Raw genomic sequence first — 457643 nt, forward strand, 5'->3', positions numbered from 1 at the left:
CAGATCGCGCACCAGAATCTTGACGATGTCGCGATGGCCTGGATAGCGCACGGTTTTGTAATCCAGGTTCTGCACCCGGTCGCGCAGGCTTTCGCACAGCGTGCCCAGGCCGCCCGAAGTGTTGAAGGCTTCGTAGTCGATGCCGTCCAGCGAGAAGTGTTCCAGCTCTTCCAGCGGTGAGGTTTCGCGCAGGATGCCGTCGACAATCGCTTCACACGGATTGCAATACTCGTTGATCAGGCCATCGGTGCTCCAGGTCAGGTTGTACTTGAGCGCATTGCTTGGGAAAGTCGGCAGCGCGCCAACGCGCATCTTGACGTCATGCAACTGTTCGAAACGGCTTGCGACATCGTTGGCGACGATCGAAATGAAGCCAGGCGCCAGGCCGCATTGCGGCACGAAAGCAGTGTTCGAATCCTGTGCCAGCAGTTTCACGAAGCGGGTGCTTTCGACATCTTCGGTCAAGTCGAAATAATGCGAGTTGGCAGCCTTTGCCGCCGCCGCGATGACCGGTGTCAGGAAGTACGGGCAGGCCGATAACGTGACGTCATGGCCGGTGATCAGCTTGGTGACAGTCGGAGGATGCGAGATGTCGGCCAGGATCGTGGTGACGTTAGGAAAACCCGCTTGTTTCACATATTGCAGGCGTTCCGGATCGCGGTCCGCCACTGTCAAAATGTAATCGCCGGTGTGGGACAACAGGTTAAGGATGGCATCGCCGATTTTGCCGGCGCCCAGAAGGATCAGTTTGGTAGTCATGTCGTCACTCGCTTGTCGTTTTAGTCAATGTTGCTGCTGGGATCATTGTAAATTTGAGTGAAGTCAGATAATAGAGTGTAAATAGTCGTCAAAATGTATAATAACAATACATTTTGACGAACATTGGAGATGGATTGTCGCGATGAAAGAGAAACTCGACGAAGTCGACCACAAAATTCTGGCCTTGCTGATGGATGATGCACGCCTGTCGATGGCAACTATCGCCAAGCGTGTCGGCATCGCCCGCACCACGGCGATCGCCCGGTTGGCGGCGATGGAAAAGAAGGGCGTGATCGCCGGCTACGGCGTGCGGCTAGACCTTGAGCTGTACCAGCCGGCAGTGCGCGCCTACGTCGGTATTTCCATCGATTCGCGCAACGCGCCGCTGCTGGTGCAACAATTGCAGAAAATGTCGCAGGTGGAAACCTTGTGTGCGGTCAGCGGCGTCATCGATTACATGCTGACTTTGCGTTGCCAGTCCACCGACGAACTGGACCGTCTGCTGGACCAGATCGGCGCAATGGAAGGGGTACGGCATACGTCGACTTCAATCATCCTCAGCAAGCGGATTGATCGCGGGCCGATTTGAACGACTCTAGCGAGGAAGTCATGCCGCAATGCAGCAGATATGTGATTTATCTATAACAGGTATTCAAACAATAAAGCAGACACGAATGCTGCACTGCCATATAGTTAGACCTGTCTCCTCCAACACCTCCTAAGGTTTGGATTCAACCCGCTACCGCAAGGTCGGCGGGTTTTTTTTGCTTTGGACTTTCTTTCTTCTGAGTCAAACGCAGTTACCTTTCCATTTTCTTCTTCGCCTTTCCTCGTCAATCACAGAGAAATTGTCATTTAAATCATAAATTAAATGATGACTTTAAGGCAATTGTTAACGTATTATCATCTTTCTCCAGCTTGTTTTTTGGGAAAGTCTTATGTTCAATGCGCCCCGTACTCTCAGCCTGAAATCCACCGCAGCGATTCCCGACATACTCGGCCAGCCAGCGCTGATTCCGGTGAGCCTCAAGGGCGTTGAGACCGTCAATGATTTATTTACCTACCGTCTGATCTTAAAAACACCGGATGACTTGAATCATCTGGTCGAGCAAGCTGCCAATTTCAATCTCGACGATTTCATCGGCCATGAATTGACGGTGCAAATTGAGCTGGAAGGCATGGGTAGTTTTGTTGCTGGCATGGCCGGCGACAGCGGCCTGGCAAACGTTGGTGCCGGTACGCGCGAAATCTCCGGCCTGGTGACTGATGCCAAACTGCTGCGCGAGCAGGGGCGACATGTGTTTTATGAACTGACGCTGCAGCCCTGGTTGCACCTGGCGACACTGCGCAAGAATTCAAAAACCTTTCAAGATAAAACCGTCATCGAGGTGCTGGACAGTCTGCTGGCTGACTACACCTTTCCGGTAGAGAAGCGTCTCTACGATACCTATCCCAAACGCGATTACCAAAACCAGTACAACGAAACCGACTATGCATTCCTGTGCCGGCTGACCCAGGAATGGGGGATTTCATTTCACTTCTCGCATAGCGACGGTGCGCACCGGCTGGTGCTGGCCGACGCCAACGGCGCCTATCAACCTTTCAGCAGCAGCGCCTATCGCGAGCTGAAGTATTACCCTGAAGGCACGCGTATCGATGAAGAAACCATCTACGCCTTCACGCCTGCGCGCAAGCTGGTGTCTGGTACTTATACAGCACGCGATTACGACTACACACGACCGCGCGCCGACCTAACCTCGCAGCGCAGCGAACCGCGCCCGACCGCGCATAACGACCGGGAAATCTACGAGTGGCACGCAGACAATTACGTGCAGCCGCAGGCCGGCCCGCAACAGGCCGGCAACGATCCGCTGGCCGAGGGCGACGCCGTGGCGCGGCGGCGTATGGAAATGCTGCGTAGCCAAGGCCACCGTGCACAAGGCGCGGGGCACGTGCGTGGGCTGGTGCCGGGTTGCCGCTTCAAGCTGTCGCGGCATCCGCAACAAGCCGCCAATATTGACTACATCGTGTTGTCGGCCAATTTGACCATTGAAGAAGTGGCGCAGGAAAGCCAGCGCGTCGGCGGCGTGGCCAATCAGCAGTATTGGATCGATGTCGACTTTACAGTGCATCCCGCTCGTGGCCAGGAGTACCGCCCGGAGCGTGTCACGCCGAAGCCGGTGATTCCCGGCGTCGCCACCGCGCTGGTGGTGGGGCCGCCGGACCGGAATCTCTGGACCGATAAACTCGGCCGCATCAAGGTGCAGTTTCCTTGGGATCGTCTCGGCGCCACCGACCAAAACAGCAGTTGCTGGATCCGCGTCTCCAGCCCCTGGGCCGGCAATCAGCTGGGTAGCATGTATCTGCCGCGCATCGGGCAAGAGGTAACAGTCAGCTTCATCGACGGCGATCCCGATCTGCCGCTGTGCACGGGCCGGGTGCACAATCAGTCGAACTTGCCGCCCTGGTCGCTGCCCGATCAAAGCGCACTGTCCGGCATCCGTTCGCGCGAGCTGACTGCAGGCGGCGGCAACAGTGTTGGCGGGCGCAGCAACCACCTGATCCTGGACGATACCGAACAGAAGATCCAGGCCCAACTCAAGAGCGATCACCAGCACAGTCAACTGAGCCTGGGCAATATCACCCGCATCGACGACAACGCCGGCCGCAAGGATGCGCGCGGCGAAGGCTTCGAGCTGCGCACCGACGGCCACGGTGCAATACGGGCCAAGGATGGCTTGCTGATCACGACCGAAGCACGCGGCAACGCCCAAGGCCACATCAAGGACATGGGCGAGACAGTGCAGCGTTTGAACCAGGCGTACGATCAGCACGACAACCTGGCCGGCGTGGCGCAGCAGAACCAGGCGCAGGATGCCGGCGGCGACCAGAGTGATGTCGCTGATGCCATCAAGGCACAGAACGATGCAATCAAAGGCAGCGGCGGCGAGCAAGGCAGCTTCCCGGAACTGGCCGAGCCGCATCTCGTGCTCGCCAGTCCGGCCGGTATTGAAACGACCACGCCGCAATCGACGCACATCGCCAGCGGTAAACATACCGCACTGACCAGTGGTGGCCATCTGAGTTTATCGGTGGGGCAGAAATTCCTCGCCAGCGTCAAGAACGGCATACGCCTGTTCAGCCAGCAGCTTGGCATGAAGTTGATTGCAGCGGCTGGCGATATCGATATCAAGGCGCTCAAGGACAGCATCAACGTATTGGCCAAGCTGAACATCACCCATATCGCCAACCGTATCACGATCACCGCCAAGGAAGAGGTGGTGATCAATGGCGGCGGTAGTTATACCAAGTGGCAGGCCGGTGGTGTCGAGACCGGCACCAGTGGTAATTGGCTGGTGCATTCGGCGGGTAAGAGTGTGACTGGGCCTGCGAATTTACCGATTCCAGTGCTGGCGACCCCGATCACAACGCCTGAGCAGGGCAGTTTGCTGGTCAATTTGACGTCGCACGGCAAGCAAAGTCGTGCATTCGCCAATGAGCCGTATCAACTCTACAAATCGGGAGCGAAAGTGCAGAGTGGCATGACGGACGAGTATGGACAAATTCTGATCAAGGATCACCAAAGCGATACCACCGCCTATCAGGTCAAGCTCAGTGAGGGGACTGCGTTGGACATACAGGTTCACCAGAAATTATCCAACAGCAAAGAACATCAATTATCGAACCAAGGCTACCGCGAGCATTTTATTCAGAGCCGGGATACCTAATCGAAGGACGCATCATGAGCGATACCGTGCTAAAAACGCATAACAGCAATACGACCCACGTCGATTTGAACAGCCGCAACTGTACCGCAACGGTGCAATGGTTTTGTGAATTGGATAAAGCCAAGCATCCTATTACGCAGGACAATCAGTTGGATATTTATATGTGTGGCCAGCAGTCTTTTGCAGAAATTGCCAAAGATATCGCCGCCGCCAAAGAGACGCTCGATCTGATCTGCTGGGGTTTCGATCCCGGCATGGAATTGGAGCGCAAGGATAATAGCGCATGGCCGCGCGGGTGGGTATTTGGCAGCATGCTGACGGAAGCTGCAGGACGGGATGTCAAGGTACGCCTGCTGGTTTGGTACGATCGTTTGCCGAGCTATATACAGAACAATCTGGTTGGCTACACCGGTGACCAGCGCAAGGGCTACTTAATCGATTCACCCTCCACTAGCGCCGAAGATGCTATGGCAGTCGGACTCCAGCCGCCACTGCCGGTATTGGGCAACGATCCACGCAGCCCGGAGCAATTGCGCCAGGGTTTTTGTGTGCAGTGGTGGCGCGAAGCCTTGCATGGAAAAATAAAGAACCTGGAAGTCAAATTCCGCAAAGGCAATCCTGATGCGATTCTGAAAAGCCTGAAAAATCCGGCCAGCCCGGAAGACATGCCCAGTACCGTTGCGCCAAGCCATGGTGGCTTGATCAACGAGTACGACCTTATCGTCAAGAACGGCACGCATCACCAGAAGACGGTTCTGATCGACTATGCGCGTGAAGGAGGAGCGAAGGCGGTCGGTTACGTGATGGGCCTGAATTCCACCAGTGACTATTGGGACACTGCCGAGCATCTATTCGACACGCCATTGCGTGAAACTGACTGGGTGCTTAAGTCGGATACTGCCAAAGCCCTGGGCGCCACCCACCGGATCAGCCGCGATCCGCTGCATGACTATGTCAGTCGCATCCGGGGCGCTGCATTGCAGGATGTGCACAACAATTTTCTGACTGCATGGGTACGCGCCAAGGGGCAACCACACCCGGGAGAAAGTACGGCATTGCCACCGAGCTTGCCAAAGGTGGCGGGTGGATCGAGGATACAAATCGTGCGTACGCAACCGGAGGAGGGCGATAAAACCATCAAGAACGCCTACTTCCAGGCTAGCGGCCTGGCGCGCAATTACTTGTATATAGAAAACCAGTATTTCTTTTACGAGCGCTGGGTGCGCCATCTGAAAGAGAAGCGCGCCGAATTTACCAAATGGTCCTGCGCTGCCGGAGTAAAGCCGCGTGATGCCAAGCTTCTACACTTGTTTGTCGTGATGCCCTCGCCGGAAGATGACGGCATGGTGCCGCGCACTTACGATATGGTGAAGAGCCTGGGCGAAGGCCAGAGCATGACCGGTATCGATCCCCGCAAACCCGACGGCCAGAAAAGCGTCATCGAGGCTGCCCAGGAAAAATACAACAACGATGTCGTTGCCTGGAACAAGATGACGCCGCAGCAGCAGATGGAAGAGCCCGGCATGACACCCGTTAAAGGTTGGCTGCTGCAGACATCCGAGCGCGTGCAGGAGCCGGTAAAGAACCCAAAAACCGGCGAGATCAAAGCCCTCGGCCTCAAGGTGCTGATAGGGCGGCTGATTACCCACAACAAAGGCCGTCCTTTACCCAAGCAGGTGTCCAATTACCGGCAAATCTATATCCACAGCAAGCTGATGATTATCGACGATTCGTTCATCACGCTGGGCAGCGCCAACATGAACCTGCGCAGCATGGCCGGTGATAGTGAGATCAATATGGTGACGGATGATGCGGCCAAGGCTGCGGAATTGCGGAGGCGGGTTTGGGGCAGCATTCAGGGGGATTTGGGGAATGTCATGGCGACGATGGGGGTATCACGGCGATTGCTAATGCGTTTGAGGATTGGCAAGAGTTGATGAGAAAGAATGATGACAGCGTAACAGCCCATGGTTCCATCACTGGTTTCTTAATACCCTTCCACGATACTCGCGCCATCACATTTCGACATGGTTAAGGACAAATAATGCGCCGCCTAGCCCAACTAATTATCTGTCTTTTATTAGCCACTTTTACTTTGATTGCCTGCTCTATGAAACCAACCTTACCGCGCAACATGACCTTAAAAGCCTTTGATCCCCATCGTAAGGTTTTTGTTTGCCAATACGAAGTCAACAACGTACCGCCGATTGATGCACAGGCGGAGGCATGGTTTCAGGAAGGCTTACGCCTGACCAGCGCTGATTTGCCGCCGAATCAACGCAATTATCCAAAGGCGGTAGAACTGTGGCAGAAGGCCGCAGATAAAAACCACTGGAAGGCCATGATGAACCTTGCAGGGGTACTGATTGATGGCGATGGGTTTGCGCCCTATGAGGTCGCGGCTGAACCGGAGCGGGCGGTGCAAATTGTAGAGCGCGGCATGCAGCTTGGCATTCCAGCTGCCTTTGATTTGATGGGGAGTTTTCATCAAAACGGAGCTGGTGTGACAGGAGATGTCAGCCGTGCTTATGGTTTTTGGGAATTGGCAGCGGACAAGGGAAGTCCAAGTGCGCAGACTTTTCTGGGGAAAGCACTTAAAGCTGCATACGATAATCCGCGAGAAGGTTTCTGGGGGAACCGCAAGATAGGCTTAAAGATGCTGGAGTGCGCTTATGCGCAGGGTTATGGTAAAGCGGCTTTAGAACTTGGCGTTACATTGGGGAATACCGACAAGGATTATCCGCGCGCACTCAAAATTCTGCACGAGGGAGTCAAAATGGGATGCGAGGATTGTGCGAACTCTTTGTCTTCAAATTTCCGTAACATATCCGCTCTTACCAATAATTTCATCGACACGGCCCGCTCCGAACGCTACAGCGCTTTAGGCGATGCCCTCTACCAAAACCCCGATCTACGCTTCCCCAACCTCGATAAAATCCTGCCGCTACCACCAGCCAAACTCCCCCAATGGGACGGCAAAACAGAATCGTTGATCAACGCCGCCAAGCCGGTCGTCCCTGCACCGCCGCCGCCGGCTGTCACACCAGGAGCCAACCTGTCCGGCCGTGCGCACATTCCACAAGGCTGGGTGCTGCCGAAAAATCCCTGGCCGCCGGCCGATGAGGCGCGCGACTTGCCCCACGCGGGCTATCTCCGGCCGCAATACGAAACCACCGCTGCCGCTTACACCGGCTACTGGCTGGCGCAGCTGCTGCAGCCGGTCACTTCCCGTCACCATGCGTGGGATCAACATCAGGCGCCGCACTACTACGCCAAGGGCGAATTGTTTGACAGAACGCGCCCTGGCCTGATCTCTGATGACGGCCGCATTATGTGGCATTACATGGGCGTTCCGGAAAAGGTGCGGCCGAACGAATTGCCTGCTGAGGTACGCCGGGGTATCTGGCGCATGGCGGAAGCCAATCCCGCCTTGTCGTCATGCAGCGGGGACGAGCCGTGTTCGCGTAGCGGGGTGTGGCAACCAATCCTGCCGGATGGACATCCGCTCCGGTCTTTGGTGAACCGGCGCTGGAAGGAAACCTTTGCACTCCAGGGACAACCGTTCCCGGACCCGAAAAAGGACTGGCTGCTGGATGTGGAGAGCCACGAAATGAAATGGTATCTAGTCGAAGCGGCGTGATGAGAGGGGTGCATCATGTACGTTATCTGATCGCCGTTTCCTTGTTGGCCATGTTTGCCTTGAGCGCCTGTTCCGTGAAACCGGCGTTGCCGCGCAATATGGCCTTGAAAGCCTTTGATCCCTATCGTAATGATTTCGTTTGCCAATACGAAGTCAATAATGTGCCGCCGATAGACGCCCAGGCAGATGCGTGGTTTCAGGAAGGCTTGCGCCTGACCAGCCGCGACTTACCGCCGAATCAACGTAACTACCCAAAGGCGGTAGAACTGTGGCAGAAGGCTGCCGATAAGAATCACTGGAAGGCCATGATGAATCTAGCGGGTGTGCTGATTGATGGCGATGGCTTTGCGCCCTATGAGGTCGCCGCTGAGCCGGAACGGGCGGTGCAGATTGTAGAGCGCGGTATGCAACTCGGCATTCCGGCGGCCTTTGATTTGATGGGGAGTTTCCATCAAAACGGAGCGGGTGTAACCGGCGATATCAGTCGTGCATATGGTTTCTGGGAGTTGGCCGCCGACAAGGGAAGCCCGAGTGCACAAACTTTCTTAGGAAAGGCATTAAGTGCTACCTATGACAATCCGCGAGAAGGATTTTGGGGAAACCGCAAGGTAGGGCTAAAAATGCTGGAGTGTGCCTTTGCGCAGGGCTACGGCAAAGCGGCGTACGAACTTGGGATGACGATTAGAGGTACTCGCCCAGAATTAAATGAGGATAATAATCGCGCTCTTAAAGTGCTGCATGAAGGTGTCAAAATGGGATGCGAGGATTGCGCGAATTCTCTTTCTTCCAATTTTCGGAACATGTCTCCTCTAACCAATAATTTTATAGACACTGCACGCTCCGAACGCTACAGCGCTTTGGGTGACGCCCTGTACCACAATCCCGATCTACGCTTCCCCAATCTCGATAAAATCCTGCCACTACCTCCGGCCAAACTCCCCAATGGGACGGCAAAACAGAATCGTTGATCAACGCCGCCAAGCCGACCACCTAATGCACATTTTTCTAGCCCTAGTCGGTATGAAAGCAAGCCACGCTGGAAAATCCGCATCATGATGCGTCATTTGCGTGAGGCGGCCCGAGGTTGTCGCGCATTTCAACTATAACAACTGGAAAAGGAAACACATGACGGATCGTCCAATTTGCCGCGAAGGCGACGCCACCAGCCATGGTGGCCAGGTGATAACCGCAAGTGGCAGCATGATGATCGATGGCCGTCGCAATGCACGCGTCGGCGATGCGGTCAGTTGCCCGGAGCACGGCGACAACCAGATTGTCGAGGGCTGCAGCATGCTTGACGAAGGGGTTTCGGTGGTACTGCATGCATGCAAAACTGCGTGCGGCAGCACGGTGATTGCGACTGGTAGTTTTACTGTCGCATCGTAACACCGGGCTGGTGACCATAATCTGACGACGGATGGAGAGGTGTTGCTTAAATGATCATTTTTTTGCGGCGCTGTCACCGTAGAGAAGTAAATGCTTCGTCAGCATGAAGTGTCTCGATCGCACCGAATGAAACAGATGCTGCCGCCGTAGGAAAAGTCGTTATCGTTCGGTGCGCTTGGGAGTTGCGTTGGGTTATGATGCCTTGCATCTTCAACTATCAATTTACCCGCCATGAATACTCTTTCTCCTCCATCGCCAGCAAGAGGTCTATCGTTCTGGTGGAAGCCTGCCTTGTTTGTGCTGGTCGCCGTGATCGGCCTATACTACGTCAAATGGTCGCCTTACTACCTGAAATCATTCGTCGCCGCCGACAAGCACAGCATCGGCGCTTCGATTCTCAACGATAACCCGGGCGACCCGGTGAATGCCGCCTTGAGCTATGCCAAGGTGTATTTCCTGGCAATCTGGAAAGCTGCGGTGCTGGGGGTGATCCTCGGTTCCTTGCTGCAAGTGCTGATTCCGCGCGACTGGCTGTTGCGCATGTTCGGCGGCAGCGGTTTCAGCTCTGCCTTGCGTGGCGGCCTGTTCGCTTTGCCCGGCATGATGTGCACCTGCTGCGCAGCGCCGGTAGTGGCTGGGATGCGCCGCCAGCAGGTTTCGGTGGGCGCCGCGCTGGCCTTCTGGATTGCCAATCCTGTGCTCAATCCGGCGACGCTGGTATTCATGGGCTTTGTGTTGGGCTGGGGCTTCGTGGTGTTGCGCCTGGTCGCGGGCGTGGTGCTGGTGCTTGGCGTCGCTTTGATCGCCCAACGCATCTCGCGCCCTGAACAAATGCCTGAATCGGCTCTGGTAGCGGTGGTGGATGCCAGCACGCCTGACCAGAAAAAATTCTTGGTGCGCTGGGCGCGCAGCCTGTGGCAATTGTTCTGGAACACTATTCCGGTTTACATTTTGGCGGTATTGTTGATGGGCGCGGCGCGGGTCTGGCTGTTCCCGCATGTCGATGGCGCCATGAGTAACGGTTTGCTGTGGCTGCTGCCGATGGCGATTGTCGGCATGCTGTTCATGATCCCGACCGCCGCTGAAATTCCCATCGTGCAGACCATGCTGTCGCTGGGCATGGGTATGGCGCCTGCAGTGGCGTTGCTGATGACGTTGCCGAGCGTCAGCCTGCCTTCGCTGCTGATGCTGCGCAAGGATTTTGACGGCAAGGTGCTGGTGGTGGTGGCCTTGCTGACAGTGCTGGTTGGCGTGGTCAGCGGACTGGTGGGCGCGCTGCTGCTTTAGACCTTTAAAAAACCTTCATCTTCAACTGAAACGAGAGTGCGCCATACAGCCTGTCCTTGTAGCTTGGAATAATAGCCAGGTTCAAGCCGACTCGCTTGTATTCGATGCTGGCGACTGGAATGGCCGCCAGGAACCAGTCGCCATGGCGCATTTTCGGATAACCGTTGAATCCACCTGCAACTACGCCTAGACGTACCGGGCCGACATAGATGGGCTGGTAATAGACGCCGACATAATTCGAATATTCCCGATCGCTGTTGTAGAAGCGTCCTGCGGTGGCGGATGCGACAGTTGAAAACCGATATTCGACGCCCAGCCCCAGGTTGTTGCCGTTCAAGCCCTTGTCACGATCGAAATGATAGGAATAGAAGCCCGCATTGAGCCAGGTTTCGCTGATCGGCTGGTTCTCGATCATGCCGAACAGATTGCCTTGCTCTGCTTGTGAATGGGCTGATGCCAAAACAGAAAACGCGAAAAGAATAATGCTTCTCAAACTCTTGGGGAACGTCGACATCGGCTTCCTGTTGTGTGGGTTCGTCTTATACAGTCGTGGGTCAATTTGACGGTTTCTATCCTTTACATCGTTAGTTTAACTTGCCTCGCGGCAGCGTTTGCGGTTTTTGTCCTGCGTTATCTCAAAATTCGTATTGAACCGTTGAATTTAAGAATCTCAAGTGGCACGCGAACACGCCGGGTTTCTAAAAGGCCTGCTGCGGGCATGCGGTTGCGACTGGCGCTGGCTTAGGGAAAAACGCTAGCGCGATCAGTGCGCACAGGCTGCCCGCCAGCCATACGCCCGGCCAACTGCCGAAGGTCAGGATATGTGGGATGGCCAAGGGTGTCAGGAAGCACATCACGAATACGCTGGTGTTGGCCATGCCGAGTGCGGTGCCGGCATTGCGGGCGCCGGCGATAGTGGCCAGTTCGGTGTAGGCAACGCCGTGCCAGGCAGATACGCAGATCCCGGTCAGTGCCAGGGTGGCGACCAACAGCACTGTCATGAATGACGGCAACGTCGGCAGTTGTCCGGCGATGGCGACCAGTGCGGCCAGCGCAGCGAAGGCAATCGCGCTGGCGATGGTGCAGACGCGCAGGAACTCGCGTCGGTTGCGATGGCGATCGGTCCAGCGGCCGCTCCAGATGCGCATCACCATCGCGCCACATTGCAAGGTCGTCATGGCGAAGGTGATGGCGATGATGCCAGCGTGGCTGAAATCGTGCAGGAACACCGTGCCGAACGACAGTATCGCAAACTGCGGCGCGCAGAGGACGCCGATGGCGGCGACGATGCTCCACAATCGAAGATCCTTTAATGGGGCGGGTACAGCTGTGACGGAATGCGCCGCGCTTTTACCGTGAAGCTTGCTGGCTGGTTCGTGCAGCCACAGCCAGGTAAAAAACAGGGTAATCGTGCAGAATGCGGCAAGCACGCCGTACACCGCGGCAAAGCCGAGATGGGCGGCCAGCGCTGGCAGGATCAGTGCGCCGGTGGCACCACCCAGCGGCACTGCGGTCTGACGGATGCTCATGGCCAGGCCGCGTTCGCTTTCGTCAAACCAGGTCATCACTGCACGGCCGCTGGAACCGTTGACGCTGCCTCCTAGCAGGCCAACCAACAGCAAGCCGGCGGCCAGCAGCGGCAGGCCGGGCACGTGGCCGGGCGCTGGCGCAACGAACAATGCCATCAGCAACAATGCGACGGCGGTGGCGGCGAGGCCGGACAGCAGCACCGGACGATCGCCCCAGCGATCGGTAAGCAGGCCCCACGGCAGTTCACTCAGTGCAATACCAAGACCCATCAGGCCCAGCACCAATCCCAGTTCCGCATTGCCCAACTGGTAACTGGAACGGATGAGTACGGCGGTGATTGGAATGCCGCTGAATGCTGCTGAAAAACTGGCGTTGGCGGCGACGCCGACACCTAATACTTTCCAGCGATGACGGCGGTTGTTGGCGAAGGCGGCAGATCGGGACATTGTGATTCTCCGTGTCGGATAAAAATTGTCAGCACTGCAAGGGTGGCTTTCAGCGCTTGCAGCGAGTATGGCTTTACGCGATACTTTTGAATATCAGAAAGTTTCGAATTGATGGTTTTGAAAAACGGGATGAATTCATGCGCCAAATCAGCTTTGACCTGGACATCATGCGGACCTTCGTCGCCGGCATTGACCTCGGCAGTTACGCCAAGGCGGCCGACCGGCTGGGGCGATCCACTTCGGCCGTCAGCGCGCAGCTGAAAAAATTGGAGGAGCAGGCGGGTGCGCCGATTTTTCGCAAGGCCGGGCGTGGGCTGGCGCTGACCGACGCCGGTCAGACGCTGCTTGGCTATGCACGCCGCCTGCTCGAGCTGAATGATGAAACCGCCAGTGCCGTGCGTGGCATTGAATTGGAAGGAGAGGTGAAGCTGGGCTTGCAGGAGGATTTCGGCGAAGCGCTGCTGTCGGCGGTGCTGGGCCGTTTCATGCGTGCGCATCCGAAGGTGCGGGTGGAAGTGTGCGTGGCGCGCAGCTCGGAGTTGCGTGAGCGCGCCAGCTTGGGACGCATCGATCTGGCTCTGTTATGGGAAGGCACGCCGCCAGCGTTGAACGGCGAACGGGTGGCAGATTTGCCTTTGTGCTGGATCGGACCGGTGCAGGATAATTTGGACTGGCAGCGGCCAGTGGATGATCCGAATGCGGCGGCGAGCGCGCCGCTGTCGCTGGTCTTGCTGGATGCGCCTTGCCTGCTGCGCGACATTGCATCGACGGCGCTGGATACAGCCGGAATTCCGTGGCGCCATGCATTCACTAGCGCCAGCCTGTCGGCCCTGTGGGCGGCTTCTGCGGCCGGACTCGGACTGACGGTACGCACGCCGATCGGGCTGCCGGCCAGCTTGCGCATCCTCGATCCGCAGCAGGCCGGCTTGCCGTCGTTGCCGTCGATCGGCTTGTCGCTATACCGCGCGCAGGCGATGGCGGGGCCGGCGGTGACGCGGCTCGAAGAATTGCTGCTGCAAGCAGTTCAGGATGCAATCAGGAAGGTCGCGCCGGCCTGATAATCTATCTGCCTATTCGATCTGTTCCACGCTGCGCTGATCAATCCCAAGCTGGGCTTTTAATCCCGCCCATCCCTTTGGCGTGATTTGCACGACACGCGACGACGATGAGCGCCGCAGCCACCCGGCCTCGCTCAGTGCCGCCATCAAACGCACCCCGAGCGGACCGGCCAGATGATGCGCACGTTCTGTCCAGTCAAGGCATTGCCGTGCAAGTCCATACCGACCCGGCTTGATGAGACCGATATCCACGCCCATTGCTGCGAACCAGGCGATGCCGGCTTCCGATAGATCAAATCGTTTGCCGGCGCCGGCCACCAGCAGGCCACGCTCTTGCAGCGCTTGGGTCAAGGCAACGCCGACTTGTCCTGCCAGATGATCGTAGCAGCAGCGCGCCAGGCGCAAATCCTGTGCAGTGCGGCTCAAGGGTTTGCGCTTGAGCGCTGCAGTCGGATTGATGGCAGCGAGTTGTTCGAGCGCTTGCGCGACCTGGGAATTGGCTAGTCGGTAGTAGCGATGTCTGCCTTGCTGTTCGCACAGCAGCAGGCCACCGTCGAGCAGCTTGCCGAGATGGGCGCTGGCGGTTTGCGCGGTGACGCCTGCTGCATGCGCCAGTTCGCCGGCCGGCAGGGCGCGGCCATCGCATAACGTCATCAGCATGGCTGCGCGCGCCGGATCGGCGATAAGGAAAGCGACGGCAGAGATATTCGGTTGTGGATGCACCTGCGAGCCCCGGTTCTTCGAGTTTTCGCAGGCAGTATAGTCCCGAAAACAGGTTGCATGCTTCGACACGTATCGAAGCATCAGGCCGACCGTCGCTGCTACACTCAAACTCCAATCAATCGAGCTGAGACTAATGATGCGTGCACAAAACAGTAATGGCATTTCCTGCCTTGATGGCGGCTGGTCCAACGTTCCGGTACAGGCGTACTGAACCATGCTCAACCTCACTTCCGGACAGCGCCGCATTTTGGCGGCAACCAGTCTCAGCTATGTCGTTGTGATTCTGGATACCTCTATCGTCAATGTCGCACTGGAGCGCATCGCCGGCGCGTTGGCCACCGATATTGGCGGACTGCAATGGGTAGTGAACGCATATACCCTGAGTTTGGCCAGCTTGCTGTTGAGCGGTGGTACCTTGAGCGATCGTTGGGGCGCGCGGAATATGTATTTTGCCGGTCTCGCCGTGTTTACCTTGGCCTCGGCCTGGTGCGGCTTGAGTAACGGCTTGCATCTCCTTGTCATGGCCCGTGCTCTGCAAGGAGCCGGTGCGGCAATGCTGTTGCCGTCGTCTCTGACCCTGATCAAGCAGGCTTGCCCGAGCCTGTGCAACGGGCTGCCGTCATCGGCGTCTGGGCCGGGTTTGGCGGCGCGGCGATGGCGGCCGGGCCGCTGGTGGGCGGCATCTTGATCCAGCTGTTCGACTGGCGCAGCATCTTCCTTGCGAACCTACTGCTCGGCATGCTTGGCATGTGGCTGACCTGGGGGATCGCAAGCGAGCGCAGAAGAATGCCGGCGCGGTCGCTCGACCTGGCAGGGCAGGGCACGGCGATCGTGGCGCTCGGCACATTGATTGCGGTATTGATCGAAGCACCCGCATATGGATGGCGCAGCGCACCGATATTGACCGGCTGCGTCGTCAGCGCTGCCGCCGCCATCATGTTCCTGATGCTGGAGCGGCACCGGCTGCAACCGATGCTGCCGCTGTCTTTTTTCAGGAACGGAACATTCTCCGGCGCGACCCTTGTCTCACTGGCCTCGGCGCTGACTTTCTATGGATTGGTATTTGTTCTGAGCCTATATTTCCAGCAGCAGAAACATTATTCGCCGCTACGCACCGGCCTGGCATTTCTACCGTTGACCGCGTTGGTGGCTGCCGGCAGCATCGTCTCCAATCGCCTGGTCAGCCGTTATGGCGCGCGTCGACTGGTGTTCGCCGCGCTGGGCTTATACGCCGCTGGCTTTCTCGGTTTGCTGGTCGCCACCCTGGCATCGTCATACTGGTTGCTGGCATTGCCGATGCCGGCTGTCGGCTTTGCCGCAGGATTGATTACGCCGGCGGCGACGGCAGCATTGATGACAGCAATCGAGCAAGAGCGCGCCGGTATTGCGGCCGGTGTGCTCAACTCGGCGCGGCAAACCGGAGCGGCGCTGGGCGTCGCCATTTTTGGCGCGATGATCGCCTCGGTCCAGTCGTTTCAGGCTGGCATGCAACTGGCCTTATGGGTGGCTGCAGCCGCATCGTTGGCGGTGGCGTTAGCCTGGCGACTGGCCTTGGCTCAAGCGCCAGCGCCATCGCTGCTGTAAAGCGGCGCTGCCGGGAGGCATGCAGTTTTGGGCATATGCCGCAGAGTCAGCTTCCAAAATAGCAGTGCCAGCAAACTGATGCCTGCACCAAGCACGCAGACGCCGTTCCATCCTGCGGCAGCGTAGACGGCGGTCGACAAGATCGCACCGATGCCGCTGCCGACCGCGTAGAACAACATGTAGCAACCGACCAGCCGGCTATGTGCAGCAGGCTGGCTGGCGAAAATCATGCTCTGGTTGGTGACGTGCAGCGCTTGTCCACCCAGGTCCAGCAGCAGGATGCCGAGAATCAGGAGCCACAAGCTGTGTCCCATGAATCCAAGCGCCAGCCATGAAGCCAACAATAGCAGCAACGCCGCGCGGGTGGTCGATTGACCGTAACCGCGATCGGCCCATTCTCCGGCACGTGCCGCCGCCAAAGCGCCAGCCACGCCGACTAGCCCAAATGCGCCGATCGCGCTATGCGAGAACGAATAGGGCGGTGCGCTCAACGGCAGCACCAGCGCGCTCCAGAAAGCGCTGAATGCGGCAAACATCAACATGGCCAGTACACCGCGGATTTGCAGCACACGCTCGCGTGCCAGCAAGGTGAACATCGAGCCAAGCAATGTGGTGTAGGGAAGGCGCTCGGCTGGCGCCGATGATTGCGGCAGCAAGCGTCGCAGCGCAATCAGCATCAACAAGGAAATGACGGCCGAGACCAGGTAGACTGCGCGCCAGCCGGCCAGATCGGCGATCCATCCCGCCAAGCTGCGCGCCAGCAGCAGGCCGATCACGACGCCGCCTTGGGCCGCGCCGACCACGCGTCCGCGTTCGGCCGGGGCCGCTGAATTGGCGGCGTAGGCAATCAGTCCTTGCGTCATGGCGGTTCCCAGTAGCCCGACCGCGAGCATGCCGATCAGCAGCAGGAGTGCTGAAGACGCCGCGGCCACCGCCAGCAACGCCGTGCATAACAGCATCAGTTGCACCAGCGTCAGGCGCCGGCGGTCCAGCAGGTCGCCTAGTGGTACCACCAGCAGCAGCGCCAGCGCGCAGCCGACCTGGGTGGCCGTGATGACGATGCCGACCGCAGCGAGGCTCAGACCGAAGTCGTGAGCCAATGCATCCAGCAGAGGTTGTGCATAGTAGACATTGGCTACGCTCAATGCGCAGGCTGTCGCAAACAGCATTACCAGCAGTTTTGACATGGGCGGCGCCGAAACGCGCTCCTGGTTTGCCGCGTGCGATCGCGTGATGCGGGGCGGGGAGGCTACTTGAATTTTTGCCATATCTGGCATGATGGTTCCTTTTTAAAACTAGTTTCAAATTAAAACCAATTGAAGTTTAGGTGTTATGGTTTTAAAATGCAACTAGATAATGGATGGCGTTAGCGCAAGCCGGGGCGAAAGGAAAATCATGGCCAAGAGAAAAAGTTTGAAGGACGACAGTTGTCCGGTGGCGCGTTCGCTCGACATGATCGGCGATCGCTGGTCGCTGCTGATCATCCGTGACGCGTTTGACGGCATGCGCCGTTTTGGCGAATTCCAGAAGAGCCTGGGTGTGGCGCGCAATATCCTCGCCGATCGTCTGCACACGCTTGTCGATGACGGGATACTGGAAGTGGTGCCGGCTTCCGACGGCAGCGCGTATCAGGAATATGTGCTGACCGCCAAAGGTCTGGAGCTGTTCCCGGTGATGGTGGGGTTGCGGCAATGGGGAGAGAGCCACCTGTTTGCGAAAGGCGAAGCGCATTCCAGGCTGGTCGAGAGCCGTAGCGGCAAGGTAATCCAGAAAATGGCTTTGCAGTCGCGCGATGGCCGGGTGCTCGGGCCGGCCGATACGGTGGTGCAGAAACTCAAGCCAGGCCGCGATTAGGCTAGTATCCACCTCATCGCTTCTGCGCTACGTGGTCATCAGCCAACGAAGTCATCTGGGGTCAAGGTGCTAGGCGCGCCGAAAAATTGTGGTCATCAACCATCTGCGCGCGGCAGATGCCAGCCGTGCGTTGCCGCCACCACGCGCAAGCTGAAACAAGCGATGCCGCCGACCAGCGCTGCCGCGCCAGGCGACAAGCCGAAGCGGCGCCCCACGACGACCACGAAGGCACCGAAGAACGCCGCAGTGGCGTAGATGTCGACCTGCAGCACGGCTGGCACGCGTGCCAGCAGGATGTCGCGCACGACGCCGCCGCCGACGCCGGTGACGGTGCCCATTAACATCGCAACAAACGGCCGGATGCCGAACTGGGTCGCTTTCTCGACGCCTGCCACTGCAAATAATGCCAGGCCGGCGGCGTCAAGCACCAGGATCAGCATGGGCGGCAAGGCTTGAAAAGTGGAATGGAAAACAAAGGTCAGGATGCCGGCGCAGAATGTCAGCACCGGATAGCGCCAGTCGCGGATCGCGTTCGGCGGCGTGGCGCCGATCAGCAGATCACGGATCACGCCGCCGCCAAGCGCAGCGATGAATGAAATCACCATCACGCCGAGCAGGTCGAGATTGCTGCGCATCGCACTGAGCGCACCTTCTATTGCGAACACCAGGGTGCCGGCCAGATCGGCCGCCAGCACCACAGTTTCAGTTTTCAGTTTGATCCTGGTCATCGACGGCATCGCCTGATTATGTCTGGTGGTGGCACGCTATAACGAAATGGGGCAGGCGTCAACGCCAGGTAAACGGGAACGGGGCGTCAGACTCGCCGTGCAGCGGTTCCGACGCCCCGTTTGTCTGCGCCTTGAAGGGCGCTTTACGCCATCAGTTTTGCAGGCCGCGTGGAATGGCGCTCAGCAATTGACGTGTGTAAGGATGGGTCGGATTGTGGTACAGGTCATCCGAGTTGGCTAGTTCGACCACCTTCCCTTGATGCATCACCATCACCTGGTCGGCCAGGTATTTGACTACCGACAGATCATGCGAAATGAAGATGTAGCTCATGCCGAATTCTTCCTGCAGGTCTTGCAGCAGATTCAGCACCTGGGCTTGCACCGAGACGTCCAGCGCCGATACCGATTCATCACACACCAGCACTTCCGGACGTAAGGTCAGGCAGCGTGCAATCGCAATCCGTTGCCGCTGGCCGCCGGAAAATTCATGCGGATAACGGTGGTAGGCAGCAGTCGGCAGGCCAACCTTTTGCAACAACTGCATCGCCATTTCGGTGCGCTCGTTGTCGTCGCTGCCGATCTGGTGGATACGCATCGGTTCCAGCAGGATCTGGCCGATTGTGAAGCGCGGGTTGAGCGAGGCGTACGGGTTCTGGAAAATGATCTGGATGCGCCGCTTGTAGGACATGAACTCCTGGTTCGACATGCCGATGATGTCCTTGCCTTCGAACAGCGCCTGGCCAGCTGTGGCCTGGTGCAGACGCATCAGGGTCAGGCCGACGGTGGTCTTGCCGGAACCGGATTCGCCCACCACGCCGAGCGTCTTGCCACGCGCCAGCTTGAACGAGACATCCTTGACCGCCTGGAATTCCTTGCGGCCGAACAAGCCTTCGCGCGAGTAGAAGCTCTTGCCCAAGCCACGCACGTCGAGCAGGATATCTTCCTTGCCGCTGCAGCCGCGGGTGCGTTCGCGCAGATCGAGTTCGGTGCCGTTGTTGCCGTTCATGTAGTCACTGATAACCGGCAGGCGCCATGGACGGGTGTCGAGCGAAGGACGGCACATCAGCAGGGCCTTGGTGTACGGGTCCTGCGGGTTCTCGAAGATCTGGCGCACAGTGCCTTTCTCACGCACTTCGCCGTGACGCATGACGATCACTTGATCGGCAATTTCGCCGACCAGCGCCAGGTCATGGGTAATGAACAGGACCGACATCTTGTGACGCTTGCGCAGCGCCTCGATCAAATCGATGATCTGTTTCTGGATCGTGACGTCGAGCGCGGTGGTCGGCTCGTCGGCGATCAGCAGTTTCGGTTCGCAAGCAATCGCCATGGCGATCATCACGCGCTGCTGCTGGCCGCCCGACATCTGGCTCGGATAGGCATCTACTTTGGTCGCCGGCGATGGGATGCCGACTTCCTCCAGCAGCTCGATGGAACGCTTGCGGGCCTGCTTGGCGTCCATGCCCATATGCAGGCGAAGCACTTCGCCGATCTGGAAGCCAACCGTGAAGACTGGATTGAGCGAGGTCATCGGCTCCTGGAAAATCATCGAGATTTCCTTGCCGCACATGTCGCGCCGTTCATCAATCGACATGGCCAGCAGATTGCGGCCCTCGAATTCGATGACGCTGGTGGCGGCAATGCTGGAATTATCCGGTGGCAGCAGGCCCATTACGGCTAGCGAGCTGACCGATTTGCCGCTGCCCGATTCGCCGACCAGCGCGACGGTGGTGTCGCGTGGGATGTCAAAGGAAATGCCCTTGACGGTTTCGATCATGGTTTTCTTGTCGGCGCGGAAACTGACGCGCAGGTCGCGTACGCGCAACAGCGGTTGATCTGCCGCTTGCGGTGTGGTGTTGGTCGAATTCATGTTGTCTCCTATTTCAGCTTCGGATCAAGGGCGTCGCGCAATGCGTCGGTGAACAGCGAGAACGCCGTCACCAGGATTGCCATGGCGATACTGGCCGCGGCCAGTTGCCACCACTTGCCCAGGATCAGTTCGTTTTGTGCTTCGTTGAGCATGCTGCCCCAGGAAACGACGCCGACCGGCACGCCGAAACCAAGGAAGCTCAAGATCACTTCCGACTTGATGAAACCGACTACAGAGATCGATAACTGCACCAGCGATACGTGGCTGACGTTCGGGAAGATATGGCCGAACATCTTGCTCCAGTGGCTGGCGCCGATGGCGTCCGCCGCCATCACGTATTCACGCGTCTTGTGCTTCATGTACTCGGCACGGATCAGGCGGTAGGTGCCGGTCCAGCCGGTCAGGCCGAGGATCAGTACGATCGCCGTCACGCCCTTTTGCTGCAACACCGCCGCTACGGCGAGGATCAGCAGCAAGTAGGGGATGGACGTGAAGATGCTGTAGAACCAGTTAAAGGCATCGTCGATCCAACCGCCGAAGTAGCCCGAAATCGCGCCGAAAATGGTGCCCAGAACCACGGCCAGCAACGCCGATACAAGACCAACGATGATCGAGGTTTCGGCGCCCTTGATGGTTTTCTTGATGATGTCGTGGCCCCACTTGTCGGCGCCGAACGGCAGCGTCGGTTTGCGGATCAGTGTGGCGCTGGCGCCTTTCTTGGCCAGGTCTGCACGGATTTCGGTCATCTCGTCCGCGAGCGGATCGGCGATGCCGTAATCGTTGGCGACAACCGGCGGCGGTGGCGCCGCTGTAGCGCTCTTGCGCAAGTCGCGCAGGATGTCGCGCAACGGATCGACCGGATTTTCCGGTGGTGGCGCTTCCTTGATCGTATCGTTGCTGCTGAAGCCGCGTTCGGCGTCGGTCTGGGCGCCGATGAAAGTTGGCGGCGCGTAGTTGACGCCGACTTCCTTGGCCCAGTCCTTGGCCAGCAGGCCGCTGGCCGACAGCACAAGCATGATCAGGTACAGGCCGACTACGGCCATGGCCGCCATCGCGACGCGGTCGGCGCGCAAACGACGCCAGGCCAACGCCCACAGACCCGGCGAATGGGTGCCGCCGGGAGTGGCGGTGATTGCTACGGTATTGACTGCCGGCGCTGCTTGGACAGGGGCCGAGTTTACATTCTGAGTCATGGCGGCTCCTTACTTCAGCTGAACGCGTGGGTCAACGGCCTGGTACAACAGGTCGGTCAACAGGTTGAATATCATGGTGGCGGCGGCGACATAGATGGTGATCGCCTTGATCACCGGGAAGTCGCTGCGTTCCACGGCAAGAATCACCTCGCGGCCGATGCCTGGGATCGAGAAGAAGCGTTCGATCAGGAAGGCACCGATCAGCAGTGCCGGCAGGTTAGACATGACGTTGGTGATGATGGGAATGGCGGCATTGCGCAACACGTGCACCCACAGGATGCGGCGTTCCTTGACGCCCTTGGCGCGCGCGGTGCGGACGTAGTCCTGGTTGACTTCATCCAGCACGAAAGTACGGTACAGACGCAGGCTAGGCGCGATACTGACCGCCAGCATGATCAGGATCGGCAGGGCGGAATAGTGGAACAGGTTTTCGGCGAAGCTGTTGCCCCAGCCTTGCACCGGGAACATGCCGAGCTTGTAGGCGAACCAGTATTGGAACAGGATGATGTAGACCAGGATACTGATCGACATGCCGACGGTGCAAGCCACCATCACCATACGGTCAGTCATCGAGCCGCGCACGAATGCGACAGCCAATGCCAGTGCCACGGCGATCAGGGTTTCCAGGATGGTCAGCGGAATCAGCACGGTCATGGATGGCCCAAGGCGGGTCATGATGACGTTAGCCACCGATTCGCCGGTGCTCCAGCTGTTGCCGAAGTTGAAGGTGACGATCTGCTTGATGAAGATCCACAGCTGGATGTAATACGGCTGGTCAATCCCCAACTGGGTGCGGATGTTGGCGATCTGTTGCGGGTTCGACATCTTCCCGGCCAGGATGTACGCCGGGTCGCCACCGACCCAGTTGAACAGGAAAAACACCAGTACGATGACGCCGAGCATGGTCGGCAGCATTTGCCACAGTCGGCGCAGGATATAAGCGGTCATGATAATTCTCTCATTCCAGGTTAATGCAGGCGTTGGCCTGAGATTTCGGCAAAGAATGCCTTGTTGTTAGGCTCGCGTCCGAGGAAAGTGCTGACCATCTCGCCGGCCGGCTTTTCACCGCCGCGCGAGAGGATGTCCTGGCGATACAGATGGCCGACTTCCGGATTCATCAATTTGCCGTTATAACGCGACAGCATGTCCAGCGCCAGCACTTCCGACCACATGTAGCCGTAGTAGCCTGCTGCATAGCCGCCCATCAGGTGGCCGAACTGGCCGGGGAATTCAGTGCCCGGTACATAACCCAAAGGAGTTGCGCCTTCCATTTGCTGCCAGACGGCCAGCGGTTGCTCCTGGTCGGCCTTGTCGTTGTGGATGGTCATGTCGTAGCTCGCGTACAGCAGTTGGCGCGCATAGCGAATGCCGCGGCCGTAGTTGTGGGCAGCGGTCAGGCGTGCCAGCAGGGCGTCGTCGATGGTCGGGCAGGTAGTCTTGCAGAAGCCGGCCAGCAATGTAAGCGACTCTTTGCGGCGCGCCCATTCTTCATACATTTGCGAAGGCGCTTCGACGAAGTCGAGCTCGACATTGGTGCCGGCTTGGCTGACATACTTGGTGTGCGATAGCACGCCATGCAGTACGTGGCCGAATTCGTGCACCAGCGTTTCCAGCTCATCGCTGTTCAGGCCGCTGCGATCGAGGTTGGTGACCAGCGTCGAAATCGGTGTGCGGTTGGCGAGCGTGCTGACGCCGCGGGTGCCCCAGGCTGCGGCGTGGCCGTACTTGCCTTCACGCGGATAGAGATCGAGATAGATACCGGCGATGCGTTGCTTGCTCTTGCTATCGATGACGTCGTAGTACTGAACTTCAGGATCCCAGACCGGCACGTCGACGCGCTTGAACTCAACACCGTACAGGGTGCCGGAAATATGTAGCACCCAAGGCACTGCGGCGTCGGTAGGGAAGTATTTGCGCAATGCTTCCTGATCGACGTTGTAGCGTGCCTGCTTGATCTTCTGCTGCCAGTATTCGGCATCCCAGCGTTCCAGCTTGGTATCGACCAGCGGCGTCTTCAAGGTTTCCGATTTGAACACGCGCAGTTCTTCGATTTCCTTCAGTTCCAGCTGGGTCACTGCGGTCTGCACTTCCTTGAGGAAGGTGTCGACGGTTTGCGGATTCTTTACCATGCGGCGCTGCGTCACCAGGTCAGCGTAGCTAGGTAAGCCGAACAGAGCGGCCATTTCATGGCGCAGGTTCATTGCTTCCTTCAGCACTTCCAGGTTCTTTGGCGTGCCGTGGTTGGTGAAGGCGATCATGTAGCGGCGGCGGGCGTCGCTGTTGTCGGCCGATTCCATGAACGGCTTGTATTCAGGGTAGTCGAAGCCGAGCAGGTAGTTGCCCTTGTCGTCGCGCTTGGCGCGCGCCATGTAGGCGGCAGGCATGCCCTGCAGTTCGGCTGGCGTGAAGGTCAGTTTCTGGTTGTTGTCGCGGATGTTGCGCGCGAATTCCTGGCTCAGTTCACCCAGGCGGTCGAGGATTTCTTTCATCCGTGCGCGCTTCTCAGGCGGCAGCGAGACGCCGGTGTCGTCAAAGCTGTACAGGATGTCCTGGCGCAGTTTCTTTTCGATCGGATCGGTCGGCTGGATCGCCTTGAAGCGGGCGTACAGCTTTTCGCTTTGCAGCAGGTCGGTGGCGAACTTGTTGGTTTCGATCAGGCAGGCTTCAGTGGTGCTGCGTACCTTGGCGTCAGGGGAGACGTTGTTGAGGATGTCGACCGGGCCTTGCAGGTCTTCCAGCTTGATTTGCAGATCGTTCCAGTCGGCCAGGACTTTCTTGCTGTCGCCGGCATGCGCTGCAGGTAATTTCTCCAGGACTGACACACGCTTGCGCAACGCGCCCAACGTGCTGTCGCATAGCGCCGGGATCTGTTCTGCTTTGAGCAGGGGAATCAGCGGACGGTGCTTATCTTGGGCAACTGCCGGTTGCAGCATCAGCGTGAGTAACGCTGTCGTGACCGGCAAGAAAAATGATGATGGTTTCATGCATTTCCTCAAATAGGGACTTGGTGAAAATAAACAATTGTTGATGGGTTAAACACCGGCGGCAAGCGTTGTGCCTGCCGCCGGCGTGGTGTCTTTATTTGCGTTTTTCGATATCGAAGTACATCCATTCGGTAGGCATGACCGGATGCTTCTTGTAGCCGATGACGCGTGGCTGGGCGATCATGTTGCGATAGCGGGCATAGCCGATGCGGATTGGCGCATAGACTTCCAGCAGGCGCGTCATCTTGTGATACAGCAGATCACGTTCCGGGCCGGCCGGCAGCTTCTGCGAAGCGGCATACAGCTTGTCGTATTCAGGCATCTTGAAGCAGCCGTTGTTGTTCTGGCCGACATTCGGGCCATAGAACAGCTGCATGAAATTGTCGCCGTCCGGATAATCGGCAATCCAGGGCGCAGTACGAGTTTGCAGCTGGCATTCCTTTTCGGCCTTGAGCAGGTCCGGGAAGGTTTTCAGGTCGCCGACCATGCGGATATGGATGCTGTCGTAGGTCTTCTTCCACATTTCCGATTGCTGCTGGCCGTTCGAATCGGCGCGCGCGGAGTAGCGGACTGTCAGCGGCTGGCCGTTAGGCTGGGTGCGATAGCCGTCGGCACCGATCTTGTAGCCGAACTTGTCGAGCAGGGCGTTGGCCACTTCCGGTTCATACTGGATGCTGCTCTTGTAGTTGGCATCGTAGCCGACTACGCCTGGTGGGATCGGATACTCCAGAGGGATCGCCTCGTCGTTCCAGACCACCTTGATTTCCTCGCGGACGTTGTGCGCCATCGAGATCGCGCGGCGCAGAGCAATTTTTTCCTTGCTGAAGCCACCCAGTACCGGGTCTTGCATGTTCCAATAGAAATAGCTGATTTCAGGATCGACGATGCGCGACAGCTGCACGCCTTTCTTGACGAATTCCGGCTTCAACTTGCCGCCCGACATGACCTGCGGCGCCAGCGGGCCTTGCAGTTCGGTGATGTCGACTTCATCGCCTTCAAACGCCAGCAGGCGCGACTGGTCTTCCACCATCACGCTGATTTCGACGCGGCCGATCTGCGGCATACGCTTGCCCTTCATCTTGGCGACGATGGCGTCGTCACCCGGTTCGCTGGCCTTGAAGTCCCAGATGTAGCCACGATAGTCGGGATTGGCGGTGAGCACCATGCGCGAGCCGCGCACCCATTCGCTGAGGATGTAAGGGCCGGTGCCGACCGGATGGCCCATGACGGTGCCTTGGGCGTCGCGATACTTTTCGATCACTTCACGCGCGACGGCGCTGGTCGGCTGGTGGGCCAGAATCATGCCGAGATTGAAATCGGGTTGCTTCAGATGGATGCGCAGGGTGTAGCGATCCAACAGTTCAAAGCCAGGGACGTTGGCGTCGTAGTCGAAATGGCCGGTCTTCTTGGCTTGCGCGGCGACTTCGTCAAGGCCGACGACTTTACCTTCCAGCAGCCAGGTTTGCGGCGATGCCAGTTGGGGATCGAACAGCCGCTTGTATGAATACACGAAGTCGGCCATCGTCAGTTCGCGCTTCTTGCCGTTGAATACCGGATCATCGGCAAAGTAGATGCCTTTTTTGAGATGGATCGTGTAAGTCATGCCGTCGGCGCTGACTTCCGGTAGCGATTCTGCAGCCGAAGGCATCAGCTTGGCCGGGCGAGCCAGGTAATCGTAGGCATACAGGGTTTCGAATACCGATTGATTGACCAGCTGCGAATACAGATCGCGCGTGACGGCCGGATCGAAGCCGGTTTCCGGCGCCACGAACACGAAGCGCAACACTTTCCCGGGATCGGCAGGCGATGTTGGTGCAGCCGCAACCGATGCTTGCATCGGCAGCGCGCACGCTAAACAGGCAACCAATATCCCGCGTAACCAAAGCGAGTTCATACCATTTGTCTCCTTCTAAGATCTCTAGCTAAATTTGACCTGCGGCACACTGACAGCGGCGTGCCGGACCAGGGGGCGTATTACCGTATGTCCGGTGGGTTAATGTTTTTCGACGTCGACGTACTGCCAGTCCGAGTGCAGGATCGGGTGCTTCTTGAAGCCCTTGACCCATGGTCGCACCAACCAGCTGCGGATCCGGCCGGTATTCAATACCCATGCCGTGTCCGCTTCCATTTGTCGATTCATTTCCAGATAGATTTTGTTGCGCTCGTCGCCCAGCGGCAGCGACATGGCCTTGACGTAAAGTGCATCGAATGCCGGCGACTGGTAGCAACCATGGTTGCCGCGGCCAGAGTTCGGGCCGTACAGCAATTGCATGAAATTCTCGGCTTCCGGATAGTCAGCGTTCCATGCGGCGCCCCACATCATCAGTTCGCAGGAGGTGGCGGCTTTCAGGTTGTCGGCAAAGTTGCTGACCACGAACTGAGTGCGGATGCCGATCAGGTCCAGGCCGCGTTTCCAGAGTTCTGAAATCTCGGTATTGATGCCACCCTGGTTGCTGGTGGATTTGAGCAGCAGCGGTTTGCCGTCCGGCATGGTGCGGTAGCCGTCGGCGCCGCGCTTGTAACCGAAGTGATCGAGCAGCTTGTTGGCCAGTGCCGGGTTGTAATCGATGCTGCTGCGATATGCCGGATCGTAACCGCCGACTCCCGGTGCGATGATCGACTCAAGCTTGACCGCCTGACCGTTGCGCAGCAGCGTCGCTTCTTCCTTATTGTTATAGACCATCGCAATGGCGCGCCGCAGGGCAATCTTGTCATTGGTGTAACCGCCGATGACTGGGTCCTTCATGTTGAGGACGGTATAGGTGATGCCGGCCTCGACAATCCGCTGCAACTGGATGCCCTGTTCCGCATATTCCGGTTTGAGCTTGTCGCCATCCAGCACGCTCAATGCGGCCAGTTCAGGAATCTTGTCGAAATCGATCTGCTTACCCTGGAAAGCCAGCCAGCGTGACTGGTTTTCCTCGATGATGCTGATCTCGACACGGCCCACCTGCGGCATTCTCTTGCCTTGCATATCCTTGATGATCTGCTTGTCGATGGCGTCGCCAGATGGCTTGAAATCCCAGGTGAAGCCGCGGTACTCAGGATTGGCGACCAGGACGATTTTGCTGCGCGGGACGTATTTGTCCAGCATGTAGGGACCGGTGCCGACCGGATGCTGGGCGGTTTGCTGGCCATAGGCATCGATTGCCTCATGCGCCACGGCGCCAAATGCAGAGTAGGCGACCACGTTCAGGAAATTGTAGTCCTTGGCGTTCAACACCACTTTCAAGGTGTAGCGATCCGGCGCTTGCAGGCCGGCGATCGGTGTCTGGTAGTCGAAATGACCGGTTTTTTGCGCCTGCGCGGCCAACTCGTCCAGCCCGACAATTTTGCCATTCAAGAAATTCGCTGAAGGGGAGCGGTTTTTCGGGTCAAGTACCCGCTTGAGCGTGTAAATGTAGTCTTCTGCAGTTAATTCTCGGCGCACGCCCTTGAAAGCCGGGTCGGGTGAAAAGTAGATGCCTTTTTTGATATGGAAGGTGTAGGTCTTGCCGTCCTCACTGATTTCCGGCATTGCTTCAGCGGTTTCGGGGATTATTTTAGCGGGGCGCGCCAGATAGTCATAGGTCAGCAAGGTTTCAAAGATGACCTCGCTAACCCAGCCGGAATAGAAATTCTGGGTTTTTACCATATCGAAGCCGTCGTCCGCAGCCTCGAAGGCGGTGCGGATCACTTTCGATGGATCGGCCGGATTGGTGTTCGCATAGGCGCTGGCGCTGCCTGCCAATGCCGCGAACGCGAGCACTGGCGCTATCAATATTTTCTTGAATTTGACTGAGTTCGACGTTTTACGGTGCATTTTCTTTATGCCTTTTGAGCAAGTGGTTATTTTTCTATTTGTGATTAAGATCGTTGATCTGCATCTCAAAATAGTGTCATCTCCAATGACATCGCATTTGTCAGCCGGTAGGCGGACGCCTGCGCAATCTGTTTTTTTAGCTTGTCTTCTTGTTAATGCCGGGCAATTGCGTCGGCTGTGCCTAAGTAAAACCTGTGCATGTCGTTTGTCTCCTGTGTTGTAGTTAGTGGCTGTGCCTTTAATGGCCGCGCGATCCAGGTCAAGGCAGGCATACTACAGAATCCCCGCCAAAAAGATAGATAAGCGCTTAGTGTTTTTCGATATCCAGGTACTGCCAGTCGGCCCAAAGTATAGGGTGATGCTTGAAACCCTTGATCCAAGGCCTGATCATCCAGTTGCGTAGGCGCGACACTGATAGCATCCACGCTGTGTCGGCTTCCATCTGGCGTGTCATCTCTATATAGAGCTGGTTGCGCTCGGGGCCGGGCGGCAGCGCCTTGGCCTTGACGTAGAGCGCATCATAGGCCGGCGAGCTGTAGCAGCCGTTGTTGCCTTGGCCGACGTTGGGGCCATACAGCAGTTGCATGAAGTTGTCGCCTTCGGGGTAATCGGCAATCCAGGAGCCGTTCCACATCATCAGCTTGCATTCGGTTGCCGCTTTCAGGTTGTCGGCAAAATTGCTGACCTTGAAGTCGGTCCGGATGCCGATCTGGTCCAGTCCGCGTTTCCAGATTTCAGAGAACACGACGTTGATTGCATTTGCCTCGGTGGCTATCTTGAGTGTCAGCGGGCTGCCGTCAGGTAGGGTGCGGTAGCCGTCGGCGCCGCGTTTGTAGCCGAAATGATCAAGCAATTTGTTGGCCAGCACCGGATCGTAGGCGATGCTGCTGCGGTAATTGGGGTCGTGGCCGACTACGCCTTCGGGAATCGGCATTTCCGCCTTGACCGCCAACCCCATGCGGACTTGGGTAATTTCGTCCTGCACGTTATACGACATGGCGATGGCGCGCCGCAGTGCATTCTTGGCGAGGCTGGTGCCGCCAATCAAGGGGTCCTTGAAATTCAGGAAGGTATACACCACGCCCGGTTCCGTCACTGTATAGAGCTTGATGCCTTCGTCGACGAAGGAGGGTTTCAGCTTTTTTCCATTCAGGACGGTTGGTGCGGCCGTTTGGGGCAGGTAATCAAAATCGAGTTGCTTGCCCTGGAATGCCAGCCAGCGGGATTGTTCTTCCTCGATGATGTTGATCTCGACGCGCCCGATCTGCGGCATCCGCTTGCCTTTCATGTCGTGCACCAGCTGATCGTCCCAGGCGCTGCCGTCGGATTTGAAATCCCATGTATAGCCGCGGTATTCCGGATTGGCGACCAGCACGATTTTGCTACGCGGGACGTATTCCTGCAGCATGTAAGGGCCGGTGCCGACTGGATGCTGGCCGCTCTGGTCACCGTATGCGTCAATGACTTCATGAGCCTGCGCGCCCATGGCGACGAAGGCCATGATGTACATGAAGTTGTAGTCGGGCGCATTCAGGCCGATTTTCAGGGTGTAGCGGTCCGGCGTTTGCAGGCCAGCCACAGGAGCGTCGTAATCAAACCGGCCGCTTTTCTTCGCTTTGGCTACCAATTCGTCCATTCCGGCGATTTTGCCGTCTAGCACATTGGCCGATGGCGAACGGTTCTTCGGATCCAGGAAGCGCTTGAGCGTGTATGCGTAGTCCTGCGCGGTCAGTTCACGCCGTACGCCCTTGAAGGCCGGATCGGGGGCAAAGTAAATCCCTTTTTTGATATGGAAGACGTAGGTCTTGCCGCCGTCCAGGACCTCGGGCATTGCCTCAGCCGTACCCGGCACCAGTTTGGATGGGCGGGCAAGGTAGTCATATGTCAACAAACGTTCAAAAATGGCTTCCGAGACCCAACTGGAAAAGGCGTTGTAAGTGCGCACCATGTCGAAGCCGTCGTCTGCAGATTCAAAAGCCACACGCACCATTTTGGACGGATCTGCCGGATTTGTTCCCGCATGGATAGGAAATGCTGCACCTGCAATAGCCCCAAACAGCAATATTGGTGCAATGCACGATCGTATCTTCAACTTAAAGTTCCACATTATTCGATATCTATTTTCTTGCCTTGCGGCAGTAAATTGCTTTGTATTTTTAAGAAAAATGGCTTAACTACGCCGTATAACAAGGGGTATGTATTTTTGCTATACCAGTATGTGTATTTGTTATTTGGCGTATATAAGCAACAGTATGACCGGCGTTGCTGAAAATAAATGCTGTTTTTATTTTTTTTAGGATACACTAATTTAGCTGCATTACTACATGTGGCATGTTTTTTGCTTGTATGTGTGAACGGAAATATTTCTGGAAAACAATCACAAATTGGCCCCAGAAAGACGAACGTTAAACATTGTTTTACACGCGAAAGAAAATCTGCTTTTTGGTCGTTGTGAATAGATTTTTGACGCATCGCCCAGAAGGCGATTAACAAATGTTGTTGTCTTATTACAAAACTTAAATTTCAACTCTAACTTTTACCCATAGGGAGTTTGGTTATGATGAAGGAACGGGGATTGCCACGTTCGCTGCGACTGATGTTTTCAGGCGGCGTAGCTGTTGGGCTAGGTCTGTTGGCCCATTCGGTGCAGGCGCAGGAGACGAAGACGGACGATGCTCCACAGCAGTTACAACGAGTCGAAATTACTGGCTCATCCATTAAACGTATTGCAGCAGAAGGCACTTCGCCGATCACGACCATCAAGGCGGATGATTTCGTCAAGCTGGGCGCGACGACAGCCGCTGAAGTGTTAGCCAGTGTTTCGGGCAACCAATCGCAATTCACCACAGCATCCAACGTTGGTGCCGGCAAGACAGTTGGCGCAGCCGCCGACTTGCGCAGCCTTGGCTCGAACAAGACACTGGTGCTGTTGAACGGCCGTCGTTTGGCCAACAGCGCGTTCGATGGCTCGGCCGTCGACCTGAACGTGATCCCAATTGCAGCGCTGGACCGCGTTGAAGTTCTGCGCGACGGTGCTTCCGCTATCTACGGTACCGACGCGATCGGTGGCGTAATCAACTTCATCACCAAACGTTCGTACACTGGTCTGAACCTGAGCGCAGAAGGCATTGCGCCGGAACAGTCCGGCGGTGCAGAGAAACGTTTCAACCTGTCGGGTGGTCATGGCGACCTGGACAAGGATGGCTACAACTTCTTTGGCGTGATCGATTATCACAACCAAAATGGCGTGAAAGCCAGCGACCGTAGCGTCTCCAAGTTGGGTGGTCAAAATCCGAATGTTGGCCTGAACGCCAGTAGCGGTAACTCCTATCCAGCGAACTACTATGACATCAATCCTGGCACATCGGGCAATCCGTATGCAGGCAACTGCAGCAGCTTGACTCCGTTTGCGTTTAACAGGGGTGGTATCTGCCGCTACAACAGCCAGGCAAACATCGGTATCGTTCCTAAGACAGAGGAAATCGCAGTCCTCGGCAAGGGTTCGTTCAAGCTGGATGCCGACAACACAGCATCGATCGAATACCTGCACTCGCAAAGCAAGGTTAAAACCTACGTTGCTGGTGACGTATTTGCCGGCGACGGCAGTGGCACCGCCACCGACTATTATATTAACAGCAGCAGCCCTTACTACCCAGGCAACGGCATCACTCCTGGCAGCGCCAGCGGTGGCCCATTGTCGCTCAACTGGCGTTCGGAATCGGCTGGCCAGCGTGTCACCGAATCTAAAAACAGCACCGATCGTCTGGTGCTGAGCCTCGAAGGCACCAAGTTCGGTTGGGATTACAAGACCGGCCTGTCGTATTCTGTCAGTAAGGCAAAAGATAACCTGGAAGGCGGGTATCTGAACAACGGCATGATTCAAGCTGGCTTGTTGAGCGGTGTCATCAATCCGTTTGGCCCGCAAAACGCAGCAGGTACAGCATACCTGCAAAGCGCTCAGCTCTACGGTACATATGAAGATGCACGTACTCAAACGACATCGATCGACTTTACTGCTAGCCGTGAACTGTTCAATTTGCCTGCAGGTCCTGTCGGCTTTGCGGTCGGCGGCGAATTCCGCAAGGAAAAGGCGAACTTCAACGTTGATCACGCTCTGGCAGACCTGGACGCAAGTACCGGTTCGCAAGATGCACAATCTTCGTCTGGTAGCCGTAATGTCAAGGCGTTGTTCACTGAGTTGAGCATTCCTGTCGTGAAAACGCTGGATCTGAGCTTGGCTGCTCGTTACGATAATTACAGCGACGTTGGTGGCACATTGAATCCTAAGGTTGGTATCCGCTTCCAGCCAGCCAAGCAAATCATGTTCCGCAGCACGTACAGCACAGGTTTCCGTGCACCGAGCCTGTATGAGTTGAACGATCCGACATCGAAGACTTATACCAACAGCGCTTACAACGATCCAGTCCTGTGCCCAGGTGGTAACGTTGCAGCCGGCGGTATTGAGGCTCGCGATTGCGGCCAGCAATTCTTCAAGCTGCAAGGCGGTAACAAGAATCTGCAACCGGAAAAATCGAACTCCTTCACGCTGGGCATGGTGATCGAGCCGATTCCATCGGTGACAGCTTCGGTCGATTACTTCAACATCAAGATCAAGAACCAGATCTCGACGATTTCCGAAGGCGACATTTTCAACGACCCAACCAAGTACGCAGCTGACTATGTGCGCAACCCCGATGGTTCATTGAACTACGTCCTGAACACCAACGTTAACCTGGGCAACGTTCATACCCAAGGTTTCGACCTGGGATTCAACTGGCGCTTGCCTAAGACTGCATGGGGTAACTTCGGTCTGTCCCTGGATGGTACTTATGTCACCCAGTATGACTATCAGTCGGAAGCCGGCGGTCCATACCTGAACAACCTGGCTGTATATGGTGGTGGCGTGGGCACAGCAGGCGGTGTGGTTTTCCGCTGGCGTCATACAGCCGGACTCAACTGGAACAATGGTCCATGGGCTGTTTCGCTGCAACAAATCTACACAACAGGCTATCGTGATCAAAACGGTGTCAACGTTGTCGCTGCGTATAAGAACCATGAAGTCAGTTCCTATACACGTTACAACCTGTCGGGCACCTACACTGGCTTCAAGAACATCACCTTGACTGCTGGTATCAAGAACCTGTTCAATACAAACCCACCGGCCTCCAACGTAACCGACAACTTCCAATATGGTTACGATGCCGTTACGGCGATGTCATTGGTCGTGCGTTCTTCGTCCGCGCCAATTATCAATTCTTCTAATAGCGGGATTTGATTGGCTTAAGCACTTTTCGTAAGTGGGCCACCTGGGAAGTTTTCCAGGTGGTTTTGGCTTTTCGGAATGCATAAGCTCATCACAATGTTTCTGCTGTTTTATAAGGCATTGATGTAGTATTTACGGACGCGCAAAAATTAAACGATAGCAAACTGAAGATTCTTTTATATAAGTTGCAATAAAAGGTTTCAGGGCAACTCATCCAGGTAGCAATCAGTCAGTAATAGCAGCAACTGCATGATTGGTACGTTTTTTGCGTAATCGTAGATCGGCAAGTAGTTCACTCATCAGATTGCAAGCAGTTTTAGCAATTGAATAATGTAGTATCGGAGGAAAGAGGCATGGATTTCACGCAGGATGGGAGGAACCCTTCCAAGAATGTAGTTGGCATCAGCGTGGTTGTTCTTTTGCATGCGGCTCTTGTTTATGCACTTGTTACAGGGCTAGCTCGTAAAGTTGTCGAAGTGATTCAGCAACCGGTCGAAACCAAGATCATCGAGGAGATCAAGCCACCGCCGCCGCCACCACCACCGAAACAGGTGATACCGCCGCCGCCAAAATCGGTTGCGCCACCACCACCGTTCGTACCTCCACCAGAGGTAAAAGTAACACCGCCGCCGCAAGACAACGTGATTGCAGCAGTAACCAATGTCAAACCACCGACCAACGAATTGCCTACTTCGGTAGCGCAACCTTCGACGACCGGCGAAGCCGGACCATCGCATACCAGCGCAAAAATTGCTGGCAATTGCGAGAAGCCAGAGTATCCAAGAACTTCTTTGCGTAATGAGGAAGAGGGTACTGTGAACGTCAAGCTGACCATCGGTGTAGACGGTAACGTGGTTGATGCTGTAGTTGAGAAGGGCAGTGGTTTCAAAGACCTGGACAGAGCCACATTGAAAGCGTGGAGCCTGTGCCATTTCACCCCTGCCATGGCCGATGGTAAACCTGTGCAATCTTCTACAAGAATGCAGTATGTTTGGAAGCTGGAATAAACAGAGCGTAGAACAACTACCTTGTACGTTATCTCAGCAATCTAATTTATCAAATTTGGAGTATTAGTATGTCTATCACTCGTAATCGCTTATCCGCTCTGGCTGCCGCCCTGATGATCTCCGCTGTGACGATCTCTCCGCTGGCCGCAATCGCCCAAACACCAGCGGCAGCATCTGCTACCGCTTCGGCTCCGGCTGCTGCCGATGCGCCTAAAGCTGCTGATGCAGCAGCGGCATCGCTGGCTGACACGCCAACTCCTCCGCCGCCACCTGCCGACCACGAAACCGTGAACAATCCATACGGCCTGGACGCGCTGTGGAAAGGCGGTGACTTCGTCGCCCGTGGCACTCTGATCATCCTGGTCCTGATGTCGATGGGCAGCTGGTACATCATCATCACCAAGCTCATCGAGCAAGTGAAACTGATGGGTCAAGCTAAAAACGCCAAGCAAACATTCTGGAAAGCTGCAACGGTTGAAGCGGGTATCGCCGGCCTGAAACCAAACAGCGCTTACCGCTTCATCGCCCAAAACGGTGCGACCTCGACTGAGCACCACGATGGTGCATTGTTGGAACAGATCGACCTGAACACCTGGGTCACCATGTCGATCCAGCGTTCGGTAGAAAAAGTGCAAAGCCGCCTGCAAGACGGCCTGGCATTCCTGGCAACCGTTGGTTCGACAGCACCGTTCGTCGGTCTGTTCGGTACGGTCTGGGGTATTTACCATGCGCTGACAGCAATCGGTATCGCCGGTCAGGCATCGATCGACAAGGTTGCCGGTCCAGTGGGTGAAGCGCTGATCATGACTGCAATCGGTCTGGCAGTGGCTGTTCCTGCGGTTCTGGGTTACAACTGGCTGGTTCGCCGCAACAAGAGCGCGATGGAAGAAATCCGTTCGTTCAGCGCCGACCTGCACTCGGTCCTGCTGAGCGGCGTGATGTCGTCGAGCCAGGCTGGTCAAGTGGCTAACATCAAGAAGAAGGTTGGCTAATCATGGCGATGTCACTCGGCTCTCCCGATGGGGATGAAGACGAAGTGATCGGTACGATCAACACGACGCCGCTGGTGGACGTCATGTTGGTGTTGCTGATCATCTTCCTGATCACGATTCCGGTGGTGACGCATACGATTCCAGTGAAGTTGCCGAACGAGTTCGACGAACCTTACAAGACCAAGCCAGAGAACATCAACCTGGCGGTGAATAAGCAAGGGGACATGTTCTGGAACGAGCAGCTGGTGCCGAATACGACGACCTTGTTGGCGAAGCTGAAGGAAGTGGCGGTCATCGTGCCACAACCGGAGCTGCATATCCGCGGCGACCAGCAGACCAAGTATGAGTATATCGGCAAGGTGATCCTGACTGCGCAGCGGGCAGGGATTGCCAAGATCGGCTTCATCACGGAACCGCCTGCAAGAAACTGACACACAGTGCCGCCACGCCGTCTAGGCGGTCTCGTCTAGGCGGCCCCGTCATTCCCGCGAACGCGGGAATCCATGTTGCGACATGGTATAAAAACATGGATCCCCGCGTTTGCAGGGATGACGCTGGTGGCGTATGAAAGGTCTGAAGAGGAGTAGTTTATGGGTATGAATGTAGGTTCATCAGGCGGCAACGCCAACGATCCGGAACCGATGATGGAAATGAATATGACGCCGTTGATCGACGTCATGCTGGTGCTGATCATCATGCTGATCATCACGATTCCGATCCAGAATCACGCGATCAAGCTGAACATGCCGACGGGTAATCCGCCACCGCCATTGGCGTTGCCGGTGGTCGACACGGTGGACATCGATCCGGCTGGCACAGTGATGTGGAACGGTACGCCGATGGCGAATCGTGCGGAACTGGAAAGCCGTTTGAAGGCCGTGGTTGCGGGTGGCAATATCGATGAAGTGCACCTGCGTCCGAACAAATTGGTGGAGTACAAGTCGGTCGCTGCCGTGATGGCATCGGCGCAGCGCTTGGGCGTCACCAAGATCGGTATCGTCGGTAACGAGCAGTTCATGGAGTAATAGATAGTATTTGTTTCCGCATGAGAAAATAGGCAGGTTTATACCTGCCTATTTTCGTTTTCGATTGAAAGAATAGTTATGTCCAAATTACGATTCGCTCCGATTTTCGTGCTGTTGACTGCAGTGGGACTGACTTCCACGCTTCCTGTTCTGGGACTGGCCCCGGCTGCCTATGCCGCCGATGAGGCGGAGCAGCCGAAGGGCGAGACCGTGCGCGCCGAAGTCGGTGTACCGTTGCAGGCCGCGCAGGAATTGATCAAGCAGCAAAAGTACAAAGAGGCCCTGGCAAAGATCGCCGAGACCGACGCCGTCCCGAACAAGACACCATGGGAAACCTTCACCATCGATCATATGCGCGGCGCCGCTGCGGCGCGTGCCGGTGATACCGAGCAGGCTGGAAAATCGTTTGAAGCAGTCATCGCTTCCGGCCGTCTTTCCCCGGCTGAGCAAGCCAAGGTTGTCCAGGCTCTCGGTAATATGTACTACGATGCCAAAAACTATCCAAAGGCAATCGCATGGCTGACGCGTTCGCTGAAAGAAGGTGGAGCCGATCCGCAAACCAGGACTTTGTTGATTCAGTCTTACTACCTGAGTAACGATATCCCGCGTGCCACCAGCGAACTGCAGTCAGCTATTGCTGCAGATGAAAGCGCCGGCCGGGCTCCCAGCGAAATCGAGTTGAAATTGCTGGCCAGTTGCGCACTCAAGAGCAATGACAAAGACGGATACCAGGTTGCACTCGAAAAACTCAATACTTACTATCCGAAAAAAGACTACTGGCTCGATCTGATCGGCCGTGTCCAGAACAAGCCGGGATTTTCCGATCGCCTGGTGCTTGACCTGTATCGTTTGAAGGCTGCTACGGTGCAGTTGCAAACCAGTTCGGAATTCACTGACATGGCGCAGTTGTCGCTGTTGGCCGGTTTCCCGGCGGAAGCCAAGAAAACCTTGGACCAGGGTTACCAATCCGGATTGCTGGGAAGTGGTCCGGACGCCGCCAAGCAGAAGCGTTTGCAAGATCAGGCCGGCAAGGCGGCAAGCGATGACTTGAAGTCGATGGCACAAAGCGAAACAGCAGCGGTCAATGCGAAAGAGGGGACCGGGCAGGTCAATCTGGGTTATGCGCTGGTTACCGCAGGTCAGTTCGACAAGGGACTGCGGTTGATGGAGGATGGCCTGAAAAAGGGCAACCTCAAGCGTAGCGACGACGCCAAACTGCATCTTGGTATTGCGTATCAGTTGGCTGGGCAAAAGGATAAGGCGATCGAGGCATTCAAGAGCGTTAAGGGTACCGATGGTGCGGCTGACCTGGCACGTCTGTGGGTGATGCAGGTGAATCATCCCCTGAATTAAACTTGACGGTTGAGCGGGAAACGCAGAAGCGGAGTCGTTTGCAGTGAGATGCAGCGGCTCCGTTTTTTTATGAGGAATCAGGCCTCAAAACGAAAGTTTTTTGAAAAGCAGCGCCGGCCAACCAAAAAAATGGCCCCATCTTTCGATGAGGCCAATTTCAGATCGGTAACAATCGTGCAGATGGCGACGATAATTTTGCGCCGTGCAGGTAACTAGGCGACAAATGCTAGCCCTTCGGCCCTCTAGGGGCGGTAGGCGGGATCATGTCCACGGCTTGCTCCGGAGTCAGCGTCTTCATGTTCTGCTTGGTTTGCCGGGTAGGCAGGTTACTGCCGGTAGCGTAAATGTTTTCCTGATTATTGGCCGAGGCGGTGCTGTTATCGGCTTCAGGAGCCGCACATGCAGCCAGGACAGGCAGCATAAATGCACAAATAAAAAGTGTTTTCATAGCGTTGTCTTCTTTGTCTCTCAAGGTTGGGAATAACACATGTTTAGTACAGACCGACACGCGATACATAGCGTTACATTGTAGAAATGCACGATAGCATATTTACTTTCAGGAAAGCAAGTTAAGCGCCAGGCGGTATGGCAGCACATGCAGCATAATGTTGTGTTTTTTTTACGCGACGCTTATCAGGCATCACAGTTTTAGCTTTGCTCAATTGATTTCACCCCAAATCACAACGGACAAAACATGTACCTCAAACACGCAATTGCCTTGTCGGCCATTCTTACCAGTGGCGGCGGTTTCGCCCAGCAATGCCAGCCCGGAGGCCAGTCGCTGGTATACCCGATCAGCAAGAAAATAGACCAGGTCGATGATTATCATGGCGTCAAGGTGGCGGATCCATACCGCTGGCTTGAGAACGGCAACAGCGACGACACCAAGGCGTGGATAGAGGCGCAAAACAAGCTGACGCAAGCGTTCCTTGAAAAAATCCCGGCACGCGAAGCGATTCGTGAACGGCTTACCAAGCTCTGGAATTATGAGCGTTTTAGCGTGCCGTTCAAAGAAGGCGGGCGCTACTTCTACAGCCGTAACGATGGCTTGCAAAATCAGGCGGTGCTCTATACCGTCAAGCAGATCAACGATGAACCGCAGCTGCTGCTTGATCCCAATACGCTGGCGGCCGATGGCACGATAGCGTTGGCCGGCATCGCGGTCAGCCCCAACGGCAAGTACCTGGCTTACGGTACCGCGGCTTCCGGTTCCGACTGGAACGAATGGAAGGTACGCGACATTGCCAGCGGCAAAGACACCGCCGATCATTTGCAATGGGTGAAATTCTCGGGTGCCTCTTGGGCCCACGACAGTTCTGGATTTTTCTACAGCCGCTATGATGCGCCGAAGGAAGCAACCAAGCTCGCTGACGTCAATTATTTTCAGAAACTCTACTTCCATAGAATCGGCACGCCACAAGCCGACGACGTGCTAGTCTACGACCGGCCGGACCAGAAGGAATGGGGTTTCGACGGCCATGTCACCGACGACGGCAAATACCTGATCATCAGCATTTCGCAAGGCACCGAGCAAAAGAACCGGGTCTATTACAAGGATCTGAGCAAGCAAGGCGCGCCGGTCCTGCCGCTGCTCGACAATTTCGATGCGTCCTATGCCTTCATCGACAATGACGGTCCGGTCTTCCTCTTCAACTCCAACAAGGACGCACCAAAGGGCCGCATTATTGCGATTGACACGCGTCACCCAGATGCGGCGAAATGGAAGGTGATCGTCCCTGAGTCGGAGCAGACACTGCAGGGCGCCAATGTGGTCAACCACCAACTGATCGTCGATTACCTGAAAGACGCACGCAGCCAGGTCAATATCTATGCGCTGGACGGCAAGCTGGTACGCGAAGTGACGCTGCCCGGCATCGGTTCGGCCGGCGGCTTCGGCGGCAAGCGCAATGACAAGGAAACCTTCTATTCCTTTACCGGCTTCACCACGCCGGCCAGTATCTATCGTTACGATCTGCAAACCGGCAAGAGCAGCTTGTACCGCCAGCCCAAGGTCGATTTCGATCCGAACGCCTTCGAGACGCGCCAGGTGTTCTACAGCAGCAAGGATGGCACCAAGGTGCCGATGTTCATCGTCTCGAAAAAGGGGTTGAAACTCGATGGCAATAATCCGACCTACCTGTATGGCTACGGCGGTTTCAACATCTCGCTGACGCCGGCGTTCTCGGTACCGAATCTGGCCTGGATGGAAATGGGTGGCGTGTATGCATCGCCGAACCTGCGCGGCGGCGGCGAGTACGGCAAGGCCTGGCACGAAGCCGGCACCAAGCTCAACAAGCAGAATGTATTCGATGATTTCATCGCCGCGGCGCAATGGCTGATCGCCAACAAATATACCTCGCCGCAGAAGCTGGCGATCGGCGGCGGCAGCAATGGCGGGCTGCTGGTCGGCGCGACGATGGTGCAGCGGCCAGAATTGTTCGCTGCGGCGATTCCGCAAGTCGGCGTGATGGACATGCTGCGTTTCCACAAATTCACGATCGGCTGGGGTTGGACTTCCGATTACGGTTCATCCGACAACGCCGACGAATTCAAGGCGCTATACGCCTATTCACCGCTGCATAACCTGAAGCCCGGCACTTGCTATCCAGCGACGCTGGTGACTACGGCCGATCATGACGATCGCGTGGTGCCGGCGCACAGCTTCAAATTTGTCGCCACCGAACAGGCCGACCAGGCCGGTGCTGCGCCGGTGTTGATCCGCATCGACACCAAGGCCGGTCATGGCGCCGGCAAACCGACTTCCAAGCAGATTGAGGAAGTGGCCGACCGGTGGGGTTTCCTGACTAAGGTGCTGGGAATGCAGGTTGGGGCAGACGGCGCAGAGGTCGCTGGCGAATCGATCAAATCGCGCGCCAACTGAGTGAGGTTGGCAACTGGAGCTGCCGCGGCAACTCCGTCATTCTGGCGAATTTAGGCGTCAAGGTGGGGAATCCAAATCGCCAAGCGGGATGATGAAAATGGATTCCCTCGTTCGCGGGAATGACGGAGCGGCTAGACGGGGAGTCGACACGAGCGCCAGTGACGGCACAAGAGGAATTTTTCTTTGATCTAACGGCATTAGCGCTGATAAGTAAGACTCTTGTGCCCGCGCGGAAATTTGGTGAGAAAATCCTAGAGTAGTGCGCGTATCGCGTCCGCGAATTCCTGAGGCGATTCTTGCGGCAGGTTGTGGCCGGAGATCGGAATGACGCGCCGCTGATACGGCCCGCTAAAAAAGCGTTGATGCTGTTCCGAACCGCCAATCAGGCTGACACCGTCGCCGGCGCCGTCCAGTGCAATGGTCGGTACTGAAATCACTGGTTGTGCGGCCAACAGGAGTTCACTGTCGGCGACCGCAGGATCGCCCGGCACCAGACCGTAGCGATGACGATACGAATGAATGACAACTTCGACAAAGTCGGGATTGTCGAAGGACGGCGCAGTACGCTCATAGGTCGCCTGATCGAAATGCCAATTTGGCGACCATAGTTTCCAAAGCAGTTTGCAGAAATCACGGCGGTTCTGTGTGAGACCTGCACGGCCGCGTTCACTGTGAAAATAATACTGATACCAGTAGCGCAACTCATTTTCCGGTGACTGCGGCTTGCTGGCTGCGGCAATATCCTGGATGTTGTAGCCGCCGACCGACACCAGTCCGCGGGCTCGCCCGGGCCACAATGCGGCGACGATACAGGCTGCGCGTCCGCCCCAGTCGTAACCCGCCAGTACCGCACTTGGAATCGCCAGCGCATCCATCAGCGCCAGTAAATCGTGCGCGAGCACCGCTTGTTGACCGGAGCGCGGCGTAACGGTGGACAGGAAACGGGTCGGTCCGAAGCCGCGCAAATAGGGGGCGATCACGCGGCAGCCTGCTGCTACCAGCAATGGAGTCAATCCGTCATAGGCATGGATATCGTATGGGAAGCCATGCAGGAGCAGTACCGGCTTGCCATCGGCAGCGCCGTTTTCTTCATAAGCGACGTCGAGAACGCCTGCTTCAATCTGTTTCAGCATGACTGTTCTTTCAAGTGCATCTAACCGGAGCGTGGCGTCGAGCAAGTTGCCAATCTGGCTAGCAAGACTGGGAGCGGAATTCTCATTCTAGTGCAAATGAAAAGCGGGGGGCTGTCGCCAGCCAGCAATTATTGCCAGTTGACCTATACTGATTGCATGACGTATCCATTGCAGGCCGGTTCAGGCAGATGTCGCCATGCAACAGGCGGAAAGTCATCCTCGACAAGGAAGGAGGCACAAAATGCCCTGGAATTTCGGTTGGATAGGTTTGGCTTTTGCCATCTTCGTGTTGGTGATTTTGCTGAACATGGCGATCTACATTTTCCGCGAATACGAACGTTGCGTGGTATTCACGCTGGGACGCTTTTCCGGCGTTCGCGGCCCGGGTCTGGTGCTGATCATTCCAGCCATCCAGCAACTGGTACGGGTTGATTTGCGCACCGTGGTGCTGGAGGTGCCGACGCAAGATGTGATCTCGCGCGACAACGTTTCCGTGCGGGTCAATGCAGTGGTTTATTTCCGTGTTATCGATCCCAGGAAAGCCATCGTCGAAGTGGCGAATTTCTTCAATGCGACCAGCCAGCTGTCGCAGACCATGCTGCGTTCTGTACTGGGCAAGCATCAGTTGGACGATATGTTGGCAGAGCGAGAAAGGCTGAATCTTGATATCCAGCAGGCGCTCGATGCGCAAACTGACTCATGGGGCATCAAGGTCTCCAATGTCGAGATCAAGCAGGTCGATCTGACTGAATCGATGATCCGCGCGATTGCAAGGCAGGCCGAGGCGGAACGCGAACGGCGCGCCAAGGTGATTCATGCGGAAGGCGAGTTGCAGGCCTCGGAAAAACTGTATCAGGCGGCCCATGTCCTGGCGCAGGAACCGCAGGCTATCCTGTTGCGTTATCTGGAGACATTGACGGTGATTGGCGCCGACAAGAACACCACGGTGGTGTTTCCGTTGCCGATGGATTTGCTGTCCAGTTTTTTAGGGGGCAAGAGCAAGACTTAGCGTTCGACAATATAATTACCTGATCGCAATTCCCGGTGCAGCTCCGACGTTGTGTTGCGTCGGCTTGCGATCCAGACACAGTCAGACTCGCCAAGTCTTCATCCCTTCCCAGGACCTGCATGAATCCCATTACCCTGCAAACGCTCGCCAATTTTCCGCAACAACTTGAAGCCCACTATGCGGCAATTCCTGCCGATTTCAAACATTGGGCGCCAGCCTCATGGGATGGCGTACCGAGCGAGCCGTTTACCGCAATAGAGCAAGCCTGTCATGTTCGCGATATTGAGATCGACGGTTATCATTTGCGCTTCCGGCGCACGCTCGACGAACAGCATCCGCTGCTGGTTTCCATCGACAGTGATGCGCTGGCCAGAGAGCGTAATTACGCCGCTGCCAACGTCGCGGAAGTGTTCGCCGATTTCCGTCGGGCGCGTGCGCAGACGGTTGAGCTTATCGGTGGATTGCATGCGGCGCAGTTCGATCGTACTGCAGAGTTTGAAGGCTACGGCCCGCTGACGCTGCGCAGCCTGGTGCACTACCTGTGCAGCCATGACCAGCAACATTTGGCGGGATTGCAGTGGTTGCTCGGCAAGATCGAGGCTGAACGCGGCCAATATGCCGGTTAGCGATGCAAGGCCGGTTCAGATTTCCAGTACCAGATAAGGGTTGAAGAAAGTATTTTCTTCCTTGCCGGCACGGGCATAGCCGCGCGGATTGCTGACCACGCGCGTTGCACCGATACGATAGTCGAAGCTGTCATGGACGTGACCATGCAACCACAACGATGGCTGCCATTTCAGGATGCTTGTTTCCAGGTCTGATATGAAGCAGGCATTCAATGGCGAACCGGCAAACCTTTCGTGGATGCTGCCTTTGCTTGGCGCGTGATGGCTGATCACCACGGTAGGGCCGTCGTGCGCTTGCGCGAATTCCCTGTCCAGCCAGGCGACCGTATCGTCGAACAGCATTTGCGACAGGGCGGGTGTGAAGGTCTCGGGAAAATCCGGCGCTACGCGTATCCGCGAAAAATCCCTGACCAGCTCAACCGCCTGCTTGAGGCCGCTGTCACGTTGTTCTTCGCTTTCAAAGAACCTGAAATCCGTCCACAGCGTGCAACCCAGGAAGCGCACGCCGTCGATCACTACCTTTTGCTGTTGCAGGACTTGTACCTGTGACCCTGTTGCAGCGGTGCGCAATTCCGACATCGTGCCGCTCAGGTCGCGCCCATAGAACTCATGATTGCCAGGCACATACAGCGTCGGCACCGGGAATTGCCTGGCCCATTCGATTGCTTCCGTCGGGCGCCAGATATCGCCGGCCAGCACCACCACATCCGCGTCGGTCTGCGGCGGCGGCATCGGGTGCACGGATAAATGCAAATCTGAGAGCAGTGAGATTTTCATGGTGTGGGCAATTGTATGGTTTTCATCGCGTTTAACACGCGTAGCTAACTGGGGTCAGAGTAATTTTCGCAAAAAACCGTGAAAAAACTCTGACCCCAGATGACTCTGCCTATTCTCTGTGCGATGAATTAGAAATTCCTAATAATCCAGCGGCACAGCACTTTATGCCGTGACGCGCAGAGCCTTCTTCAAAGCTTGCTCCAGCGTCAGGCAATGCTTGTGCAGCACCTTGGCGAAGGCATCCACAAGGTTTGACGACGGCCGATGCGTCGGCCTGACGAGGCTGACGGTGAACTGAACCGATTCGGTGAAGCGGCGCAGATGCAGGCCGCGCCTGGCTTCTTCCATTGCCGTCAACGGATTGACGATGGCGATGCCCAGGCCTTGCCTTACCATTGCACAGACCGAGGCAGCGCTCGCCGTCTCAATCGCCATACGACGTTCCACTTGCTGTCCTTCGAACACCTGGTCCAGTTGTTGCCGATAGATGTCGAGACTCGCGAGATTGATGAAATTCTGTCCGGAAAAATCCTTGGGCGAAAGTTTTTGCTTGGCCAGCAGTGGGTGTCCATCCGGCAGTATGCACACCATGTCCCCTGAAAACAGAAGGCTTTGCTCGGTGGCCGCTGGCGCCGCGACAGTTTCGGTAATACCGATGTCGTGGCGTTGCGAGGTCAGCCATTCCTCCAGCAGCGGCGATTCCTGCGGCGTGATGCTCAGGCCCACCGTCGGAAAGTCGTCGAGGAAGCGGCGGCAGGCCACCGGCAACAGTGTTTGCGCAAATGTCGGCAGGCAGATGATGGAGAGTTGTCCGTGTTCAAACTGGCGGATCGATCCGGCCATGCTGACGATGCGCTCCAGGCCCAGGTAGGAACGTCGCACCTCTTCATACAGCAGGAGGGCGGGAGCGGTCGGCAGCAGGCGGCCGCGTACCCGGTCGAACAATTTGATCCGCACCAGCGATTCGAAACGGGCCAGCTCGCGGCTGGCGGTCGGCTGCGAAGTGCGCAGCAATGCAGCTGCTCCGGTGACGCTGCCGGCGGTCATGACTGCGCGAAATACTTCGATGTGCCTGAGCGTGATGGACATCTGCAAATCTCCGGGTAAAACAGGATGATATCAAACCATATCGTATATGAATGAAGCTTGAAAGAAATGATATTTTATTGAATACTGTTTTTGGAGGAAGATACTGCAATATCCCTATTCATCCTGGAGAATCGCCATGACCCCGGCCCAGCTTGCCACCTTCCCCGACCTCGCACGCCAGCATGGCACGCCGCTCTGGATCTACGATGCGGAAACCATAGTCGCGCGCATAGAGCAACTGCGCGCTTTCGACGTCATCCGCTTTGCCCAGAAAGCTTGTTCAAATATTCACATTCTGCAGCTCATGCGTGAGCAAGGCGTCCAGGTTGACGCCGTGTCGCTGGGAGAAATCGAACGCGCATTGCTGGCCGGCTACAGCCCGCAGGGCGAACCGGCCGGCTTGGTGTTCACCGCCGATCTGCTGGATCAGGCGACATTGGCGCGCGTCACGCAACTGGATATCGAAGTCAATGCCGGCTCGATCGACATGCTGGAGCAGCTCGGCGCCGCCAAGCCTGGCCATCGGGTCTGGTTGCGCATCAATCCCGGTTTCGGCCACGGCCACAGTGCCAAGACCAATACTGGCGGCGAGAACAGCAAGCATGGCATCTGGCATACCGATCTGGAGCGCGCATTGCAGGTGATTCAGAAGCATGGCCTGACACTGGTGGGCTTGCACATGCACATTGGTTCCGGCGTTGATTACAGCCATCTGCAGCGGGTGTGCGCGGCGATGGTGGATACGGTCAAGCGCCTGAATTGCGATATCGAGGCGGTATCGGCCGGCGGCGGCCTGTCGATTCCTTACCAAGAGGGTGGGGCGCGGATCGATTGCGATCACTACTTTTCGTTGTGGGATGCAGCGCGTAAAGAGATCGAAGTCCATCTTGGACATGCGGTCCGCCTGGAAATCGAACCGGGTCGTTTCCTGGTGGCGGAAGCGGGTGCCTTGCTGTCCGAAGTGCGCGCTGTCAAGGACAACGGCAACAATCACTTCGTTCTGGTCGACACGGGTTTCAATGATCTGATGCGCCCAGCCATGTACGGCAGTTATCACCGCATTTCGTTGATCTATCAAGGCCAGCCGCCGGCCGATGTCACGCCCCGGCCGACCGTGGTGGCGGGACCGCTGTGCGAATCGGGCGACGTCTTCACCCAACTCGAAGGCGGTGTCGTCGAGCCGCGCGAACTACCGCCGGCTCGCGTTGGCGACTATCTGGTATTGCACGATACTGGCGCCTACGGCGCGTCGATGTCATCCAACTACAATAGTCGTCCCTTGCTGGCTGAAGTCTTGATCGAGAACGGTACGCATCGCGTAATCCGCCGCCGTCAGACCCTGGCTGAGCTGATTGCGCTGGAAACCTTCGAATAAGACAAGCAATTTTTCCTAGGTTGGGGACGGCTTCATGCTGTCCCCGATGACTTCGGCAGGTCTCTGTAAAGGGGCCGAAAAGGCCACCAGGCTTGTCATACTGAGCACCGGAGCCACCGGCTGCTATAAAAAATCCCCGCGTTTCCCCTTCAGGCACCACTGGTGCCTATGACTTGTTGCCCTCTGTTGCTTTTCAGCATCATGACAGGATCGTCACAGAATCTTCATATCCCTGACATATTTGCTCGTGATACTGCGCCCATTCCAAAAGCGTAATGGCGACATGTACATGGTTGAAAACGAATCCCCTCTGCACCCATTCATCGCCGCCATCCTGCCGCAATTCGATCCGGTCTCGCGCCTGTCGCGGCCAAGCTCCAGCCTTCCACCAAGTCCAACTGTCTGGCAGGCGCCGGTCAGTTCTGCCAAGTCACCTGAAGTCATTCCCCGTCCCAGCGACGCCACCCCTCACCAGGAAACAACAGGACCATCATGATCAAGAAAATCGCCGCCACTTTCTGCGCGCCGCAGGCGCCACGCTTGCAGCCACTACTTACTCGACAGCCGCCAATGCAGCTTTTCCTGAGGCCATCCGCAGGGCGTTGGCGATTCCCGCCAATAATCGTACAGGCACCATCCGCGACGTCGAACATGTAGTCATCCTGATGCAGGAAAACCGCTCCTTCGATCATTATTTCGGCACCCTGCATGGCGTACGCGGCTTCGGCGACCGTTTCCCGATTCCGCTGCTCAACCAGCGTAACGTCATGCAGCAAACCTATACCGACAAGACCACCGGCAAGTCGCGCCTCATCCTGCCGTATCACCTCGACAGCAAGTTGGGCAATGCGCAGCGCGTCAACGGCACCAACCATTTTTACGACAACGCGCAGGATGCCTGGGACCTGGGTCGCATGAATTCCTGGCCGACCCACAAGCAGACGCAGTCGATGGGCTATTACACCAAGGTCGAGCTGGATTTTCAGTTTGCGCTGGCGAATGCCTTTACCGTGTGCGATGCCTACCATTGCTCGTTCCACGGCGGCACCAATCCGAATCGCGTATTCCATTGGACCGGCACCAATGACCCCAAAGGTCTCCACGGCGGCCCGGCCATCGACAATTCGCAAGAACAGTTGGATGCTTCCTCTGCACCGACCAGCTATCGCTGGAAAACCTATCCGGAACGGCTGCAACAGGCAGGGGTGAGCTGGAAGGTTTACCAGAACATGCCAGACAATTTCACCGACAATCCGCTGGCCGGCTTCGCCACCTATCGCCAAGCCAACGAGAAGCGCGGCAACGTCGCCAATTCCGGTGCGCCATACCCGCCATACTTGCCGACTGACGACAGCGCCAATCCGCTGCTCAAGGGTATCGCCAACACCATGCCCGATGGCGGCTTCCTGGGATCGCTGCGCGAAGACATCGGCGCAGGCACGTTGCCGCAGGTGTCATGGATCGTGGTTCCGGCCACCTATAGCGAACACCCGGGGCCATCCAGCCCAGTGCAGGGCGCCTGGTACACGCAGGAAGTGCTGAACGCGCTGACTGCCAATCCGGACGTGTGGAGCAAGACCGTGCTGTTGATTAACTTCGACGAGAACGACGGCTTCTTCGACCATGTGCCGCCGCCATGCGCGCCAGGCTACGAAGGCAACGAGCTGGCCGGCTATTCTAGCGTCGATACCGACGGCGAATATTATTTGAGCACACCGCCTTACAACAAGCATCCGTTCGGCCCCGGCCCGCGCGTGCCGATGTATGTGATTTCGCCTTGGAGTCGCGGTGGCTGGGTCAATTCGCAAGTCTTCGATCACACCTCGGTTCTACGTTTCCTGGAGGCGCGTTTCAATGTGAAGGAAGAAAACATCAGCCCGTTCCGCCGTGCCGTCTGTGGCGATCTGCTGACAGCATTCAATTTCGTCAATCCGAACCATGAGCCATTGCCGACGCTGCCGAAGCGCTCGCGCCAGCAAGCTGACGCAGTACGCGCCCAGCAAGAGCGCTTGCAGCAAGTTGCGCTGCCGGCCGAAGGCACGCAAGTATTTCCGATGCAGGCTGCCGGGATTCGGCCATCGCGCGCATTGCCCTATGAATTGCACGTTGGCGGCCGCACTGACGAGCGCAGCAACAAGATCGTACTGAGTTTCCGCAACACTGGCCGCGCCGCGGCAGTATTCCATGTCTACGATCGCCTGCACCTGGATCGCGTGCCGCGCCGCTACGTGCTGGAAGCCGGCAAGAGCTGGCAGGACGCCTGGGACCTGAGCGTCGACCATGGCGCCTACGATTTGTGGGTATTGGGGCCGAACGGCTTCCATCGTGCATTCCAGGGAAATTTAGCGGCACTGTCCGAATCGGCCACAGCGACGCCGGAAGTCCGGCTCGGCTACGACACCTTCGGCAAGCGGATTCACCTGACAATGGTCAACACCGGAGCCAGGACTTGCGTCTTCACCGTTAAACTGAATGCCTATCGCCGGGAAGGCCCTTGGACTTTCGAGGTGCGCCCGGGCCGGCAGATTGAGCAGCATTGGGCAATCGCCAGCCAAGGCAACTGGTATGACTTTAGCGTGACAGTGCCGCTGGGCGGTTTCAGCCGCCGCTTTGCGGGGCGCATGGAAACCGGGGCACACGGGGTTAGCGATCCGGCGATGGCGGTGACCTGAAGCATCTAGTGTTGGATTTCTCGCCTTGGCAATCGATTCATATCATGTGAAATAGTTAAAGTGCAAATAGAAGGGGCCTACATTGATGTAGGCCCTTTGCTTTTGTTGAAAGTCCTTGCCGATTCACATGGTCCGCACTGATAATAATTTTGCTTCATCAATGACTGGTCCTAACCGCCGGCCAAGATCGCAAACGTTTGAATTCGGGGTGAATGAATGAAAATGACTTATTGGGTGGCTGAAAATCTGAAAGGCGACAAGGCCGAGTCGATCATTGCCAGGACCAAGCACGACTGCGAGCAAAAGGTCATCGCCTACGGATGTGCCGCGGATTACGGCCCGCCGCTGAAGAAATCGTTCCTGTATGGCGACGCTTTTGATTTGTTCGAAATGGCGACTGCCAAGGACGGTGGACGAGGCATGGGATAGCGCCTCAGATATCCCGCAGTGTGGTTCCCGGTTAAACCGCTATCAAGATGAAAACTGTCGTATGCCATCCATCATTCCCACTACGTTGTCAACGCCGCGCCTGATTTTGCGCCCGCTGCTGGAATCAGACGCCGCAGCTCTATTCACCATATTTTCCGATCCGGAAGTCATGCGCTACTGGAGCACAGTGCCGTGGGCTTCAATCGACGTGGCGCACGAGTTGATTGCGAATGACATTGCGGCTCATCAGGAAGGACGTTATCTCCGCCTCGGCATGCAAACGCAGGCAGACAATCATCTCATCGGGATGTGTTCGTTGTTCGCGATCGATTTGCAGAACTTGCGCGCCGATCTGGGATATGGAATGGGAAGTACGCATTGGGGCAACGGTTACATGCACGAAGCCCTGACAACCTTTGTCGAGCACGCGTTCGACGCTTTCAAACTACGACGGCTCGAAGCCGATATCGATCCGCGCAATGCCGCATCTGCCAAGACCCTGGAGCGCCTTGGCTTCATCAAGGAAGGACATTTGCGCGAGCGGTGGCTGGTCGATGGCGTGGTGTCGGATACCGACCTGTATGGATTGCTCCGGCGCGATTGGCTGGCCAGATAATCGCTTTACACACAAGGCAACGATGACGCTTGCATCTGAAGACCGCTTCAAATTTTCCACCATTGCGCACACCGATCATCGCTATTGCAGTCCGCTTTCTGCGGCCAAGGCAGAGGCTTGCTGCGTTCGCTGCGATTGACACCCGATGCACTGGTGCTGGATGCCGGATGCGGTAAGGCTGCTCTGTTGCGCGACCTGCTGACGCTGGCGCCGGTGCGCGGAGTGGGTGTTGATATCAATCCATCGTTCATCGCTGAAGCAAAGCAGGAATGGCTGGCGCAGCATCCCGCTGACACTCGGCTGACGTTGATAGATGAGCCGGTCGAGCAGCATGCATGTCCAGCCGACGGTTACGACACGATTCTCTGCATCGGTTCAAGTCATGCGTTCGGCGGCTTCGATGTTTGCCTTGAGACCAGCATGAAATGGCTGAAGCCTGGTGGCTTACTGTTGGTGGGCGAAGGTTACTGGAAGCAACCGCCATCCGCTGCCTATCTTGCAGTGCTCGGAGCAACCCAGGATGAGTTGCGCAGCCATGCGGAAAATGCCGCGCGTGGCGTTGCGCAGGGCTTTGCCGTGCTCCGCTCAGCAACTAGCAGCGATGATGAATGGGATGAATATGAAGGGATGTACTGCCACGCAGTCATGCGCTACGTCGCATCTCATCCTGGTGATCCCGATGTTGCCGGATTTCGCCAGCGCATCCAGCATTGGCATGCTGCCTACTTGCAGTGGGGCCGGGCGACGCTTGGCTTCGGTTATTACCTTTTCGAAAAACCTGATGACCGGGCATGAAGCTTGAAATGATGGCGTCGGCCAATTTGTAATGGATTGTAAGCACAGTCAACAGCATCCTTGCAGCAGTCGTTTATTGCTCAAGCCCTCGGAGATTATCTGAGGTAACCAAGACAACTGAAAGGTGCAAAAATGAACAAATTAATCGCTACTCTGATCGCCGGCTTGTTCGCTACTTCCGTATTCGCTCAAGGAACTGCACCAGCTGCACCGACAGCGCCAGCGGCTACCGCAACTGCAGCAGTAAGCGCGCCGGCCGCAAAGACCGAAGCGAAAACCGGTAAGGTAGAAGCCAAGACCGAAGGCAAGGCAGCCGGCGCCAAGGTCAAGGCAAAAACTGCAAAAACCAAGGTGGCGCACAAGGCTGTGGTCAAGGCACCCGCCGCCGAAGCCAAGGCTGATGTGAAAACCGCTGCAGCCAAGTAAGCAGCGCGTTTCGGAATAAAAAAGACAGGCAAGTCCTGTCTTTTTTATTTGCAGTTCGTGCAAAAAATTTGACGGCGAAACAGGTTTGCGTTCGAAGGAAGCTGATACTATCCTAAAAAATATTTTACTAAATAGCTGATTTGCAAAGCTGACTCAAGATACAACTCCAAGGCAATATCACCAAAGGGGATTCGTCGCATGAGCAATGCATCAAACAGCCGGGAAAACGCTACCGATTTCGATTTGAGCGCAGGTGCGCCGAAAATCATCAACCAGTTGTTTGAGCATGCCGGGATCCGTCTGAACGGCGATCAGCCGTGGGACATGAAAATCCATGACCAGGCCTTTTTCCGCAAGATGTTCGCGACATGGGAGCTGGGCATTGGCGAGTCGTACATGGATGGCGACTGGGATTGCGAACGGCTCGACGAATTCTTTTTCCGCGTCACCAGCCACGATCTTGAGCAGACGGTGGTCGGCCCAGCAAAAATCAAGTTCGCCCTGGAAATCCTGCGGCAGAAATTCTTCAATCTGCAAAGCAGGGGCCGCGCCTTCCAGGTCGGCGAGCAGCATTACGATATCGGCAACGATCTGTTTGCAAGCATGCTCGATTCGAGCATGATGTATTCCTGCGGTTACTGGTCGCGCGCCCATAATCTTGAAGAAGCGCAGCAGCACAAGCTCGACCTGATTTGCCGCAAGCTGGAACTGAAGCCGGGTGAGCGCCTGCTCGATATCGGTTGCGGCTGGGGTGGCCTGGCCCGCTATGCCGCGCAACATCATCAGGTCGAGGTTGTCGGCATCACGATTTCAAAGGAGCAGCAGAAACTGGCGCAGGAACGCTGTGCCGGTCTGCCGGTCAAGATCGAACTGACGGATTACCGCCAGCTCGCCGGGCAGTTCGATAAGGTGGTGTCGGTCGGCATGTTTGAGCACGTCGGCGCCAAGAATTATCCGGCCTACTTCGACGTGGTGGGCAAACTGCTGGCGCCGGACGGCTTGTTCCTGCTGCATACCATCGGCAATTACGTGACAGAGATGAAAAGGGATGTGTGGCTGGATAAATATATTTTCCCCAACGGCCACCTGCCTTCCGCCAAGGAAATTGCGAACGTCCTGGAAGGGCGCTTCCTGATTGAAGACTGGCACAATTTCGGCCGCGACTACGACCTGACCTTGATGGCCTGGTGGGAAAATTTCGAGCGCGCCTGGCCAGTCCTGAAAGACAACTACGACGAGCGCTTTTATCGGATGTGGAAGTATTTCATCCTCTCTTCTGCCGGCTTCTTCCGCTCAGGCCAGGGCCAGCTTTGGCAACTGGTGTTGAGCAAGCGCGGCCGCAGCAGCGGCTATCGTTCGGTGCGCTGATGGCGCGGAAGCACGGGGTGCGCTACCATTTCCTTTCTTGATTTGCATAAAACGCAGCGTCTTGATCCAGTCGCCGTGAGGCGTAGACCACAGTCTTGTCCTTTATCCCGACTGATTAAAGTCGAAAACATGTCCATTGCAGTCATTACGCTTTACCGATAATAGATAAATAAATATTGGTAAAAGCTGTCCACGCAACACTCACTGAGGCAGAGCAACTCCCCACGCAACGGTGACATTGCCGCCAAGACGCCATTCGTGGAACTGACGGCGCGGAGCAATCAGCCCAGGGAGACGCGAGTCGCGCGTGCGAGCGTAATACGGCTCCATCCACGACAGCTCGTCCTGGAATGTCCAAGGGAAGAGATTTTGTTTGACCGGCGTGATCTCGGCGAAACTGTCGGGATTCTGCACCGCCTTGATTACCAGATTTGCCAACCGGCCGATTGCGCCGTGATTCTCCTGATAGAGATTGACACCTTGCCTCTCGGCCAGTTCTGCCGTGAAGACCAGTGGAATAAGGGCGAACGTGTGGTAATGGAGAGCCCGATCTCCGCGCTTGATTTCCCGCTCCAATTCGCCGTGCAAACCTATGTCGTGAATACCCTCTCTGGCACGTGCGAGTCCGGCATCGATCAAATCCTGCCGGTGCGCAAGCGTGCCGATAGCGACAAGATTCAGCCCCGCCCAATAGACCAGATTGTTGTGCAAATGGTTGATCGCATCCGCGTCTCGCGTGGCGATGGCGATGCGGGTCAGCCACGGCGTAATGACGCGCAACTGATCCGCATTAGCCTCACCGACTTCCTTGGGCAGCCGCAGCAATACGAGCGCGAAATCTGTCCCGGCCCAGGAACGCTCGTAGTAACCTTGGTATCCGCTGATCGGACCCAGCAAGGAATCTGCGCGAGCCCAACCTTCCAAAAGCGTGAGAACACAGGTCCATTGATTCGATTCCGCAGCCTTGTTGAGCCGGTAGATATAGTCACGCATCGGCTTGACCGCCTGCGCATAAGCGGCCGGATCATCGTAAAACCCCACTGGATCGATTGATTTCAACGGCTCAGGTACAGCACACGCAGCGACGGCATGGTTAATGCCAAGCCCCATGAGCATCGTTACTGAAACAGCGCTCAGCAATTGAATGATTCGATTATGCATGACTACTCCTGTCAGGTTTCATCTTCATATGAATACTAGAGCGGCATGTGCCGGTGCCAACACTTCCCAGCTGAAAAAACGTATGAAGATGTAACAGCTCATTGCAATGGGCGAAAGCGGCGCGCTGTTTTCCGGTATCTATTGTCAATGATCTGGGCAACTGCGTCGACCGGCTGCAATGGCCATTTTGAACCGGGCGCGACAGGCTCAATTCAACCCGAGGTGGCCGTTCGGCGGGGCGGAAAGATCATACGTCATACGTAAGCTGGATCACTCGCGACTGGTGTCAAGTGATCTGGCAATCCGAAATCCAAGATCATCTATTGCAAATGTCGGATGACTACGGCGACGATTCGTAGCAAGGCAGCCTCTTTCTGCATCAGACCAACCACCGCCACGAAACACACGATACGAACCATAGACCTCGGGATCATATTGATCCGAACACCACTCCCAAACATTGCCGAGCGTGTCGTAAATTCCCCATTGGTTCGCTTGCTTTTGGCCGACGTCATGCGTGCGTCCCTCAGAGTTTTCCCGATACCAGGCAATGTCATCAAGATTGCCATATCTCGGACCATTGCTTCCCGCACGGCACGCATATTCCCATTCTGCTTCGGTGGGCAGACGATAGCCGCTACCAAGGGGGACAGGAGTGGCGCCCGTGCCGTCGTCATGCATGTCGTAACATGCTGAAAGACCCGCCGCCTTCGAAAGTAAATTGCAGAATTTGGCAGCATCATTCCAGGAGACGTTTTCAACCGGGCATTGTAATGTGGCTGATGACGATGGCTGTCGTCCAGTCAGCGCTGCATATTCTGCTTGAGTGACAGGATAGCGACCGATTGCAAAACGTTGGAGTTCGACGCTCCATGTACGACTGATTCTGTCGTCTCGCAATGCGATGAAGCCAGCAGGAACTTGCACCATTTGAACATCTGGAAATTCAGATTTCTGTTCCATTTTTCGACAAGGATGAAAGCGGACCCATCAGGAAAATTCGGATATTACTCTTATTTTTCGGAGCGACTGTCGATTGACAGCTATTGGCCGATAACTGACTATCGGCTTTGGTTGAGATCTCTTGCTCTCTCATAGCAAACACTACAAATCAGCGAAATGCCAGCTTTAGCTTCGGTTTCGTCATTCCATTCACCAGCAGCATTTAACATAGCTTCACACTCACTGCACCAAGAATCTGGGTGCAACTCGCCTGGCCCAACCTCCGCAGACCAAAAACCACGTGGCTTGCTGTCCTGCAGCGTTTGAAGAATGTGCTGGCAAACATAGGTGGCGGCTTGTCTGCCATGGGTGCAGCACTCTACGAAATGTTGATCGCTCATGCTGCCTTCCACTGAATCGCCATTACTTTGGTAGGCACTTTCAACCGTCCACAATTGGCCGAAATTGGTCATTTGCTAGTCCTGCGCCATTGTACGTCGACGCGTCCACTCGTCCACAACGTCGCCCATGTTCTTCTCAACACCGTTGCCTATCCATGCCATCAGATCGCGGTCAAATTTGAACTCCGGTCCACATTGATGCGACAGAAAGCGCCGAACGTTCTGCGTATTTTTGTAGGCAGAATCGACTAACGTTGTCCGCGAAATTACTCCGCCGTGCCAATCAAATTTCATGACTAAACTCCTCCAACATAGTCATCAGTTTAGCGGACGTCTTCGACCGTTCGATTTTGGCCGATTGCGACCCTCACCAGCAATCTGCTCTTTGTCTTCTCATCCACGACATAACGCCGTATTGAAACCATTCACTATCCAACAGATGTAGCGAGATATTCGTCGCCGAAAGCGCGCATCGATGTTTTCGACTTTAATTGTAGAGAAGATCCTTTTCTCCGGCTGTCGCATTTCTTGCCAGCAATCAAAAAGCAACGATTTTTTTAGTTGCAAAGCTAAAATTTAAGCACTATTATTGGTCCAGCCAATGGACCTCTGGGCCAGATCCAGCGAGCTACCTGCGGTCCTAGACAAAATACCAAGCATCCGGAGACAGTTTCATGAGACTACAAGGAAAGCGCATTCTGGTGACTGCCGCAGGCCAGGGCATTGGGCGCGCCAGCGCCTTGGCGTTTGCGCGTGAAGGTGCGCAAGTGCTGGCGACTGACATCAACCAGGCGGCACTCGACGAGACCGCCGCTGCCGCGCGCGATGGCGGCCATCCAATTACCACCAGGCTTCTCGATGTGACAGATGACCGGGCCGTTGCCGCGCTGGCGCAATCGGGCAGCGGCTTTGACGTGCTGTTCAACTGCGCCGGCTATGTCCATCATGGCAGCATCCTCGACTGCAGCGAAGAAGACTGGCGTTTCTCGTGGGATATCAACGTCTCTTCAATGTATCGCCTGATCCGCGCGCTATTACCCGGCATGGTGGCGCAGGGCGGCGGCTCGATCATCAACATGTCGTCGGCGGCTTCCAGCGTCAAAGGTGTGCCGAACCGCTTTGTCTACGGAACCACCAAGGCCGCGGTGATCGGCTTGACCAAGGCAGTGGCGGCAGACTTCGTTGCCAAAGGCATCCGCTGCAACGCGATCTGTCCCGGCACCGTCGAATCCCCTTCGCTGGAAGTGCGAATCCGCGAGCAGGCGCGCCAGCAAGGCGTCGATATCGCCGAAGTCCAGGCTGCTTTCGTTGCACGCCAGCCGATGGGGCGCATCGGCAAGACCGAGGAAATCGCTGCGCTGGCGCTATACCTGGCGTCCGACGAATCGTCGTTCACCACCGGCGCAATTCATCTGATCGATGGCGGCTGGTCAAACTGATCCACATTCAAACAACAGGATAAAGAAAGCGATTCATGAAGTTATTACGATATGGCGAGAAGGGCCGGGAAAAGCCTGGCGTGCTGGATAACCAAGGACGGGTGCGCGATCTGTCCGGTGTGGTGGCGGATATCGGCGGCCATTTTCTGACGCCGCCGGAGCTGGACAAATTACGCGCACTCGATCTGGATAGCTTGCCTCTGGTGGCCGGTACGCCACAGCAGGATTTGCGCCTCGGTCCGTGCGTCGGCGCTGTCGGCAAGTTCATCTGCATCGGCCTGAATTATTCCGACCACGCCGCTGAATCCGGCATGGACGTGCCGAAGGAGCCGGTGGTTTTCGGCAAATGGACTAGCGCCATTTGTGGTCCCGACGACGACGTCGAGATTCCACGCGGTTCGCTCAAGACAGATTGGGAAGTCGAACTGGGCGTGGTGATTGGCAAGGGCGGCCGCTATATCGATGAGGCCGATGCCATGTCGCATGTGGCCGGTTACTGCGTGATCAACGACGTCTCGGAGCGCGAATACCAACTCGAACTGGGCGGCACCTGGGACAAGGGCAAGGGCTGCGACACCTTCGGACCGTTGGGGCCGTGGCTGGTGACGGCTGACGAAATCGCAGACCCGCATTCCCTTGGCATGTGGCTCGAAGTGGACGGCCATCGCTACCAGAACGGTAATACCTCGACCATGGTGTTCCAGGTTCCGACACTGGTCAGCTACTTGAGCCGCTTCATGAGTTTGCAGCCGGGCGACGTGATTTCGACCGGTACGCCGCCGGGCGTCGGCCTCGGGCAAAAGCCGCCGCTTTATCTGCGCGCCGGCCAGGTGATGCGACTCGGCATCGACGGCTTGGGGCAGCAGCGCCAACGCACCATCTCACTATAAACCCAATAAAAGAGACATACGATGACGACCATTCGATCAGTACGCGTACTGGACGTGCGTTTCCCGACCTCGCAGATGCTGGACGGCTCGGACGCGATGAATCCGGATCCTGATTATTCCGCCGCATACGTCATCCTGGAAACCGACCGGCCCGGCCTGGAAGGCCACGGCCTGACTTTCACCATCGGCCGCGGCAACGAAATCTGCTGCGCCGCGATCCAGGCGATGGAACATTTGTTGGTCGGCCTGAAGCTGGACTGGATCAGCGAAGACATGGGCCGCTTCTGGCGCTACATCACCTCAGACAGCCAGTTGCGCTGGATCGGTCCCGACAAGGGCGCGATCCACCTGGCCACTGGCGCCGTCGTCAATGCGGTCTGGGATCTGTGGGCCAAGGCCGAAGGCAAGCCGCTGTGGAAACTGGTGACTGACATGACGCCGGAGGAACTGGTGCGCGCCATCGATTTCCGCTACCTGACCGATTGCATCACGCCGGAAGAGGCACTGGCCCTGTTGCGCGAACAAGAGCCCGGTAAGGCTGAACGGATTCGCCTGCTGGAGCAGGATGGCTACCCTTGCTATACCACATCCGCCGGCTGGCTCGGCTATGACGATGCCAAGTTGCGTCGCTTGTGCCAGGAAGCCATCGATAGCGGTTTCAATCACATCAAACTGAAAGTAGGGCGCGACCTCGCCGACGACATTCGTCGCGTCACCATTGCGCGCGAAGTGATCGGCCAGCAGCGGCATTTGATGATCGACGCCAACCAGGTGTGGGAAATCGACCAGGCGATCGAATGGGTCAACAAGCTGGCCTTTGCCAAGCCCTGGTTCATCGAAGAGCCGACCAGCCCGGACGATGTCGAAGGCCATCGCAAGATCCGCGAAGGCATCGGCGCGGTTCAGGTCGCTACCGGCGAGATGTGCCAGAACCGCATCGTCTTCAAGCAATTCATCATGCGCGGTGCGATCGACGTGGTGCAAATCGATTCCTGCCGGCTAGGTGGCGTCAACGAAATTCTGGGCGTGCTGCTGATGGCGGCAAAATACAAGTTGCCGGTCTGTCCACATGCGGGCGGCGTTGGCTTGTGCGAATACGTGCAGCATCTGTCGATGATCGACTACGTCTGCATCGCCGGCAGCAAGGCCGGGCGCGTGACGGAGTATGTCGACCACTTGCATGAGCACTTCGTTGATCCGTGCGTGATCCGTAATGCCGCGTACATGCCGCCGACAGCGCCGGGATTTTCGATTACGATGAAGCCTGAGTCGCTGCAGCAATACCAGTTCCGCGGCTAGCAACGTAGGCATCTTCCTTCGGCGTTGACGATTGGAAGATGCCTGCAGTTGGTCTATAAAGAACAAGTAGGAAAATATAAGAATAAATAAAATGGAGACAACAAGGTGGATTTACATCTGACAGGCAAGGTAGTGATTGTCACCGGCGGCGGCGCAGGCATCGGCGCAGCGATTTCGCTGCAGCTCGCAGCAGAAGGCGCGATCCCGGTGATCTTCGGCAAAAGCCAGCCCGATCTCACGTTCAGGGAGCGCTTGCTGGCGCTGCAACCGGAGGCGCGCATTTTTCAGCTCGACCTGATCGACGAGGATAAGTGCCGCCATGCAGTGGCGCAAACCGTGCAGGAATTCGGACGTCTGGACGGCCTGGTCAACAATGCCGGCATCAACGACGGCGTCGGCCTGGATGCCGGGCGCACGGCCTTTGTACAATCGCTGGAAAAAAACCTGATTCACTATTACGTGATGGCGCATTTCTGCGTGCCGCATCTGAAAACCAGCCGCGGCGCCATCGTCAATATCTCATCCAAAACAGCACTGACCGGCCAGGGCAACACTAGCGGCTATTGCGCCGCCAAGGGTGCGCAACTGGCGCTGACGCGCGAATGGGCGGCTGCACTCGCCAACGATGGTGTGCGGGTCAATGCCTTGATCCCCGCCGAAGTGATGACGCCGTTATATCGTCACTGGATTGCCAGTTTCGATAAGCCGGAAGAAAAGCTGGCCGCCATTACCAGCAAGATCCCGCTCGGCAAACGCCTCACGAGTGCGGAAGAAATTGCCGACACTGTGGTGTTCCTGCTATCCGATCGCGCCGCCCATACCACTGGGCAGTGGGTATCGGTGGATGGCGGTTATACCCATCTGGATCGCGCGTTGACCTGAGCGGGTTCCGTTGAGTTTGCAAGCTAGCAGCACAAGGAAACGAACACATGCGTTATTGCCTGGCACTGGACCTGAAAGACGATCCCGAACTGATCGCCCGCTACGAACAGCAGCACCGCCGGATCTGGCCGGAAATCGCCGAACACCTGCGGCGCCATGGCGTGCTGTCGATGGAGATTTACCGTCTGGGTACACGCCTGACGATGTTGATGGAAACCGACGATGCGACCTACGACGCCGCCAGGATGGCAGCAGCATCGCAGGGCAATCTTCGGGTGCAGGAATGGGAAACGCTGATGTGGAATTTCCAGGCGCCGACCCCGTGGACGCCGGAAGGTGAAAAATGGACACCGATGTCGAAGATTTTCGATCTGGCGCAGCAATGAACCAGCCTGGCTTTATGGCATCGAGGCGGCTTGCGCCTCGGCAGATTGGATTTAACGCGGTTGGCGATACAGCCGGCTGTGCATCATGAGAGCGGATATGCAGCAATCAGAAATTCCCGAGGGCGCAGCACCAGAATACCTCATCGCCCTGAAAAACGTGACCAAGCGCTTCCCCGGCGTGCTGGCGCTCGACAATTGCCAGTTCAATCTGCTGCGCGGTGAAGTGCATGCGCTGATGGGCGAGAACGGCGCCGGCAAGTCGACGCTGATGAAAGTGCTGTCTGGCGTCTACCCCAAGGACAGCGGCGAAATCCGCATGGATGGCCGCCCGGTGGAGATTCCCAATCCGCGCGCCGCGCAGGCACTGGGCATCGGCATCATCCATCAGGAACTGAACCTGATGAATCACCTGAGCGCAGCGCAAAACATCTTCATCGGCCGCGAGCCGCGCGGCCGTTACGGCGTGTTTCTCGACGAAGACGCGCTGAACCGGCAAGCCGCGCAGATCTTTGAGCGCATGCGCCTGCAACTCGATCCGCGCACGCTGGTCGGCGAGCTGACGGTGGCCAAGCAGCAGATGGTGGAGATTGCCAAGGCGCTATCGTTCGATTCGCGCGTGCTGATCATGGACGAGCCGACGGCGGCGCTCAACAATGCTGAAATCGACGACCTGTTCCGCATCATCCGGCAACTGCAGGAACACGGCGTCGGCATCATCTACATCTCGCACAAGATGGACGAACTGCGGCAAATTTCTAACCGCGTCACGGTCATGCGCGATGGCCAATACATCGCCACCGTGCCGACCGTAGGCACGCCGATCGACACCATCATCGGCATGATGGTCGGGAGGCAGCTTGATAACAGTGGGCCGGAAGTGCCCGATACCTCGGCCAATGATGTTGTGTTGGAGGTCAAGGGTTTGACACGCGGCGCGGCTATCAAGGATGTCAATTTTTCTTTGCGCAAGGGCGAGATACTTGGTTTTGCGGGCTTGATGGGCGCCGGCCGTACTGAAGTGGCGAGAGCGGTGTTTGGTGCCGACGCGATCGATGCCGGCGAAATCCTGGTGCATGGCGTCAAGGTGTCGATCAAGTCACCGAGAGATGCTGTCGCTCACGGTATCGGCTACCTATCGGAAGATCGCAAGCATTTCGGATTGGCGACCGGGCTCGACGTCAAGACCAACGTGGTGATGTCGAGCATGGACAAATTCCTGACCAAGGGTTTGTTTCTCGACCAGCCGGCCATCCGCGAAACAGCTCAAGGTTACGTGCGGCAGCTGAGCATCAAGACGCCGTCGATCGACCAGCCGGTGCGATTGCTGTCAGGCGGCAACCAGCAAAAGATCGTGATCGCCAAATGGCTGCTGCGCGATTGCGACATCCTGTTTTTCGACGAGCCGACGCGCGGCATCGACATCGGCGCCAAGAATGAAATCTACAAGTTGCTCAATGCGTTGGCGGCGCAGGGCAAGGCAATCGTCATGATTTCATCCGAACTGCCCGAGGTGCTACGGATGAGCCACCGGATACTGGTCATGTGCGAAGGCCGCATCACCGGCGAGCTTGCTGCCGCCGACGCCTCGCAGGAAAAAATCATGTACCTGGCCACGCAGCGTGAGCCGGCCCTTACCGAATAATTCAATCATTCACCGAAGACGATCATGGCAAATACCCCGAATTCCCCGAATCCCCTTTCGCATGCAAAATTGCCGCTAAGCGGCGGTGTGCTCGGCAGCGTCAAGGCCAGGATATTTCATCCCGCCACCCGGCAAAAGCTGTTGGCTTTCGCCAGTCTGCTGGCATTGCTGGTGTTCTTCAGCCTGGCTTCGCCGAATTTCCTGGAGATCGATAACCTGGTCAGCATCCTGCAGTCGACCGCCGTCAACGGTGTGTTGGCGATTGCCTGTACCTTTGTCATCATCACCGCGGGCATTGATTTATCGGTCGGCACGCTGATGACCTTCTGCGCCGTGATGGCCGGCGTGTTCCTGACCTACTGGGGTTTGCCAATCTATGTCGGCATCGCTGCAGCGATCCTGTTCGGTGCACTGTGCGGCTGGGTTTCCGGCGTACTGATCGCCAAGCTCAAGATTCCGCCATTCATCGCCACACTCGGCATGATGATGCTGCTCAAGGGTTTGTCTCTGGTGATCTCGGGCACCAAGCCGATCTATTTCAACGACACACCTGGCTTCTCCAGCATTTCGCAGGATTCGTTGATCGGAACTTTGATTCCGGCGTTGCCGATTCCGAATGCGGTGCTGATCCTGTTCCTGGTGGCGATTGCCGCCGGCATCGCGCTCAACAAAAGCATCTTCGGCCGCTACACCTTTGCCTTGGGCAGCAATGAAGAAGCGCTGCGCTTGTCGGGTGTGAATGTCGATTTCTGGAAGGTCACGGTATACAGCGTCAGCGGCGCCATCTGCGGCATCGCCGGCCTGCTGATCGCATCGCGTTTGAACTCGGCGCAGCCGGCGCTGGGGCAGGGTTATGAACTTGATGCCATCGCCGCGGTAGTGATCGGCGGCACTTCGCTGTCGGGCGGCACCGGCACCATCCTCGGCACCATCATCGGCGCGTTCATCATGAGCGTGCTGATCAACGGCCTGCGCATGATGTCGGTGGCGCAGGAATGGCAGACGGTGGTGACCGGCGTCATCATCATCCTGGCGGTCTACATGGATATCCTGCGTCGTCGCCGCCAGTGAGGAAATGAAATTTTGAACAGGTTTTGTACGTGCACATGAAGTTCGGACAATGCAATTGATGACTATTGTTTTATAACCACAACAGGAGACTAGAAATGATAAAGAGAAGAGCAGTGAACGTTGCCATTGGCCTGGCGCTTGCGCTTGGATTCAGCGCAACGGCGATCGCCGATGACGTGGTCTACATTCCGTTGATTTCGAAAGGTTTCCAGCATCAATTCTGGCAGGCCGTGAAAGCCGGCTCCGAGCAGGCGGCCAAGGACTTTAATGTCAAGGTGTCGTTCGAAGGTCCGGAAACCGAAGCCATGGTCGACAAGCAGATCGACATGCTGTCGGCAGCGCTGGCCAAGAAACCCAAGGCCATCGGCTTTGCCGCGCTCGACAGCAAGGCGGCTCTGCCGTTGCTGAAGAAGGCGCAAGCCGCGCACATTCCTGTCGTCGCCTTTGACTCGGGCGTCGACAGCGATATTCCGGTCACGACTGCCACTACCGATAACAAGGCTGCGGCCGGGTTGGCGGCTGACAAGATGGCCGAGCTGATCGGCAATGAAGGCGAAGTGGCCGTGGTGGCGCACGATCAGACCAGCCGTACCGGCATCGACCGCCGCGATGGTTTCGTCGATCGCATCAAGTCTGCCCATCCGAAGATCAAGATCGTCAGCATCCAGTACGGCGCCGGCGATCAGTTGAAATCGACTGAAATCATGAAGTCGATTCTGCAAGCCTATCCGCACCTGAAGGGCGCCTTTGGCACCAATGAAGGTTCGGCCATCGGCGTGCTTAACGGCGCCAAGGAAATGAAGCGCAAGCTGGTGATTATCGGCTACGACTCCGGCAAGCAGCAGAAAGATGCGATCCGCGACGGCAGCATGGCCGGCGCCATCACGCAGAATCCCGTCGGCATCGGCTACAAGACAGTTGAAGCCGCCGTCAAGGCGCTGAAAGGCGAGAAACTGCCGAAAGTGATCGACACCGGTTTCTACTGGTACGACAAGAGCAACATCAACGACCCTAAGATCGCCGCCGTACTTTACGACTGATCTTTCAACCAGCAGTTTTCAATAACGATCCGGCGGCGGCAGGCAACAAGCGCTGCTGTTGGATCGGCAATCCAGCATAACAGCAGTTGACCTCCGGGTACTGCCGACAGTGGGCGTTATGAGCGCTGCTGCCGGTTGATTCCTGCTGCGCGCTCGCAAGGCTTCTCACGAAGGTTCGACATCATCTCTACTGCTGAGAGGGATGTGCTCGGACAAAATTTAACTACAAAGGGGACCAACCATGAAAAAATGACATTGCAGTACATGCAAGCAGCAGCCGCCACGATGCTGATCGGCGTCGCCTGCAGCCAGGCACAGGCGCAAACCAGCGTCACCATTTACGGCCGGGTCGATGCCGGTGTCGACTACCAGACCAATGTTGCGCTGAAAGACGCCAACGGCAATCCGACCGGACAGACCGGCAGCAAGCTAGCTGCTTCCGGCAACCAGTGGGGCACCAGCATGATCGGCTTCAAGGGGACGGAAGACCTGGGCAGCGGACTGAGCGCCTTCTTCCTGCTGGAGTCCGGCTTCGACGCCACCAAGGGCGTCACCAACGGCAGCGCATTGTTCAATCGGCGTTCTTATGTCGGCTTGAACGGCGGTGCGGGTTCGATCAAGTTCGGCAAGAACCTGTTCATTGTCAACGATGTCTGGTTCCTCGATCCGACCGGCCAGCAATTCATGGGTACCGCCAGCCTGGTCAAGGGCCGCAACTGGCCTGGCGCCAACAACGTCATCGAATACCAGACCCCAACCTGGGGTGGCTTCAATGCTACCGCGCAAACCAGCCTCGGCGAACAGGCCGGCTCTACCACGAAGGGCCGCAGCGATGGCCTGTCACTGGTGTACACCAACGGTGGCCTGGAACTGCGCGGCATCTATGATGTGATCCGCGACGTGAATGGCAAATACAGCGATGTCTACACTGCTTCCAAGGATCTGATCGTCGGTGGCACCTATACCGTAGACAAGCTGAAGATGTTCGTCGGCTACGAGAATATCTCCGCCCCGGATACGGTCGCAGCAACCTCTCCCGACAAACTGAACCATTACTGGATCGGCGCCAACTATGCGCTGACGCCAGCCCTGACCCTGATCGGCGCCGCCTTCCATGCCAAGCTCAATCATGATGCGGGTAGCGCCAGCCTGTTCATGGCCGGCGCCAATTACAATCTGTCGAAGCGGACCTTGCTGTATGCGGCCGTCGGTACGGTGCGCAACAAGGGCAATGCCGATTTTGGAACAGAGTTTGACAATCCGTTGCCAGGACATGCGCAAAATGGCGGCTATGCTGGCATCAGCCATTCGTTCTGATAGAGGATAGGGGACGCGCGGTGGAATAGCCGCGTAGTGATGGATGAAGGGCAGCAGCTGCAAATTTGCGACTGCTGCCCTTTTATCATTTCAGGAGAGACCTGGGTCAAGCGCAACTGGCGCTGTAATTAATGCCAGCCGCGATGCCAGCCATATTGAGGATGGTGCCAGCCCCAACCGTAGTGCGGATGGTAAGCCCAGACGTAGCCAGGGCCAGGGATCGCATAGGTCGGCTCGACATATACGACGCCCGGCGGCGCGACGTAAGCAGGACGCACGACAGGCGGCGCCACTACGCAGCCCGCCAGGGAAAGCGCCAGGAGGGCGGCGGGGACGATAGTTGTGATCTTCGCTATTCTCATGATGTTCAAGGCCTCGTTAGTTGTGTGCTGTAATTTATCGTCTCAGGTTAAACATCAAATTCACCGTTTCCAATCCTCTTTCCCGATCTTGGCGATCAGATGGGGCACTTGGGTCCGCGTGGTGAATGCCATAACGATACGGATGTCCGCATGATTGTTAATGATGTCTGTTAAACGCAGAGGGGCAACGGAGTGATGACGGGAAAATTGTATTTTTCTGTAACCTGAGTAATTATTTCTGTCCCGGATACCACGCGTCCAGGCGCGGCCGATACCCTGGAAACGACGGCGCGGCGCGGGTTGGACAGAAAAATTCCTGGAATCGTCGACACTGCCGGTCTGGCGCATCCCCTTGGACATGGTTTCGCCACACAGAAAACTGTCTGCTATGATGGTCCGTGCTTTTCAGCGCGGGTTGTCATTCATTGTTTTGATTATTTTGAGGAGTAAATCATGGGTATCCTGGAAGAAGTGATTGGAGCCGTAGTCGCAGTTGAAGGCGTGAAAAAACTGGACCCAAATGCGTCCATACTGACTGAAGGCATCGCAGCAGTTGCCGGCTATAAAGGCGTGGAAGCCGTGACTGAACATCTGGAAGAGAAGGAAGCTGACAAAGACAACAGCGTCCCAGATCAGCCAGCATAAACTCCCAACAAAGAGGAAATCTTCCAGGTTGCGAAGGTTTCCTCATCCCCGCCAATCTCCCGGCCTGCACGACACCAGCCTGACTCCTGCGCCCGACAGTGCGCACGCACCCTACAAATTCCAGCGGCATATACACCTCGTTTCAAGAGCCATGCTTTGCTTATGGAAGAGTTCCCTTGCCTTTCGGGCCCTTGTTTTTCTAAAAACGTCAGGGCAAGTGGAAAAAATTAACATAAATTAACTTTCTGCCGGGCAAATTGGCGTTACATTGACGAGCGATTGGAAATCGACTGTCATTTTTGTCAGTTTCGCCGTCGCCATTATCGACTTATGACCTTTGGCTCATCCCGAACGAAAGATATGATTTCTCGAAAGATTTACACGTCTTTACGGATCACAGTCCTGGTGGCTTGCCTGTCGGCCGCTACAGGAGGCTTTTATGCCTTTGTGATTGCGGCAGCTTGCCGCTTCATCTTCAGAATGGAAGAGAGGACAGCACTGTTGTGGATCGGCGTTCCGCTCTTTGCCACGATGACCATTCTGCTATTCATTTTCCTGCCTAAGCATTTTCGCAAAGAGGGTTACATCAGATAAGCGTATGCCTTGAATACGCACGGCGTGCGACGGTGTAGGTGCTTGCGGGTTTTTGCTGTAAATTCCTCAGCATTGTCATTCATCATCAGATACTGCATGCGAGTCCAGATACGCAAGGAATTTTCATCAATTCAAGCTCTCGACGATCTGGAGCGAGAGCACATCGCGGATGCTCTGGCGTGGCTGGATTCAGGCGCCGAATTGTGTCGCCTGGCCAAGCCGGCGACGCCGCCCAAACACCTTGTGTCGTACTTTGTCGTGGTGGACGACGGGCATATGCTGCTGGTCGATCACCGCAATGCCCAGCTGTGGCTGCCGCCTGGCGGGCATGTTGAACAAGGCGAACACCCACGCACGACAGTGCAGCGCGAGATGGTGGAAGAGCTGGGGTTCGCGCCGTCGCATCCTGTCGGTGAACCTCTGCTGTTGACCGCGACGACAACCGTAGGGCTCACTGCCGGCCACACCGACGTTTCGCTCTGGTATGTCGTGCGCGCCAGCAAGGATCAGCCGATCAGGTTCGATGAACGGGAGTTCAACGAAGTACGCTGGTTCCCGTTTGCTGAAGTACCTATCGAGCGGACGGACCCGCATATGCAGCGTTTCCTGGCAAAGCTCAACGCCGCTGACGCCACACATCGATAGGCATCGTGCCAGTGCGATCAAGTGCAGCTGGCCAGCCAATCAATGCGGCTGGTTCAAGGGGACGGGGGATTGGGAGTCAAGTACTCCTGCCCCTCCAGGATCATGCGTGCGCCGGCCGGAGCGCCTACCGCGTATGGCAAGGAGTTGATCAACGAATGCGCAAAATCGCCCTGGTACAACTTGGAGCCTTGATGGCTCAGGTTCGAGTTGGCATCGATGTAGATCGATTCGCCCAGCCCCGACCACAAACGGCAAAAGCCATAGTCCTCGGATAAATAGCGGCGTGTCAGGGGATCGACCATGACGTCGAAAAAGCGGTAGTGCAGACCCATATCAGGCACGCCAATACCATCCGGCACGTAGTTGAGCTCGGGATAGCTGGCCATGAGCCGTTCAAATACCTGGCGCTTGATGACCATGAACCCGGTCGGCGCCTCGTCCATTTTCATGAAGCCGTCGGGCTGGACTTTCAGTCTGACCTCATCGCTGCTATCGCTTGCCTTTGCATTGACGGTATAGCGGGTGTAAGTGCCTTCGAATTGCTGCCGTGTAGTGCCAGCCGGTACGCCATCCAGCGGCCAGTTTTCGCGTTTAAGCGGATAGACGCCGGCAGCAATGTCATACCCTGAACGCAGCAGCCGGAAAGCAGCTTCAGGCGAAAACCCGATGTCGGCATCGATCCAGAACAGATGCGTCCACTCAGGAACACTCAGGAATTTGGCGACACAATCGTTGCGGGCCCTTGTCACCAGACTTTCGCCTTGGTGCATCAACACCTGCAGAGGCATGCCCGCACGTTCGGCATGTATCGTGAAATTCAAGAGCGACTGGACGTAGTTCTGGAAATATTTCCCGTCATGGCTGGGCGTTATTACGACGGGATATATTTTTTGCAGATCGTTGGTTTCAGGCATTTTCGATTTTCCATTTCTTATTAAATCCCTTTCGGCTAACCGGAAGGCCGACACGTCGCCCGGCTTGACGTAACAGCAGGCAGATTTGGCGTCGCAAGGCCGACAAGCACTCTTCGATAATAGAGGATATGGCGGGAAGCTGGCAATGAATTGAGCGATTGGCCGTTGATAAGTCTGAATTTATTGAGAGAATCCCGCTTGCTCACGGCAATGTCATCGTGGGAGGGCATGAAAAAGCGCGCTCAAGCGTGAGCCCAACGAACGGTTTCGGATTATCAGTGATAATGGAGATCCAGTTCACGCTTGAAGGAAAGAAGAAATGTCCGGTCACGGCCTGTCGCTACCTGACGGTAGATACGCTGCACTCCTGTTCGATATGGACGGAACCATCCTCAATTCCATCGCTGCGGCAGAACGTATCTGGAGCGCCTGGGCAACGCGCCATGGCCTTGATGTCGCGGCATTCTTGCCGACTATCCACGGCGCGCGCGCAGTTGACACCATTAGCCGATTGGCGCTTCCCGGAGTCGATCCTGAAATTGAAGCGCAGGGAATTACCGATGCGGAAATCGAGGACGTGGAGGGCATCGTTGAAGTACCCGGCGCAGAAAATTTCTTAAAGTCGCTGCCAGTGGCCAATTGGGCCGTCGTCACCTCCGCTCCCAAAGCCCTGGCGCTCCAGCGCATGAAAGCGGCGGGCATTCCGGTTCCTGCTGTGCTCGTCACCTCGGAGGATGTCGCGGCCGGCAAACCGAATCCTGACTGCTATCTCCTTGCGGCCAAGAGGCTGGAAGTCGACATTGCCGATTGCCTCATATTTGAAGATGCCGCAGTCGGTATTGCCGCCGGCGAGGCAGCGGGTGCGCCAGTGCTGGTCGTGACCTCAACCCATCTGCACCCGATGGAGACCGCGCATGCTACGATCAGGAGTTACGAAGGGATCGTTGCCAAAGCCGGCGAGGGCGGGTTCATTCAGCTTGAAGACGGAGGTATCTAGTTTTTTGCGTTGGCCATTGATGGCCAACCATTCGCTAGCCAATAAAGGTGAAGAGTAGCCATGGGATATTCCACAATTGAACGCTGGCATGAGATTGTCAAATCGCGCGACACCGCTTCCCTGAAAGCGCTGCTCGCCGATGACGTGGTGTTCGAATCACCGGTTGTTCACACGCCTCAACATGGCCGTGTAATCACTGCAAAATACCTTGCCGCCGCCTTGCACGTCTTGAATAACGGCACTTTTCGATACCTGAACGAATGGCTCGGTCCGCATTCTGCTGTGCTTGAGTTCGAAACAACCTGCGACGGCATCCTGGTCAACGGCGTGGATATCATCACATGGAACGACCAGGGTTTGATTACCCGCTTCAAGGTGATGATCCGCCCACTCAAGGCTATCAACAAGATTCACGAAATGATGGGCCGAATGCTTCAGGCAGAAGTCGCGCAACAACGATGAAATGGCTGGCGCGTATTGATGTGGTGCAGCTGCCACATGGCCTGTCCGCGGCGAGGAGCACAATCAGTTTCCAGGCGCGGTACACATCTCCCGATAGGTGTGAAGCATCTTGCACGATCACGTCAACGAGCACATCCCATGAATGATATTCAAGAACGAATCGCCGCCAGCTTCAATTCACAAGGCTTGATGACGACCCTCGGTGCGCGGCTGCTCTCAGTTGCAGACGGTGAAGTGCAAATAGAAATGCCGTTCTCGACGCAGCTTTCCCAGCAACACGGCTACGTGCACGCCGGTGCAATCACAAGTATCGTCGATAGCGCATGTGGGTACGCTGCACTGACCAAGGCGCCGCCCGATTGTGAGATTGTCTCAGCCGAATTCAAGATCAACTTCGCGCGTCCCGCAATCGGAGAACGATTCCTCGCAATCGGAAAGGTGCAGACGTCGGGGAAACTGCTTACTGTCTGCACAGGAGAAGTTCGGGCCTTGTCGGGAACGGCCTGGAAAGTGATTGCCCTCATGCAGGCGACGATGGTTAATGTCCGTGCCTGAGGCCTACGCACACATATCTGGCAGTCCTCCCTAAGCCCTTTCACAGTTGAGAGCCCACTTCCAGTGCATCGCCAAGCGCGTCTACATGGGCAAGGTCTCAGGCGACGGCGTCACCATTACGAATTCGAGTCAGGCCTAACCTCATAGTTGAAGGGCCAATGACAATAGGCAATAAATGGGGGAAACGGTGTAAACAGAAAAGGGGCCACATTTGCATGTGACCCCTTAGAATCTTGGCTCCCCGACCTGGACTCGAACCAGGGACCTGCGGATTAACAGTCCGTCGCTCTACCGACTGAGCTATCAGGGAATTGAAAGAAGCAGAATTATAGTCTTGAATTAGCTGCGTTGTCAAAGCTTTTTCTAAACTTTTCTACATCTCCCGAAGCGGTTGTTGCAACTGCTTCGGGACCCGAATATTACAGGACTTTTGCGATTGCGGCGACAACATTATCGATATTTTTTGTGTTGAGCGCGGCGACGCAGATGCGGCCGGTGTCAACAGCGTAGATCGAGAATTCGTCGCGCAGGCGTTCTACCTGGGCTTTGGTCAGGCCGGAGTAGGAGAACATGCCGCGTTGCTTGATGACGAAATCGAAGTCGTGGGCTGGCGCTTGTTCCTTCAGTTTCGAGACCAGCAGCTGGCGCATTTCGCGGATGCGGACGCGCATGCCTGCCAGTTCTTCTTCCCACAGCTTGCGCAGTTCCGGCGATGCCAGGGTGGTGGCAACGACTTGGCCGCCATGGATCGGTGGGTTGGAGTAGTTGGTGCGGACTACGCGCTTCAGTTGCGACAGCACGCGGCCGGCTTCTTCCTTGCTGGCGGCGACGATGCTCAGTGCGCCTACGCGTTCGCCGTACAGCGAGAACGACTTGGAGAACGAGTTCGAGACGAACAGCGGACCGCCGGCCTTGGCGAAACGGCGGACCACTTCGCCGTCGGCGTCGATGCCGTCGCCGAAACCTTGGTAGGCCATGTCGAGGAATGGAATCAGGCCGCGTTGGGTCACGACTTCGATGACTTGCGTCCATTGGTCGCTGGTCAGGTCGGCGCCGGTTGGGTTGTGGCAGCAGGCGTGCAGCACGACTACCGAGCCGCTGGCCATGGTTTTCAGGGCGTCGAGCATGCCGCTGAAATTCACGCCGCGGGTGGTCGCGTCGTAGTACGGATAATTGTTGACGGTGAAACCGGCCGATTCAAACAGCGCGCGGTGGTTTTCCCAGCTTGGATCGCTGATCCAGACTTGCGCATTGGCGGCGGCGAAGCGTTTCAGGAAATCGGCGCCCAGTTTCAATGCGCCGGTGCCGCCGATGGCTTGCACGGTGATTGCACGGTTCTCTTGTACTACGGCGCTATCGGCACCAAATACCAGTTCTTGCACAGCCTTGTCGTAGGAAGCCAGGCCTTCGATCGGCAGATAAGTGCGCGGCGACAGCTTTTCAATCAGCAACGCCTCAGCTTTTTGCACGCATTCCAGCAGCGGCACCTTGCCGTTGTCGTCGTAGTAGACGCCGACGCCGAGGTTGGTCTTGCCTGGATTTTTATCCGCATTGAAGCCTTCGGTAATGCCGAGGATCGGATCGCGTGGCGCCATTTCGATGGCGGTGAAGAGGGATGCTGAAAGAGGTGCGTTCATCGTGATAACATAAAAAGTTGGCTGCAAATTGAAGGTTGCAGTCGGGTTGAATGCTGTGCCGGGTCACGAGATAAATCGCTAATCGGCGCGGATTTACTGCCGTCTATTCTACCAAAGGTCGAAGCCCATGGCTGACATATCACAGGTTTCCAGTGCCGTCGACGAGTCAAAAATCGTCACTTTTCCCAATTCGCCGTTTAAATTGTTCCAGCCGTTCCTGCCGGCCGGCGACCAGCCAACGGCCATCGCCAAGCTGGCCGAAGGAGTCGAAGACGGCTTGTTTTACCAGACGTTGCTGGGAGTTACCGGTTCCGGCAAGACTTATACGATGGCTAACGTGATCGCCCGCATGGGACGGCCAGCCATTGTTTTCGCGCCGAACAAGACGCTGGCGGCCCAGCTGTATAGCGAGTTCCGCGAGTTTTTCCCGCACAACGCGGTGGAGTATTTCGTCAGTTACTACGACTATTACCAGCCGGAAGCCTACGTGCCGCAGCGCGACTTGTTCATTGAGAAAGATTCCTCGATCAACGAACACATCGAGCAGATGCGCTTGTCCTGCACCAAATCGTTGATGGAGCGGCGTGACGTGGTCATTGTGGCAACGGTGTCGGCGATTTACGGTATCGGTAACCCAAACGAATACCACCAGATGATCCTGACCTTGCGCGCCAAGGACAAGGTCAGCCAGCGCGACGTGATCGCGCGCCTGATCCAGATGCAATACACGCGCAACGAAATCGATTTCGGTCGCGGCACCTTCCGCGTGCGCGGCGATACGATCGACGTGTTTCCGGCCGAACATGCCGAGCTGGCGGTACGTATCGAGATGTTCGACGATGAAATCGATAGCCTGCAGTTGTTCGACCCGCTGACCGGCCGCGTGCGCCAGAAGATTCCGCGTTTTACGGTCTATCCCGGTTCGCACTATGTGACGCCGCGCGCTACCGTGTTGCGCGCTATCGACACCATCAAGGAAGAACTGCGCGATCGCCTGGAGTTTTTCCGTAAGGAAAATAAGTTGATCGAAGAGCAGCGCATTGAGCAGCGTACCCGCTTCGACCTGGAAATGATGCAGGAAATCGGCTTTACCAAGGGCATCGAAAACTATTCGCGCCACCTGAGCGGCGCGTTGCCGGGCGAACCGCCGCCGACATTGGTCGATTATTTGCCGCCGGATGCGCTGATGTTCCTGGATGAGTCGCATGTGCTGATCGGCCAGTTGAACGCCATGTACAACGGCGACCGTTCACGCAAGACCAATCTGGTGGATTACGGCTTTCGCTTGCCGTCGGCGCTGGATAACCGGCCGCTGCGTTTCGACGAATTCGAGGGCAAGATGCGGCAGACGATTTTCGTCTCGGCCACGCCGGCCGATTATGAAAACCAGCATGCCGACCAGGTGGTCGAGCAGGTGGTGCGGCCGACCGGCCTGATCGACCCTGCGATTGAAGTGCGGCCGGCCCTGAGCCAGGTGGACGACCTGATGTCGGAGGCGACCGCGCGCATCAAGAAGAACGAGCGCGTGCTGGTGACTACGCTCACCAAGCGCATGGCCGAGCAACTGACTGAATTCCTAAGCGACAACGGCATCAAGGTGCGCTACTTGCACAGCGATATCGAAACTGTGGAGCGGGTCGAGATCATCCGCGATCTGCGTCTGGGGACATTCGACGTGCTGGTCGGTATTAACTTGCTGCGCGAAGGCTTGGATATTCCTGAAGTCTCGTTGGTGGCGATCCTGGATGCAGACAAGGAAGGCTTCCTGCGTTCCGAACGCAGTCTGATCCAGACCATCGGCCGCGCCGCACGTAACCTGAACGGCACTGCGATCCTGTACGCCGACCGCATGACCGATTCGATGCGTCGCGCCATCGACGAAACCGAGCGCCGCCGCAACAAGCAGATTGCGTTCAATACCGCCAACGGCATCACGCCGGTCGGCATCAACAAGCAGATCAAGGAATTGATCGACGGCGTCTACAGTCCGCAGGAAGCGCGCGAAGAACTGAATGCGGCGCAGGACCAGGCCAAGTACGAATCGATGAGCGAGAAACAGGTCAGCAAGGAAATCAAGCGCCTGGAAAAATTGATGATCGATCATGCCAAGAACCTGGAATTTGAAAAGGCGGCGCAGGTGCGCGATCAGTTGCATGTGCTCAAGCAGCAGTTGTTTGGTGCGCCGGGGGCGGACAGTATCGCCTTGTAGGTGCGGAGGTTTCAGGCCGGTACATTTTCCTGTGCAAGCAAGCGAGGTATTGATAACGCGCACCGTGTCGTCCCCGCGAACGCGGGAATGACGACGACGTGAGCCATGCGTTGTGTGAGGCTGCCTGGCTACCTGTATTTTTTATTTATATGATTTACGTTTTTTGATGGCTTATGACTGATTTTCTTCCTGCTTCAATTCGCGCTGCTTTAGATGGCGTACATGCTTCCTGGTTACCGATCCTGGAGCGCGGCCTGCACGCCGTAGCGCAAGCCAATCCGGCCTATCTGTCGGACCTGGCGGCCAGCGATTACCTGCCCACCGAAGGCCGCCTGTTCGCCGCCTTCAGCCAGCCGCTGGGCGCGGTGCGATACGTGCTGGTAGGCGAAGGGCCTTATCCGCGTGCGGCCAGTGCCACCGGAGTGTGTTTCATGGATGGCGCGGTCGGGTCGCTGTGGTCGGAGAAGGGGCTGTCGAAGCAGGTCAACCGCGCTACGTCGTTGCGTAACTTCATGAAAATGCTGCTGGTGGCCGACGGCCAGTTGGCGGTCGATAGTACGACCGGTGACGCGATGTCGGGCGTGGCGCAACAGGCGCAAATGCAAGGTTCTGCGGCGATTCAGCAGCTTGCCGATTTGCAGGCCAATATGGTGGGGCAGGGTTTCCTGCTGTTGAATGCGTCACTGGTGTTTCGTGCCGACGTGCCGCCGGTCAAGGATGCGAAGGCATGGCAGCCGTTCATGCAGGCAGTCCTGACTGGTTTGGCCGAAGCTGCCGAAGATCGTGGACAGGCTTTGCCGACGTTGGTGCTGTGGGGGAAAATCGCCGAGCGGTTGAATGCTTATCCGATTACCGCGCGTTTCCCGAAGGCGGTGGCGGAACATCCGTACAACTTGAGCTTTATCGGCAATGCCGGCATGCAGGCATTGTTCGGGCCGATGCAGTTGCTGAAGCGCGCCGGCTAATCAGATTGCAGGGCGCTAGATCAGGCTCATCTGGCGCAGATCCATTTCTACCTGGGGAGTCATGTTGTCGACGACAGGCAAGGCCAGGGCGAGTTCAGGTTCGGGTTCCACCGGTTTTGCTTTTGGTTTTGCCTTGGGCGCCGGCGTCGCAACTGGTGACGGAGCAGCAGCAGGCGCCGGTTTGGCGCGCTTGAGGTTGGCCGGGGCCGAAGCTGCGCTCAACCAGCGTTTCAGCATGTCGTCGAATAATTCCAGCATCTCTGCCGGCAATGCCTGGGTGTAGGCTTGCCGGATCACCAGGCCATCCCACATCGCCGTCAGCAGCAGTGCAGCCTGTTGTGCGTCCAGCGACGGATTGATCTGGCCGCGTTCCTGGGCAGTGCTCAGCATCTCGGCCAGGCCATCCACCCATTCCGTTTCCGCCGTCTTGATTACCGCGCCAACACGTTTGTTGCGTAACCCCTCCGCATAGATTTCGGTCATCAGGCCGGCGTCGCTGATCGCTGCATAACGTGCGGCGAAGGCACGGGTGATGGCCGACAGCGCCTGCGGCAGGTCGTCGGTGTCATGGAATTCCGTCAGCATGGTGCGCGCCTGGCGCCGTTCATCCTCGGCCATTGCGGCAATAATCGCGTCCTTGCTGGTGAAGTAGCGATACACCGCGCCTGGCCCCAGGCCGACTTCGGTGCAGATTTCCTGCATGGAAGTCTGGTGAAAGCCCGTCTTGCGGAAACACTTTGCTGCCGATTTCAGGATGTCGACGCGTTTCTGGTCGGCTCTCTGGGTGGGTGACTGCGGTGTCTTTGATTTGCGGATGGCCATGCTGTGCTGCTCAAAAGAGGACTGTGCGGGAGGGTCGGTATTATAGGTTTAACCATCGCTTCCTTGAATAAATTTTTTGCCTTCCATGTCGTATTGTTGTGTGTATACAGCAATTTTTCGTCGAATCCATACCTCCTGCAAGTGTCCGTACAGTTTGTGGTTGAATAAAAATCAACAGCCCCTGGAGCCATAGCCGGCGCGGCAATCCGGGAATTGGGCAATACCTGACGGATTCACTCAAGTTTGGTATACTGTCACAAACTATTCAGATTTCGGAATAAGGGCTTAACGGATAGATAAAGGGGGCTTGGAAGGCCGTAGCGGTTTTTTTTGGCGTCCCTTAAAGCAAGTGGAGATTACATGCGTCTGACTACCAAAGGCCGGTTTGCGGTAACCGCGATGATCGATTTGGCATTGCGCCAGGGCAAGGGTCCTGTGACGTTGTCCGCCATCAGCGAGCGGCAAGAGATTTCCCTTTCCTATCTGGAACAGCTGTTCGGCAAATTGCGCCGTCACCAGATTGTTGAATCCGTGCGCGGGCCAGGCGGCGGATATAACCTGGCGCGCAAAGCGGAAGACGTGACCGTGGCTGACATCATCATTGCTGTCGATGAACCACTGGACGCGACCCAATGCGGTGGCAAGGAAAATTGCCACAGCCCGGACCACGAGGGCGGCGGTCGTTGCATGACGCATGATTTGTGGTCGACCTTGAACGCCAAGATGGTTGAATACCTGGATTCGGTGTCGCTGAAGGATTTGGTGGATCAACAACATGCGCAGCAGCACGCGCAGCAAAAGAAGACCCTGGAACAAAATGTGGTGGTGATGCACCGGTCCCACCTGGTTGCTTGATTGGAGCTCAAAATAGTATGAACGCACCCTTGGAAAAAAGCCTGATAGACACATTGAAGGCGCCTCACTTCCCGATTTATATGGATTACTCGGCAACTACGCCGATCGATCCGCGTGTTGCCGACAAAATGATTCCCTACCTGCGCGAGCAGTTCGGTAATCCGGCGTCGCGCAGCCACATGTATGGCTGGTCTGCTGAAAAGGCCGTCGAAGATGCGCGTGAGCAAGTCGCCAAGCTGGTCAACGCCGATTCGCGCGAGATCATCTGGACTTCCGGCGCCACCGAAGGCAACAATCTGGCCATCAAGGGCGCCGCCAATTTCTACAAGACCAAGGGCAAGCACATCATCACGGTCAAGACCGAGCACAAGGCTGTGCTGGACGTGGTGCGCGAGCTGGAGCGCCAGGGTTTTGAAGCGACTTATCTGCAACCGCAAGACAACGGCCTGATCACGCTGGAACAACTGGAGGCGGCGATCCGTCCTGACACCATTCTGGTGTCGGTGATGCTGGTCAACAATGAAATTGGCGTGATCCAGCCGATCCCGGAAATCGGCGAACTGTGTCGCCAAAAGGGCATCATTTTCCATTGCGACGCGGCGCAAGCGACCGGCAAGGTCGCGATCGACCTGGAAAAGTGGAAAGTCGACCTGATGACTTTTACTGCCCACAAGACTTACGGTCCAAAGGGCGTCGGCGCCTTGTACGTGCGTCGCAAACCGCGCGTCCGTATCGAAGCGCAGATGCACGGCGGCGGCCATGAGCGCGGCCTGCGTTCCGGCACTTTACCGACCCACCAGATCGTTGGCATGGGCGCCGCGTTTGAAATCGCCCGTGAAGAAATGGATACCGAGATCGTCCGCATCAAGGCTTTGCGTGATCGTCTGGCGACCGGCCTGCAGACTATCGAAGAAGTGTATGTCAATGGCGACATGGCGCATCGCGTACCGCATAACCTGAACGTCAGCTTCAATTATGTCGAAGGCGAATCGCTGATCATGGCAATCAAGGACATCGCGGTATCGTCCGGTTCGGCCTGCACCTCGGCCAGCCTGGAGCCTTCCTACGTATTGCGCGCGCTGGGTCGCAGCGACGAGCTGGCGCATAGTTCGATCCGCTTCACTATCGGCCGCTTCACGACCGAAGAAGATATCGATTTCACGATCGAACTGATCAAGACCAAGGTTGCGAAACTGCGTGAGCTGTCGCCGTTGTGGGATATGTACAAGGATGGCATCGACATCAGCACCATTCAGTGGGCCGCCCACTAGGTTGCAGATTGAGAGCGATACTGAGAAATTCTTCTGCGGCGTGACCGCAGCGTCAAATTAAGGAGCAGCAAAATGTCTTACTCGGCAAAAGTTTTGGACCACTACGAAAATCCACGCAACGTCGGCGCCTTTGAAAAAGGCGACGAAACCGTGGGTACCGGCATGGTCGGTGCGCCGGCTTGCGGCGACGTCATGAAGTTGCAGATCAAGGTTGGCGCCGACGGCGTCATCCAGGATGCCAAGTTCAAGACGTACGGCTGCGGCTCGGCGATTGCTTCGTCGTCGCTGGTGACCGAATGGGTCAAGGGCAAGACGTTGGATCAAGCCATGTCGATCAAGAACACCCAGATCGCTGAAGAACTGGCGTTGCCGCCAGTGAAGATTCACTGCTCGATCCTGGCTGAAGATGCGATCAAGGCTGCGGTTGAGGATTACAAAGCCAAGCATGGCGCTGGTGAACAGAAGCAAGCGGCGTAATTACTAGTGACCATCGACCTGCCGGTTGACGACAACATGTCGCTGTCGGCGGGGCGATAGAGCTACAGGAAAGAGATCGACGGTTTATGGCAATCACACTGACAGAAAAAGCGGCAAAGCACATCAACCGCTATATCGAGCGGCGCGGCAAGGGCATCGGCCTGCGCTTTGGCGTGCGCACGACCGGTTGCTCGGGCTTGGCTTACAAGCTGGAGTATGTGGATGAGAAGACTGACGAAGATGCCGTGTTCGAGTCGCATGGCATTCAGGTATTTGTCGATCCGAAGAGCTTGCCGTATATCGACGGTACCGAACTCGATTTCGCGCGCGAAGGCTTGAACGAAGGCTTCAAGTTTTACAACCCGAACGTCAAGGACGAGTGCGGCTGCGGCGAGAGCTTCCGGATTTGACGCCATCCTGGCCGGGCTTCGCGATTGTCTGATTGAACGTTGAACCTGTGTCACGATGGATGAGATGGACGACCCAAGCCTGTTGCATTTCAACAGGCTTTTGTTTTAATTCAATATGCAAAATCACTTCGAGTTATTCCAGTTGCCGCAACGTTTCACGCTCGATACATCTGCGTTGGAGCAGGCCTATCACGAGGTGCAGAACCAGACTCATCCGGATCGCTTCGTCAATGCCACCAGTGCCGAAAAGCGCGTGGCGATGCAATGGACGACGCGCGCCAACGAGGCTTACCAGACGCTCAAGAGCCCGTTCAAGCGTGCAGCCTATCTGTGCGAACTGAATGGCGTGGCGCTGGAAGTCGAATCGAATACGGCGATGCCGACAGCTTTCCTGATGCAGCAGATGGAATGGCGCGAAACGCTAGACGATGCCCGCGCGGAAAAGAACCTGGCCGCCCTGGAGCAACTGGACGAGGAATTACGCGCCGCGCGCAGGGCCGATCTGCAACGCATTGGCGTTTTGCTGGATGCCGGAGATTTCCAACAGGCTGCGCAATACGTGCGGCAGTTGATGTTCCTGGAAAAATTTGGGGAAGAGATCGGCAACGCATTCGCCGTTCTCGAATCGTAAATCACGATACGACAATTATTATTAGCCGAGTACGAACATGCCTGAAGTCTGGTTATTCCTGATCGCCGCAATGACGCTGACCCTGGCCCCGGGCCGGACAATATCTATGTGCTGACGCGCGGCATTGCGCAGGGCCGCAAGGCCGGCTTGGTGGCTGCACTTGGTTTCAGTTCTGGTCTGATTTTCCATACGATGCTGGCGGTACTCGGCTTTGCCGCGCTGATCAAGGCTTCGCCGCTGGCTTACTCGTTGTTGCGTTACGCCGGCGCTGCTTACCTGATCTATATCGGTGTGCGCACCCTGCGTTCGCACACCGCAGTACACCTGCAAGGCAATGCCGCACCGCAGAAGCTGTCGCGCATCTATTGGCAGAGCGTGATCGCGAATATGCTGAACCCGAAAGTGACGCTGTTCTTCATTGCGTTCCTGCCGCAGTTCGTCAACGCCAGCGCCGGTCATATCCCAGTGCAGATGTTGCTCCTGGCAGCCGTATTTATTATGCAGGCGCTGGCAATATTCAGTGCGGTTGCCCTGTTTTCCGGCATGGTCGGCGCGTTTTTCCAGCGCAAAAAAACGGCCGCCACCACTATGAACCGCTTGGCGGGCTGTGCATTTATCGGACTCGGCATTCGCATCGCTCTGCCGCAATAAAGCAATAAACGAAAAGCAAGATACCCCTATGGCACTTCTGCAAATCTCCGAACCAGGCATGTCCACCGCACCGCACCAGCATCGGCTGGCGGTGGGGATTGATCTGGGCACCACCAATTCGCTGGTCGCCACGGTGCGTAACAGCATTCCTGAGGTACTCAACGACGAGGCTGGCCGCCCATTGCTGCCGTCGATCGTGCGCTATCTGCCGAACGGCAACGCGCATATCGGCTACAAGGCGCAGGCGGCGCAAACGACTGATCCGAAGAACACCATTCTGTCGGTCAAGCGCTTCATGGGCCGTGGCCTGAAGGACATCGCCTACGCTGAGAACCTGCCTTACGATTTCCTCGATGCACCTGGCATGGTGCAGCTGAAGACGGTTGCCGGAGTCAAGAGCCCGGTTGAGATTTCCGCTGAAATCCTGGCAACGCTGCGTCAGCAAGCCGAAGATGCGCTGGGCGACGATCTGGTCGGCGCGGTGATTACCGTGCCCGCCTATTTCGATGATGCGCAGCGCCAGGCCACCAAGGATGCGGCCAAGCTGGCCGGCCTGAACGTGTTGCGCCTGCTGAATGAACCGACCGCGGCAGCGATCGCCTACGGCCTGGATAATGCTTCCGAAGGCGTCTACGTGGTCTATGATCTGGGCGGTGGCACCTTCGATATTTCGATCCTGAAGCTGACCAAAGGTGTGTTTGAAGTATTGGCTACCGGCGGCGACTCGGCGCTCGGCGGCGACGATTTCGATCACCGCTTGTTTTGCTGGATCAGCAAGGAGGCGCAACTGTCGCCGTTGTCCGATGAAGACACTCGCGTGCTGATGGTCAAGGCGCGCGAAGCCAAGGAATTGCTGTCGACCAAAGCCGAAGTCACCATCGATGCCGCCTTGAGTTCAGGTGAACGCGTGCATCTGCTGCTGACGTCGGAAATCTTTGACGAGATTACCAAGCATCTGGTGGCCAAGACCCTGACGCCAACCCGCAAGGCGCTACGCGATGCAGATCTGAGTGCCGACGATGTCGATGGCGTGGTGCTGGTTGGCGGCGCTACCCGCATGCCGAGCATTCGCAAGGCGGTCGGCGACTATTTTCATACGACGCCGCTGGCGAATATCGATCCGGATAAGGTGGTCGCATTGGGCGCCGCGATCCAGGCCAATCTGCTGGCCGGTAATCGCGCTCCCGGCGACGACTGGCTGTTGCTGGATGTGATCCCGCTGTCGCTCGGAATTGAAACCATGGGCGGCCTGGTGGAAAAGGTCATCCCACGCAATTCAACCATTCCTTGCGCGCGTGCGCAGGAATTCACCACCTTCAAGGATGGCCAGACCGCGATGGCGATCCAGGTCTTGCAGGGCGAGCGCGAGCTGGTCAGCGATTGCCGTTCCCTGGCCAAGTTCGAGCTGCGTGGCATTCCGCCAATGGCGGCCGGTGCGGCGCGCATTCGCGTCACTTATCAGGTCGATGCGGATGGCTTGCTGTCGGTGTCGGCGCGCGAGTTGCGTTCCGGTGTGGAAGCATCGATCAGTGTCAAGCCGTCTTATGGTTTGGCTGATGACGATATTGCCCGCATGTTGCAGGAATCGTTTGCTTCGGCCGACGTCGACATGCAGCAGCGTGCGTTGCGGGAAGAACAAGTGGAAGCTGAGCGGATCGTTCTTGCCACCGAATCTGCATTGCAGGCGGACGCTGCGTTGCTGTCTGAAGAGGAACGTATGTCGATTGCTGCGTTGATTGACGACGTGCGCACGAAAGCGCTGGGCAACGATCACCAGGCGATCAAAGCGGCGGTCGATGCGTTGGCGCATGGCACTGAAGAGTTTGCGGCGCGACGCATGGATCGCAGCGTGCACGATGCGCTGACCGGCAAGACGCTGGATCAGGTGTCCTGAAAACCCTATACATTCAAAAAGAATCAACCTATTCCCGAGGTAAACAAAGTGCCCCAAATCGTCGTACTGCCACATCCAACCTACTGCCCAGAGGGCGCCGTGATTGAAGCGCCACGCGGCCAATCGGTCTGCAATGCGTTGCTCGACCACGATATCGAAATCGAACACGCCTGCGAAAAATCCTGTGCCTGTACCACTTGCCACGTCGTGGTGCGTGAAGGCTTCGCCTCGCTTGGCGAACTGGATGAGAAAGAGGAAGATCTGCTGGATATGGCGTGGGGCCTGGAAGCCACATCGCGTCTGTCATGCCAGGCGATCGTCGGTGAAGAAGATCTGGTGGTCGAGATCCCGAAGTATACGATCAACCACGCCAGCGAAAACCATTAATCACTCGCTATCGTAGCAATTGCCAATAGGGGAGCAGCATAATGAAGTGGACCGACACATTGCTGATTGCAGAAACGTTGTACGACAAATTTCCGGATATCGATCCGGCGACGATTCGTTTCACCGACCTGCACAAATGGGTATTAGACCTGGAAGGTTTCGACGACGATCCAAAGCGTTCCGGCGAAAAAATCCTGGAGGCGATTCAAGCCGCCTGGATCGACGAAGCAAAGTAAGCGCAATATTGATTGCATAATGAAAAACCCGCTGTCGCTACACTTGAGCGACAGCGGGTTTTTTGTTGGCAGCGTTGTTGTACCTGATGTTGCTTAACCGCGTCCTTCCAGATGGCCGTTGACGACTCGCACCGGATCGCCTACACGCCAGCCCTCGCCCGATTGTGGGAAAGTGCGGGCCTTGCCGTCGTCCATACGCACCACGACCTGATAGGTGGTGTTGGTGCGGGTGCGTTTTTCCACCTCGTTGCCGGCAAAGCCGCCGCCAACCGCGCCGGCGACAGTCGCCAGGGTATTACCATTGCCATGGCCGACCTGGTGGCCGAGGATGCCGCCTAGTACGGCGCCCGCTGCAATGCCTACGCCGCTAGGCTTGGCTGCGTGCTGGATCGCCTGTATCGATTCAACCCGGCCGCAGCTGTGGCAGATCGCAGGTTGTGGAGCCGCTTCCGGCTGGCGTGGGGCAACTGCATAGGCTGGCTGGGGCGCTTGTTGCATCGGTGCAGCGGCCTGGTTCGGCGCTTGCTGGTAATCACCATTCTGGCCGTTTGGCGCGCCATTTTGATTTTGCGTCAGCTGGCCAGATTGTTGTTGCGGTTGCTGCTGCGAGTTGTAGTCGCCCGGCGCTGCGGACATCGCAGCCATTTGCTGTGGAGTGGAGCCTTGTGAACTAGGAAACAGGCCAGTCATCGCGGCTACGCCTACCAGGCTGGCCAGCGTAACTGCAACAGCCGCGGTAGCGACCAGCGGATGAATGCGATTGTTTGGTTTCGGATTGTCCATTATTACCTCCAGAAAATCTTTTGTTTGTTAAGTAAAGTAATTATCAAAGGTTTGTTGGCTGAGCACTAGATTGATAGTGTGTCAGATGTATCCTTATGTAACGAGTTCAATCTATCTGGAAATATTTTACTGAGGGGCAACGTATTTACGCCACAAACTCCCAATAATTGGGGTCAGAGTCGAATTAATTTCAGTTTGACGGGGGGTATTTACTCCGTGGGACGTCAAATGGAGTCAGAGTAATTTTCGCAAAAGGCCGCGAAAAAAAACTCCGACCCCATTTGACTGCGCCGTCGTTGATTTGTTGGAAATCAACGGCGGCGCATCATACTGTTATCAGTCCTCGCGGCGCAGGTGCGGGAACAAGAGTACGTCGCGGATGTTTGGCGAGTCGGTGATCAACATCATCAAACGGTCGATGCCGATGCCGCAACCGCCGGTCGGAGGCATGCCGTATTCCAGTGCGCGGATATAGTCGGCGTCGAAATACATGGCTTCTTCGTCGCCGGCGTCTTTGGCGGCTACCTGGGCCTGGAAGCGGGCGGCCTGGTCTTCCGAATCGTTCAATTCGGAGAAGCCGTTGGCGATTTCACGGCCGGTGACGAACAGTTCGAAACGTTCGGTGATGCCCGGTACGGTGTCGGATGCGCGTGCCAGCGGCGATACTTCGACCGGGTAATCAACGATGTAGGTCGGATCCCACAGTTGTGCTTCTGCGGTTTCTTCAAACAGCGCCAACTGCAGTGCGCCGAGACCGGCATGGGCGTGTGGCTTGACGCCAAACTTCTTCAGTTCGGCCTTGATGAATTCGGCATCCTGCAACTGTGCGTCCTGATATTGCGGCGCATATTTGTTGATGGCGCCGATGATCGTCAAGCGCTGGAATGGCTTGCTCAGATCCAGTTCGCGGCCCTGATAAGTCAGGACGGCGGTGCCATGAGCATCGATAGCGGCCTGACGGATCACTTGTTCAGTGAAATTCATTAGCCATTGATAGTCAACGTATGCCGCATAGAATTCCATCATCGTGAATTCCGGATTGTGGCGCGGTGACACGCCTTCATTGCGGAAGTTGCGATTGACTTCAAATACGCGTTCGAAACCGCCAACCACCAGACGCTTCAGATACAGCTCAGGCGCAATGCGCAGGAACATCTGCATGTCCAGCGCATTGTGGTGAGTGATGAATGGTTTGGCCGCGGCGCCGCCAGGGATGGCGTGCAGCATCGGCGTTTCGACTTCCATGAAGTCGTTCTTTTCCATGAAGCGGCGGATCGACGACATCGCAGCGGTACGTACCTTGAAGGTGCGGCGCGTATCTTCGCTCATGATCAGGTCGACGTAGCGCTGGCGGTACTTGGTTTCCTGATCGGCCAGGCCGTGGAATTTGTCCGGCAGCGGGCGCAGCGATTTGGTCAGCAGGCGCAGCGTGGTGACCTTGATCGACAGTTCGCCAGTCTTGGTCTTGAACAGCGTGCCTTCTGCGCCGAGGATGTCGCCGAGGTCGTAGTGCTTGAAGTTGTCGTAGTTGTCTTCACCGATGTTTTCCTTGGTGATGAACAGCTGGATACGGCCGTCGGCCTTGCTGCCAGACGCATCCTGCAAGGTCGCGAAAGAAGCTTTGCCCATCACGCGTTTCAGCATCATGCGGCCGGCGACGACCACCTTGACGGCGGCGGCGTCCAGCGCTTCGCCATCCTGGCCAGCGTACTCTGCCTGCACCGCGTCCGCCTTATGGGTCGGACGGAAGTCGTTAGGGAAGGCCACGCCCTGGCTGCGCAAGGCGCTGAGCTTGGTACGGCGTTCCGCGATGATCTTGTTTTCGTCTTGCGGGACAGGTTGCTGCTGATTGTCTGTCGTCATGTCGGTATCTTTATAAATGATGCGGTGAAACGTCTGTGGTGCGGCGGGAAAGACCGTGCCGCGGACATCGCCGGCGGCACGTTGAAATTACACGCCTTGCTTGAGTGAAGCCGCGATGAAGTCGTCAAGGTCGCCGTCGAGGATGGCCTTGGTGTTGCCGCTCTCGAAGTTGGTGCGCAAATCCTTGATGCGCGACTGGTCCAACACGTAAGAGCGGATCTGGTGGCCCCAGCCGACGTCGGTCTTGGAGTCTTCCAGCTTCTGTTGTTCGCTCATGCGCTTGCGCAGTTCCAGTTCATACAGTTTGGCTTTCAACATGTCCCACGCTTCGGCGCGGTTGCGGTGCTGGCTGCGGTCGTTCTGGCATTGCACGACGATACCGGACGGCATGTGCGTCAGACGCACCGCGGAGTCGGTCTTGTTGATGTGCTGACCACCGGCGCCGGACGCGCGATAGGTATCGACGCGGACATCGGCAGGATTGACTTCGATATCGATCGAGTCGTCCACTTCCGGGTACACGAACAAGCTGGAAAACGAAGTGTGGCGGCCGTTGGCGGAGTCGAAAGGCGATTTGCGGACCAGGCGATGCACGCCGGTTTCGGTGCGCAGGAAACCGTAGGCATAATCGCCCTCGACTTTCAGCGTAGCGGTCTTGATGCCGGCGACTTCACCGTCGGATTGTTCCAGAATATCGACCTTGAAACCCTTGCGTTCGCAATAGCGCAGATACTGGCGCAGCAGCATCGATGCCCAGTCTTGCGCCTCAGTGCCGCCGGCGCCGGCTTGAATATCGATGAAGCAATTGTTCGGGTCCATCGGATTGCTGAACATGCGGCGGAATTCCATGCCTTCCACCAGCTTGCGCAATTCCTCGGTATCGGCTTCGACAGCTTCTATCGTTTCTTCGTCCTGCTCTTCGCGGGCCATCTGGAACAGATCGGTGGTGTCGCGCAGATCGGCTTCGATCTTAGTCAACGTCAGCACGATGGCTTCCAGCGATTTCTTTTCTTTACCCAGGTCCTGGGCGCGCTTCTGATCGTTCCAGACTTCCGGATCTTCCAGTTCGCCATTGACCTGGTCGAGTTTCTCTAACTTCGTATCGAAGTCAAAGATACCTCCGTAGTTCAGCTTCGCGGCTGGTCAGGTCCGCGAGCAGGTTTTGCAGGGAATTTAAGCGTTCGGCTTCCATTTTCGGCTCTTTTGCAATCAAACCCTAAATTATACGCCAGCGCTATGGCAGATGGCGCCGCTGTTTGCGTTTTGCTACGGATTGGAGGCTGTTTTTTGGCAAATATGCACAAATGTCAGCCATAGGTGAACCATTACGACAGGACAGATATCGAACTCGCAATCTTCTACTCTACAATGGATTGCACGCTTGATCATTTTCCCGCAAGGCCTTGCCGCCCATGACGATTAAGGCAAAAAGCAGCCAATTTGGTATCGATTTGCCATCTTTCTTGCTGGTGATGCCATTATGCCTAAGCCTTGGCGCCTGCGGCTTGCTGGCGCCCACACCTGCGCCGCACGGCGAAGTCCAGGGCGCTTCCACCAGCGGTGGAGAACTGGCGCAGTCAGACGTCAACCGCATGGCGACGTTGGCCATGCACGACAATCTCGATAGCCTGTATCGCTTGCTGGACAAGTTGTACCGACGCAACCCGGCAGAGTGGAAAAAGACCGCCGCCAGCCGTGAGTTGGCAATCCAGCGCGTACGCGAGGCAGTCGAGGCACGCCAGCCGTGGCCCGAACTGCAAGGAAAGCATGACATACAGGCACTGTCGTTGGCGCTTGATCCGGCTTTCAGCGGCGATCGTGCGGCGGCGTTTATTTACGGCGCAGCGGACATGATCATCGTCGCCCACGGCGGCAAGACCAAGTTTTACCTGATTGACGGACTCAACGCCCAATACCTGTACAACGCCGCCCGCAACATGGAAATCGCCGCGTGGATTCTCGGCAGCCGCAAAAATCCTGCTGGCCAGCCGCTGCTACTGTCGAACGACATCTCAGAGAGCGAGCACAACATCAGTTTCGAGAGGGAGTTCGGCAAGGTGATTGCCCGCATCGATTTGCTGGCCGAGTTCACTACCGAGAAATACCGGCGGGCCGGCATAAGTTACGTGCAGAACCTGGTGGGCGGGACTTTCCTACAGTTTTTACCGGTGCGCTGATTATTTCCACGCATGTCCTGTTTTGTCCGCAATATGTCTAGCAGAGGTATTTCGCGACATCCCGCCGACGCATAACATGATCCTCAACGATGGCAACCCGATTCCGGGGTGTCCGTGCATTGAATGAGGTTAACAACATGTTGAGCGTCGGAATACTGGTTTTTGATGACGTGGAAATCCTGGATTTTTCAGGTCCTTATGAAGTGTTTTCCACAGCTTCCCGAGTGCATGGGCGCGGCAACGGCGGCATCGCCGCAGGCAGCCTGTTCCGCTGCTTTCTGGTTGCGCCGGACATGCGACCGGTGCGTGCACGCGGTGGCATGAAAGTGTTGCCGGATTGCGTGCTGTTGCCATCTTCGGAGTTGGATGTGCTGCTGGTGCCGGGCGGTGACGTTTCCGTTATCGTCAATAACGACGCCGTGATTGCCTGGATCGCAGCGCAATCTGGGAGTACCGTCATCACGGCATCGGTCTGTACCGGCGCCTTCCTGCTGGCCAAGGCCGGCTTGCTGGATGGTCTGGATGCCACGACGCACTGGGAAGATCAGGATGACTTGCAGGCAGCTTTTCCTGCGCTTGCAGTCAAGCGCGACGTAGCTTGGGTCGATTGCGGTAAAGTGGTGACTTCCGGCGGCATATCGGCGGGTGTCGACATGGGCTTGCATCTGGTCGAGCGATTGGCCGGCGCGGCTCTGGCGAACGCCACCGCCAAACAGATGGAGTACCGATGGCTGCAATAAACGACGGCATGTCAGGCGAGGAGATCACCATCCCGGTGTATTTCCTGTTGCGCGACGCTACGATGGCGCTTGACCTGATTGGTCCGGCGGAGGTGCTGCGTTACGCCAACAGGATAGCCGAGCGCGAGGGACGGGTGAATTTTTTCGACGTCCGCTATATCAGCGCAGCGTCCTCGATCAGCACATCAATTGGTCTTGGCCTGACAGGTTTCGGCGCGTTGCCGGACAGCTTGCCCGCCAACGCCATTATCGTGCTCAACGGTTGCACCGGCAGCGACGACGACTTCAGCAGCGCCGCCGATCAACGCGCAGTGGCGTGGCTGCGCACGCATTGGCTTGCCTCGCATCGTTTGCTGTGCATCTGCACCGGCGCCTTGCTGGCCGGTTATGCGGGTTTGCTCGATGGACGTCAATGCACCACGCATCACAGCCACTGCAACGATTTGCGGCGTCTCGCACCAACCGCGCATGTGCAGGAAAACCGGATTTTCGTTGAGGACGGCAACGTCTACACGAGTGCCGGCGTCACGACCGGGATCGACCTGGCATTACATGTGGTGGCGCAAATTACTGGCCATGCCCGTAGCGCATCGATTGCCCGCTCGCTGGTGGTGTACATGCGGCGCGCTGGCAGCGATCCGCAACTGTCGCCGTGGCTGGCTTGTCGTAATCATTTGCATCCGGCAGTGCATCGGGTGCAGGATGCGGTGATCGGCAACCCGGCCAACGATTGGGACCTGCAGCAACTGGCCGATATCGCTTGCACCAGCGAACGCCATTTGACGCGCCTGTTCCGCGAACATACCGGCAGCAGCCTGGTCGACTACATCCAGCGCATCCGGGTGGCCCTGGTGCGCGAGTTGCTGACGCAATCGAAGCTGGATATGGAGCAGGTGGCGCAGCAGGCCGGCTTCAATTCAACCCGCCAATTACGTCGCGTGTGGAGCAAATTCGAAAGCCTGCCGCCAAGCCAGCAACGTGTGGTCGGATGATTCGCAATAGTTAAATGGGGTCGGAGTTTTTTCGCGATTTTTGCGAAAGTTACTCTGCCCCCATTTGACGGTCTACAGAGCGCAAGCCATGACATCCGAGGGAAATTAAATAGGGTCAGAGTCGAATTTTTGGCGGTAACAATTCGACTCTGACCCCAATTAATGGTCTGCGGATTACAAGCTGTTAAGGCAGCCGTTTCACGCGGGTTCAGCGTGCTCAACCATCAATTGTACCTTGGTTACACCGTTATATTCATTGGCGTCCAGGCGGAATGCGACTTTGGCCTTGCTGCCCAATTCATCGGTGTGGCCGAACCAGATCGCATCGTAGCGGGTGCCATTGCGTTCCAGCAGCAGCTTCAGGTGTTTTTCCTTCAGGATGCGTTGGCTGACCACGCGGAATTCGTCGCAAAACAGTGGCGGCGCAAAGCCCTGACCCCACACCTGGCCGTCCATCAATTCAATGAACTGCGTGGTGTAGTAGGCATCTTCAAGAGGTCCGTCGGTTTCGATCACGCGCTCCAACTGACTTTGTCCTAGCCATTCGCGGCCGACTTTTTCGAAGGCAGCGGCAAAGGTATCGAACGCGTCGGCGCGGATGGTCAAACCGGCCGCCATCGCGTGGCCGCCAAATTTCTGGATCAGGTTGGGTGCGTGCTTGGACACCAGATCCAGCGCGTCGCGCAGATGGAAGCCCGGAATGGAACGGCCGGAACCCTTGATCAAGCCTTCTCCGCCCGGTGCGAACGTGATGGTGGGCCGATAAAACTTGTCCTTCAAGCGAGAAGCAACGATGCCGATCACGCCTTGGTGCCAGGACGCGTCGAACACGCTGATGGTGGTACTGTCTTGCGGCTTGAAATCGTCCAGCAATGCCAGCGCGGTGTCCTGCATGCCGGCTTCGATATCGCGCCGTTCGCGATTGATGGTGTCGAGCTGCTGGGCGATGGCCCAGGCGCGGCCTTCGTCATCGGTAGTCAGGCATTCGATGCCGAGCGCCATGTCTGCCAGGCGGCCGGCGGCGTTCAGACGCGGCCCCAGCGCAAAGCCGAGATCGAAGGGCGTCGCGCGGCGCGCTTCTCTGCCGGCGGCGCGGAACAGTGCAGCGACACCCGCATGCATGCGGCCGGAGCGCATGCGTTTCAAGCCTTGTGCCACCAGGATGCGGTTGTTGGCGTCGAGCTTGACGACGTCGGCGACGGTGCCGAGCGCTACCAGGTCGAGCAGCACGTCCAGTTTTGGTTGCGTCTTGGCATCGAATACGCCGCGCTTGCGCATTTCGGCGCGCAGCGCCAGCAACACATAGAACATGACGCCGACACCGGCCAGGTTCTTGCTCGGGAAGCCGCATTCGGGCTGGTTCGGGTTGACGATGACTGCCGCTGCCGGCAGCGTATCTGCCGGCAGGTGATGGTCGGTGACCACCACTTCGATGCCGCGCCGGTTGGCCTCTTCCACACCGTCGATGCTGGCGATGCCGTTATCGACCGTGACGATGATGTCGGGCGATTTTTCGCGCGCGGTCAGCTCGACGATTTCCGGCGTCAGGCCGTAGCCGTATTCAAAGCGGTTCGGCACGATGAAGTCAATGTTCGCGCCCAGCAATCGCAGACCGCGCAGGCCGACTGCGCAGGCGGTCGCGCCGTCGCAATCGTAGTCGGCGACGATTACCATTTTCTTTTTTGCGGCGATGGCGTCGGCCAGGAAGCTGGCCGCAGCGTCGATGTGCAGCAGCCCAGACGGCGGGATCAATGCGGTCAGCTCGCTTTCCAGTTCCTTGACATCAAGCAGGCCACGCGCGGTGTAGACGCGCGCAAGCACCGGATGGACACCGCTTTGGCGCAGCCGTTCGGAATCGCGGAAAGGGTAGGGGCGGGTAACGATACGAGTCATGATGAATGCGCTGGCAGTAAGCCGCTCAGTGATGGCTTGAGCCAGAATTTCTTGAGTGAGAGGCGGCTGGCGGTCCATTCAAGCAGGTGGGCATTGTCGGTGATATACAGCGACAGGCTATCCAGCCGGCCTTGCTGCATCGCTTGCAGCAGCGGTGCGAAGAATTCGTTTTCGAGCGCCTGCATCTGTTGCAGCCAGCCCGACCATTCGCCGGTCAGCGCCGGCTGGATCAACTGATCCAGCGTGAGCAGCGCGTGCTCGGGTTTGGTGGCGATGATATCGGCCGCGCTGGCGTCGACATAGGCTGTCTTGGCATATTGGCCGAGTCCTGAGAGACTATTCGGCAGATTGAACACGTCACGCCGTTCACCTGACGTGGCTGGCGCCGGCGCTGCCGTCGCTCCGCCCCATAACCACAAGGAATTGACGGCTTGCAGTCCTTGCATTGCCCGTTGTTCGTTCAACGGATGCGCAAACCACAGCATCTGCACTTCATTCTGCAATTTGCGCCATGCTGCGGCGCCGTCGCCTTGCGGCATCCAGATATCGATGTTGTGGCCGCAGGTGGCGTCGGGAGTGGCGGTTAGCAGCCCTTGCCAATCGTCGGCGCGCATGAACCAGGTGTTGGCGTTGCCGTAGCGCAGCGGTCGGCTCACTTCAGCGAACAAGGGTTCAGCGGCGTCAAACAGGGTGCGCGAATCGGCTTCGGACAGGTTGATCTGGCGAATATCGGTCAGCACTAGGTGGTCGCGGGCGATATGAATATGCGACGGATGTAGCATGAACCAGGCGCCATCGTCAGCAGCCAGGCCGAGTGAGCGCATGGTGGCGCAAGCTAGGGCAGGGCTGTTCTGATGCTCCTCGGTGGATGCGCCATCGGCCGCAGCGAACGGCGGTAACGCAAATTGCGATGCCAGCCACGCTTCATGCGGCAGAGCTCTTGCAAAATCATCAAACTGTTGACGATGACGGCCGGACTTGGCCCGCGCCATCAAGGTGGCCAGGGCAGGTAGTTTCAATTCACGCAATAAATCGCGTGCCAGTTCTGGCGGCGGCAGGCCGAATGGCAATAGGATATCTAAATGACTCATGCCGCGATTGTAGGGCATACCGGGATATGAGGCGAATTAGCGGGTTGAAGCGGCTCTGTACAATTGGCCTGCAAAAGAAGCGCGCTTCTCATAAAATGATTGGATTACTTTGGAATCGCACTTCCTCCATCACAAGCCAGCCGCCATGAACTCATCAAACCTGCTCGCTACTCTCTTTGAATACAAAGCCTGGGCCAACGACACGTTGTTCACGGCGCTGCTCGACTTGTCGCCGGAAACGCAACAGCGTGAACGGCATGACGCCACGCGCATCCTAAATCATGTCTATGTGGTGGACCGCATTTTCGAAGCCAATCTGCAGCGCCAAGCGCATCAATACAAGGGATTGAATACGCCTGAAACGCCGACGCTGGAAGACTTGCGCGCGGCAATGCGGGAAACCGATCGCTGGTTGCTCGCCTATGCCAAGAATGTATCGGAATCCGAGTTGGCCGAGATTATCGATTTCACCTTTGTCGATGGCAAGCCAGGCCGGATGTCGCGCAGTGAGATGCTGTTGCATGTCATCACGCACGGCAATTATCATCGCGGCGCGGTTGGACGCATCCTGGCGCAGCTGGGTTTGCCGCCGCAACGCGATACGCTGACGGTTTTCCTGCATCGGCCTGAAGCTGCTCGTGCGTAACGGGGACAAGTTGCTTGCCTCATGGCTTGTGACGCAATAATTGGAGCACCACCATGGCAGAGCAAACAGCGAGCGGCGATTTTGCCACGATCCGCGAAACGATCCGTACCTTCGTCGACGAGCGCGACTGGGATCAATTTCATACGCCGAAGAACCTGTCTTCCGCGTTGTGCGTCGAAGCCGCAGAGTTGCTAGAACACTTTCAATGGCTGCAAACCGGCAGCCGCGAGGAACTTGGCGCCGCCAAGCTGGAGCAGGTCAGGCACGAAATGGCCGACGTACTGGTTTATCTGGTGCGGCTGGCCGACAAGCTCGATGTCGATCTTAATGCGGCCGTGTCCGAGAAAATGGTGTTGAACCGCGCCAAATATCCGGCCGACAAGGTGCGCGGGGATGCGCGCAAATATGATGAGTACAAGGACTATAAGGGCACCTGACCTTGTTGTTGATTTCCTTGCCACGGACGGGGCAAGGAAATTGACCGAAGGATCGTCGGAGCCGGGACACGTGGCTCGGCAATTGGCGCGGTTCCCGGTCATCCTCAGAAATTCAGCTTGGCGCTGAGCGTCACTTCACGCGCTGCGCCGATACTGACGAACGGCGTGCCGCTGCAGCAGCTGGAGGTGTAGTAGGTCGAGTCGAACAGGTTCTTGACGTTGAGTTGCCAATCGATCGCCTGGCCTTCTATCAGCGTATTCCACGACATGAAGGCATCCATTACGCGGCCATATGGCAAGTGGTAGACCTTGCCGGTACCGTCGCCTACCGGCAGGCTGCTGAACACGCGGGCGCCGACGCCGGCGCGCACGCGGCCTTCGACCGGGCCGACGCGCGAGACGCCGAAATCACGAGTCAGATAAAGCGACGCAGCATGCTTGGGCGTGTTTGGCAACGGATTGCCGGCCAGCTTGGGATCGTCGGCGTAGCGTGCCTCGGTGTAGGCATAGCTGCCGACCAGGCTGAGGTCGCGCGTGATGCGGCCGCTGGCGTCCAGTTCCAGTCCGCGTGAACGTGCCTTGCCGGCGTTACGGGTGTAGTTGATGCCGCCGATGGTTTCGGTAGTCTGGATGTTGCGTTTCTGGATGTCGAACACGGCCACGGTCGCCGTCAATTGCTCGGTTTCCAGTTTCGAGCCGATTTCATAACCCTTGGCCAGTTCGGGCGGCAACGTGCCGATTGGTGTGGCGATCGATGTGTTGGGCTTGAACGATTCGCTGTAGCTGGCGTACATCGACCAGTCCGGCGCCAATTTGTAGACCAGTCCGGCGCGTGGCGTGGTGCGGCCGGCGGCGACCTGGCTGCCGACGATGAACGGTCGGCCCTTGCCGGTCAGTTCGTTGAAATATTCATAGCGCAGGCCGGCCAGCACGATCCAGCGTGAATCGAGGTGGATCGAATCCTGCAGGAAGATGCCGCGCGAGATCAGCTTGTCGGTTTGATCGCTGTCGGCCGGGCTGATTTTGCTGCCGGCCGGCGTCAAGACGCCATACACCGGGTTGTAGATATTGAACTGGGTATTGCTCGGGCCGCGGTACAGGTCGGCCAGCACCCGGTAGTTGCGCATGTAGTCAACGCCGCCGACGATGTCGTGCTGGATGCCGCCCCATTGCACTTTGCCTTCAGCGTTAAAGGTCAGCGTATGCGCCGACTGCACGCCGTTCTGGGTGGAATCGACACGGCGTGTGGCGACGCCGGTATTGTAGTTGACCGACAGCACGCGGGCTTGCCAGTCATTGTAGTAGCTGCGGCTGAAGCCGTAGCCGCCACGCAGCGTCCAGTCCTGGTTGAGGCGGTGCTCGAAGCGCAGGTTGACTGCGTCGGAACGCCCGGCAGAGACGTTGTAGGCTTCGTCGAAGCGGCGGTCCTTGGGCACCGCTACCGGATTGCCGGTGCGCGGGTCGATGATGGTGCCGCGATCGATCGGCACCGAATAGTTCATGTGCTCATAAGCGAATGACAGCGTGGTGTCGCGGCCGTACCAGGCCAGCGAAGGTGCAACCACCGATTGCGTGGTCTCGCCGAAATTGCGCCAGTAGTTGGTGCGCTGGTGATCGGCGATCAGGCGATATGCCAGCCCGGAATCGCCGATCGGCCCGGTCAGGTCAACCTGCTCGCTGATGCCGCCATAGCTGGAGCCGCTAACAGTGACTGAACGCTGGGTTTCCAGCAGCGGCTTTTTGCTGATGACGTTGATCACGCCGCCCGGATCCATGCTGCCGTACAGCATCGAGGATGGGCCTTTCAGCACTTCGACGCGCTCGGTGGTTGGCGTGAAGTTACGCGGCTGTACCGACAGCATGCCATCGCGCAGCATCGAGTTGTCACGGTTGTCGCCGAAGCCGCGTTTGATGATTGCATCCAGTGTGCCGCCCAGCGTATTACCCATGCGCACGCCGGATACTGTATCCAGCGATTCCGCCAGGCTGCTCGGCTGGCGGTCCTGGATGAATTGCGAAGTCACGACGGTGACCGCTTGCGGCACGTCGATCAGGGCTGCATCGCTGCGGCTGGCGACCGATGCGCGCTTTGCCTGGTAACCGTTTTCCGCTTTCGGATCGGCATCGCGGTTGGCCTTCACCGACACCGTTGGTAACACATTTTCATTGTTCCCTGCGCTGCCTGCCGCCACTGTAATTGGACTGCCGGATTGCCTGGATGTCTGGTCGTTCTGGATGTCGACCGCTATCGCGCCGTGCGTCAGCACGAGCGAACAGATTCCCACTATCTTCTTTTTCAAAACTTTATCCTCGCCTGGCTATTTGTTTTTTGTAATGCAGCGGAATTATAGCAAATGATAATCATTCGCAATTGACTTGTTGGTGATTGATGATGATTTTTCTGTGCAGGCCGGCGTTTAGCCTCCTCAGGATGTGATACGAAGACGGCGGCGAAGCGAGGCCCATGCGAAAAACGAACGCGCGGCATCTCAGCCGCTGCTTGCGCATTGCCCGATACAAGCCGAATGGGAGGGCGACGCAAAAACGCATCTCGGCATAAAATTCGGAAGCGCTCATGCGATTGCCGTGTGCTCGATCCTCGTCCGCGAGGAGTAGAATTAGGCGCAGTCGCTGCGTATCAATCCTGTGTCCTGGCGTCGACACGGGATTCGCTTTTCAAGATTTGACCCGTATTTTCCCTGAGGAACCTGCATGCATTTCCCTGTACGAAAAACTTTCGTTTCCCTCATTTTTCTCGCGGCTTCCCACCTCGCCTTTGCGCAAGCACCGAAAACAGTGTTCATCGAAGACTTGACCTGGACCGAACTGCGCGACCAGGTCCAGGCCGGCAAGACCACCATCATCATTCCCATCGGCGCCACCGAGCAGAGCGGCCCCGATGTCGCGCTCGGCAAGCACAATGTGCGCGTGAAGATACTGTCGCAACGCATTGCTGAAGGATTGGGCAATGCCTTTGTGGCGCCGGTCATCGCGTATGTCCCGGAAGGCAATACCGCGCCGCCGACATCGCATATGCGCTTCCCTGGCACCATCACGATTCCGGATGACGTCTTTGAAAAAATGCTGGAGTCGGCTGCCAATAGCTTCAAGGTTCACGGCTTCAAGAACATCGTTTTCTTGGGCGATCACGGCGGTTATCAGAACGACATCAAGAAAGTGGTGGCGAGCCTCAATAAAGCCTGGTCCGGCTCGCCGGCCCGCGCAATTGTGCCGCCGGAGTATTACGCCAGCAGCTCGGACGGCTTCGCGCAAATACTGCGCCAGCACGGTTTCCGCGATGATGAGATCGGCACCCACGCGGGGCTGGCAGATACCTCGCTGCTGCTTGCAGTAGCACCGCAGATGGTGCGCCAGGACCGATTGCGCAGCGGTCAGAAACTTGGGCTCGCTGATGGTGTCTATGGCGGTGATCCGCGCCGGTCGACCGCTGAACTCGGTCAGTTGGGTATCGATGCGATTGTGTCGCGGACCATTGCCGCCCTCAAGGCGGATACGGCAGCCCGCTAGTAAAGTCTCGGACTCTTTTTAATATTCTTACTTCCTAAATAACGGATTTCATTATGCATGTTAATTTTCGCCGCTGTCACGCCTCGCATTGTCTGTCAGCGGTGCGTTGGCCGTTTTGAGTATCGCCTGTAGCGCATCGGCTGCGCCGGCAATCACCACGGTGCCTGGCATGGCGCCTGTGGTGAATCCCGCCAACTTATACAGCGAAGCTGGCGCCGGCCATTTCAGCCCAGCGGTGGCGGGCGCGCTGCCGCGCATTTATGTACCTAACCTGCGTTCTAACGATGTCTACGTGATCGATCCGGCAACCTTCAAGGTAGTCGAGAAATTCAAGGTCGGCTATAGCCCGCAGCACGTGGTGCCGGCCTGGGACCTGAAGACATTGTGGGTGGCGAACAATGCGGAAGGTCGGCCTGATGGCAGCCTGACGCCGATTGATCCGACGACAGCCAAGCCTGGCAAGGAAATCCCGGTGGAGGATCCCTACAATATGTACTTCACGCCGGACGGCAAGGACGCCATCGTGGTGGTCGAGGCCCACGCTCAGCTCGATTTCCGCGATCCACATACGATGGCGCTGAAGTCCAGCCTATCGGTGCCGGAGTGTAAAGGCATCAATCACGCCGACTTCTCAATCGATGGCAAGTACGCATTGTTTACCTGCGAATTCGGCGGACGCCTGGCGAAGATCGACATGGTCAATCGCAAGGTAGTCGGCTACCTGCAATTGGACAAGAAGGGCATGCCGCAGGACATCCGTATCTCGCCGGACGGCAAGGTATTTTTCGTCGCCGACATGATGGCCGATGGCGTTTATGTGGTTGACGGTGAGAGTTTCACCAAGATCGGTTTCATTCAAACCGGAACCGGCACGCACGGTTTGTACCCAAGCCGCGACGGCAGCAAGCTGTATGTCGCCAATCGCGGTTCGAACAAGATCCACGGCCCACGCCATGGCAAGGGCAGCATTTCGGTGATCGATTTCGCCACGCGCAAGGTGGTGGCGAACTGGCCGATCCCTGGCGGCGGCAGCCCTGACATGGGCAATGTCAGCGCGGATGGCAAGATGCTGTGGCTGTCGGGTCGTTTTGATGATGTCGTCTATGCGATCGACACGACTACCGGCGCCGTCAAATCGATCCCTGTCGGCATGGAGCCGCATGGCCTGACAGTCTGGCCGCAACCTGGTCGTTATTCGCTGGGACACACCGGCAATATGCGCTGATAGCGGATGTAGTTGATTTAGCAGAAATCGAAAGCCCTGGATTGGTCGCATGCGTGGCATTTGCGCGCTGGCGCAGCAGGGCTTTCGACATATCTATCGTTAAAAGGAATTTCCAGTCATGAGTTATCACGCATCAAGCAAGCGTTACGAGAGCATGCAATTCCGTTTGTGCGGCCGCAGCGGACTCAAGTTGCCGTTGTTGTCGATGGGCCTTTGGCACAACTTCGGCGACACCACCTCGCTGGCGCGCCAGCGTGAGATGGTACACACCGCGTTCGACCTTGGCATCACCCATTTCGACCTGGCCAACAATTACGGGCCGCCATATGGCAGCGCCGAAACCAATTTCGGCCGCATCCTGAAAGAAGACCTGCGTCCTTACCGCGATGAACTGATCATCTCGACCAAGGCCGGTTGGGACATGTGGCCGGGCCATACGGGCAGGGCGGCGGTTCGCGCAAATATGTGCTGGCCAGCCTCGACCAGAGCTTGCAGCGCCTAGGCCTGGAGTACGTTGACATTTTCTATTCGCACCGCTTCGATCCGGAAACACCGCTGGAAGAAACCATGGGTGCATTGGCAACGGCCGTGCAGCAAGGCAAGGCGCTGTACGTCGGCGTTTCATCCTATTCACCGGCCAAGACTGCCGAAGCCGCCAAACTGCTGCGCGAGTGGAAAGTGCCTTGCCTGATTCATCAGCCATCCTACAACATGCTCAACCGCTGGATCGAGCAGGGTTTGCTGGATACGCTGGAGCAGGAAGGCATGGGTTGCATCACGTTTACTGCATTGGCGCAGGGGTTGTTGAGCGACAAATACCTGAATGGCATCCCGCAGGATTCTCGCGTCAATCGCGAAGGCGGCGGTTCGTTGCAGCAGGCTCACCTGAGCCCTGAGAACCTGGCGCGGGTGCGTGCGCTGAACGAGATCGCCAAGGCGCGTGGCCAGAGCCTGGCGCAGATGGCGTTGGCCTGGGTGCTGCGCGATCCACGTGTGACCACCACCTTGATCGGCGCCAGCAGCCCGGCCCAGATCCGCGAAAACGTGGCGGCTTTGGAGCGGCTGGATTTTTCGAAAGAGGAATTGGCGGCGATCGATGTCCAGGCGCAGGACGGCGGCATCAACCTGTGGGAGCGTTCCTCGAAAGGCGAATGAGCGGTAGGCACGCGCAGGGATGAAAACGGACGCCGCGGCGTCCGTTTTTTTTCGATTTTTCGCAATATTAAAATGCATAATTGCTAATGATCGACCACTTTCGCGAGCGAGGATGCTTCGCAGCGCGATACACGTGTGCAGAACAAGATTATGATGGCGCTATTGGCATTCTCGCGCATCCCGGTGGGTTATTTTGAGCCGCTGAAGATCGACAATGCCGCAACCCGTCAAGGAGCCGTCATGATCGGATTCATGTTGTTTTTGCAGTACACGCAATCGGGACACTAATGAACATCAGCGCATTTGATTTATTCAAGATCGGTATCGGCCCATCCAGTTCGCATACCGTGGGACCAATGATTGCCGCCAACCGGTTTGCTGCACATCTGCACGATACCGGCCTGCTGGACGCAGTGCATGCGGTGCGGGTCGAGTTGTATGGTTCGCTCGGCGCTACCGGAAAAGGACACGGCAGCGACAAGGCGGTGCTGCTGGGATTGGAAGGCAACCTGCCGGACAACATCGATCCCGACCATGTCGAGCCGCGCCTGGCGGAAATCCGCAGCAGCAGGAAATTGCTGTTGAACGGTACGCATCCGATTGGCTGCATCGAAAAGGAACACGTGCTGTTTTTCCGGCGCGAGGCGTTGCCGCAACATCCGAACGGCATGCGCTTCGTGGCGTTGGACGCGAGCGGCAATGAGATCGCCGTGAAGGAGTACTACTCGGTCGGCGGCGGGTTTGTGGTCAGCAAGGAAGGGCAACGCGTCAACCTGGTGCAGGCCGGTAGCGTCCAGGCGGAAGGCGAGTTGCCGTATCCATTCCATTCCGGTGCCGATCTGCTGCGCATGAGCGCGGCAAGCGGCCTGACGATTGCGGCCTGATGATGGAAAACGAAAAGCACTGGCGCACGGCGGAAGAGGTGCGCGAAAAAATGCTGGGCATCTGGGATGTGATGGCGGCGGCGGTACGACGTGGTTGCTCGATCAGCGGCGAATTGCCGGGACCGATGAAGGTCAAGCGCCGCGCTTCCGAACTGTACCGGCAGTTGAAGGAGCGCTCCGAGGAATCGCTGATCGATCCGTTGTCGATGCTCGACTGGGTCAATCTGTACGCGATGGCAGTCAATGAGGAAAATGCCGCCGGCGGACGGATCGTCACCGCACCGACCAACGGCGCCGCAGGCGTGCTGCCGGCAGTGCTGCACTATTACACCAAGTTCATTCCCGGCGCCAATCGTGATGGCGTCATGACCTTCATGCTGACGGCTGCGGCAATCGGCTTGATCTACAAGGAAAACGCTTCCATCTCGGGCGCCGAAGTCGGCTGCCAGGGCGAAGTCGGCGTTGCCTGTTCGATGGCAGCTGGCGCGTTGGCGGCGGTATTGGGCGGCAGTACCGAACAGATCGAGAATGCCGCCGAGATCGGCATGGAACACAATCTCGGCATGACGTGCGACCCGATCGGCGGATTGGTGCAGATCCCCTGCATCGAACGTAATGCGATGGGCGCGGTGAAGGCGATCAATGCCGCTCGCATCGCTTTGCGCGGCAACGGCAAGCACTATGTATCGCTCGACAATGTCATCAAGACCATGATGCAGACCGGCGCCGACATGAAAACCAAATACAAGGAAACCTCGCGTGGCGGTTTGGCGGTCAATGTAATCGAGTGCTGAAGCGTCTGTGGATATTTCGCTTTTGAATTGCCAATATCAGCCGGTACAGCAATCTGTGGCAGATTGGTCTACCATTTGGACAGAGCAGCGCCAGTGGCGGCAAGCCCGCCAGTCATCACTCTTTCCCCTAGGCATTTATCCAGGCAGAGATTCGCACGCCGATAACCCGAATTGATGGACATTGTGATAATGTCGCTGCCACCGATTTTTTTATTCGCGTATTCAGGAGACCATTAATGAGCACCCCCACAACCCTTTCTGCGGCCGAGCAGGCCCTGCGCGACGCTGCGCTGGAATATCATCGCAGCCCGACGCGCGGCAAGATCGCCGTGGTGCCGACCAAGCCATTGTCGAACCAGCGCGACCTGTCGCTGGCGTATTCTCCTGGCGTAGCGTATGCCTGCCTGGCGATTCATGAAGATCCGGAAACTGCGGTCGAGTACACCTCGCGCGCCAATCTGGTAGGCGTCATCACTAACGGCACCGCAGTGCTTGGCCTGGGCGATATCGGCCCGCTGGCAGGCAAGCCGGTGATGGAAGGCAAGGGCTGCCTGTTCCATAATTTTGCCGGCATCGACGTATTCGACATTGAACTGGCTGAACGTGATCCGGACAAGCTGGTAGAGATCATCGCTGCGCTGGAGCCGACGCTGGGCGGCATCAATCTGGAAGATATCAAGGCGCCGGAATGTTTCTACATCGAGAAGAAGCTGCGCGAGCGCATGAAGATCCCGGTTTTCCACGATGATCAGCACGGCACGGCCATCATTTCGTCAGCAGCGTTGTTGAACGGTCTGGAACTGGTCAACAAGAAAATCGGCGAAGTGAAATTGGTCGCCTCCGGTGCCGGCGCTGCGGCAATTGCCTGCCTCGACCTGATGGTGGAACTGGGTGTCAAACGCGAAAACATTTTCGTTTGCGATTCGCGCGGCGTGATCCACGACAAGCGCGAAGACAAGCTGGATGTATCGAAGCAACGCTATCAGCAAATCACCAATGCACGCACTCTAGCCGACGCGATTGTCGATGCCGACGTGTTCCTCGGCTGCTCGGCGCCAGGCGTACTGACGCAGGATATGGTCAAGACCATGGGCCGTCAGCCGATCATCCTGGCGCTGGCCAATCCGGAACCTGAAATCCGTCCGGAACTGGCGCTGGAAGCGCGGCCGGACTGTATCATCGCCACCGGCCGTTCCGACTATCCGAACCAGGTCAACAACGTTCTGTGTTTCCCGTACATTTTCCGTGGCGCGCTGGATTGCGGCGCCACCAGCATCACAGAAGCGATGAAGGTTGCCTGCGTGCGCGAAATCGCCGACCTGACCAAGGCCGAGATCAGCGAAGAAGTGGCATCCGCCTATGCCGGCCAGGAATTGCATTTCGGACCGGAATACATCATTCCAAAGCCTTTCGATTCGCGCCTGATCCTGCGCATCGCGCCGGCCGTGGCGCGTGCCGCCGAAGAATCCGGCGTGGCCACTCGTCCGATCAAGGACATGGATGCTTATCGCCAGTCGCTGATGCGCTTCGTCAGCCATACCGGCATGTTCATGCGCCCGGTATTCCTGGCTGCACGCGGCGAGCCGCAGCGCATCGTCTACGCCGAAGGCGAAGATGAACGCGTGTTGCGCGCGGTGCAGATCGCCCTGGAAGAAAAACTGGTGCAGCCGATCCTGATTGGCCGTCCGGCGGTGATCGAGGCGCGCATCAAACGCGCCGGCTTGCGCTTGCAGGCTGGACGCGATTTCGAACTGGTCAATCCGGAAGATGACTCCCGTTTCCGTCAGTACTGGGAAACCTATCACGAGATCAAGGCACGCGACGGCGTTACGCCCGAGATGGCGAAATCGACACTGCGCCGCTCAAACACCACCATTGCTTCGCTGCTGGTCAAGCTGGGCGATGCCGACGGCATGTTGTGCGGCCTGGTCGGACGTTTCGACAGCCACCTGGAGCATGTGAGCGACATCATCGGCCTGCGCGAAGGCGCCAAGTGCTTCGCCGCCATGAACGGCCTGGTGCTCGACAAGCACACCTTGTTCATTGCCGACACCTTCGTCAATGACGATCCAGACGCCGAGCAACTGGCCGACATCGCTGCCATGGCGGTGGAAGAAGTGCGCCGCTTTGGTGTGCCGCCCAAGGTGGCATTCCTGTCGCATTCGATGTTCGGCTCCAGCACCCGTCCTTCGGCCAAGAAGATGCGCGCCGCACGCGACTTGTTCGTCAAGCGCATGCCGGATGTCGAAGCCGATGGCGAGATGCACGGCGACGCCGCGCTGAGCGCTGAGGTGCGGGCGCAGTTCCTGCCGAAATCGACGCTGAGTGGCGATGCCAATGTCCTGATCACACCGAACCTGGATGCCGCAAACATCCTGTTCAACGTGTTGAAGATGACCGGTGGCCAGGGCGTGACGGTTGGTCCGGTATTGCTCGGCGCTGCTGCGCCGGTGCACATCCTGAACCCATCGGCAACGGTGCGACGGGTCGTCAACATGACCGCCCTGGTAGTGGCAAACGCGATTTCTGCCAAGCAGGGCGCGTAAGTAGTTTTCAGTAGTTAATTTTCAGTAGTTAAGCGAGTAGTTAAAAACAGTTAAGGGGCAGGACGATGCGCCGCGTTGCGGCTGCAAAGTCCTGCCCCTTTTCTCATTAAATACGGTTTTCTTTCGGGAGGCTGCGCCGTCAGTCAAACAGCTCCTGCCAGAAATTTTCCTTCTTCTTCGGCCTGCGATAATCGTCGTGATGCGATCCCTGCTGGCTCGACCAATACTCGGGCTGATGCCGCACTGGCGCCGGCGGCTGTGTGCGCGCCAGTTCTTGCGTCGACAGCTGGATGATCTTGTCCAGTTCGCCGCGATCCAGCCAGACACCGCGACAGCCCGGGCAATAATCGATTTCGACACTCTGACGCTCGCTCATCACAAGCTCCTTGTCTTTGCATACGGGGCAATACATAGTCATTCTCCAAAATATTGAATTGATGGCACGAGATAAATGCCTGGCGTGGTCCGCACGCACAGACACCGTGCTTAATCCTTGTTAGCAAATCCGAGTAACTGCAGCAGGCTGGTAAACAGGTTGAAGATCGACACGAACAGGCTGACGGTCGCCATCACATAATTGGTTTCGCCGCCGCGCACGATGTTGTTGGTTTCGAACAGGATCATGCCCGACATCAGCAGCACGAATACCGCGGATACGGTCAGCGACAGCGCAGGGATGCTGAAGAAGATCGCCGCCAGTCCAGCCACGAAAGCCACCAGTACGCCAACCGTCAGCATGCCGCCCATGAACGACAGATCACGCTTGGTGACCAACGCATAAGCCGACATGCCCAGGAAAATCACTGTGGTGCCAGCCAATGCCATCGCTACCGTGAGGCCGCCGTTCGGCATGCTCAGGTATTGGCTGACGATCGGCCCCAGGGTGTAGCCCATGAAGCCGGTCAGCGCGAATACCATGCCCACGCCGAGGCCGCGGTCACGGTACTTGGTCACCAAAAACAGCAAGCCGAAGTAGCCGGCCAGGGTGATGATGATTCCTGGGCTGGGCAGGCTCAGGGCGACCGAGGCGCCGGCAACGATGGCGCTGAAGCCGAGGCACAGCGACAGCAGCAGATAAGTGTTGCGCAAGACCTTGCGTGCAGCACCATCCATTACCGTGGAGGTCGAATACTTGGCGCTGCTGCTTCTCAATATATTGAAGCGGTTGTTCATGATGTCCTTTCTTAAAATTAGATAAGTGAAGTTTCAGTGACTGGCACCGTGTACTTCGTATGTCGCACCGCTTTCGCCTTCGACAGCAGGCGGTCAGTCGCCTGCGCGGCGCGATGTGCGGCCTGGTCGACCATGCTGGCGATATCGCTGCCTTTTTCCGTGACGACCACAGGCGGCAGGCCCGGCAGCGTCAAATGGATCTGGCAGTGTTTGTCGACGCCGCCTTTCGGACCGTTCTGATCGCTGATGCGAACCTTCACTGCCTGGATGCCATATTGCTTCCTGCCGAGCGCCAGGGACAGGCGACGGCTAACGTACTCGCGCAATCTGCGGCTGAGTTTTACGCCATTTGCAACGATGGTAGGTTTCATCTTTGGCTCCAATTCGTTTTAGGAGTAATCATCATATAGTCACGACATAACTTTAAAAAGCGAAGATAATCGAATCATTACTTCGAAAAAACGGAACAATGAAAACATCAGGATTGAATTTTCGACATCTGCATTACTTCTGGGTAGTCGCCAAGGAAGGCAGCGTCACGCGTGCTGCCGAGCGTCTGGGTTTGGCGGTGCAGACTGTCAGCGCGCAAATTTCCCTGTTGGAGCAATCGATAGGCAAGGCGTTACTGGCGCCGCAAGGACGGCGGTTGGTGCTGACCGAGGCGGGGCGCCTGGCCCTGGGCTACGCGGATCAGATTTTCCTGCTGGGCGAGCAGATGCAGGACGCATTGGCCGCCACCGAAGATGAACGCACGATGCGGCTGGCGGTCGGCATTTCCGACTCGTTGCCGAAACTGATTTCTTCGCGCCTGCTGGAAGCCGCACTGCGCCTGCCGCAGCGGGTAAAACTGGTGTGCTTTGAAGACAAGTTTGAATCGCTACTTGGTGACCTGACGCTGCACAAGCTCGATGTCGTGCTGACCGACAGGCCGGCACCTTCCGGCACGGCGCTGCGCGTCTTCAGCCACTTATTGGGAGAAAGCGATATCGCGCTATTCGGCAGCAAGGAACTGGCCAAGCGCTATCGGCCGACATTCCCGAACAGCCTGAGCGGCGCGCCGGTATTACTGCCGACCCGCAACAACCTGATCCGTGGCCGCATCGACCACTGGTTCGAAGCGCGCGAACTGCGGCCGGACGTGGTTGGCGAGTTCGACGACAATGCGCTGCTGAACACCTTTGGCCGCAGCGGCCTGGCTTGTTCCCAGCGCCGTCCGCGCTCGCCGCCGACGTCGAGGAACAGTTCGGCGCTGTGTTGATCGGCCAACTGGATCAGGTGCACGAGCAGTTCTATGCGGTGTCGAATGAACGCAAGATCAAGCATCCAGCGGTTGAAGCGATCTTGTCGGCGATACACGGCAGGGTGTTTACGCAGAACAGGCGCAAATGAATACGGCCGAAATTATTCCAATGCAGACAAAGTACGGCGATGCTCACCCGGACTGTTCCCGGTCCATTTTTTGAACGCGCGATGGAAGGCGCTCGGATCGGCGAAGCCGAGGCTGATTGCGATGTCTTCGATGCTGCGGCTTGAACCGCTCAGGTAATTGATCGCCAGGTCGCGCCGCAGATTGTCCTTGATCGCCTGGTAGGATTGTCCTTCCTGGCTAAGCTTGCGGCGCAGGGTCGATGCGGGGGTTTGCAGTTCTCGCGACAAGCTGTCGAAATCCGACCATTCGGTTAGCGGTACTTGCCGCAGGTGGCGCCGGATGGTGGCGGCCAGGCTGTCGTGGTTGCTGTATTTGACCAGCAGGTTGCCGGGGGCTTCACGGAGGAAGGTTTGCAGCGAACGTTGGGTCTGCACGATCGGCAGTGCCAGGCTGGCGGCGTCGAAGGTGATGCTGGTGTGGTCCTGGCCGAAACGAGCCTGGTCGCAAAAGCGGATCTTGTAGTCGAGGCTGGGCTGCGGCTCGGTGCAGCGAAAATCCGCCGACAGCAACTGGATGCGGCGGCCGATCAACCAACTGCCGACGCCGTGCACGAGCATCAGGAAAGTGGCGTAAGTGAACATGCGACGTGGGGCACCGGTTTCATTGATCGTGATGCGCGCCAGACCATCTTGCTGCGATAACGTCGCCGAGATGTCGTCCAGCACCAGCCGCAGGAAATCCAGCACGCGCTCCAGCGCTTTGCCCAGATTGGTACTGTGCAGGGCGCCGCGGCAAAGCAGGTTGAAGCTGCCGACCCGCATCGGATGCGCATCCATACCGAAGAATTCATCATCCATCGCATGGGCAATCAGATACCAGAGGCGACCGTAATTGGCTGCCGAGACGCGGGCTTGCGGCGCAGTCATCAGGCGCGGTGAAATGCCTGCCTGGATCAGCAGCGCGTCCGTATCCATGCCACGCTCGCGCATGCTTTTCAGCGCTTCGTCGACAAGGGCAATGGAGATCGTTCCCTTTTCCCACTCTTCCATAAATCCGTCTAGCAAAATATGTTGCAATTCCGATCAAATCCATTGATCGCTTTTAACATGGCTCCGATGCGACAAATACCCTAGACTGGGATGCGCCACATCCATTTCTCATAACAACATAAAAAGAGCCACCAGGCCTGCCATTTTAGGTTAGAGGAGAACATTCATGTCATCTGGTTTGCCAGCAGGCGCTACAGCCGCGTCCCATGTTTCCCCGGATTATGCGCAGTTTTATGCGGATTTCAACATCGACAGCGTTGCCGCCGAATTGGCCGGCAACCTGCAAACCGGCGTCAATGCCTGCGTCGAATGCTGCGACCGGCATGCCACACCGGGCAGCGTCGCCCTGGTGTGGGAAGGCAAGGATGGCCGCAGCGCCACCTATACTTTCGAGCAGCTCAAGGAGCTGTCTGGCCGTTTTGCTAATTTCCTCAAAGCACAGGGTGTGCAACCGGGCGACCGGATTGCCGGGCTGCTGCCGCGCACGCCGGAACTGCTGATCGTGATCCTCGGCACCTGGCGTGCTGGCGCAGTGTACCAGCCGCTGTTCACGGCATTCGGTTCGAAATCGATCGAATACCGGGTCGCGGCCAGCGCTGCCAAGCTGATCGTCACCGATCCGGATAATCGCCACAAGCTGCAGGATGTGCCGGATTGTCCGCCGACCATGACTGTCGCCGGCGCCGCCGAACTTGCTGCCGGCGATTTCAATTTCTGGAACGAGATGGATCGGCAGTCGACCGAGTTCGCACCGGTGATGCGGCAGGCGGATGACGCCTTCATCATGCTGTTCACTTCCGGCACGACCGGCCCGGCCAAGGGTGTTGCGGTGCCGCTCAGGGCCATGCTGTCGTTCTATGTCTACACGCGTTATGCGGTCGATCTGCGTCCGGAAGACAAATTCTGGAATATCGCCGATCCGGGCTGGGCTTATGGTCTCTACTATTGCGTGACCGGGCCCTTGATGATGGGGCACGCCATCACCTTCTACGAAGGCTCGTTCACGGTGGAGAGTACTTACCGGATCATCAAGAAGTACGGCATCACCAACCTGACCGGCTCGCCGACCGCCTACCGCATGCTGATCGCCGCCGGCGCAGAGGCCGCGGCGCCGGTCAAAGGCCAATTGCGCGCGGTCAGCAGCGCCGGCGAACCCTTGAACCCGGAAGTGATCCGCTGGTTCCGCGAACATCTGGACACGCTGATCAACGATCACTACGGCCAGACCGAAACAGGCATGGTGCTGTGTAATCACCACGGCTTGCAGCATGCGGTGCACATGGGCTCGGCCGGCCTTGCCATGCCGGGTTACCGGCTGGCGGTGATCGACGACGATGAGAATGAGCTGGGTGTCGGCCAACCGGGCGTGCTGGCGGTGGACCGTCCGCGTTCGCCTATCTACTGGTTCCAGGGATACTGGCAGCAGGACAACAGCCGCGACCAGAGCGCCTACTACATCACCGGCGATACGGTGGAGCTGAACCAGGACGGCAGCATCAGTTTTATCGGTCGCGGCGACGATATCATTACTTCGTCCGGCTATCGCATCGGTCCTTTCGATGTGGAAAGTGCGCTGCTGGAGCATCCGGCGGTGGTCGAGGCCGCGGTGGTCGGCAAACCGGATCCTGAGCGCACGGAACTGGTGAAGGCCTTCGTTGTGCTTAGCCAGGATTACGCGCCGAGTGCCGAACTGACGGAAGAATTGCAGCAGTACGTCAAGCGCCGCCTGGCCGCACATTCCTATCCGCGCGAGATCGAATTTTTGACAGAACTACCGAAAACCCTAGCGGCAAACTGCAGCGCTTCATTTTGCGCAACCAGGAAATTGCTAAAACCAAATGATAGAAAATCGTAAAGAAGAGAAATTATGCAAATCGAAAACAATGTATTCCTGATCAGCGGCGGCGGCTCCGGCCTTGGTGCGGCAACTGCCGCCATGTTGGTGGCGGCCGGCGGCAAGGTCGTGATCGCCGATGTGAACAAGGAAGCCGGCGCTGCGCTGGCAACACAGTTGGGGGCCAATGCGCGCTTTGTTGCCACCGATGTGTGCAATGAAGCCAGCGCCACGGAAGCCGTCAACACTGCGGTCACGGTGTTCGGCGGCTTGCATGGACTGATCAATTGTGCTGGCGTGGCGCCGGCCAAGCGCATCGTCGGCAAGGAAGGTCCACACGGGCTGGAAGACTTTACTCGCGTGGTGCAGATCAACCTGATCGGCACGTTCAACATGATGCGCCTGGCTGCCGATGCCATGAGCAAAGGCGAGCCGAATGCGGATGGCGAGCGTGGCGTGGTCATCAACACCGCTTCGGTGGCGGCGTTCGACGGCCAGATCGGCCAGGCTGCATATGCTTCCTCCAAAGGCGGGGTTGTGGCCCTGACACTGCCGGCGGCGCGCGAACTGGCACGTCACGGCATCCGCGTGATGACGATTGCGCCGGGCATCATGGAGACGCCGATGTTGATGGGAATGCCGCAGGAGGTCCAGGACGCGCTGGGAAAAATGGTGCCGTTCCCATCGCGCCTGGGCAAGCCGGCCGAATTTGCAGCGTTGGCGCGGACTATCATCGAGACTGCTTACCTGAACGGTGAAGTGATTCGCCTCGACGGCGCGATTCGGATGGCGCCAAAGTAATTCGCTAATTCGGGCAGTAGAAGGGTGTTGCAGGCCGGCGGATTGCCGGCCTTCTGCGTTCAGGGATAGGTTATTTAGGGGTAGTGACGACCTTGCTGAAGAAATCGTAGATGCCGTTTTCGCCCATGTGGCGCGCATCCGCCAGTTCGCCGGCCTTGGTCGAGTACAGGATCTTGTTGTCCGCGCCGAGCACGACGGCGGCCGGGATACCCTTCTTGATCGGGTTGCCGTAGGACTGGGCGACGTCGAGATTCTTGTCGAAATTGCCGACATCGACCTTAACCAGCACGAATTTGCCGTTGATCAGCGGCGCGCTGGTGCCGTGTAGTGCCTTGTCCAGTTCGCGGCAGTCCGGGCACCAGTTGGCGCCGAATACCAGCAGCACTTGCTTGTGGCTGGCCTTGGCCTGGCTGAGCGCCTGCTGCAGGTCGACCTTGGCGTCGGCCTTTTCATCGTAGGGAAGGTTGGCGGCAACCACAGCTTGTGCGAATAGCAGCCCCAGGCAAAGCGCAAAAAATTTTCTCATCATGTCAGCCTCAAATAGATGTCATTCCGGTCCAGTCGGCTCTAGCGCCGATCGCGACAGCTTGACTGGGAGTATATTTCGTTTTGGCAATGAATGATGCCCGCTGGTCGATTTCCGCTCCGGCCGGAATTGAACGTTCCCGTCTTGTTTCGATCTGAGTAGCGCGTCAAATAGTTGAATTGCTGGAAAGCGCCGTGAAATTTGCCAAATTATGGCAAACTGCGGGCTGATTTCGGGAGCCATGCATTGAGCATCATAAAAAATTTACCGTTTGAGTGGCTGGTCGGCATTCGCTATACCCGTGCGGGCAAGCGTAGCGGCCGTAACAGCTTTATTTCCTTCATCTCGTTGATTTCGATGGCCGGCATCGCCCTTGGTGTGGCGGCGCTGATCGTGGTGCTGTCGGTGATGAACGGTTTCCAGAAGGATGTGCGCGACCGCATGCTATCGGTGCTGGCGCATATCGAGGTGTTCGATGCTTCCGGATCGATGCAGAACTGGGAAGAGGTCGCCAAGGAAGCGTTCAAGAACAAGGAAGTGATCGGCGCGGCGCCGTATGTCGATGCCCAGGCGATGCTGGTGCGCGAAGGCGTCCTGCGCGGCGTGGCCATACGTGGTGTGCTGCCATCGGAAGAGCCGAAGGTGTCGGACGTGGCGAGCAAGGTCAAGCAAGGCAGCTTCAACGACCTGAAACCGGGTGAATTCAATATCGTGCTCGGCATTGAGCTGGCGCATGCATTGAGCGTCGGTATCGGCGACAAGGTGACGCTGATGGCTGCGCAAGGGCAGGTGACGCCGGCAGGCGTGATTCCGCGCTTGCGGCAATTCACCGTCGCCGGCATTTTCGAGGCCGGCCATTTTGAATACGACTCAACGCTTGCCTTCATCCAGCTGGAAGATGCGGAAAAGATGTTCCGCCAGGATTCGCCATCGGGTGTCCGCCTGAAGATTACCGACATGCTGCAGGCACCGCAGGTGGTGCAGCAACTGGCGACAACACTGCCTCCCAATTTGTATCTGCGCGACTGGACTCAGCAGAACAGCAACTGGTTCGCTGCCGTCAAGACCGAGAAGCGCATGATGTTCATCATTCTGACGCTGATCATTGCGGTGGCTGCCTTTAATCTGGTGTCGACGCTGGTGATGACGGTGACCGACAAGCAGGCCGACATTGCCATCCTGCGTACGCTGGGTGCATCGCCGGGATCGATCATGAAGATTTTCATGATCCAGGGCGCGCTGGTGGGGTTGATCGGCACCGCCATCGGGATTGGCCTCGGCGTGCTGGTAGCGCTGAATATCGACGTCATCGTGCCGTTCATCGAACGTATGCTGCATGTGCAGTTCTTGCCGAAGAGCGTTTACGTGATCACCGAATTGCCGTCAGACCTGCGCTGGCCGGATGTCTGGACCATCGGCGGCGTCGCCGTGGTGCTGGCTTTCCTGGCGACCCTGTATCCGAGCTGGTGGGCTGCCCGGGTGAAACCTGCTGAGGCTTTGCGTTATGAGTAATACCAACAATCAAACAAACAATGAAATCGTCCTGTCCTGTCGTAATCTGGGCAAGACGTTTACCCAGGGCAGTTATTCGGTCAAGGTGTTGAGCGGCATCGATATCGATGTCGCCAAAGGCGAGCAGGTGGCGATCGTCGGCGCCTCCGGATCGGGCAAGTCAACCTTGCTGCATCTGCTGGGCGGCCTGGATACGCCGACCACCGGCAACGTCAGTCTGCTCGGCAAGGACTTTACAACCCTGGGCGAAAAGGCGCGCGGCGACTTGCGCAATACCGCATTGGGTTTCGTTTACCAGTTCCATCACCTGCTGCCGGAATTCTCGGCGCTCGACAACGTCGCGATGCCGTTGATGATCCGCCGTCTCAAGCGTGCCGATGCGCAGGAGCAGGCGCGCACTATCTTGGCGCGGGTCAAGCTGGCGGAACGGGTTATCCACGTGCCGGGCGAATTGTCCGGCGGCGAACGCCAACGGGTTGCTCTGGCGCGCGCGCTGGTCACCAAGCCGGCTTGCGTGCTGGCCGACGAGCCGACCGGCAACCTGGACCGGGCGACTGCGCAATTGACTTTCGACCTGATGCTGGAGTTGTCGCAGACCTTAGGCACGGCTTTCGTGATCGTGACCCACGACATCGAGCTGGCGCGCCGCTGCGGCCGCATCCTGCGCCTTTCGGAGCGCGGGCTGGAGCCGTATCAGGATTGACGTTTGTCAAACTGAGGAGTCAGGAAGCCGGCGTCGCCAGATTGCCGGCTTTTTTATTTTGCTCTTGCAGGCTGCCGAAGAACAGCGCGTACTGGCGCGTGAATTGCGCGCCGAAAAAGAAAATCTGCGCAGAATAGTAAATCCACAGCAGCAGCGCAATCACCGAACCGGCGGCACCATAGCTTGAGGCGACACCGCTGTTGCCGAGGTAGATGCCGATCAGATACTTGCCTAGTACGAACAGGGCGGCAGTGCCGATCGAGCCGATCCAGACATCGCGCCACGGCAGCTTGGTCTGCGGCAGCATCTTGTAGATCGAGGCAAACAGACTGGCGATCACGGCAAATGCAAACAGCTGTGACAGCGGTGAGAAGATCGTCGTGACGCTGATCCACATGCCGCCCAGATACTTGGCCAGCAGGGCCAGTGCCGCACTCACCACCAGCGAAGTCAGCAGCAGGAAGGCCAGCACCAGGATCAGCCCGAACGACAGCAGGCGCGTCCGTATCAACGACATGAAGCCAGACTGGCGGGTGCGCTGCACGTACCAGATTTCATCCAGACTATCCTTCAATTCGGAAAAGACCGTTGTGGCGCCGATCAGCAGCACCGCTACCGCAATGATTGCCGCTAGCGGCCCCGACTGGTTCTTGTGCGCCGCCGCCAGCAACAGCTGGATGGCGTCAGCGCCGGTGGGGCCGATCAAGCCTGATAACTGGCCGAAGATTTCCCCGCGCGCAGCTTGTTCGCCGAATACCGCGCCGGCAATCGCTATCACCAGTATCAGCATCGGCGCCATTGAAAACAGGGTGTAGAAGGCGAGGGCGGCGCCCTTGCTGCCGGAGCGTTGCTTGAACCACTCCTGGACCGTGCTCGACAGCATCGCGTGGATGCGCTGGTAATCGGGAAGTTTGATCATCGTTGCAGGGTTCCTTGGTAGCGCTCCTTAAAAGCCGAAGCGGGTATGTTCAAAGCGTGGATCGGGGCCGTTTTCCAGTTTGCGGACTATTCCTTTATCGTCGAAATAGATCGTCATCATCGAATTCCAGACGCCGCTTTCCTTGAAGCCGTAGTTCCAGCCGTTCAGCTTGACGCGGTTGTAGTAAATCGTTTCGATCGGTTTGCCGACAGTGCGCAAGACGTCGGCTTCGGTAAATTGATTGACCTTGATGGTGGCGAATTTCTCCAATGTCAGAACTTGCTCATAAGAAATCAATTTTTGATCCGGGCCGATCCGTGCCATGTAGGTAGCCTGGCCAAAGTAGCCCCGTGAGTATTCTAGCAGGGTATCGTTGCCGTCCTGATAAGTTCCGGTCGGCTTGCCGAGGCGGGAGATCACCTGTGCCTCCGGTTCGCCGGGATTGACTGGGGGCGCCAGCAGCGAGGCGCAGCCAGTGAGCACCAGCAGCAGGCCGGTCAGCAGGAGAGAAAAAATGTGTTTCATGGCAATACCCCTAAAAGAATGTTATTGGCGTCACGCTAAGTATTTGAATCGGCAGGAGTTTTGCTATATACTGCGCGTCTGGTCAGATTCGACCGGATTTATTAATCGTTGTTCACGGTGCATAAGGTTCAGGGCTCTAGCCCATACTCTGTACACCGCTTGTGAAAGGTAAAGCATGACTATCGAAAAAACAGCTAAGGCCGCTATTATCACTGATAATGCGCGCGGTCAAAACGACACCGGCTCCCCAGAAGTGCAAGTTGCGCTGCTGACAGCCCGTATCAACGACCTGAACGGCCACTTCAAAGCCCACGCCAAGGATCACCATTCCCGCCGCGGCCTGATCATGATGGTTAACCGTCGTAAGAGCCTGCTGTCCTACCTCAAAGGTAAGGACCTGAACCGTTACCGTTCGCTGATCGAAAAACTCGGCCTGCGTAAGTAATCGTCAGTGCGCGACTCGTCGTCGGCCCCGGTTATTTTCTGCGACATCCTGTTTCGATATTTCGTGACGATGTCCTTGGTCCGTCGATAAGTTGAAAAAAATGCCTGTATCAGTCTCTGATGCGGGCATTTTTGCTTTTGGCAGCAGCTTTTTTGTAGCTTATCTACACAAGTTTCAAGAAGTAAGAAGAAGTTAGTACTAAGCAAGGAGACGGCAATTCATTGGCAGTAGCCAGCGATGAATCGTCTGTGGTGAGGTGAACGACAGCGCCTGAAAATCTGTCGGCAAATAAACAATTGCGGGAAAGAGTTTAAGAGTTGCAAGCGTCAGTTTGCAGCGAATTACTCTGTCCCCAACTGATGAGAAGGATATATCGTGTTTAATAAAGTTACTAAGACATTCCAGTACGGACAACATCAAGTCACACTGGAAACCGGCGAGATCGCTCGCCAAGCCTCCGGCGCAGTGATGGTATCGATCGAAGATACCGTTGTGCTGGCTACTGTTGTGGCGCGCAAAGATGCCAAGCCAGGTCAGGATTTTTTTCCGTTGACCGTTGATTACGTTGAAAAGACCTACGCGGCTGGTCGTATCCCAGGCGGTTTCTTCAAGCGCGAAGGCCGTCCTTCCGAAAAAGAAACCCTGACATCGCGCCTGATCGATCGTCCGATCCGTCCGTTGTTCCCAGAAGGTTACCTGAATGAAGTGCAAGTCATTATTCATGTGCTGTCGGTCAATCCGGAAATTGATCCAGACATCGCTGCAATGATCGGCGCCTCGGCCGCCCTGTCGGTTGCCGGCATTCCTTTCGCAGGCCCAGTTGGCGCCGCACGCGTTGGTTACATCGACGGTCAATACGTATTGAACCCAACTACATCGCAATTGACCAAGTCCGCCATGGATCTGGTGGTTGCCGGTACTGAAACCGCAGTGTTGATGGTTGAGTCCGAAGCGCAGCAGCTGTCGGAAGAAGTCATGCTGGGCGCGGTTGTATTCGGCCACGAGCAATCGAAGGCGGTTATCGACGCGATCCATGAGCTGGTGCGTGACGGCGGCAAGCCTGAAGTGGAATGGAGCCCAGCACCGAAGAATGACGCGCTGATCGCTCGCGTTGCGCATTTCGGTGAAACCAAGCTGCGCGCTGCTTATCAAATCAAAGACAAGCAAGCCCGTACTGCCAAGCTGAAAGACGCTACTGCTGAAGTCAACGCGGATTTGGCGGCGGAAGCTGCATCGATCGGCGCAACAGCGCCTGATTCGGCAGAAGTCAGCGGCATCCTGTTTGACCTGGAAGCCAAGATCGTCCGTTCGCAGATCCTCGAAGGCGAGCCACGTATCGACGGTCGCGATACACGCACTGTGCGTCCAATCACGATCCGTACTGGCGTGCTACCGCGTACCCACGGTTCGGCACTGTTCACCCGCGGCGAAACCCAAGCGCTGGTAGTTGCCACGCTGGGCACTGCACGCGACGAACAAAAGATCGACGCGCTGATGGGCGAGTACTCGGACCGCTTCATGCTGCATTACAACATGCCTCCGTTCGCTACTGGCGAAACCGGCCGCGTTGGTACGCCAAAGCGCCGCGAAATCGGTCACGGTCGTTTGGCCAAGCGTGCTCTGCAAGCAGCCTTGCCGGCACCGGAAGATTTCAGCTACTCGGTGCGCCTGGTATCGGAAATCACCGAATCCAACGGTTCGTCGTCGATGGCTTCGGTCTGCGGCGGCTGCCTGGCGTTGATGGATGCCGGCGTGCCGATGCAAGCGCACGTGGCTGGTATTGCCATGGGCCTGATCAAGGATGGCAGCAAGTTCGCCGTTCTGACAGACATCCTGGGCGACGAAGATCACCTCGGCGACATGGACTTCAAGGTAGCTGGTACAGCTAACGGTATCACTGCATTGCAGATGGATATCAAGATCCAGGGTATCACCAAGGAAATCATGCAAGTCGCTTTGGCGCAAGCTAAAGAAGGCCGTATCCATATCCTCGGCAAGATGCAAGAAGCCGTACCGCACGGTAAAACCGAGCTGTCCGATTTCGCTCCGCGCCTGATCACCATCAAGATCAATCCGGAAAAAATCCGTGACGTGATCGGCAAGGGCGGCGCAGTGATTCGCGCGCTGACCGAAGAAACCGGTACCCAGATCGACATCAGCGACGAAGGCGTGGTCACCATCGCTTCGGTCGACGCTGCTGCAGGCCAGGAAGCCAAGCGCCGTATCGAAGAACTGACTGCTTCGGTTGAAGTGGGCAAGGTCTACGAAGGCACCGTACTGAAGCTGCTGGACTTCGGCGCAATCGTACAGGTATTGCCGGGCAAAGACGGTCTGCTGCACATCAGCCAGATCGCCAATGAGCGCGTCAATGCCGTAGCCGATTACCTGAAAGAAGGCCAGCAAGTGCGCGTCAAGGTTCTCGAGACCGACGACCGCGGCCGTCTGAAACTGTCGATGAAGGCAGCGCAGGCTGACGAAGGCGGCGAAGCTGCTCCGGTAGCTGCACAGTAATTAAGCTGCAAGAAAAAGCCCGGGATGCAGATGCATCCCGGGCTTTTTTACGTTTGAAGCAGGGTGGCGCGATGTGTACAACCTAGGCGATAAAAAAGCCGCCGGAGGAAATGCTCGGGCGGCTTTTGTTGTTGAAGCTGAGATTTAATCGAACACAGGCGATTCCACACCCAGGATCTTGTGCAGCTTCGGTGATGTGGTGGTGTACTGCATGTGGATCTTCTTGTCCGGGAAGATATACGGCGCGGCGCCGAAGGCAGCCAATGCGGCTTCATGGAAGCCTGACAGGATCAGTTTCTTCTTGCCCGGATAGGTGTTGATGTCGCCGACGGCAAAAATGCCCGGGATGTTGGTTTCGAATTTCTCGGTGTCGACCACTTTCAACTGCTTGCGTTCGATGTCCAGGCTCCATTCGGCGATCGGGCCGAGTTTCGGCGACAGGCCGAAGAATACCAGCAGCGTATCCAGCGGCAGGCGGCGTGTCACGCCATCAGGGCCGGTGACCTTGATCTCGCTCAGTTTGCCGTCCTTGGCTTCGTGGCCGGTCACCTGGCCGACCAGGAATTGCATTTCGTAGGCTTCGCACAAGGCTTTCATCTTGGCGACCGAAGCCGGCGCGGCGCGGAATTCTTCCCGACGATGCAGCAGCACGACCGATTCCGCCTTGCCGACCAGGTCCAGCGCCCAGTCCAGCGCCGAATCGCCACCGCCGCAGATCACCAGGTTCTTGCCGTGGAACTGAACTGGATCCTTGACGCGGTAGAACAGCTGCGTGTTGTCGTACTGATCAATGCCGTCGACCTTGATGGTGCGCGGCTGGAACGAGCCGACGCCGGCTGCGATGAAGATGGTCTTGGTGATGAAGCGGGTGCCGGTCGAGGTTTCGACGTCGAAGCGGTTGTCTTCGCGGCGCGCCACCAGCGTGACTTCCTGGCCAAGATGGAAGGTCGGTTCAAATGGCTCGATCTGCTTGAGCAGGTTGTCGGTCAGTTCCTGGCCGGTGCAGACAGGCACTGCCGGGATGTCGTAGATCGGCTTGTCCGGATACAGTTCGACGCACTGGCCGCCGACTACCGGCAGCGAATCGATGACGTGTGCCTTGATCTCGAGCAGGCCGAGTTCAAAGACCTGGAACAGGCCGACCGGACCGGCGCCGATGATGACGGCATCCGTCTCGATCGGGGTGTTGTTGGCAGAAGTGGGTGCTGCATCAAGCTTGACGTTGGTATCCATGCGACGATCTGATTCCTGTTTCAGTTGGGTCCCCCAAAACGCCGCGGCCTTGAGTCTGAGCGCTGGCTGCAGCGGCGATTGGATTAAAGTTAAACGCGGCCCTGATGTCAAACCTGGCGACTCGCACCACGCGAGCATGCCAGGCTGGCGGCGAATATCGGTTGCGCTAATGGCTGGGGTAATGGCCGGGCTAAATGAATGAATTAGCGCTGTTGCTGCTTGGCCATCCTTTTGAGACGGCCGGTGCTTCAATTAACGTTGCAAAAATTCCAGTTTTTCTTTGACGTCTTTCCACGCGTCGGCATCCGCCAGCGGCGCAACCGTCTTGGTGATCGACGGCCAGTGGCGCGACAGGTCTTCGTTGAGCTTGATGAACTGCTGCTGGTCCGCAGGCACATCTTCCTCGGCGTAGATGGCGTTGACCGGACATTCGGCGACGCACACGGCACAATCGATGCATTCGTCCGGGTCGATCGAGAGGAAATTCGGGCCTTGGCGGAAGCAATCAACCGGGCATACATCCACGCAGTCGGTATAGCGGCAGCGAATGCAGGATTCGGTCACAACGTGGGTCATAACAACAGTCCTATCTGTAAATGGTCTTGAGGCGGCGTCGGGCGGTGTCGAGCAAGAGACGCTCATGTATTCACCCTGTCGCAAAGCCTTGTATTTAAGGTAATTCGGGTTTTCCCACAAATTGTGGTTATATAGAATCCATATAAGCAAATGTAAAAATCGCATTTGCTTCGAATGCGGTCATTTGCACGATTCCGTCCTGCGGTCATACCCGCTGCAGGGACCGTCCCGGCAACTTGCGGGAAATTGCCAAAGTGGCTATTGTTAGCCTATTTGTTGCCGCGAAATAATTATGTCATCTTCCTCAGAAAGTTCCACCAAAGCCATTTTCTATGCGTTAGGCGCCAACGGCGGGATCGCGCTGGCCAAATTTGCCGCGGCACTCTTCACTGGCTCCGGCGCCATGCTCGCAGAGGGTATCCATTCGCTGGCCGATTGCACCAACCAGGTGTTCTTGCTGATCGGTTTGAAGGAGGCCAAAAAGCCGGCCGATGTGTCGCATCCTATGGGTTATGCGCGCGTCGTCTACTTCTGGGCGATGATGGTGGCGCTACTGTTGTTTTTTGTCGGCGGCGCGTTTTCGGTGATGAAGGGCATTGAACATCTGAGTCATCCGGAGCCGATCAGCAATCCGCTGGTGGCGCTCGGTGTGCTTGGGTGTCGGTGGTGCTAGAGGCGTTTTCGCTACGCGGAGCGATGATTGAAATTCGCAAGATTTCGCATGGAAAATCCTTCATGCAATGGTTTCGCGAGACCCGGCAGTCTGAGTTGATGGTGGTGGCTGGCGAGGATATCGCCGCCTTGGCCGGGCTGGCCCTGGCCTTTGTTGCCGTGCTGCTGACCGTGATTACGGGTAATCCGTTATGGGACGCCTTCGGCACGATCGCAGTCGGTGCATTGCTGATGATCGTCGCGGTGCTGGTGATCCGCGAAGTCAAGGCGATGGTTACCGGTGAATCCGCTGCGCCCGAGGTGCACGCCGCCATCAAGGCGCAGATCGAGGCACATCCTGGTGTCGCCAGTGTCCGCAACCTGATCTCGCTGCAATGGGGTGAGCAGGTCATGATCGCGGTCCAGGCCGTAATGCAGCCGCAGCCTTCGGACGTGGCGCTGGTGGATACGATCAACCAGATCGAGGCGCAAATCCAGGAACGCTGGCCGCAGGTGCGCTGGTGTTTTTTTGAGCCTGATCATCCGCCGCGCGGACAAAATCCATGATTTTATGCGGCAGTAGCGCAAATCTGTTTGCCAATGTGCGTATGCTAATGCGCCAGACGCCGTGAATTGGAGATGCGCTACTACACTGCGTGCAACAAATAGAGCCGCAGTCAAATCCCTGCGGTAAGATGTGAAGCTGTTCGGGCCGTCCTCCTCCGGATTGCGTAAGCGGCTTCATCACTTCCCAGCATTCAAAGACCATGATTATTACCTCGCTGCTCGACACCGACTTGTATAAATTCACGATGATGCAGGTGGTCCTGCATCATTTTCCGGCGGCCGAAGTCGAATATCGCTACAAATGTCGCAATCAGGGCGTCGATTTGCGTCCTTACGTCGACGAGATCCGCGATGAAATTGCCGGCTTGTGCCGCTTGCGGTTCCAGGAGCCGGAACTGGCTTACCTGAGCAGCCTGCGTTTCATGAAGAGCGATTTCATCGATTTCCTAGGCCTGTTCCATCTGCAACAAAAGTACATCAGCGTACAGCCGTCGGCAGCCGATAACGGCGAGATCGATATCGTGGTCAAGGGACCCTGGCTGCACACGATCCTGTTTGAGGTGCCGGTACTGGCCATCGTCAACGAAGTGTATTTCCGCGCCACGCAAAGCGAGCCAGACCATATCGAGGGGCGCCGGCGCCTGCAGAACAAAATGGCGTTGATCCGCGACGATGCCGCCATGGCCGGTTGCAAGGTGGCAGACTACGGCACGCGGCGGCGATTTTCGCGTCGCTGGCATGAGGAAGTGGTGCAGACCCTGCAGAGTGATTTCGCCCGGCACCTGGTCGGCACATCGAATGTTTATTTCGCGATGAAATATGGCCTGACGCCGCTTGGCACGATGGCGCACGAATACCTGCAGGCTTGCCAGTCTCTTGGTCCGCGCTTGCGTGATTCGCAGATCTACGGTTTCGAAATGTGGGCCAAGGAATATCGCGGCGACCTCGGCATTGCATTGTCGGATGTCTACGGCATGGATGCGTTCCTGCGCGATTTCGACTTGTATTTCTGTAAGTTATTCGATGGCGCACGGCACGATTCCGGTGATCCTTTCGAATGGGGGGAGCGCCTGATCAAACATTACCAGGACAACCGAGTCGATCCTGCCACCAAGACGCTGGTGTTTTCCGACAGCCTCGATTTCGGCAAGGTCAACGAGCTGTACCTGCGCTTCAAGGATCGCACCCGCGTTGCCTTCGGCGTCGGCACCAACCTGACCAACGACCTCGGCTATACGCCGCTGCAAATCGTCATGAAGATGGTACGTTGCAATGGCCAGCCGGTGGCGAAGCTGTCGGATACGCCATCCAAGAACATGTGCGACGACAAAGCCTATCTGAACTATCTGCGGCAGGTTTTCGAGATTCCCGAACAGGCGGCGCCGCTCGCATAGCGTTGTTTTTTTTGCCACGGCTGCGATCGCGGCTAAAATACCGGTCATTCCTTTCCCCCTTTATTTGGAAGACTACATTGCATAAAAAATTCTTGTCGCTTTGAGTGCATTACTGCCGCTCGCAGCCCAGGCTGCAGAACTTGACGGTGCTCAGCTGGCTGCCTGGTGGGCGTACCTTTTATTGGCCTGCTTCTGTCGATTGCGCTCGGGCCATTGTTGGCGCCGGCATTTTGGCATGATCATTTTGGCAAGATTGCAGTGGTTTGGTCGCTGGCTTTCCTGATTCCATGCGCAATGGCATTTGGCGTACCGGTTGCTGCTGCCGGGGTAGTGCACGCGTTTCTTGCCGAGTATTTTCCGTTCATCATCCTGCTTACTGCCTTGTTCGTGGTCGCCGGCGGGATCTGTCTGCGCGGCCATTTGCGCGGCACACCTGCGATGAACACCGGCCTGCTGGCGTTGGGAACTGTGCTGGCCAGCCTGATGGGAACCACTGGCGCGGCGATGCTGTTGATCCGGCCTGTCATCAACGCCAACGAAAATCGCAAGCATACGGTGCACATCGTCGTCTTTTTCATTTTCCTGGTGGCCAATGCTGGCGGTGCGCTGACACCGCTTGGTGATCCGCCGTTGTTCCTGGGTTTCCTGAAAGGCGTCGACTTCTCCTGGACGTTCAAGAACATCTTCGGCCAGACCATGTTCATGTGGGGCGCGTTGCTGATTATTTTCTATTTGCTCGATAACTATTATTTTCATACCAAGGGCGAGGAGTTGCCGCCCAAGCCGGAGCCGGGTACCCCTGGCACGCACTTGCATTTCGAAGGGAAATTCAATTTCGTGCTGCTGGCGGTGGTGGTGGCGCTGGTGCTGATGAGCGGTTTCTGGAAGCCGGGCGTCACCTACAACATATACGGCACTGAGGTCGAATTGCAGAACCTGCTGCGCGACGGCCTGCTGGTCGTGGTGGTCCTGTTGTCGCTCTGGCTGACGCCGAAGGCGGCGCGTGAAGGCAACGATTTCACTTGGGGACCGATCCTGGAAGTGGCCAAGTTGTTCGCCGGGATTTTTGTCACCATTGCGCCGGTGATTGCTATGCTGCGTGCAGGCGAGCTTGGCGCTTTCGGCATGGTGGTACGCGCGGTCACGGGGGCTGACGGCCAGCCAGACAACGCCATGTATTTCTGGGCGACCGGTGTGCTGTCCTCGTTCCTCGACAATGCGCCGACTTACCTGGTCTTCTTCAACACGGCATCCGGCAATGCGGCAGAACTGATGACCACGCTGGCGGCGACGCTGGCGGCGATATCCTGCGGCGCGGTGTTCATGGGCGCCAATAGCTACATCGGCAACGCGCCGAACCTGATGGTCAAGGCTATTGCAGAAGAACGTGGCATCCGCATGCCATCATTCTTTGGCTACATGGCTTGGGCATGCGTGGTGTTGCTGCCGTTGTTTGTCGTGATGACTTTTATTTTCTTCCGTTGAAGGAACAGGCCCTAGTGATGAAACCAAAGATATTGATGGCGCGTGCCGTGTTTCCAGAAGTGATTGCCGGCTTGCAGCAGTATTTCGAAGTCGAGAGCAATCAGGAAGATCGTATTTTCAGCGCCGCCGAACTGGCGTCCCGGTTGCAGGACAAGGACGGTGTGATCGCCACCGCCAGCGAACGCATCTCGGCGGAATTGCTGGCTGCTAGTCCGCGCTTGAAGGCGGTTTGCAACCAGGCGGTCGGCTACAACAATATCGATGTCGTAGCGGCGACCAAGGCAGGCGTGATGGTCACCAACACGCCCGATGTGCTTAACGAAACCACTGCGGACTTCGGCTGGGCGTTGCTGATGGCGACCGCCCGGCGCGTGACGGAATCCGAACATTGGCTGCGTGCTGGGCATTGGAAGCAATGGCGCTACGACAGTTTTTTGGGCGCAGACGTGCATGGCGCCACGCTCGGTATCATCGGCATGGGCCGCATTGGCCAGGCGATTGCGCGGCGTTCGCTAGGCTTCGACATGCAGGTCCTGTATCACAACCGGTCGCGGCTATCGCCGGAACTGGAGGCGCGCGCCAACCAGGCGCGTTACGTTGGCAAGGAGGAATTGCTGCGGCAGGCCGACCATGTGATTCTGGTGCTGCCGTATTCGAAGGAGTCGCACCACACCATTGGTGCCGCTGAATTGGCGTTGATGAAGCCGGGGGCGACGTTGGTGAACCTGGCGCGCGGCGGCATTGTCGATGACCTTGCCTTGATTGCCGCCTTGCGCGACCACAAAATTGCAGCGGCTGGACTTGACGTGTTCGAGAACGAACCGGCCTTGCATCCGGATTTCCTGGACTTGTCGAATGTGGTGCTGACGCCGCATATCGCCAGTGCCTCAGAGCCAACGCGACGGGCCATGGCGGATTGCGCCGCGCGTAATTTGCTGGCGGCTTTGTTGCCGGATAAAGATCGGCCGTTTCCGCCCAATTTACTCAATCCGGAAGTGCTGGGCAAGGTCATGCTGGCTGATAAATAAAGTGGTTTAAAAAATACAGAAAGGCGCGACATGGCTACCCATGTCGCGCCTTTTTTTGTTTTTCGTAGGCCGGGATTTAGTCTTTCAAGCCTTCAACTAGATCGATGTACTGTTGTTGTGCCGCTTCCTGGCTTGTGCCTTTCAGCTCATTCCATGCATCCCATTTGGCGCGGCCGACAAAATCGGTCATGCCAGGGCGATCGCCCTGGACGTCGCCGCTGCTGCCCTGCTTGAATAGCGCGTACAGTTTCAGCATCGTCATGTTGTCCGGGCGCTCGCTTAGTGTCTTGGAGTCGGCCTGGGCTTGCTCGAATTGGGCTTGGAGGGTCATAAGAGTCTCGTCTCGTGTGGATGGATTGTCGGGAAAGGGGAGATCAGTCGGTGACTGCGCCGACCACGGCAGAACCTGCCTTGACGGTGCCTTCGACGACAGTCGAAGCAACACCGACCGCCGCACTGCCGACACTGACGCCGGCGCCGACCACGCTGCTGGTGACGCTGACCACGGTGCAGCCGCCAAGCAACAACGCGGCAAACAGCAGTGGCGTCGCCAGGCGGGAAAACGAGCAGACGTCAGGCAGGCTAGGATATTTCATCAGGCGGCTATCGGGTGATCGAATCGTCGTGCGGGGTTTATACGCCCAGCAGTTCAACTTCAAAAATCAGTGTTGCGTTCGGCGGGATCACGCCACCGGCGCCGCGTGGGCCATAGCCAAGCGCCGCAGGGATGGTCAGCTTGCGGATGCCGCCGATTTTCATGCCTTGCACGCCTTCATCCCAGCCTTTGATGACATGGCCGGCACCCAGCGGGAATTCGAACGGGTCGCCGCGATCCTTGCTGGAATCGAATTTCTTGCCGGCGCTGCCGTCTGGGTTTTGCAACCAGCCGGTGTAGTGCACGGTCACATGATTGCCTGCTTTGGCTTCAGCACCGTCACCGACGCTGACATCTTCATATTGCAGGCCTGAAACGGTAGTAATGGTCGACATTATGGTCCTTTATAGAGTGGTGGTAATTTGACTGCAAGTGGTCGCAGTGTAAACTAAAAAATGCTCGCTAGCCTGTGCCTGCATGCGATTGACACTGTGTTTTGGCGGGGCCGGGCAAGTCATTTAAATTCGTGGGCCTGAATCATGCGCGGTAAAATAGCCCTTTTCGCTTTTCAAAGTTTCGTTATGCCAGCTTTTGTTCGTCGTTCCATCGTCGCCGCCTGCGGTTTGCTGATCGCATTGTCCACATTTGCTGCCCCAGCTACTCCGGTAGCACCCGCCGCTTCGACCGCAGGCAATGTCGTGGTGGTGCTCAATTCCCGTGACGCAACCATCACCTTGCTGGATCAGTCAACTTATAAAGAAATCAATACCTTCCCGGTTGGCAAGGAGCCGCATCATCTGATGCCGACGCCTGATAACAAATCGCTGATCGTCGCTGCCGCCACCGGCAATTCGCTGTTGTTCCTGGATCCGACGAACGGCCAGATTCAAAGCCAGGTAAAAGATATTGTCGACCCATACCAGATCGGCTTCTCGCCAAACCAGAAGTGGTTCATCGCCAACGGCCTGCGGCTGGATCGGATCGACATCTATGGCTATGACGGCAAGAACTTGAAACTGGCCAAGCGCCTGCCGCTGCCATCGATGCCAAGCCATATGGCGTTTACCGCCGACAGTTCGCTGGCCTTCATCAGCCTGCAGGGCAGCGATGAGCTGGCAGCGGTCGACTTGGCCACGCAAAAGGTCAAGTGGACCATGCCGATCGGCAAGCAGCCGGCTGGCGTATACATGACGCCGGATAATAAATACTTGCTGGTGGGCGTGATGGGCAGCGATTATGTTGCGGTGGTCGACTGGCGCACCCAAAAAATCGTCAAGAAAATCAAGACCGGCGACGGCGCGCATAACTTCCGTCCACAAGGCGACAATCGCCACATATTTGTCTCGAACCGTGTCTCGGGTACGATCAACGTCCTCGATCTGAACACGCTGGAAAGCGTTGGCAGCATTGCTGTCCCCGGCGGTCCGGATTGTATGGAAATTACCGCCGACGGCAAGACCATGTGGGTTACGCAGCGCTGGGTCAAGAAGGTGTCGGTTGTCGACCTGGAAACCCGCAAGGTGATCAAGTCGATCCCGGTAGGCCGTTCGCCGCACGGCATCTACTTCAGCAACCGCGCTCCTGAGTTGTGATGCGTATGGTCTTCCCAGGAAAGCGTAGTGTGCTGGCCGCTGGCGTCATCGCGGCGCTGATTGCATCCATGCCGGCGGCATTGGCGGAGCAGGCCGCGACGGCATCGTCCAAGGCTTGCACCGGCACGATCTACCTGACTTTCGATACCGGCAGCCAGTCGCAGGCCGAGTACATCGCCCAAACCCTGCGCCGTCACCACATCAAGGCGACGTTTTTCATGGCCAATGAAAAACCATCAACGGCGATTACACGCTCGATCCGAGCTGGGCGCCTTTCTGGAAATCGCTGGTGGCCGACGGCCATGCTTTTGGTAGCCACACATTCGATCATGTCTACGCCAAGCGCGATCTGCCTGACGGCAAAATTGAAGTGAAGCCGCAGTTCGGCGCCAACGGCGGCAAGCTGCAGGCCTGGACGCCGCAGCAGTATTGCGACGAGCTGAACCGTGTCGATCAACGCTTCCAGAGCCTGACCGGAATCCATATCGACCACTTCTGGCGTACGCCTGGTGGTCATCTGACGCCGCGCACGCTGGCGGCGGGCGAAGCCTGCGGCTACAAGCACGTGGCATGGGCCGAGGCGGGATTTTCCGGCGACGAGCTGCAGAGCGATAAATGGCCGAACCAGATGTTGCTTGAGCGTAGCTTGAAAAACCTGAAGGATGGCGATATCGTGATGGCCCATCTGGGCATCTGGTCGCGCAAGGATCCTTGGGCGCCGGCAGTGCTTGAACCGTTGATCAGCGGCTTGGAAAAAAGGGTTTCTGTTTTGCTACGCTGCGCGACCATCCGGCCTACAAGGGCAACCTGAAAGGGCCGGTCGCAGCGCCTAAAGTAGGGAAGGGCGCATAGGGCATCATGATCGATACCTTGGTAAATTGGTTCGCGGGCACCCAGGCATGGCTATTCCAGTCGGTGGTGCAACCGCTCATGTTCCATGCCGGTTTCAGCGAATACCTGGAAGATGCGTTTGACGGTACCGAGTGGTTCTTGATCGGCGTCTGCGAGCTGGTCCTGTTGTTCCTCGTTCTGCGGCCGCTGGAGAGCATGATTCCGGTGCACGCGATCACCGATCGTCGCGCGCGCTGGATCGATTTCATCTATACCGTGCTGTATCGGCTTGGCGCATTCTCGTTGTTGGTGTTTTTCCTGATCGATCCGCTGGTGGCAAAAGTCACCGAGTTGTTACATCTGGAGGGAATCAATCCATTCAACCTGGAAAACCTGCTGCCGGGTCTTACCGACAAGCCGCTGGTGACTTTCCTGTTGTACCTGCTGGTGCTGGATTTCTGCGAGTACTGGTACCACCGCGCGCAGCATGGCTTCGGCTGGTTGTGGGGTTTGCATAGCTTGCACCATAGCCAGCAGAACATGAATTTGTGGAGCGATGATCGCAACCACTTGCTGGACGGCGTGATCCACGATGTCACGATGGCGCTGGTGGCGCTGGCAATCGGCGTTGAGCCGGCGCAATATGTGCTGCTGGTGTCGATCACGCGCATGTTGCAAAGTCTGCAGCATGCTAATGTACGGATACATTTCGGCCGGCTGGGCGACGCCATCGTGGTGTCGCCGCGGTTTCATCGCTGGCACCATGCGATCGGCATCGGCCATGAGAGCAAAGGAAAGGGCACCTTGGGCGGACATAATTTCGGCGTGTTGTTTTCATTCTGGGACAGTTTGTTCCGCACAGCCCATTTCGCCAAGACCTTCGAGCGTACCGGCGTGCGCGACCAGGTTGCTACGGCCGGCAAGCCCGCCCGCGATTACGGCCGGGGCTTTTGGTCGCAGCAGTGGCTGGGGCTGAAGCGCATGGTCGAATTTTCCAGAAAGTCGGCCCGCTGATGCGCCCCGTACTGGTTGCCTTCGGCAGGGCTTTATTGTCGCAGTTGCATTACCGCATGCTGATGCTGACTTTCCTGCCATTTTTCCTGTCAGTCCTGATTTGGGGGCTGGCGCTGTGGTGGGGTTTGCAACCGTTGATCGACTGGCTGCAAAAAAATTACTTTGCCGGCAATGATGGCATGGGCTTTTCCAATTACATTCCGGCCTGGCTCGGCCTGGGTGCGCTCAAGACCGTCATCGTGCCTTGGCTGGCATTGTGGGCCTTGTTGCCGTTGATGATCCTCACTGCGCTGCTGTTCGTCGGCGCGTTTGCCTTGCCGGCAACGGCGCGCCATATTGGCCGTCGCCATTTTGCCGAGCTTGAGTTGCGCAAGGGTGGCTCGCTGCTGGGGAGCATCTGGACGTCGTTTTCCGCTTTCCTCTTGTTTTGCGTGCTATGGCTGGTGACGTTGCCGTTGTGGTTGATTCCACCGTTTGCCTTCCTGATTCCTCTGGTGTTATGGGGTTGGCTGACTTACCGGGTGTTTGCCTACGAAGCGTTGGCGGCCCATGCCGACAAGGAAGAACTGCGGGCGATCCTGCGGATTCACCGTTGGCCGCTGCTGGTGATCGGCGTCATTACCGGCGCCATGGGCGCGGCGCCGACTGTCTTGTGGCTGGGCGGGGCGTTGTGGCTGGTGGTTTTCCCGTTGCTGGCTGCCGGTTCAATCTGGTTATATGTGCTGGTGTTTGTGTTTACCGGTTTGTGGTTTGAATATTATTGCCTGGAAGCGTTGGCCAAGTATCGTGCGGCTGGCCAGGCCGCTGTCATCATGGCCGAAAGCAAGGACAAGCAGGTAATTCATCAACTGTCGGATACTTCGATTCCAGAATAGAATCGGCTTTCATGCCGCCGTCAATATTCGGGGGTAAGATGGTCGACGAATGCTGTAGGGTTTGACAACGGAGCTATTTCTACTTCCGCCTTTCATCTTCAGCTAATCATCTTGAACTAAGTATCCTGAACTAAGCATCTTCAACTAAGCGGCGATCTTCATGGCAATCGGACTCATCATCATCGGCGACGAAATCCTGTCAGGCAGGAGAATCGACAAACACTTCCCCAAAATCCTGGAAATGCTTTCGGCACGCGGCTTGAGCCTCGACTGGGCGGAATATGTCGGCGACGATCCGGCACGCATCACGGCAACGCTGAAGCGGACGTTTGATAGCGGCGATATCGTGTTTTGCACCGGTGGCATCGGCGCTACGCCGGACGACCATACCCGCCAGTGCGCGGCAGCCGCGCTTGGCGTGCCGCTGGTGCTGCATCCGCAGGCACGCGAGAAAATCCGTGAACGGATTGCCGATACTGCGCGCGATGCCGGGCTTGCTGTCGACTACGATACGCCGGACAACCTGCATCGGCTGAAGATGGGCGAGTTCCCGCGAGGCGCCGACATCATCCCGAATCCCTACAACAAGATCCCTGGCTTCTCGATTCGTCACCAACACGGAGGAGGAGCACATTATTTTGCGCCAGGCTTCCCGGTGATGGCCTGGCCCATGTTTGAGTGGGTGCTGGACACCTACTACGCCGACCGTTTCCATCAAAATCCGCAGCTGGAACAATCGGTGTTGGTGTTCGAAGCGATGGAATCGTCGTTGACGCCGTTGATGGAGGCGATCGAAGCGGAATTCCCTTTGGTAAAGGTGTTCAGCCTGCCGCATGTGGGCGATGCGAATACCCGGCGTCATATCGATCTTGGCGTCAAGGGCGAGCCGGTGCAAAGTGCTGCGGCATTCAAGAAAATGTTGGCCGGGCTGGATCAACTGAAGGCCGAGTACCGGCCCGCATAAGCCCGGACAGCGATTCATTCCCAATCCACATTCATTTAACCAATTGCGCTTGCCGCCAGCGATGCCGACGGCAATGCGCTCTATCTGATTGACATCACATGTTCGGATTCCTCTTCAAACGCGCAGATCGTGCTGCGCCTCAACCCGTCGCCGAGTTGCAAGCCGCAGTACGCGCCGAAACCCGGCAAGCGTCAGATCAGGCAAAACAGCAGGCACTGAGTCAAGCCGAAGCCTTGGGCGATGAAACTGCAGCGGTCGAGTTCATTCTGCAATCAGGTTTTGCGGACGCCCGTCTGCGTGCAGCGCAACTGGTGCAAAGCCGCGAGGCGATGGAAAAGGTGCTGCAAGTCTGCCGCAACACCGATCGACGCGTCGCCAAATTGATGCAAGGCCGCCTCGACAGCGCGCGCCAACAGCAATTGCTCACCGACAAGGCGAGCGCCAGCGTGATGCAGGCACAGCGTTTGCTGCAGGAGCCGTTGCTGATGCCGAATCAGGTTGCCGAACTGGATCGCGGTTGGACCGCCAAGGACGCGCCGGCCGGATTGCTGCAGGAATTTGAACAAATACGGGGTGCGCTGGCCGGTCGCCTGGCCGCTCAGGCAGGTTTGCAACGCACGGCCATCGGCTTGCTGGCCAGCGTACGCGAGCTGCATCAGCAGACCCTGGTCGACGCACAGCACGAGTCGCAAACGGCAGCGCTGGATGCGTTGGAAGCGCAGATGTCAGCTTGTGCAAGCGATGCGGAAGCGGTGACATTGCCGCGCCACCTGATCATCGATTTTGGGCAGGAAGCACAAGCACTGCGCAAATTGCTGGCCGATCTGCAGCAACATGAAGCTGCGTTGCAAGCGCGCCGTGATTTGCTGACGGCATGGGAGGGGCGATGGAAGCGTTGAGCCCCGAGACATTGAAACGCGCCTGGTCGGCTTTGCCGGGATTGCCTGCGGCTGTGCTGGGCGGCGAGCTGGAGCAGCGTTATCAGGCACTGCTGAAGCAGCATACTGTTGTGGTCAGCAAGCCGGAGAAAATCCAGGCCGCGCCAAAGGCTGAGCAAGCGCTAGCAGACGATGGCGGGCGGCCAATATTGCAGAAGCCTTGGATGGCCTGGAGAAATCCCTGGAAGACGGCGCCTTGCAAGCCGCGACGGATTTCGACAAGACCTTGCGCGCCATTGATTTCAAGGCGCACAAACCAAGCGCGGCGCAATTAAGCCGTCTGACGCAGGCGCGAAGCGAATTGACCCGTTTGCAAGGCTGGGCACGCTGGGGCGGTAATGTCTCGCGTGAGGAATTGACCAAGGCGGCACAGGAGCTGCTCGGACAAGAACTGGCGCTGGCTGAGCTGGCCAAGAAAATCGGTAGCCTGCGAGCTCGCTGGAAGTCGCTAGACGGTAGTTCAGGATCGGCGCCGAAAGTGTTGTGGGAAAGTTTTGACGCCGCTTGCACGACTGCCTATGCGCCAGTCGCCGCGCATTTCCAGCAACAGGCCGAACAGCGCCAGGCGAATCTGGTCAATGCGCGTGCGTTGATCGACGACGTGCAGCAATACGCGCAAGCTGCTCTGCCGCTGGAGACGGTTGACGGAGTAGCACCTGACTGGAAAGCCATCGCGCAGTTTTGCCAGCAGAAACAGCAGGCCTGGAAGAGTCAAGGGCCAATCAATCGCAGCGAAAAGAAAGCACTCGATGGTGCGTTTGCCGCTGCGATGCAGGGCCTGTTGACACCGCTGGCGGCGCAGCAGCGAAGCGAAATTGCCCGGCGCGAAAGATTGATTGACGAAGCGGCGCAACTGCCGGCCAACCAGCGCGATACGGCGGATCGCGTGCGTGAGTTGCAGCAGCGTTGGCAGGAACAGGCCAAAGCCTTGCCGCTGCCGCGCCAGGATGAGCAGGAATTGTGGCTGCGTTTTCGTGCCGCCTGCGATGCCATTTTTGCACAGCGCAAGGAATCGGCCTCCAGCGCCGATGCGGAGCGGCGCGACAATCTGCGGCTGCGCGAAGAGCAATGCGCCTTGTTGGAAGCCGCGTCCGCCGAACCGGAAGCGGTGCTGCCCAAACTTCTGCAGCAGGCCCAGCAGGAATGGGCGCGCGCTGGCCAAGTGCCGCGTGCCGAACAGGCACAGATCGAGGCGCGTTTTCAGGAGGCGATCACTGCAATCCGGCGCGCCTGGAGCAAAGCCGCCATAAGGCCGCATTGGCGCAAGCCGACGCCTTGCGCGACAAGCTGATCCTGTGTCAAAAAGCCGAAGCCAATTTAGGCACTGCCGCGGATGAGGATGAATCCGACCGGCGGCAAAGCTGGGCGGCATTGCCGCCACTAGCGCCAAGCTTCGAGAAAATCATCGCTGCCCGCTTTGAACGTGCGTTGCAAAATAGCGACGGATACGCCGCGACATTGGAAGCCAATCGTCCATTGTTGCAACAGGAGTTGTTACGCGCCGAAATCCTCGCCAGCGCCGAAAGCCCGCCAGAGCTATCGCGCGAACGCTTGCAATTGCAGGTTGAAGTGCTCCAGGCATCATTGAAAGCCGGCGCCACTGCGAGAAATATCGAGCAACAACTGTTGCATATCTGCGACTTGCCGGCAGCGATGGACGAGCAGGCACTGGGGCGGTTATTGAAATTGGTGGCGTTGGCGAAGTTTTGAGATTAGGCAAACACGGATAGCGAAAGTATGTGCTCCGTGGTTCGTTAAGTGGAGGGGCCGCATTAAATGGGGGCAGAGTCGAATTTTTGAAAAGCAAAAATTCGACTCTGACCCCATTTAACTCCCATTTAACTATTTTCGGCGATAAAGTTGCCGAAAAAACTCCAACTCCATTTAACTCACTGCTTGGTGGATTATGGCCAGGCAAAAAAATACCCCGGATATCCGGGGTAAGTCGATACCGTGTTGCCGGATACCGAGGAGATTTCGTGCGGCGGGCATGCGCGCCCGCCAGCAAATGATTACTTCTTGGTGCGGGCTGCAGTAGCAGTCTTGGTAGCAGCTTGCGACAATTGATCGACAGCGCTATTGACATTGCTTTCGATGGTTTCAACGGCTTGCTTGGTGCTCTTGGCGAACTGCTCGTAACCGGCGTTGGCGCTGCCGATTGCCGATTTCACGAAAGCTACTGCGCCTTCTGCGCCCGGAGGTACGTTCTTCGAAGCCTGGTCGACGAACTCGATGACCTTGCGCTTGGTTTCAGCAACTTGTGCTTCAGCAGCCTTGGTCAGTTCAGCTTGGGTGCTGGACGCGATACTGGCGAAATGACGGCCATAAGCGATGGCTTTTTCAGTGTTCGGCTGGGCCAGCGACGCGCTCAGCGAAAAGAATTCTTGTGGATCCTTGGCGGCAAACAGCTTCTGGGTGGCAGCGTTCGACTCTTCCAGCGAAGCCTTGGCAGCGCTCAGGTTGAGGTCGATCAGTTTTTCCACACCGGAAAACGCTTTGGTAGTGAAATCGGTAAACAGCGCCAGGTTTGATTCGAAATTTGCTTTGGCGGCGGCCGAGAATTGTTCTGCAACGGTAGACATGGCTTCTCCTAGGGTTTGATGCTGTAAAAAATACGACATAAGTAAGGCGGCTAAGGTGGCTAAGAACTAGCCGTTGATTGCGACTGCCAGTGACTTCAAACGTGCATTGTGCGACGCAACAATTTGATTGTAAATTATTCTGAACCGCTGTCAAGAAGATTTTTGTGCGCCGCAATATAAATATGCAGAAATTTGCCTTAATTGCCAAATAAATATCTTTTTGTGCCAGGTGCAAGCCAAAAATCTATTGGCAATTTAGCTTGAAAGCAGCTCTCAAATTATTTGTTAAGAGCTTCTCGCTTCTCGTCAGGCTTAAATAGTAAAGCGGAAAAAAAGGATTAACATCCTGCTAATTTTGGCAGTTGCATTATCGAATTAGGCTATGGTGAGCAAACCGGGCATCCTGATGCAGATGTCGGATTGCCGGAGCCGCGCCGTTCGCCATCTACATCGGAAGGTGCTTGTCTCCGGTGTTAGACTGATATCTTTATCGATCCCGCCCAGTCTCTTGAAAGCCTTCTACAGCGACCATTTCGTGCTGCCTCTGCCGGCCGGTCATCGCTTTCCGATGCAAAATATCGCCTCATCCACGAGGGTGCGCAGGCGACCGTCGCCGGCATCGAATTCCAGGAGGCACCGACCACCAGCGATGGCGTTCTGGCATTGGCGCATCACCCGCGTTATATCGCCGATGTCAGCAACGGCACGCTGAGCGACAGCGTGCAGAAAGCGATCGGTTTCCCGTGGACACCCCAGATGGTTGAGCGCTCGCGGCGTTCTGCCGGCGCCACTATTGCTGCCTGTCGCGCTGCAATCACGACGCCGGACCGTATCGCCGTCAATCTCGCCGGTGGCACGCATCACGCATTTGCCGATCAGGGCGGCGGTTTTTGCGTATTCAATGATGCTGCGATCGCGGCGCGCCTGATGCAGGCCGAACGCCTTGTGCAGCGGGTGGCGATTGTCGATCTGGATGTCCACCAAGGCAACGGCACGGCATCGATCCTTGCCCATGACGATTCGGTATTCACTTTATCCTTGCACGGTGCGCACAATTATCCCTTCGATAAGGAACGCAGCGATCTCGATGTGGCGCTGCCAGATGGCACCGGCGACGACGCCTATCTGGATGCGCTGCAACAGGCGCTGCAGCAGATGATGCAGCTATTCTCGCCGCAACTGATCATTTTCCTGGCTGGCGCAGATCCGCACGAAGGCGACCGGCTGGGACGCTTGAAGCTGAGTTTCGACGGACTTGCGCGGCGAGACGCAATGGTGCTGGCCATCGCCAGCCGGCACGCGATACCGGTTGCTGTGGCGATGGCAGGCGGATATGGCAAGAACATACAAGACACGGTGGCGATTCATCTGCAAACTATCTCGCTTGCGGCGCATCACGCGCGCCTGCAGCGTGCGGCCCAGCCGCTTACCCAACCCGGATAAATCATGCGTCCAGCAGTTCCTGTTCCTCCTTCCGCGCTGGCCGCTCCTGCGCGGCCAGGCAATCGCCTGCTGGCTGCGATGCCGCTGGTGTTCGTGCTGATCTGGAGCACCGGGTTCGTGGTTGCCAAATTCGGCCTGCCGTACGCGCCGCCATTAACTTTCCTGTTGCTGCGATTCGTCGGCGTGTTGTTGGTGTTGTTGCCTTTGGTGTTGCTGATGCGCGCACCATGGCCGGTCGGGCAGATGCGTCACATAGCGTTTGCCGGGGTGTTGCTGCAGGCTGGCTATCTGGCGGGGGTGTGGTGTGCGATCAAGCTGGGCATGCCAGCCGGATTGTCGGCGCTGATCGTTGGCATGCAGCCGATTCTGACCGCGTTTGCGGCACCCCTGATCGGCGAATCGGTGCGGCCGCGTCAGTGGCTTGGATTGGTGCTTGGCCTTTGCGGTGTCGGCCTGGTGGTGGCAGCCAAGATTACGCTGGTCGGCTTGTCATGGCAAAGCATTGCGCTGTGCCTGATGGCGCTGTTGTCGATCACGCTTGGCACGCTGTACCAGAAACATAAATGCTCGCATTTCGATTTGCGCACTGGCACGCTGATCCAGTTTGCCGCCTCGATCGTGGTGCTGCTGCCGTTGGCGATTTTTTATGAACACCTGGGTCCGACGCTGGACACCGTGCAATGGACGCCGCGTTTCGTCGGTGCCTTGCTGTGGTCGATACTGGCGTTGTCGATTGGCGCGATCTTCCTGCTGTTTGCGCTGATACGCAAGAGCGCAGCGACACAGGTGACTAGCTTGCTCTATCTGACGCCGCCAACCACTGCGGTGATGGCTTGGCTGATGTTCGGCGAAGTGTTCAACCTGATGGGCATACTCGGCATGCTGGTCGCCGTATGTGGCGTAGCGTTCGTTGTCAGGAAATAGGGGCGTCAATCCGGCAGCAGCATTACCAGCTTCAGTTCTGGCCGGTTGGCGACCCGCAGATTAACTTGACGGTACGCCAGCTGACCGAGGGTCGGATGATTAAAGCGGCGCTCGCCGCCTTCCTTCTCAATCACGTCGTGCAGGCTCCAGGCGCGCTTGAACGTAGCGCTGTTGGCGCTCAGGCGCGTGACCAGGTCGGCAATTTGTGGCTCATCCAGATACATCCCGCAATCGGCGCGAAATTCCGCCACTAGACGGCGTGCCCGTTGCTCCCAATCACTGATCAAGATTGCTGCGGAAGGCGTGGAGTAGGTGTACTCCAGCAGATTCTTGCTGCCGGTCTTTTGATCGAGCCAGCCGACGAACAGGGTTTTGGCGGCGCGATTCCAGGCGACGGCATTCCAGTGGCGATCCAGCAAGTAGGCTGGTGTCTTGATGTTGGCGGTGATGGCGAGTATTTCATCTGGAATTTCCTGGCCGGCCGTATCTCGCGATTGCGGATCCTTTTTGCCCGACAGTTCAAATAAATAGGCGCGCTTGGCCCGCGACAGGTGCAACGCATCGGCAATGCGCGCCAGCGCAGCCGTAGATACTGAAACAGTGCGTCCTTGCTCGATCCAGGTGTACCAGGTCACGCTGATGCCGCACAATTGCGCAACTTCTTCGCGCCGCAGCCCCGGCGTGCGGCGGCGCGAGCTGCCGCTCAGGTTCAGTTCCGCCGACGCCAGCTGGGTACGCTGGGTCTTGATGAAGTCACCGAGGGCCTTGCGTTTGCCGGCATCGTCCATGTTGCTCCTGTAGGTATCCTGTTGTTCAAAGTAATAGTATAAACACTGGTCTTGTAACAGGATAAAAAATAACTACACTTGGAACCTGAATTTGATTTGCCAATCCATTCCGAGGAGAACCTGATGACCGCCGCACGCAACCACGACAAGGTGATTTCCGAGCAGTTCGGTAGCACCGCCGCAGCTTATCTGACCAGCACCGTCCACGCGCAGGGTGCCGACTTGCAGCAGTTGGCCGACTACGCTGCCCGGTTCCCGCAAGGCAGGGCGCTTGACGTCGGCTGCGGAGGTGGGCACGCCAGCTTTGCGATCGCGCCGCAAGTCGCTCAGGTGGTCGCGTACGATCTGGCGAGCGAAATGCTGGAAGTGGTGCGGCAAGCGGCCGTTGCGCGAGGCCTGGAAAATCTCTCTGTAAAGCGGGGGAGTGCGGATCAGTTGCCGTTCGAAGACAACTCCTTCGATCTTGTATGTACCCGCTACAGTGCGCATCATTGGAAAGACCTGCCGCATGCATTGTCGGAAATGGCGCGCGTGCTCAAGCCTGGCGGCAAATGCGTCGTCATCGATACGGCTTCGCCGGAAGACGTGTTGGCCGATACCTACCTGCAATCGATTGAGTTGTTGCGCGATACCTCGCATGTGCGCAATCGCAGCCTGTCGGCCTGGGTGGCTTTGCTGGCCCAGGCTGGGTTCAAGGTGACGGCGAATAATGGCTGGAAGCTGGCATTGCAGTTCGATACCTGGGTGGCACGGATGCGCACGCCATCCGAGCGGGTGGTTGCTATCAAATCATTGTGGGATGCGGCGCCGTCGGAAGTGTCGACTTACTTCGGCGTGCAAGCGGATTATTCTTTTTCCATCGATTCCGTGTTGATCGAGTGCGGCAAATAATGTGATTTCCTTTTTTCGTCGCTCGGCGAAGCGGCGGACAGTCCGACGCAAGGTGGTGGGAGCAGGTAGGCGGATGCAAAAAAAGAACATGGCAATTTGATCGGGCCCGCGAAGCATGCGGGCCATTTTTTATGTGGATGAAGGCGCGGTTTTTCTGTTTTCCGAAGCGAAAATAATTCAGTAATTTCAAGCAATTGAAATGATCCTGAAAATGCAAAAAAGATCATAATGACAATTATGTCAAGGTCGTTACAAATTTTTCGGTAAATCACGAAAAGGAATGTTTCCTAATTACGCTAAAATCTACGCGGCAAATCATCGTCCTTACATCGAAAGTTGTTTAATTTAGTGCGCTAACTATCTAATTCTCTTGCGATTTTTTAGGGATTTGCCTACACTGCCACAAAGTTATCGTTCGCCGAATATTGGAGCCGCAAATGGGCAAATCCGCGCTAGTTGTTTTTTTGTCACTCTTCCTGGTGCTCGCGATTGCGCCCGCTACTCCTGCTTTTGCCGAAACAAAACATGTTAGCGCTAAGAAGAACACAAAAAAAACTGCGGCTAAAACAACTTCCAAGACGGCTTCCAAAACATCCTCCAGCAAGAAAACTGCCGCTGCCGGTGGTTCCAGAAAACATCAGGTAATTGCAGCCCGCGGCCACAAGCAAGGCAGCATTGCATCGTTCGACAAAAACGAAAAGCTGGTCAAGAAAGTAGTGATGGTGCATGGCCGCCGCAAGGTGACTTATCAGCGCGTCGCTTTTGCGCCGGTAGTGCCTGCCTTGCCTCCGGTCCTGTCGGCCGGCGAGCAGGCTGGATTGAACCTGACACGCGATCCGCTGGAATTGAAATCCAGCGTCGCACTGGTACTGGACCAGAACAGCTCGGAAGTTTTGCTGGACAAGAATTCCCAGGTCGCCTTGCCGATCGCATCGCTGACCAAGCTGATGACCAGCATGGTGGTGGTCGAATCGAAGCAGGACATGAACGAAGTATTGAGCGTGACCGACGATGATATCGATCGCGAAAAACACAGCAGCTCGCGCTTGCGCATTGGTTCGCAACTGACCCGTGCCGACATGCTGCACATTGCCTTGATGAGTTCCGAGAATCGTGCAGCATCTGCGCTTGGCCGCAACTATCCAGGTGGCTTGCCGGCGTTCGTCGCCGCCATGAATGCCAAAGCCAAAGCGCTGGGCATGACAGAAACCCACTATGTCGATTCCACAGGGCTGTCGCACCTGAACGTCGCCAGCGCTCGCGATTTGTCGCGCTTGGTGATGGCGGCTTATCAGCATCCAATCATTCGTCAGTACTCGACGGATTCCAAGTATGTCGTCGAACCAGGCGGCCGTTCGCTGCAATATTCGACATCCAATCATCTGGTCGAAAATCCTGAATGGCAGATCGGCCTGCAAAAGACAGGCTACATCAACGAAGCAGGACGCTGCATGGTCATGCAGACGACTATCGATGGTCGTCAGATCGTGATGGTGTTCCTTGATTCGCGTGGCAAGTATTCGCGCCAGGCAGATGCTGATCGCGTACGCCGCTGGCTGGCTGAATCGCATCCATCGACCTTGACTGGAGTCAAGGTTGCAGACCGCCAAAGTTAATTCCTGCGATGTGCCGCCAATGCAATGCGGCCGGTAATGAACGAAAAAGAGCTTATTCGATCGACGAATAAGCTCTTTTTTATTGACAACCCGCGTATTGCAAAGCGGGCCAGGCGGGTCTGGTTGCCGTTGTAACCGGTTACTGCTGGGACGAGTAGCCGAGCACGGCGGAAATCTGGTTCGCGGTGCTGATCAAATCCTCGACCCATTCTTCCTGCAAGCGATCTGCCGGCGCCGAGATCGACAGTCCAGCCACCATCTTGCCGGAATCGTCGCGAATGCCGGCCGCCATGCAGCGCACGCCGAGTTCCAGTTCCTCGTTGTCGCGTGCATAGCCGAGTGCACGCACCAGGCTCAGTTCACGTTCCAGCTTGCTGAGGTCGGTGATGGAATTCTTGTTATGGCCGGCCAGGCCGGTGCGGGTGGCGTAGGCGCGCACCATTTTCGGATCGTCGATGGACAGGAACAGCTTGCCGGTCGAGGTCAGGTGCAACGGTGCGCGGCCGCCGATGGCGCGCACTACCTGCATGCCGGAGCGCTCGGAAAAGGCACGGTCGATGTAGACGATTTCATCGCTCTGGCGTACCGACAGGTTCACCGTCTGATTGGTCTTGCGATGTAGGCCGCGCATAAAATCGAGCGCAGCTTCACGCACATTAAGGCGACTCTTGACCACATTGCCCAGTTCAAGCAAGCGCATGCCAAGCCGATAGCTGCCAGGCTCGGAGCGGTCGACGAAGCGTTTCACCACCAGGTCGTTGAGAATGCGGTGCGCTGTGGAGGGATGCAGGCCGGTGACCGCCGAAAGTTCTTTCAGGCTGACCGGATCGGGGTAGAGCGCCAGCGTATCCAGCAGCGAAATCATGCGTTCGATGACCTGGATGGAAATTTTACCGGCGTCGTCAGTCGTGGCTGTTTTCATGGGGGTATTGGTGCATTGCAATGGAATCTTTATATCATAATGTGAAAAATTATGCTTTAGTATTGTCACCGATTAGAGTGGCGGCACAAGTTAATAACTATGATCAACGACGGTCAGCAGCGCAAGTGCATGGCTTGACTAAAAACAATCACAAGCATTTGGCGTGCACCGCAGCAAGACTGTTAAAATCTGTCGGCGCAACCCTGCGTTACCTTTGAACATCAGCACAGCATGAGCAAAAAACCGCAATCACCGCAGTCGCAAGAGCCTACGCAGCGCATCAGCGAATTCAAGAGCACCAGCGGTTTCAAACGAATTTTCTCGGCATTTTTCTATTCGATAGAGGGCTTCAAGTCGGCCTGGAAAAACGAGCATGCATTCCGCCAGGAGTTGATGCTGGTGATTCCCGGTATCATCGTTGCCTTGTTGTTGCCGGTTTCTGCGATCCAGAAACTGATGCTGATCGCGGTGCTGGTCTGGATCATCATCATCGAATTGATCAATTCGGCGATTGAAGCGGTGGTCGACCGGGTTTCCCTGGAGCGCAATCCGTTATCGAAGAACGCCAAGGATTTTGGCAGCGCCGCCGTGTTGCTGACCTGTATCCTGGCCGTCGCTACCTGGGCTGTCATTCTTTATCCCCTGTTGTTTTCCTGATTAACGCTGCGGCATCCTGAAGTAACTGGATGCCCACTCCGCCGTCTCCGCGCGGATCTTTTCGCATTCATTGATTCAATTTACTGATTCTTTTGGTCAGCACTAAAATATTGCCCTTGTTTGCACGTTTGTGTATATTTGTGCGTGTTTATGCATATTTTGGTTCGATTGGATAAAAATGGCCCTGACCCACCTCCTTCTGAAAGAGCGTCATGCGCTGATCCGGCAGTCTTTGCAGACGCAGGGACGGGTCCTGGCGCAGGATCTGGCGCAGCAATTGAATGTGTCGGAAGACACCATTCGTCGCGATTTGCGCGACCTGGCCGCAGCCGGACTGTGCCAGCGCGTGTATGGCGGCGCGCTGCCAATCTCGCACGCCAACGCGCCGCTGGCGGAACGGCGGATGGAAGCGATGGAGCGCAAGGCCCGGCTGGCACGCGCGGCGGTGCGGCTGGTTACTGCCGACAGTGTGCTGTTCATCGATGCCGGTTCGACCAACCTGGCTATCGCTGAGGCACTGCCGGAGTTGCCGTTGACTGTCATTACCAATGCGCCGACGATTGCTGTGGCGCTGCAGGAACGTGCGGCAATCGAACTGATCCTGATCGGCGGCCGGGTTGACCGGCGCAGCGGCGCCAGCCTCGGCGCTGCCGCATTGCGCGATGCCGAACGGTTGCGGCCGGATTTGTTTTTCCTGGGCGGCTGCGGCATCGATGCCGAGGCCGGCGTCACTTGCTTCAATTATGAAGAAGCCGAATTCAAGCGCAGCCTGGCGGTCGCCAGCCGGGCGGTAGCGGTGGCCGTCACCAGCGAGAAGGTAGGCACCGCGGCGCCGTATTCGGTGCTCACTGCGGGGCATCTTACGCACCTGGTGGTCGAGCAGGATGCCGACTCTGAGCAACTGGCGGCATTCGCCAGCCATGGCGTGCAATTGCTACGCGCCGACGCCGAATAATCGTCCTCCATTTTTCCGAAAGCCATGCCATGAACCAGATCGGCCCCAAGCAACGCCTTGCCACCCGTCTTGCTTTTCTTAGCGCCGGCCTGTGCATGTCCGCCTGGGCGCCGTTGGTGCCATATGCAAAGGCGCGGCTTGGACTGAATGAGGGATCGCTTGGATTGCTGCTGCTTTGCCTTGGCGTTGGTTCGTTGCTGGCGATGCCGCTGACAGGCGTACTGGCGGCGCGCCTCGGTTGCCGGCGCGTGATCCTGACTGCGGCGCGCTGACCTGTCTGCTGTTGCCTTGCTTGGCGCTGGCGGACAGTCCACTGCAGTTGGGCATTGCACTATTTGTATTCGGCGCCGCCATCGGCACACTGGATGTCGCCATGAATGTGCAGGCGGTGATGGTGGAAAAAGCCAGTGGCGGTGCGTTGATGTCGGGCTTCCACGGTTTGTTCAGCGTCGGTGGATTCGTCGGTGCCGGCGGTATGGCGTTGCTACTATGGGGCGGCTTGAGTCCATTCTGGTCGAGCGTCACGGCAGTGGCATTTGTTGCGCTCGTGCTGGTGGTAGCTGCGCCGCATTTGCTACGGGAGCCGGAGCAGTCCGATCGCGACGCACTGTTTGTGCTGCCGCATGGCGCGGTGATTTTTATCGGCGTATTGTGTTTCATTGTGTTCCTGGTCGAAGGCGCGATCCTTGACTGGAGTGCGCTGTTCCTGACAGCGGCGCGTGGCCTCAGTGCCAGCCAGGGCGGACTTGGTTATGCCGCCTTTGCTATCGCCATGACTGCCGGCCGGCTGACCGGCGATCGCATCGTTAAACGTTTCGGCGGCAAGCGCGTGTTGTTGCTGGGCGGCTTGTGCGCGGCTGGCGGCTTCTTTCTCGCCGTATCGGCAGCGACCGCAGCCATTGCCTTGCTTGGATTTGTCTTGATCGGCCTGGGCGCCTCCAACATCGTGCCTATTCTGTTCAGTGCGGCGGGCAATCAGGCGGCGATGCCAGCCGGGCTGGCGATTGCAGCCATCACCACCCTCGGCTACGCCGGCATCCTGGCCGGACCGGCGCTGATCGGCTTTGTTGCGCATGCGACCAGCCTCAATGTGGCGTTCGCCCTGCTAGGCTGCGCACTGTTGCTGGTGGCAGCCAGCGCTCATCTCGGAGCTGCGTCAAAGAACGCTGCCTGAAGCGCGCATCGGCTCAGCGAAATTTCGCCGCACTGATGAATTGAGAATAAGCCTCGCACCAGATAACAATGGTGTTGTAGCGCGACAGGTCGACGCCCGGCGGCAAATCGACGATAAAGCCGTCAAAGGTTTTTACTTCACCTACCCGCAGCGCTTGCTCCTTGATGTCGAGGAAGCCTTGCTTGTTGTCGACGAATTCAGACGTCAGGTACACCTTGTAGTCGGGACCGGGAGCGACACTGCCTTCGAAGGCAATTTGCTTGTCGCCGATGGAAACCGTGCCTTGCGCCCAGTGCACGAAATCGCTGCCCGGCAAATCCTTTTTGAACTCCCCTTTGTATTGGGCCTGGCTGGCCGCCTGCTTTAGTTCCGCAGCGGTCGGGCCTTCTCCCGCCGTCAGGATAGGGAGCATATAAATGCCAGCGGCAAAGCCGATGACGACAGCTAGCAGATGTGATGCGATGTAGGCGAAGATTTTTTTCATATGTGATCCTGGTGAAAATGGCGGTGAACGAAGTTGCAGCGAATTACCCCATCTAGTCGCACACATTCTTCGATCCTTACATTTTTAACAAGATTATCCAGCAGTTTTTTTTGGGTCGCCAGTCATTCATGGCCGGGCGCGTCCGTCGCAGATTTCCATGCAGCCAGCTTTATACCAATTCAGCTCGAATATGCGACGTCCTTATTCATTCGGCAGGTCCATGCATATCTGTTTTACGTATAACGAGAGAAGAAAGAATTCGTTCTGTTTTTAAAGGCGGCTCATTAATCTGTACTCCTCAAAACAAAACGTTCACGAGGGAAGAAGAATATGTTGAAGAAAATCGTTCGTTCGGTGATTGCCATTGCCTTGGTCGCGCAGAGTGCGCAGATCGTTCATGCGGCGGATTTTTCGCTGCTCAATGTTTCTTATGATCCGACACGTGAGCTGTATCAGGACTACAACAAGGCGTTTGCCAAATACTGGAAAGAAAAGAGCGGCGACAACGTCACGATCAAGGCATCGCATGGCGGTTCCGGCAAGCAGGGGCGTTCGGTGATCGACGGCCTGGAAGCCGATGTGGTGACCTTGGCGCTGGCTTACGACATTGACGAGATTTCGGAAAAGGCCAAGCTGCTTCCCGCCGATTGGCAAAAGCGCCTGCCGCATAACAGCACGCCATATACCTCGACCATCGTGCTGCTGGTGCGCAAGGGCAATCCGAAGGGCATCAAGGACTGGGACGACCTGGTCAAGCCGGGCGTATCGGTGGTGGTGGCCAATCCAAAGACTTCCGGCGGCGCACGCTGGGCTTACCTGGCAGCTTACGGCTATGCGTTGAAGAAGAATAATAACGATGATGCCAAGGCGCGCGATTTCATCACCAAGTTGTACAAAAATGTGCCGGTGCTGGATTCCGGCGCGCGCGGTTCGACCGTGACGTTCGCTGAACGCGGCGTTGGCGACGTGTTGCTGTCGTGGGAAAACGAGGCGTACCTGGTGGAAGCGGAATTTGGCAAAGGCAAGTTCGATACCGTGTTTCCGTCGCTGAGCATCCTGGCTGAACCGCCGGTTGCCGTGGTCGACAAGGTGGTCGACAAACGTGGAACGCGCAAGATTGCGCAAGCCTACCTGGAATACCTGTACTCGCCTGAAGGCCAGGAAATCGCGGCGCGCAATTACTACCGCCCTACCGATCCTAAGGTCGCAGCCAAGTATGCGTCGAAGTTTCCAAAGCTGAGTCTGTTCACCATTGACGACACATTCGGCGGCTGGACCAAGGCCCAGAAAACGCACTTCAGCGATGGCGGCGTATTCGACAAGATTTACCAGCCGGGCGCGAAATAATTCACGTCACTGTTTAACCGCGGCATCGCCAATAACGGTGATGCCGTTTCAAGTATCAAGATTGCCATAGATGACTATTTTGCTGTTGGCCGGCAGTCCGTCGGCGCCATCCCGTTCTACCCGGGTATTGCATCATGTAGGTGAAAAGCTGGCGCTGCTGGGCCATCGATACAGCAAACTGGATGTACGCGATTTGCCGGGCGATGCGTTGTTGCGGGCGGATTTCAAGCACCCTGAGATTCAGGCAGCATTGTCGCAAGTTGCAGAAGCCACTGCGGTAGTGGTGGCGACGCCAGTCTACAAGGCAGCGTACAGCGGCGTGCTGAAGGCCTTCCTGGATTTGTTGCCGCAATTTGGATTGACCGACAAGTTGGTGTTGCCGCTGGCGACCGGTGGCAGCCAGTCGCATATGCTGGCGCTGGATTATGCGTTGCGGCCGGTGTTGTCCTCGCTCGCCGCTAAACATGTGTTGCCGAGCATTTATGCCACAGAGGCGCAGGTAATGTGGTCGGAGCAAGACGGCCTGAGTCTTGATGAAAATATTGTCCAGCGCATCAATGAAGGTGTGCAGCAGCTGTCGGATAGTTTGCAGGCGTTGAACAAGATAGCCAGCAATGCATTCCATCCGATTCCGTTTTCGCAAGTGCGATGTAGCGTGTAATAACCCGACGCCCTATTAATTAATTTACCCCGCCCAGTCGTCATGAAAAAGCCATCTGTCAGGTGGCGGGGGATCGCTTTGTCCAAAAAAAACATCAGGAAGCATGCAATGACCGATTCGACCAGAAACAAACATACACGCCGCCATGTACTGGCACTGCTGTCGGCTGTGATCGCCGGCGCGTTCGTCGTCGGCGCGCCGCGGCTGGCGCAGGCGCAGGACAAGCAGGTGCTGCGTATCGGCTATCAGAAAGCGGCCAGCACACTGGTGCTGCTGAAAGCGCACGGCACATTGGAAAAGCGGCTGGCGGCGCAAGGCATTGAGGTCAAGTGGGCCGAGTTTGCGGCAGGGCCGCAATTGCTGGAAGCGCTGAATGTCGGATCGGTTGATTTCGGTTATGTCGGTGAAGCGCCGCCGATTGTGGCGCAAGCTGCCGGCGCAGATTTTGTCTACAGCGCCTATGAAATCTCGACACCGGAAGCGGAAAGCATCCTGGTGCCGAAGAATTCGCCGATCAAGACGTTGAACGAGCTGAAGGGCAAGAAGATCGCCTTCAACAAAGGCTCCGATGTGCACTGGCTGGTGATCAGCCTGCTGAAGAAAGGTGGCGTCGGCTATGGTGAATTCCGGCCGATTTACCTGGCGCCGGCCGATGCGCGTGCGGCGTTCGAGCGTGGCGCGGTCGATGGTTGGGCGATCTGGGACCCGTTCCAGAGCGCCGCCGTCAAACAGATCGATGCCCGTGTACTGGCTAGCGGCACGGGCGTGGTTAGCCATCATCAATTTTTCTTGAGCGCGCGCAAGTACGCTGAAAAGAATCAGGCGGTGATCAATACGATCCTGGAAGAAGTCGGCAAGGAAGGCCAATGGATCCGCGCCAATTACAAGGAAGCCGCTGCGCAGTTGGCGCCGATCCAGGGACTAGATGCGGACGTGATCGAAATCGGCCTCAGGCATTACGCCCATGTCTACAAGCCGATTGACAGCAAGGTGCTGGACGAGCAGCAAAGGATCGCCGATACCTTCTATGAATTGAAGTTGATTCCAAAGAAGATCTCGACGCATGACGCCGTATTGGCGAATAAAACCTGAGCGAGATCATCATGACACTCATCTTCCCAAGTGTGAAAAAAGCAGTCGGCGAATGGGGCGCGCGCATCGCACGCAATGCCGGCACGACCGCACTGTTGCTGCTGGCCGGGCTGGCGCCAATGGCAATGGTGCAGGCGCAAATACAAGCGGACAGGAAAGAGCCGGAGCAGATACGCATCGGTTTCCAGAAGAGTGCCGTCAACCTGGTGATCCTGAAGCAACGCAATACGCTGGAGCAACGCTTCAAGAACAGCAAGATCGTCTGGCTGGAATTTCCTGCAGGACCGCAACTGCTGGAGGCCTTGTCGGCCGGCAGCCTGGATTTCGGTTTGACCGGCGATAGTCCGCCCGTGTTTGCCCAGGCTGCCAACAAGGATCTATTGTACGTCGGCGCCGAACCGCCGAAGCCGAACAGTTCTGCGATCCTGGTGCAGGCGGCGTCGCAGATCCAAAAGCTGGCCGATTTGAAAGGCAAGCGGATCGCGGTGCAAAAGGGTTCCAGTGCTCACTTCCTGTTGGTGCAGGCCGTGAAAAAAGCTGGGCTAACCTGGGCCGACATCCAGCCGATCTATCTGGCGCCAGCCGATGCGCGCGCTGCGTTTGAGCGTGGCAGCGTTGATGCTTGGGCGATCTGGGATCCGTATTACGGTGCTGCTGAGTTGAGCTTCAAGCCGCGCGTGCTGACCAATGGCCGTGGCTTGTCGAACAACAATTCGTTTTACCTGGCGTCACGCGCTTTCGCCGAGAACTATCCGGGCACCGTGCTGACATTGTTGGATGAGCTGACCAAGGCCGACCAGTACCAGCTGCAAACCGCAAGGAAGTCGCGCAATTGATCTCCGATGTCAGTGGCTTGAATCTGGCCACTGTGGAACTGTTCCTGAACCGTCGCGCAGCGCCGTCGCCGACCACGGTGATCAGTACGGAGATGGTGGTGGATCAGCAACGAGTGGCTGACAGCTTTAAGGAAATCGGTTTGATTCCGCGCGCAATAAAGGTCGCCGATATTGTCTGGCAGCCGAAGCAGGCAGCGTTGGCGCGGCAGTAATTTTTACTTACTTACAACGAATACGGAAGCAGTCATGAACGTTTTCTGGTTTATCCCAACCCACGGCGACAGCCGTTATCTTGGCACTTCGCACGGTGCGCGCCCGGTCAACTTCGATTACATGAAGCAGATCGCGGTTGCCGCCGATACGCTTGGTTATGATGGCGTGCTGCTGCCGACTGGCCGCTCCTGCGAAGATGCCTGGGTGACCGCCTCGAGCCTGATCGGCTTTACCCAGCGCCTGAAATTCCTGGTGGCGATCCGCCCCGGCCTAAGTGCGCCGGGCTTGGCGATTCGCATGGCGTCGACTTTCGATCGCTTGTCGAACGGCCGCCTGCTGATCAATGTGGTGACCGGCGGCGATCAGGCCGAGCTGGAAGCAGACGGCTTGTTTGCTGAGCACGCCGAACGTTATGAAATCACATCCGAATTCCTGAAAGTCTGGCGCGCCGCATTGTCTGGAGAGGGCGGCGAAAGTGGCTATAACTTCATCGGCAAGCACATCAAGGTGAAGGGCGCCAAGACTTTGTATCCATCGGTGCAGAAGCCGTATCCACCGTTGTATTTCGGCGGTTCTTCGGAGCCGGCGCATGAACTGGCGGCAGAGCAGGTCGATGTTTACCTGACTTGGGGCGAGCCGCCGGCTGCAGTTGCCGAGAAGATTGCCGATATCCGCGCCCGCGCCGCCAAGCATGGCCGCACCGTGCGTTTCGGGATTCGCCTGCACGTGATTGTACGTGACACCAATCAAGCCGCCTGGGCTGCCGCCGAAGAGTTGATCAGCCACGTCGATGACGACGTGATTGCCCGTGCACAGGCAGCATTTTCCAAGATGGATTCGGAAGGCCAACGCCGCATGGCGGCATTGCATGGCGGTCGCCGCGACAAGCTGGAAGTTGCGCCGAACCTCTGGGCGGTGTCGGCCTGGTACGCGGTGGCGCAGGTACTGCGCTGGTCGGCGATGCTGAGACTGTGGCCGAACGCATGCGCGAATATGAAGAGCTGGGAATCGATACTTTTATCCTGTCCGGCTACCCGCATCTGGAAGAATCCTATCGCTTTGCCGAACTGGTGTTCCCGTTGCTGGGCAAGGGTCGCGAGGCATCCGGTGAACAGCCCCTGACTGGGCCGTTCGGTGAAGTGATTGCCAACGGCTTGCTGCCGAAGGCGTCGCAAAGTTGAGGGAGGCGGCATGAGCGCAATCAGTAGCACCATCACATCGGCAGCTTCAGCAACGCGGCCATCGCAAGCCCGCTCCAAGGAAAAAGGGCGAGCCGCCCGGATCTGGAAGGAAAGGCTGCTGCCATGGCTGCTGCCGGTGTTGCTGATCCTGGGCTGGGAATTCGCCGCCAAGGTTGGCTGGCTGTCGAGCCGCATCTTGCCGGAGCCATGGGCAGTGGCGCGTGCGGCCTGGTCATTGGCGGTGTCGGGCGAGTTGTGGACACATGTGCGCATCAGCGCCTGGCGCGCGATCTCCGGTTTTGCCGTTGGCGGCGGTCTTGGATTATTGCTGGGTTTGCTGACCGGGACCTTCAAGCAGGCCGAGACCTTGCTCGACACCAGCATCCAGATGATCCGCAATATTCCGGCGCTGGCACTGATTCCACTGGTGATCCTGTGGTTCGGCATCGACGAATCGTCGAAGCTGTTCCTGGTATCGATAGGGGTATTTTTCCCGGTCTACCTGAATACCTTTCATGGTATCCGATCAGTCGATAAAGGGTTGATCGAAATGGCCAAGAGCTACGGTTTGTCGGGCTGGCCGCTATATCGCGACGTCATCCTGCCGGGTGCGTTGCCGTCGATCCTGGTCGGCGTGCGCTTTGCGTTGGGGCTGGTGTGGGTGCTGTTGATCGTGGCCGAAACCATCTCGGCGCAGGCCGGGATCGGCTACATGACGATGAACGCCCGTGAATTCCTGCAGACCGATGTGGTGCTGGTTGGCATCCTGCTGTATGCGCTGCTGGGCAAGCTGGCCGACATGCTGGCGCGCGGGCTGGAGCGCTATTGGCTGCGCTGGCATCCTGGCTTTCAGTAAGCGCGACTTGCCACTCATGCGCTTAAAGGAAATTGGAACCGAATATGCAAAATGATCCTGTTGAAATGCCGAAGTACAAGCGGTCGCGCAGCACGGCGCGAGCGGTAGCCGTGGCGTCGGTATCAGCGTGCGCGCAGTCTCGAAATCGTATGCCGATCGGGAGGTGCTGAAGACGCTCAATGTTGAGATTGGCGCCGGTGAATTCGTGGCCATCGTCGGTCGCAGCGGTTGCGGCAAGAGCACCTTGCTGCGCCTGATCGCCGGGTTGGAGCAGCAAAGCGCGGGGCGCATCGATTTCGACGGCGCTGCCGATTGCGCGGCGTGCGTCAGTCCTGCCAAGCAGCCGGAAATTCGCATCATGTTTCAGGATTCGCGCCTGCTGCCGTGGAAGCGCGTGCTGGCCAACGTCGGCCTCGGATTGCCGCGTACCTCGCAGGCTTCGGCCAAGGCACTGGCCCAGGTCGGCCTGGAGCAGCGCGCTAACGAATGGCCGGCAGTGTTGTCGGGCGGCCAGCGGCAACGCGTGGCGTTGGCGCGGGCGCTGGTCCACGATCCGGAATTGTTGTTGCTGGATGAACCGCTTGGCGCGTTGGATGCACTGACTCGCATTGAGATGCAGCAACTGATCGAATCGTTGTGGAAAGCGCGCGGCTTTACTGCAGTGCTGGTGACGCACGACGTGCAAGAGGCGATTGCGCTGGCGGACCGGGTGTTGCTGATCGAGGACGGTGAGATCACGCTCGACGAACGGGTTGATCTGCCGCGTCCCAGGGCGAGGGGCAACCTGGCGTTCGCGCAGCTGGAAGAACGGATTTTGGCGCGCGTGCTGAAACACCCGGCGCCGCAGCCGGATGCGACCCTCGGCGATCTGTCGCTGCAACGCACGTACAGCCAGGTCGGTTGGGCTGTTTGATTTTTTGAGGCAAGCGTTTTTGACATAACCGTATTACCAAAGGAGAAACCATGAGCATCCAGGCAATTAATGTCCGCAACCAGTTCCGCGGCAAGATCCAGAGCATTACCGAGGATGAAGTGTTGTCCGCGCTGGATATCGAAACTCCTTCCGGCATCGTGTCGTCGGTGATCACTACCCGTTCGGTGCGCGACCTGGGATTGGTGGTTGGTTCCGAAGTGGTGGCGCTGGTGAAGGCGACTGAAGTCTCAATCGCCAAGCTTTAAATTTTCATTTTTATAAATTTTTCATTTGCTATTCAATCGTATTCTCTCTGGAAAAAATCATGACTATCCAAGCTATCAACGTACGTAATCAATTCAAGGGCAAGATCAAGGCGATCATCGAAGGCACTGTGGTGTCGGAAGTCGATGTTGAAACGCCTGCCGGCATCGTCACTTCGGTGATCACCACGCGTTCCGTGAAGGATCTGGGTCTGGTGATCGGCACTGAAGTGGTGGCGCTGGTCAAGGCGACTGAAGTGTCGATCGCCAAGATCTGATCCTAAAGAGGCAGCCATGTCCTTTCCAGCTTTGGAGCAATATCTGGCCCGTTTGAACGGCGGCGCACACGACGAGACTCGCAGCGACTGCCGGGTCTGGCTGGATCAGGACGGGCGCGCCCAGGGACGCTATTTCAACACCACCCTGACTACCGCGTTCCAACCGGTGCGGCGCATCGATGGCGTGACTGGCAAGGGAGCGACCATCGGTCACGAAGGTTTTGCTCACAGTTACTCGGCCAACGACAACGGCCTGTACTTGTGGAAATTGCTGGACCACGCCGCCAGCGACGACGAGTCGATCGAACTCGACCGTCTGTGCCGCATGCTGCATTCGATCAATTTCTATCGCCAGCCGGAAGCGGCTGGCGCCGATTTGTACCTGAGCGTGCACGCGCGCCTGCTGGCTGCGGTCGACAGCAATCACGGCATGGCATTCCGGCGTATCCTGACACTGCTGGGCTTGCCGCAAGAACGGATCGTATTGCAACTGCCGACCATCACCGAAAACCAGGGTTGGCTGTTGAATTATGTGTTGGACAACTACCGGCGCAATCATTTCCGCCTGGCGGTGAATGCCGACGATGTGGCGCAGGCACAGGTTTTGCTAGAAAGAGTCAAGCCGGATGTGGTCAAGATTGACGCCCGTGGCGTTAATCAGGATCCACAGACCGTGGGTTTGCTGCAGGATTGTGCAGTGCGCGGCATCCAGGTGATTTTCAAGAGGCTGGAAAAGGCACGTGACCTGGAGGTGTTGCAGCAGCTAGCACAGGAAGTTGTCTGGCCGTTGCATGCCCAGGGATTCCTGTGGGATTTGCCGCAGGCTTCGTTGCATGCTTTCTCCGCGTTGACCGATACGCAGGGCGGTACCTCAGCTGAGGTGCTGGATACAGAAGGAGGCTGAAGATGCCGACATTGTCATCGTTTCGTGTGCTGGTAGCCCCCGGGCTGTATAACAGCGGCCCGCTGCATTGGCAATCGCGATGGCAACGTCTTTATCCGGCGTTCGAACGGGTTGAGCAAGAGCACTGGGATGCGCCGGTGCTGGAAGTCTGGTCGCAACGTTTGCAGCATCAGCTGCGGCAATCGGAGCAACCAGCATTGGTGATCGCCCACAGCTTCGGTTGCCTCACTACGGTGCATGCCGCCTTGACCGACATACCCAATTTGGCCGGGGCGCTGCTGGTGGCGCCGGCCGATCCCGATAAATTTGATGTCAGCCAGGCTGTGCGTGGCAAGCTGTCGGTGCCCGCGATCGTGGTCGGCAGCCTCAACGATCCGTGGATGGAAAGCGGCCGCGCCCGGCAGTGGGCGCAAACCTGGGGCGCCGACTACGTCGACGCCGGGGCATTGGGTCACATCAATGCCGAGTCCAATCTGGGCGATTGGCTGTACGGTCAATCGCTGCTGCAGCGCCTGGTGCAGCAGACATCCTCATTTCCCGGCGCTCGGCAGCAACGGGAGCCAGCCCGTCGCCCCACCGTGCAGCGCTGAAGCAGCGTTACGCTGCCTGGACAAACTCACCAATCTGCTTGACCACCGCATTGCGTACCGAACCACTGACCACGAACGATTGCGCCACCGCGATATCGTTGTGGAACCAGCGATCGCCTTCCAGGCAAGCTGGGATCTGCCGACGGATTTCCTGATACGCAGCTTGCGTGCCTTTACCCAGCACGAAGCCCGGCAACAAGTCTTCCGTCATGGTCAAGGCCTGCGCCGCCAGCAGCATTTCAACACCGATGATGTACTGCGTGTTGGCCACCACGGTGGCCGCCTTGCGCGCACACCAGGTCGAGTTCGACACGTGGTCTTCGCTGTTGCCCTTGGCAGGGATGCTGTCGACACTGCCCGGCATGCACAGCGTGCGGTTTTCCATCACCAATGAACTCAACGAACATTGCACTACCGGATAGCCGGTGTTGACGCCACGCACACCGCTCATCAGGTTGCGCGGCAAGCCCCACGAGAGTGTCGGATCGATCAGGCGCGCGACGCGGCGTTCGCAGATGCTGCCCAGATCGGTGATCGCCATCGCCAGCAAATCCATCGCCTGCGCCAGGTACTGGCCGTGGAAATTGCCGCCGGAGATGATCTCGAAACCGCCGCCTTCCTTGTCAAAGATCAGCGGATTGTCGGTGGCCGAATTGATTTCCTTGTCGACAATATTGTCGATGTAATCGAGCGCATCGAATACCGGGCCGTAGACTTGCGGCGAGCAGCGCAGCGAGTACACATCCTGGATGCGGGCGGTATAAGGGATGTCGGTGCGGCGGCTTTCTTCCGGAAACTGCACCGCGCGCGCTTCGTGCGTGGTGCGGGTGGAACCGGCCAGCAGCTTGCGGATGATGGCGGCGGTCTTGATCTGGCCGGCATGTGGACGGGCTTGCTGGATGCGATGATCGAATGCGGCCATCTCGGCGCGCATCGCTTCCAGCGTCAATCCCAGCGACAGGCAGGCATCGCTCAGCAGATTGCGCGCATCGTGCGCCACCAGTACCGCTACAGCCAGCGAAGCGGTACAACCGTTGATCAGGGCAGACGCATCTTTGGCCTTGAGGTCAAACTTGACCGGACCGACGCCGGACTTGGTGATGGCTTCAGGCGCGCTCATGCGCTGGCCCTGATACATCACTTCGGCTTCGTCAAAACCGGCGATTGCTGCCGCCAGGTAGGACAACGGCGCGAGGTCGCCGGAGGCGCCAACAGAGCCCTTTTGCGGCATGATCGGATGGATGCCGGCATTCAGGAAAGCCAGCAAGCGATCGACCACTTCCACCCGTGGCGCCGAATAATTGCTGGCGAAGGCATTGGCGCGCAACAGCATGGTGGCGCGGCTGACTTCTTCCGAGAACGGTTCGCCGATGCCGGCGCAGTGCGCCTTGATCAATTGGGTCTGGAACAACTCGATGTGCTCGACCTTGATGCGGGTGTCTTTCAGCAGGCCGACGCCGGTGTTGAAGCTGTACATCATCGGCGCTTCATCGTGCATCCAGGTCGATTCAATGTAGTCGCGGCTTTCCTTGAGCGCGGCGCGTGAAGAGTCGGCCAGCGTTACCGGCAGGTGCGGGGCGCGGGCGACGTCGACCACTTGTTGAGCGGTCAGGTTGAAGCCGTCGATGGTGATGGTGGTAGTAGTCATGTTCGATTCCAAAGGTAATCAGTGTTTAAAATTTTCGACAAAGCGGCTGAATACGCGTGCGCCGAGCGCGGCGTCGGCGGTACTCATGATTTCGTCAGGATGATGGCTGATGCCGCCGTTGCCGCAACGGACGAACAGCATGGCGACATCGGTAATGGCGGCCATCGCCATGGCGTCGTGGCCCGCGCCCGAGGGCAGGTGGCGTAACGCCAGACCGCTCTCTTCAATGGCGCCGGCCAGCTGTTGTTGCAGCCACGGCGCGCAAGGAACGCTGGCAGCTTCGTGCGTCTTGCGGGTCTGAATCACGACGTTGCGGCGCGCGGCGATCTGTTCGATCTTTGCCAAAACATCGCTTACCGCAGCCTGGCGTATCGCATCTTGTTCGGCGCGGATATCGATCGAGAAAATGGTTTTCCCGGCACCACGTTGGCGGCGCCATTCGGCACATTGAACTGACCGACGGTGCCGACCAGTCCGCGTGTGCCACTGCAACGCTGTTCTATATACAAGCCGATCTCGGCTGCGGCCATGGCGGCATCGCGCCGCATTTCCATCGGCACCGTGCCGGCATGGCCGGCCAGGCCTTCGACTTCCACCATGAAGCGCGAGGCGCCGGAGATGGCGGTCACTACGCCGAGCGGCAAATCATTATTGAGCAAGACCGGGCCTTGTTCGATATGCACTTCGACAAACGCCAGCACCGCATCCGGCGCATAAGCGGCCTTGCCCAAACCGCTGGCATGGAAGCCGGAAGCGGCCATCACGTCGCGCATGCGTTGACCACTGTCGTCGAGATTGTCCAGCACTGCCATGTCGAAGGTGCCGGCGGCGGCACGGCTGCCGAGCAGGGTGGCCTTGAAGCGCACGCCTTCTTCCTCGGCAAAGCCGATGATTTCGATGGCAAAGGGGAAGCGCTTGCCGGCCTCATGCCATTGCTGCACGCAGGCGATCGGCAGCAGGATGCCGAGATTGCCGTCGTATTTGCCGCCGTTACGCACCGTATCGAAATGCGAGCCGGTCAGCAGTGCCGGCGCATCGGCGGTCAGTCCTTCATAGCGGCCGATCACGTTGCCCGCCATGTCGCGCCGTACGCTCATGCCGGCGGCGCACATCCATTCGGCCAGTTGCGCCGCGGCGCCGTGGTGCGCCGACGTCAAGTAGGTGCGGGTGAGCATGTCGGGCGCTTCGCTGTGCTGCGCCAGCTCGTCGGACCAGGCCATGATCCGCTCGCCGCATCTGTCCCAGGGTTCTTGCATGGTTGTCTCCTAGATAATTAATCGACTTTTCGCTGCCCATTCGGCTGTTGTTATAGGTTTTTGCGATCATACACGCAAAATCAAGTTGAATTCAATTATTGCATACAATAAGTGAATGCATTATATTGAATCCGGGATGCGGCCTATTTCATCCGGGCCTGACAGACCAAAATTGGTATAAACCAAACAAAACAATCAGGAGACAGACGTGCGGCGCTTTTATAAATCACTGTTTGGCCAGGTGCTGATAGCACTTGTGATCGGTATTGCGGTTGGGGTGCTGTACCCCAAGTTCGGAGAGAGCTTGAAGCCGTTGGGGGATGGCTTTATCAAGCTGGTCAAGATGATCATTCCGATGATCGTGTTTTGCGTTGTGGTGAATGGCATTTACGGCGCTGGTGAGCTGAAGAAGGTGGGGCGGGTCGGCCTCAAGGCGCTGATCTATTTTGAAGTCGTGACGACCGTCGCCTTGGTGTTGGGGCTGCTGCTGGCATTTGTCTTCCATCCCGGGGTCGGCATGAACATCAATCCCGATACGCTGGATGCGAATGCACTGTCCAGTTACGTCGAGACTGCCAAGCAGGTGAAGGGTACCGGCTTTGCCGACTTCGTCATGAAGATCATTCCGAATACGGTGGTGAGCGCGTTTACTTCCGGCGATGTGCTGCAAGTGTTGCTGTTTTCCATCATCTTCGGTTCCGCACTGTCGCTGATCGGTGAGAAGGCCGCGCCGATTGTTACTGTTGTGCACAGCATGTCGGAAGCCTTCTTCAAGTGCATGTCCTTCATCATCCGCCTGGCGCCGCTGGGCGTGTTCGGCGCGATTGCCTTCACCGTCGGCAAGTACGGCGTCGGCTCGTTGCAGCAACTAGGTTTCCTGGTCATCCTGTATTTCTTTGCGGTCGTGATTTTCGTGTTTGCCATACTCGGCACGATCCTGCGCCTGGCCGGGTTCAGCATCTTCAAACTGATCAAGTACCTGCGTGCGGAATTGCTGGTGGTGCTGGCGACCGCGTCCTCGGACAGCGTGCTGCCGCAGATCATGCGCAAGCTGGAATACATGGGTATCAAGGGCTCCACCGTCGGCCTGGTGATCCCGACCGGCTATTCATTCAACCTCGATGCCTTTTCGATCTACCTGACACTGGCGGCGGTGTTCATCGCACAAGCAACCAACACGCCGCTGGCGATCACAGACTTGCTGGCGATCCTGGCCGTGGCGCTGATTACCTCAAAAGGAGCGCATGGCGTGCCGGGTTCCGCCATCGTGATTTTGGCGGCGACCTTGTCCGCGATCCCGGCGATTCCGGTGGTCGGCCTGGTGCTGGTGCTGTCGATCGACTGGTTCATGGGAATTGCCCGCGCACTCGGTAATTTGCTCGGCAATTGCGTGGCCACGGTTGTGGTGGCGGTGTGGGAAAAGGATATCGACCGCGCCCGTGCACATGCTGTCTTGAACGGCGCGCGTCCTCCGGTGGAGGAAGAAGGAGTTCCTGTAGTGCTGCACGTGGCAAGCGACACACGGCCCGCATAAGCAGAATAGGAGGTGGCTGGCGGCGCTTACCGCCAGCCGAATCGGATGCTTATTTTTCTATAAGGTGTCGCATTTACAAGTACAATTTTGGTCTTTAGAACCACGCATCAAGGAAATCGATAACATGAGCCTGTCTTCCAGCCCAGCCGGCGCCGACAGTTCTGACGATATCGCCGCCGACATCACGACAGCGATTGCCGAGCAGCGCCTGCCGCCCGGCACCAAGTTGCGGGAAGAAGCACTGGCGCGACTGTACTCCGTCAGCCGCACCAAGATCCGCGCTGCGCTGGTGATGCTGGCCAAAGACAAGCTGATCGATCTGGTGCCAGACAAGGGTGCCTTCGTCAGTCGTCCGACCGAGGAAGAGGCGCGCCAGATATTTTTCGTGCGGCGCGTGCTGGAAGCGGCGCTGGTGCGCGAATTTGTCGCCAAGGCTACCGCGGCCGATTACGAAACGCTGGAACGGCACCTGCAGCAGGAGCGCGAAGCACTGTCCAAGGAAAATCCGCAAATCCGCTCGCGCCTGTTGAGCGATTTCCACATCCTGCTGGCGCGCGCCGTCGGCAACCAGGTGCTGACTGATGTCCTCACCAAGCTGGCCGGCCGCAGTTCCCTGATCACCATGCTGTACCAATCCACCCGCGACGCCGCCTGTTCATCCGATGAACACGTCGAATTCCTGCAGGCCGCCAAGGCCGGCGATACCGAAAAAGCCGTCGAGCTGATGCTGCATCACCTGCATCACGTCGAGAAGGCGCTGCAGTTCGAAATTCCGCCGCCCGGCGCCAAGAAGGACTTTGTCAAGGCGTTGCTGGCTTAGGGGAAGCGGCCGGCATTTTTCTGCGCCGCTGGGTGGGCGCCTACATCTGCTTGAACAGATGAATGAAACTGCGGCTCACTTCCAGTTTTTCCGAATGTCCCTTGACCAGTACCTGATGACGGCCGCGCATGTCGCGCGTGATGCCGTCGATGGCATTGACGTTGACCAGCGTGGCGCGGTGGATTTGCCAGAACAGGTCAGGGTCGAGTTCCTCTGCCAGGTCGCGTACCGGCTTGCGGATCAGGGCTTCGTAAGTGGCGGTCTGGACGCTGGTGTATTTTTCGTCGGAACGGAAAAACAGGATCTCCTGCACCGGGATCAGCCGCAGCTGCTGACCGATGCTGGCCTGTATCCATTGCAGATAGACCGGCTTGGTAGCGATCCCCATCTGCTTGGCTAGCTGGGTCAGCATCGCGCTCATGTCTGCCGGGGCCGCACTTTTGCTCAAGCGGGCTTTGAGGCGCGTCACGGTCAGTCCCAGGCGCTCCGCTTCGGCCGGCTTCAGGATGTAATCGACGGCACCTTGCTCGAACGCTTCGATGGCGTATTCGTCGTAGGCGGTGATGAAAACGATGTGGCTCTTGGTGCCGATTTCGCGCGCGGCTTCCAGGCCGGTCTTGCCCGGCATGCGGATGTCGAGGAAGGTGAAATCGGGTTGCAGCTGGTCGACCAGTTCGATCGCTTCGTCGCCATTCTTGGCTTCACCCAAAATTTCCAGTTCGGGCCACGCCTGGCTCAGGCGCAACCGGATCTGGTCGCGCATCAGACGTTCATCATCGGCAATAACGGCAGTAGGCATAGGCTGAGAGGTAAGGGGAGAGGGTTATCGTTTATTGACCGATCCGGAGCCGACAATGCTGGTCTTGACCTGTGGATCGCCTTCATAGGTGACGTCGCCCGAGCCGGCGGTCGACACATTCAACTGCTTGCTGGCGTAGACGTTGGCATCGCCGCTGCCGACGATTGATACGCGCGTATTTTCCGAGAGCAGGCTGAAACCGTCGTAATCGCCACTGCCGGCAATCGATACGCGTAAATCGCGGGTCTTGCCTTTGACATTGATATTACCGGCGCCGGCAATGGAGGCGTTGATATTGGGCGCATTCAGCTCGCCGTCGACATCGCCGGAACCGGCAATGGATATCTTGATGGTGTCTTTACTGCTCAGTTTTCCCTTTACCTTGATATCGCCGGAACCATAGATCGACAGGGTATTCACGTCCGGGGCCGTCAGATAAACATTGATATCGTGATGCGTGCTGAAAAAACTGTTGCCCTTCAGGCTGACGCGCAGAGCCGAGCCGCTGACAGTCAGCTCAACCCGCGGCACGATGCTGGCTTCGGCTTCGATCACGGCCGGCTTGGCCGGACCCTGAGTCAAGTATACGTTGACGGCATCCATCAGTTCGATCTGCTGGAAATCGCCGAGAGGGCGCTCTGCCTTGATGACCTCGGCAGCCATGCTGCCGGTGCTGACCAGTGGAAGCACTGCGGCTGCGGCCAGTGCCAGAAAAAAGGTGCGGCGTGAGAGCGATTTCATATGCATGTTTCCTGTAACTTTTTGCGGCGAGCCCATGCGATAACTTTATTTAGGCTGCGCCTTGTTTTGTGCAACGACTTGATACGGTACTTCAATGGTGGAGCAGACGCCGCTCGGGGTATTCGGCGTAATCACCAGTTGTGCGGCGGTGCCGTGCAATAGTTTGAGGCGATCGCGGATACTTTGCAATCCCAATCCGGTGCCATTGCTGGGTACTGCCGCAAAACCGAGGCCGTCGTCAGTGACGCTGACCCGCAGCTGATTATCGGCCACCTCAGCGTGGATGCGCACGGTGCCGCCATCGGGCTTGGTTTCCAATCCATGTTTGATGGCATTTTCAACCAGCGATTGCAGCATCATCGGCGGGAAGGCGGCGCTACGCAAACCTTCCGAAATCTGCAGCTCGACGTGCAAGCGTTCTTCCATGCGCATTTTCAACAGATCCAGGTAAGCCTTGACGATATCAACTTCTCGTCCCAGCGTTGTGACGGTGGCGGTTTCCCGCATCTGCGGCAGTACTGCGCGCAGGTACTGGATCAAGCGCTTCTGCATGGCCGATGCGCGCGGCGGATCGGTTTCAATCAGGTACTCGACCGAGGCCAAGGTATTGAACAGGAAGTGCGGTTCCACCTGGGCCTGGATCATTTGCATCTTGGCTTCCGACACTTCGCGCTGCAGGTTGGCGTGTTCGGCGGCGGCGTTGGCGGCCTGTGCGCGCGCTTCCGCACGTTTCTTTCCGCCCATCAGGGCCTTGGTGCCAAACAAACCGATCAGCAGCAGCAATACAAAATTCACGAACCATTCCGACGATTTCTTCTGATAGCGGGCGACCTGCTGTTCGGCCTTGTCAGCTGCGGCTTCATGGATGGCGGCAACAGCATCGTTGATAGCCTGGTTGACGTCTTGCGTAGCATCCGGCGGCAGGGCCAGGCCCAGATTGGCGGCATTGGCCGGTGCGGGGGGCGCAGTCGGCACCCCTGGTACCGCGGGCTTGCTCGGCACACCTGGCGCCTCGGGTTTACCTGGCACTGTTGGCACAGCCGGGACTGGCGGAACCGTTGGAGCTTCCGGAGCGGCCTGGGCACTCGTGGCATCGCTCTCGTCGTCCGAGTAGGTGTATGTCTTGACATGCACGCCGCTGCCGTCAATCTGGATATCCGCATCCCCTTTGCCAGGTTTGCCGGATTTGCCGGCGGTGCTGATATGAAGGCCGTTGTCGTCTATCCGGATATCGGCGTCTCCCTTCCCGGATTGACTTGATTTGCCGCCATGCCTGCTGGTTTTCTCGATCACGACCACATTTTGATCGGAGGAAAACAGCGTTTCTTGCAAAATCCCGGCTGCGGCCATCACTAGCACTGCAAACAGGAAAAATTTCCACCACGAGAGCTGCGTGACCCAGGTTGCGGTTTTATCGAAACCTCGCGACAGATAGACCGAGGCTGTTTCTACCGCTTGCTTCCATGTGATCGAATCAGAATTCATAGTGTGAGAATCGGGTTGTATTCCGGGTTGTGCGGCGACTTGGCGACGACGCCTTCATTTTAGATGTTACGGACGCGGCAAGTATCGGCGTTTTTCCCGCTGGCATCAATGCATATTAGAGAGCGGTGAGTGCCGCCACGCGATTGGCGTCGGGTTTCTTGCGGGCGATTTTCTTTACATTGCGATTGTGGTCCTGCTGCGCCAGCATGGCTTTTTCTTCCGGTGTCAGGCGTTTGCCGATGATGATGATCGGCGGCAGCATCGGTATTTCCTCGCTTGCTGCAGCTGCTTTCTTGGCCGGCCCGGCAGCCATGGCGGGGGCAATCCCTGCACTTAATGCTGCGAATAACGTGACGGCGACGATGAGTTGACGGTTGGTGTTCATTGCAATCTCCTTGACTGGAACTGCCTTGGAACTGGTTTGGTATAAATGGCTTGCCTTATGCGACGGCGCGCAGTGTCGGGACAGGTTTGGCAACGGCCTTCTTGCGGCTTTCCTGTTGTGCCAATACGGTCTTTTGATCGCGGCTGAGGCGCTTGCCGACGATCGTGATGGTTGGCAGCATGCCGTCCTGTTGATCCATCGCCAGCTTTTCCTGCGCGGTCAAGCGCTTGGCAACGATGGTCACGGTTTGCATTGGCAGACGCTTGCCGATGACGGTGATGGTAGGCAGTGTCGAGATTTCAGCTTGCTGTGGAGCAGCGATGACTGGAGCGGCAGCGGCGAAAGTGGCGACGGACAGGATGGCGATCAGTGCTTGGCGTGCTGTGTTCATTTGTATTCTCCGTTAAGTGGGTGACGTTGTTGCATGTCGTCACTTTAGGGAGTCAAACGATAGGTCGCCATCTACTTGCGACAGCCTGCAGGAATGCCGGGACAAAATACAAAAAAACGGGACTGAAATGCAGCGGATTTGCGTCGCGCTGGATGATTCAGTGCCGTTTTGACGGTTCAGGCGACAGCTTCAAGGCTGCTATTGGGTGAAGTTTTGTGGTTTTTTTGATATTTGTTGTGCTGGTGGTGCTGACGAAATGTGTCCCGCCTAAACTGTTATATCTTTTTGCCACAAAAAAGCCTAATAGGGCTATTCCCATCGCGGTCGATCGGTGGCCGCCGAGTCATCTCACACGATTGATTGATAAACTCGCCACGGTCGTTATAGGCATACTCGGCGTCATGCCCATCGCAAAATTGTAGGACGTGGGTGGTCGTACCGAACGCCTTGTAAATGTTGTGCGCCATGATGTCGCAGATACATGAAGCGCACATGGCACGTTGGAGTCGCAGTGGCGCGATCCCCAGCGTGGACTGGACGTTCAAGTGGCCTTGCTGATGATCAAACTCAAAACCGAGATTGTGCATGACGACTTCAATGGTACGTCTGCGTTTTATCAGGGTACATCCCAGCAAACCGCCGCCCCTGAAAGTGAGCACATGTTCGGTGCGATCCCCGATCTGTTCAATTTCATGCGCTTCAACCTCGGCGACACTCTCTACCTGCACCCGCAGCACATTGGGTAATACACTGGTGCTGTCACCATTGGGCGTATGCATGGTTATATTGCCATCCGGGCTTGTCATTAATGCCCCTTCTTCTATATGAATAACCTGTGTTCCGTTGGATGAAACATATTGGACAATACCATTTTCGGGTGGCTTGGTGAGGTCGACGACCGTTTGCTCTTTTGTTTCTTGATTCGTTACGCTCGCTATACCGACGCGATAAGTCGTGCTCCACAAGCCGTCAAATCATCGTGATAGGCATAAGAACGACCTTCGTGTTTGGCTCCAGCACCATCAGGAGTAATGGCAAAATTGCCGTTGCATTGTGGGCAGTGCGTCATATCCTCTTCCAGCGTAGCCGGGAGACCCATGATCGTCGGCCCTGTCGCCGTGATGACAACGCCGCCGTGCGTGGTTCTATCGTTCAAGCGGCCTACGCCACGTCCTTCGTGTTTCATTTGGATACTGGCTCCGCCCAAGTCATATTATGTGGATGAGGATTCTGCGGCCTCGGCCAGTTCCGCCATTGCCTGCTTTGCCGAATGAAGTTTTTCCTCGCCTATGCGAAGGGCGAGTTCCGCCTTGGCACAATTCCAGACCGGGAACGCATCGACCACGAGTTGACGCCCAGATATCGTCAGAGCTAGCCGCTTTCCAGCACGGCCACGTCCGCCTTCAGCACGGACCAAATCTCTGCTCTCCAGATTCTGAACATTTCGGCTGAGGGTAGTCGGATCAACGCCGGCCCTATCAGCAAGATCGACGAGCGTCGCTCCCTCGGTCGCACCGATCCCGACCAAAAGGCTGAATTGCTCGGCCGTCAGCCCGAGCGGCTTGAAGCAGGCATTGTAATAACGAGTGAGTGCACGCGCCGTTGCACGAGCCTGGAAACCAGGACACTCCGCTGCGACACTCTTCAAAGATTCTGGATCAAAACCGTTCACGCTAACTCCCCCTTGACAAGCTCTTCTTCAGATTATAATGTATATGCATTATTAAGGAGGCAGAATGCCAGCATATGTACACGTCAATCTACGCGTCATTGACTCCGACAAGCAGGCGGCGCTCGCTCCACGCTTTCAGGCGGCGCTAAAAGAGGCCGGCGGGCAGATTCTGCATTTCGGTCCTGTTGCGCAGATTCTGGAGGGGGATGAGGCGCCGCTGCCGATGGCCGGCGTGTTCGAGTTTCCTACTCTTGCCCAAGCGCTTGCCTTCTACAATTCCGAGAGGTATGCACCGATCAAGGCCGAACGTCAGGAGGCCCAGCAAGCGCGGATGTTCGTAGTCGAAACCGTGTGAAGCGTACGTCCTGACCTGCATCGTCACATATATCTTCGATGCCTGCGCCCAAAACGTCCGTTCTTACTGTTCGAGTCCAAAGCGCTTTAACAGCAGATCGATAACGCTGCGTAACTTCGCCGTAGGCCGCGTATCCTGCGCGTAAATCAGATACATCGGCGTGGGTTTGTATGACCAGGCCGGCAATACCGGCAGCAAACGGCCTGCTGCGATGTCGTCAGCCAGCAGCGCTTCAGGTTGCAGCACAATGCCGGCGCCATGCAAGGCGGCGTTGCGTAGGGCGCTGCCTTGGTTTGAACTGAAGCGACCTTTTACCGCCACATCACACAATTGACCGTCAGGTCCAACCAAATGCCAGCGATCATGGTGGCGCCAGTACGACAAGCCCAGGCAACTGTGCGCCTCAAGTTGTTCCGGGTGTTCCGGCTGGCCATGCTGGGCAAGGTAGCCTGGCGCCGCGGCCAGTATCCGGCGATAGGGACGTAGCGGTCGCGCCACCAGCCCGACCGTGTCAATGTGGCCGATATGGAGGCCTAGCTCGTAGCCGTCGTTAATCAGGTCGGCTACGCGGTTGTCCAGTGTCAGTTCTACGTTAACTTCAGGATGGGCGGCCAAGTAGTCGGCCAATACGGGAGTTAGGCTCTGGCTGCCAAAGCTCACCGGCGCCACCAACCTGATCAGTCCGCGTGGGCTGGTCTGCAGTTCCGAGGCGCTGGCTTCGGCCAGATCCACTTCAGAAAGTACGCGTTTGCAACGCTCGTAATACAGCCTGCCCACTTCGGTTAACTGTTGTCGGCGCGTGGTGCGGTGGAGCAAACGTGCGCCGATCCGTTGTTCGATAGTCCGAATGTGTTTTGCAACCATGGTGGGAGAAACCCCGCTGGCTGAGGCCGCAGCAGTGAAGCTGCCGATTTCCACCACGCGCACAAACATTGCCATGCCAGCCAGCTTGTCCATGATTAAGAACCTGTTGGTTTTGAATGGATGAAATTATTGCATATTTATCTGCAGTCAGAACTGAGTGACACTGAAGTTACTGACATCCCATCCGGGGTGTCGCTTACCGAGGAATTGTCATGCCTATCTTACGTTTGGAAATGCACCCCGGCCGCACGTCGGAGCAAAAGCGCGCTTTCGTTCGCGAAGTGACCCGGGTTGTGGTTGAAACCCTGGTTTGTCCGCCGGAAAGCGTGGATATTGTGATCACTGAGGTGTCACGCGAAGATTGGGCAAAGGCGGGAAAGCTGGTCGCGGATAAGTAAAACAGTAGGCCTGGCCCCAGCTGGAACCGTCTGTACGCGTAGCGTTGGGGCCACATCAATCTATCTTTCAATACCGGTACGCCGCTCAATTCCGCAATAGCGCCTGCGGTTTCATTTGCCGTGGCAAATATCCCACTTTGTTTGGTAAGAGCCTCGTCTGCGGTGGCATTTCACGCATTGACGCGACTTTCTCTTATGCAAAATCATTCTATGCACATGCTAAAAAGTTCGTTCTCTTTATAACAAACCGGTGAGATTATCATCTCTCTTTAGCCGTATTTGTAATAAGAGGATCACGCATGACAGCAGCAGTGCTTCCAGTTAACGCCGCCAAGATCAAGCCCGCCAGCCCGTTCAGGGTGATGCCGGGTTTCCGGCTGTCGCTCGGGTTTACCCTGTTCTATCTGGCGCTGATCGTCCTGATTCCGTTGTCGGCGGTGTTCCTGAAAACCTTCACGATGACTTGGGGTGATTTTGTTGCTGCTGTGACATCGCCACGAGTGATGGCCTCGTATCGCCTGACTTTCGGCACTTCTTTATTGGCAGCATTGCTGAATGCCGTATTCGGCGGCATCGTGGCGTGGGTTCTGGTGCGCTACACATTTCCCGGCAAGAAGCTGATCGACGCGCTGGTCGACCTGCCTTTTGCGTTGCCGACAGCGGTGGCCGGCATTGCGCTGACCGCCCTGTATTCCAGCAACGGCTGGATCGGCCAGTATCTGGAACCGCTCGGCGTCAAGGTTGCATTTACCCCGCTTGGCATATTGGTGGCGCTGACCTTCATCGGCTTGCCGTTCGTGGTGCGCACCGTACAGCCGGTGCTGGAAGATGCCGAGAAAGAATTGGAAGAAGCCGCCGCCAGCCTTGGCGCCAACCATTGGCAGACCTTTACCCGGGTGATTTTTCCGACAGTGTTCCCGGCCTTGCTGACCGGCTTTGCGCTGTCCTTCGCGCGCGCTACCGGTGAATACGGCTCGGTGATTTTCATCGCCGGCAACATGCCGATGGTGTCGGAAATCACGCCCTTGTTCATCATTACCAAGCTGGAGCAGTACGACTATGCTGGCGCCACCGCAATCGCGGTAGTGATGCTGGTGGTCTCGTTCCTGCTGCTGTTGAGCATCAACGTATTGCAAGCCTGGACCCGCAAGCGCGGCCAGTCGGAAAAAGTGTAGGAGTCGGACTTGAGCGCAACTGCCAGCAGTTTGAACCAGCAACCCGCCGCAGAACATGTAGCACACGCGGCGGCGCCATCGGCCCAGCCGCAATTCCGAGGTGAGCCGATCCACGTACCTAACGCGACGCTGGAACCGTTCTGGGTGCGTGCATTATTAATGACGATCGCCTTGGCGTTCCTTGCACTGTTTCTGGTGGTGCCGCTGCTGGCGGTGTTTGCCGAAGCCTTCAAGAAGGGGGGGGAAGCGTATCTGGCGGCCATCATCGAGCCGGATGCGATCAGCGCCATCAAGTTGACCTTATTGACGGCTGCGATTGCCGTGCCACTCAACCTGGTGTTCGGCATCGCAGCGTCGTGGACCATCGCCAAATTCGAATTCCGTGGCAAGAATGTGTTGTTGACGCTGATCGATTTGCCGTTCTCGGTTTCCCCTGTGATTTCCGGCCTGATCTATGTGCTGCTGTTCGGCGCCCAGGGCTGGCTCGGTCCGTGGCTGCGCGATCATGACATCAAGATCCTGTTTGCGGTGCCGGGTATCGTGCTGGCGACGATTTTTGTGACCTTTCCGTTTGTTGCCCGTGAGTTGATTCCGCTGATGCAGGCGCAAGGCAGCGAAGAAGAAGAGGCCGCGCTGGTGCTGGGCGCTTCCGGCTGGAAGACATTCCGTCACGTGACCCTGCCGAATATCAAATGGGGTTTGCTGTACGGCGTGATCCTGTGTAACGCGCGCGCCATGGGTGAGTTCGGTGCGGTGTCGGTGGTGTCTGGCCATATCCGCGGCGAGACCAACACCATCCCGTTGCAGGTGGAGATTTTGTACAACGAATACAACTTCCAGGCAGCGTTTGCGGTGGCTTCGCTGCTGGCATTCCTGGCGCTGCTGACCCTGGCGCTGAAATCGTTCATCGAATGGCGCTTGCGTGAAGTGGTGCAGCCATACGGCTATATAGAAATTAAGGCAGGACAATCATGAGCATCCAGGTAAATAACATCAACAAGCGTTTCGGCGAATTCGTCGCCTTGAACAATGTGTCGCTGAATTTCCCGACCGGCGAACTGACTGCGCTGCTCGGTCCGTCCGGCTGCGGTAAAACGACTTTGCTGCGGATCATCGCCGGGCTCGAAGCGCAGGACAGCGGCCAGGTGCTGCTGGAAGGCGAGGATGCGTCGTCGCGCCATGTGCGTGAACGCCAGGTCGGTTTCGTGTTCCAGCACTATGCGCTGTTCAAGCACATGACGGTATTCGAGAACATCGCTTTCGGCCTGCGCGTCAAGCCACGCGCACAGCGTCCTAGCGAAAGCGCGATCCGCGAAAAAGTCACCAATCTGCTGCAACTGGTCCAGCTCGACTGGCTGGCCGACCGCTATCCGCCGCAATTGTCCGGCGGCCAGCGCCAACGGATCGCCCTGGCGCGTGCGCTGGCGGTGGAGCCGCGCGTGCTGTTGCTGGATGAACCGTTCGGCGCGCTCGACGCCAAGGTGCGCAAGGAATTGCGACGCTGGCTGCGGCGCTTGCACGACGAGTTGCACGTCACCAGTATTTTTGTCACGCACGATCAGGAAGAAGCGCTCGAAGTGGCGGACCAGATCGTGCTGATGAACAAAGGCAATGTCGAACAGATCGGCGCGCCGCAGCAAGTCTATGAGAATCCGGCTTCGCCGTTTGTCTACGGCTTCCTCGGCAACGTCAATCTGTTCCACGGACGTGTCCATGAAGGCGTACTCGACAGCAGCGGCATGCGCTTCGCTGCGCCCAATTACGCTGAAGCGCGGGATGCCAAGGGTGTCGGCTATGTACGGCCGCACGATCTGGAGATTGATCGCTACACCGCTGGCGCCGAAGGGATCGTGGTGCAACTGCGGCGCTCCCATGCGATCGGTCCGCTGGCGCAGCTCGAACTGGAGCGCAGCGATGACAGCGAAGCAGCTTTGATTGAAGCCGTGATTTCCAGCGAACGCTTCAAGCAACTTGATTTGAAAGACGGCGAAACCCTGGTGGTGCGTCCGCGCCGCTTGCACGTGTTCGTTGATCAACACGCACAGTAAGGAGAGAAGGCATGAATTTCCAGCAATTACGCTCTATCCGCGAAGCGGCCCGTTGCGGTTTCAACTTGACTGAAGTGGCGAATGTGCTGTTTACATCGCAGCCCGGCGTCAGCCGTCAGATTCGCGAGTTGGAAGAAGAACTCGGGGTCGATATATTCATTCGTAACGGCAAGCGTCTGATCGGCCTGACCGATCCTGGCAAGGGAATTTTGCAGATCGTCGAAAGACTGTTGCAAGAAGCGGAAAACCTGCGCCAGGCCAGCCAGGAGTATTCCGGTGAAACCAGCGGCACGCTGACCGTAGCGGCCACCCACACCCAGGCGCGCTATGCACTGCCGCGCGTGGTGCAGGGCTTCCGCGCCAGCTTTCCGGATGTCCGCATAGCGTTGCAGCAAAGCTCGCCGGAACACATCGCCGATTGGGTGATCTCCGGCAAGGCTGATGTTGGTATCGCCACCGAAGGTCTGACGCAATTCAAGGAATTGATCTCATTCCCTTGTTACGAATGGAGCCACGTACTGGTGGTGCCGGAAGGCCATCCATTGCTGGAGATTACCGCGCCGCTGACATTGGCCGACCTGGCGGCCTATCCGTTGATTACCTATGACGTCGGCTTTACCGGCCGCGGCCATATCGACGATGCGTTCAGGACGGCGGGTATTACACCCGACATCGTACTGACTGCGATGGATTCCGATGTGATCCAACAATACGTCTCGCTCGGCCTGGGTGTTGGCCTGGTGGCGTCGATGGCTACCGAGCACACGCGTCAGAACGGCTTGCGTTCGATCGAGGTATCGCATCTGCTGGCATCCAACGTGACACGGTTGGCGATACGGCGCGGTGCCTATCTGCGTTCTTATACGTTTGATTTCATCCTGCAGTTTGCGCCGCAGTTGAAGCGTGAAGATATTATTGAAGCATTGCAGGCTGAACCACACAGCGTTGGCGGTAACGGTTCGCACAAAGGTGAATATGAACAGCGTATTCTGAAAATCGCCTGATTTCGAGGATGGGCTCTAACTAACCCGTGTTCTGGTCACGCTGCTGTCATATATCGGTATTACGATTTCCTATGTCTCCTCCGATCCTCTAGGGTTCGGATTTAGCCCGCTGCCGCAAGGCCAGCGGGCTTTTTCTTTGCGCGAAATCTGTTGCGCGGCACTTGAGCGGGCAGGTTCAGGTTTTCTGTCGCAGCGCCGCTGCGCATTCGCGCACCAAGGCCGGGCCGCGATAGATGAGGCCGCTGTAGAGCTGGATCAGCGATGCGCCTGCGGCGAATTTGGATTGGGCATCGGCGCCGCTAAAGATGCCGCCGACACCTATGATGGGAATCTCATTGCCCAGTTCGCCATGCAGCTGGCGCACCACGCTGGTGGACAACGCCAAGACCGGAGCGCCGGACAGGCCGCCGGTTTCATTCTCATGCTGCAGGCCACGCACGGCGTCGCGGCTAATGGTGGTGTTGGTGGCGATGACGCCGTCGATGCGATGGCGCAACAGCGCGTCGGCGATTGTCTTGACCTGCTCGGCATCGATATCGGGCGCGATCTTCAATGTGATCGGCACGTAACGCTTATGTTGATCGGCGAGTTTTTGCTGGGCTTGCTTGAGCTGCGACAGCAGTGCGTCGAGTTCGGATGCGCCTTGCAGTTGTCGCAGATTCTTGGTGTTCGGCGACGAGATATTGACGGTCACATAGCTGGCGTACGGATAGACTTTTTCCAGGCAGTGCAGATAGTCTTCGGCGGCGCGTTCGATCGGGGTGTCGGCGTTCTTGCCGATATTGAGGCCGAGCACGCCCTGCCGTTCCTGGAAGAAACGCGAGGCCTGGACGTTGGCGACAAAGGCGTCGACGCCGCCGTTGTTGAAACCCATGCGATTGATGATGGCGTTGGCGGCCGGCAGGCGGAACATGCGTGGCTTTGGGTTGCCCGGTTGCGCCCGCGGCGTCACGGTGCCGATTTCGATCGAACCGAAACCGAGCGCCGCCAAACCATCAATGTAGGCGCCATCCTTGTCCAGGCCGGCGGCCAGGCCGACCGGATTGGGAAAGGTAATGCCCATCACCGTGCGTGGATCGGCCGGAATTTGCCCGAGCAGCGAAGTGAGTCCCAGTGCTGCGGCGCGGCGCAATGCCGGCAGGGTCAGATTATGGGCGGTTTCCGGATCGAGCGAGAACAGGGCGGGACGGGCGAAGGCGTACAGGATTTTGGCTGGCACGATGGTTTGGCGGCTGGGTAAGGTAATGCAATCAAGGGAACAACGCTATCGCTGCTTGAAGGCTTGGCAACACACGGTGTGCGAGCCAGCAGCGGCCGGCTATTCTAACGCACTCCATTGCCCTTGACGAAGCGCTTCAAGCGGCCGGAAGTTGATTTTATATGCCATTTTCTGGCTCTCCTTGATCCAGTAGCCGAGATACACGTAAGGCATGCCGAGCTGTTTGGCCTGACCGATCTGCCACAGGATATTGTAGGTGCCGTAGGAAGCGCCGGGCACGTCCGGATCGTAGAACGTGTATACCGATGACAAACCGTCATTGAGGACGTCAATGATACTGACCATGCGCAACGTGCCGTCCTCGTCGCGGAATTCGACCAGGCGCGTGTTGACCTTGCTCTGCAGCAGGAATTGCGCGTACTGGTCGCGGCTGTCCTGGTCCATGCCGCCACCGCTGTGGCGCGCGGTCTGGTAGCGCAGGTACAAGTCATAATGCTCGTGCACATAGGCCAGGTTGGTGACCAGCGTAGTCAGGTTGCTGTGGCGATCCCAGGCTCGGCGCTGGCTGCGGTTCGGCTGGAATGAGGCAACCAGCGTGCGCACCGGGGTGCATGCCTGGCAGCCGTCGCAATACGGCCGGTAGGTGAAGATGCCGCTGCGTCGGAAGCCGTTCTTGACCAGTTCTGAGTAAACATCGGCATTAATCAGGTGCGACGGCGTCGCCACCTGCGAACGCGCTTGACGATGGTCCAGGTAGCTGCACGGGTAGGGCGCAGTGGCATAAAACTGGAGAGTCGAAAAAGGCAGGTCTTTTAAGTGCGTCATGTGCATTCCGGATATTTAAGTCCTGTCGATATAGCAATCGACTGCGTCAATCCGCCGCGCGCGGCACGAAATTGATGCGGGCAACTCACATCGAACCAGACATTGATAATTTACACCGGAAATCCGATTTGCATAAGGAGCAAAGGCGGATGTTTCTTCGTGTTTCGCGTATTGTTTCATTGGGCGCAAATTGGCTCGGCTACCAGCGCGTTGCGGTTAATCTGCAAACAGCGGCAACGGACGCCAGTTATGGATTTGCGGATGGTCGATAGCCTGTCGCAAATGCGTCAGGAATTCACTGCGCGGGATCGGCGCAGCGCCCAGCGAGGCCAGGTGTTGGGTTTGCTGCTGGCAATCGATCATGGCTACACCGTGCCGGCGCAGGAAGTGCACCAGGTAGGCCAGCGCGATCTTGGAGGCGTCGCTGACTCGGGTAAACATCGATTCCCCATAAAACATTTGGCCGATGCTCACGCCATAAGCGCCGCCGACCAGCTTGCCGTCCAGCCAGACTTCCGACGAATGGGCGTAACCCAGTCGGTGCAGTGCACGGTAGCCGACCACGATATCTTCCGAAATCCAGGTACCGCCTTCATCACCGCGCGGCGCGGCGCATTCACGCATCACCTGTTCGAAGGCGAAGTCGAAGCGGACTTGCCAGCGGCGGTCGCTGGACATGCTGCGGTGCACTTTGCGCAAGGTCTTGTGCAGGCTGGCCGATATGGCGAATTGGTCGGTCCGCAGCACCATGCGCGGGTCGGTGCTCCACCAGAGGATCGGCTGGTTCTCCGAGAACCAGGGGAAGATGCCGTGCCGATAGGCATCCAGCAGGCGGCGCGGCGACAGATCGGCGCCGGCCGCGAGCAATCCGGCTGCGCCGTCCTCTTCGGTCAACGCTTCGCTGACATCGGGAAACGGGCTGTTCAGTTCAAGCCATGGAATCATTGCGCGTCTCGCTGGAAGGCAAGTCGGGGACGGCGCTTATCTGGAGCGCATGGGTTTGAACACGTCGTGCGTATGCAGGCGGAATTGACTGCCTTCCTGCTTGACTCTCTTGATGTCGGCAAAGAACGCGCGCAAGGTGATGTCGACGGTGGGAAAGGCTATTTCATCCCACGGGATTTCCGCTTCGCTGAACAGGCCGACTTCCAGGCTTTCGACGCCAGCCGCGTATTCGATGTCCTGCAAGGTGGCGCGATAGAACAAATGCACCTGATGCACGTGCGGCACGTTCAGCAGCGAAAACAATTCATGCAGTTCGATCCGCGCGCCGGCTTCTTCCAGCGTTTCGCGGCGTGCAGCGTCGCCGGTGGTTTCATCGTTTTCCATGAAGCCGGCCGGCAATGTCCAGTAGCCGTACTGTGGTTCAATTGCACGTTTGCACAGCAATACGCGCAATTCGCCGTCGTTTTCCCACACCGGGATCGAGCCGATCACCATCTTCGGATTCTGGTAATGAATGGCGCCGCAGTTGCTGCAGACATAGCGCATGCGATTGTCATCCGGCGGAATTTGCAGGGAGACGGGATGCGCGCATTCGGAACAAAATTTCATAGACACCGATAAGTAGTTGGAACAACCAGGAACCGGGTTCCTCGTCGCGTTGAATGGGAATATTGCTGACTATCCGATAGCAATCTTTTGGCAGTGTATCACTGCGTAATCTTAATGCCATCGCAGGGAATTGTTGCATTGCGTTGCAATACCGGATATACTTTCATTCTTCAGACGCGGGGTGGAGCAGTCTGGCAGCTCGTCGGGCTCATAACCCGAAGGTCGTAGGTTCAAATCCTGCCCCGCAACCAGATATAGTAAGAAATGTTTTGAAGAATCGTTTTCAAGAATGTTTCTTGCGAAAAAAGCCTTAAGTGTGCAAATCACTTAAGGCTTTTGTTTTCAGACAGGCGCGGGGTGGAGCAGTCTGGCAGCTCGTCGGGCTCATAACCCGAAGGTCGTAGGTTCAAATCCTGCCCCCGCAACCAATAGCGCAAGAGAATATTCTTGCCAGCAAAAGCCCCAAGCGCGAAACGCTTGGGGCTTTTTCTTTTCCGGCGCGATGTTGAGTTGCGTCTTGCCTTTGCCAACTGTGATATGCGCCGGGCGGAGTTCTGGGGCGTTCCAGGCATGCTGGGCCAGCTTGCGTACAGCCAGTCACTTTGTTACCTCCCTCCCAAAAAAACTGCAATTAATTCCTTGCGCCGCGTTGCCGCGACGCACCAATCTGGTCCATTGTCGGCCATTGATTCCGGATATATCTTGTTGTCTTTTCGATTTGGCTTGTTGTGTGTGCCGAACGATTTTTCCCTTCGGCGGATATCAAATCCCGCCTCTTCCTGTCGCCATTGGCAATGTTTACTGCGGTTTTTCGCGAGACTCTCATCACCGTTTTGGTGCCTTGCTTGCACCAAAGTGGTATTACTAAAAAACTACCAATTTGAACTGGACTGTATCGATTTCTGATGTCATTAAATAATGCTGCGTCGCAACTTAAATCATTCAATGCAGTGATGTCGATTAATGTAAATCTGCGTTGAAAAAAATCCTGAAAAAAATCGTGAGAAAAGGATAAGTGACCAACCGTGATTGGAAAATTTATATTTTTGTGGGTTTTTAGGCAGTTTTTTGGACGCCCATAAAAATGCCATTTTCATAGAGGAAATGCGGTGTAAATGGGCCCTTGCAGAGAGCGGTCGAATGGCGACTTGGTAAGTTTCGGGAAGTTCCGTCGAAAATTCGTGTGAATGTCAAATTTGATGAAAATCGATGGTCGAACTAGGCCCGAATCAAAAAAAAGCGACCAGTCCAGTCGACTAAACAACAGTCGTGTAGTTTCGAAAATAATCAATTAAAACAATAGTATATATAGATATATGAATTGTGAAATTTGATACCAATAATTTTTTTAGTAATACCACTTGAATGCCTATTGACAGCCACTTTTTCGATCCCTAGAGTGTCCCCAGCGCAACGTTTCCAAATGGAATATTTGGGCTTGGGCGCTTGGTGGTTGCGGAGGGTTGCTGTGGTGTGCGGGGCAGGAACGCACATTGTTTTTCCGGTTGATCTTTGGAGAGAGGTCGGCTGATAGCGCTTTTATCCGCTGCGACATGCCGGGTGGCGTCTTGTTGGGTTGGTCTTGTTGTATTGGCGACTGTATCGAAAAAAGGTTCTCCCTTTGCGGAGCTTGAAACCGCAGCGTGGAGAAGTAAATGAAAAAATGGCCCGCTTTGGATGTTGAGGCCGCAATCGATGGGGAGAACGGTAAGTGAATAGAAATTTGACACCAATAGCGTCTGCAGTCGCACTGCTGATCATGGCGACTACCATGAATGCACATGCGCAGCAGGCAGATGACGCAACTAAGCCGGTTCAATTGGCGCAGGCAGCCGCACCAACTGAACCAGTCGCAGCAACCAAGGCAAGCGACGGCAAGGCTGCGCCGCTTGAACAGATCACCGTTAGCGGCATTCGCGGTGCGTTGCAAAAATCCCTGACTCAAAAGCGTAATGCCGATTCGCACGTGGAGGTCATTACTGCCGAAGATATCGGCAAGATGCCGGACAAGAACGTTGCCGATTCGCTGTCGCGTGTTCCTGGCGTCACCATTGGTAATGCTGGCGCGACTGAAGGCGGTTTCGACGAAGCTGATCGCGTGAGCATGCGCGGCACCAGCCCAAGCCTGACCCAGACATTGATCAACGGCCATGGCGTTGCTTCCGGCGACTGGTTCGTGCTGGACCAGTCCGGCACGGTCGGCCGTAGTGTCAGCTATACGATGCTGCCATCCGAACTGGTCGGCTCGGTAGTTGTCCACAAGAGCTCCGAGGCCAGCCTGGTAGAGGGCGGCGTCGCCGGCTCGGTCGACATCATTACCCGCAAACCGCTGGAGTTCAAGAAACAATTTACAGCGGAAGCCACTCTCGGCGCGGTGTATGCCGATCTGCCGGGCAAGACCGATCCGCAAATGAGCGCTCTGGTGAACTGGAAAAACGATGCCAACACCTTCGGTATCCTGGTGCAGGCATTCTCGGAAGAACGTCATCTGGAACGCCAGGGGCAGGAAATCCTCGGTTACACTCAGATCGCTCCGGGCAGCAAAATCGCCAATGCACATCCCGACCTGGCTGGCGTGTATGCACCTAACCTGATCAACTCCGCCTTGTTTGAGCAGCAGCGCAAACGTACTGGCGGCCTGATTGATGCGCAGTTCAAGGTCAGCAACGATTTCTCGTTCGACATCAATGGCTTCACTTCAGAAATGAAGGCAGCCAACTACAACCGCAGTTATGAATTCTGGGGCGCGCAAGTCATCAACGCTGGCGCCGGTCAATCGCCGAATCCTGGTTACACGGTGAAAAACAATACGCTGACATCGGCAACCTTTTCTCCTGTAGCTGGCACTAACTATGGCGTCTACGACCAGATTTCACGCCCTGACGAAAGTGCAAGTTCAAACTTCGTCGAACTGGGCACCAAGTGGCGTGCATCCGATGCCCTGACTTTCACCACGAAACTGGGAACGTCGTCGGGCGAAGGCAAAACGCCGACGCAGAATGTCGCGGAATGGAATGTCGGCGTTGGCGCTGGCGCCGGTTATCAATTGAACGGTATCGGCACTGCCGCCAATTGGAATCTGGGCGCTACCAACAACAGCAGCCCAAATACCGGCACGACTGCTTTTGGCTGGATCTTTGGCGACCAGAACATCGACGTCAAGGATAAGGAAAACTGGGCTCAGATCGACGGTGAGTACTCTGCCGGTCTGGGTGCTTTGTCGACGATTCAATTCGGCTTGCGTTATAACGATCACAAGCGCAGTTCCGATGGCGTGATCGGCCAGGGGCCGCTGAATGCCGGTAATCCGTCGGCGCCGAATTCGGCTGCCAATCCAGCCAATTTCCCGCAAGGCTATCAAAATTTCCCATCCAATTTCGGCAGTGGCCTGGGCAGCGGTTTCCCTACGAATGTCTGGTACTACACACCAGGCCAGCTGGCAGCTTTCAATGCCTTCACCAACCGCGATCCAGTGACACGTGAGGACTGGAATTCGGAGTTCTCGGTCAAGGAAAAAAATACGGCCGGTTACCTGCAAGGCAATTTCGAGGGTGATCACTGGAGCGGTAATGTCGGTGTGCGCGTGGTCCAGACCAAGGAAAATGTCATTTCCAACGTCGCTGCGCCAGCAACTGCACCGGGAGCAATCACCACATCGGCTTTTGGTCCTTACGTCAAGCAGTACGACAACAATACCTATGTCGACGTGCTGCCTAGCCTGAACTTGAAGGTTGACCTGAGCAAAGACGTGGTTGCCCGTTTTGCAGCGTCCCAGACCATGACCCGTCCCGATTACTCTGCATTGGCAGGCCAGGTGACGTTGTCGCCGCCGGCCCAATTCGGTGCAGTGGGTTCGGGCAGCGGCGGTAATCCTAACCTGAAGCCTATTACGTCGAACAACTTCGATGCGTCGCTGGAATGGTATTTCGCTCCGCGTTCGCTGGTGTCGGCGAGTGTCTTCAATATGGATCTGACCAGTTACGTCGGCCTGGGCAGCGTCACTAGAAGCTATGTCACCAGCACACCAGATCATCCAGCGAATTACATGGCTGATTACGTGCTGACAGTGCCGGTCAACACAAGCGGTACAGTGAACGGCATCGAGCTGGCTTATGAAATGCCGTTGGGTAAAAACTTCGGTTTTGCCACCAACGCGACTTTCATCAACGCTTATGACGCTAACAACGGTCCGCTGGTCGGCGCCTCGAAACGCACCGCCAACCTGACTGCTTACTTTGAAAACGAACGTTTCAATGCGCGCATATCCTACAACTACCGTAGTGCCTTCTACAGTGGCTTGGATCGCAGCACGGCGTTCTATCAAGCCGGCGTCGGCACCTTGGCAATGTCGCTGGGCTACAAGTACAGCGAACAGCTGGCCTTCACGCTGGATGCACAGAACCTGAACAATCCGACCTTGAAGTACTACGCACTGAACGAAGATCAGCCGCGTGCGTTCTACAAGAACGGCCGGCAGTTCTATCTGAATGCACATCTGAAGTTCTAGTTGCTGGGGTCCGTCATGCCGCCGCCAAACGCGGCATGACGGCTGCAGTGTGAGGTGAAGTGAGAGTTGACGTTGACTTGCCGCGAGAGTGCAGCTGACCGGTTCATGCTGTTCCGTCTGGACTCTCCGGTTTTTTTACTGCCGGGATGAACCGGCAGCATGCAAGCGTTAGCCTGTCAGCAACATATCAGGACGCCGACGAACTGTATGTCGAAGTCCTCGCCGGGATTGCCAATAGCTGCTAATCGCCAGGCAAAAAACAGGAGTCGTTGAATGGATTTCACGCAGGATGGAAGAATCCCTCCAATAATGCAGTAGGTATCGGTGCCGTGATATTGCTGCATGTCCTCATCATATATGCGCTTCTTACCGGGTTGGCCCGTAAAGTTGTGGAAGTGATCCAGCAGCCGGTCGAAACCAAGATCATCGAAGAGATCAAACCGCCACCTCCGCCGCCGCCAGACAAACCGGTACCGCCGCCGCCAAAAACGGTTGCGCCACCACCGCCGTTCGTGCCTCCACCAGAGGTAAAAGTCACGCCGCCGCCGCAGGATAATGCGATTGCAGCAGTCACCAATGTCAAACCACCGAGCAATGAGCTGCCGACATCGGTCGCGCAGCCGTCGACGACTGGTCAGGCCGGACCGGCGCATACCAGCGCAAAGGTTGCCGGCAATTGCGAGAAGCCGGAGTATCCAAGGAGTTCTTTGCGTAACGAGGAGGAGGGTAGCGTCACAGTCAAGTTGACTATCGGCGTCGATGGCAATGTCATCGATTCCGCAGTCGAGAAGAGCAGTGGTTTCAAGGACCTTGACCGAGCCACATTGAAGGCCTGGAGCCTGTGCCATTTCACGCCTGCCATGGCCGATGGACAAGCTGTGCAATCTTCGACAAGAATGCAGTACGTCTGGAAACTCGATTGACTCAGATGCAGTACGAGTCGTTCACCACGCTGCCGATGTGGCAATCTCATTTATAAATTTGGAGTATTAGTATGTCTATCACTCGTAATCGCTTATCCGCTCTGGCTGCCGCCCTGATGATCTCCGCTGTGACGATCTCTCCGCTGGCCGCAATCGCCCAAACACCAGCGGCAGCATCTGCTACCGCTTCGGCTCCGGCTGCTGCCGATGCGCCTAAAGCTGCTGATGCAGCAGCGGCATCGCTGGCTGACACGCCAACTCCTCCGCCGCCACCTGCCGACCACGAAACCGTGAACAATCCATACGGCCTGGACGCGCTGTGGAAAGGCGGTGACTTCGTCGCCCGTGGCACTCTGATCATCCTGGTCCTGATGTCGATGGGCAGCTGGTACATCATCATCACCAAGCTCATCGAGCAAGTGAAACTGATGGGTCAAGCTAAAAACGCCAAGCAAACATTCTGGAAAGCTGCAACGGTTGAAGCGGGTATCGCCGGCCTGAAACCAAACAGCGCTTACCGCTTCATCGCCCAAAACGGTGCGACCTCGACTGAGCACCACGATGGTGCACTGCTGGAACAGATCGACCTGAACACCTGGGTCACCATGTCGATCCAGCGTTCGGTAGAAAAAGTGCAAAGCCGCCTGCAAGACGGCCTGGCATTCCTGGCGACGGTCGGTTCGACGGCACCGTTCGTCGGTCTGTTCGGTACGGTCTGGGGTATTTACCATGCGCTGACAGCAATCGGTATCGCCGGTCAGGCATCGATCGACAAGGTTGCCGGTCCAGTGGGTGAAGCGCTGATCATGACTGCAATCGGTCTGGCAGTGGCTGTTCCTGCGGTTCTGGGTTACAACTGGCTGGTTCGCCGCAACAAGAGCGCGATGGAAGAAATCCGTTCGTTCAGCGCCGACCTGCACTCGGTCCTGCTGAGCGGCGTGATGTCGTCGAGCCAGGCTGGTCAAGTGGCTAACATCAAGAAGAAGGTTGGCTAATCATGGCGATGTCACTCGGCTCTCCCGATGGGGATGAAGACGAAGTGATCGGTACGATCAACACGACGCCGCTGGTGGACGTCATGTTGGTGTTGCTGATCATCTTCCTGATCACGATTCCGGTGGTGACGCATACGATTCCAGTGAAGTTGCCGAACGAGTTCGACGAACCTTACAAGACCAAGCCAGAGAACATCAACCTGGCGGTGAATAAGCAAGGGGACATGTTCTGGAACGAGCAGCTGGTGCCGAATACGACGACCCTGTTGGCGAAGCTGAAGGAAGTGGCGGTCATCGTGCCACAACCGGAGCTGCATATCCGCGGCGACCAGCAGACCAAGTATGAGTATATCGGCAAGGTGATCCTGACTGCGCAGCGGGCAGGGATTGCCAAGATCGGCTTCATCACGGAACCGCCTGCAAGAAACTGACACACAGTGCCGCCACGCCGTCTAGGCGGTCTCGTCTAGGCGGCCCCGTCATTCCCGCGAACGCGGGAATCCATGTTGCGACATGGTATAAAAACATGGATCCCCGCGTTCGCGGGGATGACGCTGGTGGCGTATGAAAGGTCTGAAGAGGAGTAGTTTATGGGTATGAATGTAGGTTCATCAGGCGGCAACGCCAACGATCCGGAACCGATGATGGAAATGAATATGACGCCGTTGATCGACGTCATGCTGGTGCTGATCATCATGCTGATCATCACGATTCCGATCCAGAATCACGCGATCAAGCTGAACATGCCGACGGGTAATCCGCCACCGCCATTGGCGTTGCCGGTGGTCGACACGGTGGACATCGATCCGGCTGGCACAGTGATGTGGAACGGTACGCCGATGGCGAATCGTGCGGAACTGGAAAGCCGTTTGAAGGCCGTGGTTGCGGGTGGCAATATCGATGAAGTGCACCTGCGTCCGAACAAATTGGTGGAGTACAAGTCGGTCGCTGCCGTGATGGCATCGGCGCAGCGCTTGGGCGTCACTAAGATCGGTATCGTCGGTAACGAGCAGTTCATGGAAAACTGACTGATTGATCCGATAGATCGCTTTCCTTGTAATGGACACCCCTGAGTCGTACGCTGGGGCAGCGCAATGCTCTATGCTGTAACGGGTATTGACTCTGTTACATAAATAATTGTAATACCACTTAAAGACCGATTGACAGCCGCTCCCCGGCCTCATAAAGTAAATCCACCGCGTTTGTCATTAGTAGAATGGTGCCGGCGGCAGCCTAAATCAACGGAACATGAGCTCAATAGCATGATTGAATATCTGATCGGTGTCGATGGCGGTGGAACCGGCACGCGGGTGCGCATAGCGCGTAACGACAATGTCGGAACAGTGCTTGCGCTGGGCAGCAGCGGCCCCTCCGGATTGATGCACGGCGCCGAACAAGCCTGGTCGGCGATCATGCAGGCGCTCAATAGCGCCTTCGGTGCAGCAGGCGTGATGCGGCCGGCGCTGGAAAGAATGGCCATCGGACTCGGTCTGGCAGGCGTCAACAACAGGCAGTGGCCGCTGAATTCACCGCAAAGAATCCGGGCTTTGGCGACGCCGTGGTCGAGACCGATGCGTTTACCACTTTGGTTGGCGCGCATCAAGGCCGTCCCGGCGTCATCATCGCGATCGGTACCGGCAGCGTCGGAGAAGTGTTGACGGCGGATGGCCGGCGGCGCGAAGTCGGCGGCTGGGTTTTCCTGCCAGCGATGAGGCGGGCGGCGCCTGGCTCGGTATGCGCGCGATTACGCATGCCCAGCAAGTGCTGGACGGGCGCGCGCCGGGTAGCGATTTTGCGCGGGCCATCATGCATTTTTGCGGGGCGAATTGCGGTGGGCTTTTCGACAGCCATCGCGACAGTATGTTCGCCTGGTTGTCCACTGCCAGCCAGACCAGTTATGCGCAACTGGCGCCACTGGTGATCGCGCATGCCGAGAGCGATCCGACGGCGCGCCGCATGATGCGCGAGGCCGGCCAGGAAGTGGCCAGGATCGCCGCCGCGCTGGACCCATCCGGACAGCTTCCAATTGCCCTGTGCGGCGGGATTGCCGCACATTTATACGCGTACCTGCCTGAACCGTTGTCGACGCTTGTCATCAAGCCGCATGCTGATGCGGCAGCTGGCGCCCTGCGGCTGATCGATCAAAAAATAAAAGGGAAGCAAACATGCTAGTCCAGATAGAAAGCCTGAAACCGGATGGCGCCAGCGATACGCCGCTATACCTGCAACTGGTCAATAAACTTTCCGAGCAGATAAACAGTGGTGTCTGGCAGCCGGACGAAGCGCTGCCATCCGAACGCATCCTGGCCGATACGCTGGAGATATCGCGGGTGACAGCACGCAAGGCGATCGACGTGTTGTGCGAACGTGGCATGCTGATCCGCAAGCGCGGCTCCGGCACCTACATCACGCCCAAGCTGGAGCAGCCGCTATCGCGCCTGACCAATTTCAGCGAAGAACTGCGGCAACGCGGTTTCCGTCCAGGATCGCAATGGCTGTTGCGTGAAACCGGCATTGCGGTCGCCGAAGAAATCCTGGCGCTGGGACTCTCTCCCAATACCGTGGTGTCGCGCTTGAAACGCTTGCGTACAGCGGATGACGTGGTGATGGCCATCGAGACCACCACCATTCCGGCACATTACCTGCCCGATCCCAAAGCTGTCACCGATTCGTTGTACGTCCATCTGGAAACGCTTGGCGTGGCACCGGTGCGCGCGCTGCAGCATATTCGCGCTATCAACGCCACGGCCGACCAGGCCAAGCTGGCCGATATTAAAACCGGTGCTGCCATGCTGCACATCACGCGCGTCGGCTATATCGAGAACGGCACTGCAATTGAGCTGTCGCATTCGTATTGCCGCAGCGATTATTACGACTTTGTCGCGGAGTTGCGTCGATGACCGGCGGTGACCAAGCGAACAATCATCCAGCGCAACAAACCGGGGGAAAACTGCAGGGCAACGTGTTGACACCGCAAGGCTGGGTCCGCGGTGCGCTGATGTTCGAGCGGCACATCACTGCGATTGACGGTGTGACGGCCGATCCCGTCGACAACCAAGATGTCTACATCCTGCCTGGATTTATCGACCTGCATGTACACGGCGGCGGCAAGGACATCATGGACGCCGGCGACGCCGTCCACGTGATTGCCGCGATCCACGCCCGGCATGGGACCACCAGTATGCTGGCGACCACCATGACTTCCCCGCTGAGCGACCTGGAGCAGGCGCTGGAGGCCTGCGGCGATGCCTGCCGCAATCGTCGCCCTGGCGCGGCGCGGGTGCTGGGTGTGCATCTGGAGGGCCGTACATCAATCCCGGAAAACTCGGCGCGCAGCCGGATTTTGTACAGGAAGCAACGCTGGTTGAAGTGGCCAGGCTGAGTGCGATGGCGCCATTGAAATTGATCACCGTGGCGCCGGAAATTGCCGGCCATCTGGAAGTGGTGCGCACCTTGAGCGAATCGGGCATGCGGGTCCAGATCGGCCATACGTTGGGCACTTATGAAGACGGCGTGCAAGCACTGCAGCACGGAGCAAGCGGATTTACCCATCTGTTCAACGCCATGACCGGACTGCAATCGCGCGCGCCCGGCATGGTAGGGGCTGCGCTGGCGCATGCGCGTTATTCTGAACTGATTCCGGATCTGCTACATGTGCATCCCGGCGCCATCAAGGCAGCCCTGCGCGCAATCCCGCGCTTGTACTGCGTGACCGACTCAACCGCCGCCACCGGCATGCCGGACGGCGAATACATGCTGGGCCGCCAGCGGGTGCACAAATGCATGGGCGGCGTGCGCCTGGGCGATGGCACCCTTGCCGGCAGCACACTGACCATGGACCAAGCGCTGCGCAACCTGGTCGGACTGGGGCTGGACCTTGCCGATGCCTCGCAGCGGGTTTCGACTTACGCCGCCGATCACCTTGGACTTGAGGATCGTGGCCGCCTGGCGACAGGATGTTGCGCCGATCTGGTTGTGCTCGATCGGCAATTGAATTTAATCGCGGTTTATGTAGAGGGAGAGCAGATTGATCTCACAGCAGTTTAGTTCGACGATGTTACAAGAAGCCTGTTCTGCCGGTACCCATGTGGCGCAGCAGTTGGCGCGCGATGAGGAGCGCTATGCGGCATTGGCGGCGCGCCTGCGCTTTGCCCAGCCGGCGACCGTGCTGACCGTCGCCCGCGGCAGTTCCGACCATGCCGCCGCCTATTGCGCCTATCTGATCATGGCGCGCCTCGGTCGCGTGGTGGCGTCGCTGCCGATGTCGCTGGTGACGCTGTACAAATCGCCATTGCTGGCCCGCGACGCACTGGCTATCGCGATTTCGCAGTCCGGGCAAAGTCCGGATGTGATTGAGCCGATCCGCTATTTCCGCGAAGGCGGCGGCACGACGGTGGCGCTGGTCAACGATGCCGCTTCGCCGCTGGCCGCAAGTGCCGAGTTCGCGCTGCCGCTGCACGCCGGTCCGGAACTGAGCGTGGCTGCCACCAAGAGTTTCATCACCAGTCTGGTGGCAGCAGCACGCCTGGTTGCACACTGGCAGGGCGATGCCGCCTTCCTGGCGCAGATCGCCGAGTTGCCGGCGGCGCTGGAGCAGGCGGCACAGGCCGATTGGTCAGCGGCTATCGACGTGCTGGCGCCGGCTGAACGCATCATGGTCGTCGGTCGCGGCACCAGCTTCCCGGTAGCACTGGAAGCGGCGCTCAAGTTCAAGGAAACCTCGGTACTGCAAGCCGAGGCATTCAGCGGCGCTGAAATCAAGCACGGCCCGATGGCATTGATCAGCGAAGGCTATCCGTTGCTGATTTCGCTACCCGGGGACCGACGCAGGACGGTCTGGTCAAGCTCGCCGAAGAAATGCGCGGCCGCGGCGCGCGCGTACTGTTGGCGGCGCCGGCCGATGTCAGCGAACGCGATCTGACTTTGCCGCTTGGTCCGACGCCCGACCTCGATCCGATCACCGCGATCCAGGCGTTCTATGTGATGGCTGCCAATTTGTCGATCGCACGCGTCTTGATCCGGACCGGCCGCGTCATCTGAGCAAAGTGACCAAGACCAATTAATCCAATTAATCGACAAGCAGCCGGACCGATGGAGCAGAGCAGCATGGCAAGACCGACAGCAAGACTTACCGCAATCTCAGCATGGCGCGCCAGATCGCCGGGCAGCTGATCATGATCCGCATGCCTGGTACGGTGCTGGATGACGACACCGCCAAGTTCCTGCGCGACAATCACATCCGCGCAGTCTGCCTGTTCCGTCAAAATATGGTGAATGCCGAGCAATTGAGCAAACTGACTGCCGACCTGCGCGCCGTCATGGGGCCAAAGGCCCTGATCGGTATCGACCAAGAGGGTGGTGCCGTGGTGCGCGCCACTTGGCTGCCGTCGCCGCCCGCAGCGATGGCGCTCGGCGCCGCCGATGACCTGGCGTTGGCGCAAGCGGTTGGTGCGGCCGTGGCGCGCGCATCAAGTCGCTCGGCTTCAATTGGAATTTTGCACCGGTGCTGGACCTGAACAATAACCCCGCCAATCCGGTGATCGGTGAGCGTTCCTTCGGTTCCGATCCGAAACGCGCCACCGAACTGGCACTGGCCTGGATGGAAGGCAGCCTGGCCGAAGGTGTGGCTTGCTGCGTCAAGCATTTTCCTGGCCACGGCGATACCCATGTCGATTCACATCGCGACCTGCTACCGTCGACAAACCACGCTATGCGCTCGATGCATTGGAGCTGGCGCCGTTCAAGGCGGCGCGGCGCGCACCGGCGATGATGAGCGCGCATATTGTCTATCCGGCGCTGGATGCGGAACATCCGGCCACCTTGTCACGCAAGATACTGACCGATCTGTTACGTACCGAATGGGTTATCGCGGCGTCATCATCACCGACGGCATGGACATGCACGCAATTGCCGGTCGCTATGGCGTCGGCAATGCCGCCGTGCAGGCGCTGGCAGCCGGCGCCGACATGGTGATGGCGCTGGGGAATCGCACTACCCAGGAAGAAACACTGACGCGTTGTCCACCGCGCTGGCTTCGGCTTTCGACGATGACGAACTGGCTGCCGCCGGCATTGAAACCAGGCTGGATCGCCTGGACGGCCTGGCCGCAAAATATCCATGCGCACCCGGCCCTTATCTGACGCACGCCGCTGATCGCAGCCTGATGCTGGACGGCTGGCGCTGTGGCCTGACAACCGCCGGCAATCCACAGCCATTGGCAGATGGCGCCAAGGTGCGATTACTTGCCTGTGCCGACGCTGCCGGCGACGGTGTTGCCGAAGCCGGTTTGTCGGCCGCGGCGATCGCTGCGTTGCTGGCGCGTCGCTACGATGTCGACCTGGTGACTTTCGATGACGCCGAAAATGTTGATTGGGATGCGCTACCAGATGACGGCCGGATCGTGATCCTGGCTTCGACCACACGCCTGCGTTACGGCCGAAGGCAAGCCGCAACCTGCGTCCGGATCTGCATCTGGCGTTATGGAATCCGTTCCAGACGCTTGATATCGATGCGCCGGCCTTGATTTCGTATGGCTTTGCGCCGGAAGCGCTGGAGGCGGTCGCCGATTGGCTGGCTGGGCGCATCACGGCTAGCGGCAAGCTGCCGGTCGCCATTCTTGAACCGGCATTGACCTGAGACAGTCCCGGCTTGTCGTATAACAAAAATTCTACCAACGGTGACCGCTGACATGCGTATTGACGACAAACCTGAACACCATCCCGCGCTTTGGGTGCCAACCCTGTATTTTGCCGAGGGTTGCCTTACTTTGTGGTGGCGACCATCGCCGGCCTGATGTACAAGAGCATGGCATGGCCAACGACCAGATCGCGCTGTGGACCGGTATGCTTGGTTTCGTGTGGGTCTTCAAGCCCCTCTGGAGTCCGTTCCTGGAAGCGGCGCGCAGCAAGAAATCGATTGTGCTGCTGTTCCAGTTCCTGGGCGGCGCCAGCCTTGGGTTGGTAGCGCTGGCGCTGCACCTGCCGAATTATTTCGCCGTCAGTATCGCCTTGCTTGGCTTGGTGGCGATTGCTTCAGCGACCCACGATATCGCAGCCGATGGCCTCTACATCGCCAGTCTGAGCGCGACACAGCAAGCCACCTTCGCCGGCTGGCAGGGTGGTTTCTACAACGTTGCGCGGTTTTTCTCGCTGGGTGGCCTGGTGGTGCTGGCCGGTTATTTCGAGAAGCACATGGCGGTGGCGCAGGCGTGGAGCCTGATCTTCGGCCTGCTTGGCGTCAGCATGGTGTTGCTGGCGGCCTACCATTTCTGGGCATTGCCGATCGGTCGCAACCAGGCGCGCGCCGAAGGCGGCATGCGCGGCGTGTGGAATACATTGCGCGACGTGATCATTGATTTTTTCAAGAAGCCGGGCATCTGGCTGGCGATTGCTTTCATCATCCTGTTCCGCGCTGGCGAAGGACAAATCACTACCATCGGCCCGTTGTTCCTGCGCGCGGCGCGTTCCGAGGGCGGCCTCGGCCTGGCCACGGCGGAAGTTGGTGCAGTCTACGGCACGCTGGCCACGGTGGCGTTCATCGGCGGCAGTTTGCTGGGCGGTTACTTCACCGCCTGGCGCGGCCTGCGGCGCAGTATGTTCTTCCTGATCCTGGCCATGAACCTGCCGAACCTGGCCTACTTCTTCCTCAGCACCGCGATGCCAACCAACCTGGGCGTGGTGGCTGCGGCGCTGAGCCTGGAAATGTTCGGCTATGGCTTCGGTTTCGTCGGACTGATCCTGTTCATCATGCAGGAAGTCGCAGTCGGGAAATATCAGATGGCGCACTATGCGCTAGGCACCGGCATCATGCAGCTAGGCTACGTGCTGTTCAAGATCGTCAGCGGCGAGATCCAGGCTGCACTCGGCTACCAGCATTTCTTCCTGTGGGTGTTGGTGTCGGCGATCCCGGTGCTGGTGCTGTCGCGGATCGTGCCGATAGGCCGGCATGAAAAAAAATCCGATAGCACGCCGCACTCCGCCGCGATCCAGTTATAGCCATGCGACATTTTCAATGCGGTTTGCTGGCGCTGGCCTTGTTGCTGGATTTGCATGTGGCGAAGGCAGCTACCGACGGTGTATTCTTCGACGATTTCGATTATGCCGATACCGCTGCGTTGACGCGTGGCGGCTGGATCATTCGCGACAAGCAAGGGCATCCCGGTATAGAGAACGGGCATTGGGGAGCGCAGGCGATCAGCCTGGTCGATACGCCGCAATCCGGCAAGCGCCTGTTGCGCCTGAGCGCTCGCACCGATGGCACACCCGAAGGCACCTTGCAGGCTCAGCTCTGCCACCAGCGCAAATATTTCGAGGGAACCTACGCGGCGCGGATACGTTTTCCGATGCGCCGGTACAGGGCCCCAATGGCGACCTAGTGGTCGAAGCATTCTACACCTCCAGTCCACTGCAGCATGATTTCGATCCGCAATACAGCGAGCTCGACTGGGAATATCTGCCAAATGGCGGCTGGGGAAATCCGAACAGCCGTTTGTACAGCGTCTCGTGGCAGACGGTGCAGATGGAGCCCTGGCACGCCTTCAACCAGACTCACGAAGAACAGCGCGCACTGGGCGGCTGGCACATCCTGCTGATGCAGGTGAAGGACGGCAGCATCCGTTATTTTTTGGATGGCGTGCAAGTCGACCGGCATGGCGGTCGCAATTACCCGGCGCTGCCGATGTCGATCAATTTCAGTTTATGGTTTTCGCCAAGCGGCGTGTTGCCGGACACGACGGCGGAACGGCGATATGAACAGGACGTTGACTGGGTATTGCATGTCAGGGACCGGGTGCTGTCGCCGGCGCAAGTTGATGCCGCCGTTAGCGACTACCGCAAGAATGGCGTGCACCAGGTTGATACCGTAGCGCCAACGACGCCGCCATTACCCTCCAATTGTGATTTCTAGCAGCGGGATAGCAACGATGAAAATTTTCAGACTATCGATATTGGTAGCGGCCATGCTGCCTTTATATGGCATGGCAGCCTCGCCGTCGCAGGGCACAGTGACGCAGGAAAACGCGACAGATGCCGCCACCAAAGCGGCTTACAAGGTGGTTGCGTACTACTTGCCATCGGAACGCCGCTACTCGGCAGCCGACATCGACCCGGCCAAGCTGACGCATCTCAACTACGCATTTGCCGTGATCAAAAATGGCGAGGTGGCTATCGATCTGGCTCCTGGAACGAAACAAGGCGTGACGGACTTTGTTGTTCTGCGCGGATTGAAGAGCCGCAATCCGCGCTTGAAGACCTTGATCTCGGTCGGCGGCTGGGCTGGTTCGAAGGAATTTGCGGATGTCGCCTTGACGCCGCAATCGCGCGAGAAATTTGCCGCCAGCGCGCTGCGCTTCATCCGCCAACACGGCTTTGACGGCGTCGATATCGATTGGGAATTCCCTGTCGCCGGCGGCGATGCCGGCAACGTCATGCGCCCTGAAGATAAACAGAACTACACGTTATTGCTGCAGGCGCTGCGCGACAAGCTCGATAGCGGCACCAAGCGCGATGGCCATCGTTATTTGTTGACGGCCGCCATCGGCAACAACCAGGGATTTTTCCAGAATACCGAAATGGCCAAGGTCGCCGCGATCCTCGATTGGGCCAACATCATGACCTACGATTTCAGTGGGCCATGGAGCAAGTTTGCCGGCCATGTCGCGCCGTTGTATAACGACCCGGCAATCGCTCGTCCGGACGCCAATGACAAATTCAATGTCAGCAGCACCGTCGAGATGGCTTTACAGGCCGGCATTCCTGCCAAGAAAATGGTGCTCGGCATGCCGTTCTACGGCTACAGCTGGAAGCAGTGCGGCGCCGCCCGGCATGGTCAGCATCAGGACTGTGATGGCAAAGGACGCGGCAGCGTGGAGGAGGGCGAACTCGATTTTGCCGATATCGACGGTAAGCTGGTCAATCAGAACGGTTTCACCCGTTACTGGAACGACAGCGCCAAGGTGCCTTATCTGTTCAATCCGCAGACCGGTGAGTTTGTCAGTTACGACGACGTGCAGTCACTCGATTACAAGATCGCCTACCTGAAGAAAATGGGATTGGCGGGCGCGATGTTCTGGCAGCTGTCGGCGGATCGCAATGGGATTTTGCTGGATAAGGTAGCGCAGGAATTGTTGCCACGCTAGTTGTCTTGTGCGCTTTATTGCTTCCCTACAGTTTGCGGCGCATATCCTCTTCATCTGATTGCATCTCCAAATAGAAAGCCGACCCTTGCGGGCCGGCTTTCTATCTTGTCGCTACTTTACAGTCCCAACTTGGAAATGAAGGCATTGGTAAAGCCCAATGTGCCTGCCGTACCGTAAGTATTGCAGGTCGGCGACGCCGATCCCGGTGCGCAGTCATTGTCGCGATCGAACGACCAGAAGTGGATACCTGCCAGGCCGTTCTGCTTGGCGAAGCTGGTCAGCGTCGCGACGTCGGCGATCGAGAAAGTTTCGTTGGCCGAATCGTTGCCACCGATCATTGGAGTGACTTCAATCTGGCTGTACGGCACGCCATATTGGGTGTGCAGGTCGACCGCGGATTGCACTGCCGATGCACCCATGTCGCAAGCGCCGCTGCTGTTGGTCATGCAATTGCCGCCGGCCGGGCTGCCATAGTCCATCGCCATCAGGTTGATGTAGTACTTGGTCAAGCCGTAAGTCTTGATCGCCTGCATGACTTCAACACCGTAGTAACCCAGGCTAGGCGATACATTGCCGCCCAGTGTCGCCAGAGTGAAGCTGAAGCGCAGGTTCGGGTAGACCTTTTGCGCTGCGACCACGCGTTGCACCAGGTTGTTGATATCGTCCTGGGTCTGACCGGCTTCGATATCGAAATCGACGCCGATCATGTTCGCCGAATAATAGGTCTTGATGAAGTTCTGGAAGGCGGCATCGGTAGTGCAGGTGAAGGAACCTGCGGCGCCGCCGGTGGAGACGATGTATTTCTTGCCGGCGTTGACGAACGGCTGTACGTTGGCGGCGGCGAATTGCGAGCCCGATACGCCGCCCCAGGTTTCACTGCCGCAGGCGCCGGTGGCAAAGGCCCAGGTCAGGGTCGTGAGTTTGGCTGGCAGGGCACTCAATACTGGCTGCGCGCTGCCGGTTACAGCCGTGCTCATGACGTAGGTATTCCAGTTCAGATTGATATTGCCGTCCTTGTATGGACTGAAGACGAATCCGGCTGGGGTAGGCGTTGGCGTTGGTGTTGGAGTAGGCGTTGGTGTTGGGGTAGGTGTCGGGGTAGGAGTTGGCGTAGGCGTAGGCGTAGGCGTCGGAGTGGGTGTTGGAGTCGGTGTACCGCAGTTGGCCACAATGGTCCACGGCTGGCCGCTACCACTGCCGCCGTTGTTAGTAGATGGGTTATTCCCTTGGGTCCACCAGTTGGCCACGTAGTTGACGCCGTTGTAGCTGACGGTAGCGCCGCCTGTATAGGCGACCGAGGCGTCCCAGGCGGCGTAGCAGGCAACCGCTGCGGCCTTGGATACTGCCTGCTTGGCGCTGGCGTCAGCTGCGGAACCCGAACCTGATGCATCACCGCCACCGCATGCAGTCATGGCGCCGCATGAAAAGGTGATGAGAAGTCCCTTGGCAATTTTTGAATTCACTTTTTTCTCCTGAGTAGATTGGTTGAGCGACACGGGATGGAGCGCTGTCGATGCACTTGCTGTTGGATGCTGCTGTTTTGCTATATGGACCAACTTCCGGGGCGTGTTGCTGATCGACGGCCGCACGCCTTTCTCTTACTCGTCTTCATTATTTCCATATGGAAATATCGAATTAAGGGCACTTTAAGAGCGCAAAAAGTGGCTGTCAATCTGTATCTAACTGGTATTGCTATATTAAGTTTGTGGTCTCATTTTGGTGTTCTGAAAGAATTTATAACTTATTGTTTATATTGATTTTTATGGAAATTTGTCAGTGAATTTTCAATCAAGTGGACTGATCGCTTTTTTTGCGGTCCGGTACTGAATTTCCAGGTGATCCGGCAGAAAATTTTGAATCCTGAGCTGCGGCAGGGGAAGCGATCGGAGTGGGGCGGGGCAGGCGGACTTGGCCTGGCGACGGCCGATTTGCGAGATAGCAGGCGGCGGCAAGTATAATCCTTGCCTTTTTCGTCATTTTCCCGGCTCGGCAGGGGAAACGCCGCCTATGGCCCATTGGCCGGATCGCGGCGTCATTGCTTTCAAAGGAAGTTGCTTCATGAGTTTATTTCGTACCAAGGACCTGGATAAGATGATTTTGTCCAGCCGTACCAACACCGGCCTGCAACGTACGCTTGGCGCGATGGACCTGACCCTGCTGGGGTCGGCGCAATCGTCGGCACCGGCATCTTTGTTCTCACCGGCACCGGGCATTGCTGGCGGGACCGGGCTTGTCATTGTCGTTTGTGTTGGCGGCAATCGCTTGCGGATTCGCCGCGTTGTGCTATGCCGAGTTCTCGTCGACGGTACCTGTTTCCGGTTCGATTTACACATACAGCTACGCGACGATGGGTGAAATCGTCGCCTGGATCATCGGCTGGGACCTGATGCTGGAATATGGTTTGGCGACATCGGCAGTGTCAGTCGGTTGGTCGGGTTACATGCAATCGCTGCTGTCGGGTTTTGGCATCGCCTTGCCAGCTGTCCTGACCGCTGCACCTGGTGCGGTGCCCGGAGTGACTACCTGGTTCAACCTGCCGGCATTTTGCATCCTGCTGGTGATCACCGCGCTGCTGTCGATCGGTATCCGCGAATCGGCGCGTGCCAATAACATCATGGTCTTCATCAAGGTGGCGGTGGTGTTGTTGTTCATTGCCGTCGGCGTCGGCCATGTGCAACCGGCCAACTGGCAGCCTTACTTGCCATTCGGCTTTAACGGTGTCTTCAATGCCGCAGCGATCGTGTTCTTTGCCTTCATCGGTTTCGATGCGGTGACTTCCGCCGCCGAGGAGGTCAAGAATCCGGCGCGTGCACTGCCGATCGGGATCATCGCGTCGCTGGGAGTTTGCGCGTTGCTGTATGTGTCTGTCGCGGCGATCATGACCGGCATCGTGCCGTTCGAGAAATTTGCCGGGATCGATCATCCGGTGTCGCTTGCCTTGCAATACGCGGGTGAAAACTGGATTGCCGGTTTTGTCGACCTGGGTGCGATCATCGGCATGACGACGGTGATCCTGGTGATGACCTATGGCCAGACCCGTATCCTGTTTGCCATGTCGCGCGATGGTTTGTTGCCGAAGAAGCTGTCTAGCATTCATTCGCGTTTTGCCACGCCATTCTTTACCACCTGGCTGGTGGGTATCGTGTTTGCCTTTATTGCGGCGTTGATTCCATTGAATATCCTGGCGGAATTGATCAATATCGGTACCTTGATGGCGTTTTCGCTGATTGCGGTGGCGGTGCTGGTGTTGCGCAAAACGCGGCCCGATTTGCCGCGGGCGTTTCGTTGCCCGGGTGTGCCGTTTGTGCCGGTGGCGGCGATTGGGTTCTGTGTGTTCCTGATGTGCCATTTGCAGGCGGTGACGTGGATTGCGTTCTTGTGCTGGCTGGCGATTGGATTTGCGGTGTATTTTGGTTATGCACGGCGGCGTTCGCTGTTGCATCCAAAGAAATAGCGTGGGGTGGGCAATTTCGCGCACGTGCCGTTGAGGTGTTTGAGCGTTCAAACCTCAAAGGATGCGTTCGCCGCACATCGAATACGCAGTTAAATGGGGTCAGAGTTTTTTTTTCGCGGCCTTTTGCGAAAATTACTCTGAGCCCTTTTAACGGGCCACGGAGGAAGTGTGGTGGCAGATCTACGATGTACGATCGTCGTTACTTAATGCGGTCACAACTCCGTGGAAGCTTGCCGGGGTAGCCCGGCAGCTAGTCACTTTTCTTGCTTCGCCCCCTAGCCGGGCGCAAAAAAAGTAACCAAAAGAAGGCGATCGCACAGCCGTTGCCCGCCGTTGGCGGGTCCCCAAATGAGCCGCGCGCCAGTCGGATGGGACACAAACTCGCTGCGCTCAAACATGTGTCCCATAATTCCCGACTTGCGCGCGTCTCATTTGGCAACGTCAGCATGCGAAAAGTCAAAAGCAACGGCAAACGCCAATTCAAAAACAACATCAAAACCAACACCGAGAAGTTAAATGGGTCAGAGTTTTTTTTCGCGGTCTTTTGCGAAAATTACTCTGACCCCTTTTAACGGACTACGGAGTACGTGCGGTGCTGCATCTGCAATAAACAGTCCTCGTTACTTAATGCCGTTGTCAGTCCGATGGCTTCCTGCTGCTTGCAGATTCCAAAAGAAAAAGCCGCTGTCGTGTTCGCGAATTACATTGCGAACATGACAGCGGCTTTTTTGGTTTGCCCTGTTTTACGGCTTGGTCGTTGCTACTGCATTTGCTTTTGCCTTGGCTTCATCACGCACGATGACTACGCTTAGTTGGCTTGGATCGATGCGTTTGCGGAAGGCTTCGTTGACCTGGTTCAGCGTGAGGGCGCTGATCTTGTCTTCGATTTGCTTGCTCCAGGCGAATGTGCGGTCCAGGTCCAGCAGTCTGGCCCAGCCGGCGCTGAGGGCGCTGTCTTGCGAGCGGGAACTCTGGTTTTCCTGCAGGATACCGGATTTGGCACGGGCCAGTTCATCGGCGCTGAAACCGTCCTTGATTACCCGGGCCAGTTCTTCCTTGACCGCTTGGTCGACCTTGTTCAGGTTTTGCGGTGCGGAGATGGCTTGTATCGAGAAGCGGGCGGCGCGGCTGATGGCGCTGATGTCGAGCGACGAACCGATGCCGTACGACAGGCCTTCCTTCTGTCGAACCCGATCAACCAGACGCGATTTCAAGCCGCCTCCGCCGAACAGGTAGTTGGCAACCATCATGGCCGGATAATCGGCGTCGTCGTCGCGCATGTCGAGGTTCAGGCGTGCCACGTAAAAGCCGTTTTCCTTATCTGGTGAATTGATCACCTTCTGCATCGGCGCGACATCGAAGTTATGGCGGATCACGCGCGCGTAGGGCGCGGCGCTTTGCCATGTACCGAATTCATCCTGGATCACCTTGGTGACGGCGGCAACATCGAAATCACCGACGATTGCCAGCTCGCCCTGCGAGGCGCCGTAGAAATCATGATGGAAAGCGCTGACGTCAGCCAGCGAGGTCGCATTGATGCTGGCGATCTGCTGGTCTATGCTCTGCGCGCCAGCCAATGGCCTTGCGGGTATTGGTTGAAATGTGCGGCGATGGCTTCGGAGGCCAGCGTGCTCGGCTCATTGCGCGATGCTTCCAGTCCAACCAGGGCTTCCTTGCGCATCCGCTCGAATTCAGCCGGATCGAAACGCGGATGCTTGAGTACGCTGGCAACCAGTTGCAGCGCCGCGGGAAGATTGCTGCGGTGGTCTGGAATTGCGTCAGGCTGCCGCTGATCTTGAGCTTGGAAAACTCGTCGGCCAGTTGCTCGCGGGTCAGGGTGCTGCTGCCGCGCATCAGCATGGCATCGGCCAGTTCGGATGCGGTTTTCTTGCCGAACAGGCTTTTTTCATCGCCCCACAGCAGATCCAGCTTGACCGAGACGGTTTCACCGCGGGTCTTCTTCGGCAGCAATGCCAGTTTCAATCCACCCACCTTGGAACGCTGGGTGCGGGCATCGATATTCGCTTGCGACGGATCGAAGGCTTCGCCGTCGGCGATGGCTTGCTGCGGCTTGTACTCCTTCAGTACTTCAACCACGCTTGGCGCCGCCGGTACATCGGCGCGTTGCGGCTGGTCTTCCGGCAGGAACATGCCAACCGTGCGGTTATCCCGCGTGAAGTAGTGCGCAGCAGCTGCGGCGACTTGTTCTGAAGTGACCTTGTTCGAGCGATCACGGCCCAGGAACAGCAGGCGCCAGTCGCCCAGTGCGATGGTGCTGGACATGGCAACGCCGACTTTCTGGTGATCGTTCAGCAGCTTTTCGAAACCGTTGGCGTTGGCCAGGCGCACCCTTTCCATTTCTTCCGGGTAGGCGGGGTTTGGCAAATTGCTCGACGCCGTCGATCAGCGCTTGCCGCACAGGTTCAATCGGTTCGCCTTTCTTGACCACGGCGGCGATGATTTCCAAACCAGGCGCATAACCCGTCATTTCATAATTGAACACCGCTGTGGCCTTGCCGGTTTCAACCAGAGACTTATGCAGGCGGCCGTTAGGCGTATCTGCCAGGATGGTGCCGGCGTAGGATATCGCGTCGCTGTCGGGATGCAACTCGCTCGGGATCTTGTAGGCCACCGCAACAATCTGCACGTCGCCCTGGCGCCGCACGGTGATGCTGCGCTCGCCGTCCTGGGTCGGTTCGACAGTCCAGAAGTCGCGCATCTTGCGGGCCGGCTTCGGCATCTTGCCGAACGCCTGGTTGACCCAGGCCAGGGTCTTGGCCGGATCGAACTTGCCGGCGATCAGCAGCACGGCATTGTCCGGCTGGTAATAGGTTTTATAGAAGGCTTGCAGGTTCTCGATCTTGACGTTCTCGATATCGCTGCGGTTGCCGATGGTCGGCTTGCCGTAGTTGTGCCAATCATAGGCGACGCCTTGCAGGCGCTTGATCAGTACGCCGAATGGCGAGTTCTCGCCCTGTTCGTATTCGTTGCGGACCACTGTCATTTCACTATCCAGATCTTTCCTGGCGATGAACGAATGCAGCATGCGGTCGGCTTCCATGTCGATCGCCCATTTCAGGTTGTCGTCGCCGGCCTGGAAGATTTCGAAGTAGTTGGTGCGATCCATGTTGGTGGTGCCGTTGAACGACATGCCGCGCTGGCTGAAGTCCTTCGGAATCGACGGATGGCTCGGCGTACCCTTGAACATCAAGTGTTCCAGCAGATGCGCCATACCGGTTTCGCCGTAGTTCTCGAAACGTGAACCGACCAGATAGGTCATGTTGACCGTCACTGTGGGTTTCGACGAATCCGGAAACAGCAATACCTTGAAGCCGTTGGCGAACTGATATTCAGTAATGCCTTCAGCGGATGGACCTTGGGTGACGCCGGCGGGGAGCGTGGTGGCGGCTTCCGTAAAACTGGTGAAGCCGATGCTGCAGGTAGCTGCCAGCAGGCAGGACAGCAGCCGATTAGACCATTGACGACGGAATAAATGCATGTAATTTCCGATCTGTTGATGTTTGGATGAACGCAATCTATCGAACAATTTGCCGAACGATTACCAGTTACCACTTGTATCGAGAGGGACGTGCAGGGCTGAAGCTAGATGCTGCCGCCGGACAAGACAAGTATTGCTTATTTTGCCACAGCGGTAGCCGGGAAAGGAGAAGATGAAGGGAACTGCTTATTCGGTCGGCGGAACATAACCGGTGGCGGCATCGGCGCCATCGCCGAAGAAATGCTTTTCCATTTGCACCGCCAGGTATTTGCGCGCGCGCACGTCGGCCAGGTTCAGGCGGTTTTCGTTGACCAGCATGGTCTGGTGCTTGAGCCAGGCGGCCCAGGCTTCCTTGGAGACGCTTTCATAGATGCGCTTGCCCAACTCGCCTGGGTAAGGCGGGAAATCGAGACCTTCCGCTTCTTTGTCGAGTTTGATGCAGTGAATGATGCGTGCCATGGTTTTTCCTTGTAGATGTGCGAGTCCGAGCTATTGGTTGGACCCAGTTTTAAGATTGCAGTTGCCGCTAAAAGCGGCGCCGCAAATTCGTTATCCGGCCTGGTATGGATTACAGCGTCTTGATCAATACCAGCGATTTCCGTTGCCAGTTGTACATGTGCTGGCGATCCTTCGGCAAGTCGTCGACCGTGGCGTGGACGAAGCCGCGCCGCAGGAACCAGTGCGAGGTGCGGGTGGTCAGCACGAACAGCTTGGTGAAGCCGGCCGCGCGCGCCCGGCTTTCCATGTGCTTCAGGATACGTTCGCCGTCGCCTTGCGCCTGCACTTCCGGATTGACAGTCAGGCAGGCCATTTCGGCCATTTTTTCCGCCGGGAACGGATACAGCGCCGCGCAGCCGAAGATCACGCCATCATGCTCGATCACCGAGAAGTAATGGATCTCGCGCTCGATCAATTCGCGGCCGCGCTTGACCAAGGTACCATCGGCTTCCAGAGGTTCGATCAGCTTGAGGATGCCGCCGACGTCTTCAATCGTCGCTTCGCGCAGGCTTTCCAGGTTTTCGTACGAAATCATGGTGCCCACGCCATCGTGGGTGAACAATTCCAGCAGCACCGAGCCATCGGTGGCGAACGGCACCACGTGGGCGCGCGGCACACCGGCGTTACAGGCTTTGATCGCGTGCTGCAGGTAGAAGGCCGAATCGGCCGGCAGGCAGCCGCTGTCCAGCACGGCTTGCGCCTGGTGCGACGACAGTTCGCGAATTTCGGTATCGCCGGCATCTTTCATCAACGGTGTTTCGCTGATGAAGATCAGTTTTTCGGCGCGCAGCGAAATCGCCGCCGCCACCGCCACGTCTTCCATGGTCAGATTGAAGGCCTCGCCGGTTGGCGAGAAGCCCAGCGGCGACAGTAGCACCAGACCGCCAGCGTTCAGAATCGGGTGGATGGTGTCGTAGTCGATCTTGCGCACCACACCGGTCAGTTGCAGATCGGCGCCATCAATCACGCCCAGGGGACGAGCGGTGACAAAGTTGCCAGAAATGATACGAATCGCCGCATGCGCCATCGGCGTATTCGGCAAGCCCTGGCTGAATGCCGCCTCGATATCCAGGCGCAACTCACCGGCGGCTTCCTTGGCGCACTCAAGCGCCGCAGTATCGGTAATGCGCAAGCCATTGTGGAAGCGCGCTTCGACGTTACGCAGCGCCAGCTGCTCTTCTACCTGCGGTCGTGAGCCGTGCACAATCACGACCTTGATGCCGAGTGCATGCAGCAGCGACAAGTCCTGCGCCAGCACCGGCAGCGCGCCGGCGGTGACCAGTTCGCCCGGAAAGGCGACCACAAAGGTCTTGCCCCGGAAGGCATGGATATACGGTGCGACCGAGCGCAGCCATTCTACGAATTCATTGGGATTTTCCATGCCGCTCATTATATACAGGACACCATACCGGCTGCACGGATTCGCTGATTTGTAGGCAGTTTTATCGCCGGCGTCGCGAGTGGGCGACAAGTTGCAAGCGATTGCAACGTTTCGTGCAGTTTGCTGCCCGGCCCGTACTGCTATAGGGATGGCATTTCAGGCACGAAAAACGCCGTTAAATTGGAGCCAATAGGCCGACCGCAATGCGATAATCCGGCCATGATAAATACGATTACCATTGAATTCGAGCCTGCCGATGTACAGCAGCTGCTGCAACATGCAAACTCAGCGACCGAGCACCTGCCGTGCATGGGCGATCAATTCGTCGCCAAATACTACGAAGGCGGCAAGATCATCACCAAAAACGACTGGCCCGATGTCAGCCAGATCGATCTCACCAGGATTCCGCCGGCGCTGTTCCTAGTCAACGATTCATTCTTGATGAGCAACGGCATCAACCCGCAGGAAGCCGTCGCCTGCGTCTACAAGAACGGTCACGTTCCTTCGGAACAGCAGAACGAAAGCGACGCGTTTGCACTGGGCTCCGAGGAACTGCCGACCGTGACCCGGATACTGGCCCGCGATTTCGATGGCGTCGAGACCGCGCGCAAAGTGCGCATTACCTTCTTGCACGATCCGCGCAAGGGACCGGTGGTGTCGCTCGAACTGGTGGACGACCTGCGCGAGACGCCTGACATCCGGATCGTTAATCGACGACCCTAACGCCAATTCTTCAAACGCTTGCTTATTGCGCCTCAGCCAGTTCCAGGCTGACAATGGTCAGTTGACCATCGACCTTATCAATCGCAAACCGCACCTTGTCGCCGGCCTTGAACTGTTCCAGCATGCCGGGATCGCCGGCCTTGAACAGCATGGTCATGGCGGGAATCTCGAAGTTGGGATTTCTTCGTGCTTGATGGTGATCTTGCCGGTGCTCGCGTCGACTTTGCGGATTTCGCCGGAGACCATCGGCAGGGCATTCTGATCGGCCGGCGTGGTCTGCATGTCGGTGGCGTCGCTGGCGCGTGCCAGGTTGCTGAGTGGCAGACCGATGATCAATGTAGTGAGAATGACGATTATTTGCAGATACTGTTGCATGGTCAGGTCCTTTCGAGCTGCGCGCTTGCATTCGCGCTATTGAGATGACATGGGATTTTTCCAGGATATAAAGTTGAAGGTGCGGACGAACCGGCGCTAATCAAGCGCCGTTGCATGCTGTTGCCTAACGCGTCGCCTGCCGCCAGAAGTCGATAGTCGGTCACAGTGGAAAAAAAGTACCGGCTTTTTACAGCTCGTTACGAAATGCAAAAATGATATTTTTTTGAAATATTCGCCTGATTTCCGGTTCGCTTCGACGTCTGCCGCCGGCAAATCACGACCAGTCCACTTGCGGCAACCTGGTTTCAGAAGCGCGCAAATAAGTCCATATAAACAACGTGTTGGATGGAACGGGACAACCCCTTTGCCGATCGGGGAGCATACTCGGCAAGACCACTTTGATACTGATTGACATCCACTTTCGGCGCTCTTACAGTGCGCTTGATCGCGCATTTCCACTTGGCAATAAATTCAGCGGCACGCGGTCGCGTACGGTTTCTGCGCGCGCCCATGCAATTACGGAGACAACTCATGAAGCAGGTTGAACGTAGCCCCAGCATCATCAATGACGACTGGCGCCGTTGGATTGGCGAAAATCTGGTGTTGGGCGCAAGTCCGCAAAGCCTGTCCGATGTATTGGTCGCCAACGGCGTGAGGCGGGAAGAGGCGGAACGGGAAGTGCGGATGGCATTTTCCAGCCCCTACCTGCAAGGCGCAAGCCTGGCAGAAAAACGCCTCCAGAACCGCTTGAAAAAGCATGACTGGGTTCTTGATATCTACCGCACATTGAATCGTCAGACGCCCGACAGCAATCTGATTGAACGCCGCCATCAATTATCGCGCGACGATTTCTATCGCCAATATTATTTATTGAATAAACCGGTGATCATCACCGGCATGCTGGACGACTGGCCGGCCATGACGAAATGGAATTTCGATTTCTTTCGCACGCATTTCGGCGAGCGCGAAGTTGAAGTGCAAATGGGGCGCTCGCGGGATGCCAACTACGAGATCAATTGCACCCAGCATAAGCACAAGATGTGCTTGAGTGCTTATCTGGAAATGATCGAAAGTGCGCAGGAGAGCAATGATTTCTACATGACGGCCAACAATTCTTCAGCCAATCGACAAGCTTTGGCAGAGTTATGGCAAGACATCGGGCGCCTCCCAGAATACCTGAGGCCGGATTCGCCGGACGACGGTTTCCTGTGGCTGGGACCGAAGGGGACGCGAACGCCATTTCACCACGACCTGACCAATAACTTCATGGCACAGGTGATTGGCCGCAAGCATATCAAGTTGATCCCGGCTTGCGAAGTAGCGTATGTCTACAACCATCAACATTGCTACACGCCGCTCGATGGCCATGCCATCGATTACGAGCGCTTTCCACTGATGCGCAATGTGCAGGTGCTTGACTGCGAGCTGGCGCCCGGCGAACTGCTGTTTCTTCCGGTTGGGTGCTGGCACTACGTGGAAGGGTTGGACGCCAGCGTGACGGTGTCGCTGATTAACTTCCTGCCCGAGAATGACTACAGCAAGTTTTACTCAACCTATGCTGAGTTGTAGATCGTAGACCCGCGTCAAGCAGCATGCGCTGCCGCCGGTTTCTCTGAACTTTCAAAGTTAAAACGCCACAGTAGCGTTTTTCATATCTAAGACCACTTGATGAAAATAATATAAATGGTATTGCACCGGCCTGGTGCGGTGCTTTTTTATTTTGCGGGCAGCGCTGGATTTCATTTCAGCAGCCTGTGAAAAAAAAGAAATTTGAAGTCAATTTTTATTGCTACATGGAATTAATTTGGGCGTGAAAAATTTCTTCTAACTTTTAAGTTTCTGGCATTTTTGAGCCGAAATTTCTGACCTTTACGCAAGTGGTATTGCACCTCCGGAAAATTTTTTAAACCACTTGACGACCATATTTGCCCACCGCATTCTCAGCCCAGCTGAAGGTGCAATGAACGCATAAGAGATTCAGCTAGGAGTACGCAGACGCTTGCCGGATTTGCAGAAAATTGGCGCGGGTGCGACAGGGATCACAAGATGCAAACGTTCGCTAGTCTTGCGCGTCCTTGTGGGCGGCGGTTCCATATCTGCCCGGCATGCCTGTTTTCATCTTCATATCTCGACTTGTTTCGCGTACATCATTTTTTGTTTGAGGAGAATGGACGCATGAGAACAAAAGTATGTAGCGCCTTGTTGCTGGGATTGATGAGCAGCCTGCTGGCAGGTTGCGGCGACGGCGGTTCGCAAGATACCGGGAGCGCCAGCCAGAAGCAGTTTGTCCCTAGCGCGAAATCCAGCGTACCGACGTGCGCCGCCGCTTGGGACGCCACCATTGCATACACTGGCGGCCTTATCGCCAGTTACAACAGCGTGAACTACACCGCAAACTGGTGGACGCAGGGGAATAATCCGTCTACCAACAACGGCGGCAGCGGCAGCGGACAGCCATGGACTTCCGACGGCGCCTGCGGTGCTCCGACGCCAACGCCAACGCCAACGCCAACGCCAACGCCAACGCCAACGCCAACGCCAACGCCAACGCCAACGCCAACGCCAACGCCAACTCCGACACCAACTCCGACACCAACTCCGACACCAACTCCGACACCAACGCCTGGTTTTGTGTTCAGCCCATACAAGGATGTCACAGCCGACGCCAACTGGAACACCGGCGGCATGCAAAGCACTGCAACCGGCACGTCGCTGCCAGTGACCAGCGCCATGCCAGCGCACAATACGGTGCTGACCTGGGCGTTTGCAACCGGTGGATGCGGTTCCGAAATTGGGGCGGCATTACGCCGGCGCAGATTGCCACCAACGTGCAATCCTTCGTTGCGGCGGGCAAGAAATATATCGTCTCCACCGGCGGCGCGGCAGGGGCATTCACCTGTACGTCCGATGCCGGTTTCGCCACCTTCATCAACACGTATAACTCTGCCAATCTGATCGGTATCGATTTCGATATCGAAGACGGGCAGAGCCAATCCGACATCAACAATCTGGTTGCGCGTGTCCAGGCTGCCCAGGCGACCCATCCGAACCTGCGCTTCAGTTTCACCATTGCCACGCTGGCGACCAGCCAGAGCGGCTCTGCCACTGCGGTAGACATGGGCTCGAGTTCACCTAATCCATTGGGTGCGATGGGGATATCAGTAATGCAGGCGATTCAGGCAGCCGGCCTCAAAAACTACTACGTCAACCTGATGACGATGGATTACGGCGCAGCCACTACCGGCAACTGCGTGATCAGCGGCGGCGCCTGTCAAATGGGGCAGTCGGCGATTCAGGCGGCGATGGATTTCCATAACTATTACAAGATCCCTTACAGCCAGATCGAACTGACGCCAATGATCGGCGCCAACGATACGGCCGGCGAGACTTTCACACTGGCCGATACCGACACCTTGTCGGCATGGGCTAAAGCGAACGGACTCGCCGGTCTGCATCATTGGTCGTTCGATCGTGACACGAGCATGAGTTTTACCAATCAGTTCATCAAGGATCTCGGACTTTGATTGCCTTGGCAGTTGCATGAGTAAAAAGCCGGCTCCTGCGAGCCGGCTTTTTTTTATTGAATGTGGCAGGGTGCCTTTGATGACTGATGCAACATCACTTCACGACGTCCATTTTCATCACGGTCAAGGCGCCATTTTCTCTTTCGGCGACAAATTTGATCTGGTCGCCGGCTTGTAGCTGATTCAGCATTGCCGGGTCGCTGACTCGAAATACCATCGTCATCGGTGGCATATCCAGATTCGCCAAAGGCCCGTGCTTGATCGTGATCTTGCCAGCTTCCTTATCAATTTTCTTTACTTCGCCGACAGACATGGCCGCGGCCTCAACGGATGCTGCCACGGCTTCAGAGGCGATTGCCGCGAGCGGCAGATGGAACGAAGCGGCTAATGCCAAGGTGATCGTCGCCGGCAGGATAGAACGTGTTTTCATGAAAATTCCTTTGCGATATATCAGGTGAAAAATATCATTTGACGATGATTTTCCCGCGCATCCCGGCCTCGAAATGTCCCGGTTGCAAACAGGCGAAATCGAAGATTCCGGCCTTGTCGAACTGCCAGATCAGTTCCCGGCTTTGCCGGGATCAAGCGATACCTGATTCGCGTCGGCATGTTCCATTTCTGGAAATTTCACCATCAAGGCCGCATGCTCTTTCAGTTCCTCGATGGAGCCGAGCACCATTTCGTGCTTGACCTTGCCGGAGTTCGTGACGATGAATTTGACAGTGTCACCGCGTTTGACCGAGATGTTCTCTGGCGCAAAGCGCATAGTGTCGCTCATGTCGATTTGCATCGTTTTCGATACGTTGGCTGCAACTCCGGGCCGGCCCGATGCCGCAGCGTGTCCACCTTGCTGTTCGGTAGAGGTGTCTTGGCCTTCCTCGCCGTGGGCAAAGGCATTGAGGGATAACAGAGAAAAAACCAGCGTGGATGCGATCAAAATGGATTTCATGAAAATGTTCCTTTGGTCAAGAGTGAAAAGCTGCAAATGGAAAAACGAAGTTGCCCCGATAGACTCAGTGGTCGCCATGTGAACCTCCCTTCACTGCATTCAGGATTGTCTCTCCCGGTTTGTTCGCCATGCGTCGAGTATCGGGCGCCTGGGCGGCTGCAGGCATGGCAGCCGCGCTGCCTTTCCATTCGTAGGCGACAGTGCCGGCCGGATGCCTGTACCAGCCGGGGTCTTTGTAGTCGTTGCTGGCAAGACCTTTGCGCACCTTCATCGTGGTGAACATGCCGCCCATTTCAATCCCGCCAAACGGCCCGTTGCCGGTCATCATCGGCAGGGTGTTGTCCGGCAGCGGCATTTCCATGTCGCCCATTGATCCCCCCTTGTCGCCCATGACCATATAGTCGGGAATCAGCTGGTTGATTTTCTTGAGTACGGATTTCTGGTCGACGCCGATCATGGTTGGCACATCGTGTCCCATCGCGTTCATCGTATGGTGCGACTTGTGGCAATGCAGCGCCCAGTCGCCGGGCTCGTCGGCATTGAATTCGATTGCCCGCATCTGACCCACCGCGATATCCGTTGTGACTTCCGGCCAGCGGCTGGCGGGGGGTGTCCAGCCGCCGTCCGTGCCTGTCACCACGAATTCGTGGCCGTGCAGGTGGATCGGATGATTGGTCATGGTCAGGTTGCCGACCCTGATCCGTACTCGGTCGTGTTGCCGCACCACCAGCGGATCGATACCAGGAAAGGCGCGACTGTTCCATGTCCAAAGGTTGAAGTCGGTCATCTCATTGACACGCGGCGTAGCGGCGCCCGGTTCGATGTCATAAGCATTCAGCAGGAACACGAAATCGCGGTCGACCCGCATCAGCGACGGATCTTTCGGATGAGTGATCCAGAAACCCATCATGCCCATCGCCATCTGCACCATTTCATCTGCGTGCGGGTGATACATGAAGGTACCGGCGCGTCTTGCCGTGAATTCATAGACAAAAGTTTTTCCGGGCGGGATGCCAGGCTGGGTCAGTCCGGTAACGCCATCCATGCCGTTTGGCAGGCGTTGGCCATGCCAGTGCACCGACGTGTGTTCCGGCAGTTTGTTGGTGACGAAGATCCGCACCCTGTCGCCCTCGACGACCTCGATGGTCGGCCCGGGCTTTGGCCGTTGTAGCCCCATAGATTGGCCTTCATGCCAGGGGCAATCTCGCGCACCACCGGTTCCGCCACCAGATGGAATTCCTTGATGCCATTGTTCATGCGCCAAGGCAGCGTCCAGCCATTCAATGTGACCACCGGCTGATAGGGCGGCCATTGGCTGGATTCAACGGAGGTTGGGTGGCGGCCTGGGTTTGCAGCACCGCTTCCGGCAGGCTGGCGGCGCCGATACGGCTGACGGCGGTGGCGCTGACCGCGAGTGCAGAGCCTTGCAGGAAGGCGCGTCGAGACAGGTTGCTCATGGTTGTTTTCCTTGTGTTTGTGGTGTGCCGGGTGCGCTGATCAACGGTTTCAGGGGCCGCCCAGCGCAAGTTGCATTTCGTTGTCGGCGATCCAGAAATCGCGGCTGGCATCGATCGTGGCGTTGACCGCATTGGCTTGTTCGCGGGCATCGGCCAGCAGTTCGAACACGCTCGACAGCATGCCGTTGTAACGCAGCAGATACTCATCCGAGATGCGTTTGCGGAGCGGTAGCACCTGGTCGCGGTAATGTCGCGCCAGATCGTAGGCGGTCAGGTAGTTCTGATAGGAAGCGCGTACCTGCGATTGCGCATCTGTCGCAGCTGCCGCCAGGCGATGCGCGGCCTGCATGTAGATCGCTTCGGATTTGGCGACGCGCGCGCTGCCCCAATCGAACAAGGGGATTTCCAGGCTGACCTGATAACCGGTTTCGCGCGAGGCGCCTGGCTCAGAGTTGTGCAGATAAGCCAGCTCCATCACATTGATGAAGCGGGTAGCCCGGTTCAATCCAAGTGTGGCTTGCAGACCGTCGACTTCCAGTTTCGCTGCGGCGATATCGAGGCGCTGCGACATAGCCTGCGTCTCCGCGTCCTGCAGCGACGGACGCGCATCCGGCAATTCCGGCAGTTGCTGTGGCAACTGGAACCCGCTTTGGGCGCGGCTCAAGCCGAGCAGGCGGATCAACTGCTCACGGGCCGCCACTGCCTGCTGCCGTGAGCGCGCCAATTGCACTATGGCGTCAGCGTGGAAAGCCTGTTCACGGGTCAGTTCCAACTGGTTGAAATTGCCGGCCTGCGCCATCTTGAGCGCCAGTTCGCTGCCAGCGGCTGCAGCGCTTTCGACTTGCTCCTGGTAGCGCACGCTCTGCGTTGCCGCCACGCTTTGGTAGTAGGCGGTACGGGTCGCAGCGGCGACCTGCAGGATGCGGCGGCAGCGCTTAGTTTGGCGATCTGAAACTGCCGGCGCTCGATTTTTGATGTTGCCGGCAGCGTCAGCAAGCCCATCACAGCCATCGAAAAACTGCGATCTATCTTGATGTCGTCGCCGCTGCGGGTGCGGCCGAAACTGAAGCCGGGATTCGGCAAGCGGCTGGCTTGCACCAGATTGGCTTCGACAATGCCGAGCTCTTCGTAATCGGCTTGCAAGCCCCGATTGCCGAGCAGGGCAATCTGTACGGCATCGTCAACCGACAACGGCTTTTGTAGCAATTTATCGATGAGTTGGCGAGTTTCGCCCAACTCTGCTTCGGAGCGCGGCCGCTCGGGCGTTTGCCGCAGTCGTTGCCCGGCGATCTCGCTGACGTCGCCAAAGCCCTGGTCGGCGCTCAGGCTGGCGCAACCGGCGAGGGCGGCCAGCAACGAGGCAGGCAGCACGCGCCTGCGCATGAAAATGAACATGGAATCCTCGTTAACGAGGCAGCGCATGGCCCTAGGACGATGCATTGCCAATCAATCAGGCTTGCCGTTCCCGTATGGGCGGCAAGATACTTGAATTGAAAAATTAAGCGAGGAGTGAGGGAGGTCGTTCGGGGTTTTCCGGCATGTAGCCGACAAAACCTGAAAGCGGGAAAGGAATCGCGTGTGTGATCGCCAGCGCTTGTGTTGCCGCCAGCGTCGATGGCATCGGAATCACGCCGATACAGCAAGCGGCGCAGGAACTGCAGGAGTGGGATACCTTGTCATGCGCGCCGTTGTGGTGATCGCCCTGCATCGATGTCGATGTCAAGCCGGCACTTTGCAGATCGGCACGATGATGCGAACTTGCGTGCATCGTTGCAGCGGCAGTACGTGCCGCCGTCACATTTTCCGAGCCGCAAAAAACCATCGCCGCCGCGGCATATCCCTGTAAAGGGATGGCCAGCGCCAGCAGCAGGATCAGCAGGTTCTTCAGGCGGATGATGGAAAACATGATGGGGGATTCTAGCATCGATTACAGCGTTTGCTGCGCCAGGCCTTCCAGAATCGGACAATCAGGCCGGGCATCGCCATGGCAATGGCAGGCCAGTTTCTCCAGCGTGGCTTTCATCGCCTGCAGCTCGCGGATCTTGTCGTCCAGCTCGCCGATATGCGTCAGCGCCAATTGCTTGACTTTGCTGCTGGGACGCGACTGGTCGAGCCAGAGCCCGATCAGTTCGGCAATCTGTTTCATCGAAAATCCCAGCAGCCGGCTCTGGCGGATGAAGCGCAGCAGATGGATGTCGCGCTCGTTGTAAGTGCGATAGCCGGCGTCGGTGCGACTGGCTTTCGGGATTAGGCCGATTTCTTCGTAGTGCCGGATCATCTTGGCTGAGACGCCCGAGGCTAGTGCGGCATCGCCTATATTCAGTGCATTAGAGGACATTTGCGATCTCCTTGGAGGTTGCCGGCGTAGACGAAACTGGCGATGCCGGTTGATCCGCAGCTGGCCGCCAACGCTTCAGCAACAGCGCGTTGCTGACCACGCTGACGCTGCTGAAAGCCATCGCCGCGCCGGCCAGCACCGGGTTCAGATAGCCGAGCGCGGCCAGCGGAATGCCAATCAGGTTGTAAATGAAGGCCCAGAACAGGTTCTGGCGGATCTTGTGATACGTGCGGCGCGAGATATCGATTGCGTCGGCCACCAGGCCCGGATCGCCGCGCATCAAGGTGATGCCGGCAGCTTGCATGGCGACGTCGGTGCCGGTCGACATGGCGATGCCGACATCGGCCGCAGCCAGCGCGGGCGCATCGTTGATGCCGTCGCCGACCATAGCGACCACGCTCCCGCCGGATTTCAACTCGGTGATTGTTCGGGCCTTGTCGGCAGGCAGGATTTCGGCATGGATCTCACTGATGCCCAACTGTTTGCCGACTGCGTTGGCGCTGCCGCGATTGTCGCCGCTCAGCATGGCGACACGGATCGACAGCTGTTGCAAGCGCTTGACGGCATAGGCAGCGCTCGGTTTGACCTGATCGCCGAAGGCCAACAGGCCAATGACGATCGGCTTGCCGTCTTGCGTTGCGGCCAGCCAGGAAATGGTGCGGCCTTCGGCTTCCAGTGTTTTGGCATCGCTTGCGAGGGCGCCGAGTTCGACGCCCAGTTCCTGCATCCAGCGTGAACTGCCCAGATAGCATTGCCGCTCGCCAACGCTGGCTTGCACGCCGCGTCCGGCAATTGACTTGACCTGGCTGGCATCGACTGCAGGCGCAATCTTTTGCAGCTTGGCGGCGGCCAGCACAGCCCGCGCCAATGGATGTTCGCTGTTGCGTTGCACGGCCGCGGCCAGCGCCAGCAGGGCGCTTTCTTGGCCTGGAGTGCTGGGCAATGCGGCCAGCAGCGTCGGCTGGCCGATGGTCAGCGTGCCGGTTTTATCGAAGGCGACCACGTCGATCTTGTGAGCGATTTCCAATGCCTCAGCATCCTTGATCAGGATGCCGTAACGCGCTGCGACGCCGGTGCCGGCCATGATCGCGGTCGGCGTTGCCAGTCCCAGCGCACATGGGCAGGCGATCACCAGCACGGCCACCGCATTCAACAGTGCTTGCTGCCAGTCGCCGGTGCTCAAGCCCCAGCCGAGCAAGGTAAGGGCGGCGATCAACAGCACTACCGGTACGAAAACTGCGCTGACCTTATCGACCAGACGCTGGATCGGCGCCTTCGCGGCTTGCGCATGTTCGACCATACGGATGATGCGCGCCAGCGTGGTTTCGGCGCCGATGGTCGTGGTGTTCACCAGCAGCAAACCTTCGCCATTGATGGCGCCCGCCGTGACGTGGTCTTGCGCTTGTTTCGCAATCGGCAAACTCTCGCCGGTCAGCAGCGATTCGTCGACATGGCTTTGTCCTTCTTGCACCACACCGTCTACCGCAATGCGTTCGCCGGCGCGCACCACGACCAGGTCGCCGACCTGCAGCGCTGCGATGGCAATCTCGCGATCAACACCATCGCGGCGCACCGTGGCGTGCTCCGGGCGCAGCGCGTTCAACGCACGGATGGCGTCGGCAGTCTGGCGCTTGGCGCGGGCTTCCAACCACTTGCCAAGCAACACCAGCGTGATCACCGCCGCCGATGCTTCGAAGTACAGGTGCACCATTGCTCCATGCTGTGATGACATCGACAACAACTGATACAGCGACAAACCATATGCGGCGCTGGTGCCGAGCGCTACCAGCAAATCCATGTTGCCGCTGCCTGCCTTCAACGCGCGCCAGCCGGCGCGGTAGAAGCGGGCGCCGAGCCAGAACTGCACCGGCGTCGCCAGCGCCAGTTGCCACCAGCCCGGCAAAGCCCAGTCGCTACCGAACGGCATCAGCAGCATCGGCAACACCAATGGCAGCGTAAACAGCGCTGCCAGAGCAACCGGCCACCAGCCTGGCAGCATAGTCTTGCTAACCGGCGATTCTGAGGTTGATGTTGCGGCGGGAACTGTAGCCTCATAGCCGGCGGCTTTGACCGCTGCGATCAGACTTTCAAGCGGCACTGCGCCGGCAGTTGTCAGCGTGGCTTTTTCCGTGGCCAGGTTGACCGCCACGCTTTGCACGCCTGCGACTTTATACAAAGCCTTCTCGACTCGGCTGACGCATGAAGCGCAGCTCATGTCCGCGATATCGAGCGTAATTTCCTGCTGCTTTACCTGGTAACCGGCCTGTTCCACCGCAACCACCAGAGGGCCAATAGTAGTGCCGGCATCGGCTTGTACGGTCGCCAGTTCAGTCGCCAGGTTGACGCTGACATCCTGCACCCCGGCAACCTTGCGTAGGGCTTTCTCGACATGCGATACGCAGGAAGCGCAGCTCATGCCGTCGATCGGCAAACGGAATTCGATCAATGGAGTTGTGCTGGTGCTGCTCATGATGGGCCGCCTGGTAAGTGGATATGTTTGCATGATCCACCTTCCCATGATGGGAAGGTCAAGCACAATTTTAACAGTCGATGGTTTTGTGCGTGGTTGGCAGCCAGTTCTGCGGCGAAAAGCTCTACCGGCTATACGCGTAGCGCTATATGAGCAGAGGGGGCGGCACGTTACGATTCCTGTCCATCGAATTTTTCAATTCAATCAACTTCTCAGGAATACATGATGTCCAAGCCGGCAAATTTCGAAAATTATCATATTCGCAAGTGGTACACCCAGATCGACGACACGCTGGCCAATGAGTCCGGCGTGTTGGCTGACGGCAATCCGCTGCGCAAGATCGTGATTGCCGCCGCCATTCATAATCCCTACGCCGGCCGCTTCAGTGAAAATCTCGACCTGATCCTGGCCAATTCGCCAGCGCTCGGCCATGAATTCGGCCGTCGCATCGTCGCCGCGCTGGGCAATGACCAGGTGGAAAGCTACGGCAAGGCTTGCATCGTCGGCATCGGCGGCGAATACGAGCACGGCAACGCGTTCCTGACACCAGCCATGGTCATGCCGATCCGTGAAGCTATCGGCGGCGGTAAAGCCTGGATCCCGTCATCCGGCAAACGCGGCGTGCCAGGCACTGAACTGGATATTCCGCTGGCGCACAAACATGCGCTGTACGTGCCGTCGCACTACGACACCGTCACCACCCAGTTCTTCGATGCACCGAATGCCGACGAAGTCGTGGTGGCGTTTGCAGTGGCTACCCGCGGCCGCCTGCATGCACGCCTGGGCGGCTTGAAAGCCAATGAAATTGAAGGAAAGAACGGCCTGAACTAAACAGTTCATCGCGACCGGCAATGATTTCGATCGTTGGGTATTGCATTTTTTCAGTTGCTGCTTGACCTTGCTACGATGGGAAGGTTTATAGTTGATCCAAGTGACCAACCAAGCGAGAACGGAGTAATAAAATGATCGAATTCAATGTGCAGGACATGACATGCGGCCATTGCGCCGGCCGCATCACCAAAGCTATCAATGGCGTTGACGAAAGCGCCAAGGTCGATATCAAGATCGAAGGACGGACTGTCTCGATCGAGAGCAAGGCGTCGGCCGACGAATTGGCTGAAGCCATCCGTGACGCAGGCTACACGCCGCTGGCACGATGATCTGCAATATCTCGTAAAAAGCCCGCTTGCAAGAGCGGGCTTTTTTATATCGAATTTATACCGGATTCATGTCGGCATTCACGCCAGCACGCGGCGCAGCCAATTCCCGATATCCGCCACTTCTTCCGCACACACTGAGTGCGGCATCATGTATTCATGCCATTCGACCTGATAGCCGAGTTCACGCAGCAGGTCGCGCGATTTTTCTGCACGGTCAATCACGACTACCGGATCGATGCGGCCGTGGGCCTGGAAAATCGGGGTGTGCTGGTTGGCTGCATGGCGCTCGGCGGCGATCTTGTCGCTGAGCGGCAGGTAGCCGGACAGGCACATCAGGCCGGCCAGTTTTTGTGGATGGCGCAAGCCGGTTTGCAGCGTCATCGCGCAGCCTTGCGAGAAGCCGGCGATCACGATTTTATCGGCGGCGATGCCCAGCGCGATCTGTTGCGCGATCAGGGCTTCGATTTCCAGCTGCGATTTGCGCAGGCCGGCTTCGTCTTCACGGCGGATCAGGTCGGTGGTCAGGATGTCGTACCAAGCTGGCATGACGTAACCGTTGTTGATGGTCACCGGCATGGTTGGCGCGCTCGGGAAGACGAAGCGGATGCCGGGGCAGCCGCTCAAATCCAGTTCCTTGACGATCGGTACGAAATCGGAGCCGTCGGCGCCGAGGCCGTGCATCCAGATGACGGCAGCGGTCGGATTTTCTGAGGTGGAGATTTCCAGGGTTTTGAGCGTGCTAGACATGAGGTATTCCGAATAGGAGATAAGTGGTTGATCGTTGGCGCGGTTTTATTGGGCGGCGCTGGCGCTCAGTTTTCCCTTGAGGCAAACGCCGACGATATCGGCGGCATTGGCCTTTTGCTGCCAGGCGGCGAGCTGGCTGCGCGCGGCGTTATGCAGGCTGTCCTGGATTGTTGCTGCCGGCGCCAGGTTGAGCGTCATCTTGTGCTCGCGCATGCGCGCGTAATTGGCTTCGATGCGATCCTTGACGTTGCTCCAGGAAGCATCGGCGGTGCGCTTGGCCGCTTCGGTCAGCGTTGCCTGCTGCTGCGGCGAGAGCTGCTGCCAGACGTCGCGGTTGATCACGGTGTAGCTGAGCGGGATCGAGTAATTGATGGCGCTGAAATTACCGAGATGATCCCACAGGTGGTTACCGGCGCCGCCGTCGCCCGACGACAGCACCGCATTCAATTCGCCCGCAGCCAGTTTGGGAGGGACCGCCGAAAACGGCAGGTTGACGCTGTGCGCACCGGCCAGCTCGAAGACGCCGCGGCTATTGTCGTCGTAGGTGCGGATCTGCAACGCCTGCAAGGATGCCAGGTCGGTCAGCGGCTTCGCCGACCAGATGCCGGATGGCGGCCACGGCGTGACATACAGCAGGTGCAGATTGAGCTGGTCGAGGTGCTGTTCGACGGCAGGCTGGGCGCAATTAGCAAGCCCCTTGGCGTCGTCGAAACTGTTGACCGTGAATGGCAGCGAGGACAGCAGGAAGAACGGATCGCTGGCGCCGACGATGCCGGCAAACAGCGTCGCCATCTCGACCTTGCGCTCGCTGACGGCGCTGACCTGCGCATTGCCCTTGAACGGATTGTTGGCTTCCTGTTCGGTCTCGATCGCCAGCGTATCTCCCGCCAGTTGCTTGACGGTCGCGGCGAACTGCAGGTCGGCAGCAGCGGTGACCGAGGTGGCTGGGTATTCGTTGATCAGGTGCAGGGTTTGCTGGGTTTGCACTGCCTGCTGTGCTGCGACGGGCAGTGGCGCGTTCAGCGCCAAGGTCAATGCAGGCAGGAGCAGGGCGACTGTCAGGCGAGACTGGGAACGGGCCGTTGGCAGCATGGATGCGATTCGCTAAAGTGGGTGGACCAAAAGAAAACTTACGCGTTGCTTGGCTTGATCGCTGATTTCGGCCGGAACGCCTTGCAGACAGCTTCGTTGGTTTCGATGTACGGACCGCCAATCAGGTCGATGCAATAAGGCACGGCGGCGAAGATGCCCGACACTTTCTGCTTGCCGTCGGCATCCTTCAAGCCTTCCAGGGTTTCCTTGATCGATTTCGGCTGGCCTGGCAGATTCAGGATCAGCGCTGCGTGATCGGTGCTTTCGCGGATCACGGCAACTTGCCGCGAGAGGATTGCGGTCGGTACGAATTGCAGGCTGATTTGCCGCATCTGTTCGCCGAAGCCGGGCATTTCCTTGGTGGCTACCGCCAGCGTAGCTTCCGGTGTCACGTCGCGCCGCGCCGGGCCGGTGCCGCCAGTGGTCAGCACCAGATGGCAATGCTCCTGGTCCACCAGTTCGATCAGGGTTTGCTCGATCACTGCGCGCTCGTCAGCGATCAGCCGGGTTTCGACTTGCCATTGGCTGCTGAGTGCGGCGCCGAACCATTCCTGCAGGGCCGGAATGCCTTGATCCTGATAAACGCCGGCACTGGCGCGATCAGAGATCGATACCAGGCCGATTTTCAGGCTAGTTGTGCTCATCGTGCTGGTCTTCGTCATCTTGATCGACGCCGTCGTCACTCTCTTGCGCGGATGATTTCTGCAATTCCTTCAGCAGCTGGAAAATTTCGCGATACGCTTTCGGCGGCTTGTTCTCGGCCTGTTCCTTGCGCGCATTGCGGATCATCGTGCGCACTTGCTGCACATCGAGTTCCGGGTGTTTCGCCAACAGTTCGGTCAGCGCGCCGTCGTCTTTCAACAGGCGATCGCGATGGCGTTCCAGCGCGTGCATGGCGGCGGTGTCGGCTTTCGACAGGCCACGCCAGCTATCCAGGGTCTTCTGGATTTCGGCGATTTCATGCGGCTCCAAAGTACGCATTTTCTTGCCGACGTACTGAGTCTGGCGGCGGCGTCCTTCGTGGTCCTTGATCTGCTGGCATTCGAGGATGGCGTCGCGCACATCTTCCGGCATCGGCACCCGCTTGACGCGGTCGCGCGATTCGGCAATCAGCTCTTCGCCGAGCTTCTGCAATGCAGTCATCTCGCGCTTGAGCTGGGACTTGGAGGGACGATCGTATTCTTGTTCGAACTCGCTGGACTGAAAGCCGCAGGAGCCCCGATTGGGATTTGGCATGATGTTAAGGGTACTTCCATACTGTAAACGACTGCTATGATAACCGTTTTATACCTTATTCAAAGAAAACCGACCCATGAGCGACTCCGTATTCATTCATAGCCAAGAGCAGTTGCAACAACTTGCGCAGGACGTTTTGCGTTATGCGCGGGAAAAAGGGGCCTCTGGCGCCTCTGTCGAGATCAGCGAAGGCAGCGGGCTGTCGGTAGGGGTGCGCAAGGGTAGCGTCGAGACCATCGAGCAAAATAAGGACAAGGGCATGGGCGTCACCGTGTACCTGGGAGAGGAAGGCCATACCCGGCGCGGCAATGCCAGCACCTCCGATTTCTCGGCCAAAGCGTTGCAGGACACGGTCGAAGCGGCATACAACATCGCCCGCTTCACCGCCGAAGACGATTGCGCCGGCCTGCCGGATGTTGATACTTTGGAAATGAATCCGTTGGATTTGAAGCTGTGCTCGCCGTGGCTGATCACTGCAGAAGAAGCTGTCGAATTGGCAAAACGTTGCGAAGCGGCAGCATTTGCCGTCGACAAGCGCATCACCAACAGCGAAGGCGCCGGCGTCTATGCCCAGCAATCGCACTTTGTCAGCGCCAATTCGCGCGGCTTCATGGGGGGCTATCCGTTTTCGCGGCACACCATTTCGGTAGCGCCGATTGCCGGCAAGGGCGCCCACATGCAGCGTGACGACTGGTACTCGTCGATGCGCGATCCGAAGCAGCTGGCCAAGCCGGAAGCGATCGGTCGCTACGCTGCAGAGCGTGCATTGGCGCGGCTTAACGCGCGTCAGCTGGATACGCGCAAGTGTCCGGTGCTGTTCGAGGCGCCTCTGGCGGCGGGCTTGCTGGGGGCATTCGTGCAGGCGGTGTCCGGCGGCGCGTTGTACCGCAAATCGACATTCCTGCTGGATACCTTGGGCAAATCGGTGTTTGCGCCGCATATCCAGATCCTGGAAGATCCGCATGTGGTTGGTGCGGTGGGTTCGGCGCCGTTCGATGAGGAGGGCGTCAAGACCCAGCGCCGCCAGGTGGTCAAGGATGGCGTGGTGCAGGGCTACTTCCTGTCGACCTATTCGGCGCGCAAGCTGGGCATGAAGACCACCGGCAACTCCGGCGGTTCGCATAACCTGAGCATGACGTCCTCGCTGACCAAATCCACGGATAACTTCAAGGCGATGCTGAAGAAACTCGATACTGGCTTGCTGGTCACTGAGTTGATGGGGCAGGGTGTCAACTACGTCACCGGCGATTACTCGCGTGGCGCTTCCGGTTATTGGGTGGAGAAGGGCATCATCCAGTACCCGGTCGAGGAAATCACGATCGCCGGCAACATGAAAGACATGCTGGCGCAAATCGTCGCCATCGGCGCCGATACGCTGATTCGCGGAACCAAGCAGACTGGTTCGGTGCTGATTGAAAGCATGACTGTGGCTGGGAACTGATTGAAATATTCTTGCTGAAGAGCCGCTTCGGGCGGTGCCGGCTGCATCCGAAAACACCTCCTTCGCGGAGGTGTTTTTTTGCCTAAACGTTTTTAATTATCCAAGTATCAATAAAAGCAAGCGCTTGCGCAAGCGCTTGCTTTCCTCTAATATTGATCGCAAATCAGGTCCTCAATACTGATCTGGAGCCTTTCCAGTGGTGTTGCGACTTAGCTAAAAAACAAAGAAACCAGGAGACAAATCCATGCATATCCCGCATCCGGGGAGGGCGTCGCCGCCCGTTCTCGTGTCACGTAAAAGTCCGGTATTGAGCGATCGCTCACGCGCAGATGCTTGCATATCGCTGCTGTCTTCTGATTGACCATCGGTCGATTTCCAATATTTTCGTTCAGTCGTGTAGCTGTTTCGGCGATTTGGTCATCCTTAAAAATGATTGATCGCTCCATCAAAACGAGGGCTTGTTGATGAAATCTGAATCAGGCGCAACACCAATTCTCGAGATGCGCGGCATCTCCAAGACGTTCAGCGGTTTACGGGTGTTGAAGGAAGTTGATCTGACCGTCTACGCTGGTGAAGTCCATGCCCTGATGGGCGAGAATGGCGCCGGCAAGTCGACGCTGATGAAAGTGCTGTCCGGCGCCCATCAGGCCGATACCGGCGGCGAAATCCGTATTGATGGCCGGCGGGTAGTCAATTACGGTCCGCGCGCTGCCAAAGAGCACGGGGTTGCGGTCATTTACCAGGAGTTGAGCCTGTGCCCGAACCTGAGTGTGGCGGAAAATATCTATCTGGGGCGTGAATTACGGCAAGGCTGGAGCGTTGACCGCAAGGCGATGGAAGCCGGCTGTGTCGATGTGTTGAAGCGCCTGGGCGCGGATTTCACGCCGCACACCAAGGTCAGTAGCCTGTCGATCGCCGAGCGCCAACTGGTTGAGATTGCGCGGGCGATCCATGCCCACGCCCGCATACTGGTAATGGACGAACCCACGACACCATTGTCTTCCCGTGAGACTGATCGTTTGTTCGCATTGATTCGCCAGTTGCGCGAGGAAGGCCTGGCGATCGTCTACATCAGCCATCGGATGGCGGAAATCTACGAATTGTCGGACCGGGTTTCGGTGCTGCGCGACGGCAAGCATGTCGGCATGTTGGAGCGTGATGAACTGTCGGCCGAGGTGCTGGTGAAGATGATGGTCGGGCGTGATTTGTCCGGCTTCTACAAGAAAGAGCATGCGCCTTACGATCCAGGCAATGTCGTGATGCGGGTGCGCGACATGGCCGATGGGCGGCGCGTGCGCGGCTGCAGTTTCGATTTGCATGCGGGCGAAGTGCTGGGCATTGCCGGCCTGGTCGGCGCCGGTCGTACCGAACTGGCGCGCCTGATCTTTGGCGCCGATCCGCGTATTGCCGGCACGCTCGAAGTGGCGGGGCAAGCCGTCAGCAATCTGCGCGGGCCGGCCGATGCCATCCGCGCCGGCGTGGTGTACCTGACCGAGGACCGCAAAGCGCAAGGCCTGTTCCTCGACATGAGCGTACGCGACAACATCAACGTTTGCGCCTGTGTGCCGGATGCCGGCTATGGTGGCGTGCTGGACCGGCGGCGCGGTGCGCAGCGTGCTGCCGAGGCCATCAAGTCGCTATCGATCCGGGTTGCTTCGCCCGGCGTCAATGTCGGTGCGCTCTCCGGCGGTAATCAACAGAAAGTGCTGCTGGCGCGCTTGCTGGAAATTAAGCCGCATGTGCTGATCCTCGACGAACCGACGCGCGGCGTCGATATCGGCGCCAAGTCCGAGATCTACCGAATCATCAACGAGCTGGCCAATGCCGGCATCGGCGTGGTGGTGATTTCGAGCGAACTGCCCGAAATCGTCGGCACCTCGGACCGCGTGCTGGTGATGCGCGAGGGCGAGCTGGTGGCCGAACTGGGCGGCCATTCGGGACGCGAGATCACCCAGGAAAACATCATCGAACTGGCCACCGGCGCACAGCAGGTGCAGCCGCAAGCCGCGTGAGCAGAATCGACACCATGAACCAGAACAGCCAGGAGACAACCATCATGAACCTTTCCGTACAAGGCGGCAGTGCCGCAACGGCGGTCGGCAATCCGGAAAAATTGCGCAACCTGATGCGCACAGTCGGCATGCTGCCGGTATTGCTGTTGCTGATACTCGGCTTCAGCTTGCTGAGCCAGAATTTCTTCACATTGCAGAACCTGTCGATCGTGACCCAGCAAGCGTCGGTAAATATCGTGCTGGCGGCCGGCATGACCTTCGTCATCCTGACTGCCGGCATTGACCTGTCGGTCGGCGCGATCCTGGCGGCGTCGGCCGTGGTGGCGATGCTGGCGTCGATGTCGCCGCAGTACGGCATGCTGGGCATTGCCGCCGGGCTCGGCTTCGGCTTGCTGCTGGGGCTGGTGAATGGCGTGCTGATTGCCTTCATGCGGCTGCCGCCGTTCATCGTCACGCTCGGCGCGCTGACCGCAATGCGCGGCCTGGCGCGGCTGCTGGCGGACGACAAGACTGTCTTCAATCCTGAATTGCCGTTCGCTTTCATCGGCAACGATTCGATATTGGGTGTGCCGTGGCTGGTCATCATCGCCCTGCTGGTGGTGGCGCTGGCCTGGTTCATCCTGCGCCGCACGGTGATCGGCGTGCAGATTTATGCAGTGGGCGGCAACGCTGAAGCGGCGCGTCTGTCCGGCATCAAGGTCTGGAAAGTGCTGCTGTTCGTGTATGCGGTGTCGGGTCTGTTGGCGGGCCTTGGCGCGGTGATGACGGCGTCGCGCTTGTCGGCGGCCAACGGTTTGCAACTGGGCCAATCCTACGAACTCGATGCGATTGCTGCGGTGATTTTGGGCGGCACCAGCTTTACCGGCGGTGTCGGTTCGATTGTCGGCACCCTGATCGGGGCGTTGATTATTGCCGTGCTGACCAACGGCCTGGTGCTGCTGGGCGTGTCCGATATCTGGCAATACATTATCAAGGGCATCGTCATCATTGGCGCGGTGGCGCTGGATCGCTATCGGCAATCGGGTGCACGTACCTGACCTAACGGATGGACACCGGGTGCGGCAAGCTGGTCGTGGCGCCCGGATTTTGATATGACCGGCAACAGGAGATCAAGCATGATGAAAAAAATCGTTTTAGCTGCGGTATTGCCGTTGACGCTGGCCATGAGCATGTCGGGAACCGTGCAGGCACGGGAATTGAAATCGGTCGGCATCACAGTCGGCTCACTCGGCAATCCCTACTTTGTGACCCTGGCCAACGGCGCCAAGGCCAAAGCATTGCAAATCAATCCCAACGTCAAGGTGACGGCAGTGTCGGCCGATTACGACCTGAGCAAGCAATTCACGCAGATCGACAATTTCATTTCGGCTGGCGTTGACCTGATCCTGCTGAATGCCACCGATCCGGTGGCGATCGAACCGGCCATCAAGAAGGCGCAGAAGGCCGGCATTGTGGTGGTGGCGGTGGACGTTGGCGCCAAAGGCGTGGATGCCACGGTGCAGACGGATAATGAACAGGCCGGTCGCCTGGCTTGCAAATTCCTGGTCGATAAACTTGGCGGCAAGGGCAATGTGATTATCCAGAACGGTCCGCAAGTGACTGCGGTGATCGATCGCGTCAAGGGTTGCAAGGCGGTGTTTGCGGCTGCGCCAGGCATCAAGCTGTTGTCCGACGACCAGGACGGCAAGGGGTCGCGTGAAGGCGGGCTGAATGCGATGCAAGGCTACCTGACGCGCTTCCCGAAAATCGATGGTCTGTTCACCATCAACGATCCGCAGGCAATCGGCAGCGATCTCGCGGCCAAGCAGCTCAAGCGCGGCGGCATCATCATCACTTCAGTCGACGGCGCACCGGATATCGAGGCCGCCCTGAAGTCGGGTACGTCGATCCAGGCTTCCTCCAGCCAGGATCCGTGGGCGCAGGCGCAGGATGCGGTTGCCATCGGTTATGACATCCTGAATGGCAAACGTCCGGCCAAACCTGTGGTTCTGCTGGCGCCGGTGCTGATTACTCACGATAATGTCGCAACATATAAAGGCTGGTCTAGCCAACGCTAAAGCGGCTGCGGCGGCTGTTGAGATGACAATATCAGCAGCTGCCGGCTGGCGCCGGCAAAAATAGAGGAGAGAGCACAATTGGCCACAATGGACGATGTCGCAAGAATTGCGCAGGTTTCCACGTCGACCGTATCGCATGTCTTGAACGGTACACGCAAGGTGCGGCCGGCGACTGTGCGCGCGGTGGAGGCGGCGATCCAGGCGACCGGCTACATCCCGAACACGCTGGCGCGCTCGCTGGCGCGTTCGACGTCGAACACCATCGGCGTTGCGATCTCGGCCTTGTCCAATCACTATTTCAGTGAAACCGTGCACGCCATCGAAACCGAATGCGCCAGGCACGGCATCATGATGTTGTATGTCGACACGCGCGACGATCCCGAACAGGAACTACGTGCGGTCAAAGCCTTACATCACCGCCGGGTCGATGGCATTTTGCTGGCGCCATCCCCCGATCCGCAGCATCTGGCGCTGGAGTATTTGCGCGCCAACCAGATTCCGGCAGTGCTGGTCGACCGCTTGATGCCGCAGGGCTTCGATCAGGTCGGCGTGGAAAACAAGCAATCGTCGCAGGAGTTGGTGCGGCATCTGATCCAGCATGGCCACAAACGCATCGCCTTTATTTCCGGTCGCGCCGGCCTGACTACCACCGACGAGCGGATTGCCGGCTATCGGGCGGCGCTGGATGCGGCCGGCTTACCATTTGACGAAGAGCTGCTGGTCTGTGGCGAATCCAGCAGCGAGCCGGCGCGCCTGGCGACCCGCAAGCTGCTGACGTTGGCCGCGCCGCCGACGGCGATCATGGCGGCCAACAACCTGATGACGATTGGTGCCATGCACGCGTTGCGCGACGCCAAGGTCGATGTGCCGGAGCAGATTGCGCTGGTCGGTTTCGATGATTTCGACTGGGCCGATTTCTTTGTGCCGCGCCTGACCGTGATGGCGCAGCCGGTCAAGGAGTTGGGCATGCGCGCGGTCAAGTTACTGATGAAACGAATAGAGACGCCGGACGGCAAGAAGCAGACGGTGCGGCTGGCGCCGACTTTGCGCGTCCGCAATTCATGCGGCTGTCTGTGACGCCAATCATGATGATGGAGATATATGCATAGTCCGATTGCACTCGGGATCGATCTCGGCACTTCGGAGCTGAAGGCGGTGTTACTGGATCAGAGCGGTGTGGTGCTGGCGCATGCCGGGGTCCGGCTGACGATTTCGCGGCCGCAGCCCGGCTGGTCCGAACAGGACCCGGAAGACTGGTGGCAGGCTTGCGCCGCTGGATTGCAGCAGCTCAGAGCAGCCAATCCGGATGCCTATGCCAGGGTTCGCTGCATCGGTTTATCTGGCCAGATGCATGGTGCAGTTTTGTTGGATGAGGGCGACCGCGTGCTGCGTCCGGCGATCTTGTGGGACGACTCGCGCGCGATGTTGGAGGCGGAGCAATTGGGCCGCGATCATCCCGATTTCGCCGAAGTCACCGGCAGCTTGCCGATGGCTGGCCTGACTGCACCCAAGCTGCTTTGGTTGCAGCATCATGAGCCACAAACGTTCAGCCGGATTGACTGTGTACTGTCGCCCAAAGACTATCTGCGGCTGCGCCTGACCGGTGAGCGCATCACTGACGTCTCTGATGCCGCTGCCACGCTCTGGCTGGATGTACGCCGGCGTGTATGGTTCGAGCCGATGGTCAATGCCACCGGGCTGACCTTGCGGCAGTTGCCGCCGCTGGTGGAAGGTTCTGCCGCATCGGCTGGTTTGGCTGCCGCCGCCGCAACTGAGTTGGGTTTGAGCGCCGGGCTGGTGGTGGCTGGCGGTGGCGGCGACAACCCGGTGTCGGCGGTCGGCATCGGCGCGATCGATGCCGGCCAAGCCTTCGTCACGCTCGGCACCAGTGCGGCACTGGTCGCGATTACCGATCACGCGGCAGGCAATCCGCCCAGCGCGGTGCATACTTTCTGCCACGCGCTGCCGCAGCGCTGGTACACGATGGGCGCGATGTTGTCCGGCGCCAGTTGCCTGCGCTGGGTGACCAATCTGTTGGGCAAGCCCAATGAACAGGCATTGCTGCAACTGGTGCAAGAAACGCTGCCGATCGCGCAAGTCGTTCCGGCAACAACGCCGTTGTTCCTGCCGTATCTGGCCGGCGAGCGCACTCCGCATAACGATCCGCTGGTGCGCGGCGGCTTCATGCAACTAGGGCACGATACGGTGCCGGCGATGCTTGGCTATGCAGTGCTGGAAGGAGTTGGTTTCGGCCTGCTGGATGCGATGCATGCGGTGCAGTCGGCCGGTGCTGCGGTGAGCAGTTGCGCACTGGTCGGCGGCGGCGCGCGCAGCGATTATTGGGCGCAGTTGTTGGCCAATATACTGGACCGCGAAATCCATACCCTGTCAGGTAGCGAACTCAGCGCCTGCATCGGCGCCGCCAAGCTGGGATTCCTGGCAATCGGCGGCGGCCAGGATTTGCTTGCCGCCGGCATGCCTATCAAAGCCCGCTTCACACCTGTGGCCGCACAACAGCCGGTATTGCAGGCGCGTTATCGACAATTCCGCGGCTTGTTCGCGGCGGCGCAAGCCTTGCATGATTGAATCGATTGATTGAACCGATTCGGATTTTTTAAACTCGATTTTTCCAAACCAGGAATACACAATGAACCAGCTGGAGCAACTCAAGCAATTCACTACCGTAGTAGCCGATACCGGCAACTTCAAGCAACTGGCGCAATTCAAGCCGCGCGATGCCACCACCAATCCGTCGTTGATCCTGAAAGCGGTGCAGCAGGCCGAGTACGCGCCGCTGTTGGCTGAAACCGTTGCCGCCCATGCCGCCGATGGCCTGGAGCTGATTGTCGATCAGGTGCTGGTGCGCTTTGGCCTGGAAATCCTGAAAGTGGTGCCAGGCCGCGTCTCGACCGAAGTCGACGCCCGTCTCAGTTTCGACACCGCCGCCACGGTGGCCCGCGCGCGCCGCATCATGGCCTTGTATGAAGCGGCCGGCATCGGCCGTGAGCGGGTGCTGATCAAGATCGCCTCAACCTGGGAAGGCATTCAGGCCGCGGCAATCCTCGAACGCGAAGGTATCCGTTGCAATCTGACCTTGCTGTTTGCGTTCTGCCAGGCGGTCGCCTGCGGCGCCGCCAAAGTGCGCCTGATCTCGCCGTTCGTCGGCCGCATTTACGATTGGTACAAGAAATCCGCAGGCAGCGCCTGGGATGAATCAGCGAACACGCTGTCGAACGATCCCGGCGTCAAATCGGTGGCGCAGATTTACAGCTACTACAAGCAACATGGCATCGAGACCGAAGTGATGGGCGCCAGCTTCCGCAACGTCGGCCAGATTGCGGCGCTGGCGGGTTGCGACCTGCTGACCATCAGCCCGGAATTGCTGGCGCAGTTGCAGGCTGGGGAGGGCGCGTTGCCGCGCATGCTGGGTAAGGACGCGCATGGCGTTGACATGCCCGCAATCAGTTACGACGAGGCAGGCTTCCGCTACGCGTTGAACGACGATGCAATGGCGACTGAGAAGCTGGCGGAAGGAATCCGTGGCTTTGCCGCCGATGCGATCAAGCTCGATAAGATCATCGAAGGCTTGATCGCCGCCGCATAGCTTGCTGGCGAGGCGTGTTTACTCAGCGCGCAATGCTTGCCGACGCCAGATCCACCCAAGCAGCACCAGCGCCAGCACGGTGTGTAGCGCCGCAATTGCTATCATGATCCAGCCGCTGTCGGCGTACAGCGGCATGAACAATGCGGCGAGTTCGCGCATTCCCATTGTCTTGCACAGGAATGGAAGCAAACCGTTGATAACCGCCAGGTACAGGATGGTGGTGGCGCCAACCCGCTTGCTGTTGCCGGAAAAGGCGAAAAACAGATAAACGCAGGCGTCGCGCAACAGCATCAGTGCAATCGTCACGGCCAGGAACGACGTGTCGATGATTGCCCGCGGCAGCTTGAACGGCAGCGAATCGCCGCCGCTGAGTGCTAATAGAATCGCAAAACAGAAACTCAACACCAGCGTGGTTGGCCAGATCGGCAGGTTATGGAACAGGCCGTTCCAGTTGCCGGCGCGGGCGCGGGTCACCACCCGCTGCCACAGCGCGATGTTGTTTTCTTCGGAGAACAGCGCCGCATAGGTCATCCCCGTGGCGAACAGCAAGCCGATCCACAGCAAGCCGCCGCCATCGGAAAAACCGGCAAAGTAGCCTGTCAGCAGGCAGCAACCTAGCGGCCATGCCCAGGAAATGGCGGTGATCTGCAATGCGCCGCCCATGGTGCGCCAGGCGGCGAACACGGCGATGACGGCAAAGAATACAGTGCTGGCCAGCAGGAAGGAACTGTAGGCGTAGGAACTGCCCCACCACAATATGGATGCATCGGCGTTGGCGCGGAACGGCGGCGCGAACATCACAGCGATCAGGACCACCGCCCAGGCGATACCGCCACGTTGCACCGCGCGGATGTCGCTGCGCATCAGGTGCAGGTTCAAGGCAATGGTCGCTGCATGCATCAGGATGCCTAGGGCCACCAGCGTCAGGCCGGCGCTCAGCATCAGTTCACGCTCGCGGATCATCGCGAAAACCGCAAACGCGGCCAGGCAAATAATGCCGCCGTACCAGTTAAAAGCGGTGGCGCCGAACAGTTTGCCCCAGGTCATGGTCCATGGATCGAGCGCGCTCATGCGCTGCTGGTCCCAGGTCTTGTCGCGGATTTCATCGATTACCGCATTGCTGGCATTGCGCGTACCCCACAGGCAGACAATGCCGCCGAACAGCATCAGAGCGATGCTGTCGATCGAGATACCGCCTGGGAAACTGCTGTCGGCAACCTTGAGAGTGAGGAATATCAGGCCGAGAATCGCCGGCATGGCGATGAACCGATGCAGGGAAAACTGCAGCCACAGGTTGCGTTTGAATTCAGGATTGATCATGTTGCGCTCCCGCCAGTGGCCGGTAAGTGTTGTTGTCCGTTTTCATAGGTGGCGACCGAGCGCAGATAGGATTGCTGCAAATTCTCTTTCTGGTCGGACAGGCTGGCAACTGCCAGGCCGTTGCCGATCAGGCGCGCCAGCAGCGCCGCCTGCGCATGTTCATCGCCGCTGAACAGGAAATCCGCGGTGCGTTCGTCGCCACCTTCAATCTGCACCGTCGGTTCGGCCGCCAGTTGCGCATGTAATCCGGCGTTGGCTTGCGCCAGCACGATCCGCAGCGACTTGCGCGCCGATGGATGACCGCTGTCGTGCTTCAGGGCACGATATTCGAGTACCCTGCCGTCGCGTAGCGCCAGCATGTGGGTCGAATACTCATCCAGTTCGGCCAGGATGTGCGACGACACCAGCAGCGTCATGCCGCTCGCCTGAAGTTGGCGGAACAGGCCGGCCAGGCTGCTGCGCGCTTCCGGATCAAGGCCGGAAGCCGGTTCGTCCAGCAGCAGCACTTTCGGCGCATGGATGATGGCCTGGCCGATGGCAACGCGCTGGCGCAGGCCGCGCGACAGTTTGTCGCAGGTCTGCTGCAATCGATCAGTCAGCGCCAGTTGTTGCGCCGTGGTCCGGATCGCCTGCGGAATTGCCACTGCCGGCAGGCCTTGCGCAGCCGCCGCATATTCCAGGCATTGGGAGACGGTCAGGGCTTGGTACAAGCCATAGAAGTCGGATAGATAGCCCATCAACCGATGCGCTTCGCGCGGGCGCTCCAGCACATCCATGCCGGCTACGCTGATGGCGCCTGCCAGCGGGGTTTCGAGGCCGGCGATACAGCGCATCAGCGTGGTTTTGCCGGCGCCGTTGGAGCCGACCAGCGCCGTCACGCTGCCTTGCTCAACCTGCAGGCTGACCTGGTGCAAGGCGCGATGGCCGGGGTAGTCGAAGGTGAGGCCAGAGATTTTTATCATGGGAGATGGGCAGTCGGTTGGCCCGCACAAGGGCACGATAGCAATAAGTTGCCAATAATATAGCAGGCCGCCGGCAATTGGCGAGAACCTTGCGCCCGGCAACAGCGTGTATCAATGCGGCGCCAGCTGTTACCAAATGATTCGATTGCATCGGCCATACGGCAACTCCGGTTAAATATGGCGTTTTAGATATGGAGAATGCCGTGCAACGTTCAAAGCTGAGTTTGACCTTGATATCGCCGGTGCTGGCAGGCTTGTTCAGCCTCGGGCTGGCGGCCAGTGCGCTGGCGACACCGGTGATGGATTTTCGTGCGGAAGACGTGTTGAGCGCTGCCGATGGCTTGAAAGACGATCTGCATCTGAATCCGAATCAGCAAACTTTGTGGGGGCAATTGGCTGCCAAGACCAAGGTCATCGTCAAGGAGCGTGAGCGTCGCCAGCAAGACCTGCAGGCCAACATGCGCAGTGGCCTCAACAATCCGAATATCGATCTGCGCCAGTTGTCGACCGCGATTGACGCCGAATCAAGCTTGTCGGCTCAGGACGGCCGTCAGTTGCGCGAGCTGTGGCTGACCATGAACGACGCGCTGGACGATCAGCAACGGCAAGCGGTGCGGCTCTATCTGGCGGATCGTCTGCAACGCGCCAGCGATGCCGCTTGCGAGCCGCGTAACTCGGATACAGTCAAGCCGGCCGGCAAAAGCCACGGAGGGCGCGGTATGGGAGGCATGGGTGGTGGTTCCGGTGGCATGGGCGGCGGCAACGGCATGTAAGTCGGCATGGAGTGAATGATCGCCACTGCTCTGGTGGCATTTTCCTCGGTGGAAATGATTTAACAAAAGTTTTCAATTTATTATTTATTGCCGAAGTTGAAACGGATTTTTCTCCTCTAGAATGTTTGCAGCCGCTGCGGCCGGTGTCAATTCGTACATCGCCGCCGCGATTGATGCTTTCATTTTGGAATGGTAGATGCAGTTAAAACAGACAAGTGGTTTGCTGGTGTTGTGTAGCGTCATTGGATTGAGCGGCTGTAGTTCGGTCGTCACGGAAGGCAGTTCGGCCGCAGCCGGCGTGGCCGGCACGGCACTGGCCGGCAAAGTCACCAACAACGCGGCAGTGGCGACCGGCATCGGTCTTGGCGTACAGGCCGCGGCGCGTGCCGGCGTACAGTACGAGCAGCGCAAGATACATGGCGAGGAACAGGATGCAATCGCCAGCGTAGCCGGCAGCCTGGCTGCCGGCGCCGTCGCCAACTGGCAGATCCAGCATTCGCTGCCGCTCGAAGATAATGAGCGTGGCCGTGTCACGGTCAGTCGCATCATCAGCAGCCAGGGCATGAGCTGCAAAGAGATCGTGTTCTCGGTCGATGGCCTGGTTGGTCAGGCAGGCAAGCCGACCAGTGAGTTTTACGTCGCCACCATTTGCCAATCCGGCGCGAACTGGAAATGGGCTTCGGTCGAACCGGCGACCGAGCGCTGGGGAGCGTTGCAGTGATGCGGCGTGGTCGTTTCATACGCCGTGCCGCTGCCGGCGGCTTATTGATTGTCGCTGCGCTGGCTTTGAGCGGTTGCAACAGTATCGGCGGCTTCGCCGGCGCGGCGGCGGGTGTTGCCAGTGGCGCGGTCACTTCCAATCCGGCAGTCGGCTACGCTATCGGCATCGGTGTACAAGCTGCCACCGACGCCACCACCAAATACATTTTCCGCAATTGGCAGAAAGCCGAGCAGGACGAAATCGCCGCCATCATCGGCAATCTCGAAATAGGGCAGTCGCGGCGCTGGGCGATCGTGCATCAGGTTTCATATGGCAACGAACATGGAGAAGTGCGCGTCACGCGCCTGATCGATACGCCGCTGGTTTTGTGCAAGGAAGCAATCATGTCGGTCGATACCGGCGAGGGCGCGCAGTTGAAGCGTGCCTGGTACGTCACTAGCGCTTGCCGGAGCGATGATGTCTGGAAGTGGGCCGCTGCGGAACCGGCGGTGGAACGTTGGGGCAGTCTCCAGTAATTGACTTTGCAGCGCGTCTTGCAACAGGCTGCAATCTCTATTACCAACGATCGGCCAACATTAAAAAGCCGGGAATCCAGCAGGATGCAACGCCGATGATGACGGTGATGATGCCTAGCGACCGAATGTTTTTCTGAAGAGCCAAAGCCAGGAAAAACAGGAACCAGAGTAGTCCCCATGCCAGCCACATCACGGTCGAGCGCATGTCTTGCGCCATGGCCATCCAGGCCATCGGCAGCGTATTGATGGCGACAAACAGACAATACCAGCCTAGGCCTTTTCCGCTCATTCCTTTCCATTGCACCACCGCCAGATACAAGTAGGTGAAGGCAAACAGCAAACCGGCGGCAACACTGAGATAGCCGGCGTTATCAACGCTACGGATGATGCCCAACAGGCTGATGAACAGCGCCAGCATGCCGATCAAAAAATTGAAGACGGCGTTTTCGCGCGCCTCTATCCGGCCGGTCAATCCAACGCCATTGACGACCAGCACCGCGCCGATGAAAAGTAAAGCTATGCCCAACATGATGTAATTCCTTCTGCAAGACCGTCATGATTCTTGTCGGATTTTTCGAACTTGCGGCAAGGTACGCGATTCCTGAGCGCGCGGGTTCGCCGGAATCGTATAAGGCCAATATGCATATTTGTCTTGAAATTGATGACCACATAGGCCCAATGCCCTGAGGACGGAGCGTAGCGACTCAGACATTCGCCGTATGTTCAAGGAACTTACTTCCCTGACGCCTGCCGAATACCGCCAGACTTTTGCAACACTTATGGCATGATGGCAACCGTTTAATGTGATGTCAGAGTTATTGTTTATGATATTTCAAAGATATATCGCGGGAAGAACGCATCTACTGGCCTGTGCGGCGGCGTTGTTTGTCTGCGCCTGCGGGGAGAAGGCGGCTGAGACTGCACCGACGAGCGACGAAAAGAGGTTTCGTTCGGCCGTGGTTTTGCCTACACCGGTAGCGCCGGGTGAGGTAAGGGTTGTCTATTCGGACGCGCAGCGTAAAAGTGCAAAGTCGCAAGCGGCCGGCTTGTTGAAGGAAATGAGAAAAGCCGAACGGCTCTCGCACGATTTGCAGATCATGCACAACAAAACCCGCTACTATCGCGAATTCAACAACCCGCTGGAAAATTTGTTGCGGGATTGGCCGGGTGCGCACAACAAGGATCAACCTTTGTTTGCCGAACTGGGTGATTGTGCAGCTGCCGGTCACAAAATTCTGACCGTCGGTAAAGGCATTAAAAGGCACGAGTTTCAGAAGAAACATCTCACTCGTGAGCGCAATGCCTATCTCGAGTTGATGGAGAAATGCGAGCGGGCAATCGTCAGCTTCCAGTAAAATTCGGCTTGCCGTGTGGCCTAAAGCGGTCACCCTGCGTACACTAGCCGCGATTCCCTTATTTCTCCTGAACCATGACCATCAATGTCAACCCAGATCTCCGTGCCTATATTGATCCGCTAACCGAAGATGAATTCGCTGCATTGGAACGCAGCCTGCTGTCTGAAGGTTGTCGCGACGCGCTGGTGCTGTGGGGTGATCTGCTGGTAGATGGGCACAATCGCTACGGTATCTGCCAGAAACACGGCATCCCTTTCAATACCACGCAGAACAAGACGTTCCAGTCGATGGATGACGTGCACTTGTGGATGATCGATAACCACCTGGGACGACGCAGCGTTTCGGATTTTCAGCGCGGCGTGCTTGCTCTACGCAAGAAGGAGATCGTAGCGGCACGGGCGTCTCAGGCGCAAACCAGACAATCATCTGTGGAGTCGGCAGAGAGTGATGGTGCGGCCCAATCCGAGAGCGAGCCGCCGTTGACGCGGGAAGCGGTTGCGCGCGCTGCGCGCGTGAGCAGCGCAACCTTGGGGCAAATCGAAAAAATCCAGAAGACTGCGGCGCCTGAACTGGTGAGTGCAGTCAAGTCGGGCGTCATTTCCATCAATGCCGCCGCGGCGGTCGCTACCTTACCGAGCGAGGAGCAGGTTGCGGCTGTCGCTGGCGGCAAGAAGGAACTGCGCCAGGCCGCAAGGCAGGTGCGCGAGGCGCGTTTGCCGCCCAAGCCAGAACTGGAGCCGCCACCGAGCGATGCGACACCTGACCAGGTGGAAATTCATCGCTTGATGCAATTGCTCGCCGAGCTTACCGACGAGCGAGACCAGTTGAAAAAGAAGGTGCAGCACCTGACCATTGCACTAGCTGAGGCGCGTGGCGCGAAATAAATCAGGCGACGCGCCGATGACCGTACCGGCGTAAAAAATTAATATTTCAGCTTGTAACCGGTCTTGAAAATCCAGGCCACGATGGCCAGGAAGGCAACCAGGAAAACCAGTGTCATCGTCAGGCTGATGGTGATGCTGACATCGGCATTGCCATAAAAGCTCCAGCGGAATCCGCTGATCAGGTAGACCACCGGATTGAACAGGCTGATCGTGTGCCATACCGGCGGTAGCATCTTGATCGAATAAAAACTGCCGCCCAGGAAGGTCAGCGGCGTGATGATCAGCAGCGGCACCAGTTGCAGCTTCTCGAAGCTGTCGGCCCAGATGCCGATGATGAAACCGAACAGGCTGAAGGTCACGGCGGTCAGCACCAGGAACAGGATCATCCACAGCGGATGCTCTATCTGCAGCGGCACGAACAAGCCTGCCGTGGCCAGGATGATCAGCCCAAGGATGATCGATTTGGTGGCGGCGGCGCCGACATAGCTGACCACAATTTCGCGATACGAAACCGGCGCCGACAGCAGTTCATAAATGGTGCCGGTGAATTTCGGGAAATAGATGCCGAAGGAGGCATTCGAGACACTTTGCGTCAGCAGCGACAACATCACCAGCCCCGGCACGATGAAGGCACCGTAGCTGATGCCGTCGATCTGCGAGATGCGCGAACCGATTGCCGCGCCGAACACGACGAAATACAGCGATGTAGAAATCACCGGGGCGACGATGCTTTGCAATATGGTGCGCCCGGCGCGCGCCATCTCGAAGCGGTACATGGCGCGGATTGCGTGGAAATTCATTGTTCGTCCTTTATCAGGTTGACGAAAATATTTTCAAGAGAGCTCTGCGTGGTCTGGATATCCTTGAAGGCGATACCACCTTCGCTCAGGGCGTTGAGCAGCGAAATGATGGTGACGCGTTCGCCGTCGTTTTCGTAGGTGTAGATGAGTTGACTGCCATCGCTCGACAAGCTCAGGTTGTAGGCGGCAAGCTCGGCTGGAATGCTGTCGAGCGGCCGTTCCAACTGCAGCGTCAGCAGTTTCTTGCCGAGTTTGCGCATCAGCTCGCTCTTGTCCTCGATCAGGATGATCTCACCCTTGTTGATCACGCCGATGCGGTCGGCCATTTCTTCGGCTTCATCGATGTAGTGAGTGGTCAGGATGATGGTCACACCACTTTCGCGCAGCGAGCGCACCAGTTGCCACATGTCGTGCCGCAGATTCACATCGACGCCGGCGGTCGGTTCATCCAGAAACAGGATCTGTGGCTCATGCGACAAGGCCTTGGCAATCAGCACGCGGCGCTTCATGCCGCCGGACAGAGTGATCAGCTTGTTGTCCTTCTTGTCCCACAGCGACAGGTCCTTGAGCACTTTTTCGATATGGGCTGGATTGGCCGGCTTGCCGAACAGGCCGCGGCTGAAGGATACCGTCGCCCACACCGTTTCGAATGCATCGGTGGTCAGTTCCTGCGGCACCAATCCAATCAGGGACCGGGCCGCACGGAAATCCTTGACAATGTCGTGGCCGTCGACGAGGACTGTGCCCTCGGACAGGTTAAGAATGCCGCAGATGCAGCTGATGAGCGTCGTTTTGCCGGCACCGTTCGGCCCCAGCAACGCCAGGATTTCGCCTCGGCGGATATCCAGATCGACGTTTTTAAGCGCCCGATAGCCGGAGGCATAGTTCTTGGAAAGATTTGCTACCGATATGATATTTGGCATGAGCTGGTCGATCATGGTGAAAGCGGGTGGCGCATCTGCGCGATGGCAGGATGCGGCTCGTGATCTGATTGCAGGTGGCCGGTAATGCTGGCCGATTCTCCTGAATGTGCATGATCTTAGCGCATCTGCGGCGGAACGTAATTTCCCATGTTAAATTCACGTTTTGCGACACGTGTCGCGTTCGACAAAAAGGACGGCACCATGTGGACTCACGAAGAAAGCATTGAGACAACGGCCACTCCGGCGCGGATCTGGGAACTGTTTTCGAATGTTCCCGGCTGGGTAAAATGGAACAGTGGGATCGAGAGCATTCAGATCCACGGCCCATTTGCGCACGGCACGACATTCGCCATGCGGATTCCCGGAGATATCTCATTTACCAGCGTATTGACCGAGGTCCGGGAGAATGAAAGTTTTACCGACGAGACTGTCATTGAAGGAACGCGCGTGCTGGTGCACCACAAGATTGTGCCATTGGCGTCAGGGCGTACAAAAGTCATCTACAGCACGGAAGTTACCGGCCCTGCTGCTGCCGAATTCGGCCCGATGGTTACGGCGGATTTCCCGGATGTACTTGGTGCGTTGAAAAATATCGCTGAAAACCCGTAACGTTGGTAGTCGTCCTGCTCGCCGGCTTTTTTTGAAGCCCTGATACGTATATGGAAACACTCGTTGGTCAAAGAATAAGGCTGCGTCCGTTGCTGGCCTCGGACGCTCCAGCCTTGGTTGCTGCCGCTTCCGATGGCAAACTCTGGAACTTGCCTTTCACGGTGGTGCCGTCGTCAGAAACGGTGCAAAGCTACATCCGCACGGCGTTGGACGGCCAAGCTGCCGGAACCGTCATGCCATTTGTGACCGAGATTCTGGAAACCGGCCAGGTGATAGGTTCTACTCGCTTCTGGAAGATCGACCGGCAGCATCGCAAGCTCGAAATTGGTAGCACCTGGATCGCCGCAACATGGCAAGGAACCTATGTCAATACGGAAGCCAAATTCCTGATGCTGTGCTACGCGTTTGAGGTGCTCAACTGCGTGCGGGTGCAGTTCACCACGGATGAAATCAACGAAAAATCCCGGCGCGCCATACTCCGGCTTGGCGCAAAGCAGGAGGGGATTGTCCGTCATGAAAGAATCATGCCGGACGGCCGTAAAAGAAATTCCGTGCGCTTCAGTATTATCGACGACGAGTGGCCTCAGGTTCGTAAAACCTGGAGCAGAAGCTTCTGAACGTACGGCCTTAGGCGTGTGCAGTTTCCGCAGCAATCGCTGATGTCACTGCCGCGCGTGACCCGATGCGCTCCATGTAGCGGGCAATCGCCGGCCATCGATCAAGATCAATCCCAAAGAATTTGTTCCAGCGCATGACGGTGTCTGGATTGCCATATTTTGAGCGTCAACCAACGAACGCGCCGCAATCCTACTGGCATTGCCAGAGAGTCGTGAGGCCGTCAGGTAGGTTTCTTTTTTGTATGGCATCATGTTGCGATTATTTCTCTATCGCAATAGTTGAATTTTGCCGACAAGGATGTCCATGGTTACTTGCTACCTGCGCTATATCATCGATCCATACAAGCTCAACGAATTTGAACACTACGGAAAAATCTGGATTCCACTGGTCGAGAAATTCGGCGGTACCCATCATGGATACTTTCTGCCGTCGGAGGGAGTCAACAACGTGGCGCTGGCGATGTTCACGTTTCCATCGCTCGCTTCGTATGAAACGTACCGGGAAAAATCGCTGCTTGACCCTGAGTGCCAGGCCGCCTTCAAGTATGCTGAGGATACCCGATGCATCATCAGTTATGAACGCAGCTTTTTCCGTCCAATCTTCAAATAATCAATTCCATGAACGATATGCCGCAAAGCTTTTCCCGTCGTGACATTCTGCTGACCGCGTTATCTGGCGCGGCTGTCTCCCTGCTGCCAGGCATCGCCAGCGCGCAGCTTATGGAAAAGCCGTCAGCAGATGCAGAGGCACGGTTTTCTACCATGCTGGCCGATTTTTCAGAAGAAATCTTGCGCCTGTCGCCGATAACGGCAACCTCACTGGGGCTCGATTCCGGGGCGCGTTCTGCACTCAAGTCGCGCCTGCAGGATGGTTCACCTGCCGGTGAGGCCGAATGGGCCGCTCAAGTCAAATCGATGCTGGTTCGGATGGGAACCGTGGACCGTAATCAACTCAGCCCGGATGCGCAAATCCGTTACGACAGCGTGCGTTACGCGGCGGCAGAGGGCGTGAATGGCTTGCGCTTTTCCTACGGCGGTGCAGCCAGTGGTTTCAATGGTGGCACCAGCCCATTCCCGGTGACGCAACAGGACGGCGCACTGACCTTCGTTCCAGAGTTTCTGGATTCCCAGCACAAGATCGCCAACGCTGCCGATGCAGAAGCTTATCTTGAACGCGTGAAGGCGATGGCGCGCCTGATGGACCAGCAAAGCGCACGCATTGCCGAGCAGGCCGGGAAAGGCATCATGCCACCCGATTTCATTGCACACACGGCACTCGGCCAGTTGCGCGACTACCGCAAGACGCCGGCAGCGGCGCAGAAGCTGGTTACTTCGATCAGTGTGCGCACCGAGGAACTTGGCATTCCTGGCAATTGGCAAGGGCGCGCGACGGATCTGGTCAAAACGATGATCTATCCAGCGCTCGATCGCCAGATATCGACCCTTGCCAAAGCTACCGCGAAGGCCACTGACGTCGCCGGCGTGCATCGCTTGCCGGATGGTGCCGCGTATTACGAATGGGCATTGCAGCTGGGGACGACGACCACTCGCAACGCCGGTGAAATCCACGCGATCGGCCTGGAGCAGAACAAGATGCTGCAGGCACGCATCGATGTCATCCTGAAGGCGCAAGGGCTCACGCAAGGTACAGTCGGCGAGCGCCTGCTGGCGCTGTCAAAAGATCCCAAACGCTTCTATGCCGACAACGACCAGGGGCGCGAGCAACTGATCGCCTATTGCAATGAACGCGTCGCCGCGGTCAGGGCGCTGATGCCGAGGATTTCGCACCTCGACTTGAAGGCGCCGCTGGTGATCAAGCGCGTGCCGCCCGATATCGAAGCCGGCGCGCCGCTCGGTTACATGAACTTTCCCGCGCTGGACGGTTCGCGGCCGGCGATTTATTACATTAACCTGAAATCGACCACCTTGTGGCCGAAGGCCGAGATTGCGACGCTGACCGCCCATGAAGGCATCCCGGGCCACACCTGGCAGGGTGCGTATCTGGCGGAGCATCATGCAGAGACGCCGTTGATTACCTCGATGATGGGTTTCAACGCGTTTATCGAAGGCTGGGCACTTTACGCGGAACAACTGGTTGATGAGTTCGGCTTGTATGCCGATGATCCGTTCAGCCGGATCGGCTATCTGCAAGCACAGCAGTTCCGTGCCTGCCGCCTCGTGGTTGACACCGGCCTGCACGCGATGAAATGGACGCGCCAGCAGGCGATCCAGTTCCTGGTCGAGAACAGTGGTCGCGGAGTTGCCGCCATGACCAGCGAGGTCGACCGTTATTGCGTATCGCCGGGACAAGCCTGTGGCTACAAGATGGGTCACAATGAAATGCTGCGCCAGCGCGAACGGGCAAAATTGGCGCTCGGCGGAAAATTCGATTTGGCGGGCTTTAATGATGCATTGGTGAAAAGCGGTGGTGTGCCATTGACGGTGTTGCCGACAGTGATTGATCGCTATATTGCCGGTGTGCGGACTGCATAACGCAAAGCGGCAAGCGTATTCAATCCGATTAAGACCGCGCTCGCACCACCAATTCGCTGAAGCCGGAAACCGCATCCGGCTCACGCGAAAAGCGATGCTCAGGCAGCAGCGCCAGCAGCAACTCTGCTGTAGTGCGCACGATGCATCCGCGCGCCACATGCCCCCCTGATACACGGCCTTGGGCATCGGCCACAGAGATATGAAGATGTGCGCCATCCGGGGAGAGCGAACCGGCAAGTGTCAGGATTTCAATGTCGCCGCACAGCTCGGTGGATTGTGTGGCACCGGCAAACCGCAATTGTGCTACTGAGAGACTGCCTATGCCCTGCAGCACGAAGGCTGCGCTTACGCCATGTTCAACCAGGACGGACTCAAGAGAGGCGCGCAAGTCTTGTCCGGGAGCGAGGCGTAGAGCTAAGGTTTGCATGATAGCTGCAAGACTAATCCAGTTTTGGCGAAAGTCAATCAGCCGTCGGCTTTTATCGACCGGTTGATCAAAATGGTGTTGATTGTCACTCATGGCATGTTGAAAGGCGATCAACCCAACTCGGGATATCAACCGAAATCAATTTCATCGGCGTCAATGCCAAGCCAGGTTTGGACACTACAGGAGTCGGCTTTATTGGGTTTCTAATGTTGAAAAAGTGTTTTTGTTGCAACGTATTATTGTATAATTGGCAACTTCTTGGGGCTGTGACTTTCAGCGGTATTTCATGGAGGTTGAGGCGCTCGACAAACGTTCAATAAGGAGCTTGTGTGGCGGCGGCAATTCAACAGAAATCTGGTTTTGAAAAATGGCAAGACGGGCTTAGCAATGCGTCGAGTGATGCCAAGTGGAATTCTCACGACTGTGACATCAGGGCTGCGGTTAATGAATACAATTATCACTTGATGAAAACAAACGGATATTTTTCGTTGGATTGGCAACTGATTAAAGCGATGGTTTGGGTGGAGTCAGGGGCGGAGAGTCCAGAGTGGAAAACCAAACCTATGCAAATTGGCGTGCCAGGAGATCCGGGATTGTCGTCATTTCTCTCTGGTAAAGAAGGTGGCGATTTAATCATCCCGCCAAGTTATAAAAACTATTTCTCTCGCTCAGCGGTCGCAGTAAACCCGATCCAGAATATCCGCGCTGGAATAGGTTATGTGTTAATACGGATGGCTAGAATGGATTACGCAACTATCCTTGATTCAGACTCCAAGACCTATGACGTGATGGTGAAATCCGGCGATAGTTTAGACCGAATTGCAAAAGAAAAAGGAACGACGGTAGATCTACTAAGAAGGCTTAATCGGGATACGACTTTGCTTCGCCCAGGACAAAAGTTGATGTATCAGAAGGCGTCTGTTCAGCGCGTTATAACGGGGTGGCGAAGCATCACTCCCAGCACGATTGCGCAACGCTACAACGGTGGAGGTGATCCAAACTATGAGAAAAAACTCGACTACGCGCTAATGCTGATCAAGCAGGGGAAGGTGGCAGAATGCACCCAATGAATAAATGTTTGCTCGCCGTCACGCTTGCATTATTGGGGAGTGGCAGCGTGTTGGCCGATGGCGCGCAAAACAAACAATCAGCGCTGGAGGAATGCAGTGCCTATTCTGGCGCGGGCATGCGTGGCTGTCTCCAAAAGAAAGCAGATGCCAGCGGCATCGAACTGGCGCGAGCAGAAAGCAACGTACGCGGAGCGTTGAAAAAATGGGACGAAGATGCGCAGTACGTAAAGTTGGCCCAATCTAGGTTTGAGGTTTCAAACAAGGAGTTTTTACGCTATCGCGATGCATATTGCGGGTTTAATGCATCACTCGGCGGAGGGGCGATTGGTGGCGCGCTGGACACTCGGAAGCTGGCTTGTACTGCCGAGTTGAACGTGAATCGTTCGCAGCAAATCTTGGATGCTGTTTCACATCTTCCGTTGAAATGAATCTGTACCACCTGGATCGGACAGTTAGTCATCCCGGATTGTAGTCGCTGGATTCGTCGCGTTTAAACCGCCTGTCGCCGCAAGGTCAGCAGCATGGTACCAAAACCGATGAAGGCCGTACCAACCACGCGGCTGACCCATTTGGAAAATGAGGGCTTCTGCAGAAGATTCCTGGCGCGCGAGGCGATCAGGGCGTAGCTCATGTGAGTGGTATAGGACACCGCCATGAAGATTCCTGTCAGGATCAGGAATTGCGGCAGCAGCGACGAGTGGGCGTTGACGAATTGCGGAAACAGTGCCGTGAAAAACAGGATGGCCTTGGGATTGGTTGCGGCCGTGAGGAACGCTTCCCGGTAGAGTTTTTTTGGCTGCGGCGCAATGCTGCTTTCTTTATCGTCGGCTTCGCTTACCAATACTGTTGATGCGCCGAATAGCTGCCGCAGGCCGATGTAAAACAGGTAAAGGGCGCCGACGATCTTGACCGCGCCAAACAGCAGGGCCGACGATTTCAGCAGTACGCCCAGGCCAAGTATCGCCGCCACCGACAAGCAAAACACGCCGCAAATATTGCCGAGGGCCGACCACATGACCGAACGCACGCCGAAACTGGCGCCATTGCGCAAGGTCAGCAGGATCGACGGTCCGGGACTCATGATGGCGAGTGCCGCGAAGGCGGTGAAGGTGAGGAGTGTTTGCGTGTTCATCTGCTTGTGAAAATCCAAAAAGTGAAAGGTTGACCTGCAGCTCATTGCCGCTATGAGCCACACATGCATCTTGCGTCGTTACGGACTGCCGTTATTGCCGTGCAGGAGATAACCTTTGCGCTGGCTCAAGCGCTCAAAGTAGGCGCTCACCGCCGGTAACTCAGGGCGTTGCAGCGGTGTGCCGAACCAGCGATTTACCGACAGTCCGATTGGTATGTCGGCCAGTGTGAACTCCGCACCGGCAACGTATCCGCCGGTCGATGCGAGTTGGCGATCGAGGATTTGCATGTTCTTGGTCCAGCTTGCGCTGCCGGCCGCAATTTGCGCCGGGTCCTGGTGTGTCGGCGACTTCCTGACCAGGGCAGGGAATACATAGCTCCAGGAACGGTTCAGGTCGGTGGCTTGCCAATCGATCCATTGATCGATACGGGCGCGCCTTTGCGGTTCGGATGGATATAACCACTCGCCGCCGTAACGCGCCACAAGGTAACGGATGATCGAATTGGATTCCCACAGCACGAAGTCGCCGTCCTGGATGACAGGCACCATGCCGTTCGGATTGAGGGCGAGGTACTCCGGCGTGTCGGTCGCTCGGAAGCCGGAGCCCCAGTCTTCGCGTTCGAAAGGAAGCTCCAGTTCGGCGCAGGTCCAAAGGACTTTGCGGACATTGATCGATGATGCCTTGCCAAGTATTTTCAACATCGGTTTTCCAGGAATTGAGGGGCCAGACAAACGACGGGCCAGACAAACTATACCGGTTGTGCGCAAAGTTTGCCGGACGGCCATTCGGTAATCGGCCTGACGCTGCCCGAGAGGCGGATGGAGGCGCCGCGCTCAAGTGGGATTTGTGCGTGCAAGAGGCAGCGGATGCCCATGTCCTCACCTTGGACGATATCGATGGCGCCCCCGTGCGGCCAGTCGATGTCGCGCAGGTAGCCGGCCAGCGCGGCAGTGGAAGCACCGGTGGCGGGATCTTCGTAGACGCCGCCGGAGGCAAACGGATTGCGGGTATGGAATAGTTGCGCTGTCTCGGCATGCGCCAGCACGACGGTGGTCAAGCCGGCGCGCTGCATGAAGTTGCGGCCTTGATCCAGTTCGTAGCGCATGGCGCGCAATGTTTCCCGGCTGCGCAAGGCCAGCGCCAGGTGGTCGACACCGCCATGCGCGATGGCCGGTGGGATGCGCGGATCGAGGTCGTCGGCGCTATAGCCGAACAGCGCCAGCGCCTCGGCCACCAGTGCGGGATCGGCGGCCTTGCTACGGGTTGGCGGCGATTGCAGCGCGGCGTTGGTCAGTTTGCCTTGTTGCTTGCCTTCCACCGTGATGTGGGCGCCGCTCATATGCAGCGTGATGGCAAACGCGCCGTCGCCGTATTGTTGGGCGAGTGCTGCGCCCAACGCAATTGTTGCGTGCCCACAAAAGCCGATTTCGGATTCTGGCGAAAAATAGCGCACGTACCACCCACCCGGGATGGCGGCGGCGAACACGGTTTCGGAAAAGCCGACTTCCGCGGCCAACTGCTGCATTGCTGACGCGTCCGGCAGGGTAGAACCGATCCAGACGCCGGCTGGATTGCCGCCCTGTTCGCCGTCGGAAAATGCGGCGAGTTTGATTACGTTGTCGTTCATCTGTTTGTCCTAAGCTAGTTGTTGTTCGATGCTTTTTGTGAAAGGAGTATCGAGCTCGCCGGTGTGCTTGGTGGTCACCGGTTCGATCAGCACGATCCAGCATTCCTCTTCAGCCACCGGGTTGTGCGGTACGCCGCGCGGCACCACATGGATGGAGCCCGCTGTTAGTTCAACCGCCGGCCGGTCCTGGTATTCGATGCGCAACCGGCCGCGCAATACGTAGAACAATTCGTCCTCGGCGGCATGGCTGTGCCAGGTGAAATTGCCAAGTAGTTTGGCTACCTTGACATACTGGTCGTTGACCTGCGCCACCACTTTGGGCGACCAGTGCTCGGTGACGCTTTCACAGGCGCTCAGCAAGTCGACGGCTGGCGGTGTGGCGGAATTGATCATGCGATTCTCCGGGTTGGAATAAACGTTACGGATCATGCTAACCTAGCGCCACGGCATCAGTGAAGCAAATGTTTATTATGCCTAACATTAGCAATTGTAATACTTGAATGTGATCATCCATGCCCCGTAATCTCGACACCAACCTGCTGCGTACTTTCGTGACTGTTGCCGAACATGCCAGCATGACGGTCGCCGCCAATGCGCTGCACCTGAGTCAAGGCGCGGTCAGTCAACAAATCAAGCGCCTGGAAGAAGTGCTGGCTGGCAGCCTGTTTGAACGCGATCCGCGCGGCCTGCGCCTGACCGCAGCCGGCGAGCGTTTGTTTGGCAAGGCCAAGCGGTTGTTGAGCCTGAACGACGAAATCTGGGTCGACATGACTGCCACAGCGATCGAGGGACAAGTACGGCTCGGCGTGCCGCATGATTTGGTAGCGACCTGCCTGCCTCCAGTCATGAAGGCTTATGCTGAAGCGTTCCCACAAGTCGAAATCTCGCTGCTCTGCGGTTCTTCGCCGCAGTTGGCCGAAGCGCTGGCGCTTGGCTCGATCGACCTCGCGGTGATTGAGGAGCCGGTCGGCCCGACAGCCGGCGAATGCCTGAGTGTGGAGCGATTGGTCTGGGTTGGCGCGAAAGCCGGTGCCGCCCATCTGAAGCGGCCACTGCCGGTATCGATGGTGGTTGATACCTGTGCCTTCCGACCGGTGGTGGTGGCAGCCCTGCAGCAGAACGATCTGATGTGGCGCACCGTATTCGAAAACGGCAACATCGAAGCGACCACCGCGACAGTACGCACCGATCTCGCCATTACCGCCTGGCTGGCTTCCACCGTGCCGGTGGATCTCGATATCTTGAGCGGCGATTGCGGCTTGCCTGAGCTGCCGAATTTTGCGATCAACCTACATTTGTCGCGACACGCGGCCAGTCCGGCGACGCTGGAGCTGGCGCGCCATATCCGCGATCATCTGACCCGGCGGCGTCAGGTGGCTTGAGTCTGGACGATGCGTTCCAAATGCACACGAGCTCTCGGCCAGTGATGGCGAAGAGCTCGTTGATAAAGGCTGAAGCTGCCGGCCTCTACATCTCTGATTGTCGGTTCTCAGTCTTGGTCATGCGACGCGATGCAAATCAGCAGTTGCCTTTCTTGGCCTGTCCCGGAGGGCAATGGTAGCGATCGCCGTCGTCGTGTCGATCGTCATGGCGGTCATCGCGTCGGTCGTCGCGCCGGTTGTCGTATCGGCCATGATCGTCGCCCTGGCGCCAGCCGCCGCGTCGCAATTCCCAGCCGTTAGGCCCTTGTCGCCATTCAGGGCGATCGTACAGATAGCCGCTGCGTGCGCGTTCCCAGTGCCCGCCAGCCCAGACATGGCGACGCCCATCCCAGTTCCAGTATCCGGGCGCCCACACGTAGCCGACGCGTGGCGGCGGCACGACTTCGTAGCGTGGCGGAGGCGGCGGGGTGCCAATAGTAATATTGACACCGATTTGCGCCATGGCCTGGCTTGGCATAAAGGCGGCAGCACTGACTGCAATCAGCGCGGCTGCGCATAGAATACGTTTCATATTTATCTCCCGCAGTTGTTTGGTGTCCTGAACTATATCTTCTATTGTTTTGAATTCTATCGATGATGCAATAAATTACATTTTAGCGCGGTCTATTACATGCGTTAAAAAGTGTTAAGTGTTGGGCGAACGATTCCGGAATCCCGGGAGATCCCGCATGAAGCCGATCAAGAATGCCAATGTCGCCAAGATTTTTGATGGCTACCCGCCACGCGTGCGACGTAAGCTGCTTGTCCTGCGCCAACTGATTCTGGATACTGCTGCCGGTACTGCTGGCGTTGGCGAAATAGAGGAAATCCTCAAGTGGGGTGAGCCTGCCTATCTCACCACTAAAAGCAAAAGCGGGAGTACGATCAGGGTCGGCTGGAAAAAGAGCAATCCTTCGCAGTATGCGATGTATTTCAATTGCCAGACCAGTCTGATTGAAACGTTCCGAACGCTTTTCCCTGACGATTTCCGGTTCGTCGGCAATCGCAGCATTGTCTTTGAAGAAGGTGATGTGCTGCCTGTCGGTGCATTGGAGTTTTGTATTGCCGCTGCGCTGACCTATCATCTGGACAAGATGAAAAAGGGCCACGGCAGTTCGTGGACGGGAAATTCGGTTGTCGAATACGAACGCCAGGCATCTTCCATTTCTAAAGGCAAGCGATGAACACAGTAACGACACAGGCTGACACCGAGCTCGATCTGACACGCAAGGAAATATTGCGCGTGTTTGACGCGCAGCACGCTACGGCCCTGCGCTTGCGGCAATCGACCAAGGCCGAGCGGCTGCAGAAGATCCGTAAACTGAAGGCCGCCTTGCTGGCGCACCGGGATGCCGTGATCGCCGCTGGACAGGCAGATTTCGGCAAGCCGGCTGCCGAGGTTGAACTGACCGAAATCCTGCCGGTGATTGCCGAGGCCAACGACGCCATCCGCAAGCTGGGCCGCTGGATGAAGCCGAAGAAAGTCTGGCCTTCGCGCATGATGATCGGTACCTCGGGTTATACGCAGTACGAACCGAAGGGGCGGGTGCTGATCGTGGCGCCCTGGAATTATCCGGTCAATCTGAGCCTCGGACCGCTGGTATCGGCGCTAGCCGCCGGCAATACCGCAATCATCAAGCCGTCGGAAATGACGCCACATGCGTCGGCAGTGATTGGCCAGATCATTCGTGAAGTATTCAGCGAGGATGAAGTGGCGATGTTCGAGGGCGATGCGCCTGTCGCGCAAGCGCTGCTTGATCTGCCGTTCGACCATATTTTCTTCACCGGTTCTCCGGTGGTCGGCAAGATCGTGATGGCGGCAGCGGCCAAGCATCTGACCAGCGTTACGTTGGAGCTTGGCGGCAAATCGCCGACGATTGTCGATGAGACGGCGGACCTGAAAGCAGCGGCGCAAAATATCCTCTGGGCCAAGTACACCAACAATGGCCAGACCTGCATTGCACCCGACCATATTTATGTCCATGCCAGCGTCAAGGATGAGTTCCTGGAACACTGCCGTGCGGCCTTGGAGGCGGCTTATGGCAAGACGGCGCAGCAGGCCGACAGTCCCGACCTGGCGCGTATCGTCAACCAGCGCCATACCGCACGCATCAAAAACTTGCTGGACGATGCCACCAGCCGCGGCGCCCGGGTCGTCACCGGCGGATTGGTGGATGAATCACAACGCTATATTGCACCGACGCTGATCGACGGTATTCCGGACGATGCCAAGATCATGAGCGAGGAAATTTTTGGGCCGCTGCTGCCGATCATCGCTTATGAACAACTCGATTCGGTGATCGCCCGCATCAATGCCGATCCGAAGCCGCTGGCCCTGTATATCTGGAGCCGCAAGCAGGAACACATCGCCAGGGTGATGCAGCAGACCACTTCCGGCGGCGCCTGTATCAATCACTGCGTGGTGCAATTCCTGCACGGGAACCTGCCGTTCGGTGGCGTCAATAATTCCGGTATCGGCAGCGGCCACGGCCATCACGGTTTCCTGGCTTTTTCGCATGAACGGGCGGTGGTGCGCACCCGCATCATGCTCGCCAGCATGTTCTATCCGCCTTACAGCGGCTGGACGCGCAAGCTGGTTGCCTTGTTTATCAAAACGGTGTGACGTTGCGTCTTTGCCGCAACCGAATTAAGTGAAATCGGTTGCCGCGACAAAGATGGCAACCAAAGATTCCAGTCCTAGCTGGTCTTCGGACGGAAGCGGTTGAGGCTCGGACTGTCGATGTCGAATACGCCCAACACGCGGCCGTCCTTGATGACCGGAATGACGATTTCGGCGTTCGATGCCGAGTCGCAGGCAATATGCCCTGCGAAAGCATGTACGTCCGGTACGAGGATAGTACGGCGCTCCGCAGCCGCCGTGCCGCAGACGCCTTTGCCAAACGGGATACGGGCGCAAGCGACCTTGCCCTGGAATGGCCCAACCAGCAATTCCTCCGCATCGCTGCCAGCAACTGCCTTTTTGGCCGGCGCCGTCCAATAAAAGCCAGCCCAGTTCAGGTCCGCAAGGGATTGGTAAATGAATGCCGAAAATTGCGCTGCATTGGCGGTCTGGTTGCGCTCGCTTTCAAGAATGCTTGTGATCTGGCGTGCCAGGAGAGAGTAGTCGACGTTGATGTCGGCAGGCGCTGAGGTGAACATGCAAATCCCTAACAAATATGTGATCAAAATTGCCTGTAATGTGCCGCCCGTTGTTGATGGCGCACTTCTGGATATCATCTGAACTAGGCAGATGAATCGACGCAGCATTTTAGCCTACATGAATGAAAGGTCGCGCCGATATCGAATGCTCGATTTTCCTGATATCACACCGCTGTGCTCGATAGCGGGGAAGGGTGGCATTTATTTTCAATATATTCAACTAGATATAGCGATGGTTATTATGAATCGGCATAATCCATATTTTTTCATTCTTCCAAGGCGCAGTTCCATTCTTCAAATTAACCTATCCATGTATCAATATTCTTGCTTTTATTGCATCGCAAGACTGGCTGCATCAACAGAGTCAAATGTTGCAAGCAGATGACATATTGACGACAGAAAACACATAAATTAAGTCATAAATGTCATAAACAGCTGTCAAAAAACAACATAAATCCGCTTCATCAGTTAATCGACGAAAAAAATAAAGAAAAATCTGGAAAACCGATGCATTTTTTTTGTGAATTGGTAATATCCACTCCGTCCAGTTTGTAACAATTAGTAACTGTTGGTAATAGTTAGTAATAATTTGAGGCGCTCATGAAATGTCCTTATGGACAGCTTGGGCACTGCTTATCAAGCGGGATATCTGGATCGGATAATTTTGATATAACTAGAGGGAAGAAATGAAGAAAACTGCATTCGCACTGGCAGCACTCAGCCTGATCGGCGCCAGCGCCCAGGCGCAAACCAACGTCACTATTTATGGTGTGATCGACACCAGCCTGACCTACACCAGCAAAGTCGGTCCAAAAAACGATAGCCGTTTCAGTGTTGATTCTGGCGATCTGTCGACTTCCCGCATCGGTTTCAAGGGCACGGAAGATCTGGGCAATGGCTTGAAAGCGATATTCCAGCTGGAAAACGGCTTCAATGCGGACGATGGTTCCCTGGCAACTGCCAGCACATTGTTTGACCGCAAATCGGTAGTCGGTCTGTCGGGCTCGTTCGGCACTGTGACCCTCGGTCGTCAAACCGACTTCCTGGAAGACATCGGCAACAAGTACACATCGGTCCAGACATTCGGCGGCAACGGCGTCAAGGGCGGTCACTTCAACAACCTCGACCGCGTTTCCGGCACCCGCGCCAACAACTCGATCCGTTATGACAGCAGCAACCTGAGCGGTTTCACAGGCAGCTTGTTCTACGGCTTCGGCGAAGTGGCGGGTCAAACTTCGGCAGGTCAATCTTTCGGCCTGGGCGGTAACTACGCCAACGGTCCGTTCGGCATCGGCCTGGCATATTTCCAGACCAAACTGGCCGCTGACGCGTTGCCTACCAAGGCTGGCGACACCGACCTGAAAACCTTCACCCTGGGCGCCAGCTATCAAGCCGGCCCTGCGAAGATCTATGGCGCGTGGTCGCAGGCTAAGCGTCCGCTGGCGACAGCGGTTGCATCGACTGGTCTGGTTAACATCACGACAGCAACCAAAGCCAACATTTTTGACGTGGGTGTCGATTACGCGGTAGCCGCCAACCTGCATCTGCTGGGCAGCGTGATTTATGATCGCGCCGACATCAGCCGCAAGACAACTGGTTCGACCAAGGGTTCGACTACCCAGCTCAATCTGGGCGTCGACTACTTCCTGTCGAAGCGTACCGACGTCTATGCGTTGTACAGCAACCAGCGCGCCAGCGATGTCATCAACCCAGGTGTGATCAACGGTGCTTATTCCAACTCGCCGGCGGATGACAGCAGCCAGAACGTATTGCGCGTGGGCTTGCGCCACAAGTTCTAATGGCGTTGCGCGGTCAAGACCGTGTGTGTTGCATGCCGATCATGTAGCCTAAGCACCGGCATTGGCCGTGCACATCAAGAAGTGCATCAGCGGTGTCCTTGCCATGTCGGCAAGGGCGCAGCTTTTTTATGGCTGCTTGCTTTCAGATATATTTGTAGAAGATCGTCGTCGCGCACTTCCTTCCGTCCGGCCACATGGCGTAGTCGGGAATGGTTCCACTGACTTGCCAGCCGCGACGCCGGTATAGCCGTTCCGCATCTCCGCCGGTAGCGGTATCCAGAACCAGCAAGGTTTTTCCAGCTAGCGCGGCTGCTCGTTCAGCCGCTGCCATCAACGCTTCCCCTGTGCCGGAACGGCGTGCCCTGCGATGCACAAGAAGCTTGGCAACATCGGCGCGGTGCGGCTGATTTTCCGGCTGGCTGAGTACTATCTGGACAGTGCCGAGAATCGTAGAGTCGGCATCTTGCGCCACCAGCAGTATGCGTTCGCCGGCGGTGACCCCGGCGCTCAACTTGCGCCAGAACGCCTGTGCCTGCTCCGCAGAAAACGGCTGCATGAAGCTGACGGAGGCGCCACCATCGACGCAATCTGCAAGCACTTCGCCGAGGGCCGCAATGATCGTTGGGTCGTCGATGGAATGCAATTGGCGAATTTGCACCTGATCTGACATGATGGCTCCTTATGGGCGCAATGCATCGGTGGTAATCGCCACCATGTATCGTGCGGGTTTGCGATGAGGGTTGTGGAATGCGGTGGGGCGGTCGAGGCGGAAGGCCAGGCAATCACCCGGTTCGAGCGAGTAGGTCTCGGCGCCGACCGTGATGTCGATTTTTCCATCCAATATCCATATCTGCTGGTGCACGCTGCGATCCCGCTCGACGCTCTCATATGCCACCGTTGCGCCAGCCGGAAACGTGACATCGACGATCTGCATTGGCGATTGGGCATTCGGCGGCGACACATTGCGGCGTATATATCCGGATTGCGGATCGCGCCATTCCAGCTGCGCGCTGCGGCGAATCAACGGGCCGCCGTTGGCCGCGGATTCCTCGAACAGGCTGGCCAGCGTCACACCAAGACCGGCCGCCAGCTTCTCCAGGACGACTGCGGTGGCGTTGCTTTGGCCGCGCTCGATCAGTGAAATCATCGAACGGCTGACGTCGGACTTGTGCGCCAGTGCATCAAGGGATAAGTCGCGCTCTTTGCGCAGAGAACTGACGCGAGCTGCTATGCGGGCATTGATATCCATTTCGACGGCTTCCATTAAATCTAATATGTTGGAGTAATTATCCAATATGGTGGATTTGAAAGTCAATCGAAATTGCTGGCGCGAAAAACGAAAAATTGGATGTCGGAAGAGCGTACCCGGTATCGTGACTTACGCTATTCTTTTAATTAGTGTTAAGCAGGCGGGTAATATGGGCAAAGAGACTCGGAGGCACGACATGTGGCAAAGCGTGAAAAGAATGACAGTGACGGCATTCCTGTATGGAAGCGCGATGCTGGCCGTTGCTGCTGGTGTGCAGCCGGCACCGCCGTGGCAGCGTGTACATCTCATACATGATGGCCTGGCCTACGATTTTCCCGTTTATGCCAATCATCCGCTCGATGGCGACCTGAGCAAGATAGAGCAGATCGTCTTGATCCAGCACGGCATCCTGCGCAACGGCGACGCCTACTATGCGGCGGGTGCGTCTTTTCTGAAAGACAGCGGTGTCGATCCGGACAAGGTGCTTCTGCTGGCGCCGAATTTTCCAGCCAAAGCCGATCTCGCTAAAGGTTTTGACCACATGCCGCTGTGGCATGCCGGCGGCGAACACAATTGGGCCGGCGGAGACGATTCGGTGAACCCGCCTTACCGCATCAGTTCGCTGCAAGTGCTCGACGATCTGCTGCAAAAACTGACGGATAAGCGGCGTTTGCCGAAACTTGGCCGCGTCACACTGGCCGGCCATTCGGCGGGTGCGCAGATGATGCAGCGCTATGCCGCGTTGAACAATGTTGACGAAGCGATTCGGAGCCGTGGCATCGATGTACGTTACGTGATCGCTAACCCTTCGTCTTACCTGTATTTCACGCCAGATCGGCCGCAGGGCGTAACCTTCGCGCCCTACGATATCGCGCAATGCGCCGATTACAACCAGTATCGCTATGGCATGAAGGAGATGGTGCCGTATGGACGGGGGCGCAGCGGCATGGAATTGTTCGACCGTTATGCGCGGAGGCAGATCACTTACCTGCTCGGCGGTGACGACAATGATCCCAACCACCCCAAGCTAGACAAGCGCTGCGGCGCCGAAGCGCAAGGACCGAGCCGGCTTGAGCGAGGTCTGGCATACCAGCGCTACGAACGGCATCTGGCAGGCACGGCATTGCCGCTGGCGCGCTCCGAGTACGAAGTGATCGGCGTCGGTCACAACCAGACCGGGATGTTTGGTTCCCAATGCGGGCGGGTGGCCTTGTTCGGCAATGGCGGGGCGGGGAGCGGAAGTGGCGCGATCTGCCGGCCGGCGCCGACAGGCGATTGATCCACAGATGAAGTGGGCGGCACGCGTTGTGCCGCCTGGTGTTTCAGCCGCCCAGATAAGCTTCTAGCACCTTCGGATTATTGAGCAGGTTGCGGCCACTGTCGGCCAGCACGATCTTGCCGTTTTCCAGCACATAGCCGTGCTGCGCGATGCGCAATGCCTGGCGGACGTTTTGCTCGACCAGCAGGATTGTCAGCCCGGTGCGGTTGATTTCCTGGACGATGCGGAAAATCTCTTGCACCAGCAACGGCGCCAGTCCCATCGACGGCTCATCCAGCAGCAGCACGCGCGGCTTGGCCATCAACGCGCGGCCGATGGCCAGCATCTGCTGCTCGCCGCCCGACAGGTTGCCAGCCAGCCCATCCTTGCGCCGCTCCAGCACCGGGAATAGCGAGTACACCCAGTCCAGGTCCTTGCCGATGTTTTCCTTGTCCTTGCGGGTATAGGCGCCCAACGCCAGGTTTTCAGCGATGCTCAAGGTGGTGAGTGTGGCGCGGCCTTCCGCCACCTGTACTACGCCGCTCTGGACGATCTTGTGCGGCGACAGCTTGGTCAGGTCCTGTCCATTGAACAGCACTTGTCCGCGTTGCGGCTTGAGCAGGCCGGAAATTGCCAGCAGTGCGGTGCTCTTGCCAGCGCCGTTGGCGCCGACCAGCGCCGTGATCTCGCCTTCGTTGAGGACCAGATCGATGCCTTTGACTGCTTCGATATGGCCGTAGGAAACCGCCAGGTCCTGCACCTGCAAAATCGGTGCTGCATGCTTGTTCGTCTCGGCCATCATTCCGCCTCTTCCTTGCCCAGGTAAGCTTCGATCACTTCCTGGTTGTTCTTGATCTGATCGGGGCTGCCTTCGGCGATGATGCGGCCGAAGTTGAGCACCGCGATGCGGTCGCACAAGCCCATCACGAAGCGCATGTCATGCTCGATCATGAAGATGCTGAAACCGCGCTGCTTGATGTTCAGGATTTCCGCCATCAGTTCGGTTTTTTCCGCCGGATTCATGCCGGCCACCGGCTCGTCGAGCAGCAACAGCTTAGGCTTGGTCGCTAGCGCCCGGGCGAATTCCAGCTTGCGTTGTTCACCGTAGGAGAGACTATCGGCCAGCGTGTGCGCCTTGTGATCCAGGCGCACCCAGGACAGCAGCTCCAGCGCCCGTTCGCGTGCCTGCGCTTCCACCTTGCGGTAACCGCCGAGATTGAACAGCAAGCTACCGAAACCGTAATCCATGTGATCGTGCATGCCGACCACGACGTTTTCCAGCAGCGTCATTTCCTTGAACACGCGGATGTTCTGGAAAGTGCGGGCGATGCCGCGCTCGGTGATCTTGTGCGGCGCGACCTTGCCAATATCCTGGCCGTCGAATTCGATGGCGCCGCCGGAAGCGCGCAGCAAGCCGGTGATCAGGTTGAAGACAGTGGTTTTGCCAGCGCCGTTAGGACCGATCAAGCCGAAAATGCCGCCTTGCGGCACGTTGAAATTGACGTCCTGCAAAACCTGCAGGCCACCGAAATTCTTGCTTATATTTTTGAGTTGCAGCATCAGTTGGTTCCCCCAGCCTGGGTCTTGCGCCGAGAAAAAATTTTGACCCAGGCACGGATCCGACGTGGATCCCAGATTCCCTTGGGCAGATACAGGATTACCAGCACCAGGATCAGGCCATTGACCACCGAACGATAGCTGTCGAAATCGCGTAGCGCTTCCGGCAGCAACGTCAGGATCATGCCGCCGAGGGTCGGGCCAATCAGCGTGCTGGTGCCGCCGAACACCGCCATCGTCAATATCTCGACCGCATTTTCGAAAGCGTAATTGCCTGGGCCGATGGTGAACGTGTAGTGCGCATTGAGACCACCGGCAACGCCCGCGATAGCGGCGCCGATAACAAACGCCAGCAGCTTGTAGCCGGCCACATTGACGCCCATCAAACGTGCAGCGACTTCATCTTCCTTGATCGCCTCAAAGGCGCGACCGATTTTCGAGCGGCGAATGCGCGCCAGAATATACAGGGTAGCGGCTAACAGCAGCACGATGTGCCACCATTCGGTTTTCAGCGGAATACCGTTCAGGCCGAGCGGGCCGCCGGTGATGTCCATGTTCAGCACGATCACTCTTACCACTTCGCCGAAGCCGAGCGTAGCCATCGCCAGGTAGACGCCGGACAGGCGCAGGGTAGGGATGCCGATCATCAGCGCGACCAATGCCGGCAAGATGCCGCCGATAGCCAGCGCCACCGGGAACGGCAGGCCGGTTTGCATGCTGATCAGCGACGCGGCATAGGCGCCGATGCCCATGAAGGCCGCATTCGCCAGCGACAGCAGACCGCACGAGAGCGTCACGTAAATCGACAGCGCCAGCATGGCGTTGACGCCGAGACTGAAAATCACGGTGTTGTAGGTCGACCAGAAGCCATCCCACCAATCGAGGAAGCCGGTAGCGCCGAGCGTTGTAAGCAGTTCGGTCATCTCAAGCCTTCCTTTCCAGCACTTTGCCAAACATCCCGGAAGGCTTGACCAGCAAGATCAGGAACAGCAAACCGAAACCGACTGCATCGCGGAAGTCGCTCGAAATATACGCCACTGTCAGCACTTCGGCGAAGCCGAGGAACAAGCCGGCAATCATCGCGCCGCGGATGTCACCCATGCCGCCTAGGATAATCACGGCGATGCCCTTGTGCAGCATCGGCTGACCCATGAATGGCGTAATCGCGTTGAACGACAGTCCGACCAGCACGCCGGCAGCGCCGCCCAATGCGGCCGCAGCGAAAGAAGTCAGATAGAACAAACCTTCGACATTGATGCCGAGCAGATAAGCGGCTTTTGGCGATTCCGCAATCGCGCGCAGCGCACGGCCCAGTTGGGTGCGCCGCATCACGGCCAGTAGCACCAGCATCAGGATGAAGGAAATCACGACGATGCCGGTCTGTACCGCGGTGACGTGCAGGTTGCCCCAGTTGTAGCTTTCTTCCGGAATGGTGCCGACCGGGAAGCGCTTGCTTTCAGCGCCGAACAAGCCTTGCGCCAGGCTGGTGAGGATGGTGGCGACACCGATCGTCGCAATCATCGGCGCCAGATGCGGTGCATTGCGCGCACGTAGCGGCCTCAATACCAGATAGTCGACTGCCAGGCCGAGCAGGCCAGAAGCCAGCATCGCCGCCAGCATCGCCAGCCACAACGGCAGCGCCAGATGTTCGACCAGTAGCAACGCCGCGTAACTGCCGAGCATGAAGATGGCGCCGTGCGAAAGATTGATCACGCCCAGCACGCCGAAAACCAGCGTGAAGCCCAATGCAAACAGCGCATAGACGCTGCCCAGGGAAAGGGCGTTGATGAGTTGTTGTTCAAGCATGAGGGTTTTCTAAAAATCAGTGTAATTGCAGTCAATTGGGGTCAGAGTTTTTTTACGACGGCTCTATTGTCGTAAATTACTCTGACCCCAATTGACGGGCTACGGAGTACATCTCTTTGCAATTCGTGCAGTTTTCTTGTGCGATAACGGCATTCTCTCTCCGGACACCGTCAATAGGGGACAGAGTAGCTCGTCGCGCTGCGGCGACTTACAAACTCAGTCCCCTATTGACTCGATGACTACGTTACTTCAGCAATACGAACTTGCCACCCTTGGCAATATTCACGATCGCTTCCTGCTGCGCGTCGTAGCCGACTTCCTTGCCGGTCACCGGCGGCGCCTTGCGGAATGCGAATTTGCCGGTTGCGCCTTCAATCGTCACCGATGGCAATGCCTGTTGCAGGGCGATCCGGTCCTTGTCGATAGCGCCGGTCAGCTTGACGTTCTTCAACGCGGCTGCCACGACATGCAGGGCATCGTAGGCTTGCGCGGCGAACTGGTCTGGATCGCTGCCGAACTTGGCTTTGTATGCCGCGATAAACGCCTTGTTGGCTGGCGTCAGGTTTTCCGACGACCATGGGCTGCCCATGATGGTGTCGTCCCCTGCGCCTTTGGCGATGTCGAACAGCTTCGGCGAGTTGAGGCCGTTACCGCCGATGAACGGTTGTTTCATGCCCAGTGCGCGGGTTTGCAGGATGATGTTAGCGGCTTCTTCGGTCAGGCAGGAGCAGACGATGGCGTCCGGATTCGATGCCTTGATCTTGGTCAGCTGCGCCTTGAAGTCGACATCGCCCTTGGCATATGCTTCAGTGGTAGTGACGGGGATCTTCTGGTTGGCCAGGGTCGCCTTGAAAACGTCGTAGCCACTCTTGGTGAAGGCGTCGTCGTTACCGTAGATGATGGCGACTTTCTTGATGCCGAAATGCTTGACCGCAGCGCGCGTGGTGACTGGCAGCACGTCGGCTTCCATGACCGAGTTGCGGAAGGTGAACGGGCCCATTGCCGTGATGCCGTCGGCGGTGTTGCTGGTGCCGAACGCGACAACCTTGGCGGCGTTGGCGATCGGGTCGGCGGCGAATGCCGAGTTGGACAGGGTCGGGCCGAATACCAGCAGCGCCTTGTCCTTGAAAATCAGTTTCTTGAAGACGTTGATAGCTTCTTCTTTTTTGCCTTGTTCGTCTTCGATGATCAGTTGCAACTTGTTGCCGTTGACGCCGCCGGCGGCATTGACTTCATCGGCAGCCAGCGAAAAGCCGTTCTTGATGGCGACGCCGTATTTGGCGGCCGGGCCGGTGAGTGCTGCTGCCAGGCCGAGTTTGACATCGGCGGCATGCGCTGCGCTGCACAGGCCGGCGGCCAGCATCAGCAATGGAAGTGTTTTCAAGATGGTGTTGAGTTGCATTTATATATCCTCCAAGAGACCGTTTTTTTTGGCGTTCCTTACAACACGAGGCTGCGCGCAAGCAGGCAAGGCGCAACCGCAGCCAAAGGCATTATGAAGTAAGAAATCGGCAAGCGTTTTTATTTTGGTGCACGCTGGGTGGGCGCACCAAAGGTGAACAAAGTATAAGGGATTTTCGGTCTGAAAATTCCTGGCGCACTAACTACTCACGGGCCAGGTAAAGCGGATGTTTTACTCGGAGGGAATACGACTTTTGGTCGGTTTTGGAGAGATGTTGCGCAGTTTTACAGAATTATACCCGGCGTTTCGAAATCTTGCCGACGTCAGTTATGCCAAATCGGCATGATGGGAAGCATTGCGTCTCCCACCACGCCGGGGTTGTATCAGCTCTGCTATCAGGCCAATTGCTGGCGCAGGTGCTGGATCGCCAGGCGCACCTGGCGCGGAGCGGTGCCGCCGATATGATCGCGTGCCGCCACCGAACCTTCCAGTGTCAGCACGGCGAAGATGTCGTCGTCGATCAGCGGCGAGAACGCGCGCAACTGATCCAGCGACAAGTCGCTCAGGTCGCAACCTTGATCGACGCAGCTGCGCACCGCATGCGCCACGGCTTCGTGGGCATCGCGGAAAGGCAGACCTTTCTTGACCAGATAGTCCGCCAGGTCGGTGGCGGTAGCGTAGCCTTGCAGGGCGGCGGCGCGCATTGCTTCCGGCTTGACGGTGATGCCGCGCGCCATGTCGGCGAAGATGCGCAGCGTGTCGGTTAGCGTATCGACGGTGTCGAACAGCGGTTCCTTGTCTTCCTGGTTATCCTTGTTGTAGGCCAGCGGCTGGCCTTTCATCAGGGTCAGCAGGGCGATCAGGTGGCCGTTGACACGGCCGGTCTTGCCGCGCGCCAATTCTGGCACGTCCGGATTTTTCTTTTGCGGCATGATCGAGGAACCGGTGCAGAAGCGGTCGGCGATATCGATAAAGCCGATGCGTGGGCTCATCCAGATCACCAGTTCTTCCGACATGCGTGAGATATGTGTCATCACCAGTGCCGCTGCAGCGCAGAATTCAATAGCGAAGTCACGATCCGAGACTGCGTCCAGCGAATTGCGGCAGACGTCGTCGAAGCCGAGCGTCTTGGCCACGCGTTCGCGATCAATCGGGAACGTGGTGCCGGCCAGCGCGGCGGCGCCCAGCGGCAGGCGATTGACGCGCTTGCGGCAATCCAGCATGCGCTCTGCATCGCGGCCGAACATTTCGACGTAAGCCAGCACGTGATGGCCGAAAGTGATCGGCTGCGCCACTTGCATGTGGGTGAAGCCGGGCAGGATGGTGTCGGCATGTTGCTCGGCCAGGTCCAGCAGCGCCAGGCGCAGATCGCGCAGCAGGCCGCTGATGTCGTCGATGGCGCCACGCAGGTAGAGGCGAATGTCGGTGGCGACCTGGTCGTTGCGGGAACGTCCGGTGTGCAGGCGTTTGCCGGCATCGCCAACCAGTTCGGTCAGGCGCTTTTCAATGTTCAGGTGGACGTCTTCCAGATCCAGTAGCCATTCGAACTTGCCGCTGGCGATTTCGCCCTGGATCTGGGCCATGCCCTTCTGGATTGCAGCGTAGTCGTCGGCACTGATAATTTTTTGATATGCCAGCATCTCGGCGTGCGCGAGCGAACCTTGGATATCTACTGCTGCCAGGCGCTTGTCGAAGAATACCGATGCCGTATAACGTTTGACCAGATCGGAGACCGGTTCGGAAAAACGAGCCGACCAAGCTTCGCCTTTTTTGGAGAGTTGTGCTGTCATAATTGAGTGTTGGGGAGTGCAATGAATTATGCGATTATAAATCACCGCCCCCGAAAACCCACTTTATGCTTGCATCTCGAAGCGTTACGGCAGCGTCGAGCCGGATAAAAGCGTCAAATCAACCAATAATTGCCATTCAGTCAACCAATGTCCATGCCCACCCAGCCGATCAGATTGCCGATAGCGCTGCAACGCAGCAGCCCATTGCGTTGGTGATTCCGGATTGCTGCAATCTCGGCGTTGTGTTCCGGACCCTGATTGTGGTGAATGTGGCGGTGATGGTGGCAATCCTGTTGCGCACCGACAGCCTGATGGCGGCAGCCAGCAGTTTTGTGGAATCGTCGATGCTGATCGAGCCGGCTTGCTTCCTGTCTTTGTCGATCCTGTGCGGGTTGCATCGCATTGGTCATCGCATGTCGCTGATCGTGCAGCGTTCACTGTGCGCATTGGTGCCGGCGCTGGTGACGGTGGTTGTTATCCGGCTGCTGTTCGGGTTCGATTGGTTTCTCAATGGCTTTACTCACCTCAGCGCTGCCGGCGGGACGCCGCTGGCTGCGATGCTGGCTGCCTTGTTCGGGATCGTGTTGCAACACTATTTCGAATTGCGCGCCAAGGCTTTTTCGCCGGTGCTGGTGGAAGCGCGACTACAGGCGCTGCAGGCGCGCATTCGGCCGCACTTCCTGTTCAACAGCCTGAACGCGGTGCTGTCGCTGATCCGCACCGAGCCGCGGCGGGCCGAGGCGGCGCTGGAAGATCTGGCGGATCTGATCCGGGTCCTGATGCGCGACGGCCGCGCCATGACCACGCTGGAAAAGGAAATTCGACTGTGCCGGCAATATTTGTCGATAGAGAAAATACGCCTGGGCGACCGGCTGAAAGTGCAGTGGGAGCGTGAAGACATCAGCGACGAGGTAATTTATCGTGCGCAGATTCCAACCTTGCTGCTGCAGCCTTTGCTGGAAAACGCAGTCCACTATGGCGTCGAACCGAGCACCGAGCCGGCGCTGATCCGGATTCAGTTGGCCCATTCGCTGGAGCGGATTGAAATCACCATCACGAATCCTTACAATCCGTATGCCGGAAAAGGCGTCGCTGCGCTGCCCGAGGGCAATCAGATGGCGCTGGAAAATATTCGCGAGCGGCTGGCCTTGCTTTACGATGTGGAGGGACAGTTGACCACCTCCAATACGCACGGCCAGTTTGAGGTGCGCGCCAGTTTCCCTTACGTGAAGGTCGCCCTGGCCAGGCAGTAGAGCTAAATAAGAAATCAAACAAAGCAATGACATTTCCATGCCCATGATTCCCCGCATATTTATCGTCGACGATGAAGCGCCGGCACGCGCCAGGCTGATTACGCTGCTGTCCGATATCGTGACCGAATGCCCGCACTATCTGGTCGGCGAGGCGGCGCATGCGCAGGAAGCGCTGGAAGGGATCGCCGCTACCAGGCCCGACCTGGTATTGCTGGATGTGCAGATGCCCGGCATGAGCGGTTTGCAGCTGGCCGACCAGTTGGTCAATCAGCGCGCTGCGGATGCCGGCGAGCCGCCGTTGATCATTTTTGTGACTGCCTATGATGACTATGCGTTGAATGCATTCGACGTGCAGGCTTTCGATTACCTGGTCAAGCCGGTGCGGGCCAATAGGTTGGCGCAAGCTATCACGCGCGCCAGCCGCATGCGTCAGCCAGCTCCGGCAATCGCGACGGGTGTGGCGAATTCTGCCGGCACTGTGCCGCGTCAGCATTTCGCGGTACAGGAACGCGGCCGCATGTCGTTGGTGCCAATGGGGGAGGTGCTGTACCTGAAGGCGGAGTTGAAGTACGTTACGCTGCGCACCAAACACAAAGAGTATCTGATCGAAGATTCGCTGGTTTCAATCGAAGAGGAGTTGACCCGGCATTTTGTCCGCGTCCATCGCAATGCATTGGTGGCGCGCAATGCCATTACCGGTGTCGAACGTGTGACACAGATATCGGACAGCGATGGCGATGGCGACAAGCAGCAGGAAATCTGGCAGGTGATCCTGCGCGACACCGACCACCGGCTGCCGATTTCGCGACGTCAGTTGGCCGAGATCAAGGCGCTGGTGCGTTAGGAGAAACGGAGTAACGCAGCAATTTTCTACACCAGCAAATTCAAGCCACGCTGGTTGCCGGCGCCATATTGCGGAAATAATTTTTGCATCGCCGGATCGCCGATCCGCATGTGCTTTTCCGCCAATGTCGCCAGCACCGAACGGAAGTCGGTAGTGACCGCCAGGTCGCGGTTTTCATTCAACGACTTGTCGTCAATGCCGGGCCATTGGCCGTAGATGCTGCGGCCGCGGACATTCCCACCGAGCAGCCACATGGCGTTGCCGTGGCCGTGATCGGTGCCACCATTGCCGTTTTCACGGAAGGTGCGGCCAAACTCTGACATCACGACGATCACGGTATCGTTGAAGGCTGGCCCCAGTTCACGCACCAGCGTGGCCAAGCCATCGGCCAGCGGCCGCAGGCGGCCCGCCAGTTGGCCGGTCCCGTTGCCTTGGTTGGCGTGAGTATCCCAGCCGCCGACGGCGACGAAGCCGAGCCGGATATCTGGATTGCTGCGCATCAGGCGCCCAAGGCGTGCAGTATCGATGGATAAACCGTTCGGCAGCGGCGCGCCATTATTGGCCATTTTTTGTTCAGAGCTGCTGGCATCGGCCAGCAATTCTTTGCGCGCCGCAATGCCGTCGCGGTAGCTTTTTCCCAGTGCGGCATCTTGCGCGTAGAGCGCGGCGTAAGCCTGGCTGATTTCCGGTTTGTCGATCAGCGTTGGCCGGGTTGCGTCGCGTCCGGTCGGCATGTTGGCGACCACTGCCTTGCCGGTCAAAATGCGTGGTACCGCTTCGCCCAGAGTCAGCGCTTCCATCGGCGACTGCGACGGAGGCATCACGCCCAGCATGCGGTTCATCCAGCCATCGCGGGTGTTGTGCTCTCCCGGCGTGCCGGTTTCCATGTAATCCTGTGCTTCGAAATGCGAACGCGACATGTCGGGTGAGCCGGATGCGTGCACGAACGCCAATCGGCCATCATCCCAAAACGGCTGCAAGGGTTGCAGCGCCGGATGCAGGCCGAAATAACCAGTCAGGTCGATGGCGCCGTTCTGCATGCCTGGCTTGGCCACGGCAATCGTCGGACGAGCCTTGTAGTAATTGTGATCGCCATGCGGGACGACGACGTTCAAGCCGTCAACTGCGCCACGCAGGAATACCACGATCATGCGTGGCGTGCCGTCGCCGCTTGCATGCGGGCGTTGCAATGGATTGCCGTAGGACAGCGGGCTGTCGGCGCCGCTAACAATGGTGGGAGCCGCTGGCGCCTTGACTTTCGCCTGTTGCTTGACGGGTGGCGCCACTACGCAGCCGGACAGGCCGACTGGAATCAGGATCGCGCCGCTGGCGCCGAGGCCCAGGTGGCGGATGAAATCGCGACGTTTCATTGCATCACTCCTAACGGTATCAGTATCACTATCTCTTCATGAAGTCCGGACCGCCAAGTATGAGCCCGACTTGCAGATTCTGTGGCGCGGCGGCAATGGCGCTCAGGCTGTGCGGTTCCAGCGCCGGCGACAAGGTTTGTATCAGTTGCTGCGGATCGACCACTACGGCGGTGTTCGGCGGCGGAGTGGCTGGTGCCGATCCCGGCGCCGGGGGGGCGTTTCAGCGCGCGCGATCGGCGATTTGCCATTGCTCAGGCCGTTGACGAAATTGATCCGGCGCAGCAGCGCGTCCGGATTGAGCCACGCTTCTTCGGAAAATTTATAACCTTCCGGCGTCAGCCAGCCATACAGCGGTTGCCCCAGTTGGTTCAGTACGCCGTCAATCGGTTTGACGTTGAGCACCGGCGTCGCTGTCGCGCGCAGCGACGACACCACATATTGATACGGTGTCTTGAATTGCGTCTGGTAATTGCTGCGCGACCAGAATTCCGGGCTCTCGAACAGGGTATGCAGTACCGCTTTGATGTCGCCGTTGCTGCTTAGGAAGCGGCGTGAGAGCTTTTCGGTCAGCGCCGGTTGCGGTTTGTCGGAGACGAAATACTGGACCAACTTGGTGGCGATGAAATGTGCGGTGGCGGGGTGTCGTGCCAGAATGTCGAGCGCTTGCTCGCCTTCCTGCTCGCCACTGCCCTTGATGGTCTGGCCGAGAAATACCTTGTCGCCGAAATCATGGCGGCGTGGGTTGAAGATGTAAGCCGGCTGGCCCTCCTTCATGCCTTTTTCATTGATGGTCCAGCCGCTCAGGATCCGCGCCAGGGAGATCACGTCGGCCTGGGTGTAGCCGCTATCAACGCCCATCGTATGCAGTTCCAGCAACTCGCGCCCGTAATTTTCGTTGAGTCCCTTGAAGCGGCCTTTGGCTTCCGGCGTGTTGACGCCGCTGCTGAGCCAGTTGTCGAGGTAGTACAGCATCGCCGGATGATGGGCGACGGCGCCCAGCAGTTGGCGGAAATTGCCAAGCGCGTTGGGGCGCAGTACATCCTTTTCATATTCGCCGTCCCAGTAACGTACCCATTCCTTGCCTTCGAATACGTTGAAGTGATTGAACCAGAATTCGGTCATGACTTCCTGCAATTGCCGCGGACTTTCCGTTGCCAGCCACAGGCGGGAAAAATGCACTTGCGGCGTGATGTCCTTGTTCGCACGCTGTCGTGCCGTATTCTTTTCGTCTGGAGTGGCGTTGTTTGGCGGGAAGGAGGGCGGGCCGTATTGCTGGTATAGCTGGGTGGCGCTGAGCTGGTAGGTCGGCAGGGCTGATAATTTGTCGCTGAGATCGTTGGGGAGCGGCAGCTTGTCCGGATTCAATTGCTGCTCAATATAGCGTTTGACGCCGAGCTGTCGGACTGCCTCGACATCGCCCGGACGCGGTCCATAGGCCAGCCGGTTCAGCACATGCAGCGCTTTTTCCGAATCATTCAGTGGCGCCGGCGCGCTCTGTGCGTTGGCATCAAGCGCCGCGCCGCATGACAGAAGCAGCGCGATCGAAAGAAAACAACGGTTTTTCATGGTCGACATCATGTTCCGCCTTATGCAATTTTTTGCTTACACCCGAGATTAACGCCTTGTCTGCGAGGTGCGCATACAAGGTTGGTGTAACAGATTGTAAGACGGCAACATTGACAACTTGCAAAGCCCTAGATGACCTTGCCAGGATTCATCAGATTCAAGGGATCTAGCGCCTGCTTGATGGTTCTCATCAGCGCCATCTCAACCGGTGATTTGTAACGCAGGATTTCTTCGCGCTTGAGGGCGCCCAACCCGTGTTCGGCCGAGATAGAGCCGCCCATGCTGTCGACGCTGTCGTGCACCACGCGGTTGATCTCTGCCTGGCGGGCGATGAATTGCTCTTCGCCGACGCCGAGCGGGGGCGACACGTTGTAATGCAGGTTGCCATCGCCCAGGTGGCCGAACGTGACGTTGCGGCAGCCCGGGAAATGCTGTTGTAGCAAGGCGTCAGTGACAGCGATGAATTCGGCGATGCGCGAAATCGGCAGAGATACGTCATGCTTGATATTCTTGCCTTCCTTGGCTTGGGCCGAGGAGATGCTTTCGCGCAGTTGCCATAGTGCGCGCGATTGCGCTGTAGAAGTGGCTAATACGGCGTCCTGGCAGACTCCTTGCTCCAGTGCTTCGCCGATTACCGCTTCTAGTAGCGTACTTGCATGGGGTGCAAGTTCGCTATCAGACAGTTCCATTAAAACGTATTGCGGGTGGCGTTCTGGGAAAGGGAAGGGCAATTGCGGGAAGTGCTTGGCGACCAGTTGCAGGCACAAGTCGGACATCAGCTCGAAGCCGGTCAGGGTGGCGCCGCAGCGTTGTTGCGCCAGGCTGAGCAGGCGTAGCGCGTCGGCTGGAGTTTGCACTGCCGCCAGTGCGGTCAGCTGGACTTGCGGTCGCGGAAATATCTTCAGCACGGCGGCGGTGATGATGCCGAGCGTTCCTTCCGCGCCGATGAACAGGTCGCGCAGGTCGTATCCAGTGTTGTCCTTGCGCAGTCCGCGCAGGCCGTGCAGGATGTCGCCTTGCGCGGTGACCACTTCCAGCCCGAGGCAGAGTTCGCGGGTATTGCCGTAGCGTAGCACCGCCGTGCCGCCAGCATTGGTTGACAGGTTGCCGCCGATGGTGCAACTGCCTTCAGCGGCCAGCGAAAGCGGCAGCAGGCGTTGTTCGGCGGCGGCGGCTTCCTGGGCGTGTTGCAGGATGCAGCCGGCTTCGACGGTGATGGTGTGGTTGAGTGCGTCGACGGCGCGAATTCGGTTCAGGCGTTTGAGCGACAGTACGATGGCCTGGCCGCTTTGGTCGGGCACGCTACCGAGCACCAAGCCGGTGTTGCCGCCTTGGGGGACGATGGGGATATGGAATGTGTTGCAGAGTTTGACGATGGCGGCGACTTCGGCGGTGTCGGCTGGTTTGACTATGGCGAGTGCTTGGCCGGTGTAGCGTTGGCGCTGGTCGGTCAGGTAGGCGGCTTTGTCGGTGTCGTCGGTGAGGACGTGGGCGGTGCCGATGGCGTTGCGGCAGGCATCCAGGAATCCAATATTTTTCATGTCGTAATTTTCGGTATCGGAGTTAAACGGGGTCAGAGTTTTTTTTCGCGGGTTTTTGCGAAAATTACTCTGACCCCGTTTAGCGGGCCACGGAGTGAGTGCGATGGTGCATCTACAACTGGCGCTCATCGTTACTCAATACTGTCACTACTCCGTGGGTGCTTGCCGGGGGTAGCCCGGCAGCTAGTCACTTTTCTTGCTTCGCCCCCTAGCCGGGCGCAAAAAAAGTAACCAAAAGAAGGCGATCGCACAGCCGTTGCCCGCCTTCGGCGGGTCCCCAAATGAGCCGCGCGCCAGTCGGATGGGGCACAAACTCGCTGCGCTCAAACATGTGTCCCATCATTCCCGACTGTCACCCGACTCATTTGGCAACGTCAGCATGCGAAAAGTCAAAAGCAACGGCAACGTCAAAAGCCAATTCAAAAGCAACATCAAAACCAACAACATCAAAACCAACCCCGGGCAGTTAAATGGGGTCAGAGTTTTTTTTCGCGGCCTCTTGCGAAAATTACTCTGACCCCATTTAACGGACCACGGAGTACCCGCCCCAAATGCGACGACACCATCAAACCAATCAACAGCTTTTAACTATTGCGACGCCTTCTTGATTGCCTCTTGCGCAACTTCCTTGGCGGCTTTTTTATAAGGCCGCAAATACAGGATGGTGCATAGAAAGAAGATACAGCTGAGGGCCACTTCGAGCCAGCCCAGGCGGGCGGACATGATGTTACTGTCGCTGGTAGCGCGGACTATGCCTTCTGCGAGGTAGAGCAGGATCAGCATCGAAGCCCATTGCATCGTGTAGACATCGCGCTTCATGACGCCGCGTAACGGCAGTAGCAGCGGCAGGACTTTCAGCACCATCCAGGAGCCGCCCGGGCGCAGCGGCGCTAGCAGCAGTTCCCATGCCAGGCCCAGCGCGATCAGGGCCAGCAGGCTGCCGACCGCGCCGAAGTAGAAGAAGCGCGGCTGGCGGGCTGCGTGCGGCAGCGGGTGGGTCGGCGTGCTCGGTTTCAGTTTGGTGGTCATTATGCCCCCGTTGTCCTGTGTTGAGCGGTGCATTCAATTTTAGTGCAGTTTCGGCCAGGCGGCGTCCCTGGGCGATGGCCAAGGTGCGGCTTTCGGCGGAAATCGGCTGGTTGCCGTTCATGCCCGACCAGTGGCTGGCGCCATAGGGCGTGCCGCCGCTGGAGGTGGTCATCAGCTCAGGCAAGGTGTAGGGCAGGCCCATCACCAGCATGCCATGGTGCAAGAGCGGCGTCATCATCGACATCAGCGTCGATTCCTGGCCACCGTGCAGGCTGCCGGTGGAGGTGAACACGCAGGCCGGCTTACCGGCCAAGGTGCCAGCCAGCCAGTCGGTGCTGGTGCCATCCCAGAAATATTTCATGGCGGCGGCCATATTGCCGAAGCGGGTCGGCGATCCCAGCGCCAGGCCGGCGCATTGCACCAGGTCCGCCAGTTCGACATAGGGCGCACCTTCCAGCGGGATGTCAGGAGCGCTGGCTTCGACAACGGTCGATACGGCCGGCACCGTGCGCAGCCGAGCTTCGCAGCCTGTCACCGAGTCGATGCCCTGGCCGATCAGCTCGGCCAGCTTGCGGGTTGAGCCATGGCGCGAGTAATACAAAACCAGAATCGGTGTATTAACGATAATGTTGGATGAGTTCATAGTTGGTATTATAGGGCGCTTTAGTGTCGGCCCATGAGGCAAAACGTGCGTTTGCGCGACTGCGTCGGCCAGCAAAATTAGGTAAAGCATGAAGTTGATAAAATTTTCCGGATTACGCGGCCTGTCCTTGTCACAATTACGCGATCTGTTTCGTTTTGCGGCGCGCCGCCTGGACGAGGAACGCCTGCCGCAAGTGGCTGGCAGCCTGACTTTCACCACGATCCTGGCGCTGGTGCCAATGCTGACCATCGCCTTGGCGATCTTTACGGTCTTCCCCCTGTTCAGCACCTTCCGCGCTTCGCTGGAAGCGTATTTCGTGCATAACCTGATGCCCAAGGGCGTGGCCGACACCATCCTCAACTATCTCAATCAGTTTGCGACCAAATCGGCGCGCCTGTCGGCGGTTGGCGGTGTGGCGCTGATCGTGACATCGGTACTGACCATGTCGACAGTCGACCATGTGTTCAATCGCATTTGGCGCGTCAAGACCCAACGGCCCTGGATCCAGCGGGTATTGGTGTATTGGGCGATCATCACGCTGGGGCCATTGCTGATCGGTATTTCAATCACTGTCACTTCTTCACTGTCGGCCGCCGCCAACGGGCTGGTCGTCAGTTGGATCGGCGCCTGGTTTTATACGTTGGTGTCGGTGTCGTTGACCACGGGCGCTTTCACGTTGCTGTACGTGGCGGTGCCGAATCAGCGGGTCAACTGGCGCGATGCAGTGTGGGGCGGCTTGTTGGCCGGTATCGCGTTCGAGATCGCCAAGCGGGTCTTCGCCGCGTATGTCATCAAGTTCCCGACTTACACGATGGTCTATGGCGCACTGGCGGCCCTGCCGATTTTCCTGTTGTGGATCTACATGTTGTGGATGATCACGCTGTTTGGCGCGTTGCTGGTGGCGGCGTTGCCGGTAGTGAAATATGAGCGCTGGTGGCATGTGCCAACGCCGGGCAGTGCCTTCGTCGATGCCATGTCCGTGTTGCGGGTGTTATACCAGGCAAGGACCGGCAGCGACTCGGCTGCGGTCGATGCGGCGCAAATCCGACAGGCGACCCGGCTGGGTTTCGATGAGTCGGAGAGTTTGTTGCAGCAGATGCAGGAGGTCGGCTGGGTTGGATGTGTGCAGACCGAGATGCCGATGCGCAGCCAATGGGGACGCAAAGTGCGGGTCAGTGTTGACGGCTGGATTCTGCTGGTCAATCCGGATGCGTTGAAGCTGGCCGAGATCTATCGTCTGTTCGTCTGCAATCTGGTGGCCGGCAAGGTGGCGGAAACAGAATTGGCGCAACAGGTCGAAGTGGCAATCGAGCAGGGTCTGGAACAGACGCTGGCGTCGTATTTTACGCACGGCAGCAACTTGCCGGTTCGCCAGTGACGCTCACGACATGGGGACTTTGAGCAGCGCTCCGTACATGGAACGCAGGCTCCAGAAATAACTGATTTGCACTGTGCTGTTATAGGTTGGCCGTGAGTAGTTCATCGCGAACACTGTCGGCGCCGACGGCGGCGTAGGCGGCTCTGCCACCTGGTTTTGCTGCTCCACTCCCGGCGTAATGCCTGCTTTGGCTGTTTCCATGTAACTCCCCTGTTCGCATATCAGGATTGGCCGCTCGGGATTCGGCCGATCGCTGAAGTGATGTCTAAATATAAAGATATCGCTATTTTACGGGACAAACGGTTCACATTACTGCAAGTTATTAATACAAAGCTAATTAAAAAGAAACCTGGCCGGTCAGCATTTGCCAATACATGACCCAGTCGCCGAGGAAGGAATAGAGCGGCTGCTTGAACGTGGCCGGGCGATTCTTTTCGAACACGAAATGGCCGATCCAGGCAAAGCCGTAGCCGCAAAACAGCGCCACCAGCAGCCAATACAGGGCGCCGGTCACCATCAGCGCGACCAATGCCAGCAGCACCAGCGTCGAGCCGACAAAATGCAACTGGCGGCAGGTGCGATTGCTGTGCTGACTGAGATAGTTCGGGTAAAACTCGGCGAATGTCTCGTATTTCTTTTCAAGCACGGTAGGCATGGCGTCTCCTGGTTGTTGCGCGTTGTAGCTGATTGCTGCTGTTCTTTAAGCTTAGTCTCCCACGGCCACAGGTGCAACCGATGGTGCCGATTGCAGTGCGCTGATCGCGGCGGCAGTGGCGAACTGGAACAATTGGTCAAGCACCGCATCCGGCTGTTCCGCCATCAACGCATGGCCGCTGGCGGCAATCTGCACCACCTTGGCTTGCTTGATGGCGGCGATCAGCCCGGCTGCCGCTTTGGCCGGCGTCATCACATCGCGTTGGCCGAGCAGGAACAGGGTCGGGCAAGTCACCGTGCGCGCTGACTGCTCGCCATTGGCATAGGCGTTGCATGCGGCAAAATCGGTATGGAACACGGTCGGCTTTTGTTCCGACTGCTGCGCAATGCGTTGCATCAGGCGCTGGCTGGCACCCTGCACGTAAAAGCCGGGGCCGGGCGCCGACGGTTTCGGCGAGATGGTCGAATGCGACCAGATGTTGACCATGTCGATGGCAGTTTGCTGGTCATTATTGGCGGCATCCAGCAGCGCATCGGCAACTTTCATCGGGTAGGCGGTGCCAACCAGCGCAATGCCGGCGATGCGCGCCGCGGCACCGCTGCGACCTGCGCTTTCCAGGGCGATCAGCGAACCCATGCTATGCCCGATCAGGATGGCAGTGCCGACGCCGGCGGCGTCCAGCAATGCCGACAGCCAGTCCGCCATGTCTTCAATCGACGCCAGCGCCGGCCCTTGGCTACGGCCGTGTCCCGGCAGATCGACTGCCAGTACGCCGAAGCCGTGGTGGGCGAAGTAGCGGGTCTGCAGGATCCAGACCGAGTGGTCGTTCTGGCCGCCGTGGAGGAACACCGCGGTCGGCAAGGCCGGATTGAATGGTTTGCCGCCGGTATAGCAATAGGTGTTGTAATCGCCGCCGCGGAAATGTGTTTTCAATAGCATCTCATTTCTCCTTGCGGCCAGCGTGTTCAGTGCGCTGCGACATCTTTAAACCATACGACAGGTCTTCGATCAGATCGTCGACGTTTTCCAGTCCGATCGATAGGCGCAGCGTTCCTTCGCTAATGCCGGCGGCAGCCAATTGTTCGCTTGGAACCCGGAAATGGGTGGTCGAAGCCGGATGGATCACCAGCGATTTGGCATCGCCGACATTGGCCAGGTGGGAGAATATCTTGAGCGATTCGACCATGCGTCGTCCGGCAGCGCGGTCGCCCTTCAGGTTGAATGAAAATACAGCACCGCAGCCCTTGGGAAGTAGCGTTTTACTCAGTGCGTAACCGGGGTGTGAAGGCAATTCAGGATAGGCGACCGATTCGACCGCCGCATGCGCCGCCAGGAATTCGACAACCTTGCGAGTGTTGGCGACATGCTTTTCCATGCGTAGGCCGAGCGTCTCGACGCCCTGCAGGATGGCGAATGCATTGTGCGGGCTCATCACCGCACCGAAGTCACGCAATCCCTCGCGCCGCGCACGCAGGGAAAACGGCGCAACGGTCGATTCTTCCGAAAACACCATGCCATGGAAACCTTCATACGGCTCGCACAGTTCGGCGAAGCGGCCGCTCTTGTCGTAGGCCTGCTGCCAATCGAAAGTGCCGCCGTCCACCAGCAGTCCGCCGACCGCTGTGCCGTGTCCGCACAGGAACTTGGTGGCGGAGTGGAATACCAGGTCGGCGCCGTGATCGAACGGGCGCAGCAGATAAGGCGTGGTAAACGTCGAATCCACCATCAACGGCAGATAGTGTTCATGCGCCAATGCCGCGATACGCGGAATATCCAGCACGTCCAGTCCCGGATTGCCGAGCGTTTCGCCGAACAGTACCTTGGTATTCGGCCGGATCGCGGCGCGCCAGGCATCCAGGTCGCTCGGATCGACGAAGGTGGTTTCGATGCCGAAGCGTTTCAAGGTGTAGGAGAGCAGGTTGTGTGAACCGCCATACAGTGCGCGCGAGGCCACGATATGTGAACCGGCGCCGGCGATGGTGGCCAGTCCAAGATGCATGGCAGCTTGTCCGCTGGCGACGGCGATCCCGGCAACGCCGCCTTCCAGCGCCGCGATACGTTCTTCCAGCACGGAGTTGGTCGGATTGGAAATGCGCGAATAGACGTGGCCGGCGCGCTCCATGTTGAATAGCGACGCGGCGTGGTCGGAATCCTTGAATACAAACGCCGAAGTCAGGTAAATCGGCGTGGCGCGTGCGCCGGTGGCCGGATCTGGGGCGCTGCCGGCATGTAGCGACAGGGTGTCGAAGCCGGGGTAGTGAGGGCTGCTCATGGCGCTTGGGTCTCCATCAATTTTTATAAAATATGAGAAATCACTCTAGTGATGCTGCGCTGCGCGGTAGATTTTTGGTCTCGCTTAGGCTACATTCCAGTACATAAGCATAACCCAAGCATAACCCAAGCAAAGGCAGGATGACCCCATGAAAGTTTCCGAAATCCTCAAAGTCAAAGGCAATATCCTTTACACGGTGACACCCGATACGCCGTTGATCGATGCCGTCAATACGATGGCGGAGAAAGATATCGGATCGCTGGTGGTGATGGAATTCGGTTCGCTGGTGGGCATGCTGACTTTCCGCGAAGTGCTGGTGGCGATCCATCAGAATGGCGGCGCGGTCGGCAGTAATACCGTGCGCAAGCACATGGATGACAGCCCGATTACCGTCACCCCCGACACCGAAGTCAACGAAGTACGCCGCATCATGCTGGAGCGCCACGCGCGCTATGTGCCGATCATGGACGCGCGCACGCTGCTCGGTGTGATGTCGTTTTATGACGTGGCAAAAGCCGTGCTGGATGCGCAGGGTTTTGAGAACAAGATGCTGAAAGCCTATATTCGCGACTGGCCGTCGACCACAGAAGAGTAGGACGTTCCTGAAGGCTTGGAAAACCGTTTGTGGCAGGATGATGCCGCAAGCGGTTTTTTTGTGTAAGTTACAGAAAAATAAAAATATCAAAAAAGAAATTAATTCGTCGCTGCCAATTACCCCCCATAGCGCGCAATCCTTTCCCATTTGCCTAATCCATGTCCAAATCCAGTCAATTTTCCCTACTTCGACAGCGACGCTTTGCACCATTCTTCTGGACTCAGTTTTTCGGTGCATTCAACGACAACGTGTTCAAAACTGCGTTGCTGACGATCCTGACTTACGAAGCGCTGAGCTGGACCAGCATGAACGTCAGCTTGCTGAACAACCTGATTCCCGGTTTGTTCATCCTGCCGTTCGTGGTGTTTTCGGCGACCGCTGGCCAACTGGCCGACAAGTTCGAGAAATCGCGTCTGGCGCGTTACGTCAAGGTGCTGGAAATCGTCATCATGTCGATTGCCGCGGTCGGCTGGATGACGCATACCTTGTGGCTGCTGATTCTCGCAATTGTCGGCATGGGCGTGCATTCGACGATCTTCGGGCCGGTCAAGTATGCATACCTGCCGCAGCAGTTGCGCCAGGATGAACTGGTTGGCGGCAATGGCATTATCGAAATGGGAACCTTCGTCGGTATCCTGCTGGGCGAAGTGTTGGGTGCGGTGCTGGTGGTCCACAAGCCGTGGGGCATTGAGCTGGTGGCCGGCGGCACGGTGACGATTGCGATTGTCGGCTGGTTGTTCAGCCGCGGCATACCGCTGACACCGGCGGCGGAGCCTGCACTGAAGATCAATTGGAATCCGATTACCGAAACGGCGCGCAATCTCAGTTTCTCGCGCAAGAACCGTCCGGTGTTCCTGGCGATGCTGGCCAACTCCTGGTTCTGGTTCTACGGCGCCATCGTGCTGGCACAATTCCCGTTGTACGCCAAGAACTACCTGCACGGCGACCATAGTGTGTTCGTATTGCTACTGACCGTATTTTCACTCGGTGTTGGTGCCGGTTCGCTATTGTGCGAGCGCCTGTCCGGCCATAAGGTCGAAATCGGCCTGGTGCCGTTCGGCGCGATCGGCTTGTCGGTATTCGGCCTGGATCTGTTCCTGGCCAGTCTCGGTTATACCAATACCGCCGCGGTCGACATGGGCGGCTTTGTGCAGCAGCATGGTAGCTGGCGCATCCTGTTCGACTGCGTGATGATCGGCCTGTTCGGTGGCTTGTACATCGTGCCGCTGTTCGCCGTGATCCAGACTCGCTGCGACCGTCGGCACCTCTCACGCACGATTGCCGGGATGAATATCATGAATGCCTTGTTCATGGTGGTGGCCGCCTTGGTGGCGATGGTGCTGCTGCAATCCGGTTTTACGATTCCGCAGATTTTCCTGGTTACGGCAATTCTCAATGCCATTGTCGCGATTTACATTTTCACGGTGGTGCCGGAATACCTGGTGCGTTTCATCGCCTGGATCTTGATCCACACTATCCATCGGGTGAAGACCATCAACCGCGACCTGATTCCCGACGAAGGCGCCGCGGTGCTGGTTTGTAACCACGTCAGTTATGTCGACGCCATCGTCATCATGGCAGCCAGCCCGCGCCCGATCCGTTTCGTGATGGATCACCGCATTTTCAAGATTCCGGTGTTGGCCTGGGTTTTCAAGACCGCCAAGGCGATCCCGATTGCGCCGGCCAAGGAAAACCCGCAGCTGATGGAGCGCGCTTTCGACCAGATCGCGGCAGCGTTGGCGGATGGCGACCTGGTCTGCATTTTCCCAGAGGGCAAGCTGACCAGCACCGGCGAAATGAATGAATTCCGCGGTGGCATCAAGAAGATAGTTGACCGCACTCCGGTGCCGGTCATTCCTATGGCGCTGAGCGGCCTGTGGGGCAGCATGTGGACCCGCAGCGCCGGCAATCCTTTCCATCGTTCTTTCAAGCGCGGTCCGTTGTCGGCGCTGCAACTGGCGGTGGGCGAACCGGTGGCGCCGGCGCAAGCCACGCCTGAGTATTTGCAACAGCAAGTGCAGGCCTTGCGCGGCGCTTGGCAGTAAACTGTCGTTTTTTCCAAAACACATTGCGAAAGAATCGACGATGAAGAACAAGACTACGGAGGACGCCGTTATGGCCCGGCGCAATTTTCTTACCCAGAGTGGCAAGCTGCTTGGCGGCAGCCTGCTGTTGAGCGCGATGCCGATGGGTTCGGCGCTGGCGGCAGACGCCGCACCGCTGCCGTTGATCATCGATACCGATCCTGGCGCCGATGATGTGATCGCCTTGTTGCTAGCCTTGTCGGCGCGCGATCAGCTCGACGTGCGGGCGCTGACTACAGTGGCCGGCAATGTCCAGTTGAGTTACACCTCGCGCAATGCGCGCATGGTGCGCGAGTGGGCCAATCGGCCTGACGTGCCGGTCTATGCTGGCAGCGCGCGGCCAATGTTGCGCACGCCGATCTATGCTGCCGAAGTGCATGGCGCCGAAGGCGTGACCGGGGTCAAGGTGTTCGAACCGAAGCAGCCGCTGGCCGAGGGCAATGCAGTGCAATACCTGATCGATACGCTGGCAAGCGCCAAGCCGAAAAGCATGACGATCGTGACGCTGGGCCCGCAAACCAACCTGGCCTTGGCGCTGATCCAGAATCCGCAAATCGGCCAGGGCATCCGTGAAGTAGTCATGATGGGCGGCGCCCATTTCAACGGCGGCAATATTACGCCGGTGGCGGAGTTCAACGTGTTCGCCGATCCGCATGCCAGCGATGTCGTATTCAAGAGTGGATTGCCGATCACGGTGATCCCGCTGGACGTCACCCACAAGATGCTGACCAGCCCCGAGCGCATCGCGCACTTACGTAAGATCGGCAACCAGGCCGGCAAGATCGCCGCCGACATCCTCGATGCCTATGTCGAGCACGATATCAAGCAATACGGCCTGCCGGGCGGCCCGGTGCACGATGCGACCACCATCGGCTATCTGTTGCGGCCGGAGATGTTCAAGGGGCGCATGGTCAATGTCGAGGTCGATACGCGCGAAGGGCCGACCTTCGGCCAGACCGTGGTTGACTACTACCACGTCACTCAGCGCCCGGCCAACGCGCGCTGGATCACCGAAGGGGATGCACAGGGTTTTTTCGATTTGCTTGCCACCCGGCTGGCCCGCCTGTCTTGAGGTTAGTCCTCTAACATCGACCACCGCGCTAATGCCGGGATGCAGATAGGCATGGTTGCCGATGAGAATGGATTCGTCATGGTTGAACGGTGTGATGGATGTCTGAAAGGCAATAATTTTGCCGTCCAGGTAGCTCCTTGGGGGCCGCGCTGGTAAAATCATTCTTTTCAGCCTCTTTATCTGGATCATCATGCCCGGCAATACTTTCGGCAGTCTGTTTAGCGTCACCAATTTCGGCGAATCTCACGGCCCGGCCATCGGCTGCGTGATCGATGGCTGTCCGCCGGGAATGGAATTGTCGGAAGCCGATATCCAGCCGGACCTGGACCGCCGCAAGCCCGGCACTTCGCGCCATGTGACCCAGCGCCAGGAGCCGGATACCGTCGAGATACTGTCCGGCGTCTACGAAGGCAAGACCACCGGCACGCCGATTGCGCTGCTGATCCGCAACCAGGACCAGCGCAGCAAGGACTACGGCAATATCATCGAGACCTTCCGTCCCGGCCATGCCGACTACACCTACTGGCAAAAATACGGCATCCGCGATCCACGCGGCGGCGGCCGTTCGTCGGCGCGGCTGACGGCGCCGATTGTTGGTGCCGCGGCAATCGCCAAGAAATGGCTGCTGCAGCAATACGGCACCACGTTCAAGGGCTGCATGAGCCAGTTGGGCGAATTGCCGATCACGTTTGAATCCTGGGAGCACGTACCCAACAACCCGTTTTTTGCCGCCAATATCAGTCAGATCGCCGAACTTGAAGCGTATATGGATGCGTTGCGCAAGGATGGCGATTCCTGCGGTGCACGCATCGATGTGGTGGCCTCCAACGTTCCGGTCGGCTTGGGCGAACCGCTGTACGACAAGCTCGATGCCGAGATCGGTTACGCGATGATGGGCATCAACGCCGTCAAGGGCGTGGAAATCGGCGCAGGCTTTGCCTCGGTGGCGCAAAAGGGGTCGCAGCATGGCGACGAAATCACCCGCCACGGTTTTCTGACCAACAACGCCGGCGGCATCCTGGGCGGCATTTCGAGCGGTCAGGACATCACCGTCTCGATCGCCATCAAGCCGACTTCCAGCATCCGTACGCCACGCCAGTCGATCGACAAGCAGGGCAATCCGGCCACCGTTGAGACCTTCGGCCGCCACGATCCTTGCGTCGGCATTCGCGCTACGCCGATTGCCGAAGCGATGCTGGCGCTGGTCTTGATGGACCATGCGTTGCGTAACCGCGCGCAATGCGGCGATGTCCGTGTCGCGCAACTGGTCGATTCCAAGTAATTCCCTTGGCGCCGTCACTACCTGGCGGCGTCTGTCTTCCTTTCTCCATCCCGGGCCTTTCCGTTCACTGGAAATGCCATCGCCAATCACCGGAATCCCATGCTTGACGGACTATTGCTATTTTGCGGCAACCTGCTTCTCGGTGGGGTGCTGGGCGGTGTCGGCGGCTTGTTTGGCATTGGCGGTGGGCTGATCGCGATCCCGGTGCTGGGCCTCTTGTACGGCATGGACCAGCAACTGGCGCAAGGCACAGCGCTGGTCATGGTGGCGCCCAATGTGATGCTCGGTTTCTGGCGCTACCGCCAGCGCAACGGCCTGGAGTTGCGCTCCGCTGCGGTGCTGGGTGGCTCGGCCATACTGGTGACCTATGCCGCAGCCTGGTACGCGACTGTCATCAGCTCGGCCAGATTGCACTTCGCCTTCGCGGTTTTCATGGGGGTGTTGGGACTGTATCTGTTCTGGAACGCCGCCCGCAAGAAGCCGTTACGGACCGGCCCGCCGTTGCTGGGCCACGCTACCTGCCGGTGGTGGGCGTCATCGGCGGCGCCATTTCCGGATTTTTCGGGGTCGGTGGCGGGGTAGTCGCACCACCGGCCCTGGTGGCGTTCTTCGGCATGACCCAAACCGCCGCACAGGGCATGGCGCTGGCTCTGGTCTCGCCGGGGGCGGTGATTGCCCTCGGCACCTTTGCCTATGCCGGTCATGTCGACTGGCATATCGGTATTCCGCTGGCTATCGGCGGCATCTTCAGCGTCTCCACAGGTGTCGCGCTGGCGCATCACCTGCCTGAGCGCAAGTTGCGCTTAAGCTTTAGCACGGCACTGATTTTACTGGCAGGATGGCTAATCTTGCGCGGCTGATGGTGGTTTACGTTACGCTAGTGCCAAGATTCAAATCGAGACCCAAATCAAGTCTCAACATCAGATCGAATCCGGAGAGAAGGGGACATCATGATTGATACACTTTCCAGTGCCGCCCTCGCAGGCGGTTTGTCCTGGGCCAGCGGCATTCGCCTGTACATGGCGCTCTTCATCGCTGGCTGGTTTGGCCGTGCCGGCTGGATCGATTTGCCGCAGGCCTTGCAGATATTGGAGTCGCCGTGGGTCATCGGTGTGACCGGATTGCTGACCGCCATCGAATTCCTGGTGGATAAGATTCCCGGCCTGGATTCGGTGTGGGATGCCATTCACACCTTTATTCGGATTCCGGCGGGCGCTATCCTGGCCGTAGCCGCGATGGGCCACATGGATCCGGCCTGGACCACGGTAGCGGCGCTGGTCGGCGGCACCTTTGCCTTGGGCGCGCATGCCACCAAGGCCGGCAGCCGGGCCATGATCAACACCTCGCCGGAGCCGCTGAGCAACTGGACCGCATCATTTTCCGAAGACGCAACGGTGCTAGGCGGCTTATGGGCGGCGTTTTTCCATCCCTGGTTATTGTTCGCATTCCTGATCCTGTTTTTCCTGTTTGCGATCTGGCTGCTGCCCAAATTATGGCGCGGCATACGCTGGGTATTTCAACGATTGGCTACTTGATTCTAGATTCGGCAGTTGACCGCTTAGTTATGTTTGGCAGGCTTTATGCGTATTGAATTTCTTTTTTTTAATGATGCTCACCTATCGGGGGAAGAGCGCTACAGGCGCGATTGAACACTTTTCCGGCCCTCTGCCGTCGTTGCTCCTTCTAGCGGAAGGCAGTCCGCGTCGTCGTCGCGCCCAGGGCCTGTTAATATTTAATTTAGGAGTGCGAACGCGCGGCAGGCGTTGCGTGCCTAGGCGCGACGACGCGACGTAGTGGTGCTACGGCAAGGAGAAGCAACAACGGCATGCGACGCCTGCAGCCGTTCCCGAAGGGTTCAAGTCAAAACGTGAGCTGGCCGCGTTGCATGGCTTGTTGGGGCACCAGCCCCAACTGCGCCACGCGCCTTGCCATCACACGTTTTGACTTGAACGCATCTCCCAAATTAAATGTTAACAGGCCCTAGCCAGAGAGCCGGAAAAATGCACACTCGCACCCGTTCAACTACCGAATCTAGAATGATTTTATTTCAATCCCTACGCATGACCCAGCGCGATTGGCGCGCCGGTGAATTACGCTTCCTGTTGATTGCCTTGATTGTGGCCGTTGCCTCGTTGTCGGCAGTCGGCTTTTTTGTCGATCGCATGCGCGCCGGCATGACGCGTGATGCACACCAGTTGCTTGGCGGCGATCTACTGATTTCGGCGGATCAGCGCATAACGCCAAGCTGGCGCGACGAAGCGGCACGTCGCCAGCTGACCTTGGCCGATACGGTCGTGTTTCCCAGCATGGCGATTGCCGGTGAAGATGATGCTACCCGCTCGCAGCTCGCTTCCCTGAAAGCAGTCAGTGCCGGTTATCCGTTGCGCGGCAATCTTGTCGTTTCCGACCGCGTGGGCGGCGCCGACGAGACTACCCACCAGATACCGGCGGCCGGCACGGTGTGGCTGGATTCCAATATGCTGATCGCGCTGAACCTGGCGGTCGGCGATCCGCTCAAGCTGGGCGATCGCACCTTCAAGATTGCCAAAGTGCTGGTGGTCGAACCGGACCGCGGCAGCGGCTTCATCAATTTCGCGCCGCGCGTGATGCTGTCGATGGCTGATCTGGCCTCCACCAATCTGATCCAGGATGGCTCGCGCGTGACTTACCGTTTGCTGTTGAGTGGCGCAGCGCGACAGATCCAGGACTTCCAGAAGTGGGTCGAAAGCGATATCAGTCGCGAGAACCTCAAGGGCGTGCGGATCGAGGGCCTGGAAAACGGCCGGCCCGAAATGCGCGCGACGCTGGATCGCGGTGAACAATTCCTGTCGCTGGTTGGATTGTTGTCGGCGTTGCTGGCTGCAGTAGCGGTGGCGATGGCGGCGCGCCGTTTCATGCTGCGCCATCTGGATGCTTGTGCGATGCTGCGCTGCCTGGGGCTGACCCAGGGCCAGGTGACGCAACTGTATCTGCTGGAATTCCTGCTGATCGGCGTGGCCGGCAGCGTGATCGGTGTACTGCTGGGCTTCGGCGCGCATTTCATGCTGCTGGAATTGCTTGGCAAGTTTGTCTCCAGCGACCTGCCGCCGGCCAGCGCGATGCCGGCGCTGCAAGGCTTGATTACCGGTCTGCTGCTGTTGATCGGCTTTGCCTTGCCGCCGATCCTGCAACTGCGCAATGTCCCGCATAACCGCGTGATTCGGCGCGAACAGGATGCACCGCAGACGATGGTGCTGGCCACCTATGCCCTCGGCACGCTGACGTTTATCGGCTTGCTGTTGTGGCAGGCCGGCGACTTGAAACTGGGTTTGCTGACCGCGCTCGGCTTCCTTGGCGGATTCGGTGTGTTTGCATTGCTGGGCTGGCTGGCGCTGAAGGCGTCGCGTCATGTACGTGGCTTGTCGCGCAACCCGAGCTGGCGTTTCGCACTGACCGCGCTGCAACGGCGCCCGGTCGCTACCGTCGTGCAGATCGTCGCCTTGTCGCTGGGCTTGATGGCCTTGCTGCTGCTGACGGTGATCCGCGGTGACCTGATCGGCGCCTGGCGCCAGGCCACACCGGTTGATGCGCCGAACCGTTTTGTGATCAATATCCAGGAAGATCAGCGCGCCGAGATCACGCATCGCCTGCAGGCAATCGGTATCGCCCAGCCGGAACTGTTCCCGATGATTCGCGGCCGTCTGACGCAGGTCAACGACAAGCCGATCACGGCCGACACCTATCCTGACGATCGCGCCAAGCGCCTGGTGGATCGCGAGTTCAACCTGTCCACCATGAACCAGTTGCCGGAGCAGAACACACTCACCGCCGGTCATTGGTTTACCGATCAGCAACCGGCGGCTTCGGTTGAAGAAGGCCTGGCTAAAACGCTGAACCTGAAGATTGGAGATCGCCTGCAATTTGACATCGCCGGCCAACTGGTCAGCGCGCCAATCACCAGCCTGCGCAAGCTGGAATGGGGTTCGATGCGAGTCAATTTCTTTGTCATCCTCAATCCCAAGCTGATGGCCGATATGCCGCAGACCTGGATCACCGCATTCAACCTGCCGGACACGCACCTCAATTTCGCCAACCAGTTGACGCGCGATTTCCCGAATTTGACCGTGGTCGATATCGGCAGCGTCATCAAGCAGATCCAGGGCGTGATCGACCAGGTGGTGGCGGCAGTCGAGTTTCTGTTCCTGTTTACGCTGGCGTCTGGCGCGCTGGTGCTGTATGCGGCGCTGGTCGGTTCACAGGACGAACGGACCCGTGAGGCGGGCCTGCTGCGGGCACTAGGCGCAACGCGCAAACAGTTGTCGCAGTCGCAATGGATCGAATTCGCGCTGGTCGGCAGCCTGGCCGGTTTCCTGGCTGCGACTGGCGCGGCGGCAATCGGCTGGGCGCTGGCGCATTACGTGTTCAACTTCACCTGGACCTTCAGCCCGCTGGTTTGGCTGGCCGGCATGGCGATAGGTGCGGCCTGCACGTTTGCCGGCGGCTGGGTCGGATTGCGGCACGTCTTGAACCAGCCGCCGTTGCAAACCTTGCGCGAAGCCTGATGTCAGCCTGGTTAGACCACCCGATAGCGTCATTTCGGGGATAATGCAGGCTTACGCCTTCATTATTTCCCCATGACTACAGAGCCAAGCACCTCCGCCGACACGGCCGAGCAATCCGAGAAACAATCGCAAGCCACCTTGTACGAGCTGATCGGCGGTGCCGACAAGCTGCGCGAACTGGTTGACCGCTTCTACGACCTGATGGACCTGGAGCCGCAGTTCGCGGTGATCCGCGCCTTGCATCCAACGACGCTGGACGGTTCGCGCGACAAGTTCTACTGGTTCTTGACCGGTTGGAGCGGCGGTCCCGATTTGTACATAGAACGCTTCGGCCATCCGCGCCTGCGTGCGCGTCATCTGCCTTATGCGATCGCAACGCCGGAACGCGACCAGTGGCTGCGTTGCATGGCCATGGCGATGCACGAAGTCGGCATGGAAGAATGGCTGCAGGAGCGCCTGCTGACTTCTTTCTTCCAGACTGCCGACTGGATGCGCAACAAGGCTGATGTCCAGCCTTGACGGTGCGTTGCTTTGCAATTTAATTTTATCTAGGAACACATGACCTCATCCGAATTGCTCATCCTGCTGGCAGTCGCCGCCGTCATCATCGTGCTGCAGATCATCGCCATCGTGCGCAGTGCGCGCGGTGCGGATCCGACGCAGCAGTTGGCGCAATTGCAAAACGACCTGCAGCGCCATCAGCAGGATCAACAAGATCGCGGCGATCGCCAGCAGCGCGAACTGCGCAGCGAAGTGCAGAGCAGCGCGCAAGGCATGAGACAGGAGCTGGGTAGCAGTTTCGGCCAGTTACAGCAAACGTTGGCCGCGCAAATGACTAGCGTTGCCACGTTGCAGAACAATCAAATCGATACCTTCGCCCAGCAACTGGTCAAGCTCAACGAAACCAACTCCCAGCAACTCGACAGCATGCGGCTGGCGATGAATCAGCAGGCGCAGACCAACCGCGAAGAGCAGGCGCAATCGCTTAAGCGTTTTGGCGATACCCTGAACCAGACGCTGGCGGCGCTGACCGAATCGAATGCGCAGCGCATGGCGGAAGTGCGCGCCACCTTGGAAGCCAAGATCAAGGATCTGCAAAACGACAACGGCCTGCGCCTGGAGGAAATGCGCAAGACCGTCGACGAAAAATTGCACGCGACACTGGAACAACGCCTGGGCGAGTCGTTCAAGATCGTTTCCGACCGCCTGGAAAAAGTGCATCAAGGTTTGGGTGAGATGCAGCAGTTGGCAATCGGCGTCGGCGATCTCAAGCGTGTGCTGACCAACGTCAAGACGCGCGGTACCTGGGGTGAAGTGCAGCTGGAAATGCTGCTGGAGCAGGTGCTGACGCCGGAGCAATACGCCAAGAATGTGGAAACCGTTCCGGGCAGTGGCGAGCGGGTCGAATTTGCCATCAAGTTGCCGGGCAACGACGATGGGGGCACACCGGTATGGATGCCGATTGATGCCAAATTCCCGAAGGAGCAATACGAGCGTTTGGCTGAAGCAGCCGATCGGGCGGACGTAGAAGGTGTTGCCCAGGCATCGAGGGAATTGGAGCGCGCAGTCCGCGGCGAAGCCAAGACGATCGCCGAGAAATACCTGTCGCCGCCGCTGACCACCGATTTTGCGATCCTGTTCCTGCCGACCGAAGGCTTGTATGCCGAAGTCATGCGGCGTCCGGGCTTGGCTGACGAGTTGCAGCGCGTGCATCGGATCAGCATTGCCGGGCCCTCGACTTTATCGGCGTTGCTGAACAGCCTGCAGATGGGCTTCCGCACGCTGGCGCTGGAGAAGCGCTCATCGGAAGTATGGCAGGTGCTGGGTGCGGTCAAGACCGAATTCGGCAAGTTCGGTGATGTCTTGGCCGCCACCAAACTGACACTGGAACGTGCCGCCAAGAATATTGATCAGGCAGAAGTACGCAGCCGCCAGATGGCGCGCAAGCTGAAATCGGTAGAGGCATTGCCGAGCGAGGCAGCCCAGCGTTTGCTGGGCAAGGAGCCGGATCTGTTATCCGATGAGGAGAGCTGAAACGCCACGGATGGATCCCGGAGCAATCCGATGCAGCGCGCATAGTCATGACATCATTATTTGAAGAGCGATATTGATAATTTGCCATGTGCTGATTCGTGCCAGGAACGAGATTTTATCTGTCGCAAGGTTCGAGTCATCCTGATGATCAACGGTGGTGCTGCATGGCAGAAATTCATGCCAGGTAGTTAAGCGCGATGCCCTGACCTATACTGTCTACGCAGTATCTACTGTGCTAGTACCCCTGCTTCGACGGCTTCGGCCGGCGAGCGAAATACGGGAGGAAACAATGGCGACTTCAATCCACCAGGTCCGTTTTCCGGAAGAGAGCGATGTGTATCGCACAGCACGCGACGACCTGCTGCAGGCAGAGCTGGAGCTGCGCCGGCAGCTGGAGTGGGTGGCGGCGTTGCGGCGCAATTTGCCGCTTGGCGGTGCACTGAAAGAGGACTATGTATTTGACGAAGGAGATCCCGATCTCGATTCCTTCGGCGTCGGCAAGAAAATCCGGCTGTCGGAACTGTTTCAGGATGGCAAGGACAGCCTGATCCTGTACAGCTTCATGTACGGCCCCGACATGGCGCGGCCATGCCGTCGTGCACCTCGATCCTGGATGGCCTGAACGGCGGCATGCATCATGCCTTGCAACGGGTGAATGTAGCCGTGGTCGCCAAATCACCGATCCAGCGGATCCTGATGTTCGCGCTGCAGCGCGGCTGGCACAATCTGCACCTGTTGTCGTCGGCACATAACAGCTTCAATGCCGATTACCATGGCGAAACTACAGATGGTCACCAGATTCCTGCACTCAACGTGTTCGTGCGCCGGGAAGGCCGGATTTATCATTTTTACAATACCGAATTGCTCTACACGCCACGCAGTCCCGGCGAAGAGCCGCGCCACGTTGACCTGATCTGGCCGCTGTGGAACCTGTTCGATCTCACGCCGGAAGGGCGTGGCGGCGATTGGCATCCAGCCTTGGCCTACCAGAAAGGTTAGGCTGACAATGCCAGCGCGGCACATTTACTTACAATGTTTGCCAAACTTGAAGCCGGTCTTGCGTATCTAACACGGATGCAAAAAGAAGGAGGCGATTATGCGTACCATCATGCTGTTGGCCTTGACGGCGTTGCTTGCCGGTTGTGCAACAGAAGCTGAGCGTGCTGCGCAGGCGCAGCGCGATGTCGATGAAATGGTTCGTGTCTATGGCCCTGCTTGCCAGCGACTGGGATATCAAAGCGATTCGAACCAGTGGCGCGATTGTGTGTTGCGCATGGACACGAAGAACAATACCGAACGCTATCCGGCAACGATGAGTTGCTTTGGTCATCCGGGCTTCACGCAGTGCACGGCATTCTGACACTGGTTGTGGAAATGGATGAAGCGATTGCAGGACATGAATAGCAATATTGATGTCCTGTTTTTACGTCTTGCTTCTACGTTGCGTTTTACGGAGCGTCGTGACAGCACACGCAGATTTTATTGCCGTCGGCGTCGCGGAAATATGCGCCGTAGTAGTTGGCGTGATAATGCGGCCGCAGCCCGGGAGGGCCTTCGCACAAACCGCCATGCTCCAGGGCGGTTGCATAAGCACGCTCGACAGCAGTACGCGAAGGTGCCAACAGCGCGGTCATCTGGCCGTTTCCGGGTGTGGCAATCTCGCCGTTGTACGGCAAGCCGATAACAAACAGCGGGCGCGATTTGTCGCGCGCCATCCAGCCGGCCCACGGATGTTCGCTCTCGCAGAATTTCAATGGCACATCCAGCTGCTCCATGATGGCCGAATAAAAGCGATATGCGCGCTCGAAATCTGTGATGCCAACAAATACATGAGAAATCATGGGGATTCCTTTCAATCGTTCATACCAGTGATGGATTCGCCAATGCTTGCGCGATAGAATCTCGCGCTGGTCCGCGCCACATAAAAATTTCCGGCCTATGCCAGCGCTGGGTTTCTAGGAGGAAGGTATGGAGGATCAATATGACCTGCAACGCTTTGTCGAAGCCCAGAAGCCGGTCTTCGATACTGTCTGCGCCGAATTGCGCAGCGGTCGCAAACGCGGTCATTGGATGTGGTTCATTTTCCCACAAGTTGCCGGACTAGGTTGCAGCGCCACGTCGCAAAAATTCGCTATTTCTTCACTTGAAGAAGCTGCTGCATACCTGACGCATCCTTTGCTCGGACCACGTCTGCGGGAATGCTGCCGATTGGTCGCTGCCCTTGACGGGCGCTCGATAGACGCGATCTTCAGCTATCCCGACGATTGCAAATTCCAGTAGTCGATGACTTTGTTCGCCAATGCCACGGCCGATAACCAGATCTTCAACGATTGTCTGCATAAATTTTTTGGTGATGTGGCAGATGCGGCGACACTTGAAAAATTGTGACAGCGACGCTTTTGTCGTGTCGATGGCATCCGGCCAGAGTACAAGGCTGATTGCGGGTGCGCGGGCGATCATCGACTGATGTTCAACCTCAAAGATTCATTGGTCTACCCGCTCTGCCGGGAGGCGCAGACGTGCATACATCCAGAAATTTCCTGGGCGTCCGCGTACCATGCGAAAGCTGCGCAGCAGTCCTTCACGTTCAAAGCCGGATTTTTCCAGGACCCTGATCGAGCGATCGTTCGATTCAAGTACGGTGGCCTGGATGCGGACCGCGCCGAGCTGTTTGAAACCCCAAGCGATCACCGATTCGCACACGGCCGGTGCGATACCCTGGCCCCAGATGGCTGGCGATAGGTCATAAGCCAGTTCGGCGGTCTTGTTGACGGTCGATATCGTGTGAAATCCTACCGTTCCGACCAGATCGTCCGAGCTGCGCAGGGCAATCGCGAAACGGATCTCAGAAGACGGGCTTAAGGATTCAATTGCATCGAATTTCGGCGCCAGTCCGTCAATCGAGCGCAGATCCCAACTGGTGTGTTCGATAACGTGCGGCATGCACAGATAGCCGTACCAGGCGATGGCATCTGCCCGGGTCAGTGGGCGCAGGTAGACCAGATCGTGCGTTAATTGTGGCAGATCTCTATATTGCATGGTTGTAGGTGATGATGAAGATGCACCAGTTTGCCTTATTTTCGGCACACATTTCAACTGGCTCGAGCGGGATCAGGCGTCGGATGTCGTCTTGCTCGGGAAAGCCTCTGGATATTCCTTTCTATACCATCCTGTCACTGCATCGTGATCGAGGCCCAGGAATAGGTGAATTCGAGGAACCAGCGACAGACCCATCGTGCAGACAGCGATCAATATTCCAAACGCGATATAGCATTGCGCCACTGATGCGCCAAGCAAGGCCACGCCGGCAATCGCCGGGCCGAGTGTCGACGAGATCTGCCATGCCAGGATGTTGACTGAAGCATTTCGCGCGCGATACTCGGCAGGCATGGCAAGCAAACGATGCGTTACGCCGACAAACTGCGTAGTGGATTGTGAAATACCCAGCATGAAAAACGCCGCGACCATCGCTGCCGGCGTCGCCGTCAGACCGACTGCGAGCAGGGCTAACACGCGTAGCGCCGCGGCACTCATCAGGGCCCGAAAGCGCCCCAGTTTCCTGGATGCGAAGGACGCACAACCGAGGAAACCCAGGAACATGCCGGACATGATGCCCATGTTGGTGGCGCCGAGCCACGTCGCAGACAGGCCCAGATTGGTTATTCGCAAGGCTGCCATCATGCCGATCGCAGGTGCGTAAAACATGCCGACAACCAGATTGACCAAGGTCCAGTTGCGCTCAAGCGGCACATGCCATTTTATGCGCAGGCCTGCGCCCAACTCGCGCATCCATTGCCCCAGTCCCAAAGATGCACGGTTGCTGACGCTGACTGCTTTGGGCAATCTGGTTGCAGCAAACGCCGCCACCAACAGCAATGCCACATGCAGCCAGAGCGCGCTGGCGATGCCGCTCGCCGCAATCACGCCGCCGCCCAAGGCTGGGCCGAGAATGCCGCCGATGGAACCGCTGACCTTTTGCATGCTCATGGCGAGTGACACCTTGTCCGCCGCTACCAGTTCAGCAGCAATGGTTTGAACGCACGGCATGATGATCGCCATCGCGCACACACCGATCATTTCGCAGGCGATGATTGTGGTGAGATGGTAGTAATGCGCTTGCGCCAGCAAGGCCAGGACCACGCTTTCGGCGGCGATCGCGATGAAGCCGATGGCCATCAGGAGTTTCTTCGGATAACGATCGCCAAAAGGGGAGAGCAAAGGGATGGCGACCAGGCTTGCGGCAGCCACGACTACGCCAAAGGTAGCCAGGTCAGCGGCGCCGCCGCGTTGCGCGATCCACCACGATATGGTCATGTTGCCGAGCAGTAGTGCGCTGAGCGTCGCCATTTCACTGACGAGTACGAAGAAAAAAGGCTTACCAAGTTGGGCCAGGTCGCGCTTGAATTTCTCGATCATGCTTTTATCGCGGCGGTTGGCGTCGGTTCTAGATCAGGCCGTCAAACAGGATGACCTCGACCATGTCGCCGCTGGCTACATCGCCTTGATCGTGCCCCAGCACGATCATGCAATTGGCTTCTGCCATCGAACGCAGGATGCCGGAGCCCTGCGCTGCGGTGGGGCGCACCGACCATTGTCCATCGTTCATGGCGAGGATGCCGCGCTGGTATTCGGTGCGGCCCGGACGTTTGCGGATGTTGACGGCGGCTGTGACGCGCATCAGCGGCAACGCGGCGGCTTGCGCTCCCATCATCTGTAGCAATGCATCGCGTGCAAAGAAATAAAACGACACCATCACCGCAACCGGATTGCCGGGCAATCCGAAAAACAGCGCCTGCCTGTCGCCAGAAGCAATGCTGCCGAACGCCAGCGGACGTCCCGGACGCATGCCGATTTTCCAGAAGGCGACATCGCCCAGCTTCGCCATCATTTGCTTGGTGTGATCGGCATCGCCGACCGAGACGCCGCCCGAGGTAATGATGGCGTCGGCATTTTCACAGGCGCTGCGGAAGGCTTCTTCCAGAGCCTGGGGATCGTCGCCGATCACGCCCATGTCGATGATGTCGCAGCCGAGGCGCCGCAGCATGCCGTACAGCGTGTAGCGATTGGAGTCGTAGACGCAACCTGGATCGAGGATTTCGCCGACCGAGCGTAATTCATCGCCGGTAGAGAAAAAAGCCACGCGTAGGCGGCGTCGCACCGGCACTTCAGCTATGCCCAGCGACGCCAGCAAACCGAGATCGGCCGGACGCAGGATTCGGCCCTGACGCAACGCAGGCATCCCGGATTTCAGGTCTTCGCCAGCCAAGCGGCGATTGGCGCCGGGTTTGACGGCGTTAGTCGGGATGGTGACAGAATCGGTTGTCGCGCCGCCGACAAATTCCTGAGGAATCACGGTGTCGAGCGTGGCCGGCATCAGCGCCCCGGTCATGATGCGGATCGCCTGGCCTCCGGCGATTGAGCCTTCGTAGGCGCGGCCGGCATGGGCAGTGCCGATGACGTTCAGGACGGTATCGTTATTCTGGTGCAGGTCGGTAGAGCTGAAAGCGTAGCCATCCATGGCCGAGTTATCGTGCGCCGGAACGTCGATCGGCGAAATGATGTCGCTGGCCAGAACCCGATCCAGTGCGCTGCGCAACGCGACTTTTTCAATTGCCGTGACCGGCGTGATGAAGTCGCGGATGATGGCCTGCGCCTGATGTACTGGCATTGCATGCGGATCGTAGTCCGACAGGCAACTGGTCAGTTCTGTTAATGACGGCTTGGCCTGGCGGCTCGGATTGTTCAAATTGGTCATCTTTATGTGTTGTCGCTGCCGCGGTTGTTGGGCAATTATTACGTATTTATTGCTCTAGTTGCTGCCGGGTGTTGATGTTGCGGAACGCCTCAGTATCGCTGAACAGCGTTTCGCAGTAGTTCAGGCGTCGATACCAGGTTTCCATCTTACGCCCGCCACCCCGCAGATAGTCATTGAGGTCGGTCAATAAAGTGGTTTTCAGCAGCATGAATACAGGCTGCGGCTGGACCGCTTCGGTTTCAGGATCCAGCGTGGCTGCCACCGCCAGGTCGGCATCGGCGTCCTGCAACGATTGCGCCAGACGCGATACCAGATCCTGCGGCAGGAATGGTGAGTCGCAGGGCGCCGTCGCCAGATATGGTGTGGCGCAGTGCTGCAGGCCGGCCTGCAGCCCCGCCAACGGGCCGGCAAAGTCCGGCTGCTCATCCGGCCATACCGGCCAGCCAAACGCCGCGTAGGCGCCCTGGTTGCGGTTGGCGTTGATGAGTAGGGAGTTGACCTGCGGCGTCAGGCGCGCGATCACGTGTGCAGCCATCGGCTTGCCGTCGAGCAGGACCAGACCCTTGTCGACACCGCCCATGCGTGTGCCACGCCCGCCGGCCAGTATCAGGCCGGTGATATTTGATGAGGTGGGAGGAAGAGTGGCTGCCATGGCGAACATTGGTCAGCCGCCGATGTACGACATTTCCACTTTCTTCCGGGCCGGCGTCAACCCTTCGGTATTTTGCGTCCGCAGTTCAGAGTAGCGGTCATCGCGTGCGCGCCACAATTGGGCTATCACGCTGGAGATTTCGCGGTCGCTGCCTTCACTGCGCAACAATGCGCGCAAGTCGTGGCCGGCGGTGGCGAACAGGCAAGTGTACAGCTTGCCCTCGGTTGACAGGCGCGCGCGCGAACAGTCGTGGCAGAAGGCCTGGGTGACACTGGAAATCAACCCGATTTCGCCGCTGCCGTCGGCATAGCGCCAGCGCTGCGCGGTTTCGCCAGTGTAGTTGGCGGCGATGGGCTGTAGTGGCAATTCGCTGTGGATGCGCTGCGCTACCTCGGCCGACGACATGACTTCGTCCATCTTCCAACCGTTCGAGGCGCCGACATCCATGTATTCGATGAAGCGCAGGATATACGGCGTGTCCTTGAAGTGGCGCGCCATCGGCAGGATTTCCTGGTCATTGACGCCGCGTTTGACCACCATGTTGACCTTGATCGGGCCAAGTCCGACCTGATGCGCAACATCAAGCCCATGCAGCACGTCAGCAACCGGAAAGTCAGCATCGTTCATGCGTTTGAAGATGGCTTCGTCAAGCGCATCAAGCGAAACCGTCACGCGCTTGAGGCCGGCATCCTTCAGTGACTGGGCTTTTCTCGCCAGTAGCGAGCCGTTGGTGGTCAAGGTCAGGTCGAGATCCTTGCCGTCCGGCGTCTTCAGCGCACTCAGCATTTCGATCAAACGCTCAATGTTCTTGCGCAGCAGTGGCTCACCGCCGGTCAGGCGGATCTTGTGCACGCCGTGTGCCACAAACAGGCTGGCCAGGCGCGTAATTTCTTCAAACGACAGTAATGCGGTATGCGGCAGGAACGCATAATCCTTGTCGAACACTTCGCGCGGCATGCAATAGATGCAGCGGAAATTGCAGCGATCTGTGACTGAAATCCGTAAGTCGTGCAAAGGCCTGCCTAACTCATCGGCCAACAGCCCAGTCGGCGTTTCGAGTATGGACGGCAAGGTCGGCGGCAGGGCACTGCGGCTATCGATCAGCGGGATGACTTTTTTAGTCATGATGTGTTTCTGGGGAAATGCTCTGGCATTTCTCTACTGAGTTGTAACCTCTACAAGATACCATGGAGATCGATTTTTGGCTCTGTCGCGGCGCGTAATCAACGCGCCCCGGCTTCAGACGTGACAAAGGGAGTCTGGGACTCCCTTTGTTGTCTTGCCATCTTGCCTCGCCGTGTCATGCGCGACGAGGCAGATGTTACAGTGCTGCTTACCCTTGCGAACGCTGCGTTTCAACCTGCTGCAGCGGTTCGTTGGATTGTGGCGGTAACGGCTTGCGTTCACGCGGTACGCGTGGCGCCGCAACGACGCTTGCATTCGCTTCCTGGGCTGCGCGCAGTTTGTTCGGATCGGTCGCAGCCAGAGTCAGGCCGGCGGCTGCCAATACGCTTTGCAGGTCTTCGACCTTAGGCGATGCTGGCGCAGCAGCGGACTTCACTGGAGCAGGAGCCGCAGCAACAGGCATTACTTCAACTGGCGCGACGTAGACCGGAGCAGCTTCGACTGGAGCAACCTCGACCGGAGCAATCACTGGAGCGACGACAGGGGCCGGAGCTGCGACTGTTTCAACAACAGCGGCGACTACTGGCGCAGGTGCTGCAATCGGCGTTTCAACTTCAACCTGCGCTGCAGCTGCTACCGGTTCGTTGACCGCAACTGCGGCCACTTCCGGTGTTGTCACGACTGCGCTTGGCGCAAACGAAGCAGGTTCAACCTCGACCGCTGTCGGCGCTGCAACTGGAACCACCACCGCTGCCTGTGCCGGTTCGACTGCTGCTATCGGTGCTGTTTCCTGCTGCATTTCGACTAGTTGCGGCACCAGCGGTGCGGCAACTGCGTTCGATAGCGCTGTCGGTGCCGCAACTTCTTGCGATGCAGGAACCGAGGAGGCCATCATTGGTACGTTGCTGTCGACATGGGTCGGCGCTTCGGCTTTCACTGGCGCGCTGACTGGTTCGGCAGCGGGCGCTACTACTGGAGCAACCGTTTCAGCGGCTTCCGGCGCAGCTTCCACCGACGTTTCGCCATTTTCCAGTTCTTCTGTCGATCCTTCGGTTGCATCGCGATCACGGCGATTGCGGTTGCGGCCACCGCGACGACGACGACGACGTGGTTCTTCGTCTTGCTCGCCAGCCTTGACTTCAACGCGGCCGCCATCGATCTGATTCGGCTCGACTGCTTCGGCAACACCTGCTGCGGCAACACCAGCAGCTACTATGGCGCCGTTTTTCAGCAAGGTTTCATCGACTTTGACTTCGCCGACAACTTCCTTGCGCTCTTCGCGCGGCGGACGTGGAGGGCGCTCGCCGCGTTCGCGACGGTTTTCGTTGCGTGCTTCCGACTTGCTTTCGTTGTTGTCGCGCTGTTCCTTCGGTTCACGCGCTTCACGCGGTGGACGCGGTTGACGTTGTTGCGTCTTGGCTTCCGTTGCTTCAACTACCGGCTTCTTGGCGTTGTCGTCACGTGCTTCCTGGGTGTTGCCATCGCGCTCTTCGCTACGGTCGCGATTGCGGCCGTTACGATTGCGGCCGCGCTGGCCGCCACGATTGTTGCGATCACCACGGTCGTTACGCTGTTGCGGCCCCTTGGCTTCAGTCGTTGCGGCTGGAGCGACGACTGGCGCTGCAGGCTTGCTGAAGAAGAAACCGAAGATCTTGCTGAGGATGCCTGCTTCCGCCGGGTTGCTTGCGACTGGTGCTGTTGCCGCAGCACGGGCTTCGACCGGTTTGCGTTCGACGATAGGCGCCGGCTGGTCCGGTGTGATGCCCTTGACGACGGCTTCCTGGCGCGGACGGCCTTCTTCCTTCTGGGTCTTGCTGTAGCCGATATCGGTATCGGCTTGCTCTGCCATCGCATAGCTGGCCTGGGTTTCTTCCAGACGCGGATCGTCGTGCTTCAGACGTTCCAGCTTGTAGTGCGGGGTTTCCAGATGCTTGTTCGGGATCAGGATGATGCCGACGCGGTGCCGCGTCTCGATCTTCAGGATTTCGCCGCGCTTCTCGTTGAGCAGGAAAGCGGCGACGTCGACTGGCGCCTGGACGTGGATCGCTGCCGAGTTTTCCTTCATTGCTTCTTCCTGGATGATACGCAGGACTTGCAATGCGGACGATTCGGTATCGCGGATATGGCCAGTGCCATTGCAACGCGGGCAAGTCACGTGGCTGCCTTCTGACAGCGACGGACGCAGGCGCTGGCGCGACAATTCCATCAGGCCGAAGCGCGAGATCTTGCCCATCTGGACGCGGGCGCGGTCATAGCGCAGGGCGTCTTTCAGGCGGGTTTCGACTTCGCGCTGGTTCTTCGAATTCTCCATGTCGATGAAGTCGATCACGATCAAACCGCCCAGATCGCGCAAACGCAATTGACGCGCAACTTCTTCAGCTGCTTCGCAATTGGTGTTGAACGCGGTGGTTTCGATGTCGCTGCCGCGGGTAGCGCGAGCCGAGTTGACGTCGACAGAAACCAGTGCTTCGGTATGGTCGATCACGATGGCGCCGCCGGAAGGCAATGGCACGGTGCGCGAGTACGCAGTTTCGATCTGGTGTTCGATCTGGAAGCGGGAGAACAGCGGCACATCGTCGCGATAACGTTTTACGCGATGCACCATGTCGGGCATGACGTGGGCCATGAACTGCTGGGCCTGGTCGTGGATTTCATCGGTATCGATCAGGATTTCGCCGATATCCGGTTGGAAATAGTCGCGGATCGCGCGGATCACCAGCGACGATTCCTGATAAATCAGGAAGGCGCCTTTGCCTTCAGTACCGGCGCCTTCGATGGCGCGCCAGAGTTGCATCAGGTAGTTCAAATCCCATTGCAATTCGTCAACATTGCGACCGATGCCAGCAGTGCGGGCGATCACCGACATGCCGCTTGGCAGGTCCAGTTGATCCATGGTTTCGCGCAGTTCCTGGCGATCTTCGCCTTCCACCCGACGGGAAACACCACCGCCGCGAGGGTTGTTCGGCATCAGGACCAGATAACGGCCTGCCAGCGAAACGAAGGAGGTCAGGGCCGCGCCTTTATTGCCGCGCTCTTCCTTTTCGACCTGCACCATGATTTCCTGGCCTTCGCGCAATGCATCCTTGATCGATGCGTTGCGGACGTCGACACCTTCCTTGAAGTAGGTGCGGGCAACTTCCTTGAACGGCAAGAAGCCGTGGCGTTCTTCACCGTAGTTGACGAAGCAGGCTTCCAGCGACGGCTCGATACGGGTAATCACACCTTTGTAGATATTGGACTTGCGTTGTTCGCGTCCGGTGGTTTCGATATCGATGTCGATGAGCTTTTGCCCGTCAACAATTGCCACGCGCAGTTCTTCTTGCTGCGTAGCATTAAACAACATGCGTTTCATTTTTTCGCTCCGTGACCCTTGGGTCAGTTCAATGACGCTTCAGGATGCTGTTCTTCAGCATTTCTGTCAGCGACAAAAAGTACAAGGATGTACGCGAGAACGGAGTGTCAGGGGGGAGAGAATTGCCTTGGTGTGTCAGCGCCGATCTACCAGGTAGGGCGCAGTGCACAGGCGCGGATGCAGTACTGTCGTCTTACCGAATACCACCAGCGCGTACCGGTACAGCGTCGTGCAGTTCGCGGATCGCGAGCATGACGCCTGGCGGTGAGCAGCTTGGTAGAGCCAAATAAAGCATTGGTTTCAGTAATCTAATCGACAAATTTATAAGTACTGCATCTGCCGGCGAGCTCGTCGCAATCATAAATCGCATCGGGCTTGCCGGACGTTATCCTAATCATCCAGACATTCTTGTTCAGCATCCGTGCGCGCTATCCGATGACAACAACGGTGCGACCTTGACTCGCGCAGGGGTGATGCGTACACATTTCCCATCAAATTTGCAAATTGGCGAGGCTGATGGGGACGCCCCTGTGTAGAATGGTCTTTTTATTCTTACACCAGCAACTGTTTCTGAACAATTGCGGAACAATTATATATTCAAAATGAAGGACTTAGCGAGATTTTCTGGAGGGCGAGTCAAGTCTCGCCCGGAGCCGCGGACGCAAGCCGCGCTCAAGCACAAGGCTGAGCCCAAAATGGCCGTGGCGCAAGAGGTGACGCCGCCTCCCGCGCCCCTGCAAGTTCAACTGCTGACCATCGGCGAAGAGGATGCGGGGCAACGGATCGACAATTTTTTGTTGCGCATTTGTAAAGGTGTACCCAAAAGCCATATATACCGCGTGCTGCGTTCCGGCGAAGTGCGTGTCAATAAAGGACGTATCGATCAGACCTATCGCCTGCTGGAAGGTGATGTGATCCGGGTACCGCCGATTAGAATTGCCGAAAAGCAAGAGCAAGTGGTGCCGGGCGCGGAATTCAAGATATTGCTTGAAGATAACCATATGCTGGTGATCGACAAACCGGCAGGGGTCGCCGTGCACGGCGGCTCGGGCGTCAGTTATGGTGTCATTGAGCAATTGCGTGCGGCGCGCCCGCAAGCCAAGTTCCTGGAACTGGTGCATCGCCTGGATCGGGATACCTCAGGTATTTTGTTATTGGCCAAGAAACGTTCTGCGTTGACCAATTTGCACGAACAAATGCGCGACGGTGAAACCGACAAGCGCTACCTGGTGCTGGTGCATGGAGATTGGCAAAATGAAAGGCAGCATATCAAGCTGCCACTGCATAAGTATACGGCTGCCGATGGCGAGCGTCGCGTGCGTGTGCAGGCCGACGGCCAAGCTTCCCACACGATTTTCAACCTGATTCGCCGCTATGGCGAATATGCTTTGCTTGAGGCGGAACTGAAAACCGGCCGCACCCATCAGATCCGAGTGCATTTGTCGTCGAGTGGCTTCGCAATCGCAGGAGATGACAAGTACGGCGACTTTGCATTGAATCGTACTTTGCAAAAAGCTGACGGCCAACGCATCGCGCTGAAACGCATGTTTCTGCATGCCTATCAAATCACCTTCGCGCATCCTGAAACGGGCAAGCCGGTGACGTTGAAGGCGCCGCTGCCGCCGGAATGCGAGAAATTCCTGAAGAGCCTGCCCAAGGATGTTGCCTCTGCAACACCGGAAGCCGGGGACGATTAGAATAGCAATTAATAATTAATATTTATTGGTTTGCCGGTTTATCGGCAGGCTGTCCAATAACATGATCAGGAGCTGGCAGGGAATTGCCAGGCAATATGGCGCGAAAGAATTTTGACTTAATCGTATTTGATTGGGATGGCACGTTGATGGACAGTACCGCCATCATCGTGAAATGTATCCAGGCAGCGGCCAAGGATTTGGGACTGGCAATTCCGGACAACAAGGCGGCCTCGCATGTGATCGGACTGGGTTTGATGGAGGCGATGCAGGTGGCGATGCCGGGTTTGGACGCCAGCCAGTACCCGCGTGTGGTGGAGCGCTATCGTTATCATTATCTGGCGCAGGACCAGGACTTGACCCTGTTTGACGGCGTGCGTGAAATGCTGGCCGATTTGTCGCAACAAGGCTATTTCCTGGCGATCGCCACTGGCAAGAGCCGCGTTGGCCTGAATCGCGCGCTGCATGAGACCAAGCTGCTGTCGGTTTTCGACGCCACACGTTGTGCCGACGAAACTTTCTCCAAGCCGCATCCGGCGATGTTGCAGGAATTGACGCGCGAACTGGGGCAAGACCTGAAGCGCACCGTCATGATCGGCGATACGACACATGACCTGCAGATGGCGGTCAACGCCGGTGCAGCCGGGATTGCGGTCCAGTACGGCGCGCATCCGGCACACGAATTGCAGGCGCTGAACCCACTGTTCAGTGCAACTTCAACCCTACAATTGCATGACTGGCTGAATGGCAATGCTTGATATGTTGTTGATCAGTCGATTACCAGATACGCGAGCGACCAGTGAGTAATACCCTTATCCCCATTTGTTCCTCGTCCGCGCTGGAAGAACGCGGCAAAGGCGTGCGTTTCCCGGTTACCGCCGGTGGCGAGGATGCAGTGGCGTTTGCGGTTCGCCATCACAATGTGGTCCACGCCTACCTGAACCGTTGTGCGCACGTGGCGATGGAGCTGGATTGGCTTGAGGGCGAGTTCTTCGAATCCAGTGGCTTGTACTTGATGTGCGCCACGCACGGCGCTGTCTATGAGCCGGAAACCGGCAAGTGCGTCGGCGGCCCGTGCCGTGGCGGTAGTTTGCGTAAGATTCTGGTTGAAGAAAGCAATGATCAGGTGTTCTGGATCCCTGATGAGTATGTGCGTCCAGTCATTGCCTGATTGGCCGCAGCCCCAATTAACGATCTCGAACAATCGATGTGAGTAAGCACCATGAGCAATAACGAATTTGACAATATGGAAACGGCCATGTCCGACAAAAAAGAGGGTTGGGAACGCGAGCTGCTGGAAAAACTTGCCTACGCCTCGTTGCGTGAGCAGCGTGCGCGGCGGCGCTGGGGTGTCTTCTTCAAGCTGGCATTTCTTGGTGTGATCTGCTTCGCGTTCTGGTTGGGCATCAATTACGAAGGTTCCGATACGCAGACCGTCGGTGCGCACACCGCGCTGGTGAAAATCAGCGGGGCGATCGAATCGGAAGGCAACGGTTCTGCCAGTGTCGTGGTGCCGGCGTTAGACAATGCTTTCGCCGCAGATGATTCGGTCGGCGTCATCCTGCGCATCAATAGCCCCGGTGGTAGTCCTGTGCAGGCCGGCATCATCAATGATGAAATCGTGCGCCTGCGCAAGGAGTATCCGAATAAGCCCTTGTATGTGGTGGTCGATGAAATGTGTGCATCGGGCGGCTACTATATTGCTGCTGCGGCCGACAAGATTTACGTCAACAAGGCCAGCATTGTCGGCTCGATCGGCGTGCTGATGGATGGCTTCGGTTTCACTGGCTTGATGGACAAGGTTGGCGTCGAGCGGCGCCTTTTGACTGCTGGCGAAAACAAGGGCTTCCTTGATCCATTCAGCCCGATGAGCGCGACCCAGAAGGGTTATGCCCAAGACATGCTGGCAGAGATTCATCAACAATTCATCGATGTCGTTCGCAAAGGCCGTGGCGCGCGCTTGAAGGAAACGCCGGAAACCTTCTCCGGCCTCTTCTGGAGCGGCTCAAAGGCAGTTGACATGGGGTTGGCGGATGGCTTCGGTACGGTCGATAGCGTTGCCCGCGATGTCTTGAAGCAGGAAGATATTGTCGATTACACCAAGAGCGAAGGCTTGCCTGAGCGCGTGCTGAAAAAATTCGGCGTGGCGATGGGTGCGGGTGTCGTGCAATCGTTGATGAGCAACGTCAAGCCGGTGTTGCGTTGAGTTTTATTTAATGCTTGTTTCGTGGTGCGGCGGAAAAAAAATTGCCGTTGCATCATCGAAGAAAAATCGGCATATCGTAATACCGTAATTCGCCTTGTATCTGCGCGATCCTGTCGTATATTAAAAGGACTCGAGGAATAGCGAATGGAGGAGGCGACTATAGATATATCAACATTGTTGGCCACTCAGTTGAAATTGTTCGGGTAGCAAAAAGTCGATTCCATAGCAAAACAACCCCTTGCATTGGAGTAGTAAGTTGACTACCTGGCAAACCACCGCATCGCGGATGCGGCACCGAGAAGTTTTCGACTTCTCAAGATAATGTCTTTCGAGACAGGCAAATACGGCGACGGCGCAATACCGTCGCCGTTTTGCGTTCAGCGCGTATTTCTGTGGATGTAGCTTGAAAGCTATTGCGCGAGCAGCAGGAAAACGGTTGGTTTCTTGTGAAAGTCCGGCGCCTTGCCGGCGGCCAATGCGGCCTTCCATTTTGCCGCTGTTTGCGTCTTGATCGATTCCGATGACAAAGTGAGATCGGTGGCGACACAAATCAAAGTGCCGGCCTGGCAATTGTTGGCCAGCGCCTCCAGGAATGCCGTGTTGCGATACGGCGTTTCAATGAATAGTTGTGTTTGTTGCTCTTGGCGTGAGCGTTGTTCCAATGCCTTGATCCGCTTGTTGCGCTGTTCAGCGTCTGTCGGCAGGTAGCCATTGAAGGCAAAGCTTTGTCCGTTCAGGCCGCTGCCCATCACCGCCAGCAACAGCGACGACGGGCCAACCAATGGCCGAACCTGAATCGAATGCGCATGCGCCAGCCGAACCAGATTGGCGCCGGGGTCGGCCACCGCCGGCACGCCGGCTTCGGAAATCAGGCCGGCATCACGCCCGGCCAGCAACGGCGCCAGCAATGCCGGCAGGGCGTTGCTGGCGGTATTCACGTTGAGTTCGGCAATCTCGATTTCCTGCAGCGGCTTGGTCAGCGTTTGTGCCGCGTCGATCAGCTTCAGGAAAGCGCGCGTGGTCTTTGCATTTTCAGCAATGAAATAATCGAGGCGGGCAGTGAGAGCCTGGACTTCGAGTGGGATGACCGCTGCCAGCGGTTGCTTGAGTTCGCTTGTGTCTTGACCCAGCGTATTGGGAATTAAGTACAGGATGCCTGGCATGGTGGGATTTTATCTTGTGAAAAACGGGAACGCGGCGCGGCGCAGCATACTGGTCAGTGCAATCAAAGGCAAGCCGGTCAACGCAGTAGGGTCGGTGCTCTCGATTTTTTCCAGGATGGCGATACCCAGGCCTTCATTTTTTGCGCTGCCGGCGCAGTCGTAGGGTTGTTCAATGCGCAGGTAGGCTTCCAGCTCGGCATCCGGCAGGTCGCGGAAGCTGACGAATGTCTGAATGTTTTCGATCTGGACTGCAGCTTCGGGCTGGCTTTGGCGACCGTCCCACAAGCATAGTGCGGTATGGAAAATCACGCGGCGACCACGCATCTTTCGTAATTGCTCTAGTGCATTCTGATGGTTGCCCGGCTTGCCGATTTGTTCGCCGTCCAGCGTTGCAACCTGATCCGAACCGATCACCAGGGCGCCGGGCGCCAGAAATGCGACGGCGCGAGCCTTTTCGCGGGCCAGGCGCAAGGCTGTGGCTTCTGGTTTTTCGCCTGCGCCAGGCGTCTCGTCGATATCCGGCACCATGACTTCGAACGGAATATGTAGCCGGGAAAGCAATTCTTTGCGGTACTTGGAGCTGGAGCCAAGGATCAGGCGCGGCAGCGATGGTGTGGTTGAGGCAGGGGGCATCTGTTGTAAAGTGGTCATGGTGTTGGTTATTTGAGCACTTGCCCGGCAACAAAACGCCGATAATCAGCGGAAATTGCGCTAACACTTTGACGAATAAGGGAAAAGGCTGTTATTATCGCAGGTTTTCCGGGTTCGGCTTCAGACTATGAGTGCTTTTATCATCGACGCGTTTGAGTATTCGCGCCATAAAGAGCGCCGTGAAGGCGAAATCGCCGTGGCTGACTTGAGTCGCCTAGCCGCTGAATCGGCTGATCGTTCCGGCGTGCTGCATTGGGTTCTCGTTGGTGGTGTTGATCAGTTGGGGCATCCCCAGTTGACGATGTCAGTAAGCGGTTCCATCAAGATCATGTGCCAGCGCTGCCTGACGCCGTTTGCTTTTGACATCGATTCGGAATCGGTGCTGGTGTTGGCAAAGGACGAAGAGAGTGCAGATGCAATCGATGCACTTCTCGATAATGATGAAATTGATGTCATCGTTGGCACTAAATCACTAAATATCGTTGAATTGGTTGAAGATGAGGCTTTGTTGGCCTTGCCGCTATCGCCGAAGCATCCGGTTTGTCCGGATCAGTCTGCGCTTGAAGGTGTGCAAAGTGTCAAAAAAGAATCGCCTTTCGCGATGTTGAAGAATTTGAAGCAGCAGTAAAAAGTAAGTTAAGTAAAGAATTGCGGTAAATTTGTCGCGCTGATTTTCACATGAATGTGATTCCGTGTGACTAAGGTGTGGCAATAGGTAGTAAAATCCGCGCACAAACGCGGCAGGAATATCCAGCCTTTCCCTGTTCTGAGGGTTGGATATGTTAAACTTTAAGATCTTAAGAAAGCAGGAGTTATCATGGCAGTTCAACAAAATAAGAAGACCCCATCGAAGCGCGGCATGCACCGTGCCCACGATTTTCTGGTTGCACCTCCGCTGGCCATCGAGCCAACGACTGGTGAAACACATTTGCGTCACCACATCAGCCCGAACGGCTTCTACCGTGGCCGTAAAGTGTTGAAGACCAAGAACGACGAGTAATACTTGTTCTTGCGATGCAGGTTGAAGGCGGCGCGATGAGTTTTACTCAATAGCGCCGTTTTTGTATGCGGAATAATTCCTCGCGTCATTTTGAATCGCGCCCAATCTGCCTCATAATACGGCTTAGAGTAGGCACTGAATCAAAACAATGACAATCAAAATTTCTATCGACTGCATGGGTGGCGATCATGGCCCATCGGTTACCGTACCTGCTGCTATTTCATTTGCCAATCGCGAGCCTGAGGCCGAATTGGTATTGGTTGGCCTCGAAGAAGAAATTCGGGCGCAGCTGAAAAAGCACAAGGCTAGCGCACATCCCCGGTTATCGGTGCTGCATGCATCGGAAGTGGTAACGATGGACGATTCCATCGAAACTGCTTTGCGCCGTAAAAAAGATTCCTCAATGCGCGTTGCGCTGCGCCTGGTCAAGGATGAGCAGGTGCAAGCCTGCGTATCGGCCGGCAACACCGGCGCCTTGATGGCGGTATCACGCTATTTGCTCAAGACCATGCACGGCGTCGACCGTCCTGCCATCTGCACCATCCTTCCTAATCAAAAAGACGGTCCGACTTACATGCTCGATCTGGGCGCGAACGTCGATTGCGAGCCGTTGCATCTTCATCAATTCGCATTGATGGGGTCGGCGCTGGTGTCGGCCATGGAGGGAAAGCCTCGTCCGACGATCGGCTTGCTGAATGTGGGTGAGGAAGATATCAAGGGCAATGAAGTGGTCAAGCAGACTGCCGAATTGCTGCGTGCCGATCACGAAAAGGGTATCCTGAATTTTTACGGCAATGTCGAAGGCAACGATATTTTCGAAGGCACCACCGACATCGTCGTTTGCGATGGTTTTGTCGGCAACGTGACGCTCAAGGCGTCCGAAGGGCTGGGGCGTTTCGTCAAGACCGTATTGACCACGGAATTCAAAAGCGGCATCTTGAACATGGTCGGTGCGGTGATTGCCCGTGGTGCGATCAAGGCCATTTCGCGTCGCTTGAATCCTTCGCGTTATAACGGCGCCAGCTTGCTGGGCTTGCGCGGCCTGGTTTTCAAGAGTCATGGCGGCGCGGATGCCTATGGTTACGAATGGGCGATACAGCGTGCATTCGATGCTGCGAAATATGATGTATTGTCTCGTATTGCCACCACAATTGCGGAACTGATGCCGCAGCCATCTGCCGAAGCAGTGGCCAAGCCGATTGAGGCTGGTGTGGATGCGGCATCGGGCCAAATCACTACGACTGAATCTTCCCAACAAAAGACAGCATGACTACATATAGCAAAATTGTCGGTACCGGCAGCTATTTGCCGCCGAAACGGGTAAGCAATCAGGAGCTCGCCGCGCAGCTCGCTGAAAAAGGGATTGAGACATCCCATGAATGGATTTTTTCGCGCAGCGGCATCGCCGCGCGTCACTATGCCGACGCCGATGTGCAGTCCAGCGATCTCGCGGTTGCTGCAGCCAAGCAGGCGCTTGATATGGCGCGCATGCAGGCCGATGACATTGACCTGATCATCGTTGCCACCTCGACTCCGGATCATTTCGGTGGCTTCCCGAGCACCGCTTGCGTGGTCCAGCAAAAGCTGGGTATCACCAACGGCGGCGCGGCGTTTGACGTGCAGGCGGTATGCAGTGGTTTTGTGTATGCGGTGTCGATCGCAGACAGCATGATCAAGACCGGTGCGCACAAGAATGTCCTGGTGATCGGCACGGAAGTGTTTTCGCGGATATTAAATTTTGAGGATCGCACCACCTGCGTCTTGTTCGGTGACGGTGCAGGCTCGGTTATCCTGAGCGCTTCAACCGAGCCCGGTATTCTTGCCACGAAGTTGCATGCCGATGGCCGCCATAAGGAAATTCTGTGCGTGCCCGGTAAGGTCAACGGCGGAGTGGTAGAGGGCAGCGCATTCCTGTACATGGACGGCCAGGCGGTATTCAAGCTGGCAGTATCGGTGCTGGAAAAGGTTGCCAATGAAGCGCTGCAAATCGCTGGGATGGAGCCATCCGAGATCGATTGGCTGATTCCGCACCAGGCGAATATCCGCATTATGCAAAGCACTGCGCGCAAACTGGGTCTGAGCATGGAGCGCATGGTGGTGACGGTCGACCAGCACGGCAATACTTCAGCTGCATCGATTCCGCTGGCGCTCGACCAGGCGGTGCGTGACGGTCGCGTCAAGCCAGGTCATAACGTCATGATGGAAGGTGTTGGCGGCGGCTTTACCTGGGGTGCGATTCTGGCCCGCATGTAATTGCATGTCCACTGCACGGCCAATCTTCTCCCGGCATTGACCGGAGCAGCGCAGCCGAGGTTGTGATCTATGATGACCTTCGGTACGTTGTATGCGTGTATTTGATAAATTTGATTTCCACAGGTAAGGCATGAATAAATTCGCATTTGTTTTCCCGGGCCAGGGCTCGCAAGCCGTTGGCATGTTGAACGGCTTCGCCAACAATCAGGTGGTGAAAGATACTGTGGCGGAGGCTTCCGAGGCCTTGCAGTTTGATCTCGGTAAATTGATTGCCGAAGGGCCGAAAGAAGAGCTGGACCTGACAACCAATACCCAGCCGGTGATGTTGACTGCGGCGGTTGCCTATTATCGTGCGTGGCTGGCTGCGGGCGGTGCTGCGCCGTCGCTGGTAGCGGGTCATAGTCTTGGCGAATATTCTGCGTTGGTTGCTGCTGGCGTGATTGCTTTCAAGGATGCGGTTCCACTGGTGCGTTTTCGTGCGCAAGCCATGCAGCAGGCGGTTCCGGTCGGGCAGGGCGGCATGGCCGTCATCCTCGGTTTGTCGGACGACGACGTGCGCGCAGTATGCCAGGCTGCGGCGCAAGGCGAAGTTGTCGAGGCGGTGAATTTCAATGCGCCGGCGCAGGTCGTCATCGCCGGCCACAAGGGAGCGATTGAGCGCGCCTGCGTTGCCGCCAAGGAAAAAGGTGCGAAACGTGCCTTGCCATTGCCGGTTTCGGCCCCATTTCATTCCTCGCTGTTGAAGCCGGCGTCGGATCGCTTGCGTGAGTACATGCAGGAACTGACTTTCTCGGTGCCGCAAATTGCATTGATCAACAATGTTGACGTGGCGATCGTCAACGACCCGCAAGCCATCAAGGACGCGCTGGTGCGTCAGGCGGCCAGCCCGGTGCGCTGGGTTGAGACGGTCCAGAAAATTGCCGGCGAAGGTATCAGCCATGTGGTCGAGTGTGGACCGGGCAAGGTTCTTGCTGGTTTGACCAAGCGTATTAACGATGGATTGATTAGCGAAGCGATTGTCGATCAGGCATCGCTGGATAAAATGTTGGAGACATTGAAGTGACCTCACAAAATTCAGTTGTACAGGATCTGGACGGCCAGGTCGCCCTGGTGACCGGTGCGTCGCGCGGTATTGGGCGCGCCATTGCACTGGAGTTGCTCAAGCGTGGTGCGAAGGTCGTCGGCACGGCGACTTCGGAGTCTGGTGCGACGGCAATCGGCGAATATCTGGAAGCCAGCCAGCCGGGCAGGGGGCGTGGCATCGTATTGAATGTCAACGATGCGGAGGCTTGCCACGCTGCAATCGAGTTTACCCAGAAAGAGTTCGGTGGACTGTCGATTCTGGTCAATAACGCGGGCATTACCCAGGACCAATTGGCGATGCGGATGAAGGATGAAGAGTGGGATTCGGTGATTGCGACTAATCTTACGGCTGTCGGCCGTTTGTCGCGCGCGGTCCTGCGTGGCATGATGAAGGCCAAGCATGGCCGTATCATCAATATCACGTCGGTAGTCGGCTCGGCCGGCAATCCAGGTCAGATGAATTATGCGGCTGCCAAGGCTGGCGTATCCGGCATGAGCCGTGCGCTGGCGCGTGAGATCGGTAGTCGTAACATCACGGTCAATTGCGTTGCGCCAGGCTTTATCGATACCGATATGACCAAGGCTCTAAGTGAGCAGCAGACTGCTTCCCTGCTGCAACAGATTCCGCTGGGGCGCTTGGGTGCTGCTGAGGATATCGCTGCTGCAGTTGCTTTTTTGGCATCTTCGCAAGCGGCATACATCACTGGCACCACGCTGCACGTCAATGGCGGCATGTACATGAGTTGATTTTGGCTTCGCCAGTATGGCGGCCAATTTGAAAATTCGATGTAAGTAGTACCTATTTAGACATTTTTGGCGTTGTTTTATTAATTATTAAAGACAAATGCTGAAAGTGAATTTTCAATGCGCAAACCTGCTAAAATGCGCGCACTTTCTGTAACCTAATGGAGGCATCACATGTCCGATATCGAACAACGCGTTAAAAAAATCGTCGCTGAGCAACTGGGCGTCGCAGAAGCTGACATCAAGACCGAATCGTCGTTTGTTAACGATCTGGGTGCAGATTCGCTCGACACCGTGGAATTGGTGATGGCACTGGAAGATGAGTTCGAAATGGAAATCCCTGACGAACAAGCTGAAAAGATCACTACAGTGCAACAAGCTATTGATTACGCCAAGGCCCACGTTAAGGCGGCCTAAGCTAGCTTTGAACGTATCCAGGAGAACCGCTTGAGCCGCACACGTGAACGTCGCGTTGTGATCACTGGCCTGGGTTGCATTTCACCGGTCGGCAATACGATTGCCGATGCGTGGAGTGCGATTATCTCAGGCAAATCAGGGATCGCAACCATCACCAAGTTTGATGCCTCCGCTTTTTCCACGCATTTTGCGGGAGAAGTAAAGGGCTTCAATATCGAAGATTACATTCCCGCCAAAGAAGCACGGCATATGGATACCTTTATCCACTATGGCATGGCTGCGGGGATGCAGGCGATGCAAGACAGCGGTCTCGAAGTGACCGAAGCCAATGCTGAACGGATCGGTGTCATCATCGGCTCCGGCATTGGTGGCTTGCCGTTGATTGAACAAACACATGCCGAACTGACCGCTCGCGGTCCTCGGCGGATCAGTCCGTTTTTTATCCCGGCATCGATCATTAACATGATTTCGGGTAACTTGTCGATCAAATATGGTCTCAAGGGGCCGAATCTGGCGATAGTGACGGCTTGCACCACCGGTTTGCATTGTATCGGTGCGGCCGGGCGCATGATTCAGTACGGCGATGCCGATGTCATGATTGCCGGTGGCGCTGAATCAAGCGTTTCTCCGCTTGGTGTCGGTGGTTTCGCTTCGGCCCGTGCCCTGTCGTCGCGTAATGACGATCCCGCTACGGCATCGCGTCCGTGGGACAAGGATCGCGATGGTTTCGTGCTGGGAGAAGGGGCTGGCGTGCTGGTGCTCGAAGAGTACGAGCATGCCAAGGCGCGCGGCGCCAAGATATACGCGGAACTGCTCGGCTTCGGCATGAGCGGCGATGCTTATCACATGACTGCGCCGAGCCTGGATGGTCCGCGTCGTTGTGTCGGAAATGCGTTGCGCGATGCGGGTGTCAATCCTGACCAGGTTCAGTACTTGAATGCACACGGAACTTCGACTCCGTTGGGCGACAAGAACGAAACTGAAGCGATCAAGGCTGCTTTCGGCGATCATGCCTACAAACTGGTTGTGAATTCGACCAAGTCAATGACTGGTCACCTGTTGGGTGGTGCGGGTGGTTTGGAGTCGGTTTTCACCGTATTGGCTTTGCATAACCAGATTTCGCCGCCGACGACAAATATTTTCAACCAGGATCCAGAGTGTGATCTTGATTACTGTGCCAATACGGCACGGGACATGAAAATTGACATCGCAGTCAAAAACTCATTCGGTTTTGGTGGCACGAATGGCACCTTGGTTTTTGGCAAAATCTAGTATTATGCAAGATTCGAGCCGTCATCTCAGGATGACGGCTCGAAATTTTTTATAAAGCTTGCCATCATGTCGATCGCCGTATCTGCGATGATTCGACCATCCAGGATGTTACTGTTCATGGTAGGCGGATTGTGTTCGCTGGTCGGACTATCCGGCGTTTTGATTGTGGCAGGCGTCGTTGGTAACCTGATGTTGGTCGAGCGCCTGGTGTTGGCATTTACTTGCCTGGCGGCGGCCTTGTATGGCCTGTTTCGCTACACTAGCGCAAGTCGATCGGTTCGGATCGATATTTCTGCAGCCGGTCAAATCCGGATTGCGGACGCCATGCCCGCAACGAGCGGGAATACCCCGGTGCATGTGTCGGCAAACGCATATTTGCTGCAAGGCACTACTCTCTGGTCACATTTGCTGCTATTACGTCTTCGATTAGATAGCGGCTCAGTCAGAACAATCGCTATACTGCCTGATTGTGTTCCTAATGATACTTTTAGAGTTTTGTCCGTGGCGTGTCGATGGATTTCGATGCGTACAGACAAGATGGAGCCCGATTGATTGGGTAATGAATAGCTGTTTGTTGAAATTATGTTATTGGTTCCAGTCTACGTTCGGGTCCACAAGCTAGTCGCAAAAAAACAAGGGAATGTGGATTGACGACAGAACGCGAAATTGATCAACTGCTTGTCGAGCGCGTACAGCGTGGCGATAAGAAGGCGTTCGAGCTCTTGGTTGTTAAATACCAACGCAAGCTGATGCGTCTTGTTTCGCGGCTGGTGCGCGATCAGGCAGAAGCTGAGGATGTTGTGCAGGAAGCCTTTATCAAGGCATACCGGGCACTGCCTCAGTTCAGGGGCGATTCTGCCTTTTATACCTGGTTGTATCGAATTGGCATTAATACCGCCAAGAACTATCTTGTGACCCAGGGCCGTAGGGCTCCGACCTCCACCGAAGCAAATTCAGAGGAAGCAGAAACTTTTGACGACGGCGAGCAACTAAGGGATATAAACACTCCTGAATCTTTGCTGGCAACCAAGCAGATAGCGCAAACTGTGAATACTGCAATGGAGGCTTTGCCGACGGAATTGCGTACGGCGATTACCTTGCGCGAGATTGAGGGGTTAAGTTATGACGAAATTGCTGAAGCAATGGGATGTCCGATAGGTACGGTACGCAGTCGAATATTTAGGGCACGGGAAGCTATCGCAGACAAGTTGAGGCCGTTGCTGGGGACGGCCATCGACAAACGTTGGTAAAAAAAAGATAGTGGTTTTTCGGGAACGAAGGGGTTGGCCAGGTTTTAACTAGGTGACTTATGAATACCAAAGAAATGACCCAAGAGCAGATTTCTGCCTTGGCTGACGGGGAGTTATCCAATGCCTACGTGGATATGGCGTTGGCGGCTTTGCGTCAAACGGAAGGCCGCGATACATGGGACGTATACCACCAGATTGGTGATATCTTGCGCTCCGATGATATGGCGTTGACAATGAGCTCCGATTTTTCCGCCCGTATGGCGGCGCGGCTCGATGCGGAACCTGTCTATATTGCCGCGCCTCTGGCCGCTGCTGCTGCTGCTGCTCCTCAGCACGAATCCGAGCAGATTGCGATCGGCGGCGGCCAGCCTGTTCGTTTCGGCAGTACTCGTACCCGACGTACGATCAAGCGCTTTGCATTGCCGGGGATGGCTGCTGCGGCAGTAGCCGCTGCGGCGTTCATCATCTCGCCGCAAATCATGGTGGCTAACAGCCCGTCGCCGGCGGCTGTAGCGACGCCGCAACTGGCATTGGCATCGGCAAGCGATGTACATGCCGCGCATGCCGGCGAAGTGCTGCGTGATCCGCGGATGGATGAATATCTGTTGGCACACCAGCGTTTCTCTCCTTCTTTATACAGCGCTGCGCAATATGCGCGTTCCGCTACATTTGCACCTGATGCTGATAAATAATATGCGGCAGACACAGGTCTTGCTTCGGGTTGTCATCCTTTTGTCGACATGTATCATGCTTTCCGCGTATGCGGAAGGCACCGATACAGCGAAAGTCACCGACAAACAGGAGGCACAGGCCCTGTTAAAAAAATCCAGTCGGCAGCGCAGAAGTTGAATTATTCCGGCACCTTCATTTACCAGCAGTCGAACCAGATTCGGACTTCGCGCATTACCCATGTGCTTGAAGGTCGGAATGAGATAGAAAAGCTCGAAATCCTGGACGGACAGCCGCGCGAATATATTCGTCGTAATGAGGATGTCACCTGCTATATTCCGGAAACTAAAACCAAGCTGGTCGAGAAGCGCGTCACGCAAGATGCATTTCCAGCCATTCTGGCGGCGCTACCGGCGGATCTGACTGATTACTACGACGTGAAAATGGGCGAGACCGGGCGTGTTGCCGGGTTCGATTGCCAGGCTGTTCTGTTAGAGCCAAAAGACAATATGCGCTATGGCTACAAGCTGTGGGCAGAAAAAAATACCGGGTTGCTGTTGCGTGCGCAGACGTTGAATGGCAAGAATGAGATCGTCGAGCAGATTTCCTTTACGCAGATCGGCATCGGTAACGTTGATCACAATCATTTGAAGTCGAGTTTCGGCAATACCAATGGCTGGCATGTCGAAAGCAGTGTGATGAACCCGGCTAACTTGAACGAGTGGACGGTGACCGGCATGCCGGTCGGGTTCAAAAAGGTGCGTGAGCTCAAGCGCATGGTGACCGATGCGCCAGCTTCGAATAATGCAGTTAGCCAGGTGACGCGACGTGAAGTGTCGCAGCTGGTCTTTTCCGACGGACTGGCCGCGATTTCAATATTTATTGAGCCGGGCAGTCAAAGTCGCACTGAAGGCTCCTTGCAGCAGGGAGCGTTGAATATCGTGGGCAAGCGTCAGGGCGACTATTGGCTGACGATTGTCGGTGAGGTGCCATCGGCCGCGATCAGGCAAGTGGCGAATTCGATTGAACTCAAAAACAAATAAAACTCCATGACTATGAAGATGTTACGTTCTGCTCGTTACGTTTTATCTGCAATGGTTGTCGGCGCGACAGCCACTTTTTTTGTTCCTGCGATGGTTGGCGTCGGTCCTGTAGCGGTGGCTGCGCCGTTGTCGGGTTTGCCTGACTTTACCGAGATCGTTGAAAAAACCGGTCCTGCTGTCGTTAATATCCGCACCACCGAAAGAGTGAAGTCTGGTTCTTCGCAAGGTGATGCGGATGATCCAAGCGACGCGGAGATGCAGGAGTTTTTCCGGCGTTTCTTCGGTGTTCCTATTCCGGGAAAGCCAAGCCCGCAAGCGCCAAGTCCGCGCGGACGCAAGGGTGATCCGAAGCAGCAGGAAGAAGTGCCGCGTGGCGTCGGTTCCGGTTTTGTCATTTCGGCAGACGGTTACGTGATGACCAACGCCCATGTGATCGATGGTGCCAGCGATGTCTACGTGACGCTGACGGACAAGCGGGAGTTCAAGGCCAAGGTCATCGGCGCAGATACGCGTACCGATGTTGCGCTGTTGAAGATCGATGGCAAGAGTCTGCCGCTTTTGGTCATGGGCGATTCTGACAAGATCAAGGTCGGCGAGTGGGTGCTGGCGATCGGTTCGCCGTTCGGTCTGGAAAATACCGTGACGGCAGGGATTGTCTCGGCAAAAGCGCGCGATACCGGCGATTACCTGCCTCTGATCCAAACTGATGTTGCGGTTAATCCTGGCAACTCCGGTGGCCCGCTGATCAATTTGCGCGGTGAAGTGGTGGGTATCAATTCCCAGATCTACAGCCGTTCAGGCGGCTTCATGGGCATCTCGTTTGCGGTGCCTATCGATGAGGCGATGCGCGTTTCCGAGCAGTTGAAAACATCCGGCAAGGTAACGCGTGGCCGTATCGGCGTGCAAATCGGCGAGGTGACCAAGGATGTGGCTGAATCGCTCGGTTTGCCGAAAGCTGAGGGTGCGCTGGTTGCTCGGGTTGAACCGGATGGCCCTGCTGCGAAGGCCGGGTTGCAGGCTGGCGATATCATCCTGAAGTTCAATGGTACGGCAATTGACAAGGCGAGCGATTTGCCGCGTCTGGTCGGCAATACCAAGCCTGGCGTGCGTGGCACACTCACTGTGTGGCGCAAGGGTAGCAACCGCGATTTCTCGGTGACGATTGCCGAGCTCGCTGCAGACAAGGTGGCGACTAATTCGGATGAGGACAAGAAGCCGAAGAAGGAGCAAGTGGCAAATGCGCTGGGATTGATTGTTAGCGATTTGAGTGATGCGAGAAAGAAAGAGCTCGGCATCGATGGCGGTATCCAAGTTGATTCGGCCGAAGGCAGCGCCGCGCGGGTCGGTTTGCTTCCCGGCGACGTGATCCAGCGTTTGAACAACACCGATATCAAGGATGCCAAGCAATTCAACGCGCTGGTAGCCAAGCTGGAGCCGAAGAAGATGGCGGTGCTGCTGGTGCGTCGTGGCGAGTCCTCACAATTCGTGCCGTTGCGTCCAGCTAACTGATATAGGTAAATTGCTTTGCCCGGAGCTGCAGATCGTCGAGGTCTGCAGCTCTTTATTTTGCTTGCTTCCAAAAGGAATGTTGATGCCGAAGCCGCACTTTATTTTGTATGGTCGTTCGTATTGCCATCTTTGTGACGACATGCTGCAGGCGTTGCTGGCTTTGCGAGGGCCGGATGAGCATAGTGTGGATTGGTTTACCGTCGATGTCATCGATGTCGATGGGGATACCGAGCTGGTCGCCCGTTACGACGAACTGGTGCCGGTACTGGTCGGTTGTGCGGATGACCAGCCGCAGTTGCAACTTTGTCATTATTTCCTTGATGTGGAGCAGGTAAGGGGGTTTTTGGCGGGTTAAGCCAATTGTTGCTGCTCAGGCTCGGTGATCGGAATGGGTATGGGCGTGCCAATTATTCTGGAGGCATCAAAGTGACTGCATATTTTGCATACTCCTGCGAAAGTTATGAAAAAAGCCTGTCGTATCCCTGCTTTCAATGGCTTTGTTGCATACATGGTGGAGTATGCAGATAACTTGCTTTGCTTGCTATACTGTTGAGGAAAATCCCGAGGCCTTTGATTTGTCGGTTTTCCCACCTGAAATCCGGTAAAATGGCGGCACTGAATAACCTGTCATAAAAGGCGCTCGCCTGGGACACAGGTGCAGTGTTTCGTACTTTCCGGCATATAACAGTTCGTCTTTTTGCCCCATACGGCGTTGCGCATCCTTTCGATAGTTCACTATCGCTCAGGTGCGTACCCAGTCTGGAACAAAAAACCATCCTTTTATTTGCGCCAACAAGTACAAGGCACCGCACTGGGCCCGGCTCAGAGCGCTTTTTTTGTAATCGCGTCTGTCAATGAACAACATCCGTAATTTCTCCATCATCGCCCACATCGACCACGGTAAATCCACCCTGGCGGATCGTATCATCCAGTCTTGCGGCGGCTTGTCCGACCGCGAGATGGAGGCGCAGGTACTCGACTCGATGGATATCGAGCGCGAGCGTGGCATCACCATCAAGGCCCAGACCGCAGCCCTGACGTACAAGGCGATGGATGGCCAGATCTACAATCTGAACCTGATCGATACCCCTGGCCACGTTGACTTCAGCTACGAAGTCAGCCGTTCGTTGTCAGCCTGCGAGGGTGCGCTGCTGGTGGTTGATGCCTCGCAAGGGGTGGAAGCACAGACCGTCGCCAACTGCTATACCGCGCTCGATCTCGGTGTGGAAGTGGTGCCGGTGCTGAACAAGATCGACCTGCCTTCCGCCGATCCGGACAGCGCGATTGCCGAAATCGAAGATGTCATCGGTATCGACGCCCACGACGCGGTGCATTGCTCGGCCAAGACTGGCCTTGGTGTACGCGAAGTGCTGGAGTCGCTGATCGTCAAGGTGCCGCCACCGAAGGGCGATCCGAATGCGCCTCTGCAAGCGCTGATCGTCGATTCCTGGTTCGATAACTACGTCGGCGTCGTCATGCTGGTGCGCATCAAGAACGGTACGTTGCGTCCAAAGGACAAGATTTTGCTGATGGCCACCGGCTCCCAGCATTTGACGGAAAGCGTCGGCGTGTTTACGCCTAAATCGCAATCGCGCGAATCGCTGTCGGCTGGTCAGGTGGGCTTCATCATCGCCGGTATCAAGGAGTTGAAGGCTGCCAAGGTGGGTGACACGGTGACGCTGGCGTCCAAGCCTGCGGCAGAAGCCTTGCCCGGCTTTAAGGAAGTGCAGCCGCAGGTGTTTGCCGGCCTGTTCCCGGTCGAAGCAAATCAATACGATGCGCTGCGCGACTCGCTGGAAAAACTCAAGCTGAACGACGCTGCCCTGCAGTACGAACCTGAAGTATCGCAGGCGTTGGGTTTCGGCTTCCGCTGCGGCTTCCTCGGTTTGTTGCACATGGAAATCGTCCAGGAACGTCTCGAGCGCGAGTTCGACATGGACCTGATCACGACTGCGCCTACCGTCATTTATGAAGTTGTGAAGCGCGACGGCACCGTCATGCTGGTCGACAATCCATCGAAGATGCCGGATCCGTCGAATATCGAGGAAGTGCGCGAACCTATCGTCACGGTCAACCTGTACATGCCGCAAGAGTATGTCGGTTCGGTCATCACGCTCTGTACCCAGAAGCGTGGGCAGCAGGTCGATATGAGCTATCACGGCAAGCAGGTCAAGCTGACCTATGAAATCCCGATGGCCGAAGTGGTGCTGGATTTCTTCGATCGCCTGAAATCGACCTCGCGCGGTTATGCCTCGATGGATTATGAGTTCAAGGAATACCGTTCGGCCGATGTGGTCAAGGTCGACATGCTGATCAACAGTGAAAAGTTGATGCGCTGGCGATCATTGTCCACCGCGCCAACAGCCAGTACCGCGGCCGCGCCGTGGCCGCCAAGATGCGCGAACTGATTCCGCGCCAGATGTTCGACGTTGCCATCCAGGCCGCGATCGGCGCCAATATCATTTCGCGCGAGAACGTCAAGGCGCTACGCAAGAACGTGTTGGCCAAGTGCTACGGCGGCGACATCAGCCGCAAGCGCAAACTGCTGGAGAAACAGAAGGCTGGTAAAAAGCGGATGAAGCAAGTGGGATCTGTCGAGATTCCACAAGAGGCATTCCTGGCAATCTTACAAGTGGATGAAAAATGACATTGCAATCAATCCTGGGAAATTTCGCATTAATTCTGTTTATCCTGACGATCGTTACCGGCGTCATCTGGTTTCTGGACCGTTTCTACCTGAGCAAGCAGCGGCGCGCGAAGGCTACTGCAGCATTGGCCGAGTTCGATGCGCGCAACGCCAAGCTGAGTGCCGAGGTATCAAGCTGGAAGCGAGCGGACGCGCCGCGCTTGAGGCGAACCTGTTGCGCCAGCCAACCTGGGTCGAATACTCAGGCAGCTTCTTCCCAGTTATTGCGACAGTGTTTTTCCTGCGTTCGTTCTTGTATGAGCCGTTCAAAATTCCGTCCAGCTCGATGGTGCCGACGTTGCTGGTAGGTGATCTGATCCTGGTGAATAAATTCACTTATGGGATTCGTCTGCCAATCATCAACAAAAAAGTGATTGAGATGAACAACCCGCAGCGTGGCGACGTGATGGTCTTCAAATATCCGAAGGATATGTCGCTGGACTACATCAAGCGCGTGGTTGGGGTGCCGGGTGATAAAATAACCTACAAAAACAAACGTTTAACGATTAATGGCGAAGCGCTTTCTTATACGCCGTTGCCAGATTACCTGAATGAGGACAGCCTGGATTACTCCCAGCAATTCACGGAAAACCTGTCAAACGTGCAACATACGATTGCGATCCGTAGCGGCAGACCACCGATTGCGCTGGAAGGCGTGATGGATTTTCCTAACAAGGATGCATGCTCTTACAATCCCGAAGGATTTACTTGCACCGTGCCCGCTGGCAATTATTTCATGATGGGCGATAATCGGGATAACAGCGAAGACAGCCGTTACTGGGGCTTCGTGCCGGATCAGAATATTGTCGGAAAGGCATTTTTGGTCTGGATGAATTTGGGCAATTTCAAACGAATTGGCACTTTTTTAAATAAACCAAAGGCGGGAGTCGGGGATGATAAGAATTTCCGGATATACACGGAAGCAACAAGGGATTACGCTATTCGGGTTGATCGTCTGGTTGGCGATCCTCGGGTTCATCGGCGTTGTTGCGGCGAAGGTGACGCCGACGACGATTGAGTATTTCTCGATCAAGAAAGCCATCGCCAGCGCCAGGACGGCCGGTACGACAGTGCAGGAAATCCAGAATGCATTCAATAAGCAGGCCGAGGTAGGCTATATCGATGCGATCGCTGGAAAAGATCTGGACATTACCAAGAACGGCGACGATATCCAGATCAGCTTTGCGTATGAAAAGAAAATCCCGCTGGCTGGACCAGTCAGCCTGTTGATCAATTATGCGGGCAGCACCGCCAAGAACCCTTAAATACCATTGAACGATGACATCAAAGTAAGCGTCGGCGAAAAAATGGACCTCATGTTATTGCAAAATCGGCTAGGCCACACTTTTAAGGATGCTACGTTGCTGCAGCAGGCCTTGACGCACCGCAGCCATAGCACCTTGCATAACGAACGGTTGGAGTTCCTCGGCGATTCGATCCTGAATTGCGTTGTCGCTTCATTGTTGTTCGACCGTTATACCAAGATCGACGAAGGTGACCTGTCGCGCGTGCGCGCCAATCTGGTCAAGCAGCAGTCGCTGTATGAAATCGCGCAGCGGCTGGAGCTGTCGCAGTTCCTGCGCCTGGGCGAGGGCGAATTGAAGTCTGGCGGGTTTCGGCGGCCGTCAATCCTTGCCGATACGCTGGAAGCGCTGTTTGGCGCGATTTTCCTGGATGCCGGCTTCGATGCAGCACGTGACGTGATTCGTGCCCTGTACATTCCGATCCTCGATACCGTCGATCCGAAAACACTCGGCAAGGACGCCAAGACGCTGTTGCAGGAATACCTGCAAGGCAAGAAGATCGCCTTGCCACAATACAATGTTGTGGCTACCCATGGCGCCGCGCACAATCAGGAGTTCGAAATTGAATGCCTGGTGCCGAAACTGGATATCCAGGTGTTCGGCAGTGGTGGCAGCCGTCGCGCCGGCGAGCAGGCTGCGGCCAAACTGGCGCTGGAAGCCGTGCAGAAAGCTTTCGTGAAAGCCCCGGCGACGCCACGCAAGACCAAGCCACGTACCGCGCAATTGAAACTCACCGGGATTGCGACGATCCAGCCGGATGCGCCCGACGCACCGCTTGACGAACCGATTGTTGCCAAGGCAGCCGGATCTGCGAAAACTGCTGGCAGCACGAAAGCTGGCAACGCGGTATCGTTACCATCCGCTGATGTCGCTGCGCCGGCAACTGCCGCAGCCGCGACTTCTGCAACCTCTAATGCAACACCCCTTATTACGAGTAAATCGAAAACCGCATGACAGACTCTACACCCCAGGCATCGACCGAAGCATCGCCGGCAGCTGATTTTCGTTGCGGCTATATCGCGATCGTCGGTCGGCCGAACGTAGGCAAGTCAACCTTGATGAACGAGCTGATTGGCGCCAAGGTCAGCATCACCTCGCGCAAAGCGCAGACTACACGGCACCGGATCACTGGTATTCAGACCGTCGCCGATACGCAATTCGTGTATGTCGATACGCCTGGTTTCCAGACCCGCCATTCGAATGCGCTCAACAAGACGCTTAACCGCACTGTGACCACCACGCTGACTGCGGCCGACGTGATCCTGTATATCATTGAAGCAGGTACCTTCGGCCCGGCCGACCAGCAGGTGATGGATCTGTTGCCGAACAACGTGCCATGCATACTTGTCATCAACAAATCGGACCGGGTCAAGGACAAGGCAGTTTTGCTGCCTTTCGCGCAGAAGATTGCCGCGTTGCGCGATTTCGCAGCGGTAGTGCCGGTATCAGCCAAGCTGCGTTTTCAGCTGGATAATCTGCAGGGCGAGATTCGCAAGCATCTGCCGGCTAATCCGCCGATGTTTGGCGAAGACGACATCACTGACCGCAGCGAAAAATTCCTGGCTGCAGAAATCGTGCGCGAAAAAGTATTCCGTTTTGTCGGCGACGAGTTGCCGTACACCAGCACCGTCCTGATCGAGAAATTTGAGGTCGAAGGCAACTTGCGCCGTGTATTTGCCGCCATCCTGGTGGAGCGCGATACGCACAAATCGATGGTGATCGGCCAGAAGGGCGCACGCCTGAAGGATATCTCGACCCAGGCCCGGCTCGATATGGAGCGTCTGTTCGGCGGTCCGGTGTACCTAGAAATCTGGGTCAAGGTGAAATCCGGCTGGGCCGACAACGAGGCCGGATTACGCGCATACGGCTACGAATAAGCCAATCAGCATGAACGCGATCATCGCCGATGCTATTGCCGGAGAGGCAGCCGAGCCGTCGGCCGGTGTCGCCGTTGAGGTTGAGGAGGCGGCCATCGCTTTTCCGATCCCGATCCTGATCCTGTTATTGTTCCTGCCGCCGCCAGTCCCAGGCGGCGCGCCCGCGCCCCTGAAAAAGATACCCGCGTCACCGCGCAGCCTGGTTTTGTCCTGCATAGCTACCCGCACCGCGAAACCAGCCTGATCATCGACGTCTTCACCCGTGACTACGGCCGCATTGCGCTGGTCGCCAAGGGAGCCAAGCGTCCCTTGTCGAAACTCCGTGGCGTGCTGCAAACCTTCCAGCCATTGTCGCTGAGCTGGAGCGGAAAATCCGAAATCCGTACCTTGATTGCCGCCGAATGGGTTGGTGGCTTGCTGCCGCTGGAGAAGTCGGCGCTGTTGTGCGGCTTTTATCTGAACGAATTGCTGGTCAAGCTAGTGGCGCGCGATGATCCGCACGCAATTTTATTCAATCATTACGTCACGACCCTCAATCAGTTGGCGCATCAGGAGCCTGCGCCGATTGTGCTGCGCCAGTTCGAAAGGGCGTTGCTCAAGCAGACCGGCGTGGCCGGCGATTTCACCATCTGCACCAGCAGCCGCCAGCCGATTGATCCGGCTGAAATGTACGTGGTCGATCCCGAGCGCGGTCCGCGGACGGCGCGCGCCTCCGATTCCTGGCCGCGCGTCAGTGGCAAGACATTGCTGGATATGGAACGCGAAGATTATCGCGATGTTGCCACCCAGGCGCAAAGCAAGGTGCTGATGCGCTTCCTGTTGGCATATCATCTGGGTGGCGCGCCGCTGAACACGCGCCAGATACTGATTGATCTGATGCAGTTGTAGGCTGCGCGATGACTTGAGCTGGTTCTGTCAGTAAATGGAAGCACACAGACAATCAACAACGATGATGCAACGATGAAAAATTTCCCCTGGTCCGGTGTCGCCGCCGGTTTTGTGACGGTACTGGTCGGCATTACAAGTTCAGCGGTCATCGTCTTGCAAGCGGCGTCCGCCGCCGGCGCCACGCCGACGCAAATCAGTTCCTGGATGCTGGCGCTGGGATTGGGAATGGGGCTGACTACCATCGGTTTGTCGTTGCGTTATCGCGCTCCTGTGGTGACTGCCTGGTCCACCCCTGGCGCCGCCTTGCTGGTGACCAGCCTTTCCGGCGTGCCGATGTCGGACGCCATCGGCGCCTTCGTGTTTGCTGGCGCGCTGGTGACCTTGTGCGGCGTCACCGGCTGGTTCGAACGGGCGATGGGCAAGATTCCATTGTCGATTGCGGCCGCCATGCTGGCCGCCATGCTGGCCGGCATCCTGGCGCATTTCGGCATGAACGTGTTTGTCGCGATGGAGCCGCAGTTCGTGATGGTGTTTGCGATGTTCGTCTTCTACCTGCTGTGCAAGCGCTGGTTGCCACGTTACGCCATCATCATTGTGCTGCTGATCGGCACCGCGTTGGCCGCAGTCGAGGGCTTGCTGCACTTCGAGAAGTTCCATTTTGCCTGGGCGCTGCCGGTGTTTACGATGCCGAGCTTTTCCTGGTCGACTACTATTGGCGTCGGCATTCCACTGTTCGTGGTGACGATGGCGTCGCAGAATGCACCAGGAGTGGCGGTGATCAGGGCTTCCGGCTATAGCACGCCGGTATCGCCATTGATGACGTGGACCGGCCTGACCACGGTAGTGCTGGCGCCGTTCGGTTGTTTCTCACTCAACCTGGCGGCGATCACTGCCGCCATTTGCATGGGCAAGGAAGCGCATGAAGACCCGGCCAAGCGCTACTGGGCAGCAGTTGCAGCCGGCGGTTTCTATCTGCTGGTGGGTGTGTTTGGCGCCACGGTTGGCGCCATGTTTGCCGCATTTCCGCAAGAACTTGTGCTGGCGATTGCTGGCCTGGCGCTGTTCGGCACCATCGCCAACAGCCTGACGATCGCGATGGCCAACGACAAACAGCGCGAAGCCGCTCTGATTACATTCCTGGTGACCGCTTCCGGCGTTACGCTGTTCGGCGTCGGCGCCGCATTCTGGGACTGGTGGCAGGCGCTTTGGCGTACTTCGTCCTGAGCTGGAGGCAGGCGCCGGTTGCCGATGCAGGCTCCCAGGCCTTGCCGTTGCGCCAGAATTAGTTCAGGATTTCCTTTCCAATAAAATTTTCACCACTCACCCAATCCTCCGATGAGCTATCTCAATCCAACATCGTCGATTATCGACCTTGGCATCAATATCGATCACGTCGCTACCTTGCGCAATGCACGCGGCACGATTTATCCGGACCCGATACAAGCGGCGCTGCAGGCGGAAGAAGCGGGCGCTGATGCGATCACCTTGCACCTGCGTGAAGATCGTCGCCATATCCGCGATGCCGATGTCGAGGCGATTCGCCCGCTACTGCGCACGCGGATGAATCTGGAGGCCGCGGTAACCCAGGAGATGATCGATTTCTCCTGCAAGATCAAGCCGCATGATTCCTGTCTGGTGCCGGAGCGTCGCCATGAACTGACGACGGAAGGCGGTCTTGACGTGGTCAAGTATTTTTCCGAGGTGCAGGCGGCAGTTCGACAGTTGCAGGCGGAAGGGATACGGGTCAGTCTGTTCATTGATCCGGAAGCCGACCAGATTCAGGCCGCGGCGGAAACTGGTGCGCCGGTGATCGAACTGCATACCGGGCGTTATGCTGAAGCGCACGACGAGGGCGCTCAGCGCGCCGAGCTTGAGCGCGTGCAAGTGGCGGTGCAGGAAGGCGTGCGGCGCGGCCTCAAGGTTAATGCCGGGCATGGCTTGCATTACACCAACGCCCAGGCCATCGCCGCGATTCCAGACATCGCGGAATTGAATATTGGCCACGCCATCGTGGCGCACGCGGTTTTTGTCGGCTGGAAAGCCGCGGTCAGTGAGATGAAGGCGTTGATGGTGAAGGCGCGCCTGGCTTAAAAGAGAGGGCTTGCGATGATCTACGGCATTGGTACTGACATCATCCAGATCCCGCGTATCGAGGCGGCGCTGACGCGTAATGGAGATCGCTTTGCGGGAAAGATACTCGGCCCGCAGGAGATGGAAAAATACCTGCAGCGCAAAGCCAGGGTCGAGGCGCGCGGGATTCGTTTCCTGGCAACACGCTTTGCCGCCAAGGAGGCTTTTTCCAAGGCGCTCGGATTGGGGATGAGGATGCCGATGACCTGGCGTGCGATGCAAACCTTGAATGCGCCCAGCGGCCGGCCTATCGTGGTCGTCAACGAAGCGCTCGAAGAATTTATGAAAAAAAACGGCTTGACCGCCCAGGTATCGATTACCGATGAAGTGGATTACGCGGTCGCCTTCGTCATAGTGGAGAAGTCATGAGTGGTGTTGCAGGTGGCGGTGAGGTTGGTGTGAATACGTTTGGTCCGGTCATGCTGGATGTGGTTGGAACCAGCCTGACGGCGGACGATATCCGCCGCATCCAGCATCCGCTGACCGGCGGTGTGATCCTGTTCACGCGCAACTTCCAGGATCGCGCGCAATTGACGGCGTTGACCGCCGCGATTCATGCCGCGCGTCCAGGTATCCTGATTGCGGTCGATCATGAAGGCGGGCGCGTGCAACGCTTTCGCACCGACGGTTTTACGCGTTTGCCGGCGATGCGCGTACTTGGCCAATATTGGGAACGCGATGTGCTCGGTGCAACCAAGGCGGCGACTGCGCTCGGTTTCGTGCTGGCCAGCGAGCTGCGCGCCTGCGGTGTCGACCTGTCGTTTACGCCGGTGCTGGATCTCGATTTTGGCGGGTCGACGGTAATCGGCGAGCGCGCCTTCCATCGCGATCCGCGTGTCGTTACATTGCTGGCGAAGAGCGTGAACCACGGCCTGGCGCTGGCCGGCATGGCCAACTGTGGCAAGCATTTTCCTGGGCACGGTTACGTCGAGGGCGATTCGCATCATTCGATCCCGGTCGACGAGCGCAGCCTGGAACAGATCATGGAAGAAGATGTGAAGCCGTATGACTGGCTTGGCATGAGCCTGGCGGCGGTGATGCCGGCACATGTGATCTATTCGAAAGTGGACAAGCGCTCGGCGGGTTTCTCCAAGAAATGGCTAACCATCCTGCGCAAGGATATCGGCTTCAACGGCGTCATCTTCAGCGACGACTTGAGCATGGAAGCGGCCAGTTCGGCCGGCGGCGTGCTCGATGGCGCCAAGGCCGCGCTGCAGGCCGGTTGCGACGTGGTGCTGATCTGTAATTCGCCGGACAAGGCTGATCAGCTGCTGGCCGGATTGCGCGTTGCCGCCGATGATCCGCGAGCGGCCGCATCTGCTGCGCGCCTCACCACGCTGTTGCCGCAGTCGTCGGCAATCGATTGGGAAGCGCTGCAGTCCTATGCGCGTTATCAGGCCGCCAAAGCACTGGTGCAGGCATTGCTGTAATGATCAAGAGCACAGACTCATGAGTGACTTAGAGACTCCGGATCCGCGCGCAGTGGTGCTGGATACTGTCGCCAAATTGCCGAACCTGCCAGGTGTGTATCGTTATTTTGATGCTGCCGACAATATCCTGTATGTCGGCAAGGCGCGCGATCTGAAGAAGCGGGTGTCGAGCTATTTCCAGAAGAACCTGGCCAGTCCGCGCACTGCGATGATGGTTGAGCGTATCGCGCGCCTGGAGACCACCGTCACGCGTAGCGAGGCGGAAGCGCTGATCCTGGAAAGCAATCTGATCAAGACGCTGCAGCCGCGCTACAACATCCTGTTCCGCGACGACAAATCCTATCCTTACCTGAAGCTGAGCAACCAGGAATATCCGCGTATGGCCTATTATCGCGGCGCGGTCGACAAGAAGAACCAGTATTTCGGGCCGTTCCCGAATGCCTGGGCGGTCAAGGAGTCGATGCAGATCCTGCAGAAGGTGTTCTTGCTGCGTACTTGCGAAGACAGCGTATTTGCCAATCGTACCCGGCCTTGCTTGCTGCACCAGATCCAGCGTTGCAGCGCGCCGTGCGTCAACCTGATCAGCCAGGACGACTATTTGGTGGATGTCGACAATGCCGCCAAATTCCTGCGCGGCCGGCAAACTGAGGTGCTGAGTACATTGGAGCAGAAGATGCACGCCTATGCCGCCGAACTGAAGTTCGAGCAGGCAGCAGGGGTGCGCAACCAGATCACTGCGCTGTCACGCGTGCTGCACCAGCAGAGCATGGAAACTACCGGCGACAGCGATATCGACATCATTGCGGTGATTGTGCAAGGCGGTCGCGCCTGCGTCAATCTTGCGATGGTGCGCGGCGGCCGTCACCTGGGCGATCGTGCCTACTTTCCTAGTCATGTGGACGGCGCGCTGTCGAGTCCTGAAGAAGTGGCCGGTGAAACTATCGAGCTTGCAGTGCTCAGGGCGTTCCTGGCGCAACACTATGTCGACGCGTTCATTCCCGGCACCCTGATCCTGAATATTGAATTCGACGAACCGGCGCTGATGGTGGCGCTGATGGAGCAATGCGGACATCGCATCAATCTGCTGTTCCAGCCGCAGGGACAGCGTCGCCAATGGCTGGAGATGGCGCACAAGGGCGCCGAGATTTCGCTGGCGCGGCTGCTGTCGGAGCAGGGATCGCAACAGGCCCGCACGCGTGCGCTGGTGGATGTGCTGGCGCTGGAAATCGAGGATATCGACAACCTGCGCGTCGAGTGTTTCGACATCAGCCACACTTCCGGCGAGGCGACCCAGGCTTCCTGCGTGGTGTTCCACCATCACACGATGCAGAATGGCGAGTATCGTCGCTACAACATCAAGGACATCACGCCGGGTGACGATTACGCGGCGATGCGGCAAGTGCTGATGCGGCGTTACGAGAAAGTGGCTAATGGCGACGGCGTGATGCCTGACATCGTGCTGATCGACGGCGGCAAGGGTCAGGTCGAAATGGCGCGCCAGGTGCTGGCGGAGTTAGGGCTGGATATCAGTCTGATCGTCGGCGTCGCCAAAGGGGAAGGGCGCAAGGTGGGGCTGGAGACCCTGATTTTCGCCGATGGCCGCGTCGCGCGAGAGTTGGGCAAGGAATCTGCAGCGCTGATGTTGATTGCGCAGATCCGCGACGAGGCGCACCGCTTTGCCATCACCGGCATGCGCGCCAAGCGCGCAAAGGTCAGGCAGAGCTCGCGCCTGGAGGAGATAGAAGGTATCGGCGCCAAGCGCCGCCAGAAGCTGCTGGCGCGCTTTGGCGGCTTGCGTGGGGTGGCTGATGCCAGCATTGAGGATATCGCGTCGGTCGAAGGAATTTCACGCCAACTGGCGGAGGAAATCTACAGGCAATTGCATTGAACGCGGATTGCTTGCGCTGTCGGGTGTTGCATTCCCGCAGTCCGGTTTTACAGGTTTTGTTTCCCAACTGCGGCATACTGCTAGATAATTAACAGACGGACAGCTAGCTCCTTATCAATAAAACTATTTATGCCATTTAATATTCCGATTTTACTGACCTGGTTGCGGGTTGCATTGATTCCGTTGGTGGTCGGCGTTTTCTATCTTCCGGATATTTTTCCTCATCTCGGGTTTTCGATATTGCAATTGGGCTTGGCATCGACCATCGTATTCATCGTCGCTGCCGTCACTGACTGGTTCGACGGCTTCCTGGCGCGGCGCTGGAATCAGACTTCGGCGTTCGGCGCTTTCCTTGATCCGGTCGCCGACAAGCTGATGGTCGCCGGCGCCTTGCTGGTGCTGGTGCATCTGGGGCGGGTCGATCCAATCATCGCCTTTGTCATCATCGGTCGCGAGATCGCGATCAGTGCCTTGCGTGAGTGGATGGCGCAGATTGGTGCTTCGAAATCGGTGGCGGTCAGCTCTATCGGTAAAATTAAAACTACTGCACAGATGGTGGCGATCCCAATGTTGTTGTATTATGGCGTCCTGTTCGGCATCGATACCCGTTTCTGGGGGCAGGTGCTATTGCTGATTGCTGCAGTATTGACAGTGTGGTCCATGTTTTATTATTTACGTAAAGCGTGGCCGCTGATCAAAGAGAGCACTGCAGTGAAAGAAAGCAACAGGTAGTGAAGTAAAAGTCGGTGTTTTAAAAAATATTTGATGAATAGTTTTTAAAATTATTGACAAAGTCTGTAGAACAACTATAATGTCGTCTCTGTAGTTGATGCAGACAAAGAAGTAACAGCAGCAAAAATATGCGGGAGTAGCTCAGTTGGTAGAGCGCAACCTTGCCAAGGTTGAGGTCGAGAGTTCGAGACTCTTCTCCCGCTCCAGATTCAAAAAAGGAAGCTGGATAAAGCTTCCTTTTTTTATGTGAAGTCAGTAGCTGATCGTGTTGGTTGAAGTTATAGTGCAACCAGTATTGCTTTGATTTTACGGTAGGTATAACACCCCTGGCGGGGTAGCAAAGTGGTTATGCAGCGGCCTGCAAAGCCGTTTACGCCGGTTCGATCCCGACCCCCGCCTCCAGACTCCATACGCGGGAGTAGCTCAGTTGGTAGAGCGCAACCTTGCCAAGGTTGAGGTCGAGAGTTCGAGACTCTTCTCCCGCTCCATATTCCAGGTAAGGAAGATGATTAAATCTTCCTTACCATTTCAGTAAAAAATCCTGCCTTGATTTTCTCCTGATGTGCCGTTGCAGCGTATGCTGCGCGCATGGTTTTTCTGGAGTTTCATCATCAGCGCGACCTCCTTGCGAGGACCGATACAAGAGTTGATTCACCTTTCGCCGGGGCCACTTTCCAGATAGGACTGGGTTTCGGGAGTCTTCTCCTTTATCGGTGGAACTGCGGACATTCGCAGCATTTTCGGGCGCAGCCGTTTCCTTGCGAGGAACCGATACACGAGTAGATTCACCTTTCGCCGGGGCCACTTTCCAGATAGGACTGGGTTCCGGGAGTCTTCTCCTTTATCGGTAAAAGATGCTTTTGTCAGCGGCATCTTTAACACGCTGCAAAATTATTTGGCACCAACATTCAACGACCTGTTCGCTAATGCGAGCGGGTCGTTTTTTTATGCGCGCGAATTTCGTGCGGCCACGTCGACGAATCCGCTTTCACAAATAAAAATGCCGTTCAGTCTGAACTGAACGGCATTGGGTCATGCAGGATTGTTTTCTGCGCATGCTGCGCAGATCCATTTTTTTACATTACGATCAAACGTGCGCGGCGCTCAATGCGGCGTTGAAGGTAGCGCTTGGGCACATGACAGCTTCCATTTTCTTCGGGTCAGGCAGGAAGTAGCCGCCGATGTCGACCGCATGGCCTTGCACATCCTTGAGTTCGGCAGCGATCTTTTGCTCGTTCTCGGTCAAGGTTTTGGCCAGCGGTGCGAAATGGGCTTGCAGTTCCTTGTCTTCGGTTTGTGCCGCCAGCGCTTGCGCCCAGTACAAAGCCAGGTAGAACTGGCTGCCGCGGTTGTCCAGCTCACCGGTGCGTGGCGATGGCGACTGGTTGTTGTCGAGCAGCTTGCCAGTGGCGTCGTCCAGGGTTTTCGCCAGGATCTTGGCCTTGTTGTTGCCGGTCTTGATGCCCATGTCTTCCAGCGATACCGCCAACGCCAGGAACTCGCCCAGCGAATCCCAGCGCAGGTGATTCTCTTCCACCAGTTGCTTGACATGCTTAGGCGCGGAGCCGCCGGCGCCGGTTTCAAACATGCCGCCGCCAGCCATCAGCGGAACGATCGACAGCATCTTGGCGCTGGTGCCCAGTTCCATGATCGGGAACAGGTCAGTCAGGTAGTCGCGCAGGATGTTGCCGGTGACCGAGATGGTGTCCTTGCCGCGGATCACGCGTTCCAGCGTGTAGCGCATGGCGCGTACCTGCGACATGATCTGGATGTCGAGACCGGTGAGGTCGTACTCTTTCAGGTAGGCGCGAACCTTCTTGATCAGTTCTGCTTCGTGCGGACGGTACTCGTCCAGCCAGAAAATCGCCGGCATGCCGGACAGGCGCGCGCGGTTGACGGCCAGCTTGACCCAGTCGCGGATTGGCTCATCCTTGACCTGGCACATGCGCCAGATGTCGCCTTCTTCAACGTTCTGTTCCAGCAGCACGGTGCCGTCGAGCTTGACGATACGGGCCACGCCGTCGGCCGGCACTTCAAAGGTCTTGTCGTGCGAACCGTATTCTTCCGCCTTCTGCGCCATCAGGCCGACGTTCGGCACGGTGCCCATGGTGGTCGGGTCGAAAGCGCCGTTGGTCTTGCAGAAATTGATCATTTCCTGATAGATGCGGGCGAAGGTGCTTTCCGGGATCACCGCTTTGGTGTCCTTCGGACGGCCATCTGCACCCCACATCTTGCCGCCGAGGCGGATCATCGCTGGCATCGACGCGTCGACGATGACGTCGTTCGGTGCGTGCAGGTTGGAGATGCCCTTGGCCGAATCGACCATCGCCAGTTCCGGACGGTGTTCGTGACAAGCGTGCAGATCCTTGATCACTTCATCGCGCTTGGATTCCGGCAGCGTGGCGATTTTTTCATAGACGCTGGAGAGGCCGTTGTTGGCGTTCACGCCCAGTTCTTCGAACAGCTTGCCATGTTTGGCGAAAGCGTCCTTGTAGAAAATCTTCACTGCGTGGCCGAACACGATCGGGTGCGACACCTTCATCATGGTCGCCTTGACGTGCAGCGACAGCATGACGCCGGTTTCGCGCGCATCTTCCATTTGCTCTTCGTAGAAGGCGCACAGTGCCTTCTTGCTCATGAACATGCTGTCGATGATTTCGCCGGCCAGCAGCGATACCTTGTTCTTGAGGACGATGGTTTCACCGGCCTTGGTCACCAGTTCCATGCGGACGTCGCAGGCTTCAGTCAGTGTCATGCATTTTTCGCTGGCGTAGAAATCGCCGCCGTGCATGTGCGATACATGAGTACGCGAAGCAGGGCTCCACTTGGACATCGAGTGCGGGTGCTTGCGCGCGTAGCGCTTCACGGCAGCTGGCGCGCGGCGGTCGGAATTGCCTTCGCGCAGGACCGGATTGACGGCGCTGCCGATGATCTTCGAGTAACGTTTCTGGATCGCCTTGTCCTCTTCCGACTTTGGATCTTCCGGGTAGTCAGGGATGTTGTAGCCGCCGGCCTGCAGTTCGCGGATTGCTGCGATCAGTTGCGGCACTGAGGCGCTGATGTTCGGCAGCTTGATGATGTTAGTGTCGGGCAGTTGGGTCAGACGTCCCAGTTCGGCCAGGTTGTCCGGCACTTTCTGCTCTGGCTTCAGGCTGTCCGAGAATTCGGCAAGAATCCGCGCGGCCACCGAAATGTCGCTCTTGACGACGTCGATCCCTGCCGGTGCAGCGAAAGTCTTGATGATAGGCAGGAAAGAAGCGGTCGCCAGCAGCGGCGCTTCGTCGGTCAGGGTGTAGATGATGGTTGATTTACTTGCGGTCACTGTAACTCTCCTAGCGGTTAATGCGTTGGTTATTGCCGCCACATGATATTGGTGTTTGCTTTCACCAAGCTTAAGGGCGTGTTAATTCAGTTTTAAATCTCGGTTTCAAATCGCAGTTTGCAGAGTGCTAATATTTGAGGGCAATGCGTGTCTGGATGATGCCTATATTCATCCCGAAGGATGAAATTTCATCTCAAAGTATGAAGTTTATTCGTAGTTGGGTTTTCGCGCCAAAAAATGTTAGCGAATAACATGGATTGGCGGTTTTTACGTGGTCGTTGCACCGAAGTGGGGCGTGGCGGCAGGTCGTGGCTTGGCATGGGCTGCCTTCAGGATAATTTTTTGCGGCTTTCGCGATGCTTGCTGGAAATCGTGATCATGAGTAAAAAACAATAATGAAATAAAAAATGCCCGCATTCTTACGGGCATTTTTGGGCAGCTAGCTATGGATCATTCGGCGTCGTCATCGCTGCATGTTATTTTTTATGCTTCCGGCAGCGGTATCCGCTCATCATCGCCGGGTACAGGATCGAAGCGCTCCTCACGCCAATCTGCCTTGGCGGCTTCGATCAGGGCTGGGTCGCTGGCCACGAAATTCCACCAGATGGTGCGCGGTCCATCAATCGGGGCGCCGCCCAAGAGCATGACTTGCGATGCTTCGCTGGCTGCAATCTGCACTGCGACACCTGGCTCCAAGACGGCCAGCACACCCATTTCCAGCACGTTGCCATCGATCGTGACGCTGCCGCTGGCGACATACACGGCTTGCTGTGGATATTCGGCTGCCAGCGTGAATTGCGCGCCGGCATGCATTTCCGCGGCGACGTACAGGGTCGGCGAGTGCACCTTGACCGGAGCTTCCTGGCCGAAGGCGCGTCCGGCAATGATCCGTAACTGATAACCATCGCCGCGGATCAATGGCAGTGTAGACGCGGCATGATGGGCAAACGATGGTTCACATTTTTCATCGGCCAGCGGCAATGCCACCCAGGTCTGGATGCCATGCAGGCGCCAGCCGCTGGCGCGTTTGTCTGCGGGTGTGCGCTCGGCATGAGCGATACCGCGTCCGGCGGTCATCCAGTTGACATCGCCGGGGATGATTTCCTGGTCGTTGCCGAGACTGTCATGATGGCGGATAGCGCCTTCGAACAGGTAGGTAACGGTTGCCAGCCCGATATGCGGGTGCGGACGGACGTCGATGCCGGCGCCGCTGGGGAAGTCCACCGGACCCATGTGATCGAAAAAAAGGAAGGGGCCGACACTTTGGTGACGGCCGGCCGGCAGCACACGGCGTACTACCAGTTCGCCGAGATCGCGGGCGCGGCCTGGAATCCGATATGCAATTGATGTGGTCATGTCATGTCCTGTCTGAAAGCGCAAGCCGGGGTCGATGACGTTATCATATTTTTCACGGCTTGGCTGAGGATAAAAAAAGGCCGTTGATTTTGCTGTCCTGCTGCGAAATCAACGGCCTTCTTGCATGCAATGGCTATCGCAAACCGCGCCAGCCATTGTGGTGCAACTGAATTTTTACAACGCGCCTGACAGCAGATAACCACCGACTGCGGCGATAGCGATACCGCCGATGCGCACCGCTTGCGCCGCCATTTTCTGGCCAGCGATCAGACCGATGCTCAAGCCCAGCAAATGCAACAGCGCGGTGGCCGCAACAAAGCCGGCGCCATACCAGAGAGCCGACGCGCCGTGCGGCAATTCGCTGCCATGTGCATAGCCGTGGAACAGTGCAAATACCGATACCACCGTGGCGCTGGCCCAAACTGGCATGCGAATGGCAAAGGCGATCAACAGGCCGAGTACCGCTACCGACGCGGCAATTCCGGTTTCAACGCCGGGCGCCGCCACGCCGGCGAACGCCAGCAGCGCTCCGACCACCATCATCAACGGAAACGCTAGCGGTAGCACCCAGAGTGCAGGGCGCTTGTTTTGCGCAGCCCACAAACCGACTGCCAGCATCGCCAGCAAGTGATCGATACCCGAGAACGGGTGGGCGAAGCCGTCGTTGAAACCGAAGGCATCCGGATGGCCGGGATGGGCGAAGGCGGAACTGATGCCGAGTATGGCAAGCGCCATCGCACTGGCGCGGCCGCAGGTTTTGGCGGAAGGGAGGGACATGGCAGGGCTCCTTGATTATGATGTTGGGGTTATTCATGAAACGGAAATTGTAGGTAGAACGCAAAATGGGTCCCCGCGTTCGCGTGGACGACGCAGGGCCGATCGGCTATTTGGGCTGATCCAGCAGGCCTTGCTTGCGAATGAAATCGATAACCTGTTCTACGCCATCACCGCTGCGCAGATTGGTAAAGATGAACGGGCGGTCGCCGCGCATTTTTTTTGCGTCATGCGCCATCACGTCAAGATTGGCGCCGACATATGGCGCGAGGTCGGTCTTGTTGATGATCAGCAGGTCGGAACGGGTGATGCCGGGCCGCCCTTGCGCGGGATTTTTTCGCCGCCGGCAACGTCGATCACATAGATGGTCAGGTCCGACAGTTCCGGGCTGAAGGTGGCGGCCAGGTTGTCGCCGCCGGATTCCAGCAGGATCAGATCGAGATTGGGAAAGTCCGCGCTCATGCGCGAGATTGCTTCCAGGTTGATCGATGCGTCTTCGCGGATCGCGGTGTGCGGGCAGCCGCCGGTTTCCACACCCATCAGGCGTTCGGCCGGCAGCGCATCGGCACGCAGCAGGATCTCCATGTCTTCCTTGGTGTAGATGTCGTTGGTGATGACTGCCATGTCGTATTTGTCGCGCATGCCTTTGCATAGCATTTCGCACAGGGCGGTCTTGCCGGAGCCTACCGGGCCGCCGATGCCGACGCGCAGCGGGTTGGATGTCGAGGAAGTGTTCATCATTGGATTCGCTTAAAAATATTGGGGATGATGGATTCAGGAACGGTATAGCCGACTGTATTGTTCTTCGTGTTGCATCGACAGCAGCGACAGGCCGGGCGTCCAGTTGGACAATTCGCGGTCGGCCAGGGCTTGCGCGCGGTCGGCAGCCAGTTGCAGTTCGGGTTGCAAGGACAGCAGCAGGCGTTGGCCTGCAACCTGGCCGAGCGGAATCGATTTGACGCACACCAGCACCTGGTTTTCCGCCCAGGAAAACAGCATGCCCAGCAGTGCAGCCTGGTGCGGCACCTGCAGCGCCACTGCGGCGTAGGCGAATGCGGTAGGCAGCGGCAGTTCCGGCTGCGCCTGCAGGATCGCCAGCAGTTCAGCATCGCCAATCTGCAATTCGATTGCCAGCTTGCCCAGCGAGTATCCCATCTGGATGGTTTCGGCGCGGAACTCGGCGCTGTCGCGGGCGGCGATGAAACGTTCCGTCCACAGCTGTACCGTAGCGCCGTCGCGGCGCTCGAAGGCTTGCAGCAAACGCCACAGGATCGGCGCTTCGAATACCGCCACCACTTGCTGCAGGTGATCGCAGATCCAGCCGCGCGCCGACTCGTGATTATTGACCCAACCTTTGTCAATCGCCGTCTCCAGCCCCTGCGAATAGCTGTAGGCGCCGATCGGCAACGATGGACTCGCCAGTTGCAGCAAATGGAGCAGCGCGGGTGCGTGCATGATGTCCGTCAACTTGTCAGCTTGGGTTCTGGTCGCCGGGGCGGTGGATTTTCTGGCGCAACGGCACCGGCGCCAGCAAGCCGTCGTGATGGTGATGGCCGCCGCCGTAAGCGCCGGATTCCGGTTCGAACGCGGCCAGTTCTTCCGTCACAGTGGCTTGCAGGCCTTCCAGCATTTCCTTCAGCACCAGGTCCTTGCGGATGCGCAGGAAGCCGTCGCCGACATGCGCTTGTGTGTGGCGGTTGCCGAGATGGAAGGCGCAACGCAGCAGCGCTTGCGGATTGACGCATTCGACCCGGTAAGTCACTTCGGCAGCAGCCAGGATGCGGATCACGCGTTCGACGCCGTCCTCATCGGATCCTTTCAGCAAATCGCCGTGGCGCAACACCGTACCGCGCACGGTGAAGACGCCGACTTCTTCGCCGTTCGCCAAGTTGGCGCGCAGGCGGCTTTTTTCGCGCAGGTCGTAGGGTAGGCGCAGTTCGCCGTCGATCCTGTCGGCGTGTTCTATCTTGGTATTGAGAGTTAACATCGTGATTCGGTTTCTTCAGTTGTTCAGAACAGGAAATAACGTTGTGCCAGCGGCAGGATGCTGGCCGGTTCGCACACCAGCAGATCGCCGTCGGCGCGCACTTCATAGGTTTCGGGGTTGACTTCCATGTACGGCGTGGCGCCGTTGTGGATCATGTGATGCTTGCGCAGATGACGCACATCCTTGATCGGCACAACTGGCTTGCTCAGCTTCAGGCGTTCGCCGATGCCGTCGTCGTAGGCCGCTTGCGAAACAAAAGTTAGCGAAGTCTTGAGGCCGCCACCGTAGGCGCCGAACATCATGCGGTAATGCACCGGCTGTGGCGTTGGAATCGAAGCATTCGGATCGCCCATCTGCGCCGCCGCGATCATGCCGCTCTTCAGGATGGTCGATGGCTTGACGCCGAAGAAAGCCGGTTTCCACAGCACCAGGTCGGCGATCTTGCCGACCTCGATTGAGCCGACCACATGCGAGATGCCATGCGTGATGGCTGGATTGATGGTGTACTTGGCGATGTAGCGCTTGACCCGGAAATTATCGGCCTTGCTGCCTGAATCTTCAGGCAGCGTGCCGCGCTGAGCTTTCATTTTGTGCGCGGTTTGCCAGGTACGGATGATGACCTCGCCGACCCGGCCCATCGCCTGCGAATCCGACGACATCATGCTGATCGCGCCGATGTCGTGCAGGATGTCTTCGGCGGCAATCGTCTCGCGCCGGATGCGCGATTCGGCGAACGCCACGTCTTCGGCAATCGCAGCGTCGAGGTGATGGCAGACCATCAGCATGTCGAGATGTTCGTCGAGCGTGTTGACGGTGAACGGCCGGGTAGGATTGGTGGAGGAGGGCAGCACGTTACCGTGGCCAACCGCGGCGATGATGTCCGGCGCATGGCCGCCGCCCGCGCCTTCGGTATGGAAGGTGTGAATGGTGCGGTCCTTGAATGCGGCCAGCGTGTGTTCCAGGAAGCCGCCTTCGTTGAGGGTGTCGCTGTGGATCGCTACCTGCACGTCCATGCGGTCTGCCACTGACAGGCAATTGTCGATGGCGGCCGGCGTCGAGCCCCAATCTTCATGCAGTTTAAGACCGATGGCGCCGGCGCGCACCTGTTCTTCCAGTGGTCCCGGCAAGCTGATGTTGCCCTTGCCGAGAAAGCCCAGGTTCATCGGAAATGCATCGGCTGCCGACAACATCGCATGCAAGTGCCAGGGGCCGGGAGTGCAGGTGGTGGCGGCGGTGCCTGCTGCCGGACCGGTGCCGCCGCCGAGCATGGTCGTGACGCCGCTCATCAGGGCTTCTTCGATTTGTTGCGGGCAGATGAAATGGATGTGCGAATCGATGCCGCCGGCGGTGACGATCTTGCCTTCGCCGGCGATGATTTCTGTCGCGCCGCCGATTACCATGGTGACGTCAGGCTGGATGTCGGGATTGCCGGCTTTGCCGATGGCGGCGATCTTGCCGCCCTTGATGCCAATGTCGGCCTTGACGATGCCCCAATGGTCGATGATTACCGCGTTGGTGATGACTGTGTCCATCACGTCTTTATGCATGCGTTGCGACTGGCCCATGCCGTCGCGGATCACCTTGCCGCCGCCGAATTTCACTTCTTCGCCGTAGGTTGCGTAATCTTTTTCTATCTCGATGAAGAGGCCGGTGTCAGCCAGGCGGATGCGGTCGCCGGTGGTGGGGCCGTACATTTCGGAATAGGCTTGGCGCGATATGCTGCTCATTGTTTGATCCCGTCGAGATTGTCTGAAGCGTGTGGCTGCAATGCGCCCATTATCTTGCCGCTGAATCCATACACCATGCGGTCGCCGGCCAGTTCCACCAGCTCGACTGTGCGTTTTTGCCCCGGCTCGAAGCGGACTGCGGTGCCGGCTGCGATGTTGAGCCGCATGCCGTAGGCGTCCTGGCGTTCGAACAGCAGGGCCGGGTTGACTTCGTAAAAATGAAAGTGCGAGCCGATCTGGATCGGCCGGTCGCCGCTGTTGGCGACGGTGACGGTGTTGCATCGGCGGCCGACGTTGAGTTCGATATCGCCGGGCTGGATCAGCATTTCTCCTGGGATCATGAAGTTCTCCGGTTTTTCAACTATGGGATCGGGTGATGCACGGTGACCAGCTTGCTGCCGTCCGGGAAGGTGGCTTCGACCTGAATATCTGGAATCATCTCGGCGATACCGTCCATGACGTCGGCGCGAGTCAGGATCTGGCTGCCGTAGGACATCAGTTCAGCTACGCTCTTGCCGTCGCGCGCACCCTCCATGATGGCGGCGCTGATCAGGGCGATTGCCTCGGGATAATTGAGCTTCAGGCCGCGCGCCAGCCGTCGCTCAGCGAGCAGCGCAGCGGTGAATATCAGCAGCTTGTCTTTCTCTCTCGGTGTCAGATCCATATGTTTTTTTCCAATTTTTACAATGCTCGGATAGTGAAGTGTTTTAGCATATTACGTAGCCGCGCAACATCGAATATCAAGTGTTCCAGATACGCGGTATATGTGCTTCGCGCTCCAATAATTCGGGTCGAATCCGCTGCCACGCCTGCATCATCCATTGCCGGGCCAGTTCGCTGGAGTGTCCCAGATAGCGCAGCACCAGCAGCGATTTGATCTGGCTGGCGCCAACGCCGGCCTGGCCTGCCGATAGCAGGCTGGCGGCGTCGCGCAGCTGTTGCACGAAAGCCGCCGGGAAAGCCTTGCCGGCCACGATCAGGGTGGCGCAGACCGTGCAATCCGCCAATCCCAATCGGCTGCGCATGGCGGCCGATCCACCGCCCAACGTGCCTTGCTCAAACCACAACAGCTTGCCATCGCGGCGGATGGTGGTGTGCTGGGCGATACGGCCGCTGTCGAACGATTCGCCCGAAGCGGTGCGGCCGAAGCACAGGATTTCGCCGCCGATATAACGTGCGTTGCCCTGCAGTTCAACTTGATGGTCAAGTTCGACATCGGCCTGGTCGAAGAAAATGGTTTCCTGTGGCAGCCATTCCAACGTTGCCTTATCGGCAATCTGCAGGCGCACCTGCTGCTGCGAGATCTTGCCGTTGCTTTGATACCACTTGGCGGCACCGGGCGTGGTCAGGAAAGCGTGACCGTGTTCGCCGACCTCGGCCTTGATCGTCAATTGGTCGCCGCCGACCACGCCGCCGGGCGGATGGACGATGATGGCGTGGCAGACCGATGGATGTTCTGGATAGAGCGCCTTCTGCACCCGCAGCGGGCCGTAATGGGCACGTTCGAGCAGGCGTGTAGTGCCGCGGTCGTCGGCAAAGCGCAACGACAGCCAAGCCTGGTTGGCGCTGTTCTGGACCCGTGTCGCAAATGCCGGATCGGCTGCAGGTTGCAGCAGGGATGGGGTGAGGTTGTCCATGCGGCACTATACCGCCAAGTGTCGTTTCACGCTCTCATCATCCATGCCCTCATGGCTGCCGGAGGCCACCACTTCGCCGCGCGATAGCACCACGAAATTGTCCGCCAGTTCGCGTGCGAAATCGAAGTACTGCTCGCACAGCAGGATGCCGATGTCGCCGCGCTGGCGCAGCAGGCGGATCACGCGGCCGATATCCTTGATGATCGATGGCTGGATGCCTTCAGTCGGTTCATCCAGGATGATTAGCTTGGGTTCCGCCAGCAAGGCGCGGGCGATCGCCAGTTGCTGCTGCTGGCCGCCGGATAGGTCGCCGCCGCGACGCTGCAGCATCTCTTTGAGGACCGGAAACAGTTCATAGACTTCATCCTTGATCAGCAACGCCTTTTTGCCGGATTTGGTGGCCATTCCCATCAACAGGTTTTCTTCGACCGACAGGCGAGCGAAGATTTCCCGTCCTTGCGGCACGTAGGCAATCCCGAGCGCGGCACGCTGGTGTGGCTTCAAGTTGGTGATGTCGCGTCCTTCCAGCGTGATCTTGCCGGCGGCGCTGGGCAATACGCCCATCAGGCATTTCAGCAAGGTGGTTTTGCCGACGCCGTTGCGTCCCAGTAGCGCCAGGCATTTGCCTTTTTCGAGGGACAGCGAAACACCGCGCAGCGTGTGCGAGGAGCCGTAGTACTGATTCAGTTTGTCAACGTTCAACATAATTAGTTAGCGCCCAAGATAAACTTCAATCACGCGCTCATCGGCCTGGACTTCCGACATTTTCCCTGCGGCCAGCACCGAGCCTTCATGCAGGACCGTTACCTTGCCTTGCTGGGCGATTTCGGCGACGAAGCCCATGTCGTGCTCGACCACCATGATCGAATGCTTGCCGCGCAATTCGTTGAGCAGTTCGGCGGTGCGGGCGGTTTCCGCGTCGGACATGCCGGCCACCGGCTCATCCAGCAATAGCAACTGAGGCTCCTGCATCAGCAACATGCCGATTTCCAGCCATTGCTTCTGGCCGTGCGAGAGCAGGCCGGCCAGGCGTCGCTCGTTGCCGTTCAGGCGTATCAATCTCAGGCAGGCGTCGATCTTGTCGACCTGCTCTGTCGTCAGGCGCGAAAACAAGGTGCTCTTGACACGCTTGTCCATCTTCATCGCCAGCTCAAGATTTTCGAACACGGTATGCTGTTCGAATACCGTCGGGCGTTGGAACTTGCGGCCGATGCCCGCGTGGGCGATGTCGTATTCGGTCAGCCTGGTGAGATCGATGCTCTGGCCGAAAAAGGCGGTGCCGGCGGTTGGCCTGGTCTTGCCGGTAATGACATCCATCATGGTGGTCTTGCCAGCGCCGTTGGGGCCGATGATACAGCGCAGTTCACCAACCGAAATGTCGAGGTTCAGGTTGTTGAGCGCCTTGAAGCCATCGAACGATACCGTGATGTTTTCCAGGTAGAGGATCGCGCCATGCGTGGTGTCGACGCCTTCCGGCTTGATCCGCGCATACGAGGTGCCATAATCGGCATGGCGGGTGTTGTCGACGTTTTCCGACGGCTGCGCTGGATCATAAATTGGACTGATGCGCGGATTGATCGGTTGGTTCATGCGTCCTCCTTGCTGGCTTCCGGCTTGCTCTTCAAGTGATTTTTCAGTTTCTCCGCCAAGCCCAGAATGCCTTGCGGCATGAACAATGTCACCAGGATGAAAATCAGGCCCAGCGCATACAGCCACAGATCAGGGAAGGCGCCGGTGAACCAGCTCTTCAATCCATTTACCGAGAAGGCGCCAATGATCGGGCCAAGCAGTGAACCGCGGCCGCCGACTGCGGCCCAGATCACCATCTCGATCGAATTTCCGGGCGACATTTCCGACGGATTGATGATGCCGACTTGCGGTACATACAAGGCGCCTGCAATCCCGCACAATACCGCCGACAAGGTCCAGACAAACAGCTTGAACCAGAGCGGGTTGTAGCCGATGAACATCAGCCGCGATTCGGAGTCGCGTACCGCTTGCAGCACCCGGCCCAGCTTGGAGGTGACGATCCAGCGACACAGCAGCAGGGCGCCCAGCAGGAATGCCAGCGTAATCAGGTAGAGCACGGCCTTGGTCGACGGCGCGGTGATCGAATAGCCGAGGATGCGCTTGAAGTCGGTGAAGCCGTTGTTGCCGCCGAAGCCGGTATTGTTGCGGAAGAACAGCAACATGAAGGCGAAGGTCATGGCCTGCGTGATGATGGAAAAATACACGCCCTTGATGCGCGAACGGAAGGCAAAGTAGCCGAACACGAAGGCCAATACGCCCGGTACCAACACCACCAGCGCCATGCAATACCAGAAGTTGTCGGTCATCGACCAGAACCAGGGATAGGTTTTCCAGTCGAGGAACACCATGAAGTCCGGCAGGTTGCTTTGGTACACGCCGTCGCGGCCGATGGCTCGCATCAGGTACATGCCGTGGGCGTAGCCGCCCAATGCGAAGAACACGCCGTGGCCAAGCGACAGGATGCCGGTATAGCCCCACACCAGGTCAAGCGCCAGCGCAGCCATCGCATAGCACATGAACTTGCCGATCAGCGCCACGGTGTAGCTGGAAATGTGCAATACATGGCCGGCTGGGAACCACAGATTAAGTAGCGGCAGCAGCGCCAGGATCAGGCTACCGATCAAGATGCCTGCCCATGCCTGGCGCGAGAACAATGGTGTATTCATTGCCGAGATTTGTGTGGATGCAGTGCTCATTCGACGCTCCTGCCTTTCAGCGCGAACAGGCCTTGCGGACGTTTTTGAATGAAGACGATGATGAACACCAGGATGGCGATCTTGGCCAGTACCGCACCTGCCACCGGCTCCAGGAATTTGTTGACTTCGCCCAGGCCGAAGGCAGCAATCACGGTGCCGGCCAGCTGGCCAACGCCGCCCAGCACCACCACCATGAACGAGTCGACGATGTAGCCCTGGCCGAGATCCGGTCCGACATTACCAAGCTGCGACAGCGCCACGCCGCCGAGGCCGGCGATGCCGCAACCGAGACCGAAAGTCATCATGTCGATCTTGCCGGTGGAAACGCCGACACATGACGCCATGCGGCGGTTCTGCATGACGGCGCGCACAAACAGTCCGAGCCGCGTCTTATTCAGGATCAGCCATACCGCCAGCACCACGAACAGCGCGAAGAAGATGATGACGATGCGGTTATACGACAGCACCAGCGAGCCTAGCACGGTAACGCCGCCGGACATCCAGCTTGGATTGGCGACTTCGACGTTTTGCGCGCCGAAAATTGACCGCACCAGCTGCATCAGCATCAGGCTGATGCCCCAGGTGCAAAGCAGGGTTTCGAGCGGCCGGCCATACAACCAGCGCAGCACCAGGCGTTCCAGCACGATGCCTACCGCGGCGGTGACGATGAAGGCAGCAGGCAGGGCGACCAGCAGGTAGCCGTCCAGCGCGCCGGGGAAATACTGGCGGAACACCAATTGGCACACGTAGGTGGTGTAGGCGCCGATCATCAGCAGCTCGCCGTGCGCCATATTGATGATGCCCATCAGGCCGAAGGTAATCGCTAGCCCGAGCGCGGCCAGTAGCAACACGCTGCCGAGCGATATCCCATAGAACACTTTGCCCATGAAGTCGACGGTGGCCAGGTGGCGGTCCAGTACGCCGAGTGTGCGTACTGCCTCGATGCGCACGGCTTCGTCTGGTTCGGCATAGCTACCGTCGGGATTTTTGCTGAGCAGGTTTTCCAGAGCGGGGCGGATATTGGCATTGGTGCTGCCGGCCAGTGTTTGTACCGCGGCCTTGCGGGTGGCGGCATCGCTGGCGTGCAGGTTGGCGGTGGCGATGACCTGCTGCAGCATGGCTTGAATTTCAGGATCGCTTTCCTTGTGGAGTGCTTTGCTAATCAGCGGAATTTGAGCAGGATCGGCATTTTTCATCAAGTCGATGGCTGCGGCCATGCGCAGTTTGCGATTGCTTGAGAACAGCTTGAGACCGGAGAGAGCGCCTTCGACTACACCGCGCAGGCGGTTGTTGACGCTGATGCCTTCGGCGTCTTCGGGTGTCGGCAGGGTTTGGTCGGTGGCGGGGTTGAAGGCTTGGGTGTCGTCAACGATCAAGATCGTACCGTCGGGCTTGGCGTAGAGGGCGTCGGTGTTGAGGGCGTTGAGAATCTTTAATGCGTCGTCGTTGGCGAGGGCCGCGATCTGGTTGACGGCGGAGATGCGGGCGTCAGGATCGTCGCCAGCCAGCGGCTTGAGCAGGGCGGGGTCGATGGCGGCTTGTGCCAGCAGAGGTTGCAGGCACAAACTTGCGATAAGAATGATTTTTCTTAGGGTTTTCATTAGTTTGTTTTTGCCAGCGGGTTGTGCTTTTTTACTGTCTCGGAATCACACTCAAAAGCAATTAAACGGGGTCAGAGAATTAAATGGGGTCAGAGTCAAATTAATTACACGTAGTTAAATGGAGGCGGAGTTTTTTTTCGGCGGGGTCTTACCGAAAATTACTCTGACCCCTTTTAACGGCTACGGAGTGCGTGCGGTGGTGCATCAGCCTTTTTCGTCTGGCGTTACTTAAAACGGTTGCTACTCCGTAGAAGCTTGCCGGGGGCGGCCCGGCAGCCGCTCACTTTCTTTGCTTCGCCCTAGCCGGGCGCCCGAAAGTAAGCAAAGAAAGGCGATCGCACAGCCGTTGCCCGCCGTTGGCGGGTTCCCAAATGAGCCGCGCGCCAGTCGGATGGGATACAAACTCGCTTCGCTCAAACATGTGTCCCATCATTCCCGACTGTCGCACGGCTTATTTGGCAACGTCAGCATGCGAAAAGTCAAAGGCAACTGCGACGTCAAAAGCAACGGCAACTTCAACCGCAACCGCAACTACAACGTCAAAAACAAACCTCGCTGCGTGCCTCTATTAGAGTTTTTGCTTGCCTTCATTCCCCGGAATGTAAGGACTCCAAGGTTGTGCGCGGATAGTGGTTTTGGTTTTGCTGACTACGTTGAATTGGCCATCGGCTTTGATTTCGCCGATCATCACGGGTTTATGCAGGTGATGGTTGGTGGCGTCCATTTCCAGTACATAGCCGGACGGGGCGTTGAATTTCTGGCCGGCCATGGCGGCGATGACTTTGTCGGTGTCGGTGGACTTGGCTTTTTCTACTGCCTGTTTCCACATGTAGATGCCGACGTAGGTCGCTTCCATTGGGTCGTTGGTGACTACCGTGCTGGCGTTCGGCAGGTTCTTGGCGAGCGCGTAGGCTTTCCATTTCTTGATGAACGCGGCGTTAACCGGATTCTTTACCGATTCGAAGTAATTCCACGCTGCCAGGTGGCCAACCAGCGGCTTGGTGTCGACGCCGCGCAGTTCTTCTTCACCTACCGAAAATGCGACGACCGGAACGTCGGTCGCTTTCAGGCCGGCATTGCCGAGTTCCTTGTAGAACGGGACGTTGGAGTCGCCGTTGATGGTGGAGATCACAGCCGTCTTGCCGCCGGCGGAGAATTTTTTGATGTTGGCGACGATGGTCTGGTAATCGGAATGGCCGAACGGTGTGTAGACTTCGTCGATGTCGCTATCCTTGACGCCCTTGCTGTGCAGGAACGCGCGCAGGATCTTGTTGGTGGTGCGCGGGTAGACATAGTCCGTGCCGAGCAGTACGAAACGCTTGGCGCCGCCGCCTTCTTTCGACATCAGGTATTCGGTGGCAGGGATTGCTTGCTGGTTCGGCGCAGCGCCGGTATAGAACACGTTTTTCTCCAGCTCTTCACCTTCGTATTGGACCGGATAGAACAATAAGCTGTTGAGTTCCTTGAACACTGGCAACACCGATTTGCGCGATACCGAGGTCCAGCAGCCGAACACTACCGATACCTTGTCCTGGGAAATCAGCTGTCGCGCTTTTTCGGCAAACAGCGGCCAGTTGGAGGCCGGATCGACCACGACAGGCTCCAATTTCTTGCCCATCACGCCGCCATTGGCATTGATCTCATCAATCGCCATCAAGGCAACATCCTTGAGTGAGGTTTCGGAAATCGCCATGGTACCGGACAAGGAGTGCAGGATACCTACCTTGATGGTGTCCGCAGCAAAAGCAGAAGGCAGCCATGAGCTTGCGGCAAGTGCGAAAGCGCCGAGTGCGGTGGCTTTGAGAACGGTGCGACGTGACATGATTTTCTCTCCCTGTAAATGAACTCTAGAAATAGAACTAAAAACGGACCAAGAAAGCAGCGCGCCCAACAGCAGGCAAGAACGGGAATGCGTTGACTACCCAATTCCTATAGCAGAATGCATGCCAATCAGATGGCAAGGCGAGACGCCACGTTTTCAGAGCTGGAGCTTGAATTTTGGGCAATGTTGGCGCAACGCAGGTTGTGCGCGCCCACAATTGGTGAGATGGCTTGTTGCTGCTGTATTGATGCACCGACGTGGTGCCGAAAGATGGCACGGCACCCCGTTGGGGCGTCAGGAAACCTGAACGGTGCAAAAAGGGGGCGCGCTAGCCCGCAGTCTGGCAGGCGTGACCTGTTTCAGGACATGAATGGCGAGGTCGGATGGGTAAAGCGGGTTGCTGCGGCGGGACCAGGCAGTTGATCCAGTTCCTGCCGCAGTAATGTGGTGCGATCGCTTAGGGGACGATGGTGGTAAACAGATAGACAGCAAAAATCACCAAATGCACTGTGCCTTGCATGACAGTGGTGCGGCCGGTGCCGAGGGAGAACGTGGCGACGATGAAAGACAGCAACAGCAGCACAGTAGATTTGATATCCAGGCCAAGAGTCAGGGTCCAGCCTGTAGCGAGCGAGACGATGGCCACTGCCGGGATGGTCAGGCCGATGCTGGCCAGCGCCGATCCGAGCGCCAGGTTGAGGCTGGTCTGCAAACGGTTGGCGCGCGCCGCCCGCACTGCGGCCAGCCCTTCAGGCAGTAGCACCACGGCGGCGATGATAATGCCGACCAGCGTTTTCGGCGCTCCGACGCTGGCGACGGCAGTTTCCAGCGTCGGCGCCAGCGATTTCGCCAGCAGGACCACAGCGCCCAGGCAAATCAGCAGCAGCACACCACTAATTGCAGCCACTTTCACCGATGGCGGATCTGCATGCACGTCTTCATTATTGATGGCTTCTTCCGGCAGAAAATAATCTCGATGTCGCACCGTTTGCACCAGCACGAAGGTGCCATAGAGAATCAGGGAGATGATCGCAATAAACCCTAGTTGGCTCGGCGTGTAGAAGGGACCTACCGCGCTTGAGGTGTAGTTCGGCAGCACCAGCGTCAGTACAGCAATGGCCGCTAATGTGGCGAGCGAGGCGCTGACCCCAAGCAAGCCGAAACTTTGTTCCTTATGGTGGCTGGCGCCAACCAGGAGACAAATGCCGACGATACCGTTGAGGATGATCATGATGGCTGCAAATACGGTATCGCGCGCCAGCCCTGTGGTTTCCTTGCCGCCGGCGAGCATCAGCGACACGATCAGCGCCACTTCGATCAACGTAACCGCCAGCGCCAGCACCAGAGTGCCATAGGGCTCGCCGACCCGATGAGCGACCACTTCAGCGTGGTACACAGCGGCCAGCACGCTGCCGAGCAGGCCGATCACCAGAAGTATTGTGTAGGCGCCGCCGAAGTTAAAAGTGGCGCCGCCGAGAAACAGCCAGCCGGCAAGCGGGGCTGCAACGGACCAGATAGGGAGGGAGGTTGAAATTTTCATACGCCGATTTGACACGCACCGGACGTTTTTTGCAAGTATTGATTAATTACCATCTTTTTGCCGGCCGGACCGCGGCGTAGCCACGAGGCTTTGAGGGTCAGGCGCAAACGGCGGCGCAGCCGGCGTAGATGGCGTGATACAGGCTGCCGACAGATGTATTGTCGGTCCTGCTTGCGGACATTTGAAGGAAACGGATATTTTCTATTCGCTCCGATAGTGTAGAGACCAATGCCTGTCCGGCCGCGCTTTGCATATCGTCGACCAGTAGCAGCACCGGTAAATCCGGGTTCCAGGTTCTGGCGGCATGGACGGTGGAGAGCAGATGCCGATCCGTGTGCCATTGGCTGGCCTGGATAGAGAATATGGCCAGTTGCGCCGTCGCCAGTACATAGAGTGAACTGGCGTCCTCCAGTTTCGGCATGTCGACGATCACGTCGTGATACTGCATGCTGGCCGACGCCAGTTCCGCTGCAATATCGGCGGCGCCGACTTCGCGCAATTCAGCCGCGGTTTTGATTGCCGTCGCCACCCAGCCATCGGCTGCGGCAATGTCTGGCTGCTGGCCGTTCTGTGGCGCAGCCGTTTTCTTGTAGATAAACAGAACGTCGCGCCCGGCCCGCGCCCGACGCCGGGCAATCGATGCCGCCAAGGAATTGAGTGGGTCGGATGGGCCAACGGTAGATGTGCGGGATGAGATGGTCAGAATCATGATGCGTTCATCTCACTAGCCCCAGGCGCCTGGATTCGCTGGCTTTATGCGGTTCAGGTTTGCCGTTTTTTTCCGCAGCTGGAATCGCCATCATTTTTTCCAGCGCCTTGCCCAGTTTGACCAAGCCGGTTGCCGACATCGGTGTCATCGGCAGTCGTAATTCATCCTGCAACAAGCCCTGCATGGCCAGCGCGGCCTTCAACGGCGCCGGATTCGGTTCTGAAAACAGTACCTGGATCAACGGCAGCATTTGGTTGAACAACGCACGTGCAGGCGCGACTTGTCCGTCGCGGACCAATCCGTGCAAGTGAACAAACAGATCAGGGCGAATGTGGGCAGCAGCGGAAATCGCTCCGTGACCGCCAAGACAAAGGGTGCTGAACAGCATGGCATCGTCGCCGCACAAGACGTGCAGTCCGGTGCGATTGATCAGTTCCGCAGTCTGCGCGAGATTGCCGCCGCATTCCTTGATGGCGACGATGTTGGTGCAACGCTGCAGCGCGATCACGGTACTGACATCAATATTGACGCCAGTCCTGGATAGGATGTTATACAGGATGAGCGGGCTTTCCGCAGCGGCGGCAATTGCTTCAAAATGCAGGCGTATGCCTTCCTGCGAAGGCCGCACATAAGATGGTGCGGAGATCAGGAATCCGTCCGGACGAAGAGCATTCAGGCGCGTCACCTTTTCGGTGACCGCGCGCGTATCGCTGCCACTGATGCCCATCACCACCGGGCAACGGTCCTGTACGGCTTCCATGACGGCGCATAGCATCTTGTCCTGCTCATGTTCGTTCAGCGTAGCGGCCTCGCCGGTGGTGCCGCATACGACCAGGCCGTGGGTGCCAGCGCCGGACAGGCGCAATGCAAGTTGCTGGGCGCTGTAAAGATCGAGTTTGCCTTGGCGGAAAGGCGTGACGAGGGGAACCCAAATACCTTCAAAGGTGGTCATGGTTTTAGCTTGCAATGTGGATTGATGTTGTTTGAGGCGACCGGTTGCGCTCAAGTTGGCAGCAGCGGAGTGATGCGTCCGAATTCGGCTTGCGGCAGTGTACGCAGGATATTGCCGATGACGGAATCGATGGATGTCTTGCTCAGACACAGCCAGAATTTCATTTTGGTTGCGTGGTCGACTGGTTTGACGCGCATATAGATCAGCAGGTCGCCGCAAGTGCTGACGATGACGCGCCGCAATTCTGAAACCGATGCTGCATCAACTGTGATGCGCATCATGAAATCTTTTTGAGTTGGAAGAGATTTGCCGCGATTGGAGTCGAGCTGGAAGTGCGATGCAGATGCTTGCATTTCCATTGTTTCTTCATCTGGAAGGAAAGAATGGCGCCATGTTGATGCTGCTGAAATTACCTGATTCATAGAGGATATCTACTGGTCGTTTTGGTAAGTACAGATTAGCAGGCAGCACGTAAAGATTCTCTAAAAAGGGATGGCGCGGTTGTAAACGCCGCATAAAAAAGCCATTTCACTTTCAAAGAGGCTTAGTCGATTGCCGACATTGTCCTAGTGGATGGGCACTAAGCATTGTTTTTGTATGCTTGATAAGTTGTAGCTGGGATAGAATTGGTGGTCGATCTTTGTCGATGCTGGACGGCTTGACGCTGTGGCCGGCGATATGAAATTCCCTGTAAAAGAGAGGGTTTGTCCAAGGGTGGAGATGTGTTTTTTGTAACATGATAAATAATAAAAAATCCCTGATCGTATTTTTCGTACTGCTCTTGTTCGCCGTGGTTTTCTGGTGGCCGACCCTGATGGATGGCAAAACGCTGGTGCACGGCGATTCCGTCATCCACGGTTTGCCGCTGTTCGATTTCCATGTCAGATTCCTGCATGGCGGCGCTACACCTCTATGGAGCGACAAAGTATTTGGCGGTCATCCGCTGTTTGCTGAAGGTCAGGGCGGCTTTGCCAGCCCGTTCAATATCCTGCTGGCCTGGCTGCTGCCGCCGATAGTGGGTAGCAATATCTTTCATCTGTTGTGCATGCTGATTGCGGGGACGGGCGTTTTTGCGCTGTGCCGTCTGCTGGGAAACAGCGTCTGGTCGGCCGGTTTTGCCGCGCTGGCGGTGGCTTTTTCCGCGCTCTGGATCCAGGAACAACAGAACCTGACGATATCCGGCACGTTGGCATGGGCGCCATGGGCGTTGTGTGCGATGGAAGCCTGGCTCAAGAGGCCGACGGCCAGGCAAGCGGTTTTGTTGGCGGTAGCGGCGACCATGATGATCCTTGCCGGCTATCCGCAACTGGTACATGCAACCGTGCTCTACATGGTGCTTTCCCTGTGCACCATGCCATTTTCGGCGGATGGCAGGACGCTCTGGCAAGTCCAGCGACGTCAACTGATAATGACTGCGCTCATCGCGGGATTGCTGTTCCTTGCACTCTCTGCGGTCCAGTTGCTGCCGCTGCTTGAGCTGGCGTCGCTATCGCATCGCAGCGGCGGTGTCGGCATCCCTTTTTATTTTTCGCCGATGTCGATCCTGCGCGGCTTGCTATACACCCGCGACCAGCTGGCATTTGCTCAAGACCAGGTGGATCAGTTCCCCGTGGTCGGCAGTCTGCTGGTCTGCATCTGCGCCTCGCTGTTTCCCGTATTCCGCTCGTCATGGCGCGCCAAAGGCCATCTGATTGCCGTGTTGATTTTGATTCAACTGGGTATCGGCAATGCATCGCCGTTGTTCCGTCTCCTGTATGACTGGCATCTTGTACCGGGTCTGCATTTCTTTAGGACCACCCAAGCTTATCTGGAGATCGCCATCATCGGGATCGCCGTGTTGGCGGCTGGCGCCATCGATGGTTTCAGCGACTCTCTGCGGCAAGCTGGATCGGGCTGGCTGCGCAACAAACGGATGTGGATCTGCGCGGTTCTTTTTGCCGCCGCCTGGACCTTTCTGGTGGCGATCAGTTATGTGCCGATGGCGCCGTGGCAGCATTTTGCCATCGTCGCCGCGGCGTTGATTGCCTGCACGGTATTGGCTGCTCGCGACAAGTCGGCGCATATCCCTTTCCTGATGTTTACGCTGCTAGCGCTTGAATGCATGACGCTGCGGCTACATGTCTTCCATTTCGGTGATGTGGCGCTGTTGCAGCGTCCTGCCACTTTGCAGACCTTGTCGCAACATTACCCGGTGCAGGATGCCAAATTCCTGAATGGCAGTATCGCGGTGTCCTATGCTATGCGCAACTCCAAGACAGATGGTCTGGATACCGCCATGCAAACCGCGTTTTCCTCGATCCCGGCGCTCAGCAACCTGCTGTGGGATATCCCATCGGAAGACGGTGCGCTAGCCTTGCCACTGCGCGCGCGGACAATGTTGAATCCCTTGTTTGTCGATGAGATGGACGGACGCAACCGCACCGCGCCAGGCCAGCGGGCAATCGATGTGCTTGGCATCCGCTTCATTTCCGCTGACCGCCAGCTGACTGCGCCCGATCTGCGGGTAGCGGTTCATGATGAGCGTCTAGGCACGTGGATCATGGAAAACACGGCCGCGCAGCCGCTGTTCCAGACCTTCACTCGTTTCCGCACAGTGCAATCCGACGAAGAGGCATTGCAGATGCTGGCAACCCCGCGCCCAACTGAGCTGATCGTCGAAGCAATAAAGGGGCAGCCACTGCCGCCCATATCCGACACCGATAACGATCCTCGCGCCATCAGTTTTGCCATCCTGACCCGGCAGCCGACTTTCTACGCATTCGATGTCGATGCCAGCCGGCCTGGATGGCTGTTCCTGGCGGACGCCAATTATCCCGGCTGGCGCGCCACTGTGGATGGCCGGGCAGTGCCGGTATTCAGCGCCCAGCTGCTGGGCAAGGCAGTGGCGATCCCGGTTGGCAAGCACAAGGTTGAACTGTATTTTTCATCATCGACTTTCCGTTACGGCTTGCTTTTGTCCCTGCTGTCGCTGGTGATTGCGGTGGCCGTGCTGCTGCGACCTTTTCTTGGGCGGCGAGGAGAGGATTGAGGCCGTGTTCGATCCGCGGCAGGCGCGTAGAAGATAAGGTGATAACGAAACCGGCTTGATTGGTCGGATACTGCTTGACCGGATGTACCTGATCGATAAAACTCCCGAAGTTGGCCCGTCGATTGGCTGATTAAATCAACGGATGCATCGCAAAATGGGTTATTCAATGTTTTTCAAATAAGATCCGCGAGGTCTGATGAAGAATCAATGATTTGAAAGTTGGGAGTATCTGGTGGCAAGAAAATTACCGATCTGGGTCTTCATCGCCACTGCATTGGTCTTTTATTTGGGCGCTTATTTGCAGCACCCCGCGCTGCCGGGCAACAATCTGACTTACCCGGAAGGGTGGTGGGGATGGTTCGATCAAGGTGAATATCTTAAAGCGACCAAAGCATTCTTTTCCCTGAATTTTGATCCTGCAAATCATCGTTATCCTCCGCTCTATCCGTTGCTTGGAGCGATCTTCTATAAATGGTGGCCCAACCATCCCTATTTTTTCGTCAACGGCGCGGCACTCCTGTGGTTTGTTTTTGTGTACGCGCGCATCGCGGACCGTTATGTTCCGCGCGTTGCGTCCTTCGCCTTGCTGACGCTTTCCCTGTTCTGCAACCGCGAAATACTTGCAAATTTTGTGGTCCCTTGGACCACGGCTGTTACCGCTGCAGTTTATGCATTTGCCTTGTACGGGTTGATGAAACTGTCGGATGCCGGCGAAGCCGATAACAAGCATGATGGACAGCGGGCATGGATGGCTTTCGTTTACGCGGCAGTCGTTAGCTTGCTGGCCCTGGCGCGGCCGATTGATTCGGCCTTGGTTGCCGTCTTTTTCCCAGCCTACCTTTACGTTGGTTATCGGGGCGCCAGTGGCGCGCCATTGAAGCAACGCCTTCGCCGCATCGCGTTCATGGCAGTAGGTCTTGGGTTTGGTTTTTTGATTGGCATCCTGCTGTATTTGATTTTCAATCAGATCGTGTACGGCGCCTTCCTGGGTGGATATTTCCAGGCTACCGCATCCGCGAGCGGATATTTCCCGTCGCAGTTGTTCCGTAAAATATTTTCGCTGGTGTTTGATGGCGGCACTGTTTTTCTTGAACAAAGAAGCGGCTTGATTTCGCATTATCCCTGGTTGATATTTTCAATCCTGGGAATGTGCTGGTGTTTTTCCGTGGCGATTGGCTGCTGCGAACCATCGTGTTGGCGATTGTTTTTCAGTTTTGTCTCTATGCTCCTTATGGAGACCTCCTGCCGAATGGGCTTTGGCGTTACCACAATGTGCATTATTTCAAATGGGCATTTCCGTACCTGGCCCTGTTGGCCTGGCTGGTGGTGAGTTGGGTGTTCTCGGGTTCGTGGGCGGCCAACGCCAAAAAGTGGATGTTAAAATCCGGGGTCGTGGCCGCAGGCACGGTTTTGCTGCTGATGCCGCGCTATGAGGTACATTCGGCGCCTGGCGACATTCAGTTGGCAAGTGCAAGTCCCGGCATTCCTGATGTTGGGTTTCAACTTCGATTTGCGCCAAGCCGAATTGACTTCATTGATTTTTCCGGGCTTTCCGGTGGATTTGCCGAGGTCTACTTCGGCGAGCATCGGGTTTGGTATGAAGGGAAGGAACTGCAGAAGGTACGAGATTTTCGGCTTTTGCCAGCGCCATGGGGAGTTCGCCTTTTATTTAATCGTCCCATCAACACGGACCAGCTTGTGTTTGCGCCCGGGGCGGGTGTGGCGGAAGGTGCCGGCGGAGTATCGATCAAGATCAGCAGCTATGCATTTCATCTAGGTCGCCCGCGGTTGTTCCATGATTAATTTGCGAAATTAGCTTACATAAGCTGAGAAAAAAGCCACTGAGCTTAGAGATAAAAACGGGACTATGAAACATGCTGAAAAATGAAGCGGTAGAGAAAAATGTCGCAGTTATCCTGCCGGCTTATAACGAAGAATTGACGATTGAGGGCACGATCCGAGCCTTCCGTGAGGCATTGCCGGAAGCCGCCATCTACGTCATCAACAACAATTCCCGCGATCGCACCGGCGCCATTGCGAGCCAGGTCCTGCAGGAACTGGCCTGCCAAGGCGGGATTATCGATGAAAACCGGCAGGGCAAGGGCAGCGCGCTCAGGCGTGCATTTATCGACATCAATGCGGATATTTATGTGCTGGCCGATGCCGATCTGACTTATCCGGCAGACCAGGCGCGTGAACTGATGGAGCCGGTGCTGCAGGGCCACGCCGACATGGTGGTCGGCGATCGCCAGTCCGGCGGCGACTACGCGCGCGAGAATCAACGCTCGTTTCACGGTTTCGGCAACGGCCTGGTGCAATGGATGGTGAATAAGCTGTTCCGCGCCAAGCTGGTCGATATCATGAGCGGCTATCGGGTTTTCAGCCGCGATTTCGTCAAGACCTATCCGGTGCTGGCCGAAGGATTCCAGATCGAAACCGACATGACGCTGCATGCACTGCACAAGCGCATGCGTATTGTCGAAATTCCGGTTGCCTACAAGGATCGCCCGAGCGGCAGCGTTTCCAAGCTCAACACCTTTTCCGACGGCACCCGGGTGCTGTTTGCGATTGCCCAGATTTTCCGCTATTACCGGCCGCTGGCTTTTTTCAGCGTGTTGAGCCTGGTGTTGCTGTTGCTGGGTTTGTTGGCTGGGGCGCCGGTATTCGATGACTGGATCCAGTATCGATTCATTTATCATGTGCCGCTGGCGATCCTGGCCACCGGCATGTGTGTGGCGGCGGTGATGGCTTTGGGTATCGGCTTGGTCCTCGATTCGGTCGCGCACCAGCAGCGCATGGAGTTTGAGTTGCGCTGGCTGGCCCGTTCGGAACGCCGATGACTCCTGGCTTTCTGAAAAACATCCGCTGGCTGCCGGCCAGTGCGTTCGGCTTCGTGGTGGTAGGCGGCATTGGCTTCGTGGTCGATGCCTGCCTGATGATGGTGTTCTACAAGTACGCCGGTTTGCCGCTTTACCTGTCGCGGATACTATCTTTCCTGGTCGCGGTGTTCGTCACCTGGCTGTTGAACCGCAGCTTCGTGTTCGTCACGACAGCAACAACACGCGCTCCGGTGCGTGCCAAGCGGGAATACGCAGGCTATCTCGCCGTGCAGACCGCCGGCGCCTTGTTAAACCTGGGGATATTTTCTGCCTTGATCGCTTGTTTTCCCGTATTGCATGCCTATCCGGTCGTCGCTTTGATGGCCGGTTCGGGAACGGCGATGGTATTCAACTACCTGAGTTTACGGCGCTGGGTATACCCACATCACGACAACTGACGGTCGGCCGCCGCCGTATCTACAACGATTATTTCGCAGCCGCCAGACGCCGCCGGTCCAACGGCTTCAGGTCGGCCTCCATATGCGCTGCCAGGTAATCGATGAAGACCCGCATCTTGGGTGCCAAATAACGTGTTGGCAGATATTGTATAAAGGCAGTCCCCTGATAGGCCGCAACAAATTCCCATTCGGTCAGCACGGCCCGCACCAAACCTTGTTCCAGCGGAGCGCGGGCGATGAAATAGGGCAGGCAGCCAATTCCCAGGTTTTGCAACACACCTTCCAGCCGCGCCTCGCTGTGATTGACGACGTAGCGTCCGCGCACCTTGATGATGGTTGATTCGCCTTGGCGCAGGAAGCGCCAGTCGGAATCGCCCGGCGTTTCGCCCAGGTACAGGCAACTGTGTCCGCACAGGTCTTGTGGTTCTTTCGGTGTGCCATGCTGCGCCAGATAGCTGGGGGTGGCGCACAGAACTTGATCGATTGACATCAATGGCCGGGCCACCAGGCCGTCGGCCGGCTGGCCGGTGATGCGGATCACCAGGTCGGCATCGTCGTTGATCAGGTCGACATGGCGGTCGGTCAATATCAATTGCACATCGACTTCCGGATATTTCGCCAGAAAGCCGGGGATCAGCGGCGTCACCACCGATTTACCGAACGCCTTCGGCATGCCAACCCGCAGCAAGCCTTGCGGGATCGCCACGAACTTGTCCGCCACTTCCATCGCCGCCCTGGCGGCGCCCACCATTTCCAGGCAGCGCTGGTAAGCCTCACTGCCGGATTCGCTCAGGCGTAGCTTGCGGGTGGTACGCTCAAGCAGCCTTACCGAGAGCGCCTGCTCCAGCCGGGATACCTGGCGGCTGACCGCCGAGGGCGTCATGCCCAGTTCAAGCGCGGCAGCCGAAAAACTCCCGGTTTCCACTACTCGTACAAAAATCGCCATATCCGGCATCAGCTTGATGTATCGATTAGCCATTTATTCCCACTGAGCACAAGTGTTGTTCTGAATCGATAGATTATCGTAATCGGCAGAATAAAACATAATAAGTTACACGAAGAAATATTTTTCGATTAATGAATACTATCTCGTATTTGCATGCCCGGAGCGCCCATGATTCAGCCGCTAAAAAGAATACGCAGCATTGACGATCTGAAAAGTGTCGCCAGTCGCAGTGAGCACGTCCTGACTTTGTTCAGCGGGGGATTGGATAGTACCTATGCATTGAAAAGCCTAGTCGACAGCGGTTGCCGGGTGACTGCACTGACTGTCGATTTGGGCGAGGGAGTCAATGTCGCCGACCTGCAGCAGATCACTGCGCACTTCGGCGCAGAACTGTTGGTGATTGACGGTCAGCAGGCATTTGCCGAAGACGCCGTATTACCGGCGATCCGCGCCAATGCCCGCTACATGGGGATCTATCCGATCAGTTCGTCGCTGTCGCGGCCAATCATTGCCCGCTTCGCAGTCGAGACGGCGAAGCGCCTGGACTGTAATGCCATCGTCCACACCGCCAATCAATCGCAGAACAGCCTGCGTCGCCTGAACGGCGCGATTGCGCAACTTGGTTATGTCGGCTATTACGGGACACCGTATGAATACACGGCGATTTCGCGCGAAGAAAAAATTGAAGCATTGCGTGCGGCCGGTTTGCCGCATTTCCAGGCGCGCGGTATCAGTGGCGACGCCAACCTGTGGTGCCGCGAGTTCGAGTCGGGCTCGCTCGACAATCCGGAATCGTTCTGGGTACCGGAATCGTTGTTCGACTGGACATCGGCACCCGATCCGGGTCTGGCTAGTGTCGACCTGTCGGTGTCTTTCGATGGTGGCCGTCCAGTGGCGATTGACGGCGAAGCACTGCCGCTGGTCGAACTGATTGCCCGCTTGAACCGGCGCGTCGGCGCCTTCGGCATCGGCCGTTATTGTGGTCTGGAACATCTGGAGCAGGGCGAGAAAGTATTGGAAGTGCGCGAAGCGCCGGCCGCCATGGCCCTGCTGGAAGCCTATCGCCATCTGGAAACCGCAGTGCTGGACGCGGAACTGCTGCGCGAAAAATTGCGGATGGAGCAGCTTTGGGTGCGCGAAGCGATTGAGGGGCGCTGGTTTACGCCGCTGCGCGTGGCGACCGATCGCTTCATCGTCGAAACCGCACAATACGTAACCGGCACCGTCAATTATCGCCTGCGCGCCGGCGCCGCCGACGTCTGCGCAATCAAGGCTGCGGCGCCGCTGTACCTGACCGATCGCGACAGCTGGGAAAAAGACATAGCGGCGCAGCGTTCCAGTCGTCAATTGTCGTTCACGTCGAATCCGCTGATCGATGTGAAAAAGATGCTGGCCGAGGAAAATTAAATGGAAATCGATGCCTTGGCGCCGATCAAGCTGGCGCCGCCCATCATTGATCATCTGAGCAGCGAGGTTGAGGCACGCTTGTTCAGTGTGCTGTCCGGCAGGGCGTTGCAGGCCGCTTGCGATGTCGACCCCGCAACCTGGGACGAATTTGCCGCATGCTGGAATAATCTGCCTCAAGATCGCTACATGGGCGACAACGGCAGCTATCGTTTCCGCCGCTACGGCGCATTCGAGCTGGACCATGCCGAAGGCGTGCTGCACCAGTTACCGCATGGCCCTTATCAGCAACCCGGTTATATCAATAAACTGAACGGCGATGTGGCGCGCCACTTCGAGCCGCTGGAACGGCATTTTGTCGAAAGCCCGTTTTTGTCCGGCCTTCTGCTGTCGCTGGCCCAGGTGTTCGACCAGGTGCAGGGGCGGGGCGGAAGATGGAATATCCGTCTGCATCCGTACCGGATCCGCGCCAGTGCCCACACCCCCGGTAATCCGACGCCTGAAGGCCTACACCGGGATGGTGTCGACTACATCGTCACCATGATGGTGCGTCGGCATAACGTGCTTGGCGGGGAAACCTATATCACCGATGTCGCCGGCAAGCTGATGTGCCGTTACACCTTGACGGACCCGATGGACCTGATGCTGGCCGACGACGCCAGGACCATGCACGGCGTCACCAAGGTACTGCCGCTGGAGCCGAAGCGCGAAGCCTTCCGTGACGTGCTGGTGATTGCCTATACGCGAACCTGATCGAGATTCATTCCTGACCCCATATCCTCGGTGCTCCCGCCGTTTGTTCCGTTCTGTAATCCCCGTGGGCGGAACCTTTTTTATACCAAATGATAGTGCTGTGAGCGCTATCAGGAGTGAAGCGAAGTGACGAAATCATTCACCAACTCATCTGTAAAAAGCCTGTGGGTCGCCGACCTGCTGCTGTTGCTGGTAGCCATCGTCTGGGGAACCAGCTATGGCGTCGCCAAGGAAGCGTTGGCGTATTACCCGGTGATGGGTTTCCTGGCGATTCGTTTCTGCATGACTTTCTTGCTGCTGCTTCCCACCTTGCACCAGCTGGCAAGGCCGGAAGGGCGCGCCGCGCTGCGCGCCGGACTGCCGCTGGGATTGATCTTGCTTGCCATATTGATTTGCGAAACCTTTGGCGTGGCGTTGACGCGGGCATCCAACGCCGCTTTCCTGATCAGCTTGTGCGTGGTGTTTACGCCGTTTGTTGAGTGGCTCGTGATGCGGCAGCGTCCGGGCGGCAGCGCCTTTCTGGTTGCTTTCGTCTCGCTGTTCGGTACCTGGCTGCTGACTTCCGGCAGTAACCTGACTTTCAACCTCGGCGACGGCCTGATGGTGGCAGCGGCGTTACTGCGGGCCTTGATGGTGTGCATGACAAAGCGCCTGACGCTCGACAAGAACATGGCGACGCTGACGCTGACAGCAGTGCAGTCGGGGGTGGTAGGAATCGGCAGCCTGATCGTCGCCGGCGTATTCGCGCAAGGCGGTTTGCCGCCGCTTCCGACGGATTCCGATTTTTGGTTCGGGACGATTTATCTGGTGCTGTTTTGCACGATCTTCGCTTTTTTTGCGCAGAACTATGGCGTCCGGCGGACCAACCCCACACGGGTTTCTCTGCTGATGGGAAGCGAACCGGTATTCGGTGCGCTGTTTGCTGCGCTGTGGCTGGGCGAGAAGCTCAGCACCATGTCCTGGATTGGTGGCGCGCTGATTGTCGGCGCCACGCTGTGGGCGACTTTGCCGCGAACCTTATTCAGTCTGAGCTGGATTGTTGCGGCACGCGACATCAAGCCGGAGAACAGCCCGATTGTTGGCGCCGGCATTGATCCCGGCCAGTAAAGCAGGATTCAGGCGCCGCAACAGGCTGAATCGCTTATGTAATGAAACATGTAGATCGATATGAAAAAATATCACGATAAATGATATTGCCATGCGGAAATTATGTCTATATTCTGAATCACAGAGGCAACCGATTTTTGCTTTAAAGAGATATGAGAAAACATTGATTTTTCAAACGGCAGTCACTCCAAAAGAGCAAAGGGTGCCGTTGTTTATCCTCAAGAGGGAAGCATCATGATTTGCGTCAGATTCAATTTGATTTCCGCCATTTTGCCGCCATCGTCGTCCGACGAAATTTCCCGCGCCCTGCGCACCACATCTCCTCCCGTCTTCAGGCTCAGGTAGCGATTACGCTCCGGCCATCCGGTTAGCGGACCGCAAGTCCGTTAATAACTGCGTCACGGCGCGTGACGCAGATTCCAGCGCCAGACCAACCTATGCACTGTCCATTCAGTGCAGGGCTGCGGCTTCTTTTATCTGTTCCATTCAATAGGAATAAGCGATATGAAATCGAAAGTACCAGCAGGAAATTTTGCGATTCCCCAGGTTTCGGCATTGTCATTAGCGCTGTCCTTGGTGTTTGCCTCCTTGTCCGTCCATGCAGCCGTGGCGGATACCGGCACTTGGGTCGCAACCAAGACACAAGCATTCTTGCCGCAAGTGCAGGCTAATCAGAAAAGCCTGGCGGCCGACGCCAGCATAGCAACGCCGGCAGCATCGGCAGTGCAATTGGCGCAGGGCGAACCAGTCCATGTAACGCTGAGTCTGAATCTGCGCAACGAAGCCAAGCTCGATAAATTCCTGCAAGATCTGCATACGCCGGGCACTGCCTCCTACGGCAAATTCCTGAAGCCTGCGCAGTTCGCTGCGTTGTATGCGCCGACGGAAAAAGATGTCGCTGCGGTGGTCGCGCACTTGAGCAAGTCTGGTTTCGTCAACATCCGGATTGCACCTAACCGTCAACTGGTGTTCGCCGACGGCACTGCCGCCACCGTGCAAACTGCATTCCGTACTTCGCTCAAGCGCTTCCAGCAAGACGGCCGCAAAGTGTTCGCCAATACCGACGCAGCGCAAGTGCCTGCGGCGCTGGGCAATATCGTCGGTTCGGTGCTCGGACTGCAAAACGTCGCGGTGGCCCAGACCCATCATCGCTGGATACCTAACGCGCAGGGTAGCGTGGCGCTGCAAGCCAAGGCCAAGCCAAGCGCAACCCCTATCGCAACGCCGCACAGCCCAGCGCAGTTCCCCGCAATTTATAACGCCGGCTCGACGCCGACCGCATCCAACACCACGGTCGCCATCATTTCCGAAGGAAATATCGATCCGACGATCAGCGATCTGGGAACCTTCACTTCGGCCAACGGTTTCGCTACCGTCAACACTTCAGTGGTGCAAACCGGCCCTGCAGGCAGCGATTACAGCGATACGTCTGGCCAGGTCGAGTGGAATCTGGACAGCCAGACCATCACCGGCACCTCCGGCGGCGCAGTACAGCAGTTGATATTCTACGCATCGCCAGACATGAATTTCAGCAGCATCACTGCCTCCTATAACCAGGCAGTCAGCGACAACCTGGCAAAAGTGATCAACGTCTCGCTCGGCGGCTGCGAATCGGATACGCATAGCGACGGCACCCAGGCCGCTGACGACAATGTGTTCAAGCAAGCCGTGGCGCAAGGACAAACCTTCTCGATCTCGACAGGCGACGCCGGCACCTACAATTGCCAGACCAGCTCGATCTCCGGCGCGCCAGGCGTACCGAAGAACAAATCCACCTATGATGTCAGCGAGCCTGCCAGCTCGCCATACGTGATCGCTGTCGGCGGTACTACCTTGTACACCGCGTCCGGTGCCTACAGCAGCGAAACAGTCTGGAATGAGGGATTGAGCGCGATTGGCGTGTACGATGCCAATGGCGATTCCGATCCGACCAAGCGCTTGTGGGCAACCGGCGGCGGCTACAGCAAATACGAAGCAGCACCGTCCTATCAGTCGGGCGTAATTGCTGCCGGCAAGACCACCCGTGGCCTGCCGGACATCGCGTTTGATGCGGCCAGCGCCAGTGGCGCCACCATCTACTACAACGGCCAAACCGGTACAGTGGGCGGCACCAGCCTGGCAGCGCCGATCTTCACCGGCACCTGGGCACGTCTGCAATCGGCCAACGGCAATGCGCTGGGCTTCCCGGCAGCCAGCTTCTACAAGTATTTCCCGCTGGCCGCCAATGCCGCGCTGCTGCACGACGTGACTTCCGGCACCAATGGCGCCAGCAGCTCGTACGGCTACAAGGCTGCCAAAGGCTGGGACGCAACGACGGGCTTTGGTAGCCTGAACATCGCCAACCTGAATACCTTCATCCAGAACACATCGGATTTTGCACGTTGATGATTTGTTTTCTTGATGTAGGGAAGCTCGCTCGGAGGACCAGCCAGGTCTTCCGGGCGCACATAGTGTTCGGGGAGATGGAGATGAGCAGGTCGAATTTAACCTGGGTTATTACCGCGCTGATCCTGGGCGCCGGTGGCGCTTATGCAGTATGGCTGATGGATGGGAGTGGAATTGATGCCAGGGCAGCCGTTGTGAATGGCGAGCATGGCGTCCATGACAGCAAGCCCGTAGCAACCAGCCTGCGGCAGGCCGTCAACATCAATCCCTTCGGGAAATAGCAGCATTGCATTTCAGGGTGGATGCCTGCATCGGCAGGAAGCCCTCTATCGTAGAAGGAACAATCAGTTATGACCGCATATCTGCAACGACAGGACCGTCTCGCGCTGGTGACGCAGGCTACCGCCAACGTGACCGGAAAGCGCTTTTGTTCGCATCATCAAGGTGAGGTGCCTGTGGCCGAAGGCGAATTCGTGATACGCAACAAATCCAAGCGCTGGATTTGTTTTCGCTGTCAGGAACGCAGCCGGTTGCGCCGCGACGCACTCGACAAGCGGCTAGGATAATTGCAGTTCAAGTGCCGACGGCAGCGACTTAAAGTTCCTGCCGATTAGGGCAAGCGGCAAGCTCAGCGAAATGCGGCCAGCGGGTCGTATCGCGGCTCCGCTCCATCATCTTGGCCTTTCGCAGCCAATCCGGATTTGATGAAATTCACTGATGTGACGCGCCATCCGCCGCGTTGCAGCTTCCAGCCGTGGATGACCTTCTGCCACCCTGGTTTCTGATACTGCTGGTCGTGCCGATCCAGCTCCCAATGACCCGCTTCCCACACATACCAGCCACCGACATAGTTCCAGAAACCGGGACTCCACACCATGCCAGCTCGTGGGCTAGGCGTGATTTCGTCCTTGGATGGCGGTGGCGCGCTCCTGAGAACAACGTCGATTTCATCGGGTTCCTTGAGGGGCGAAGAGATGAAAGTGGAAAACCGTCCGGCTATGATGGCGGCGATGCTGAGTGGATGTTTCAATTTGCGCTCCTGAATGTGTTCAGTGATATCGATTGTACGAAGCCAGGAGCCCGGAAATGTGTCCCGTGCATTTGCTTACACTTTTCACATTTAACTTACAGGCAGAATCTGCTAAATCGATCGGGAGGCGGCTATGTGGCGACACGATGGCCCTATGGGGAGGCGGCGCACGAGGCGCGTATTTATAGTCGGCGCGATGAGTGAGGTGGATTGCAAATTAGCCAAGTAAAGGTGTAGTTCAACGATGAAAATGGAGTATTTCGACTAATTCGGCGGCGCAATATTGCTTGCATGTTACATACTGTATCCGACACTATCATGTGCGATTGCCTGCAGTAGCGAAGTGGCCATGCCCTTGGCATGCTGTGAATGCTTTTGCCGTAACGAAAGGCCGATGGAGACTCGGCAGGTTTTCACTGAAAACCATGATGAATTTGACGATAAAAGGAGTACATGAGATGGCATCGAATCGCCGGGTCACTTTTTTTCATTCGCCGAACACGCGTTCTGCCGGTGCCCGGATCCTGCTGGAAGAATTGGGTGCCGACTACGAACTGCATGCGCTCAACATGAAGGCGGGAGAGCAGCGCGGTGCCGCCTACCTGGCGGTCAACCCGATGGGCAAGGTGCCCGCCATCAAACATGGCGATGCACTGATCACTGAGCAGCCCGCGGTGTTCCTGTATCTTGCCGACCTCTATCAGGACGCAGGTCTGGCGCCGGCCCTGGACGATCCGCTGCGCGGCCCGTACCTGCGCTGGATGGTGTATTACGGTTCGTGTTTTGAGCCAGCGTTGATCGACCGTGCACTAAAGCATGCGCCGGCGCCGCCGTCTACGTGTCCTTATGGCGATTTCGATTCAATGTGGAAGACTCTGACCGACCAGCTGGAAAAAGGGCCGTACATTCTGGGGGAGAAATTCAGTGCCGCCGACGTCCTCTGGGGTACCGCGTTGACGTGGACCACATCCTTCAAGCTGGTGCCTCTGACGCCATTGATCCAAGCCTATATCGGCCGCGTCAATGCACGCCCGGCAGCCAAGCGCGTGGCGGCATTGGATGCCGAACTGGCGGCGTTGCATGCCAGTCAGGCTGCAGCCAATGAATGAAGAAGAGCAGGTAGTAGACTTGTGATCGTTCTGCCTGTGTGTGATCGTGTTCGTAGTAAATAAATGTGGCCTCGGTTAAGCCAACTATGGCACCAGCCGGCGCTATTACAACAACTGAAAAGGGAGCTTGTCTTGAATACTGTCGTCAACCTGCTGATTGCGTTGGTCGCTTTGCTGCACGTCTATTTCCTGGTGCTGGAGATGTTTCTCTGGGATAAACCGTTCGGTATCAAGACATTTCGCCTGACTCAAGAGTTCGCCACGGCATCGAAGGCGTTGGCTGCCAATCAAGGGTTGTACAACGGTTTCCTGGCAGCTGGCCTGGCCTGGGGAATTTGCCTTGGCGCGCATGGCTTCTCGATCAAGGTCTTTTTCCTGGCGTGTGTGATCGTCGCGGGTATCTTCGGCGCGCTCACCGCCAGCCGCAAAATCCTCTTCATCCAGGCAATGCCGGCTGCGATTGCGCTGGCATTGCTGTTAATCGCCCGCTAGGCAGCGGGGGGAATCGGCCCAGGCCGTGAGGGAAATTATTGCGGGTTCGGTGGCGCCGCCAGCGCGGCCTCACGTAAAGAAGCCAGCACTCCGCGCAGCGATGCGGCTATCTGCGGATGGGCCACAATCTGTTCTTCATCGAGATGTGCGCCGAGAAGCGGAACCGTGATGCAAGCTTCATCGACAATGTGCGCCGACATCACCGTGACGACTTCGCGCAAGGCTGCCTGAGCGTGCACCGCGCGCGGCGATGCGTTCAGCAAAGCCACCGGCTTGAACACAAACGCTTCGCAACTTACCATCCAGTCGAGCGCGTTTTTCATGACGCCGGTAATTCCGTGCGCGTATTCCGGGCTGGCAATCAGCAGCGCATCGGCTGAGGCGATCCGACGGCGCAAGTCAGCGACAGACGTCGGATCGTCCGCTTCAAGATCAGGATTGAACAGCGGAAGTTCACCTAGTCCAGTGAAAAATTCCACTTCGATATCATCCGGTGAAAGACGGGCGATGGCACGTAGCAGGGCGGAGTTGAGGGAGGCTGCACGCAGGCTGCCGGAGATTGCCAGGAATTTCATGTTGCCCAGAGAAATGCGTAAGGGCATCTATTATGCCAACATGCTGCGTTGTCCGTCGGCAATGACATTCCCTGCTCATCGATTTGATGAGGAAAAACCCGCGCAGGTCAAATTCTGCGCGGGTTTGGGTGGCTTATTTGGCTGGTGCCGGTGTGGCCGGCGCAGCAGCATGAGCCGCGGCTGCCTGGTCGGCTGCTTTCTTGTTGGCCAGGTGACGTCCGGCCACGCAGCCGCCGACTGCGCCAATAACCGCATGATGGCCGGCATAATGACCGGCAACCGCGCCTACGGCGGCACCCTTGATACAGCCTTTAGCGCTGGCGGCGCCGGAAGCGCCGGCCAGGGCAAGCGCGCAGAACAGTACAGCAGTGATCTTCGAATTCATGGTGGCTCCTTTAATTGACGAGGACGGATGTCGCAACTCGTTGATGACAACTCATTAACGCCGGTGGCGCGGCAGCTGGTTGACAGCACTTCGAAAAAAATCTTGCCGTTACGATTGTTGATCTTTTGAGGTCGCGCTGCAAGGGGGCGGTTTCTCCCTGTGCGACGCCCAGGAGGTAGCAGCCGGTAGATATCTTTTTCTCATTCCATCGCTTCCGGTTATAGAATTGGAGTTTTCACGAACGGATATTGCAATGCCACACTCTACGCACATCGGCGCCGCCGCCGCGATTCAAAGCCTCAACGGTTGGGCTGCTGTCGACGGCCGCGATGCGATTCAAAAGACTTTCCTGTTTGCCGATTTCAACGCCGCTTTCGGCTTCATGACACAGGTAGCCTTGCTGGCGGAAAAAATGGATCATCATCCGGAGTGGTCGAACGTCTACAACCGCGTGGTTGTGTTGTTGACTACCCACGACGCCAACGGCGTCACCGACCTCGACCTGCGCCTGGCGCAATTCATGGAGCGCGTGGCCGGCGCTGCCGTCAAAAATTGAGCATGCAAGCCCCCAACACGCCGCTGCCAGCCGACATGACACAAACCGTGGTGCTCATTACCGGCGCCGCCAAGCGGGTCGGCAGAGTGATCGCCGAACGTTTCGCGCAAGCGGGGTACGCGGTGGTGGTGCACTACGGCAGTTCGCAACAGGATGCGCTGGATACCGCGCAGGCGATAGAAGCCGGTGGCGGCGTGGCGTTGCTGCAGCAGGCTGATCTGCAGGATCCGCAGCAACTGCAGGCGATGATTGCCGCGACATACGCCAGGTTCGGCAGGCTCGATGTGCTGGTCAATTGCGCCGCGATTTTTTTTCCGGACACGCTGGTTGATTTCGCATTGGATGATTTGGAGCGCTCGTGGCAAGTCAACTGCCGCGCGCCGTTGCTGCTGACTCAGGCTTTTTACCAGCAAGCACAGCAACGGGGACAGCAGGGCGTAGTGATCAACGTCGTCGATCAAAAAGTCCGCGCTAACTTCCATCCCGAGGATTTCAGTTACACCGTGGCCAAGGCCGCGCTAGGCAACCTGACCGCAATGCTGGCTATGTCCAGCGCTCCAGTGCTCAGGGTCAACGCCCTGTATCCCGGCCTGATGACGCCAAGCGGCGACCAGACCCAGGCCGATTTCGAGTATTCCTCGGCCCGCTCAACTCCGCTGGGCTACATCGCCCCAGTCACGGAAATCGCCGACGCCATCCTGTTGCTGACCAGACCATCATTCAACGGCGCCGAATTCGTCGTCGACGCTGGCCAAAACCTGGTACGCGTAGACCGCGACGTAATCAACCTCTATCGTGCGCCTTGATGTCAGGTGGAGGATCGTTGTGGTGAAAAGCTGAGAGGTCACCGGGCGGCCTCCGGCTGGCATCCAGGGAGTCGTAACCGTTTTAAGTAACGTTCGGCGAATAGGGCTGATGTGCCGCCGCACTTACTCCGTGGTCCGTTAAAAGGGGGCAGAGTAATTTTCGCAAGAAGCCGCGAAAAAAAACTCCGACCCCATTTAACTGCTCGGGGTTGGTTTTGATGCTGTTGTTGGTTTTGATGTTGCTTTTGAATTGGCTTTTGACTTTGCCGTTGCTTTTGACTTTTCGCATGCTGACGTTGCCAAATGAGCCGGGTGACAGTCGGGAATGATGGGACACATGTTTGAGCGCAGCGAGTTTGTGTCCCATCCGACTGGCGCACGGCTCATTTGGGGACCCGCCAACGGCGGGCAACGGCTGTGCGATCGCCTTTCTTTGCTTACTTTCGGGCGCCCGGCTAGGGGCGAAGCAAAGAAAGTGAGCGGCTGCCGGGCCGCCCCCGGCAAGCCTCTACGGAGTAGCAACCGTTTTAAGTAACTTCGGACGAACAAGACTAATGCACCGCCGAGCGTACTCCGTGGTCCGTTAAATGGGGTCAGAGTAATTTTCGCAAAGAACCGCGAAAAAAAACTCTGACCCCATTTAACTGCGTGGGGGCGTCGTTGTCGATCGAATGGTGGTGGTGTGCGCTTCCCACGCGCCGCCCGGTGATTCGCTGCACAGGAGCATAAAATCTGTAAGGAAGCTGATCACTGTACGACTAAACCACAACATTCATCAGCCCTGGAGACCAAAGTGCGAATTCTTGTCAACCTCACCAAAACCATGGCCCTGGCCGCATTGGCCGCAAGCATCCCCGCCATCGTACATGCAGCCGACTACACCGCCCAAAGCCCCGCCAACCGCGTCGCCCTGGTAGAACTTTATTCCAGCGAAGGCTGCAACAGTTGCCCGCCCGCCGATCAATGGCTGTCGAAGGTCGGCGCGCAAGCCAAGGCCAACCGCATCGTACCGCTGGCCCTGCATGTCGACTACTGGGACAATCTCGGCTGGAAAGATCGCTTCGGCGATCACCGCTTCACCGTGCGGCAACAGGAACTAGCCGCATTCGCCAACAGCCGCGTGGTATACACGCCCGAAATCTTCGTCGGCGGCAAGGAGTTGCGGCGCTGGAGTTCCGACGGTGCCTTCGACGGCGCAATCAGCAAGATCACCGCGCAACCAGCGCCAGCAGATATCTCGATCAAATTGGCGTCGACTGCAGTGCGCACATTCGACCTGACCTCGAATGTCAAGCTGCGCCAGGATTCAAAGGATAGCCACAACGCCTATGTCGCACTGTATGAAAACAAACTGGTATCAAAAGTATCGGCCGGCGAGAATGGCGGCGTGACCTTGCATCACGACTATGTGGTGCGACGTTGGCTGGGGCCATTTGCGCTGAAAAACGGCGTTGCGCAAATCCGCGAGAAAATCGCGCTGGACAGTATCGCGCCCGATATCCGCGCAGATCGTTTTGGCATCGTGACGTTTGTGCAGAATGCCGTCAGCGGCGAAGTGCTGCAAGTGGCCAATCTGGTGGTCGATCGCTGAATCAACCGAAGAATGGCGCTAAGCAAGCGTCACTCGTCGAGTTTGTCGTAGCCCGGCAAGTTGATAAAGCGGCGCAGCAGCGTGCGCATGGCGATGGCGTCGACGGTGCCCAAGTTGGCCAGCATTTCGGCTTCGCTCTGACGGCCGGCATCGGCGATCTGCTGCGCCAGTTCTTGTCCCAGCGGTGTCAGGTAGAACAGCCCGCGCGCGTGATGATCGCCCTGATCCACCGCAATCTGCAACAGTCCGCGTGCGCTCATGTCGTCGAGCACATGCAGCAACGGCGAGTGGCCGGCATACACAAACAGCCGGTTCAATTCTTCCAGACTGCGGCCTTGGCGTGCGGCCAGCGCATTCAATACGAAGAATTCGGTATCGTTCAAGCCGTGTTCGGCGCCGAATGCGCGTAATTTTCCGTACATCTGGAAGTAGGCGGTGCCGAGCAGGTAGCTCAATGAGTTCTCGTCGCTGCCGTTCGATGAAGCCGTCGCTTTGATCAGCGCTTCGGCTTCGTCGGCCAGTTCCTTGCGGGTGGCGATGGCGTAGTTGCCGCGTTGATAAACCAACGGCGGCATATCCGAGTGTTCAAAGTTCATGACTTCGCCGACCATGATGATATGGTCGCCGCCATCGTAGCGATAGGCAGTTTTACACTGCATGCGGGTGGTGCAGCCGGCCAGCAGCGGTACGTCGCCCAGACCACGCTCGATTGTCAGGCCGGCGAACTTGTCGTGGCCGCGTTTGCTGAAATGGGTGGCGAGCTGATCCTGGTCATGCGAGAGGATGTGTACGGCCCAGTGCTCGGCCTGCTCGAAGGCGGGCAGGCTGTTGGATGACTTGGCCAGGCTCCACAAGACCAGCGGTGGATCGAGCGACACCGAGTTGAAGCTGTTGGCGGTGACGCCAACCAGTGTGCCGTCGGGCCGGCAGGCGGTGATGATGGTAACGCCGGTGGTGAAGGTTCCCAAAGCATTGCGGAATTCGCGCTGATCGAATACTTGTTGAGGAACCGAAGGCTTGTTTGCGGTAGACATCTGCATTGCTTTCTAAATACTTTTTGGCATCATGTTATCAGGCTCTGGCTTTGTGCGACGGGATTGTTTATGCGGATACTTTATGCAGATGCTTAAGCAGCGCGCCGTTGTCGCATGCTAGGATGTCAATCTACCAATTCTTGCCGCTGCCGATTGTCGGCATGTCGGCCTCATCATTTCTAAAGGTTTCCGGATGTGGATCGACACGCACTGCCATTTGGATGCCGCCGAATTTTCTGGCGAGCAGGTGCTGGTCGCCGCTGAAGCGGCGCGGCAGCAGGTGCAGTGGATCGTCATACCGGCGGTCGAGCGCGCCAATTTCGAGACCGTCGCCAGGCATGCCGCGCAACTGCCGAACTGCGCGTATGCATTGGGCATCCATCCATTGTATGTGCCGCAAGCCGACGAGTCCGATCTGCTCGCGTTGCATACGGCAATCGCATCGGCAATGGATGATCCGCGCTTTGTGGCAATCGGTGAAATCGGGCTGGACTTCTTCGTACCCGGCATGGAGCACGGGCCGTTGCGGGAAAAGCAGGAGTATTTCTACGTCGAGCAACTGAAACTGGCGCGTGAATTCGATTTGCCGGTGCTGTTACATGTACGGCGTTCGCAAGACATCCTGCTCAAGCATTTGCGCCGGATCAAGGTGCAGGGTGGCATTGCCCATGCATTCAACGGCAGTTTCCAGCAGGCTGAAGCATTTATCCGGCTCGGTTTCCGGCTTGGGTTCGGCGGAGCGATGACTTTCACACGTGCCCTGCAGATTCGGCGGTTGGCGGCTGAATTGCCGATGAGCGCGCTGGTGCTGGAAACCGATGCACCGGATATGTCGCCGTCCTGGCTGCATCCGGAAAAAAACAGTCCTCGACAGATTCCCCAGATCGGCGCGGTGCTGGCTGAGTTGCGCGGCGTGCCAATCTCTGAACTGGCTGCCGCAACATCGGCCAACGCCCGTGCAGCCCTGCCGCGACTGGCGGCACTCCGCTAAATTGAGCAGGAATGCGTTGCGCCATTATCGGATTCGCGCTTGGCGTTGTCTTTTTGCAAATTCAACCTGCATTGCCAGCCAGCTGGATGCTTTCTTGCCTGCTTGTGCTGGCGACAGCACTATTTATCGTCGCAGGCATAGTCGGCCGCCGACATGTGACATTGTCTGCAAAATTCCTGGCTGGTGCGATATTCGGCTTTGCCTGGGCGGGGCTGTTTGCCCAATATTACTTGCGACAGGAATTGCCGCCGCAGTGGGAAGGGCGAGACATCACGCTGATTGGCACGGTGGATAGCTTGCCGTCGCATTTCGAGCGCGGCGTCGGCTTTACCTTTGCGGTGGAGCAAGTGCTGGCACGGGATGGCGAAACGCCGGTTGTTCCCGAGCGCGTGTCCTTGGCTTGGTATCGCCCTGGGACTCATACCACAGCTGCGCCGGACGACATGGACGAAACGAATCTGTCTCTACTACAGGCGGGTTCCCGCTGGCGTTTGACGGTGCGTTTGAAGCGCCCCCATGGCAATGCCAACCCTCATCTGTTCGACTACGAAGCCTGGTTGTTGGAGCGTAATCTGCGTGCTACCGGCTACGTCCGTTCGGACCGGAAGCAGCAGTTGAAAAACCAAATGCTGGCCGCGTTCGTGGCCAGCCCGAGAAATCTGATTGAGGCTGCGCGCGGCAACTTGCGTGATCGCATTCTGCATGCGTTGCCAGATCACCGCTATGCCGGCGTGCTGGTGGCGTTGGTCATCGGCGACCAGCGTGCCATCGATCAATCTGACTGGGAGGTGTTTAACCGGACCGGAGTGAGTCATCTGGTCGCCATTTCGGGTCTCCACATTACAATGATTGCTGCTCTTTTTGCTGCAGTCATGGGAGGGCTTTGGCGGCGCTCATTCTTTACCGATGCCAGATTGCCGTTACTGCTGCCTGCGCAGAAAGTCGCTGCGCTGAGCGGAGCGCTGGCAGCGTTTGTGTATGTCTTGCTGGCAGGATTCGGCGTACCGGCGCAACGTACGCTGTACATGCTGCTGGTGGTCGCACTGGCCTTGTGGAGTGGCCGCATCATCAGCATCTCGCATGTGCTTTGTGTTGCCCTGGCACTGGTATTGCTGATTGATCCCTGGGCGGTGTTATGGCCAGGATTCTGGCTGTCATTCTTCGCTGTCGGCGTCATTCTTTATACCGGGCTCGGTCGCATGCAGGCAGGCGCCGCTGAGCAGGCCTCAAGGGCCGGCAACTGGTTGCGCGGCGTCAAGGCGGCTGGGATGACGCAATATGCGGTCACCATCGGTTTATTGCCGTTGACGGTATTGTTGTTTGGACGCATCTCGCTGATCGGCCCGCTTGCCAACGCCGTGGCGATTCCCGTTATCGGGCTGGCGGTTACGCCGCTGGCGTTGGCTGCATGCGTGCTGCCGGCGCCGCTGTCGAACTGGCTGCTGATAGCGGCGCATGCGCTGGTGGAACAGTTGGCGGGAGTCCTGGCCTGGATGAGCAGCATGCCGTTTGCAGTGTGGCAAGCGGCGGTTCCTAGCCCGTGGACGATTGCCATCGCGCTGCTCGCTACCTTGTGGATACTTGCTCCGCGCGGCTGGCCGTTGCGTTGGCTGGCGTTATGCGGGTGGTTGCCATTGCTGGTGGATAGCGGCAGCCGGCCTGGTGCCGGAGAGATGTGGGTCACTGCACTGGATGTCGGGCAAGGCATGGCGGTGTTGGTGGAGACACCTGAGCGGCGTTTGTTGTACGATACCGGCCCGGGCTATGGAGGCAAGTCCGATGCTGGTAACCGCGTTATCGTCCCTTACCTGAGGGCGCGCGGCATCGATGCACTTGATGCGCTGATTGTTTCGCATGCAGACATCGATCATTCTGGAGGCGCCTTGTCAGTGATGGCCGGTATTGAGGTGGCTACGGTGTATTCATCGCTCGCCGCGGCCCATCCGATTGCAGTGACCGCCGCCGACCACCGACGCTGCCGCGAAGGGCAGACATGGCAATGGGGGGATACGCGATTCGAGATGCTATATCCGCGACCGGAGCATTATGCGGCGCAACCGGCGAAGAAAATAAGTAAGCCGAATGCCGTGAGCTGCACCATCAAGATTACGCATGGAGATCATGTCGTTCTTTTGCCAGGAGATATCGAGGCGCCACAGGAACGGGAACTGATTGCCAGCCACGCAGGGCAGTTGAAGGCAACTGTCCTGTTGGCGCCACATCATGGCAGCGGCACCTCTTCAACCGCCGCTTTTCTGAGTGAAGTCGATCCGCAAATTGCGTTGTTCCAAGTTGGATATCGCAATCGTTTCCGGCATCCGAAACTGCAAGTGCTGGAGCGATACCGTGATCTGGGCATAAAGATTTTGCGCAACGACGAAGACGGAGCAATCCTGCTGAAATTCGACACGGATGTCTCTGCGGCCACGTATCGCGAACAGCATCGTCGGTACTGGTACGGTCGCTAGCACGATCAGGTCGGCGTTCGGTTCTGAGCGCAAGCTCTAAAATTCCCTTTGTCGCACCGTTGTTTTCGGTTTTTAATGGGTTCTAAAATTAAAACTGCTTTCTTGCCTTACCTATGACCTATCCGAAACATCCGATTTTGCACTTCGTCCACGGCAACAGCTTTCCATCAGGTACATATCGGCAGTTCCTCGACTACCTGCGGCATGACTACGATGTCCGTTCGCTGGATATTCATGCCCATAACCCCAAATATCCGGTGACCGACGGTTGGCCGGCATTGGTGCAGGAACTGATCGACGAGCTGGCCGCGCGTTACGACCAACCGGTGATCCTGGTCGGCCACTCGATGGGCGGCGGCCTGGCTCTGCTGGCTGCGCAGCGGCGTCCGGATCTGGTGCGTTGCGTGGTGATGCTCGATACGCCAGTGGTGACGGGCTGGCGTGCGGGCTTGCTGCGCGGCGCAAAGGCGCTGGGCCTGGATAACCGGGTCTCACAGGCGCGCTTTTCGGCCAAGCGCCGCAACCTGTGGCCGAGTGCGGAAGCGGCCTATCAGCATTTCGCCGGCAAGCAGGTATTCGCCAACTGGGCGCCGCAAGTGCTGCGCGATTACATCAATTACGGCTTGGAAGAAGAGCAGGGCAATATGGTCCTGCGCTTCCGGCGCGATATCGAAACCGCAGTCTATCGGACCCTGCCGCATGACATGGGACGAGTGCTGAAGCGCCGGTTTCCGGTGCCGATCGGTTTTGTCGGCGGCGTCGACTCGGTCGAATGCCGGCAGGCCGGGCTGGAAGCCACCAGGCGCCTGGTTGGGAAATTTTTCCGGCAAATTCCCGGCGGCCACCTGTTCCCGATGGAGACGCCGGAACTGGCCGCCGCGACGACGCGACAGATGATTGAATCGTTGCTGGCAACGCCTCGTGCACAAAGTTAACTGGCCAATTCGACGCCCTTAGCTCCCGCATGTTGTAGGATACAGGGCTATTTCCATCGAATATTGCTATGTCATCAACAAAGAAATCCAATCAAGATGTAAACAAGTCCAAGCAGAGCGGTAGTTTGACCCGCGCACTGCTATTGAGTATCGGCGGCCTGGTGCTGGCCGGCGCGGTCATCGGCGGATTGTTGGTGACCTATGCTTTGGTGGTCATGATGCCGCAATTGCCGGATCTCGACGCGATCACCGATTATCGGCCCAAGGTGCCGTTGCGCATCTATACCGCAGATCATGTCCTGATCGGCGAATTCGGCGAAGAACGACGCAGCCTGGTCAAGCTGGATGATATTCCGGCCGACATGAAGAATGCGGTGTTGGCAATCGAAGATGCGCGTTTCTACCAGCATGGCGGCGTCGATGTGATCGGCATCCTGCGTGCGGTCCTGACCGACGTCATGCACGGCGGTGCGACACAAGGCGCCAGCACCATCACGATGCAGGTCGCCCGTAACGTTTTCCTGTCGAGCGAAAAGACCTATTCACGCAAGATCTACGAGATGCTGCTGGCGTACAAGATCGAGACTGCGCTGAGCAAAGACCAGATTCTTGAGGTCTACATGAACCAGATTTACCTGGGCCAACGCTCCTTCGGTTTTGCCGCTGCGGCACGTACTTATTTTGGCAAGGACCTGAAAGACATCACGCTCGCGCAAGCTGCGATGCTGGCCGGTTTGCCGAAAGCGCCATCGGCCTACAATCCGGTGGTCAATCCGAAGCGCGCGAGAATCCGCCAGGAATACATCTTGAAGCGCATGCTGGAACTGAAATTCATCAGCCAGGAACAATACGATCAAGCCTTGGCCGAAGATATCCAGGTCAAGACCAAAGGCAACAACTATAGCGTGCACGCCGAATATGCGATCGAAATGGTGCGTCAGATGCTGTACGCGCAATACAAGGACGATACTTATACGCGTGGCCTGAGCGTGATCACTACGCTCAACTCTGCCGATCAGAAGGCCGCGTATGACGCGGTGCGAAAAGGCGTCATGGATTATGATCGCCGCCATGGCTACCGTGGTCCCGAAGCCACGATCGACTTGCCGCCTGCCGGCGACGACCGCGACCAGGCGATCGAGGATGCTTTGCAGGACCGTCCCGACAACGACGACATCGTGCCAGCGGTGGTGCTGAGCGCCGACGCCAAGCAAGTGCAAGTGATGTTGCGCAGTGATGTCGCGGTGACAATCAGTGGAGAAGGCTTGCGCCTGGCGGCATCCGCATTGAGTCCAAAGGCGGGAAAAGGCTTGCGTATTCAGCCGGGTTCGGTGATTCGCGTCATCAATACCGCCAAGGGATGGCAGATTACGCAACTGCCGCAGGTCGAGGCGACCATGGTGTCGCTGACACCGCAAACCGGTGCGATCCGAGCGCTGGTCGGCGGCTTCGATTTCAACCAGAACAAGTTCAATCACGTCACGCAAGCCTGGCGCCAGCCTGGTTCCACTTTCAAGCCGTTCATTTATTCGGCAGCGTTGGAAAAGGGTTTCGGCCCGGCGTCGATCATCAACGATGCGCCGGTATCTTATCCTGGCGGTCCCGGACAGGATGCCTGGGAGCCGAAGGATGACGACCAGCCTGATGGGCCGATGCCGCTGCGCACCGGCTTGCAACGCTCGAAGAACTTAGTGTCGATCCGGCTGCTGGATGCCATCGGCGTCAAATACGCACAGGAATTCGTGACCAGCCACTTCGGGTTCGACATCGATAAAACTCCGCCATACTTGCCGTTGGCCCTAGGGGCAGGGCAAGTGACGCCGCTGCAATTGGTGAGTGCTTACGCGGTATTGGCCAACGGTGGCTACCGGGTCAATCCTTACCTGATTGCACAAGTGACCGACGCGCGCGGCGTCGACCTGTCCAAGGTTGAGCCGCAGATAGCGGGCCAGAATGCACCGCGTGTACTTGATGCTCGCAACAGCTACATCATGACCAGCCTGCTGCAATCGGTAGCGCAGCGCGGCACCGGCGCTGGCACCAATGTGCTGCATAGGACTGACCTGGCCGGTAAAACCGGTACCACTAACGATGCGTTCGACGGCTGGTTCGCCGGTTATCAGAACAGCCTGGTGGCGGTGGCCTGGATGGGTTACGACCAGCCGAAGAGCCTGGGTAGCCGTGAGTTCGGCGCACAGTTGGCATTGCCGATCTGGACCGAATACATGGGGCGCGCGTTGCGCGGCGTTCCTGAGTACCAGATGCCGATGCCAGCTGGGATCACCATGATCAATAATGAGTTTTACTTCGATAATTTCACGCCGGGCAACGGTTTCATCGCCTCGCTTGGTTTGGGGGGCGGTAGCGGTGCACCCATCGACATCGGTCCTGACGGTGTACCTGTGACGCCTGCGCCCACGCCGGCCGGCACCCCGGGCCGACGACAAGCCAGGAGGATGAAAAGCAGAACATACTCAAATTATTCGGCGGTCATTGAACCTGCTGAGGGTTGGACTGTAAATAAAACCGGCAATACCTTCAATGGGTATTGCCGTTTTTTTTTGGAAAAAGTGTTTGAGTATTTTAAATTTCATTAGTTTCCTTATGGAATTTTTGTTGGAATACAAATAAACTGGCCCTTCACCCATGTGTGTGGATTCTCTGTAGCAAACGCTTCTATTGATAACTGGGTCCAATCTTAAGGAACATGCAATGCCTTTTCGTACTTTGCAAGGAATCCGACGTTTTCCCGTTGTACTGATGTTGTTTCTTTCTGCAATGTACGGAATCGCAATGGCGCAGGCTCCGATCAAGCCGCCAAGCGTCGAAAGTTTCTTCGAACATCCAACCCTCAGCAGTGCCCAGCTATCTCCGAACGCACGTTACGTCGCGATGCTGGTACCGGCCAAAGATGGCTATGTGCGACTAGGGGTGATGGACGTCGTCGATCGTGTGCCGAAAGTGATTGCCAGTTTCGATGATGCCGATATCCGTCAGTTTCACTGGGTGAATAACGAGCGGTTGGTGTTCGATGCCGGCGACAGGAATGTTGGCGTCGGCAACCAGACGCAAGGGGCGGGTTTGTATGCGATCAATCGCGATGGTACGGAATTTCGCCAACTGGTTGATCGCTCGGTTGCTTTTCTGCAGGGCCCCAGTGGCAGTGTGCGCAGCGCCCTGCCGTGGAATACTTCGTTCTTCTCCACAATTCACGATTCCGACGATATCTACGTCTATCAGTTTGACGTGACGTGGGGAGCGGTCAAGAACCGCTCGATGAAACCGACCAATTTGTTGCGTTTGAATACGAAAACCGGTCGTTCAACAATTATTGATCGACCTGGCTTGACGATCTCCTGGCTTATTGATCAGCAAGGGGAGCCACGCATCGCCACGACGATAGATGGCGAAATGGAGTCTGTATTTTATCGGGATCCCGCGAAGAATGTCTGGCGCAAGCTGGCCGAGTTCAACTCGTATACCGGTGACGGATTTGCGCCGTATTTTTTTGGGCCGGACGGTTCTCTGTATGTGCGAACTCGGCATGGTCATGACAAGGTCTCCCTTTACCGCTATGACTTGAACAAAAACAGCATTGACCCGGAACCGCTGGTCTCACTCAAGGGTTATGACTTTTCGGGTTCGATTGTCCATAACGATAAAAAGATACTGGGAGTGCGTTTCGAAACCGATGCCGATGACACCAAATGGCTTGATCCGACGATGCAGGCGCTGCAAAAATCCGTCAACGACTTGCTGCCGTCGACGGTCAACCAGATCAGCGTTGCTTATCATCCGGAGACATCTTATGTTCTGGTGCAATCGTTTTCCGACGTCCAGCCTACGGTTTATTTCCTCTACGATAGCGCAACGAAGAAGCTGACGATGCTCGGTAATTCGATGCCACAGATTAATCCGCAACAAATGTCGCCCAAGGACATGGTGCGCTACAAGGCGAGGGATGGGCTGGAGATTCCCGCTTACCTCACCATGCCGAAAGGCGCGGGTAAGAATAATCTGCCGCTGGTGGTGCTGGTGCACGGCGGTCCTTACGTGCGTGGCGGCTCCTGGCGCTGGAATCGCGAAGTGCAGTTCCTGGCGTCGCGCGGCTACGCGGTGCTGGAGCCGGAATATCGAGGTAGTACCGGTTTTGGTTGGCAGCATTTCCACGTCGGCTGGAAACAGTGGGGCTTGAAGATGCAGGATGATGTTGCCGACGGCGCCAAATGGGCGATCTCGCAGGGCATCGCCGACCCGAAGCGGGTATGCATCGCCGGCGCCAGCTACGGCGGCTACGCTACGCTGATGGGGTTGATCAATGATCCGACGCTCTATCGCTGCGGATTCGAATGGGTTGGGGTGACTGACATCAACCTGATGTACGACGTCAACTGGAGCGATATGTCGAACGAATACCTGCGGTTCGGCATGCCGGTATTGGTTGGAGACCAGGAAAAGGACGCGGCGCAATTGAAAGCCACATCGCCGCTGGAGAATGCGGCGCGCATCAAGCAGCCTCTATTGCTGGCTTACGGCGGCTCCGATGCGCGTGTGCCGATTGTGCATGGTACGAAGTTTCGCGATGCGGTCAAGACCGGCAATCCGAATGTCGAGTGGATCGAATATCCGGAAGAGGGTCATGGCTGGCGCTTGGAAAAGAATAACGTCGATTTCTGGACGCGTGTCGCGAAATTCCTGGATCAACAGATTGGCAAGCCGCAATAGCGTTCAAGGAGAAATTCGGAATCCAGAAATTTCACCGGATGGCCGGTCCAGGTGAAGCGCCTGGCTTGGCCATCCTGGGAGAGTTGATTTTTATTGCGGCCAGGCGCGCTGCAAAATCTGCTGTTGAAGATGCACAGCCGCCAATGTGCCGTAGACACGCCCACCCGCTGCTTCACTGCGGCTGGCAATGAATGCCTCGGCGATGGTTGTTGGTGCGTGCTGCAGCATCAACGCGCCCTGGACCGTCAGTACCAGCTTTTGCACAAAGCGACGCGCCAGCATTTCGCGCTGTTCCGGCGGTGTCGCCAGATCCTTGAGCAGATCGTCCAGCATGGCGCGCAGGCCGGAGTGGCCATTGGCTGCTTCTACGAGTTGTTCTAACAGCAGGCCAAAACCGGCTGGTTCGCGTTCAATGGCGCGCAATACGTCCAGGCACATCACATTGCCTGAGCCTTCCCAGATCGAATTGACCGGCGCTTCCCGGTAGAAGCGCGCCATCGGCCCGGTTTCAACATAACCGTTGCCGCCCCAGACTTCCATGCATTCGCCAGTGAATTCCAGTGCCCGTTTGCAGATCCAGAATTTGGCCGCAGGAGTGACGATACGACGCCATGCACGTTGCAATGGATCTTCCGGGTGTTCAAAAGCGCTGGCCAGCTGCAGCATCAGCAGCGTCGCAGCTTCGCTTTCCAGTGCCAGATCCGACAATACGTTCTGCATCAGCGGTTGCTCCGCCAAGAGGCGGCCGAAGGCGCTGCGGTGGCGCGCATGGTGCAACGCCTGTACCAGCGCCTGACGCATCAGGCCGGCAGTGCCGATGACGCAATCGAGGCGGGTGTGGCTGGCCATTTCGATGATGGTCGGGATACCGCGGCCCTCATCGCCGACCATGATGCCGAAGGCATCCTTGAACTCAACCTCGCTGCTGGAGTTGGAGCGATTGCCGAGCTTGTCCTTGAGACGTTGGATCTGGATCGGGTTCTTGTTCCCATCCGGCTGCCAGCGCGGCACGAAGAAGCAGCTCAAGCCCATCTCGGTGCGCGCCAGCACCATGTGCGCATCGCACATCGGCGCCGAGAAAAACCATTTGTGGCCATTCAGCAGGTAGCCGGCGCCGCGCCCGCCGCCACCTTCCAACGGCGTGGCCGTGGAGGTGTTGCTGCGCACGTCGGAGCCGCCTTGCTTTTCCGTCATGCCCATGCCGATCAGGATTGAAGTCTTGTGTTCCAGTGGGAGATCGCGCGGATCATGTTGGCAAGACAATAATTTTCCTTGTAATGCTGCAAACAGCGCCGGTTCCTGCTGCAGGACCGGAATCGAAGCGAAGGTCATGGTGGTCGGGCAGAGCGAACCGGCCTCGACCTGGGCATGCAAGAAATAGCCGGCGGCGCGCGCGACATGGCTACCCCTTTGCGGCTTGATCCAGGGCAGGGCGTGCAGGCCTTCGCGTCGCAGCAAGCCCAGCAGGGCGTGCCAGGATGGGTGAAATTCGACTACATCAATGCGGTTGCCGAGGCGGTCGAAGGTGGCTAGTTCGGGTTGGTGGCGGTTCGCCAGTTCGGCCAGTTGCCAGGTTTCCTGGCGACCGAGTTCGGCGCCGTAGCGGGCCAGGTCGACGGCGCACCATTGCCCCTGCAAGCGCTCAACGCCCTCCTGCAAGACCGGATCGTCTAGAAACAGGTTGTTGCCGTACAGTTCAGCAACCTGATTGTTCATTTCTGGGGTTTCCCCTGGCATGATTGATCTCCTGGTATTTTTATCGGCTGAATGAGCGTTTGATTCCTTATCTTGTCATAGTTTCCCGACGCCTGGAGCGGCGCCGACCGAGCGTTTCCTCAGTCTGGCGGTGGCGGGTGAGCGCGGATGGTGTTCTCAGCAAAAAAATGACAGGGGCGGGCGAGTTTAAAAAGCATGTTGTCCTCGTCTGTCAGGTAAAATGCCGGTAGTTCTTGTTAATAAGCATTTCACAACCAACAGCGCATACTCGCTCCCTTCGCAACCATATGTCCTACCAAGTTCTCGCCCGTAAATATCGCCCCAGAAGCTTCGATACGCTGGTCGGCCAGGAACACGTCGTACGGGCCCTGACGCATGCATTGGAGCAACAGCGCTTGCACCATGCTTACCTGTTCACCGGTACGCGTGGCGTTGGCAAGACGACCTTGTCGCGGATCCTGGCGAAATCGCTGAACTGCGTCGGGGTTGACGGCAATGGCGGCATTACAGCCGAACCTTGCGGTGTGTGCGAAGCCTGCGTGGCCATTGATGCCGGAAGGTTCGTCGACTATATCGAGATGGACGCTGCGTCCAACCGTGGCGTCGACGAAATGGCGCAATTGCTGGAACAGGCAGTGTATGCGCCGTCGAATGCGCGCTTCAAGGTCTACATGATCGACGAAGTACACATGCTGACCAACCATGCGTTCAATTCAATGCTGAAAACGCTGGAAGAGCCGCCTGAACATGTCAAGTTCATCCTGGCCACCACCGATCCGCAAAAAATCCCGGTCACCGTGCTGTCGCGCTGCCTGCAGTTCAACCTCAAGCAGATGCCGCCGGGCCACATCATCAGTCACCTGGACAATATCCTCGGGCAAGAAAAAATTGAATTCGAAACGCCGGCCTTGCGGCTGCTGGCGCAGGGCGCGCACGGCTCGATGCGCGATGCCTTGTCGCTGACCGACCAGGCGATTGCGTATGCCGCCGGCAAGGTCACGCTGGAAGCGGTGCAGGGCATGCTGGGTGCGCTCGACCAGTCCTATCTGATCCGCGTGCTTGATGCGCTGGCGGCCAAGGATGGCGCCGGTCTGCTGGCCGTGGCCGACGACATGGCGACACGCAGTCTGTCCTATAGCGCCGCACTGCAGGACCTTGGCACTTTGCTGCATCGGATCGCGCTGGCGCAGAGCGTGCCGGCGGCGTTGGCCGACGATTTGCCTGAGCGCGAAGAAATCATCCGCTTGGCTGGATTGTTCGACGCCGAAGAAGTGCAATTGTTTTACCAGATTGCGGTGCATGGCCGCAATGAACTGGGATTGGCGCCGGATGAGTACGCCGGTTTCTCCATGACCTTGTTGCGCATGCTGGCGTTCCGTCCGCAGGCTGACGGCAGCACCGTGTCAGCAGCGCCGCCGGCCCGACCGCGTCCGCAGGCTGTTGTTACACCTGCTGCAGCCCCGGTATCGCGCCCGGCGCAAGCGGCATCGGCTGCGCCTGCTGCGGCTCGCTTAAGCAGCGCGCCGCCGACTGCCAGCACCAGCGCGCCGGTAGCGCGTCCCGACACCAGCGGCATGAGCCCGGCCCGAGCAGCGTTGGAAGCGGCGCGTGCCGCGTCGTCGCGGAAGGTCGGCGCAGCGCGGCCGGCAGCGGCGCAGCCGGTTGCCGCAGCGCCGTCGCCCGCGCCGGTTTCGGCTCCCGCAGCGGCGGCCCGCCCGGCTCCTGTTGCCGTCAAACCAGTCGCGCCGGAATACGTGCCGCAAAACTCTTCCGTGCCGCCTTGGGAAGAAGAGATTCCACTGCCGATGGATTTGCCCGATACTGATTTTTCCAGTTCGGTGGCTGAAAAAAAAACTGAAACGTATTCGCAGTCGATGCCGCCTGCTCGCGCTGCTGGACCAGCGCGCCAGGCGGTGCGTGCGGAGCCTGTGCCGCAGCAACCTGTGGCGCCGCCAGAGCCGCTGCCGCCTCTGGTCTTGCAGCCCGTTCCCAGTCTGAATTGGGATGGTAACTGGCCGCTGTTGGCCGCCAATCTGTCGGTGCGTGGTGTGGCTCAGCAACTGGCGCTGCAGAGTGAACTGGCTAGTTGCGACAGCAGTGGCGCCGCAGTGCAGTTCAATTTGCGGATTCCGTTCGCTACATTGCGTTCGGCAGCGGGGAGCGTCGATAAATTGGCGGCCGCACTCAGTGAGCATTTTGGCCGCACGGTGAAGGTTGAAACTGAGCTGGGCACAGTGCACCATACCGCCCACGCGCAGGCGATGGCGGCTCAGGCCGAGCGTCAGCGCATGGCGGAACAGACCGCGCAGAGCGATCCGTTTATCCAGAGCATGGTGCGAGAGTTTGGCGCATCGATTGTGCCAGGGTCGATCCGGCCGTTGGGGTGAGTGTTCTGATTAAAGCGGGGTTGGGGACGCGTTATGCTGTAGCGCTTTTTCAAGCCTGTCTTGTTATTTTTCTTTGCAATTTAAACGTTTTATTTGATCAGTTGGGGACAGGGGCGCACGGGGAGTGTAATTCGCCACGCTGCGGTAACATGCCAACTCTGTCCCGCAATTGTTTTACTTAGGAGAAGCACCATGATGAAGGGCCAACTGGCAGGGCTGATGAAACAAGCCCAGGCAATGCAGGACAACATGAAAAAGATGCAAGACCAACTGGCCTTGATCGAGGTTGAAGGCGAGTCGGGCGCGGGCCTGGTGAAAGTCGTGATGACTTGCAAGAACGCCGTCAAGCGCGTGGCTATCGATGCTTCGCTGTTGGCCGACGACAAGGACATGCTGGAAGATTTGGTGGCGGCGGCTTTCAACGATGCCGTACGCAAGGCAGAGGCTTTATCCGCAGAAAAAATGTCCGGCCTGACCGCAGGCATGCCTCCCGGCTTCAAACTGCCGTTCTGATTCTACGCGGCGGCAAGAGTGATTCTGGAAGTCGCGCCGCTGGATGTGATTGCGGGGAAAGAGGCGATGTTCGAGGCGGCCTTTGCCAAGGCGCAGACGATCATCGCGTTGATGGATGGCTACCTGTCGCATGAGCTGCAGCGCTGCACCGAACATCCGAACCGTTACATCCTGCTGGTCAGGTGGCAGACGCTGGAACACCATACCATCGGCTTCCGGCAATCGCCGCAATATCAGGAATGGCGCGGCCTGCTGCATCATTTCTACGATCCGTTCCCAACGGTGCTGCATTACGAATCGGTTTTTTGAACGCAAGGTCCGATGTGAAAACCCCCTCCAGCCTTACATTGCTTACTGAAGCCTTGCGTCATCTGCCTGGGGTCGGTCCCAAGTCGGCCCAGCGCATGGCGTATCACTTGCTGCAGCATGACCGCGATGGCGCGGCGCTGCTGGGGCGCGCGTTGACGCAGGCGGTCGAGCAGATCCGTCACTGCGCGCTGTGCAATACCTTTACCGAGAATGAGGTGTGTGAGACCTGCCTCGATCCCGAGCGCGACCCGACCTTGCTGTGCGTGGTCGAAACGCCAACCGACCAATTGATGATCGAACAGACCTTGACCTTCAAGGGACTGTATTTTGTGTTGATGGGACGCCTGTCGCCGCTGGACGGCATCGGGCCAAAAGACATCCAACTGGAAAAACTGGTCAGTCGCGCCACCGATGGCGTGGTGACCGAAGTGGTGCTGGCTACCAATTTCACCAACGAGGGCGAAGCGACCGCCCACTACATCAGTGAAACGATGAAAGCCCGTGGCTTGCAAGTGAGCCGCCTGGCGCGTGGGGTGCCGGTGGGCGGCGAGCTTGAATATGTCGATGCCGGGACCATTGCCCGCGCCATGCTGGATCGCCGGGCTACCTAGCGCTCGCATTTTTCATGACCTGATCGCGATATCGTCACATTTAAAAAATATAGTCGCGTCAGCAATCTTTCATTTCGCAACAGCGGTAGTATCATACAACTCGACAACAAACAGAGTGTCCACAAGCCACGCAAGATGGCAGCGCAAAAAAGACAGAGCGGTGTCACAGGCACCGCCACAGCAACCTTGGAATATCGATTGATACTTGAGGAGACAACAGAAATGAAGTTCAACTGGAAGCAGTTCGGCATCGCCCTTTGCCTGTTCCTGGCGGGGTACTTTACTTTCAATGGCAAACTGTTTGCCCAGACCCCGGAAAAGACCAAGGTGTCGATCGCGGTCGGCGGCAAGAACCTGTTCTATTATCTGCCGTTGACGATTGCCGAGCAGCTCGGTTATTTCAAGGATGAAGGACTGGATGTCCAGATTTCCGATTTTGCCGGCGGCGCCAAAGCCTTGCAGGCTTTGATCGGCGGCAGTGCAGACGTTGTCTCGGGCGCGTTCGAACACACCATCAGCATGCAGGCCAAGAACCAGCATATCGTCGCGTTCGTGCTGCAGGGACGGGCGCCGCAAATCGTGATGGGCGTGTCCAACAAGACCATGCCCAACTACAAATCGATTGCCGACCTGAAGGGAAAGAAGATTGGCGTCACCGCGCCTGGCTCATCAACCAGCATGATGTCCAATTTTGTCTTGGCCAAGGGCGGGTTGAAGCCGACGGATGTGTCGTACATCGGCGTCGGTGCTTCGTCCGGTGCTTTATCGGCGTTGCGCTCCGGGTCGATCGATGTGATCGTGAATCTCGATCCGGTGATTACCATGATGCAGCAGGATAATGAAATCCGGATCATTTCCGATACCCGTACGCTGAAAGATACCAATGCCGTCTTTGGAGGGCCGATGCCGGCAGCGACCTTGTATGCGTCGGCCGATTTCATCAAGAAATATCCGAATACCACACAGGCCCTGACCAACGCCATGGTGCGCGCCCTCAAATGGCTGCAAAAGGCCGGTCCTTCCGATATCGTCAAGGCGGTGCCGGAAAATTATCTGCTGGGTGACCGCGCCTTGTATGTGGATGCTTTCATGAAAGTGCGCGAGGCAATCTCGCCGGACGGTTACATTCCAGATGCAGGCCCGCAAGTGGCGCTCCGTACCTTGGAGGCTTTCGATCCAGAACTGGCATCGAAGAATATCGACCTGTCGCAAACTTATACCAATGAGTTTGTGAAAAAGGCCAACGCCAAATACAAATAACCGTTTATCGCATTGGCCATGTGTTGCCGCGAGATGGCAATGCTTGGCCTGATGCGTATGCCTGCAGACTGCAGCAAGCGGTAATCAGATCATCCTCGTGCCCATGACTCCAGCTCTCTTTTTCGACAATATAAGTTGCACCTTCGTCTCCAAGGATGATCGTTCCCAGCGTTATACCGCAGTGGCCGACACTACCTTGTCGATCGCGCCAGGCGAGTTTGTTTCTGTGGTGGGGCCGACCGGCTGCGGCAAATCGACCTTGCTCAATGTTGGCGCCGGACTGCTGCAGCCATCCACCGGCAGCGTCAAGGTGTTTGGCGAACCGCTGACCGGCATCAACCGCCGTGCCGGCTACATGTTCCAGGCCGAAGCGCTGATGCCGTGGCGCAGCGCGCTGCAAAACGTGATCGCCGGCTTGCAGTATCGGGAAGCCGATGAAGCCCAGGCGCGCCAACTGGGCGAGGAGTGGCTGGCGCGGGTTGGCCTGCAAGGTTTTGGCGACCGCTATCCGCATCAATTGTCAGGCGGCATGCGTAAGCGCGTAGCGCTGGCGCAGACGCTGATCCTGGACCCCGACATCATCCTGATGGACGAGCCATTCTCGGCGTTGGATATCCAGACCCGGCAATTGATGGAAAACGAAGTGCTCGATTTATGGAGCGCCAAGCGCAAGGCAGTGCTGTTCATCACCCATGACCTGGACGAGGCGATTGCCATGTCGGATCGCGTGGTGGTGCTGTCGGCCGGTCCCGGTACCCATCCGATCGGCGAATTCGTGATCGACTTGCCGCGTCCGCGCGATGTCGCCGAAATCCGCAATGAGCCGCGCTTTGTCGAACTGCACCAGCAGATCTGGAGCGTATTGCGCGATGAAGTATTGAAGGGCTATCAGCAGCAAAAGAAAGTCGCTTAGCGGCAACCAGAAAAATAAGGGATAGACAGCGTCATGTGGAAAGCCATCAAGCCAAATTATAAGAACCTGCGCGTCTACCAGGCCCTGGTGCTGCTGCTGTTTTTCGCCATCTGGCATGTGGCGACGCGCAATCCGCAGACAGCATTTTTCTTCGGCGAGCCGATCAAGGTGCTGCAACGGATCTGGCAATGGTTCACCGTCGGCAGCGGTACGCTGGAAATCGGGTTTGGCGACCATACCTGGCTTACGCTGACATTCCCTGCCGAGATTTATTCGCACTTGCTGGTGACGTTGACGGAAACCATGCTGGCGTTCGGCATCGGCACTATTCTAGGTTTGGGCGTCGGCTTGTGGCTGGCCTTGTCACCATTGACTTCGGCGATTCTCGATCCTTACATCAAAGCCTCGAACGCGATGCCGCGCGTGATCCTGGCGCCGATTTTTGCGATGTGGTTCGGCCTCGGCATCTGGTCCAAGGTGGCGCTGGCGGTGACGCTGGTGTTTTTCATCGTGTTCTTCAATGTCTACCAAGGGGTACGTGAAGTCAGTCCAGTGGTGCTGGCGAATGCCCACATGTTGGGCGCCAACCAGCGCCAGCTGTTGCGCACTGTCTATCTGCCGTCGGCGACTTCCTGGGTGTTTTCCAGCCTGCATACTTCGGTCGGGCTGGCGTTCGTCGGCGTCATCGTCGGCGAATACCTGGGCTCGGCGCGCGGCGTCGGCTACCTGATCCTGCAGGCTGAGGGAGTGTTCGATATCAACACGGTGTTTGCCGGTATCCTGGTGCTGACCGGGTTTGCTTTAGTGCTCGATACGGTGGTCGGGCTGATCGAGAAACGCCTGATGAAGTGGCAACCGAAAAGCGGCGAAACCGAACGCCTTTGATGGCATCGCATGGCCACGCCGATTGCGTGCGCGAATTCTACAAGGCAGGTTCCGTGAACCGGCTTGCCTGCGGCAGATTTGAATTTGTTGAATAAATAATAAAAGTGTCGTTGTCAAACACACTAATAAAGAAATCGTTCACACAAATTAAATTGCAATAACGTCATTATTTTTCTGTAATAGGCATCGAATCCGGTTGCAGATGTCGGCAGATTGCATATTCTCATCATGTCATTGTGTTTATGTTGCCCGTTCTCTAATGTTTTACAATGCCGACCCCCAGACAACTGCCCGGCAGGGGCTGTTGCTGGATCCGATGAGCGTCCGTAACGATCGCCGCTGACTGGCGGTTGCGATGCTCGGTGGTTTTTGAGGAGAAATACATGACGAAACTCGACCTTTCGCGTCGCAGTTTTTTGAAGGCCAGCGTGGTGGCCGGGGTCTCGGTCTACGTGGCGCCGATGGGCGGCAAGGCTTTTGCTGCCTTGTTTGAAGAAAAAATCCTGACACCCATCCAGTGGGACAGTAGCAACGGTCAGGTCAAGTTCCGTATCGATGGCATTGCCAAAGTCACCGGCTCCAAGGTGTTCGCGCGGGATGTCCGCGCCCGCGACATGCCGCACTGGCCAAATCAGCAGGCGCACGCATTCATCCTGCGCGCCACCAAGGCCGACCGTAATTATCTCGGCTTCGATCTCAGCCTGTTGGGCGATGAACTCAAGCCGGACCGCGTGGTCACGGCGGCCGATCTGGCGCGCGACGGCCTGGCGTTCCCGGCGTTCTACGGCGACGACATGCTGCTGCCGGCCGGGAAGACCCCGGCTTACCTGGGGCACGCAGTGGCGATCCTGATCTATAACGATTTCGCCCGTTTCCGCTTTGCCAAGGATAAGTTGCAATTCAAGGATGAAGTGATCCAGTACGGCCCCGTGACCGGGCCGCTGGAGCGTGATCCATGGGGGACGTTCCGTTTCGTGCGCATTGGTGGCGCCACGCCGTTTGATGACGATGTGTTTTCCAGCCTGAAGGACGCGCCGTTGTTCCCGAGCATGATGCGCAAGCACCAGCCGGTCTGGCCGGATGGCAAGGACCATGGCAAGCTGGGCGAGCAAGGCATGTATTACGCCGGGCAGATCAAGGAGCAACTCGACCATCCACCGGCCGATTGGCTGGTGATGGAACGCGACTACAACACGCAATCGGTCGACACTGCAGCATTGGAGCCGGACAACGCCAATTGTTGGTACGACAGCGCCAACCAGGCCTTACACATGGTGGTGCCGACCCAGTCGCCGGGCGAGGTGGTCGACAGCACCGTCGAGATGCTGAAGAAGGGCAAATTCCCGCTCAAGACACTGTTCCTGCATCCTTGCTACACGGTCGGCTACGGCTCCAAGGATCACTACAATTTCCCGTTCTACGGCTTGCTGACCTCGCTCTATGCCGACGGTCCGGTGCGCCTCGCCAATGATCGCTACGAACAGTTCCAGACCGCGATCAAGCGCCACGCATTCAAGATGCATTACCGCATCGCGGTTGATCGCAAGAGCGGCTTGCTGCAATCGTTCCAGGGCGAATTCGAAGCCAACGGCGGCGGCCGCGCCAACTTCTCGCCATCGGTAGCGATGGTGGGCGCCACCGCTGCGCAATCGATTTACTATTTCCCGAAGAACGACCTGGCTGCCGTTGCCATCGCAACGCGTGCGATCGATGCCGGTTCGGCACGCGGTTACGGCACCTTGCAGAGCATGGCGGCGACCGAAATGATGATTGATGAGATGGCGCAAAAACTTGGCCTCGACGCTATCGATTTCCGCCTGAAGAATGCACTGCGCTCAGGCATGAAAAACACCCAGGGTGCGATTCCCGCGGGCGCAATCCGGGTTGACGAAGTGCTGCAGAAAGCCAAGGTCCATCCGTTGTGGATCAACCGCGCGAAGAAGAAAACCGAGTATGAAGCCGGCCATCCTGGTTATCGCTACGGCGTCGGCTTTGCCTGCGTGCAGAAGGACTTCGGCACCGGCGCCGAGACTTCGTTCGCCAAGGTTGAAATCAGCGCCGACGGCCAAATTCACTTGTCGCACAGCGCCGCCGAAATCGGCACCGGCATGTCGACCTCGCAAGCGATCGCTTGCGCCAAGTGGCTCGGCAAGCCGGCCCATGAAGTGCGCACTTCGGTCACTGACTGGAGCGATCTGCCGGTGGTCACCAGTGGCGATCCTTACATCATGAGCCAGGCCGAGCAGGACAAGCTGGCGGCCAATCCGCGCTGGTCACCCGGTTATTCGTCGCCGTCCAGCGCTACCAATTCGGCGTTCTATTTCACGCACAGTACGCGTGAAGCGGCGCGCGTGATATTCATGCACGGCCTATGGCCAGCGGCGATGTCGATCTGGAGCCAGGGTATCGGTGGTGGCCAGGCGGCGCCGCTGGTGGTGCGGGTCGAGGATGCGCGCTGGGTCGACGGCAAGCTGTCGGCAGCTGGACTGGAAGCACTGCCATACGAGCAACTGGTCAAGAAAGCGCATGAGCTGGGACTGGTGACCGGCGCCACGGTGCACGTTTTTAATCGCTGGCAATGGACCGAAGCCGAGTTCGACATTCTCGGCAACGTGGTTCGCATTCCACTCGACGGATTGTCGGTACGCTATGGCGACGGTGCGGCCAAGGATCGCAAGGTCACAATGAAGACGGCTGGCGGCTATGACGTACTGAATCGCAAGAAGGTATTTATCCCGCCGACCCAGCGCAACAACGCTGCAGTCACTTATTACAGTGCGGTCGGCACGCTGGTCGAACTGGCGGTGCACGAAGCCAGCGGCAAGGTTGAACTGCTGAGCCATCACTCGATCATGGAGTGCGGCAACCAGATCTCGCCGCAACTGGTCTCCGGCCAGCTGCAAGGCGGCCTGGCGATGGGTATCGGTCACGCCTTGCATGAATACCTGCCGCTTTACGAAGACGGGCCGGGCAACGGCAGCTGGAACTTCAATCGCTATCAACTGCCGCGCGCCAAGGATGTCGCGGTCTGGACACAGACCGGCGAAGTGCTGCCGCCATTGACCGAAACCGATCCGCCCAAGGGCATCGCCGAAGTGGTGATGATTCCGGTGGTCGGCGCCATCGTCAACGGCATCGCCCACGCCATCGGCCATCGTTTCACCGACTTGCCGGTCACTCAACAAAATATTCAGGAGGCTCTGGCATGAGCATGACTATCCACCCTATCACCATGCATATCAACGGCAAGCCGGTCGGCCCGGTGCCAGTGCCGGAAGGCATCATGATGATCGATTTCCTGCATGAATACCTGGACCTGACCGGCTCGCGCCTGGGTTGCGGCCAGGGTATCTGCCGCGCCTGCGTGGTGATTTTGGACAAACCTGACGGCACGAGCGAAGAAGTGCGTTCCTGCATCACCGGCGCCCATTTTTTCGAAGGCAAGAAAGTTCGCACCGTGGAAGGCCACGCCCAGCGCAATGAGCAAGGTGAAGTGGTGGCGCTGTCGCCGATCCAGCAGAAATTCCTGGAACACTATAGTTTTCAGTGCGGTTACTGCACTCCGGGTTTCGTCAATGCCGCCACCGTGCTGGTCGAAAAACTGAAACGCCAGCCAGTCGCCAAAGCCGATGTCGACCAGGCCATCACCGACGGCCTCAATGACCACATTTGCCGTTGCACCGGCTACGTGCGCTACTTCGAGGCAGTCAAGGAAGTGGTGCTGTCCACGCCTGGCCTGGTAAAGGATGCCAAGTGATGAGCAAAGTCCGATATCTTCGCCAGACATTGCGTGTGCTAACGGCTCCGGTGCTGGTGGCGGTTTTGCTGGCCGCTTGCGATAGCGGCTCCAGCCCGACCGCCGTGCAGAGCACAGTCAAGCCGGGCAGCGCCGACCAGTTGGCCCTGGGCCGCTACCTGACCAAAGCTGCTGACTGCGCTGCTTGCCATACCTCGGCTACCGGTGCGGCGTTCGCCGGTGGCGTCGAACTGGCTTCGCCGTTCGGTAAATTCTATGGCTCCAACATTACGCCAGACAAAGAGCATGGCATCGGCAAATGGAGCGCTGACCAGTTCTACAGGGCCTTGCATGACGGCGTCACGCCGGACCGCCATCTGTACCCGGCGATGCCGTACACCTCGTACCGTTCGATGACGCGTGCCGACAGCGACGCCATCTATGCCTACCTGATGCAGCAGAAACCGGTCGCCGTGCCAAGCAAGGAAGCGGATTTGAAATTCCCGTACAACATGCGCTTCGGCATGATGTTCTGGAATGTGCCGTTCCTGAAGAATTCGCTGAGCGATGCCTCGGTTGGGCAGTCCGCCAGCTGGCAGCGCGGCCAGTATCTGAGCAATGCGCTTGGTCACTGCGCCGAGTGTCATACACCGCGTGGCGCGTTCGGTCAGCTTGACCTGTCCAAGCCGCTGGGCGGCGCTGCACTCGGACGTGTCGCCGCGCCGAATATCACGCCGGCCGGTTTGGCGGCAGTGGGCTGGAATGCTGCCGATCTGCAGACCTTCTTCGCCACCGGCATTGCGCCGCAAGGCTCGGCCTATGGTGAGATGTTCCCGGTGGTGCATCTGAGCACGCAGTACTTGAACAAGGACGATCTGGCGGCGCTCAGCACCTACCTGCTGGGCGACAAGCCATTGCCACCGGAACCCGTCAAGACCATCACAGCCGATACCACCGAACTGGATGCCGGCAAGCGCCTGTACACGGCGGTATGCGCCGGTTGCCACGGTTTCCAGGGCGACGGCAAGCCGCATGTGGCGGTAGCGATGAAGGGCAATTCGACGGTGCGCAACGCCGATCCGCATAACCTGATCGTCGCGATGCTGGACGGGATCGAAGCACAAAAATTCCCCGGCACCGAAAGCCTGCAGGATATGCCGGGCTTTGCCGGGCAATTGAGCGACAAGGAGTTGGCACAGTTGTCCAACTTCCTGCGCGCTACCTGGGGCGGCCAGCCGGCCAGCATCACGCCGGACCAGGTCAAGGCATTGCGATTGACGACGGCGCATTAACAGCAGACGGACGTCGCCGCAACAGGATCGGCCGTGCAAGCGGTTGATCCTGTTTTTCATTACACTGGCAGAATCAAAAGGAATCGGGCGAACCATGGATGCAGTCGATTATCAAGTATTAAAGAGCGCCGCCGACTGGCTGCAACAAGGGAAGCGGGTTGCGTTGGTGACGGTGGTGCGCAACTGGGGTTCTGCGCCGCGCCCGCTTGGATCGCTGTTTGCGATTACTGATGATGGCGGGTTTACTGGCTCGGTCTCTGGCGGTTGTATCGAGGATGACTTGATGCAGCGCTTTGCCGCAGCGTTCCCAGAGCGAATTGAGGTGGTGCGTTACGGTATCAGCGCCGAGCAGATGCAGCGCTTTGGCCTGCCTTGTGGTGGCACGCTCGAGTTGGTGATAGAGCCGCTGCACGATGCCGTCGCATTGAAGCCTTTGCTCGATGCCGTAGCCAATCATCGCCTGGTGCAGCGACGGTTGAACCTGCGCAGCGGTCACGTCAGCATCGAAGCGACGGATGCCGATTTTTCCTTGCGCTTCAACGAAGAAGAACTGCTGCAGGTATTCGGCCCGCGCTGGCGCCTGCTGATCATTGGCGCCGGCCAGGTTTCCGAGTATCTGGCGCAGATGGCGCCGGCATTGGATTTTTCGGTTTACCTGAACGATCCGCGCGAAGAGCAGCGCCGCAATTGGCACGCCGACGATGTCACTTGGCTGGACGGTATGCCGGACGACGCTGTGTTGGCCTTCAAACCGGATCGCCGCACCGTGATCGTTACCCTCAGCCACGATCCCAAGGTCGACGACATGGCGTTGATGGAGGCGCTGAAGACGGACGCTTTCTATATCGGTGCGATTGGATCAATGGCAAGCAGCGAGGCACGCAAGGAAAGGCTGCTGCAGCTGGATCTGAGTCCGGACCAGATCGCACGCTTGCACGCGCCGATCGGCCTGGCGATCATGAGTCGTTCGCCGGCCGAGATAGCGGTATCGGTGCTGGCAGAGCTGGTCATGTTGCGGAATCGTGGCAGCGTGGCGGCCACGCCGTCTGGCTGCGCCATCGGCGGGCCGGATTTGCGGATCGTTGAACGGCCTGAGTAACACTTTGCCGACTGTGTTTTTTAGGCAGTGACCTTTACTGTTGCCGCCAAGCTGCTAGTATGGAAACAGGCAATCCGCATCTATAACAGGACGCCGCCGACTGGAATGCCGACGTCAATCCGGGGTTTGCCGCAGCCAGGTGAACAAACAGGAGTCCTGTCATGGATTTCACGCCGGATGGTCATAATCCGACCAGGAAACTGGTGGGCGTCAGCGTAGTGATACTGATGCATGTCTTGATCGTGTATGCATTGCTGACCGGGCTGGCGCGCAAAGTGGTTGAAGTGATCCAGCAGCCGGTGATGACCAGTATCATCGACGAAATCAAACCGCCTCCGCCACCTCCGCCACCACCGCCAAAATACACGCCGCCACCGCCAAAAACGGCAGCGCCGCCTCCGCCATACGTGCCACCGCCCGAGGTCAAGGTACAGCCGCAGCCTCAGGAAAATACGATCGCCGCGGTGACCAGCGTCAAGCCGGCCAGCAATGAATTACCAACTTCAGTCGCGCAACCGGCTCCTGCGGCAGCGGCACAGCCAGCAGCCGGGCCGGCGCACACCAGCGCTCGTGTCGCCGGCAATTGCGAAAAGCCGGAATATCCGAGGACATCGCTGCGTAATGAGGAGGAGGGGACGGTCAATGTGCGGCTGGTGATCGGCGTCGACGGCAGGGTGGTTGACGCGATCATTGAAAAGAGCAGCGGGTTCAAGGATCTCGACCGGGCTACGCTAAAGGCATGGAGCCTGTGTCATTTCACTCCGGCCAAGGCCGATGGCGAGCCGGTGCAGTCGTCGGTGCGGATGGAGTACGTCTGGAAGCTGGAATGAGTCTGGCGGTTAATCGCGTACTTTTTCTGCCGTGTGGGAAATACGGTCCCGTACCACCCTGATCGCCTGCTTCAGCGCGTAGACATCCTGAAAATAACGCTGGGGAATGCGGATTTGGCTGGCGTGAGCATCAATTTCTTCTATTTCGTCGCGCCATTGGGCAACTTGCGCAGCATTCGGCTGCCGGTTCTCCCAGATTTCATCTTCCAGCGATTTGATCTCGCGATACCAGACTACCAGCCGCTTTTTCATGCGCGCTTCCACCATGCGCGGCAACGCCTGCAACAGGCCTAGCAGCAAAGCCATGAAAGGTAGCAGGATCAGCAGCCTTCTTTCGATGAAGCTCGCCAGCCAGAATGGCAGGTAGCGCTGCAGGAAAGGCCGGCCTGATTTGAAGTAGCGCATGCTCTCGTCGGAAATCGGGAATTCGTCGGTCTTCAGGTTGGGAAATGCGCCATGCGGCGTGAAGTAGTCTTCGCCGCCGTGGACGGTGTTGGCGGCTTCCAGCAGCAGGTAGGCCAGGGCCGGGTGCAGCGTATCCTTCGACACCAGCAGGGCGGTGGCGGCCAGTAGGGTGACGTCGGTTTGCGGCAGATCGTTGACGATGCTGGTTGAGGCGCGCGGGAAGACGATTTTGGACAGCGAGGGGAATTTCTGCACCAAGGCATCGGCCTGGGCGAAGTTCATCAGTTTCAGGTCGCTGTTGAGCAGGGTTTGCTGCATCGGGGCATCGGGACGGCCGATGAAAAACGCGGCATCCAATTGACCGCCTTCCAGGCCTTGGTAGGCTTTGTTCGCGTCCATTTCCAGCAGGGTGGTGTTGTCGCTGTTGACTCCGCTATGCGTTAGCAATATACGCGAGACGGTCAACAGGCCGCTGCCAGGAACGCCGATGGCAATCCGCTTGCCGCGTAGCTGGGCCAGCCGGTTGATGTCGGTGTCGCCACGATAGAACACCCAGATCGGTTCATACGAGACGGCAGCGATGGTTTGTAGGTGATCGGTTTCGGACGGATTGGTGGTGCCGGATTGAATAAAGCCGACTTCGTATTCACTATCGGGATTATTCAATCGTTGATAGTTTTCGGTGGAGCCGGAAGAGCTGCGGATGTCGAGGGTGATGCCTTCGCGCTTCAGCAGCGGCGCGTAGCGGTCGGCGAAGCCGCGGTAGATGCCGTTATCGGCGCCGGTGGTGATGACGATGGTGCGTTGGATCGCCGGCTTGAGCACAATCACCAGCGCCCAGCCCAGGGCCACCAGCAGCAATATAGCGCCAACGATCAGGAGTCGCAGACGCGTCGGCGTCATCGGCGCTTTGTGGACACGGTGCAGTGCTGGATTGTGCCTGGGCATAGGTGTCGGATTCGGCGAATTGGATTGGATTCAGCGCATTCTGGCCCGGCGGCGGATTTTTATCAAATGCATTTTGCATGATCCCGGCAACGGCCGGGATGTAGCAAACTTAGACTTTCTTGACGAATTCCGATTTCAGGCTCATGGCGCCGAATCCATCGATCTTGCAGTCGATGTCGTGGTCGCTGTCCACCAGGCGAATGTTCTTCACCTTGGTGCCGACCTTGACCACGCCGCCGGAACCCTTCAGTTTCAGATCCTTGATCACGGTCACGGTATCGCCGTCCTGCAAAATATTGCCGACCGCATCGCGATAGACTTTGGCGCCTTCGGCCGCGGATTCGGCGGCTTGCTGCGGCCATTCATGGGCGCATTCCGGGCAGATATAGAGGCCGCCATCCTCGTAAGTGAATTCGGAGCCGCATTGCGGGCAGGCTGGTAACGTATTCATGTTGGATTCCTTCGGACTGAGCCATTGCTATAAAAGGCCAACAGTATACTGCTTGACAGTCGCCGCTCCTGTTTTTTGCCATTGTGCAGGTTGTGTCGGCAACAAGATCAAACCGTCGCCGGCATCGCTTGGTCTACCGCCTGCACATCGTCCGGCAGCACCCGATTACGGCCGGCACTCTTCGCCGTATAGAGCGCGCGGTCGGCACGCATGCTCAAGCGGTCGAAGGTTTCGCCGGTGCGCCAGCTGGCGACGCCAGCGCTGATGCTGTAGCGGCATTCACCAAATGCGCCGATGACCAGCTGCATCTTGGTTTGTTCACGCAGGCGTTCGGCAATCCTAAGGGCGCCTGCGGTATCGGTGTCGGGCAGTAGCACCGCGAACTCTTCACCGCCCATCCGGCCCAGCGCGTCGCTATCGCGCAGGCTGGCGCGCGTCATGCGCACGAACTCTCGCAGCACGGTGTCGCCGCCGGCGTGGCCGTGGTTGTCGTTGATGTGCTTGAAGTGATCAAGATCGATAATCAGCAGCGATAGCGGCCGGCCAGCTTTGACGGCGTTAGCGATCTGTTCGCGCGCCAGTGTTTCCAGGCGTTTGCGCGAAAGAGCACCGGTCATGTGGTCGTGATTGGCGGCATCCTCGGCCGCAGCCAGCATGGCGTCGTGAATCATCATGACCGCCACCATGGTCATGGCTGGCATGATCACGGCGCCAACGATCAGCAGCGCCATGTTCCATGTGCTATGGAATATCAGCGGGTCGGAAGGCAGCGGCAACATGATGAAGTGAATCCCGCGCGCCACCTGGCATAGCGCGAAAATCAGCGCCAGGGCGGCGGCGAACCAATAGTTGTAGCGACGCCGTGTGGATGGACGATGGCGTAGGAGCAGGACTGCCACAGCCACGCAAACGATGCCGGTGTACGTGGTGGTTGCCAACACGCGCAAGGGGATGTTGTCATCAATATAGAGCCAGATTGTCAGAGCAAGGGCCAGTGCGCCGATGCCGGCCGCCAGCCGCAGCCAGTGCGGTGGCCGTCCGAGAAAGCGTGCGCAACCGGCGTAGTAACAGGCCGTCGATAACGCCAGAACGAGATTGGCAGCGACAATCGAAAAGAAATCCGGAACCAGGCCGCGCAGTCCGAGCAACAGCAGGCCGCCAATCACTGCCAGGTTGGAGGTAAACCATTCGCGCACTCCCGCCATTTCTGCGCGGAGTAGCGACCCTAGCACCAATACCATCGCCAGGCTGAGCAGCACGGTGGTGATGAGGATGGAGGCAGGAGTCAGCATGGCCGGCGGACGGGTTGAGGTGGCGGGTATTGTAATGCCTGGACAAAGTTGCGTCGATCTTGTTTACCCGAAGTTCGCCGAGCCGTCCACAAGCATTGTTCATTCCACTGGACGCTCTTCGATTGCATCGACGCGGTCGGGATAGAAAGCCAGGTGATCCTTGATGGCGGCAACTGCCGCATGTGGCGTCTCATAACTCCACACCGCATTCACCGAGCGATTACCGCCGAGAGGAATGCTGAAATAGGTGCAGTCACCTTTGTAGGGGCAGTAGGTGGCATGGTCAGTCCGCTGCAGCAGTGACATATCGACGTCTTTGCGGGGAACATACTGCACGGCTGGATAAGAGGCTTCCTGGAGCGTCAGTGCTTCGTGGGTATCGGCGATGACCTTCCCTGCGAGAGACACGACTATCCGCGCGGGATTTTTTGTGATGGTAATTGGATGGTCTACGCTCGGGACTTTGATTGGCTTGGTTTCCATGGTGTCGGTTTCTTTCCTTGACTGAGTTGGAATACGTTGCGCTTGAGCTGGATTGCGATGAGATTGATTTAATTGCAATGTATCTTGGCCGGTCTCGATACGGCATGAATACACAGCGATCTTAGAACGTTTCCGGCGATGCTGCCGGCACTGTCGGTGTCGAACTTAGGGACTGTGGCCGAAATGGGGTATAACTGGATGCGTTTGGATGAATACAAGAGTGATAGGAAGCAATGCATATGAAACGACGCAAATGGATGGGTATGCTGTTGGCGGTCGCGGCGATGGGTGTCGCGACGACTGCCTTAGGTGGCTATAACGTCTGGTCCAATGAATATACGCTGTCGCAGCAACAGCTACAGACGGCGATAGAAAGCAAATTTCCGGCGCGCTTGCGTTACGCGGAGGTGTTCACTGTGGATATCAGGCATCCGCGCCTGGCGCTCAATCCGACAGAAAATCGCGTCGTGACGATTGTCAGTGTCAGTGTGCAGAGCCAGCTGCCGCTGGTGCCGCTGAACGGCACCATCAAGTTGAGCAGCGCCTTGAAATACGATAGCCAGGCACGTGCTATCCGCCTGGATAATCCGACCGTGGATGCAATCGATTTCGGCGAACTTGCCGCACCGTACGCACAGCAACTCAATGAGATCGGCGCCATCGTTGCGCAGCGGGTGCTGAAGGACTATCCGATTTACACCTTCAAGCCCGAGCAGTTGCGTCTGAACGGAAAACTGTTTGAACCGGGTGCGATTACCGTGCAGGCCGACGGTATTGCGGTCGAGGTCAATGCTTCCTGAGCGCTCGCTAGAATAGAGAGCGGGCAATCACCGAGCGATCATGCGTCGCGCTGGCGGACAAAAGTCGATTTAGTATAGGCAAGGCCAAAACCGGCACGCTCTGTATTCCGCGCGCTCGTGTTCGCCGGTCTCGCGGTGACGCATGCAAGCACGCAGCCTGCGCCGCGCGCTGCAGCCAGCCGCGCATTCAACAGCGCAAGTTGTACCCCTCTACCGCGATGCGCCGGCAACGTGCTGGCGATATACAAATGCGCAACCAGGCCCGCGCCAGTCTCAATCAGGCTCATTGCGGCAGTACCCGCAACGATGCCATCGTAGGTGGCAGCGAACAGCCGGGTGTCGGTGCGCAGCACAGCGATGCGCGCCAGCGTTTCAAGCAAAATGACCGGCCGGCTCACCGCCTGCACCGAGAAACCTGCCATCGATTGCTCTACAAATATCGGCTCGACTATGGCCCGATCGGTAACTATCTCTATCCCGTCACGCGGCGCAGCAAACACGTCAGCAGGAGACAAATAGCGTGCGTAGGTGTTGCTGTATGCGTTGACATGATAATTGCGCTCGGCCATGGCCGCCAGCACGCTGTTGTGTGCATGCGGGCAGATATCCACCTGCGTTTCCAGACCTAGAGTGGAGTAGGTTCTTTCCAGTTCTGCCAGTTCCTTGGAATTCAATTGTGCACCCATGCCGAGTCCAGTGACGTGATTCAGCTTGCGTCCGTATGCCGCATCCGTGACAGCCGCAACACCGCCGGCGATTGCGATTATCCGGCATTCGTCGCGTCCGCTCAACTGCACGTAGGTAGCGACTTGGCGGCTCAAATGCGTGGCTTCGGCGTGTTCGAGCGCTTGAGCGAGTTCGGGACTGGTCAACAGCATGGAATGTGAAGGCAAGGTTTTTGGGGTGGCGATAAGGTCAAAAAACGTATTGATTCGCCTTGTATGTGGCAGGCAGAATCAATGGGGCGCTTCTATTTGGGCCAGATTAAATATTATCAGTGTATTGCAAATTGGTAATTAAATTATTGACTGATAGAATGTTTGTTTTGTCGTTTTTAAATAGAACGCGCGTTTCACATTTGCTTCACATTTCCGGCATGGCCGCTGGCAACTCCGAAGACTTCCAATGACAAAAACCAATTTACTCAATTTCGCGCAGCCCCAGCTCGACGAGGCGACCATTGCCGCAGTAGTGGATGTGTTGCGCTCCAACTGGATTGCCAGCGGCCCCAATGTGCAGGCTTTCGAACAAGCCTTGTCTGATTCCTTCGGCGGGCGGCCGACACGTGTGCTGACCTCGGCCACCGGCGCAATGGAAGTCGCGCTTGAATTGTGCGGCATCGGCGCTGGGGATGAGGTCATTACTTCCGCGCAGAGTTTTTTTTCGACGATGAACATGATCGTCAAGGTCGGCGCAAAACCGGTTTTCGTCGATTGCGATCTGGAGACCCGGAATATCGATCTGGCGCAAGTGGAAGCGGCAATCACGCCACGCACCAAGGCAATCATGCCGACCCACTTTCCAGGTGCGTTGGTCGACATGGATGCCTTGTTCGCCTTGGCGAAAAAGCATGGCTTGCGCGTGATTGAGGATGCGGCGCTGGTCCAGGGCTCCCAGTGGAAAGGGCAGGCCGTCGGCAGTTTCGGCGACATCGCAACGTTCAGCTTCCATCCCAACAAGAACATGACAACGATCGAGGGCGGCGCGATCGTCGTCAATGATGAGGCTGAGGCGAAACAGGTTGAGGTGTTGCGTTTCCACGGCATCGTGCGGCTGCCGGACGAGACACGAGACGTCGTCGTTGCCGGTGGTAAGTTCAATATGTCTGACGTGTCTGCCGTCATCGGCTTGCATCAACTGCAGCAGTTGCCGCAGTTTTTGGCGAAACGTTCTGTCCTGGCGGCGCGTTATTTTGAGCGCTTTCCGAAGATTCCGGGCGTAGTGTTGCCGCCGCAAGGCGTACCGGATCAGAGCTGGAACATGTTTTGTGCGCTGATTCCATTTGAACGGCTTGGCCAGACACGCCAGCAATTCCGCGCTGCATTGCGCGCGCAAGGAGTTGCGACCGGCGTGTCGTACGAAGCCTGTCATCTCACAAGCATAGGACGCGGTTAGGCTGTCGCGAAGGACAGTTTCCTCATGCAGAACGCATTAGCCGCGAAACCGTGTCGCTGCCGCTGCATGCAAGGATGACCGAAGAGGATGTCGACCGCGTATGTGCGGTGGTGCTGAACACCTGTCAATGAGCGCTTGGGTTGATGGCTGCCGGCATACAGTCCGTGCAGCAGTAAGCTCATTGAATTCCGATTTTGAATCTCGATTTTTCGCTAACAAGCACAATGAATGATTTGAAAACAGCGCCGACTTTCCAGGATTCAACTCCCACTGAAACTTCTGTCCGCCGTCGTTCCCTGATAGCCGCCTGCAGCGCCCATGCAATACATGACGGCCTGACCGATGTCATCTATGTGCTGTTGCCGATATGGCAGGCGCAATTTTCCATCAGTTATGCAATGGTGGGCCTGTTACGCGGATCCTACTCCGGCATGATGGCTGGCTTTCAACTACTGGCAAGCAGATTGGCAAAGCGCTGGGGGCGAGAGCGCATGCTGGTGGGCGGGACGGTGCTGGCAGGCCTTGCCTACCTGGTTGCCGGGCAGGCCGGCAGTCTGACGGTGCTGCTGATCGCGCTTTTGCTCGGTGGCTTGGGGGCCAGCACACAGCACCCGCTGGCATCCTCCATCGTCGCCGACACCTACGAGGCAGGCGGTGGCGTCAAAGAGGCGCTGTCACAGTACAACTTTGCCGGCGACATCGGCAAGACGTTGATCCCGGGGTTGGTGGGTTATTGCTGGTTGTCGTGAGCTGGCGGGCCAGTGTGACATTGATGGGGCTGCTCGGCCTGGCCGCAGCAGGCCTGCTGTGGTGGCTCATCCCGACACCGACCGAACCGGCATTGGATCGGAAGAAACCGGCAAGACAATCACCGGAACCGGCTCGGTCAGCGGTCTGCGTGCGCTGCTGCTGACCGGTACCTTGGACAGCGCAGTGCGGATGGGATTTCTCACCTTCTTGCCATTCCTCCTGAAAAGTAAAGGCGCCGGCACCGCAGGCATCGGCTTGGCGCTGTCGCTATTGTTCATCGGCGGCGCGTTCGGCAAGTTGTTTTGCGGTTATCTGGGCGCACGCATCGGCATGATGAAGACGGTGTGGCTGACTGAGTCCGCCACATCGCTGCTGATCGTATTGGCAGTGTGGCTGCCGCTTGTCGGAATGATGGCAATGCTGCCGCTGTTGGGGCTCGCCTTGAACGGGACGTCGTCGGTGTTGTATGGCGTCGTGCCGGAACTGGCCGCGGCAGGCAAGCGCGAGCAGACTTTTGCATTGTTCTATACCGGCACCATCGGTGGCGGGGCGCTAGCGCCGATATTGTTTGGACGGCTGGGCGACGTCGCCGGCATTCCCGTCGCCGCGGTCACGCTGGCGGCGATCCTGTTGTTTACGTTGCCATTGTCGTGGTGGGTGCAGAAAGCGTTGGAGGAGTAATTCCGCGCGTGTCGGGCTGCAACTGCTCGATGGCCGCCGACTGCAGTTTCGAAAAGAGGGCGGCCAATACTGAGCAAGCTGGGTTATCAGCGTAGCCCACCCGAAACGAACAGAATATCGCCGCTTACCCAGGCCGCATCGTCCGACGCGAGAAAGACTGCGGCCGGAGCGATGTCGGAGGGTTTGCCCAAACGTCCGAGCGGAGTCGCGCTGATCATTTGCGTATCCATACCGCTACCGATAAAGCCTATCGCTTTCGCTCCCTCGGTGTCGGTAGCGCCCGGCGCTATTGCGTTGACCCGAATATTCCTGGCGCCCAGCTCTTTTGCCAGAACGCGCGTTATTGTCGCTACGGCGCTCTTGGTGGAGGTGTACAGGGAAGACCAAGGCGGATTCATCTCCACTCCCGCGGTAACGATGTTGATGATGCTGCCGCCCGCCGTACCGAAATATTTCAGCGCCTCCTGGATAGTCAAAAAGACTGACAGCACATTCGAGTTGTAGTGATGATGAAAGCCTTCTTCGGTCACGGCCTCTACCGGCGCAAATTTGAAGATGCCGGCGTTATTGACCAGTACATCCAAGCGATCGAATTGACGCTTGGTTTCGGCAAATAAACGTTGTACATCAGCTGCTTTCGATACATCGGCTTGCACGGAGATAGCCTTGCCTCCCTGGGCAACGATTTCGGCGACCGCGCGGTCTGCGTCTTCCTTGCTGTTGACGTAATTCACAACCACCGATGCGCCTTGCGCGGCAAGGCCGATCGCGATACCGGCCCCAATGCCTTTGGATGCGCCGGTAACAATTGCCACTTTTCCATTGAGTTTGCTCATATCCATTCCTGTATGCGGTTAGTTGCTAGCCAAAGTCATGTGACTCTGCTGATACGGAGCGTAGCGGTTACACTGGTAATGAAAAATAGCATTATCGATAAATCATTGTTTCGTTTAAATTGACAATCTCGTTCGATAAAACCAGGAGAGTTTGTGTGGACGTGAATCTAAATCGCTTGCAGTCATTTGTTGCAGTCGTTGACGCCGGCTCGCTTACTCGTGCGGCGCAGACATTGGGCGTGACCAAAGCGATGGTCAGCTTGCACCTGAAGCAGCTGGAGGCAGAGCTGGGATGCGCTCTGCTCACACGCACTACGCGCAGGCTGGCCTTACCGACGTCGGCGAGCGCTTTTACACGGATTGCGTACAACTGCTTGGCGACGCGCAGGTAGCGGTAGATAACGCGCGATCAGGTCATGCCAGGCTAACGGGAGAGTTGCGGATAACCTCGACGCTGGAATATGGGATTCATGTGGTTGTGCCCGCATTGGCAGCCTTCTCCAAATTGCACCCCGATTTGGGCATCGATTTTTCAGGTGCTACCAGCCTGGCGAATTTGGTGGCAGATCGCTTCGACCTGGCGATTCGGCTTGGACAACTCAACGACTCTCGATACCGTGCCGCACCGCTGGACAGTTTGATATCGTACTGGTCACCACGCCCACTTATATCCGCGAGCATGGTTTGCCCAACTCTCCGTCAGACCTCCAGCGACTACGTTGGATTGTGCTTTCAGGTTTCGATCAGCGCATCAAGCTCTCTAAGCGCGACGCAAGTACGCCGCCATTTTCAGTACCATTTCGCAGCAGCATTCAAGCCGATAGCGCTTCAGCCAAGCTGCACTTTGTCCTGGCCGATTTAGGCATCGCCGTATTGCCGGAATGGGTGGTGCGCCAGGACCTGAAACTCGGTCGATTGGTGCGTTTGCTTCCTGACTACGAAATGCCCAAGCAGGGGATATTTGCAGTATTTCCCAACACCCAGCACATACCGGCCAAGGTGCGGCAGTTTATCGATTTTATGCGCGAGTATGTGGCGCAAGACACTGCTCGCATGAATCATGCGGCGCCAGAAAATGCGCCAACTCAAGCAAAGAAGAGGCGCTGACGCAAGTCGTTCAACAGCCAGCTCCCGACCGGCCCAAGAGGTTTGTCTCGAATATGCGCAGCATAAATCAACAGGCGTGTGCTGGGTACGATTTTTTGATCTTGACGAGGCCACGCAGCGGATGGTTTTGAAATGCCGCCGTCAGTTCTTATGGGGTATGAAAATCCTGAGCGAATAGCCGAGTCGAGATGAAGTCCACGAAGACTCTGATCTTTGGGGATAGCTGGCGATTTGATGGCCACAACGCCCAGAACTGGCCGCGATCCAACTGGTAATCATCCAGCACGATTTGCAGCAGCTTCTCGCTCACGGCTTTTTGGGCCAGGAAATCAGGCACGTAGGCAATGCCGTGGCCGTCGATTGCGGCAGTGAATACCGCTTCCATATTGTTGAACGTCAGCATCGATGGCAAGCGTAATTGCGACCATACTGGATCGGCCGACATGGTCCAGTCCATGAGTTTTCCCGTTGTCAAAAAACGGTAGCGCAAACAATCATGCTGCTCCAGGTCGGACGGAATGTGCGGAACGCCCTTGCGCTCCAGATACGCAGGGGCTGCGCACAGCACGAAGCGAAACGCCCCTATCCGTCGCGACATCAATTTGGAATCCGGCAAGTTGCCACTGCGGATGACGACATCAAAGCCATCCTCGATGACGTCGACGAGTTGGTCGTTGAAGTCGACGTCCAATTCGACTTCCGGGTAAAGACGTCGAAACTCGGGCAACACTGGCAGCAGGAAGCGATAACCGATGGTTGGTACGCCGACTCGTAGCTTGCCACGCGGCGCCTCGACGGCATGCGACAACATCGACTCCGCATCTTGCAGATCATCCAGGATGGATCTGCAGCGTTGATAGAACAGTTCTCCTTCTGTAGTCAGGTGCACCCTGCGTGTGCTGCGTTGAAACAGGCGTACCCCCACGGTCTGCTCAAGCTTCGCCACGTTCTTGCCCACGGCCGAAGCAGACACGCCAAGCGCACGCGCGGCCGCAACGAAACTCAGGGCTTCCGCCGTCTTTACGAATGAGACGATTCCGCTAAGGCTATCCATCAGGCTCCAATTAGAGAGTTTTACTCCCTTATAAGTGGAAGTGTAGTGTGTTTATCTAGCATTGCATCTAATTTATCATCATTCCAAGTGTCCAGTCCAACTTGAATCCCTTGGTTCTGGCTTGAATCCTTTCACCTACTTGGTATTTCGATGACGAATTCAACTTCTGAAACTGACCGTAGCAGACTGCTCATTCTTGCCTCCGTCTGCTTGGCCGCGGTGGTGCTGCCTTTGAGCTTCTCCGGAGGCGCAGTCGCCACGCCGGCGATCGGCCGTGACCTGGGAGGTAGCCCTGCGGCGCTAACGTGGATCACCAACGCCTTCATGCTGAGCTTTGGCAGTCTGCTGATGGCGGCCGGCGCCCTGGCCGACGAGTTCGGGCGCAAGCGCCTGTTCATTCTAGGTATGGCGCTATTCATCGTTGTTTCGCTGGCGTTGAGCTTCGCACCGACAGTTGCATGGCTCGATGTGCTCCGTGCCATACAAGGAGTTGCGGCTGCGGCTTCGCTATCGAGCGGTTCCGCAGCGCTGGCGCAGGAATTCGAGGGGCATGCGCGAACGCGCGCCTTCAGTTTGCTCGGTACAAGTTTCGGCGTCGGCCTGGCTTTTGGTCCACTCTTGGCGGGCGCGCTGATTGACGTCTTCGGCTGGCGATCAATCTTTATGACGACAGCCGGAATTGCCGCCTTGGCTCTTGTTTTTGGCGCACCCCGCATGCGAGAGACGCGCAATCCAAATGCCGCCGGACTAGACTGGCCGGGTACGCTTACCTTTACGGGGACTCTCGCTCTTTTCACTTTTGGGGTAATTCAAGCGCCGGAAAGTGGTTGGACGAGTCCGTTTGTTGTCGCGTTGCTAGCTGCCTCCTTGATTTTTCTGGCCGCCTTCATTTGGGTGGAAACACGCGTTGCGCGACCAATGCTGGATCTCAGCCTGTTTCGGTATCCGCGTTTCGTCGGTGTCCAGATGCTGCCCATCGGAACTTGCTACTGCTATATCGTCCTGGTGGTACTTTTGCCACTTCGTTTTATTGGCATGGGGGGATTAAGCGAAATAGATGCCGGTTGGCTGATGCTTGCGTTATCTGCGCCGATGCTAGTGATCCCGCTAGCCGTAGCCACATTGGTGCGCTGGATTTCTGCGGGTGTGCTTTCTGGCATAGGTTTTTTGATTGCGGCGATCGGACTTTACTGGCTCAGCAACATTGGCGTTGGCGAGCCGGGCCATGCTGTCGTGATCCCGATGTTTTTGATTGGAGTCGGTGCCGGCATGCCGTGGGGATTGATGGATGGACTATCCGTCAGCGTTGTACCCAAGGAACGCGCCGGCATGGCGACCGGTATTTTCAATACCACGCGCGTGGCGGGTGAGGGCATCGCGCTTGCCATTGCTGTGGCCATGCTTTCGGCGTTTGCCCAAAGCGGCCTTCAATCTGCACTGTCAAAAAACGGTCCTATCGCTGTCGCACGAATCAACGAAGCGGCTCAACGTGTCGCAGCGGGCGATCTTCTCCATGCATCTGCAAGCCTTCCGGAGGTTAGCCCGGATATTCTTATCGCCAGTTATGCCGGTGCATTCCAGAGTCTGCTCCATACCTTGATAGCGATCACGGTCCTCTCCGCGATAGCCGCTTTTCTATTTCTCAGTCGTACTCCATTAACGGGCAGCGACTCGGAAGACAGCCCGAGCGTTGTGGATGCCACCGTTACACCTGAGTATGCGGAAACCTGATGAAGGGCGGGCAAGCGGGAGAGGACAATCTGGATATCATTTCCTCAATGTCCGTGAGCGCCAACGCGGCTCGGCCATCAGGAACGTCCGCTCGCGCCAGAAGCACAAAGGAAGCGCTGGCTCGCCCTCCAATCAGTTCAAGTTCAGTCTTCCATATATTCCATTTGTTCGAGATCAGCGATCAGTCCCGGACCAGTCGGGCGCCACGCTAGCCGTTCCTGCGTTTTTGCGAAGTCGGGGTCAGGTCTTGCAATGACATAATGCTCAAGCACTAGAGCAAAAAAATGTTTCGGTGCAAGACCTGACCCCGTCGTCGTTGGATCAATACGACCCCGAAGTCTATGGTTCGTATCGCGTCTTTCGCGGCGGGGGCTGGTCGGATACGGCCAGAGGATACCTTGCGACTAACCGTCGCCGCAGTCATCCGACATTTTCGATCGATGATCTTGGTTTTCGTGTTGCCAGATCAGTAGGCCATGACGGCGAATGAGGTCATCATAGTCTCGAAGACTGAAATCGGCCGAGGCCGTGTAAAAACGCTGAATCCATCAAGGGAGCCGAGATCCACGTCATTTTAACGCGACATTGTTGATAATAGAGAGCCCTGCAAACGCGGCGGCTATTTCCCTTGGCCTAGTAAATAGCCGTCTCCAAACATATCTCCTGACGCTAAAAGCGCCTATGCGCTCATCACCTTCATCAAGGTTCCCACGCCCAGCACGTTGATCATCCGCTTCATGTTGTAAGCCAGGACATGCAAGCTCATCTCGGTGCTCACTCGGGCCTTGGTTTTGGTGAGGAAGTGCGTAGCACCCATCCATGCCTTGATGGTGCCGAATGGATGCTCAACCGTTTGCCGGCGTATTCGCATCGCCTTCGGCGTTCGTTCCAACCGCTCCTGCATGGCCTCCAGTACAGACTCATGCTCCCATCGTGTCACGCGCCGTTGAGGACTTGGCGTGCATGCGGATTTGAGTGAGCACTGCTGGCAATTCGAGCTCCAATAGCGGTGCAAATTCAAGCCTTTCTCTTTGCTCGTGAAACGCCAGATCAATCGCTCTCCGGCGGGACACTGATATTCATTGGCGCGTGCGTCGTAAATGAAATCCGCTTTGCCAAACCGACCTTCAGCAGAGGCATTGGAGGTCAGGTTCTTCGGGACGATCACGTTGATGCCGGCTTGTGTGCACGCCAGGATCTCTTCTCCTTTGAAGTAACCACGATCAGCAACTACGGTCAGCGATGCGGTGCCAATCGCTTCTTGCGCTTGCCGGCTCATCGAGTGCAGTTGATCCCGGTCGCTCCCGATGTTGGTCACCTCGTGCGCCACAATCAGATGATGCTTTGCGTCGACCACCGTTTGTACGTTGTAGCCAACGACGCCTGTACCACGCGTCTTCATCGACCGTGCATCAGGATCGGTTTGGGAGACTTGTTGATCCGGCGTCTTCTGGAGTTTTAATTGGATGTCTTCAAGCTCTCGCATCTGCGCCTTGAGCGCTGCGATATTCTCATGCAGTCGAGTTGTCGTGAGTTGCTTGCGGTCCGGCTCTTGGCGATCCGCCGTGTCGAGGGCTGTCAGATAGCGATCAATGCTCGCTGCGATCTCTTCCATGCGCCGTTGCAGCTTGGCGCTGGTGAAGTTGCGGTCGCGGTTGTTGACGGCTTTGAATTTGCTGCCGTCAATAGCGACCAGCGCTTCAGAGAACAGGCCAAGTCGCTGACACAGCACGACGAACTGCTTGCATACATTGGAGATGGCACGGCCATTGTCTTTGCGGAAGTTGGCGATAGTCTTGAAGTCCGGCGTCAAATGCCCTGTCAGCCACATCAGTTCAACGTTACGCTGCGCCTCTCGTTCCAGGCGACGGCTTGATTGGAGCCGATTGAGATAGCCGTAGATGTAAATCTTGAGAAGAACCGATGGGTGATAGGCCGGACGTCCTGTTTGTGCAGGCATTGTTCCTTCGAAACCCATTTGCACCAGGTCCAGTTCATCGACGAAAACATCGACTACCCGCACTGGGTTGCTATCGGCAACGTAGTCGTCCAGTTGCTCGGGAAGCAAAATGCGTTGACTGCGATCCAGCCCTTCAATGAAGCGTTTCATAGGTGTACCTCGAACAGAGTCATCTGTTCGTGTGACATGGATCGCCGCAAATCGTTTACTTCCGATTAGAATTAGCGCTCGACAGCGTTTTTACACAGCCTCGGCCAGAAGCGGCCATCTCTGCGACACCCTCGGATGGCACTCGCACATCCGACATACAATATCCTCATCCATTAACGCCACCTGACGACAGGTGTCATGCCATGAGGTATTGCCATGAATAACGCTTTGAAAATCGATTTCGTCTCCGATGTCGTATGCCCCTGGTGTGCGATCGGGCTGGCGGGTCTCAATATTGCGCTCGAACGCCTCACTCCGGAGACGCACGTCGACTTCACCGTCCACCCCTTCGAGCTCAACCCTGGTATGCCCGCAGCCGGGCAGGAGCAACTTGAACATATCACCGAAAAATACGGCATCACCGCTGATCAGGCGCGCATCAACCGCGAACAGATTCGGGCCAGGGCGGCTGCCGTCGGTTTCACCATGAACCGCAATGACGCCAGCCGTGTCTACAACACTTTCGACGCGCATCGTCTGCTTGCCTGGGCAAAAGAGAAGAATGCGCAAGCAACGCTCAAACTGGTCTTGCTCAAGGCCTATTTCACCGACGGGAAAAACATCTCGGACAGGACTGTGCTGGCGCAACTTGCCATCCAGGCCGGCCTGGATGGCGCCGAAGCCAACGAAGTACTGGCATCGGATCGCTTTGCTCAGGAAGTGAAGGAGGAGGAAACGCTATGGGCCCAGCGCGGCATCAGCAGCGTGCCCGCAGTCATCGTGAATGATCGCTACCTGATCTCGGGCGGCCAGCCGCCTGAGGTATTTGAAGAGCAGCTTCGGGCGATCCTGGCGAGCGACGAGCGGGATTGATTGTCGCGGGGAGTGTTCACGAACTTGTGCTGACCGGGAATGACCGGCGTCGGCCACAAGCCGCCGTCTGGCCACTAGGTTGAAATTTTAGAGAAATTGTATGAATGATGGCTTGTTTGATGATCTATTGAGTCGAATGACTGCTTCGAAAGTTGCTACTCTTTCCGGTAGTCGCTGATCGGTTCAAACGGACATTTTTAACGCAAATAATATAGACACTGATTAGATTCATCAATTCTGACAACAGCCATGAAAAAACTTATTGTCGTTTTACTTGCAACATGGTGTTGTGGATGTGTAACCGGTAAGGTGCCCGCCAGCATGCATTCATCCCGATCCATTGACTTGAATGCCTCTCTGACAGAGGCCAAGGAGGCCCATGAACTGCACGATTATCTCAGAGAGCGTCAACTGCTCGAACCGCTTGCAAAAGACGGAAATGCGGAAGCACAGGCTATGCTCGGTTTCTTGTATCGGTTCGGTCTGGGTGTCACTGAGAATCACACCGAGTCTGTGAGCTGCTTTCAAAAGGCAGCGGCGCAAGGAAACGCGTGGGCGCAACAGAGTTATGGTGCAGCTCTGTTGAAAGGAGATGGGGTCGTACAGGATATTGCTCAGGGCATTGTCTGGCTGCGGAAGGCGGGCGACAACGGATTTGTCGGTGCCTACGCTACTCTTGGGGATCTTTATCTTCATGGAAAGGGGGTCGCGAAAGATCTAAAAAATGGACTGGCGTACTATTCAATGGCTGCCGATGGCGGGGATGGAGGGGCGAATTTCGTGCTCGGTTCTATGTATGAACAAGGGATCGAGGTTGACAAGGACCTGACGAAAGCGGCGCTCTGGTACAGCAAGGGTGCTGAACTTGGCTTCTTCATGTGCCAATACAATCTTTCCTTACTGTATACAAGCGGCTTCGGTGTACCTCAAGATTTGGTTGAGGCCTACAAATGGGCCGAGCTCGCCGCAAACTCAGGGCCGCCTGACGCCACTACCTTGCGTGACTTTCTGAAGCCAAGACTGAGTGAGGTTCAGCGTGCCAAGGCGGAGCGCCTAGTTAGCGATTGGCAAGCCACCCACCAGAAACGCAAATGGCAGCAGCTTTAACCGCCATTGTCGAAAGACTGCTCTCGGTCGAAATCGACCAGTCGTGACCGGCTCAAAACGGCCAAATCCAGACGATGGAGCTTTCACTCCAAAGAAGACTTTCGCAACCGCTCAAGCAATACAATCCGTTGCTCAAACGATACTTTGCTCATAAACTAACGTGACAGCTAGCTGTCTGCCTTTCACGGTTTTTCTATTGACGCCTAACTTGGCCAAAAAGGAAATCGCATGCAGCGGCGCACGTTTCCTGCCGACCGTCGGCCGGGATAGGTGGACAGCCTGCCAAGTTAGGCAGAGATTTTTTTCACCCTAACTAGAGTTGGATTCAATGCGTAGATATATCAAGCCAGTATTGCTCTCCATCTTGCTTCTCTTGGCCGGCTTTGCGGGAGGAACAATGTATGGCATCTGGACCGGATTAGGCGCGTCGTTAATGCTGGAATCAACTCCAAAAGGTGTACTTGCTGTCGCGAATTTGAAAGCATTGGAATTAGGCAAAACCGAACCGTTGAAATTGCTCCTAGAGTCGGACGTTGACCAAGCTCTATCGTATTATTCCCTGCAAAAGGACACGTGGTGGTACCCGCTTTTCAAGTCCGGTGCTTTACTCGTTAACCCAGGCGACTATGAGGGCTACATTCGTCGCGTAGCGAACTACCGGGAGCTGCATCCTTCGCCTATGAACGAGAGCGCGTTCGATGTTGTACCGGCAGACAAATCTGAGTACAAGGAAGAGTATAAACAGATGGCAAAAGCATTGCGGGAGCATACGAAGCGTGTCAACGATACGGTCAAAAAATATGCCGATAAATAATCTAGCTCGTTGTTCGAAACCGACGCCTCGCGGTGCTGGTCAACGTGGTCGTTGGGTGTCATGAAACTCACGCTGGGCCACAATGTCATCATCGACATGGCGAACGGCTCGGGCGACCGCTTTGGGTCGCTTTTAGCCTTTCGCGATTAGCTCAAAACGCCCACAAGCTGCGGCTTGTTGAAGGCAGGAAAATGTTCCTGTCGGGTCGTTAGCAGATGCTTATATTGATCACTCTTTCGGCCGACCATAAGTATCTCGCCTCATCCAATCCGTTGCATTCGGCCAGATCATGCTTGACCTGATCCCGCTGAATACACCATCTCACGCGACTCACCCATCAGGAATGCCCGATTAGGCTCGATCGCCTCGCGCAGGTAGCGCCACAGCGCGGCTACCCGGGCGACATTGCGGGTTTCGGTCGCCGCCACTAACCAGAATGCACGCTGGATATCGACCTGGCCGTCCAGCACCGGCACCAGGTCGTCGCTTTGCTGAGCCAGGAAGCAGGGCAGGATCGCCAGGCCCTGGCCGCTGCGCGCGGCAGTGTACTGGGCGATGACGCTGGTGCTACGGAAGGCACGGAATGCGGTTGGCGCGACGTTGTCCTTGTAGCGCAGTTCTTCACTGAACACCAGGTCGTCGACATAGCCGATAAACGGATGGCTGGCGAGATCTTGGACTGTCTTGATCGGCGCGTGATTTTCCAGGTAGGAGCGGGTGGCGTACAGCTTGAGCAGGTAGTCGGTCAGCTTGGTGACGACATAGTTGCCGCTTTGCGGGCGCTCGATGGTGACGCCGATATCGGCTTCGCGCTTGGACAGGTTGACGAAACGTGGCACCGGCAGCAGGTCAACGGTGATGTGCGGATGGCGTGCGCAAAAATGCGCCAGGTGCGGCGCCAGGACAAAGGTGCCAAAACCTTCGGTGGCGCCCAACCGCACCTGGCCCGACAGCAGGCGGTTGTGGCCGCTGAGTTCTTCTGCGGCGGCGTACACCGTGCTTTCCACCCGCTCCGCGTATTCGATCAGGCGATGCCCTTCGGCGGTCAGGGTGTAGCCCTGGTTATTGCGTTCGAACAGCTGGCTGCCGACTTGCTCTTCGAAGCGGCGCATGCGGCGCGATACGGTGGAGTGATCGATTCCGAGTTTCTTGGCGGCCTCGACCAGGCCCTGGCTGCGCGTCAGTTCCAGGAAGACGCGCAGGTTGTCCCAATTCAGCATGGCATTCGTTGATTTCATCGTGTCTCTTTGCTTTGCATTAATGCAAAGTCATTGTGGAATATTGCCTATTGTCCCAATAATAATGCACATGCAGAATGACTCTACAGAAAATTTTATAAAAACGATGTGGGGTGGATGCATCTTTGCGCTCAGCCCACAAAACAGGAGACAAGAATGACAAAGCGCATGCTGCTTGCGAGTGGTTCGGCCGTGGTCTTTTCGTTAATGGGTTTGCTGGGAAGCGGCCAGGCACTGGCCCAGGACAGCGACGTCTACAAGGTCGGCATCCTGACCGACATGTCGGGGCCGTATTCGGCGATGGGCGGCCCGGGTTCGGTGGTGGCGGCCAAGATGGCGATCGAAGATTGCATGAAGGCTGAATGCAAGGGCATGAAAATCGAATTGCTCACTGCCGATCATCAAAACAAGGCCGACATCGGCGCTTCCAAGGCACGCGAATGGATCGACCGCGACAAGGTTGATGCGATTGCCGACTTGACCAATTCTTCGGTAGCGCTGGCGGTGCAGCGGCTGATCCGCGACAAGGGCGGCATTGCCATGTACAGCGGCCCGGCCACCACCGTGTTGACCAATGCTGAATGCGCGCCGAATGGTTTCCACTGGATGTTCGATACTTACTCGCAGGCTGCCGGCGCAGCCGCCGCGCTGACCAAGATGGGACAGAAATCCTGGTACTTCGTAACCGTCGACTACGCCTTTGGTCAATCGCTGGAAAAGGATGCCGGCGATATGGTCAAGAGCCTCGGCGGCACCGTGGTCGGCTCGGTTCGCCATCCCTTGAACGCCAGCGACTTCTCGTCCTTCCTGCTGCAAGCCCAGAGCTCGAAGGCGCAAGTGATCGGTCTGGCGGATGGTGGCCAGGATACGGTCAATGCGATCAAGGCGGCGCGCTCGTTCGGCGTCGGTACCAAGAACCAGCGTCTGGCGGCGTTGCTGGTGTTCCTGTCAGACGTCCATGCGCTGGGTCTCAACGATGCCCAAGGCCTGATCTATACCGACGGCTTTTACTGGGATTTTGATAACGACACACGCACTTTCTCCAAACGTTTCGAAGCGCTCAACAAAGGCAACAAACCGACCATGGTGCATGCCGGCGTGTACTCCAGCGTCTACCACTACCTGAAGGCGGCGGCGGCCACTAAATCCCACGATTGGAAAGTGGTCACGCAAAAAATGCGCGAGATTCCGATTCACGATGCCGTGATGCGTAACGCATCGATCCGTCCTGATGGCCGGGTGATCCACGACATGTATCTGTATCAGGTGAAAACACCAGCCGAATCGAAAGCGCCGTGGGATTACCTGAAGCTGCTGTCGACGATTCCGGCGCAGCAAGCCTTTAAGCCAATGGACGCTTCTTGTTCGTTGACTAAGTAATGCCGGCGGTGCCGGGCGCTGCGTGGCGCGTCGTGCAGGCACCGTCGTTTTTTTAACGATTCTTAATTGTTTTTCTGTTCGAGGAAGTCATCATGTCAGTTACCAATATCCCAAATGTTCCGCTGTATATCGGCGGCAAAGCGGTCCAGTCGACCAGCACCGAATGGCGCGATGTCCTGAATCCGGCAACCCAGGAGGTGGTGGCGCGTGTGCCGTTCGCCACCAAGGCGGAAGTCGACCTTGCGGTAGCCAACGCCAAGGAAACTTTCCGCACCTGGCGTAATACTTCGCTGGCGCAACGCATGCGCATCATGCTCAAGTTCCAGCAACTTCTGCGTGAGAACATTGCGCCGCTGGCCGAACTGATTACACGCGAACACGGCAAGACCCTGCCGGATGCTGAAGGTGAAGTGATGCGCGGCCTGGAAGTGGTTGAGCATGCCTGCTCGATCACCTCGCTGCAACTGGGCGAACTGGCCGAAAATGCCGCTACCGGAGTCGACGTCTACACTATCAACCAGCCGCTCGGTGTGGGCGCCGGCATTACTGCGTTCAACTTCCCGGTGATGCTGCCTTGCTTCATGTTCCCGGTTGCGGTCGCTTGCGGCAATACCTTCATCCTCAAGCCGTCCGAGCAGGATCCGTCATCCTCGCTGTTCCTGGTTGAACTGGCGCAGCAGGCCGGTTTGCCGCCAGGCGTGCTGAACGTGGTGCATGGCGGCCCGGAAGTCGCCAACATGCTGTGCGATCATCCTGATATCAAGGCGATTTCGTTCATCGGCTCGACCCATGTCGGCACGCATATCTATCGCCGCGCTGGCGAATCGGGTAAGCGCGCGCAGTGCATGATGGGCGCGAAGAACCATTGCATCGTGCTGCCGGACGCCAACAAGGACCAGGCCATCAACAATTTGCTGGGTGCGGCCTTCGGCGCTGCCGGTCAGCGTTGCATGGCGAATTCGATGGTGCTGCTGGTTGGCAAGGCACGCTCCTGGCTGCCGGAAATCGTCGAGCGTTCGCGCGGCCTGAAAATCGGTCCTGGCAGCGATCGCAAAGCCGACCTCGGACCGATGGTGTCGAAAGCCGCCAAGGCGCGTACCGAGCGTCTGATCGGATCGGGTGTGGAGCAGGGCGCGCAATTGCTGCTGGATGGCCGCAATTGCCAGGTCGATGGTTATCCAGATGGGAATTTTGTCGGGCCGACGATTTTCTCTGGCGTGACTGCCGAGATGGATATTTATACACAAGAGATTTTCGGGCCGGCGATGTGCGTGGTCGAGCTGGAAACGCTGGATGAGGCAATCGCCTTTATCAACGCCAATCCGAACGGCAACGGCACTTCCATTTTCACTTCGTCGGGCTGGTCTGCACGCAAGTTCCAGAACGAAATCGATGTCGGCCAAGTCGGCATCAACGTGCCGATTCCGGTGCCGGTGGCGTACTTTAGCTTCACCGGCTCGCGTGCCTCGAAACTGGGTGACCTCGGCCCGAACGGCAAGCAGGCTGTGCAGTTCTGGACTCAGACCAAGACCGTGACCGCACGCTGGTTTGCACCGGATGACGACGGCGGCGTGATCAACACGACGATTTCGATGAAGTGATTGGGCAATGCCACATGAGGAGGGTTTCACATGAGTAGCGACATCGTTTTTATCGGCCTCGGCCACATGGGTTTGCCGATGGCGCTGAACCTGGTCAAGGCTGGCTGTCAAGTCAGCGGCCATGACCTGGTGGCGGCCAGCGTTGAACAGTTCGCGGCCGGTGGTGGCAGCACCGGCCAGGATCTGGCGGCTGCGCTAGGGGCGGCCAAGGTCATCATCACGATGCTGCCGGCCAGCCGCCATGTTGAAGGCGCTTATCTGGGCGCCAGCGGCATCCTGGCGCAGGCAGCGCCGGGCGCCTTGCTGATCGACTGCTCGACCATCGCTCCCGATGCTGCCCGCAAGGTGGCCGCGGCAGCGCGTGAGAAAGGTTTCACGATGCTTGATGCGCCAGTGTCGGGCGGCACCGCCGGCGCTGCAGCCGGTACGCTGACTTTCATGGTGGGCGGATCGGATGAAGGTTTTGCTCTGGCCAAGCCTTACCTGGAAAAGATGGGCAAGGCGATCTTCCATGCCGGCGGCAATGGCAGCGGCCAGACTGTCAAGGTGTGCAACAACATGCTGTTGGGGATTTTGATGATCGGCACCTCCGAAGCGATCCGGCTGGGCATGGCGAACGGCATGGATCCGAAGGTGCTGTCGGAAATCATGGTCAAGAGTTCCGGCCGTAACTGGGCGTTGGAAGTGTATAACCCTTGCCCCGGTGTGATGGAAAATGCGCCGGCGTCGAAGGGCTACAGCGGCGGTTTCGGCGTCGATCTGATGTTGAAGGATCTGGGGCTGGCGGTGGAAAATTCTCTGTCGACCGGCAGCAGCGTTCCGCTCGGAGCGCTGGCGCGCAATCTGTACGACATTCACAGCAAGAGTGGCGCCGGCGGACTGGATTTCTCCAGCATTTTCAAGATGCTGGCCAAGGCCGAGTGAGTAGCCAAAGTTTGATGTCTTGAACTGTGCGGGCGCTGCGCCCTTGTCTTGTGCGATCACAAGGGCAGGGCGCAGCGCCCTTTTCATTACCAGTTGTTCAGTACGCGAGCCAAACGCATGACGGTGACGCCAGGGCCGAGATGGCGTAGCGATGGCATGATGATCACGCAGTCGTCGTACGGCGTGACAATCTCCTTGTCGCCATCGTGTGCGATGACGGTGCCGGCGCGTGCAATCAATTCCAATCCGCGAAAATCCTGCATGAACTCGAAATCCATTGTGTCTGCAATGACCGGCTGCGTCACCTCGAAGACATGCTGTGCCGAAAGCGTGGCGCGCTGCATGAAATCGGTGACATCAACTGCCGCGACCACACCGGTCTGGACCAGGAAGCGGGACGCGGCATCCAGCGCGACGTCCTTGCTGCGAATTGAAAAATGTTGCCCGGTCTCGATCAGCAAGGCATTCTTCGGGCTGGCCGGATCGCCGAAGGCGTCGTAGTCGCGCAGCCGCTTGCCGTTTGCGTGGCCGGCATCGACGATCACGTGTTCAGGCACGCCAATGTCTATTGCAAAACGGATGCCTTTTTCCAGCGGGCCACTGAGCATCAGCGGCGGCGCCTCTTCGTGCATGGAGTGCAGGTCAAGCAGGAAATCCACGCTGTCGATGATCGGCCGCAGCGCTCGCGCCCGGCGCAATTCCTGCGAGTCATCGCAGCCGTCAAGCCTCTCCGCAGACCAGACCCGGTTCATGTCTTCATCAATGAAACGCGATGCATCCGGAGCGCGGCTATCGAAGCGATGGTAGGCCTCGACGTTGCCGAAGCCGAGCGTAAGGCGCCCTTTGAGCGGGCGCAATCCCGCGCGCAGCAGCTTGTCTACGGTGATGGCGCCGCTGACTTCATTGCCGTGGGTAAGCGCCAGGATCATGGCATGCGGACCGGCTACGCCGCTGTCGAATGTGTGGATGTAATCGACGCCGGTGTTGCCGACTTGCCATTCGGCGATATTGGGGAAAGCTACTTCGATCGGATAGTCATGCAGCTTTGCACGAATCTGTTCCAAGGTTTGCATAAACGCTACTCCTGTTCGAAAAACCATGCTGCATCACTCTGGACGAGCTGACCGGTATGGAAAATTGGAAGGGTTGAATGGGATGGCAATGTCGTGAGTGTCAGACCGGCCCACGTCGCGCCATGCGGCGACCTAGCGCGAGCACCGCGACAATGCTGATCAAGGCCGTGGCCATGACATAGAAACTTGGCGCCAGTTTGCTCTCGGTGAAGGCAATCATCCAGGTGACGATCAGCGGTGCAAAGCCGCCAAATAGCGTGACTGAGAAGTTATAGCTGAGGGCAAGTCCGGTGCCGCGGGTGCTGGTCGGGAAGATGTCCGACAGCATCGCCGGGATGGGACCCAGGCAAGCCGCGATCAATAAACCCACCAGGCTCTGGACCAGCATCAAAGTGCCGACTGTTGGCCAGGTCAGCAGCAGCAGGAACAGTGGATAGGAGGTGCACGCTATCGTCAGCATGGCAATCGACAGCACGCGAAAACGTCCGTAGCGATCAGAGAGCGCGCCAAACACCGGCGCACTGATCATCAAGACCACGCCGGTCACCATGGCACTGAGAAATGAAGAGGTTGCTGGAATATGCAATTGTTTTAATGCGTAGGTCGGCATGTACAGTTTGTGCACGTAGTTGAACGCGGTGGCGCCAGAAACCACGCCTATGCCCAGCAGCAGATTGATGCGATCGCGTACCAGCACAACTTTCAACGGCGACTTTTCCGGTTTGGCTTTGGCAATCTTCTTGAATTCCGGCGTTTCGTCGATTTGGCTGCGTATGTACAGGCCTACCGGTCCGATCAGCAAGCCGACGCCAAATGCCAGTCGCCAGCCCCAATCGTCCAATTGATTTTCTGTCAGCGCATAGCTGAGAAGTGCACTGACGCCGGCCGCCAGTACGGTTGCCAGGCCTTGTGTCGACAATTGCCAGCTGGCGAAGAAGCCGCGCCGCTTGGCATCGGCGTGTTCGACCATGAATGCGGTTGCTGCGCCGAATTCACCACCTGTTGAGAAACCTTGCAGCATGCGCGCCACGATCACGATCAACGGCGAAGCAAGGCCGATTTGCGCATAAGTCGGCGCAAAGGCGATCATCGCTGTGCCCAGCATCATGACGAAGATCGACACCGTCAGCGATGCCTTGCGTCCGGCCCGATCCGCATACGAGCCCAGGATAATGGCGCCAAGCGGACGCATGATGAAGGAAATCCCGAATGTACCGACGCTGAGCAGCAAGGAAGTGGTTTCGTCGGCGGCTGGAAAGAACAGCTTGCCGATCACCACCGCGAAATAGCCGTAGATCAGCAAATCATAGAATTCGAGTGCATTGCCGATACTGGCCGCACAGATTTCCTTCCAGGGATTATGCGATTTTTTGATCGGCAAGCTGCCGGCTTCCAGTGTTCGTGGTTGTGATGACATGCGATGGCTCCAGAATTGTTGTTATTGCATTTCATCAGTTGCAAAAGCATCCGATGAAAGCAAATTTTTTGATATCCCAAACTGCCTGATGGCGCGCTGAACGCTGATCCGCAAGTCACATCTGCAGATGTGTTTTGCGGTGGATCCGGTCAGCAATTTTTGGAAATTTGAGGGAGTATAAGGAGCGCATGGCGACGTCAATTGCCGTTTCGGCACAGGCTTGTGCTTTTTTTGTGCGGTTTTTCGTTCTTCTTGTATGCGAGGTGCGACGCCTGGCATCAGCGGCGTCGTGCACCGGCGCTCAATTGTCGTCGATGGCGTCGGACGAAACACCGTCCCAGATCGCTTTGACCAAGGCATTGCTATTGCCCCGCATGCGATACAGGGAGATGTCGAAACCGACACGCATGTCGGCATCGCCCACCAACAGCAGATTGCCTTGCTTCAAATCCTCTTGCACCAAGCTCTGTGGCAGCCATGCCAGACCGGCGCCGCGCTTGGCCATTTCCAGGATCGATTCGTAGGAGTCGGCCTGGTAAACCATGTGTAGCGACAGTTTTTGTGGCAAGCCGGCCAGATGTTTGGCGAGCACGCCGCGCAGCGTCAGCGACTGGGAAAAACCCAGCCAGGGAATAGGCGTTGCCGGATTGGTGGCAGGCAAACGGAATTTGGGGCGTCCCTTAGCATCCGCTGCGCAGACAGGCAACAGCATCTCGCGCGCCAGCGTGACGGATTCGTAGCGTTGAGGGTCAATCAGCAAGCGCGTACTCGGACTGGAATAAATCACCAGCAGATCGACATCGCCGCTAGCGAGGCGCAAGATGACCTCTTGCGCGCCGCCGGTGCTGACCGAGACTGGAAAGGGGCCAAAACGCTGGTTGATCGTTTCGTACCAGCCCGGGAAAAATGTGCGCGCCAGTGTGCGGCCGGTAGCGATACGCAAGGTCTCGCCTGAATTCTGCACGGTGTCCTGCAGTTGCGCCCGGACCGCATGCAAGACATCGATCGTATGCGATGCCGCATCGAGGAACAGCAAGCCGGCCGGCGTCAAGGATACTGGTTGCGTACGTGCCACCAGTTCCGCACCCACCCATTGCTCCAGCGCATGGATACGGCGTCCAAAGGCCGGGTGGGTGACAAAGCGGTTTTCGGCCGCACGAGAAAAGCTGCGTGTCCGCGCCAACTCGACAAAATCTTCAAGCCAGGTCAATTGCATGTTTGCCCTTTTACCCCGACTTGAGCAGGCGCTTGCGCTCGGCCGTGTAAGACCACCACGGCAGCGGTTCGGCACCCTCCATGTAGCGTACCGCCGACATGAACACATCGATCACGCACGGATCATGGCGGGCGCCGGTTTTTGCGCAAAGCGTTTCATACATCTGCAGCGGCGATTTGCCGACCAATTGATCCGGGCGTTCAATGCCAATGCAACGTAGGTCAGCGGCGCCGGCCTTGCCGATGTTCGGCAAGTCTTCCAGCTTTACCACTGCGCTTCTTTCCAGATAAGTGGGCATCGATGATTCCATCGTGAGGGCAGAACAGGCCTACATTGTGACACCGCTGACGGATGTTGTGCCGCAGAGTGAAGCTCCGGTATAAGCATATGCAAGAAAATTTGTTGACGTAACTTTCTGTATGGAATATAAATACAGTATGAAATCGAGTCGATTCGCAGTAGCCACACATATCCTTGTGAGCGTCGAGTACGCGACCAGGTGCGGTGAAGTGTTTCAGCCTTCGACGGCGATTGCTGCCAGTGTCAATACCAATCCGGTTTTCGTACGCGAGTTGTTACGCAAGTTAAGCAAGGCCAAGCTGGTGCTGACCAAGGAAGGCAAGGGCGGTGGCGCGCAACTGGCGCGGCCTGCAAGTGCAATCGGCCTGGATGAAATCTACCGGGCGGTGGAAGAGGGGCCTTTGTTGAAACACAACACGCGCTCGAAAGATCCGTGTTGTCCGGTCAGTTGCAGCATGAACATGGTGCTTGATCCTGTGGTCTCGGAAGTCGAGGATGCGATGTTGGCGATCCTCAAGGAGCGCAAGCTGTCCGAGCTGGTGAATCAGATTGGCTACAAGAGCAAGAGCGCATAACAGGCGTTTTTTTGTGAATAACTGTAGGTAAAAAATATACAGTATTATTGCCACTATCAGTGATGGGGGAGCGGGATCGTTTTCGATCTTATTTTTATCTGCTTAACTGTAGTTAAAAATAATACAGTTTTGATTTTGGTGGGATCAAGGGCATGCCGATGAGGGGGTATTTCTAGGTTGGCGCCTGATTCAATTGGTTTGGTCCGGGACTTGCAAAATCACGCAAATTCAAATTCACGCATATTTACATAGATACAAGAGGGAGCATTAAATGGAAAAAAATCTGGCTGTAGTCAGGACACAAGTCAGTCCGCAAAACGACGCGCTGCTGGACATGCCAAGTCCGCTCGGCAACGCGTCGTCGCCGTTGCGTTCCTGGCTGTCGGTGGTGGCGGTGGCGATCGGCGCTTTCGCCTTCGTGACAACCGAGTTCCTGCCGGTCGGCTTGCTGCCGCAGATCGCCCACGATCTCGGCGTTTCACCTGGCACCGCTGGCTTGATGGTGACCACGCCTGGCGTGATTGCAGCGATTTCAGCGCCTGGTTTGATGCTTGGAGCTGGCCGCATCAATCGTCGCCTGATTCTGCTGGCGCTGTCGGTGCTGCTGCTGGCGTCCAACCTGGTGTCAGCGATGGCGCCGGGCTTTGGCACGATGCTGCTGGGGCGTGCGTTGCTGGGTGCCGCCCTTGGTGGTTTCTGGACCTTGGCGCTGGCCACCTCGGCGCGCCTGGTGCATGAGGAGCATGCGGCCAAGGCCACAGCAATGATCTTGACCGGGGTCACCTTTGCCACCGTGATCGGTGTGCCGCTCGGTACCTTCATCAGCACACTGGCGTCATGGCGCGCATCGTTCTTCGCCACCGGCTTACTGGCGGCTGTAGCGCTGGCTGCGCAAGCGTTGTTGCTGCCGTCGTTGCCATCGAAGGCGGCGATTCGTTTCAGCGATCTGCGCGCCTTGCTCAGCCGCGCCAATACCCGCAAGAGTTTGCTGATGGTGGCGCTGGTGTTCGGAGCGCACTTTTCTGCCTACACCTACGTCACGCCGTTCCTGACGCAAAACGCCGGCTTCGGCATTTCCACCGTGACTTCGGTGTTGCTGGGTTTTGGCATTGTCGGTTTCATTTCCAATTTCGTCGTCTCCACAACTGTCGGACGCAACCTGCAGCTGTCGCTGCTGGCGGTAGTGACTGTGCTGATGGTGGCGCTGCTGACATTGCCATTGCTGCATGCGTCGCAAGCCGGAGTGATTGTCATGGTGCTGGCCTGGGGTGTTGCTTTCGGCGCGATTCCGCTGTGCCTTAGCATCTGGCTGCAATTGTCATCGCCGGACCTGCCCGAAGCCGGCTCCGCGCTGTTTGTCAGCATTGTGCAAGTGGCGATTGCGGTCGGTTCGTCGACCGGTGGCGTGGTGGTCGACTCTCTTGGCATCCCGTCCACCTTGTGGCTGGGCGGCATTTTGGCGGTGGCCAGCCTGGCGGTGATCGCCAGCTTTGGCATCAACAATCAGAAGCTGAGTGAAATCTTGAGTCAGTAATTCAGTGGTTGTACCGCGGTGCGCTTCGTCGGCACTGCGGTTTCAGCAGATATGGGCGAAAAAAAACGCTGCCGATAATTGGCAGCGTTTTTTTTTGCAAGCGGGGAAAATTAACCGCGCTTCTTGAACTCGTTGGTACGAGTGTCGATTTCGATCTTGTCGTCGGAGCTGATGAACAGCGGCACCATGACAGTGTGCTGGTTGGCTTCGATCGCATTTTCGATCTTGGCTTCTTTCAGGACGTTGCCCGAAGTGTTGCCCTTGACTGCTGGCTCCGAATACACCACTTGGCGAACGATGGTTGTTGGCAGTTCTACCGAAATTGCCTTGCCGTCGTAAAACACGGCTTCGCATTCCATACCGTCTTTCAGGTAGTGCAGGGCGTCGCCCAGGTTTTCTTCTTCGATTTCGTACTGTTCGTAGTCGGCGTCCATGAACACGAACAATGGATCAGCGAAGTACGAATAGGTGACTGGCTTCTTGTCGAGAACAACCACGTCAAACTTGTCGTCGCCACGGAAAACGTTTTCCATTGGGGCGTTGGTCAACAGGTTTTTCAGCTTCCATTTGTAGGTGAAGCCGGTACGGCTCGAACCGTTGACGTCAGAGCGCAGGACGATCATTGGCTTGCTGTCAACCATGATGATGTTGCCGACACGAATTTCTTTTGCTGGTTTCATAGCGAATATACGTAAAAGTAGGTTACTTAAAAATCATCTGTAGCCTACTGGCAAAAAGCGCCGCAAGCCCACGTTTGATTGAATTTTGAATTGCGTCAAAAATTAGCCGTATATTTTAACCTATTTTTTGACATCTCTTAGCGAACTGTTTCGGCAAACTTCAGCAAATTCGATGCCAAATCGCCATTTGCCAACACTTGATGCTGCCAATCTGTGGACATCGTGGCAATTTTTGGCATGTCTGCTTTAAACGACGGCCAAATCTGGGCGAAATCGGCGCTTTCATCTGCGGCGGCGTTCCAGGCCAGGGACAGCGCGACCAGGCTGTCGGTCTTGGCCGAATAACGGCGCAGGAACGCATTCAATTTAACGTGGTGCAAATCCTTGTCTTGCGGATAGATATGCCAGATAAACGGCTTGCCCGCCCACTGCGCGCGGACGAAGGAATCTTCCCCGCGCACGAAATTGAGGTCACAGGCCCACAGCAGCTTGTCGTAATCGGGCTGGGGAATAAAGGGCAGTACGCGTACGGTCAGCGCGCCGCGGGTCGCGCTTGCCCCCGGCCTAGAAATGCCTCGACCGCGCTGGCGGCAACGCCTTCCGGCACCAGGCAGGTAATGGCGGCATCGCTGTGTTGCCAGGCCTCGAACAATGCCGCAGCCGGCGCCTCCGGATAGCAAAACAGCGAAACTTTCAATGACGCGAATTCGGTTGCCGTGACGCCAAAGTGTTCGAGAAAGGCCGCCATCGCAGCCGGGTCTTGCTGGAAGGCCTCGCGCTGTTGCAGTAATGCCGATTCGAGCAGCAGCCCGCCGGTTTTGCCGGTGAAGCCTGGGAAAAAGAAATATTTGGTCAGCGACATTTGAGGATGGGGCGACGACAGCGTATGGCAGCCTTCCACCCATTCTTCGGCGCTCAAACCCTCCAGATTCAGCCACACAGGTTGCGGCGAACGCTGCGCCATTGCGGCGATGTAAGCCGGCGGGATGTCGCAGGCAAAGAATTCGATCACGATATCAGCTACGTCGTCGGCGGAAAATGCGCCGTCCTGATCGCGCCAGTGACGTACCGTGATATTGGCGATTTTCTGCGTCTCGCAATCGATAGCCACCTCTGGGCAGATGCGCTGAAAACTGCGCAAGTCGTCGACCCACAATGTGACGCCGATGCCATGTTCCTGTTCCAGTTGACGCGCCAGGCGCCAGCAGATGCCGATGTCGCCGTAGTTGTCGACGACTTTGCAAAACAATGCCAGCGAGGTAGCCGGTGGCGTTTCCAGATGTGTGTTTTGATGATCCAAGATTCGAGTTCCAACAGTAGTTGCTGCTTTTTTATTGCCCGGCAGTTTTGCATTCGGCCGTGTAATGTAATAATGCCGTCCCCGTATGATACTGGACCCTTAAAGATGACGAACGAGCGTGACCTGATTGCCAATTTAACGCTGGCGGTAATCGATTTGGCAGGAGCAGTGGCGCAGATAGCGGAGACCATGCCAGAACACACCATGGCGCAGGTCAACGATTCGCTGAATGTGGCGGTCACCAAGCTGGAGCAGGTGGCCGTCGCCATCAGCACTGTGGATGACGCCGACGGCAATGGCGATCCGGCCGTCACGGGTAATGGAGCAGAATGCGAGGCGTCAGGAAGCTAGGCGAGGCGTTCGAAACTGGCGCGTTCCAGCAAGTGACGAACAATGATGCGGTGAAAGGGCAGTATCGTCGCAAGATAGGTGCGACCCAGGAAATTGTTGGTTTTACCAAAGTGGCGACAGTCACCTGCGTGCCGCCGAAGCGGTCGGGCGCAGCCACAATGCTGATTCTGAAATCGAGGTGCTTGTCGTCGAATCCCAGTATCACTTCCTGCGAAGATTGCGAGACGATAGGAAAGCCGCCTACCATGCGCAGCGCCGACTTCGGATCATCCACTCCCATCTCGACGGTTCTTAATCTGAATAATTTGACGACCCGGTTACGGATCGTCATCAGGCCCTTTATCCACGATGGAGGATGCTTGATGATGGCATCTGCGGCTTGTCGCGCGTCCAGGCCGGAGATGCTGGTTGCAACCTGGTAGGCGTCGGCAAAATCGTGGCCCGGCAAGAGCCGCCGGGATTCAGGTGGCGGCGCTACCGCTACTGCGGCGCTCATTTTTTGCGAGCCTTGCTCTGTTCGTGCTCGGCCGCAGCTCGTTCAAAGCGCTCGCGGGTGGTTTCTTCGTCGCGGCTGCCGAACGCGTAGTTGGCTTCCAGCCACATGACGTTGATGATGCCGAACGCCAGTGCCAGGCCGATGCCAAGTATCCATGCGAAATACCACATAAAATTCTCCTGTATTGATTGTTGCAGTTTTTTAGTTGGCAGGCCTGGCCGCCGTCCAGAAACGCCTGCGGCCAGGTCCGATGCCGATTAATAGGCGGTGTGTTCGTTGTCTTCGATATGCTTGAGCGTGATCTTGCCGCGCATCACCCGGTAGACCCAGGTGGTGTATAGCAAGATGATCGGCAGCATGATCACCACGACCCAGAACATGATGCCCAGCGTCTTGTGGCTCGATACCGCATCCCAGACGGTCAGGCTGCTGTTCGGGTCGAGCGAGGACGGCATGACGAACGGGAACAGTGAGGCGCCGGCGGTGAGGATGACTCCGGTGACGCTGAGGCCGCTGGACAGGAATGCCGCCATTGCCTTGTTGGCGGCACTGAACACGACACACAGCAAGGCTCCGGCAACAGCAACGATCGGCAAGGCCCAGATGAGCGGCCAGCGTGCATAGTTGTCGAACCAGACGCCGGTGGCGGTGGTCACGGTTTTAGCGGTCGGGATGAAGGCGGTGTTGATGTCCGGCATGGCAGTAATCCGATAGCCGTGGATGCCGTAGGCGACCCAGAAACCGCCGGCAACGAACAGCGCTATGGTCACCAGGCCGGCGATCTTGGCTACGCTGCGGGCGCGTTGGGCGATCAGCGCATCGGTCTTGACTTGCAGGTAGGTCGCGCCATGCATCAGCAGCATGGCTACGCTCAGCAAGCCGGCCAGCAGGCCGAACGGATTCAGCAGCTGGAAGAAATTGCCGGTGTATTCAACGCGCATGGTGTCGTCGTAGTGGAAAGGCACGCCGAGGAACAGGTTGCCGAACGCTACGCCGAAAATCAGCGGCGGGACGAAGCCGCCGGCGAACAGGCCCCAATCCCAAGCATTGCGCCAGCGAGTATCGGCTACCTTGCTGCGGTAGTCGAACCCGACCGGGCGGAAGAACAGCGAGAACAGCAGCAGCATCAGGGCGATATAGAAGCCTGAGAAGGCAGCGCCATAGACCAGCGGCCAGGCGGCGAAAATGGCGCCGCCGGCGGTGATGAACCAGGTCTGGTTACCTTCCCAGGTACTGCCGATCGAATTGATGATGACACGGCGTTCGCCGTCGTTCTTGCCGATGAACGGCAGCAGCATGCCGACGCCGAAGTCGAAGCCGTCGGTCAGGGCGAAGCCGATCAGCAACACGCCGACGAAGCCCCACCAGATTACTTTTAGTGTTTCGTAGTCAAAAATCATGGTTTTCCCCTCAGGCCTTGGCGGTGGCGTCGTTGCCGACGATTGGCTTGTCTAGCAGTTCCCAGTGGTATTTGCCGGTGTGCAGGCTGCTTGGACCACGGCGCGCGTATTTCACCATCAGGATCATTTCAACGATGAACAGGAAGGTGTAGAAACCGAGGAAGCCGGCCAGGCTGAAGTACAGGCTTCCAGGTTGCAGGGTCGAGGCTGACAGATGAGTCGGCAACACGCCCGAAATGGTCCACGGCTGACGACCATATTCGGCCAGTAGCCAGCCCAGTTCCATCGCTACCCATGGCAGCGGAATGCTGTACACGGCCAGGCGCAGCAACCAGCGTTGCTTGGACAGTGTCTTGCGAATCAGGAAATAGAACGAGCAAGAGAAGATGAACAGGAACAGCAAGCCGAGGCCGACCATGATCCGGAACGACCAGAACATCGGAAAAACTTTCGGGATGGTGTCGTCGACCGCCATCGCTATCTGTTCCGGTGTCGCATCGACGACGTTCGGGGTGTACTTCTTCAGCAGCAAGCCGTAGCCGAGATCGCCTTTTACTTTATCGAAGGCAGCTAACACTTCCGGCGATTTGTCGCCGGACTTGAGGCGGGTCAGGGCGGCGTAGGCCACCATGCCGTTGCGGATCTGCACCTCATGTTCCTTTTTCAGATCCTGGATGCCGGTGATTTGCTTGTCGACCGAACGCGTGCCGATCAGACCCAGTACATAGGGGATCTTGAAGGCATAATCGGTGCGCTGCTCTTTCTCGTTGGGCCAGCCGAAAACGGTGATGCCGGCCGGAGCTGGCTCGGTGTGCCATTCTGCTTCCATGGTCGCCATCTTCACTTTATTGACTTCGCCGGCGGTATAACCCGATTCGTCGCCGAGTACGATCACCGACAAGGTCGAGGCCAGACCGAAGCCGGCAGCGATGGCAAACGAACGCAGCGCAAACGCGGTGTCGCGTCCTTTCAGCAGGTAGTAGGCGGAGATGCCGAGCACGAACATCGAGGCGGCGACATAGCCGGCCGAAATAGTGTGGACGAACTTGACCTGGGCCACCGGGTTGAAGATGACGTCGATGATGCTGGTCAGTTCCATGCGCATGGTTTCATAGTTGAACTCGGCGCCGACCGGATTGTTCATCCAGCCGTTGGCGATCAGAATCCACAGGGCCGACAGGCTGGAGCCAAGCGCGACCAGGAAAGTGATCAGCAGATGTTGGACGCGCGACAGGCGGTCCCAGCCGAAGAAGAACAGGCCGACGAAGGTCGATTCAAGGAAGAACGCCATCATGCCTTCGATCGCCAGCGGCGTGCCGAAGATGTCGCCGACATAGTGCGAGTAATACGACCAGTTGGTGCCGAACTGGAATTCCAGCGTGATGCCGGTGGCGATCCCCATGGCGAAATTGATGCCGAACAGCTTGCCCCAGAAGCGCGTCATGTCCTTGTAGATCGGGCTGCCGGTCATGACGTAGACCGACTCCATGATGACCAGAATCCAAGATAGTCCAAGTGTCAGCGGGACAAATAAAAAGTGAAACAACGCGGTTGCCGCGAATTGCAGGCGCGATAAAGCGACGACTTCATCGATAGGAATCATTGGTGGGCCTCTGCAGGGGTTAGGTGGGAAGGGGGTATGGCTGGTTGTTGGCTCAGGAAGTGCTGCTCGACCAATTCGGTCGGCATGCGCATTTTCTTGGTTTGCGGTTCCGAGAAAAAGGCCTTCCACAGGAGCATCAAAAGGGCGATCTTGACCATCAGGATCAAGGTGATTTCAACCGCCAGCGGCAAGCGCGTAAACCGTTTCGTTAAGGCGAAAGACATTATGCGTCTACTCCTTTAAGTCGGCGTTCAGGTGTACATCGGGGTGATCTGTGCTGGTTTTGCTTTTGTTGCCGGTGCCAGGGATGCGGAATTTGTCTCGCACATCCAGCAACTTCTTGACTTTCGATCCCATTTTCATCAGCGAGGCCAGTGTTTCTGGCGAGAGTCGCTGTACATCGTCGAACCATGAGCTGGACAATTCGATCAGATTGTACATTTCTCGCATTCGCTTTTGGGCAACTTTATCGACATCGTTCGAAGGATTTTCCAGCAAGGCATCGCGCAGCATGGACAACGTGGGTTCGATTTCACGGCGCCGACGCTCTTCCAGCAGCGCTTTGAAGATGTCCCAGATGTCCTTTGGCGGCTCGAAATACTCGCGGCGATCACCCGAGTGGTGCAACAGCTTGACCAGGCGCCAGGATTGCAATTCTTTCAACCCCATGCTGACATTGGAACGCGAAAACGCCAGGTATTCGGCGATCTGGTCGGCGTTGAGTGGCCGCCCGAGGACGTAAAGCAGCGCGTAAATCTGCCCGACGGTGCGGTTGATGCCCCAGCGGCTGCCCATTTCGCCGAAGTGCGAAATGAAGCGCAGGGTCAATGGCGTGAGTGGGGGGAGTGGCGAGGGATCGAGGTTTTCGCCCGGTGTTTGTGTAGGCATGATATTTTGAATTTTCAGTAATTACTGAAATATAAGTTAAAGCTGAATGTTTTGCAATAAGATTAATCCCAGGCGCGCACCGGTGAGATTAAAGCGACAACCAAGGCTTTCCTGCGTTTCGATACGGTAAAAATGGATTTTGCTAAAGAGATATTGGGGCATCAACGGCTGCGCACAGCGTGATGTGTTTTCGGAATATTCAGGGCGACGGAAGGTAAAGGACAGCGCCCTGCAGCATGGCGCGAAAACTCTATTTGCGCCTCTCAATATCCCTAATCGTGGCCGGGAAGCCGTGATTGCGGATCCGCAGGGGGAGGGCAGTTTTCGGCGTACTGGCGTCCAGCAGCGGCGATCCTGACGATGTTCCGGCATTGAGTTTGACGAGCGCAAACATCGACCCTAAGTGTGACACCGCACCGACAAGAGACGGCGCTTGGCGTGTAATGAAGGCCGTGCATACGACAAATCGGAGAAATCACATGAACACATTTATTCTTGGTAAAGCAGCGATTCGCAATCTGTTGATCGTCGCTGCATTCGGAGCCAGCCTTGGTGCCGGTACGGCGATCGCAGCGTCAAGCGATGCCGCCGCTGCGCCGCAGCCGCATAGCGACGGCGTGGCGGCCACAATTACAGATACCGCCATTACCGGCTCGGTAAAGGCGCGCTTGATGGGAAATTCGCACCTTAAAGCATCTGACATCAGCGTGACCACCACCAACGGCGTGGTCACTTTGAGCGGGACGGCGAGCAGTTCACGCGCCAAGTCCTTGGCAGGAGCACAGGCAAAAGCTGTGGAGGGTGTTAAAAGTGTCGATAACGGGCTCAGCGTTGCAACCAGCAACAAAGTGCAGGCCAAGGCAGACATGACTGTCGCGAAAACCGAGCGGGTAGTCACTGACAGCTGGATCACCACAAAGGTGAAATCCGAAATCCTCGCTAACAGTGTCACCAAGGGGTTCGATGTGAGCGTGAAGACGACCCACGGCGTGGTTGCGTTGAGCGGTACTTTGGCGAACCAGGATGCCATCGATCACGTCAAGGACATTGCAGCCAAGGTGACCGGTGTGAAGAGCGTTGATACTTCCGCCATCGTTGTAGCCAGCCAATAAAGGGAAGCTCGAAACCTGCTGTACGTTGTGCTTACATTGGTAAAATTGCAATAAATCTGGTCCGCTTTGCCGTTAAATTGTATTTTCCCTTGCAAAGTCGGACCTGATTCACTCCCTGGCTCGCTCCTTCCCAACGATTTTGAACCCTGTTTTCCATGTCGCTACATGCCGACGGTGTGGTTATGTCTGCAACGATGTTGATGTTGCATCGCACGATAGGGGCTGGACCCGTTATAATTTCGGACTGCGAAGGTAGTAGCAAATTTTTTCATTATTGACGAGAGCACACCATGAGTCTGAATCAAGTATCGGCCGGGCGCGATTTGCCAAACGATTTCAACGTCATCATCGAAATCCCGATGAATGCCGATCCGATCAAATACGAAGTTGACAAGGAATCCGGCGCGATTTTCGTTGATCGCTTCATGGGCACCGCAATGCATTACCCATGCAACTACGGCTACATTCCGCAAACCCTGTCGGAAGACGGCGATCCGGTCGACGTGCTGGTGATTACGCCGTTCCCTTTGTTCCCTGGCGTGGTGGTGCGTTGCCGCCCGGTCGGCGTGCTGAAGATGTCGGACGAAGCTGGCCAGGATGCGAAGCTGCTGGCGGTGCCGGTCGACAAGGTCCTGAGCATCTACACCCACTGGCAAAAGCCGGAAGACATGAATGAACTGCGCCTGAAGCAGATCCAGCATTTCTTTGAACACTACAAAGATCTGGAAAAGGGTAAATGGGTCAAGATTGACGGCTGGTTCGGTCCGGATGAAGCGCGCAAGGAAATCCTGTCGGGCGTCGAAGCTTACAAGAAATCCATCGCAGCATAATTTGCAGGAATTTCGGTCTGCCTTAGTGGACCGGAGTTGACTGAATGAAAAAGCGCACCGCGGTGCGCTTTTTTCATGGCTTGACGGTTTTCAGCAGCAATACCAAACGACCGCCGAACTGGTTCAACAGCAGGCCGCACAATACCAGCAGTCCCGCCATGATTTTCCATGATTGCAGCGCTTCTCCCAATATCAGGGAGGCACTCAGCATGCCCGCCACCGGCACCAGCAATGAGAACGGCGCGACCGTGGCGGCCGGATATTTGCGCATCAGGGTCGACCAGATGGCAAAGCCGAGGATGGTGGTCGGATAGGACTGGAACAGGATAGCGCCGGCGGAAGTCCAGTTGAAGCGAAGCGCCGTATCCTGCCAGGCGGCAGGGCCTTCGAATGCGAGCGACGCCAGCAGCAACCCCGGTACGGCCATCAGCGAACCCCAAGCCACCAGTGCCAGTGGATTGACTTTGCCGATCTGCTTGGTGACGATATTGGCGCCGGCCCAACTGAGTCCGGCCGCCACCACCAGCACGAAGCCGACCACCGTCGCCGTGCCATCCAGATGGGCGGCGACCACGCCCATGCCGGCAAAGGCAACCAGGGCGCCGAGTATCTGCGCTGCGCGCGGACGCTCTCCCAGCATCAGCACCGCCAGTGCTACGGTAAAGAATACTTGCAGTTGCATCACCAGCGATGCCAGTCCGGGAGCGAATCCCAGCTTCATGCCGATGAACAGCAAGGAGAACTGGCCGGCGAATTGCAGGCTGCCATAGGCAACTAGCAGGCGCCATGGAATGGCCGGGCGTTTGATGAAGAACACCAGCGGCAACGCCGCAAAAATGAAGCGCAATGCGCAAAACAAGATGGGTGGCAATCCCTGCAAGCCTATCTTGATCGCTACAAAATTCAGGCCCCAGATTGAGACGGTCAGGATTGCCAGGAAAACATCGGTGGCTTGCATCTTGAATTTCCCTGTGAAAGAAAGATGAAGCCAGTTTATTATTTCTATGTGATGATTAAACTGTGATTTATAAAATCATTAATTCCATATAGAAAATATGATTGATTTGCAAAGAATGGTCGCTTTTGTTGCAGTGGCGGATCACGGCAGTTTTTCCATGGCAGCGGCGCGGCTGGAAGTGTCGAATTCGCATGTCAGCAAACAGCTCAGCGCGCTGGAGCGCGAATTGCGTGTCAAGCTGCTACAGCGAACCACGCGCAGCCTCAGTCTGACCGAGGCTGGAGAAGTGTTTTACCGGCGCTGCAAAGCGATTTTGTCGGAAGTGGCGGAAGCAGAGCAGGAGGTATTGCGCCGTCAGGATTCCCCGCAAGGCACGCTGCGGGTGACGGCGCCGGCCAATTTCTCGAATGTCTGTCTGCCGGATATCGTATGCGGTTTCATGCGGCGGTATCCAGACATTGAATTGGAACTGACGCTGTCGGACCAGTTCATCGACCTGGCCGAGCGCTCGATCGATGTGGCGTTGCGAATCGCCACCACGCCGCCGGAAAACGTCCATGCACGCATGCTGTACCGTATCGGCTGGAGCACGGTCGGTAGCGCTGAGTATTTCGCTACGCGGCGCCAGCCGCAGACGCTTGCGGAACTGCCGGCCTACGACTGCCTGGCCGACAACGTGATGTCGGCCAAGGATGTCTGGCATTTTGAAGGAAGCGACGGCAAGCAGCAGTGTCATGAAGTCAGGATCGCGCCGCGTATCAACTGCAACAACAGCGTCTGGCTGCGCGAATGCGTGTTGCGTGGGATGGGAATCGGCTTGCTGCCGGATTACATGATCGGTGCCGATTTGGCGCAAGGAAAACTGCTTAAGCTGCTGCCGCAATATGAACCGCTGCCGCTGCGCTACCTGTACGGCATTTATCTGCCTAACCGCTACTTGTCGTCCAAGGTCCGGCTGTTTCTGGATGCGGTCGAGCAGGGGCTGAAGCAGGTTGTCTGACGATTGTTATGACTGTCGACGTAGGGCAATCAGCAGGCGCGCGCCGAACTGGTTCAGCGCCAGACCGCCCAGCACCAGCAGGCCGGCGACGATTTTCCACCATTGCAGCGATTCGTCCAGTATGAGCGCCGCGCTCAGCATGCCGACCAGCGGCACCAGCAGTGAGAATGGCGCCACGGTCGCGGCCGGATATTTGCGCATCAGGATGGTCCAGATGCCGTAGCCGACGATGGTGTTCGGATACGATTGATACAAGACCGCCGCCACCGACACCCAGCCAAAGTGAGTGAATGCATCGTGCCACGCGGCAGGGCCTTCCAGCACCGCCGAAGCCAACAGCAACGGCGGCGACGCCATCAGCGAACCCCAGGCCATCAGCGCTAGCGGATTGAGCTTGCCCATTTTCTTTGTGACGATATTGGCGCTGGCCCAGCTGAAGCCGGCGCCAATCACCATCAGGAAGCCGATCACGGTAGCCTTCGCCTCCAGGTGGGTGGCAACCAGCACCATGCCAGCTAATGCCACAAAGGCGCCCAGCAACTGCGTCGCCAGCGGTCGCTCACCCAGCAGCAGTACCGCCAGTCCGATGGTAAAGAAGGCCTGCAACTGGATTACCAGCGAGGCCAGGCCAGCGCCCAGGCCGAGTTTCATACCGGAGAACAGCAGGGAAAATTGCAGCGCGAACTGGAACAGCCCGAAGCCGATCAGCAAATGCCACGGAATCGCTGGCCGCTTGATGAAAAATACCAATGGCAGCGCGGCGAAGACAAATCGCAATGCCGAAAACAGCAGCGGCGGCAAACCGGCCAGGCCGATCTTGATCACTACGAAATTCAATCCCCAGATAGTGACGGTCAGCAGGGCTAGCAGGATGTCGGTCGGTTGCATGGTTTCTCATTGTCTCTAGTTGTTTTTATTTATTCGTATGATTTTTTCTGCGATGGTACGACGGGTGTCTGGGGTTAAAGTGTCTCCGAACGAAATGGATTGCGGTCATTCAGCTCATCCATGTAGTTGTTGATGCCGTGCGCTTCCTGTTTCAGGAAATCGGCCACCGCATCGGCGAAACCCGGATGCGCCAGCCAGTGCGCCGACCATGTCTTTTGCGGCAGGAAGCCGCGCGCCATCTTGTGCTCGCCCTGGGCGCCGCCTTCGAAGCAGGCGATCTTTTGCGCGATACAGAATTCCAGCGGTTGATAGTACGCGGTTTCAAAGTGCAGGCAGGGCACTTCTTCAATGGCGCCCCAATAGCGGCCATACAGGGTTTGCCCGGTATAGACCAACAGTGATGAGGCAATCGGCTGGCCGTCGCGCTCGGCGATGATCAGCAACAGGTTGTGCGGCATGCCGGCGGCAATCCGGAGGAAGAAGTCCAGGTTCAGGTACGGCGTTGAATGATGCGCGGTGTAGGTGCGGCGATAGCAGCGATTGAAGAAGATCCAGTCTTCTTCGGTGGCGTCCTCGCCGCGCACGTGGCGAAAGCGCACGCCAGCCTCTGCTACCTTGCGCCGTTCGGCCAGGATGTTCTTGCGCTTCTTGCGCTCCAGCGTGACAAGGAAGGCAGCGAAATCGGCATAGCCGGCGTTGAGCCAGTGGAACTGGACACCGCTGCGCAGCATGAAGCCGGCCTCTTGCAAGGCACTGGCCTGGTCTGCCGGCGGATACAGGATGTGGGTCGACGAGGTTTGCGTATCCTTGCGCAGCGACTGCAACACGGTAATTAACGCCGCCCGTGCCTGATCGTCGCGCGCCAGCAGCCTGCCGCCGGTAACCGGCGTGAACGGAATGGCCGACAGCAGCTTGGGGTAATAGTCGAAGCCGTTGCGCTCGTAGGCATCGGCCCAGGCCCAGTCGAACACATATTCACCGTAGGAGTGAAATTTCACGTACAGCGGCAGGGCGGCAATCAGCTGCGGCGGCTGTTCGGCGTCGTCCCATAGCGTCAGATATTGCGGCTGCCAGCCGGATTTTTCCGAGGCGCTGCCGCTTTCGTGCAATGCATGCAGGAAAGCGAAGGACAGGAACGGGTTGGCATCGGCTTGCAGGGCAAGCAGTCCATCCCAGGCGGCCTGGCCGACTTCGCTCAGGGATGAAATGATGCGCGTGCTGATCTTGGTTGTTGTCTTGTTAATCAAGGACTTTGCGAACCGTGAGTGTGGAGGGCGGAAACATGAAGTTTAGCACTCTAGCGGCCTGCTCTGAGAGAGAGCCATTAGCGTGCGATAATTGAACGCATCACGCAGAGCATGGATGCCGCCTGTGCGCTCCAGGACTCGACAGCCAACGCAGGAAATAATGATGACAAAGAATAGATTTCTGAACCTTTACTCCCATGATTTTGCGCGCGTTGCAGTCGCCATCCCGCGTTGCCGGGTGGCCGATCCCGCTTTCAACACCGCCGAAACCATCGTGCTGGCGCAGCAGGCCGAGCAGCAAGGCGCGGTGCTGGTGGCGTTTCCGGAACTGGGTTTGTCGGCCTATACCTGCGACGACCTGTTTCACCAGCGCGCCTTGCTGGATGCCTGCGAAGCCGCATTGGGCATGGTCGTGGAAGCCTCGAAAAAGCTGTCGCTGGTGATGATCGTCGGCTTGCCGCTGCGGGTCGAGCATCAACTGTTCAACTGCGCGGTGGTGATCGCCGATGGCCGTATCCAGGGCGTCGTGCCGAAGAGCTACCTGCCGAACTATGGCGAATTCTACGAAGCGCGGCAGTTCAGCGCCGCCGATAACACGGCAGTCACCAGCCTGCAATTGCTGGGCGCCAGCGTCCCGTTCGGCACCGGCTTGCTGTTCGAGGTGGCCAATTTGCCGCTGTTGCGTTTCCATGTCGAGATTTGCGAAGACGTCTGGGTGCCGATTCCGCCATCGTCGTTTGCCGCGCTGGCCGGCGCCAGCGTGCTGGTCAATCTGTCAGCCTCGAACGCGCTAGTGGGCAAGGCCGGCTATCGTCATCAACTGGTCGCGCAGCAATCGGCGCGCTGCTTGTCGGCCTACCTGTACACCTCGGCCGGCAAAGGCGAATCGTCGACCGACCTGGCCTGGGACGGCCAGGGATTGATCTACGAAAACGGCGAATTGCTGGCGGAATCCGAGCGTTTCCTGGACGATTCGCACATCATCTTTGCCGACATCGACCTGGAACGCCTGTCGCGCGAGCGCATGCGCCAGACCACCTTCGGGCAATCGGTGCGGCGGCATGCCGACGAAGTGTCTCGGTTTGAAGTGATCCGTTTCGAACTGGCATTGCCGCTGGACAAGGCGTTGCCGCTGACGCGCAATATCGAGCGTTTCCCCTATGTGCCGTCCGACCCCAAACGGCGCGATGAGCGTTGCACCGAGGTCTACAATATCCAGGTGCAGGCGCTGGTGCAGCGTCTGTCGGCGAGCAAGATTTCCAAGGTGGTGATCGGCGTTTCGGGTGGGCTGGATTCAACCCATGCGTTGCTGGTGTGCGCCAAGGCGATGGATAGACTGAAGCTGCCGCGCGCCAACATCCTAGCCTATACCATGCCGGGTTTCGCCACCAGCGAGCGTACCTTGCTGCAGGCGCGGCAACTGATGCAACTGGTCGGCAGTACCGCGGCGGAGATCGACATCCGCCCGAGCTGCCTGCAAATGCTGAAGGACCTTGGTCATCCTTACGCGGAAGGCAAGGAGCAGTACGACATTACTTTCGAAAACGTGCAGGCCGGCGAGCGCACCAATCATTTGTTCCGGCTGGCCAATCACAATCATGCAATCGTCATCGGCACTGGTGATTTGAGCGAGCTGGCGCTGGGCTGGTGTACTTATGGCGTGGGTGATCACATGTCGCATTACAACGTCAACGCTAGCGTGCCGAAAACGCTGATCTCACATCTGGTGCGCTGGGTGGCCGAGACCGGCGCCATCGGCGACCAGGGGGCGGATGTGCTGTTGAATGTGCTGGATACCGAAATCAGTCCGGAGCTGGTGCCAGGCAAGGCCAACGGCAAGCCGGAACAGATCACCGAAAACGTCATCGGGCCGTACGAGTTGCAGGACTTTAACTTGTATTACACCTTGCGCTACGGTTTCGCGCCGTCGAAAGTGGCGTTCCTGGCACTGACGGCCTGGCACGACAAAAACCTGGGGCGCTGGCCGTATGATGCACATGTGGCGCGCAATCAGTATGACCTGGCAGCCATCAAGCGCAATCTGGGAATTTTCCTCGACCGCTTTTTCAGAACCAGCCAGTTCAAGCGTTCCTGCGTGCCGAATGCACCGAAGGTCGGCACCGGCGGTTCCTTGTCGCCGCGCGGCGATTGGCGCGCGCCGAGCGACTCGGAAGCGACAGTGTGGCTGGCCGATCTGGCTGGGATTCCCGATTAGTTGCTGGCCAAGAGCAGGGAGCAAGCGAGTTAGTTGTCTGATGCAATGTGTTTTAAAACCACTTATTGACCTGCGCATATAGACAAATAGAGTTTTTCATATACTCTTCTAGCTTGCGCTTGATCCGGGCCGGGTCGCCGCCTCGCTCAAGCATGCTGCAAAGATTTATGTTTATCGCCTAAAGGAGTTGTCATGAAGCAAATTACTGCCGTTATCAAACCATTCAAGCTGGACGAAGTGCGGGAAGCTCTCGCCGAAGTCGGCGTCACCGGTTTGACCGTGACTGAAGTCAAGGGCTTTGGCCGTCAGAAAGGCCATACCGAGTTGTACCGCGGCGCCGAGTACGTGGTCGATTTTCTGCCGAAAGTGAAAGTCGAATTGGTGATCGACGATGCGCTGACCGAACGCGCTGTCGACGCAATCATCAAGGCGGCGCGTACTGGCAAGATCGGCGACGGCAAGATTTTCGTGCGCAATATCGAGCAAGTGATCCGCATCCGTACCGGTGAAACCGGCCCCGATGCAGTTTGATGTAGCACGCTGAGCTTAATCACTATCTTCCCATCCGCTATCCTGCCGCGGTCGTTCGTAACATTGGATGACTGACCGCGGCACCGAGTTCATCAATTCCTTTTCCACATATTGAGTGCAGTGAAAAATCCGTAAGGCATTTTTCGCATACCGTCACGCGTTTTTCTTATTGGACGGGTATTGTCGCTGCACGTTATCTTCACATCTTCAACCGCCAACCGCAGTCACGAGCTGCGAGCGGCCATGCCATAGAAGAGGTGATTCATGTCGTCAAGCGCGACACCCGCAATTGAAACCAGCCAGGCCGACCTGTTACCCCGGGTACTGCCGGCGCATCGCATCAGCAATGATCAAGAAGCATTGGAAATAGCGCAAGCGCTGGCCGCCGAATTCCGTGTCGGCGCCAGCGAGCGCGACCGCCAGCGGCGTCTGCCTTGGGATGAGATCGAAAAATTTTCCGCCAGCGGCTTGGGTGGCATCACGGTGCCGCGCGAGTTCGGCGGCGCTCAGGTATCGTATCGTACACTGGCTGAAGTGTTCCGTGTGCTGTGCGCTGCTGATCCGGCACTGGGACAGATACCGCAAAACCATTTCGGCATTCTGGGTGTGGTTGCACAGAGTGCCAACGCCGCGCAAAAGGCGCGCATCTATGCTGCCGTGCTGAATGGCGAGCGTATCGGCAATGCCGGTCCGGAGCGCGGCACCAAGAACATATTGGAAATGAAGGCGCGCCTCATCGAGACGCCCAACGGCTATCGCCTGAACGGCAAGAAATTCTATTCAACCGGCGCCTTGTTCGCGCACTGGGTACCTACCAAGGCGCTCGACGAGCAGGGGCGTGTGGTGTTGGCTTTCGTCCGGCGCGGCGCGCTGGGCCTGAAGATTGTCGACGATTGGTCCGGCTTCGGCCAGCGCACTACTGCGAGCGGTACAGTGTTGCTGGACAACGTTGCGGTACCGGCCGAGGACGTGCTGCCGATTTACGCATCGGGCCAGCTGCCGAGCCTGCAGGGGCCGGTGTCGCAATTGATCCAGGCCGCCATCGATGCCGGTATTGCCGACGCCGCTGTCACCGACGCCATTGCCTTCATTCGCACCCGTTCCCGGCCCTGGGCCGACAGCGGCGTCGAGCGTGCCAGCGATGATCCTTATATCATCCGTGATATTGGCGATCTCAAGATACGGCTGCATGCGGCTAATGCGCTGCTGGCCAAGGCCGGCACGGCGCTGGACCAGATTGCTACGGCAGTGGTCGACGCAGACGCATCGGCGCGCGCTTCGATTGCGGTTGCGAAAGCCAAGGTGCTGACTACTGAAATAGCTTTGCACGCCAGTGAAAAATTGTTTGAACTGGCTGGCTCAGCAGCAACGCTGGCAGAACACAACCTGGACCGCCACTGGCGTAACGCCCGCACTCATACCCTGCATGATCCGGTGCGCTGGAAGCTGCACGCAATCGGCAATTACGTGCTGAACGGGATTGCGCCAGCGCGCCATTCCTGGAATTGATGCAGGTTGCCGATGCCTCGCAGGCACGGCAAGACAATCAATGAATGCCTGAGCCGGCAGTGGCTGCGCACGGGTATTCATTCAAACATAGAACGGATCTTCGTTCACTCGACGGAAACAACACCATGACTACGCATATCAAGTCTGCCGGCGGCCCAGTCGTCCGTATTCTCGACGATATCCAGGCGCTGGCCGCGGCCCGCGCGTTGGCGGCGGGGTTCGCCAAGGGAGCCAGTTTGCGCGACCGCGAACGGCAACTGCCTCTGGCCGAGCTGGAACAATTCTCGCGCTCCGGCCTGTGGGGCATTTCAGTGCCGCGCGCCTACGGCGGGGCCGGCGTCTCGCATGTCACCTTAGCTGAAGTAATCGCCACGATTGGCTCGGCAGACGGTTCGCTTGGCCAGATCCCACAAAATCATTTCTACGCGGTCGAGGTTTTGCGTGTCAACGGCAGCGAGGCGCAAAAACGCTTTTACTTTGAGCGCATCCTGGCCGGAGAACGTTTCGGCAACGCGTTGGCCGAACTTGGCACACGTACGTCGCAGGAACGTCGCACCCGGCTCAGCAAGGATGGCGACGGCTTCCGAATCAATGGCCGCAAATTCTATGCAACCGGCGCACTGTATGCGCACCGCATCCCAGTATCGGTGATCGATGACGACGGCGTGCAGCAACTGGCCATCGTCAAGCGCGATGCCGCCGGAGTGAGCGTGATCGACGATTGGTCGGGATTTGGCCAGCGTACTACCGGCAGTGGTTCGGTGGTGTTCGAGAATGTCTGGGTCGAGGCTGACGAAGTGGTGCCGTTTCAAAGCGCGTTTGAACGTCCAACCTCGTTGGGACCGGTGGCGCAGCTGTTGCATGCGGCGATCGACATCGGCATCGCACGCACCGCACTGCAGGACGCGGCAGTGTTCGTGCGTACCCGTTCGCGTGCCTGGATCGATAGCAAGGTGGAGCGTGCGATCGACGATCCGTTGACTGTGCGCGAGTTCGGCGATCTGTCGGTTCGTCTTAGTGCGGCAGAGGCGCTGTTGGAATTGGCCGGAGGCGCGGTCGATATTGCCGCTCAGGCGGCGACGGCGGATACGGTAGCCGCCGCCTCGATTGCGGTGGCGGAAGCACGCGTGTTGACCACTGAAGTATCGTTGGCGGCCGGCAGCAAACTGTTTGAGCTGGCCGGCACCCAGGCCACCTTGTCCGAAAATAATCTTGACCGGCACTGGCGCAATGCCCGCACCCATACCTTGCATGATCCGGTGCGCTGGAAATATCACGCGGTCGGCAATTACTATCTCAACGACAAGAACCCGCCGCGCCACGGTGCGATTTGAGCACCTGAGAATTCCTATGCCAAAGAAGCAAATTCGCCTGAACGCCTTCAACATGAATTGCGTCGGGCATATCAACCATGGCTTGTGGACCCATCCACGCGACCGTTCCACAGATTACACCAGCCTTGAATACTGGACCGACCAGGCCAAGCTGCTCGAACGCGGAAAATTCGACGGTTTGTTCCTGGCCGACATCGTCGGCGTCTACGATGTCTACCAAGGCTCGGCCGACTTGACCCTGCGCGAATCGATCCAGTTGCCGGTCAACGATCCCTTGCTGCTGGTGTCGGCGATGGCTGGCGTCACCCGGCACCTCGGCTTTGGCGTCACGGTCAACCTGACCTACGAAGCGCCGTATCTGTTCGCGCGCCGCATGTCGACCCTGGATCACCTGACGCACGGCCGCATCGGCTGGAATATCGTTACCGGCTATCTGGACAGCGCCGCCAGGGCAATGGGTTTGCGCGAACAGCCGGAACACGACCAACGCTATGAGCGCGCCGAGGAGTTCATGCAGGTGCTCTACAAATTGTGGGAAGGCAGCTGGGAAGACGGCGCTGTCCTGCGCGACCGCCAGCGCCGGGTGTTTGCCGATCCGGCCAAGGTGCATCCAGTCAAGCATGATGGCCGTTACTATCAGGTCGACGGCTATCATTTGAGCGAACCGTCGCCGCAACGCACGCCGTTGCTGTACCAGGCGGGCGCCTCTGACCGCGGCCAGCAATTCGCCGCGCGCCACGCCGAGTGCGTATTCATCTCCAGTCAGAAACCCGAGGCAGCGCGCAAACTGGTGGCCGATCTGCGCGATCAGGCAGAAATGGCAGGACGCCAGCGCAATGATTTGAAAATCTTCATGGGCATCTCGGTCATCGTTGCGCCGACGGAGGCCGAGGCGCGCGAAAAATATGCCGAGTACTGCCGCTATGCTAATCCGGAAGCCGGCCTAGCGCATTTTTCAGCCGGCACCGGTTTCGATTTTTCCACCTACGGCATCGATCAGCCGATCAAGCCGGCCAGCAGCAATGCGATGCAATCTGCCGTCAAAGCCCTAACCGCGCCGGATGCCGGCTGGACTGTGCGCAAACTGCTGGACCAGCTGGCGCTGGGCGGGCGCTACGTCACCATCGTCGGCTCGCCGCAACAGGTGGCCGACCAAATGGAAGCCTGGATCAGGGATGCCGATATCGATGGTTTCAACCTGACCCGCACCGTGGCGCCGGAAAGCTTTGAGGATTTCGTCAATCTGGTCATTCCCGAATTGCAGGCGCGCGGGTCCTACAAACTCGATTATGAGGATGGGACGTTGCGCGAGAAACTATTCGATACGGGGCAGGCGACTTTGCCGGCACGGCACCCGGCGGCGGGCTTCCGTCAATTGGTTTGATAATGCCAAGCCCGACGACTCGCTGATGCCGTTGCCCGAGCGATCAAACGGAGTCAAGGAGTGGTGCCAAGCGGCAAGAGGAAATATCGAACGGGTTCGAATCTCAGCAAAACCAGAGCGATTCGATTACAGTATCGGACATGACACTCTTACCTACCGATCTGGAACACATAGCCGCCCTGACGCTGGAACATTACAACCTGCGCGCGGAGGACTTTCGCGAAGGCACCCGCGATCACGATGTCAGCCAGAATATCGCGGCGTTGCTGCGCCATATTGACGGTGCGCCGCCATTCACGATCCTCGATTTCGGCTGTGGACCGGGGCGTGACCTGCGCACCTTCAGCAAGCTTGGCCACACCGCCATCGGAGTTGAAGGCGCCCCACGTTTTGTTGAGATGGCGCGTGCCGATAGCGGCTGTGAAGTCTGGCAACAGGATTTTCTGAAGCTCGATTTGCCCGCGGAGCATTTTGATGGCATCTTTGCCAACGCCGCGTTGTTCCACATTCCAAGCCAGGAACTGCCGCGCGTTTTGCTGCAATTCCATGCCGCGCTCAAGCCCGGCGGCGTCCTGTTCAGCTCCAATCCGCGTGGCGCCAATCAAGAAGGCTGGAACCATGGGCGTTACGGCAGCTATCACGATCTTGAGGCGTGGCAGCGTTTCATGGGCGATGCCGGCTTTGTCGAACTTGAACATTACTACCGGCCGGCAGGGCTGCCGCGCGAGCAGCAGCCCTGGCTGGCCAGCGTCTGGCGCCGTTCTTAGAACGTGTAACGTCCCTGCACGTACACCATGCGCGGCGCACCCACCATTCTGCCGGCGTTGCTGTCGACGTTGCGTGTGTAATAGCGTTTGTCGGTCAGGTTGTTGATACCGGCAAAAACGTCGAAGCCCTTGGTGTCCGGCACTTTCCAGTCGATTTGCACATTCAAGGTGCGGAAGCCTGGAATCTCGCCGTTGCTGCCATCCGCCGTCTCGGCGATGGTGTTGGCGTTGTCGGCAAACTGCCGGCTTTGATGCGTGCTGGACAGGTTGAAGCCCCATGGTCCGGTCTGGTAGCGCGCGCCGATGGTGTCGGTAGTGCGCGAGTAGAACGGCACGTCCAGGCCACGGTTAACCCCTGAGTCCTGAAGTGCCCGGGTGTAGGTGTAATTGGCGAACAGGTTCAATCCGGCCAGTCGGCCATCCTTGTCAAAGGCATAGTCGACTGCTATTTCAATGCCGTCGTGCTTGGTTTTGCCGATGTTCATGAAGGTCGCGGGGAGGGTGCCGGGAACCTGCTGGATCTGATTGTCGAAGCGCATGTTGAATACCGTCACTTCGGCCGACAACTGCTTGCTCTTCCAGCGTGCGCCGGCCTCAATCGTCTTGGCCAGTTCCGGGATCAACGGGTTGTTAGGCGTCTGCGAATTCAACTGGGTGTTTTGCACCGGTCCGAACGAGGTGGTGTAATTCGTGAATAGCGTGATGTCGCGGTTCAGCAGGTAAGCGATGCTGAGCGACGGCAATGGCTTGTTATTTTTTGTTTCGAAGGTATTGCCGGTCTTCAGGTCGTCGCGGGTCGAATGGATATGTTCGAAGCGGATCCCTGGCGTAATGCGCCAGGCGCCAAACGAAATCTTGTCGTCGATGTATGCGGTATGCGCGTCGGTGGCGTTTTCGAAAGTGGTTTGCGGGGTTTGCGCGCCGCTGGCGATGACCTGGTTGAAGTTGTTGTCGTCGCCGCGCTCGCGGATATAGCGATAGCCGACCGTCACATCGTTGGTGGTGTTGCCGAGATTGAAGCGCTGCGTGTAGCGCGGCTCAACGCCCAGCACCTGATAGTTGCGCGGTTGATGCACCAGGTTGGCATAGGAAATCAGCACGCTCTGGCGGAAGCTTTCGTTGTAGTAGGTGCGGACTTCGAATTCCTGGGTATCGGACAGCGTATTCAGATAGCCGGCATCGAAGCCCTTGCGGGTGCCGCTCCAGAAGTCGGTTGGACGCGTATTCTGAAACGGGTCCGCATTGTATTGGGCGACAGTCAAACCGCCTGGCGTGCGCGATTTGACGTCGTAGTAGGAGGTCTTGCCGAAGAATTCGGACGTTGGCGTCAGTTTGTAGCGGAATTTCAAGGCAAAATCGTTGACGGTTTCTTCGCTGCCGGCGCGCCAACTGGAGCCGTCCGAACCGGAGTACAGCAAGGCCAGGCCGAGGCCGTTGTCAAGCTGGCTGCCGATGAACGTGCTGTATTGCTTGTTCGATTTCCCATCCTCGTAGTTGTTGTAGCGCACCGAAGCATCGGCGGTCAGGCCAGGCTCATCGGGAATCGCGCGCGTCTTGAAGTTGATGATGCCACCGACGTTCTGCGGGCCGTAGCGCACCGCGCCGCCGCCGCGCACCACATCGATCGATTCAATATTGTTCAGGCTCACCGGTGCAAACGACAATTGCGGTTGGCCGTACGGCGCAACGGCCAGCGGGATGCCGTCCAGCAGCACCGTGGAACGTGGCGAATAACGCCCGGTCAGGCCGCGCACGCCGATGTTGAGCGAGATAGCGCTACCAGCGGTGCCCGAATTGTCGGTCGATTGCACGCCTGGAATGCGGCGCATCACGTCGCCGATGTTGGCGGCCCCGGTGTTCTCGATTTCTTCCTTTTGCACCACCGTGCGCGCACCCGGATAGCGTTTCACGCTGTTCTGCAATCCGCTACCGAGCCAGTCGCCACTGACCTGGATGGTTTCCAGCGCCGTGCCGTTGGCATCGTCTGTCAGTGTTGCGGACTGTTGGGCGAGTGTGGGGCCGGGCAATGCCAGGAAAGCAAGCGAGACGGCTGTTGAACATTTCAAACGACGGGCGATAGGGGACTTGCAGCTCTTGGTCGAGACCATTTTTATACTTCTCCAAGGGATAGGCAGGATGCTAGCGCTGGCTGGTCCTGCTCATGGCGCGACATCGTCGGTTGGAGAGAAGTGGCTGGGTCGCATCGACATTAATGGTAATGATAATTATTCTCGACTGTATCGTCAAACGAAATGTATCGTGCCGTAACCGATTGTGTTTTTTTTGATCTGCCGGAACGATATGGTGGAAGTGGCGGAATCCGCCGGTGCCGCCGATGGCAAGCGGCTGTATTTCGCTGCCCCTGATCCTTGCTACTGGAGTTCGTTTTAGGATAGGCTTGTCGCTTGCACACCTTCCTTCAAATAAAGAGAAATCCCGTCAACTATGGATATGCCATCCCACCAACTCACCATGACCGTGCTGATGTCGCCCGACATGGCTAATTTTTCCGGCAATGTGCATGGCGGAGCCATTCTCAAACTGCTCGACCAGGTGGCCTATGCCTGCGCCAGCCGCTATGCCGGGCAATACGTGGTGACCCTGAGCGTCGATCAGGTTACCTTCCGCCAGCCGATTCATGTGGGCGAGCTGGTCAGCTTCCTGGCCAGCGTCAACCACACCGGCACGTCGTCGATGGAAGTCGGCATCAAGGTGGTGGCCGAAGATATCCGGACCCAGGTGGTACGCCACGTCAACAGCTGCTTTTTCACGATGGTGGCAGTAGACGGCGAGCGTCGACCGGTGGCAGTGCCGCCATTAAGGCCGTTCAGCGGCGACGAAAAACGCCGTTTTCAAGCCGCCATCCTGCGCAAGCAGTTGCGCCAGGAGCTGGCACGCCGTTTTGAAGAGGTCAACCCGACCTGAATCGGCGCCGCCGATTTGACCCGGACGGTCGTATTTTCACGCTCTCGGAGCGCTACAAATTTAGGGACGAGAACGTCATGATTGTAAGACCGATGCAAAGTTGGTTTCGTATGCTTTTTGTTTGGAACGGCTCAGTGCTGCAAACGATCATTCCGCAATTGATTGTGATAGGGATTTTGAGCAGTTTGGCGGTGTTGACGCATGGTCGTGTTTTTGGCGAAAAAATTCCGCTGAGTACGGTGCCATTTACATTGTTCGGCCTGACCTTGGCGATTTTTCTGGCGTTCCGAAACAACGCCAGTTATGCGCGGTTCACGGAGGGGCGGCAACTTTGGGAAACCTGCTGATCTCATCACGCACGCTGATGTCGCAGATCCTGTGCTATTTGCCCGACAGCGTCGATGAGGCGGGGCGCACGCACGTGGCCAATACGCTCATTGCATTCACCTATGCACTAAAACATCAATTGCGTGGGACCGATGCAAGCGCGGATCTGGTGCGCCTCATCGGCAAGCAGCGGACCGAGGAGTTAGCAAGCAAGCGCTATAAACCTGTTGCGATTCTTAACGACATCCGCAGCCATCTTGCCGCCCCCAAGGGGCTGAGGCAGGAATCCGACATGACCCGCTGGATGCTGGACCAGCAAATCAATGAGCTCGAGAAAAGTGTCGGTGGTTGCGAGCGGATAGCGTCAACGCCCATCCCTTTTGCGTATAGCGTGTTGCAGCACCGTACGGCATACTCCTATTGCATGTTGCTGCCGTTTGGCCTGGTTGATTCAACCGGGATTTTTACGCCGCTCATCTGTGTTTTCATTGCCTATACGTTCATCGCACTGGAGGCGATTGCGAACGAAGTGGCAGAACCGTTTGGCCTGGCACCAAACGCCTTGGCGCTAGACGCAATTACACGAACCATTGAACGTTCCATTCTTGAGCTATGCGGTCGTGAAATCCCTGGGGAAATCACGCCCGTGCGTCCATATCAATTTACCTAAATACATACAGGATCAAACAAATATGGCAATCCCACAGACCATGCTTTCAGTAGTCGCTCGCGACGAAGTGCATTTGCAGTTTACGTTGAAGGAGAACGTCGACATCAAGCAACTGTTCAAAACGCTCGGAAAGCTTTGGGAATCGGAAATAACCGGCATAGCAGATCCGACGCTCAACCAGCATCATCAATTGACCGGGGGTACCGCAAATGTTGTCCTCGGATTCAAACCTGAACTGTGGCGGGAAGTTTATCCCGTGGATGTTCCTGACAATCTGCATTCTTTTGATCAAGATATCGTAGGCATCAACGGCATGGCCGCTCCTGCGAGTCAGCACGATCTCTGGATCTGGATCACGCAGTCAAACGCCGCAACGCTGTATGACAGCATGAGCAAAGCGATGTCGCTGCTCAGTCCTTTTGCCGATCTTGCCAGCGAACAGATTTGTTTTCCCTATCATAACAACGTGACATTCGACGGCTTCGCGGATGGCGTTGCAAATCCGAATCCATTCCGCGCCAACAGTGTGGCCATCATTCCTGACGGTGAAAAAGGCGCGGGCGGGTCTACCGTATTGATTCAGAAATGGCGGATGGACGTTGAGAAATTGAGGGGCTTGTCTGTGCACCAGGCTGAAAATGTCTGGGGCCGGACCAAAGCCGGGAGTCACCAGTTATCGCCATTGCCCGAAGATTCTCACGTCGGCAGGAACCAGTTCAGAAGAAGCGGCGAAGAAATAGACATCGTTCGCAGAAATGCTAATTACGGCAATACGAAAGAGGCGGGTATCATGTTTGTCGGCTTTTGCCGCGATATTACGGTCACATTGGGGATGCTGAAACAGATGTACGGCGTAGGCCCAGATGGCGTCTCGAAAACGGACCGGTTGCTGGAGTTTTCTTCCGCACTTTCCTCGGCAATCTATTTTGTGCCTAGCCTGGATGCTTTGTCGAAAATGAATATCTCGCCTGCAGATCCTGACTAAGAATTTGCGCTAAAATACTGTATGCATATACAGTATTTGGTGGGGTCATGTCAGATAATCAAGCAAAGTCACGCGTGGGGGTAATGCATTTCCACGCGCCCGAGGGCGCCCGCAAGGGCCGTGGCGCCACCGGCAACATCCAGGGGCGCTACGAGATCGGGCAGCGTGAGGATTTCGATGATGGCTGGGGCGACGAGGTTGATGCAGAATCGGCAGCGCCGCTACGCACTGTGGTCACCGAAGAGCTGGCCAAAAGCATCCTCAGCCGCAACGCCTCGCCGGACTTGCCTTTCAATGTGTCATTGAATCCTTATCGCGGCTGCGAACACGGCTGCATTTACTGTTTTGCACGGCCATCGCATAGTTACCTGGGACTGTCGCCCGGGCTGGATTTCGAGAGCCGGATATTTGCCAAGGTCAATGCGCCAGAACTGCTGATGCGCGAGTTGGCCAAGCCATCCTACCAGCCCGAGCCGATTGCGCTGGGCATCAATACCGACGCCTATCAGCCTTGCGAGCGCGAACTGCAACTGACGCGGCGCGTCCTGCAGGTTCTGCACGATTGCGAGCATCCCGTGGCACTGATCACCAAGTCGTCGCTGATTGAGCGCGATATCGATTTGCTGGCAGCCATGGCGGCCAAGCGGCAAGCGGTGGCGGCTATCACCATCACCACGCTCGATCCGGCCATTGCGCGGACACTGGAGCCCCGTGCCACGACCCCGGTGCGCCGTTTGCGTACCGTGCGCACGCTGGCCGAGGCCGGCATTCCGGTTAGCGTTAGCATTGCGCCTGTGATTCCTTTCATTACTGAGCCCGATCTTGAGCGCGTGATTGAGGCGGCGGCAGAGGCGGGCGCGCTGCGCGCCGGTTATATCGTGTTGCGCCTGCCGTGGGAGGTGAATCCGCTGTTCCAGGACTGGCTCAATGCGCATTTCCCGGAACGCGCAAAGCGCGTGATGAATCGCATCCGCGAGATGCGTGGTGGCGCCGATTACGAAGCCGATTTTGGCAAGCGCATGCGTGGCGAAGGGGTGTGGGCGGATCTGTTGCGGCAGCGTTTTGAAAAAGCCGTGGCCCGCGTCGGGCTAGGGGAGCGTGGGTCGTTGGGGATGCTGGATGCCAGCCGCTTCAAGCGTCCTTATGTGCCCTCGGAAAAGGACCGCTTGTCAGGCCAGTTGGGTTTGTTTTAGGTGGTGCGATGTCATGTCTGGCCTTTCAGGAGTACCAGCAGCGCACCGGAACCGCCTTCGGCTGCGGTGGCCTGGCAGAACGCCAGCACTTCATCCTTTTGTACCAGCCAGCTGCGCACCTTCGATTTCAGCACCGGCTCCTTGTTGATCGAGCCCAGCCCCTTGCCGTGGATGATGCGGACGCAGCGCCAGCCGCGCTTGGCAGCCAGTCGCAGGAATTCGGCTAGAGCTTCGCGCGCTTCATCGCGGCGCATGCCGTGCAAATCGAGTTGCTGCTGGATAGTCCAGTGGCCGCGGCGCAGCTTGCGCATGACATCGGGGCCGATGCCATTGCGAGTGAAACTGAGCGTTTCATCTGTGTCGAGCAGGGTTTCGATGTTGAAATCGTCAGACAGCGATTCTTCCAGCGCGGCTTGCTCGTCGGCCAGGTGCTGGCGGGCGATCGGCAACGGGCGCGGGATGTCGGGTATGAATTTGGGTGGCACCGCCAGCGGTTTGACGTTGCCGATGCTGCTGCGGAAAATGTCGGCGTCGCGCCGGGCTTCCTGTTCGCGCCGCTTGGCTTCAGCGGCAGCAGCCTGGCGTGCTTCGTCCTGCGCCTTGATTTCCTTGCGCAGCGATTTGAGGGCGCTGAAGTCTTTGATCGGGCCGGCCATGATGTTGTGCGTCTGCGAGTAATGAAAGGCGGCGTTGGCAGGGTGGACACATCGTGTCCACCCTTGACTGTTTGCTTAGTCTTCCAGGAAGCGCTGTGCATCCAGCGCCGCCATACAGCCGGTGCCGGCGCTGGTAATGGCTTGGCGGTAAATGTGGTCCTGCACATCGCCGGCGGCAAACACGCCCGGCACGCTGGTCGCGGTGGCCATGCCTTCGAGACCGGTTTTGGTCTTGATGTAGCCGTTGTGCATCTCCAGCTGGCCTTCGAAAATGCCGGTGTTCGGCTTGTGGCCGATCGCGATGAACACGCCGTGCAAGGTGATCGGCGTGATGCTGCCGTCGGCGGTCGACTTGATGTTGATGCCGGTGACACCGCTGGCGTCGCCGGTGACTTCGTCCAGCGTGTGGTTGTACTTGATGACGATCTTGCCTTCGGCCACTTTGGCGTTGAGGCGGTCGACCAGGATCGGCTCAGCGCGGAACTTGTCGCGACGATGGATCAGCGTGACCTTGCTGGCGATGTTAGACAAGTACAGCGCTTCTTCAACCGCAGTATTGCCGCCGCCGACCACGGCGACTTCCTGGCCGCGGTAGAAGAAACCGTCGCAAGTGGCGCAGGCGGAAACGCCTTTGCCCATGAATGCTTCTTCCGATGGCAGGCCAAGGTACTGGGCCGAAGCGCCGGTGGCGATGATCAAGGCGTCGCAGGTGTATTCACCGGAGTCGCCGATCAGGCGGAATGGCTTTTCCGACAGCTTGGTGGTGTGGATGTGGTCAAAAATGATTTCAGTTTTGAATTCTTCCGCATGCTTGAGCAGGCGCTGCATCAGTTCCGGACCTTGCACGCCGTGCGGATCGCCGGGCCAGTTTTCGACATCGGTGGTGGTCATCAGTTGGCCGCCTTGCTCGACGCCGGTAATCAGCACCGGATTCAGGTTGGCGCGGGCGGCGTATACCGCGGCGCTATAGCCGGCAGGTCCGGAGCCGAGGATCAGGACGTGGGCGTGCTTGGCAGGTTTGGTGATGGTCATTGTTGCCTCAGATAACGGATGTCAAAAACAAATGCGGGACAGTGCTTCGCAGTCGCTGTAGCGTGTGAGCGGCGCTGTTCCCTACTAATAAGACGACATGAATACAGATTTAGGGCCGCTGGTGGCGGATAATATTGTCAAGATCGTCAAATTGCCTGTAAAAACTCGGTAAGATTATAGTCGAGCTGCCAGCCATGCGTGTGCACCGCATCAAAAATCGGCGCTAGCGACGCCTGGTTTTGGGGCTGTTTCAGATAGAAACATCAAACATCGACTAGTTATATTGGTATTGGGTGCATAATTTCAATTAACTATCGCAGAATTGATGCATGGCATTTAATCTAGATAAGACAAATATCGCGGCATCGCTGAGAGATGGCGACGCAGCAACAATGTAGTGATAACACAGCAACACCAACCGGATTTATGACTAGAACAAGCCAAGCCTATACTCGCAATACCAAACCGCAGGAGGCCCAGCCGCTGCCGAGCCGCCTGGTGCGGCTTTTGTATGAAGCGCGCTGGATCATCTTTGCGGTGCTGACCGCGTATCTGGTGATCATTTTCGCCAGTTATTCCAAACTCGATCCGGGCTGGTCGCGTTCTAGCGGCGGCGGCCAGCTGCACAACTGGGGTGGGCGCGTTGGCGCCTACCTGTCCGATTTGATGCTGTTCGTGTTTGGCGCTTCCGCCTGGTGGTGGTGTGCACTGCTGTTCAAGGTACTGTGGAACGGTTACCAACGCATTTCGCGGCGTTTTCTGGTGGAAAAGAATGCTGAGCCGGAGCATCACCAGGAAGGCTTGATCCGCGGCGCAGGTTTTGTGCTGATCGTGATCGGCAGCATGGGTCTCGAATTTACCCGCATGCATTGGCTGGCGGGTCGCGTGCAGTTGCCGCGTGCGCCTGGCGGTGTCTTAGGTCAATTGATCGGCAGCGGCGCGCAGTCGGCGCTGGGTTTTACCGGTGCGACCTTGTTTCTGTTGCTGCTGTTTGCTATCGGCATCAGTCTGTTCTTTCACGTGTCTTGGCTAACGGTGGCAGAGCGCATCGGCGCAGGCATCGAGAACGGCCTGTTGTGGCTGAAGAATTTCTACGTCGCTCGCGAAGACCGCAAGGTGGGGCAGGTTGCCGCCGTCAAGCGCGAGGAAGTGGTGGTGCAGGAGCGCGCCAAGATCGTGGTGGCGCCGCCGATCCGGATTGAACCGCAGGTTGTTGCGGTACCGAAGTCGGAACGGGTCGAGAAGGAAAAGCAAAGCACGCTGTTCCAGGATTTGCCGGATACCAACCTGCCGCCACTGTCGTTACTGGATGAAGCGCCACCGCAGCAGCAGACCGTCAGTGTCGAGACGCTGGAATTCACCAGTCGTCTGATTGAGAAAAAGCTGTCCGATTTCGGTGTGCAAGTCAAAGTGGTGGCGGCCTATCCGGGGCCTGTGATTACCCGTTACGAAATCGAACCCGCGACCGGCGTCAAGGGCAGCCAGATCGTCGGCCTGGCGCGCGACCTGGCGCGTTCGCTGTCGCTGACCTCGATCCGCGTGGTGGAAGTCATCCCGGGCAAGATGTACATGGGCCTGGAACTGCCAAATCCGAAGCGCCAAATCGTGCGTCTGACTGAAATCCTCGGTTCCAAGGTCTACAACGACGGCGTTTCCAGCCTGACGATTGCGCTCGGCAAGGATATCGCCGGCCATCCGGTGGTGGCCGATCTGGCCAAGATGCCGCACTTGCTGGTGGCGGGTACCACCGGTTCAGGTAAATCGGTGGGCATCAACGCCACCATCCTCTCCTTGCTCTACAAGTCCGATCCGAACCAGGTGCGCCTGATCCTGATCGATCCGAAGATGCTGGAACTGTCGATCTACGAAGGCATTCCGCATCTGCTGGCGCCAGTCGTGACCGACATGCGCCAGGCCGGGCATGCGCTGAACTGGGCGGTCAACGAGATGGAGCGCCGCTACAAGCTGATGTCGAAGATGGGCGTGCGTAACCTGACGGGCTACAACCAGAAGATTGCCGAAGCCGACAAACGCGAAGAAAAAATCCCGAATCCGTTCAGCCTGACGCCGGATGCGCCGGAGCCGCTGGAAAAACTGCCGACTATCGTTGTCATCATCGACGAGTTGGCCGATCTGATGATGGTGGTCGGTAAAAAGGTGGAAGAATTGATCGCCCGCATCGCGCAAAAAGCACGCGCCGCCGGTATTCACTTGATTCTGGCGACACAGCGCCCATCTGTAGATGTGATCACCGGCCTGATCAAGGCCAACGTGCCGACCCGGATTGCTTTCCAGGTCAGCAGCAAGATCGACTCGCGCACGATTCTCGACCAGATGGGTGCGGAAGCGCTGCTCGGCATGGGCGACATGCTCTACATGCCGCCGGCACCGGCTTGCCGATCCGCGTGCATGGCGCGTTCGTGTCGGATGAGGAAGTGCATCGGGTCGTTGATTATCTGAAGGAACAAGGCGAGCCGAATTACATCGAAGGAATATTGGAAGGCGGCGTGCTGGAAGACGGCGCCGACGGCGCGGTCGGCGGTGCAGCCACCGGCGGCACCGAAGGCGATGAGCTTTACGACCAGGCGGTGGCAGTGGTGCTGAAGAACCGCCGCGCCTCGATCTCGCTGGTCCAGCGCCATCTGCGCATCGGCTACAACCGCGCCGCGCGCCTGCTGGAACAGATGGAAACCAGCGGGCTGGTTTCAACCATGCAATCCAACGGCAACCGGGAAATCCTGGTGCCGGCGGGGAATGGCAATACGGAGTAATTGAACATGCAAAAGAAAATAACCGCCAGCTTGGTTGGCAACAGGAGCAACAACATGTTTGCCAAAATCAAATCGGGCCGCCTGATCGTCGGCCTGTCTTTTTCGATCGCCATGCTGCCTTCGCTGGCAAGCGCCAGCGCGCTGGAACAGTTCAAGTCGTTCGTCACCGGTACGCAATCGGCCAAGGGTGATTTTTCGCAGCAACTGGTCAAGATCGATGCTGCGACCAAGACCCAGAAGGTGTCCAGCACTTCCAGCGGCATCTTTATCTTTTCGCGCCCTGGCAAATTCATCTGGACTTACCAGAAGCCGTATGAGCAGATATTGCAGGCTGATGGCGACAAACTCTATATTTACGACAAGGACCTGAACCAGGTCACCACGAAGAGCCTGGGCAATGCGTTAGGCTCGTCGCCGGCGGCAATCCTGTTCGGCAGCAACGACCTGGAAAAGAACTTCATCCTGAAGGAGGGGCAAGCCAAGGACGGCCTGGAATGGCTGGAAGCGACGCCAAAAGCCAAGGACACGACTTTCGATCATATCGGCATCGGCCTGCGCAACGGCTTGCCGGAAGCGATGGAACTGCGTGATTCGTTCGGCCAGGTATCGCTGCTGACGTTCAAGAACGTCGTCCGCAATCCGCCGTTGTCGGCTGGACAGTTCAAATTCGTAGTGCCGAAGGGCGCGGACGTTTTTGACAGCAATTGAGGGTAGTCGAGTAGGGGGCACTCGTGCGCACCCTACGCCAGTTTCAGGAATTCCAGCTTGTTGGCGACATCGCGCCATTGCTCATGCTCCGGCAGCGGAGCCTGGGATCGCGTGATCGGCTGCCACTCCGGATGGGCTGCCAGGCGGGCGTTGATTTCGACGAAATGTCGTTGCTCATCGGGCAGGTCGATTTCATTGTAGATCGCTCCTACCGGGCATTCCGGCACGCACATCGAGCAATCGATGCAGTCGTCAGGGACAATCACCAGGAAATTCGGGCCTTGCCGAAAGCAGTCCATCGGACAGACTTCGACGCAGTCGGTGTATTTGCACTGAATGCAGGAATCGGTAACGACAAAGGGCATGGTCTGATGGTGAGGAAGTGATAACGCATCCTGACAGGATAAAAGCCTGCATCAATATGGTTCGATGACGCGGACATCGAAAATCGACACGGATTCTCTCACAATGCGCATTTTCCTGCCCGCAGGCGCCGCAACAAGGTGTCGACGGCAGCATGGCATACCCTGCTAGACTATCTGCTCTTCAACCGATCGGTTTCAACTCCAACGCTTTCGTTCTTATTTCCGCCCTATGTCAGATCTGTTCAAAGTAGAACCCACGCCGCCCCTCGCGGAAGCCTTGCGTCCGGCGACGCTGGACGAAGTCATCGGACAGAGCCATTTGCTGGGGCCAGGCAAGCCGCTGCGACTGGCTTTCGAATCCGGCAAGCCGCATTCGATGATCCTGTGGGGGCCGCCCGGCGTCGGCAAGACCACACTGGCGCGCCTCACCGCGAATGCCTTCAAATGCGAATTCATTGCCTTGTCCGCCGTGTTTTCCGGGGTCAAGGACATCCGCGCGGCGATGGAGCAGGCGGAGCAGAACCTCAGCATGGGCAAGCACACCATCCTGTTCGTGGATGAAATTCATCGCTTCAACAAATCGCAGCAGGACGCGTTGCTGCCCTATGCCGAATCGGGACTGGTGACCTTCATCGGCGCCACCACCGAGAATCCGTCGTTTGAAGTCAACTCGGCGCTGTTGTCGCGGGCGCAAGTCTATGTACTGAAGTCGCTCACTGACGATGAGCTCAAGCTGCTGCTGACGCGGGCGCAGGAACAAGCCTTGACGCATCTGGAATTTGACGATGTGGCAGTGGATACGCTGATCGGTTACGCAGACGGCGATGCGCGCCGATTCCTGAACCTGCTGGAACAGGCCAACACGGCCTCCCGTGCCGGAAAAACCAATCGGATCACCGCCGAATTTGTGCAGAATGCGCTGACCCTGAATGCCCGCAGGTTCGATAAAGGCGGCGACAATTTTTACGACCAGATTTCCGCTTTGCATAAATCGGTGCGCGGCTCCAATCCCGATGCGGCTCTGTACTGGCTGACCCGGATGCTGGACGGCGGCGCCGACCCGCGCTATCTGTCGCGCCGCATTGTACGCATGGCCTGGGAAGATATCGGGCTGGCCGATCCGCGCGCCATGCAGATTGCCAATGACGCCGCGTTGACGTTCGAACGCTTGGGTTCGCCGGAAGGCGAGTTGGCATTGGGGCAGGCGGTGATTTATCTGGCGATTGCCGCCAAGAGCAACGCCGGTTACAACGCTTACAACCAGGCGCGGGCGTTTGTGAAACAGGATAAGTCGCGCGAGGTGCCGGTGCATTTACGCAATGCACCGACCAAGCTGATGAAAGAGCTGGGGTACGGACACGAATATCGCTACGCCCACGATGAGCCGCATGCCTACGCTGCCGGCGAAACCTATCTCCCCGACGGCATCGAAGAGCCGCGCTGGTACGAGCCGGTGCCGCGCGGTTTGGAGGCAAAGATTGCCGAGAAACTGGCCTTCCTCAGAAAGCTCGATGAGGACGCCGGGAAATCATGATCGTCAGGAGTGAAACGACGCTCCTAGATTTCCCGACGCGCCGTTCATTCTGTTGAAATATCTATAGATAGCCACGCGCAAAGCCGGGCGCTATCACTCCCGAGTGCAGCAAATTAACGACGTGATAGATGCCGAAGATCGGCAGTCCGGTCGCCTGCTGTACTGCCGCCGCGTAGGGTTGCAGGTTGGTGCATTCGAACAGGAATGCGCTCAGGTCAGGCGCTTCGGCCTGCATCGCCCGGCATACCTCAACAACTTCCCGTCGCGTTTCATCGACATCCAATGTGTCATCATTTGTGTTGCCGGTGCCGAGGATGCTACCGAAAGACGGACGCGACTCCATGCCTCTCACCAGCAAATTCCAGCCGGGATCAATGCCTGCCGCCAGCAAATGCGCCGGCGACAGACTTTGCGCATTCGCCGTGACGATGCCGATCCTGCGTTTCGGCCCGAGCATGCGGCGCAGCATCGGTATCAGGAACAGGCTTGATGTGATCATCGGTACATTGACGGCTTCGGCAATTTCATCCTGGACAATCGTCAGGAAGCCGCAAGTCGTGGTGATCGCGCGCACGCCATCGCTTTCCAATTCCTTGGCTGCCTCGATAAATGCTGGCAATAGCGCGCGGGCGCGATCCGGCGCGGCAACGATTTCCTTGGCCTGCGCCCCGTGCACGACCTTGTAACGCACAGGGAAGTCGAAGGTGGTGGCGTTGCCGACGTCGCCGGGGATTCTCGGGAATTTTGTGTCCAGCACAAGGATGCCGACACTTTCTCCATAAATGGCGCGTCCTCCGCGGATGATCATGTTTGCTCCGGAATGAGTGTGGTGTGAACTAGTTTTTGCCGGCGCGATTCCAGGGGAAGCGCGTCACCGAATACGGCGCCGGATCGATGATGGGCGGTCGTCCAGAGATCAGGTCTGCCACCAGGCGGCCGGACGTCGGTCCCGATACCAGGCCGATATGCCCATGCCCAAAAGCGTGGAATATTTGCGCGCAGCCCGATGCTTGACCGAGTACCGGCCGGCCATCGGTAGTGGATGGACGATTGCCCATCCAGCGCTGGATGACGGCTGTCTTGGTCGATTTGGCCAGCGCCGGGTAGGCGGCCATTGCATGTTGCAGAAGCTTGTCGGCGCGGCTCCAGTCAGGTGCTGCCGGCATGCTGGTCAGCTCTACCTGGCCTGCGACGCGGAAGCCGGCCAGCGTCGACGTGTAGCCGATCTTGGTATCGCCGGACATCACCGGTGTGGCCAGCTTGAATGGCGGATTTTCGACGATCACGTGATAGCCGCGTTCGCTTTCCATGCAGATGTTATCGCCTGCCAATTTGGCCAGTGCCTTGGAGTGAATGCCGGCGGCGATCACCGCGCGATCGCAGGCAAGTTCCCCGGCGTCGGTCAGGACCGCGCGCAAATGACCGTTCTGGATGTCAAATCCGGAAGCGCGAGCACGGAGCAGAGTGGCGCCTTGGGCGACGGCATGTTTTACCAGTGCCGCTACATAGGTGCCGGGATCGAGGCAATTTGCGCCTTGTTCCAACAAGATGCCGAACTGATAGGTCTCGCCAATTTCCGGCGCCAGTTCGTGCAACGCCTGCGCATCCAGCTCTTTCCAGCTTATCTGATTGTCGCGCCGCAAGCGCCAGGCCAATGCTTCGGCCTCAAAGGCAGCGCGGTTCGGGTAGGCGTAAAGCAGGCCGCGGCTGATGATTAATTCCGGTACTCCGGCTTCTGCGGCCAGCGCCCGGTGCCGTGCCGGCGCCTCACGCAGCAGGGCGGTCAGCGCGCGCGCGGTGGCTTCGACCCTGGCGACGCTAGCGCCTGCCAACAGGAAGCGGATCAGCCAGGGAAATAGTGCCGGCAACGCACGCCAACGTAACGTCAGCGGACTGTTTTTGTCGAGCAGGTACTGGGGTATTTTTTTCCACAAGCCTGGCATCGACATCGGTATCACCGAAGCCGGACTCAACCAGGCCGCGTTGCCATAGCTGGTGGCCTGCGTTCCGCCGGGATCGCCAGCTTCTACCAGTGTGACCTGATGACCGTCGCGCAGCAACTCGATGGCGCAGGCAGCGCCGATGATGCCGGCGCCAATAACGACTACTCGCAACGCGCTGGGGGCGCTGTCATTTGAACTCATGCACTTTCCTTGTGGCTCACGCCGCGTTGATGTTTGCTGTCTTGAAGCGCGACAGGAAACTGCGCGTCGCTTCTTTCTCTGGATTGTCGATGACGACGCTAGGCGGCCCGCACTCGACCACGACGCCGTCGCGCATGAAGATGACCTGGTCGGCGACTTCTCGGGCAAAGGCGATTTCGTGCGTCACCAGGATCATGGTCATGCCGTCTGCCGCCAGCGAGCGGATAACGCTCAGTACTTCGCCGACCAGTTCGGGATCCAGCGCCGAGGTGGCTTCGTCGAACAGCATGACATCGGGCTTCATGGCCAATGCCCTGGCGATCGCAACGCGCTGCTTCTGGCCGCCCGACAGCATGCCTGGATAGGCGTCTGCACGATCGCTCAATCCGACCCGCTGCAGTAGCGCGTCGGCTGTAATCCGCGCATCCTGCTTCGGTATCTTGAGCACCGTGACCATGCCTTCCATCACATTCTGCCGCACGGTCATGTGCGGGAATAAATTGAAATGCTGGAAAACCATACCGGTCTTGGAGCGAAAGTGCGCCAGGTCCTTGGCTTTCGGCAGTTTGGTGTGCTTGCCGTCAAACGCGATCGACTGGCCGCCGACGTTGACTGTGCCGGCGTCGGGGATGGTAAGCAGGTTGATGCAACGTAGCAAAGTCGATTTGCCCGATCCTGACGGACCGATCATCGCCACTACCGAGCCTTTGCTGATCTCCAACGAGATATCCTTCAAGACGACGTTATCGCCAAAGCATTTTTTAAGATTGCGGATTGAAATCATTTCACTGCCCATTGCTATGCTCTCCCGCCGTCAGACATTTTTACCTCTAGCCGTTTTGCCAGAATCGTCGCCGGCAGCAGGATGGCGAAATACAGGACTGCGATCAGCGAGTAAATTTCCAGCGGCCGGTAGGTGTCATGGGCGATGATCTGGCCTTGGTAGAGCAGGTCGGGCACCGCCAGCACCGATAACAGTGAAGTGTTTTTCAACTGCATGATGGATTGGCTGACCAGCGGCGGGGTCATCCGCTTGAATGCCTGCGGCAACACCACCCGTCGCATCAGTTGGAACTGCGTCATGCCCAATGCCAGTCCGGCTTCCGTTTGCCCCGGATCGATTGAAATGACGCCACCGCGAATGATTTCGGAATAGAACGCGCCGCCATACAAGGTCAGCGCCAGGACTGCCGCCATCCCCGGCGTCAACTCGATCCCGGTGAGGATCGGCAGCGCGTAGTAAAACCAGATCAGCTGAACCAGGACGGGCGTGCATCTGAACAGTTCAACGTAAACGCGGAACGGGCCCGATATGTATACCTTCGGCGACAGCCGGCAGAGGCCGGCAATGAGCCCAACCAATAGGCCGAGTATGACGACGATGATGGTGTAGCCGATGGTGTAGCCAAAGCCGACGAAGATGATGTTCCGGTACTGCCAGAGCGTCTGAAAATCCCATTGATACATGCCTGCCCCGCAGCTTAGAAATGGACTTGTGGTGGAAATGCGGTCGGCGGCACGCCAACCAGGCTTTGCATATTCGAGAGAATGATGCTTTTGATTTTTCCGGCGGCGCGCTCCTCATCCAGCCAGGCATTCACGGATTTCATGAAGGTTTGATCAGTTTGTTTGCGGATGCCGACGTTGGTCGGATTGGTTTCGGGCGGCGTCGGGAAAACGATATGGCCAACGTTCGGCAGTTTGGTCAGTAGCGCGGTTGAAAGAAGAATGACCAGCACCTGGCAGTCGACGCGGCCAGACTGCAGCGCCATGGTGGCGGCAGCAGATGTTTCGAATCGCAGGATATTGGCTTTTGGCAATATCCGCGTCACCAATTGATCGTGGCTTGAGCCGACATCCACCGCGACCTTGACGTTGGGCGAGTTAAGTTGATCCCAGCGCTCGAAATTGAATCCCTTTTTTGCGACGACCGTGTTGTAGTTCTGGAAAATCGGACCGGAAAAATCCACCACTTCGCGCCGGGCAGGCGATGGCGCCATGCCGAGTTGCGCGTCGATTTTATTGGTCTGCACGTCGAGCACCGCATTACCCCAAGTAGTTTCGACCCACTCGACTTCAGCCTTGAGGTATTTGGCAAGTTCGAGGCCCAGATCGACCATGAAGCCGCGCCATTGGCCGCTCGCCAGATCCTTGGTGAAATAAGGTGACGCACCGTTGATTGCACCCAAACGCAGCTTGCCGGTACGCTTGATCCTGGCCGCAGTCGATTCCGGCTCCTGGGAAAATGCCGAGCCTGTAACGACGAGCGAACCGACGGCAATGGATTGTGCGATGAAGTTGCGGCGATTGATATGCATGTCTGTCTTCCTTGATGAAAATTGACTAGGAAAAATACGTCTTACGTCATGAAAAATTGTTCCGAATTATGTTGTCCATCTGGACATGTCCGCGCCGTCTCTCGTCTTGAAGCAAGATTAAGGCCTGTTGTGTCTACTATCCCCTCGGGCTTATTTTTTAATGTGTAAATGGAAAACCATTCGCCAAGGGATAGCGTCTCACGACTTGGCCGTTGGTTCCATGCAAATATCGATTTCTCGATGAAATATTTCGCCGACCGGATGGCTCGCGTCGCCGGCGACCGATAAAACGCAGATGCAAACGGACGTTGTTCGACGTAACAAAACACGGCACGGCCGCTCCATTTTTCTCGCTTGGCCTTGCGCAATAGGCTAAACAATATTGGTTTTATGCTTCTAAGTTAATTTGAAAAAGTTGCTTGACTCCAGTTTTAGTGTGACTATAATTTCCGACGCCTGACCGAGGTAAGAAACGTATTCAATATTAAAAAATTGCTTTCATTTTGCGGCGCTTGAGAACACATGCATGACGTGTCTATCGCAGTGAAAGCAATGGACCAGGTACAGGCCGGAGACAAGTCAATGGAAATGCCACAGCTGGGCGAGACGATTCGCGCGCGGCGTCATGCTGTCAAGAAGACGCTGGTGCAAGTCGCGACGGAAACCGGATTGACCGCAGGCTTCATTTCGCAACTGGAGCGCAACCAGACCAGCTCCTCGATAACCTCGCTGGTGGTGATTGCCAAGGCACTGGGCGTGACCATTGGCGACCTGATCAAGCAGCCTGCGCAATTGCGGCCGGATACCTATCGTGGCCAGCGCCAGCCGTATTCGGTGCAAAGCGGACGCGTCAAGTATGAGCGCTTGTCGACGGTCTTTCCGGGTAGCCAGGTTCACTCGGTGAAATTCACGATGCCGACCGGGTACAAGTCGGAAATGGTGTCGCACGAGGGTGATGAAATGGTGTTCGTCCTTAGCGGCAAGGTCGGTTATACGGTTGGCAAGGACAGTTATGTGCTGAATGTCGGCGACAGCCTGCATTTTGACGCGAACATTCCCCATAGTATTGAATCCCTGCCGCACGAAAATGAGGCGTCCGAGGTGATTTGGGTGGGTACGGTGGCGTTGTTCGATGGGCCACAATCTGCGGCTTCGGAGGATAGGGAGCAGCTGTTGCGTGGCACAGAGTTTTTTTGATAACTTGGGAGAGATGACGCGACAGCGCAGTCTCCCAAAGGCGTGGCATGATTTTTGCAATTTGAGAAGGTTTCGAGTTGCGGTTTTGTTTTACTGCACTTGAGCGGCGCGGCGCTTACCGACAGGGTAGGTGGCCGGGTAATGATAGTCTGCTGTAACCCAGCGATTGGAGTCGCGATGTATCCAGAATTGATTCAGAATTTTCCCCGCAAGGGTGCACCGGCAGATGTCTGGGCATGGGGGCGTCATGTTTGACCGCGCCGTCTATGCGCAACGCCGGCAACAGCTCAAGCAGCGTTTCACCAGCGGATTGCTGCTGTTGCCAGGCAATACCGATGTGTCGATGAACTACCTGCATAACCATTACTGGTTCCGCCAGGATTCCTCGTTCTCTTACTTCTTTGGTCTGGACCAGCCAGACCTGGCCGCGGTGATCGATATCGATGCCGGCGCCGACCATCTGTTTGGCGACGATCCGGGCCTGGACGATGTGATCTGGGTTGGGCAGCAACAGACTCTGGTCGAGCGTGCCGCCGCAGTTGCTGTCGCCTCGGTGCGGCCTTATCGGGATCTGGCCGGTATGCTGGCGCAGGCGCGCGAGCAGGGACGAACCATTCATTACCTGCCGCCGTATCGCGGCGAAACCATACTAGAGTTGGCAAGACTGTTGTCCTGCACGACGGAACAATGCAAGGCCGGTGCATCTGAAAGCCTGATCGATGCGGTGATCGCACTGCGCGAAATCAAGAACGATGCCGAAATCGCTGAAATAGAAAGCGCGCTCGCCGTCACGCGCGACATGCATGTCGCCGCCATGAGGCTGGCACGGCCCGACACGTTCGAATATCAGGTAGTCGCCGCGATGGAAGGCATCATGCGCAGCCATGATCTGCAAAACGCCTATCCGATGATCTTCTCGCGCAGTGGCGAAATCCTGCACAATCGCAACCACAAGAACCGTTTGCAGCGGGGCGAACTGGTGGTCAATGACTCCGGTAGTTCCAGCGCCCTCGGCTATGCCAGCGACATCACCCGAACTTTCCCAGTTGGTGGCCGTTTCAGCGAACGTCAGCGCACGCTGTACGAGATCGTGCTGGCTGCGCAACAACTGGCGATCGACGCCATGCGGCCCGGTATTTCCTATCTGGACGTACACAAACTGGCCGCCACGCACATGGCCGCAGCGTTATCTGAACTCGGGTTTTTCCGTGGTGCGCCACAGCAGATAGTAGAGTCCGGTGCCTATGCAATCTGCTTCCCGCACGGCCTCGGCCATCAGTTGGGGCTGGATGTACACGATATGGAAGGCTTGGGCGAGACCCGGGTCGGCTACGACGCCAGCGTCAGCCGCAGCGACATGTTCGGCCTGCGCAATCTGCGGCTGGCCAAGCCGCTGCGCGCCGGTATGGTGGTGACGGTTGAGCCAGGCCTGTATTTCATTCCGGTATTGATCCGGCGCTGGCAGGCGGAGGCACGCCACAGCGAATTGATCAACTACGCAAAATTCATCGAATACATCGATTTCGGCGGCATCCGTATCGAAGACGATGTGTTGGTGACAGAGACCGGCGCGCGGGTGCTGGGACCGGCGATTCCGAAGAGCTGTGCCGATATTGAAGCACTGATGACTACTTGATGCTGCTGCGTAATGTAGTGCACACTCGGGTTGCGTCAATCTCGCAAATTGTTGTTAAATAGATCAGTTGGATCAGTTTCACCATAACCCACAGAAAGAGACCTATGATGAAAAGAAAAATGATTGCCAAGATTGGATTGCTGGCATTGCTGTGCGCGACCGCCGGTTATGCGACAGCAGCCAAGACGCTGGTGTTCTGTTCGGAAGGCAGCCCGGAAGGGTTCAATCCGCAGCTCTACACCACCGGCACCACCTTCGATGCATCGTCGGTGCCGATGTACAACCGCCTGGTCGAGTTCGAACTGGGCACCACCAAGATCATTCCAGGCCTGGCCGAATCGTGGACTGTGTCCGATGATGGTCTGACCTACACCTTCAAGCTGCGCAAGGGCGTCAAGTTCCACAGCAGCGCCAAGTTCAAGCCGACCCGCGACTTCAATGCCGACGACGTGCTGTTCTCGTTCAACCGCATGGCCGACGCCAACCATCCTTTCCATAAACTCGCAGCGGGCCAGAGCTTCGGCTACTTCCTCGACATGGGCATGGACAAGATCGTCGATACCGTCAGCAAGACCGACGACTACACCGTCGTATTCAAGCTGAAACATCCTGAAGCGCCGTTCATCGCCAACCTGGGCATGGATTTCGCCTCGATCCTGTCGGCCGAATATGCCGACAACATGAAGAAAGCCGGCACACCTGAAGTGATCGACCGCGATCCGATCGGCACTGGTCCGTTCCAGTTCGTGTCTTACCAAAAAGATGCGGTGATCCGTTATAAAGCGTTCGACGCGTACTGGGGCGGCCGTCCTAAGCTGGACAATCTGATCTATGCGATCACGCCGGATGCATCGGTGCGCTACGCCAAGCTGAAAGCCAACGAGTGCCAGGTCATGGCGTTCCCGAAACCGGCCGACATCGAATTGATGAAATCCGATCCATCGATCAAGATGATGACCAAGGAAGGCCTGAACATTGGCTACATCTCGTTCAACGTCGAGAAGAAGCCGTTCGACAACAAGCTGGTGCGCCAAGCGCTGAACATGGCGGTGGACAAGCAAACCATCCTGAAGACTGTGTACCAGGGTGCTGGCCAAGCCGCGAAGAATCCGATTCCGCCGACTCTGTGGTCGTATAACGACAAGATCAAGGACTACACCTACGATCCAGTCAAGGCCAAGGCTCTGCTGACCAAGGCTGGCTATCCGAACGGCGTTGAAGTCGAAATGTGGTATCTACCGGTCACTCGCCCATACAATCCGGACGGCAAGCGCATGGCTGAATTGATCCAGGCCGACTGGGCCAAGATCGGTGTCAAGACCAAGCTCACAACCTACGAATGGACCGAATACCTGAAGCGCAGCAAGCAGGGTGATCAGCAATCGATGATGTTCGGCTGGTCCGGCGATAACGGCGATCCGGATAACTTCTTCGCGCCGCTGCTGGGTTGCGAAGGCGTCAAGGGTGGCGGCAATACTGCGCGCTGGTGCAACAAGGATTACGAAGCGCTGATCCAGAAAGCCAAGCTGACGCCGAAGCAGGACGAGCGCGCCAAGCTGTACGAGCAGGCGCAGGTGATCGTGCATGAAGAAGCGCCTTGGATTGACCTGGCGCACTCGATCCGTTTCACGCCGGTACGCAAGGAAGTCGTCGGCTTCAAGATGGCAGTGTTTGCGCATCACCATTTTGAGAACGTCGATCTGGTCAAGTAATGCCAAGGCGGGGCAGGGAAAGCAGTTTCCCCGTCCCGCCTTTTTTCATGCAATCTCGCGCAACCCCTGCTGAGTCATCCCGTCACGAGCGGAACGACAAGGTTTTTAGAATATAGGCATCCCCCATGTTCGGATTTATCCTGCGCCGTGTCGGCTTGGTCATACCGACCTTTCTCGGCATTACGCTGCTGGTGTTCTTACTGATACACCTGATTCCTGGCAATGCCGTCGAAGCCATGACCGGTGAACGCGGCATGGACCCCGCCCGCTACGCGCAAATGGCGCATGAGCTGGGTCTCGATCAGCCGCTGTACAAGCAGTATTTCAACTATCTGGGGAATGTGTTCAAGGGTGATCTGGGCGTCTCGATCATGACCCACACCTCGGTCCTCAGCGAATTCAAGACACTCTTTCCGGCGACGCTGGAACTGTCCTTTTGCGCGATGCTGTTCGCCTTAGTGATCGGTTTGCCGGCGGGCATGCTGGCAGCACTCAAGCGCAATACCGTATTCGATTATTCAGTCATGGGCGTCTCGCTCACCGGTTATTCGATGCCGGTGTTCTGGTGGGCGCTGCTG

General features: G+C 57.4%; 417 protein-coding genes, 6 tRNA genes and 35 pseudogenes (2 of these 458 running past the window's edge). 275 read left to right on the top strand and 183 right to left on the bottom strand.

The annotated features are described in order from the left end of the window. Positions 1–759, bottom strand: partial view of a saccharopine dehydrogenase family protein gene (locus CAter10_RS05655; RefSeq protein WP_061532649.1) — the 5' portion only. 402 nt of this gene lie to the left of the window's left edge; the window shows 759 of its 1161 coding nt (coding positions 1–759); it begins with the start codon at positions 757–759; the stop codon falls past the left edge of the window. A gap of 142 nt (positions 760–901) precedes the next feature. Between CAter10_RS05655 and CAter10_RS05660 the strand changes: the two genes are divergently transcribed. The 7 genes from CAter10_RS05660 (at position 902) to CAter10_RS05690 (ending at position 10800) form a co-directional block, all read left to right on the top strand. Further along, positions 902–1348, top strand: coding sequence for an Lrp/AsnC family transcriptional regulator (locus tag CAter10_RS05660; RefSeq protein WP_061532650.1), 447 nt, complete (start codon positions 902–904; stop codon positions 1346–1348). A 349-nt stretch (positions 1349–1697) separates the two neighbouring features. Further along, positions 1698–4487 (top strand): type VI secretion system Vgr family protein, encoded by a 2790-nt coding sequence (locus CAter10_RS05665; RefSeq protein WP_061532651.1) that lies wholly within the window; start codon positions 1698–1700, stop codon positions 4485–4487. Between the two features lie 14 nt (positions 4488–4501). Then, positions 4502–6424 (top strand): phospholipase D-like domain-containing protein, encoded by a 1923-nt coding sequence (locus CAter10_RS05670; protein ID WP_061532652.1) that lies wholly within the window; start codon positions 4502–4504, stop codon positions 6422–6424. A gap of 107 nt (positions 6425–6531) precedes the next feature. After that, positions 6532–8127, top strand: a complete 1596-nt coding sequence (locus CAter10_RS05675; protein ID WP_128082992.1) for an SEL1-like repeat protein — start codon at positions 6532–6534, stop codon at positions 8125–8127. Between the two features lie 8 nt (positions 8128–8135). Continuing rightward, positions 8136–9095, top strand: coding sequence for an SEL1-like repeat protein (locus CAter10_RS05680; protein ID WP_164840421.1), 960 nt, complete (start codon positions 8136–8138; stop codon positions 9093–9095). A 157-nt stretch (positions 9096–9252) separates the two neighbouring features. Then, on the top strand, positions 9253–9513 hold the full coding sequence (locus CAter10_RS05685; protein ID WP_061532655.1) for a PAAR domain-containing protein: 261 nt from the start codon (positions 9253–9255) through the stop codon (positions 9511–9513). Between the two features lie 231 nt (positions 9514–9744). After that, positions 9745–10800, top strand: coding sequence for a permease (locus tag CAter10_RS05690; RefSeq protein ID WP_061532656.1), 1056 nt, complete (start codon positions 9745–9747; stop codon positions 10798–10800). Positions 10801–10804: 4 nt separating this feature from the next. Here the strand turns inward: CAter10_RS05690 and CAter10_RS05695 are convergent, their stop codons facing one another. Both CAter10_RS05695 and CAter10_RS05700 read right to left on the bottom strand, forming a co-directional pair. Beyond that, positions 10805–11314, bottom strand: a complete 510-nt coding sequence (locus tag CAter10_RS05695; RefSeq protein WP_061532657.1) for a hypothetical protein — start codon at positions 11312–11314, stop codon at positions 10805–10807. A gap of 184 nt (positions 11315–11498) precedes the next feature. Continuing rightward, on the bottom strand, positions 11499–12776 hold the full coding sequence (locus CAter10_RS05700) for an MFS transporter (protein ID WP_061532658.1): 1278 nt from the start codon (positions 12774–12776) through the stop codon (positions 11499–11501). 137 nt (positions 12777–12913) lie between these two features. On the opposite strand from CAter10_RS05700, the gene CAter10_RS05705 reads away from it, so the two are divergent. Beyond that, the gene (locus CAter10_RS05705; protein ID WP_061535180.1) at positions 12914–13834 is read left to right on the top strand and encodes a LysR substrate-binding domain-containing protein; all 921 of its coding nucleotides are present in this window, start codon (positions 12914–12916) and stop codon (positions 13832–13834) included. 12 nt (positions 13835–13846) lie between these two features. On the opposite strand, the gene CAter10_RS05710 is transcribed toward CAter10_RS05705, so the two are convergent. Continuing rightward, complete coding sequence (locus CAter10_RS05710; protein WP_061535181.1) at positions 13847–14557, bottom strand: ArsR/SmtB family transcription factor; 711 nt, start codon at positions 14555–14557, stop codon at positions 13847–13849. Positions 14558–14771: 214 nt separating this feature from the next. On the opposite strand from CAter10_RS05710, the gene CAter10_RS23940 reads away from it, so the two are divergent. Both CAter10_RS23940 and CAter10_RS05715 read left to right on the top strand, forming a co-directional pair. Beyond that, on the top strand, positions 14772–15245 hold the full coding sequence (locus tag CAter10_RS23940; protein ID WP_250637116.1) for an MFS transporter: 474 nt from the start codon (positions 14772–14774) through the stop codon (positions 15243–15245). Next, a complete protein-coding gene (locus tag CAter10_RS05715) occupies positions 15149–16141 on the top strand; it encodes an MFS transporter (RefSeq protein ID WP_250637117.1) in 993 nt (330 codons plus the stop codon). The genes CAter10_RS23940 and CAter10_RS05715 overlap by 97 nt, the downstream gene beginning before the upstream one ends. Here CAter10_RS05715 and CAter10_RS05720 read toward each other — a convergent pair. Next, the gene (locus CAter10_RS05720; RefSeq protein WP_061535182.1) at positions 16114–17328 is read right to left on the bottom strand and encodes an MFS transporter; all 1215 of its coding nucleotides are present in this window, start codon (positions 17326–17328) and stop codon (positions 16114–16116) included. The genes CAter10_RS05715 and CAter10_RS05720 overlap by 28 nt on opposite strands. Positions 17329–17536: 208 nt before the next feature. Between CAter10_RS05720 and CAter10_RS05725 the strand changes: the two genes are divergently transcribed. Next, a complete protein-coding gene (locus CAter10_RS05725; protein ID WP_061535183.1) occupies positions 17537–17995 on the top strand; it encodes a winged helix-turn-helix transcriptional regulator in 459 nt (152 codons plus the stop codon). A 95-nt stretch (positions 17996–18090) separates the two neighbouring features. Here the strand turns inward: CAter10_RS05725 and CAter10_RS05730 are convergent, their stop codons facing one another. The 8 genes from CAter10_RS05730 to CAter10_RS05765 form a co-directional block, all read right to left on the bottom strand. Continuing rightward, positions 18091–18723 carry a trimeric intracellular cation channel family protein gene (locus tag CAter10_RS05730; RefSeq protein ID WP_197467191.1) on the bottom strand — a complete coding sequence of 211 codons (633 nt, stop codon included), beginning with the start codon at positions 18721–18723 and terminating at the stop codon, positions 18091–18093. Positions 18724–18874: 151 nt separating this feature from the next. After that, a complete protein-coding gene (locus CAter10_RS05735; RefSeq protein WP_061532659.1) occupies positions 18875–20593 on the bottom strand; it encodes an ABC transporter ATP-binding protein in 1719 nt (572 codons plus the stop codon). An 8-nt stretch (positions 20594–20601) separates the two neighbouring features. Then, positions 20602–21786, bottom strand: a complete 1185-nt coding sequence (locus tag CAter10_RS05740; RefSeq protein WP_231879190.1) for an ABC transporter permease — start codon at positions 21784–21786, stop codon at positions 20602–20604. Between the two features lie 9 nt (positions 21787–21795). Continuing rightward, entirely contained in the window at positions 21796–22734 is a 939-nt protein-coding gene (locus CAter10_RS05745; RefSeq protein WP_061532660.1) for an ABC transporter permease, read from the bottom strand. A 20-nt stretch (positions 22735–22754) separates the two neighbouring features. Continuing rightward, on the bottom strand, positions 22755–24770 hold the full coding sequence (locus tag CAter10_RS05750; protein ID WP_061532661.1) for a M3 family metallopeptidase: 2016 nt from the start codon (positions 24768–24770) through the stop codon (positions 22755–22757). 94 nt (positions 24771–24864) lie between these two features. Further along, a complete protein-coding gene (locus CAter10_RS05755; protein ID WP_061532662.1) occupies positions 24865–26664 on the bottom strand; it encodes an ABC transporter substrate-binding protein in 1800 nt (599 codons plus the stop codon). A 99-nt stretch (positions 26665–26763) separates the two neighbouring features. After that, a complete protein-coding gene (locus CAter10_RS05760) occupies positions 26764–28572 on the bottom strand; it encodes an ABC transporter substrate-binding protein (RefSeq protein ID WP_061532663.1) in 1809 nt (602 codons plus the stop codon). A 307-nt stretch (positions 28573–28879) separates the two neighbouring features. After that, positions 28880–30562 (bottom strand): ABC transporter substrate-binding protein, encoded by a 1683-nt coding sequence (locus CAter10_RS05765; RefSeq protein WP_231879192.1) that lies wholly within the window; start codon positions 30560–30562, stop codon positions 28880–28882. Positions 30563–31129: 567 nt separating this feature from the next. On the opposite strand from CAter10_RS05765, the gene CAter10_RS05770 reads away from it, so the two are divergent. From CAter10_RS05770 to CAter10_RS05795, 6 genes are all read left to right on the top strand, one after another. Next, positions 31130–33847 (top strand): TonB-dependent receptor, encoded by a 2718-nt coding sequence (locus CAter10_RS05770; RefSeq protein WP_236905501.1) that lies wholly within the window; start codon positions 31130–31132, stop codon positions 33845–33847. 341 nt (positions 33848–34188) lie between these two features. Next, on the top strand, positions 34189–34842 hold the full coding sequence (locus CAter10_RS05775; RefSeq protein WP_061532665.1) for an energy transducer TonB: 654 nt from the start codon (positions 34189–34191) through the stop codon (positions 34840–34842). A gap of 68 nt (positions 34843–34910) precedes the next feature. Next, the gene (locus CAter10_RS05780) at positions 34911–35834 is read left to right on the top strand and encodes a MotA/TolQ/ExbB proton channel family protein (protein ID WP_061532666.1); all 924 of its coding nucleotides are present in this window, start codon (positions 34911–34913) and stop codon (positions 35832–35834) included. Positions 35835–35836: 2 nt separating this feature from the next. After that, positions 35837–36265, top strand: a complete 429-nt coding sequence (locus tag CAter10_RS05785) for an ExbD/TolR family protein (protein ID WP_061532667.1) — start codon at positions 35837–35839, stop codon at positions 36263–36265. 159 nt (positions 36266–36424) lie between these two features. Further along, positions 36425–36859 (top strand): ExbD/TolR family protein, encoded by a 435-nt coding sequence (locus tag CAter10_RS05790; protein WP_128082993.1) that lies wholly within the window; start codon positions 36425–36427, stop codon positions 36857–36859. A gap of 78 nt (positions 36860–36937) precedes the next feature. After that, on the top strand, positions 36938–38212 hold the full coding sequence (locus CAter10_RS05795; protein ID WP_061532669.1) for a tetratricopeptide repeat protein: 1275 nt from the start codon (positions 36938–36940) through the stop codon (positions 38210–38212). A 226-nt stretch (positions 38213–38438) separates the two neighbouring features. Here CAter10_RS05795 and CAter10_RS05800 read toward each other — a convergent pair whose 3' ends face one another. Next, complete coding sequence (locus CAter10_RS05800; RefSeq protein WP_128082994.1) at positions 38439–38660, bottom strand: hypothetical protein; 222 nt, start codon at positions 38658–38660, stop codon at positions 38439–38441. A 246-nt stretch (positions 38661–38906) separates the two neighbouring features. On the opposite strand from CAter10_RS05800, the gene CAter10_RS05805 reads away from it, so the two are divergent. After that, complete coding sequence (locus tag CAter10_RS05805; RefSeq protein ID WP_082797806.1) at positions 38907–41093, top strand: prolyl oligopeptidase family serine peptidase; 2187 nt, start codon at positions 38907–38909, stop codon at positions 41091–41093. A 251-nt stretch (positions 41094–41344) separates the two neighbouring features. On the opposite strand, the gene CAter10_RS05810 is transcribed toward CAter10_RS05805, so the two are convergent. Then, the gene (locus CAter10_RS05810) at positions 41345–42226 is read right to left on the bottom strand and encodes an alpha/beta fold hydrolase (RefSeq protein ID WP_061532671.1); all 882 of its coding nucleotides are present in this window, start codon (positions 42224–42226) and stop codon (positions 41345–41347) included. Positions 42227–42467: 241 nt separating this feature from the next. Between CAter10_RS05810 and CAter10_RS05815 the strand changes: the two genes are divergently transcribed. Then, the gene (locus CAter10_RS05815) at positions 42468–43235 is read left to right on the top strand and encodes a slipin family protein (protein WP_061532672.1); all 768 of its coding nucleotides are present in this window, start codon (positions 42468–42470) and stop codon (positions 43233–43235) included. Between the two features lie 119 nt (positions 43236–43354). Continuing rightward, on the top strand, positions 43355–43861 hold the full coding sequence (locus CAter10_RS05820) for a DinB family protein (protein WP_061532673.1): 507 nt from the start codon (positions 43355–43357) through the stop codon (positions 43859–43861). Positions 43862–43876: 15 nt separating this feature from the next. On the opposite strand, the gene CAter10_RS05825 is transcribed toward CAter10_RS05820, so the two are convergent. Together CAter10_RS05825 and CAter10_RS05830 are read right to left on the bottom strand one after the other, a co-directional pair. After that, positions 43877–44638: a metallophosphoesterase gene (locus CAter10_RS05825; RefSeq protein WP_061532674.1), complete on the bottom strand. Its 762-nt coding sequence runs from the start codon at positions 44636–44638 to the stop codon at positions 43877–43879. 162 nt (positions 44639–44800) lie between these two features. Further along, positions 44801–45727 carry a LysR family transcriptional regulator gene (locus CAter10_RS05830; RefSeq protein ID WP_061532675.1) on the bottom strand — a complete coding sequence of 309 codons (927 nt, stop codon included), beginning with the start codon at positions 45725–45727 and terminating at the stop codon, positions 44801–44803. 130 nt (positions 45728–45857) lie between these two features. On the opposite strand from CAter10_RS05830, the gene lysA reads away from it, so the two are divergent. From lysA to cfa, 8 genes are all read left to right on the top strand, one after another. After that, positions 45858–47102 carry a diaminopimelate decarboxylase gene (gene lysA, locus CAter10_RS05835; RefSeq protein WP_417924719.1) on the top strand — a complete coding sequence of 415 codons (1245 nt, stop codon included), beginning with the start codon at positions 45858–45860 and terminating at the stop codon, positions 47100–47102. Between the two features lie 289 nt (positions 47103–47391). Beyond that, positions 47392–47598, top strand: coding sequence for a hypothetical protein (locus CAter10_RS22735; RefSeq protein WP_156477069.1), 207 nt, complete (start codon positions 47392–47394; stop codon positions 47596–47598). Continuing rightward, positions 47537–49774, top strand: a complete 2238-nt coding sequence (locus CAter10_RS05840; RefSeq protein WP_082798039.1) for a phosphocholine-specific phospholipase C — start codon at positions 47537–47539, stop codon at positions 49772–49774. The genes CAter10_RS22735 and CAter10_RS05840 overlap by 62 nt, the downstream gene beginning before the upstream one ends. Before the next feature lie 216 nt (positions 49775–49990). Next, complete coding sequence (locus CAter10_RS05845) at positions 49991–50203, top strand: hypothetical protein (RefSeq protein WP_061532677.1); 213 nt, start codon at positions 49991–49993, stop codon at positions 50201–50203. Positions 50204–50264: 61 nt separating this feature from the next. Next, positions 50265–50819, top strand: a complete 555-nt coding sequence (locus CAter10_RS05850; protein WP_061532678.1) for a GNAT family N-acetyltransferase — start codon at positions 50265–50267, stop codon at positions 50817–50819. Positions 50820–50936: 117 nt separating this feature from the next. Beyond that, entirely contained in the window at positions 50937–51614 is a 678-nt protein-coding gene (locus CAter10_RS05855) for an SAM-dependent methyltransferase (RefSeq protein ID WP_236905502.1), read from the top strand. A gap of 132 nt (positions 51615–51746) precedes the next feature. Continuing rightward, positions 51747–52040, top strand: a complete 294-nt coding sequence (locus tag CAter10_RS05860; protein WP_061532679.1) for a hypothetical protein — start codon at positions 51747–51749, stop codon at positions 52038–52040. Positions 52041–52238: 198 nt separating this feature from the next. Then, positions 52239–53408 (top strand): cyclopropane fatty acyl phospholipid synthase, encoded by a 1170-nt coding sequence (gene cfa / locus CAter10_RS05865; protein ID WP_061532680.1) that lies wholly within the window; start codon positions 52239–52241, stop codon positions 53406–53408. 201 nt (positions 53409–53609) lie between these two features. Here the strand turns inward: cfa and CAter10_RS05870 are convergent, their stop codons facing one another. The 4 genes from CAter10_RS05870 to CAter10_RS05880 all read right to left on the bottom strand — a co-directional run bounded on the left by CAter10_RS05870 (position 53610) and on the right by CAter10_RS05880 (position 56206). Continuing rightward, on the bottom strand, positions 53610–54569 hold the full coding sequence (locus CAter10_RS05870) for an alginate lyase family protein (protein ID WP_061532681.1): 960 nt from the start codon (positions 54567–54569) through the stop codon (positions 53610–53612). A gap of 270 nt (positions 54570–54839) precedes the next feature. Further along, positions 54840–55532, bottom strand: coding sequence for a formylglycine-generating enzyme family protein (locus CAter10_RS21810; RefSeq protein ID WP_082797807.1), 693 nt, complete (start codon positions 55530–55532; stop codon positions 54840–54842). A 98-nt stretch (positions 55533–55630) separates the two neighbouring features. After that, entirely contained in the window at positions 55631–55984 is a 354-nt protein-coding gene (locus tag CAter10_RS22305) for a hypothetical protein (protein ID WP_128082995.1), read from the bottom strand. Between the two features lie 3 nt (positions 55985–55987). Beyond that, a complete protein-coding gene (locus CAter10_RS05880) occupies positions 55988–56206 on the bottom strand; it encodes a DUF6434 domain-containing protein (protein ID WP_061532683.1) in 219 nt (72 codons plus the stop codon). 380 nt (positions 56207–56586) lie between these two features. Here CAter10_RS05880 and CAter10_RS05885 point away from each other — a divergent pair, with 380 nt between their 5' ends. From CAter10_RS05885 to CAter10_RS05925, 9 genes are all read left to right on the top strand, one after another. Beyond that, positions 56587–57351 (top strand): SDR family oxidoreductase, encoded by a 765-nt coding sequence (locus CAter10_RS05885; protein WP_061532684.1) that lies wholly within the window; start codon positions 56587–56589, stop codon positions 57349–57351. Between the two features lie 35 nt (positions 57352–57386). Further along, positions 57387–58241: a fumarylacetoacetate hydrolase family protein gene (locus CAter10_RS05890; protein WP_061532685.1), complete on the top strand. Its 855-nt coding sequence runs from the start codon at positions 57387–57389 to the stop codon at positions 58239–58241. A 21-nt stretch (positions 58242–58262) separates the two neighbouring features. Further along, the gene (locus CAter10_RS05895) at positions 58263–59540 is read left to right on the top strand and encodes an L-fuconate dehydratase (RefSeq protein WP_061532686.1); all 1278 of its coding nucleotides are present in this window, start codon (positions 58263–58265) and stop codon (positions 59538–59540) included. 105 nt (positions 59541–59645) lie between these two features. Further along, entirely contained in the window at positions 59646–60422 is a 777-nt protein-coding gene (locus CAter10_RS05900; RefSeq protein WP_061532687.1) for an SDR family oxidoreductase, read from the top strand. 47 nt (positions 60423–60469) lie between these two features. Continuing rightward, on the top strand, positions 60470–60808 hold the full coding sequence (locus CAter10_RS05905) for an L-rhamnose mutarotase (protein WP_061532688.1): 339 nt from the start codon (positions 60470–60472) through the stop codon (positions 60806–60808). Positions 60809–60905: 97 nt separating this feature from the next. After that, positions 60906–62450, top strand: a complete 1545-nt coding sequence (locus CAter10_RS05910; RefSeq protein ID WP_231879195.1) for a sugar ABC transporter ATP-binding protein — start codon at positions 60906–60908, stop codon at positions 62448–62450. Positions 62451–62474: 24 nt separating this feature from the next. Continuing rightward, positions 62475–63521, top strand: coding sequence for an ABC transporter permease (locus CAter10_RS05915; protein WP_061532690.1), 1047 nt, complete (start codon positions 62475–62477; stop codon positions 63519–63521). A 95-nt stretch (positions 63522–63616) separates the two neighbouring features. Then, the gene (locus CAter10_RS05920; protein WP_061532691.1) at positions 63617–64561 is read left to right on the top strand and encodes an ABC transporter substrate-binding protein; all 945 of its coding nucleotides are present in this window, start codon (positions 63617–63619) and stop codon (positions 64559–64561) included. 249 nt (positions 64562–64810) lie between these two features. Next, the gene (locus CAter10_RS05925; protein ID WP_061532692.1) at positions 64811–65878 is read left to right on the top strand and encodes a porin; all 1068 of its coding nucleotides are present in this window, start codon (positions 64811–64813) and stop codon (positions 65876–65878) included. Between the two features lie 128 nt (positions 65879–66006). On the opposite strand, the gene CAter10_RS05930 is transcribed toward CAter10_RS05925, so the two are convergent. Further along, positions 66007–66240: a hypothetical protein gene (locus CAter10_RS05930; RefSeq protein ID WP_061532693.1), complete on the bottom strand. Its 234-nt coding sequence runs from the start codon at positions 66238–66240 to the stop codon at positions 66007–66009. A gap of 60 nt (positions 66241–66300) precedes the next feature. Then, on the bottom strand, positions 66301–66600 hold the full coding sequence (locus tag CAter10_RS05935) for a hypothetical protein (RefSeq protein WP_061532694.1): 300 nt from the start codon (positions 66598–66600) through the stop codon (positions 66301–66303). A gap of 93 nt (positions 66601–66693) precedes the next feature. Here CAter10_RS05935 and CAter10_RS05940 point away from each other — a divergent pair, with 93 nt between their 5' ends. Further along, positions 66694–66885, top strand: a complete 192-nt coding sequence (locus tag CAter10_RS05940; protein WP_061532695.1) for a hypothetical protein — start codon at positions 66694–66696, stop codon at positions 66883–66885. Between the two features lie 690 nt (positions 66886–67575). Next, on the top strand, positions 67576–68124 hold the full coding sequence (locus CAter10_RS05950) for an NUDIX hydrolase (RefSeq protein WP_061532697.1): 549 nt from the start codon (positions 67576–67578) through the stop codon (positions 68122–68124). A 53-nt stretch (positions 68125–68177) separates the two neighbouring features. Here CAter10_RS05950 and CAter10_RS05955 read toward each other — a convergent pair whose 3' ends face one another. Continuing rightward, positions 68178–69038, bottom strand: a complete 861-nt coding sequence (locus CAter10_RS05955) for a hypothetical protein (protein WP_061532698.1) — start codon at positions 69036–69038, stop codon at positions 68178–68180. Between the two features lie 319 nt (positions 69039–69357). On the opposite strand from CAter10_RS05955, the gene CAter10_RS05960 reads away from it, so the two are divergent. The 3 genes from CAter10_RS05960 (at position 69358) to CAter10_RS05970 (ending at position 71052) form a co-directional block, all read left to right on the top strand. Further along, the gene (locus CAter10_RS05960) at positions 69358–70035 is read left to right on the top strand and encodes an HAD-IA family hydrolase (RefSeq protein ID WP_061532699.1); all 678 of its coding nucleotides are present in this window, start codon (positions 69358–69360) and stop codon (positions 70033–70035) included. 60 nt (positions 70036–70095) lie between these two features. Then, a complete protein-coding gene (locus tag CAter10_RS05965) occupies positions 70096–70497 on the top strand; it encodes a nuclear transport factor 2 family protein (RefSeq protein WP_061532700.1) in 402 nt (133 codons plus the stop codon). A 138-nt stretch (positions 70498–70635) separates the two neighbouring features. Continuing rightward, positions 70636–71052: a PaaI family thioesterase gene (locus CAter10_RS05970; RefSeq protein ID WP_061532701.1), complete on the top strand. Its 417-nt coding sequence runs from the start codon at positions 70636–70638 to the stop codon at positions 71050–71052. A 234-nt stretch (positions 71053–71286) separates the two neighbouring features. Here CAter10_RS05970 and CAter10_RS05975 read toward each other — a convergent pair. Together CAter10_RS05975 and CAter10_RS05980 are read right to left on the bottom strand one after the other, a co-directional pair. Next, positions 71287–71362, bottom strand: a tRNA-Asn gene (locus tag CAter10_RS05975). 109 nt (positions 71363–71471) lie between these two features. After that, the gene (locus CAter10_RS05980; RefSeq protein ID WP_061532702.1) at positions 71472–72689 is read right to left on the bottom strand and encodes an amino acid aminotransferase; all 1218 of its coding nucleotides are present in this window, start codon (positions 72687–72689) and stop codon (positions 71472–71474) included. Positions 72690–72816: 127 nt separating this feature from the next. On the opposite strand from CAter10_RS05980, the gene uvrB reads away from it, so the two are divergent. Continuing rightward, positions 72817–74898: an excinuclease ABC subunit UvrB gene (uvrB, locus tag CAter10_RS05985; protein WP_061532703.1), complete on the top strand. Its 2082-nt coding sequence runs from the start codon at positions 72817–72819 to the stop codon at positions 74896–74898. Between the two features lie 173 nt (positions 74899–75071). Further along, a complete protein-coding gene (locus CAter10_RS05990) occupies positions 75072–75863 on the top strand; it encodes a uracil-DNA glycosylase family protein (RefSeq protein ID WP_061532704.1) in 792 nt (263 codons plus the stop codon). Positions 75864–75878: 15 nt separating this feature from the next. Here CAter10_RS05990 and CAter10_RS05995 read toward each other — a convergent pair whose 3' ends face one another. Beyond that, positions 75879–76685 (bottom strand): TetR/AcrR family transcriptional regulator, encoded by an 807-nt coding sequence (locus CAter10_RS05995; RefSeq protein WP_082797808.1) that lies wholly within the window; start codon positions 76683–76685, stop codon positions 75879–75881. A 360-nt stretch (positions 76686–77045) separates the two neighbouring features. On the opposite strand from CAter10_RS05995, the gene iscR reads away from it, so the two are divergent. The 9 genes and pseudogenes from iscR (at position 77046) to iscX (ending at position 83497) form a co-directional block, all read left to right on the top strand. After that, positions 77046–77540 (top strand): Fe-S cluster assembly transcriptional regulator IscR, encoded by a 495-nt coding sequence (gene iscR, locus CAter10_RS06000; protein WP_061532705.1) that lies wholly within the window; start codon positions 77046–77048, stop codon positions 77538–77540. 17 nt (positions 77541–77557) lie between these two features. After that, positions 77558–78811, top strand: coding sequence for an IscS subfamily cysteine desulfurase (locus tag CAter10_RS06005; protein ID WP_061532706.1), 1254 nt, complete (start codon positions 77558–77560; stop codon positions 78809–78811). Positions 78812–78883: 72 nt separating this feature from the next. Next, positions 78884–79288: a Fe-S cluster assembly scaffold IscU gene (iscU, locus tag CAter10_RS06010; protein ID WP_061532707.1), complete on the top strand. Its 405-nt coding sequence runs from the start codon at positions 78884–78886 to the stop codon at positions 79286–79288. Between the two features lie 86 nt (positions 79289–79374). After that, positions 79375–79698, top strand: coding sequence for an iron-sulfur cluster assembly protein IscA (iscA, locus tag CAter10_RS06015; RefSeq protein WP_014007106.1), 324 nt, complete (start codon positions 79375–79377; stop codon positions 79696–79698). Between the two features lie 115 nt (positions 79699–79813). Beyond that, positions 79814–80329, top strand: a complete 516-nt coding sequence (hscB, locus tag CAter10_RS06020; RefSeq protein ID WP_061532708.1) for a Fe-S protein assembly co-chaperone HscB — start codon at positions 79814–79816, stop codon at positions 80327–80329. Between the two features lie 37 nt (positions 80330–80366). Then, positions 80367–80980, top strand: a pseudogene (locus CAter10_RS06025) (LysE family translocator). 28 nt (positions 80981–81008) lie between these two features. Next, positions 81009–82874, top strand: coding sequence for a Fe-S protein assembly chaperone HscA (gene hscA / locus CAter10_RS06030; protein WP_061532709.1), 1866 nt, complete (start codon positions 81009–81011; stop codon positions 82872–82874). Positions 82875–82922: 48 nt separating this feature from the next. Then, entirely contained in the window at positions 82923–83261 is a 339-nt protein-coding gene (fdx, locus tag CAter10_RS06035) for an ISC system 2Fe-2S type ferredoxin (RefSeq protein WP_061532710.1), read from the top strand. A 41-nt stretch (positions 83262–83302) separates the two neighbouring features. Beyond that, a complete protein-coding gene (gene iscX / locus CAter10_RS06040; protein WP_061532711.1) occupies positions 83303–83497 on the top strand; it encodes a Fe-S cluster assembly protein IscX in 195 nt (64 codons plus the stop codon). A 93-nt stretch (positions 83498–83590) separates the two neighbouring features. On the opposite strand, the gene CAter10_RS06045 is transcribed toward iscX, so the two are convergent. The 3 genes from CAter10_RS06045 to prfB form a co-directional block, all read right to left on the bottom strand. Beyond that, on the bottom strand, positions 83591–84280 hold the full coding sequence (locus CAter10_RS06045; RefSeq protein ID WP_061532712.1) for a glycine zipper 2TM domain-containing protein: 690 nt from the start codon (positions 84278–84280) through the stop codon (positions 83591–83593). 336 nt (positions 84281–84616) lie between these two features. After that, positions 84617–86143 carry a lysine--tRNA ligase gene (lysS, locus tag CAter10_RS06050; protein WP_061532713.1) on the bottom strand — a complete coding sequence of 509 codons (1527 nt, stop codon included), beginning with the start codon at positions 86141–86143 and terminating at the stop codon, positions 84617–84619. Between the two features lie 87 nt (positions 86144–86230). Beyond that, positions 86231–87335, bottom strand: a protein-coding gene (gene prfB / locus CAter10_RS06055) for a peptide chain release factor 2 (protein ID WP_128082996.1) whose coding sequence is annotated in 2 segments (ribosomal slippage) — positions 86231–87253 and positions 87255–87335 — 1104 coding nt in all. Because the reading frame shifts where the segments join, the coding sequence is not laid out codon by codon here. A gap of 220 nt (positions 87336–87555) precedes the next feature. On the opposite strand from prfB, the gene CAter10_RS06060 reads away from it, so the two are divergent. The 3 genes from CAter10_RS06060 to CAter10_RS06070 all read left to right on the top strand — a co-directional run bounded on the left by CAter10_RS06060 (position 87556) and on the right by CAter10_RS06070 (position 90052). Continuing rightward, the gene (locus tag CAter10_RS06060; RefSeq protein ID WP_128082997.1) at positions 87556–88320 is read left to right on the top strand and encodes a hypothetical protein; all 765 of its coding nucleotides are present in this window, start codon (positions 87556–87558) and stop codon (positions 88318–88320) included. Positions 88321–88457: 137 nt separating this feature from the next. Continuing rightward, positions 88458–89060 carry a DJ-1/PfpI family protein gene (locus CAter10_RS06065; RefSeq protein ID WP_061532714.1) on the top strand — a complete coding sequence of 201 codons (603 nt, stop codon included), beginning with the start codon at positions 88458–88460 and terminating at the stop codon, positions 89058–89060. Continuing rightward, positions 89048–90052 carry a GlxA family transcriptional regulator gene (locus tag CAter10_RS06070; RefSeq protein WP_082797809.1) on the top strand — a complete coding sequence of 335 codons (1005 nt, stop codon included), beginning with the start codon at positions 89048–89050 and terminating at the stop codon, positions 90050–90052. Before CAter10_RS06065 ends, CAter10_RS06070 begins: the two co-directional genes overlap by 13 nt. Before the next feature lie 198 nt (positions 90053–90250). Here the strand turns inward: CAter10_RS06070 and recJ are convergent, their stop codons facing one another. Further along, positions 90251–91945 carry a single-stranded-DNA-specific exonuclease RecJ gene (recJ, locus tag CAter10_RS06075; protein WP_061532715.1) on the bottom strand — a complete coding sequence of 565 codons (1695 nt, stop codon included), beginning with the start codon at positions 91943–91945 and terminating at the stop codon, positions 90251–90253. Then, on the bottom strand, positions 91942–93036 hold the full coding sequence (locus CAter10_RS06080) for a hypothetical protein (protein ID WP_061535191.1): 1095 nt from the start codon (positions 93034–93036) through the stop codon (positions 91942–91944). The genes recJ and CAter10_RS06080 overlap by 4 nt, the downstream gene beginning before the upstream one ends. 145 nt (positions 93037–93181) lie before the next feature. Here CAter10_RS06080 and CAter10_RS06085 point away from each other — a divergent pair, with 145 nt between their 5' ends. Both CAter10_RS06085 and CAter10_RS06090 read left to right on the top strand, forming a co-directional pair. Continuing rightward, on the top strand, positions 93182–93682 hold the full coding sequence (locus CAter10_RS06085) for a DinB family protein (protein ID WP_061532716.1): 501 nt from the start codon (positions 93182–93184) through the stop codon (positions 93680–93682). A gap of 53 nt (positions 93683–93735) precedes the next feature. After that, a complete protein-coding gene (locus CAter10_RS06090) occupies positions 93736–94119 on the top strand; it encodes a nucleotide pyrophosphohydrolase (RefSeq protein ID WP_061532717.1) in 384 nt (127 codons plus the stop codon). Positions 94120–94223: 104 nt separating this feature from the next. On the opposite strand, the gene CAter10_RS06095 is transcribed toward CAter10_RS06090, so the two are convergent. After that, a complete protein-coding gene (locus CAter10_RS06095; protein WP_061532718.1) occupies positions 94224–96419 on the bottom strand; it encodes a TonB-dependent siderophore receptor in 2196 nt (731 codons plus the stop codon). A 412-nt stretch (positions 96420–96831) separates the two neighbouring features. On the opposite strand from CAter10_RS06095, the gene CAter10_RS06105 reads away from it, so the two are divergent. The 6 genes and pseudogenes from CAter10_RS06105 to CAter10_RS06125 all read left to right on the top strand — a co-directional run bounded on the left by CAter10_RS06105 (position 96832) and on the right by CAter10_RS06125 (position 104251). Continuing rightward, the gene (locus CAter10_RS06105; RefSeq protein ID WP_061532720.1) at positions 96832–97647 is read left to right on the top strand and encodes a creatininase family protein; all 816 of its coding nucleotides are present in this window, start codon (positions 96832–96834) and stop codon (positions 97645–97647) included. Between the two features lie 169 nt (positions 97648–97816). Continuing rightward, on the top strand, positions 97817–98872 hold the full coding sequence (locus CAter10_RS06110; protein WP_205630306.1) for a YncE family protein: 1056 nt from the start codon (positions 97817–97819) through the stop codon (positions 98870–98872). 118 nt (positions 98873–98990) lie between these two features. Further along, a pseudogene (mgrA, locus tag CAter10_RS06115) lies at positions 98991–100027 on the top strand (L-glyceraldehyde 3-phosphate reductase). Positions 100028–100162: 135 nt separating this feature from the next. Beyond that, positions 100163–100315 carry a hypothetical protein gene (locus CAter10_RS22740; RefSeq protein ID WP_156477070.1) on the top strand — a complete coding sequence of 51 codons (153 nt, stop codon included), beginning with the start codon at positions 100163–100165 and terminating at the stop codon, positions 100313–100315. After that, positions 100315–101705, top strand: a pseudogene (locus CAter10_RS06120) (L-serine ammonia-lyase). Before CAter10_RS22740 ends, CAter10_RS06120 begins: the two are co-directional and overlap by 1 nt. A gap of 236 nt (positions 101706–101941) precedes the next feature. Then, positions 101942–104251: an NADP-dependent malic enzyme gene (locus CAter10_RS06125; protein WP_061532722.1), complete on the top strand. Its 2310-nt coding sequence runs from the start codon at positions 101942–101944 to the stop codon at positions 104249–104251. 139 nt (positions 104252–104390) lie between these two features. Here CAter10_RS06125 and CAter10_RS06130 read toward each other — a convergent pair whose 3' ends face one another. The 3 genes from CAter10_RS06130 to CAter10_RS06140 form a co-directional block, all read right to left on the bottom strand. Then, on the bottom strand, positions 104391–104663 hold the full coding sequence (locus tag CAter10_RS06130; protein ID WP_061532723.1) for a TFIIB-type zinc ribbon-containing protein: 273 nt from the start codon (positions 104661–104663) through the stop codon (positions 104391–104393). Positions 104664–104737: 74 nt separating this feature from the next. Then, positions 104738–105424 (bottom strand): Bax inhibitor-1/YccA family protein, encoded by a 687-nt coding sequence (locus CAter10_RS06135; protein ID WP_061532724.1) that lies wholly within the window; start codon positions 105422–105424, stop codon positions 104738–104740. Positions 105425–105441: 17 nt separating this feature from the next. Beyond that, positions 105442–105795, bottom strand: coding sequence for an HPF/RaiA family ribosome-associated protein (locus tag CAter10_RS06140; RefSeq protein WP_061532725.1), 354 nt, complete (start codon positions 105793–105795; stop codon positions 105442–105444). Positions 105796–105893: 98 nt separating this feature from the next. On the opposite strand from CAter10_RS06140, the pseudogene nhaR reads away from it, so the two are divergent. After that, a pseudogene (gene nhaR / locus CAter10_RS06145) lies at positions 105894–106813 on the top strand (transcriptional activator NhaR). A 12-nt stretch (positions 106814–106825) separates the two neighbouring features. Here nhaR and CAter10_RS06150 read toward each other — a convergent pair. Then, a complete protein-coding gene (locus CAter10_RS06150; RefSeq protein WP_236905503.1) occupies positions 106826–107857 on the bottom strand; it encodes an AraC family transcriptional regulator in 1032 nt (343 codons plus the stop codon). Positions 107858–108008: 151 nt separating this feature from the next. On the opposite strand from CAter10_RS06150, the pseudogene CAter10_RS06155 reads away from it, so the two are divergent. Then, positions 108009–109684: pseudogene (locus CAter10_RS06155) on the top strand (AMP-binding protein). Between the two features lie 25 nt (positions 109685–109709). Continuing rightward, on the top strand, positions 109710–110477 hold the full coding sequence (locus CAter10_RS06160; RefSeq protein ID WP_061532727.1) for an SDR family NAD(P)-dependent oxidoreductase: 768 nt from the start codon (positions 109710–109712) through the stop codon (positions 110475–110477). Positions 110478–110547: 70 nt separating this feature from the next. Here the strand turns inward: CAter10_RS06160 and CAter10_RS06165 are convergent, their stop codons facing one another. Beyond that, positions 110548–111003, bottom strand: a complete 456-nt coding sequence (locus tag CAter10_RS06165; protein ID WP_061535192.1) for a thioredoxin family protein — start codon at positions 111001–111003, stop codon at positions 110548–110550. A 246-nt stretch (positions 111004–111249) separates the two neighbouring features. Between CAter10_RS06165 and CAter10_RS06170 the strand changes: the two genes are divergently transcribed. Further along, positions 111250–112515: a lipoprotein-releasing ABC transporter permease subunit gene (locus CAter10_RS06170; protein ID WP_061535193.1), complete on the top strand. Its 1266-nt coding sequence runs from the start codon at positions 111250–111252 to the stop codon at positions 112513–112515. Next, a complete protein-coding gene (gene lolD, locus CAter10_RS06175) occupies positions 112508–113218 on the top strand; it encodes a lipoprotein-releasing ABC transporter ATP-binding protein LolD (protein ID WP_061532728.1) in 711 nt (236 codons plus the stop codon). The genes CAter10_RS06170 and lolD overlap by 8 nt, the downstream gene beginning before the upstream one ends. Positions 113219–113237: 19 nt before the next feature. Here lolD and CAter10_RS06180 read toward each other — a convergent pair whose 3' ends face one another. Next, positions 113238–114137 carry a YihY/virulence factor BrkB family protein gene (locus CAter10_RS06180; RefSeq protein WP_061532729.1) on the bottom strand — a complete coding sequence of 300 codons (900 nt, stop codon included), beginning with the start codon at positions 114135–114137 and terminating at the stop codon, positions 113238–113240. 27 nt (positions 114138–114164) lie between these two features. Beyond that, positions 114165–114662: a hypothetical protein gene (locus tag CAter10_RS06185; RefSeq protein ID WP_061532730.1), complete on the bottom strand. Its 498-nt coding sequence runs from the start codon at positions 114660–114662 to the stop codon at positions 114165–114167. Between the two features lie 175 nt (positions 114663–114837). Between CAter10_RS06185 and rpsO the strand changes: the two genes are divergently transcribed. Further along, on the top strand, positions 114838–115107 hold the full coding sequence (gene rpsO, locus CAter10_RS06190) for a 30S ribosomal protein S15 (RefSeq protein WP_014007042.1): 270 nt from the start codon (positions 114838–114840) through the stop codon (positions 115105–115107). 375 nt (positions 115108–115482) lie between these two features. After that, positions 115483–117618 (top strand): polyribonucleotide nucleotidyltransferase, encoded by a 2136-nt coding sequence (gene pnp, locus CAter10_RS06195; RefSeq protein WP_061532731.1) that lies wholly within the window; start codon positions 115483–115485, stop codon positions 117616–117618. Positions 117619–117762: 144 nt separating this feature from the next. On the opposite strand, the gene CAter10_RS06200 is transcribed toward pnp, so the two are convergent. Further along, positions 117763–118851, bottom strand: coding sequence for an NAD(P)/FAD-dependent oxidoreductase (locus tag CAter10_RS06200; RefSeq protein ID WP_061532732.1), 1089 nt, complete (start codon positions 118849–118851; stop codon positions 117763–117765). Between the two features lie 252 nt (positions 118852–119103). Further along, positions 119104–119427 carry a ferredoxin FdxA gene (gene fdxA, locus CAter10_RS06205; protein ID WP_061532733.1) on the bottom strand — a complete coding sequence of 108 codons (324 nt, stop codon included), beginning with the start codon at positions 119425–119427 and terminating at the stop codon, positions 119104–119106. A 292-nt stretch (positions 119428–119719) separates the two neighbouring features. Between fdxA (CAter10_RS06205) and CAter10_RS06210 the strand changes: the two are divergent. The 4 genes and pseudogenes from CAter10_RS06210 to CAter10_RS06225 all read left to right on the top strand — a co-directional run bounded on the left by CAter10_RS06210 (position 119720) and on the right by CAter10_RS06225 (position 124552). Next, positions 119720–120645 (top strand): annotated as a pseudogene (locus CAter10_RS06210) (cation diffusion facilitator family transporter). Positions 120646–120845: 200 nt separating this feature from the next. Next, positions 120846–122039 (top strand): nicotinate phosphoribosyltransferase, encoded by a 1194-nt coding sequence (gene pncB / locus CAter10_RS06215; protein WP_061532734.1) that lies wholly within the window; start codon positions 120846–120848, stop codon positions 122037–122039. 88 nt (positions 122040–122127) lie between these two features. Beyond that, positions 122128–123524, top strand: a pseudogene (locus CAter10_RS06220) (sodium:proton antiporter). 17 nt (positions 123525–123541) lie between these two features. Further along, the gene (locus CAter10_RS06225; RefSeq protein WP_061532735.1) at positions 123542–124552 is read left to right on the top strand and encodes a 2-hydroxyacid dehydrogenase; all 1011 of its coding nucleotides are present in this window, start codon (positions 123542–123544) and stop codon (positions 124550–124552) included. 76 nt (positions 124553–124628) lie between these two features. Here CAter10_RS06225 and CAter10_RS06230 read toward each other — a convergent pair whose 3' ends face one another. Genes CAter10_RS06230 through CAter10_RS06240 form a run of 3 tightly spaced genes read right to left on the bottom strand, consistent with a single transcriptional unit; the run spans position 124629 to position 125542 of the window. After that, positions 124629–124883 (bottom strand): acyl-CoA-binding protein, encoded by a 255-nt coding sequence (locus tag CAter10_RS06230; protein ID WP_061532736.1) that lies wholly within the window; start codon positions 124881–124883, stop codon positions 124629–124631. A 43-nt stretch (positions 124884–124926) separates the two neighbouring features. Further along, the gene (locus CAter10_RS06235) at positions 124927–125148 is read right to left on the bottom strand and encodes a hypothetical protein (RefSeq protein ID WP_061532737.1); all 222 of its coding nucleotides are present in this window, start codon (positions 125146–125148) and stop codon (positions 124927–124929) included. A 37-nt stretch (positions 125149–125185) separates the two neighbouring features. Next, positions 125186–125542, bottom strand: coding sequence for an FKBP-type peptidyl-prolyl cis-trans isomerase (locus CAter10_RS06240; RefSeq protein WP_061532738.1), 357 nt, complete (start codon positions 125540–125542; stop codon positions 125186–125188). 186 nt (positions 125543–125728) lie between these two features. On the opposite strand from CAter10_RS06240, the gene CAter10_RS06245 reads away from it, so the two are divergent. From CAter10_RS06245 to CAter10_RS06280, 8 genes and pseudogenes are all read left to right on the top strand, one after another. Continuing rightward, complete coding sequence (locus CAter10_RS06245; protein WP_061532739.1) at positions 125729–126739, top strand: YVTN family beta-propeller repeat protein; 1011 nt, start codon at positions 125729–125731, stop codon at positions 126737–126739. Continuing rightward, positions 126739–127591: pseudogene (locus CAter10_RS06250) on the top strand (polysaccharide deacetylase family protein). The gene CAter10_RS06245 and the pseudogene CAter10_RS06250 overlap by 1 nt, the downstream one beginning before the upstream one ends. Before the next feature lie 6 nt (positions 127592–127597). Then, positions 127598–128584, top strand: coding sequence for a sterol desaturase family protein (locus tag CAter10_RS06255; protein WP_061532740.1), 987 nt, complete (start codon positions 127598–127600; stop codon positions 128582–128584). Further along, the gene (locus CAter10_RS06260; protein ID WP_061532741.1) at positions 128584–129459 is read left to right on the top strand and encodes an EI24 domain-containing protein; all 876 of its coding nucleotides are present in this window, start codon (positions 128584–128586) and stop codon (positions 129457–129459) included. Before CAter10_RS06255 ends, CAter10_RS06260 begins: the two co-directional genes overlap by 1 nt. 160 nt (positions 129460–129619) lie before the next feature. Beyond that, the gene (locus CAter10_RS06265) at positions 129620–130423 is read left to right on the top strand and encodes a competence/damage-inducible protein A (RefSeq protein WP_061532742.1); all 804 of its coding nucleotides are present in this window, start codon (positions 129620–129622) and stop codon (positions 130421–130423) included. A 98-nt stretch (positions 130424–130521) separates the two neighbouring features. Further along, entirely contained in the window at positions 130522–131322 is an 801-nt protein-coding gene (locus tag CAter10_RS06270; RefSeq protein WP_061532743.1) for a hypothetical protein, read from the top strand. A gap of 199 nt (positions 131323–131521) precedes the next feature. Then, entirely contained in the window at positions 131522–132652 is a 1131-nt protein-coding gene (locus CAter10_RS06275; protein ID WP_061532744.1) for a DUF349 domain-containing protein, read from the top strand. Continuing rightward, positions 132619–133071, top strand: coding sequence for a hypothetical protein (locus tag CAter10_RS06280; protein ID WP_061532745.1), 453 nt, complete (start codon positions 132619–132621; stop codon positions 133069–133071). Before CAter10_RS06275 ends, CAter10_RS06280 begins: the two co-directional genes overlap by 34 nt. Positions 133072–133373: 302 nt before the next feature. Here the strand turns inward: CAter10_RS06280 and CAter10_RS06285 are convergent, their stop codons facing one another. Next, entirely contained in the window at positions 133374–133943 is a 570-nt protein-coding gene (locus CAter10_RS06285; protein WP_061532746.1) for a phasin family protein, read from the bottom strand. A 508-nt stretch (positions 133944–134451) separates the two neighbouring features. Here CAter10_RS06285 and CAter10_RS06290 point away from each other — a divergent pair. Continuing rightward, positions 134452–135386, top strand: a pseudogene (locus CAter10_RS06290) (histone deacetylase family protein). A gap of 78 nt (positions 135387–135464) precedes the next feature. After that, a complete protein-coding gene (locus CAter10_RS06295) occupies positions 135465–136310 on the top strand; it encodes a DMT family transporter (protein ID WP_061535194.1) in 846 nt (281 codons plus the stop codon). 5 nt (positions 136311–136315) lie between these two features. On the opposite strand, the gene CAter10_RS06300 is transcribed toward CAter10_RS06295, so the two are convergent. Beyond that, positions 136316–137098, bottom strand: a complete 783-nt coding sequence (locus CAter10_RS06300) for a helix-turn-helix transcriptional regulator (RefSeq protein WP_061532747.1) — start codon at positions 137096–137098, stop codon at positions 136316–136318. Positions 137099–137221: 123 nt separating this feature from the next. On the opposite strand from CAter10_RS06300, the gene CAter10_RS06305 reads away from it, so the two are divergent. Next, a complete protein-coding gene (locus CAter10_RS06305) occupies positions 137222–137989 on the top strand; it encodes a class I SAM-dependent methyltransferase (RefSeq protein ID WP_061535195.1) in 768 nt (255 codons plus the stop codon). 437 nt (positions 137990–138426) lie between these two features. Next, the gene (pbpG, locus tag CAter10_RS06310) at positions 138427–139605 is read left to right on the top strand and encodes a D-alanyl-D-alanine endopeptidase (RefSeq protein ID WP_061532748.1); all 1179 of its coding nucleotides are present in this window, start codon (positions 138427–138429) and stop codon (positions 139603–139605) included. A 139-nt stretch (positions 139606–139744) separates the two neighbouring features. Here the strand turns inward: pbpG and CAter10_RS06315 are convergent, their stop codons facing one another. Beyond that, on the bottom strand, positions 139745–140527 hold the full coding sequence (locus tag CAter10_RS06315) for an IclR family transcriptional regulator (protein WP_061532749.1): 783 nt from the start codon (positions 140525–140527) through the stop codon (positions 139745–139747). A gap of 231 nt (positions 140528–140758) precedes the next feature. On the opposite strand from CAter10_RS06315, the gene CAter10_RS06320 reads away from it, so the two are divergent. From CAter10_RS06320 to CAter10_RS06330, 3 genes and pseudogenes are all read left to right on the top strand, one after another. Then, entirely contained in the window at positions 140759–141184 is a 426-nt protein-coding gene (locus CAter10_RS06320) for a diacylglycerol kinase (protein ID WP_061532750.1), read from the top strand. 178 nt (positions 141185–141362) lie between these two features. Continuing rightward, positions 141363–142139, top strand: a complete 777-nt coding sequence (locus CAter10_RS06325; protein ID WP_061532751.1) for a DeoR/GlpR family DNA-binding transcription regulator — start codon at positions 141363–141365, stop codon at positions 142137–142139. A gap of 29 nt (positions 142140–142168) precedes the next feature. Further along, a pseudogene (locus CAter10_RS06330) lies at positions 142169–143313 on the top strand (MFS transporter). A 13-nt stretch (positions 143314–143326) separates the two neighbouring features. Here the strand turns inward: CAter10_RS06330 and CAter10_RS06335 are convergent. Beyond that, a complete protein-coding gene (locus CAter10_RS06335) occupies positions 143327–143797 on the bottom strand; it encodes a DM13 domain-containing protein (RefSeq protein WP_061532752.1) in 471 nt (156 codons plus the stop codon). A gap of 330 nt (positions 143798–144127) precedes the next feature. Here CAter10_RS06335 and CAter10_RS06340 point away from each other — a divergent pair, with 330 nt between their 5' ends. From CAter10_RS06340 to CAter10_RS06390, 11 genes and pseudogenes are all read left to right on the top strand, one after another. Next, entirely contained in the window at positions 144128–145144 is a 1017-nt protein-coding gene (locus CAter10_RS06340; protein ID WP_061532753.1) for a sulfate ABC transporter substrate-binding protein, read from the top strand. Between the two features lie 70 nt (positions 145145–145214). Further along, on the top strand, positions 145215–145805 hold the full coding sequence (ssuE, locus tag CAter10_RS06345; protein ID WP_061532754.1) for an NADPH-dependent FMN reductase: 591 nt from the start codon (positions 145215–145217) through the stop codon (positions 145803–145805). Between the two features lie 108 nt (positions 145806–145913). After that, on the top strand, positions 145914–146897 hold the full coding sequence (locus tag CAter10_RS06350) for a sulfonate ABC transporter substrate-binding protein (protein ID WP_061532755.1): 984 nt from the start codon (positions 145914–145916) through the stop codon (positions 146895–146897). An 11-nt stretch (positions 146898–146908) separates the two neighbouring features. After that, positions 146909–147945 (top strand): annotated as a pseudogene (locus CAter10_RS06355) (sulfonate ABC transporter substrate-binding protein). Between the two features lie 34 nt (positions 147946–147979). Beyond that, positions 147980–149127, top strand: a pseudogene (ssuD, locus tag CAter10_RS06360) (FMNH2-dependent alkanesulfonate monooxygenase). Positions 149128–149137: 10 nt separating this feature from the next. Further along, positions 149138–149983 (top strand): aliphatic sulfonate ABC transporter permease SsuC, encoded by an 846-nt coding sequence (ssuC, locus tag CAter10_RS06365; protein WP_061532756.1) that lies wholly within the window; start codon positions 149138–149140, stop codon positions 149981–149983. Between the two features lie 121 nt (positions 149984–150104). Continuing rightward, a complete protein-coding gene (locus CAter10_RS06370; RefSeq protein ID WP_061532757.1) occupies positions 150105–150896 on the top strand; it encodes an ATP-binding cassette domain-containing protein in 792 nt (263 codons plus the stop codon). Between the two features lie 50 nt (positions 150897–150946). Continuing rightward, positions 150947–151162, top strand: a complete 216-nt coding sequence (locus CAter10_RS06375) for a TOBE domain-containing protein (RefSeq protein WP_061532758.1) — start codon at positions 150947–150949, stop codon at positions 151160–151162. 59 nt (positions 151163–151221) lie between these two features. Beyond that, positions 151222–151437, top strand: coding sequence for a TOBE domain-containing protein (locus CAter10_RS06380; protein WP_014007003.1), 216 nt, complete (start codon positions 151222–151224; stop codon positions 151435–151437). Positions 151438–151453: 16 nt separating this feature from the next. Further along, the gene (locus CAter10_RS06385) at positions 151454–152341 is read left to right on the top strand and encodes an EAL domain-containing protein (RefSeq protein WP_061532759.1); all 888 of its coding nucleotides are present in this window, start codon (positions 151454–151456) and stop codon (positions 152339–152341) included. A 2-nt stretch (positions 152342–152343) separates the two neighbouring features. Then, entirely contained in the window at positions 152344–152931 is a 588-nt protein-coding gene (locus tag CAter10_RS06390; protein ID WP_061532760.1) for an RBBP9/YdeN family alpha/beta hydrolase, read from the top strand. 7 nt (positions 152932–152938) lie between these two features. Here CAter10_RS06390 and CAter10_RS06395 read toward each other — a convergent pair whose 3' ends face one another. Together CAter10_RS06395 and CAter10_RS06400 are read right to left on the bottom strand one after the other, a co-directional pair. After that, entirely contained in the window at positions 152939–154579 is a 1641-nt protein-coding gene (locus CAter10_RS06395) for an HAL/PAL/TAL family ammonia-lyase (protein WP_061532761.1), read from the bottom strand. Positions 154580–154597: 18 nt separating this feature from the next. Next, positions 154598–155835, bottom strand: a pseudogene (locus tag CAter10_RS06400) (allantoate amidohydrolase). Between the two features lie 208 nt (positions 155836–156043). On the opposite strand from CAter10_RS06400, the gene CAter10_RS06405 reads away from it, so the two are divergent. Both CAter10_RS06405 and CAter10_RS06410 read left to right on the top strand, forming a co-directional pair. Then, on the top strand, positions 156044–157369 hold the full coding sequence (locus tag CAter10_RS06405) for a C4-dicarboxylate transporter DctA (protein WP_061532762.1): 1326 nt from the start codon (positions 156044–156046) through the stop codon (positions 157367–157369). A 124-nt stretch (positions 157370–157493) separates the two neighbouring features. Then, complete coding sequence (locus tag CAter10_RS06410) at positions 157494–158189, top strand: GntR family transcriptional regulator (protein WP_061532763.1); 696 nt, start codon at positions 157494–157496, stop codon at positions 158187–158189. A gap of 40 nt (positions 158190–158229) precedes the next feature. Here the strand turns inward: CAter10_RS06410 and CAter10_RS06415 are convergent, their stop codons facing one another. The 8 genes from CAter10_RS06415 to CAter10_RS06450 all read right to left on the bottom strand — a co-directional run bounded on the left by CAter10_RS06415 (position 158230) and on the right by CAter10_RS06450 (position 163662). Further along, complete coding sequence (locus tag CAter10_RS06415) at positions 158230–158988, bottom strand: LytR/AlgR family response regulator transcription factor (RefSeq protein WP_061532764.1); 759 nt, start codon at positions 158986–158988, stop codon at positions 158230–158232. A gap of 24 nt (positions 158989–159012) precedes the next feature. Next, on the bottom strand, positions 159013–159729 hold the full coding sequence (locus tag CAter10_RS06420; protein ID WP_061532765.1) for a head GIN domain-containing protein: 717 nt from the start codon (positions 159727–159729) through the stop codon (positions 159013–159015). 45 nt (positions 159730–159774) lie between these two features. Then, positions 159775–161214, bottom strand: coding sequence for a sensor histidine kinase (locus CAter10_RS06425; RefSeq protein WP_061532766.1), 1440 nt, complete (start codon positions 161212–161214; stop codon positions 159775–159777). Positions 161215–161329: 115 nt separating this feature from the next. Then, positions 161330–161599, bottom strand: coding sequence for a hypothetical protein (locus tag CAter10_RS06430; RefSeq protein WP_061532767.1), 270 nt, complete (start codon positions 161597–161599; stop codon positions 161330–161332). Between the two features lie 55 nt (positions 161600–161654). Beyond that, on the bottom strand, positions 161655–161990 hold the full coding sequence (locus CAter10_RS06435) for a hypothetical protein (RefSeq protein ID WP_061532768.1): 336 nt from the start codon (positions 161988–161990) through the stop codon (positions 161655–161657). Between the two features lie 275 nt (positions 161991–162265). Further along, on the bottom strand, positions 162266–162955 hold the full coding sequence (locus CAter10_RS22310) for a hypothetical protein (RefSeq protein ID WP_128082998.1): 690 nt from the start codon (positions 162953–162955) through the stop codon (positions 162266–162268). Further along, positions 162925–163176 carry a PAAR domain-containing protein gene (locus CAter10_RS21815; RefSeq protein ID WP_082797812.1) on the bottom strand — a complete coding sequence of 84 codons (252 nt, stop codon included), beginning with the start codon at positions 163174–163176 and terminating at the stop codon, positions 162925–162927. The genes CAter10_RS22310 and CAter10_RS21815 overlap by 31 nt, the downstream gene beginning before the upstream one ends. Positions 163177–163203: 27 nt before the next feature. Continuing rightward, positions 163204–163662 carry a MarR family winged helix-turn-helix transcriptional regulator gene (locus CAter10_RS06450; RefSeq protein ID WP_061532771.1) on the bottom strand — a complete coding sequence of 153 codons (459 nt, stop codon included), beginning with the start codon at positions 163660–163662 and terminating at the stop codon, positions 163204–163206. 64 nt (positions 163663–163726) lie between these two features. On the opposite strand from CAter10_RS06450, the gene CAter10_RS06455 reads away from it, so the two are divergent. Further along, positions 163727–164017 (top strand): DUF1330 domain-containing protein, encoded by a 291-nt coding sequence (locus CAter10_RS06455; RefSeq protein WP_061532772.1) that lies wholly within the window; start codon positions 163727–163729, stop codon positions 164015–164017. Positions 164018–164080: 63 nt separating this feature from the next. Here CAter10_RS06455 and CAter10_RS06460 read toward each other — a convergent pair whose 3' ends face one another. Beyond that, positions 164081–164974: a LysR family transcriptional regulator gene (locus tag CAter10_RS06460; RefSeq protein ID WP_061532773.1), complete on the bottom strand. Its 894-nt coding sequence runs from the start codon at positions 164972–164974 to the stop codon at positions 164081–164083. Between the two features lie 119 nt (positions 164975–165093). Between CAter10_RS06460 and CAter10_RS06465 the strand changes: the two genes are divergently transcribed. The 5 genes from CAter10_RS06465 to CAter10_RS06485 all read left to right on the top strand — a co-directional run bounded on the left by CAter10_RS06465 (position 165094) and on the right by CAter10_RS06485 (position 169506). Next, a complete protein-coding gene (locus CAter10_RS06465) occupies positions 165094–165279 on the top strand; it encodes a 4-oxalocrotonate tautomerase (RefSeq protein WP_061532774.1) in 186 nt (61 codons plus the stop codon). A gap of 299 nt (positions 165280–165578) precedes the next feature. After that, positions 165579–166454: a sulfate ABC transporter permease subunit CysT gene (gene cysT / locus CAter10_RS06470; protein WP_061532775.1), complete on the top strand. Its 876-nt coding sequence runs from the start codon at positions 165579–165581 to the stop codon at positions 166452–166454. Positions 166455–166562: 108 nt separating this feature from the next. Next, the gene (cysW, locus tag CAter10_RS06475) at positions 166563–167429 is read left to right on the top strand and encodes a sulfate ABC transporter permease subunit CysW (protein ID WP_061535196.1); all 867 of its coding nucleotides are present in this window, start codon (positions 166563–166565) and stop codon (positions 167427–167429) included. Next, on the top strand, positions 167426–168502 hold the full coding sequence (locus tag CAter10_RS06480) for a sulfate/molybdate ABC transporter ATP-binding protein (RefSeq protein WP_061532776.1): 1077 nt from the start codon (positions 167426–167428) through the stop codon (positions 168500–168502). The genes cysW and CAter10_RS06480 overlap by 4 nt, the downstream gene beginning before the upstream one ends. An 11-nt stretch (positions 168503–168513) precedes the next feature. Further along, positions 168514–169506, top strand: a complete 993-nt coding sequence (locus CAter10_RS06485) for a CysB family HTH-type transcriptional regulator (protein ID WP_061532777.1) — start codon at positions 168514–168516, stop codon at positions 169504–169506. Between the two features lie 175 nt (positions 169507–169681). Here CAter10_RS06485 and CAter10_RS06490 read toward each other — a convergent pair whose 3' ends face one another. From CAter10_RS06490 to CAter10_RS06505, 4 genes are all read right to left on the bottom strand, one after another. Then, positions 169682–170725: a quinone-dependent dihydroorotate dehydrogenase gene (locus CAter10_RS06490; RefSeq protein WP_061532778.1), complete on the bottom strand. Its 1044-nt coding sequence runs from the start codon at positions 170723–170725 to the stop codon at positions 169682–169684. Positions 170726–170824: 99 nt separating this feature from the next. Next, entirely contained in the window at positions 170825–171550 is a 726-nt protein-coding gene (locus tag CAter10_RS06495; RefSeq protein ID WP_061532779.1) for an arginyltransferase, read from the bottom strand. Between the two features lie 216 nt (positions 171551–171766). Beyond that, complete coding sequence (aat, locus tag CAter10_RS06500) at positions 171767–172495, bottom strand: leucyl/phenylalanyl-tRNA--protein transferase (RefSeq protein ID WP_061532780.1); 729 nt, start codon at positions 172493–172495, stop codon at positions 171767–171769. A gap of 36 nt (positions 172496–172531) precedes the next feature. Next, positions 172532–173104 carry an NUDIX hydrolase gene (locus CAter10_RS06505; RefSeq protein WP_061532781.1) on the bottom strand — a complete coding sequence of 191 codons (573 nt, stop codon included), beginning with the start codon at positions 173102–173104 and terminating at the stop codon, positions 172532–172534. A 175-nt stretch (positions 173105–173279) separates the two neighbouring features. Here CAter10_RS06505 and CAter10_RS06510 point away from each other — a divergent pair. The 19 genes and pseudogenes from CAter10_RS06510 to CAter10_RS06585 all read left to right on the top strand — a co-directional run bounded on the left by CAter10_RS06510 (position 173280) and on the right by CAter10_RS06585 (position 189664). Beyond that, positions 173280–173355: transfer RNA gene (locus CAter10_RS06510), tRNA-Met, on the top strand. A gap of 100 nt (positions 173356–173455) precedes the next feature. After that, positions 173456–173532 (top strand) — tRNA-Met (locus CAter10_RS06515). Positions 173533–173551: 19 nt separating this feature from the next. After that, on the top strand, positions 173552–174010 hold the full coding sequence (locus CAter10_RS22315; protein ID WP_128082999.1) for a hypothetical protein: 459 nt from the start codon (positions 173552–173554) through the stop codon (positions 174008–174010). A gap of 805 nt (positions 174011–174815) precedes the next feature. After that, complete coding sequence (locus tag CAter10_RS06520; protein ID WP_061532782.1) at positions 174816–177611, top strand: TonB-dependent receptor; 2796 nt, start codon at positions 174816–174818, stop codon at positions 177609–177611. Between the two features lie 269 nt (positions 177612–177880). Then, on the top strand, positions 177881–178534 hold the full coding sequence (locus tag CAter10_RS06525; RefSeq protein ID WP_061532783.1) for an energy transducer TonB: 654 nt from the start codon (positions 177881–177883) through the stop codon (positions 178532–178534). Positions 178535–178605: 71 nt separating this feature from the next. Beyond that, entirely contained in the window at positions 178606–179529 is a 924-nt protein-coding gene (locus tag CAter10_RS06530; RefSeq protein ID WP_061532666.1) for a MotA/TolQ/ExbB proton channel family protein, read from the top strand. A 2-nt stretch (positions 179530–179531) separates the two neighbouring features. Further along, on the top strand, positions 179532–179960 hold the full coding sequence (locus CAter10_RS06535; RefSeq protein WP_061532667.1) for an ExbD/TolR family protein: 429 nt from the start codon (positions 179532–179534) through the stop codon (positions 179958–179960). 159 nt (positions 179961–180119) lie between these two features. Then, positions 180120–180557, top strand: coding sequence for an ExbD/TolR family protein (locus CAter10_RS06540; RefSeq protein ID WP_128083000.1), 438 nt, complete (start codon positions 180120–180122; stop codon positions 180555–180557). A gap of 234 nt (positions 180558–180791) precedes the next feature. After that, entirely contained in the window at positions 180792–181187 is a 396-nt protein-coding gene (locus tag CAter10_RS24140) for a hypothetical protein (protein ID WP_335340192.1), read from the top strand. Between the two features lie 76 nt (positions 181188–181263). Next, the gene (locus tag CAter10_RS24145) at positions 181264–181701 is read left to right on the top strand and encodes a glucosamine kinase nucleotide-binding domain-containing protein (RefSeq protein WP_335340193.1); all 438 of its coding nucleotides are present in this window, start codon (positions 181264–181266) and stop codon (positions 181699–181701) included. Beyond that, positions 181695–182429 (top strand): GntR family transcriptional regulator, encoded by a 735-nt coding sequence (locus tag CAter10_RS06550; RefSeq protein ID WP_061532785.1) that lies wholly within the window; start codon positions 181695–181697, stop codon positions 182427–182429. Before CAter10_RS24145 ends, CAter10_RS06550 begins: the two co-directional genes overlap by 7 nt. Beyond that, positions 182426–183576: pseudogene (nagA, locus tag CAter10_RS06555) on the top strand (N-acetylglucosamine-6-phosphate deacetylase). The gene CAter10_RS06550 and the pseudogene nagA overlap by 4 nt, the downstream one beginning before the upstream one ends. 7 nt (positions 183577–183583) lie before the next feature. Continuing rightward, a pseudogene (locus tag CAter10_RS06560) lies at positions 183584–184592 on the top strand (SIS domain-containing protein). Between the two features lie 120 nt (positions 184593–184712). After that, positions 184713–185471: pseudogene (locus CAter10_RS24150) on the top strand (glycoside hydrolase family 3 N-terminal domain-containing protein); the annotation flags it as partial. 74 nt (positions 185472–185545) lie between these two features. After that, positions 185546–186052 (top strand): hypothetical protein, encoded by a 507-nt coding sequence (locus tag CAter10_RS24155; RefSeq protein WP_335340194.1) that lies wholly within the window; start codon positions 185546–185548, stop codon positions 186050–186052. 286 nt (positions 186053–186338) lie between these two features. Beyond that, complete coding sequence (locus CAter10_RS06570; protein WP_335340195.1) at positions 186339–187523, top strand: MFS transporter; 1185 nt, start codon at positions 186339–186341, stop codon at positions 187521–187523. Positions 187524–187525: 2 nt separating this feature from the next. Beyond that, a complete protein-coding gene (locus CAter10_RS06575; RefSeq protein ID WP_128083001.1) occupies positions 187526–187903 on the top strand; it encodes a LamG domain-containing protein in 378 nt (125 codons plus the stop codon). Then, on the top strand, positions 187903–188433 hold the full coding sequence (locus tag CAter10_RS06580) for a glycoside hydrolase family 16 protein (protein ID WP_061532787.1): 531 nt from the start codon (positions 187903–187905) through the stop codon (positions 188431–188433). Before CAter10_RS06575 ends, CAter10_RS06580 begins: the two co-directional genes overlap by 1 nt. Positions 188434–188449: 16 nt before the next feature. After that, complete coding sequence (locus CAter10_RS06585; protein WP_061532788.1) at positions 188450–189664, top strand: glycoside hydrolase family 18 protein; 1215 nt, start codon at positions 188450–188452, stop codon at positions 189662–189664. Positions 189665–189780: 116 nt separating this feature from the next. On the opposite strand, the gene CAter10_RS06590 is transcribed toward CAter10_RS06585, so the two are convergent. Continuing rightward, entirely contained in the window at positions 189781–191127 is a 1347-nt protein-coding gene (locus CAter10_RS06590) for a carbohydrate-binding protein (protein WP_231879202.1), read from the bottom strand. Between the two features lie 595 nt (positions 191128–191722). On the opposite strand from CAter10_RS06590, the pseudogene CAter10_RS06595 reads away from it, so the two are divergent. Next, positions 191723–193118 (top strand): annotated as a pseudogene (locus CAter10_RS06595) (amino acid permease). Between the two features lie 743 nt (positions 193119–193861). Here CAter10_RS06595 and CAter10_RS24160 read toward each other — a convergent pair. From CAter10_RS24160 to argA, 5 genes are all read right to left on the bottom strand, one after another. Beyond that, positions 193862–194695, bottom strand: coding sequence for a M16 family metallopeptidase (locus tag CAter10_RS24160; RefSeq protein ID WP_335340196.1), 834 nt, complete (start codon positions 194693–194695; stop codon positions 193862–193864). Further along, positions 194634–195401 carry a hypothetical protein gene (locus CAter10_RS24165; protein WP_335340197.1) on the bottom strand — a complete coding sequence of 256 codons (768 nt, stop codon included), beginning with the start codon at positions 195399–195401 and terminating at the stop codon, positions 194634–194636. The genes CAter10_RS24160 and CAter10_RS24165 overlap by 62 nt, the downstream gene beginning before the upstream one ends. Next, positions 195349–196617, bottom strand: a complete 1269-nt coding sequence (locus tag CAter10_RS24170; RefSeq protein ID WP_335340198.1) for a M16 family metallopeptidase — start codon at positions 196615–196617, stop codon at positions 195349–195351. Before CAter10_RS24170 ends, CAter10_RS24165 begins: the two co-directional genes overlap by 53 nt. A 186-nt stretch (positions 196618–196803) precedes the next feature. Further along, a complete protein-coding gene (locus tag CAter10_RS06610) occupies positions 196804–197076 on the bottom strand; it encodes an oxidative damage protection protein (RefSeq protein ID WP_061532791.1) in 273 nt (90 codons plus the stop codon). A 109-nt stretch (positions 197077–197185) separates the two neighbouring features. Next, complete coding sequence (gene argA / locus CAter10_RS06615; RefSeq protein WP_061535197.1) at positions 197186–198496, bottom strand: amino-acid N-acetyltransferase; 1311 nt, start codon at positions 198494–198496, stop codon at positions 197186–197188. A gap of 219 nt (positions 198497–198715) precedes the next feature. On the opposite strand from argA, the gene CAter10_RS06620 reads away from it, so the two are divergent. Then, the gene (locus CAter10_RS06620) at positions 198716–199219 is read left to right on the top strand and encodes a hypothetical protein (protein ID WP_061532792.1); all 504 of its coding nucleotides are present in this window, start codon (positions 198716–198718) and stop codon (positions 199217–199219) included. A gap of 22 nt (positions 199220–199241) precedes the next feature. On the opposite strand, the pseudogene CAter10_RS24650 reads toward CAter10_RS06620, so the two are convergent. Next, positions 199242–199594: pseudogene (locus tag CAter10_RS24650) on the bottom strand (copper-binding protein). Positions 199595–200125: 531 nt separating this feature from the next. Here CAter10_RS24650 and CAter10_RS06630 point away from each other — a divergent pair. The 3 genes and pseudogenes from CAter10_RS06630 to CAter10_RS06645 all read left to right on the top strand — a co-directional run bounded on the left by CAter10_RS06630 (position 200126) and on the right by CAter10_RS06645 (position 203118). Then, positions 200126–201163 carry a cupin-like domain-containing protein gene (locus CAter10_RS06630; protein WP_197467199.1) on the top strand — a complete coding sequence of 346 codons (1038 nt, stop codon included), beginning with the start codon at positions 200126–200128 and terminating at the stop codon, positions 201161–201163. 645 nt (positions 201164–201808) lie between these two features. Next, positions 201809–201994: pseudogene (locus CAter10_RS24175) on the top strand (chitin-binding protein); the annotation flags it as partial. Positions 201995–202050: 56 nt separating this feature from the next. Continuing rightward, the gene (locus tag CAter10_RS06645; protein ID WP_164840392.1) at positions 202051–203118 is read left to right on the top strand and encodes a glycoside hydrolase family 18 protein; all 1068 of its coding nucleotides are present in this window, start codon (positions 202051–202053) and stop codon (positions 203116–203118) included. Between the two features lie 94 nt (positions 203119–203212). Here CAter10_RS06645 and CAter10_RS06650 read toward each other — a convergent pair whose 3' ends face one another. From CAter10_RS06650 to CAter10_RS06680, 9 genes and pseudogenes are all read right to left on the bottom strand, one after another. After that, entirely contained in the window at positions 203213–203548 is a 336-nt protein-coding gene (locus tag CAter10_RS06650; protein ID WP_061532796.1) for a copper-binding protein, read from the bottom strand. A gap of 34 nt (positions 203549–203582) precedes the next feature. Next, the gene (locus CAter10_RS23430) at positions 203583–203636 is read right to left on the bottom strand and encodes a hypothetical protein (protein ID WP_236905536.1); all 54 of its coding nucleotides are present in this window, start codon (positions 203634–203636) and stop codon (positions 203583–203585) included. A gap of 41 nt (positions 203637–203677) precedes the next feature. Beyond that, on the bottom strand, positions 203678–204145 hold the full coding sequence (locus tag CAter10_RS06655; protein ID WP_236905505.1) for a cupredoxin domain-containing protein: 468 nt from the start codon (positions 204143–204145) through the stop codon (positions 203678–203680). After that, positions 204132–205524, bottom strand: a pseudogene (locus CAter10_RS06660) (multicopper oxidase family protein). Before CAter10_RS06660 ends, CAter10_RS06655 begins: the two are co-directional and overlap by 14 nt. Positions 205525–205573: 49 nt before the next feature. Continuing rightward, complete coding sequence (locus tag CAter10_RS06665) at positions 205574–206401, bottom strand: TolC family protein (RefSeq protein ID WP_335340199.1); 828 nt, start codon at positions 206399–206401, stop codon at positions 205574–205576. Further along, a complete protein-coding gene (locus tag CAter10_RS24180) occupies positions 206287–206919 on the bottom strand; it encodes a hypothetical protein (RefSeq protein ID WP_335340200.1) in 633 nt (210 codons plus the stop codon). The genes CAter10_RS06665 and CAter10_RS24180 overlap by 115 nt, the downstream gene beginning before the upstream one ends. A 103-nt stretch (positions 206920–207022) precedes the next feature. Further along, complete coding sequence (locus CAter10_RS06670; RefSeq protein WP_061532797.1) at positions 207023–207430, bottom strand: hypothetical protein; 408 nt, start codon at positions 207428–207430, stop codon at positions 207023–207025. Positions 207431–207451: 21 nt separating this feature from the next. Continuing rightward, positions 207452–207847 (bottom strand): Cu(I)-responsive transcriptional regulator, encoded by a 396-nt coding sequence (gene cueR, locus CAter10_RS06675; protein ID WP_061535199.1) that lies wholly within the window; start codon positions 207845–207847, stop codon positions 207452–207454. A gap of 4 nt (positions 207848–207851) precedes the next feature. Beyond that, positions 207852–210332 carry a heavy metal translocating P-type ATPase gene (locus CAter10_RS06680; RefSeq protein ID WP_061532798.1) on the bottom strand — a complete coding sequence of 827 codons (2481 nt, stop codon included), beginning with the start codon at positions 210330–210332 and terminating at the stop codon, positions 207852–207854. Positions 210333–210557: 225 nt separating this feature from the next. Between CAter10_RS06680 and CAter10_RS06685 the strand changes: the two genes are divergently transcribed. Next, complete coding sequence (locus tag CAter10_RS06685; protein ID WP_061535200.1) at positions 210558–211163, top strand: amino acid synthesis family protein; 606 nt, start codon at positions 210558–210560, stop codon at positions 211161–211163. Between the two features lie 131 nt (positions 211164–211294). Continuing rightward, positions 211295–211492: a heavy-metal-associated domain-containing protein gene (locus CAter10_RS06690; RefSeq protein WP_061532799.1), complete on the top strand. Its 198-nt coding sequence runs from the start codon at positions 211295–211297 to the stop codon at positions 211490–211492. Between the two features lie 78 nt (positions 211493–211570). Here the strand turns inward: CAter10_RS06690 and CAter10_RS06695 are convergent, their stop codons facing one another. The 4 genes from CAter10_RS06695 to yjgA are packed head-to-tail and all read right to left on the bottom strand — an operon-like array spanning position 211571 to position 214567. Then, entirely contained in the window at positions 211571–212239 is a 669-nt protein-coding gene (locus CAter10_RS06695; protein ID WP_061532800.1) for an alpha/beta hydrolase, read from the bottom strand. 45 nt (positions 212240–212284) lie between these two features. Continuing rightward, positions 212285–213331, bottom strand: a complete 1047-nt coding sequence (locus CAter10_RS06700; RefSeq protein ID WP_082797817.1) for a TRAP transporter substrate-binding protein — start codon at positions 213329–213331, stop codon at positions 212285–212287. 38 nt (positions 213332–213369) lie between these two features. After that, positions 213370–213975, bottom strand: a complete 606-nt coding sequence (gene mog / locus CAter10_RS06705; RefSeq protein ID WP_061532801.1) for a molybdopterin adenylyltransferase — start codon at positions 213973–213975, stop codon at positions 213370–213372. Continuing rightward, positions 213962–214567 (bottom strand): ribosome biogenesis factor YjgA, encoded by a 606-nt coding sequence (gene yjgA / locus CAter10_RS06710; RefSeq protein ID WP_061532802.1) that lies wholly within the window; start codon positions 214565–214567, stop codon positions 213962–213964. Before yjgA ends, mog begins: the two co-directional genes overlap by 14 nt. Before the next feature lie 76 nt (positions 214568–214643). Here yjgA and pmbA point away from each other — a divergent pair, with 76 nt between their 5' ends. From pmbA to tal, 7 genes are all read left to right on the top strand, one after another. After that, the gene (gene pmbA / locus CAter10_RS06715; RefSeq protein ID WP_061532803.1) at positions 214644–216008 is read left to right on the top strand and encodes a metalloprotease PmbA; all 1365 of its coding nucleotides are present in this window, start codon (positions 214644–214646) and stop codon (positions 216006–216008) included. 464 nt (positions 216009–216472) lie between these two features. Further along, positions 216473–218020: a sugar ABC transporter ATP-binding protein gene (locus CAter10_RS06720; RefSeq protein ID WP_061532804.1), complete on the top strand. Its 1548-nt coding sequence runs from the start codon at positions 216473–216475 to the stop codon at positions 218018–218020. Between the two features lie 44 nt (positions 218021–218064). Next, on the top strand, positions 218065–219057 hold the full coding sequence (locus tag CAter10_RS06725) for an ABC transporter permease subunit (protein ID WP_061535202.1): 993 nt from the start codon (positions 218065–218067) through the stop codon (positions 219055–219057). Positions 219058–219183: 126 nt separating this feature from the next. Next, the gene (locus CAter10_RS06730) at positions 219184–220077 is read left to right on the top strand and encodes an ABC transporter substrate-binding protein (RefSeq protein WP_128083188.1); all 894 of its coding nucleotides are present in this window, start codon (positions 219184–219186) and stop codon (positions 220075–220077) included. An 87-nt stretch (positions 220078–220164) separates the two neighbouring features. Next, positions 220165–221154 (top strand): LacI family DNA-binding transcriptional regulator, encoded by a 990-nt coding sequence (locus CAter10_RS06735; protein ID WP_231879288.1) that lies wholly within the window; start codon positions 220165–220167, stop codon positions 221152–221154. 36 nt (positions 221155–221190) lie between these two features. Then, positions 221191–222663 (top strand): xylulokinase, encoded by a 1473-nt coding sequence (gene xylB / locus CAter10_RS06740; RefSeq protein ID WP_417924720.1) that lies wholly within the window; start codon positions 221191–221193, stop codon positions 222661–222663. A gap of 61 nt (positions 222664–222724) precedes the next feature. Beyond that, positions 222725–223681, top strand: coding sequence for a transaldolase (tal, locus tag CAter10_RS06745; RefSeq protein WP_061532808.1), 957 nt, complete (start codon positions 222725–222727; stop codon positions 223679–223681). An 18-nt stretch (positions 223682–223699) separates the two neighbouring features. Here the strand turns inward: tal and CAter10_RS06750 are convergent, their stop codons facing one another. Together CAter10_RS06750 and CAter10_RS06755 are read right to left on the bottom strand one after the other, a co-directional pair. Next, on the bottom strand, positions 223700–225001 hold the full coding sequence (locus CAter10_RS06750) for a hypothetical protein (protein WP_061532809.1): 1302 nt from the start codon (positions 224999–225001) through the stop codon (positions 223700–223702). After that, positions 224998–225963: an ABC transporter ATP-binding protein gene (locus CAter10_RS06755; protein ID WP_061532810.1), complete on the bottom strand. Its 966-nt coding sequence runs from the start codon at positions 225961–225963 to the stop codon at positions 224998–225000. Before CAter10_RS06755 ends, CAter10_RS06750 begins: the two co-directional genes overlap by 4 nt. 203 nt (positions 225964–226166) lie before the next feature. On the opposite strand from CAter10_RS06755, the gene CAter10_RS06760 reads away from it, so the two are divergent. From CAter10_RS06760 to CAter10_RS06770, 3 genes are all read left to right on the top strand, one after another. Then, on the top strand, positions 226167–226736 hold the full coding sequence (locus tag CAter10_RS06760; protein WP_128083003.1) for a hypothetical protein: 570 nt from the start codon (positions 226167–226169) through the stop codon (positions 226734–226736). A 196-nt stretch (positions 226737–226932) separates the two neighbouring features. Further along, on the top strand, positions 226933–227457 hold the full coding sequence (locus CAter10_RS06765) for a hypothetical protein (protein WP_061532812.1): 525 nt from the start codon (positions 226933–226935) through the stop codon (positions 227455–227457). Further along, positions 227409–227972 (top strand): hypothetical protein, encoded by a 564-nt coding sequence (locus tag CAter10_RS06770; RefSeq protein WP_082797819.1) that lies wholly within the window; start codon positions 227409–227411, stop codon positions 227970–227972. The genes CAter10_RS06765 and CAter10_RS06770 overlap by 49 nt, the downstream gene beginning before the upstream one ends. Before the next feature lie 40 nt (positions 227973–228012). Here the strand turns inward: CAter10_RS06770 and CAter10_RS06775 are convergent, their stop codons facing one another. Continuing rightward, on the bottom strand, positions 228013–228501 hold the full coding sequence (locus tag CAter10_RS06775) for an AmiS/UreI family transporter (RefSeq protein ID WP_061532814.1): 489 nt from the start codon (positions 228499–228501) through the stop codon (positions 228013–228015). A 277-nt stretch (positions 228502–228778) separates the two neighbouring features. Between CAter10_RS06775 and CAter10_RS06780 the strand changes: the two genes are divergently transcribed. Both CAter10_RS06780 and CAter10_RS06785 read left to right on the top strand, forming a co-directional pair. Beyond that, entirely contained in the window at positions 228779–229327 is a 549-nt protein-coding gene (locus CAter10_RS06780) for a hypothetical protein (RefSeq protein WP_061532815.1), read from the top strand. A 74-nt stretch (positions 229328–229401) separates the two neighbouring features. Beyond that, positions 229402–230211, top strand: coding sequence for a ParB N-terminal domain-containing protein (locus CAter10_RS06785; RefSeq protein ID WP_061532816.1), 810 nt, complete (start codon positions 229402–229404; stop codon positions 230209–230211). A 38-nt stretch (positions 230212–230249) separates the two neighbouring features. Here the strand turns inward: CAter10_RS06785 and CAter10_RS06790 are convergent, their stop codons facing one another. Next, complete coding sequence (locus CAter10_RS06790) at positions 230250–231011, bottom strand: ABC transporter permease (RefSeq protein WP_061532817.1); 762 nt, start codon at positions 231009–231011, stop codon at positions 230250–230252. After that, positions 231008–231934, bottom strand: a complete 927-nt coding sequence (locus CAter10_RS06795) for an ABC transporter ATP-binding protein (protein WP_061535203.1) — start codon at positions 231932–231934, stop codon at positions 231008–231010. The genes CAter10_RS06790 and CAter10_RS06795 overlap by 4 nt, the downstream gene beginning before the upstream one ends. A gap of 147 nt (positions 231935–232081) precedes the next feature. On the opposite strand from CAter10_RS06795, the gene CAter10_RS06800 reads away from it, so the two are divergent. From CAter10_RS06800 to CAter10_RS06815, 4 genes are all read left to right on the top strand, one after another. After that, positions 232082–232543 (top strand): SRPBCC family protein, encoded by a 462-nt coding sequence (locus CAter10_RS06800; protein WP_231879208.1) that lies wholly within the window; start codon positions 232082–232084, stop codon positions 232541–232543. A 50-nt stretch (positions 232544–232593) separates the two neighbouring features. After that, the gene (locus CAter10_RS06805) at positions 232594–233160 is read left to right on the top strand and encodes a GNAT family N-acetyltransferase (protein WP_061532818.1); all 567 of its coding nucleotides are present in this window, start codon (positions 232594–232596) and stop codon (positions 233158–233160) included. Between the two features lie 304 nt (positions 233161–233464). After that, entirely contained in the window at positions 233465–233770 is a 306-nt protein-coding gene (locus CAter10_RS06810) for an NIPSNAP family protein (RefSeq protein ID WP_061535205.1), read from the top strand. 8 nt (positions 233771–233778) lie between these two features. Further along, positions 233779–235653, top strand: a complete 1875-nt coding sequence (locus CAter10_RS06815; protein WP_061532819.1) for a DUF885 domain-containing protein — start codon at positions 233779–233781, stop codon at positions 235651–235653. A 28-nt stretch (positions 235654–235681) separates the two neighbouring features. On the opposite strand, the gene CAter10_RS06820 is transcribed toward CAter10_RS06815, so the two are convergent. After that, a complete protein-coding gene (locus CAter10_RS06820) occupies positions 235682–236080 on the bottom strand; it encodes a PPC domain-containing DNA-binding protein (protein WP_061535206.1) in 399 nt (132 codons plus the stop codon). Between the two features lie 329 nt (positions 236081–236409). Here CAter10_RS06820 and CAter10_RS06825 point away from each other — a divergent pair, with 329 nt between their 5' ends. Beyond that, complete coding sequence (locus tag CAter10_RS06825) at positions 236410–237150, top strand: LysM peptidoglycan-binding domain-containing protein (protein WP_061532820.1); 741 nt, start codon at positions 236410–236412, stop codon at positions 237148–237150. Then, positions 237138–237578 (top strand): lysozyme inhibitor LprI family protein, encoded by a 441-nt coding sequence (locus tag CAter10_RS06830; RefSeq protein ID WP_128083004.1) that lies wholly within the window; start codon positions 237138–237140, stop codon positions 237576–237578. Before CAter10_RS06825 ends, CAter10_RS06830 begins: the two co-directional genes overlap by 13 nt. A 62-nt stretch (positions 237579–237640) precedes the next feature. On the opposite strand, the gene CAter10_RS06835 is transcribed toward CAter10_RS06830, so the two are convergent. The 4 genes from CAter10_RS06835 to CAter10_RS06850 form a co-directional block, all read right to left on the bottom strand. Next, positions 237641–238282, bottom strand: coding sequence for a LysE family translocator (locus CAter10_RS06835; protein WP_061535207.1), 642 nt, complete (start codon positions 238280–238282; stop codon positions 237641–237643). Between the two features lie 78 nt (positions 238283–238360). Then, complete coding sequence (locus tag CAter10_RS06840) at positions 238361–238984, bottom strand: glutathione S-transferase family protein (protein WP_061532822.1); 624 nt, start codon at positions 238982–238984, stop codon at positions 238361–238363. Between the two features lie 47 nt (positions 238985–239031). Continuing rightward, positions 239032–239910: a PhzF family phenazine biosynthesis protein gene (locus CAter10_RS06845; RefSeq protein ID WP_061532823.1), complete on the bottom strand. Its 879-nt coding sequence runs from the start codon at positions 239908–239910 to the stop codon at positions 239032–239034. Positions 239911–239919: 9 nt separating this feature from the next. Further along, positions 239920–240303 (bottom strand): cupin domain-containing protein, encoded by a 384-nt coding sequence (locus CAter10_RS06850; RefSeq protein WP_061535208.1) that lies wholly within the window; start codon positions 240301–240303, stop codon positions 239920–239922. A 119-nt stretch (positions 240304–240422) separates the two neighbouring features. On the opposite strand from CAter10_RS06850, the gene CAter10_RS06855 reads away from it, so the two are divergent. Next, positions 240423–241292 carry a LysR family transcriptional regulator gene (locus CAter10_RS06855; RefSeq protein WP_061532824.1) on the top strand — a complete coding sequence of 290 codons (870 nt, stop codon included), beginning with the start codon at positions 240423–240425 and terminating at the stop codon, positions 241290–241292. A 136-nt stretch (positions 241293–241428) separates the two neighbouring features. Here CAter10_RS06855 and CAter10_RS06860 read toward each other — a convergent pair whose 3' ends face one another. Beyond that, positions 241429–241863 (bottom strand): YXWGXW repeat-containing protein, encoded by a 435-nt coding sequence (locus CAter10_RS06860; RefSeq protein WP_061532825.1) that lies wholly within the window; start codon positions 241861–241863, stop codon positions 241429–241431. Positions 241864–242020: 157 nt separating this feature from the next. Between CAter10_RS06860 and CAter10_RS06865 the strand changes: the two genes are divergently transcribed. Further along, positions 242021–242515 (top strand): DUF1801 domain-containing protein, encoded by a 495-nt coding sequence (locus tag CAter10_RS06865; protein ID WP_082797820.1) that lies wholly within the window; start codon positions 242021–242023, stop codon positions 242513–242515. Then, positions 242512–243954, top strand: a complete 1443-nt coding sequence (locus CAter10_RS06870) for an aldehyde dehydrogenase family protein (protein WP_061532826.1) — start codon at positions 242512–242514, stop codon at positions 243952–243954. Before CAter10_RS06865 ends, CAter10_RS06870 begins: the two co-directional genes overlap by 4 nt. Before the next feature lie 24 nt (positions 243955–243978). On the opposite strand, the pseudogene CAter10_RS06875 reads toward CAter10_RS06870, so the two are convergent. Next, positions 243979–244490 (bottom strand): annotated as a pseudogene (locus CAter10_RS06875) (GAF domain-containing protein). A 686-nt stretch (positions 244491–245176) separates the two neighbouring features. Here CAter10_RS06875 and CAter10_RS06880 point away from each other — a divergent pair. Further along, positions 245177–246289, top strand: a complete 1113-nt coding sequence (locus CAter10_RS06880; RefSeq protein ID WP_061532827.1) for a porin — start codon at positions 245177–245179, stop codon at positions 246287–246289. A gap of 142 nt (positions 246290–246431) precedes the next feature. On the opposite strand, the gene CAter10_RS06885 is transcribed toward CAter10_RS06880, so the two are convergent. Continuing rightward, a complete protein-coding gene (locus tag CAter10_RS06885; protein WP_061532828.1) occupies positions 246432–246959 on the bottom strand; it encodes a GNAT family N-acetyltransferase in 528 nt (175 codons plus the stop codon). A gap of 9 nt (positions 246960–246968) precedes the next feature. Beyond that, positions 246969–247538, bottom strand: a complete 570-nt coding sequence (locus CAter10_RS06890; protein ID WP_231879210.1) for a helix-turn-helix domain-containing protein — start codon at positions 247536–247538, stop codon at positions 246969–246971. A gap of 196 nt (positions 247539–247734) precedes the next feature. On the opposite strand from CAter10_RS06890, the gene CAter10_RS06895 reads away from it, so the two are divergent. Then, positions 247735–248817 carry a hypothetical protein gene (locus CAter10_RS06895; protein WP_128083005.1) on the top strand — a complete coding sequence of 361 codons (1083 nt, stop codon included), beginning with the start codon at positions 247735–247737 and terminating at the stop codon, positions 248815–248817. A 43-nt stretch (positions 248818–248860) separates the two neighbouring features. Here CAter10_RS06895 and CAter10_RS06900 read toward each other — a convergent pair whose 3' ends face one another. The 6 genes from CAter10_RS06900 to argH form a co-directional block, all read right to left on the bottom strand. Beyond that, entirely contained in the window at positions 248861–249598 is a 738-nt protein-coding gene (locus CAter10_RS06900; RefSeq protein WP_061532831.1) for an ABC transporter ATP-binding protein, read from the bottom strand. Next, positions 249595–250356 (bottom strand): ABC transporter ATP-binding protein, encoded by a 762-nt coding sequence (locus CAter10_RS06905; protein ID WP_197467202.1) that lies wholly within the window; start codon positions 250354–250356, stop codon positions 249595–249597. Before CAter10_RS06905 ends, CAter10_RS06900 begins: the two co-directional genes overlap by 4 nt. After that, complete coding sequence (locus CAter10_RS06910) at positions 250356–251276, bottom strand: branched-chain amino acid ABC transporter permease (RefSeq protein ID WP_061532833.1); 921 nt, start codon at positions 251274–251276, stop codon at positions 250356–250358. The genes CAter10_RS06905 and CAter10_RS06910 overlap by 1 nt, the downstream gene beginning before the upstream one ends. Position 251277: 1 nt before the next feature. Beyond that, the gene (locus tag CAter10_RS06915; protein ID WP_061532834.1) at positions 251278–252159 is read right to left on the bottom strand and encodes a branched-chain amino acid ABC transporter permease; all 882 of its coding nucleotides are present in this window, start codon (positions 252157–252159) and stop codon (positions 251278–251280) included. Between the two features lie 244 nt (positions 252160–252403). Beyond that, the gene (locus CAter10_RS06920) at positions 252404–253561 is read right to left on the bottom strand and encodes an ABC transporter substrate-binding protein (protein WP_061532835.1); all 1158 of its coding nucleotides are present in this window, start codon (positions 253559–253561) and stop codon (positions 252404–252406) included. A 395-nt stretch (positions 253562–253956) separates the two neighbouring features. Next, on the bottom strand, positions 253957–255351 hold the full coding sequence (gene argH / locus CAter10_RS06925) for an argininosuccinate lyase (RefSeq protein ID WP_061532836.1): 1395 nt from the start codon (positions 255349–255351) through the stop codon (positions 253957–253959). Between the two features lie 212 nt (positions 255352–255563). Here argH and CAter10_RS06930 point away from each other — a divergent pair, with 212 nt between their 5' ends. Together CAter10_RS06930 and CAter10_RS06935 are read left to right on the top strand one after the other, a co-directional pair. Beyond that, positions 255564–256604 carry a sensor histidine kinase gene (locus tag CAter10_RS06930; RefSeq protein WP_236905538.1) on the top strand — a complete coding sequence of 347 codons (1041 nt, stop codon included), beginning with the start codon at positions 255564–255566 and terminating at the stop codon, positions 256602–256604. A 37-nt stretch (positions 256605–256641) separates the two neighbouring features. Continuing rightward, entirely contained in the window at positions 256642–257448 is an 807-nt protein-coding gene (locus CAter10_RS06935; protein WP_335339736.1) for a LytR/AlgR family response regulator transcription factor, read from the top strand. A 26-nt stretch (positions 257449–257474) separates the two neighbouring features. On the opposite strand, the gene CAter10_RS06940 is transcribed toward CAter10_RS06935, so the two are convergent. From CAter10_RS06940 to wrbA, 6 genes and pseudogenes are all read right to left on the bottom strand, one after another. Then, positions 257475–258818 carry a DUF1501 domain-containing protein gene (locus CAter10_RS06940; RefSeq protein WP_061532837.1) on the bottom strand — a complete coding sequence of 448 codons (1344 nt, stop codon included), beginning with the start codon at positions 258816–258818 and terminating at the stop codon, positions 257475–257477. Positions 258819–258846: 28 nt separating this feature from the next. Continuing rightward, positions 258847–258981, bottom strand: coding sequence for a hypothetical protein (locus tag CAter10_RS24020; RefSeq protein WP_257722427.1), 135 nt, complete (start codon positions 258979–258981; stop codon positions 258847–258849). Then, entirely contained in the window at positions 258981–260393 is a 1413-nt protein-coding gene (locus CAter10_RS06945; RefSeq protein ID WP_236905506.1) for a DUF1800 domain-containing protein, read from the bottom strand. The genes CAter10_RS24020 and CAter10_RS06945 overlap by 1 nt, the downstream gene beginning before the upstream one ends. A 119-nt stretch (positions 260394–260512) precedes the next feature. Continuing rightward, positions 260513–261925: an FAD-binding oxidoreductase gene (locus tag CAter10_RS06950; RefSeq protein WP_061532838.1), complete on the bottom strand. Its 1413-nt coding sequence runs from the start codon at positions 261923–261925 to the stop codon at positions 260513–260515. Positions 261926–262513: 588 nt separating this feature from the next. Then, positions 262514–262957 carry a DUF2069 domain-containing protein gene (locus tag CAter10_RS06960; RefSeq protein WP_417924721.1) on the bottom strand — a complete coding sequence of 148 codons (444 nt, stop codon included), beginning with the start codon at positions 262955–262957 and terminating at the stop codon, positions 262514–262516. Positions 262958–262979: 22 nt separating this feature from the next. Further along, a pseudogene (gene wrbA / locus CAter10_RS21835) lies at positions 262980–263597 on the bottom strand (NAD(P)H:quinone oxidoreductase); the annotation flags it as partial. Positions 263598–263685: 88 nt separating this feature from the next. Between wrbA and CAter10_RS06970 the strand changes: the two are divergent. Then, entirely contained in the window at positions 263686–264975 is a 1290-nt protein-coding gene (locus CAter10_RS06970; RefSeq protein ID WP_061532841.1) for a YihY family inner membrane protein, read from the top strand. A gap of 3 nt (positions 264976–264978) precedes the next feature. Here the strand turns inward: CAter10_RS06970 and CAter10_RS06975 are convergent, their stop codons facing one another. The 4 genes from CAter10_RS06975 to CAter10_RS06990 form a co-directional block, all read right to left on the bottom strand. Next, entirely contained in the window at positions 264979–265176 is a 198-nt protein-coding gene (locus CAter10_RS06975) for a hypothetical protein (RefSeq protein ID WP_061532842.1), read from the bottom strand. 136 nt (positions 265177–265312) lie between these two features. Next, positions 265313–265630, bottom strand: a complete 318-nt coding sequence (locus tag CAter10_RS06980) for an Mpo1-like protein (RefSeq protein ID WP_061532843.1) — start codon at positions 265628–265630, stop codon at positions 265313–265315. Between the two features lie 51 nt (positions 265631–265681). Beyond that, positions 265682–266569, bottom strand: coding sequence for an alpha/beta fold hydrolase (locus CAter10_RS06985; RefSeq protein WP_061532844.1), 888 nt, complete (start codon positions 266567–266569; stop codon positions 265682–265684). 1 nt (position 266570) lies between these two features. Continuing rightward, entirely contained in the window at positions 266571–267902 is a 1332-nt protein-coding gene (locus tag CAter10_RS06990) for an O-acetylhomoserine aminocarboxypropyltransferase (RefSeq protein WP_061532845.1), read from the bottom strand. Positions 267903–268050: 148 nt separating this feature from the next. On the opposite strand from CAter10_RS06990, the gene CAter10_RS06995 reads away from it, so the two are divergent. The 11 genes and pseudogenes from CAter10_RS06995 (at position 268051) to CAter10_RS07050 (ending at position 280870) form a co-directional block, all read left to right on the top strand. Beyond that, the gene (locus CAter10_RS06995; protein ID WP_061532846.1) at positions 268051–268497 is read left to right on the top strand and encodes a CBS domain-containing protein; all 447 of its coding nucleotides are present in this window, start codon (positions 268051–268053) and stop codon (positions 268495–268497) included. 158 nt (positions 268498–268655) lie between these two features. Further along, positions 268656–270542 (top strand): MFS transporter, encoded by a 1887-nt coding sequence (locus tag CAter10_RS07000; RefSeq protein WP_061532847.1) that lies wholly within the window; start codon positions 268656–268658, stop codon positions 270540–270542. Positions 270543–270582: 40 nt separating this feature from the next. After that, positions 270583–271653 (top strand): nucleoside hydrolase, encoded by a 1071-nt coding sequence (locus tag CAter10_RS07005; protein ID WP_082797825.1) that lies wholly within the window; start codon positions 270583–270585, stop codon positions 271651–271653. 190 nt (positions 271654–271843) lie between these two features. Next, positions 271844–272935: a chorismate synthase gene (gene aroC, locus CAter10_RS07010; RefSeq protein ID WP_061532848.1), complete on the top strand. Its 1092-nt coding sequence runs from the start codon at positions 271844–271846 to the stop codon at positions 272933–272935. Between the two features lie 99 nt (positions 272936–273034). Then, a pseudogene (locus tag CAter10_RS07015) lies at positions 273035–273795 on the top strand (sulfite exporter TauE/SafE family protein). A 90-nt stretch (positions 273796–273885) separates the two neighbouring features. After that, complete coding sequence (locus CAter10_RS07020) at positions 273886–274470, top strand: DUF4126 domain-containing protein (protein WP_061532849.1); 585 nt, start codon at positions 273886–273888, stop codon at positions 274468–274470. A gap of 501 nt (positions 274471–274971) precedes the next feature. Beyond that, complete coding sequence (locus CAter10_RS07025; RefSeq protein ID WP_061532850.1) at positions 274972–277476, top strand: ABC transporter permease; 2505 nt, start codon at positions 274972–274974, stop codon at positions 277474–277476. Between the two features lie 72 nt (positions 277477–277548). Next, the gene (locus tag CAter10_RS07030) at positions 277549–277995 is read left to right on the top strand and encodes a group II truncated hemoglobin (protein WP_061532851.1); all 447 of its coding nucleotides are present in this window, start codon (positions 277549–277551) and stop codon (positions 277993–277995) included. A gap of 39 nt (positions 277996–278034) precedes the next feature. After that, a complete protein-coding gene (locus CAter10_RS07035; RefSeq protein ID WP_061532852.1) occupies positions 278035–279510 on the top strand; it encodes a DNA recombination protein RmuC in 1476 nt (491 codons plus the stop codon). 289 nt (positions 279511–279799) lie between these two features. Further along, positions 279800–280509 (top strand): annotated as a pseudogene (locus tag CAter10_RS21840) (DUF899 family protein). Positions 280510–280606: 97 nt separating this feature from the next. After that, the gene (locus CAter10_RS07050; RefSeq protein ID WP_061532855.1) at positions 280607–280870 is read left to right on the top strand and encodes a hypothetical protein; all 264 of its coding nucleotides are present in this window, start codon (positions 280607–280609) and stop codon (positions 280868–280870) included. Positions 280871–280958: 88 nt separating this feature from the next. On the opposite strand, the gene CAter10_RS07055 is transcribed toward CAter10_RS07050, so the two are convergent. Next, a complete protein-coding gene (locus tag CAter10_RS07055) occupies positions 280959–281351 on the bottom strand; it encodes a VOC family protein (protein ID WP_061532856.1) in 393 nt (130 codons plus the stop codon). A gap of 19 nt (positions 281352–281370) precedes the next feature. Next, positions 281371–281577 (bottom strand): hypothetical protein, encoded by a 207-nt coding sequence (locus tag CAter10_RS22745; RefSeq protein ID WP_061532857.1) that lies wholly within the window; start codon positions 281575–281577, stop codon positions 281371–281373. On the opposite strand from CAter10_RS22745, the pseudogene CAter10_RS21845 reads away from it, so the two are divergent. Further along, positions 281479–281898, top strand: a pseudogene (locus CAter10_RS21845) (DUF1810 domain-containing protein). The gene CAter10_RS22745 and the pseudogene CAter10_RS21845 overlap by 99 nt on opposite strands. A gap of 96 nt (positions 281899–281994) precedes the next feature. Here CAter10_RS21845 and CAter10_RS07070 read toward each other — a convergent pair. From CAter10_RS07070 to CAter10_RS07095, 6 genes are all read right to left on the bottom strand, one after another. Then, positions 281995–282549: a GNAT family N-acetyltransferase gene (locus tag CAter10_RS07070; RefSeq protein WP_061532859.1), complete on the bottom strand. Its 555-nt coding sequence runs from the start codon at positions 282547–282549 to the stop codon at positions 281995–281997. 72 nt (positions 282550–282621) lie between these two features. After that, the gene (locus CAter10_RS07075) at positions 282622–283926 is read right to left on the bottom strand and encodes an MFS transporter (protein ID WP_061532860.1); all 1305 of its coding nucleotides are present in this window, start codon (positions 283924–283926) and stop codon (positions 282622–282624) included. A gap of 28 nt (positions 283927–283954) precedes the next feature. Beyond that, entirely contained in the window at positions 283955–285265 is a 1311-nt protein-coding gene (gene moeA / locus CAter10_RS07080; protein ID WP_061532861.1) for a molybdopterin molybdotransferase MoeA, read from the bottom strand. Positions 285266–285311: 46 nt separating this feature from the next. Continuing rightward, the gene (gene mobA, locus CAter10_RS07085) at positions 285312–285917 is read right to left on the bottom strand and encodes a molybdenum cofactor guanylyltransferase MobA (protein ID WP_061535213.1); all 606 of its coding nucleotides are present in this window, start codon (positions 285915–285917) and stop codon (positions 285312–285314) included. Between the two features lie 12 nt (positions 285918–285929). Next, entirely contained in the window at positions 285930–287042 is a 1113-nt protein-coding gene (gene moaA, locus CAter10_RS07090; RefSeq protein WP_061532862.1) for a GTP 3',8-cyclase MoaA, read from the bottom strand. 208 nt (positions 287043–287250) lie between these two features. Then, positions 287251–290394: an Rne/Rng family ribonuclease gene (locus CAter10_RS07095; RefSeq protein ID WP_061532863.1), complete on the bottom strand. Its 3144-nt coding sequence runs from the start codon at positions 290392–290394 to the stop codon at positions 287251–287253. 695 nt (positions 290395–291089) lie between these two features. Between CAter10_RS07095 and CAter10_RS07100 the strand changes: the two genes are divergently transcribed. The 4 genes from CAter10_RS07100 (at position 291090) to CAter10_RS07115 (ending at position 294294) form a co-directional block, all read left to right on the top strand. Beyond that, positions 291090–292091, top strand: coding sequence for an RluA family pseudouridine synthase (locus CAter10_RS07100; RefSeq protein WP_061532864.1), 1002 nt, complete (start codon positions 291090–291092; stop codon positions 292089–292091). 95 nt (positions 292092–292186) lie between these two features. Further along, positions 292187–292846: an HAD-IIIA family hydrolase gene (locus CAter10_RS07105; protein WP_061532865.1), complete on the top strand. Its 660-nt coding sequence runs from the start codon at positions 292187–292189 to the stop codon at positions 292844–292846. 41 nt (positions 292847–292887) lie between these two features. After that, complete coding sequence (locus tag CAter10_RS07110; RefSeq protein WP_061532866.1) at positions 292888–293259, top strand: Rieske (2Fe-2S) protein; 372 nt, start codon at positions 292888–292890, stop codon at positions 293257–293259. A gap of 51 nt (positions 293260–293310) precedes the next feature. Further along, positions 293311–294294 (top strand): S49 family peptidase, encoded by a 984-nt coding sequence (locus CAter10_RS07115; protein ID WP_061532867.1) that lies wholly within the window; start codon positions 293311–293313, stop codon positions 294292–294294. Positions 294295–294704: 410 nt separating this feature from the next. On the opposite strand, the gene CAter10_RS07120 is transcribed toward CAter10_RS07115, so the two are convergent. Together CAter10_RS07120 and CAter10_RS07125 are read right to left on the bottom strand one after the other, a co-directional pair. Continuing rightward, a complete protein-coding gene (locus CAter10_RS07120) occupies positions 294705–295457 on the bottom strand; it encodes an SAM-dependent methyltransferase (protein WP_061532868.1) in 753 nt (250 codons plus the stop codon). 9 nt (positions 295458–295466) lie between these two features. Next, positions 295467–296108: a Maf-like protein gene (locus CAter10_RS07125; protein ID WP_128083006.1), complete on the bottom strand. Its 642-nt coding sequence runs from the start codon at positions 296106–296108 to the stop codon at positions 295467–295469. Positions 296109–296235: 127 nt separating this feature from the next. Here CAter10_RS07125 and CAter10_RS07130 point away from each other — a divergent pair, with 127 nt between their 5' ends. The 29 genes and pseudogenes from CAter10_RS07130 (at position 296236) to CAter10_RS07265 (ending at position 320771) form a co-directional block, all read left to right on the top strand. Then, the gene (locus CAter10_RS07130) at positions 296236–296736 is read left to right on the top strand and encodes a YceD family protein (RefSeq protein WP_061532869.1); all 501 of its coding nucleotides are present in this window, start codon (positions 296236–296238) and stop codon (positions 296734–296736) included. Positions 296737–296925: 189 nt separating this feature from the next. Next, entirely contained in the window at positions 296926–297108 is a 183-nt protein-coding gene (rpmF, locus tag CAter10_RS07135; RefSeq protein ID WP_014006864.1) for a 50S ribosomal protein L32, read from the top strand. 148 nt (positions 297109–297256) lie between these two features. Beyond that, positions 297257–298378, top strand: coding sequence for a phosphate acyltransferase PlsX (gene plsX / locus CAter10_RS07140; RefSeq protein WP_061532870.1), 1122 nt, complete (start codon positions 297257–297259; stop codon positions 298376–298378). Continuing rightward, the gene (locus CAter10_RS07145) at positions 298375–299361 is read left to right on the top strand and encodes a beta-ketoacyl-ACP synthase III (RefSeq protein WP_061532871.1); all 987 of its coding nucleotides are present in this window, start codon (positions 298375–298377) and stop codon (positions 299359–299361) included. Before plsX ends, CAter10_RS07145 begins: the two co-directional genes overlap by 4 nt. A 130-nt stretch (positions 299362–299491) precedes the next feature. Next, complete coding sequence (gene fabD, locus CAter10_RS07150) at positions 299492–300424, top strand: ACP S-malonyltransferase (RefSeq protein WP_061532872.1); 933 nt, start codon at positions 299492–299494, stop codon at positions 300422–300424. Beyond that, on the top strand, positions 300421–301191 hold the full coding sequence (gene fabG, locus CAter10_RS07155; protein ID WP_061532873.1) for a 3-oxoacyl-ACP reductase FabG: 771 nt from the start codon (positions 300421–300423) through the stop codon (positions 301189–301191). The genes fabD and fabG overlap by 4 nt, the downstream gene beginning before the upstream one ends. A 171-nt stretch (positions 301192–301362) precedes the next feature. Further along, entirely contained in the window at positions 301363–301605 is a 243-nt protein-coding gene (acpP, locus tag CAter10_RS07160) for an acyl carrier protein (RefSeq protein ID WP_061532874.1), read from the top strand. A gap of 30 nt (positions 301606–301635) precedes the next feature. After that, positions 301636–302877: a beta-ketoacyl-ACP synthase II gene (gene fabF / locus CAter10_RS07165; RefSeq protein ID WP_061532875.1), complete on the top strand. Its 1242-nt coding sequence runs from the start codon at positions 301636–301638 to the stop codon at positions 302875–302877. A 66-nt stretch (positions 302878–302943) separates the two neighbouring features. Next, complete coding sequence (locus CAter10_RS22320; RefSeq protein WP_128083007.1) at positions 302944–303429, top strand: flagellar hook-length control protein; 486 nt, start codon at positions 302944–302946, stop codon at positions 303427–303429. 95 nt (positions 303430–303524) lie between these two features. After that, a complete protein-coding gene (gene rpoE, locus CAter10_RS07170; RefSeq protein ID WP_061532876.1) occupies positions 303525–304127 on the top strand; it encodes an RNA polymerase sigma factor RpoE in 603 nt (200 codons plus the stop codon). A gap of 59 nt (positions 304128–304186) precedes the next feature. Further along, positions 304187–304819 carry a sigma-E factor negative regulatory protein gene (locus CAter10_RS07175; protein ID WP_061532877.1) on the top strand — a complete coding sequence of 211 codons (633 nt, stop codon included), beginning with the start codon at positions 304187–304189 and terminating at the stop codon, positions 304817–304819. Positions 304820–304972: 153 nt separating this feature from the next. Continuing rightward, the gene (locus tag CAter10_RS07180) at positions 304973–305839 is read left to right on the top strand and encodes a MucB/RseB C-terminal domain-containing protein (RefSeq protein WP_236905507.1); all 867 of its coding nucleotides are present in this window, start codon (positions 304973–304975) and stop codon (positions 305837–305839) included. A gap of 12 nt (positions 305840–305851) precedes the next feature. Then, positions 305852–307348, top strand: a complete 1497-nt coding sequence (locus CAter10_RS07185; protein ID WP_061532878.1) for a DegQ family serine endoprotease — start codon at positions 305852–305854, stop codon at positions 307346–307348. An 82-nt stretch (positions 307349–307430) separates the two neighbouring features. Continuing rightward, positions 307431–307703: a glutaredoxin family protein gene (locus tag CAter10_RS07190; protein WP_061535215.1), complete on the top strand. Its 273-nt coding sequence runs from the start codon at positions 307431–307433 to the stop codon at positions 307701–307703. Positions 307704–308202: 499 nt separating this feature from the next. Beyond that, a pseudogene (gene lepA, locus CAter10_RS07195) lies at positions 308203–309995 on the top strand (translation elongation factor 4). Then, a pseudogene (lepB, locus tag CAter10_RS07200) lies at positions 309992–310899 on the top strand (signal peptidase I); the annotation flags it as partial. The pseudogenes lepA and lepB, both read left to right, overlap by 4 nt. A 133-nt stretch (positions 310900–311032) precedes the next feature. After that, positions 311033–311299, top strand: a complete 267-nt coding sequence (locus CAter10_RS07205; RefSeq protein ID WP_335340201.1) for a DUF4845 domain-containing protein — start codon at positions 311033–311035, stop codon at positions 311297–311299. Positions 311300–311341: 42 nt separating this feature from the next. Further along, complete coding sequence (gene rnc, locus CAter10_RS07210; RefSeq protein ID WP_061535216.1) at positions 311342–312292, top strand: ribonuclease III; 951 nt, start codon at positions 311342–311344, stop codon at positions 312290–312292. After that, positions 312289–313215, top strand: a complete 927-nt coding sequence (era, locus tag CAter10_RS07215; RefSeq protein ID WP_061532880.1) for a GTPase Era — start codon at positions 312289–312291, stop codon at positions 313213–313215. The genes rnc and era overlap by 4 nt, the downstream gene beginning before the upstream one ends. A gap of 126 nt (positions 313216–313341) precedes the next feature. After that, a complete protein-coding gene (recO, locus tag CAter10_RS07220) occupies positions 313342–314103 on the top strand; it encodes a DNA repair protein RecO (RefSeq protein WP_061532881.1) in 762 nt (253 codons plus the stop codon). 72 nt (positions 314104–314175) lie between these two features. Then, positions 314176–315389, top strand: a pseudogene (locus CAter10_RS07225) (benzoate/H(+) symporter BenE family transporter). Between the two features lie 49 nt (positions 315390–315438). Further along, the gene (gene pdxJ / locus CAter10_RS07230) at positions 315439–316194 is read left to right on the top strand and encodes a pyridoxine 5'-phosphate synthase (RefSeq protein ID WP_061532882.1); all 756 of its coding nucleotides are present in this window, start codon (positions 315439–315441) and stop codon (positions 316192–316194) included. Positions 316195–316209: 15 nt separating this feature from the next. Then, complete coding sequence (acpS, locus tag CAter10_RS07235; protein ID WP_061532883.1) at positions 316210–316602, top strand: holo-ACP synthase; 393 nt, start codon at positions 316210–316212, stop codon at positions 316600–316602. Further along, a complete protein-coding gene (nagZ, locus tag CAter10_RS07240; protein WP_061532884.1) occupies positions 316599–317663 on the top strand; it encodes a beta-N-acetylhexosaminidase in 1065 nt (354 codons plus the stop codon). The genes acpS and nagZ overlap by 4 nt, the downstream gene beginning before the upstream one ends. Before the next feature lie 19 nt (positions 317664–317682). Further along, positions 317683–319551: an excinuclease ABC subunit UvrC gene (gene uvrC / locus CAter10_RS07245; RefSeq protein ID WP_061532885.1), complete on the top strand. Its 1869-nt coding sequence runs from the start codon at positions 317683–317685 to the stop codon at positions 319549–319551. A 129-nt stretch (positions 319552–319680) separates the two neighbouring features. Beyond that, positions 319681–320283 (top strand): CDP-diacylglycerol--glycerol-3-phosphate 3-phosphatidyltransferase, encoded by a 603-nt coding sequence (gene pgsA / locus CAter10_RS07250; RefSeq protein WP_061532886.1) that lies wholly within the window; start codon positions 319681–319683, stop codon positions 320281–320283. Positions 320284–320413: 130 nt separating this feature from the next. Continuing rightward, positions 320414–320489: transfer RNA gene (locus tag CAter10_RS07255), tRNA-Gly, on the top strand. 122 nt (positions 320490–320611) lie between these two features. Beyond that, positions 320612–320685 (top strand) — tRNA-Cys (locus tag CAter10_RS07260). Positions 320686–320695: 10 nt separating this feature from the next. Next, positions 320696–320771, top strand: a tRNA-Gly gene (locus CAter10_RS07265). Positions 320772–321370: 599 nt separating this feature from the next. Here CAter10_RS07265 and CAter10_RS07270 read toward each other — a convergent pair. From CAter10_RS07270 to CAter10_RS07360, 19 genes and pseudogenes are all read right to left on the bottom strand, one after another. Then, positions 321371–323605 carry an NADP-dependent isocitrate dehydrogenase gene (locus CAter10_RS07270; protein ID WP_061532887.1) on the bottom strand — a complete coding sequence of 745 codons (2235 nt, stop codon included), beginning with the start codon at positions 323603–323605 and terminating at the stop codon, positions 321371–321373. 483 nt (positions 323606–324088) lie between these two features. After that, complete coding sequence (locus CAter10_RS07275) at positions 324089–324961, bottom strand: pirin family protein (RefSeq protein ID WP_061532888.1); 873 nt, start codon at positions 324959–324961, stop codon at positions 324089–324091. Between the two features lie 174 nt (positions 324962–325135). Continuing rightward, positions 325136–325738 (bottom strand): HupE/UreJ family protein, encoded by a 603-nt coding sequence (locus CAter10_RS07280; protein WP_061532889.1) that lies wholly within the window; start codon positions 325736–325738, stop codon positions 325136–325138. Positions 325739–325844: 106 nt separating this feature from the next. Then, positions 325845–326473, bottom strand: a pseudogene (gene ureG / locus CAter10_RS07285) (urease accessory protein UreG). Between the two features lie 36 nt (positions 326474–326509). Continuing rightward, complete coding sequence (locus CAter10_RS07290; RefSeq protein ID WP_061535217.1) at positions 326510–327190, bottom strand: urease accessory protein UreF; 681 nt, start codon at positions 327188–327190, stop codon at positions 326510–326512. Positions 327191–327206: 16 nt separating this feature from the next. Beyond that, positions 327207–327722: an urease accessory protein UreE gene (gene ureE, locus CAter10_RS07295; RefSeq protein WP_061532890.1), complete on the bottom strand. Its 516-nt coding sequence runs from the start codon at positions 327720–327722 to the stop codon at positions 327207–327209. A gap of 23 nt (positions 327723–327745) precedes the next feature. Then, complete coding sequence (gene ureC, locus CAter10_RS07300; RefSeq protein WP_061532891.1) at positions 327746–329449, bottom strand: urease subunit alpha; 1704 nt, start codon at positions 329447–329449, stop codon at positions 327746–327748. Continuing rightward, positions 329446–329790 (bottom strand): urease subunit beta, encoded by a 345-nt coding sequence (locus CAter10_RS07305; protein ID WP_061532892.1) that lies wholly within the window; start codon positions 329788–329790, stop codon positions 329446–329448. Before CAter10_RS07305 ends, ureC begins: the two co-directional genes overlap by 4 nt. Before the next feature lie 20 nt (positions 329791–329810). Beyond that, positions 329811–330113: an urease subunit gamma gene (locus CAter10_RS07310; protein ID WP_061532893.1), complete on the bottom strand. Its 303-nt coding sequence runs from the start codon at positions 330111–330113 to the stop codon at positions 329811–329813. A 76-nt stretch (positions 330114–330189) separates the two neighbouring features. Then, a complete protein-coding gene (locus tag CAter10_RS07315; RefSeq protein ID WP_061532894.1) occupies positions 330190–331086 on the bottom strand; it encodes an urease accessory protein UreD in 897 nt (298 codons plus the stop codon). Between the two features lie 6 nt (positions 331087–331092). Further along, a complete protein-coding gene (urtE, locus tag CAter10_RS07320) occupies positions 331093–331791 on the bottom strand; it encodes an urea ABC transporter ATP-binding subunit UrtE (protein ID WP_061532895.1) in 699 nt (232 codons plus the stop codon). Between the two features lie 6 nt (positions 331792–331797). Then, positions 331798–332676, bottom strand: coding sequence for an urea ABC transporter ATP-binding protein UrtD (gene urtD / locus CAter10_RS07325; RefSeq protein ID WP_061532896.1), 879 nt, complete (start codon positions 332674–332676; stop codon positions 331798–331800). Beyond that, positions 332673–333812 (bottom strand): urea ABC transporter permease subunit UrtC, encoded by a 1140-nt coding sequence (gene urtC / locus CAter10_RS07330; protein WP_061532897.1) that lies wholly within the window; start codon positions 333810–333812, stop codon positions 332673–332675. The genes urtD and urtC overlap by 4 nt, the downstream gene beginning before the upstream one ends. Next, a complete protein-coding gene (gene urtB, locus CAter10_RS07335; RefSeq protein WP_061532898.1) occupies positions 333809–335413 on the bottom strand; it encodes an urea ABC transporter permease subunit UrtB in 1605 nt (534 codons plus the stop codon). The genes urtC and urtB overlap by 4 nt, the downstream gene beginning before the upstream one ends. 568 nt (positions 335414–335981) lie before the next feature. Further along, complete coding sequence (urtA, locus tag CAter10_RS07340; protein WP_061532899.1) at positions 335982–337235, bottom strand: urea ABC transporter substrate-binding protein; 1254 nt, start codon at positions 337233–337235, stop codon at positions 335982–335984. A 457-nt stretch (positions 337236–337692) separates the two neighbouring features. Continuing rightward, on the bottom strand, positions 337693–338775 hold the full coding sequence (locus tag CAter10_RS07345) for a calcium:cation antiporter (protein WP_061532900.1): 1083 nt from the start codon (positions 338773–338775) through the stop codon (positions 337693–337695). 97 nt (positions 338776–338872) lie between these two features. Further along, a complete protein-coding gene (locus tag CAter10_RS07350) occupies positions 338873–339484 on the bottom strand; it encodes a hypothetical protein (protein WP_061532901.1) in 612 nt (203 codons plus the stop codon). 7 nt (positions 339485–339491) lie between these two features. Next, positions 339492–340436, bottom strand: coding sequence for a 4-hydroxy-tetrahydrodipicolinate synthase (gene dapA, locus CAter10_RS07355; protein WP_061532902.1), 945 nt, complete (start codon positions 340434–340436; stop codon positions 339492–339494). A gap of 50 nt (positions 340437–340486) precedes the next feature. Further along, positions 340487–340717, bottom strand: a complete 231-nt coding sequence (locus tag CAter10_RS07360; protein WP_231879213.1) for a hypothetical protein — start codon at positions 340715–340717, stop codon at positions 340487–340489. 455 nt (positions 340718–341172) lie between these two features. On the opposite strand from CAter10_RS07360, the gene CAter10_RS07365 reads away from it, so the two are divergent. From CAter10_RS07365 to CAter10_RS07385, 5 genes are all read left to right on the top strand, one after another. Continuing rightward, entirely contained in the window at positions 341173–343464 is a 2292-nt protein-coding gene (locus CAter10_RS07365; RefSeq protein WP_061532903.1) for a glycosyltransferase family protein, read from the top strand. Between the two features lie 232 nt (positions 343465–343696). Further along, a complete protein-coding gene (locus CAter10_RS07370) occupies positions 343697–344794 on the top strand; it encodes a hypothetical protein (RefSeq protein ID WP_061532904.1) in 1098 nt (365 codons plus the stop codon). Continuing rightward, positions 344776–345267 (top strand): hypothetical protein, encoded by a 492-nt coding sequence (locus CAter10_RS07375; protein ID WP_061532905.1) that lies wholly within the window; start codon positions 344776–344778, stop codon positions 345265–345267. The genes CAter10_RS07370 and CAter10_RS07375 overlap by 19 nt, the downstream gene beginning before the upstream one ends. Positions 345268–345338: 71 nt before the next feature. Further along, a complete protein-coding gene (locus CAter10_RS07380; protein WP_061532906.1) occupies positions 345339–346304 on the top strand; it encodes a glycosyltransferase family 2 protein in 966 nt (321 codons plus the stop codon). Continuing rightward, positions 346301–346741 (top strand): GtrA family protein, encoded by a 441-nt coding sequence (locus tag CAter10_RS07385; protein ID WP_061532907.1) that lies wholly within the window; start codon positions 346301–346303, stop codon positions 346739–346741. Before CAter10_RS07380 ends, CAter10_RS07385 begins: the two co-directional genes overlap by 4 nt. Before the next feature lie 28 nt (positions 346742–346769). On the opposite strand, the gene CAter10_RS07390 is transcribed toward CAter10_RS07385, so the two are convergent. After that, entirely contained in the window at positions 346770–347720 is a 951-nt protein-coding gene (locus tag CAter10_RS07390) for a LysR family transcriptional regulator (protein WP_061532908.1), read from the bottom strand. A gap of 135 nt (positions 347721–347855) precedes the next feature. On the opposite strand from CAter10_RS07390, the gene CAter10_RS07395 reads away from it, so the two are divergent. From CAter10_RS07395 to CAter10_RS07420, 6 genes are all read left to right on the top strand, one after another. Beyond that, entirely contained in the window at positions 347856–349094 is a 1239-nt protein-coding gene (locus tag CAter10_RS07395; RefSeq protein ID WP_061532909.1) for an argininosuccinate synthase-related protein, read from the top strand. Then, entirely contained in the window at positions 349095–349844 is a 750-nt protein-coding gene (locus CAter10_RS07400; protein WP_061532910.1) for a 2OG-Fe dioxygenase family protein, read from the top strand. A 126-nt stretch (positions 349845–349970) separates the two neighbouring features. Further along, positions 349971–350951 carry a DMT family transporter gene (locus tag CAter10_RS07405; RefSeq protein ID WP_061532911.1) on the top strand — a complete coding sequence of 327 codons (981 nt, stop codon included), beginning with the start codon at positions 349971–349973 and terminating at the stop codon, positions 350949–350951. Positions 350952–351455: 504 nt separating this feature from the next. Then, positions 351456–353336, top strand: a complete 1881-nt coding sequence (locus CAter10_RS07410; RefSeq protein ID WP_061532912.1) for a S53 family peptidase — start codon at positions 351456–351458, stop codon at positions 353334–353336. Positions 353337–353419: 83 nt separating this feature from the next. Beyond that, positions 353420–353617: a hypothetical protein gene (locus tag CAter10_RS07415; RefSeq protein WP_061537081.1), complete on the top strand. Its 198-nt coding sequence runs from the start codon at positions 353420–353422 to the stop codon at positions 353615–353617. A 69-nt stretch (positions 353618–353686) separates the two neighbouring features. After that, positions 353687–353902 carry a hypothetical protein gene (locus CAter10_RS07420; RefSeq protein WP_061532914.1) on the top strand — a complete coding sequence of 72 codons (216 nt, stop codon included), beginning with the start codon at positions 353687–353689 and terminating at the stop codon, positions 353900–353902. A 62-nt stretch (positions 353903–353964) separates the two neighbouring features. Here the strand turns inward: CAter10_RS07420 and CAter10_RS22325 are convergent, their stop codons facing one another. Then, positions 353965–354366 carry a YXWGXW repeat-containing protein gene (locus tag CAter10_RS22325; protein ID WP_128083009.1) on the bottom strand — a complete coding sequence of 134 codons (402 nt, stop codon included), beginning with the start codon at positions 354364–354366 and terminating at the stop codon, positions 353965–353967. A 458-nt stretch (positions 354367–354824) separates the two neighbouring features. Here CAter10_RS22325 and CAter10_RS07430 point away from each other — a divergent pair, with 458 nt between their 5' ends. Both CAter10_RS07430 and CAter10_RS07435 read left to right on the top strand, forming a co-directional pair. Continuing rightward, positions 354825–355475 (top strand): glutathione S-transferase family protein, encoded by a 651-nt coding sequence (locus CAter10_RS07430; protein WP_061532916.1) that lies wholly within the window; start codon positions 354825–354827, stop codon positions 355473–355475. A 132-nt stretch (positions 355476–355607) separates the two neighbouring features. After that, complete coding sequence (locus CAter10_RS07435; RefSeq protein ID WP_061532917.1) at positions 355608–355967, top strand: DUF1304 domain-containing protein; 360 nt, start codon at positions 355608–355610, stop codon at positions 355965–355967. A gap of 35 nt (positions 355968–356002) precedes the next feature. Here CAter10_RS07435 and CAter10_RS07440 read toward each other — a convergent pair whose 3' ends face one another. Further along, positions 356003–356569 (bottom strand): NADPH-dependent FMN reductase, encoded by a 567-nt coding sequence (locus CAter10_RS07440; RefSeq protein ID WP_197467205.1) that lies wholly within the window; start codon positions 356567–356569, stop codon positions 356003–356005. A 106-nt stretch (positions 356570–356675) separates the two neighbouring features. Beyond that, positions 356676–356927 (bottom strand): hypothetical protein, encoded by a 252-nt coding sequence (locus CAter10_RS07445; RefSeq protein WP_061532919.1) that lies wholly within the window; start codon positions 356925–356927, stop codon positions 356676–356678. Positions 356928–357180: 253 nt separating this feature from the next. Here CAter10_RS07445 and CAter10_RS07450 point away from each other — a divergent pair, with 253 nt between their 5' ends. Beyond that, the gene (locus CAter10_RS07450; protein ID WP_061532920.1) at positions 357181–357483 is read left to right on the top strand and encodes a 4a-hydroxytetrahydrobiopterin dehydratase; all 303 of its coding nucleotides are present in this window, start codon (positions 357181–357183) and stop codon (positions 357481–357483) included. 2 nt (positions 357484–357485) lie between these two features. After that, on the top strand, positions 357486–358289 hold the full coding sequence (locus CAter10_RS07455) for an SDR family oxidoreductase (protein WP_231879215.1): 804 nt from the start codon (positions 357486–357488) through the stop codon (positions 358287–358289). Between the two features lie 82 nt (positions 358290–358371). Here CAter10_RS07455 and CAter10_RS22330 read toward each other — a convergent pair whose 3' ends face one another. Beyond that, positions 358372–358578 (bottom strand): hypothetical protein, encoded by a 207-nt coding sequence (locus CAter10_RS22330; protein WP_128083010.1) that lies wholly within the window; start codon positions 358576–358578, stop codon positions 358372–358374. Positions 358579–359082: 504 nt separating this feature from the next. Here CAter10_RS22330 and CAter10_RS07460 point away from each other — a divergent pair. Further along, positions 359083–359880, top strand: coding sequence for a DUF1223 domain-containing protein (locus tag CAter10_RS07460; protein ID WP_231879218.1), 798 nt, complete (start codon positions 359083–359085; stop codon positions 359878–359880). A 29-nt stretch (positions 359881–359909) separates the two neighbouring features. On the opposite strand, the gene CAter10_RS07465 is transcribed toward CAter10_RS07460, so the two are convergent. Next, a complete protein-coding gene (locus tag CAter10_RS07465) occupies positions 359910–360914 on the bottom strand; it encodes a flavin reductase (RefSeq protein WP_061535221.1) in 1005 nt (334 codons plus the stop codon). A 193-nt stretch (positions 360915–361107) separates the two neighbouring features. Here CAter10_RS07465 and CAter10_RS07470 point away from each other — a divergent pair, with 193 nt between their 5' ends. The 5 genes from CAter10_RS07470 to CAter10_RS07490 all read left to right on the top strand — a co-directional run bounded on the left by CAter10_RS07470 (position 361108) and on the right by CAter10_RS07490 (position 370033). Then, a complete protein-coding gene (locus CAter10_RS07470; protein WP_061532921.1) occupies positions 361108–361905 on the top strand; it encodes a TatD family hydrolase in 798 nt (265 codons plus the stop codon). A gap of 53 nt (positions 361906–361958) precedes the next feature. Beyond that, entirely contained in the window at positions 361959–364373 is a 2415-nt protein-coding gene (locus CAter10_RS07475; protein WP_335339740.1) for a DNA internalization-related competence protein ComEC/Rec2, read from the top strand. A gap of 113 nt (positions 364374–364486) precedes the next feature. Next, positions 364487–365308, top strand: a complete 822-nt coding sequence (locus CAter10_RS07480) for an alpha/beta fold hydrolase (RefSeq protein ID WP_061532923.1) — start codon at positions 364487–364489, stop codon at positions 365306–365308. 68 nt (positions 365309–365376) lie between these two features. Then, positions 365377–367905 carry a penicillin-binding protein 1A gene (locus CAter10_RS07485; protein WP_082797829.1) on the top strand — a complete coding sequence of 843 codons (2529 nt, stop codon included), beginning with the start codon at positions 365377–365379 and terminating at the stop codon, positions 367903–367905. Positions 367906–368101: 196 nt separating this feature from the next. Next, a complete protein-coding gene (locus CAter10_RS07490; protein ID WP_231879219.1) occupies positions 368102–370033 on the top strand; it encodes an alpha/beta hydrolase family protein in 1932 nt (643 codons plus the stop codon). A 90-nt stretch (positions 370034–370123) separates the two neighbouring features. Here the strand turns inward: CAter10_RS07490 and CAter10_RS07495 are convergent, their stop codons facing one another. After that, positions 370124–371770: an isovaleryl-CoA dehydrogenase gene (locus CAter10_RS07495; protein ID WP_061532925.1), complete on the bottom strand. Its 1647-nt coding sequence runs from the start codon at positions 371768–371770 to the stop codon at positions 370124–370126. 266 nt (positions 371771–372036) lie between these two features. Here CAter10_RS07495 and CAter10_RS07500 point away from each other — a divergent pair, with 266 nt between their 5' ends. The 12 genes from CAter10_RS07500 to CAter10_RS07555 all read left to right on the top strand — a co-directional run bounded on the left by CAter10_RS07500 (position 372037) and on the right by CAter10_RS07555 (position 385584). Next, a complete protein-coding gene (locus tag CAter10_RS07500) occupies positions 372037–374136 on the top strand; it encodes a DNA polymerase III subunit gamma/tau (protein WP_061532926.1) in 2100 nt (699 codons plus the stop codon). 192 nt (positions 374137–374328) lie between these two features. Further along, positions 374329–374649, top strand: a complete 321-nt coding sequence (locus tag CAter10_RS07505; protein WP_061532927.1) for a YbaB/EbfC family nucleoid-associated protein — start codon at positions 374329–374331, stop codon at positions 374647–374649. 18 nt (positions 374650–374667) lie between these two features. Beyond that, positions 374668–374958 carry an antibiotic biosynthesis monooxygenase family protein gene (locus tag CAter10_RS07510; RefSeq protein WP_061532928.1) on the top strand — a complete coding sequence of 97 codons (291 nt, stop codon included), beginning with the start codon at positions 374668–374670 and terminating at the stop codon, positions 374956–374958. A 14-nt stretch (positions 374959–374972) separates the two neighbouring features. Then, a complete protein-coding gene (gene recR, locus CAter10_RS07515; protein WP_061532929.1) occupies positions 374973–375569 on the top strand; it encodes a recombination mediator RecR in 597 nt (198 codons plus the stop codon). 222 nt (positions 375570–375791) lie between these two features. Beyond that, on the top strand, positions 375792–376829 hold the full coding sequence (locus tag CAter10_RS07520) for an ABC transporter substrate-binding protein (protein ID WP_061532930.1): 1038 nt from the start codon (positions 375792–375794) through the stop codon (positions 376827–376829). Between the two features lie 103 nt (positions 376830–376932). Further along, the gene (locus tag CAter10_RS07525; protein ID WP_061532931.1) at positions 376933–377742 is read left to right on the top strand and encodes an ABC transporter ATP-binding protein; all 810 of its coding nucleotides are present in this window, start codon (positions 376933–376935) and stop codon (positions 377740–377742) included. Positions 377743–377775: 33 nt separating this feature from the next. Next, a complete protein-coding gene (locus CAter10_RS07530) occupies positions 377776–378627 on the top strand; it encodes an ABC transporter permease (protein ID WP_061532932.1) in 852 nt (283 codons plus the stop codon). A gap of 383 nt (positions 378628–379010) precedes the next feature. Then, a complete protein-coding gene (locus tag CAter10_RS07535) occupies positions 379011–381836 on the top strand; it encodes a xanthine dehydrogenase family protein molybdopterin-binding subunit (protein WP_061532933.1) in 2826 nt (941 codons plus the stop codon). Further along, complete coding sequence (locus CAter10_RS07540) at positions 381833–382384, top strand: (2Fe-2S)-binding protein (protein WP_061532934.1); 552 nt, start codon at positions 381833–381835, stop codon at positions 382382–382384. Before CAter10_RS07535 ends, CAter10_RS07540 begins: the two co-directional genes overlap by 4 nt. Continuing rightward, positions 382384–383655, top strand: a complete 1272-nt coding sequence (locus tag CAter10_RS07545; protein WP_061532935.1) for a cytochrome c — start codon at positions 382384–382386, stop codon at positions 383653–383655. The genes CAter10_RS07540 and CAter10_RS07545 overlap by 1 nt, the downstream gene beginning before the upstream one ends. Positions 383656–383749: 94 nt before the next feature. Continuing rightward, positions 383750–384754: an XdhC family protein gene (locus tag CAter10_RS07550; protein WP_061532936.1), complete on the top strand. Its 1005-nt coding sequence runs from the start codon at positions 383750–383752 to the stop codon at positions 384752–384754. A gap of 161 nt (positions 384755–384915) precedes the next feature. Next, positions 384916–385584: an energy transducer TonB gene (locus tag CAter10_RS07555; RefSeq protein ID WP_061532937.1), complete on the top strand. Its 669-nt coding sequence runs from the start codon at positions 384916–384918 to the stop codon at positions 385582–385584. A 9-nt stretch (positions 385585–385593) separates the two neighbouring features. Here CAter10_RS07555 and CAter10_RS07560 read toward each other — a convergent pair whose 3' ends face one another. The 4 genes from CAter10_RS07560 to CAter10_RS07575 all read right to left on the bottom strand — a co-directional run bounded on the left by CAter10_RS07560 (position 385594) and on the right by CAter10_RS07575 (position 389163). After that, positions 385594–386892, bottom strand: a complete 1299-nt coding sequence (locus tag CAter10_RS07560; RefSeq protein ID WP_061535222.1) for a TAXI family TRAP transporter solute-binding subunit — start codon at positions 386890–386892, stop codon at positions 385594–385596. 154 nt (positions 386893–387046) lie between these two features. Continuing rightward, positions 387047–387388 (bottom strand): zinc ribbon domain-containing protein YjdM, encoded by a 342-nt coding sequence (locus CAter10_RS07565; RefSeq protein ID WP_061532938.1) that lies wholly within the window; start codon positions 387386–387388, stop codon positions 387047–387049. A gap of 107 nt (positions 387389–387495) precedes the next feature. Further along, the gene (locus CAter10_RS07570; protein WP_061532939.1) at positions 387496–388680 is read right to left on the bottom strand and encodes a GGDEF domain-containing protein; all 1185 of its coding nucleotides are present in this window, start codon (positions 388678–388680) and stop codon (positions 387496–387498) included. Between the two features lie 99 nt (positions 388681–388779). Beyond that, positions 388780–389163: a DUF427 domain-containing protein gene (locus CAter10_RS07575; RefSeq protein ID WP_061532940.1), complete on the bottom strand. Its 384-nt coding sequence runs from the start codon at positions 389161–389163 to the stop codon at positions 388780–388782. Positions 389164–389402: 239 nt separating this feature from the next. Between CAter10_RS07575 and CAter10_RS07580 the strand changes: the two genes are divergently transcribed. After that, positions 389403–389963, top strand: coding sequence for a DUF1439 domain-containing protein (locus CAter10_RS07580; RefSeq protein WP_231879220.1), 561 nt, complete (start codon positions 389403–389405; stop codon positions 389961–389963). 38 nt (positions 389964–390001) lie between these two features. On the opposite strand, the gene CAter10_RS07585 is transcribed toward CAter10_RS07580, so the two are convergent. Continuing rightward, a complete protein-coding gene (locus tag CAter10_RS07585; protein ID WP_128083011.1) occupies positions 390002–390856 on the bottom strand; it encodes a GNAT family N-acetyltransferase in 855 nt (284 codons plus the stop codon). Positions 390857–391088: 232 nt separating this feature from the next. Between CAter10_RS07585 and CAter10_RS07590 the strand changes: the two are divergent. The 3 genes and pseudogenes from CAter10_RS07590 to CAter10_RS24190 all read left to right on the top strand — a co-directional run bounded on the left by CAter10_RS07590 (position 391089) and on the right by CAter10_RS24190 (position 393509). Further along, positions 391089–392209 (top strand): annotated as a pseudogene (locus tag CAter10_RS07590) (DegT/DnrJ/EryC1/StrS family aminotransferase). 93 nt (positions 392210–392302) lie between these two features. Continuing rightward, positions 392303–392827 carry an MFS transporter gene (locus tag CAter10_RS24185; RefSeq protein ID WP_335340203.1) on the top strand — a complete coding sequence of 175 codons (525 nt, stop codon included), beginning with the start codon at positions 392303–392305 and terminating at the stop codon, positions 392825–392827. A 58-nt stretch (positions 392828–392885) separates the two neighbouring features. Beyond that, positions 392886–393509 carry an MFS transporter gene (locus tag CAter10_RS24190; RefSeq protein WP_335340204.1) on the top strand — a complete coding sequence of 208 codons (624 nt, stop codon included), beginning with the start codon at positions 392886–392888 and terminating at the stop codon, positions 393507–393509. Positions 393510–393595: 86 nt separating this feature from the next. Here CAter10_RS24190 and CAter10_RS07600 read toward each other — a convergent pair whose 3' ends face one another. Continuing rightward, on the bottom strand, positions 393596–394345 hold the full coding sequence (locus tag CAter10_RS07600; RefSeq protein WP_061532943.1) for an SDR family NAD(P)-dependent oxidoreductase: 750 nt from the start codon (positions 394343–394345) through the stop codon (positions 393596–393598). Between the two features lie 161 nt (positions 394346–394506). Between CAter10_RS07600 and CAter10_RS24495 the strand changes: the two genes are divergently transcribed. Beyond that, positions 394507–394737, top strand: coding sequence for a LysR family transcriptional regulator (locus tag CAter10_RS24495; protein WP_417924722.1), 231 nt, complete (start codon positions 394507–394509; stop codon positions 394735–394737). Beyond that, positions 394638–395452: pseudogene (locus CAter10_RS23435) on the top strand (substrate binding domain-containing protein). Before CAter10_RS24495 ends, CAter10_RS23435 begins: the two are co-directional and overlap by 100 nt. 148 nt (positions 395453–395600) lie before the next feature. Here CAter10_RS23435 and CAter10_RS07610 read toward each other — a convergent pair. Then, positions 395601–396506 (bottom strand): LysR family transcriptional regulator, encoded by a 906-nt coding sequence (locus CAter10_RS07610; RefSeq protein ID WP_061532944.1) that lies wholly within the window; start codon positions 396504–396506, stop codon positions 395601–395603. Between the two features lie 150 nt (positions 396507–396656). On the opposite strand from CAter10_RS07610, the gene CAter10_RS07615 reads away from it, so the two are divergent. Then, on the top strand, positions 396657–398237 hold the full coding sequence (locus CAter10_RS07615; protein ID WP_061532945.1) for an MFS transporter: 1581 nt from the start codon (positions 396657–396659) through the stop codon (positions 398235–398237). Positions 398238–398916: 679 nt separating this feature from the next. On the opposite strand, the gene CAter10_RS07620 is transcribed toward CAter10_RS07615, so the two are convergent. Further along, complete coding sequence (locus CAter10_RS07620) at positions 398917–400347, bottom strand: IS1182 family transposase (protein WP_061531847.1); 1431 nt, start codon at positions 400345–400347, stop codon at positions 398917–398919. Positions 400348–400563: 216 nt separating this feature from the next. Between CAter10_RS07620 and CAter10_RS07625 the strand changes: the two genes are divergently transcribed. The 3 genes from CAter10_RS07625 to CAter10_RS07635 all read left to right on the top strand — a co-directional run bounded on the left by CAter10_RS07625 (position 400564) and on the right by CAter10_RS07635 (position 403141). Beyond that, the gene (locus tag CAter10_RS07625; RefSeq protein WP_061532946.1) at positions 400564–401220 is read left to right on the top strand and encodes a DsbA family oxidoreductase; all 657 of its coding nucleotides are present in this window, start codon (positions 400564–400566) and stop codon (positions 401218–401220) included. Positions 401221–401469: 249 nt separating this feature from the next. After that, positions 401470–402327 carry a tetratricopeptide repeat protein gene (locus CAter10_RS07630; RefSeq protein ID WP_082797831.1) on the top strand — a complete coding sequence of 286 codons (858 nt, stop codon included), beginning with the start codon at positions 401470–401472 and terminating at the stop codon, positions 402325–402327. 328 nt (positions 402328–402655) lie between these two features. Continuing rightward, a complete protein-coding gene (locus CAter10_RS07635) occupies positions 402656–403141 on the top strand; it encodes a hypothetical protein (protein ID WP_061537086.1) in 486 nt (161 codons plus the stop codon). Positions 403142–403428: 287 nt separating this feature from the next. On the opposite strand, the gene CAter10_RS07640 is transcribed toward CAter10_RS07635, so the two are convergent. Then, positions 403429–404361, bottom strand: coding sequence for a LysR family transcriptional regulator (locus CAter10_RS07640; protein WP_061535223.1), 933 nt, complete (start codon positions 404359–404361; stop codon positions 403429–403431). 225 nt (positions 404362–404586) lie between these two features. On the opposite strand from CAter10_RS07640, the gene CAter10_RS07645 reads away from it, so the two are divergent. The 3 genes from CAter10_RS07645 (at position 404587) to mmsB (ending at position 408284) form a co-directional block, all read left to right on the top strand. After that, a complete protein-coding gene (locus CAter10_RS07645; RefSeq protein ID WP_061535224.1) occupies positions 404587–405759 on the top strand; it encodes an ABC transporter substrate-binding protein in 1173 nt (390 codons plus the stop codon). Positions 405760–405851: 92 nt separating this feature from the next. Next, the gene (locus CAter10_RS07650) at positions 405852–407360 is read left to right on the top strand and encodes a CoA-acylating methylmalonate-semialdehyde dehydrogenase (RefSeq protein ID WP_061532949.1); all 1509 of its coding nucleotides are present in this window, start codon (positions 405852–405854) and stop codon (positions 407358–407360) included. A 30-nt stretch (positions 407361–407390) separates the two neighbouring features. Then, positions 407391–408284: a 3-hydroxyisobutyrate dehydrogenase gene (gene mmsB / locus CAter10_RS07655; RefSeq protein ID WP_061532950.1), complete on the top strand. Its 894-nt coding sequence runs from the start codon at positions 407391–407393 to the stop codon at positions 408282–408284. 86 nt (positions 408285–408370) lie between these two features. Here mmsB and CAter10_RS07660 read toward each other — a convergent pair whose 3' ends face one another. The 4 genes from CAter10_RS07660 to CAter10_RS07675 form a co-directional block, all read right to left on the bottom strand. Next, on the bottom strand, positions 408371–409357 hold the full coding sequence (locus tag CAter10_RS07660) for a M14 family metallopeptidase (RefSeq protein WP_061532951.1): 987 nt from the start codon (positions 409355–409357) through the stop codon (positions 408371–408373). Between the two features lie 100 nt (positions 409358–409457). Further along, positions 409458–410774, bottom strand: a complete 1317-nt coding sequence (locus CAter10_RS07665) for an MFS transporter (protein WP_061532952.1) — start codon at positions 410772–410774, stop codon at positions 409458–409460. A 301-nt stretch (positions 410775–411075) separates the two neighbouring features. Continuing rightward, a complete protein-coding gene (locus CAter10_RS07670; protein WP_061532953.1) occupies positions 411076–411990 on the bottom strand; it encodes a LysR family transcriptional regulator in 915 nt (304 codons plus the stop codon). Positions 411991–412000: 10 nt separating this feature from the next. Next, entirely contained in the window at positions 412001–412288 is a 288-nt protein-coding gene (locus CAter10_RS07675; RefSeq protein ID WP_061532954.1) for a helix-hairpin-helix domain-containing protein, read from the bottom strand. Positions 412289–412427: 139 nt separating this feature from the next. Between CAter10_RS07675 and CAter10_RS07680 the strand changes: the two genes are divergently transcribed. Both CAter10_RS07680 and CAter10_RS07685 read left to right on the top strand, forming a co-directional pair. Further along, a complete protein-coding gene (locus tag CAter10_RS07680) occupies positions 412428–412865 on the top strand; it encodes an Rrf2 family transcriptional regulator (RefSeq protein WP_061532955.1) in 438 nt (145 codons plus the stop codon). 271 nt (positions 412866–413136) lie between these two features. Further along, the gene (locus CAter10_RS07685) at positions 413137–414399 is read left to right on the top strand and encodes an MFS transporter (RefSeq protein WP_061532956.1); all 1263 of its coding nucleotides are present in this window, start codon (positions 413137–413139) and stop codon (positions 414397–414399) included. A 110-nt stretch (positions 414400–414509) separates the two neighbouring features. Here CAter10_RS07685 and CAter10_RS07690 read toward each other — a convergent pair whose 3' ends face one another. Then, on the bottom strand, positions 414510–415079 hold the full coding sequence (locus CAter10_RS07690) for an elongation factor P (RefSeq protein ID WP_061532957.1): 570 nt from the start codon (positions 415077–415079) through the stop codon (positions 414510–414512). Positions 415080–415216: 137 nt separating this feature from the next. Next, positions 415217–416358: pseudogene (earP, locus tag CAter10_RS07695) on the bottom strand (elongation factor P maturation arginine rhamnosyltransferase EarP). Between the two features lie 126 nt (positions 416359–416484). Between earP and CAter10_RS07700 the strand changes: the two are divergent. After that, positions 416485–416730: a hypothetical protein gene (locus CAter10_RS07700; protein ID WP_061532958.1), complete on the top strand. Its 246-nt coding sequence runs from the start codon at positions 416485–416487 to the stop codon at positions 416728–416730. Here the strand turns inward: CAter10_RS07700 and CAter10_RS21860 are convergent. The 6 genes and pseudogenes from CAter10_RS21860 to CAter10_RS07730 all read right to left on the bottom strand — a co-directional run bounded on the left by CAter10_RS21860 (position 416727) and on the right by CAter10_RS07730 (position 421117). Then, positions 416727–417226 (bottom strand): annotated as a pseudogene (locus CAter10_RS21860) (DUF2867 domain-containing protein). The gene CAter10_RS07700 and the pseudogene CAter10_RS21860 sit on opposite strands and share 4 nt — an antisense overlap. After that, the gene (gene cydX / locus CAter10_RS07710; RefSeq protein ID WP_061532960.1) at positions 417223–417396 is read right to left on the bottom strand and encodes a cytochrome bd-I oxidase subunit CydX; all 174 of its coding nucleotides are present in this window, start codon (positions 417394–417396) and stop codon (positions 417223–417225) included. The pseudogene CAter10_RS21860 and the gene cydX overlap by 4 nt, the downstream one beginning before the upstream one ends. Before the next feature lie 87 nt (positions 417397–417483). Then, the gene (gene cydB / locus CAter10_RS07715; RefSeq protein WP_061532961.1) at positions 417484–418626 is read right to left on the bottom strand and encodes a cytochrome d ubiquinol oxidase subunit II; all 1143 of its coding nucleotides are present in this window, start codon (positions 418624–418626) and stop codon (positions 417484–417486) included. Positions 418627–418636: 10 nt separating this feature from the next. Further along, entirely contained in the window at positions 418637–420229 is a 1593-nt protein-coding gene (locus tag CAter10_RS07720; RefSeq protein WP_061532962.1) for a cytochrome ubiquinol oxidase subunit I, read from the bottom strand. Beyond that, the gene (cydP, locus tag CAter10_RS07725; RefSeq protein ID WP_061532963.1) at positions 420226–420453 is read right to left on the bottom strand and encodes a cytochrome oxidase putative small subunit CydP; all 228 of its coding nucleotides are present in this window, start codon (positions 420451–420453) and stop codon (positions 420226–420228) included. Before cydP ends, CAter10_RS07720 begins: the two co-directional genes overlap by 4 nt. 7 nt (positions 420454–420460) lie before the next feature. Continuing rightward, entirely contained in the window at positions 420461–421117 is a 657-nt protein-coding gene (locus CAter10_RS07730) for a GbsR/MarR family transcriptional regulator (protein ID WP_061532964.1), read from the bottom strand. A gap of 479 nt (positions 421118–421596) precedes the next feature. On the opposite strand from CAter10_RS07730, the gene CAter10_RS07735 reads away from it, so the two are divergent. Next, the gene (locus CAter10_RS07735) at positions 421597–422229 is read left to right on the top strand and encodes a BON domain-containing protein (RefSeq protein WP_061532965.1); all 633 of its coding nucleotides are present in this window, start codon (positions 421597–421599) and stop codon (positions 422227–422229) included. A 290-nt stretch (positions 422230–422519) separates the two neighbouring features. Next, positions 422520–423059, top strand: coding sequence for an inorganic diphosphatase (gene ppa, locus CAter10_RS07740; protein ID WP_061532966.1), 540 nt, complete (start codon positions 422520–422522; stop codon positions 423057–423059). Positions 423060–423132: 73 nt separating this feature from the next. Here the strand turns inward: ppa and CAter10_RS07745 are convergent, their stop codons facing one another. After that, positions 423133–424017 (bottom strand): EamA family transporter, encoded by an 885-nt coding sequence (locus tag CAter10_RS07745; RefSeq protein WP_061532967.1) that lies wholly within the window; start codon positions 424015–424017, stop codon positions 423133–423135. A gap of 97 nt (positions 424018–424114) precedes the next feature. Here CAter10_RS07745 and CAter10_RS07750 point away from each other — a divergent pair, with 97 nt between their 5' ends. Next, positions 424115–425017, top strand: a complete 903-nt coding sequence (locus CAter10_RS07750; protein ID WP_061532968.1) for a LysR family transcriptional regulator — start codon at positions 424115–424117, stop codon at positions 425015–425017. A gap of 6 nt (positions 425018–425023) precedes the next feature. Here CAter10_RS07750 and CAter10_RS07755 read toward each other — a convergent pair whose 3' ends face one another. Together CAter10_RS07755 and CAter10_RS07760 are read right to left on the bottom strand one after the other, a co-directional pair. Continuing rightward, the gene (locus tag CAter10_RS07755) at positions 425024–425905 is read right to left on the bottom strand and encodes an EamA family transporter (RefSeq protein ID WP_061532969.1); all 882 of its coding nucleotides are present in this window, start codon (positions 425903–425905) and stop codon (positions 425024–425026) included. Positions 425906–425979: 74 nt separating this feature from the next. After that, positions 425980–427152 (bottom strand): GNAT family N-acetyltransferase, encoded by a 1173-nt coding sequence (locus CAter10_RS07760; protein ID WP_335339741.1) that lies wholly within the window; start codon positions 427150–427152, stop codon positions 425980–425982. Positions 427153–427315: 163 nt separating this feature from the next. Here CAter10_RS07760 and CAter10_RS07765 point away from each other — a divergent pair, with 163 nt between their 5' ends. The 6 genes from CAter10_RS07765 (at position 427316) to CAter10_RS07790 (ending at position 434892) form a co-directional block, all read left to right on the top strand. Further along, positions 427316–429367 carry an NAD(+) synthase gene (locus CAter10_RS07765; RefSeq protein WP_061532970.1) on the top strand — a complete coding sequence of 684 codons (2052 nt, stop codon included), beginning with the start codon at positions 427316–427318 and terminating at the stop codon, positions 429365–429367. A gap of 192 nt (positions 429368–429559) precedes the next feature. Continuing rightward, positions 429560–429898 (top strand): P-II family nitrogen regulator, encoded by a 339-nt coding sequence (locus CAter10_RS07770; protein WP_038487829.1) that lies wholly within the window; start codon positions 429560–429562, stop codon positions 429896–429898. Between the two features lie 264 nt (positions 429899–430162). Then, positions 430163–431407 (top strand): SfnB family sulfur acquisition oxidoreductase, encoded by a 1245-nt coding sequence (locus CAter10_RS07775; RefSeq protein ID WP_061532971.1) that lies wholly within the window; start codon positions 430163–430165, stop codon positions 431405–431407. Between the two features lie 125 nt (positions 431408–431532). After that, positions 431533–432741 (top strand): SfnB family sulfur acquisition oxidoreductase, encoded by a 1209-nt coding sequence (locus CAter10_RS07780; RefSeq protein ID WP_061532972.1) that lies wholly within the window; start codon positions 431533–431535, stop codon positions 432739–432741. 16 nt (positions 432742–432757) lie between these two features. Further along, positions 432758–434125 carry an LLM class flavin-dependent oxidoreductase gene (locus CAter10_RS07785; protein WP_061532973.1) on the top strand — a complete coding sequence of 456 codons (1368 nt, stop codon included), beginning with the start codon at positions 432758–432760 and terminating at the stop codon, positions 434123–434125. 140 nt (positions 434126–434265) lie between these two features. After that, entirely contained in the window at positions 434266–434892 is a 627-nt protein-coding gene (locus CAter10_RS07790; RefSeq protein ID WP_061532974.1) for a class I SAM-dependent methyltransferase, read from the top strand. On the opposite strand, the gene CAter10_RS07795 is transcribed toward CAter10_RS07790, so the two are convergent. Beyond that, positions 434889–437000, bottom strand: a complete 2112-nt coding sequence (locus tag CAter10_RS07795; RefSeq protein WP_061532975.1) for a TonB-dependent receptor family protein — start codon at positions 436998–437000, stop codon at positions 434889–434891. The genes CAter10_RS07790 and CAter10_RS07795 overlap by 4 nt on opposite strands. 337 nt (positions 437001–437337) lie before the next feature. Here CAter10_RS07795 and CAter10_RS07800 point away from each other — a divergent pair, with 337 nt between their 5' ends. The 4 genes and pseudogenes from CAter10_RS07800 (at position 437338) to CAter10_RS07815 (ending at position 440992) form a co-directional block, all read left to right on the top strand. Then, complete coding sequence (locus CAter10_RS07800; protein ID WP_061532976.1) at positions 437338–437817, top strand: acyl-CoA thioesterase; 480 nt, start codon at positions 437338–437340, stop codon at positions 437815–437817. Between the two features lie 77 nt (positions 437818–437894). Next, a pseudogene (locus tag CAter10_RS07805) lies at positions 437895–438814 on the top strand (bestrophin family protein). 22 nt (positions 438815–438836) lie between these two features. After that, entirely contained in the window at positions 438837–439799 is a 963-nt protein-coding gene (locus CAter10_RS07810) for a Dyp-type peroxidase (protein WP_061532977.1), read from the top strand. Positions 439800–439846: 47 nt separating this feature from the next. Continuing rightward, a complete protein-coding gene (locus CAter10_RS07815) occupies positions 439847–440992 on the top strand; it encodes a PA0069 family radical SAM protein (protein ID WP_061532978.1) in 1146 nt (381 codons plus the stop codon). Between the two features lie 11 nt (positions 440993–441003). On the opposite strand, the gene CAter10_RS07820 is transcribed toward CAter10_RS07815, so the two are convergent. Together CAter10_RS07820 and trxB are read right to left on the bottom strand one after the other, a co-directional pair. Further along, positions 441004–441648 (bottom strand): Smr/MutS family protein, encoded by a 645-nt coding sequence (locus CAter10_RS07820; protein WP_061532979.1) that lies wholly within the window; start codon positions 441646–441648, stop codon positions 441004–441006. 75 nt (positions 441649–441723) lie between these two features. After that, positions 441724–442680 (bottom strand): thioredoxin-disulfide reductase, encoded by a 957-nt coding sequence (gene trxB / locus CAter10_RS07825; protein WP_061532980.1) that lies wholly within the window; start codon positions 442678–442680, stop codon positions 441724–441726. 426 nt (positions 442681–443106) lie between these two features. On the opposite strand from trxB, the pseudogene CAter10_RS07830 reads away from it, so the two are divergent. Continuing rightward, positions 443107–445451, top strand: a pseudogene (locus CAter10_RS07830) (DNA translocase FtsK). 54 nt (positions 445452–445505) lie between these two features. Next, positions 445506–446159, top strand: coding sequence for an outer membrane lipoprotein chaperone LolA (gene lolA, locus CAter10_RS07835; protein ID WP_061535226.1), 654 nt, complete (start codon positions 445506–445508; stop codon positions 446157–446159). Between the two features lie 32 nt (positions 446160–446191). Here lolA and fdxA (CAter10_RS07840) read toward each other — a convergent pair whose 3' ends face one another. Beyond that, the gene (gene fdxA / locus CAter10_RS07840; RefSeq protein WP_061532981.1) at positions 446192–446524 is read right to left on the bottom strand and encodes a ferredoxin FdxA; all 333 of its coding nucleotides are present in this window, start codon (positions 446522–446524) and stop codon (positions 446192–446194) included. Between the two features lie 229 nt (positions 446525–446753). Between fdxA (CAter10_RS07840) and CAter10_RS07845 the strand changes: the two genes are divergently transcribed. Beyond that, entirely contained in the window at positions 446754–448058 is a 1305-nt protein-coding gene (locus CAter10_RS07845) for a replication-associated recombination protein A (protein ID WP_061532982.1), read from the top strand. Between the two features lie 61 nt (positions 448059–448119). Here CAter10_RS07845 and CAter10_RS07850 read toward each other — a convergent pair whose 3' ends face one another. From CAter10_RS07850 to CAter10_RS07870, 5 genes are read right to left on the bottom strand one after another with little or no spacing between them, the layout of a single operon-like run. Then, positions 448120–448866 (bottom strand): aspartate/glutamate racemase family protein, encoded by a 747-nt coding sequence (locus CAter10_RS07850; RefSeq protein ID WP_061532983.1) that lies wholly within the window; start codon positions 448864–448866, stop codon positions 448120–448122. Between the two features lie 28 nt (positions 448867–448894). After that, positions 448895–450202: an NAD(P)/FAD-dependent oxidoreductase gene (locus CAter10_RS07855; RefSeq protein ID WP_061532984.1), complete on the bottom strand. Its 1308-nt coding sequence runs from the start codon at positions 450200–450202 to the stop codon at positions 448895–448897. 16 nt (positions 450203–450218) lie between these two features. Further along, positions 450219–450998, bottom strand: coding sequence for an amino acid ABC transporter ATP-binding protein (locus CAter10_RS07860; RefSeq protein WP_061532985.1), 780 nt, complete (start codon positions 450996–450998; stop codon positions 450219–450221). Between the two features lie 2 nt (positions 450999–451000). Further along, a complete protein-coding gene (locus tag CAter10_RS07865; RefSeq protein ID WP_061532986.1) occupies positions 451001–451669 on the bottom strand; it encodes an amino acid ABC transporter permease in 669 nt (222 codons plus the stop codon). A gap of 14 nt (positions 451670–451683) precedes the next feature. Continuing rightward, complete coding sequence (locus CAter10_RS07870; protein WP_061532987.1) at positions 451684–452520, bottom strand: transporter substrate-binding domain-containing protein; 837 nt, start codon at positions 452518–452520, stop codon at positions 451684–451686. 582 nt (positions 452521–453102) lie between these two features. On the opposite strand from CAter10_RS07870, the gene CAter10_RS07875 reads away from it, so the two are divergent. The 4 genes from CAter10_RS07875 to CAter10_RS07890 form a co-directional block, all read left to right on the top strand. Continuing rightward, entirely contained in the window at positions 453103–453717 is a 615-nt protein-coding gene (locus CAter10_RS07875) for a helix-turn-helix domain-containing protein (protein ID WP_164840423.1), read from the top strand. Positions 453718–453964: 247 nt separating this feature from the next. After that, on the top strand, positions 453965–455353 hold the full coding sequence (locus tag CAter10_RS07880; RefSeq protein ID WP_061532989.1) for an aminopeptidase P family protein: 1389 nt from the start codon (positions 453965–453967) through the stop codon (positions 455351–455353). A 104-nt stretch (positions 455354–455457) separates the two neighbouring features. Next, a complete protein-coding gene (locus tag CAter10_RS07885; RefSeq protein ID WP_082797834.1) occupies positions 455458–457065 on the top strand; it encodes an ABC transporter substrate-binding protein in 1608 nt (535 codons plus the stop codon). 125 nt (positions 457066–457190) lie between these two features. After that, positions 457191–457643 carry the beginning of an ABC transporter permease subunit gene (locus tag CAter10_RS07890; RefSeq protein WP_061532990.1) on the top strand. Its footprint extends 558 nt past the window's final position, so the window shows 453 of its 1011 coding nt (coding positions 1–453); its start codon is at positions 457191–457193; the stop codon falls past the right edge of the window.

Origin of the sequence: Collimonas arenae, from assembly GCF_001584165.1 — a bacterium.
GTDB classification, from domain to species: domain Bacteria; phylum Pseudomonadota; class Gammaproteobacteria; order Burkholderiales; family Burkholderiaceae_D; genus Collimonas; species Collimonas arenae.

Excerpts from the sequence above, each read along its gene's own strand:
- CAter10_RS05660 (WP_061532650.1), top strand. The coding sequence starts at position 902 with ATGAAAGAGAAACTCGACGAAGTCGACCACAAAATTCTGGCCTTGCTG.
- CAter10_RS05665 (WP_061532651.1), top strand. The coding sequence starts at position 1,698 with ATGTTCAATGCGCCCCGTACTCTCAGCCTGAAATCCACCGCAGCGATT.
- CAter10_RS05670 (WP_061532652.1), top strand. The coding sequence starts at position 4,502 with ATGAGCGATACCGTGCTAAAAACGCATAACAGCAATACGACCCACGTC.
- CAter10_RS05675 (WP_128082992.1), top strand. The coding sequence starts at position 6,532 with ATGCGCCGCCTAGCCCAACTAATTATCTGTCTTTTATTAGCCACTTTT.
- CAter10_RS05685 (WP_061532655.1), top strand. The coding sequence starts at position 9,253 with ATGACGGATCGTCCAATTTGCCGCGAAGGCGACGCCACCAGCCATGGT.
- CAter10_RS05690 (WP_061532656.1), top strand. The coding sequence starts at position 9,745 with ATGAATACTCTTTCTCCTCCATCGCCAGCAAGAGGTCTATCGTTCTGG.
- CAter10_RS05695 (WP_061532657.1), bottom strand. The coding sequence starts at position 11,314 with ATGTCGACGTTCCCCAAGAGTTTGAGAAGCATTATTCTTTTCGCGTTT.
- CAter10_RS05700 (WP_061532658.1), bottom strand. The coding sequence starts at position 12,776 with ATGTCCCGATCTGCCGCCTTCGCCAACAACCGCCGTCATCGCTGGAAA.
- CAter10_RS05705 (WP_061535180.1), top strand. The coding sequence starts at position 12,914 with ATGCGCCAAATCAGCTTTGACCTGGACATCATGCGGACCTTCGTCGCC.
- CAter10_RS23940 (WP_250637116.1), top strand. The coding sequence starts at position 14,772 with ATGCTCAACCTCACTTCCGGACAGCGCCGCATTTTGGCGGCAACCAGT.
- CAter10_RS05720 (WP_061535182.1), bottom strand. The coding sequence starts at position 17,328 with ATGTCAAAACTGCTGGTAATGCTGTTTGCGACAGCCTGCGCATTGAGC.
- CAter10_RS05725 (WP_061535183.1), top strand. The coding sequence starts at position 17,537 with ATGGCCAAGAGAAAAAGTTTGAAGGACGACAGTTGTCCGGTGGCGCGT.
- CAter10_RS05730 (WP_197467191.1), bottom strand. The coding sequence starts at position 18,723 with ATGACCAGGATCAAACTGAAAACTGAAACTGTGGTGCTGGCGGCCGAT.
- CAter10_RS05735 (WP_061532659.1), bottom strand. The coding sequence starts at position 20,593 with ATGAATTCGACCAACACCACACCGCAAGCGGCAGATCAACCGCTGTTG.
- CAter10_RS05740 (WP_231879190.1), bottom strand. The coding sequence starts at position 21,786 with ATGACTCAGAATGTAAACTCGGCCCCTGTCCAAGCAGCGCCGGCAGTC.
- CAter10_RS05745 (WP_061532660.1), bottom strand. The coding sequence starts at position 22,734 with ATGACCGCTTATATCCTGCGCCGACTGTGGCAAATGCTGCCGACCATG.
- CAter10_RS05750 (WP_061532661.1), bottom strand. The coding sequence starts at position 24,770 with ATGAAACCATCATCATTTTTCTTGCCGGTCACGACAGCGTTACTCACG.
- CAter10_RS05755 (WP_061532662.1), bottom strand. The coding sequence starts at position 26,664 with ATGAACTCGCTTTGGTTACGCGGGATATTGGTTGCCTGTTTAGCGTGC.
- CAter10_RS05760 (WP_061532663.1), bottom strand. The coding sequence starts at position 28,572 with ATGCACCGTAAAACGTCGAACTCAGTCAAATTCAAGAAAATATTGATA.
- CAter10_RS05765 (WP_231879192.1), bottom strand. The coding sequence starts at position 30,562 with ATGGTGCGTGTGGCTTTTGAATCTGCAGACGACGGCTTCGACATGGTG.
- CAter10_RS05770 (WP_236905501.1), top strand. The coding sequence starts at position 31,130 with ATGATGAAGGAACGGGGATTGCCACGTTCGCTGCGACTGATGTTTTCA.
- CAter10_RS05775 (WP_061532665.1), top strand. The coding sequence starts at position 34,189 with ATGGATTTCACGCAGGATGGGAGGAACCCTTCCAAGAATGTAGTTGGC.
- CAter10_RS05780 (WP_061532666.1), top strand. The coding sequence starts at position 34,911 with ATGTCTATCACTCGTAATCGCTTATCCGCTCTGGCTGCCGCCCTGATG.
- CAter10_RS05785 (WP_061532667.1), top strand. The coding sequence starts at position 35,837 with ATGGCGATGTCACTCGGCTCTCCCGATGGGGATGAAGACGAAGTGATC.
- CAter10_RS05790 (WP_128082993.1), top strand. The coding sequence starts at position 36,425 with ATGGGTATGAATGTAGGTTCATCAGGCGGCAACGCCAACGATCCGGAA.
- CAter10_RS05795 (WP_061532669.1), top strand. The coding sequence starts at position 36,938 with ATGTCCAAATTACGATTCGCTCCGATTTTCGTGCTGTTGACTGCAGTG.
- CAter10_RS05800 (WP_128082994.1), bottom strand. The coding sequence starts at position 38,660 with ATGAAAACACTTTTTATTTGTGCATTTATGCTGCCTGTCCTGGCTGCA.
- CAter10_RS05805 (WP_082797806.1), top strand. The coding sequence starts at position 38,907 with ATGTACCTCAAACACGCAATTGCCTTGTCGGCCATTCTTACCAGTGGC.
- CAter10_RS05810 (WP_061532671.1), bottom strand. The coding sequence starts at position 42,226 with ATGCTGAAACAGATTGAAGCAGGCGTTCTCGACGTCGCTTATGAAGAA.
- CAter10_RS05815 (WP_061532672.1), top strand. The coding sequence starts at position 42,468 with ATGCCCTGGAATTTCGGTTGGATAGGTTTGGCTTTTGCCATCTTCGTG.
- CAter10_RS05820 (WP_061532673.1), top strand. The coding sequence starts at position 43,355 with ATGAATCCCATTACCCTGCAAACGCTCGCCAATTTTCCGCAACAACTT.
- CAter10_RS05825 (WP_061532674.1), bottom strand. The coding sequence starts at position 44,638 with ATGAAAATCTCACTGCTCTCAGATTTGCATTTATCCGTGCACCCGATG.
- CAter10_RS05830 (WP_061532675.1), bottom strand. The coding sequence starts at position 45,727 with ATGTCCATCACGCTCAGGCACATCGAAGTATTTCGCGCAGTCATGACC.
- CAter10_RS22735 (WP_156477069.1), top strand. The coding sequence starts at position 47,392 with ATGGTTGAAAACGAATCCCCTCTGCACCCATTCATCGCCGCCATCCTG.
- CAter10_RS05845 (WP_061532677.1), top strand. The coding sequence starts at position 49,991 with ATGAAAATGACTTATTGGGTGGCTGAAAATCTGAAAGGCGACAAGGCC.
- CAter10_RS05850 (WP_061532678.1), top strand. The coding sequence starts at position 50,265 with ATGCCATCCATCATTCCCACTACGTTGTCAACGCCGCGCCTGATTTTG.
- CAter10_RS05860 (WP_061532679.1), top strand. The coding sequence starts at position 51,747 with ATGAACAAATTAATCGCTACTCTGATCGCCGGCTTGTTCGCTACTTCC.
- cfa (WP_061532680.1), top strand. The coding sequence starts at position 52,239 with ATGAGCAATGCATCAAACAGCCGGGAAAACGCTACCGATTTCGATTTG.
- CAter10_RS05870 (WP_061532681.1), bottom strand. The coding sequence starts at position 54,569 with ATGCATAATCGAATCATTCAATTGCTGAGCGCTGTTTCAGTAACGATG.
- CAter10_RS21810 (WP_082797807.1), bottom strand. The coding sequence starts at position 55,532 with ATGGAACAGAAATCTGAATTTCCAGATGTTCAAATGGTGCAAGTTCCT.
- CAter10_RS22305 (WP_128082995.1), bottom strand. The coding sequence starts at position 55,984 with ATGACCAATTTCGGCCAATTGTGGACGGTTGAAAGTGCCTACCAAAGT.
- CAter10_RS05880 (WP_061532683.1), bottom strand. The coding sequence starts at position 56,206 with ATGAAATTTGATTGGCACGGCGGAGTAATTTCGCGGACAACGTTAGTC.
- CAter10_RS05885 (WP_061532684.1), top strand. The coding sequence starts at position 56,587 with ATGAGACTACAAGGAAAGCGCATTCTGGTGACTGCCGCAGGCCAGGGC.
- CAter10_RS05890 (WP_061532685.1), top strand. The coding sequence starts at position 57,387 with ATGAAGTTATTACGATATGGCGAGAAGGGCCGGGAAAAGCCTGGCGTG.
- CAter10_RS05895 (WP_061532686.1), top strand. The coding sequence starts at position 58,263 with ATGACGACCATTCGATCAGTACGCGTACTGGACGTGCGTTTCCCGACC.
- CAter10_RS05905 (WP_061532688.1), top strand. The coding sequence starts at position 60,470 with ATGCGTTATTGCCTGGCACTGGACCTGAAAGACGATCCCGAACTGATC.
- CAter10_RS05910 (WP_231879195.1), top strand. The coding sequence starts at position 60,906 with ATGCAGCAATCAGAAATTCCCGAGGGCGCAGCACCAGAATACCTCATC.
- CAter10_RS05915 (WP_061532690.1), top strand. The coding sequence starts at position 62,475 with ATGGCAAATACCCCGAATTCCCCGAATCCCCTTTCGCATGCAAAATTG.
- CAter10_RS05920 (WP_061532691.1), top strand. The coding sequence starts at position 63,617 with ATGATAAAGAGAAGAGCAGTGAACGTTGCCATTGGCCTGGCGCTTGCG.
- CAter10_RS05925 (WP_061532692.1), top strand. The coding sequence starts at position 64,811 with ATGACATTGCAGTACATGCAAGCAGCAGCCGCCACGATGCTGATCGGC.
- CAter10_RS05930 (WP_061532693.1), bottom strand. The coding sequence starts at position 66,240 with ATGAGAATAGCGAAGATCACAACTATCGTCCCCGCCGCCCTCCTGGCG.
- CAter10_RS05935 (WP_061532694.1), bottom strand. The coding sequence starts at position 66,600 with ATGTCCAAGGGGATGCGCCAGACCGGCAGTGTCGACGATTCCAGGAAT.
- CAter10_RS05940 (WP_061532695.1), top strand. The coding sequence starts at position 66,694 with ATGGGTATCCTGGAAGAAGTGATTGGAGCCGTAGTCGCAGTTGAAGGC.
- CAter10_RS05950 (WP_061532697.1), top strand. The coding sequence starts at position 67,576 with ATGCGAGTCCAGATACGCAAGGAATTTTCATCAATTCAAGCTCTCGAC.
- CAter10_RS05955 (WP_061532698.1), bottom strand. The coding sequence starts at position 69,038 with ATGCCTGAAACCAACGATCTGCAAAAAATATATCCCGTCGTAATAACG.
- CAter10_RS05960 (WP_061532699.1), top strand. The coding sequence starts at position 69,358 with ATGTCCGGTCACGGCCTGTCGCTACCTGACGGTAGATACGCTGCACTC.
- CAter10_RS05965 (WP_061532700.1), top strand. The coding sequence starts at position 70,096 with ATGGGATATTCCACAATTGAACGCTGGCATGAGATTGTCAAATCGCGC.
- CAter10_RS05970 (WP_061532701.1), top strand. The coding sequence starts at position 70,636 with ATGAATGATATTCAAGAACGAATCGCCGCCAGCTTCAATTCACAAGGC.
- CAter10_RS05980 (WP_061532702.1), bottom strand. The coding sequence starts at position 72,689 with ATGAACGCACCTCTTTCAGCATCCCTCTTCACCGCCATCGAAATGGCG.
- uvrB (WP_061532703.1), top strand. The coding sequence starts at position 72,817 with ATGGCTGACATATCACAGGTTTCCAGTGCCGTCGACGAGTCAAAAATC.
- CAter10_RS05990 (WP_061532704.1), top strand. The coding sequence starts at position 75,072 with ATGACTGATTTTCTTCCTGCTTCAATTCGCGCTGCTTTAGATGGCGTA.
- CAter10_RS05995 (WP_082797808.1), bottom strand. The coding sequence starts at position 76,685 with ATGGCCATCCGCAAATCAAAGACACCGCAGTCACCCACCCAGAGAGCC.
- iscR (WP_061532705.1), top strand. The coding sequence starts at position 77,046 with ATGCGTCTGACTACCAAAGGCCGGTTTGCGGTAACCGCGATGATCGAT.
- CAter10_RS06005 (WP_061532706.1), top strand. The coding sequence starts at position 77,558 with ATGAACGCACCCTTGGAAAAAAGCCTGATAGACACATTGAAGGCGCCT.
- iscU (WP_061532707.1), top strand. The coding sequence starts at position 78,884 with ATGTCTTACTCGGCAAAAGTTTTGGACCACTACGAAAATCCACGCAAC.
- iscA (WP_014007106.1), top strand. The coding sequence starts at position 79,375 with ATGGCAATCACACTGACAGAAAAAGCGGCAAAGCACATCAACCGCTAT.
- hscB (WP_061532708.1), top strand. The coding sequence starts at position 79,814 with ATGCAAAATCACTTCGAGTTATTCCAGTTGCCGCAACGTTTCACGCTC.
- hscA (WP_061532709.1), top strand. The coding sequence starts at position 81,009 with ATGGCACTTCTGCAAATCTCCGAACCAGGCATGTCCACCGCACCGCAC.
- iscX (WP_061532711.1), top strand. The coding sequence starts at position 83,303 with ATGAAGTGGACCGACACATTGCTGATTGCAGAAACGTTGTACGACAAA.
- CAter10_RS06045 (WP_061532712.1), bottom strand. The coding sequence starts at position 84,280 with ATGGACAATCCGAAACCAAACAATCGCATTCATCCGCTGGTCGCTACC.
- lysS (WP_061532713.1), bottom strand. The coding sequence starts at position 86,143 with ATGACGACAGACAATCAGCAGCAACCTGTCCCGCAAGACGAAAACAAG.
- CAter10_RS06060 (WP_128082997.1), top strand. The coding sequence starts at position 87,556 with ATGACGATTAAGGCAAAAAGCAGCCAATTTGGTATCGATTTGCCATCT.
- CAter10_RS06065 (WP_061532714.1), top strand. The coding sequence starts at position 88,458 with ATGTTGAGCGTCGGAATACTGGTTTTTGATGACGTGGAAATCCTGGAT.
- CAter10_RS06070 (WP_082797809.1), top strand. The coding sequence starts at position 89,048 with ATGGCTGCAATAAACGACGGCATGTCAGGCGAGGAGATCACCATCCCG.
- recJ (WP_061532715.1), bottom strand. The coding sequence starts at position 91,945 with ATGACTCGTATCGTTACCCGCCCCTACCCTTTCCGCGATTCCGAACGG.
- CAter10_RS06080 (WP_061535191.1), bottom strand. The coding sequence starts at position 93,036 with ATGAGTCATTTAGATATCCTATTGCCATTCGGCCTGCCGCCGCCAGAA.
- CAter10_RS06085 (WP_061532716.1), top strand. The coding sequence starts at position 93,182 with ATGAACTCATCAAACCTGCTCGCTACTCTCTTTGAATACAAAGCCTGG.
- CAter10_RS06090 (WP_061532717.1), top strand. The coding sequence starts at position 93,736 with ATGGCAGAGCAAACAGCGAGCGGCGATTTTGCCACGATCCGCGAAACG.
- CAter10_RS06105 (WP_061532720.1), top strand. The coding sequence starts at position 96,832 with ATGCATTTCCCTGTACGAAAAACTTTCGTTTCCCTCATTTTTCTCGCG.
- CAter10_RS06110 (WP_205630306.1), top strand. The coding sequence starts at position 97,817 with ATGGCGCCTGTGGTGAATCCCGCCAACTTATACAGCGAAGCTGGCGCC.
- CAter10_RS06125 (WP_061532722.1), top strand. The coding sequence starts at position 101,942 with ATGAGCACCCCCACAACCCTTTCTGCGGCCGAGCAGGCCCTGCGCGAC.
- CAter10_RS06130 (WP_061532723.1), bottom strand. The coding sequence starts at position 104,663 with ATGTATTGCCCCGTATGCAAAGACAAGGAGCTTGTGATGAGCGAGCGT.
- CAter10_RS06135 (WP_061532724.1), bottom strand. The coding sequence starts at position 105,424 with ATGAACAACCGCTTCAATATATTGAGAAGCAGCAGCGCCAAGTATTCG.
- CAter10_RS06140 (WP_061532725.1), bottom strand. The coding sequence starts at position 105,795 with ATGAAACCTACCATCGTTGCAAATGGCGTAAAACTCAGCCGCAGATTG.
- CAter10_RS06160 (WP_061532727.1), top strand. The coding sequence starts at position 109,710 with ATGCAAATCGAAAACAATGTATTCCTGATCAGCGGCGGCGGCTCCGGC.
- CAter10_RS06165 (WP_061535192.1), bottom strand. The coding sequence starts at position 111,003 with ATGAGAAAATTTTTTGCGCTTTGCCTGGGGCTGCTATTCGCACAAGCT.
- lolD (WP_061532728.1), top strand. The coding sequence starts at position 112,508 with ATGAGTAATACCAACAATCAAACAAACAATGAAATCGTCCTGTCCTGT.
- CAter10_RS06180 (WP_061532729.1), bottom strand. The coding sequence starts at position 114,137 with ATGATCAAACTTCCCGATTACCAGCGCATCCACGCGATGCTGTCGAGC.
- CAter10_RS06185 (WP_061532730.1), bottom strand. The coding sequence starts at position 114,662 with ATGAAACACATTTTTTCTCTCCTGCTGACCGGCCTGCTGCTGGTGCTC.
- rpsO (WP_014007042.1), top strand. The coding sequence starts at position 114,838 with ATGACTATCGAAAAAACAGCTAAGGCCGCTATTATCACTGATAATGCG.
- CAter10_RS06200 (WP_061532732.1), bottom strand. The coding sequence starts at position 118,851 with ATGGATACCAACGTCAAGCTTGATGCAGCACCCACTTCTGCCAACAAC.
- fdxA (WP_061532733.1), bottom strand. The coding sequence starts at position 119,427 with ATGACCCACGTTGTGACCGAATCCTGCATTCGCTGCCGCTATACCGAC.
- pncB (WP_061532734.1), top strand. The coding sequence starts at position 120,846 with ATGATTATTACCTCGCTGCTCGACACCGACTTGTATAAATTCACGATG.
- CAter10_RS06225 (WP_061532735.1), top strand. The coding sequence starts at position 123,542 with ATGAAACCAAAGATATTGATGGCGCGTGCCGTGTTTCCAGAAGTGATT.
- CAter10_RS06230 (WP_061532736.1), bottom strand. The coding sequence starts at position 124,883 with ATGACCCTCCAAGCCCAATTCGAGCAAGCCCAGGCCGACTCCAAGACA.
- CAter10_RS06235 (WP_061532737.1), bottom strand. The coding sequence starts at position 125,148 with ATGAAATATCCTAGCCTGCCTGACGTCTGCTCGTTTTCCCGCCTGGCG.
- CAter10_RS06240 (WP_061532738.1), bottom strand. The coding sequence starts at position 125,542 with ATGTCGACCATTACTACCGTTTCAGGCCTGCAATATGAAGATGTCAGC.
- CAter10_RS06245 (WP_061532739.1), top strand. The coding sequence starts at position 125,729 with ATGCCAGCTTTTGTTCGTCGTTCCATCGTCGCCGCCTGCGGTTTGCTG.
- CAter10_RS06255 (WP_061532740.1), top strand. The coding sequence starts at position 127,598 with ATGATCGATACCTTGGTAAATTGGTTCGCGGGCACCCAGGCATGGCTA.
- CAter10_RS06260 (WP_061532741.1), top strand. The coding sequence starts at position 128,584 with ATGCGCCCCGTACTGGTTGCCTTCGGCAGGGCTTTATTGTCGCAGTTG.
- CAter10_RS06265 (WP_061532742.1), top strand. The coding sequence starts at position 129,620 with ATGGCAATCGGACTCATCATCATCGGCGACGAAATCCTGTCAGGCAGG.
- CAter10_RS06270 (WP_061532743.1), top strand. The coding sequence starts at position 130,522 with ATGTTCGGATTCCTCTTCAAACGCGCAGATCGTGCTGCGCCTCAACCC.
- CAter10_RS06285 (WP_061532746.1), bottom strand. The coding sequence starts at position 133,943 with ATGTCTACCGTTGCAGAACAATTCTCGGCCGCCGCCAAAGCAAATTTC.
- CAter10_RS06295 (WP_061535194.1), top strand. The coding sequence starts at position 135,465 with ATGCCGCTGGTGTTCGTGCTGATCTGGAGCACCGGGTTCGTGGTTGCC.
- CAter10_RS06300 (WP_061532747.1), bottom strand. The coding sequence starts at position 137,098 with ATGGACGATGCCGGCAAACGCAAGGCCCTCGGTGACTTCATCAAGACC.
- CAter10_RS06305 (WP_061535195.1), top strand. The coding sequence starts at position 137,222 with ATGACCGCCGCACGCAACCACGACAAGGTGATTTCCGAGCAGTTCGGT.
- pbpG (WP_061532748.1), top strand. The coding sequence starts at position 138,427 with ATGGGCAAATCCGCGCTAGTTGTTTTTTTGTCACTCTTCCTGGTGCTC.
- CAter10_RS06315 (WP_061532749.1), bottom strand. The coding sequence starts at position 140,527 with ATGAAAACAGCCACGACTGACGACGCCGGTAAAATTTCCATCCAGGTC.
- CAter10_RS06320 (WP_061532750.1), top strand. The coding sequence starts at position 140,759 with ATGAGCAAAAAACCGCAATCACCGCAGTCGCAAGAGCCTACGCAGCGC.
- CAter10_RS06325 (WP_061532751.1), top strand. The coding sequence starts at position 141,363 with ATGGCCCTGACCCACCTCCTTCTGAAAGAGCGTCATGCGCTGATCCGG.
- CAter10_RS06335 (WP_061532752.1), bottom strand. The coding sequence starts at position 143,797 with ATGAAAAAAATCTTCGCCTACATCGCATCACATCTGCTAGCTGTCGTC.
- CAter10_RS06340 (WP_061532753.1), top strand. The coding sequence starts at position 144,128 with ATGTTGAAGAAAATCGTTCGTTCGGTGATTGCCATTGCCTTGGTCGCG.
- ssuE (WP_061532754.1), top strand. The coding sequence starts at position 145,215 with ATGACTATTTTGCTGTTGGCCGGCAGTCCGTCGGCGCCATCCCGTTCT.
- CAter10_RS06350 (WP_061532755.1), top strand. The coding sequence starts at position 145,914 with ATGACCGATTCGACCAGAAACAAACATACACGCCGCCATGTACTGGCA.
- ssuC (WP_061532756.1), top strand. The coding sequence starts at position 149,138 with ATGAGCGCAATCAGTAGCACCATCACATCGGCAGCTTCAGCAACGCGG.
- CAter10_RS06375 (WP_061532758.1), top strand. The coding sequence starts at position 150,947 with ATGAGCATCCAGGCAATTAATGTCCGCAACCAGTTCCGCGGCAAGATC.
- CAter10_RS06380 (WP_014007003.1), top strand. The coding sequence starts at position 151,222 with ATGACTATCCAAGCTATCAACGTACGTAATCAATTCAAGGGCAAGATC.
- CAter10_RS06385 (WP_061532759.1), top strand. The coding sequence starts at position 151,454 with ATGTCCTTTCCAGCTTTGGAGCAATATCTGGCCCGTTTGAACGGCGGC.
- CAter10_RS06390 (WP_061532760.1), top strand. The coding sequence starts at position 152,344 with ATGCCGACATTGTCATCGTTTCGTGTGCTGGTAGCCCCCGGGCTGTAT.
- CAter10_RS06395 (WP_061532761.1), bottom strand. The coding sequence starts at position 154,579 with ATGACTACTACCACCATCACCATCGACGGCTTCAACCTGACCGCTCAA.
- CAter10_RS06410 (WP_061532763.1), top strand. The coding sequence starts at position 157,494 with ATGAGCCTGTCTTCCAGCCCAGCCGGCGCCGACAGTTCTGACGATATC.
- CAter10_RS06415 (WP_061532764.1), bottom strand. The coding sequence starts at position 158,988 with ATGCCTACTGCCGTTATTGCCGATGATGAACGTCTGATGCGCGACCAG.
- CAter10_RS06420 (WP_061532765.1), bottom strand. The coding sequence starts at position 159,729 with ATGAAATCGCTCTCACGCCGCACCTTTTTTCTGGCACTGGCCGCAGCC.
- CAter10_RS06425 (WP_061532766.1), bottom strand. The coding sequence starts at position 161,214 with ATGAATTCTGATTCGATCACATGGAAGCAAGCGGTAGAAACAGCCTCG.
- CAter10_RS06430 (WP_061532767.1), bottom strand. The coding sequence starts at position 161,599 with ATGAACACCAACCGTCAACTCATCGTCGCCGTCACGTTATTCGCAGCA.
- CAter10_RS06435 (WP_061532768.1), bottom strand. The coding sequence starts at position 161,990 with ATGAACACAGCACGCCAAGCACTGATCGCCATCCTGTCCGTCGCCACT.
- CAter10_RS21815 (WP_082797812.1), bottom strand. The coding sequence starts at position 163,176 with ATGAAACACGAAGGACGTGGCGTAGGCCGCTTGAACGATAGAACCACG.
- CAter10_RS06455 (WP_061532772.1), top strand. The coding sequence starts at position 163,727 with ATGCCAGCATATGTACACGTCAATCTACGCGTCATTGACTCCGACAAG.
- CAter10_RS06460 (WP_061532773.1), bottom strand. The coding sequence starts at position 164,974 with ATGGACAAGCTGGCTGGCATGGCAATGTTTGTGCGCGTGGTGGAAATC.
- CAter10_RS06465 (WP_061532774.1), top strand. The coding sequence starts at position 165,094 with ATGCCTATCTTACGTTTGGAAATGCACCCCGGCCGCACGTCGGAGCAA.
- cysT (WP_061532775.1), top strand. The coding sequence starts at position 165,579 with ATGACAGCAGCAGTGCTTCCAGTTAACGCCGCCAAGATCAAGCCCGCC.
- CAter10_RS06480 (WP_061532776.1), top strand. The coding sequence starts at position 167,426 with ATGAGCATCCAGGTAAATAACATCAACAAGCGTTTCGGCGAATTCGTC.
- CAter10_RS06485 (WP_061532777.1), top strand. The coding sequence starts at position 168,514 with ATGAATTTCCAGCAATTACGCTCTATCCGCGAAGCGGCCCGTTGCGGT.
- CAter10_RS06495 (WP_061532779.1), bottom strand. The coding sequence starts at position 171,550 with ATGACGCACTTAAAAGACCTGCCTTTTTCGACTCTCCAGTTTTATGCC.
- aat (WP_061532780.1), bottom strand. The coding sequence starts at position 172,495 with ATGATTCCATGGCTTGAACTGAACAGCCCGTTTCCCGATGTCAGCGAA.
- CAter10_RS06505 (WP_061532781.1), bottom strand. The coding sequence starts at position 173,104 with ATGAAATTTTGTTCCGAATGCGCGCATCCCGTCTCCCTGCAAATTCCG.
- CAter10_RS06530 (WP_061532666.1), top strand. The coding sequence starts at position 178,606 with ATGTCTATCACTCGTAATCGCTTATCCGCTCTGGCTGCCGCCCTGATG.
- CAter10_RS06535 (WP_061532667.1), top strand. The coding sequence starts at position 179,532 with ATGGCGATGTCACTCGGCTCTCCCGATGGGGATGAAGACGAAGTGATC.
- CAter10_RS06540 (WP_128083000.1), top strand. The coding sequence starts at position 180,120 with ATGGGTATGAATGTAGGTTCATCAGGCGGCAACGCCAACGATCCGGAA.
- CAter10_RS24140 (WP_335340192.1), top strand. The coding sequence starts at position 180,792 with ATGATTGAATATCTGATCGGTGTCGATGGCGGTGGAACCGGCACGCGG.
- CAter10_RS24145 (WP_335340193.1), top strand. The coding sequence starts at position 181,264 with ATGCGCGCGATTACGCATGCCCAGCAAGTGCTGGACGGGCGCGCGCCG.
- CAter10_RS06550 (WP_061532785.1), top strand. The coding sequence starts at position 181,695 with ATGCTAGTCCAGATAGAAAGCCTGAAACCGGATGGCGCCAGCGATACG.
- CAter10_RS06570 (WP_335340195.1), top strand. The coding sequence starts at position 186,339 with ATGGCCAACGACCAGATCGCGCTGTGGACCGGTATGCTTGGTTTCGTG.
- CAter10_RS06575 (WP_128083001.1), top strand. The coding sequence starts at position 187,526 with ATGCGACATTTTCAATGCGGTTTGCTGGCGCTGGCCTTGTTGCTGGAT.
- CAter10_RS06585 (WP_061532788.1), top strand. The coding sequence starts at position 188,450 with ATGAAAATTTTCAGACTATCGATATTGGTAGCGGCCATGCTGCCTTTA.
- CAter10_RS24165 (WP_335340197.1), bottom strand. The coding sequence starts at position 195,401 with ATGTCCAGCACCATCGCACTGGGCGACTGGCGCCTGCTGTTCCTGGGC.
- CAter10_RS24170 (WP_335340198.1), bottom strand. The coding sequence starts at position 196,617 with ATGCATTTATTCCGTCGTCAATGGTCTAATCGGCTGCTGTCCTGCCTG.
- CAter10_RS06610 (WP_061532791.1), bottom strand. The coding sequence starts at position 197,076 with ATGGCACGCATCATTCACTGCATCAAACTCGACAAAGAAGCGGAAGGT.
- argA (WP_061535197.1), bottom strand. The coding sequence starts at position 198,496 with ATGGAAAATCCCAATGAATTCGTAGAATGGCTGCGCTCGGTCGCACCG.
- CAter10_RS06620 (WP_061532792.1), top strand. The coding sequence starts at position 198,716 with ATGATAAATACGATTACCATTGAATTCGAGCCTGCCGATGTACAGCAG.
- CAter10_RS06630 (WP_197467199.1), top strand. The coding sequence starts at position 200,126 with ATGAAGCAGGTTGAACGTAGCCCCAGCATCATCAATGACGACTGGCGC.
- CAter10_RS06645 (WP_164840392.1), top strand. The coding sequence starts at position 202,051 with ATGGACTTCCGACGGCGCCTGCGGTGCTCCGACGCCAACGCCAACGCC.
- CAter10_RS06650 (WP_061532796.1), bottom strand. The coding sequence starts at position 203,548 with ATGAAAACACGTTCTATCCTGCCGGCGACGATCACCTTGGCATTAGCC.
- CAter10_RS06655 (WP_236905505.1), bottom strand. The coding sequence starts at position 204,145 with ATGGCGACCACTGAGTCTATCGGGGCAACTTCGTTTTTCCATTTGCAG.
- CAter10_RS24180 (WP_335340200.1), bottom strand. The coding sequence starts at position 206,919 with ATGTTCATTTTCATGCGCAGGCGCGTGCTGCCTGCCTCGTTGCTGGCC.
- CAter10_RS06670 (WP_061532797.1), bottom strand. The coding sequence starts at position 207,430 with ATGTTTTCCATCATCCGCCTGAAGAACCTGCTGATCCTGCTGCTGGCG.
- CAter10_RS06680 (WP_061532798.1), bottom strand. The coding sequence starts at position 210,332 with ATGAGCAGCACCAGCACAACTCCATTGATCGAATTCCGTTTGCCGATC.
- CAter10_RS06685 (WP_061535200.1), top strand. The coding sequence starts at position 210,558 with ATGTCCAAGCCGGCAAATTTCGAAAATTATCATATTCGCAAGTGGTAC.
- CAter10_RS06690 (WP_061532799.1), top strand. The coding sequence starts at position 211,295 with ATGATCGAATTCAATGTGCAGGACATGACATGCGGCCATTGCGCCGGC.
- CAter10_RS06695 (WP_061532800.1), bottom strand. The coding sequence starts at position 212,239 with ATGTCTAGCACGCTCAAAACCCTGGAAATCTCCACCTCAGAAAATCCG.
- CAter10_RS06700 (WP_082797817.1), bottom strand. The coding sequence starts at position 213,331 with ATGCTGCCAACGGCCCGTTCCCAGTCTCGCCTGACAGTCGCCCTGCTC.
- mog (WP_061532801.1), bottom strand. The coding sequence starts at position 213,975 with ATGAGCACAACTAGCCTGAAAATCGGCCTGGTATCGATCTCTGATCGC.
- yjgA (WP_061532802.1), bottom strand. The coding sequence starts at position 214,567 with ATGCCAAATCCCAATCGGGGCTCCTGCGGCTTTCAGTCCAGCGAGTTC.
- pmbA (WP_061532803.1), top strand. The coding sequence starts at position 214,644 with ATGAGCGACTCCGTATTCATTCATAGCCAAGAGCAGTTGCAACAACTT.
- CAter10_RS06720 (WP_061532804.1), top strand. The coding sequence starts at position 216,473 with ATGAAATCTGAATCAGGCGCAACACCAATTCTCGAGATGCGCGGCATC.
- CAter10_RS06725 (WP_061535202.1), top strand. The coding sequence starts at position 218,065 with ATGAACCTTTCCGTACAAGGCGGCAGTGCCGCAACGGCGGTCGGCAAT.
- CAter10_RS06730 (WP_128083188.1), top strand. The coding sequence starts at position 219,184 with ATGAGCATGTCGGGAACCGTGCAGGCACGGGAATTGAAATCGGTCGGC.
- CAter10_RS06735 (WP_231879288.1), top strand. The coding sequence starts at position 220,165 with ATGGACGATGTCGCAAGAATTGCGCAGGTTTCCACGTCGACCGTATCG.
- tal (WP_061532808.1), top strand. The coding sequence starts at position 222,725 with ATGAACCAGCTGGAGCAACTCAAGCAATTCACTACCGTAGTAGCCGAT.
- CAter10_RS06750 (WP_061532809.1), bottom strand. The coding sequence starts at position 225,001 with ATGATCAATCCTGAATTCAAACGCAACCTGTGGCTGCAGTTTTCCCTG.
- CAter10_RS06755 (WP_061532810.1), bottom strand. The coding sequence starts at position 225,963 with ATGATAAAAATCTCTGGCCTCACCTTCGACTACCCCGGCCATCGCGCC.
- CAter10_RS06765 (WP_061532812.1), top strand. The coding sequence starts at position 226,933 with ATGCAGTTAAAACAGACAAGTGGTTTGCTGGTGTTGTGTAGCGTCATT.
- CAter10_RS06770 (WP_082797819.1), top strand. The coding sequence starts at position 227,409 with ATGGGCTTCGGTCGAACCGGCGACCGAGCGCTGGGGAGCGTTGCAGTG.
- CAter10_RS06775 (WP_061532814.1), bottom strand. The coding sequence starts at position 228,501 with ATGTTGGGCATAGCTTTACTTTTCATCGGCGCGGTGCTGGTCGTCAAT.
- CAter10_RS06780 (WP_061532815.1), top strand. The coding sequence starts at position 228,779 with ATGTCAGAGTTATTGTTTATGATATTTCAAAGATATATCGCGGGAAGA.
- CAter10_RS06785 (WP_061532816.1), top strand. The coding sequence starts at position 229,402 with ATGACCATCAATGTCAACCCAGATCTCCGTGCCTATATTGATCCGCTA.
- CAter10_RS06790 (WP_061532817.1), bottom strand. The coding sequence starts at position 231,011 with ATGAATTTCCACGCAATCCGCGCCATGTACCGCTTCGAGATGGCGCGC.
- CAter10_RS06795 (WP_061535203.1), bottom strand. The coding sequence starts at position 231,934 with ATGCCAAATATCATATCGGTAGCAAATCTTTCCAAGAACTATGCCTCC.
- CAter10_RS06800 (WP_231879208.1), top strand. The coding sequence starts at position 232,082 with ATGTTAAATTCACGTTTTGCGACACGTGTCGCGTTCGACAAAAAGGAC.
- CAter10_RS06805 (WP_061532818.1), top strand. The coding sequence starts at position 232,594 with ATGGAAACACTCGTTGGTCAAAGAATAAGGCTGCGTCCGTTGCTGGCC.
- CAter10_RS06810 (WP_061535205.1), top strand. The coding sequence starts at position 233,465 with ATGGTTACTTGCTACCTGCGCTATATCATCGATCCATACAAGCTCAAC.
- CAter10_RS06815 (WP_061532819.1), top strand. The coding sequence starts at position 233,779 with ATGAACGATATGCCGCAAAGCTTTTCCCGTCGTGACATTCTGCTGACC.
- CAter10_RS06820 (WP_061535206.1), bottom strand. The coding sequence starts at position 236,080 with ATGCAAACCTTAGCTCTACGCCTCGCTCCCGGACAAGACTTGCGCGCC.
- CAter10_RS06830 (WP_128083004.1), top strand. The coding sequence starts at position 237,138 with ATGCACCCAATGAATAAATGTTTGCTCGCCGTCACGCTTGCATTATTG.
- CAter10_RS06835 (WP_061535207.1), bottom strand. The coding sequence starts at position 238,282 with ATGAACACGCAAACACTCCTCACCTTCACCGCCTTCGCGGCACTCGCC.
- CAter10_RS06840 (WP_061532822.1), bottom strand. The coding sequence starts at position 238,984 with ATGTTGAAAATACTTGGCAAGGCATCATCGATCAATGTCCGCAAAGTC.
- CAter10_RS06845 (WP_061532823.1), bottom strand. The coding sequence starts at position 239,910 with ATGAACGACAACGTAATCAAACTCGCCGCATTTTCCGACGGCGAACAG.
- CAter10_RS06850 (WP_061535208.1), bottom strand. The coding sequence starts at position 240,303 with ATGATCAATTCCGCCACACCGCCAGCCGTCGACTTGCTGAGCGCCTGT.
- CAter10_RS06855 (WP_061532824.1), top strand. The coding sequence starts at position 240,423 with ATGCCCCGTAATCTCGACACCAACCTGCTGCGTACTTTCGTGACTGTT.
- CAter10_RS06860 (WP_061532825.1), bottom strand. The coding sequence starts at position 241,863 with ATGAAACGTATTCTATGCGCAGCCGCGCTGATTGCAGTCAGTGCTGCC.
- CAter10_RS06865 (WP_082797820.1), top strand. The coding sequence starts at position 242,021 with ATGAAGCCGATCAAGAATGCCAATGTCGCCAAGATTTTTGATGGCTAC.
- CAter10_RS06870 (WP_061532826.1), top strand. The coding sequence starts at position 242,512 with ATGAACACAGTAACGACACAGGCTGACACCGAGCTCGATCTGACACGC.
- CAter10_RS06880 (WP_061532827.1), top strand. The coding sequence starts at position 245,177 with ATGAAGAAAACTGCATTCGCACTGGCAGCACTCAGCCTGATCGGCGCC.
- CAter10_RS06885 (WP_061532828.1), bottom strand. The coding sequence starts at position 246,959 with ATGTCAGATCAGGTGCAAATTCGCCAATTGCATTCCATCGACGACCCA.
- CAter10_RS06890 (WP_231879210.1), bottom strand. The coding sequence starts at position 247,538 with ATGGATATCAATGCCCGCATAGCAGCTCGCGTCAGTTCTCTGCGCAAA.
- CAter10_RS06895 (WP_128083005.1), top strand. The coding sequence starts at position 247,735 with ATGTGGCAAAGCGTGAAAAGAATGACAGTGACGGCATTCCTGTATGGA.
- CAter10_RS06900 (WP_061532831.1), bottom strand. The coding sequence starts at position 249,598 with ATGATGGCCGAGACGAACAAGCATGCAGCACCGATTTTGCAGGTGCAG.
- CAter10_RS06905 (WP_197467202.1), bottom strand. The coding sequence starts at position 250,356 with ATGCTGCAACTCAAAAATATAAGCAAGAATTTCGGTGGCCTGCAGGTT.
- CAter10_RS06910 (WP_061532833.1), bottom strand. The coding sequence starts at position 251,276 with ATGACCGAACTGCTTACAACGCTCGGCGCTACCGGCTTCCTCGATTGG.
- CAter10_RS06915 (WP_061532834.1), bottom strand. The coding sequence starts at position 252,159 with ATGCTTGAACAACAACTCATCAACGCCCTTTCCCTGGGCAGCGTCTAT.
- CAter10_RS06920 (WP_061532835.1), bottom strand. The coding sequence starts at position 253,561 with ATGCAACTCAACACCATCTTGAAAACACTTCCATTGCTGATGCTGGCC.
- argH (WP_061532836.1), bottom strand. The coding sequence starts at position 255,351 with ATGACAGCACAACTCTCCAAAAAAGGCGAAGCTTGGTCGGCTCGTTTT.
- CAter10_RS06935 (WP_335339736.1), top strand. The coding sequence starts at position 256,642 with ATGCCCATGATTCCCCGCATATTTATCGTCGACGATGAAGCGCCGGCA.
- CAter10_RS06940 (WP_061532837.1), bottom strand. The coding sequence starts at position 258,818 with ATGAAACGTCGCGATTTCATCCGCCACCTGGGCCTCGGCGCCAGCGGC.
- CAter10_RS06945 (WP_236905506.1), bottom strand. The coding sequence starts at position 260,393 with ATGTCGACCATGAAAAACCGTTGTTTTCTTTCGATCGCGCTGCTTCTG.
- CAter10_RS06950 (WP_061532838.1), bottom strand. The coding sequence starts at position 261,925 with ATGAAAAATATTGGATTCCTGGATGCCTGCCGCAACGCCATCGGCACC.
- CAter10_RS06970 (WP_061532841.1), top strand. The coding sequence starts at position 263,686 with ATGAAGTTGATAAAATTTTCCGGATTACGCGGCCTGTCCTTGTCACAA.
- CAter10_RS06975 (WP_061532842.1), bottom strand. The coding sequence starts at position 265,176 with ATGGAAACAGCCAAAGCAGGCATTACGCCGGGAGTGGAGCAGCAAAAC.
- CAter10_RS06980 (WP_061532843.1), bottom strand. The coding sequence starts at position 265,630 with ATGCCTACCGTGCTTGAAAAGAAATACGAGACATTCGCCGAGTTTTAC.
- CAter10_RS06985 (WP_061532844.1), bottom strand. The coding sequence starts at position 266,569 with ATGCTATTGAAAACACATTTCCGCGGCGGCGATTACAACACCTATTGC.
- CAter10_RS06990 (WP_061532845.1), bottom strand. The coding sequence starts at position 267,902 with ATGAGCAGCCCTCACTACCCCGGCTTCGACACCCTGTCGCTACATGCC.
- CAter10_RS06995 (WP_061532846.1), top strand. The coding sequence starts at position 268,051 with ATGAAAGTTTCCGAAATCCTCAAAGTCAAAGGCAATATCCTTTACACG.
- CAter10_RS07000 (WP_061532847.1), top strand. The coding sequence starts at position 268,656 with ATGTCCAAATCCAGTCAATTTTCCCTACTTCGACAGCGACGCTTTGCA.
- CAter10_RS07005 (WP_082797825.1), top strand. The coding sequence starts at position 270,583 with ATGAAGAACAAGACTACGGAGGACGCCGTTATGGCCCGGCGCAATTTT.
- aroC (WP_061532848.1), top strand. The coding sequence starts at position 271,844 with ATGCCCGGCAATACTTTCGGCAGTCTGTTTAGCGTCACCAATTTCGGC.
- CAter10_RS07020 (WP_061532849.1), top strand. The coding sequence starts at position 273,886 with ATGATTGATACACTTTCCAGTGCCGCCCTCGCAGGCGGTTTGTCCTGG.
- CAter10_RS07025 (WP_061532850.1), top strand. The coding sequence starts at position 274,972 with ATGATTTTATTTCAATCCCTACGCATGACCCAGCGCGATTGGCGCGCC.
- CAter10_RS07030 (WP_061532851.1), top strand. The coding sequence starts at position 277,549 with ATGACTACAGAGCCAAGCACCTCCGCCGACACGGCCGAGCAATCCGAG.
- CAter10_RS07035 (WP_061532852.1), top strand. The coding sequence starts at position 278,035 with ATGACCTCATCCGAATTGCTCATCCTGCTGGCAGTCGCCGCCGTCATC.
- CAter10_RS07050 (WP_061532855.1), top strand. The coding sequence starts at position 280,607 with ATGCGTACCATCATGCTGTTGGCCTTGACGGCGTTGCTTGCCGGTTGT.
- CAter10_RS07055 (WP_061532856.1), bottom strand. The coding sequence starts at position 281,351 with ATGATTTCTCATGTATTTGTTGGCATCACAGATTTCGAGCGCGCATAT.
- CAter10_RS22745 (WP_061532857.1), bottom strand. The coding sequence starts at position 281,577 with ATGACCGCGTTTGCGACCGCTGCGCAATTCGGCGCAGACAGTATCGAA.
- CAter10_RS07070 (WP_061532859.1), bottom strand. The coding sequence starts at position 282,549 with ATGCAATATAGAGATCTGCCACAATTAACGCACGATCTGGTCTACCTG.
- CAter10_RS07075 (WP_061532860.1), bottom strand. The coding sequence starts at position 283,926 with ATGATCGAGAAATTCAAGCGCGACCTGGCCCAACTTGGTAAGCCTTTT.
- moeA (WP_061532861.1), bottom strand. The coding sequence starts at position 285,265 with ATGACCAATTTGAACAATCCGAGCCGCCAGGCCAAGCCGTCATTAACA.
- mobA (WP_061535213.1), bottom strand. The coding sequence starts at position 285,917 with ATGGCAGCCACTCTTCCTCCCACCTCATCAAATATCACCGGCCTGATA.
- moaA (WP_061532862.1), bottom strand. The coding sequence starts at position 287,042 with ATGACTAAAAAAGTCATCCCGCTGATCGATAGCCGCAGTGCCCTGCCG.
- CAter10_RS07095 (WP_061532863.1), bottom strand. The coding sequence starts at position 290,394 with ATGAAACGCATGTTGTTTAATGCTACGCAGCAAGAAGAACTGCGCGTG.
- CAter10_RS07100 (WP_061532864.1), top strand. The coding sequence starts at position 291,090 with ATGGCCGTGGCGCAAGAGGTGACGCCGCCTCCCGCGCCCCTGCAAGTT.
- CAter10_RS07105 (WP_061532865.1), top strand. The coding sequence starts at position 292,187 with ATGGCGCGAAAGAATTTTGACTTAATCGTATTTGATTGGGATGGCACG.
- CAter10_RS07115 (WP_061532867.1), top strand. The coding sequence starts at position 293,311 with ATGAGCAATAACGAATTTGACAATATGGAAACGGCCATGTCCGACAAA.
- CAter10_RS07120 (WP_061532868.1), bottom strand. The coding sequence starts at position 295,457 with ATGCCAGGCATCCTGTACTTAATTCCCAATACGCTGGGTCAAGACACA.
- CAter10_RS07125 (WP_128083006.1), bottom strand. The coding sequence starts at position 296,108 with ATGACCACTTTACAACAGATGCCCCCTGCCTCAACCACACCATCGCTG.
- CAter10_RS07130 (WP_061532869.1), top strand. The coding sequence starts at position 296,236 with ATGAGTGCTTTTATCATCGACGCGTTTGAGTATTCGCGCCATAAAGAG.
- rpmF (WP_014006864.1), top strand. The coding sequence starts at position 296,926 with ATGGCAGTTCAACAAAATAAGAAGACCCCATCGAAGCGCGGCATGCAC.
- plsX (WP_061532870.1), top strand. The coding sequence starts at position 297,257 with ATGACAATCAAAATTTCTATCGACTGCATGGGTGGCGATCATGGCCCA.
- CAter10_RS07145 (WP_061532871.1), top strand. The coding sequence starts at position 298,375 with ATGACTACATATAGCAAAATTGTCGGTACCGGCAGCTATTTGCCGCCG.
- fabD (WP_061532872.1), top strand. The coding sequence starts at position 299,492 with ATGAATAAATTCGCATTTGTTTTCCCGGGCCAGGGCTCGCAAGCCGTT.
- acpP (WP_061532874.1), top strand. The coding sequence starts at position 301,363 with ATGTCCGATATCGAACAACGCGTTAAAAAAATCGTCGCTGAGCAACTG.
- CAter10_RS22320 (WP_128083007.1), top strand. The coding sequence starts at position 302,944 with ATGTCGATCGCCGTATCTGCGATGATTCGACCATCCAGGATGTTACTG.
- CAter10_RS07175 (WP_061532877.1), top strand. The coding sequence starts at position 304,187 with ATGAATACCAAAGAAATGACCCAAGAGCAGATTTCTGCCTTGGCTGAC.
- CAter10_RS07185 (WP_061532878.1), top strand. The coding sequence starts at position 305,852 with ATGAAGATGTTACGTTCTGCTCGTTACGTTTTATCTGCAATGGTTGTC.
- CAter10_RS07190 (WP_061535215.1), top strand. The coding sequence starts at position 307,431 with ATGCCGAAGCCGCACTTTATTTTGTATGGTCGTTCGTATTGCCATCTT.
- rnc (WP_061535216.1), top strand. The coding sequence starts at position 311,342 with ATGGACCTCATGTTATTGCAAAATCGGCTAGGCCACACTTTTAAGGAT.
- era (WP_061532880.1), top strand. The coding sequence starts at position 312,289 with ATGACAGACTCTACACCCCAGGCATCGACCGAAGCATCGCCGGCAGCT.
- pdxJ (WP_061532882.1), top strand. The coding sequence starts at position 315,439 with ATGAGCTATCTCAATCCAACATCGTCGATTATCGACCTTGGCATCAAT.
- acpS (WP_061532883.1), top strand. The coding sequence starts at position 316,210 with ATGATCTACGGCATTGGTACTGACATCATCCAGATCCCGCGTATCGAG.
- nagZ (WP_061532884.1), top strand. The coding sequence starts at position 316,599 with ATGAGTGGTGTTGCAGGTGGCGGTGAGGTTGGTGTGAATACGTTTGGT.
- uvrC (WP_061532885.1), top strand. The coding sequence starts at position 317,683 with ATGAGTGACTTAGAGACTCCGGATCCGCGCGCAGTGGTGCTGGATACT.
- pgsA (WP_061532886.1), top strand. The coding sequence starts at position 319,681 with ATGCCATTTAATATTCCGATTTTACTGACCTGGTTGCGGGTTGCATTG.
- CAter10_RS07275 (WP_061532888.1), bottom strand. The coding sequence starts at position 324,961 with ATGACCACATCAATTGCATATCGGATTCCAGGCCGCGCCCGCGATCTC.
- CAter10_RS07280 (WP_061532889.1), bottom strand. The coding sequence starts at position 325,738 with ATGTCCCTCCCTTCCGCCAAAACCTGCGGCCGCGCCAGTGCGATGGCG.
- CAter10_RS07290 (WP_061535217.1), bottom strand. The coding sequence starts at position 327,190 with ATGCACGCACCCGCGCTGCTCCATTTGCTGCAACTGGCGAGTCCATCG.
- ureE (WP_061532890.1), bottom strand. The coding sequence starts at position 327,722 with ATGTTAACTCTCAATACCAAGATAGAACACGCCGACAGGATCGACGGC.
- ureC (WP_061532891.1), bottom strand. The coding sequence starts at position 329,449 with ATGAGCAGCATATCGCGCCAAGCCTATTCCGAAATGTACGGCCCCACC.
- CAter10_RS07305 (WP_061532892.1), bottom strand. The coding sequence starts at position 329,790 with ATGATCCCAGGAGAAATGCTGATCCAGCCCGGCGATATCGAACTCAAC.
- CAter10_RS07310 (WP_061532893.1), bottom strand. The coding sequence starts at position 330,113 with ATGGATCTGACACCGAGAGAGAAAGACAAGCTGCTGATATTCACCGCT.
- CAter10_RS07315 (WP_061532894.1), bottom strand. The coding sequence starts at position 331,086 with ATGGACAACCTCACCCCATCCCTGCTGCAACCTGCAGCCGATCCGGCA.
- urtE (WP_061532895.1), bottom strand. The coding sequence starts at position 331,791 with ATGTTGAACGTTGACAAACTGAATCAGTACTACGGCTCCTCGCACACG.
- urtD (WP_061532896.1), bottom strand. The coding sequence starts at position 332,676 with ATGAACCAACCGATCAATCCGCGCATCAGTCCAATTTATGATCCAGCG.
- urtC (WP_061532897.1), bottom strand. The coding sequence starts at position 333,812 with ATGAGCACTGCATCCACACAAATCTCGGCAATGAATACACCATTGTTC.
- urtB (WP_061532898.1), bottom strand. The coding sequence starts at position 335,413 with ATGAAAACCCTAAGAAAAATCATTCTTATCGCAAGTTTGTGCCTGCAA.
- urtA (WP_061532899.1), bottom strand. The coding sequence starts at position 337,235 with ATGTCACGTCGCACCGTTCTCAAAGCCACCGCACTCGGCGCTTTCGCA.
- CAter10_RS07345 (WP_061532900.1), bottom strand. The coding sequence starts at position 338,775 with ATGAAAATTTCAACCTCCCTCCCTATCTGGTCCGTTGCAGCCCCGCTT.
- CAter10_RS07350 (WP_061532901.1), bottom strand. The coding sequence starts at position 339,484 with ATGATTCTGACCATCTCATCCCGCACATCTACCGTTGGCCCATCCGAC.
- dapA (WP_061532902.1), bottom strand. The coding sequence starts at position 340,436 with ATGACCACCTTTGAAGGTATTTGGGTTCCCCTCGTCACGCCTTTCCGC.
- CAter10_RS07360 (WP_231879213.1), bottom strand. The coding sequence starts at position 340,717 with ATGATGCGCATCACAGTTGATGCAGCATCGGTTTCAGAATTGCGGCGC.
- CAter10_RS07365 (WP_061532903.1), top strand. The coding sequence starts at position 341,173 with ATGATAAATAATAAAAAATCCCTGATCGTATTTTTCGTACTGCTCTTG.
- CAter10_RS07380 (WP_061532906.1), top strand. The coding sequence starts at position 345,339 with ATGCTGAAAAATGAAGCGGTAGAGAAAAATGTCGCAGTTATCCTGCCG.
- CAter10_RS07385 (WP_061532907.1), top strand. The coding sequence starts at position 346,301 with ATGACTCCTGGCTTTCTGAAAAACATCCGCTGGCTGCCGGCCAGTGCG.
- CAter10_RS07390 (WP_061532908.1), bottom strand. The coding sequence starts at position 347,720 with ATGGCTAATCGATACATCAAGCTGATGCCGGATATGGCGATTTTTGTA.
- CAter10_RS07395 (WP_061532909.1), top strand. The coding sequence starts at position 347,856 with ATGATTCAGCCGCTAAAAAGAATACGCAGCATTGACGATCTGAAAAGT.
- CAter10_RS07400 (WP_061532910.1), top strand. The coding sequence starts at position 349,095 with ATGGAAATCGATGCCTTGGCGCCGATCAAGCTGGCGCCGCCCATCATT.
- CAter10_RS07410 (WP_061532912.1), top strand. The coding sequence starts at position 351,456 with ATGAAATCGAAAGTACCAGCAGGAAATTTTGCGATTCCCCAGGTTTCG.
- CAter10_RS07415 (WP_061537081.1), top strand. The coding sequence starts at position 353,420 with ATGAGCAGGTCGAATTTAACCTGGGTTATTACCGCGCTGATCCTGGGC.
- CAter10_RS07420 (WP_061532914.1), top strand. The coding sequence starts at position 353,687 with ATGACCGCATATCTGCAACGACAGGACCGTCTCGCGCTGGTGACGCAG.
- CAter10_RS07430 (WP_061532916.1), top strand. The coding sequence starts at position 354,825 with ATGGCATCGAATCGCCGGGTCACTTTTTTTCATTCGCCGAACACGCGT.
- CAter10_RS07440 (WP_197467205.1), bottom strand. The coding sequence starts at position 356,569 with ATGCCCTTACGCATTTCTCTGGGCAACATGAAATTCCTGGCAATCTCC.
- CAter10_RS07445 (WP_061532919.1), bottom strand. The coding sequence starts at position 356,927 with ATGAATTCGAAGATCACTGCTGTACTGTTCTGCGCGCTTGCCCTGGCC.
- CAter10_RS07450 (WP_061532920.1), top strand. The coding sequence starts at position 357,181 with ATGCCACACTCTACGCACATCGGCGCCGCCGCCGCGATTCAAAGCCTC.
- CAter10_RS07455 (WP_231879215.1), top strand. The coding sequence starts at position 357,486 with ATGCAAGCCCCCAACACGCCGCTGCCAGCCGACATGACACAAACCGTG.
- CAter10_RS22330 (WP_128083010.1), bottom strand. The coding sequence starts at position 358,578 with ATGCGAAAAGTCAAAAGCAACGGCAAAGTCAAAAGCCAATTCAAAAGC.
- CAter10_RS07465 (WP_061535221.1), bottom strand. The coding sequence starts at position 360,914 with ATGTCTACCGCAAACAAGCCTTCGGTTCCTCAACAAGTATTCGATCAG.
- CAter10_RS07470 (WP_061532921.1), top strand. The coding sequence starts at position 361,108 with ATGTGGATCGACACGCACTGCCATTTGGATGCCGCCGAATTTTCTGGC.
- CAter10_RS07480 (WP_061532923.1), top strand. The coding sequence starts at position 364,487 with ATGACCTATCCGAAACATCCGATTTTGCACTTCGTCCACGGCAACAGC.
- CAter10_RS07485 (WP_082797829.1), top strand. The coding sequence starts at position 365,377 with ATGTCATCAACAAAGAAATCCAATCAAGATGTAAACAAGTCCAAGCAG.
- CAter10_RS07490 (WP_231879219.1), top strand. The coding sequence starts at position 368,102 with ATGGCGCAGGCTCCGATCAAGCCGCCAAGCGTCGAAAGTTTCTTCGAA.
- CAter10_RS07495 (WP_061532925.1), bottom strand. The coding sequence starts at position 371,770 with ATGCCAGGGGAAACCCCAGAAATGAACAATCAGGTTGCTGAACTGTAC.
- CAter10_RS07500 (WP_061532926.1), top strand. The coding sequence starts at position 372,037 with ATGTCCTACCAAGTTCTCGCCCGTAAATATCGCCCCAGAAGCTTCGAT.
- CAter10_RS07505 (WP_061532927.1), top strand. The coding sequence starts at position 374,329 with ATGATGAAGGGCCAACTGGCAGGGCTGATGAAACAAGCCCAGGCAATG.
- CAter10_RS07520 (WP_061532930.1), top strand. The coding sequence starts at position 375,792 with ATGAAGTTCAACTGGAAGCAGTTCGGCATCGCCCTTTGCCTGTTCCTG.
- CAter10_RS07525 (WP_061532931.1), top strand. The coding sequence starts at position 376,933 with ATGACTCCAGCTCTCTTTTTCGACAATATAAGTTGCACCTTCGTCTCC.
- CAter10_RS07530 (WP_061532932.1), top strand. The coding sequence starts at position 377,776 with ATGTGGAAAGCCATCAAGCCAAATTATAAGAACCTGCGCGTCTACCAG.
- CAter10_RS07535 (WP_061532933.1), top strand. The coding sequence starts at position 379,011 with ATGACGAAACTCGACCTTTCGCGTCGCAGTTTTTTGAAGGCCAGCGTG.
- CAter10_RS07540 (WP_061532934.1), top strand. The coding sequence starts at position 381,833 with ATGAGCATGACTATCCACCCTATCACCATGCATATCAACGGCAAGCCG.
- CAter10_RS07545 (WP_061532935.1), top strand. The coding sequence starts at position 382,384 with ATGAGCAAAGTCCGATATCTTCGCCAGACATTGCGTGTGCTAACGGCT.
- CAter10_RS07550 (WP_061532936.1), top strand. The coding sequence starts at position 383,750 with ATGGATGCAGTCGATTATCAAGTATTAAAGAGCGCCGCCGACTGGCTG.
- CAter10_RS07555 (WP_061532937.1), top strand. The coding sequence starts at position 384,916 with ATGGATTTCACGCCGGATGGTCATAATCCGACCAGGAAACTGGTGGGC.
- CAter10_RS07560 (WP_061535222.1), bottom strand. The coding sequence starts at position 386,892 with ATGACGCCGACGCGTCTGCGACTCCTGATCGTTGGCGCTATATTGCTG.
- CAter10_RS07565 (WP_061532938.1), bottom strand. The coding sequence starts at position 387,388 with ATGAATACGTTACCAGCCTGCCCGCAATGCGGCTCCGAATTCACTTAC.
- CAter10_RS07570 (WP_061532939.1), bottom strand. The coding sequence starts at position 388,680 with ATGCTGACTCCTGCCTCCATCCTCATCACCACCGTGCTGCTCAGCCTG.
- CAter10_RS07575 (WP_061532940.1), bottom strand. The coding sequence starts at position 389,163 with ATGGAAACCAAGCCAATCAAAGTCCCGAGCGTAGACCATCCAATTACC.
- CAter10_RS07580 (WP_231879220.1), top strand. The coding sequence starts at position 389,403 with ATGAAACGACGCAAATGGATGGGTATGCTGTTGGCGGTCGCGGCGATG.
- CAter10_RS24185 (WP_335340203.1), top strand. The coding sequence starts at position 392,303 with ATGAATGATTTGAAAACAGCGCCGACTTTCCAGGATTCAACTCCCACT.
- CAter10_RS07600 (WP_061532943.1), bottom strand. The coding sequence starts at position 394,345 with ATGAGCAAACTCAATGGAAAAGTGGCAATTGTTACCGGCGCATCCAAA.
- CAter10_RS07610 (WP_061532944.1), bottom strand. The coding sequence starts at position 396,506 with ATGGATAGCCTTAGCGGAATCGTCTCATTCGTAAAGACGGCGGAAGCC.
- CAter10_RS07615 (WP_061532945.1), top strand. The coding sequence starts at position 396,657 with ATGACGAATTCAACTTCTGAAACTGACCGTAGCAGACTGCTCATTCTT.
- CAter10_RS07620 (WP_061531847.1), bottom strand. The coding sequence starts at position 400,347 with ATGAAACGCTTCATTGAAGGGCTGGATCGCAGTCAACGCATTTTGCTT.
- CAter10_RS07625 (WP_061532946.1), top strand. The coding sequence starts at position 400,564 with ATGAATAACGCTTTGAAAATCGATTTCGTCTCCGATGTCGTATGCCCC.
- CAter10_RS07630 (WP_082797831.1), top strand. The coding sequence starts at position 401,470 with ATGAAAAAACTTATTGTCGTTTTACTTGCAACATGGTGTTGTGGATGT.
- CAter10_RS07635 (WP_061537086.1), top strand. The coding sequence starts at position 402,656 with ATGCGTAGATATATCAAGCCAGTATTGCTCTCCATCTTGCTTCTCTTG.
- CAter10_RS07640 (WP_061535223.1), bottom strand. The coding sequence starts at position 404,361 with ATGCTGAATTGGGACAACCTGCGCGTCTTCCTGGAACTGACGCGCAGC.
- CAter10_RS07645 (WP_061535224.1), top strand. The coding sequence starts at position 404,587 with ATGGGTTTGCTGGGAAGCGGCCAGGCACTGGCCCAGGACAGCGACGTC.
- CAter10_RS07650 (WP_061532949.1), top strand. The coding sequence starts at position 405,852 with ATGTCAGTTACCAATATCCCAAATGTTCCGCTGTATATCGGCGGCAAA.
- mmsB (WP_061532950.1), top strand. The coding sequence starts at position 407,391 with ATGAGTAGCGACATCGTTTTTATCGGCCTCGGCCACATGGGTTTGCCG.
- CAter10_RS07660 (WP_061532951.1), bottom strand. The coding sequence starts at position 409,357 with ATGCAAACCTTGGAACAGATTCGTGCAAAGCTGCATGACTATCCGATC.
- CAter10_RS07665 (WP_061532952.1), bottom strand. The coding sequence starts at position 410,774 with ATGTCATCACAACCACGAACACTGGAAGCCGGCAGCTTGCCGATCAAA.
- CAter10_RS07670 (WP_061532953.1), bottom strand. The coding sequence starts at position 411,990 with ATGCAATTGACCTGGCTTGAAGATTTTGTCGAGTTGGCGCGGACACGC.
- CAter10_RS07675 (WP_061532954.1), bottom strand. The coding sequence starts at position 412,288 with ATGCCCACTTATCTGGAAAGAAGCGCAGTGGTAAAGCTGGAAGACTTG.
- CAter10_RS07680 (WP_061532955.1), top strand. The coding sequence starts at position 412,428 with ATGAAATCGAGTCGATTCGCAGTAGCCACACATATCCTTGTGAGCGTC.
- CAter10_RS07685 (WP_061532956.1), top strand. The coding sequence starts at position 413,137 with ATGGAAAAAAATCTGGCTGTAGTCAGGACACAAGTCAGTCCGCAAAAC.
- CAter10_RS07690 (WP_061532957.1), bottom strand. The coding sequence starts at position 415,079 with ATGAAACCAGCAAAAGAAATTCGTGTCGGCAACATCATCATGGTTGAC.
- CAter10_RS07700 (WP_061532958.1), top strand. The coding sequence starts at position 416,485 with ATGACGAACGAGCGTGACCTGATTGCCAATTTAACGCTGGCGGTAATC.
- cydX (WP_061532960.1), bottom strand. The coding sequence starts at position 417,396 with ATGTGGTATTTCGCATGGATACTTGGCATCGGCCTGGCACTGGCGTTC.
- cydB (WP_061532961.1), bottom strand. The coding sequence starts at position 418,626 with ATGATTTTTGACTACGAAACACTAAAAGTAATCTGGTGGGGCTTCGTC.
- CAter10_RS07720 (WP_061532962.1), bottom strand. The coding sequence starts at position 420,229 with ATGATTCCTATCGATGAAGTCGTCGCTTTATCGCGCCTGCAATTCGCG.
- cydP (WP_061532963.1), bottom strand. The coding sequence starts at position 420,453 with ATGTCTTTCGCCTTAACGAAACGGTTTACGCGCTTGCCGCTGGCGGTT.
- CAter10_RS07730 (WP_061532964.1), bottom strand. The coding sequence starts at position 421,117 with ATGCCTACACAAACACCGGGCGAAAACCTCGATCCCTCGCCACTCCCC.
- CAter10_RS07735 (WP_061532965.1), top strand. The coding sequence starts at position 421,597 with ATGAACACATTTATTCTTGGTAAAGCAGCGATTCGCAATCTGTTGATC.
- ppa (WP_061532966.1), top strand. The coding sequence starts at position 422,520 with ATGAGTCTGAATCAAGTATCGGCCGGGCGCGATTTGCCAAACGATTTC.
- CAter10_RS07745 (WP_061532967.1), bottom strand. The coding sequence starts at position 424,017 with ATGCAAGCCACCGATGTTTTCCTGGCAATCCTGACCGTCTCAATCTGG.
- CAter10_RS07750 (WP_061532968.1), top strand. The coding sequence starts at position 424,115 with ATGATTGATTTGCAAAGAATGGTCGCTTTTGTTGCAGTGGCGGATCAC.
- CAter10_RS07755 (WP_061532969.1), bottom strand. The coding sequence starts at position 425,905 with ATGCAACCGACCGACATCCTGCTAGCCCTGCTGACCGTCACTATCTGG.
- CAter10_RS07765 (WP_061532970.1), top strand. The coding sequence starts at position 427,316 with ATGACAAAGAATAGATTTCTGAACCTTTACTCCCATGATTTTGCGCGC.
- CAter10_RS07770 (WP_038487829.1), top strand. The coding sequence starts at position 429,560 with ATGAAGCAAATTACTGCCGTTATCAAACCATTCAAGCTGGACGAAGTG.
- CAter10_RS07775 (WP_061532971.1), top strand. The coding sequence starts at position 430,163 with ATGTCGTCAAGCGCGACACCCGCAATTGAAACCAGCCAGGCCGACCTG.
- CAter10_RS07780 (WP_061532972.1), top strand. The coding sequence starts at position 431,533 with ATGACTACGCATATCAAGTCTGCCGGCGGCCCAGTCGTCCGTATTCTC.
- CAter10_RS07785 (WP_061532973.1), top strand. The coding sequence starts at position 432,758 with ATGCCAAAGAAGCAAATTCGCCTGAACGCCTTCAACATGAATTGCGTC.
- CAter10_RS07790 (WP_061532974.1), top strand. The coding sequence starts at position 434,266 with ATGACACTCTTACCTACCGATCTGGAACACATAGCCGCCCTGACGCTG.
- CAter10_RS07795 (WP_061532975.1), bottom strand. The coding sequence starts at position 437,000 with ATGGTCTCGACCAAGAGCTGCAAGTCCCCTATCGCCCGTCGTTTGAAA.
- CAter10_RS07800 (WP_061532976.1), top strand. The coding sequence starts at position 437,338 with ATGGATATGCCATCCCACCAACTCACCATGACCGTGCTGATGTCGCCC.
- CAter10_RS07810 (WP_061532977.1), top strand. The coding sequence starts at position 438,837 with ATGGCAATCCCACAGACCATGCTTTCAGTAGTCGCTCGCGACGAAGTG.
- CAter10_RS07815 (WP_061532978.1), top strand. The coding sequence starts at position 439,847 with ATGTCAGATAATCAAGCAAAGTCACGCGTGGGGGTAATGCATTTCCAC.
- CAter10_RS07820 (WP_061532979.1), bottom strand. The coding sequence starts at position 441,648 with ATGGCCGGCCCGATCAAAGACTTCAGCGCCCTCAAATCGCTGCGCAAG.
- trxB (WP_061532980.1), bottom strand. The coding sequence starts at position 442,680 with ATGACCATCACCAAACCTGCCAAGCACGCCCACGTCCTGATCCTCGGC.
- lolA (WP_061535226.1), top strand. The coding sequence starts at position 445,506 with ATGTTTGCCAAAATCAAATCGGGCCGCCTGATCGTCGGCCTGTCTTTT.
- fdxA (WP_061532981.1), bottom strand. The coding sequence starts at position 446,524 with ATGCCCTTTGTCGTTACCGATTCCTGCATTCAGTGCAAATACACCGAC.
- CAter10_RS07845 (WP_061532982.1), top strand. The coding sequence starts at position 446,754 with ATGTCAGATCTGTTCAAAGTAGAACCCACGCCGCCCCTCGCGGAAGCC.
- CAter10_RS07850 (WP_061532983.1), bottom strand. The coding sequence starts at position 448,866 with ATGATCATCCGCGGAGGACGCGCCATTTATGGAGAAAGTGTCGGCATC.
- CAter10_RS07855 (WP_061532984.1), bottom strand. The coding sequence starts at position 450,202 with ATGAGTTCAAATGACAGCGCCCCCAGCGCGTTGCGAGTAGTCGTTATT.
- CAter10_RS07860 (WP_061532985.1), bottom strand. The coding sequence starts at position 450,998 with ATGGGCAGTGAAATGATTTCAATCCGCAATCTTAAAAAATGCTTTGGC.
- CAter10_RS07865 (WP_061532986.1), bottom strand. The coding sequence starts at position 451,669 with ATGTATCAATGGGATTTTCAGACGCTCTGGCAGTACCGGAACATCATC.
- CAter10_RS07870 (WP_061532987.1), bottom strand. The coding sequence starts at position 452,520 with ATGCATATCAATCGCCGCAACTTCATCGCACAATCCATTGCCGTCGGT.
- CAter10_RS07875 (WP_164840423.1), top strand. The coding sequence starts at position 453,103 with ATGGAAATGCCACAGCTGGGCGAGACGATTCGCGCGCGGCGTCATGCT.
- CAter10_RS07880 (WP_061532989.1), top strand. The coding sequence starts at position 453,965 with ATGTTTGACCGCGCCGTCTATGCGCAACGCCGGCAACAGCTCAAGCAG.
- CAter10_RS07885 (WP_082797834.1), top strand. The coding sequence starts at position 455,458 with ATGATGAAAAGAAAAATGATTGCCAAGATTGGATTGCTGGCATTGCTG.